This window comes from Streptomyces sp. RKAG290, from assembly GCF_023701695.1.
In the GTDB taxonomy this organism is placed as follows: Bacteria; Actinomycetota; Actinomycetes; order Streptomycetales; family Streptomycetaceae; genus Streptomyces.
Genome location: NZ_JAJOZC010000001.1, coordinates 1032384 through 1493756 on the forward strand (window position 1 = coordinate 1032384; position 461373 = coordinate 1493756).

A 461373-nucleotide genomic window follows, 5' to 3' on the forward strand; every position below is an offset into this window, starting at 1 on the left:
GGCTGTGTCACCGTGCCTCCTTGCGATTGTGCTGGTCGAGCATGCCGATCCGCCGAGTCTAATGTTCCGCCAGGCGCCGCGGGCATCGGGCGGGGGTGTGCTGCCCCACTGCGCCCCCTTCCGCGCCGGTACGCGACAGTGCCCGGCGCCCTGTGAGGGGGCGCCGGGCACTGTCCGGCGTGGCGGTGTCTGCGGGCGCGGCCGGTACTGCGGCCGGCCGGCGTGACTAGGCGTGGCCGGTACTACGGCCTACGGCCGGCCGTAGTGACTAGGCGCGGCCGGCGGACTTCTGGGTCTTGCGGGAGACCGAGTCGATGATCACAGCGATGAGGAGTACTCCACCGGTGATCATGTACTGGATCGCGTTCGACGACAGGTTCATCTGGTTGAGGCCCTGGACGATCGACTGGATGACCAGGATGCCCAGCAGCGCGGACCAGACCTTGCCGCGTCCGCCGAACAGGGACGTACCGCCGATGACGGCTGCGGCGATGCACATCATGAGCTGGTTGCCGCCACCGAGCGAACGGTCGGCGCCGCCGGTCGCGGAGGCCAGGAAGAGACCGCCGACCGCACCGAGCGTGCCGGAGATCATGAACACCGAGATGCGGATCCAGGACACGTTGATACCGGCACGACGCGCTGCCTCGATGCCACCGCCGACCGCGAAGATCTGACGGCCGTAGGTGGTGCGGCGCAGAACGAAGTCGGTGATGACCAGGATCGCGAGGAAGATCACCAGGGAGAGCGGGAGGCCCTGCTCCTGGTTGAACGCGTACGCGGCGAGGAGGCACAGGACGGCGAGCAGCCCGGTGCGCAGGATGACCTCGCTCTGCGGGCGGTGTGGCAGCTCTGCGGCCTTGCGGCGGCGCGAGTCGCGCAGTTGCGCGAGGTAGAAGGCGACGATCACGAACACGGCGAGACCGTAGGCGGCGGCGACGTCGGCGAAGTAGTAGCTGGTCAGGTCGCGGACGAAGCTGCCGAGCGGGGTGGTGATGGTGGACTTGTCGCCCATCACCCAGGTCTGCAGACCGGCCCAGCCCAGGAAGCCTGCCAGCGTCACGACGAACGCGGGCACGCCGATCTTGGCGAAGACGATGCCGTGGAAGGCGCCGATGACCGTGCCGGACAGGATGCCGACCACGATGGCGAGGGAGTCGGGTATGTCCGTGCCGACCACGGCCCAGACCGCACCCGCGAGACCCGCGACGGAACCGACCGCGAGGTCGATCTCGCCGAGCAGCAGGACGAAGACGATGCCCACGGCCATGATGCCGGGGCCCGCCGCGTACAGCGTGATCTGGTCGAGGTTGTACGAGGTGAGGAAGTTGCCGGTCTCGAGCTGGAAGACGATCCCGATGATGATCAGGCCCACCACGACAGGCAGCGAGCCGATCTCGCCCGAGCGGACCTTGCGCTTGAACTCGGTCCAGTAGCCCTTGAAGCCCTGCTCACGGACGAGCAGGCGGGGGTCGACGACCCTGACTGCGCCGGCCGCTGCTGCGGGAGCCTCCGTGGCCTCTGCCTGGGCCGGGATCTCGGCCGAAGTCTTGCTGATCTTGCTCACTTGGATGCCTCCGCGCTGCGGGACTTGCGACGGGTCACGGCGTTGTCCGTGGCGCCCGTGATAGCGGCGATGATTTCTTCGTGGCTGGTCGTCGCCACAGGGAAGATGCCGTTGTTGTGGCCGAGTCGCAGCACGGCGACCTTGTCGGCGACAGCCTTCACGTCGGCCATGTTGTGGCTGATGAGGATGACGCCGAGGTTCTGCTCGCGCAGCCGCTCCACCAGGTCGAGGACCTGCGCGGTCTGCTCGACGCCGAGGGCTGCGGTGGGCTCGTCCAGGATCACGATCTTGGGGTTGCCGACCAGGGCACGGGCGATGGCCACGACCTGACGCTGGCCACCGGAGAGCGCGGCGACCGGGATACGGACGCTGGGGATGCGGATGGAGAGCGTGGACAGGAGGTCCTGAGCCCGCTTCTCCATGGCGACCTCGTCGAGGACGCCGCCCTTCTTGATCTCGCGACCGAGGAAGAGGTTGGCGACGACATCCAGGTTGTCGCAGAGCGCGAGGTCCTGGTAGACGGTGGCGACGCCGAGGTTCTGGGCGTCGTGCGGACGGTTGATGTCCACCTTCTCGCCCTCCCACTCGATGACGCCCTCATCGATGGGGTGCACGCCGGCGATCGTCTTGACCAGCGTGGACTTTCCTGCACCGTTGTCGCCGACCAGGGCGACCACTTCTCCGGCGTGGACTTCGAGATCGACACCGGAGAGGACCTGGACCGCTCCGAATCGCTTGAAGACCCCACGCAACGCCAGCACGGGCGTCTGTGACACGTGAACCATCTCCTTCGCCGCCTGACCGGCGGGGATGTGCCGCCTGACCGGCGGAGACGCCGCGCCACGAGGGGCAGCGTCGACGTACTGGAAGTACTGGGGGAAGAATGTCCGGCACCCGGGCGGCAGCGGGGTGTGGGCCGACCGGGGCCGGACAGTCATGGGGCGGGCGGACTCGGCCGTGCGGCGCGTTCACACCCGCGCGCGCCAGGGCCTGTCGGCCCTGGCGCGAGGAGGGACTACTTGATGCCCAGTGCGGTGCACTTGGAGGCGATGTCCTTGACGCAGATCGCGGAGGCCTTGTAGATGCCGTCCTTGACCACGGTGGACTCGATGTTGTCCTTGTTCACGACGGTCGGCTCGAGCAGCGTGGACGGAACGCCGTCCGTCTTGCCCTGGGCGCCGATGTCCTTGCCCTGGAGCAGGTTGACGGCGAACTGGGCGGCCGCCGGGGCGAGCTGCTTCGGCGACTTGTAGATCGTGAAGGTCTGCGTACCGGCGATGATCCGCTGGATACCGGGGAGCTCGGCGTCCTGGCCACCCACCGGGATGTCCTTGATACCGGCGTTGTCCAGGGACGTGATGATGCCGCCCGCCATGCCGTCGTTGGCGGAGTAGACGGCGTCGATCTTGCCCTTGCCGACCGAGGAGATCGCGGCGGTCATCTTCTCGCCGGCGATCTTCGGGTCCCACTCGCCGGACGCCTCGTAGGCAATCTTGATCTTGCCGTCGAGGGACGCGTGAGCGCCCTTCTTGAACAGGCCGGCGTTCGGGTCCTTCTCGTCACCGTTGATCATGACGAGGTTGGCGCCTGCCGCCTTCGAGCCGAGCGCGTCGAGGACGGCCTGGCCCTGGAGCTTGCCGATCTTCTCGTTGTCGTGGCTGACGTAGGCGTCGGCACCGACGATGGCGCGGTCGTACGCGACGACCTTGACGCCCTTCTTGTGTGCGTCGGCAACCCACGCGGCGGACTTCTCGGCGTCGACCGAGGAGATGGCGATGACCTTGATGCCGTCGGCTATCTGCTGCTCGAACTGCTGCTTCTGCTGGCCGACGTCACCGGCCGCGTTGTTGTAGACAACCTCGCAGTCCGCGCAGTCCTTCTTGACCGCTTCGATGAACAGCGGCTTGTCCAGCGTCTCGTAGCGAGCGGTCTTGTTCTCCGGGAGCAGCAGACCGATCTTGGTCTTGCTGCCCGAGTCCGCCGAGTCCTTCTTGTCGTCGCCGGCCTTGCCACAGGCTGCGAGGGAGACGGCCATGGAAACTGCGGCCGTGCCTATGACGATGCGTCGCGTCATTGCGTTCATTGCGGGTGTGCCTCCCTGACGAGGCCGCAGCGTTGCGGCCGAGGTGGCTGGAAGTCAACTCGGCCTCGACAGCGACGTCAAGGAGTAAATCCTTAACGAGATGACAACGGTGCCATTCGTTATCTAAGTGAAGGCAGGTGTCGCAGTGGGAAGCGTGCTCTCCAAAAGGGTCGAATCGCCCATTTCGCTCAGGACGAGGGCGAGTGCGCCCAACACCTCGGCCCGTCCGCCGAGGGCTCCGGGGAGCACCGAGAGCTGCCGTGCGGCGCTGGGGATGGAGTAGCGCGCCACCGAGTCGCGGATGGGCCCGAGGACCAGCTCGCCCGCCTCCGCGAGCGAACCGCCGAGCACCACCCGGCTGGGGTTGAGCAGGTTGCAGAGGTTGGCCACCCCGCTGCCCACGTGCCGCCCGACGTCCCCGATCACCCGGCGGCAGCCCGGGTCGCCCTCGCGGGCCAGCTGGACCACCCGCTCCATGGTCAGATCGGGGCCGTGGCTGGGCTGGAGCAGGGGCAGCACGTACCGCGCGGCGGTGAACGTCTCCAGGCATCCCCGGTTGCCGCAGCGGCAGACAGGGCCCGACTCGTCGAGGGTGATGTGGCCGATCTCGCCGGCCGTGCCGCCGGGGCCCCGGTAGATGTGCCCGTCGATGACCAGACCGGCACCGACACCGCTCGCGACCTTGATGTACGCCAGGTCCCTGACCCCGCGGCCGCTCCCCCAGACCAGCTCGCCCAGCGCCCCGAGGTTGGCGTCGTTGTCGACGTACACCGGCACCCCGAGGCGTCCGGCCAGCTCTTCCCTGGGGTTGATGCCCGTCCAGCCCGGCAGGATCGACGTGGAGCCCAGCGTGCCGGACTCGACGTCGATCGGGCCGGGTACACCGAGGCCGACCCCGATCACCTTGCCGGGACTGATCCCGGTCGTCTCGATCAGCCGGTTGACCAGCTGTTCCGCCCGTCCGAAGCCGTCGGCCGACGAGGCGTCCACGTCCAGCGGCTCGGACTCCTCGGCGAGCACCTGGTGGGCCAGGTTGCCGACCGCCACCCGCAAGTGCGTATGTCCGAAATCGACACCGATGACGATGCCCGCGTCCCCGCTGAGCGAGACGCTGCGGGCCCGGCGGCCGCCCGCCGAGGTGGGCGTCACCTCGACGGTGCCGCCCTCTTTCAGTTCGCGAACGATATTGGAGACGGTGGCCGCGGAGAGGCCCGTGCTCCTGGCGATCTCCGCCTGGGTGAGCGAACCCGCCATACGTACGGCGCGCACTACCCGCTCAAGGTTGGCGCGATGCAGAGATGTCTGCGACCCCGGAGTCTCCATCGACTCACTCACTCCTGCCATATTCTCCAACATGTGAACCCTAAGCTGAGCGTTTTGGGGTACTCCCCGTCAAGACCTTGAGCAGTCGAAGCCTCGGATGAGCACCGGACCCTCGCACGACGGCGGCTGCGAACTCCCCCTTACACAGACGAACCGCCCGCCGGCATGAGGGCCGGCGGGCGGTTCGGTTGCGTCTGCGGAGCTCGGGAGGGTTACTTCACCGCACCCGCGGTCAGACCCGCGACGACCTGGCGCTGGAAGATGATGTAGGCCGCGAGGACCGGGAGCATCGCCATCACCAGACCGGCGAAGAGCCCGGACCAGTCGCCCTTGTAGCCCTGCCCGTTGGCCAGTTCGACCAGGCCCTGGGAGAGCACCCGGTACTTCGGATCGGTGTTCAGCACGGTCGGCAGCAGGTACTGGTTCCACTGTCCGAGGAAGTTGAAGATACCGACGCTGATCAGGCCGGGCTTCGCCATGGGCAGCATCACCTGGAAGAACGTCCGGGTGTGCGAGGCCCCGTCCAGCATCGCCGCCTCCGCCACGGAGCTGGGCAGCGTCCGGAAGAAGGAGGTGAGGAAGAAGACGGTGAACGGCAGCGAGTACGCGATGTAGACCAGGATCAGCCCGTGCCGCGTGTTCAGCATCCCCATGTTGTTCATCACGAAGAACAGCGGGACCAGCGCCAGGATGATCGGGAAGCTCATCCCGCCGATGAACAGGTAGTAGATGAAGCGGTTGCCCGGGAAGTCGAACCTCGCCAGTACGTACGCCGCCATCGAGCCGAGCAGCAGCGTACCGATGAGCGAACCGCCCACCACGACGATTGTGTTGAAGAAGTAATCGCTCATATGCGCCTGACTCCAGGCGCGCGACCAGTTCTCGAAGTGAAGCTTGTCCGGCAGCGCCCACGGCGTCGACAGGATCGAGTCGTCGGTCTTGAACGAGGCCATGATCGCCCAGAGGAGCGGCATGACCACCAGGAACGCCCAGATGATCAGCACGCCGTGGGAGAAGACGTTGAGGACCTTGCCCTCGCTGCTCTTCTCCTTGCCGCCGGCCGGGGCGGGCGTCTTGGACACGGGGGCCGGTTCCGTCACCGTGACCACGGGTGGGGTTTCAGTGGCCTTCACGTGTGCTCACCTCGTACTGTCGAGCCGGCCGCCGGGACCGGGCTTCCTTGCCTGCTGGGGATCCGGGCAACGCGTCCCGGGAGGCTCAGCATCAGAACTCCAGCCGCTCGCGCCGGCCCAGTCGCATCACGATGGCGGCGAACGCCAGGGTGATGATGAGCAGTCCGACACCGATGGTCGTCGCATATCCGGCCTGACCGTCACGGAACGCCGTCTGGTAGACGTACAGCGGCAGGACCGAGGTCGAGTAGTCGGGGCCGCCGGGGCCGACGGTCATGACCTGTACGGCCGTGAACGCCTCGACCCCGAGCGCCAGGATGCCCATGTAGACCCACCCGGACTGCACGGTGTCCCAGAGCAGCGGCAGGGTGATCTTGAAGAACGTCGTGACGCGGCTTGCCCCGTCCAGGAGCGCCGCCTCGTAGAAGTCCTTCGGAATGGACGCCATTCCGGCGGAGAAGAGGACGACGAAGAAACCTACCGTCGACCAGACCAGCACCATCATGACGCAGATGAGCGCCAGACTCGGATCACCCAGCCAGTCGGGCTGGATGGAGTCGAGTCCGATTCCCTTCAGGCCCGAATTCAGCATTCCGCTGCGCGGGTTGAATGCGAACTGGAAGAGAAGCGCGACGATGACGATCGAGAGCACCTGCGGGAAGAAGTAGGCGATCTTGTAGAACGCCGAACCCCGCACACCGGAGACCGCGGCGTTCTTCCGCCGCCGGCCCCCGACATTGAGCATGAAGGCGAAGAAGAGCGCCAGGCCCAACGTCACCAGCGGCAGCAGCAGCACGAGCAGCACGCTGTGCTGCAGCGACTTCCAGAAGATGTCGTCCTTCAGCATCCTGGTGTAGTTGTCGAAGCCGACCATCTTGAAGTCCGAGCTCAGACCGGTCCAGTCCGTGAACGAGTAGTAGATGGCCTGGATGAACGGCCACATGACGAAGACCGCGTACAACGCCAGTGGGACTACCAGGAATCCCACAATGAACCGGTACTTGCCGTGCTGCATCGTTTACCGACCCCGATCTTTCCGCGGGTGCTGCCGCTGGTGACGGTTGCTCACTGGTGCTTGTAGTGCTTGATGGACTGGTCCTTGGCCGCGGCGTCCGCGTAGGCCTGGATCTTCTTGATGGCCTCGGCCGGGGTCAGCCGCCCTGCCATCATCTCGCCGATGCCCGCCGTGCCGATCTGCTCCTTCTGGAGCTTGCCGTACCAGTCCTGCAGACGGGGGTTCACCACGTTGTCGCCGGCCTTGGTGAGGGCGTCGACACCGGCCTGCAGAGCGGTGGAGAGGGTCAGGCCGTCGGTGCCGCCGTTGAAGGCGCTCAGGGACTTGACCTGCTTGGTGAAGTTCTTCGAGGACGCCTCGGAGAGCATGATACGCAGCTGCTCCATTCCGCCCTCCTTGTTCTTCGCCTTCGCGGGCACGATGAAGGGCTCGCCGCCGGCGGCCCAGATGGTGCCGAACGGCAGCTTGTCGGACGAGTCCAGGCTGGACGGCGCCCCGACCATCATCTTGAAGTCCTTGGGCGTGGTCGGCGCCGCCTCGTTCTCCACCCACGAGCCGTTCGGGATGAAGAGGGCCTTGCCCTTGGTCCACTCGGTCTGCGACTGGATGTGGGTCAGGCCCGGGGTGCCCTTGAGGATGTACCCCTTCTTGTACAGCTCGTAGTACGCCTCGAACGCCGCCTTGACGGCGGGGTCCTTCCAGGCGTTCGGCTCAAGGTTGTCGATCTTGTCGAGGACCTCGCGGCCACCGATCTTGCCGATGAAGGGGTAGAGCGAGAACGGCAGGTAGTACGGGTACTTGCCCGCGTACGTCCAGCCGGCGATGCCCTTCTTCTTCGCCTTCGCGCAGAGCGCGAGCATGTCGTCCCAGTTCTCGGGGTACTCGGCGTCGAGTCCCTCGAGCGCGGTCTGCGAGTACCAGACCCCGTAGACGGTGTAGGCGTAGTTCATGATCCAGACCGGATCACCGTCGAACTGGCCCATCTCCAGCACACCCGGGCGCAGGGTGTCGCGGACCTTCTTGGACGGGTCGTCGAAGGACGGGGCGTCCATCAGCGGGGTCAGGTCGGCCAGCTGCTTCTTGCCGACGAGGACGCCCATGTCCATCTGCTCGGCGCCCGAGTTGTCGATCAGGTCCGGCGGGGTGCCGCCGTTGAAGCGGGGCTGGAGCTGCGACTGGATCTTCTGCGTCGCGGTGTGCTTGACCTTCACCTTCGGGAAGGACGCGTTGTACTGCTTCTCGGCGTCGATCGCGTACTGCTGGCCGAAGCCGCCGTCGAAGATGACCACGTCGAGCGCGGCCGTCTCGTTGACGCCCAGCGGGTTCTTCGCGCTGGTCTTGCCCTTCTTGACCGAGTCGTCCGTGCCGCTGTCGCTACTCGCACAGGCCGACAGGAAGCTCATTGTCGGAACGGTGATCAGACCGAGTGCGGCAGACCGCTTGATCACGTCGCGACGGCCAAGGCCCTCATTCTTGCGGGCGGAGGTGGATGCCATGCTCAAGTCCTCGCCTTCTCCAGGACTCAGGCGGTGTGTATCGGTCGCCCATCGGTATTCGCCTCAGGCGAAGGGCCCCGCCACCGCGGTCAGTTGCGCTTGGGTGGTGCAGATTTCAGGCTAGCCATTGCAGTGGGGGCGTCAGGGACCGGACAGCCGACGCCGTTGCGGCGTCCAGTTGCCCTCCCCGTGTCCCCCTGCCGCACAGTCGTAAAACTCCTGTGCAGATGCCGACAGGTATAGTCCACTTGCCGCCAACTGAGCAAGATCGAATGCAGGTTTGAACGGCAGTCTTTCCCGAGTTGAGACCTCGCGGATACCTCGGCACCGCACGCCCTCCTCCGGATGTAACGATTCCCGCATTACGGTCGATTCGACTGCGTGTCTCCATCCAACACCCTTGACACCACCAGGCACTTCGCTCCCTACTGGTTCCTGCGCACCCCGCTGACAACGTTGTCCAAGCGCGCTTCCTCGGGAGGAATGGCTCGGCATGCAGCCCCGACACGGTTCTCGCAAGAGACAAAACGGTATGGCCGCCCTGATCGCGGCTTCACTGGTTCTGGTCGTGACAGCCCCCACCGCGTCCGCCGCTCAGTCGGCCGGGTCAGGAGAAAAGGGGCATAAGCCTGCGGGCGACCGGATATTCAGTTCATCCTTCGAGGCTGACGAGAAGCAGCCGGACTGGCGCAATACAGTCGAAGAGGGCCCGGACGGAAAGAAGCGGACATCGGGCGTCGATGGCGGCTTCTCCGACGGAATCCCGGGCAATGTCACCGACAAGGTGACAGACGTCCGCGCCAGTGACGAGAACACCGGTGGCGGTGAGGTGAAGGAAAACCTCATCGACGGCGAATCCCATACGAAGTGGCTTTCCTTCAAGCCCGCCGCCTGGGCCGAGTTCGATCTTGTCGAGCCCGTCAAGGTCGTCACCTACGCGCTGACGTCCGCCGACGACCACGACGAGCGGGACCCCAAGGACTGGACCCTGCAGGGCTCCGAGGACGGCAAGACCTGGACTGACCTCGACTCGCAGACCGGCCAGAGCTTCGGCGAGCGCTTCCAGACCAAGTCGTACGACTTCACGTCGGACAAGGCCTACCAGCACTTCCGGCTGAACATCACGAAGAACAACGGCGCCGCCGACGCGACCCAGCTCGCGGACGTCCAGTTCTCCGACGGCGACACCTCCACGCCGGCCCCCGACGACATGCGCAGCCAGATCGACAACGGCCCGTCCGGCTCCCCGACCGCCAAGGCCGGCGCGGGATTCACCGGAAAGAAGGCACTGCGGTACGCGGGCACGCACAAGGCGGACGGCCGGGCCTACTCGTACAACAAGGTCTTCGACGTCAACACCGCCGTCACCCGGGACACCGCGCTCTCCTACCTGGTCTACCCCCAGATGGCCCAGACGGATCTGGCCTACCCGGCCACGCACGTCTCCGTGGACCTGGCGTTCACGGACGGCACGTACCTGAGCGACCTGCACGCCACCGACTCCAACGGCGGTCTGCTGACCCCGCAGGGCCAGGCCGACGGCAAGCGTCTCTACGTCAACCAGTGGAACAAGGTCGACTCGCAGATCGGCACCGTCGCGGCGGGCAAGACCGTCGACCGGGTCCTCGTCGCGTACGACTCCCCCAAGGGCCCGTCGAAGTTCCGTGGCTGGCTCGACGACATCAAGATCGCTCCCAAGGCGCCCGAGAAGCGCAAGGCGCACCTCTCGGACTACGCCTCGACCATCCGCGGCACGAACTCAAGCGGCGACTTCTCCCGCGGGAACAACTTCCCCGCCACCGCGGTCCCCAACGGCTTCAACTTCTGGACCCCGGTCACCAACGCCGGCTCGACCAGCTGGCTGTACGACTACGCGCGCGGCAACAACAAGGACAACCTGCCCACCCTGCAGGCCTTCAGCGCGAGCCATGAGCCGAGCCCTTGGATGGGCGACCGGCAGACCTTCCAGATGATGCCGTCGGCGGTCTCCGGCACCCCGGACGCCTCCCGCGAGGCACGCGCGCTGCCGTTCAAGCACGAGAACGAGACGGCGCGGCCCCACTACTACGGGGTGACGTTCGAGAACGGCCTCAAGGCCGAGATGACGCCGACCGACCACGCGGCGCGGATGCGGTTCACCTACCCCGGTGACGACGCCAGCATGGTCTTCGACAACGTCTCCAACGACGGCGGGCTCACCCTCGACGCGAAGACCAGCTCCTTCACCGGGTTCTCCGACGTGAAGAGCGGCGGGTCGACGGGAGCCACCCGGCTCTTCGTGTACGGCGTCTTCGACTCCCCCGTCAAGAGCAGCGGCAAGCTCTCCGGCGGCGGTGGCGACGACGTGACCGGCTACCTCCGCTTCGACGCGGGCAAGGACCGTACCGTCAACCTGCGGCTGGCCACCTCGCTGATCAGCCTCGACCAGGCGAAGCAGAACCTGGCCGCCGAGATCCCCGCCTCGCGCTCCTTCGACCGGGTCGAGGACAAGGCGCAGGACGCCTGGGACGACCTGCTGGGCAAGGTCGAGGTCGAGGGCGCGTCCGCCGACCAGCTGACCACGCTGTACTCCAGCATGTACCGGCTCTACCTCTACCCCAACTCGGGCTTCGAGAAGGTCGGCGGCAAGGACAAGTACGCCTCCCCGTTCTCCCCGCAGGTCGGCTCGGACACCCCGACCCACACCGGCGCGAAGATCGTCGACGGGAAGGTGTACGTCAACAACGGCTTCTGGGACACCTACCGGACGACGTGGCCCGCGTACTCCTTCCTCACGCCGAAGAAGGCCGGCGAGATGGTGGACGGGTTCGTCCAGCAGTACAAGGACGGTGGCTGGATCTCGCGCTGGTCCTCCCCCGGCTACTCGGACCTGATGACCGGCACCTCGTCGGACGTCGCGTTCGCGGACGCGTACATCAAGGGCGTGGACTTCGACGCGGAGGCGGCCTACGACGCGGCCCTGAAGAACGCCACGGTCGTCCCGCCGTCCTCGGGAGTCGGCCGCAAGGGCATGGAGACCTCGCCCTTCGTCGGTTACGCGGACACCTCGACCCACGAGGGCCTGTCCTGGTCGCTTGAGGGCTACCTCAACGACTACGGCATCGCGCAGATGGGCCAGGCGCTCTACAAGAAGACGAAGAAGCAGCACTACAAGGACGAGTCCGAGTACTTCATGAACCGGGCCCGTAACTACGTCGACCTGTTCGACAGCAAGGCCGGCTTCTTCCAGGGCAAGGACCCCAAGGGCGACTGGCGGCTCCCGTCCGACAAGTACGACCCGCGGGTCTGGGGCTACGACTACACGGAGACCGACGGCTGGGGCTACGCGTTCACCGCCCCCCAGGACAGCAAGGGCCTCGCCAACCTGTACGGCGGCCGGGACGGTCTGGCCAAGAAGCTGGACACGTACTTCTCCACCCCCGAGACGGCGGGCCCCGAGTTCGTGGGCTCGTACGGCGGCGTCATCCACGAGATGACGGAGGCCCGTGACGTACGGATGGGGCAGTACGGCCACAGCAACCAGGTCGCGCACCACGTCACGTACATGTACGACGCGGCGTCGCAGCCCTGGAAGACGCAGGAGAAGGTCCGCGAGGTCCTCGGCCGCCTGTACACGGGCAGCGAGATCGGCCAGGGCTACCACGGCGACGAGGACAACGGCGAGCAGTCGGCCTGGTTCCTCTTCTCCTCGCTCGGCTTCTACCCGCTGGTCATGGGCAGTGGCGAGTACGCGATCGGCTCCCCGCTGTTCACCAAGACCACCGTGCACCTGGAGAACGGCCACGACCTGGTCGTCAGGGCGCCGAAGAACAGCACGAAGAACATCTACGTCCAGGGCCTGAAGGTCAACGGCAAGAAGTGGACCTCCACCTCGCTGCCGCACGACGTGCTCGCCAAGGGCGGGGTGCTGGACTTCGACATGGGTCCCAAGCCGTCGGCCTGGGGCACCGGCAAGGACGCCGCCCCGGTCTCCATCACCAAGGACGACAAGGTGCCGTCGCCGAAGAAGGACGTGCTGAAGGGCGAGGGTCCGCTGTTCGACGACACCTCGGCCACCTCGGCCACGGCCTCCACGGTGGAGCTGCCGGTCCCCTCGGCGACGAACGCGGTCCAGTACACGCTGACGTCGGGCGCGGCCGCCAAGGCCCGAGCGGCTGGGTGGTGCAGGGCTCGTCGGACGGCAAGACCTGGAAGGACCTCGACAAGCGGTCCGGCCAGTCGTTCGCCTGGGACAAGCAGACGAGGGCCTTCACGGTGAAGACCCCCGGTTCGTACGCGCACTACCGGCTGGTGCTCGACGCTGAGGCGACGCTCGCGGAGGTGGAGCTCATCTCCTGACCTCGGTTGCTCCACGGACGGCCGGCATCTCCCCACGAGATGCCGGCCGTCCGCGTTCTCCCCTGGCCGTGTCACACGTGGGAGTGGGCCCCGGGCCGTTCGGCAGTGGGGCGGGGCGAGTTGCCGCTACGTTCCGCTCATGCCTCTGCCGAAGGATCTGGACCCGTACACCGACTCTCGCGCCTTCTACGGCGCGGAGTTGCGCCGGCTGCGCGAGGCGGCCGGGATGTCGCAGGGCGAGCTCGGCGAGCGGGTCTTCTGCTCCGGCTCGTACATCGGCCAGTTCGAGGCGGCGACGCGCCGGCCGCAGTTGGAGATGTCCCGCGCGTTCGACCAACTGCTAGGCAGCGGAGCACATCTTGAGCGGCTGTGCAGACTGGCCGGACAGTCGCGGGTGGCGGAGTACTTCGCCGACGCGGCCGAGCTGGAAAGGCAGGCCAGGAGCATCAGTGAGTACGCCCCCGTGTTGATTCCCGGCCTGCTCCAAACACGTGGTTACGCAGCAGCGTTGACCCGTGCTTCTCAGCGATTCATCTCCGCCGAAGCCGTGGAACAACAGGTCAGCACCCGCATGGAGCGCTCAGAACTTCTGCGGGGCGACACGCCGCCCGCGTTCTGGGCAATCCTGCACGAGTCCGCCCTGCGGGTGCCGGTCGGTGGCCCCGAGGTCATGCGCGAACAGCTCAACCACCTTGCGGAGACGGCGGTTACGCATCGGCACATCATTCTCCAGGTCTTGCCGTTCTCCGCCGGGGTGCACCCGTTCCTCAACACGATGGTCTCGTTGATGGACTTTGCGGACGGCCCTCCGGTGGCCTACAGCGAGGGCGCGTACACCGGGCAGCTCATCGACGAACCGCAGCTGGTGGGCACTTACCAATCGGCATACGATCTGGCCAGGGCCGTCGCTCTGTCGCCGGAGGCGTCCCTGGCCCTGATCGAATCGGCGGCGAAGGACTATCTCACCCCATGAGCACCGCACGTGACCTGAGAACGGCCGCCTGGCGCAAGTCGTCGTACAGCAACGGTGACGGTGGCAGCTGCGTCGAGATCGCCGACAACCTCCCCGGCCTCGTCCCCGTACGCGACAGCAAGGCCGCCCCCGAGGGGCCGGCGCTCACCTTCGCGGCCGCGCACTGGGCGCCCTTCGTCGCGGCCCTCAGGGACGGCCGGCTCTGACGGGCAACTCCGCGCGGTCTCAGGTCCGTTCCGGCGTCTCCGGGACCGTGGTGGGGAACAGGCTCTCCGGCAGCGTCACGTTCAATGCCGTGATGACCGGCTGGCCGTGCTCGGTGCCGAGCCGGGAGACCGCCCCCGTGGCGAGCTGGAAGAGAGTGCCCTCGGCGGGGCTCAGGCCCAGGTAGCGGGCGGTCAGGACGCGCAGGAAGTGGGAGTGGGCGACGAGCGCGATGTCGCCGTCGCCGGCCCGGTCGGCCGCTTCCCGGACCTCGGCCAGCACCCGGTCCGCCCGTGCGCCCACGTCCTCGGGCGTCTCGCCCGGGTGCGCCTGGGGCCCGGCGATGACGCCGTCGGTCCAGAGGTTCCAGTCGGGACGGGTCCGGTGGATCTCCTCGGTGGTGATCCCCTCGTAGCCGCCGTAGTCCCACTCGCGCAGCTCGGGGTTGATCCGGGGCGCGGCGAGCCCGCCGAGTTCGGCGGTGCGCCGGGCCCGTACCGAAGGACTGACCACGGTGAGCGCGATGTCGCGGTCGGCGAGCAGGGGCGCCAGCGCGCGGGCCTGGCGTTCGCCGAGCGGCGTCAGTGGCAGGTCGGTGTGGCTCGTGTGCTGTCCGTTGCGGGACCACTCCGTCTCGCCGTGCCGGATCAGGATCAACTCGCCCATGGAGGCCATCCGCTCTCAGTGCCGTTACCGCTCACCGAAGCCGCCCCGGCAGGACCGGGCGGCTTCACGTGCTGTCGATGGTGCAAACCTGCTGGTCCACGATCGCATTCCGGCCGCGGGGACGGGGGCGGCGCGCCCGGGGAGGACCGGATGCGGCAAGCGTCTCTCGTTCGGATCCGGCCTGATCCGGACGAGAGGCCCTACTCCCCCTGCCGCCGGTCCGCGAGGATCTCCGCGATGACGTGCCGTGCGGTGTCCGCCATGAAGGCGTTGGTCTCCCGGTAGTGCGCCAGCTCGATGAGCGCCACCGAGAGCGCCCAGCCCGTGCCCCGTGCCCAGGCCGCGTCGTCCGCCCCGGCCGCGGTGCGGAAGGTGCCGCGCGCCTCGGCGGGCAGGACGTACCAGGCCACGATGAGGTCGACGGCAGGGTCACCGAGCCCGAGGCACCCGAAGTCGATGACGGCGGTGAGCCGGCCGTCGGCCGTCAGCACGTTGCCCGGTTGCAGGTCCGCGTGGATCCAAACCGGCGGCCCGGTCGGCGCGGGGGCGCGAAGGGCCGCCGCCCAGACCTCGGCCGCCGCCTCCGTGTCGATGTCCGCGCGCAGGTCCGCCAGCGCGGCGCGCGTCTCGGAGTCCCGGTCGGCCAGGGATTCGCTGCGGTAGGACGCAGGGCCGTCGGCGGGGTCGATCCCGTGGAGGGCGGTGACGAAGGCGGCCAGGTCCCGGGCGAGCAGGGTGGAGTCGGCGGTGTCGCCGACCACGGGGCAGGTGCCGTCGAGCCATCGGTAGACGGACCAGGACCAGGGGTAGCCCTCGGCGGGCCGGCCCGCCGCCAGCGGTACGGGAACGGCGGCCGGCAGGAGCGGTGCGAGGCGCGGCAGCCAGCGGTGTTCCGTCGCCGTGTCGTCGGCCGAGCCCGCGAGGCGCGGGAGCCGGACGACCTTGTCCTTGCCGAGCCGGTACATCACGTTGGAGGTTCCGGCGACGCCGACGCGTTCGACGGGGAGGCCGGCCCAGTGCGGGAACTGCGCGGCGATCAGGCGCAGTACCAGGGCGTCGTCGATCTCGGGCTCGTCGGCATGCATCCTGCCTGCGCTCATGGGTTCCGTCCTGGAGCAGGTGATTCCCGGTCGCCCGACATACGACCCCGGCGGGGACGCACCCGTCAACCGCATTCGATCTTCGAATCGCTCCGTAAACACCGACAGGGGGCTGTCGCCGCGGGCGCCGAGAGTGGGCAGGGCCGGGGCGAGCCCGGTGGGAGACGTAAGGAATGAACGACATGGCTCAGTTCAACGCAGTCGCCTGGTTCGAGATCGGCACCGACAACCCGGTGGAGGCGGAGCGGTTCTACGGTGACGTGTTCGGCTGGACGGTCGCGCACGACGACACGAAGAGCACGGACCAGGCGTATCAGATCCTGACCACAGGGGCCGGGGAGGGCATGCGCGGCGGGCTGTTCGCGACCCGGGGCGAGTTGCCGAACTACGCGGTCTTCACCGTGCTCGTCGAGGACGTCGAGGCGACGTGCCGCCAGGTGGAGGAGGCCGGCGGCACGGTGCAGCGTGCGCCGCAGGTCAACCCGGTCGGGGTGACGTTCGCGCACCTGCTCGATCCGGCCGGCAACCACTTCGCCGTGTTCAGGCCGCCGTTCGTCCAGGCCTGATCCGCCCTGCCGGCCGGGGCGGCCGTCAGCTCAGCGTGAGCTGGTGCACGACGCCGTACGGGATGTCGAGGTCCTCGCGCCGCAGTTCCCTCGGCCCGGGCACCTCGGCGGTGACGTGGACGGAGATGATCCGGTCGGTACGGAAGGCGCGCAGGGCGTCGCGCAGCCGGCACCAGGCCAGCAGGTACCAGTGGCCCGCGTTGCCGACGTAGCCCATCGGCTCGATGTCGCGTGTCGTGGCGGTGCCCTCCCGGTCGCCGTAACCGATGCGCAGGACGCGGCCGGTGGACAGCGCGTCCGCGGCCTCGCGCGGCACCGGCAGGGGCGCGTCCACCGGGCCGAGCAGGTGGATGCGCCCGGCCATGTCCTGCGCGGCGGCGGCGTCGTCGTGCTGCATGGCCGCGACCAGCTTGCGCAGCGCCGCACCGGCGGTCGCGCGGAACGGCGTCCCCTCCATCCGGTGCAGCGCCACCGCCATCGCGACCGCCTCGCCGGGGGTGAGGTTCACCGGCGGCAGCGTGCGGGTCCGGTCCAGGCAGTAGCCGCCCGTGCGGCCGGGCTCGGCCCAGATCGGCACGCCGGTCTGCTGCAGGGCGCTGATGTCGCGCTCGATGGTGCGAGAGCTGACCTCGAAGCGATCGGCGAGCCAGCGCGCGCTGCGCGGGCGAGGTGACACGGCCCGCAGTTCTTCGACGAGGGCGTAGAGGCGGTCGGTCCGGTTCACGTCCCGAACACTAGTGGTCAGCGCGGTGTAGGCGGTCTGTCGGGGCCGTCGGTGGTCCGTAGGCGAGGTGTCGGCCGCAGCGGCGACCTTGGGTACCGAGGTGCCCGCGGAGCAGCCGCGGTCACCTTCAACAGTCGGGGAGCCCCATCGCCATGTCGTCGTCCACCTCCTCCACCCTGCCCTGGGATGTCCGACACCTGCCGCGCGCCGACGGCCGCGTCTTCCTGGTCACCGGCGGCAATGCCGGCATCGGGTACTTCGTCGCCGAGCAGTTGTCCGCAACCGGAGCCACTGTCGTACTGGCCGCCCGGAACCCGACGAGGGGCGAAGCCGCCAGGGCCTCGATCCACTCGCGGGTGCCCGGCGCGCGGGTACGGGTCGTACGGCTGGACCTCGCCGACCTCGCGTCGCTCGGAGCGGCGGTGGATTCACTGGATGTGGAACGCCTCGACGCCGTGGTCCACAACGCCGGTGTCGCGCTCGACGACCCGCCGCGCGAGGAGACCGGGGCCGGTCATGAGCTCATGTTCGGCACGAACCATCTGGGGCACTTCGCGCTGACCCAGCGGCTGATGCCGCTGCTGTCGGCCGCACCGGCGGCCCGCGTCGTGACCGTGGGAAGCTTCGCGGCGAAGTCCGAGCGGCTCGATCTGGACGACCTGCAGTCCTGGCAGGACTACCGGGCCAAGCGCACGTACGGTCGCTCCAAACTGGCCCAGATGCACTTCGGCCTCGAACTCGACCGCCGGCTGCGCGCCGCCCGCAGCACGGTGGCGAGTGTGGTGGTCCATCCCGGCGGCGCGCTCGACCCGCTCACCCCGTCGCGGCCGCCGGTCCATGTGCGGACAGCGGGCGCCCGGCTCCGCGGGGCGCCGGCCGCCCTCCTGGTGCAGGGCAAGCACGCCGGCGCGTGGCCCGCGGTCAGGGCGGTGCTCGACCCGGCCGTGCGCGGAGGGGAGCTTTGGGGGCCGCGCGTCTTCGGTCTGCGTGGCCGGCCCCGGTGCGAGCCGGTGTGGAACCACCTCGCCGACACCGCGGTCGCGGCCCGGTTGTGGCACGCGAGCTGCGACCTGACCGGCGTCGACTTCGGCACCGTCCACGGATAGCCCCGCATGCAGGCCGCGGGCGAGGCGGACGCGAAACCGCCCGGGACTGGGGACCGCGTATGCGACCCTTCGGCAGGGTCGGCGGCCTGCACGCCGGGCCGCCCGCCGGATGCCTCCCGGCCGGGATCGGGCCCGGCCGGCGTCTCCTGTCGCGCCCGCGCCATCCGGCCTTCGGCCCCTCGGTTGCGGCACACCTCGCGCCGGAACCGAGGCGCCCGCCGCACCCTCACCCCTTGACGACCTCCAGCGACGTGTCTCCGACGACCACGACCTCGTACGGCCGGTCCGTGTCCGCCGTGACGCGGAGTGCGCCGCCCTCGCGGACCAGTTCGTACGTGGCGGCCGGGGCGCCCGTGAGGTCGGGGACGGTCACCGTGCGGGTGAAGTCGCCCAGGCCCTCGGGGGCGTGGACGCGCAGCTCCAGGTTCCGCGTCCAGTCACCGTCGGGGCGGGAGGTGTCCGCGCCCAGTGGCAGGACCGCGCCGGGCCGGACCAGGAGCGGGAGGCTGTCGAAGCCGTGGGTGCCGTGGTGCCAGGCGGGTCCGGTGACGGTCTCGCCGGTCAGCAGGGACGTCCAGGTGCCCTCGGGGACGTAGTACTCGACCTGTCCGTCCTCGCTGAACACCGGCGCCACCAGGAGGTCGGGGCCCAGGAGGTACTGGCGGTCCACCGTGCGGGTGGCCGGGTCGCCGGGGAACTCCAGCAGCATCGGGCGCATCAGCGGGACGCCGGTGCGGTGCGCCTCGACGGCCGCCCCGTAGAGGTACGGCATCAGCCGGTGCTTGAGCTCGGTGAACTGCCTGGCGACCGCGACCGCCTCGTCGCCGAACTCCCACGGCACCCGGTAGGACGAGGAGCCGTGCAGGCGGCTGTGCGAGGAGAGCAGGCCGAAGGCGAGCCAGCGCTTGAAGACGGCGGGGTCGGGGGTGCCCTCGAAGCCGCCGATGTCGTGGCTCCAGAAGCCGAAGCCGGACAGTGAGAGGGAGAGCCCGCCGCGCAGGGACTCCGCCATCGCGCCGAAGGAGGACCAGCAGTCGCCGCCCCAGTGGACGGGGAACTGCTGGCCGCCCGCGGTGGCGGAGCGGGCGAAGAGGACCGCCTCGCCCTGGCCGCGCTCCTTCTCCAGCAGCTCGAAGACGGCCTTGTTGTACAGGTGCGTGTAGTAGTTGTGCATGCGCTCCGGGTCGGAGCCGTCGTGCCAGACGACGTCGGTGGGGATGCGCTCGCCGAAGTCCGTCTTGAAGCCGTCGACGCCCTGGTCGAGCAGGGTCTTCAGCTTGCCCTGGAACCAGGCGGTGGCCTCGGGGTTGGTGAAGTCGACCAGCGCCATGCCGGCCTGCCACTTGTCCCACTGCCAGATGTCGCCCTCGGGGGTGCGGACGAAGTAGCCCCGGTCCGCGCCCTCCGCGTACAGGGCGCTCTTCTGCGCGATGTACGGGTTGATCCAGACGCAGATCCGCAGGCCCTTCTCCTTGAGCCGGGCGAGCATGCCGACCGGGTCGGGGAAGGTCTGCGGGTCCCATTCGAAGTCGCACCACTGGTACTCGCGCATCCAGAAGCAGTCGAAGTGGAAGACGGAGAGCGGGATGCCGCGCTCGGCCATGCCGTCGACGAACGAGGTGACGGTCGCCTCGTCGTAGGAGGTGGTGAAGGAGGTGGTCAGCCAGAGGCCGAACGACCAGGCCGGCGGCAGGGCCGGGCGGCCGGTGAGGGCGGTGTACCGGGTGAGGACCTCCTTGGGTGTGGGGCCCGCGACGACGAAGTACTCCAGCGTCTGGTCCTCGACGCTGAACTGCACCTGGCCGACGGCCTCGGAGCCGACCTCGAAGGAGACCTTGCCGGGGTGGTTGACGAAGACGCCGTAGCCGCGCGAGGAGAGGTAGAACGGGATGTTCTTGTAGGCCTGTTCGCTGCTGGTGCCGCCGTCCGCCTGCCACATGTCGACGACCTGGCCGTTCTTGACGTACGGCGTGAACCGCTCGCCGAGGCCGTGGATCGTCTCGCCGACGCCGAGGGCGAGCTGGGCGGACATGTGGTGGCTGCCGTCCCGCACCGTGGCGAAGGCAGTTCCCTTGGGTCCCGCCGCCGTGAGGAGACGGCCGTCCGCGTCCAGGAACTCCAGGCCGAAGCCGCCCTCGGTGGGCAGCCGCAGGGTGAGCGGGCCGCTGGTGAGTTCGGCGGCCGGGCCGTCCTCGCGGGTAGTGGCGGTGGCGTCCCCGGTGGCGCCGGGCAGGGCGAATTCCGGGCCGGGGCGGCGCCTGCCGGAGAGGTGGGTGACGCGGACACCGATGATCCCCTCGGCGGGGGCGTACGCCTCGACCGTGATGAGCGGCGCGTTGAGCGTGTCACCGCGCCGCGTCACGCGCTTGACGGCGGCGTACGCGGTGAGGCGGTCGGCGTCGAGCCGCAGGTCGCGGAGTTCGGTGGCGTACGAGGCGTTCACACCGTCTCGCATCTGCCAGAAGCCGTCGGTGAACTTCATGGGGGTCTTCCTTAGCCGCTACGGGGGTGTGTTCGGGGTCGTCAGGAATGTGTCGTCAGGAGCGCCGGCGCCGCCCGGTCGAGGACCGAGGTCACCCGGTTCCAGGTGGCCGTGTCCCGTGGTACGGCGGGCAGTTCGCGGCCCCGGCCGGTGCCCCACCGGGTGGCCAGGGCCACCGGGTCGCGGCCGGTCGCGGCGCCCGCGGCGAGGGCCGCCGCGCCCAGCGCGACCAGTTCGGCCGCGTCCGGGAGGATCACCGGGCGGCCGGACAGCCGTCGCACGGTCTCCACCCACATCGTGCCGCGCGCGCCCCCGCCGATCAGCCGCAGCGGCGCGCCGGGCGCGTCGAGCGGCAGTGCGTCCAGGGCGCGCAGTACCGCGACGACCGCGCCCTCGTAGGCGGCGCCGAGGATCTGCTGCCGGGTCGTGTCGTGCCGCAGCCCGTGCAGGAGTCCGGACGCACCGGGGAGGTCCGGGGTGCGTTCGCCGTCCAGGAAGGGCAGCAGCACGCTCTCGCCGCCGGGTACGGCGTCCTCCCGGTCCAGGCCGAGCAGTTCGGCGACCTTGTCCACGGCGAGGGTGCAGTTCAGGGTGCAGCCCAGCGGGAGGCGGGTGCCGTCGGCCGCGGCGAATCCGGCCAGCAGTGCGGAGTGCGGGCGGTTGCGGGTGGCGGCGAAGACGGTGCCCGAGGTGCCGAGGCTGACCACGGGGTGGTCCAGGAGTCCTTCGGCGCCGAGTCCGAGGCCGACCGCGGCGGCCATGTTGTCGCCGGTGCCCGCGGCGACGGGGATGCCGGCGGGCAGGCCGAGGGCGCGGGCGGCCCGCTCGGTGAGGCCGCCGGCGCGGGCGGCTCCGGTGGCGGCGACGGTGGACAGCAGCTCCGCGCGCATGCCGGTGAGGGCGAGCAGCTCGGGGTCGTAGTCCCGGGTGACGGGGTCGTACCAGCAGGTGCCGGACGCGTCGCCGGGGTCGGTGACGGCGGCGCCGCTGAGCCGTTCGGTGAGGAAGTCGTGCGGGAGGCGGACCGCGGCGGTCGCGGCGGCGGTGTCCGGTTCGTTCTCGCGCAGCCACATCCACTTGGCGGCGGTCATCGAGGCGACCGGCACCGAACCCGTCCGGTCCAGCCAGGCCTCCCGGCCGAGTGCGGCGGTGAGGGCGGCGGCCTGCGGGGCGGAGCGGGTGTCGTTCCACAGGAGGGCCGGGCGCAGCGGACCGCCTTCCGCGTCCAGTGTGACCAGGCCGTGCTGCTGGCCCGCCACGGCGATGCCGGTGACGGCGGCCGGGTCCAGACCGCAATCGGCGAGGGCCGCCGCGACCGCGGCGCACAGGGCCCGCCACCACTCCTCCGGGTCGCTCTCGCGCGCGCCGCCCTGTCCGGTCACGGTGTGCGGAGCGCGGCCCACGGCGAGCAGCCGGCCGGTCGCGACATCGACGACGACGGCCTTGGCGGACTGGGTGGAGCTGTCCACGCCGATGACGGCCGATGCCGGTGCGGCGGCCGGATTCCTGGCTGGGCGCGACGGCATGTCGTACCTCGTTCCTGTGAGTCCCGATTTTGATCGTACACAAAACAAATAATTTTTCGAAGCGCTTCGACGACCTCCGGACAGGCCTGCCGACCAGCCCCCGGGCGCGGTCGCAGCACCCTCGGACACCCCACAGGTTGCCCCTATGTGACCGGTGCGTCACGGAGAAGGTATGGAAACGGGCGCCGGGATGCCGTATTAGTACTGCCAGCAAACAAATCGGTCGGACGGCAGCGCAGCCGACCGACCCATGTCGACAAGAGGCAGCAGAATGTCGAATCGCTTCACCCCCACCCCCGCCGACCGGTTCACCTTCGGACTCTGGACCGTCGGCTGGCGAGGCAACGACCCCTTCGGCGACGCCACCCGCCCCGCCCTGGACCCGGTCGAGTCCGTCGAGCGCCTCGCGGAACTCGGCGCGCACGGTGTGACGTTCCACGACGACGACCTGATTCCGTTCGGGTCATCGGACAGTGAGCGCGCCGCGATCGTCGCGCGCTTCAAGGACGCCCTGGACCGGACCGGTCTCAAGGTCCCCATGGCCACCACCAACCTCTTCACGCACCCCGTCTTCAAGGACGGCGGCTTCACCTCCAACGACCGCGACGTCCGCCGCTTCGCCCTGCGCAAGGTCATCCGCAACATCGACCTCGCCGTCGAGCTCGGCGCCGAGACCTATGTCGCCTGGGGCGGGCGCGAGGGTGCGGAGTCCGGTGGCGCCAAGGACGTGCGGGTCGCGCTCGACCGGATGAAGGAAGCGTTCGACCTGCTCGGCGAGTACGTCGTCGACCAGGGCTACGACCTCCGGTTCGCCATCGAGCCCAAGCCGAACGAGCCGCGCGGCGACATCCTGCTGCCGACCGTGGGCCACGCCCTCGCGTTCATCGAGCGCCTGGAGCGCCCGCAGATGTACGGCGTGAACCCCGAGGTCGGTCACGAGCAGATGGCCGGACTGAACTTCCCGCACGGCATCGCGCAGGCCCTGTGGTCGGGCAAGCTCTTCCACATCGACCTCAACGGCCAGTCCGGCATCAAGTACGACCAGGACCTCCGCTTCGGCGCCGGTGACCTGCGCCAGGCCTTCTGGCTGGTCGACCTGCTGGAGAGCTCGGACTACACGGGCCCGCTGCACTTCGACTTCAAGCCGGTGCGCACCGACGGCATCGACGGGGTCTGGGAGTCCGCGAAGAACTGCATGCGCAACTACCTGATCCTCAAGGAGCGCGCGCTGGCGTTCCGCGCCGACCCGGCCGTCAAGGAGGCGCTGGCCGCCTCCCGGCTGGACGAGCTGGCGCAGCCCACCGCCGCCGACGGCGTCAAGGCCCTGCTCGCGGACCGTTCCGCGTACGAGGACTTCGACGTGGACGGCGCCGCTCAGCGCTCGATGGCGTTCGAGGCACTCGACCAGCTCGCCATGGAGCACCTGCTCGGCGTCGGCTGACACCCCGGGCCGTCCGGCGGAGCGCCGCCGGACAGCCCGCCTCCCCGGGCGCGGACCTGCCGGACCCGTGCCCGGGCGGACGGACTCATCCTGCCGGGACACAGTGGTCCCCGCGGGCCGGCACCCCTCTCACGCAAGGGCTCCATCGTGACAGCACCTTCTCCGGACGGCCTGCGCCAGCGGCGCCGTCGTCACCACCGGCGGGTCATCGTCCCGCTCACCGTCGTCTCCGCGCTGGCCGGCGGCGCCGCCCTGTCCGGCTGCGGACAGCAGCGGGACCCGGATGTGTACACCGTCATGAACTCGTCGACCGACGAGTCCTACCACCGCTGGGACGCCCAGACGCTGGCCCGGTGCAGCAAGCTGCTCGGGGTGCGGATCGAGCAGCAGAGCGTCCCGGCCGCCCAGGTGATGACGAAGGCCCTGCGGATGGCGTCCTCGAAGTCGCTGCCCGACGTCCTGCAGCTGGACGCGTCGGAGATGCCGACGTTCGCCGAGGCCGGCGGGCTCATCCCGCTGAAGGACCTCGGTCTGACGACGAAGGACATACCCGAGGGGATCGTCAACTTCGGCTCGTACGAGGGGACGTACTACGGGGCGGCGCGCACGGTGAACACCCTGGCGCTGTTCTACAACAAGGACACCCTCGACAAGGCCGGCCTCAAGGTGCCCACCACCTGGGACGAGATGCAGTCGACGGCGAAGAAGCTCACCCAGGGCAAGCGGTACGGCCTGGCGCTCAGCGCGGGCGGCGCGGAGGACGGCGTCTTCCAGTTCACCCCGTTCATGTGGTCCAACGGCGGCGACGAGACGAAGCTCGACAGCCCGCAGGTGGCCGGGGCGCTGGACTACTGGAAGGGCCTCCTCAAGAACGGCTCGCTGTCCAAGTCGACGGTCAACTGGACCCAGGCCGACGTGAACGACCAGTTCATGGCCGGCAACGCCGCCATGATGATCAACGGCCCCTGGCAGGTCGAGACCCTCAACGCCAGGAAGGGACTGCACTGGGGCATCGCCCAGATCCCGGTCCCGAAGGCCGGGGACGACTCGGTGGGTCCGCTGGGCGGTGGGATTCTGACCGTGCCCAACACCGGTGACAGCGCCCGGGAGAAGATGTCGGCGAAGATCATCGGCTGTATGTCGAGCCGGCAGGAGCAGATCACCTACGCGCTCAACAGCTGGATGGTCCCGGCCAACGAGAAGGCCGCTGCCGTGTGGCGCAAGAAGGTCCCGGAGCTGGCCGCCCTCTCCGAGCAGGTCGCCACCGCCCGCTCCCGTACCGCGAAGCTCGGCGCGGGCTGGTCGTCCGTCTCCCTCGCGCTGCAGAGCGCCTTCCAGTCCGCCCTCACCGGCGAGTCGAGCGAGGCCGCCCTCAAGCGCGCCCAGCAGCGCGCCACGGCCGGGAACTGAGGTACCTGAACCATGTCGACCACCACCACCTCCGCAGCCGCCGTTCCGGCGCCCGTGGCCACGAAGGCCGGGAAGCCGCCGAACCCGGCGCGCACCCGGCGCCGCAGGCGGCTGGCCCAGTGGGGCTTCATCGCCCCCGCCGTGATCTTCATGGCGCTCTTCTTCGGCTACCCGCTCGTCCGCAACGTCGTGATGAGCTTCCAGGACTACTCGCCGTCCACGTTCTTCACGGGCAGGTCCCCGTTCAACGGAACGGACAACTGGAGCAACGTCTTCAACGACGAGCTCTTCGGCAAGGCCCTGTGGCACACCGTCCTGTTCACCATCGGCTCCCTCGTCGGGCAGTTCTGCATCGGTCTGGGCCTCGCGGTGTTCTTCACCCGCCGCTTCCCGCTCAACGGGATTTTGCGGTCGCTGATCCTGCTGCCGTGGCTGGTCCCGATGGTCGTCTCCGGTGTCGTCTGGCGGCGCATCCTCGACCAGGACACCGGCGTCCTCAACTCCTTCCTGGGCACGATCGGCTTCAGCGGCCACACCCCCTGGCTGACCAGCACGAGCATGGCGCTGATCTCGGTGATCCTGGTGAACATCTGGATCGGCATCCCGTTCAACATGGTGATCCTCTACGGCGGTCTCCAGGAGGTCCCGAAGGAGCTGTACGAGGCCGCCTCGCTCGACGGCGCCTCCGCCTGGCGGACCTTCCGCTCGATCACCCTGCCGATGCTGCGCCCCGTCATCACCGTGGTGCTGGTGCTCGGCTTCATGTCCACGGTGAAGATCCTCGACCTGATCCTCGCGCTCACCGACGGCGGGCCGGCCGACTCCACGCAGACGCTCGGCACCCTCACGTACCAGAACTCCTTCGTCCAGCTGGACTTCGGGGCCGGTGCCGTGGTCGGCAACATCCTGATCCTGATCTCCGCCGTCTTCGCGGTGTTCTACCTGCGGGCCAACCGCAACGAGGGGAAGTGACCGGCATGGCGAGCACTGTGCGTACCCCCGCCGCCCCCACGCATCTCACGGGCAGGCCGAAGCGGCGCTGGGGCGCCATGGCCTTCGGCATCGTGGTGCTGTGCGTGATGCTGTTCCCGCTGTACTGGATGGTGAACACCGCCCTGCAGCCGGCGTCCGGGCTGCTGGAGGTCAGCCCCTTCCCGCACAGCCTGGACCTGTCGGGCTTCCGCTCGGCCCTCACCGACCAGGGCGGCAACCTGCTGACGTCGCTGGCCGTAGCGCTCGGCGCGGTGGTCATCTGTCTGGCCGTCTCGGCACCCGCCGCCTACGGGCTCGCCCAGTTCAAGCTGCGCGGGACCAGGACGATCGTGTTCGGCACCCTGATCACCCAGATGGTGCCGGGCATCGTCATCGCCAACGCCCTGTACAGCGCGTACGTGGACCTCGGCCTGGTCAACTCCTACGCCGGCCTGATGCTGGCCGACGCCTCGCTGGGCATCCCGTTCGCGATCGTGCTGATGCGTTCGTTCATGGTCGCCATCCCCCGTGAGGTCATCGAGGCGGCCGAGGTCGACGGGGCGGGACGCCTGCGCACCTTCGTGCAGGTCGTGCTGCCGATGAGCCGCAACTCCCTGATCACCGCGGGGCTGTTCTCGTTCCTGTACGCGTGGAGCGACTTCATGTTCGCGCTGACGCTGAACACCACGGACGACGTCAAGCCGATCACACTCGGCATCTACCAGTACATCGGCGCCCACGTCGGCGACTGGGGCTCGGTCATGGCCGCGTCCGTGCTGTCCGCCGTCCCCGCGGCGGTCCTGCTCGTGCTGTCGCAGAAGTACATCGCCGCCGGGATCACCGGCGGCTCGGTCAAGTAAGGATTTCCATGCCTGAGTTCCCCGTGTTCCCGCCCGGCTTCGTCTTCGGCGCGGCCACGGCCTCGTACCAGATCGAGGGCGCCGCGCGAGAGGACGACCGCGGTCCGTCGATCTGGGACACCTACAGCCACACCCCCGGGAAGACGGACGGCGGTGACACCGGAGACGTCGCCTGCGACCACTACCACCGCTACCCCGAGGACGTGGCGCTGCTGCGCGAGCTGGGTGTGGACTCGTACCGCTTCTCCGTCGCCTGGTCACGGATCCAGCCGGACGGCAGCGGCGCGGTCAACCCCAAGGGGCTGGACTTCTACTCCCGGCTCGTCGACTCGCTCCTCGAAGCGGGCATCGAACCGGCCGCCACCCTCTACCACTGGGACCTGCCCCAGGCGCTGGAGGACCGCGGCGGCTGGCGGGTCCGCGAGACCGCGGAGCGGTTCGGGGAGTACGCGGCGATCATGGCGGAGCACCTGGGCGACCGGGTGCCGCGCTGGATCACCCTCAACGAACCGTGGTGCAGCGCGTTCCTCGGCTACTCGGTCGGCCGGCACGCGCCCGGCGCGAAGGAGGGGCGGGGGGCGCTGGCCGCCGCGCACCACCTGCTCGTCGGCCACGGGCTGGCGATGAAGGCGCTGCGGGCGGCGGGGGTCCGCGAGGCGGGCATCACGCTCAACCTGGACCGCAACGTCCCGGCCACCGAGTCGGACGCCGACCTGGCCGCTGTCGTCCGCGCGGACACCCAGCACAACCTGGTGTGGACCGAGCCGATCCTCGCGGGCCGCTACCCGGCCACCGAGGAGGAGACCTGGGGCGAGCTGATCACCGCGCAGGACTTCCGGCGCGCGGGCGACCTGGAGCTGATCTCCCAGCCGATGGACTTCCTGGGCATCAACTACTACCGCCCCATCGTGGTCGCCGCTGCCCCGCACCGCGAGCCCGACCCGGCACTGCGGGTCGCCACCGACAACCGGTACAGCGAGGGCCAGTACCGGGACGTCCGCAGGACGGCGATGGGCTGGCCGGTCGTGCCCGAGTCCTTCACCGACCTGCTGACCGTGCTGAAGCAGACGTACGGGGACGCGCTGCCGCCGGTGCACATCACGGAGAACGGCTCGGCCGAGTTCGACACCGTCGACGCGGACGGCTCGGTCCACGACGCGGACCGGGTCGCGTATCTGCAGACCCATCTGACGGCGCTGCGGGCGGCGATGGACGCGGGCGTGGACGTCCGCGGCTACTACGTCTGGTCGCTGCTGGACAACTTCGAGTGGGCGCTCGGCTACGCGAAGCGGTTCGGGATCATCCGGGTCGACTACGACACGCAGGAGCGCACCCCGAAGGACAGCTACCGCTGGTACCAGGGGCTGATCGCGGCCCATCGGAAGTAGGGCCGCCCGTTCGGACCAGGCCGCCGGGCTCGCGCGCCCGGGTGCCGCACCCTGATCCGGCCTGATCCGGACGAAAGACCCCGGTCCCCTACCGCCCCCGTCCGCCGGACCACGACGGGGGCGGTTCTCCGGGTGGCCGGCGCTCAGCGCGCCGCGTACGCCGCCGGGTCCGCCAGGACCTCCCGCACCACCCGGGCCGCCGCACCCCGCGCCGCGTCCCCGGAGAGCGAGGAGGCGCGCAGCCGGCTGCCGTTGCCGTGCCACCGTCCCGAAACCACCCGGTCGGCCAGCTGCGCCTCCGCCGCGTCGGCGAGCCACGGCATCAGGTCGCGGTAGATGCCGCCCAGCACGACGGTGTCCAGATCGAACAGGTTGACCGCACCGGACAGCACCACGCCCATCCGCTCGCCCGCCGCCCGCAGCGCCTCCAGTGCCCTCGCGTCGCCCGCCCCGGCGCGCTTCTCCAGCTCGCCGAGCCCGCGCACACCCGCCGCCGGATCGATCCCGGCGGCCCGCAGCAGCGCTGCCTGACCCGCGTACTGCTCAAGACAGCCGCGCGCCCCGCACCGGCACAGCGGCCCGTCCGGGTCGACGAGCACATGCCCGACCTCGCCCGCGAAACCGTGGGCGCCGCGCAGCAGTTCGCCATGGAGCACCAGCGCGCCGCCGACGCCGATCTCGCCGGTCAGATAGAGGAAGCAGCTGCCGTCCCCGAGACCGCCGAACCAGAGCTCGGCCAGCGCCGCCAGATTGGCCTCGTTGTCCGAGCTGACCGCGAGGGCGCGCCCGGCCGGCCGCAGCGTGCTGAGCGCCTGGCCGAAGATCCCTTCGGCCGCTACCCGGTTCCAGCCCAGGTTGGGCGCCTGGCGGACCATGCCGCCGGAGACCAGTCCGGGCAGCGCCAGCTCGACGCCGACGGCCCGCAGCCCCTGTTCGCCGGTCGAGGTGATGACCCGGTTGGTGAGGCGGGCCGCGTGGGCGAGCACCTCGGCCGGCGGGGTGTCGCGGTTGTCGATGTGCTCGGTGACGCGGACCCGGTCGGTGCCGTTGAGCCCGACCGCGCACACCGAGACGTAGTCGATGTTGATCTCGACGCCCAGCCCGGCCGGGCCGGTGTCCGACACCTTCAGCACGGTGCCGGGGCGCCCGGCGGAACCGCTGAAGGTCTTGCCGGACTCGGTCAGCAGGTCCAGGGCCAGCAGCTCCTCGACGAGCGAGGAGACGGCGGCCCGGGTCAGCCCCACCCGGCCCGCCACCCGGGCGCGGGTCACCTCCCCCTCCTCCAGTACGGCGCGCAGCACGAGGCCGAGGTTGTGGCGGCGCACGGACTCGGTACCGGCCTTGGCGCCGGCGGGGGTGGCATGGATCTTCATCAGGCCTTCGAGCGTAGGGCCTCGCCAGCGCTTGCCGCACACGCATCGGGCGACGACCTGCGGGTTCCCTGCCGCACGGACGGTGCGCCAGGCCCGTTCCCCCGGTGATCACACGTCTGAAACACCACCGCAGCCCGCCCGACAGATCACCTTGTTACGTTGGCTGTACGTACGCGGCCGCCGTTGCCCGCTCCAGCCACCCCGGACCCTGTGGTCCGGCCGGTGAACGAGGAGGCCCAGCGGTGCACATCCCGGTACGTCGAGCTGTCGGTACGGCGAGGGGACGGCATCCCGCGCCCGTCTGGCTCACCCATGTGCTGAGCCAGCGCCGGGCGCCCGTACCCAGGACCGCGATGGTGCGCGGCGCGCTGAGCGCGGGCCCGCTGCTCGGGGCCGGGATCGCCACGGGGCATCCGGGGCCCGGTGTTCTCGCCGCGCTCGGGGCGATGCTCGCAGGAGTCAACGACCGGCCCGGGACCCGCCGCAAGGGTCTCGTCCACATCGGGCTGCCGGCCGCGGCCGGAGCGCTCGGGCTGCTCGTCGGCGCCCTGGTCGCGGACGGGACGGGCCGCTGGGCGGCGGTCCCGGTGCTCTTCCTGGTGGGCTGGGTCTCCGGGGCGCTGAGCGCGAGGGGCGCCGTGTGGTCGACCGGTGCCCTGCAGATGCTGGTCGCCACGACCATCGGCATGGGGATGCCGCTGGCGGCACCGGCCTGGCTGAAGGCTCTCTGCTTCCTGTCCGGAGCCGGCTGGCTGGTCCTGCTGCGACTGCTGCTGCGCACACCGCGCTCCCGGGACGCGACCCGGTGGGGCGGTGAACGCGAAGCCGTCGCCGCGGTGTTCGACGCGCTCGCGGACGCGCTGGGTGCGCTCGGCGGGCCGCGGGCCCCCGCTGCCCGGCGCAGGCTGGTCGCCGCGCAGCAGCAGGCCGACGAGGCGCTGCGGCTGATGCGGCTGCTGCCCTGGCCCGGCCGCCGGGGCGACGGGCCCGACCACCGTCTCGCCGAACGCTTCGGCGCGGCGGTCGCGCTGTGCGAGGCGAGCATCGCGCTGCTGTGGGAGGGCCGGGCCGTCCCGGACGAGGTGGCCGAAGGCCCCCGCCGGCTGGCCGCGGCCGTCCGGACCGGCGGGCCGGCGGGGGCCCTGCCGAGCCCCCGGCCGGACACCGTGGAGCGCCTCGCCTTCGACCGGGCGGTGCTGGCGGCCGCGGTGACCTTCGACCGGACGACGAATCGGCCGGCGCAGCCTCCGCGCCGGTCCGGGCGCCACCCCGGCACGGTCGGCGCGCACTCCGGGCCCCGCCCCGGTCTGGTCACACCGGCCGGGCGGGAGTACGGGCTGCGCGTGGCGCTGTGCGTGTCGGTCACCGCGGCCGTCGCGCTGCTGCTGCACGAGGACCACTGGTACTGGCTCCCGGCCACTGCCGCGTTCCTGGTGAAGCCCGACATGGGCCCGCTCTTCTCGCGGGTGGTGAACCGGTTCGCCGGGACCGTGGCCGGGGCCCTCGTCTTCGTCGCGCTGATGGCGGTGCTCGGCGGCCTCGGCCGTCCGCTCGTGGTGGCGGTGGTGGTCGTGGCCGGGGCCCTGCTCCCCCTCTCCACCCGGCACTTCGCGTTCCAGACCGCGGTGATCACCGTGCTCGTGCTGTCGTTCGTGCACACCGCGGGTGATACCGAGGCGGCCGCGTCCCGGCTGCTGGAGACGTTCCTCGCCTGCGCCCTCGTGCTGCTGGTGGGCCACCTTCCGCTGCTGGCCGACCCCCGGGTGCGGGTCGGCCACCGGTTCGCCGTCACCCTGCGCTGCACGGAGCTCTATCTGCGCCATGTGCTGGACGCGCCGGACCGGGCGGGGGCCGCGCACCGGGCCGAGGCCCTGGCCCTGCGCAGTGCCGCGTACCGGGCGCTCGCCGAGGCGCGGGCGGCGGCGGAGACCGCGGCGGCCGAGCTGCCGGGGCCGCTCAGCGGGCGGCCCCAGGACTGGTCGGCGGTGACGGTGTCGGCCGAACTGGTCGTCGATGCGGCGACCGCGTGCGCGTTGCGGGTCGAACACGGGGTGCCGCGCCCCTCGTCCGCCGACGCGGAGCGCGTGACGACGGCGTTGTCGCTGCTGGCGGACGCCCTGGAGGACGGCCACCGCACCGCCCGGCCCGCGCCGGGCCCCGGTCCGCGCGACTGCCGTTCGCTGCGGGATGTGATGACCCAGTTGCACGGTATTCACCGGCTGACCACGGCCGGACTCCCCGGCCGCGCGACGGCCGGTTCGGCGCCCCTGTCCTGACCTTCCCGACCCCCGCAACACCCGCATAACCGGGCGAAGATGTCGCGGTGGCATCATTTCGCCAAACCCTTGGACACGTGAGGGACTCGTGAAAGGATCACCCCAATTCCGTGGCGTGTCCCCGTATCCCGCGGCGCGTCACGCCTCGTCCCACCACCCATGGAGAACACACGTGGCCAAGACTTCTGGCCGTCGGCCCGGACGGGCCGGCGCCCGCCTCGCCGCCGCCGCGATAACCGCGGCCCTCGTCGCCACCGGCAGCGCCGCCTTCGCGGCGGAGCCGGGCGATGCGCCCATGTTCGGCATCGCCGGTCTCGACAGCGCGGGCAACTCGTACTACTACACCCCGTCCGGCGACGGCGGCCTCGAGCAGCGTATCCAGCTCGACACCGGCTGGAAGGACGTCAAGTTCCTCGGCCGGGTGGACAACAACGCCGACAACGTCGCGGACGGCCGCTGGCAGCTCAACACCAAGGGCGACATCAACTACTACGCCAACGACAACTCCGCGGCGAAGAAGGTCGGCTACGGCTGGGGCTCCTACGACAAGCTGGTGTCCCCCGGCACCCTCGGCGGCGCCGAGGCCGGCGACCTGCTCGCCCGCGACACCAAGGGCGACCTGTACCTCTACCTGGGGTACGGCGACGGCACGCTCACCAAGCGCATCAAGGTCGGCTACGGCTGGGACACCTACTCCCAGATCGCCGGCAACGGCGACCTGAACGGCGACGGCAAGAACGACCTCGTCGCCCGCGACAAGTCCGGCGTCCTGTGGCTCTACAAGGGCACCGGCAACCAGAAGGCCCCGTACGCCGCGCGCACCAAGGTCGGCAGCGGCTGGAACACGTACAACACCGTGTTCGCCCCCGGTGACATCGACCTGGACGGCATCGCGGACCTGGTCGGCCGGAACGCCGCGGGCGAGCTCTACCTGTACCGGGGCACCGGCAACGCCGCCACCCCGTACAAGGTCAAGGCGCTCATCGGTACTTCGGGCTGGAACACCTACCGCCTGCTGTTCTGATCAAAAGTGAAGGTTTTGCGCCCGAAGTCGTGACACGATTCAGTTGAATCCGTGGCCCGCCGCCGTCAACTCGGCAGCGGGCCACGACCCATCACGATCCATGGAGCATTTCGTGGCCGAAACCTCTGGCCGTAAGCACAGACGCATAGCAGCACGTGCAGCAGCCGCGGCGCTCACCGCCGCCCTCGTCGCCACCGGCACCTCCGCCGTGGCCGCAGACGCCCCGCAGCCGTCGCTCGGCGCCGCAGCCGGGCAGCCGTCGGCAGCGGCCTCCGCCGCCGCCGCGGCCGTCACCCCGACGTTCGCCCTGTACGGCGTGAACTCCTCGGGTACCGCGTACTCCTACGCCCCGAACGGCGCGGGCGGTCTCAGCTCCCGCGACGTCTCCGGATCGGGCTGGGTCGGCGTCAGCGCCATGTCCCAGGTCGACAACCAGGGCGACGGCAAGAGCGACGGCCTCTGGTTCCGCGAGTCCAACGGGGACATGGGCTACCTGAAGTTCGATTCGTCGTCGGTCAAGATCGGCTACGGCTGGAACATCTACAACAAGATCGTCTCCACCGGCAACATCGGCGGCGCCGCCGCGGGCGATCTCCTCACCCGCACCACCAACGGCGACCTCTACGTCTACCTCGGCTACGGCACCGGCAAGCTGACGGGCCGTATCAAGGTCGGCTACGGCTGGGACATCTACAGCGAGATCGCCGGCAACGGCGACCTGAACGGCGACGGCAAGAACGACGTCGTCGCCCGCGACAAGTCCGGCGTCCTGTGGCTCTACAAGGGCACCGGCAACCAGAAGGCCCCGTTCTCCGCCCGCACCAAGGTCGGCAGCGGCTGGAACACGTACAACAAGCTGGTCTCCACCGGCGACCTCGACCTCGACGGCCGCACCGACCTGGTCGCCCGGAACTCCGCGGGCGAGCTCTACCTGTACAAGGGCACCGGCAACGCCGCCGCCCCGTACAAGGCCAAGGTGAGGATCGGCACGAGCGGATGGAACAGCTACAAGTTCCTCTTCTGAGGCACCTGGTAGTCCCGGCAGTTCCGTCCGGAGCATGAGAGAGGGCCGCACCCCCGTCGCCGGGGGTGCGGCCCTCTCGCCGTACTGCGGCTGATCCCTACTTGCGGATCAGGCTGCGGAGCACGTACTGCAGGATGCCGCCGTTGCGGTAGTAGTCCGCCTCACCGGGGGTGTCGATGCGGACGACGCCGTCGAACTCCACACCGGTGTCGGTGGTGACCTTGACGGTGCGCGGGGTGGTGCCGTTGTTCAGCTCGGTCACGCCGGTGAAGGAGAAGGTCTCCTCGCCGGTGAGGCCGAGGGACTCGGCGGTCGCGCCCTCCGGGAACTGGAGCGGGAGGACGCCCATGCCGATGAGGTTCGAGCGGTGGATGCGCTCGTAGGACTCGGCGATGACGGCCTTGACGCCCAGCAGCGCGGTGCCCTTGGCCGCCCAGTCACGGGACGAGCCGGAGCCGTACTCCTTGCCCGCCAGGATGACGAGCGGGGTGCCGGCGGCCTGGTAGTTCTGCGAGGCGTCGTAGATGAACGACACGGGAGCGTCGGCCTGCGTGAAGTCGCGGGTGTAGCCGCCCTCGGTGCCCGGCGCGATCTGGTTGCGCAGGCGGATGTTGGCGAACGTGCCGCGGATCATGACCTCGTGGTTGCCACGGCGCGAGCCGTAGGAGTTGAAGTCACGGCGCTCGATGCCGTGCTCCGTGAGGTACTTGCCGGCCGGGGTGTCGGCCTTGATCGCACCGGCCGGGGAGATGTGGTCGGTGGTGACCGAGTCGCCGAGCTTGGCCAGGACGCGGCCGCCGGTGATGTCCTCGACCGGGGTCGTCTCCATGGTCATGCCCTCGAAGTACGGGGGCTTGCGCACGTAGGTGGACTCGGAGTCCCACTCGAAGGTGTTGCCGGTGGGGATCGGCAGCGCCTGCCACTGGGCGTCGCCCGCGAAGACGTCCTGGTAGGACTTGTTGAACATGTCCTCGCCGATGGAGTTGGCGACGACGTCGTTGACCTCGGCCTCGGTCGGCCAGATGTCGGCGAGGAAGACCGGCTTGCCGTCCTGGTCGATGCCCAGGGCGTCCTTGGTGATGTCGACCTTCATCGAACCGGCGAGGGCGTACGCGACGACCAGCGGCGGGGACGCCAGGTAGTTCATCTTGACGTCGGGGTTGATCCGGCCCTCGAAGTTACGGTTGCCGGAGAGCACCGAGGTCACGGCCAGGTCGTGCTCGTTGACCGCCTTGGAGACCTCTTCCGGCAGCGGGCCGGAGTTGCCGATGCAGGTGGTGCAGCCGTAGCCGACGAGGTTGAAGCCGACCTTGTCGAGGTACGGGGTCAGGCCCGCCTTGTCGAAGTAGTCGGTGACGACCTTCGAGCCCGGGGCGAGGGTGGTCTTGACCCACGGCTTGCGGGTCAGGCCCTTCTCGACGGCCTTCTTCGCCACGAGCGCCGCGGCGACCATGACGTACGGGTTCGAGGTGTTGGTGCAGGAGGTGATCGCGGCGACGGTGACGGCGCCGTGGTCGATCTCGTACGTCGAGCCGTCGGGGGCCGTCACCGTGGTGGGGCGCGACGGAACGCCGTTGGCCGAGGCCGGGGCGTCGGAGGCCGGGAAGGACTCCTTGCCGGACTCCTCGTCCTCGGAGACGTAGTTGCGCACGTCCTGGGCGAACTGCGCCTTGGCGTTCGCGAGGATGATGCGGTCCTGCGGGCGCTTCGGGCCGGCGATGGAGGGGACGACCGTGGAGAGGTCGAGCTCCAGCTTCTCGGAGAAGTCCGGCTCGGCGGCCGGGTCGAGCCACAGGCCCTGCTCCTTGGCGTACGCCTCGACGAGCGCGACCTGCTGCTCGTCGCGGCCGGTCAGACGCAGGTACTTCAGCGTCTCGTCGTCGATCGGGAAGATCGCGGCGGTGGAGCCGAACTCCGGCGACATGTTGCCGATGGTGGCGCGGTTCGCGAGGGAGGTGGCGGCGACGCCCTCACCGTAGAACTCGACGAACTTGCCGACGACGCCGTGCTTGCGGAGCATCTCGGTGATGGTCAGCACGAGGTCGGTGGCGGTGGTGCCGGCCGGGAGCTCGCCGGTCAGCTTGAAGCCGACGACGCGCGGGATGAGCATGGAGACCGGCTGGCCGAGCATCGCGGCCTCGGCCTCGATGCCGCCGACGCCCCAGCCCAGCACGCCCAGGCCGTTGACCATGGTGGTGTGCGAGTCGGTGCCGACGAGGGTGTCGGGGTACGCCTGGCCGCCACGGACCATGACCGTACGGGCCAGGTGCTCGATGTTGACCTGGTGGACGATGCCGGTGCCCGGGGGGACGACCTTGAACTCGTCGAAGGCGGTCTGGCCCAGCGCAGGAACTGGTAGCGCTCCTTGTTGCGGCCGTACTCCAGCTCGACGTTCTGCGCGAACGCGTCGCTGGTGCCGAACTTGTCGGCGATGACGGAGTGGTCGATGACCAGCTCGGCCGGGGCGAGGGGGTTGATCTTCGCCGGGTCGCCGCCGAGCTCCTTGACGGCCTCACGCATGGTGGCGAGGTCCACGACACACGGCACACCGGTGAAGTCCTGCATGATCACGCGGGCCGGCGTGAACTGGATCTCCTGGCTGGGCTGGGCCTGGGAGTCCCAGCCGCCGAGCGCCCGGATGTGGTCGGCGGTGATGTTCGCGCCGTCCTCCGTGCGGAGCAGGTTCTCCAGCAGCACCTTCAGGCTGTAAGGGAGGCGCGCGGAGCCCTCGACCTTGTCCAGCTTGAAGATCTCGTACGACTCGTCGCCCACGCGCAGCGTGCTGCGGGCGTCGAAGCTGTTCGCCGACACGACAGTCTCCTTCATCAATGTGCGCGTAACTCCGCGCCGCGCTCACTTCGGCGGGCGCCGCGTGGTGCCGCCTTCGGCCACCCGACCATCCGCTAAGGTAAGGCTTAGTTAGGTAGCCCTTACCGCGCGGCGGCCCGCTGTGCGCCTTCGGCATATATCTCGATGTCGAGATAACTCTAGTACATCACCGGGGAAGGGTCATGTCAGGGCACGTCCTTGACCGCTGTCATCCAATCGAGGCGTGCGTGACGGCCCGGTTCGAGGACGTGGCTGCCGTACGGCCGATTCGCTGGTCGCGGGGTGAGCGTCACTTCTCCGGCTGATACTGGGCGGCAACGACCGGGCAGCACGTCGGTTTCGAATCATGGCTGGAGCGGGTCCGGCTTACACTGATCGGCGCGTTGTCCCACGCCATCCAAGGCGCCGCGATCGACGCGATCGCCCTGGACCACGCTGCGGAAACCATCGAAGGTCGTCGGGCAGCCTCCAGCCCAAGCTCGACCGGACGGCGTGACCGGAGACCACACGCCCATCCACTGCTCGGCGCCCCACTCCTCGAAACGTTGCACCTCGGTGAACCCCAGCTTCGCCGCGAGGCGCATCGAACGGTCGTTAACAGTCTGGGTGCAGAGCACCACCGGCTCGCCGGGAAGCGCGTCGGCGAACCAGCCGAGTGCCGCCGCGCACGCCTCGGCGGCATACCCGCATCCCCACGCCTGCGGCAGGAACATATAGCCGAGCTCAGCCTCCCCGGCGTCCGGACGGATGTGCCCCGGACGCTCCGCGTCGCGCCGATCGAGCGTGGTCGTGCCGATCATCGCTCCGTCGAGATCGACCACGAAAAGGCCAGGGCGCCGGCCGGGTATTTCAGGCACCGCGCGTTCGAGCTCGTCACGGGGTCGAGGGCCACCGAGGTAGGTGCGCACCTCTGGCGAGGCGAGCAATTCGATGAACGCCGCACGGTCCCGGGGATCCGACTCACGGAGCACGAGCCGTTCGGTCCTGATCGGGGCAGGTGGCCAGGCAACGGGTCCGAGCTCGGTCATGGCGGGCAACCTATCGCACGCCCGTGAGCGTGATCCTCAAGAGAAGGCACTGGCCGGAGATCTTGTCCGAGGCCCTGTCATCCAACATAGTCGCCGCAGGTCAGCGCCTATCTACGGACCAACTTCGCTGTCAAAGGACAGTCCTGAACCCTCGAAGCGCAGGTCGAGTGATTCTCAGTGAAGGCTGGTGACTGCCACATTCTCGGCGAAGGTCGAGTGATCAAGAGTTCTGCCTGCCGGGGGAGACGGTGGGAACCTGTCCTCGCGTACGACGATCCCGTGCCCAGCGCCTTCGACCTGGACTTCTTCGACTCAGGACAGGGTCGACGCATCGCGGTCGGCACCGGCGACGGGAAGACTCCCAGCCCCGCGATGCTCAACGCCCGGTCGGCCGGAACCAGAATGGCCGGGCTTCGTGGAAGCGGCCGACAGCCGCCGGGCGCTTCACCAGGGCACTACTCCGGCGTCCTCGAAGAACATGCCGGTCGGGCCGTCGTCGGGCAGGGTCGCGAGTCTGACGGCGATCGCCGCGCCCTGTTCGGGGGTACGCACGCCGTGGAAGCCGTTGAGGTCGGTCGCGACGTAGCCGGGGCAGCCGGCGTTGATCAAGATGTTCGTGCCGCTCAGCTCGCGGGCGTACTGGAGGGTGACGGCGTTCAGGAACGTCTTCGACGGCGCGTACGCCACGGACACCGGTCCGGTCGTCTGCTCAGCGGCGATTCCCGACTGCCGGGCGAGGGAGCCGACACTGCTGGACATGTTCACGATCCGAGGCGAGGCGGAGCGGCGCAGCAGAGGCATCAGCGCGTTGGTGACGCGGATGACGCCGATCACGTTGGTCTCCACGACTGTCCGGATGGTGGCGGGATCGATCCGGGTGGGCTCCTGCGGCATCTCGCCGGAGATGCCGGCGTTGTTGACGAGCACATCGAGGCGCCCCGCCCGTTCCTCGATCAGCCGCGCGGCGGCGGTCACGCTCGCGTCGTCGGTCACGTCGAGCGGTACGCCGAACGCGTCGACGCCGGCCGCGCGCAGTTGCTCCACCGCCGCCTCACGGCGCCGGTCGTCCCGGGCGCCGACGCCGACGCTCCAGCCGAGGGCGCCCAGGCCCACGGCGATCTCGTAGCCGATTCCCTTGTTCGCGCCGGTGACCAGCGCAATCGTTCGTTCGCTCATGGGGACCATGCTGCCCCCGGGCCCCGTCTGCGGTCCAAGACCGATCCGATGGTCAACGATACCGACAGGGTATTGATCCGGGGTAGCGTGGCTGCATGGAGACCCGGGAACTGCGCTACTTCGTCGCTGTCGCCGAAGAGCTGCACTTCGGGCGCGCCGCCCAGCGGCTCGGGATCGCGCAGCCGCCCCTGTCACGGGCGATACAGCAGCTCGAACGCCGGCTCGGGGCAGCGCTGCTGGACCGGACCAGCCGCACGGTCACGCTGACCGAGGCCGGCTCGGTGCTTTTGGCCGAGGGCCGGGCCGCCCTCGACGCGGTCGACGCCGCCGAGCGCCGGACCCGCCGCGCCGCCCGTTCCGTGACCGGCGGCCCCGGCCTGACCCTGGTCACGAAAGCCAGCGCGTCCCGCGAACTGCTGGCGAAACTGCTCGACGCGTATGCCGCCGAACCCGGCGCGGTCCCCGTCGACGTCATCCTGTGCGGCCCGGCCGAGCAGCAACGACTCCTGCGCGAGGGCCGGGCCGACGTGGCGCTGCTGCACCGGCCGTTCGACTCGACGGCCGGGTTCGACGCAGAAGAGCTCGGCACGGAGGGCCAGGTCGTGGTCCTGCCGGCCGGACATCCGCTCACCGCGCGGGCCCATGTGCGCATGGCCGACATCACCGGGCTGCCGGGCCTGCCCCTGCCACGCTGGCCCGACCCCGACGGCACCTACCCGCCCGGCCCCGGCCCGCAGGTCCGCGACCAGGCGCAGTTGCTGCAGCTCGTCGCACTCGGCCGTGCTTGCGCGGTCGCACCGGAGTCGTCCCGCGGCCAACTGCACAGTGACCTCGCGGCCGTGCCCGTACTGGACGCGCCGACAGTCACCACCGTGATCGCCTGGCCGCCGCACAGCCGGTCCAGAGCCGTCGCCGACCTCGTCCGAACTGCGACACGTCTGTAACCAGTGGTCCCCACCCGCCTGGCCAGGTTCCGCCTGTCGTGTCCCGGCTCATGAAAACCGACAGCGTCCCGGCTCATGAAAGCCGACCACTCACTCAGCCTTCGACGAGCAGGACCGCGTCAGCCTGCCAGTCGGGCGAGGGCCAGTGCGTGCGCCCGGTCGAGGGACTCGGCAGCCGCGCAGGGGACGTCCGGCTGCACACCGACGCCCTCCCAGTTCGCGCCGGAGACGGGGTTGACGGCTCGGCCGAACGGAACGGTGACCTCCAGGTGCGGGTGCACGGTCCAGCCCTTGCACGGGTGTGCGCCACCGCGAGTGCGCTCGCCGACGAGAACGGCCCGGCCGAGCTGCTGCAGGTCGTACGCCAGCTCCTCGGCGGCGGAGAAGCTGCTTTCGCTGGTCAACACGTACAACGGCTTGCTGCCACCGAAGCGCGCGCCGGGAACGTGCGGCAGGCTCCAGGACTGCTCGGTGCGCTCGCCGCCGCGCCAGTGCATGGTGTTGAGGTGCGTGCGCTCGTCCAACAGGTAACTGCAGACGAAGGCGACCGAGTCAGGGTCGCCGCCCCGGTTGGCGCGCAGGTCCACGATCAGCGCCTGGGCGCGGGAGGCCAGGGTGAGTGCGGCGCCCAGCGGTTCGGCGGCCCATTCCAGCGGAAACAGCATCGGCGCCAGCTCCAGCACGGCGATCCCTCCGTCGAGCAACTCCACCCGGGGCGCTCCGCCCAGCGAGGTGTCGAAGTCCCGGCGCATGGCGTCCAGGGTGGCCGCCCCTGCTCCGGGGACACCGGGTCGACGTGGTGCTTGAGTCTCAGGTGCCTGTCGTCGTTGACGGACTGCAGGTCCGCGGTGACCAGACGGGCGAGCTCCTCGGCGCCGTCGACGTCGTAGGCGCCCTCGGCGAGGCGGCGTCGTAGCAGGCCGGCGACCTGCTCGGCTATCTCGGGGAAAACGTAGTGCTCGGTCAGCAGCCGGACCGTCTCGTCGATGACCGGGGCGGGCTGAAGCTTCGGCGGAGTCGTCATGGCAGGGAGTAGAACACTGCCCTTGCGAAAGCGTCAATGAAATTAGACACTTTCGGTATGCATGATCAGCCTTCCCACTCGCCGCCCCCTGAGGACGTTCTGGAGATCGGCGCGCCTGAGCAATTCGCGGCGCTCGCCCACCCGTTGCGTCAGCGGCTGCTCTTCGCCCTGGGCCAACAGCCTGCCACCATCAGCCAACTCGCGGCGCGGCTCGACGCGAAGAAGGGCAACGTGGCCCACCACCTCAAAGTGCTCCGCGAAGCCGGGCTGGTCCACGTCGCCGAGACTCGCCAGGTCCGTGGCGGTACCGAGCAGTACTACCAGCGCACGGCCCGCCACATGGTCGTCGCCGAACCCCAAGCGGCGGGCACCGCCGCGATGTTCGCCGCTGTCGCCCAGGAGCTGGACCTCTCCCCCACCGAGACACACCTGACACTGCGCCACCTGCGTCTCAGCCCCGAGAAGGCGAAGGAACTCGGCGAGACCCTCGCCGGACTGGTCGACGACGCCGAGGAAGGCGCGGAGGACCAGCCCGTGCACGGCGTACTGGTGACGCTCTATCAGCAGAGCCGGCCGAATACCGGCACCACCGGTTCCGACTGACACGCGTGGAACTGCCACCGGTCGGCGAACACCGTCGCGGGCACGGCGGTCCCTACGGCGCCCCGCCCGCGGGACGCACCCGCAGGCTCTCACCTACGCCACCCCGCCCTCATGTCCTGAACAAAACACGGCAGTTCAGTGCAGTTCGGTACGGAGCGCCCCCGCTCCCCCGGCCGCCGAAGCACAGTGGGATCCAATCTTTTTCGCATCGACATTCGAGGGCCGGACGGGCAGTCAAGTCGGCGCGCGGGAATGCTTCGTGAGCCTTCGGCCGACCCCCCGAGCGGGCCCGAGGCGAGGCGTCGACCGCTGGTCAGGCCTGGTTTCACCGAGTCGCCCGAGGCAACTGCCCCCGGTCCGGGAGGGCTTGCCACTCGAGCCAGGGTGACCGAGTCTGATCACTTCTGCACTGTCGAGTGCGCACAACTTTCGGCAATGTACCCATCCGTAGCCACCTCCTACGGCATAGGATCATGCCGCGCCACAGGGGCCCCGGCCGCCCCATCTGCCCCATCCGCAACAGTGCGGATGATGTGCCGCCGTCCCCACAAACACCCCCCACACAAACCGTTAACAGGTATCTGCGTGCCACTGATACTCAGCAGCGGTTCCGGCGATGGAGCCGCGCCATGAAAATCAATCGTCGCCTCGTCCTGCTCGTCACCGCGCCGCTCACCGTGGCCGTCACCTTCTCGGTGCTGGCCCTCGCACCCGCAGCCAACCACGCGCTCCAGGCCAACCGGCTGGCCGCGATGGTCGACGCCGCCTCCAGCGCGGGTGAGTTGGCCCACCAGTTACAGCGTGAGCGTGCCGCAGCCACCGCGCTGGTCTCCGAACAGGGAGATGCGGACGCGTACCGCTCAAGTTCCGATTCGACCGATGAGAGCATCGCCGGATTCCAGGGCCGGACACGGCACCTGTCCGAGGTACCGGACAGCGCACAGGCCGCCTTGGACCGTATCACGCGCTTCATCGACGAGATGCCCGCCCTGCGCGCCCAGGTGCGGTCGGGCAGCAGCACCATCTCCGCGCTCGCCTTCGGCTACCGCATCGTGATCGCCGACCTCAACAGCTACCGCGACGGCATCGCGCAGGCGGACGGGGTCGACGCCGGCATCGCGGACCGGATCCGGGCCGCCGCCGCCCTGTCCGAGGCCGCGGAGCACACGGCCCAGCAGCAGGTCACCGTGATGAGGGCGCAGGCGGCGGGCGGCTTCACGACCGCTTCGCAGCGGACGTTCGACGCCGGCCGGCTGGGCTACACCGAGTCGATCGGTGTCCTGTTCGACCTCGGCCCCGGCCAGTGGCGGACCTGGCTGGAGCGCACTCTCTCCGGCACGAAGGCCCTGGAGGCCCGACGGCTCGAGGACGAGATCGGGCGTACGGGAACGGGCAGGGCCATCGACGTCGCCCCGAAGGAGTGGCAGAAGGCCTTCAACGACCGTCAGATGCTGCTGCGTTCGGTGGAGAAGCGGATCGACGAGTCCGTCTTCACCACGGTCTCCGACGCGCGCACCACGCTCATGTGGACGGCCGGGGCCGAGGTCGCCCTGGTGGTGCTGACCCTGGTCGGAGTCTTCTTCGTCGCCATCCGCCTGGGCCGCGTCATGATCCGGCGGCTGCGCGATCTGCGCAACGCCGCGCACGAGGTCGCACACACCGGGCTGCCCGCCGTGATGAGCGAGCTGTCCCAGCCCGGCGCGCTCAGTGGTGCGACGCCCGAAGAGGTGGCCCGGCGGACGGGCAACCCGGTCCGGACCACGGGCCAGGACGAGATCGGCGAGGTCGGTGAGGCATTCAACGCCGTCCACCACGAGGCCGTCCGCCTGGCGGCCCAACAGGCTTACATCCACGACCAGTTCGCCGAGACGCTGGTCGGCGTGGCGCGCAGGGGTGCGCAGTTGACGTCCGTCATGGTGTCCGAGCTGGACACCGTTCAGCGCGACGAGGCCGACCCGGTACGGATGAAGACCCTGTTCGCCCTCGACCACCTCGCCATCCGCATGGAGCGCAACACCAACAGCCTCCTCGTGCTGGGTGGTTACGGCCAGGCCCGGGTGCGCACGGCCGACGTCGGATGCTCCACCGTCATCGTTGCCGCCGCCCAGCAGATCGAGCGCTTCGACCGCGTGTCTCTCGGTGTCGTCGAATCGGGTATCGGCGTCGCCGCCCGTGCCGTGCACGACGTGGCACACATCCTGGCGGAACTCCTGGACAACGCGACCCGGTTCTCGCCTCCCGACAAACAGGTCGGCGTCGCCGTGTGGCGGCTGTGGGACCGGGCCGTCGTGCAGATCGTCGACGAGGGCGTGGGCATCACCGCGGAACGCCGCGCCGTCCACAACGCCGCGCTGCGTGAACCGCAGGCAGGCATCGGAGACGTACGGTCCATGGGTCTGCACGTGGTGGCACGGCTCGCCGCACGTCATGGCATCGTTGTCGAACTGCGCGACTCCTCCGGCCCCGGCACCATCGCCGAGGTCACCCTGCCCCCGAAGGTGCTGACCGCGGCCCCCGCCCAGGACATGCCACCCGCGCCGGACATGCGCGATCAGGCCCATGACTACGGCAGCCCTGGCGGCGGTGCGCACTACGAGGCTCCCCGTCCGGTCACACCGCCGGGACCGCCCGGCCGCGGGCGGCAGGACGGAGCGCGTTGGCGACCCGACCACACCGGCACCCCGATCGGTTCCGTGGCCGCCGCCCCGCGTGAACGGGAACACGGCACTCCGATCGGTTCCGTTGCCGCCGCCCCGCGCGAGTGGGAACAGGGGAGCTCACCCGCCCCGCGCGAGCGGGGACACGGCAGCTCGCCCGCCCCGCATCCCGTGCACGACGAGCCGGTTTCGCGCAGCGCCGCGGTCAGCTCCTCGGGACTGCCCCTGCGGCAGCGCGGCGCACCCCAGCAGTGGCCCACCCTGGGCAAGCGGGAGAGCACCGACCAGCGTGCCGGCACCGCCTCGCCGCGGCCGGCGCCCCGCCGCCGGGACTCCCGGCAGGTCTCCGACGTCCTGGCGGCCTACGCCCAGGGGATCAACAGGAGCACGAACCACCGGGGGCGCTCCGCCACCGACGACAACACCGAACGGACCAAGAAATGACCACTCCCACCGACCTGAGCTGGATCCTGAGCGGTTTCGCCGGGCGCATCCCGGAAGTCACCCAGGCGATAGCCGTGTCCGTGGACGGCCTCGCGCTGGCCTACACCGGCGTGGAGCGTGACGACGCCGAGCGGCTGGCCGCCATCGCCTCCGGCGTCGTCAACCTGCTCTCCGCGGCAGCCCAGTTGACCAACACCGATCCCGTCGAGCACAGCCTCACCGCGATGGAGGGCGGCTACATGTTCTCGATGGCGGTCTCCAGCGGTGCCTCCCTGCTGGTGACCACCACCAGGGACGCGGACATCGGCGAGGTCAGTTACATGATGTCGGAACTGATCAACCAGGTCGGCGACTCGCTGTCTCCCCAGGTCCGCGACGCGAGTATGCCGCCTTCCCGCTGATCGCCGCCGCACGGCACATCGATCCCGCTCCGAGCCCCCCACCCGCCACTCCCGATGAGAGTCCTCATGTTCTTCGACATATCCAGTCCGCGCCGCCGCAGATTCCGGCCGGCCGGCGCCGCCGCCCTCGCCCTCGGTCTCGCCGCGGTCACCGGATGCAGCAGCGACAGCGGTGCCGGCGACACGGTGAAGGTCGGCCTGGTGGCCTCCCTGTCCGGCACCTACGAGCCGGTCGGCACCGAGCTGCGCGCCGGCTTCGAGCTGTACCTGAGCACCCACGACAACAAGCTGGGCGGACGCAAGGTCGAGCTCGTCGTGGCGGACGAGGGCGACGGCCCGCCGACCGCCGTGCCCGCGGCGACCAAACTGGTCAAGAAGGACAAGGTCGACGTCCTGACCGGCCTCGTCAGCGGTGGCTCGGTCAACGCGGTGCTGCCCCTGGTCCAAAAGGCCAAGATCCCCTTCCTGGGGTCGAACGCCCGGCCGCCCGTCAAGGACCTCGAGTACGTGTGGACGACGAGCTTCCTGTCCGACGAGCCGGGCAAGGCCATCGCCCCCTACGTCAAGAAGCAGGTCGACGGACCGGTGTACGCGATCGGCCCGGACTACCAGGGCGGCTACGACGAACTGCGCGGCTTCACCGATGAGTTCAAGCGGGTCAAGGGGAAGCTCGCCAACCCCGGCGGCAAGACCACCTGGACGCCGTTCCCGAAGACCACCAACTTCATGCCGTACTTCGCCGAGATCGCGAAGACGGATGCCAAGGCGGTGTACTGCTTCTACGCCGGCAAGGCCGCGATCGACTTCGCCAAGCAGTACGCCCAGTCCGACATCGCTGATCTGCCGTTGTACACGGCCTTCGTGACCGAGGGCAGCGTGCTCCAGGCGCAGGGCGCCGCGGCGAAGAACATCTACTCGGTCCTGAACTACGCGGCCGACCTCGACAACGAGGCCAACCGCAAGTTCGCCGCCGACTGGACGGCCGAGCACGACACACAGCCCACCACGTACGCGATGGCGTCGTACGACGCCGCCGCCGTGCTGGACAAGGCGATCGCCACCGCCGTGAAGAACGGTGACGTGACGCCGAAGACCATCAACGAGGCCATCGCGGACCTGGGCCAGATCGACAGCCCGCGCGGCGCCTGGGAGTTCGGCGACAAGGCGCACTCGCCGGTGCAGACCTGGTACCTGCGACAGGTGCGCCCGGACGGCGCCCAGCTGGCCAACGTCATGGTCCAGGACCTGGCGACGCTCGGCAGCTGACATGGGACTCCTTGATGCCCACGTCGTCCCGGCGGTGGACGGCGTGGCCTACGGGCTGCTGCTGTTCGTGGTCGCCGCCGGTCTGAGCCTCGCCTTCGGCACCGCCGGCGTGCTGAACCTGTCGCACGGCACGCTGTACGCCATCGGCGCCTACACGGGGGCCGAACTGGGTGACGGCACCTGGGGCGGGTTCGCACTGGGGCTGGCCGCCGGAACCGCGGCCGCCTGTGCCGCCGGGGCGGGGCTGTCCGCCGCGACGGCACCCCTGGCCCGGCGTGGGCATCTCTCCCAGGCACTGCTGACGTTCGGGCTCGCCCTGGTCGGCGGTGACCTGCTCATCCAGCTCTTCGGGGCGGACGAGCTCCCGGTACGTGTCCCCGAGGCGCTCGACACCTCGGTGACACTGCTGGGCCACCGGTACCCCGCGTACCGGCTCGGCTTCATCGTGATGGCCGTGCTGCTCGCGGCATCGGGTACGTGGGTGCTGACCCGGACCCGCATGGGTACGGCGGTACGGGCCGCCGCCGACGATCCGGAGATGCTCGCGACCACCGGGTACAGCCCTCGTGCGGTACACACCGGCGTGCTCGCGGCAGCGGGGGCGCTGGCCGGTGCGGCGGGCGTACTCGGGGCACCGATCATCGGCCCCGGGCCCGGCACGTCCGAGAACGTCCTGATGCTGTCCCTCGTGGTGGTCGTGCTCGGCGGGCTGCGCTCGCTGTGGGCGACGCTCGCGGCGGCGGTCGCCGTGGGCGAGGTGCAGACGCTGGGCGTCTCGGCGGCGCCCGACCTGGCACCGTACCTCCTCTTCGCCGCGATGGCGGCGGTGTTGGCAGCCCGCTCCCGCTTCGCCGAGCCGGCAGGCGTGCAGGGTCAACAAGGGCCTTCACCGGACCCGGTCGCCCGGCTCCGCGGCCACCTCGTCGCGCGACTGCGGCTGCGGACCCGCGGGGCGACAGCAGCGGGGCGGCCCGCCACAGCACCGGGGCCGGGGCCGGACGCCGAGCCCGTGGGGGCTGTGGGCGCGGTCGGGGCATCGGGGGGACTCGACGATGCCAAGTCCGTTGCGGCGCAAAGTGGTTCGGCCGAAGCGGCGGTGCCGCCCGGCAAGGGCAGGAGCCCGCTCGCGGGGTTCGGGCGGCTTCCGCGCGGCAGCGCGTGGCGGCAGGCCTCCGGGCTGCTGGTGCTGCTCGCGGTGCTGGCCGCGCTGCCGGGGGTGCTCGACCCGTACAGCATCACGCTGGCCGGGTCCGCCCTGGCTCTGGGGCTGCTCGCGGTCAGTGTCACCGTCCTCACCGGCTACGCCGGACTGCCCACCCTCGGGCAGACCGCGCCGTTCGCCGTCGGCGCTTATGCCACCGCGAATCTCGCGGATGCCGGATGGACCATGGGTCCGGTCCAGCTCGTCCTCTCGGCGCTCGCGGCCGCGGCCTTCTCCGCGGTCACGGGTCCTGCCGTGATCCGGGCCCGGGGCACCACCGTGCTGATGATCACGCTCGCCGTCGGCGAGCTGACCGGCGCGGTCGTCAACCAGCTCAAGTCCGTCACCGGGGGCGCCGACGGTCTCGTCGGCTTCCCGGCCACGCAGGCGCTGTGGAGCGGGGAGGGGATGTCCGAGGAGAGCGAGCTCTACACCTACGCACTCGTCGTCACCGTCGTCGCCGTCGCCGTCACCCTGCTCGTGCTGCGCTCCCCGGCCGGGAAGCTGCTGACCGGCACCCGGGGCGCCGAGGCCCGGATGCGCGCCTCGGGGCACCCGGTGGGGCGGTACCTGCTGGTGGCGCACGTCTGCGCCGGTGCGCTGGCAGGCGTCGGCGGCTCGCTGATGGTCACCGTCCAGCAGTACCTCTCCCCGGCCGACGTCGGCTTCGAAATCGCCGCGTTCGCGCTGCTGGCCGTCGTCATCGGCGGCACGACGTCCGTGATCGGCGCGCTGCTGGGCGCCGGGCTCATCGTCATGACCCGGGACTGGGTGGCCGGTTCGTGGCCAGGTCACGGCCCGCTGCTGCTCGGCGCACTGTTCGTCGCCTCCGTCTACCTGCTGCCCCGCGGCCTGGCCGGCCTGCGCGGATCCGGTCGGACCGGGCCGCAGGCCGGCGGGCCGCCACCATCCGTATCCACTCCGACCCACGCCGGGAAGGTCTCCCCATGACGCCTGCCCCGACGGCCGCATCGGCGCCCCCGGTCCTCGACCTCAGCCGTCTCACCCGCAGGTACGGCAGCCTCACCGCCGTGGACGACGTCAGCCTGCGGCTGCCCCCGGGCGCCCGGCACGCCGTCATCGGCCCCAACGGCGCCGGCAAGACCACCCTGCTCAACCTCATCGCGGGCACCGACCGGCCCGACCACGGCACCATCGCCCTGGACGGCGGGGACATCACCCGTAAGGCCCCGGCCGGGCGGAGCCGCCTGGGCATCGCCCGCAGCTTCCAACAGCCTTCGGTCATCTCCGAGTTGACGGTGCTGGACAATGTCGTACTGGCCGGCTGGCCACACCACCCGAAGCGCCGCGGTGCCTGGCGCCGCCCCTCCCGCCACCGGCTGCACACCGAGTCCGCGGGCCGTCATCTGGAGACCGTCGGCCTCGCGGACCTCGCCCACCGGCCGGCCTCCGCGCTCTCCCACGGGCAGCGCCGCATGCTCGACCTCGCCGCCGCACTGGCCGGCAATCCGCGCCTGCTGCTTCTGGACGAGCCCGCGGCCGGGCTGACCGACGGTGACATCGGGCGGCTGCTCGGCATCCTCGGTGGTCTTCCGCAGAGCATGGCCGTCATCCTCGTCGAGCACCATGTCGAGGTCGTCGCGCAACTCGCGACGACGGTCACCGTGCTGGCCGCGGGACGGGTACTCCTCACCGGTCCGACCCAGGAGTGCTCACGCATCCGGAGGTCCGCGACGCCTACCACGGCGCCGCGGCGACGACGGACAGCACCGCGGCCGACGCCCCGGATGCCGGCATCACGAACGTCGCCGTGTCCGGTACCGGTTCTTCCGGGACCGGCCCGTCCGGCACCGAAGCGAGAGGATGACCGGACCCCGATGCTCGAACTGACCGGCCTGACCGCGGGCTACCACGGTGGCACCGTCCTGCACGGGCTCGACCTCTCGGTGCACGCCGGTACGGTCCACGCCGTCGTCGGCCACAACGGCGCCGGCAAGACCACTCTCGTGCACACCGTCGCCGGACTGATGCGTCCCGGCGCCGGCACCGTACGCCTCGACGGCCGCGACCTGACCGGGCAGCCGGCACACCGGATCGCCCGTGCCGGGATCGGCCTCGTGCCGCAGGGCCGCCGCGTGTTCGCCGGGCTGACCGTCGCCGAACACCTACGGCTGTCCTACCGTCCGCCGCGGCGCGGCGACACCACGCGCCCCAGCGTGTGGACCCCCGCGCGCGTCCTGGAGCTGCTGCCCCGGCTGGGCGAGCGCCGGAACAACCGGGGTTCGGCCCTGTCCGGCGGCGAACAGCAGATGCTGGCCCTGGCGCGGGCACTGCTCGGCTCGCCGAGCGTGCTGCTGCTCGACGAGCCGACCGAGGGCCTCGCCCCCGTACTGGTCCAGCAGGTCCACGAGCTGGTCAGCACGCTGGCGGGCGAGGGCATCGCCGTGCTGCTGGTGTCCCCCAGTGCGGTCCGGGCGGCCGAGTGCGCCCGTACGCTCACCGTCCTCACTTCGGGCCGGCTGACGCTGCGCCTGGACGGGGCGAGCGCGCGGGCCGATCCCACCGCGCTGAACGCCGCGCTCGAACTGTCACCGACGGCCGTGCGGGACGGGGGCGGGACGGACGCGAGGCGGTGACCGGAACAAGGTCACCGCCCTTGGCGCGTTCCGCGCTCAACCGGCCTTGATGCTGTGGCCCCCGAAGCCGCTCCGCCGGTCGGAGCCGCTGTTCTGGTCCTGCCACCACACGTCGAACTCCGGCTGGCCCATGGCGGACCAGTCAGGGGTGTTCTCGACCTGCGCGCTGCCCATCCTGCGGGCGAGCGCGACCATCGCCGCCCCGACCCCGCCGCGCCCGGCGTCGTAGGTCTCCAGGACCTCCTTCCAGCTGTCCCCCGCCACCCATGCGGCCTCCAGGGCGGTGGCGTCCTGGAGCGCCTTCACGCTCCCGCCGCCGATGTGCGGCCGGGCGACACTGGCGGCGTCACCGACGAGCAGCATCCGCCCCGAGGTGTAGCGCGGCACCTCCAGGTCGTAGATGGGCTGGATGAAGGTGGTCTCGGCGGGGGTGCGGAGCACTCTGGCCGCCCAGTACGGCGGGAAGTTGTCGGCGACCAGGGCGCGCAGGTGCGCGGTGAGCTCCGAGTTGAGCCGGCCGGGCGGCAGGGAGGTCGGGGTCCGCAGGTCGGGGTGGAGGCCGTCGGTCTGCGGAGGCGTGGTGTAGAGCACCCAGTTGAGCAGGTGCCCGCCGGCACCGTCCGGGATGCGGTAGATCATGCAGTGGCCGCCGGGGAAGACGATGTTGTGCGCGTCGTGTCCGTCCGAGGGGAGGTCCGCGACGTCCGACGACGTTCCGCGCCAGCCGATGTATCCGGCGTACGCCGCGTCCGCCCCGGGAAACATGGCTTCCCGGACGACGGAGCGGTATCCGTCCGCCCCGATCACGACGTCGAAGTGCTCCTGGTAACCGTCCGCGAGCCGGACCGTCGCACCGTCGGCGTCCGGCTCGACGCCGGTGACCACCGCACCGGACCGGTAGGAGACCCCCTCGGGCACCCGGCGGCGCAGCTCGCTCCACAAGGACCCCCAGCTGTAGGCACGGAAGGGGAACGGCTGCTCGCCGACGACCCGGCCGTGCTCCGCAGCGCCGTCCCGGGCACTCCACACCCGCCGGCTCAGCGGCGCCCAGGGCATCTCCGGGGCCACGTACCCGGCGTCCCTCAGCTCGTCGAACCGGTCGCTGTGCAGGGCGATTCCCACTCCCCTGTCACGGAGCCGGGCGTCGGCGCGTTCCAGGACGGTGATCTTCTCGGCTCCGCCGCGCGACGCGGCCAGGGCCGCGGCACACCCCGCTATGCTGCCGCCGACGACGGCGATGCTGCCTCCACGCATGACTGGCGCTCCTCTCACTCAGTTGTCCGGTCGCCGTTCCGGTTACCGCCGCGCCGGCATGACCGGTCACAACTCCGCGTGAATCGACGCTCGTTGTCCCGATCCGTGCGACCGGGACCCGGACGGCACCCTATCGAGGAGAAGGGTCCAGGCAGGCCGGCGCCGATGACGGTGGACTCGACTCCGCGGACGGGAAGAGACGGAGGAAGGCAGTGGGACAGGACATGGCCGAGCACGGTGCGGATCACGGGTATCTGCTCGACAACCAGCAGTCGGAGGCGGGCATCCGTTTCGGCGCGCTGGCCGAGCTGTTCGATCCGGTGACGTTCCGGCACATCGACCGGATCGGCATCACCGAGGGCATGCGGTGCTGGGAGGTCGGGGCCGGTGGCCCCTCCGTTCCTTCGGGTCTCGCCGAGCGCGTCGGAAGGGCGGGGCAGGTGGTGTGCACCGACATCGACGTGTCCTGGGCGAAGGACGCCGCCTCCGATGTCGTCGAGGTCCTGCGCCACGACGTCGCGGCCGATCCCCCGCCGCCGGGCGGGTTCGACCTGGTGCACGCCCGGCTGGTCCTGGTGCATGTCGTCGACCGCGCCGAGGCGCTGCGCCGCATGGTCCAGGCGCTGCGGCCCGGCGGTGTGCTGCTCCTGGAGGATGCGGATCCGGGGCTCCAGCCCCTGCTGTGTCCGGACGAGTCGGGCCCCGAGCAGCGGCTGGCCAACCGGCTGCGGTCCGGTTTCCGTGAGCTCATGGCGGCGCGCGGTGCCGATCTGTCGTACGGCCGGACGCTGCCCCGGCTGCTGCGCGGGGCCGGCCTGCGCGACGTCGGGGCGGACGCCTACTTCCCGATCACCTCACCGGCCTGCACGGTGCTCGAAGCGGCGACCGTCCGGCAGATCCGGGACCGGCTCGTGGCGGCGGGAATCGCGACCGACGAGGACATCGACCGCCACCTGTCGAACGTCGCCACCGGAGACCTCGATCTGGCGACGGCCCCGATGGTCTCCGCCTGGGGCCGCCGCCCGTAGCCGGGCCGGCGCGGCACCGGGGCGGCGGACCACGGGTGCGGCGAAAGAGGTGGCTCGACCGATCAGGATTCGAGAAGCGCTGACCACGCGGCCGCACCTAATCTGATCGCCATGGACATCACCATTCACACGAGCGTGCTCCCGCATGACGACCCGGACGCCTCCTTGGTCTTCTACCGCGACGCCCTCGGCTTCGAGGTCCGCAGCGACGTCGGTCAGGGCAGGATGCGCTGGATCACGGTCGGCCCCCCCGGCCAGCCCGGCACGTCCATCCTCCTGGCGCCGCCGGCCGCCGACCCCGGGGTCACCGAGGCGGAGCGCCGCACCATCGCCGAGATGATGGCCAAGGGCACCTACGGCTGGATCCTGCTGGCCACCCCGGACCTCGACGGCACCTTCGAGAAGGTGGAGGCCTCGGACGTCGAGGTCGTCCAGGAGCCGACAGAGCAGCCGTACGGCATCCGCGACTGCGCCTTCCGTGATCCTGCGGGCAACATGGTCCGCATCCAAGAGCTTCGCTGAGAAGGGGGTCGCTCATGTGCAAGCCCGCCTGGGGTCGCGCACGCGCCGCGGATCAGCGCCTGCGTGACCTGGCGCTGCTGCGCCGGGTCCGCGACCGGATGGACCGGGAGTACGCGCAGCCGCTGAACGTCGAAGCGCTCGCCCGCGGCGTGAACATGTCCGCCGGGCACCTCAGCCGCCAGTTCCGGCTGGCCTACGGCGAGTCGCCGTACACGTACCTGATGACGCGTCGCATCGAGCGCGCGAAGGCGCTGCTGCTCCGTGACGAGCTCAGTGTCACCGAGGTGTGCTTCACGGTCGGCTGCTCCTCGCTCGGTACCTTCAGCACCCGCTTCACCGAGCTGGTCGGCATGCCGCCCAGTGTCTACCGGAGCAATGCGAAGGGCGCCGCGGCGGGGATGCCGCCCTGCGTGGCGAAACAGGTGACGCGACCGATCAGGAGCCAGGGGGCGCCGGTCGCCGAGCCCCAGCCAGTCTGACGGCCGAGGGTGCCCGGGCGCCGCGCAGCACCGGCACCCGGGCCCGGGCCCGGACTCCCGGACTCCCGGACTCCCGGGCTCCTCAGGACGGTCAGGGCGGTCAGGGCTGTCAGCGATGGCCAGGTGGCCGGGCGTGCGGTCTGCCGAGCCGTGGCCCCGGCGTCACCACCCGGTCGAGCACCTACCCCGACGTCCGCCGGCGGACCAGCTCCTTGCTCTCCTCTGGCAGCGCGTCGGCGGCCAGCAGCCACGGCAGCAGTTCGGCGTCCAAGGTCATGGCCCGGAAGGCGAGCGCGACGGTCACGTCGTGATCGGGGCGGTACACGATCTCGACCGGGTCGTCGGTGCGGATGTCGCCGGGCTCGATCACGCGCAGATACGCACCGGGCAGTGCGGCCTGCGTGAACCGCTTGATCCAGCCGTCACGCCGCAGCCAGCCCTGGAACGTCGAGCACGGGACCCGCGGGCACGACACCTCCAGGACCACGTCCGGCCCGATCCGCCAACGCTCGCCGATCAGGGCGCCGTTGACGTCCGCTCCCAGCGTCGTGAGGTTCTCCCCGAACACCCCGTTCGCGAGCGGCCTGCCCAGCTCGGCCGCCCAGCCGTCGAGATCCTCGCGGGCATACGCGTAGACGGCCTGGTCGCCACCGCCGTGATGCTGCACGTCGTAGGCCCGGTCACCGGCCAGACCGACCGCGCCGGTGCCCTTGGGGCCGGGTGCGGCCACGGCGACCGGTCCATCGACGGGCTGCTTGTCGATGCCCGTCAGGCTCAGCCCCTTCCAGGGGTTGGGGCGAGGCCGGCCGATGTTGACGGAGAGCAGCTTCATGACGGGGACCCTACGATCCGCCGACCGCGCGGGCGACACGTTTTCCCGGGGCCTGACGGGGGTGACTGCCCGCAGCGCGCACCGGGCACCACGTGCCGATGGACGCGCTCCGCGTGCCGAACCGGTGCGGCGGACGGACCATGGAGTGGGCGACAGCGCCCGTGTTCGGCCGCGCCCCCGCGCTGCGGCTCTGCACCCAGCCGTCACCCGAACACCACACCCCCACACCAGCCTCATCTCATATCTGAGATAGCCTTTCGGCATGTCAGATGACTACCTCGTACGTATCGGCAAGCTCATCCGTGACGCCCGCCAGCACAGGGGCTGGACGCAGAGCCAGCTGGCCGAGGCGCTCGCCACCAGCCAGAGCGCCGTGAACCGCATCGAACGCGGCAACCAAAACATCAGCCTTGAGATGATCGCGCGTATCGGTGAAGCTCTCGACAGTGAGATCGTGTCGCTCGGATACGCCGGTCCCATGCACCTGCGGGTGGTCGGCGGACGGCGTCTCTCCGGAGCCATCGACGTCAAGACCAGCAAGAACGCGTGCGTGGCGCTGCTCTGCGCCTCGCTGCTCAACAAGGGCCGTACGGTGCTGCGCCGGGTGGCCCGTATCGAGGAGGTCTACCGCCTCCTGGAGGTGCTGAACTCCATCGGGGTGCGCGCCCGGTGGATCAACGACGGAACCGACCTGGAGATCGTGCCGCCCGCCCGGCTCGACATGGACGCCATCGACGCGGACGCCGCGCGCCGGACCCGTTCGATCATCATGTTCCTCGGGCCGCTGCTGCACCGGTTGGACCAGTTCAAGCTGCCGTACGCGGGCGGCTGCGACCTCGGCACCCGGACGATCGAGCCGCACATGATCGCGCTGCGCCGGTTCGGTCTGGAAATCGCCGCGACCGAGGGGATCTACCACGCCCGGGTCGACCACTCCGTCACGCCCGGCCGCCCCATCGTGCTGACCGAGCGCGGCGACACCGTGACCGAGAACGCCCTGCTGGCCGCGGCCCGGCACGACGGCACCACCGTCATCCGCAACGCCTCCTCCAACTACATGGTCCAGGACCTCTGCTTCTTCCTGGAAGCGCTGGGCGTACGGGTGGACGGCGTCGGCACCACCACGCTGACCGTGCACGGCGTGCCGAACATCGACGTGGATGTCGACTACTCCCCCTCCGAGGACCCGGTCGAGGCGATGAGCCTGCTCGCCGCCGCCGTCGTGACGGAGTCCGAGCTGACGATCCGCCGGGTGCCGATCGAGTTCCTGGAGATCGAGCTCGCGGTGCTGGAGGAGATGGGCGTCGACTGCGACCGCACGGCGGAGTACGCGGCGGACAACGGGCGCACCAGGCTGGTCGACCTGACGGTCCGGCCCTCCAAACTGGAGGCGCCGATCGACAAGATCCACCCGATGCCGTTCCCCGGCCTCAACATCGACAACGTGCCGTTCTTCGCGGCCATCGCCGCCTCGGCCCACGGCCAGACCCTCATCCACGACTGGGTCTACGACAACCGGGCCATCTACCTCACCGACCTCAACCGGCTCGGCGGCCGGCTCCAGCTCCTGGACCCGCACCGGGTGCTGGTCGAGGGCCCGACCCGGTGGCGCGCCGCCGAGATGATGTGCCCGCCGGCACTGCGGCCCGCCGTGGTGGTGCTGCTCGCGATGATGGCGGCCGAGGGCACCTCCGTACTGCGCAACGTGTATGTGATCAACCGCGGTTACGAGGAGCTGGCGGAGCGGCTGAACTCGGTGGGGGCGCAGATCGAGATCTTCCGGGACATTTGATACGAGGATGCCGCCACACCCGTCTGACCTGAGGCTTGGCGGGTCAGGGAGAGGTGCGGCGGCATCTCTGGAACCTCTCTGGGACTTTGGGCCCGCCGTGGCTGCGAGCCGCGCTCCACAGGTCCTGCCGACCGGCCACGGCTACGCGAAAATCGCGTCGATGGCCGCGCTGAGCAGTGGAACCCGGCGCCACCCCGAGACGACACTCGGGCCCTCCGCCTGCACAGCCCCAGCCCACGAAACGGAAACGGCCCACCGACTCCGTCGGCAGCCGGTCACGAAACTTCACTGAAAATGGCGGCACTCGGACCTGGCGGCCCCGCGCGGGCGAGAACAACCCATACAGCGTGGCAGCGGCGAACACCGACCGCGTCAAGTCCACGCCCATCAGACCTGGTTCCACCGAGCTGGCCCGAGCGACGCAGACAGCCCGCTATGCACGGAAGGACTGGACCGGAAACAACTACGCTGCCGGCAACTTCAACGACGGCAAAGGGCATGAGTTCCTGCTGGTCGGCTACAGCAAGAGCGTCCACTCCGAACGTTCCGTCGGCTACCCCCTGTTGAAGGCGAAACAGCAGGACGGACTCACGAGTCTGTATACCGAACGGGAGCCCTGCCAGAAGGCACCGTCGTACTGCGACCGCTGGACCGCCAAGTACTTCGGCAAGGACCTTCCCGTCAGCCACTCCCAGTCGTATGACCAATCGCTACCACGACAGCCCGGCGAGAACGACTACAAGTACGGCAGAAGAGTCGACGCTGAGCATCTCCAGTACCGTAAAGACCTTAAGAGTTGGTACAAGACTCACACCCCGCTCACGCCCTACCAGAGCTGAGCGAAACACGGCAGGATAAGATGATCTTCGAACTGTCTCGCGAGGAACTCATTCAGACCTTTGGTGAGGAGCGAGTACACCAAGCACCTTCAGAGACGGCACAGGCAGCCGGCTTCAGCGGCGAGACGCTCACTTTCCTCACCGACACAGGGCTGCCGGAAAACGAGTTCATCTCCTTTCCCGAACTTGACGGAGCTGACGGCGGGTTCCGCCCAGTCTCGGTCGAGGAACTCGGCAGCACCTGGAATCTTCCGGTCGCTGCTGCCCACTGGGTATTCCTCGGCAACTTTGAGATCAGCGCCATCGTGGCAGACACGCGAACTGGCGAGCTGTACCAGCTAGCCGAAGGCATCATGCGCCCCGTCCCGCTGCACCGCGACCTCTCCTCGCTGGTGCACACGATCAGGGAACTGTCGAAAATCGTCGGAAGCCTCCCGGAGGACTACGAGGACGACGAAGAGCTCATCGAGGCCCTGGGTGAGTCCCTGGACGCCCTCAAAAGCGAGATCGGTCGCAGAGATCCTCGCCCCTTCAGCAATGAGCACTGCGAGTGGGTCGAGATCGTCACTAACATCGGAGCCGGGATGTGGGGGCAGGGGCAGCAGGACTGACTCCGTCGCAGCGCCTATACGTGATGTCAGGAACGCCCGACGGACCTTGATCGAGCCGGAGATCATCACCCTGTGGTTCCGAGACCGGCTCGTCAGCAACCCGCTTCCGCCGCGCGGGAGGAAGCCGTCGGTACGCCCGCGTTTCCGCGACAGCTCGCTTTGACGGCGACCACCCGGTGTCAGCCCTTGTCTCGCCGGACCCCGTCCCCCTCCGCTCCGCCTTTCGCAGGCTCCCTCGACCGCACCCCGGGACGCACTGATCCGACTCCGGCGCGCAACGGCCTTCGAGCGGGCCGCCATCCGCACCGGGCGGGGGTCCCCGGGGTCCCGTGGCCGTCCGGTGCGTCCGGCTCGCCAGGGGCTGTCCCTCGATCCCTTAGGCCAATCAGGAGAAATCCCGTACCCGATCGGGTTGCGGCGTGAATTCCGATCACCATGCGTCGTCGGCGCCCCTGTTGACTGAGCGTCACCAAGCTACGGTGCCCGCTTCAAGGGCGCCTTGCGCGACCGTGCCGCCCCTGCGAGCCGTTTCCGTGGCCTGCACCGGGCAAGAGAGGGGAACACCGCATGCGGGTGCTTCGGAATTTCGTATCGAGTGCGATTGCCTCGCTACTCCTGGTCGGGTTGGCGCCGACAGCCGCCCATGCCGACAGCAGCACCGCCCGTCCTGGCATCCAGTGCCCCACTGACGAGCGAGGGCGCGGAACGAACAAGGCGCCCGAACAGGCGCTGGAACGCTACTACCACGACGACTGGCGGCTGGGCCCCCGGGATCTCCCGAAGACCGGCCCCATCGGCAAGATGCTGCGGGGCTACAACCGCACGGGCCGCGTCTCGCAGTACTGGTTCCTCGGGTGCTACTGGCAGACCAACCCGGTGACGAACACCTCCGGTTGGTGGTATCCGGACAACGACGGCTTCGTCCTCGACCGCCAGGGGAAGCCGGAGAAGAAGTCGCTGAAGCTCCGGGTGGGACAGCTGGTCGACCTCTTCGGCAGCGGGTTCGGCAACTTCCTCGCACCTGCCGGGACGCCGTACGCCAAGCGCGCCATCCCGCCGAGCAACCTCGTCAAATACACCACGGCCTACCCGTCCAGCTACCACCTGTACCGGGTCCTCAAGGCGTTCACCGTGGAAGCCGGGCCCATTCGACCCTGGTTCGGCCAGCCCGGGCTGGGAATCCAGTACCGGACGGCCAAGTCCATTCCGGACCTGGTCGCCGCGGAGGAACTGAAGGCGCTGAACTGAGCGTGACCTATCGTTCCTGGGCAGGTTCCGGCGGGTCCGGGGCCTGCCCAGGGGCGTCCCGACGGAGTGGAGTCGCGGAATGAACAGGGCAGAACTCGTCGATCGGCTCCACCGCGAAGGCACCCCGGATGCCCTGTACGAGATCCCGGGCGTCCACGGCGTCCCCATGCAACTGGACGCCTCCTACGTACTGCGTCCGGAGGCGGACGAGTGGCTGGTCGTTCTGCGTCAGCGGGGCCAGGACAGCGTCATGGCGAGCTTCGGGACCGAGGCGGAGGCGTGCCGCTACCTGTACGACACGATCACCCGGGTTCCACCCCCTGTGCCCGGCGGGGCGGAGCGGATCGCCCGGCTCCTGGCGGACAGCGACGAGATCCAGCGCCAGGCCCAGGAGGACTACGACCGGGCGCCGTCCGGCAGCGATGACGGCCCCGTGCCGCGGGACCACAACGGGCCGCCTGACGCATAGGGCCGCTCCGGGCGCCGTCCCTGCGGAGGCTGCGCACCGACGCGCGGATGTGCCGGTCCCCCGGAGCCGCGGGTTCCGTGCGGACTCCTACCGAATTCACACCTTGCGCGTACCGCGGTCCCACCCCCGGCGCGCACGGTGGGCCCATGGGACGGCCACTGGACACCCGAGCACATGTCATGCGCCTGCTGCAGCGCACCGGTTTCGACGCGGGGCCGGACGCCGTCGACGCGGCCGAGAAGGCCGGGTTCGACGCCACGCTGGACCGCGTCCTGGCGTCCGGCGAGGACGCCGGCGCCGCTGCCACGCCCCTCCCCCGGCTGGACCCCCTCCCGCGACGCGGCAAGGGCGGCAAGCGGGACGGGAAGAAGACGGGCGGGGAGGGCGGCGGGAGCGGGAAGAGCGCTGAGCCGCAGGAGCCGGGCGCCGGGCAGGGGAAGGACAAGGGGGACGCGGCCGCCAAGAAGGCGTTCCGGTCCGCGGTGCGGGAGCAGCGGGGCGACATCGCCCTGTGGTGGCTGGACCGGATGGTCGCCGCCGAGCGCCCCTGGGCCGAGAAGCGCACCCTGCTGTGGCACAACCACTGGGCGACGTCCGTCCAGAAGGTGAAGTCCGGCTCCGCCATGCTCGTCCAGAACGAGACGCTGAGGCGCCTGGGCGGCGGCGACTTCCGGGCGCTGGCCCGCGCCATGGTGTGCGATCCGGCGCTGATGGTCTGGCTGGACGCGCCGGGGAGCACGGCCGAGGAACCCAACGAGAACCTGGGGCGCGAGCTCATGGAACTCTTCGTGCTAGGTGTCGGCCACTACACCGAGCGGGACGTACGGCAGGCGGCGGCCGCGCTCACCGGGTGGACCGTCGACCGTAAGGACCCGGACGGCTGGCAGGCCCGCTTCCGTCCGGACCGGCACGCGGTCGGCCGGCACACCGTCGTCGGTGCGACGGAGGACTTCACCGCGGCCTCGCTCATCGACCACCTCGTCGACGTCCCCGCGTCCGCGGGTTACCTCGCCACCCGGTTCTGGGGGCGCGTCGTCGCCTCCTCCGCGCCGTCGAAGGGGAGCCTGGCCCGCGCAACCGCCGCCTACGGGACGGGGCGGGACACGACGGCGATGTTCCGGGCCCTGCTGACGGACCCGGTGTTCGCCGATCCCGGCAGCGTCCTGGTCAAGCAGCCGGTGGAGTACGTCGTCGGCGCGATGCGCGCGTTCGGCGTCCGCCCCTCGAAGCTGAAGGCGCCGGCCCGCGCCAAGCTGCTCCGCACGCTCGAAGGCCTCGGCCAGACACCGTTCGCGCCACCGAGCGTGGGCGGGTGGCCGGGTGGCGCGGCGTGGCTGACCGGAGCAGCGGCGCAGGTGCGGATCGGCTTCGCGCAGGGTCTGGTGCGCGAAGCCGACCTGACGGAGGTCGAGCGTGCGGCGGCGAAGGAGCGGCCCGCGCTGCTGGCCCGCAGCCTCGGCGTCCGGAGCTGGGGCGCCGCGACCTCCGGGGTACTGACCGCTGCGGCGCGCGATCCGCACCGGGTCACTGCGATCGCCCTCACCGCCCCCGAGTACCTCGTCCTGGCCTGAAGGAGACAACCGTGGACACCTTGACCCGACGCAGGTTCCTCCTCTCCAGCGGAGTGGCCGGCGCTGCCGCACTCGTCGCCGGAGGCACCGCCTACGGCGTGCACGAGCTGCTCGCCTCCGGCGGCGCAGCCGACGCCGCCACCAGCCCCGTACTCGTCCTGGTCACGCTCTACGGCGGCAACGACGGCCTCAACACGGTGGTGCCCGCCGCCGACCGCGCGTACCAGGACGCCCGCTCGGAGCTCGCGTACAGCGAGGACGAGGTGTTGCCCCTCGGGGACGGGCTGGGCCTCAACCCGGGCATGAAGGGCTTCAAGAAGCTCTGGGACGACAAGAAGCTGGCCGTGGTGCGCGGGGTGTCCTACCCGCGTCCGGACCACAGCCACTTCCGGTCGATGTCCATCTGGCAGACCGGTTCGCCGAGCAGCCCGGTGCCCTCGGGCTGGCTGGGCCGCTGGCTGGACACGTTCGACACGGCGGATCCGCTGCGCGCGGTCTCCGTCGGAGCCACCCTGCCGCCGCTGCTCGCCGGTGAGAGGACGGCGGGGGCCGCGGTGCGGCTGGGCGGCGGGGGTCTGCCCGACGCATGGCTGCGTACCTGCACGGAGTTGTCGCGTACCTCCGAGGACGCGCACCCGCTGCTGGCGCGTGCCGCTGCCTCCCTGGGCGATGTCACCCGCATCGACGCGGCGTTCGCCGACCGGGGCGCAGGGTCCGACCGTCCGGGGGGAAAGGGTGCCAAGGGCAAGAAGGGCGACGGCCCGCAGCCGTCCGGGAGCCCCGTGCCGCACTCGTCGAGCGTGGCGGCCGAGGATCCAGGCGCGCCGAGGGAGGGCGACGAGGACCAGGACATGGGCGCGTCCGCGGGCGGCCAGGGCGAACTGGCCGGCCAGCTCGACGTCGTGGCGCGCGCGATCACCGCGGGCGCCACGACCCGCGCGTACAGCGTCAGCCTGGGGGGTTTCGACACGCATGCCAACGAGAAGGGCACCCAGTCGCGACTGCTCGGGCAGCTGGATCACGACCTCACCGCCTTCCTGGACCGGGTCCGCTCCGCCGGGGCCGGCCGGCCCGTGGTCGTCGCGGTCTACTCCGAGTTCGGACGCAGGCCGCGGGCGAACGGCAACCAGGGCACCGATCACGGCACATCGGGACCGGTGTTCGTACTCGGCGATCCGGTGCACGGCGGGTTCTACGGCGACCAGCCGAGTCTGACCCGGCTCACCGACGGCGACCTGGCCACGACGACGGACTTCCGCGACGTCTACGCGACGCTCCTGCACCGGGTCCTGGACAGCGACCCGGGCCGGATCCTCGACGGGCACGACAGGACGCTGGGTTTCCTCTGAGCACGGGTCAGTCCGGCGGCCCGGCCGGCAGCACGACCTGCACCGTGGTCCCTCCGCTGCCGGGCGGGCTCGTCACCTCGACCGTGCCACCGTGGGAGGCGGTGACCGCCGCGACGATCGCCAGCCCCAGTCCGCTTCCGCCGCCGCTGTGGGTCCCGGCGGCCCGGTAGAACCGGTCGAGCACCCGCGGGAGCACGTCGGCCGGGATGCCCGGACCGTCGTCGGTGACCGTGACGAGCGCCGAGCTCCGGGCCGAGGTCACTTCGACCCGGGCCGTCGTGCCGGCCGGGGTGTGCGCCCGGACATTGGCCAGCAGATTGTCGACAAGCCGACGCAGTTGGTCCCCGTCGCCGCTGACGACCGGCCCGGTGGCCGGCACCGACAGTTCCAGCGGGTGATCCGGCGCGACCACCCGGGCCGCATCGGCCGCCGCCCGGACGATCTCGGCCAGGTCGACCGGCGCCCGCCGGGGCCCCGGCGCCGAGTCCAGCCGGGCCAGCGTCAGCAGGTCGTCGACGAGACGCCGCATGCGCAGGGCCTCGTGGGTGATGCCCGCCATCACGCGCTCGCGCCGGCCGGCGTCCCCGAGCACGCCCTGATGGTGCAGGTCCGCATAGCCCAGGACCGCGGTCACGGGGGTCCGCAGTTCGTGCGAGGCGTCCGCGACGAAACGTCTCAGCCGGGCATGGGCGTCCTCCTGCCCGTCGAGCATGGTGTTGAGCGCGAGCCCGAGCCGTCCGACCTCGCTGTCCTCGTCGGCCGGCCCGACCCGGTGGTCGTGGTGGCCCGCCGCGATGGCGTCGGCGTCGCGCGCCATCGACTCCAGCGGCCGCAGCCCGCGCCGCAGGATCCACAGGCCGGCCGCCGCGAGCAGCACCAGGCCGGCAGCCGTTCCCGCCGTCTCCGCGAGGAGGAGCCGGCCCAGCGTGCCCTGGACCTGCTTCATCGGCACCGCGACGACCAGCGTCCCGCGGTGGTCGGGCAGGGCGTGGGTCAGCAGCCGGTAGTCCGGACCGTCGGGCGTGACAGCGGGCACGGTGACCGGTCCGTCGCCGGCCCGCCCGGGCTTGTCCGGTACCCGCGGCGGCGGGTCCGCGGGGTCGCGCAGTCCCGGCACCAGGTCCCGGTGGACACCGTCCGGCTGGATGATCTCCAGGTAGTACTCGGACGTGCCCAGCATGCGCGCGCTCGCGGCCAGCCCCCGGGCGGGCGGCAGTTCCTTGCGCACCTGCGTCATGACGCGCCGGTGCACCGCCTGAAGGGACGTGTCGGTCCGGTCGGTGAGGTAGCCGCGCATCGCGCCGTACAGCGCGGCGTCCAGGGCGGCCAGGACGACGGCGGTGACGACGACCAGCGTGCACAGCAGCCGGGCGCGCAACGAATGCGGAAGGAGGCGAGGGGCCCTCACCGCGCTTCCCGCACGGCGCGCAGCATGTAGCCGACACCGCGCCGGGTCTCGATCAGCGGCGGCCCGAGGGCGTCGAGCTTGCGGCGGAGGTAGGAGATGTAGGTCTTCAGGACACCCGGGTCCCCCTCGCCGTACTCCCAGACGTGGTCGAGCAACTGCTCGCGGGTCAGCACGCGGCCCGTGTTGAGCAGCAGGTGGTGCAGGAGCCGGTACTCGGTGGGCGACAGGTCTACGGGCCGCCCTGCCCGCCGCACCTCGTACGTCACGGTGTCCATCTCCAGGTCGGCGCAGCGCAGCAGCCCGTCGCCGCCGGGTGCGGTGGCGCGTTCGGTGCTGCGCCGCAGCACGGCCCGCACCCGGGCGGTCACCTCCGCCAGCCGGAACGGTTTGGTGATGTAGTCGTCCGCGCCCAGGTCGAGCCCGCCGACGACGTCCTGTCCGCTCTCCCGGGCGGTGAGGAAGACGACGGGCACGCGGGACCCGGCGGAACGGAGTCTGCGTACCACTTCGAAGCCGTCGAAGTCGGGCAGCATCACGTCCAGCAGGACCAGATGCGGGGAGTGTGCCCTGACCTCGGTGAGGGCGTCGCGCCCGCACGACGCCTCCTGGACCTCGTAGTCCAGAAACCGCAGTGACGTCGCCAGCACGTCGAGGATGGCGGGCTCGTCGTCCACGACGAGCACACGTATCCCTGTTCCCTCAGCCATCCCGCCATGGTGCCAGCGCCGCGGCGCACGCGGGGCATCGGTGTCCGCGGAGCGGGGTGTACGGGCGGGTGACGGAGGTGCGCGTACGGCAGGAGCTCCCAGCGCTGCCGCGACGCGCCGGGCGGGGCGGGAGACCACCGGGCGCCATAGTGTGAGGAACCGTCACGAAGGGGGCATGGGTGTGACCACTAGGTCAGCGAGAGCGGCACTTCTGCGCAGGTCGGTCCGGGTCGCGGTCGCGGCGGGGGCCGGCTTCTACCCCCTGCTGTACGTCGCCGACCGGCCGGTCATGGCTCTGTACGCGCTCTTCGCGCCGATCGCCGTCGGGCTGCTCTCCAGCATTCCCGGGTCCGGCCGCGGGCGGGCCTCCGTCATGCTGCGCGCACTGCCCCCGGCGCTCCTGCTGGCCACCCTGGGGACGCTGCTCGCGGTGGAGACGTGGGCAGCGGTCTGCGGCATGCTCGCCGTCGGATTCCTGCTGGCCTTCGCCGCCGTGGCCGGTCCGCGCGCGGCGGGATCGGCGCCGGGCCTCCAGCTCTTCTACATCCTGGCCTGCTTCCCGCCCTACGCCCCGCAGACCCTCGGAGCCAGGCTGACGGGGCTGACCGTGGGAACGCTGCTGCTCGTGGCGTGCGAGCTGCTGCTGCCCGATCCAGCCGTCCCGTCCTACCGCGAACGGCTGGCGGGCGCGCTCGGGACGGCGGCTCGCGCGGCCGCCACGGGCGAGGTGGCGCCGCGGGTGCTGCGCGGGGCCGGAGCGGGGCTGCGCCTGTCACGCATCCCGCCGTCGGAACGGCCGGCCGGTGCCGGCCGGACGGACCGTGCCCTGGAACAGGCCGGCCGCTCGGTGCGCCGGCTGCTGGACCAGCTGGCGACACTGGCCGGGACACCACCGGCAGCCGCCGACCCAGCGTCGGTGGTCCTGCTCGGCAGGGTCGCTGAACTGTGCACGGCCTGCGCCGGGTTCCTGCGCACCGGAAGCCGGCCGCCGGTGGCGGGTGTGCTGGAGCGGGCGATGCGGGGATTCCAGTCGGAGCGCGTCCGGCTCGCCCTCGGACCGCCCGGCCGGACGCCCCCGACCGCTGTGCTGCGCCGGCAGTCACATGTCCTGGCGCTGGCCGAGTCGGCGCGGATCGTGGAGGTCACCACCGACATCGCCGCGCACGGCCTGCCCGTCGGGGCCGCCGCCCCGCACGACCAGTTCTGGTACGCGGAGCTGCCCACGTGGAGGCTGTGGGCGCGACGCGTCCTCGGGAACGTGACGTTCCGTTCGGTGCTCTTCCAGAACGCGGTGCGAACCGCGCTCGGCCTCGCCGCCGCCCGGCTGGTGGCCGGCTCCCTCGACCTGGCCCACGGGTTCTGGGTACTGCTGGCCGTACTGACCCTCGGCCGTACGACCGTGGCCGCGACCTGGCAGGCGGTCCGCCGGGCGGTGGCCGGCAACGCGGTCGGGGCGCTGGTGGCGGGGGCGCTCGTGATCGGGGTCGGCCCGCACGACGACGTGTACGCCGCGCTGCTCGCCCCCGCGATGCTGGTGGGGTTCTTCGTGGGGCCGCTGCTGGGGACCGCCGCCACGCAGGGGCTGTTCACCCTGGTCGTGGCCACGGCGTTCGCCCAGATCGCGCCGGTCACCTGGCGGCTCTCGGAAGCGCGGATGATCGACGTCGTCACGGGCAGCGTGATCGGTTTGCTGTGCGGACTGCTGGCCTGGCCGGCCGGGGCGCGGCGGGAGGTCCGGCACGCCATGGCGGAGCTGCTGCGCACCTGCGGCGGGCTGGTCCGGCCGACCACCGAGGCGCTGCTGACCCCGTCGCGCGGCGCGCAGAAGCTGCCGCAGACCCTGCCGAGCGTGCACCGGCTGCGGCTGGCCGAGGCGGCGTACGCGCAGTACCGCAGTGAGTCCTCGGCCGCATCGGACGAAGCCGGTTCCGACTGGCACGCGGTGCTGATCGTCGCGAACGACATGCTCATGGGCGCGCACCGGCTGCCCCGCTTCGGGCTGCGTCCGAGCTCCGCGCCGACGGGCAAGCCCGCGGTCTGGGCCCGCGGCGCGGCGGCGGATCTGGAGGTGACGGCCGGCCGCATCGCCTCGATGCTCACCGGCGGCCTGCCGGCGGCCGCGCCGGCGACGGATCCGGCACCGCTGCCGACGGCGCCGGACGGCTACGAGCCGGCGTCCCTGTCGGTCGATCTGGAGGTGTGGCTGACGAGCCTGGGCCGCCATCTCGCCCGGATCGAGGCCTCGTTGACGAAGCCCCCGCCCGCGGAGCCTCCCGGGGCGCCCGCGCGCGGCGACGGGGGCCGCTGAAGATGCGTCTCGATGCGCTGCGGGTCCGGCTCCCGCCCGCCGTCATCCCTCGATCGCGTGGAATTCGCGGCGCAGCGGCACGAACCCGCGCTCCTCGCGGCGCGGGTGGACGCGGTTCGTGAGCAGGATCGCGTAGCGGCCGGCCACCGGGTCGAGCCACAGGCTCGTGCCGGTGAAGCCCGTGTGGCCGTAGGAGGCGGGTCCGAAGGTGTCCCCCACCGGCGAGCCGGCCGGGTCCTGCCCCTGCCAGGCCAGGGCGCGGCGCAGGTTGAGGTGGTCCGTGCGGGGGGCGGTCATCAGCGCGAGGGTGTCGGGCTCCAGCAGCGGCGGGCCGCCGCCGAGCAGGGACCGGGCGAGGAGTTCCAGGTCCGCGAGGGTGGAGAAGAGGCCCGCGTGCCCGGCGACGCCGCCGAGCACCACGGCGTTCTCGTCGTGCACCTCTCCGACGACGGTGCGGCCGCGCCAGGGGCAGACTTCGGTGGCCACCGCGCGTGCCGCCTCGGCGGGCCCCGGCCGGAAGCCGGTACCGGTCAGACCGAGGGGGGCGCGGACGAGGTCGGTCATCAGCTGGTCCAGGCCCTGGCCCGTGGCCTGTTCGGCGATGAGGCCGAGCAGTATGAAGCCCTGGGAGGAGTACGTGACGTGGGTGCCGGGCTCCGAGGTGGGCGGCAGCGTGCCGAGCGCCGCGAGGAGGGACTCGCGGCCGGGGTGCTCGCGGTACAGCGGGACGCCGCCGGGCAGTCCCGATGTGTGGTCGAGGAGTTGGGCGAGGGTGCGAGGGGCGTACGGGCTGTTCCGGTAGCGGGCGAGGTGGTGTCCCACGGAGTCGTCGAGGCCGAGGACGCCCTTCTCCACGAGGGCCATGACGACCAGTCCGACGAGGGGCTTGGTCACTGACGCGAGGTCCCACACGTCATCGCCGTCCAGGTCCGGTCCGCCGAGCATGCGGGTGCCGGTCCAGCCCCGGTCGTACGGGCCCGCCGCATCGCCGAGCGACCAGGCGGCACCCGAGTAGAGGCCGCGTGTCCGGCCGTCCTCCAGCAACGCGCGGCGGGCGGCCGCCTGCCGCGCGGAGCCGGTCATGCCGTGCCCGGCGTCGCGGGGGCCGCGGAACGTCCGGCCGCCGCCGACGGCCGACGCCGTCCTCCTGTCCTCGGCGCTCACCGCGACTCCCCGCGGCTGCGTCCGTACTTCCCGTACCGCTCGGCAGGCGCTCCGGGTCCACGACCAGTCCGAGCCGTGCGCCGGGCTGTGCGGCCAGGCTCGCCGACACCGCGGCCGCGGCGGAGCGCACCATCGGCCCGTACAGCTGTGCGGCGGCGTCGTCGAGGGTGAAGGCGAGGCCGGTCAGCACGAGGGCTCCTACCGGGTGGCCCGCCGCGTCGCGCACCGGGGCGGCGAGCGCGCGCCGGTCGAGCCAGGCGTCGGAGCCGTCGAAGGCGTAGCCGTCACGGGCCGCGGCGGTCCGGGCCGCGCGGGCCGCGTCGTCGGCCGGTGCGCCGTCGGGGCCGGTCGACAGCGCCTCGCTCTCCTGCGCCGGGAGGGCGGCCAGCAGGGCGAGGCCTGCCGCGCCCGCGGTCAGCGGTTCACGGAATCCGGGGCCCAGGTCGAGCCCGAGCCCCTGGGCGGGCGCGCGGACGTCCAGGTGAATGATGCTGCGGCCGTCGCGCACCGCGTACGAGGCGAACAGCCCGGTACGCGTGCGGAGTTCGTCGAGAACCGGGCCGACCCGGCGCATCACGGCGTCATCCGCGAGGACACTCGCGGCAAGTCCGAGGAGCCGCGGTCCCGGCCGGTAGCTGCCGCCCGTGGCCGGTTCGGCGTAACCGCTCGCGGCGAGGGCGCGCAGCAGGCGGTGCACCGTGGGTTTGGCGAGTCCGGTGTCACGGGCGAGGTCCGCGAGGCGGTGCGGCGCCCCCGGACCGGCGAGGGCCGCCAGCACCTCCATGGCCTTGTCCACCGGACCGGGTGCGGGCGGCGCGGTGTCCGCTCCCGGTCCTGCGGAGGCGGCGACGGAGGCCTGCTGTTGCGAACGACTGTTGACCGGTTTCCCCATGTGGCCTACCTTACCCGAACTGCATTCCATTCACCGGAACGAGCGTGTTGTCCAATGGAACGAATATGTGAAGGGGGAAGCGGCCCGCGCGTCGGCTGCTCCCGCCGTTCGGCGCTGCGCCTGAGTGGTCTCGCGGTGTCCGCCCTTGCAGTCCCCGGCCTCCTCACCGGGTGCGGCGCACCCTCGGCGGGCTCCGCCGGCAACGTGCTGCGGGTCTCCCAGACCGGGGACCCCAAGACGATGGACCCGCACAAGCAGGGCGACATGACGTCGATGAACGCCCTGATCAACATGTTCGACACGCTCACCACGCGGGGCCGCGACAACACCCTCGAACCGCGGATCGCCCTGTCCTGGAAGGCCGTCGAGCCGAAGGTGTGGCGGTTCGTGCTGCGGCGCGGCGTGACCTTCCACAACGGTGAGCCGTGCGATGCCGAGGCCGTGCGGTTCAGCATCGAGCGGCTGCTGGATCCCGCCACCAAGTCGCCCATCGTGGAGCTGCGTTACGTCGACTCCGTGCATGTGGTCGACCGGTACACGGTGGACGTGCACACCTCGGTGCACGACCCGATCCTGCCCGCGAAGCTGTCCCTGTTCGGCGGCGTCGTGGTACCGCCGCGCTATCTGGCCGAGGTCGGCGACGGGGGGTTCGCCGCGCACCCGGTCGGCACCGGGCCGTTCACGTTCCGGCACTGGCAGCGCGACCACGAACTGCGCCTAGCCGCCTACGACCACCACTGGCAGGGCCGCCCGCACGTCGACGAGCTGGTCTTCGTACCCGCCCCCAACTCCTCGTCCGCGCTGGCCGCCCTGCAGAGCGGCGGCGTTGACATCGTGGCGGGCATGACCCCGGACGCGGCCGAGCAGCTGGCCGGCTACCCGGGCGTGCGGATCGACCACCACACCGGCATCCGCACCTCCTACCTGTCCCTCGACACCCTGAGCGAGGGGCCGTTGCGCGACCGGCGCGTACGGCAGGCACTCAACCACGCCATCGACGTGCCACTGCTCATCAAGGCGGTGCTCGGCGGCAACGCCACCGAGGTCCCGGCGATGATCCCGCGCGGCGCGTTCGGTTTCGACGAGTCCGTGAAGCCGTATCAGCGTTCCCTCACCAAGGCCCGCGCGCTGCTCGCCGAGGCCGGTCACCCCGACGGCATCAGCACCTCGATCACCGCCTCCAACCTGGACGCGAACGTCGCCGAGGCCCTCTCGGGTCTGCTGGCCCGCGCCGGCATCCGCGCAGAGGTGAACCTGCTCGACCCGGGCACGTACTCGCAGCGCCTGACCTCCACCAACCACGGCGCGCTCGGCCCGATGTACCTGGCCGCGTCCACCGTCTGGACCATGGACGGCGAGAGCATGCTCCAGTCGAACGTCCGCAGCGACCGGCGGCAGAGCCGCTGGCACCACAAGCGCGCCGACCGGCTCGTGGACCGCGAGGAGCTGTCCGTCGATCCGGCCGTGCGCCGCCGCGCCTTCTCCGATCTCCAGCACCTGATCAAGGACGAGGCGCCGTTCGTGCCGCTGTACCAGATCGACAACATCTACGTGCACAACACCCGGCCGAGCTGGACGCCCGGCGCCGCCGGCGTGCTGGACATGGCGAGCGCGAAGGTGGCCGTGTGATGAGCGGGACCCTGACCTCACCCACCTCGGCTGCCGCACCCGTCGCCGGACCCAGCCGCGCCTGGGCCGTGTTGCGGCCCGCCGCCACCCGGCTGGGCACAGCCCTGCTGGTCCTGCTGTGCACCGCGACGGTCGTGTTCTTCCTGGTCCGCCTGTCCGGCGACCCGGTGAAGGTGATGCTGCCGCCGGACGCCACCGCCCACCAGGAGGGCGTGCTGCGGCACAGCCTGGGCCTGGACCGGCCGCTGCTCACGCAGTACCTGGACTACCTGTGGGGCCTGCCGCGTTTCGACTTCGGCGACTCCCTCTTCTACAACCAGCCGGTCCGCGCGGTCCTGGCCGACCGCATCCCGGCCACGCTGCTGCTCGCGGCGGGCGCCCTCGTGGTGACACTGGTGATCGCGCTGCCCGCCGGCACGATCGCGGCGATGCACCGCGGCAAGGCCGCCGACCGCGGCGTCATCACGGTCGTCCTGATCGGCCAGTCGACGCCCGCCTTCTGGGTGGGCATCCTGCTCATCCTCGTGTTCGCCGTCGGCCTGCACGCACTGCCCGCATCCGGGTACGGCACGTTCGCCCATCTCGTCCTGCCGTCGATCACGCTGGCCGTCTACTCGGTCGCCGTCGTCGCACGGCTGCTGCGCTCCTCGCTGATCGACGTGCTCGGCTCCGACCACATCCGCACGGCCCGCGCCCGCGGCCTGGGTCCGGTGCGCACCGTGCTGCGGCACGGCATGCGCAACGCGTCGCTGCCCGTGGTGACGGTCGTCGGCCTGGAGGTCGGCAGCCTGCTCGGCGGCGCGATCCTCACCGAGCAGGTCTTCTCCTGGCCGGGTGTCGGTCAGCTGACCGTGCAGGCCATCGCCAACCGCGACTTCCCCCTGGTACAGGGCACCGTGCTGCTGTTCGCCGTCACGTTCGTCGTGGTGAACCTGCTCGTGGACCTGTCCTACGGCCTCCTCGACCCGAGGGTGAGGAACTCCCGATGACCACCACCGTCCCCGCGACCACCGCCGCCGCGCACGCCCCCGCCGCCCCGACCCAGCCGTCCGTGCTGCGCTCGCTGCTGCGCAACCGTTTCGCCGCGCTCGCGTTCGCCTTCCTCGTACTGATCATCGTGTGCGCCCTGTGCGCACCGCTGATCGCACCGGCCGACCCGGCCGCCCAGGACCTCCTCGCCCGCCTCCGGCCCCCGCCTGGCAGTCCGGCGGCAGCACGGCCCATCTCCTGGGCACCGACCAGCTCGGCCGCGACCTGCTCTCGCGGATCGTCTACGGCACCCGGGTCTCGCTGCTCGTCGGTGCCGGCGCCGCCCTGCTCGCCGGTGTCATCGGCACGGTCGCGGGCCTCGCCTCCGGATACCTCGGCGGCTGGACCGACCGCGTCGTGATGCGCGTCGCCGACGTCCAACTCGCCTTTCCCGCCATCCTGCTGGCGCTCGCCGTCGTCGGCTTCGTCGGCTCGGGACTCGGCTACGTGATCCTCGTGATCGGCATCACCGGGTGGGTGTCGTACGCCCGCGTGGTGCGCTCCGAGGTGCTGTCGCTGCGTACCCGCGACTTCGTCACCGAGGCACGGGCGATCGGCGTCGGGGACATGGCGATCATGCGCCGCCACCTGCTGCCCAACGTCATGGCCCCGCTGGCCACCATCGGCACCCTGCACATCGCATCCGCCGTCGTCGCCGAGGCCTCGCTCAGCTATCTCGGCCTCGGCGTGCCGAAGGAGACGGTGACCTGGGGCGGCATGCTCTCCGACGGACAGCTCTACCTCGGCACGTCCTGGTGGATCGCGGTCTTCCCCGGCATCGCGCTCATGCTCACCTCGCTCTCCATCAACATCCTGGGCGACGCCCTGCGCGACGTCGCGGACCCGAAGGCGTACCGCCGATGACCGACTCCGCACAGACCACACCGTCCGCGCCCGTCCTCGAATTCCGGGACCTGCGCGTCGACTTCGCCCTCGCCTCCTCGACCGTGCACGCGGTACGCGGGGTGAACCTCTCGGTCGGCTCCGGCGAGACGCTCGCCGTCGTCGGCGAGTCCGGCAGCGGCAAGTCGGCCACCGCCCTGTCCGCGCTGCGCCTCAACCCCGAGCCTCCGTGCGTGTACGCGGGCGGCCACGTGCTGCTCGACGGCAAGGACGTGCTCGCCCTGCGCGAGAAGGAGCTGCGCAAGGTGCGCGGCGCTCAGATCTCCATGGTCTTCCAGGACCCGATGACCAGCCTCGACCCGTTGCAGCGGGTGGGCGAGCAGGTCGCCGAGGTGCTGCGGCTGCACGGCGACCACACCCGCGCCGAGGCCCGCCGGGCGGCGCTGACCGCCCTGGACGAGGTCGGCATCCCGGACCCCGAACGGCGCTACCGCCAGTACCCGCACGAGCTCTCCGGCGGTCTGCGCCAGCGCGTCATGATCGCCTCCGCGCTCGTGGCCCGGCCCCGCGTCCTCATCGCCGACGAACCCACCACCGCGCTCGACGTCACGGTGCAGCGGCAGATCCTGGAGCTGCTCGTGCGGCTCCAGCGACGCCACGGCATGGCCGTCCTGCTGATCACCCACGACCTGGGCGTCGTCGCCGAGACCGCCGACCGGGTCGTCGTCATGCGGCACGGCGAGGTCGTCGAGACCGGCGACGTGCAGCAGGTCTTCGCGCGCCCCGCCGCCGCGTACACCCGCGATCTGCTGGCCGCCACTCCCCGTCTGGAGCCCGTCGCATGACCACCACCCCGCTGCTGGAGATCGACGCCCTGCGCAAGGAGTTCCCGGGCCGCCCGCCGAGCGTCGCCGTCGACGACGTGTCCCTCACCGTCCGCGAGGGCGAGACCTTCGCCCTGGTCGGCGAGTCCGGCTGCGGCAAGACGACGCTGACCCGGCTGCTGCTCCGGCTGCTCGAACCCACCTCGGGCGGCGTGCGGTTCGACGGCACGGACCTGCTGGCCCTGAACGGCGCCGCGCTGCGGCCGCTGCGCCGGCAGATGCAGGTCGTCCTGCAGGACCCGTACTCCAGCATGAATCCGCGGCTGCGGATCGCCGACATCGTCGGGGAGCCGCTCGTCACCCACGAGGAGTGGGCGCGCGGGCGGCGCGGCCGGACGAAGGTGCGCGACCGGGTCGGGGAGCTCCTGGACTCCGTCGGCCTGGACGCGAGCATCCTGGACCGGTACCCGCACGAGTTCTCCGGCGGTCAGCGTCAGCGCATCTCCATCGCGCGGGCACTGGCCCTGGAGCCGCGCCTGGTCGTGCTCGACGAGCCGACGAGCGCGCTCGACGTGTCCGTGCAGGCCCGCGTGCTCGACCTGCTCGCCGAGCTCCAGGGACGGCTCGGGCTGACGTACTTCTTCATCTCCCACAACCTGGCGGTCGTCCGCCAGATCGCCGACCGGGTCGCCGTGATGCGGCAGGGCCGCATCGTCGAGTCCGGCACCGCCGACCAGGTGTTCACCGCCCCCGAGGACGCCTACACCCGGCGGCTCCTGGACGCCGTGCCGGTGCCCGACCCGGGCCGCCGCATCCTGGGCGACGTCCCGGCATGAGTGCTGTCCTACCGCCCCGACAGGACCAGGCCGGCCGCGCCGAGCAGCGCGCCGGTGTCCGCGGCCTCGCCGAGCACCACGGTGGGGGCCTCGCCGCCGCCGAGCACATCGGCGCGCAGCCGGGCCTCGACCAGGGCCCGGAACGGTTCGCCGCCGTCGAGTGCCTCGCCGTGCAGCACGAACAGGCCGCACGCGAAGAGCTGCTGGACGGTGGCGAGGCCGAGCACCAGGTTCTCCGCGTACCGCGCCACGAGATCGGCGGCGGCCGGTTCGGCGGACGCCACCAGGGCCGCGAGCGTGGCCGCCCCGGGGGCCAGGCCCTGCTCGGCGGCGCGCTCGCGCAGCCAGCGGGTGCTCGCCACGGTCTTCCAGCAGCCGCGCCCTCCGCAGGTACAGGGCTCACCGCTCGCGGTGACCGTCATGTGGGCGCCGCTGCGTCCGCCGACCGGAGCGAGCACCTCCCCTCGTAGAGGATGCCGACGCCGAGTACCTCACCGGTCGCGACGGAGGCGAACGAGCGGCGGCCGCGCCCCGCGCCGAACCAGCGGTCGCCGAGCACCTGCACGCGCGCCCGGTGCTCGATCCGCACCGGGGCGCCGGCCAGCCCGGCGAGCCGGTCGGCCACCGGGTAGCCGCGCAGCGCGGGGGCGTCGTTGGCCTCGATGATCCGGCCCGCCGCCGGATCCACCACACCGGCCGCGGCCACACCGACGCCGAGCAGGGGCTGACCGGCGAACACCGCCGCCGCCTCCCGCAGCGCAGCGTCGACGACGGCCGGGTCGGCGCTGCGCGCGTCGAAGCGGGCCTGGGCCCGCTCGCGTACGGCGCCGGCGCGGGTGAGCAGCGCGGCCCGCACCAGTCCTGGCAGCACCTCGACGGCGCCCAGCACACCGACGTCCCGCCCGGCCGGCTCGTCCGGCCGCGGATCGGGCACCAACCGCAAAGGATTACGTTCATGCGCCATGCGCCGACTCTGTCATGCCCCCGATCCGGGGAGACAGCGGTATGACCCAGCGGAACCTGACCGAGACCACCTGGCGCGAGACGCGCGCGGCGGCGACCGACGCGATCGCCGTCCTGCCGATCGGTTCGCAGGAGCAGCACGCCGAGCACCTGCCGATGGGCACGGACACGATGCTCGCCGACGCCGTGGTCTCCCGCGCCCTGGCGCTGCTCGACGCGCGGGCCGCCGCCGGTGTGGAGGTGCCTGATCTCGTGCGGCTGCCGACGCTGCCGTACGGACACAGCCCGCACCATCTGTTCGCGGCGGCGCTGACGCTGTCCGCGCCGGTGCTCGGCATGGTCCTGGACGAGCTCCTCGACTCGCTGGCCGGCTGCGGCTACCGGCGGGTGCTCGTCGTCAACGGGCACGGCGGCAACGACGAGATCATGCGGCTCGCGGTGAAGCGGTTCGCGCTGCGCGCCGAGGTGACCGCCGCGGCCTGTTCGTACTGGACACTCACCGACACGGGTGAGCCGGAGACCGACTCGCCCGACGAGACGCACGCCGAGCTGGTGCCCGGGCACGCCGGCTGGTTCGAGACGTCGCTGATGCTGGCCGCACGCCCGGACCTGGTGCGCCTGGACCGCGCCCGGCACGAACCGGTCGACCCGCCCGCGCTGTTCGACAGGCCGCCCTACCCCGGTCTGACCGTGGAGCGGCACGGCGAGTGGGAGCGGGTGGGAGGCGCCACCGACGACGCGGCCGGAGCCGACGCCGAGCACGGTGAGCGCCTGCTCGACCGGCGCGCCCGGGGCCTGGCCCGCGCGGTGCTCGCCTTCGACGCCGCGTCGCGTCCCACCGCGTGACCCTCCACCACCTCACACGTAAGGACCCGTTCATGAAGATCACCGAGGTCGACGTCCACGTCGTCAACCTGCCGCTGGTCAACCCCTTCACCAGCTCGTTCGAGACGAAGACCGGGGAGACGCGCACCGTGGTGCGCATCAGGACCGACTCCGGCGTGGAGGGCTGGGGCGAGACGATGTGGGGCCGTCCGGTCGCCGCGATCGTCAGCGACCTCGCCGAGGACCTGATCGGCACGAGCCCGTTCGCCCTGGAGTCCTTCCACCGCCGCCACCACATGGTGCCGTTCTTCTACGGGTACCTGGGCTACGCGGCCCTGGCGGCGATCGACGTGGCCTGCTGGGACGCCATGGGCAAGGCCACCGGCCAGTCGGTGACCGACCTGCTGGGCGGCCCGGTCCGCGACGAGGTGCCGCTGACCGCGCTGATCACCCGCGCCGACGCGCCGGGCGCCGACGCGGCCGGCCTGCCCGGTGCGCTGGCCGAGCACACCGAGCGGGTGGTGGCCGAGGGCGGCTTCACGGCCGTGAAGCTGAAGGGCACCAAGGACGTGCAGGGCGACGTCGCGATCATGCGGGCGCTGCGCGGCGCGCTGCCCGAGGTGAGTCTGCGCGTGGACCCGAACGCCGCCTGGTCGGTGCCGGACTCGGTGCGGGCCGGTATCGCACTGGAGGAGCTGGACCTGGAGTACCTGGAGGACCCGTGTGTCGGGATCGAGGGCATGAGCCAGGTCCGCCAGAAGGTGCGCATCCCGCTGTGCACCAACATGTGCGTGGTCCGCTTCGAGGACTTCGCTCCCGCGATGCGTCTGAACGCGGTCGACGTGATCCACGGTGACGTCTACAAGTGGGGCGGCATCGCGGCGACGAAGGCGCTGGCCGCGCACTGCGAGACGTTCGGCCTCGGCATGAACCTGCACAGCGGCGGCGAACTGGGCATCGCCACGGCCGCCCACCTCGCGGTGGTCGCCAGCACCCCGGTGCTGTCCCGTGCCATCGACTCCATGTACTACCTGCACGCGGACGACATCATCGAGCCGCTCACGCTGGCGGGCGGCAGCCTGCGGGTGCCGGACGGTCCGGGTCTCGGCGTCACCGTCGACGAGGACAAGCTGCTCCACTACGCCGGGGTCAACGCACGCGAGGGGGACCTGACCAAGTGACGGAGGACAGCGTCCGGCCCGAGCGCCGTGCGGTCACCACCGCCGGTGCCCCGGCCCCGATCGGCGGCTACAGCCAGGGCATCGCGGCGGGCCCCTACCTGTTCACGTCCGGCTTCGGCCCGCAGGACCCGGTCACCGGCGAGCTGGGCGAGACCGTGCAGGAGCAGACCCGTCAGGTGCTCGCGAACCTGAGCGCCCTTCTCGCGACGGACGGGCTCACGCTCGACGACGTGGTGAAAGCGACGGTCCATCTTCAGGACGTGCACCGAGACTTCGCCGGTTTCGACCAGGTCTACCGGGAGCACTTCACCGACCCGCGGCCGGTGCGCACCACGGTCGGTTCCGAGCTGATGGGCATTCTCGTGGAGATCGACGTCGTGGCGCTGCGGCGGAACACCTGATCACCCTGATCGCGTGAAAGCGGAGCGGGCCGTCACGGCCCGCTCCGCTGCCACGATCCCGCCCGGCGAGGAACCACCGCCGGCCTTGTCCCGGGCAGGCGGCGGCCCCGCCTCGCCGGCGGGAGGCTTACTCAGTGCCGGCTTGCACGCGTGGTCTTGCGCCAGCCGAAGGGCCCGGCAGGTTCATGGACGTCGTACGTCGGCCGGTGCTGCTGCGGGTCCGGCGCGGACCGTTCTTGCCGCCCGTCGTGACGGACCACGACTTGCGGTTGATGTTCAGGGTCACGCCCGGGAGGATGCGGAAGCTCTTGCGGAACGTGAGCGGCATGGCGCCTCCTTGGTGCGAGTCGTCGACTGCCTTGTGACGTCGACCAGTTGGCTTTCGTATTGCCCGAGAACCGACTTGCATGCGTGGTGCCTGGCGTGAAATGCGAAAGCACTCCGCGCGCTCCCGCGTCTCACTCCCCCCAATATGTGAGATGCCCGCCGACGGCCGTGAGGCGGACCGGCGCCTCGGCGATCTCGTCCGCGGGCGCCAGCACCGGATCGAGGCCGAGAGCGGTGAGATCCGCGCGCAGGCCGGGTGCGATGCGTCCGGCGTCCTCCCCGGCGGCGCGCGCCGCGTGCGAGGTGCAGCCTTCCAGGGCCATCAGCCCGGTGAGGCCCCGCCTCGACCCCGCGGCGCCTTCCGGTGCCTGCGCCATGGACAGGACACGGCGTACGTCGTAGTGCGCGATCGGCCAGTCCGAACCGAGCGCGAGCACCGCTCCGGCGTCCCGCAGGTCACGGATGCGCCAGGCGCGCGCCGCGCGGTCGGCGCCCAGCCGCCTGGACCACTCGTCCGCGTGGTCACCCCGCGTGTAGGCGGTGTGCGGCGGCTGCATCGACGCGGCCACTCCGAGCGCGGCGAAGCGCGGGATCGTGTCGTCGGGCACCGTCTCGATGTGCTCGATCCGGTGCCGGCCCGCGCCGCCCGCACCCAGGGACTCGACCGTGTCCAGGACGTGCCGTACGGCGGCGTCGCCGATCGCGTGGGTGGCTGTGCCGACACCGGCCGCGTGCAGGTGCCGCACGGCGTCCGCGTACGCCTGGGGGTCGGGCCAGAACGCGTCCGTGCCCTGGCCGTGGCAGTCGGCGTGCTCCAGCCATGCGGTGCCGCCCTCGACGGTGCCGTCCATGAAGAACTTGACCCCGCCGACCCGCCAGTGCCGTCCGGCCTCGCGCTGGAGGTGGGTCAGTTCGTCCAGCCCGTCCTTGCCGATGCCCGGCATGCACCAGGGGGCGAGGCGCAACCGCAGCGGCAGCACCGCCTCGTCCTCGACCGAGGCCAGGAGCTGCGGTACGTCGCCGTGGCCCATGTCCATGACGTGCGCGCCGGTCAGCCCGGTGGCCGCCATCCGCGACAGCAGGTCGAGCAGTCCGGTACGGCGTTCGGCGAACGAGGGCCTGGGCACGACCGCGAGCATCAGGTCCATCGCCGCGTGCTCGATCAGGTGCCCGGTGGGCCGCCCCTCCGCGTCGCAGACGATCTCCGCGCGCTGGCCGAAGACGCGCGGGCCGGTGATGCCGGCGGCGTCCAGGGCCGCCGTGCTGGCCAGGGCGGAGTGCCCGTCGTAGAGCCGCACGAAGGCGGGCGACCCGTCGAGCACGTCCTCGACGAGGGCGCGGTCGACCGGGCGGCCGCCGAACGCGTTGTGGTCGAGGCCCCAGGCGACGACCCAGCCGTCGACCCGGGCGGCGCCGCGCAGGGCCGCCCGGAGTCCGTCGAGATCGCGCACGCCCGACAGGTCGGTGCCGGTCGCCATCTCCAGGCCCCACACCGGGTGGCTGTGTGCGTCGACGAGGCCGGGCACGAGCGTGGCTCCGGCGAGATCGACGCGTTCCGTACCCTGACCGCTCCACTCGCGGACGACGTCCTCGGTTTCGCCGACGGCCGCGATCAGCCCGCCCCGGACGGCGACGGCCGTCGCCTCGGGGAGCGCGGGGTCGAGGGTGCGGACGTGGGCGCCGGTGAGCAGCAGGTCGGCTACGGGCATGGGGGGTGAACTCCGTTCGGGTGGGGCTGTGTTCCGGGAAGGGGAGCGAGGTCTCAGGCCGGTACGGCGCCGGTGCCCGCGTCTGCGTCTGCGTCTGCGTCTGCGTCAGTGGATCCGGCGGGTCCGGCGGGTTCGGCCGCGAACCGCTCGAACACCGCGGGCCTGGTGCGTCGCAGTCGCCACGCGAGGGCGAGGCCGAGGACGAAGACGGCAGGGGCGACGGCCGCGAGAACCGTGTTGACCAGTGAGGACGCCCCGGTGAACAGGTCGAGGTGGGTGCAGACGAGCACGATCGCCACGCCGAGAAGGACGGTCGCCACGACCGGGGCGACCACCGTGCGCAGCACACCCTCCTGGTGGGTGATGCGGCGGAAGTAGAACGGCACGGCGACGGCCGCGAGGAGTTGGAGCGCCATCAGGCCGATCATGCCGGGGGTGTTCACCCAGAGCAGCAGCTGCCCGTACGGGTCGGCGCCGGCGGCCCGGAAGGCGAGGACGACGACCGCGCCGAGCACGGTCTGCGCGATGCCGGCGACGTACGGGGAGCGGTGCCGGGCATGGACGGTGCCGAAGACCTTCGGCAGGACGCCCTCCTCGGCGAGAGCGAGCCCGTAGCGGTTGATCGCGTTGTGGAAGGCGAGGAGCGAGGCGAGGACGCTGGTCACGATGAGGATGTGCATCAGATCGGCCGCCCAGCCACCGACGAAGGTGGTGATGGCCGAGAAGAACAGCCCGGCCGGATCGCTACCCGCCGCGGCGACCACCCCGGCGTCGCCGAACGCCTGAATCACGGTCCAGACTACGAACGCGTAGAACAGCCCGAGGAAGGCGACCGCGATGTACGTGGCACGGCGCACGGTGCGGCCGGGGTCGCGGGCCTCACGGCGGTAGATGACGGTCGACTCGAAGCCGGTGAAAGCGGCGAACGCGAAGGCGAGCACGGCGGCGGTGCCGGGGACGAACACGTTGCCCGGCGCGAAGGACGCGGCGGACAGCCCGTGCGCACCGCCCTTGAGCAGTACCCCGCCCGCGAGCAGGACGAGGATGCCGGTCTCGGCGCAGAGCAGGACGCCGAGGAGCTTGGCCCCGAAGTCGATGGACCGGAACCCGCCGTACCAGATGAGCACGAGTCCGGCGAGGGACACCGGCAGCCAGGGGATGTCGACACCGGACAGGGCGTGCACGGTGTCCTGGGTGGACGAGCCGAGGAGCCCGTACACGCCGATCTCCATGCCGTTGTAGCCGACCATGGCGAGCAGCGCGGCGCCGATGCCCACGGAGCGGCCGAGGCCGCGGGTGATGTAGGCGTAGAAGGCGCCGGCGCTGCGTATGTGGCGGCTCATCGTGGTGAAACCGACGGCGAAGACGGCGAGCGTCAGCCCTGCGAGGAGATAGCCGACGGGCGCGCCTATGCCGCCCAGGGCGATGGCGATCGGGGCGACGCCCGCCATGACGGTGAGCGGGGCGGCGGCGGAGACGACGAAGAAGGCGATGTCCGCGGTGCCGAGAGTGCCGGTGCGCAGGGTGGGTGCGGCAGTGGCCGCACCGTGGTCCGTGTCCGGCTGTGTCTGTGGCTGCGGTGTGATTGCGGGCATGCGGGGGAAGCCCTTCTGGCGGCGGGGGACGGGGGTCCCGGAGGCATCGGTCCGTAGGCCGGCACCCGAAACCTAAAGGCTTTCGGTTTTGGCAATGTAACCTCCGCTGTGGGCATTCGGGAAGACCTCAGATTCGGGAGCGCACGATGGGACGGCCGAGCAAGCCGCTGCTGGACCGGGAGCGGATCACCACGACCGCGCTCGAACTCGTGGACGCGGAGGGCGACTTCAGCATTCCCAAGATCGCCAAGAGGCTCGGCGTCCAGACGGGGTCCGTGTATCACCATGTGGAGGGCCGGGACGGCATCGTGGAGCTGCTGCGCGAGCGGGTGGCGGTCGCGATCGACCCGGCCCCCCTGACGGCCGCCGCGCTGACCTGGGACCGGGCGATGGCGGACTGGGCCCGTTCCTACCGGGCGGCCTTCGCCGCCCACCCGAGGACGATCCCCCTGCTCACCATGTCACCCGTGCGGGCGCCGCGAGTCCTCGAACAGTACGAGCTGGCGGCCGGCCTCCTCCTGGACGCCGGCTTCCCACTGCCGGACGTGATGCCCGTGATCATCGGGCTGGAGAACGTCGTGCTCGGATCGGCCCTGGACATGGCGGCACCCGAGACGATGTGGGAGCTGACCGACGAAACGGCGACGCCACGCCTGGCCGCGGCCCTGGCGGCGATGGGCAAGGGGCGGGCCGACGCGGCGTTCGAGCTGGCCCTGACCGGCTTCCTCACCCACGCCCGTTCCGCGCTCCTGCCGTAGGGGCGCCGTGGGGCCGGCTCACGCAGCCGCGCTCCTTTCCACCCTTTCCGCCCCAGAGACTGCGGGTCCCGGGTGTCAGCCCTTGACCCTGTTGCGGATCAGCAGCGCTCCGCACAGCCCGCCGATCACGAACATGCCCAGCAGGGCCAGGTAGAGAGGCATGGTGACGACGGGGATCAGCAGTCTGATCCTGACCTGCCGGGTGTTCTCGACGATCAGGACGATCGCCAGAGCCACCAGTACGAGGGCGGTGATCCGGGCCGGGGTCATCGCCGGGCGCCGGCCTGACCCCCGCTTCGGGGCAGCGGAGTCACCGGACGGATTCGAGGCGTTCTTCGGGCTCATGCGGTCATCCTTGACCGTTCTTCGCGATCCATTAGCAGCGCCCTGAGCCGAATGGGCCCGCCCGCGCACGCCCGACGAAGCGGTACGGCGGCGAAACCGGTCGCCCAGCCCGACACCCGACCCACCACCGGCCCACCACCCGAGGGGACCGGCATCATTTCCTTGCCGCTTGTCAGAGCATGATGAGCAGACGCGTATTCGGCTTGAGTTTCCGGTTCACCGAACGGCTCTGCACATATACCTCCAGCTTGGGATTGTTCCCCGCCTTCACGGAGACGGTTCCGTGAATTCCCGTACCGAACAGAAGACTGCGCGCGGCGTCGCCCGCATATGCGCGGTCGGTGTCCTTCTCGACGACTATGACTTCCTTGTCGGGCTGCACCTGAACCCGGGTGCCCAATTGGTAATAACAGGCGCCGCGTTCGTACGTCACGCCCGGATGCGAATCGACGAAGGGGCGGATCTCGACATCCTTGTCGACCTTCAGCAGCCGGTACCTGTCGGCCGGGACCGGTTCGAGGTTGGCCCGCACCTCGTCGACCGATATGTCCTGGCCGACGGCGAACAGGTTCTTCGTGCCGCGCACGCCCTGTTCGCGGCCCCGGAGGAAGCTCGTGGCCGCGGCGCGCACCGTGCCTATCGCGTCCTCGACGCCCTTCTGGGAGTCCGCGTCCCAGATCGCGATGTTCCCGGCCGGGAAGCCGTAGTTCTGGGCGGTGCGCTTGGCCAGGGAGTTCGGCACGAGAATCGCGGAGGTCCAGTGCCCGGGCAGGCCGCCCATCTTCGCCGCGATCCTGTCCAGCCAGGGGCCGAGGACGGTCATGTCGCCGTCGTGCCGCCTGTCGCCGCCGGAGGCGTTCTCCTCACCGTCCGTCACCACGATCTGGAGGAAGCTGTGCTCGCCGTACGCCTCCCAGATGTGCCCCAGGTCGTCCAGCGACTTCAGCGAGGCCTCGATGAGCGCAGTGGCCCCGTTCTTGACCTTGTACAGGCCGCGCATCGACGGCAGGTGTTTCACGTCCATGTCCCAGACCAGGTTCTCCACTTTGTGGTCGAAGGCGTAGAGGCTGATCCGGGTTTCATGACCGAGGCTGTCCGACTCGGCCTTCAGGCCCGCCACGAATTCGTCCACGACGCGGATGAGCTGGCTCTGGTGCTGATGCATGGAACCCGAACAGTCCACTACCAGCGCGACGTGATTTACCTTGTGATCAATCCTGTTGGCGGACATGCAAGTGCTCCGTTTCCGAGGCTCCCCGAGTGATGTTTCCACTCTATGGGGAGGCGCTGACAACGGATCTTGACGGACGATCACCCGCCTTCGGACAGTGCGGCGCCCGGCCCACCCGGCCCGCCCGCCGGGTCCGTTCCCCCCGGCGGCCCGTCCTCCTCAGCTCTCCTCCGTCAGCTGCTCGTCCAACTCGTCGAAGAGCAGCTCGCCGTGGTCGATCTGGCCGGTCCGGTACGCCGAGCGCGCGACCAGGTGAGCGGCGACCGGGCCGGTCATCAGCTGGAAGAAGCCGATCAGTGCGAGCGTGGCGAGGTCCATGCCGCTGCGCAGCCGCAGCGCGACCCCGGCCAGCACGAGCAGCAAGCCCAGGGACTGCGGCTTGGTGGCGGCATGACTGCGGGACAGGACGTCAGGCAGCTTCAGCATGCCGATCACGCCCAGCAGGCAGATGGCAGCGCCGAAAAGAATCAGAACCGCGCCTGCCGTGTCGACGATCTGCAGCCAGGCGCTCACGGTGTTTCCCTGCCGGTCCTCTTGGTGCCGTCGGCGCGCGGGCGGCCCGGCGGCCGGTCGCGTACGGCGATGAACCGCGCGATCCCGACCGAACCGGTGAACCCGAGAAAGGCCAGCACCAGCATGACCGGGAAGTAGAACGGGTCACGCGCGAAGGCCGACTTGGCGCCGAGGCCGGCGATGATCAGCGCCGCACAGACGTCGAGCGAGAGCGCCCGGTCCAGCATGGAAGGGCCGCGCCAGATGCGGGTCAACAGGCCCGCCCCGGCGACGATGATCACCACGACGGCCGCGGTGAGCAACACCTGGTCGACGGTCTCCGGCACGCTCATGCGTCCTCCCCCTGGTCTTTTGGCTGCTCGCCGGTGTCTGGCGGCGTCGGTGGCGGACCGGCGACGCGGGCGATCTCGTCGCGGGTGCCGAAGGCCCGGACCGTCAGCTCCTCAAGGCGCCATACGGAGCGCCGGGCCGCGTCCAGTTCGGCCGGCCGGTCCGCGTCCAGGACGTGCAGGAAGACGGTGGCCGTGGCCCGGCGCACCTCGACGATCGATCCGCCGGGCACGTTGGACACCGCGACGGCGGTCGCCGCGAGCATCAGGTCCGAGCGGCAGCGCAGCGGCACGGCGATGACGGCGGCCCGGTACGGGCGGTCACCGAAGATCTGCCGGGTCACCCGCACGCCGGAGGTGTACATGTCGTAGAGCAGGAAGCCGGCCAACCGCAGGATGCCCCAGGGGTGCAGCCGGAGCCCGAGGTCGACCTGCGGCAGCGGGAACGCCAGACAGACGGCCACCGCGACCACCGCACCGGTCAGCACGTTGGCCCAGTTCAGGCTGGACCAGAGCAGTACCCAGATGACGGTGAGCCAGGCGATCAACGGCAGGTCGAGCACACGGCGTCTGCGGCCGCGGAACTCGCAGCTGAAGGGCGGCAGGTCCTTGTTCCGGTAGGAGAACGTGATCAGGCGCTTCACCGTCCGAGCACCGCCTCGACATAGGGGGTTCGTGCGATGAGTTCGGCGGCCGCACGGTCGGTGTACGAGGTCAGCGGGCCGGCGAACACGGTGTAGGCGAGCCCGAGCGCGACCGTCGCTGCGGTGGCCCAGGTCATCAGCCGCGGCAGTCTCGTCGTGGTGGTGACGGCGTGGCCGTGCAGGGTGGCCGCGACCGCGCGCCCGGCCGGCTGGTGGCGGAGGCGGACACCCTCGTCGCCGGTGCCGGGCATCCGGTCCGGGCCCTCGTCGACATCAGCGTCGTCGTCCTCGTCGTCGGACTCCAGGACCGTGCCGTCCAGCGCCTGTCCGGGGGTGCGGCCCGCCAGAACGCCAGGTTCCACACCTTGGCCATCACGTACAGGGTGAGGAGGCTGGTCGCCGTCGATCCGATGACGAGGATCCAGGCCCAGACCCCGCCGTCGGCGACACCGGCGCGCATGAGTCCGAGCTTGCCGATGAAGCCGGACAGCGGCGGGATCCCGGCCAGGTTCATCGCGGGTACGAAGAAGAGGACGGCCAGCAGCGGGGCGGCCTTGGCGATTCCGCCGAGCCGGGTGAGTTCGGTGGTGCCGCCGCGCCGTTCGATCAGCCCGGCCACCAGGAAGAGCGTGGTCTGGACGGTGATGTGGTGGACGACGTAGACGATCGCGCCGCCGTACGCCTCCTGGGTGGCGAGTCCGATGCCGAAGACCATGTACCCGATGTGGCTGATCAGGGTGAAGGAGAGCAGCCGCTTCAGGTCGGTCTGCGCGACGGCTCCCAGGATGCCGACGATCATCGAGGCGAGGGCCGCCGCCATCAGCAGATCGCCGAGCCGGTTGCCGGGGAAGAGCAGGGTCTCGGTGCGCAGCATGCAGTAGACGCCGACCTTGGTGAGCAGTCCGGCGAAGACCGCGGTGACCGGGGCGGGCGCGGTCGGGTAGGAGTCGGGGAGCCATGCGGCGAGCGGGAAGACGGCCGCCTTGACGGCGAAGACGGTCAGCAGCATGGCCTGGATCAAGGTCTGTACGCCCAGCGGGAGTTCGGCGAGCCGCCCGGCCAGCTGGGCGAAGTTGGCGGTGCCGGTGGCCGCGTACGTCATGGCGATGGCCGTGAGGAAGAGCATCGAGGAGAAGAGGGAGATGATCACGTAGGTGGAGCCGGCGCGGACCCGTGGGCCGGTGCCGCCGAGCGTCAGCAGGACGAAGCTGGCGACCAGCATGATCTCGAAGCCGACGTAGAGGTTGACGAGGTCACCGGCGAGAAAGGTGCAGGAGACCCCCGCGACCAGGATCAGGTAGGCGGGGTGGAAGACCGCCACGGGTGTCTCCTCGTCCCGGTCGGCCATGCCCTGGCCGAGCGAGTAGACGAGGACGCAGAGGGTGACGGCCGAGGAGACCGTGAGCATCAGCCCGGAGAGCCGGTCGGCGACCAGGGTGATGCCGAGCGGCGGGGCGAAGTCGCCGAGGTGGACGGTGAGCGGGCCGTCCGCGTCGGCGGCGACCATCAGGGTGGCCGAGAGCCCCAATACGGCGGTGAGCACGGCGACGCTGATGAAGCGCTGGAACTGTTTGAGCCGGGTGCCGAAGGCGAGGCTCAGACCGGTGGCGCAGAGCGGCAGCAGCACCGGCAGCGGGACGAGTGCGTTCACCCGGTGTCTCCTCGGTTCGCGTCGTCGGGGCCGGGGCCGGTTTCCGGGCCGGCGGCAGGGTCGGAAGTGGGGTCAGGGGCGGGGCGGGGTCGGGGACGGGGTTGCCGTCGTCCTCCGTCGCCTCGTAGTGCTCCGGGTCCGCGCCCAGCACGTCGTGCCACAGGTCACCGGTCGCGTCCCGGCCGCGAGCCTGCAGGGCCCGGTCGGCGCGGAGCCTGGCTCTCAGACGCCGCCGCTCCTTGCGGTAGCGGCGGCGCTCCTCATCCGTACGGTCGGACTCGGCCCGGTACTGCTCGCGCAGTTCGTCGCGCTTCTCCAGCACCTCGGCGCGCAGCACGATGCGCCGGTCCTCCAGGTCGTCGTGGACCTCGTCCGTGCCGGTCAGCTGGTGGCTGCGGTAGGCCATGGCCAGGAGGAACGCGGTGGTGGCGAGGGTGATGACGATGGCGGTGAGCGCGATGGCCTGGGGCAGCGGATCGGTGACCCCGCTCAACGCGACGCCGTAGAGCAGGGGTGCACGGCCGGCCGATCCGGTTGCGGACAGGACGAGCAGGTTGATGCCGTTGCCCACGATCACGGCGCCCAGCAGGATCCGGCTGAGGGCCGGGTGAGCATGAGGATGCCGCCGACCGCGCACAGGACGGCGGCGGTGACGAGGAGCGAGGCGCTGACGGTCATCCGGGAGCGCCTCCCGCCTCGGGTGCGGCCGAGGGCCCCGGCCGCGTCCCGGCCGCCTGTTCGGCCGCGGCGGCCCGCTCGATCTGCCGGTCGACCTTGGCGCCGAGGGCCCGCACGATGTCCAGCACCACGCCCAGGACCAGCAGGTAGACGCCGAAGTCGAAGACCACCGGCGTACCGAAGTGGTAGTCGCCGATCAGCGGCAGGTGCCCGTTGTGGGTCCAGGCGTGCAGGACCGTGCCTTCGGTGAGGCCCAGCAGGGCGACGCCGGTGGAGAGGAAGAGGCCGAGACCGGTGAAGAGCCCGGGCTGCAGCGGGGCGGCCTCGGCGAGTTCGAAGCGGCCGCCCGCCAGGTAGCGGGTGATCAGGGCGACGCCGGCGACCAGCCCGGCGACGAAGCCGCCGCCCGGCATGTTCTCGGCGCAGAACAGCAGGTACACCGAGAGCACCAGGATCGGGTGGAACAGCAGCCGGGCTACCACCTCGAACACGACGGAACGGTGCTCGGGCGCGAGCGTGGCGCCGGCCGCGAGCCAGCTGCGCTCCGGCGCCCCTTCGTCGCCCTGCGGCAGCCCCGTCAGCCGGCCCGTGGTCACCGACCAGGCGGTGTGCCCCTGCCTCTCCGGGGGCGCCGCGGCTCCCTCGGCCCGGCGGTGCAGATAGATCAGGCTCGTCACACCGATCGCCGCTGCGGCCAGCACGGCGGACTCCCCCATCGTGTCCCAGGCCCGCAGGTCGACCAGGATGGTGGCGACCACGTCCTTGAGGCCGTGGTGAGCGGCCTCCTCGACCATGGCGGCGCCCGCCGGCTTCGCGGTGCGCGCGGCCGCCGAGACCCACACCACCACGCTGAGGGTGGCCGCCGCGAGGAGTGCCACCGGGATGCGCACGGCACGCCGCCAGCTGCTGACCGACTCCTGGAAGTGCACGGGCATCCGCCGCAGTACCAGCACGAACACGATCATCGACACGGTCTCCACGCAGAACTGCGTGAGTGCCAGGTCCGGGGCGCCCTGGACGACGAAGAGCAGGGCGGTCCCGTATCCGGTGAGTCCGGCCAGCACCACCGCTTTCATGCGCCGGCTGACGGTGAGGCAGAGCAGCGCCGCGGCGCAGGTCAGCGCGGCGACGGCGCCCTGCAGCGGTACGTCCCAGAGCCGGGGCGCGACGGCCCCGTTCCAGGGCCGGTCCACCCCGAGCACGGCCAGCTGGCCGGCCAGCATCACGAGCAGCGTGGTGGCGAGGTAGACGGAGAGCGAGCCGCGCTGGACGAAGCCGGTGATCTGGAGGGAGAGCCGTTCCAGGCCGAGCAGCAGATGGCCGAAGACGCTGTCGGCGGTCGGCCAGGCGATCCGCCGGGAGAGCCGGGAGACCGCGACGCGCCGGGCGAAGAGCACCGCGCCGCCCACCGTGGCGACGGCCGAGAGCAGCAGCGCGGTGCCGAATCCGTGCCAGAGCGCGAGATGGTACGGGTGCGCGGGGACCGGGAAGGTGTCGGCGTAGGCGCTCAGCAGCCCTTCGGTCCAGCCGACGCCCGGTCCGAGGACCAGCCCGCAGGCGGCGAGCAGCGCGGGCGGGGTGAGGAAGGCCCAGCCGACCCGGTGGACCGGGGTGTCGCTGATGCCGGGCTTGCGCAGGAAGGCGCCCCAGACGAACCGGACGGTGTACGCGAAGGTCAGCATCGACCCCGCCACCGTGATGCCCAGCGCCCAGCGGTCCGCGGTGTCGCCGTGCAGCAGGGCATCGAAGGCGGCCTCCTTCGCGGCGAAGCCGAGCAGCGGGGGCAGTGCGGCCATGGACGCGGCGGCGAGCACGGCGACGGCGCAGACGTGCGGCAGCGCCCGTCCGACGCCGGAGAGTCTGCGCAGGTCCCGGGTGCCTGCCGCGTGGTCGACGATGCCGGTGACCAGGAACAGCGGTGCCTTGAAGAGGGCGTGCGCGAGGATCATCGCGGCGGCCGCCAGCGCCGCGTCCCGGTTGCCGACGCCGGCGAGCAGGGTGAGGAAGCCGAGTTGGCTGACGGTGCCGTACGCGAGGACGAGTTTGAGGTCGTTGAGCCGCAGTGCCCGCCAGCCGCCGAGCAGCATCGTCGCGGTGCCGAGGACCATCACGACGGGGCGCCAGGCGGGCACGTCGGCGAAGCCGGGTGCGAGGCGGGCCACCAGGTAGACGCCGGCCTTGACCATGGCCGCGGCGTGCAGATAGGCGCTGACCGGGGTGGGTGCGGCCATCGCGTTCGGGAGCCAGAGGCTGAACGGCCAGATCGCCGACTTGGAGAGCGCCCCGCACAGGATCAGCACGACGGCCACCGATAGGGCGATGCCCGTACGGGGCGGGTCGGCGAGGATCGCGGAGATGCGGTAGGTACCCGCCGCCTGACCGATGATCAGGAAACCGACCAGCATGGCGAGACCGCCGAAGGTGGTGACGGTGAGCGCCTGGAGTGCGGAGCGGCGGCTGTGCCGGTGCTCGCTGTTGTGCCCGATCAGCAGGTAGGAGAAGACCGTGGTCAGCTCCCAGAACACGTAGAGCGAGATCAGGTCGTCGGCGAGCACGAGGGCGAGCATGGCCCCGGTGAAGGCGAGCAGGTTCCCGGCGAATCCGGCCAGTTGCGGGGTGTCGTCGGTGAAGTACGAGGCGCAGTAGAGCAGGACGAGCGTGCCGACACCGGCTGCGAGCAGCACCATGAGTTCGGCGAGCGCGTCGAGGCGCAGGCCGAGGGAGACGTCGTAGGCCGGGATCCAGTTCCACGACCAGGTGACCGAGGAGCCCGACGCCACGGTGTCCCACTGCGTGAGGGCCCAGCAGGTGGTGGCGGCCGGCGGCAGCGCGAGCACGAGGAAGGCGCGCGTGCCGAGCCGTTGCACCAGCGGCCGGGTGAACGCGGCCAGCAGGAAGTGGCAGACGATGAGCGCGGTCACAGGGCTCCGCGGGTCAGTCCGCGCCCGCCTCGGGAGGGCGCCCGGCGACTGGCCGAAACCGTATGCGGCGAAGCGGCGCGGGGTGATCCGGCACCGCCGCGCCGGGATGCGGCGCGGGACGGTGCGGCGCGGGGTCTTACTGCACGGACAGAAGGCACTAAATACAGATATATCCCCAGCCCGGCTTCACTCGTACGCCGCGCCGCACCCGCCTGGGCGCAGTCAGATCGGCCGCGGTGCCCTCACACGGAGGTGGCGAAGATGTGAGTGATCGGTGTTGCACATGTGAGCCCGCTTCCATTCAATTTTTGCAGTGTGACTAATATCTATGTGTCGAAGTTCTAAACGGATTTGACCAGTCGTGAGGCTGGCATCATCGTCAAGGAGCATGCCCTGCGCACGCGCGCGTCTCGGCGGAGCGACTCGACCACCATGTCGCTGCGGACGGCCCTGCTCGTACTGGCCATCGTCCCCGGTGTCGCACTGGCCGCCCTCTGGGCCGTCACCAGTGGTCAGACTCTGCTCGACTTCCAGACCCAGGCAGCCCAGGGCCAGTTGGCCCAGAAGGCCGGCCAGCCGTCCAACATCGTGTATTACAACCTGCAGGAGGAGCGTCGGCTGAGCGCCGAGGCGCTGGCCCGACACGGCGGTGCTACCGATGCGCTGCGCAAGCAGCGCAAGCTGACCGACGAAGCCATCACCAGCTTCCAGTCCCTGTCCGGCGACGCCTCCGACGACGCCCCCGGCGAGGTCCGGGACGCGGTCGGCCAGGCCCGTCAGGCGATCAGCCAACTGCCTGCCCAGCGCACCCTCGTGGACGAGGGCGACAACGACCAGCAGAAGACCGTGTACCGCTACTACACGGATCTCATCGCCGTCGACCTGCAGTTGTTCACCGCACTCAGCCATGTCGACAACGGCAGGATCACCACCCTCTCGCAGCCGCTGGTCGACCTGTTCTGGGGCAAGGAGATGATCTCGCGCTCGGACGCCCTGCTGGCCCGCGGCTGGGCCAAGGGGAAGCTGAGCACCGAGGACCTCCAGCAGCTCCGGCAGGCTGTTTCCGGCCAGTCGTTCCAGTACTCCAACAAGGTCGCCCCCTACCTGCCACCGGACGAGAAGGCCATGTGGGAGGAGATCGCCGGCAGTGCCGCCTGGAAAACCAAGACCCGGGTGGAGACGCAGGTGCTGCGGCCGGCCGACCCGGACAGCGCCGGATTCGTCACCCTCGGCGCCCAGGAGAAGACCTGGCGCGGTGCGATGGACCAGCTCACCCCCCAGCTGGTGAAGCTGATGGAGCACCGCACCGACCTGGTGGTCGAGGAGGGCAAGGGCAGCGTCGTCTCGCTGCTGATCAGGGTCGTTCTCACCACGGTGATCGGCCTGCTCGCGGTCGTCGCGGTCATCTGGATCACCTGGCGCCTGACCCGTGACCTGCGCCGCCGGATCGGCGGACTGCAGGAGCGGGCCGAGGAGCTGGAGAAGACACTGCCCGACGTGGTCGACCGGCTCGCCAAGGGCGAACGCATCGACGTCGAGGCGGAGGCCCGTGCCATCGCACCCGACAGCAAGGGCGGCAGGTCCGACGAGCTGAACCGGCTAGGCGACGCGCTCAACCTGGCCCGCACCAGCGCCCTGCAGGCGGCCGTCAGACAGGCCGACCAGCACCGGGGCTTCGAGCGGCTGCTGCAGCGCATCGCGCGCCGCACCCAGCAGCTGATCGGCCAGCAGCTGAAGAAGCTGGACGAGCTGGAGCGCAAGCACGAGGACCCCGAGGTGCTGGACGGCCTCTTCGACCTCGACCACCTCACCGCCCGGCTCCGGCGCTACGAGGAGAACCTGGTGATCCTCGCGGGCGGTTCGCCCCACCGGCGCTGGCGCAAGCCCGTTCCGCTGCTGGACGTGATGCGTTCCGCGCAGGGCGAGGTGCAGGACTACCGCCGGGTGGTGCTGGATCTCGACGGCGCGCCGTGGCTCACGGAGCGCGCCGTCGGACCGGTCTCCCACGTGCTGGCCGAGCTGATCGAGAACGCCCTCAGCTTCTCCAAGCCGCCCAGTCCGGTCGAGGTCAGGGCCGCCCGGGTGAGCCGGGGGCTGGCCATCGAGGTCGAGGACCGCGGGCTCGGCATGGACGAGCAGCAACTGGCCGATGCCAACGAGCTGATGAGCCGTCCGCCCCGGATGGACGTGCTGGCCCACGCCGACGACATCCGGCTCGGCCTGTACGTGATCGCCCGCCTGGCCGACCAGCACGGGCTGCGGGTGGAGTTCCGCCCCTCGGCCTTCGGCGGCACCCGGGTCGTCGTGCTCGTGCCCGACGCGCTCACGGTCTCCGGGCCGCACACCGGCCCGGTGGGCGTGCCCTCCCCCGCCGCCCTCGCGCCCCCGGTGCCCGCCGCGACCGGTGACGGCGGCGCGCTGCCCAGCCGCGGCCGCGGCCAGGCCCTCGCGGGGGTCACGGCACTGCACATGTCGGGCGCACCGTTCGAGGACGCAGGAGCCCCGTACACCGTGGCGGCCGAGCCCTTCCCCGACCGCGAGGGGCAGCCGCGACCCGGCCTCCCCCACCCGGAGGGACAGCCGCAGCCCGCGCCCGCCGACGACTCGTCCGGCGACCGCGAGCACCCGTACGCGGCGTACGTCGCCACCGCACCCGGTACGGCTCCGTACGGATCCGCCGGTCCGGTCTCCCCGTACGGCAGTGCCCACGAGGACCCGTACGCCGCGGCCGAACAGCCGTACATGAAGGCCGAGGGCCAGTACCCGGTGCCGCACCAGCCGTATCCGGCGCCCGAGGATCCGTACACGACTCCGCAACAGCCGTACGCGGCAACGTATCCGGCGGGCATCGACATGGACCCGGACGGTTTCCCGGTCCCGGGCCCCCGGCAGCCGGAACCGGTCGCCGGACCCCCCGCGCGGCTGCCGGTGGCCGAGCCCGATCATCCGGCTCCGCCGACGCGGGAGACCATCGCCGCGGGCGGCGGGCCCGGCCGGCGCGCGCTGCCCGCCTCCCCCGCCGCGGAGCCTCCGTTGCCGCGCCGGGTACGGCAGGCCAGCCTCGCGGACGAACTGCGGGTCGATCCGGCCGCCGCTCCTGCCGCACCGAAGCCACCGGGCTCGGACGAGAACCCGCTGCCCCGGCCGGCCCCCCGTCGGGCGGGAGCGGCGATCGGAGCCTTCCAGCGCCGGTCCCGCGCCGCCCGTGCGAGCGACGCGCCGCCGACGGAGACCGGCCCGCCCGCCACCCTTCCCACGAGAGAAGAACGGTCATGACACGCACAACCGCCACTCACCAGGATCTCGACTGGCTGCTCGACGGTCTGGTGGACTCGGTGGCCGAGACCCTGAATGCCGTGCTGCTCTCGGACGACGGCCTGGTGGTGAGCCATTCGCGCACCGTCGAGCGCTCCGACGCCGAGCGGCTGGCCGCCATCTGCACCGGCCAGCAGAGCCTGGCCCGCGGTGTCGGCCAGCTCTTCAACGGCGGCGGCGTGCACCAGGTGATCGTCGAGCTGTCGGACCTGTGGCTCTTCATCATCTCGGCCGCCCAGGGCACGCACCTGGCCGTCGTCGCCTCCCAGGAGGTGGATGCCGAGATCATGTCGCTGGCCATGCACAACCTCGTCCAGCAGGTCGGCCAGAAGCTCAGCACACCGGTGCGCAGCAGCTTCGACGCCTTCGGCGGCGGGGACGGGCCGCAGGCGTGACCCCGCACTGGGAGGACGAGGAGCCGGAGGAGGACGGAGCGGGCACCATGGTGCGCCCGTACACCATCACCCGTGGCCGGACCGCCCCCGAGCGGGACGACTTCACCCTCATCACCGTGCTGACCACCGCACACGATCCGCGGGACGAACACGGTGCGGCGGCCAGGCCAGGACGGCTCCAGCCGGAGCACCGGATGATCCTGGACCGCTGCCGCCGTCCCGCGGCGGTCGCCGAGGTCTCCGCGGACCTCAACCTCCCGGTCTCGGTGACCAAGATCCTGCTGGCGGACCTGGTCGCCCATGGCCTGCTGCTCGCCCGCGCGCCCCTCTCGGTGGCACGGGCGGCCGGTGGTGCGGACATGGGCACGCTGGCCGCTGTTCGCGACGGACTCCGGAGACTCTGAGCAAAAATGACAACCAGTCAGGCGGCCCCGGCCGCTGTCAAGATACTTATCGCCGGTGGCTTCGGTGTCGGCAAGACCACCCTGGTGGGCGCCGTCAGCGAGGTCGCGCCCCTGCGTACCGAGGAGTTCCTGACCAAGGCCAGCATCGGCGTCGACGACCTGGCCGGGGTCGGCCGGAAGGACACGACCACCGTGGCGCTGGACTTCGGCCGGATCACGGTCAGTCCCGAGCTGGTCGTCTACCTCTTCGGCACACCGGGCCAGGAGCGCTTCTGGTTCATGTGGAACGACCTGGTCAACGGCGCGCTCGGCGGTGTCGTGATCGCCGACACCCGTCGGCTGGAGACCAGTTTCGCCTCGATCGACTTCTTCGAGAGCCGGGACATCCCGTTCGTGGTGGCGATCAACTGTTTCCACGGCCACAACACCCGTACGACGGACGAGGTCAGGGCAGCTCTCGACCTCGATCCCCATGTCCCCCTGCTGGTCGGTGACGTGCGCGAGCGGCCGTTCGGCCGGGACGTGCTGCTGGCTCTGGTGGACCACCTGATGAGCCTGCCCGCAGTTGCCGGCTGACCCCTCCCCCTCCCGTCGTCTTCCCGCTGTTTCCCGCTCTGGAGAGATCCGATATGGCAACACCACTGCGCGTCCTGATTCACGGCGGCGGCATCGGCGGGCTGACGCTCGCCACCGCCCTGGCCCGGCGCGGTCACACCGTCGAGGTCGCCGAACTCCGCGACGAGCTCGACGCCCTGGGCGTCGGCATCATCCAGCCGTCCAACGCGCTGCACGTCATGCGGGAGATCGGGGTGCTCGACGACTGCCTCAAGGCGGGCTTCGAGTGGGAGATCCTGACCATCGCCGACCCGGCCGGCAACACCCTGGCGGAGATACCGCAGCCCCGGATGGGCGACGCGCCCTCCAACAACGGCATTCCCCGCCCGGCGCTGGCCCAGGTGCTCGGCGCCGCCGCCACGGCCGCCGGGGCCACCATCCGCTTCGGCGCCACCGTTGCCGGGCTCACGGACGACGGCGAGGGCGTGGACGTCACCCTGTCCGACGGCTCGTCCGGCCGCTGGGACCTGGTGGTCGGCTTCGACGGCATCGGCTCGCCCCTGCGCACCCGGCTCTACGGCGACCGCTACACCCCGCAGTACACCGGCTTCGCCAACTGGCGGGTCACCGTGCCCCGTCAGGCACAGGTCAAGGGCGTCGTCATGGGCACCGCGGGCCAGGCGGCCAAGGCACTGCTCACGCCGATCACGAACGAACTCATGTACCTGGGCGCGGTGTTCGCCGAGGAGGCGGACTTCCGTCCCGACCCGGAGAAGGCCCACGCGCAGCTGAAGGAGCGGCTGCCGATGTTCTCCGGCCCGGTCGCCGAGGCGCTCGCCGCGGTCACCGGACCGGAAGCGGTGGTGTACTCGCGGATCTCCCAGGTGACCGTCGAGGAGCCGTGGCACGTCGGCCGGGTGGTCCTGGCCGGTGACGCCGCGCACGCCAGCACCCCGCACATCGCGCAGGGTGCGGCGATGGCCGTGGAGGACGCGCTGGTGCTCGCCCAGTCGCTGGACGACGAGGCGGACGTCGCCGCCGCGCTCGACGCCTGGGAGGCGCGCCGCCGTCCCCGCGCCATGTGGGTGCAGGCGATGTCGCGTGCCGTGCTCAAGCAGGAGACGGGCGGGGAGACGACGCCCGAGGAGGACGAGCTGCTGAAGATCGGCATCCCGGGTGCGGCGCACTTCCTGGTGCGGCCCTACTGATCCGACGGCGGCCGGCGCCGCCCTGGACGCCTCGTACGGCCCCGGCTTCCGGGACCGTACGAGGCGTTGACCGTCTCCGCCCGGTCAGGGCAGGACCGCCACCCCGTCGATCTCGACGAGCGCCTGTTCGTCCCAGAGCCGCGCCGCTCCGATGACGGCCATGGCGGGGTAGTCGCGGCCCGCCAGTCGGCGCCAGATCCGTCCCAGTTCCGCGGCGTTGGCGCGGTAGTCGGCGACATCGGTGGCGTAGACCGTGACCCGGGCCAGGTCGGCCGGGGCGCCGCCGGCCGCACGCAGCGCGGTGAACAGGTTGGTCAGGGCGGTGGCGAACTGCTCGGGCAGGGTGGTTCCGATGATGTCGCCCTGCTGGTCGAGTGCGGTCTGCCCGGCCAGGAAGACCAGTTGGCTCCCGGTGGCCGTGACCGCGTGCGAGAAGCCGGCCGGCGGTGAGAGTTCGGCGGGGTTGATCCGGTGGATCGGGCTCATGCGGACGGCTCCCGGTTCGCGTACAGCTCCTTGGCGATGATGGTGCGCTGGACCTCGCTGGCGCCCTCGTAGATCCGCGGGGCCCGGACCTCACGGTAGAGGTGTTCGAGCAGATGGCCCCGGCGCAGGGCGCGGGCGCCGTGCAGTTGGACGGCCGTGTCCACGACGTACTGCGCGGTCTCCGTCGCGTACAGCTTCGCCATGGCGGCGCGCCGCGGTACGCCGGGCTCCCCCGCGTCGTACGCCGCGGCGGCCGCGTACACCAGCAGCCGGGCGGCCTCGGTGCGGGTGGCCATCTCGGCGACCTGGTGGGCGACGGCCTGGAGGTCTTTCAGCGCCCCGCCGAACGCGGTGCGCTCCGCGGTGTGGCCGACCGTGGCGTCGAGGGCGGCGCGGGCCATGCCGACCGCGAAGGCGCCGACGCTGGGCCGGAACAGGTTGAGGGTGTTCATGGCGACCCGGAAGCCCCGGTCCGGCTCGCCGAGCACGTCGTCGGGCGTGACCGGTACGCCGTCGAAGGCGAGGGTGCCGATGGGGTGCGGGGAGAGCATGTCGAGGGACGACCCGGTCAGCCCCGGCCGGTCGGCGGGGACCAGGAACGCGGTGACTCCGCGGGCTCCGGCGCCTTGCGTCGTGCGGGCGAAGACGGTGTAGAAGTCGGCCTCGGGGGCGTTGGAGATCCAGCACTTCTCGCCGGTCAGCCGCCAGCCGTCCGGCGCGTGGACGGCGTCGAGCGCGAGGGCCGCGGCATCCGACCCCGCCCCCGGCTCGCTGAGCGCGAAGGCGGCGACGGCACGGCCGGCCCGGACTTCGGGCAGCCAGCGCTCGCGGTGGGCCGGGGTGCCCGCCTGGACCACGGGGTACGTACCGAGCCCCTGGAGCGCCAGCGCGGTCTCGGCCTCCGTGCAGCCCCGGGCCAGGGATTCACGCAGCAGACAGAGGTCCAGGGCGCCGGAACCGAGCATCCGGTCCAGCAGGCCGAGCTCACCGAGTGCGGCGACCAGCGGGCGGTTGACGTGGCCCGGCTCGCCCTTCTCCGCGAGCGGGCGCAGCCGCTCCTCGGCAAGGGTGCGCAGTTCCTCGCACCAGGCGGTCTGTGCCGGATCGAGCGAGAATGCCGTCATACCGGCGCCTCTCTGGTCGGAGTCCCGTCGGTTGCCCTGCGTGTGCCGTGCCGTCGCGCCTTGCCTCATCGTCCCCGTTTTATCGCGGACCGTTGACTACCGTCACTCAAACGATACGCTCCAGAGGCGACAAGGGGGCGATCCTTCATGGACCCGAACACCTCAGCGCACATCGACAGCTTTGCCAGGGAACATCTGCCACCCGCGGACCAGTGGCCGGAACTGGTCTTCGACCTGCCCGAGCTGCACTACCCGGACCGGCTCAACTGCGCCGCCGAGCTGCTGGACCGTACGGCGGAGCGCTTCGGGCCCGACCGGCCCGCCTTCCGTACGCCCGACGGCACGGTGATCGGTTACGGGGAGCTGCGCGACCGGGTGGACCGGTTCGCCCATGTCCTCACCTCGGACCTGGGGGTCGTGCCCGGCAACCGCGTGCTGCTGCGCGGCCCCACCACGCCCGATCTCGCCGCCTGCTGGCTGGCGGTGCTGAAGGCCGGCGCGATCGCCGTCACCGTACTGGCCCAGCAGCGGGCCGCCGAACTCGCCACGATCTGCTCGATCGCCCGGATCAGCCACGCGCTGTGCGACGTCCGGTCGGTCGAGGACCTGGCGAAGGCGCAGGTACCGGGGCTGCGGATCACCGCGTACGGCGGCGACGCCCCGGACGACCTGCTGCGGCTGGCCGCTGCCAGACCGGGCCCGTACCGGGCCGTGGACACCGCCGCGGACGATGTCGCGCTGATCGCCTTCACCTCGGGCACCACCGGCCGCCCCAAGGGCTGCATGCACCTGCACCGCGATGTCCTGGCCATTGCCGACACCTTCTCGCGGCACATCCTGCGGCCGGAGCCCGACGACGTGTTCGCCGGCAGCCCGCCGCTCGGCTTCACCTTCGGACTCGGCGGGCTGGTGGTGTTCCCGCTGCGGGCCGGCGCCTCGGCGCTGCTGCTGGAACAGGCCGGTCCCAAGCAGCTGCTGCCGGCCCTCGCCGCGCACCGCGTCTCGGTGCTCTTCACCGCTCCCACCGCTTACCGCGTGATGCTCGACCGGCTCGACGAGTTCGACCTCTCCGCCCTGCGCCGCTGCGTGTCGGCGGGTGAGAACCTGCCGGTCGCGACCTGGCAGTCCTGGCACGAGCGGACCGGGCTTCGCATCATCAACGGCATCGGCGCCACCGAGCTGCTGCACATCTTCGTCTCCGCGGCCGACGGGGCGATCCGCCCCGGCACCACCGGCGTCCCGGTGCCCGGCTGGCAGGCGCGGGTGGTGGACCGGGACGGCGCACCCGTGCAGGACGGCGAGCCGGGTCTGCTCGCCGTCCGCGGCCCGGTCGGCTGCCGCTACCTCGCCGACGAACGACAGCGGGAGTACGTCCGGCACGGCTGGAACCTCACCGGCGACACGTACGTGCGCGACGCGGACGGCTACTTCCACTACGTGGCGCGCGCCGACGACATGATCATCTCCTCGGGCTACAACATCGCGGGCCCCGAGGTCGAGGACGCCCTGCTGCGCCACCCCGAGGTGGCGGAGGCCGCGGTGGTGGGCCGGGCGGACGAGCTGCGCGGCCGGATCGTGGCGGCCTACGTGGTGCTGCGGGAGGGCTCCACGCTCTCGGCCGACGCGCTGCGCACCTTCATGAGGACGGAGCTGGCCCCGCACAAGTGCCCCCGTCTCATCACGTTCCTGCCCGCACTCCCCCGGACGGCCACCGGCAAACTGCAGCGGTTCCGGCTCCGGGAGGACGAGGGCTGCGAAGACGGTGCCGCCGCCGTCCCGCCGGGCCGAGAATGATCACATGGCCGAACCGCACACACCCCGCTCGCTGATCGTCACCCTCTACGGTGCCTACGGCCGGACCCCCGGCGACGCCCCGCTCCCGGTGTCCGGGCTCATCCGGCTGCTGGGTGCCGTGGGCGTGGAGGCCCCTGCCGTCCGGTCCTCCGTCTCCCGGCTGAAGCGGCGCGGCCTGCTCGTAGCGGCCCGCACGGCGGACGGAGCGGCCGGGTACGCGCTCTCGGCCGACGCCCGCCAGCTGCTCGACGACGGTGACCGGCGGATCTACCGGCACCCGGCGCCCCGGCTCACCGACGGCTGGGTGCTCGCCGTGTTCTCCGTACCGGAGGCCGAACGCCACAAGCGGCACCTGCTGCGCTCGCGGCTGTCGCGGCTGGGCTTCGGCACGGCCGCGCCCGGTGTCTGGATCGCCCCGGCGGGGCTGTACGACGAGACCCGGCACACGCTGGAGCGGCTGGAGCTCGCCCCCTACGTCGACCTGTTCCGCGGCGACCACCTCGGCTTCGCCGCCACCGGGGAGTCGGTGGCGCGCTGGTGGGACCTCGCGGCCGTCGCCCGGCTGCACCACGACTTCCTGGAGCGCCACGAGCCGGTGCTGCGGGCCTGGGAGGCGCGGGGGGACGAGGCACCCGATCCGGAGCACGCCTACCGGGACTACCTGACCGCACTGGACTCCTGGCGCCAGGTGCCGTACGCGGACCCGGGACTGCCGCCGGAACTGCTGCCCGGGGGATGGCCCGGCGGCCGGTCGGCCGAGGTGTTCGGGCTGCTGCACGAGCGGCTGCGGGACGCGGGGGCGGAGTTCGCAGGCGGTTAATGCGCGTGCCCCGGAGGCGGTGCGCCCGGCAGAATGCGGGTGCATGACCTGGACCTTCACCGACGACGTCGACGCCTTCCTCGACGCGGCCGGCACCTCGCTCGCCGCCAGGCCGGCCGAGCACACCCTTGTGCTGACCGTCACCGCGACCCTGCGGCGGCACGGCCCGCACGCCTTCACCGAGCACGCCCCGGTACTGGGCTGGTGGCGCGGTGCCGACGGCAAGGTGGCGGGGACGCTCGTGCGGACACCGCCCCGGCCGGCGCTGCTCCACGGCATCGTGCCGGAAGCGGTCGCTCCGCTGATGGCCGCTCTCCCGCTCACCGGCATCAACGCGGACCGTCCCACGGCCGAGGCGGTGGCGGCCCACTGGCCGGGGTTCCGCGTCGACGAGGAGCAACGCCTCTACCGGCTGGGCGACTTGGTCCCGCCGTCGCCCGCCCCCGGCGGCCGGCCGCGGGCGGCGACGCCGGCGGACCGGGACCTGCTGCTGCGGTGGTATCCGCAGTTCACCGCCGACGTCGGCCTGCCCCCCGGCCACCCCGAGCGTGCGGTGGCCGAGCGCACCGCCGAGGGCCGGCTGACGCTCTGGGAGGACGGGGGCGTCCCCGTGTCGATGGCGGGCGTCTCGCCGCGGCTGGCCGGCGCGGTGCGGGTCGCTCCGGTCTACACCCCGCCGGAGCACCGCGGCCGGGGCTACGCGGCGGCGGTGACGGCGGCGGTGAGCCGCGCGGCCCGGGAGTCGGGCGCGGACGAGGTGCCGCTCTTCACCGACCTGGCGAACGCGACCAGCAACGGCGTCTACACCCGGATCGGCTACCGGGCGGTCACCGACCGGCTGCTGATCAGTGCGGCGGCCGCTGGTGGATGAGGCTCCCGGGCCGGTCTGGCTGGTCGCGGCGAACGTGGTGCGGTGGCGGCGGTACGGGGAACTCGGGCCGGAGCTGCGGCCCGGCACGAAGGCGTTCCGGGGCGGGGCGAAGGTCTACGTCGTCGGCACCTACCCCGGCATGGCGCACGAGCAGCTGACCGCGGTGGGCCACGGCCGGCACACCGGCCGTTGGATCACCATAGACACCGGGACCCGGCATCTGCACACCTTCCGGGCCCAGTTGGTGTACAGCCCGGCGGTGCTGAAGCGGTGCGGCGCCGAGCCGCGCACCCGTGGGGAGGCCGAGGAACTGGCCGCGCTGCTGGAGCGGCTCGCGCGCCACGGACGGCACCACCATCACGCCGCCCCGCACCCCGATCCCTGCCGCTGCCACGAGTGCCTGCCGCTCAGCCCAGGGTGAGCCGTGGTTTCGGCGCGTCCGTGCGGCCCGTCGGCGGGGTACGGCTGCCCGCGCGGTACGGCAGCGGCCAGGGTGCGCCAGGGCCGGCGTAGCCCTGTTCGGCTGCCGCGTGCAGGGTCCAGTGCGGGTCGTACAGATGCGGGCGGGCCAGGGCGCAGAGGTCGGAACGTCCGGCCAGCAGGAGGGAATTGACGTCATCCCAGGAGGAGATGGCACCGACCGCGATGACGGGCACGCACAGGGTGTTGCGGATCCGGTCGGCGTACGGGGTCTGGTAGGAGCGCCCGTACTCGGGCCGTTCCCCGGGGACGACCTGGCCGGTGGAGACGTCGATGGCGTCGGCGCCGTGCGCGACGAACGCGCGGGCGATCTCGATGGCGTCCTCGGCCGTCGTGCCGCCCTCGGCCCAGTCCGTGGCGGAGATCCGGACGGTCATCGGCCGGTCGTCCGGCCACCGGTCGCGGACCGCGTCGAAGACCTCCAGCGGGAAGCGGAGCCGGTTCGACAGCGATCCGCCGTACCCGTCGGTGCGCTGGTTGGTGAGCGGGGAGAGGAAGCCGGAGAGCAGATAGCCGTGGGCGCAGTGGAGTTCCAGGAGGTCGAACCCGCAGGCGTCGGCGCGCCCGGCGGCGTCCGCGAACTGCTCGCGCACGGCGTCGAGGCCGGCCCGGTCCAAGGCGTGCGGGACCTGGTTGACGCCTTGCTCGTACGGGATCGGGGAGGCTGCCACGAGTGGCCAGTTGCCCTCGTCGAGCGGCTGGTCGATGCCGTCCCACATCAGTCGGGTGGAGCCCTTGCGGCCGGAGTGGCCGAGCTGGATGCCGATGGCGGTGCCGGGCGATCCGGTGTGCACGAAGTCGGTGATCCGCCTCCAGGCCTCGGCCTGCGCCGAGGTGTAGAGACCGGTGCAGCCGGGGGTGATGCGGCCCTCGGGGCTCACGCAGACCATTTCCGTCATGACGAGCCCGGCGCCGCCGAGCGCCCTGGCCCCGAGGTGGACGAGGTGGAAGTCAGCGGGGACACCGTCGGTGGCCGAGTACATGTCCATCGGTGAGACGACGACGCGGTTGCGCAGCTCCAGTCCGCGCAGCCGCAGCGGGGTGAACATCGGCGGGGTGCCGGGCGGGCAGCCGAACTCCTCCTCCACGGCCGCGGCGAAAGCGGTGTCGCGCAGTCGCAGGTTGTCGTGGGTGACGCGGCGGCTGCGGGTGAGGAGGTTGAACGCGAACTGGCGGGGCGGCTGGTCGACGTACGTACCCAGCTCCTCGAACCAGCGCAGGCTGGCGGCGGCGGCCCGCTGGGTGGATTCGACGACGGGGCGGCGCTCGTGCTCGTACGCGGCGAGGGCGGCTGCCAGGTCCGGCTGCTCCTCGATGCAGGCGGCGAGCGCGAGGGCGTCCTCGACGGCGAGTTTGGTGCCGGAGCCGATGGAGAAGTGCGCGGTGTGGGCGGCGTCGCCGATGAGGACCGTGTTGCCGTGCGACCAGTGGGCGTTGACGACGGTACTGAAGGTGAGCCAGGAGGAGTTGTTGGAGCGCAGCGGCCGGTTGCCGAGCGCGCCGGCGAAGATCTTGGCGCAGTGCCGGGTCGACTCGTCCGCGTCGCAGGTGTCGAAGCCGGCCGCCCGCCAGACCTCTTCGCGCATCTCCACGATGACGGTCGAGGCGCCGGTCCCGTCCGGCGGCCCGAGTGGCCCCGCCGGGCGGGAGAACGGGTAGGCGTGCAGCTGCATCACGCCGTACGCGGTCTCGGCGGTCTCGAAGCGGAAGGCGTCCAGGGCGAAGTCGGCGGCGAGCCAGATGTAGCGGCAGCGGTGGGTGGTGAGGCGGGGTCCGAAGCTGTCCGCGTGGGCGGTGCGGGTGGGGCTGTGCACGCCGTCGGCGGCGATCACCAGGTCGTGGGAGGCGGCGAGTTCGGCGGCGGGCGGTGCCTCCTCACGGAAGCGGAGCCGTACCCCGAGCGAGGCGCAGCGCTCGTGCAGGATCTCCAGCAGCCGGCGGCGGCCGAGCGCCGCGAAGCCGTGGCCGCCGGAGGTCTGGGTGTGGCCGCGGTGGACGATGTCGATGTCGTCCCACCGGACGAACTCCTGCTGGAGTGCGCGGTGGACCGTGGGGTCGGCGTGCTCGATGCCGCCGAGGGTCTCGTCGGAGAGCACGACGCCGAAGCCGAAGGTGTCGTCGGGGGCGTTGCGCTCCCAGAGGGTGATCTCGCGCTCCGGCCCCAGCCGCTTGAGCAGCGCCGCGGCGTACAGCCCGCCGGGGCCGCCGCCGATGACCGCGATGCGGCGCAGGGCGGGCTTGGTGAGGCCGGGGTGCGGGTCCTCGGTGTGCGGGTTCCCGGGGGCCGTCATCGCGCTACCGGCCCTGCCACTTCGGCGGCCGCTTCTCGGTGAAGGCAGCGTGGAACTCGGCGTAGTCCTCGCCGTGCATCAGCAGGGCCTGCGTGGCGGCGTCGAGCTCCACGGCGGCGGCCAGCGGCATGTCGAGTTCGGCGGTGAGCAGCGCCTTGGTCTGGGCGAGGGCGAGCGCGGGGCCGTCGGCGAGGCGGCGGGCGAGCTCCGCGGCCCGCTCGTCGGCCCGGCCCTCGTCGGCCAGCTCGCTGATCAGCCCGATGCGCTCGGCCTCGGGCGCGCGGACGGGTTCGCCGAGCATCAGCAGCCGGGTGGCGTGCCCGAGACCCACCACCCGTGGCAGCAGGTAGGCGGCGCCCATGTCACCGCCGGAGAGTCCGACCCGGGTGAAGAGGAACGCGAACCGGGCCGACGGGTCGGCGACCCGGAAGTCCGCCGCCAGTGCGAGGACGGCGCCCGCTCCCGCGGCGACGCCGTGCACGGCGGCGACGACCGGGAAGGGGCATTCGCGCAGGGCCCGCACGACCTGGCCGGTCATCCGGTTGAAGTCCAGCAGCTGGGCGGTGTCCATCGCGAGGGTGGCGCCGATGATCTCGTCCACATCGCCGCCGGAGCAGAACCCGCGCCCCTCACCGGCCAGCACCAGGGCCCGCACGGAGCGCTCACGGGACAGCTCGGCCAGGAGGTCGCGCAGATCCGCGTAGGCGCCGAAGGTGAGCGCGTTGAGTTTCTCGGGGCGGGCGAGCGTGACGGTGGCGACACCGTCCTGCGTCGTGACCCGGAGGTGGCGCCAGTTCTCCGTACGTGGTGCGGAGCTGGGAAACGGACTCATGGAGGGTGATCCCCTTCAGCCGTCGGGCTGCTGCGTGCTCCGAATTTATCACTCGCGCGTGACTTCCGTCAGGAGAACGCGATAAGCGGAGCGTGAGGCCGTAGTGACGAACGTCCCCTTCGTGCCGGTCGACAGCCCCTTGCCCGTGTCGTGTGGCTTCGTATGGTTGAAGGCAAGAAGTAATGAACCCCGAACTTCTTGGCCTCTCGAACGGAAACCCACCGTGCCGCCCGATGTCCCCGCTCCCGCCTCCTGGCGAGTCGCACTGCCGCACTCGGCTGCGGCCGTGCCGATCGCCCGCGCCCTGATCCGTACGGCGCTGGCGGACATCGACGACGCCCCGGCCGACAGCGACACCGCCGAACTGCTCACCGCCGAGCTCGTGGCCAACGCGGTGGAGCACACTCCCGGTGACGAGCCCATCGAGCTGGTGGTGGAGCTGCTGCCGACCGGCTGCCAGGTCGAGGTGCACGACCGCGATCCCGCCCCGCCGGGCGATCTCTCCCGCCCCGGGCCGGGCAGCGAGCCGGACCCCTGGCAGGAGCACGGCCGCGGGCTGCTGCTGATCCGCACCCTCAGCTCGTCCTGCGGTCACCGCACGACGGAGCACGGCAAGGCGGTGTGGTTCACCCTGCCGTCGCCCGCGCCCCCGCGGACTGACCGGACGTCGGTCAGCCGGCGGTCGGGCCCGCCAGCCGCGACCGGCTGCGGCCGTAGCAGGCGTACACCACCGCGCCGACCGCCAGGAACACCGCGAACTGCACCCAGGTCGCCCAGCCGGTCCCGTACATGAGGTAGACGCAGAAGCCGACGCCGAGCAGCGGGCTGAACGGGTAGAGCGGAACCCGGAAGGAGCCCTTCACCTCGGGGTTGCGGCGGCGCAGCACGATCACGGCGATGTTGACCGCGACCATGGTGGCGAGTGTCCCGATGGTCGTCAGGTTGACCACCACGTCGAGCGACGAGAAGGCCGCGGGTACGGCGAAGACGGCGGCCACGATCCAGGTGTTGGCGACCGGCGTCGAGGTCCGCGGCGAGATCCGCTCGAAGACCCGCGGGATCAGGCCGTCGCGCGACATGGACATGAGAATGCGGGTCTGCCCGTACATCACCGCGAGGACGACCGAGGCGATGGCGACGACCGCCCCGAAGGCGATGATCCCGCCGCCGACCGTCGAGTCGGTGACCTGGTTGACGATCAGCGAGAGCGCGGCCGGCTTGTCGGAGACCGCGTCCGGGCCCAGGGCGCCGATGGCGGCGAGTGCCACCGCGCAGTAGAGCAGGGTGACCAGCCCGATGCAGATCATGATCGCCAGCGGGATGTTCCGCCGGGGGTTCTTGACCTCCTCGCCCGCGGTGGTGATGGCGTCGAACCCGATGTACGAGAAGAACGCCAGCGACGCCCCCGCGGTGACACCGCCCGCGCCGTGGGCCGCGAACGGGGTCAGGTTGCCGTGCTCGAAGGCGGTGAAGGCGATCACGCAGAACATGATCAGGATGGTGATCTTGAGGATGGCCATCGCGGCCGTGGCCCCCGCGCTCTCCCGGATGCCGCGCACCAGCAGGGTGGCGGCCATCATGACCACGATGACCGCGGGGAGGTTGATCACGCCGCCGTCACCGGGTCCCGAGGAGACCGCAGCGGGCAGCTGCCAGCCGAAGATGCTGTTGAGCAGCTCGTTGACGTACTGGCTCCAGCCCACCGCCACGGCGGACACCGACACGCCGTACTCCAGGAGCAGGCACCAGCCGACGAGGAAGGCGACGCGTTCGCCGAGAGTGGCGTAGGCGAAGGAGTACGAGCTGCCGGAGACCGGGACCGCGCTGCCCAGCTCGGCGAACGAGAAGGCGGTGAAGATGCAGGTGACCGCGGCCAGCACGAAGGAGAGCACGACAGCGGGTCCGGCCTCGGCGACGCTGTCCGAGAGGCCGACGAAGATGCCGGTGCCCACGACGGCGCCGACTCCGAAGCACACCAGCTGGAAGAGCCCCATGGTGCGCTTGAGGCCGTGCCCCTCCAGGTCGGCGCCCGACTCGGCGATCAGCTGGTGGGGGTCCTTGACGCGGTGCGGCGGGCCGGGCAGGCGCAGGGGGCTCACGGCGTTGATCTCATCTCTGGTGGCACGTGGGGGGACTGTGCACCCCGGAGGCGTGGGGGCCGGGGGCGCACACGAAAATGGGGTTCGAGCGTGCGAGCCCGAACCCCACCAACGAGGACCATAATAGGCACCCGTGCGCATGTTCACCCAATTGGGCGTATGAACATGTGGTACGACCGTGTCAGCGCCCGCCCAGCGTGGCCACCAGGACGGCCTTGATCGTGTGCATCCGGTTCTCCGCCTCGTCGAAGACGAGGGAGTGCTCGGACTCGAAGACCTCGTCGCTGACCTCCAGCTCGGTCAGACCGTGCCGGGCGTGGATCTCCCGCCCCACCTTGGTCCCGAGGTCGTGGTAGGCGGGCAGGCAGTGCAGGAACTTCACGTCGGCGTTCCCGCTGGCCCGCAGGACGTCCATGGTGACGGCGTACGGCGCGAGGAGGGGGATGCGCTCGTCCCAGACCTCCTTGGGCTCACCCATCGAGACCCAGACGTCGGTGGCGACGAAGTCGGCGCCGCGCACCCCCTCGGCGACGTCCTCGGTCAGCGTGACGGCCGCCCCGCTGACCTCGGCGAGCTTGTGGGCCTGCGCGACGACCTCGTCGGCGGGCCAGTAGACCTTCGGCGCGACGATCCGCACGTCCATGCCCAGCAGGGCTCCGGTGACCAGGTAGGAGTTGCCCATGTTGAACCGGGCGTCACCGAGGTAGGCGAAGGTGATCCGCTCCAGCGGCTTCTCGCTGTGCTCGGTCATCGTGAGGAAGTCGGCGAGCATCTGGGTGGGGTGCCAGTCGTCGGTGAGTCCGTTGAAGACCGGCACTCCGGCGTACGCCGCCAGCGCCTCGACGGACTCCTGACTGTCACCGCGGTACTCGATCCCGTCAAACATCCGGCCGAGGACCCGGGCGGTGTCCCGCACGGACTCCTTGTGCCCCATCTGGGACCCGGTGGGGTCGAGGTACGTCGTGGACGCACCCTGGTCGGCGGCGGCCACCTCGAAGGCGCACCGGGTCCGGGTCGAGGTCTTCTCGAAGATCAGTGCGATGTTCCGGCCACGCAGCCGCTGCACCTCGGCCCCCGCCTTCTTCGCCGCCTTGAGCTCGGCAGCCAGGTCGATCAGGCCGCGGAACTCCTCGGCCGTGAAGTCCAGCTCCTTGATGAAGTGGCGGCCTGCGAGGTCTATGGCCATGGTGACTGCTCCTGGGTCGGGCGGGGGGACGCATGCGGAAGTCCTGGAAGTCTATACGACGCTATGCATCGCTATACAGGGTGCTTCCCATAGTTCCGCCACTCCCCCGAGGGGGCGCGCCCCGTCCGGTCACACCGGGTCCCGGACCACCGGACAGCTCATGCAGCGGGGCCCGCCGCGCCCCCGGCCCAGTTCGCTGCCGCGGATCTCGATGACCTCGATGCCCTCTTTGCGCAGGTGGGTGTTGGTGGTGGCGTTGCGCTCGTAGGCCACCACGACTCCCGGTTCGACGGCCAGGACGTTGCAGCCGTCGTCCCACTGCTCGCGCTCGGCGGCGTGCACGTCCTGGGTGGCGGTGAGGACCCGGATCGAGTCCAGACCCAGCGCCTCCGCGATGGCCCGGTGCATGTGCTCCGGCGGATGGTCGGTGACCTTGAGGTCTCGCGGGCCGTCCCCGGGCTCGATGGTGTACGAGCGGAGCATGCCCAGGCCCGCGTACTTGGTGAAGGTGTCCCCGTCGACCATCGTCATCACCGTGTCTAGGTGCATGAACGCCCGGCTCTTGGGCATGTCGAGCGCCACGATCGTGTGCGCGGACCCGGCGTCGAAGAGTCCGCGGGCCAGCATCTCCACCGCCTGCGGGGTGGTGCGCTCGCTCATCCCGATGAGGACGGCGCCCCTGCCGATCACCAGGACGTCGCCGCCCTCGATGGTGGAGGGGTAGTCGTCCTGGCCCTCCGACCAGTGGTGGAAGACGCCCGCCTCGGGGCCGGTGAAGAGGGGGTGGTGCCGGTAGATCGCCTCGAAGTGAACGGTCTCGCGCTGCCGGGCCGGCCAGCGCATGGCGTTGATGGAGACCCCGTCGTAGATCCAGGCCGAGGTGTCGCGGGTGAAGAGGTGGTTGGGCAGCGGCCCGAGCAGGAAGTCGTCCAGGTCCATGACGTGGAAGCGGACCGAGGTCGGCTCGTTGTGCCGCTCCAGGAACTCCCGTTTGGTCATCCCGCCGACCAGCGCCTCGCAGAGTTCGGTGGTGGAGAGTTCCTCGAAGGCGGCCCGCAGATGCTCGGTGGCGAGCGGGCCGTACTCCTTCTCCTCGAAGACCCGGTCCAGCACGAGCCGCCGGGCCACCGGGATCTCCAGGGACTCGCGGAGCAGATCGCCGAAGAGGTGCACCTCCACACCGCGGTCGCGCAGCACGTCCGCGAAGCCGTCGTGCTCCTGGCGGGCCCGGCGCACCCAGAGCACGTCGTCGAAGAGCAACGCGTCCTTGTTGCTCGGGGTGAGGCGTTTCAGTTCCAGATCGGGGCGGTGCAGGATGACGCGGCGCAGCCGCCCGGCCTCGGAGTCGACATGGAATCCCATGCCCACATCCTCACCGCGTGGAGCACCGTTCACCCGGCGAATCGCCAGCCGGTTCTGCCGGCGGCCCGGGACCCGCCCCGGTCCCGGGCCGCCGAAGGCCCCTACAGCCGCGGGTCCACCGGCTCCGACTCCAGCGCCAGCACCGCGAACACCGCCTCGTGGACCCGCCACAGCGGCTCACCCTCGGCCAGCCGGTCCAGGGCTTCGAGGCCCAGCGCGTACTCGCGCAGGGCGAGCGAGCGCTTGTGGCCCAGGAACCGGCCGCGCAGCCTGTCCAGGTTCTCCGGACGGGTGTACTCGGGCCCGTAGATGATCCGCAGGTACTCCCGGCCGCGCACCTTGATGCCGGGCTGGACCAGCCTGCCCTTGCCGTCCCTGACCAGGGCGCCGAGCGGCTTGACGACCATGCCCTCGCCGCCGCGGCCGGTCATCTCCAGCCACCAGTCGACGCCGGAGCGGACCGAGGCCTCGTCGGCGGTGTCGACGACGAGCCGCCGGGTGACCTGGAGCAGCCCCGTGGGGTCGTGCTCCACCAGCCGGTCCAGCCAGGCCAGCTGCTCGTCATGGGGTACGGAGGCGAGCGAGCGGCCCTGCACGGCGAGGATCTGGAACGGTGCCAGGCGCACCCCGTCCAGCCCCTCGGTGCTCCAGCAGTAGCGGCGGTAGGCCTCGGTGAACGCCGCCGCGTCCTCGGCCCGGCCCTGCTGCCGGTCCGCGAGCGCGCCGACGTCGACGCCGCGCTCCGCTGCCGCCGCGAGAGCCTTGGTGGCCGCGGGCAGCACCGCGCCCGAGGCGGCGCCGACCGCCGCGTACTGCGAGCGGAGCAGTCCGGCCGCCTTGAGGGACCAGGGCATCAACTCGGCGTCGAGAAGCACCCAGTCGGTGTCCCATTCCTCCCACAGCCCGGCGGCGGTGACCGCCGCGCGCAGCCGGCCGAGGACGACCTCGGTGAGCGCGGCATCGTCCAGGAACGGGCGTCCCGTACGGGTGTGCAGGGCTCCCGTCGGGCCTCCGCCGCTCTCGGACGAGCCCCCCGTGCCGAAGCGTTCCCGTGCGGCTTCCGCGTCCCGGCAGACCAGGGCCACGGCCCGCGAGCCCATGTGCTTCTCCTCGCACACGACCTTGCCGACGCCGTCCGCCCGGTACTGCGCGAACGCCTCCGCCGGGTGCTCCAGGTACCCCTCCTCGTGCGAGGTGGCCGTCGGCGCCATGGTCGGCGGGAGGTAGGCGAGCAGCTGCGGGTCGATGGCGAACCGGCTCATGACCTCGAGCGCGGCCGCCGCGTTCTCCTCGCGCACTGCGACGCGGCCCATGTGCCGGGTCTCCACGATCCGGCGGCCCTGCACATCGGCGAGGTCCAGCGGACGGCCCTCACGGCCGCCCGGCGCCTCGGTGGTCAGCGGCTTCACCGGCTCGTACCAGACCTGCTCGGCCGGCACGTCGACGAGCTCGCGCTCCGGCCAGCGCAGCGCGGTCATCTTCCCGCCGAAGACCGCTCCGGTGTCCAGGCAGAGCGTGTTGTTGACCCAGGAGGTGGTGGGTACGGGGGTGTGGCCGTAGACGACGGCGGCACGGCCCCGGTAGTCCTCCGCCCACGGGTAGCGCACCGGAAGGCCGAACTCGTCGGTCTCCCCGGTGGTGTCGCCGTACAGCGCGTGCGAGCGGACCCGTCCGGAGGTGCGCCCGTGGTACTTCTCGGGCAGACCGGCGTGGCAGACGACCAGCCGGCCGCCGTCCAGCACGTAGTGGCTGACGAGCCCGTCGATGAACGCCTTGACCTGTTCCCGGAACTCCGGTCCCTCGGCGTCCTCGCGCTCCAGCTGCTCGATGGTCTCCGCGAGTCCGTGGGTCTGCTGGACCTTGCGGCCCTTGAGGTAGCGGCCGAGCTTGTTCTCGTGGTTGCCGGGAACACACAGTGCGTTGCCGTCCGACACCATGGACATGACGCGGCGCAGCACCCCGGGACTGTCCGGGCCGCGGTCGACGAGGTCGCCGACGAAGACCGCCGTGCGCCCTTCGGGGTGCGCCCCGTCCAGGTAGCCGAGCTTGCCGAGCAGGGTCTCCAGCTCGGAGCTGCAGCCGTGGATGTCGCCGATGATGTCGAAGGGACCGGTGAGGTGTCGGAGGTCGTTGTAGCGGCGCTCCCGCACCACTTCGGCGCGCTCGGCCTCCTCCTCGGTGCGCAGGATGTGGACCTTGCGGAAGCCCTCGCGCTCCAGGCCGCGCAGCGAACGGCGCAGCTCGCGGCGGTGGCGCTGGACGACGTGGCGGGGCATGTCGGCCCTGTCCGGGCGGGCCGCGTTGCGGGCGAGGCAGACCTCCTCGGGCAGGTCGAGGACGATGGCGATGGGCAGCACGTCGTGCTCACGTGCCAGCTGTACGAGCTGACGGCGGCTCTCGGGCTGGACGTTCGTCGCGTCGACGACGGTCAGCCGCCCGGCGGCCAGGCGCTTTCCCGCGATGTAGTGCAGGACGTCGAAGGCGTCCCGGCTGGCGCTCTGGTCGTTCTCGTCGTCGGCGACGAGGCCCCGGCAGAAGTCCGAGGAGACGATCTCGGTCGGCTTGAAGTGCCTGCGGGCGAAAGTGGACTTGCCCGATCCGCTCGCTCCGACGAGGACCACGAGGGAGAGGTCGGTCACCGGCAGGGTGCGCGTGGTGCTGTCACTGGTACTGCTCATGCGGCTTTCGCCTCCTTCTCGGTCTCGTCGGCTGCGGTCAGGGTGAACACGGCCAGCTGGGTGGGCGGCCCCACCTCCGGGTCGTCGGGGCCCACCGGCACGAACTCCACCCCGTACCCGTGCCGGCGGGCCACTTCGCCCGCCCAGTCCCGGAACTCGGCCCGGGTCCACTCGAAGCGGTGGTCGCCGTGCCGGGCGCGCCCTGCCGGGAGCGTCTCCCAGCGGACGTTGTACTCGACGTTCGGCGTGGTCACCAGCACCGTGCGGGGGCGGGCCGAACCGAACACCGCGTATTCGAGCGCGGGCAGCCGCGGCAGGTCGAGGTGCTCGATGACCTCGCTCAGCACTGCCGCGTCGTAGCCCTTGAGCCGTTTGTCGGTGTACGTGAGCGAGCCCTGCTGGAGCGTGACGCGGGCGGCCTGCCGCTCCCCCATCCGGTCCAGCTTCAGCCGGCGCGAGGCGATGGTGAGGGCACGCATCGAGACGTCGACTCCGACGATCTCGGTGAAGCGCACATCCTTCAGCAGCGCCTGCACCAACTGGCCCTGGCCGCAGCCGAGGTCGAGCACCCTGGCCGCCCCGGCACTGCCCAGCGCGGCCAGGATCGCGGTCCGCCGCTGTTCGGCGAGCGGCACCGGCCGTTCCTCGGTGTCGGTCGACTCGTCGACGGCGTTGTCGATGCTCTCGACGTCGAGGTCGTCGGACTCGGCGAGGCGCACCAGCTCCAGCCGCTCCATCGCCTGCCGGGTCAGGCTCCAGCGCCGGGACAGATAACGACTGGTGATCAGCTTCTGCTCGGGGTGTTCGGCCAGCCAGCCCTCGCCGGCCCGCAGCAGCTTGTCCACCTCGTCCGGCGCCACCCAGTAGTGCTTGGCGTCGTCGAGTACCGGCAGCAGGACGTACAGCTGGCGCAGCGCGTCCACCAGCCGCAACTCCCCTTCCAGCACGAGCGTCACGTACCGCGAGTCCCCCCACTCGGGGAACTGCTCGTCCAGGGGTACGGCCACCGCGTCCACCCGCGTCCAGCCGAGCGGCCCGAAGAGCTTGCGCACCAGCTCGGCACCACCCCGGGCCGGCAGCACGGGCACCTCGATCCGCAGCGGCAACGGAGCCTCGGCCCGCTCGGGCATCGCCTTGCAGGTGCCGCTCAGCGCGGACTTGAAGACGGTGCTCATCGCGACCGACAGCAGCGAGGAGGCGGCGTAGGGGCGGTCGTTGACGTATTGGGCCAGCGCCGCGTCCGGGGCGCCGCCCCGACCCTTGCCCTTGCCCCGCCGCACCAGGGCCACGGGATCGACCTCCAGCAGCAGCGCCGCCGTGCAACGCTCCGCGGACGCCTCTGGGTAGAAGACGTGGGCGGTGCCGTGGGAGGTGGAGAACGACTGCGCCTTCTCGGGATGCTTGTGCAGCAGGAAGCCGAGATCGGTGGCGGGTCGTTCCGGGGTGCCGGTTGTACTGATCGTCAGGAACACGCGTCCGAGTATGGCCCGGTTCACTCCCTCTCACCAGGCAATTTCACTCCGTCTCCGGCTCGCCCTCCCCTCCTTCCAGGCCGTGCGCCCCCGGCGGCCGGAGCAGTACGGCCAGTTCTGCGATGGTGGCCGGACCGACCCGGCAGCAGCCGCCGACCAGCCGCGCACCGTCGGCCTGCCAGCCCCGGACCCGGCCGGGCTCGAACGTGACGCCACCGGTCCAGCCCCGCCCTTCGGCATCCCAGCGTTCGCCGCTGTTCGGATAGACGACGACGGGCTTGCCGGTCACCTCCGCCGCCGTCCGGACCGCCCGGTCCGCGTCCGCCGGATCGCAGCAGTTCACCCCGACCGCCACCACGCCCTCGCGCCCCGCGGCAAGGCCGAACGCCTCCTCCAGCGGCTGTCCCGCCCGGGTCTGCGAGCCCGCCACGGTGTAGGAGAGCCAGACAGGCAGTCCGCATTCCTCCGCCACCCGCAGCAGCGCCTGCGCCTCATCGGTGTCCGGCACCGTCTCCAGCGCCAGCACATCGGGGCCGGCGGCGGCCAGCGCCTCGATCCTGGGGCGGTGGAAGCGCTCCAGCTCCCGGACCGAGAGCCCGTAGCGCCCCCGGTACTCGGCCCCGTCCGCGGTCACCGCCCCGTACGGGCCGACCGACGCCGCGACCCACACATCCCGCTGCACCGCACCGGCCGCCCGCCGGGCCAGCCCGACGCTGCGGGCGAACAGAGCGGCCGCCTCCGCCCGCCCGGTCCCGCGCCGCCCGAATCCCTCGAAGCTCGCCTGGTAGCTGGCGGTGATGAGCACCTGCGCACCCGCCCGCACATAGGCCGTGTGCGCCGCCTCGATCTGCCCGGGTCCGTCGGCGAGCAGCCGGGCGGACCACAGCGCGTCGGACAGATCGCAGCCCTGCGCCTCCAGTTGGTTGGAGAGGCCGCCGTCGAGCAGGACCGTACCGGCGGCGAGGGCTGCGGCGAGCGGGCGGGACGGCCTCCCGGCGGAGGACGGGACGGGCTCGTGGGCGGGTGGCACAGGCGCTCCTGATCTCAGGTGAGCTGGGACTGGACCTTCGACGAGATCAGTTCCAGGTGATCGAGGTCGTCGAGATCAAGCACCTGGAGGTAGATCCGCGATGCCCCGATGGCTTCGAACCGGCCGATCTTGTCGACCACTTCGGCGGGCGAGCCCGCCAGCCCGTTCGCCTTGAGCTCCGCGACGTCACGCCCGATGACGGCGGCACGGCGCGCCACCTCGGCGTCGTCCTTGCCGACGCAGACGATCAGGGCGTTGGAGTACACCAGGTCGTCCGGTGCCCGGCCCGCGGTCACGGCCGCTTCCCTGACCCGGCCGAACTGCTTCTCGCTGTCCTCCAGCGAGGCGAACGGGATGTTGAACTCGTCGGCGTACTGGGCGGCCAGTCGCGGCGTGCGCTTCGCGCCGTGCCCCCCGATCAGTACCGGCACCTTGGCCTGCGCCGGCTTGGGCAGCGCGGGCGAGTCGGTGAGCTGATAGTAGGTGCCGTCGTAACTGAACGTCTTGCCGACCTCGGTCGACCACAGCCCCGTGACGATCGCCAGCTGTTCCTCGAGCCGGGCGAGCCTGTCCTGGGGGAACGGGATGCCGTACGCCTTGTGCTCATCCTCGAACCAGCCTGCACCCAGGCCGAGTTCGACGCGGCCGCCGGACATCTGGTCGACCTGGGCCACCTGGATGGCCAGTACGCCGGGGAGCCGGAAGGTCCCCGCAGTCATCAGTGTGCCGAGGCGGATGCGCTTGGTCTCGCGCGCCAGCCCGGCCAGCGTGATCCATGCGTCCGTCGGGCCCGGGAGTCCGTCCCCCTGCCCCATCTGCAGATAGTGGTCGGAGCGGTAGAAGGCGTCAAAGCCCAGGTCCTCGGCCGCCTTGGCGACGCTGAGCAGCGTGTCGTAGCTCGCCCCTTGCTGGGGCTCGGTGAAGATTCGAAGATCCATGCATCCATCCTGCACCGTTCCCCGCCGGTGTGCATGGATGAGCCCGGACCCGCCGGCTCCTTCCTGCCATGTCCCCTGCCGGCAAGTCCCGAAGGGGGTTGGATGCGGCGCGTCGCCGTACTGCGGCGTGCCCCCGAGCTCTCGCCCCGCCGCCCGCCGCTGCGTCCGGGTCATCAGGGACGGCAGGTCATCCGGGTCGGTGGGTCATACGAGTTGGTGGGTCATCCTGGAGCGCGGTCATCCGGGATGGCGGGCTCTCACAGCCGGCCTGCGGCGGGACCCGGTCCATGGAGGACGCCGTGGGGGCCGTCCCGCTCCCTGCCGCGTTCCAGATCCTGCTGACGTTCGCGGTCCCGTTCGTCGAGCAGCCGGAGCATTCCGTGGACCCGGTCCGTCGACTCGTCGGCGGCGTCGATCGCCTCCATGCACTGCCAGTACAGGCTCTGCTCGTCGGTCTCGCACGCCACTCCGACCAGCGCTATCCCCACCTCCCCGAGGAGCGTGCCCAGACCGCTCAGTGCCGCGCGCGGATCGGCGACTTCGGAGAGCTGCGCCGCCCGGGCCACCCCGGCCCGCGCCGCCGGGTGGTCCAGCGCACCGTTACTTCTTCCGCCGATCTCGCTGAGCCCGCTCGCCTCGCCCCGTAACTCCTTGGGACCGCTCGCCGCCAGTCTGCTTCCGATCGCCTGCGCCAGCGCCTGAGCCTGCCAGGCCTCGGCGATGATGTCGGGCGTGCCCCTGCTCTGCGCCAGTGCCCGCCTGATGACTGCTACCAGCCGCTCCGCTTCCATGCGTTGCCCCCGTTCTGTACGAAAACCCGCTCACCTCTTTCATTACCCACAGTGAGGGTCGTGGTACCGAAACGCCAGAGGATTTCGGAAATCTGTGGACACCCCGTCGATTGTGCATAAGTTGATCACTCCGAAGAGTGACGATCAGGGGCATCGGTGCCCTTAGAAGCCGGGAAGCGCACCTCATTCCGCTCGATCTTGGCCGCCAGGGCAGTCAGCGGGTCGATGCCCAACACCTCGCAGAACTGCAGCAGATACGCGAGCACATCGGCGACCTCGTCCGACACCCGGTGCGCCGTACCGGGATCCTCCATCACCCGGGCCGACTGTTCGGGCGTCAGCCACTGGAAGATCTCCAGGAGTTCGGACGCCTCGACGCTCAGCGCCGCCGCCAGGTTCTTCGGGGTGTGGTACTGCTCCCAGTCGCGTGCGGCCGCGAAAGCCGCGAGCCGTCGCTGCAGTGTCTGTACGTCGAGTTCTGTCACGGCACAAGGTCTACCACCGCCGCTCCGGCCGTCCCGCGGGCCCGTGCGGCGCCTGCCTCCGTCACCGTGCCGAGCAGCCGGACATGACCTGCACCGGTCTCGGCGACCGCCGCGGCCAGCAGCTCGCGCGTCTGCCGGCAATCCAGGTCCCGGTCGAGTCCGTCGGCCAGCACCGTGCGGGTCCGCAGCGCCGAGGGCACCTCGGACGGGGCCTGTGACGGACCCACGCCGGGCCCTGCCAGAAGGGCCACGGCGAGTGCCAGGTAACGCAGTTCGCCGTCGCCGAGCCGTTCCAGCGCGGTGCCGCGTCCGTCGCCCCGGTCCACCACGGCACTGACGCGCCCGTCCGCGAGGCGCTCGACACCGATCCCGGTCACGGGCCGGGCGCAGCCCGCGTTCGCCAGCGCGACCAGCCGGGCGTGCCGTAGCCGGGACCGGGTCTGCGTACCGTGCAGCACCGACGCGAGGTTCCCGCAGTCGCGGCGCAGGAGGGAATCGCCCGGTGGCACGGGTGCCCGCATCCGATGAGACCGTGGTTCGCAGACGTGGACCGAACGCAGCGCGACCACCATCTGTTCGGCAGCGGCCAGCACCTGTAGCTGTCCGGCCCGCGACCCGCAGCGGCAGCAGCGCCGTACCCAGCCGGTCGTCCGGCAGCCGTTCGCGCGTCACCGGGACCTCGCCCGCGGTGTGCCAGGCCGCGTGGACCGCCGGGCGTCCCGGATCGCGCAGCGCGGTGCTGAGCAGGGTCTCCCCGGCCCTGGTCAGCCGCTCACCGACGATCCGGAGGGTGGGCTCGGCCTGGACGGCGAGGTCGAGTCGGACCGGTCCGGCCGGGCCGTCCGCCGTGCACCCGAGCCGGAATCCGCGCCGACCCTGCCGATCCGCCACGGCTCGTTCGGGCACGCACGCCGCCGGGTCCGGGAACACCTCGCCGAGCGTCGCGCCTGCCGCGAGTCCGGCCAGCGCCTCGTAGGCCCGCAGCACACTCGACCTGCCGCTGCCGGAGGGGCCGGCGAGAAGGGTGAGCGGGCCCACTGGCACGGCCGTGCCCCGGTGCCCCGCGAACGCGGAGAGCCGCAGCTCGGTCACGACGGGGCCGGCCGGCCGTCCCGCCCGCCGGGCGGTGCCGGTACGGTCCCGCAGCCCGGATCGACCGGAGGCGGACCCGGACCGGTCGGACCCGGACCGGTCGGACCCGGACACGCGGCCCGGCAGCCCCGCTCGTTCGGAGCCGGAGTCCGACACGCTGCCCGGCAGCGCATCTCGACGATCGTCTGACCCGGACACGCGACCCGGCAGCAGCCCGGCCCGAGCATCGCCGGGCTCGGACTCGGAATCGAAATCGGGCTCACGGGCCTCAGGGCAGGGTTCGGACATGCCCCGGACCGTACGCACGCGGCTCACTGGCGAACCGTTCCGCCGGATCGGCCGTCCTTCGATCGGGGTAAGCCGACGCCCGCCCGCATGGCGCACCCCCCACCGGGGTAGGCCGGGTGCGCGGACGTCGCGGGACCAGGCACGCAACCATCCGGACCGAATGCGGAACCGTCCCGGACCGAATGCGCAAACACCCTGGACCGAATGCGCAACCATCCGGACCAACTGCGCAAACACGCGGACCAAGTGCGCAAACACCCCGCACGGCGTGCCCAGACACCCCCGCACCGCGTGCGCCGGGACTCCCGCCGCACCCGTGCGATGCGGCTCGTGCGCCGCAACCCGTGCGCCGCAACCCGTGCGACGGGGCCCCTACGCCCCCGGCACGCCCGCCGCCGTCACGCCCTCGACCTCCATGCCGATGGGCGACAGCAGGAAGACGTTGCGGTCCACGCGGTGCATCCCGCTGCCCAGCCCGAAGACCACCCCGCTGGTGAAGTCCAGGATCCGCTTGGCCACATCGGGCTCGGCACTGGTCAGATCGAGCAGCACCGGAATCTGTCCGACCAGATACTCGGCGACCTCGCGCGCGTCCGCGAAGATCTGGACCCGCAGCACCACCATGCGCCGCTGTTCGGCGCTCTCCTGCTCCTCCGCGACCGTGCGGTGGTCCACCCGGGAGGGCCACTCGTTACGGCTGCGCAGCGGTACGACCTGGGCCAGTCCCTCCCACTGCTCGTCGGTGACGTCATACCTGTCGTACCTGCTCACCGGACCACCCCGTCTGTGCATCGGTTGGCGTTGCGCCGGCTGCGCTCTCTGTTCATCGGGCAATTCTCTCGCCCCTCACCCGTTCGGCCTACCAGCGACACGGCTCAGGAGCTGATCGACACCGTCGAAGTGCTGCCGGGCGCGGCCACGCGGGGCTCGTCCTGGTCCGCGGTCACTGTCGTGTCGAGCGGGGTGAAACGTACCGGGAGATGGGCCAGCGCGCGGTGGAACGGTCCGGGCCGCCACAGCAGCTCGCCCAGCGGAACAGCAAGTGCCGCGTCGCACAGCTGACTGGTGAGCTGCTCGATCGCGGTCATCGCGATGAGGAGCGCGGGCTGCTTCGCGGGACACCGGTGCGGACCCGCCGACCAGGCCAGGTGGGCGCTGGCTCCCGAGCGGACCCCGAGGTCCGAAGTGGCCGGTTCCGACTGGGTGTTGGCCGCTCCGTAGGAGACCAGGACCAGCTGTCCGGCGCGCAGCCGGACACCGTGGAACTCGGTGTCGTGGCGCGGGTAGTGGGCAGCCAGGTTGGCGATCGGGGGCTCCTGCCACAGGACCTCGTTGATCGCCTCGTGGGCGGTCATCGCCCCGCCGTGCAGCGAGCCCGCGTACCGCTCGTCGGTGAGCATGTGCAGGGTCGCGTTGCCGATCAGGTTGGTCGTGGGGTCGTGGCCCGCGCTCATCACCAGCGTGATCTGACGCACGGTCTCGTCGTTGTCGAGACCGGCCGGATGGGCGAGGAAGTACGAGGTGAGATCGCGTCGCGGCCGGGCGCGTCGGTCGGCGACGAGACGGGTGACGACGTCGACGAGGTCGGCGTACGCGGCGGCGGCGCCCTCCGCCGAGTTCATCATGCCGCCGATGCCGTCGACGATCCGTTCACCGTCCTCCGGGTCGACGCCGAACCAGGTGACGAAGACGTGCAGCGGCAGCCGCCGGGCGTACTGGGCGATGAGATCGGCGCTCCCCGTGGCGGCGAACTCGCCGATGAGCTGCTGCGCGACCCGGGCCACCTCCGAGCGCAGGATGTGCGGCTCGATCAGCGCCAGGCTGTCGTTGATGGCGTCGCGGTAGCGGGCGTGCTCGTCGCCGTCGCTGAACAGGGCGGTGGGGCGGTGGCCGAGCACCGGCAGCACCGGCGAGTCCGGCGCGATCGTCGCCTGCCAGGCGCGGGGGTCCTTGCTGAACGTGTGGGTGTCACGCAGCAGGTCGACGGCGGCCTGGTAGTCGGTGACGAGCATCGCCTCGACGTCGGGGGCGATCCGGACCGGCGCCAGGGGCCCGTGTTCACGCAGCCTGCGGTAGTGGCCGTGCGGATCGGCCGCGAAGTCCGGGCCGTACAGCGCAAGGGGCTGCGGCGGCTGTACGAACGGTGTCATGACGGTTCCTCGGGTTGCGGCAGTCGGGTCAGCACGTGTTCGGCCAGCGCGATCAGGGCGTCGATGCTGCCCCGTCGCTCCCTCGCGTCGCACTGGACCAGCGGGGTGCCGGGAGCGAGGTCGAGGTGTTTGCGCAGGACCTCGTCGCTGTGAGCGGGCGCGTCGGGGAAGCGGTTGACGGCGACGGCGTACGGGAGTCCCTGTTCCTCGACCATGTCCATGACCGCGAAGGAGTCGCCGAGCCGTCGGGTGTCCACCAGGATGAGCGCGCCCAGCGCGCCGCGCGCGATGTCCTCCCAGAGCGGCAGGAACCGCTCCTGGCCGGGCGTGCCGAACATGTAGAGCACCAGGTCGTCCGGGACGGTGAGACGTCCGAAGTCGACGGCGACCGTGGTCGTGGTCTTGTCGGGGAGCCCCGCGGTGTCGTCCAGCAGGGTGCTGGACTGGGTCATCGCCTCTTCGGTGTGCAGCGTGGCGATCTCGGAGAGCGTACGGATCAGGGTCGTCTTGCCCACGCCGAAGGGACCCGTGACGACGAGCTTCATCAGGGTCCGGGCGGCAGCCGGCAGATAGCCGACGCCGGTCCGGTCAGTGGAGGGAGCGGAGTCCAACGAGCAGCCTCTCGACGAGCGACCGGTCGATCTCCCCGGCACTGGGTATCGGCGGTCGGGTGAGCAGAAGACCGGCGGCCGCGAGATCCGTGGCCAGGAATACGGTGGCGCTGACCGGCAGGTCCAGGTGGGCCGCGCACTCGACGACGGTGAGCGCACCCGGGTCCAGCAACTCGCACAGTCTTCGCTGTTCCGAGCCGGTGTCCGGGGCAGGGCCGTATCGGTGCGCACGAGCACGGCGAGCCGGTCGAGCGCGGGGCCGGCGGGCCGGAGCCGGCCGCCGGTGACCAGGTAGGCGGGGATCAGACGGCGTCCCGGTCCGGAGGTCATGGCCGGACGGCGGAGTCCGGTTGGCGGGCGGGCGCGTGCATCGCCCTGGTCAGCGCGGTGACCTGCACCTGCATCTGGTAGGCGATGTCGCCGAGTTTGGCGCCGGGTTCGGCGAACAGGGCGAGCGTGGTGTTCTTCCCCGCCGGTACGACGATGGCGAAGCCGAGGTCCGACTCGACGACCGTCTGGGCCAGTTGCGGGGCCTCGACGTCGGTGAAGGCCGTGGTGAAGGCGCGGGCGGCGGCGTGCAGGGTGGCCGTCATCGCGGCGACCCGTTCGCCGGATGCCTGGTCCAGGCCGGGCGAGGCGCCCTCGACGAGGCCGTCACCGGTCGCGACCACGGCATGTTGGACACCGGGCAGTTCCAGCAGCGGGGTCAGCACCCATGCGAGGTCACCGGTGGTGGGGTGGGGGGCGCTCACTTCTCGTCGTCTCCTTGGTCGTCCTGGTCGCCCAGGTGGTCGTGGCTGTCCGAATCCGGTGCGGGAGCCCGCCCGGCGACACTCCTGCCGTTGAGGGTGCCCTGCTGGAGGGCCGCCCAGGAAGACTCGGCCTGCTCCGGTGTACGGGACATCCGTCCGGCGGCCGGTGCGGCGGGGGCCGTGGCGGCGACGGGGGACGGCCGGGGGGCGCGCCGGCGCCTGCTGGGCAGTCCCACCGGCGTCGCGGCGTCGCCACCCGATGAGCCGGTCTCCGGTACGTCGGTCTCCGGTCCGCCGGCCCCGGGTGGCTCGGCCGCCACGGGTGACTCGCTCTCCGATGCGTCCCGCGCGGGAGCAACAAGGCCGACGGAGGCAGCCGTTTCCGCGGAGGCAGCCGTTACTGCCGGGGCCGCCGTCTCCGCCTGGGCAGCCGTCTCCGCCGGGGCGGGCTGCGCCGAGACCGGGGTCGGTGCCAGGGCGGAGAGGCTCCGGTCGTCCTTGAGCACGGTCAGCAGGTGGGCGGGGACGCGCAGGATCGTCCGCATGCCGCCGAACGGCGAGGCCTCGATGTGGCAGTGGAAGCCGTACTGCACGACGAGCCGCCCGACGACCGCGAAGCCGGTCTGCGGCGGGTCACCCAGCTCGGTCAGGAGCACCTCGGAGGGGCCCGCCAGGAGCAGGCGGGCCCGGTCGAGCGTGTCCTCGTCCATGCCGATACCCGCGTCGTCGACCACCAGGAACGCGCCCCGGCCACCACTCTGCTGGAGCGTCACCGTCACCTCGGTGTCGGGGTGCGAGTACGCGGTGGCGTTGGCCAGCAGTTCGGCGAGTGCGATCGCGAGGGGTTCGGCGGCCCGGGCCGCGAGTGCGAGCCGCTCCTCGCGCAGGTGGTTGGCCACCTTGATCCGCTCGTAGCCGGCGACCCTGGACTGGGCGCCGAGCACGATCTCGACTAGCGGTGAGTTCTGCCGGGCCAGACCGGGCCAGGCGTCGCACAGCACGGCGGTGGACTGGGTGCGGCGCAGAGCCAGTTCGTTGCGGAAGTCCAGTTGCAGGATGCGCGGGTCGTCGTACTCGTGCTGGAGCTCGTGCAGCAGTTGCTAGGACTGGTTGAGCAGGGACTGGATCTTGGCCGACGTGCCGCGCATCGCGGCACGGGCCGCCGCGTCGACGCGCTGCCGTTCCTCCATGACAGCGGTCCGGGCGGCCTGCACGGCTTCGGTGAGCAGCCGGGCGGAGTCGCCGTCCACCTCGGCCGCCTCCCGCAGCCCGGGGACCTGTGCGCTGGGGTGCGAGAGGGCGAGCGCGGCGGCCGGGATCCGCTTGTGGGCCAGTTGCCGGATCTCGTCGACGAGGGCTGCGGTGCGCGCCTCGGCGGCCCTCGTCTGGTGTTCGGCCACCTCCGCGTGGGCCAGGGCCAGCTGTTCCGCGCGGGCGGCCGCGAACGAGCGCGTCGTCGCCACCACGGCGGCTATGACGGCGAGCAGCGTCACGATCCATGCCATGCCGTTACCGCGTTTCTGTCGTCGGGTCGGTCGTGCGGCCGGGGCGGCTGCGGAGGATCAGGCGGCTGCTCCGGCCGGTGCGGCCGCCCAGGAGCGGCCGGTCACTCCGTCCGGGCTGCCGTCTCACGGGCCTGCTCCACTTCTCGGGCCAGCACGGCCACGTCGGTCATCACCTGGAGCACCCCGGGGATTTCGGAGCCGTCGAGCTGCCGGTACTCGCTGCCGATGGTCACCAGCAGCCTCTCGGGGAGCCCGAGTTCGGGGTGGCGGCCCTCGCCGATCACCCGGCGGGCCGCCTCAGCGGCGGGCACTCCGGCGGTGTGGAAGGCGTGAGCGCGCTCCCGCACGTACTCGAGGTAGACGATGTGGTCGCGCACGCCCGCCCGGTCGAGGACCGGGCCGTGGCCCGGCACGACGGTCTCGGCGCCGGTGGCCAGCACCTGTTCACAGGCGGCGATCACATTGCTGAGGGGGCCGGCCCAGTGGATCGGGTGGTCGCCCGGCTGCTGCGGGGTCGAGGAGAAGATGATGTCGCCGCTGAACACGGCCTGCTGGGCGGGCAGGTGGACCATCAGGTCGCCCGTGGTGTGGGCGGAGGGCAGGGCCGTGATCTCGACGGGGTAATCGCCCAGGGTCAGTTCGAGCTCACCGGTGAAGTAGGTGGTCGGCCGGACCGGCTCGGTCTGCGACCAGTCGAACGGGCCGAAGTGGCGTCCGAGGTAGGCGCCGAGGGCGTCGGCCGGATCGCCGCCGTTGACCAGCGCGTGCTGCTGTTGGGGAGTGGGCTCGTAGTGGATGTGTTCCCGGGCCTCGCGGGTCACGATGATCTCCGCGTCCGGGAGCACACCCGCACCCCAGAAGTGGTCCCCGTTGGCATGCGTGACGATCACCCGGTCGATGGCGACGCCGTCGGGCAGCAGCTTCGTGCTCTCGGCCAGGAACTGTCCGGCCAGCACCGGGTCGTACGGGGTGTCGATCCAGAGCGCGCCACGGGGTGAGACGAGCAGGCCGCAGTTCGCCAGTCCCCAGCCCCGCTTCGGCGGGAGCCATGCGTAGAGCCCCCGGCCCAGGTCAACGACGTCTCCACCCGTGATCGGCATGGACGCGATTATGCCGACCGCATTCCGGTCGCGCGTTCGATGCCGGCCACAACCGGCTTCCGTTGGCGTGAAATCGACCCTCCCTCGTCACCGGGGCTTCCTGCCGGTGACGGTACGAGTACACCGGCCCCGCCCGCCTTACGGAATCATCCGGATAACCCGGTGAATACCGCCCGGACACTTCAAGACCCTTCGCCGTCGCCCAGCCGGCCGCCGTCAAACCGGAAGGGAGCGATTACCCACCGAGCATGGCTGAAAACCGACGCTACAAACCCCTCGGTGAAGCCGCTTGAGACGGCCGCCGAGGGGCTTGTGGCTCACGATGTCCCAGCTACTCCGTCCGGACCAGGCCGGATCAGCCCGGCTTCACCCAAACAAGAGGCCCTAGTAGGTCGCGGGCACGTTCCACTGCTGGTTGGCGCCGCCGTGGCAGTCCCACAGCTCCAGCGCGGTCCCGCTCGTGGTGTCGCTTCCCGGGACGTCGAGGCAGCGGCCGGACGCCTTATTGACGAGTGCGTGCGTGGCGCCGCTGTACGTCCACTGCCTGGCCGGGTCGGTGACCGCACCGCCCGCCCCCGTACCGGCACAGTCGCGGACCCGTACGGCGGCCCCGTTGCCGGTGCCGTCCGCGGTGAGGCAGTAGTCGGACGGCAGCCGCAGGGTGCCGTCGGCCGCGCGCACCCAGGCCTGGTTGTCACTGTCCGCGCAGGTGTAGAGGTCGGCCACGGCACCGTCCGAGACGCCTCCTGCGGCGTCCGCGCACTTTCCGCCCGGCCCGGTCACCGCGCCGCGCACGGAGTTGCCGATCGCGAGGTTCTGGACCGTGGAGCCGGCGGCGACGTCGGTCCGGGTCATGGGCGCGCAGGCGTTGCCGCTGTCGGACGTGGCCGAGACCGCGCCGGTGACCGTACCTCCGTTGCCGGTGGGTACCCCGAAGCGGGCATCGCTGAACGGCTGGTCGTAACAGGTGGCGCGGGGGTCGTTCCACTCGAAGTACTCGGTCCAGTCGACCATCCCGGACGGCGAGATGGCGGTGGCCGGGGTCTTGATGCTGCCGAGCTTGTACGAGGCGCCCGTGGCGGTGTCCGCGACGGTGGCGCCGAACCAGCCGTCGCCCTCGGCCGCGACCTGGAAGGTGTACCGGTGACCGGCGGTCCAGTCGAGGTTCATCCGGCAGCTCATGCCCTCACCCTCGCCGCCGAAGCCCTGGCACCAGCTGCCGGTGGAGCCGGCTCTGGCCTCGGAGACGTCCCAGACGGAGAAGAGGAGCACCCGGCTCGACCCTCCGTTGGACTGCATCCCGAGGTACGCGCCGTTGCCCTTGTCGAAGCCGAACTGATGGCTCCAGAAGGCGTTCGCACGGTACCCGGGGTCGTGCAGGACGGTGGTGGACCAGGTGACGTCGGTGAGCTTCGGCGCACCGGAGAAGGAGTAGTTGGTGTAGGTGCCGGGAGTCGTCCCGATGTCCGCGGCCTGGCTGGGGGCGGCTGTGCCGAGCAGGACCAGAGCGGCTGCTGCGGCGGTGGCGGTGACTGCGGCGAACAAGTGGCGCAGGGTCATGCGTTGCACCTGCTTCTGATGGGGGGATGGGGATCGTTGCCGTGCATGCACCGGCTCGGTGCATCTGTTGCGGTGAAACCCGCCGGACAGGGCCGAGGCCCTGTCCGGCCATTCCCGGTCAGATCCTCAGCTGCGAACCTGACCGCGTTCGAAGTACGCGACCAGCTCGGGGTCGAGAGCCGGCACGTCGTACGGTGCGCCGCCCTCGCGCAGGGAGCGGGTCGCCAGCACACCGGCGGCGACGCTCATCCGGGCGGCGACCGGCGAGGTGTCGGTGACACCCCCGTCGCGCACGAAGCGGCAGAACTCCGCCATGATCCGGGTGTCCCCGCCGCCGTGCGAGCCGCCGGCGTCCGGCACCCGGTAGGTGATGTCCGCGTCGGCGCGGTAGCCGCTGGGGCCGGTGTTCCAGACCTTGACCTCGTCACCGGGGCTGTCGCCGAAGTTCTCCAGCCGGCCCTCGGTGCCGATGACGGTGTAGTTGCGCCAGTAGTCCGGGGTGAAGTGGCACTGCTGGTAGGCGGCCACGACGCCGTTGTCGAGCTGCATGTTCATCACCGAGACGTCCTCGACGTCCACGATGTGGTGCAGGTCCTTGCGGGCCGTCGGCGGCCAGTCGAACTCGCGCAGCCAGTTGTCCGGACGCGGGGTGTCAGCCTCGCGCCGCGGCAGACCGCCGTAGACGAGCAGGTCGCCGAGCGCGTTGACGCGTCGGGTGTAGCCGCCGGCCAGCCAGTGCAGCACGTCGATGTCGTGCGCGGCCTTCTGGAGGAGCAGGCCGGTGGTGCGGGTCCGGTCGGCGTGCCAGTCCTTGAAGTAGTAGTCGCCGCCGTAGCCCACGAAGTGCCGTACCCAGACGGCCTTGGGCTCACCGATGTCGCCCCGGGCGATGATGTCGCGCATCAGCCGCACGACGCCCATGTGCCGCATGTTGTGGCCGACGTAGAGCCTGCTGCCGGTCTCGTACGCGGTGCGCAGAACGTTGTCGCAGCTCTCCACGGTGATACCGAGCGGCTTCTCGACGAAGACCGCCTTGCCGGCCCGCAGCGCATCGATGGCGATGGCCTCATGGGTGTCGTCCGGGGTGGCGACGATGATCGCGTCGAGGTCGTCCCGGTCGAGGAGCTGCTTGTAGTCCTCCACCGCGACGTCGGTGGCGAAGCGCTCGGCCTCGCGCCGGCGCACCTCGGGGTCGAGGTCGCACACGGCGGTGATCGCCGAACCCTGTCCGGGGTGGTGGGCGGACATCGCGATGGACCGGCGCAGGCCGAGTCCGATGACACCGAGTCGCAGGTCTGACACGGGAGTCCCTTCTCTGTCTGTCTGTACGGGTGGTGCGGGTGGTGCGGTCCGCCGTCCGGGCAGCCTGCCCGGACGGCGGACGCCGGGCTACTTGCCGGCGAGCGAGGCCTCGAATTCGGCACGCATCTTGTCGCCGCCGCCGGAGCGCCACTTCTGCAGCTGCTCCTTGTAGGCGGAGAGCGGCTTGCGGCCCGCGATGATGTCCAGCGTGCAGTCGCTCATCGCGGTGGTGAGGGAGGGGCTCTTGCTGGTGGACGTGTCGGAGAAGTGTCCGCTCGTCGGGTTCGTCTGGCTGATCTTGAGGAGCTCCTGCTGCCAGGCGTGGATGTTCCCGGCCAGCTCCGACTTGCCCGGCAGGTAGATGTACTCGGGACCCGCGGCGAGGAAGGCCAGCGGCAGGGCCGTGGTCACCGCCTCGGAGTTCCCCTTGGCCGTGAGCTTGACGTCACCCTTCGCTGTACGGGTGAAGTGCTTGCCCTCGATGCCGTTGTCGAGGAAGAGCCGCTCCTCGGTGCCGAAGGGCGCGGCCAGGTAGTCCATGACTCCCAGCAGCATCTTCACGCGCTTGGTGTCGGCCTTCTTGTTGATGGCGGTGTAGCCGACCGAGCCGTAGCCCATGCTGTACCTCGGACTGGCACCGGCCTTGGCGGCGAACGGCACGATGACGCCGAACGGGAAGTCGTACGTCTTCGCGTCCACCAGGAAGCCGGGGAAGGACTGCACATAGGCGCCGAGGGAACCCTGTGCCATCTTCTCCATGGTGGTGCTGAGGTTGGGGTCCGGCCAGAAGAGACCGGCCTTGGCCACCTTGACGCCGAAGGCCAGCGCCTCCTGGTACTCCTCCGTCTCGTACATGTGCGTCAGCTTGCCGTCCTCCAGCCGCCAGCCGCTGGGCGCGCCGAACCACTGGCCGAACATGCCGACGTGGTTCACGTACGCCGGCTCCAGGACGTACTTGTTGCGCTTGGGATCCGCGAGCTCCTTGCCCTTGGCGAGGAAGTCCTCGGCGCTGCTGAACTCGGCGCCGCCGACCGGCTTCCAGAAGTCCTCGTTGACGACGTAGACCTGCCCCATCGAGCCGTAGGCCACGGTGACGCCGCGGATCTTGCCGTTGACCACGGCGGTCTTCCAGGAGGTGGTCGGCAGGTTGGCGAGGTTCGGGTAGTCCTTGACCGCGTCGCCCGAGAGGTACGGGGTGAGGTCGTGGAACTTGGCGTCCAGCAGTTCGGGCACCCGCTGGATGCCCTGGTTCGGCGGGAACCAGACGAGGTCGGGTATGTCGCCGCCGGCCATCATGGCGTTGAACTTGGTGAGGTACGCGTCGACGCCCTGGTCCACGACGATCGTCATGTCGAACTTCGCCCCGAGGCGCCTGTTCAGCTCCTGCCAGTAGGCGTTCTTGGCCTGCGGCGGGGCGGGCGTGGTGAAGGTCTCGGTGAGGGCCGTGATGCGGCTGCCGTCACCGGGCACCTTGGCCACCGACTTGGTGAGGGCCTTGGGGTAGCGCAGATAGGTGGCGTCGAGGCCGGCGGCGTTGCCCGCCAGGTCCGCGGGTGCGGTCTGCGCGGCCACGTACGTCGGCAGCTTGAGCTTGGCCGACGCCTTGGCACCGCCCTTGCTGACCGAAGCGCCGCTGCCGCACGCGCTCAGGGTCGACAGACCGGCCACGGTCAGGCCGGCGATTCCCGCGGCGCCCATGAAACCGCGCCGGGACAAGTTGCTGGACATGGGGCTCCTTGAAGTGTGTGAGGTGCGTGGCAGCGATGGCGGGGCGGGCTGATCAGCCCTTGATCGCCCCGGTCAGGACGCCCTTGACGAAGAACCTCTGCAGGAAGGGGTAGACACAGAAGATGGGCACGATCGCGATGATCAGCACGGCCATCTGCAGGGAGGTGGCGGGCGGCACCGCGTGGACGCCCATGGCCGAGGCGTTGATGCTCTGCCCGTTGAGCACGTAGCTGCGCAGGATCACCTGGATGGGGAACTTGCTGGAGTCGTTGAGGTACAGCACCGCGTTGAAGAAGCTGTTCCAGTACCCGACCGCGTAGAACAGCCCGACCACCGCGAGGACCGCCTTGGACAGCGGGAGGACGATCCGGAAGAGGACCGTGATCTCACCGGCCCCGTCGATCCGCGCCGCGTCGTACAGCTCCTCGGGAATGCTCTGGAAGAAGGAGCGGACGACCACGATGTTGAACGCGTTGAGCAGCACCGGAAGGATCAGCGAGGCGTAGGTGTCCAGCATCTTGAACTGCTGGACCGCCAGGTACGTCGGGATGATGCCGGGGGCGAACAGGAAGGTGCCGAGCACCAGCAGCAGGATCGGCTTGCCGAGTACCGTGCCGGGACGCGAGGTGCCGTACGCGATCATCACCGTGCACGCCAGGCTGAGCGCGGTGCCGATCAGTGTGATGACGATGGACACCAGTGCGGCCCGGGTGACGATCCCGCCGGAGAGGATGACCCGGTACGCCTCCAGCGTCGGGTGGTGCGGCAGCAGTACGTAGCCGCCGTTGGCGTTCAGCTCCTCGCGGCCGGCCAGGCTGGTGCCGATGGCGAGGACGAACGGGTAGAGCACGATCACGGTGAGGACGACCAGCGCGGCTGCCTTGGCGCCCTGCCCGTACCAGTGCGGGCGTTCCATCCACGGCGGCCTGCCGTGGGAGACGCGGGGCCGTGTCCCGCCCGGGGGCCGAACCTGGCCGTGCGCAGCCGGGTCGCGACGGACTGCTGACTCATCGGTAGACTCCCTGCTCGCCGAAGCGGTGGGCCAGCTTGTTGGCGGCGAGGATGAGGGCGAATCCGATGACGCCCTTCATCAGACCGGCGGCGGTGCTCATGCCCCAGTCGCCGTCGACGACGCCGTGGAAGTAGACGTAGGTGTCCATGACTTCGGAGGCGTCCGGGCCGACGGCGTCCCGCTGCAGGATGATCTGCTCGAAGCCGACCGAGAGGATGTCGCCGAGCCGCAGGATCAGCAGCATCAGGATCACCGGCCGGATGCCCGGCAGGGTGATGTGCCAGATCCTGCGGAGCCAGCCGGCACCGTCCATCGCGGCGGACTCGTACAGGCCCATGTCGATCGAGGCGATCGACGCGAGGAAGATGATCGTGCCCCAGCCGCAGTCCTTCCAGATGGCCTGGGCGGTGATCAGCAGCTTGAAGGTCCCGGGGTCCGTCATCACGTTGCCGATGCTGACCCCGTGCTCCATCAGCAGCGTGGTGACCGAACCCGCCCCGCCGAGCACCTGCTTGAACATCGCGACGACGACGACCCAGGACAGGAAGTGCGGGAGGTAGACGACGGTCTGGATGAACCGCTTGATCTTCTCGCTGATGAGCGAGTTGAGGAGCAGGGCCAGGGCGATCGGTGCGGGGAAGTACAGCAGCAGCTGGATCGCGGTGATCTGGAGCGTGTTGGAGACGGCGCTCCAGAACTCCGGTTCGGCGAGCAGCGCGGTGAAGTTCGCGAGGCCGACGAACGGACTCTCCTTGAAGCCCAGGAACGGCTGGTAGTCCTGGAAGGCGATGACGTTGCCCGCGAGCGGCAAGTAGAAGAAGAGCGCGAAGTACAGCACACCCGGAAGACAGAGGAGCAGGAGCGCCTTGTCTCGTTTGAGACGGTATCGGAGCGGCTGCCGTATTCGGTTCTTCCTGCGCTTCTTCCCGGCGGGCCGGTCCGCGTCGTCCGGGTCGCGGGGCTGCGGCACGGACGGCCGCACTGCTGTGACCGGCGCATCTGCCATCGTCACAGGCACCTCCAGGGCTGATGGAGCGGGAGAGCGTCCCGCATACGTGGAGGTCGGCGCGCGCCCCGAGCGGAGCGCGGCCACTGCTCCTTCGCGGCGACAGGCACATAGTTCACGACGTGCACCGCGATGGCAAGAGTTGTTCATTTCACAGAGGTAACGAACATCTATTGGCAGTAGAAAGCCGCCGCGATCAGCATCGAGGAACGCCTCAAGGGTTTGAAAATATGCACAAAAGAGACACAACGTGACCGTGAAGGGACCACCGCAGCCACCGGCGCCCCGTCAGAACCGGCTCCTGACTGCCTGTTCGTGCTCGATCTTGCACGTAGCCGCACACATTCCGGCACGCCGGAACGACGGACGGCGCACGCACAACGGCGGGCCGTCACACCTGGGGTGTGACGACCCGCCGTTCGGACGGTGCGCCCGGGCGGACCGGGCGGCTCAGACGGCGATGACCGTGACGCCGGCCTCGGTGAAGCGGGCGGTCGCCTCGGACGTGATCCCCTTGTCGGTGACCAGGAAGTCGACCAGCCCGAGGTCGCAGACCCGGGCGAAGGCCCGCTTGCCGATCTTCGAGGAGTCGGCCGCCACCACCACCCGCTGGGCCTGCTGGGCGAGCAGCCGGTTGATGCTGGCTTCGCCCTCGTGGTGGACGTACGCGCCGCGTTCGGTGTCGATGGCGTTGACGCCCAGCACCGCGACGTCCAGCGTTATCTCCCCCAGCACGCCACTGGCCAGCGGGCCCGTCAGCTCGTACGACTGCGGCCTCGCGACGCCGCCGGTCACCACGATCTTGATCTGCGGCCGGATCACCAGCTCGTTGGCGATGTTGAGCGCGTTGGTGACCACGGTCAGGGTCGGCTGGCCGGCCGCCCCGGACGCGCCCTCGCCCACCAGGTCCGAGCGCACGGCGAGCGAGCGGGCGACCTCCGTGATGGTGGTACCGCCGGTCAGCCCCACCACTTCGCCGACCGCGACCAGTTCGGCGACCGCGCGGCCGATGGCCTGCTTCTCCGGAGCGTTGCGTCCCGTCTTGTAGCGCAGCGCCAGCTCGTAGCTGACACCGTGCGCGACCGCGCCGCCCCGCGTGCGGGTGAGCAGTTGCTGCTCGGCGAGCTGGTCCAGATCGCGACGGATGGTGGCGGCCGAGACGTCCAGTGTTTTGGCAGCGTCCTCGACGTCCACCCGGCCGTGCTTACCGACCAGCTCCAGCAGTGCGTTCCACCGGGCATCCCTGGACAAGTGAACTCTCCTTACAGGTCCGGGCTGCGGGCACCCATCCCCTTGGGCGCGGTCACCGGACTCGCGCAAGCGTCGCACAAGGCTCGGGCGAGTCAAGCCTCCTGCAAGGAGAATGCTTGATAATGCTCGTACATCCTGTATAGCGTGCGTTAACGAGCATCCCATCACCAGTACGGAGTGCAAAAGTGTCATTTGTCGAGATCGAGACCGCCAGTCAGCCGGACTGCTGGCGCCGTGCCGCTGATCTGGCACAGAGCCAGGCGGCCGCACTGCCCGCGACCGGCGAGCGGATCGCCGTGGTCGGCTGCGGCACCTCGTTCTACATGGCTCAGGCATACGCCGCGCTCCGTGAGGGGTCCGGGCAGGGCGAGTCCGACGCCTTCGCCGCCTCGGAGTTCCCCGTCACCCGCCGCTACGACCGGGTCGTCGCCCTCACCCGCTCCGGCACCACGACCGAGGTGCTCGAACTCCTGGAGCGCCTGCGCGGCGTCACCCCGACGGTGGCCATCACCGCCGACCCCCGGACACCGGTGATGACGTCCGCCGACGCGGTCGTGGTCCTCGACTTCGCCGACGAACAGTCCGTCGTGCAGACCCGGTTCGCCACCACCCTGCTGACGCTGCTCCGCGCCCACCTCGGCCTGCACACCGACGACGTAGTCCGGGACGCGGAGGCCGCGCTGGCCGAGCCGCTCCCCCAAGGGCTCCTGGACTGCACCCAGTTCACCTTCCTCGGCCGCGGCTGGACGGCCGGTCTCGCCAACGAGGCCGCGCTGAAGATGAAGGAGGCCTCGCTGTCCTGGACGGAGGCCTACGCGGCGATGGAGTACCGCCACGGCCCCATCAGCATCGCCACCGAAGGCACCGCGACCTGGATGTTCGGCGCAGCGCCCGAGGGGCTGCGGGAGCAGGTCCTGGCGACCGGCGCCCGCTGGGTGGAGAGCGCCCTGGACCCGCTGGCCGAGCTGGTCCGCGTGCAGCGCCTGGCCATCGCCCGCGCCGCTGCCCGCGGCCTGGACCCGGACAGCCCCCGCCACCTGACCCGCTCCGTGGTCCTGGCCGACGCCTGAGCCCGTGACGGACACCGTCGAGCGCCGGCTGCACGCCGGGCCGTGCGCCGGCGCGGACGCCTGGACGGGCTTCCTCGCCGCGCCGGCGCATGGCAGCCCGGTCGGCGTGCTCGTGCTCGCCGGGTCCAGCGGGCGGATCGAGGACGAGCGGTGCCGGCTGCTGGCCCGGGAGGGCATGAGCGCCCTGTCGATCCGCTGGTTCGGCGGGCCGGACCAGCCACCGGGCATCTGTGAAGTCCCGCTGGAGACCTTCGTGTCCGCGCTCGAACGGCTCCGCGGCGACGGGGCCCGGCGCCTCGGTGTCCTCGGCTCCTCCAAGGGCGCCGAGGCCGCGCTGCACCTGTCCGTCGTGCAGCCCGGCATCGACGCCGTGGTGGCGCTCTCCCCCACCTCCCTGACCTGGGCGAACGTCGGCCCCGGCCGGGACGGGCTGACGCTGCCTCACCGGTCCTCCTGGACCTGGGAGGGGCAGCCGCTGCCGTTCGTCCCCTACGACGGCTCCTGGACGCCGTCCGAGCCGGTGGGCGCCCCCGTCTCGGTCCTCGGCTGGTACGAACAGAGCCTGAGGACCTTCGCCGGCCTTGTCCCGGCCGCTGCCGTCCAGGTGGAGCGGTCCGCCGCCGAACTCGTACTGGTCGCAGGCGGCGACGACCGGATGTGGCCGTCCCTGCCGTACGCCGAGGAGCTGGCCGCCCGGCGCCGGGCGGCCGGTCTCCCGGTGCGGCTGGTCACCCGCGCGGACGCCGGGCACCGCCCGCGGCTGCCCGGCGAGAGCCCCGCGCCCGCGTCCGGCACCTTCCTGTACGGAGGTTCGCCCGCGGCCGACGCGGCGCTCGGAGCGGCCGCGTGGCCGCACGTCCTCAACGCACTGCTCGGCGCGGGGACCGCCGCGTCAGCCGGTCAGGACTCCTCGAAGTAGGCGTCCAGGACCGCGTCGAAGCCTTCCGTCCACTCCTTGAGGCTGCTCCTGGCCGCCGCCTCGACCTCGGCGTTGAACCAACGCCTGGTCGACATGTGGACGGTGATGGTGAACCGGCGGCCGAACCGGGCCGGCTTCAGTTCGACCGCGGCGATCTCGTCCCAGCGGAAGTCGGCCTCCTGGTCGTCCAGGGTGAACCGGATGCCCGCGCGGTCCGCGGTGATCGAACCGCGGCGGTCACTCACCGCGAACGCGGGACCTTCCTCGCTCTCGTCGTTCTCGTCCTCCTCGTCGTCCGTCGCCTCGGCGACGGCCTCGCCGTCGGGCTCGGCATCCTCGGACACGGCCTCCGTGGCGGCATCGTCGGGTGCGGCGTCCTCGGGTGCGGGCCCCTCGGTCCGCTCCGGCTCCTCGTCCGCCTTCGGGGCGGCCAGAGGGGCCGTGAGACCAGGGATGTACGCCGGGTCTGTCCCTGCGGCGTACTCGGGCTGAGTGTTCGGATCTATGCGCTGCTCCACGGCGGGCAGTATGGCCGACGAACCTGTACGGGGCCAGTGAGCCGCTGTTCACCCGCTCCTGACGACTGCTGCGCGACAACGCGGCACGGGGCGGGGCGGCCGCCGGTCCGGCCCGACCCGCCCCCGTGCGAGCCGGTCAGCCCACGGAGCAGGCCTCCTCACCCAGGGCGAACCCGGCCGGTCTGCCGTTGCCGCCCGACAGGCTTGCGGTGAAGCCGAAGCCCGCCGAGGCACCGGGCGCCACCCTGCCGTTCCAGGAGACGTTGGCGGCCGTCGCCTTCGCACCGTCCTGTCCGGAGGTCGCGTTCCACATCTGGGTGACCTTCTGGCCGTCCGGGAAGGTCCAGCCGAGCCGCCAGCCGTCCAGGGCCGTGCTCCCGGTGTTGGTGAGGGTCACATCGGCCTGGAAGCCGCCTGCCCACTGGTTGGTGACCTTGTACGTCACCGAACAGGCCGCACCCGCCGGCGGGTCCCCCGGATCGGTCCCGGGGTCGGTGCCCGGGTCCGTGCCGCCGCTGTCGCCGTCCGAGGAATCCCCGTACATGATTCCGCGCCCGTTCGTCGAGACGTACACCCGCCCGTAGACCCGCGGGTCGCCGGTGATGGAGGCGCCGATCCAACCCCACTGGTGCGCGTCGTCGTTGATCCGGGTCCAGCCGGCGCCCGCGTCCGTGGACCGGAAGATGCCGCGCACCCCGCCGATCTTCGCGGTGACGAAGAGCGTCCGGTACGAGGCACCGGCGGCCGCCTTGCCGAAGCCGACCGAGTCCGCCTGTTCCACCCCGGGCAGCTTGGTGAACGTGGCCCCCGAGTCGGTGGAGTGCCACAGGCCGTAGGCCCCGGTCGCGCTGCCTCCGGCGAGCCAGACGTCGCCCTCGGTGCCGGGCACCGCCTTGAAGCGGACGTTGCCCTCCGTGGGCAGACCGCTCGACGCCTTGGCGGTGAAGCTGGCGCCACCGTCCGTGGAGAGGTAGAAGGTGCCGGCGAGGTATCCGTAGAACTTCTTCGGGTTCTTCCGGTCGGACTCGACCGCCGCTCCGGCGGGTATCCCGGTGGCCGCCGACCACGAACTCCCGTACCCGGTGGTGTGCTGCACGCCCGCGCCCTCCGGGCTCCACACGAAGCCGCTGCCGTCGGCCGCCGCCGCGACCGTGCCGCCGCCGGTCACCCCGGAGGGCTCGGTGCCCTGGAACCAGTTGGCCCCGTTGTCCGTGGAGAAGCCGATGTGCGGGGCGGCGTCCGCGCTGCCGACCCGTACGACCGTGCCGGGGCTCGCCTCCGCGAAGTCCAGGCTCGTCGTCGAGGTGAGGTTCGGCGAGGTGAACATCATGTCCGGGACCGCGTCCAGATCGGTGTGCCGGAAGCCTCCGATGTCACCGAGCGCGCTGAGCAGCGGTGCACCGGACGGCGGGCTCGCCAGGTCGTTGACGGCCGTCTCCTCAAGGCCCTTCACCATCGGGGTGATCCTGAACTGGCTGCCGGAGTCCCAGTTCTTGAGGTTCTCGGTGCCGTAGATCGTCGCGCCGGTCCCATACATCATCCGGCCCGAGTCGAACGGATCGATCTCCAGCGCCTCCGTCATCCAGCCCAGCTTGGGCGTGGTCTCGGGCGGCGATGGACTGGCTCCCCAGGTCAGCCAGGGCACGGACGAGACGTCCTGGGTGAAGCGGTTGGTGCGGTTCGGGTAACTGCTGTAGTCCCAGGCCTGGGTCCAGGTCGCCCCGCTGTCCGTGGAGCGGAAGATCTGGGTGTCCGGCCACCAGGAGCTGTACGCGGTGGCCATCAGCGTGCCGGGCTGCTGCCGGTCCACGGACAGTCCGCTGAATCCGTAGTAGGTATCGGCCTCGGCGACCGGACTGACGTCCTTCCACGCACCGGTCGCGGTGGTGTAGCGCCAGATCCGGCCCTTGCCGCCGTCGTACGGACCGCCGGTGTCACTGAGCGTCAGATACAGATAGCCGCCCGACGCGTCGAGCACCCCCTTGTGGGCCAGGTATCCGGTCGGCTGACCGGCGATCCGCGACCAGGTGGCACCGCCGTCGGTGGAGCGGTAGACGGTGTTCTCCTTGTCGGCGACCCCGACGTAGATGTCCTGGGTGGCGCTGCCCGCACTGCCGGTGCGCTCGTCGAAGGTCACCCAGGTGATGCCCTGGTTGTCGTTGCCGTAGCCACTGGTGTCGGTCGGGTCCTGGGAGTAGTTCCCCGGGTTCGGGAAGGCCGTCACCTGCGACCAGGTCACCCCCGAGTCGGTGGACCGCCACAGGCCCTTGCCGCTGGGCGCGCCCAGGTACAGCACGGAGTTCTTGTTCGGGTCGACCGCGAGGCGCTCGCCCATGCCGCGCCCCGGCATGTTGCCGCCGAGCTTGAAGGGGAGCGTGCTCGCCCGCCAGCTGGCGCCGCGGTCCGAGGAGCGCAGCACCGCGCCGTTGGTCGGGTCCCAGCTGTTGGTGTACGTGCCCACGGCCGCGTAGACGTTGTCCGGCTCGGCCGTGTCGGAGGCCAGGCTCACCACCCCGGACCAGCCCCAGCGGTCCCAGTCCACCCAGTCGAGGAGCGGCTTCCACTGCTTGCCGGACTGGTCCCACCGGTAGGCGCCGCCGATGTCGGTGCGCGCGTAGGCCAGGTTCTTCTCCGACCGGTTGAAGACGATGCCGGGGACGAAGCCGCCGCCGTCGATGCGCACGTTCTTCCAGGCATAGGTGTCCGCGGCCAGGGACACATCGGAGGCCTTGCCGGCCGGGACGGCATCGTCGGAGTGCGCCGACGCCGGCGGGCCGACAGCGAACAGCCCGGCGGTGAGAGTGAGTGCCGCTAACAGGGCAGCAAGGGGTCTGGCGCTTGAGCGCACGGAAACGTCCTCTCCGAACGAGACCGCCGACAGTGGCGGTATGGGGCGGGCACGGATGTGGGAGCGCTCCCATTCGCGTCCTGATGGTAGCGGCGGGAACCCGCCGGGAGAAGGTGGTGAGCAAGGTTCATCGGATGACTCACCGGCACACGGGGTGGCCTTCGCGGCAGCGCCGGAGCAGGCGTGCATCCGAGGCGGCGAGGAAGCAGCAGGCACCCCGGGCCACACCCTGCGGAAAACCGCAGTACGGCCGTGCGGAATGCCCCATCGGGCACGGCGGCAATCCGCATACCGTCGCGGTGCTCAGTCTGCTCTGCTTCGCCGCGGCCGGGGCGCAGTTGGGGTGACGGGGCGGTCCGCTCAGCTCAACTGCCGGGAGGCAGCCGGTGGACGCGGTGCAGCTCCAGCGAGGCGGGCGGCGGCAGGGGTTCGGCGCGATCGGCCCGGAAGGACTGGAGCAGGTAGCCGACCAGCCGCAGGGACGCGGCGGCCGAGACCTCCGCGGAGCCGTCGGCGACGCCGCTGTTCGCCAGGAGGAGCAGGGTGATGTCGCTCGGGTCGAAGTCGGCACGGAGCTGTCCGGCGTCCTGCGCGCGCCGGACCAGCCGGGCGATGCCCTCCTCGGCGCGGGTGCGTTCACCGTCGAAGTCGACGGCGTCGGGGAACCGGGAGAGGAACGCGGCGGTGAAGCCCCGGTCGGTGGCCTGCATCGCGCACACCTTCTCGAGCAGGATGCGGAACCCGTGCCAGGGGTCGGGGTCCGCCAGCGCCTCGTCGAGGGCGGCGACGCACCGGGCGAGCTGTTCGGCGAACGCCTCCGTGACGAGCGCGGCGCGGGTGGGGAAGCGCCGGTAGAGGGTGGCGACCCCGACGCCCGCCCGGCGCGCGATCGTGGTGACGGGCACGTCGATGCCCTGGGCGGCGTAGGCCTCGCGGGCCGCTTCCAGGATGCGATCGCGGTTGTGCCGGGCGTCGGCGCGCAGCCCGGCCGTCGGCGTTTCACCGGTCGGAGCGGGGCGGTTCCGAGAGGGCTGAGCAGGCATGTCTCTCACTTTACGGTAAGTGGATGGTGTCATCCACTTAGCTTGTTAGCGTGCGAGTCAGGCGGAATTCTTGTTCCGCTCACGGTTCGCACGACGGAGCGGGACACGGAAATGAACGAGATGCGCGCGGCCCTCTACGACCGGTACGGCCCGCCGGAGGTCCTGTACGTGGGCAAGGTGCCCGTGCCGGACATCAAGCCCGACGAGGTGCTCGTCCGCGTCCGCGCGGTCGGGGTCAACGGCGGCGAGCTGTACGGCCGGGCCGGGAAGGTGCGACTGGTGACAGGGCGCCGCTTCCCCCAGCGCACCGGGATCGACTTCGCCGGCGAGATCGCGGAGGTGGGCCCGTCGGTGACCGGGGTGCGGGCGGGCGAGCAGGTCTGGGGTGTACTGCCGCGCCGGCTGGGGAGCGCGGCGGAGTACGTCGCGGTGGCGCCGCGGCAGATCTCGCCCGCTCCCCGGAATCTGACGCCGGCGCAGGCCGTCTCACTGCTGGCGGGCGGCACGACGAGCCTCACCGCCCTCACCGCCAAGTCCGGCCTCAGGCCCGGCGAACGGCTCCTGGTGCGCGGCGGCAGCGGCGGGGTCGGCAGCGTCGCGGTCCAGGTCGGCAAGGTCCTCGGCGCCCACGTCACCGCTCTGGCGGGCGCGAAGAACCTCGACTTCGTCCGCGGACTGGGGGCGGACGAGGTCTTCGACTACCGGACGACCGGCCCTGCCGAACTCGGCACCTTCGACGTCGCCCTGGACACCGTGGGCACCCAGCACCCGTCCTACCGGCGGCTGTTGGCCCCGAAGGGAAGGATGGTGGCCGTGGCCTTCGACGTGGAGAACGTCCTGCCTTCGCTTCTCCGTCTCCTGGTCTCGACCGTCCACGGCTCGCGGCGGGTGCGCTTCTTCAGCGGCAACCCGCACACGGAACTGCTTACGCGGCTGGCCCGGCACGCCGAGGAGGGCGAGATCCGCCACGTCGTGGACACCGTCCGCCCCCTGGCCGACATCGCGTCCGCCCACCGGGACCTGGAGGCGGGCGGCGTGCGCGGCAAGCACGTCATCGAGATCGGGTGACCCGCCGACGGCACGCCTCGCCGTGGGGGCGGGAACCCCGCCCGGCCGGCCGGCGCGGTCGTTTTCGGCGGGGCCCACGTGGGGCGACGCGACCGTCGGGCGACGTGGCCGTGGGGCAGCAGCGCCGGGCGGCAGGTGACGGTCGAACGGCGTCAGTACCAGCCGGCCGAGCGGGCGGGTCGCACAGTTCGAGAACCACTTCGCCCGCCTCGGACGTCGTGCCGTCCACGGGCCGGACCCGGTCGCCGACGTTCACGAGGTGCGGCGCCGCGCCGACGATCCGGCACCGGTACACGAAGCCTTCGGGGAAGCGGACCAGGGACTCGTTGCGCATCACGCGCGAATATCGGTTCACGACGTGGGACCGCACGACGACGCCGTGCCCGTCGCTGTGCTCCGACTCCAGGTCGCTCGACGCGCAGACCGGACACAGCAGCTTGCGGAAGGAACTGGTGCCGCACCAGCGGCACACCTGGTAGGTCAGACCGTCCGCAGGGTGCGGATCCGCCGCACCGCGGTCCGTCGGCCCCACGTCGATTCCGGTACTGAACACGTCTCGGCCTCCCGCGCTCGACTCGGCGCGCCGCACCTCCGGCGACGGCACACCGGCACCGTATGGCACTTAGTGCCAGTAAGTAAAGGTACTGAGTGCCGATAGCTGAGGAAGCGTCGTCGGCCGACGGCTCACTGCTCCCGCAGAGCCGATTCGATGCCCTGCACCACGCGCCACATGGGGGCACCCTTCGGCGCGACCATCACGATCACTTCGTCCTGCGCCGCGGGCACGGCGGCCCGCTCCGCCGCCCGGCCCCACACCGCGCGGACCAGTTCGAGCGCCCGGTCAACCTCGGCCGCCGCGTCCCCCTCACCGCCCGAACGCAGCCAGGACCGCAGGCCGTTGTTGTGCGCCGCGACCACCGAGGCGGCGATCACCTCGGCGCGCAGCGCGGCGTCCGGGGTTCCCGCGCAACGCCGCTCCAGATAGCCGGCAAGGGTGCGCTCGTAGCGCCGTACGACGGAGAGTTCATAGGTGCGCAGGCCGGGGACCTCACGGGTGAGCCGGTAGCGCTGCACGGAGAACTCCGGATTCTCGGCGTACATCCGCAGCACCAGCCGCGCCCCGTCGCAGACGGTGTCCACCGGATCGCCGTCCCGGGCGGCCTCCAGGAACGCGGTCATGTCAGCCAGACACCGCTCGTGGTCGGGGAAGACCGCGTCCTCCTTCGACGGGAAGTAGCGGAAGAACGAACGCCGTCCCACGCCTGCCCTGGCGACGATGTCGTCCACGGTGGTCTGCTCGAATCCGCGCTCCGTGAAGAGCCCGAAGGCGGCCTCGGCGATCACGTCACGCATGGGCGGCTTCTTGGCTGATCCCCGGTCCTCGGTCATGGCGAAAACGTAGCACCAGAAGCGCGATATCGGCACCGGGTACCTTTACTCAGGGTACTGAGTGCCATATGGTCGAATCCACGAACCGCATCAGTGAGGAGAGCCGGCGTGAGCTTGAGGATCGTTGTCTGTGTGAAGTACGTGCCCGACGCGACCGGTGACCGGCATTTCGCCGATGACCTGACGCTGGATCGTGAGGATGTCGACGGTCTGCTGTCGGAGCTGGATGAGTACGCGGTCGAGCAGGCGTTGCAGATCGCGGACGGGGCGGACGAGGCGGAGATCACCGTGTTGACGGTGGGTCCGGAGGATGCCAAGGACGCGTTGCGCAAGGCGTTGTCGATGGGTGCGGACAAGGCTGTTCACGTCGAGGACGACGACCTGCACGGCACTGACGTCATCGGTACGTCCCTGGTCCTGGCCAAGGCTGTGGAGAAGACCGGTTACGACCTGGTCATCTGCGGCATGGCGTCGACGGACGGCACCATGGGCGTGCTCCCGGCGCTGCTCGCGGAGCGCCTGGGCGTCCCGCAGGTCACGCTGCTCTCCGAGGTGTCGGTCGAGGGCGGCACGGTCAAGGGCCGTCGTGACGGCGACACCGCGAGCGAGCAGCTCGAGGCGTCCTTGCCGGCCGTGGTCTCGGTGACCGACCAGTCGGGCGAGGCCCGTTATCCGTCGTTCAAGGGCATCATGGCGGCGAAGAAGAAGCCGGTGGAGTCCTTGGACCTGGGGGACCTGGAGATCGAGGCGGACGAGGTCGGCCTGGGCGGCTCCTGGAGCGCGGTGGACTCCGCGGCCGAGCGTCCCGCCCGCACGGCGGGCACGATCGTCAAGGACGAGGGCGAGGGCGGCAAGCAGCTGGCCGAGTTCCTTGCGGGCCAGAAGTTCATCTAGATCCAGGCTCGCGGGCCGGAAGTTCATCTGAGCCCCGCCCGCCCCTACATCGCCGACCCGCCTCTTTCGCACGCAGGAGATTGAAGTCCCATGGCTGAAGTTCTCGTCTATGTCGACCACGTGGACGGAGCCGTCCGCAAGCCCACCCTGGAGCTGCTGACGCTCGCCCGCCGTATCGGCGAGCCGGTCGCGCTCGCGCTGGGCAACGGCGCCGCCGACACCGCCGCCGTGCTTGCCGAGCACGGTGCGGTCAAGGTCCTGACCGCCGACGCGCCGGAGTTCGCCGACTACCTCGTCGTACCGAAGGTGGACGCGCTGCAGGCCGCCTACGACGCGGTGTCCCCGGCCGCGGTGCTGCTGCCCTCCTCGGCCGAGGCCAAGGAGATCGCGGCCCGCCTCGCGCTCCGGATCGGTTCCGGCATCATCACCGACGCCGTCGACCTGGAGGCCGGTGACTCGGGCCCGGTCGCCACGCAGTCGGCGTTCGCCGCCTCGTACACCACCAAGTCCCGTGTATCCAAGGGAACTCCGGTCATCACGGTCAAGCCGAACTCGGCCGCCGTCGAGGCCGCCCCTGCCGCGGGTGCCGTCGAGGCCCTCACGGTCGCCTTCTCCGCGACGGCCACCGGCACCAAGGTCCTCTCCCGCACCCCGCGCGAGTCGACCGGCCGTCCGGACCTGACCGAGGCCGCGATCGTCGTCTCCGGCGGCCGTGGCGTCAACGGCGCGGACAACTTCGCCATCATCGAGGCGCTCGCCGACTCGCTGGGTGCTGCTGTCGGCGCCTCGCGCGCCGCTGTCGACGCCGGCTGGTACCCGCACACCAACCAGGTCGGCCAGACCGGTAAGTCCGTCTCCCCGCAGCTGTACATCGCCTCGGGTATCTCGGGTGCGATCCAGCACCGGGCGGGTATGCAGACGTCCAAGACGATCGTCGCGATCAACAAGGACGCCGAGGCCCCGATCTTCGACCTCGTCGACTACGGCGTCGTCGGTGACCTCTTCAACGTCGTGCCCCAGCTCACCGACGAGGTCACCACCCGCAAGGGCTGACCCCGCACCCAGCACGGCACGACCCGCAGACCCGGGGCCGCACGGTGGACACACCGCGCGGCCCCGCAGCGTCTCCCCGCCGCGCCTTCGCCCCGTCACCCGTTCGGCCCCGCTCACCTAGTCGGGTGACGGGCCTGAACAAGGCTGAGGCTCAATCGAGGATGTTCGCAGCCTCTTCGGCCGGGTGGCCGGCTGTCGGCCGCCACGTACGGGAGGCGGTCGACATGACGTACACACCCAAGGGCGCGTCGCCCGCCACCGCCGCGGCGAACCGGGATGCCGTGGGCAGGTACGACCTGGCCGTGCGCGGGACGGCCGGTGAAGGCGTCCATCTCGGTGGTGGAGGCGCCGCATTCGGCGAGCCACCGGGTGAACCACGACCGGTAGGCGTCGATGCCCGGCAGTGCCCACAGGTGGCGAAAGGGACACGGCATGCCCGCGCGGGCCCACGCCCCGGCCTCGGGGCCGGGGCGTGGGCCCGCGCGGGCATGCCGGACACGGTCGGGGCGTTGCCCCGGCCGCGTCAGCCGTAGATCTGGAGAAAGCGCATGCCGGGGACCCTAAGGACTGTCCCGCCCGCACGCATTGCGCTTTCGGAGTTCTTGCGTGTGGTGCGTACGGGGTCAGCCCTGCGGGGCCGCCGCTTCGAGCTCGTCGACGCTGCCCGACATGAGCGTCCGTACGTGCTCGGTGAGGTGCTCCGCGGGCCAGTCCCACCAGGCCAGCGCGAGCAATCGGGCGACGTCCCGGTCGCTGTAGCGGGTGCGCAGGAGACGGGCCGGATTGCCGCCGACGATGCCGTAGTCGGGCACGTCCTTGGTGACCACGGAACCGCTGCCGATGATCGCGCCGTGGCCGATCCGCACCCCGGGCAGCACCGTCGCGCTGTGACCGAACCAGACGTCGTTGCCGACGACGGTGTCCCCGCGGTTGGGCAGGCCGGTGAGCAGGTCGAAGTGGTCGGCCCACGATCCGCCCATGGTCGGGAAGGGAAAGGTCGAGGGGCCGTCCATACGGTGGTTGGCGCCGTTCATGAGGAACCGCACCCCGGTGCCCAGAGCGCAGAACCTGCCGATGACCAGCTTCTCCGGACCGTAGTGGTAGAGCACGTTGCGCGTCTCGAACGCGGTGGCGTCGTCCGGGTCGTCGTAGTAGGAGTACTCCCCCACCTCGATCAGGGGTGACTTCACCAACGGTCTGAGTTGCGCGACTCGCGGCTGGCCGGGCATCGGATGGACCACCGTCGGGTCGGCAGGCACATGCATGGGGCGCGGATCCTCACAGCTTGCGGGACAGGGACAGGGGGCAGGACCGGTCCGGTCCGGGTTCCGGTCCCATGATCGCGACAACCGGGCGCCCGGGGAAGTGATTTGCGTGCGCGGCGCCCGGTGTCGGGCGCCGGACGTGCCGGTCAGCTCTGCTGCCCGGCCCACCCTGTCGGCGGCCTTCCGGGCCTGCGCGCCGGTGGGCCACGGGTGTCCTCTGCGCCGCGGCGGCCCCCGGTGCGGTGCACCTCGCCGGTCACCCCCACCCTCGACGCGCAACCCTGAGGTTGCTCCCGAGCCACCGATGTGCAACCCTTGAGTTGCACACAACGAGACCACTCAAGGAGTCATCCCATGAGCGAGGACCGGATCGAACGCGACACCCTGATCGAGGCACCGCTGGACCGGGTCTGGTCGCTGGTGGCCCAGCCCGGATTCTGGGTGGCCGACAAGGCGAGCCTGCCCGGCACAGTGGCCAAGGAAGGCGAGACGCTGGTGGCGAAGAACACCGAGCACGGCGACTTCCCGGTACGCGTGGAGAAGGTTCAGCCGCCGACCTACCTGTCGTACCGCTGGACCAGCGCGTTTCCCGGGGAGGAGCTGCGCGAGGACAACAGCACCCTGGTGGAGTTCACGCTGACCCAGGAGGGAGACCGGACCCGACTGCGCGTCGTCGAGAGCGGATTCGCGGCGCTGGCAGGTTCCGGGGAGCTGCGCAGCCAGAACTTCAAGGACCACAGCGAAGGCTGGCCGCTGGAGCTCGACGCCCTCAAGAAGCGCGCCGAACAGCCCTCCGCATGACGGAGGGCCAATCCGATGCCGCCGAGGTCGTCGACAGCGTCCTCGGCGCGCTCGCCGACCCGACCCGTCGCCGGCTGCTCGACCTGCTCGCCGCCCACGGCGAGGCCACCGCGACGACGCTCGCGGGACGGCTGCCCGTCTCACGGCAGGCGGTGGTCAAACACCTCGCCGTACTGGATGCCGCCGGGCTGGTCTCCGGGGGCCGGGTCGGGCGCGAGGTCCGCTACTCGGTACGGCCGGCGGCACTGAACGCCACGGCGCAGTGGATGGCGGGGCTCGCCGCCGACTGGGACCGGCGGCTGGCGCACATCAAACGCGTCGCCGAGGCGGCGGAGCGGGACGCCCGGTGAGAGCGCATCGACGCCGGCGGCCCCGGTCCGCCACGCGGTGACCCGGCCGCGACAGGACCGGTTGACCGCGTGGCACTCGGGCACCGAACAGCACCGCTCCCACCTGGCGCGCAGCTCGGTGGGAGCGGAGGTTCGAGCCGGCCGGGGCCGGCCGGGCACCGAACAGCACCGCTCCCACCTGGCGGGCGCGGCCCGGTGGGAGCGGAGGTACCGGGCCGGTCAGGGCTGGACGGGCATGGTCCAGCAGTTGGAGGTGGCCGCCCGGCCCGAGAGCCGGTCGGTCAGCCACGAGATGGCATCGCCCTGGTCGGTGATGAGCGGCACCACATGGTTGGTGAGGAGCTTGTCGCCGAGGTTGGGCAGGACGATGGCGTCGTAGGTGATGTTGGCGCCCTTGCGGCACCAGTCCACGGCCAGTTGGCGGGCCTGTCCGTGGGGCACGATGTCGTCCTGGACGCCGGTCGCCAGACGCACCGGACCGGCGGGCTTGAGATTGCCGATGCGCTGCTTGTCGAGCGCGGCCTGCGCACGCGGCTCGGCCGCGATGATGTCGCCGATGGACTTGCCGTCGTTGGTCCACTTGGTGCTCTTGGCGAAGCCGTAGCCGAGGATCGCGTCGCCGACGCACATGGTCGACGCGTCCTTCAGCGCCGCCTTGCCGACTCCGTTGATGTTGGCCTCGACGACGTTCCTCAGGTCGGGGTCGGCCTGGGCGAATCCGTTGATCGACCAGGCCAGCGCACCGGCGAGGGCGCTGCCGTCGATGCCCTTCATGACCGCGGTCAGGTCGGCGGGCGGAGCGCCGGCGTAGGTCCCGGCCAGCTGGACGTCCGGGGCGTAGGAGGGCTGCAGTTCGGCGGCCGCGGCACTGGCCCCGCCGCCCTGGCTGTAGCCGTACAGGCCGGTGCGGGAGCCGGGGGTGATGGACGCGCCGGGCACGGCGTGCGCGGCGCGGGCCGCGTCCAGCAGGGCGTGCCCCTCGTCGACACGGTTGACGTAGGTGTGCAGCCGGTCGGTCGCGCCGAGTCCGACGTAGTCGGTGACGACGACCGCGGTGCCGGCGCTGAGCAGGCGGTAGATCGCCAGGGCCTCGTAACCGACCGAGACCGTCTCGCCGTTCAGGGTCAGCGGGTACTGAAGTGCCATCGAGGGCGCGCACTGGTCGCCCTGCCCCATCGTGCCCGCGGCCACCGCCACCAACGGTCGCGGACCACCGCCCTTCCAGGCGGCCGACGGTTCGATGTAGGCACCGGTCACCGCGACGGGCTGCCCGTTCGAGTCGGTGGACCTGTACATCAGCCGGGTGGCCGTGCCCGGCATGGCCCGGCCGTCAAGACCCGGGATGCTCAGCCCCAGGGGCAACGCCTCCTGGCGGATCAACGCACCGTTCGCGGCAGGTAGTTCGGCCGGCGGCGTGTAGAAGGCGGGGATGGTCACACCCCGGGAGACCACGGGCTCCGCCCCGTCGGCGGCGGTGGCGGGTACGGCGTACCCGCCGACACAGGCCGCCGCCGTCACGGCGACGGCGAGCACTCGGACAGCGCCGGGACGTTGCCGGCGGGTGGGGGAAGTCCCCGAGTGCGTCGTACTGAAGGTGGAACGCGAACGGGTGCTCTTGCGGCTCACAGCTCACTCCTCGCTCTGCTCCGAATGCAGGTGAGCGCAAGCTAGCAGCGGCACTTACCGGAGGTAACCCGTGAATAAGTTACGCTGTGGTAACTATCCGGTCGGCCCAGGCCCGGGCCGCAGGGCGGCTTCATCCGGCCCCTCCCGACGGCCTCCCCGACCCCTCCCCCACGGCCGAACGGCGCACCCCTCGGCGGCCGGAGCGGAGCCCTCGCACCGGCCCGCACGGAGCTCCCGCGGCCGGCCGCTTCACCCGAGGGCAGCGGAGAGTGCGCCCCGGACCCTTGCCCCTCACCCCGGCGCGGGGTAAAAAGTGCCACGGTCGATTGAAACGTTTTTATCGAGGCCGAGGGGACAGCCCTGTGACACCGTTCAGGCGCCGAAGAGGCCGCCGGAGGCCGTACACCGCCCTGCTCTGCGCGGTCGTCGCGAGCACGCTCGGCGCCCCCGCCGGCGCCGCCGCGGCGCCCGTTCCGCCGCCGGGCCGCGAGCACAGCGCACTCGCGCCCACACACCTGCGTGCCGACGGGATCGACGGCACCGACAGCCGGTCCACGGGCGTACTCGTCGGCGAGCCCAGGCCCACACTCTCCTGGACCGTGAACGACTCGGCGCGCGCCGAAGCGCAGACCGGCTACCAGATACGCGTCGAACCCGCGCGGACCGGACACGGCGGCGAGCGGACCCCCGGCTGGGACTCGGGCCGGGTGGCCTCGGACAACTCCACCGACGTCGCGTACGCGGGACCCCCGCTCGAAGCCGACCACACCTACACCTGGTCGGTCCGGACCTGGAACAGGCAGGGAGAGCCGTCCCGTTGGTCGGCATCCGCCTCGTTCGACGTCGGGCTGCTCACGCCCTCGGACTGGTCGGCGTGGTGGCTGCAGGTCGACGACGGCGCGCTCATCCGTGCTGACATCGATGTCAAGAAGCCTGTCGCCCGGGCTCGGCTGTACTTCGCCGCGCAGGGAATCGTCGAACCGCACCTGAACGGCGAGCGGGTCGAGCCCGCCGAGGTCCTGGACTCGTCCGTCACCGACTACGACACGCGCGTGCTCTACCGCTCGCTCGACGTCACCGGGCAACTGCACAAGGGACGCAACGCGCTCGCGTTCATGGCGGGCAAGGGGCCGTTCAGCGGCCGGCCCACCTTCGTCGCTCAGCTCGAAGTCACCTACACCGACGGCTCCGTGGCGAAGTTCGGCACCGACACGTCCTGGACGACGGCGGCGGGCCCGGTGACCGGGGACGACTTCTACTACGGCGAGACCTACGACGCGCGAAAGGCGGTGCCCGGCTGGGACACGGCCGGCTTCGACGAGGACTCGTGGGGCGCCGCGCACGCGGTGGCACCGGCCTCGCACCCGTCGAGCCTGGCTCAGGGCAGGCCGGTCACCGCGCTGGACTCGACGGACAGCTCCGGCTGGTCACGCGCCGCGCTCACCGACGGCACGGACGGCTCCACCGACTCCTCGCAGGGCTACCACTCGAAGGCCGCCGCCACCGCCGACACCATCAAGTGGGTGCAGACCGACCTCGGCTCGGACCGGCACATACGACAGATCAGGCTCTTCCCCGCCCGGCCGACGAACGACCCGGCGGGTGACCTGGTGGGCGCCGGATTCCCGGTGCGCTACCGGGTCCAGGTCAGCGACGACCCGGCCTTCCCGGACGCCGCGACCACCACCGTCGCCGACCGCACCGGCACAGATCAAGGCGGTCGCGGCACCGCACCGGTGGAGCTGACGGCCGACACCACCGGCAGATACGTCCGGGTCACCGCCACCAAGCTGGCCTGCGCCGGCGAGAACTGCACGTTCCGTCTCGCCGAACTCGGCGTCTACGGGGCAAAGCCCGCTCTCACGTACGACGCGATCTCCCGGTTGGAGGCGGACACCACACCGCCGACCCGTGTGGTCAGGACACTCACCCCCGTCAAGGAGACCCGTCCCGCGGCAGGACAGCGGGTCCTCGACTTCGGCCAGAACTACAGCGGCTGGGTGACGATCCGGGCCACCGCGCCGGCCGGCAAGACCGTACACATCAAGAAGGGCGAGATCCTCGACGCGAGCGGACACGTGACGACCTCCAACATCAGCTTCTCCGCCGCCGATCCGCCCCGGCAGACGGACCACTACACCTTCAGCGGGTCCGGGACCGAGACGTACGCGCCGCACTTCTCCTACGCCGGCTTCCGGTACGCCGAGCTGACCGGACTGCCGGACGATGCCCGGGTGACCGTCACCGCGCAGGTGGTCCACAGCGACGTCGCGACGACGGGACGGTTCAGCACATCCGACGCGACACTCAACAAGATCCAGGGCGCGCTCACCCGGACCCAGCTCAACAACCTCCAGACGATGCCGCTGGACTGCCCGACCCGGGAGAAGCACGGCTGGCTCGGTGACGCCGGTGACACCGATCAGGAGGCGATGAGCAACTTCGACCTGCAGTCGTTCTACGCGAAGTGGCTCGGCGACGTCGTGACCAGCCAGAACGCGGACGGCAGCGTCCCGTCCGTGGCCCCGGCCAACGGCGGTCAGAACGACTGGAAGACCGATCCCGCCTGGGGCTCGGCGTTTCCGCAGATCATCTGGGACACCTACACCCGGTACGGCAGCACCGCCCCCATCACCACCGACTACGCGCGGGTGAAGGCCTGGGTGGACTACCTCGGCACCATCAGCGACGCCGACCACGTCATCGTCGACTCCCCCATCTCATGGGGTGACGACTGGCAGGCCACGGTCAGCACGCCCCACGCGTACTTCCAGACCGGGTCCTATTTCCTCGACGCCGGGCTGCTCGCCAAGATGGCGGCGGTCATGGGCAACTCCGCCGACGAGCAGCGCTACGGCGCCCTGGCCGACCGGATCGCCGAGGGGTTCACCAAGCGCTACTACGACGCGGACACGGGTGTGTACGGCACCGGCACGCAGCTGTCGTACGCGATGCCCCTGGCGCTCGGCCTCGTGCCGGCGGCCCGCGAGCAGGCCACCCTCGCCAAGCTGGTCCAGGACATCCACGCGCACGACGACCACGTCACCACCGGGTTCGTCGGCACGCAGTACGTGTTCGAGGCGCTGGGGAAGTACCACCGCAACGACGTGGCGCTCGCCGTGGCGACGCGCACCGACTACCCGAGCTTCGGCTACATGGTGAACCAGGGACCGGGCACCATCTGGGAGAAGTGGAACAACTCCGCTCAGCCGGACGGGACTTCGTCGAAGGACCACATCGGGCTCGCCGGCTCGATCGGCCAGTGGTTCTACCAGGAGCTCGCCGGCATCCAGCCGGGCAGCACCGGCTCCGGCTACCGCACCCTCACCCTCGCGCCCGACGTGGTCGGCGATCTGACCTCGGCCTCGGGGCGGCAGCGGACCGTGCGCGGCACGGTGGAGAGCTCCTGGCGACGTGACGGCAATACCCTGACGTACCACGCCGTGGTGCCGGTCGGCTCGACCGCGACCATCGAGCTGCCACTGCTCGGGGGCAAGGGGTCGGTGGTGCGCGAGAGCGGGCGTACGGTCTACGACTCCGGCCGGCCCGCCCCGGCCGACGACGGGCTGATTGTCAAAAAGGCCACCGACGACGCGCTCACGCTGACGGCCGGTTCCGGTGACTACACGTTCACCGTGCTCCCGCCGCGCACCCCGTTCACCCGCCTCGCGCTGACCGCGCGCAGCGTGGAGCCCATCGCCCCGGGCAAGAGCGGGGACATCGGCGCCGTGCTCCGGGAACGTTCGACCGGCGGCGGCTCCGCGACGGTCGGTGCGACACTGCCCGCCGGCTGGACGGCAACCGCGGCACCGGCCCGGATCCCGCTCACCCCCGCCACCTCGGACGTCCGCACCACCCTGCGGATCACCGTTCCGGACGACGCGGCCAGTGGGACCTATCCCGTGACGGTGAACGTGCGCGCCCCGGACGGCACACGGGAAGAGACGACCGTGTCGGTTCCCGTGGCCGGCGCTCTCCCGGCCGGCACCACCGCGGCGGCGTCGAGCGAGCACGCGTCCAACGTCGTCGACGGCGCGACACGCACCTACGTGGCCGCCAACGCCGTCGACGGGAATCCGGCGACGTTCTGGAACGACGACACGCAGGGGCAGTACCCCGACACGCTCACCGTCACCACACCGTCCCCGGTCACCCTGCACGGCATCGGCCTCACCTCGGTCTCCGACGGCGTGCCGACCGACTTCACCGTGCAGGCCTGGGACGGTTCGCAGTGGGTGACGGCGGCTACCGTGGCGCACAACTCCGTTGCCGAGCGGTGGATCCCGTTCGACTCCGCCGTGACGACCGCAAAGGTGCGGGTGGTCGTCACCGGCACCCAGGACGGATTCACCAGGATCGCCGGGATCAGCGGCTGACAGCTCGGGTGAGTACGCGGCGAAAGGCCCGGGCGGCGGTGCGGGCCGGTCCAGGTGCTCCCGGTGCTTCCCGTGCTTCCGGTGCTTCCGGTGCTTCCGGTGCTTCCCGTGCTTGCGCGCCGATCGCACAACTTCCCTATCCTTGGGGCGAGCTGATCATCCACTGCCTCACGCACCCTGGAGTTCGCCATGTCCCGGCCGGAGAACGACGCCACCTCGCTGCACATCGACACCAGCAAGCCTCATCCCGCCCGGATGTACGACTGGTTCCTCGGCGGCAAGGACAACTACCCGGTGGACGAGGCGCTGGGCCGGCAGATGCTTGCCGTCGAACCCGGTGTACCGGTGATGGCGAAGGTGAACCGGGCCTTCATGCACCGCGCGACCCGCTGGCTGACAGGCCAGGGAGTGCGGCAGTTCCTCGACATCGGGACCGGCATACCCACGGAGCCCAACCTCCACCAGGTGGCCCAGCGGGCCGCACCCGCCACCCGGGTCGTCTACTGCGACAACGACCCGATCGTCCTGGCCCACGCCGAAGCGCTGCTGAAGGGCACCCCGGAGGGCGTCATCGACTACGTGCAGGCCGATGCGCGGGACGTCGAAGCCATCCTCGAACAGGCAGGCAAGACACTGGACTTCAGCCGGCCGGTCGCACTCTCGCTGATCTCCCTGCTGCATTTCGTGAGCGACGAGGACGGCGCCTACGCGCTGGTGAGCAAGCTGACCGACGTACTGGCGCCGGGCAGCCATCTGGTGATCTCGCACCTGACCGCCGACTTCCATCCGGAGGAGGCCCGCCAGGTGGACGAGATGTACAAGGCCAACACGCTCACGCTGGCGCCGCGCAACCGCGAACAGTTCTCCGCCTTCTTCGACGGACTCGCCATCGTCGAACCGGGCATCGTGGCCGCCGAGGCCTGGCACCCCGAGCTCGGCGAACCGGTTCCCGGCCAGGACGACATCATCAGCGCGGGATACGTGGCTGTGGGCCGCAAGCCGTAGCCGGCGCCTGCGCGTGTCCACCGTGCGGTGCGACCTGCCGGGGGCGCGGCAACGCCGTGCGGTCGGGTGGCGTCCGTACTCGGGCCGTGGGTGCGGGCAGGCCGGCCTGGGGTTATGCCGATCCGCTCTGAGCTCCTCGAAAACAGGTCTTTCCCTTGCGGGGCGTGCCGCTCCTACGGTTCAGGGGTCGGGAAGATCCGGCTTCACGAGAGGAACGATGCAGCGATGACCACCACCGACCCCCGCACCGTCGTACTGCGCTACTTCGACGCCCTGGCCGCCGGCGACCAGGAGACGATACGGGAGAGCTGGAGCGAGGACGGCACCTGCTGGTACGGCGGCGACCTTCCGATCTCCGGCACCTGGCGTGGCCGTGACCAGGTGATCGACGGCTTCCTGGCTACCGCCTTCGCCCATCTCGACCCGGACCAGGAGATCGGCATCAAGGTCACGAACGTCTTCGGCGAGGGCGAACAGGTGCTCGTGGAATGGGACTCGTGGGCCACCGGCCGGACGGGCAGGCCCTACCGGGAGAAGAACATCGGCGTCTTCGTCGTACGGGACGGAAGGATCGCCGCGATGCGCGAGTACGCCGATACGCAGCACTGGGAACGCGCACTCGTCACCCCCACCTGAGCGGCGGCCCGCCGGCGCGCCCGGGCCGGCGCACCGCACCCCAGGGGCCGGTGCACCCGCACGTCATCCCGGCGCCACCCGGGCCGGTTGCTCGCCCGGCACCTCGTTAGGGTTCGGCCGTATGACCGACCGCGTCCTGCGACTCCTGCGCACCCGCCCCGACCTGGCGGGACTGGCAGCCTTCCCGTTCAACTTCGATGTGGGACGGGCGTACCACGTCGAGGAGGTGCACCTGGCCTCCGGTGCCTCGCTGGAGCCGATCGCGGGCGACGACACCGGCGGCACGTACTTCCTCTGCGGGGGGACGGCCGTGCTCCACGCCTCCTCCGAGGGCGACGCCGTACTGCTCGCCGACAGTGTCGGGGAAGCGCTCGAGGTGCTCGTCCGGCTGCCCGAATGGTGCGAGGACCTCACCGCCGAGCTGGACGAGGAGGGTCTGCTCGCGCAAGTACGTGCCGCGGACGACGAGGCGCGGGAGGAGTTCGCCCCCGAACTGGACGCGCAGCGAGCGGCGTTGATCACCGGTCTTGGTCTGCCGGAGCGGCCGCTGACCGAGCTTCTCGCCCTGTCGCAGTCGGCTGCGGGCCGCACCGATCCGGACCACGTCCTGCTCAACTCCCACGAGCTCTGCGCCTACCGGCTCGACGAACCCTTCCGGCGGCCGCTGCGCGATGTCGTGCTCGGCCCGGGACGGGAGGCGCTGGATCGGTTGCGTTCCGGCGACCCCGCCGCGCGGGAGGCGGCGGCTGCGGATCCGGTGCTACGGGCGGGGGTGCTACGGGCGGCACAGTACGACCGCCGGGGTGACGACCTGCCGCTGCTGCGCTTCCTGCTGGAGCGGGAGGACGCGACGCGGACCGAGTGGTTCGAGGAGCGCCTGCTGGCCGCGGTGCTGGTGGCGTCGCACGGGCGGGACGCGGACGTGCCCCTGCTGCGGTCGGCCACGTCCGGCCAGGTCACCGACAGCGCAGGAGCCGTGAAGTGGGCCCGCGCCGAGGAGATGAAGCGGTACGGGCGCGAGGTGGCCGCCGCCGGCGAGTTCACCTGGATTGAGCTGGCACGCCGACAGGGCCGGATCGAGCACGCCCGGGTGGCCCTCATCCGCATGCTGGACGACACCGGCCCGGACGCCGACCGGCTCAGGGAACTGAGCCGCGCACTGGAGCGCATCGGCGACCACGCCCAGGCGGCCCGCGCCCAGTTCAACCTCCTCTCGCTTCAGGACACGGCATGGGACCGGGCCTCGGAGGCGTACGTCCTCGCCCGTCTGGAGCGCCGCAAGGGCGACCTCGCGGCAGCGGGGCGAGCGCTGGAGCGGGCCAGGGCCGCGGTCGGCGCCGGTGGCACCGCGGCGGAGGAAGCCGTGTCCCAGTGGCACCGCCGGGGACTCGGCCGGCTGATCACGGAGCAGCATCTGGAACTGACGCTCGCCGCGGCACAGACGGGTGACGCGGAACTCGCGCGGACGACGATGGCGCACTCCAGGCTCCTGCTGGGCGCGATCCGCAAGGAGTCGGCGAAGGCGCTCAGCGGGCTGTCCTCGCGGGCGAAGTGGGCGGTGTCCGGGCTCGCCCGCCGGGCGCCTGACACCCCCTGATTGCGCGGGTCGGGGGCGGCCGGCCCGGCCGGCGGAAGCCGCTGGTTGCCACGGGGTGATCGCATCGCCGCAGGAAGCCGGGCCCCTGCGCGGTGCGCGCGGGGCCCGGCTGTACCGGGCCGTTCCGTACGGAGCATCGGGCTCACCGGATGATCCGTACGGAGCACCATCAGCCGGCGTACGTCTCGTACTCCGCGATCCTCGGTGTACCGGTCGAGCCGGTGATCTCGAACGTGATCTTGCGCAGGGAGGTCCGGGGGAACGTGATGACTCCCGCCCCGCTGCCGGAGGTCAGGACGGCCCCGGTGTCGCCGTTGACGACCCGCCAGGATCCGATGCCGCCCGTGGCGCCGGCCGCTTCCCGGATGTTGATCCTGGACACCGCGGTGGCGGAGCCCCACTTGATCGAGAGGGACCCGGTCGCCCCGGCCGGTGACCAGTAGGTGCTCATGTCACCGTCCCGCACGTTGCCGAAGCTCGTCCCGGCGGCCTTGCCGGAGCCGTCGGAGCCGGCGCCGATGCTGAGGTTGGTCCCGCTGGGCTGCGTCGGGTCCGGTGTGGGATCGGTCGGGTCCGGCGTCGGGTCGGTCGGCGGGTCCGTCGGCGTCTGCGGCGTGCAGTTGCCGTCCGACACCTTCAGTCCCTTGCCGGCCCCTGCCGTCTGGGCCACGATGCCCGGTACGCAACTGGCGTCATCCAGGCTGTACGCGTAGGGAATGCTGACCGTGGTGTTCGACTGCGGGTTGGGACCCGCGGGGTTGTTCTCGCTGCCGGGGGCGGACCATGTCACGTTGTCGAACGTGTTGCCGCTGACCTGCCAGTAGCCTGCCGCATCGGTGTAGAAGGTGCCCAGGACGTCCTTGGAGTCCTTGAAGTAGTTGCTGTCCACCTTCGCGCGGGCCCCTGCCCGGGAGTTGATGCCGGACTCGTTGAGCTTCACGTAGTAGTTGTTGTAGATGTGGGCGATGCCGCCACGCAGCAGGGGGGTGCGGGAGTCGAGGTTCTCGTACAGGTTGTGGTGGAACGTGACGAAGCCGTTGGAGAGCTCGGTCTCACTGGAACCGATGAGCCCACCGCGTCCGGAGTTGCGCAGGGTGCTGTAGGACAGGGTGACGTACTGGGTGTTGTCCTTCATGTCGAAGAGGCCGTCGAACCCCTCCGACTCCCCTCCCGATGCCTCCAGGCTGGTGTGATCGACCCACACGTTGCGGACGTCGCTCTCCATGCCGATGGCGTCGCCGCCGTTGGACGTGGGCGAGCCGGACTTCTTGACGTTCCGGACGGTCACGTTCTGGATGATGATGTTGCTGGACTGACGTATGTGGATGCCCAGTTGGTCGAACACCGCTCCACTGCCGACGCCGACCAGCGTGACGTTGCTGATCTGCTTGAGCTCGATGACGCCGGCGGCTGTGTTGCAGCTGTCGCCCGACACCTTGGCGGTGTTGGCGTGGTTGATGGTCCCCTCGACCTCGATGACGATCGGGGTACTGCTGCTGGCCCGGCCGCAAAGGGCCGCATGGATCGCGGTCCCCGTGGTGGCCCGCACCGTCTGCCCGCCCGCACCACCGGTGGTCCCGCCGTTCTGGGTGGCGTACCCGGTGGCACCACCGGTCGCCGCCGATGCCTCGGGCATCGTCAGGACCGCGCCGGTCGCGGCCGCCAGGGCCATCGTGGCCAGTGCCGCACAGAGTCGCATCGCGACTGGTCGTCTCATCTGCCTTTGTCTCCCGATTCGTCTTGGAGCTCCGGGTGCTGCCGCTGCATAGTGCGGTGGTGCCAGTGGGCCGTCCGGGCTGCTGACCTGCCGCCAGCAAGCTCTTGTCGGCCCCGCCATGGACGTTCTGCTCGATGCGATCGGGCGTACGCCGTCCGCCCGATGCCGAGTCGACATGCTGGATGAAGCCCTGCGCCGAACCAATGGCGGCTCAGGCGCGAGGGCGCGCCGGGTGCCGCGACAGTCACTTCCGCCGGGGCGAGACCCCTCAATGGAGAAAGCGCTTTCTGGACGCAGACAATAGGGCGGCGGCGGCCGGGCTGACAAGGCTCGTGCAGCGTGCGAAATATGTCCGTCCGAGCGGCCTGCGACAGCGCCCCCGCGTTTTCGGAGCGTCGGTCCCGGCCAGCGCGCCGAGCCTGCCGGAGAAACCGACCCCCACCCATTAGGCACCCCGCTCCTGTTCGGGATCTTGGTCGGGGGCGCCACGCACGAGGGAAGCACCTCGCTGCCACGGCCGCCGGAGAGTGACCCCAACCCCGTTGCATTGCAACGGGGTTGGGTGTGCCGAGTGACCGTCGAGAAGTACCGGCGAACGCCGGAGGGGTGGGCCGGCGGCGCGACACCGGACGGAATTCGACAGCGATTCACGGCTGGACTCAATTCGAGCACCAGTGGAAACGCCCCTGCGGCAGCACTGTCACCAGGCTCCCGCCACAGCGACAAATATGCGCAGCTCAGGCCGCCTGGAACAGTGCCGATGACAGTTCACATACTTGGCGGCGGAAAGGAGTCAGGACCGACAGAGCCACCCCGTGTTGCGCGCATACACGGAAGGCCGTCGCCAGGGCCGATCGCGAATTCCCGGACCTTTGAGCTTCTGGGCTTCTGGACTTCTGGACTTCTGGACTGCATTCGAGCAAGTCCGAACCGGCTCGGTCGCAGAGTCTGCGGCATGGCGACGAAGTCCATCACACCGGCGTCGATCCCTACGAGCACAGGCGAAGTCCGCTCCCCCGCCCTCTACTTCGGCGTGAAGCCGCAGCCCGAGGTGGGGAGCAGGGCCGCCGACTTCCAGGCAGGAGTGCCCGCGATGTCACGCAGTCACACGGGCGGCTTCGGGTTCAGACCGACGAGGGCTCAGGCGAGCTTCTTCAGGAGTTCGACGGCGAGCAGGGCGGACGAGGCGGGGTTCTGGCCGGTGACGACATTGCGGTCGACCTGGACGTGCGGCGCCCACGGCTCGCCCACCTCGACCTTCAGACCGGCTTCGGTGAGCCGGTCCTGCAGCAGCCACCTCGCCGTCTCGACGTTGCCGGCCAACTGCTCCTCGGTGTTGCTGAATGCGGTGATCCGGTAGCCGGCGTAGGCGTTGGTGCCGTCCTCCTTGAGCGCGGCCAGCAGTGCGGCCGGGCCGTGGCACACCACGCCCACCGGCAGGCCGGACTCGACCGCCTGAGCGAGGATGCGACCGGAGTCGGCGTCGACCGCCAGGTCCTCCATCGGGCCCTGGCCGCCGGGAACGTACACCGCGTCGAAGTCCCCCGCCCGCACCTCGGAGAGAGCCAGCGGGTTGCGCAACTCCGCGGCACCTTCCACCACGGCCCGGACGGCGGCAGCGTTCTCCTCACCGCCGTTGGCCTGGGCACTGAGGCTGGCCCGGTCCGCCGGCGGCACCACGCCCCCCGGAGTGGCCACGGTGATCTCGTGGCCCGCGGCCTTGAACGCCCGGTAGGGGGTGACCGCCTCGTCGGCCCAGAAGCCGGTGCTCTTCTTGCTCCCGTCGGCCAGCGTCCGCTGGTCAGCGCCGGTCATCACAAAAAGGATCTTCGCCATGTGCTCTCCTGGAGGGGTTCCGGCCTGCACGGTCGCCTCCCGCGATGGGGGCCGTCGCCGGGCGGCGCCGCGGCGACAACCACGACGTTAGACCCGCATGCCATAGGAGACCCAATACGGCTGCCGATTCCCGCCATCGGAAAACCGATGTGCCCGGAGGCCATGTCGCCCGGCCTTGAAGAACGGTCGCCCGAGTCCTCGTACGACGTCGGCGGGCAGTTCCCGGCGCATGCCGGCCTGAACCCACTGCGCGGCAGCCTGCCCGTACGTACTGAGGCCCTGCGGGGGCACCGGCCGCCCGCAGGGTCTCAGTACGTACGGTCAGCCGGCCGACTCCGTACCGGCGGCCTTCTCGGGCGTGACGGGCTCGACACGTATGGAAGAGAAGGCGTCCCGGAAGAAGCGGTCGAGCTCGGCCGAGTCGCCGGGGCCGACGATGCCTGCCAGCGGGATGTCGGTGTCCGCGTAGCTGAGCACCGTCTTGATCGGCTCGTCCTCGGGACGCTGGCTCCACCGGTGGACGAGCGGGCTCTCGCGGAACGCCGCTTCGCCCTCGATCCGGCAGTACTCGGCGCCGAGCTTGTGGCTCGGCCAGACGAACCAGCCGTAGCGGGAGCCGTCGCCCTGGGGCCAGGACAGGTTCTCGGCGTCCGCACCACCGGTGACCAACTGCAGGTACCGGGAGGGCAGGTGCACTCCGGTGGCGAGCTCGAAGGTGTCCACCACGTCGGCGCCGCCGAAGCGGGCGCCGACCTCCAGGAACACCAGCCCGTCCGGGGTCTCGATGCCTTCGAGGTGGAAGAGGCTGGTGGTGATGGAGACGGCGGCAAGGCACTCCGCGGTCCAGCGGCTCAGCTCCGGGGTCAGCTCGATCTGCACCGAGCCGAGCGGCGATCCCTGCGCGTATCCCAGGCAGGTGCCGACGTAGCGGCTGGCCTGGATCGCCATGGGCTTGCCGTCGATCAGCATGCCGTCCACGTGGATGATGGGTCCGGTGACGAACTCCTCGACCTCGAAGCCCTCCTGCTCGGCGCCTTCGGGCACCCCGGCCTCGCGGACCGCCGCCAGGGCCGCGTCCGCCGTCGGGTAGGTGTGGACGTTCAGACTCGCCGCGCCGTCCAGCGGCTTGAGCACCGTCTCGCCCGACCAGGGCAGCCCGCCGGGTCCGGCTGCGAGCGCCTCGGTCAGGGACAGGAACCGGGGCACCCGCAGACCCGCCGCGGCGACCGCGGCCTTCATGACCACCTTGTCGCGCCAGGGCAGAATGTCCTCCTCCCGGTCGCCGGGCACGCCGAGGGCCGCCCGCACCCGGGCACCGGCGATCAGGTCGAACTCGGACAGCGCGAGCACCATGTCGAAGGCGGGGAGCCCAGTGACGGCGGCCAGCACCTCCTGGGTGAGGTCGCCGGTGTCGGGACGCTCGATGCGCGTGCAGCGAAGGTCGGACGGGAGGGTGGCCAGCCGGTCCGCAGGGCCGACGTAGGTGACGTCGTGTGCCGCGTGATCAATTCCGTTCGCGTGCCGGATCATTTTGTCCGTGACTCGGTGCAGGATCAGGATGCGCATGATAGTTCCTCAGACGGGCGAGAAGCGGTATGAGTAGGACGGCGACGCAGACGGAGCCGATGACGGAACCCAGAGCGATGCTCTGAGGGCTGAAGGACGTAGTGAAGAGGGTCACCAGGAGCCCGGCTATCGGCAGGGACAGCTGGTTCAGGAGAATGATGATGGCGATCGTTTTCGCGAAGTGCTCGCGCGGAATTCTCCTGACACGCTCCGTGCGGATCACGACATTGACGAATCCGACCATCCCGAGCAGGATCGCGTAGCTCACCGCGTACTGGGTGAAGGTGTTCGCCAGGCCGACTCCGATGCCGCCCAGGCAGATCAGGGAGTAGGACGTCATCAGGGCGGCGAACGGATTCAGCCGCTTCATCAGGCTCGGGACGGCGAAGAACGTCAGGATGCCGACGATGCCGGCTCCGGCACTCAACGCGGCGTAGTACTTGTCCGGTTGGTCGAAGACGCCCACGGTGGTGGCGGCGCTGGTGGCCATGCCGACACCGACCATGAGGTTGACCGTCATGGTCAGTCCGACCAGGCCCAGGATCGCGGGCAGCTTGAGCAGGGTCGTCACGCCCTCGCCTATGCCGGTGACCACCGAATGGACCGTGGTCCGTTCGGCCGTGTTCCCGGCGAGTGCCTCGGCCCGGAGCCAGCGGCGCAGGGACAGGGTGTTGAGCGTGGTCAGCCCGTACACCACACCGATCACCGCGAGCAGGCTGGTGGTCGGCATCGCGGCGGCGAGCAGCGCGGCGAGCACCGGGCCCACCACCTCGCTGGTCTGCTCCGTCCCCTGGATGATCGACTGCGCCCGGACCATCTGGTCCATGGGAACGAACCGCGGGAGCGTGGCCTCAAGGGCGACGTACGACTGCGCGCCGGCCACCGACATGCCGGCGGCCAGCACGCACAGGGTGAAGAACTTCCCTTCGGGCATCAGGAGCATCAGGGCGAACACGGTCAGCGCCAGCGCGGAGCGGAAGATGTCCGAGCCTGTGTACAGGATGTAGCTGCGTATTCGGTCCGCGAACACCCCGGCCACGGGCAGGAAGATCACGCGGGGAAGCCATTCGACAAGGAAGATCAGGCCGGTTTGCGACGCACTACCCGTCAATTTGAAGGCAAGCAGTGGAATGGCGAACAGGAGGAATTGGTCGCCGAGCGCGGCCAGTCCACGACCGGCCACGAAACGCGCCACCTGAGGGGCCGGCATATAGGAGTGTCCCGGCAGTCCCGCACCGACGCCGCCGAGTTCCCCGTCCCCGCCGGAGGTCTCGATCGCGCTCTCCCTCTCGTCGTGGCTCATGCTCCCCCATGCTTCATGTCACCAAGCTCGATGAACGGGCTATTGATTTTCATGATCGGCCGAAAAGACGAAGCCGTGACCATACCTGCGATACGGGACGGTGGCGACCGCGCCAAGGGTCAATTGCGGCTCGCTGTTCGGTGCGGGCCACGGCCGATGAGGGGCCGGCGGCGTGCCGGCGGGGGTTGCGGCTGAGCGGATCATGGCCGACCTCCCCGACCTGCTCATACGCGACCGGCCTCCACGCACCGCACCTCGCACCACCAAGTGCCCCCGCCCCAGCCAACGGAGTCGAAGGCCAACAGGCCCCGGCTGCCGCCTCGTTCACCCGTACCGTCGTGCTTCACAGACTCCCGCCCGAGGCCGTCCCACCCGCGCCCCTCGCTCGCAGGGTGGTGCCAGAATATACGGCCCGCCCCGATCCACCCCAGGCTTCCGCGCATCTGCACGCCTCGGGGCAAGCGTGGTCGCCAAGAGGAAGTTGCCAGGTGTCAACATCTGAACACCCCTTGCCTGGCGGGGAGTCGGGAGCTAACTTCCGAGATCGGATACTTCAGGTGCGGAGCCGGGGAGGCACGTTCCGCCGGGAAGTCTCATCTGGGCCACTTACATGGGGGTGTTGTGGGTCCGCGTACCGTTGCCAAACTTCTGGAGTTCGAGCAGAACGCCGTCCCTGCGGTGAACCGTCTCCGGCAGTTGCGGAGCGAGGCTCGCGGCGGCTCACCGGGCGGCTCCGACGAGGAGATACGTCTCGCTGTCGACGCCGTCTGCGCCGCCGTCGAGGGCCTGCAGGGCCTGATGACGGCACGTCAAATAGTCGCTACCTGCGCCGATCTGAGGACCTGGCAGGCAGCTGGCTGCGAGGGTGTGCCGCACTTCGACAGCACCCGGGACGCGGTGCCGGCACCCGAGGACGGCGAGGCCGCCGCCTTCGTGGGGCCAGTGACCCTTCCCAACAGCGACCGGCACGATGTCCACATCGAGGCGTTCTCGGTGATCCGCGAGGACCCGGACAGCACCCCGCTGCTCCAGGCCACCTACCCGCACCCCAAGGCCGTCTTCCAGTCGACCCGGCTGCTCTCCGCCTCCCGCGGTCTGCGGGAGGGCAACTGCGTGGTCTTCTTCCCCGAGAACATCCCGGCCGCCACGCGCTGCACGGACCAGAACTTCGCCTGGTTCTTCTTCAACCGGCACACCGAGATATACGCCCACACCCTGGCGATCACGGAGCGCCTGTGCGGGCCCGGTTCGCCCTTCGCGGGCGAGGACGAGCTCGTCTCCGCGGACGTCGGGGCGGAGGACACCTACCAGGCGCGCTGTGTCTGGGGTACATGCACGACTACTTCCACCACACCGGCCCGCGCCCCCTCGACCAGCACCTGGCGATCAAGACGACCTGGCGGCCGGGGCTCCTGGAGGAGCTCAAGGTCGACATGAAGTCGGCGATCGCCTGCTTCGAGGAGAAGGTGCCCTACGGCGAGATCGTGTTCGAGTACATCCTGCTGGAGCGGCTGTTGCGCTACCCGGCGCAGCCCGAGCCGCTGCGCAACTTCGACGCCGGCACCGGCTTCGCACTGGGCACCTGGCTCGCCTCGCAGGGGCTGTTCACCCGGGACGACCAGGGGCCCAGCGTCCTCGGAACGAAGGCCCGGATCGTCGAGTCGGTACGTGAACTCGTGCGTCTGATCGAGGAGATCGAGGCCACGGAGGACGACGCCGCCTACCGGTCCGGCGCCGTGGACTTCCTCTTCGGGACGCTGCTGCGCCGCCCGGAGGCCGAGCCCGACCGCTACGGCGGCCCCCTCGCGCCGCTCGACCTGTGGGGCTCCGAGGTCCATGTCTGAGCCGCGCAGCGCTGAGGAGATCGAAGCGATCCTCAAGGACCCGGGCTTCTGTCGCCACTCCACCGGGCGCACCGCCGTCGTCGACTGGGATGCCGAGGCAGGCTGGTCCGAGCCACGCGTCGAGCCCTGGTCCGATCTGGTGATGGACCCGGCCACGCTCGGACTCCATTACGGCCAGGCGGTGTTCGAGGGCCTGAAGGCATTCCGTTCCGCGGACGGATCGGTGCACCTGTTCCGGCCCGAGGACCATGGGCGGCGCCTGGCCAGGTCCGCCGCACGGCTCGCGATGGCCGAGATGCCCGCCCCGCTGTTCTCCCGGGCATGTGCCGCGCTGGTCGCGGCCGACGAGCGATGGGTGCCGGGCGGCTACGGGCAGAGCCTCTATCTGCGGCCGCTGCTCATCGCCACCGAGCCCGACCTGGGGCTCCGGCCGTCGAAGCGCTACCGGTGCGTGATCCTGGCCTACCCCGCGGACCCGTGTTTCGGGGCCGACTTCCGTCCGCTGTCGGTGACCACGTCGACCGAGACCGTGCGGGCGGTGCGCGGCGGCACCGGCGAGGCCAAGTGCGCCGGCAACTACGCCGCCGGCCTCCTCACCCGTACCGAGGCGCAGGCGGCCGGGTATGACGAGGTGCTGTGGCTCGACGGGCTGGAGCGGAGCCGGATCGAGGAGCTCAGCACCATGAACGTCTTCCTCGTCTGGCGTGACGGGGCGCAGACACGGGTGACGACCCCGCCCTGCGACGGAACCATCGTCCGTGGCCTGACCCGCGACTCGCTGCTGACCCTGGCCGTGGACCGGGGTATCGCGGTCGCGCAGGAGCACACCACGATCGACGCGGTGCGCTCCGGCCTCCGCTCCGGAGAGCTGGCAGAGGTGTTCGCCTGCGGCACGGCCGGTGTCGTGGTCCCGGTGGGCCGGCTCGGTATCGGCGGCGAGGACATGACCGTCGGCGACGGAGGGGAGGGCCCGATGACCGCGCTGCTGCGGAACAGCCTGCTCGACGTCCAGCACAGACGTACGCCCGACACGCATGGCTGGCTTCGGACCCTCACATGGGCCGATGAGAACGGGGGACGACGCATATGAACGACACCAGTACGGCCTTGAAGAGCGACCGGGAGCCCGCCCTGTCGAGGGTCACCGTGATCCACACCCTGGGCCCTTCGGGCACCAACCTGGAGAAGGCCGCCCACCATTGGCTCGCGGAGCGGGGCGTCGCCGGGAAGGTGGTGCTCCACACCGAGGTGGAGGACGGCCTCGACGCGATGGCCTTCGACGGCACCGAGGCCATCCTCGCCTGCGCCGTCTACCCCCGGCTGCACGACCTCGTCTTCAGGAACCTGCACCGCCTGGAGATGGCCGACAGCTTCATCATCGACACCCACGACATGGTCCTGGCCGGGCGTCAGGACCACGCCGCCATGGCCACGATCGTCAGCCACCCGGCCCCCAGCAGCCTGGTGGCCGAGCTCGGCGACGTCACGCTGACCAGCAGCAACTCGCGTGCCGCGGCACTGTGCGCCGCCGGGAAGTACGACGCCTGCGTGACGACCGGGCCCGCCGCCGCGACCGAGGGGCTGCGGCTGATCAAGAACTTCGGCCCGGTGCCGATGATCTTCACTCTGCACGTCGGCCGGACCCCCGGTGACGACACCCGCAGCGGCACAGGGATCGGAAGCGCATGTTGATCGTCGTCCAGCCCCTGTCCGCCGGCGTCCGGCTCACCGCCCGGATGGTGGCCGCCGGGGTCCCCTGCCTCGTACCGACCCAGTTCCCCGAGCTGCTGCCGCCCGAGGTGCACTCCGGCGCGACCGTCGTCGACTGGCACCCCGACGCGGGTGTGGCCGGGCTGCTCCGCCTGGTCGAGAAGGCCGTCGCGGAGACCGGGGCCGCGCCCACCGGCGTCGTCGCCGGCTTCGAGTACGCGGTGCCGGAGGCCGCCGAACTGGCCCGGAAGCTCGGGCTGCCCGCGCTCGGCGCGGGTGCGGCCGAGGCCGTGCGGCAGAAGGACGTCATGCGGCGGCGGTGCGAGGAGCGCGCGGTCGCCTTCCCACGCTCGGTCACGGTCGGCCCCGGCGACACGGGCCCCTGTCCGCTGCCGTTCCCGGTGGTGGTCAAGCCGGTCGACTGCGGCGGCAGCCTGCTGGTGAGCCTCTGCCACGACCAGGAGGAGTACGCGCGGGCCTGCGCGGCCGTGCACGACCCCGGCGAGGACGTGAAGTTCCACCCGAACCCGCGCCGGACCGCCCAGGTCGAGGAGTACGTGGAGGGCCCTGAGTTCTCCCTCGACGGCTGGGTCGACGCCGACGGCCCGCACCTCGCGAGCGTCACCACCAAGTTCCTCTCCGCCCCGCCGGACTTCTTCGAGATGGGCCACATCGCCACCGCGCCGGAGCGTTCGCCGCACGGCGAGGTCCTGGAGCGGTTCGCCCGCGAAGTCGTGGCCGCTTTCGACCTCACGGTGGGCCCGTTCCACATCGAGACCCGGATCGTCCGCGACCGCGGCCCCGTCCTGATCGAGGTGGGTGCCCGGCTCGCCGGCGACAACATCCCCGAACTGGTGCTCGCCGGGCCCGGCGTGGACCTGTGCGCCGCCACGGCCGACGCCGCGCGCGGGGTGCGGCACGACTCCGGCGCGCTGTCACCGGTGAGCGCGGGTCTCGCGTTCGTCACCACCGACCGGCCCGGCACCTTCGCCGGAACGCTCCCCGGTATCGACGCCTTCACGCAGGCGGCGGAGTTCCGCGGCCTCCTGCCGGAGGCGGAACCGGGGCGGAGCTCGACCCGGGCGACATTTTCAGCAACCGGGTCGCCCGTATCCACTTCGAGGGCGACCTTGACCGGGTCGAGGGCCTCGTCGCCTCGGTCCTCGCAGACGTGAGGGTCGACGTCGACGGCGTCGGCCACCAGGACAAGGAAGGTGCCCGCGCATGAGCAATGAACTGACCGTCACCCCCACGACCACCCCGCGCCCACGGCCCGAAGCGGACGGGGCGGCCGGGCCCGTGCTCACCGATCACGCGTTCTTCATGCGGACTGGCAAGCGGCGCGGCTGGCGGGGGCAGACTGTGGCGGACCGGGACAGCATCCCGGCGCTGCGGCCCACGGCCGCCGCCGTGCTCGCCGGCCAGACGGTCGTCGACGAGTTCGCCGCGTACCGGCTCGCGGACGGCACGGTCGCCGTGTTCCGCCCCGACAGCCACATCAAGCGGCTGAACAACGGTGCCCGCCGGCTCGCGATGCCGCAGGTCGACTTCGACCGGGTGTGGAGTTCGGTCCGGGCGCTGGTCGAGCTGGACGAGGGCTGGCTGCCGCAGGACGCGGGGGCTTCCATGCGGCTGCGGGCGGTGCTCGCAGCCGACGGCGCGGCGCTGGCCGCCGGGCCCGCGGACGACTGCCTCTTCTACGTGCTCGGGTCGGTGTCGGCCGTGACGGAGGCGAAGCCGCTGAAGGCCATGACCCTGGACGGGTACGTGCGGGCCTGGCCCGGCGGCACCGGTGACGTGAAAGCGGTGGGCGGAATCGCGGCGGGCGTGGTGCCCGGCGAGATCGCCGACAACTACGGCAACGACCACGTGCTGTGGCTCGACGGGCCACAGGGGCGCTTCGTGCAGCAGATCGGCGAGCTGAACGCGTTCTTCGTGATCGACGGCGTGCTGACCACACCCGCGCTCGACCGCACCGTGCTGCCCGGCATCACCCGCGACTCCGTCGTGAAGCTGGCCCGGGACGCGGGGACCCCCGTCGTCGAGCGGCCGGTGGAACTCGCCGAGGTCCTCAAGGGTGTTGCCGACGGCTCCGTCACCGAGGCCTTCGCCACCGGCACGGCCACCGGGGTGTCACCGGTGGTCTCCCTCGGCCACCAGGGCGAGGAGTACCGGCTCCGGTCGCAGGAGGCCGGACCGGTGACCGCCCGCTTCCGCGACCTGCTGGACGGCATCCACCGGGGCGAGTCCATCGACCGGTTCGGCTGGATGCGCCGGATCACCGAAGTGGCGCCCGTACACGCCTGAGGGAGGAGAGAACCATGGCGTATGTCGTCACCGACGAATGCGTAGGCTGCAAGTACACCGACTGTGTGGACGTCTGCCCCGTGAGCTGTTTCCACGAGGGTCCCGAGATGCTCTACATCGACCCCGAGGAATGCATCGACTGCAACGCGTGCGTTGCCGAGTGCCCGCCCGAGGCGATCTGGGCGGACATCGACCTGCCGGAGGACAAGCTCCAGTGGATCGAGATCAACGGCGAGATGAGCAACAAGTACCCGGTCATCTTCGAGAGCCGGGGCACCAAGGGCGAGCCCGTCGAGGCCCCCGCCGAGCCTTCCAGCCAGCCTTCCTGACCCAAAGAGCGGGAGCCTAGGTCATGACGACCCACGTCGAGAACCCCTTCATGCTGGGCCTCGACTCGAACTTCTATCTGAAGGACGAGTTCGAGAGCCCCGAGAAGCGCACCAACGTCACCTGGTTCTACCCGAAGATCTGCGCCTTCCAGGACGCCCTCGACTCCGAGGGCAAGAAGGCGGAGTACTTCTCGTTCCTGGACCGCCAGTCCCACCCGGAGCAGACCGACATCCTGCTCTACTTCCACATCCCGTTCTGCGAGGCCTTCTGCAATTTCTGCGCCTGCTTCAAGGAGTCGGCGGCGAAGTACCAGGGCGAGCGGCAGAAGCGGTTCGTCCAGGCGATGGTCAAGGAGATCCAGCGCAACGCCCGCTCGAAGTACTTCGAGGGGACGAAGGTCAAGTACGTCCAGTTCGGCGGCGGTACGCCGTCCGCCCTGGAGCAGGAGTCGATGGCCACCATCCTGGAGGCCGTCCACCGGGAGTTCGACCTGAGCGAGGTCGACGGCATATCCCTGGAGGGCAGCCCGCTGGGGCTCTCCAAGGACGGCTACATCGAGATGCTGAAGTCGCTCGGCATCACCCGCATCTCCTTCGGCGTACAGACCCTCGACGAGGACATCCGCCGCAAGCTCACCATCAAGGCCAGCGTCGAACAGGTCCACCAGACCGCCGAGAACATCCGCAAGGCCGGCATCCGCACCTTCGCCCTGGACCTCATGTACAACCTGCCGGGGCAGGACGACGAAGTCCTGGCCCGGGACCTGGAGGGCATCTGCGGCGAGCTGCGCCCCAGCTTCGTGCAGACGTACCGCTTCAACCAGTGGGAGGGCACCCGCCTCGACCAGCAGATCCGGGCCGGCAAGGTCGCCGAGGTGAAGCCGTCGGGCGCCATCGAGCGGGACCAGTACCGGCAGATCAAGGACGGTCTGGCCGCGTACGGCTACGACAAGCAGCTCCTGATCAACTTCTTCACCCACCTCGACGACGCGGGCGAGATCGGCCTCAACCACGCCTGCGGCGGCAACGGCTACCGCGCCAGCTACACCCTCGGCATCGGTCCGGCCGCCGAGAACTACATGGGCGAGCGCAGCTACCGCAACCACACCGACGTCGAGCGGTGGATGCGGGAGGTCGACGAAGGCATCATCCCGATCGAGCAGGGCCGCATCTGCTCCGAGGACGAGGTCGAGAACCGGGTCATGGTCTTCTTCCCGGTCTTCGGAAGTGTCCACAAGGCCGACGTCGCCAACTTTGAGAAGTACCGCCGCGAGGTGGACTGGCTGGTCGAAGGGGGCTACGCGATCGAGACCGACGAGGACCTGACCCTCACCGAGGTCGGCCGGGAGAACGCCGGCAACATCGCCTTCCTCTTCTACTCGGACGAGGAGAAGGCCCGCGCCCGGCGCACGATGTACCTGTCGCTGAAGAACAAGCGCAACCCCTTCCACCAGGACGCGCAGAACATCCCGCGCACCCCGCTCTTCCTCCAGACCCGCCCGAAGTCGGCGGAGGAGATCACCAAGGAGAGCACCTCCGCCAAGCCTGAGGGGAGCTGAACGGCCGGTGGATGCCCGTAAGACCCAGAAGGAGATCGAGGACGATCTCCGTGGGGTGATCGCCCATATCTTTCCGGGGCAGCTGGTCGAACTCGACTCCGACACACCGCTGTTCAACGGCGGCCTGTCGCTCAACTCGACCCAGATGATCGAACTGACCCTGGGTTTCGAGACGTTCTACGACATCGAGCTCGAACCCGAGCTGCTGACGACGGAGAACTTCGCGACCCTGGGTTCCCTCGCCGGTCTCCTGGAGGAACTCCTCGAAGATGAGGTGTCCCCTGTCTGAGATCCGTTCGGACGTGCGCGTGGTGCTGATCCACGGGAACGCCGGAGCGAGCGTCGAGGGCATCTGGTTCCCGTATCTCAAGCGGGAACTGGAGGCCCTCGGCGCCGAGGTGGTGGCCGAGACCTTCCCCGACCCCATCAAGGGCCGGATGCGGTACTGGCTGCCCTACCTCACCGACGTCATCCGCCCGGACGACAGGACAGTCATCGTCGGCCACTCGTCCGGCGCGCTGGCCGCCTTCCGGTACGCCGAGAAGGCGCCGCTCCTCGGCACCTTCGCCGTCGCCGGCCACCACCACGACTGCGGCTTCGAACTGGAGCGGCGCAGCGGCTTCTTCGACACCCCGTGGGACTGGGGCGCGATCCGCGCCAACCAGTCGTTCATCGAGCAGTTCCACTCGAAGGACGATCCCTGGGTGCCCTTCGATGTCGCCGAGGAACTGCACGAGCTGACCGGGAGCACCTTCAACGCCATGGACGGGATGGGCCACTTCGGCTCGTACGACCAGCAGATGGACACCTTCCCGGAGCTGCTGGAAACGATCCGCCGCCGCCTCGACGGGACCCGCCTGGAGGAACGATGAACGTCATGCTCGCCGACGAGCTGCTCGAGCGGCGGCGGGACAGCGCGGCCACGGCCGTCGTGGACCTGGAGAGCGGCGAGCAGGTCTCCTACCGGACCCTCGCCCGGCGCGTCCAGGCCCTGACCGACCTCCTCGCCGGGCTCGGCGTGGGCCGGGGCGGCACCGTCGCGATGGTGATGGACAAGTCCGCCGCCTCGGTGGCCGTCATGTGGGCCACGCTGCGGCTCGGCGCCCGCTACGTGCCGCTGGACGAGTCGCTGCCGGCGGCCCGGATCGCGCTGCTGCTCGGCACGTGCGCGCCCACGGCCACCCTGATCCAGCCCGCCTACCGGGAACTGCTCGACGGCGCGCCGGCCGGGACGGTGGTCACGGTGGGCGTGGACCCCGTCGCCGCCGGCACCGGCTGGGACCCCTCGGCCGAGGCCGAGCCGAGGCCGGCCGGTGTGGCGGGACGGAGCCCCGACGACCACGCGTACGTCGTCTTCACCTCCGGCTCGACCGGGTCGCCCAAGGGCGTCGTGATCAGCCACCGGTCGATGTGCGCCCTGCTGGCCGGGGTGCAGGAGACCGTCGGCTTCGAGGAAGGCATGCGCTTCCTCAATGTGGCGCCGCTCTTCTTCGACGCCTCCGTCGTGGATCTGTGGTCGACGTTCCTGGTCGGCGGCAGCGTCCATCTGCTGCCCAGGCTGCGCATGCCCACCCAGGTCACCCGGGCCGTCGAGGAGTGGCGGATCACCGACACGCTGCTCGTGCCGTCCGTGATCCGGATGCTGGTGAGCCGGTTCAGCGACGCCGGGCGGCGCGACCTCGGCTCGCTGCGGCGGCTGTGGTTCGGCGGCGAGTCGTGCCCGGTGTCGGTCCTGGAGGCGTTCTCCGCCCTCGTGCCGGGACTGCGGTACGTGCACGGGTACGGGCCCACCGAGACCACGCACAGCGCCACGCTCTTCCTCACCGACGCCCCGGGCAAGGACGGCGAGGAGTTCCTGCCCATCGGCCATCCACTGCCGGCCGTCGACGTGCTCGTCGTGGACGACGAGCTGCGGCCGGTGCGGGACGGCGAGACCGGCGAACTCCTCATCGGCGGACCGCAGGTGATGGTGGGCTACTGCGGCGAGCCGGAGCGCACCGCCCGGTCCGTCGTCGAGCTCCCGGCCGGCGCCGGGGGCCGGTACTACCGCTCCGGCGACTACGTGCGCCGGCGGCCCGAGGACGGCGCCCTGGTCTTCCTGGGGCGCCGCGACGACGCCCTGAAGATCAACGGCAACCTCGTCCACCTCTCCGAGGTGGAAGCGGCGACGCTGGCCGTGGGCGGGGGGACGGACTGCTGCGCGGTCCCGGTGGCCCACCCGCTGACCGGCCGCGCGATCATGCTCTTCGTCCTGGGCCGGCCGGACGGCGACACGGGCCTGCGCGAGGAGGAGCTGCGCCGCGAGCTCGCGCTGCGGCTGCCCGACTACATGCTGCCGGCCCGCATCGAGTTCCTGGCCGACGGGGACGTGAGCCTGACGCCGTCCGGCAAGCTCGACCGCGACCGGCTGCGCGCGAGGGCGGACGCGACCGGAAAGGGAGCGGAGTCCCGTTGACCGACGTGGAGTTGGCCCGCTTCGAGCGGTGCGGCGTGCTGACGGTCGTGCCCCGTTCGGCCACCGGTCTCGCGCTCGGCGACGACCCCGCGCTGCTCCTGCGCCACCGCGCTCAGGAGTTCCTTCCGGCGCCCGGCACCGTGGACCGGCTGGCGGACGCGTACGCCCGCGAGGGGCTCGACGTCGAGGCCCGGACGGAGGTGGGCATCACTGTCTCCGGCGCCCCCGCCCTGCTCGCGGAGGTCTTCGGCCACCCGGTGCGGCCGGTGCGGAACAAGTACATCCGGGAGACGGTCCGCCACGAGTTCGCCGCCGCCGGCCCGCTCCGCTCCCGGCTCCACACCGAGCTGGTCGCGGAGGTACGGGTCCCCCGGGCGGGCTTCGAGCTGGGCGTCGACGCCACCCCGCCTCTCCCCCGCGATGCCCGGTATCTGCGGCTGCCCGAGGACGCGGTGCGCCTCGCGGGCGCCGGCCGGTCGCACGCGGCCGGTGTCCGGGGCGACGGGGTCCGTGTCGTGATGGTGGACACCGGCCTGTACGACCATCCGCACCACCGCGCCCACGGCTACCGCACGACGGTCGTCCCCGCGCTGTCCGCCCTCGATCCCGCCGTGGACGAACGCGGCCACGGCACCGCCATGTCGGCGCTGCTGCTCGCGGTCGCACCGAGGGCCGACCTCACCATGGTCAAGATGGCCTGCGAAAGCTTCTCCTTCCCGGTGGCCGCCTTCCAGCGGGCGGTGGAGCTGGCCCCGGACGTCATCTCGTGCAGCTGGGGCACCTTGCGCGCGGAGCCGCACCTCCATCTGGAGGTCGCGAACGCGGTGCGGCGCGGGATCACGGTCCTGTTCGCCGCCGGCAACGGTTCCACGGACCGGCGTACCGCCATGTTCCAGTCGGTGGCGACCCCGGACGCGATCACGGTCGGCGGGGTCCACGTGGGGCCGGACGGGCACAGACAGGCCGCCGACCTGGCTTCCAGCTACCGCTCGGACGTCTTCCCCGGCCGCCGGGTCCCCGACCTGTCCGGGCCCTGCGGCACGCTGCCGCACGGCGACTACGTGGTGTTCCCCACCCAGCCCGGGTGCATGTTCGACCGCCGCAACAGCGCGTACGACGGCACCGCCCCGACGACGGGTGGCTGGTGTCCAGCGGAACATCGGGAGCGACGGCGTATGCGGCCGGAGTGGTGGCGCTCGCGGTGCAGCAGGGCATCGGCAAGGGCCGCGCGCTGACCGCCGCGGACCTGGCGGACGCCTGTCTGCCGGTGACGCAGGGGCGGACGCTGACCGGCGACGACTGCGGCGGGACCTGCCCGAACGAGGCGGTGGGCCACGGCCTGCTCACCGCCTCGCTGCGCGCGGCTCCCGCGCTCAGATGAGGCGTCGCATCCAGCCGAAGTGGTCCTCGACGCGCCCGAACTGAATGTCGACGAGGCTGCGGCGCAGCTTCATGGTGACCGAGTCCTCGGCGCCCGTGTCCGGTGCGGTCACCTCGCCGTCCTCCCAGACGAGCCGGCCGACGGGAGTGACGACGGCGCCGGTGCCGCAGGCGAACACCTCACGGATCTCGCCGGTGCGGGCGCCCTCCTGCCATTCGCGGATGTCAACGGGCCGCTCCTCGACGTCGAGGCCGAGATCCTTGGCGAGGGTGAGGACGGAGGCGCGGGTGACGCCCTCCAGGATGGTGCCGAGCTCCGGCGTGATGAGCCGGCCGTCGCGGGTGACGAAGTACAGGTTCATACCGCCGAGTTCCTCGACGTACCGCCCCTCGGTGGCGTCCAGGAAGCAGACCTGGTCGCAACCGTGCTCCTCGGCCTCCAGCATGGGCGCGAGGCTGGCGGCGTAGTTGCCGCCGCACTTCGCCGCACCGGTGCCGCCGCGCCCGGCCCGGGTGTACTGGCTGGAGAGCCAGATGGAGACGGGCTTCACGCCGCCGGAGAAGTACGGGCCGACCGGCGAGGCGATGACCATGTACGTGACCTCGGCCGCGGGCCGCACACCGAGGAACGACTCGGAGGCGAACATGAACGGCCGCAGGTAGAGGCTCTGTTCGCCCTGGTCGGGCACCCAGTCACGGTCGGCGCGCACCAGTTCGGTGACGGAGTCGAGGAAGACCTCGACGGGCAGCTCGGGCAGGGCCAGCCGGCGGGCCGAGCGGTTGAAGCGCTCGGCATTGGCCTCGGGCCGGAAGGTCCACACCGAGCCGTCCGCATGGCGGTAGGCCTTCATGCCCTCGAAGATCTCCTGCGCATAGTGCAGGACGGCGGCGGCCGGGTGCATCGGGATGGGGGCGAACGGCACGACGGCGGCGTCCCGCCAGCCGCCGTCCTTCGTCCACATGACACGGACCATGTGGTCGGTGAAGTACTGCCCGAACTTGGGGTCTTCCAGGATCTCGGCGCGACGGGCGCGACTCACCGGGCTGGGATTGGCCTCGACCGTGAACCGCACACTCATCGCAGGGACCCTCTCGGTTCCGTGGTGCATTGTTGGGTAGCGGCAGGCACCATATCCTGCGGCCGAGCGGGCAGCAAGGAGAAGGGATACCGGCGTGGCGCCTCACACGACATGGACAGAACGCCTGGTCGGCAGGCGGGTCCTGTGCATCGGAACGGACCTGGCGGACGTGGCGGAGATGCGGAATGTACTCGCCCGTCAGCCGTCCTTCAGGGCCAAGGTGTTCACCGAGGCGGAGTGCGCCTACTGCGACATCATGAAGGACCCGGCCGAGCGGTACGCGGTCCGGTTCGCCGCCAAGGAAGCGGTGTTGAAGGCACTGGGCACGGGCCTCGCCGGTGCACCGCTCACCGATATCGAGGTCCGGCGGGCCCCCGAGGGAAAGCCCTCCCTCCAACTCGCGGGCAAGGCGGCGGCATTGGCGGAAGCGGCGGGCGTCCGTACCTGGCTGGTCAGCCTCACGCATACGGCGACGCAGGCGCACGCGATGGTGGCGGGGGTGGGGGCGAGGGGTGAGGGGGTGAGCGCGGGGCCGGTAGCCCTGGGCGTAGTAGTGGTTGGCGGGCGCGAATTCGGTCAGGGCCAGGCACGCGGGGCGCGTGTGGCGCAGCGGCTTGCCTTGGTTCTTACGGGCGTTGGCGGGTTACTCGACTGGGTTCGCCCCCGGCCCGGCTCGCCGCTCACAGATGCGGGTCGATGCAGTCCAGCAGTTGGGGTGGGAGAAGGGGCCTTGACCCCTGATGTTGGACACACGAGGCACTGGATCCTGAGGATCTGGGGACGGACATCTCGTGGCCATGAAGAACTACCCGCCGGAGTTCAAGGCGGACGCGGTCGCGCTGTATGAGTCGCGTCCCGAAGCGACGATCAGGTCGGTCGCAGCCGATTCGGGGATACACAACACCGCTCGAATCCCGGCCGCCGAAACCCGACTCTCGAATCCCGCAGCTCAAGCGTCGGCCCGGGCCCCTCCGCGATCCCCCGAACGAATGACACGGGGGCTCCACGGCGCTCGGATTCCGGGACTCAAGACTCGAGCGCCGAAGCGACGACCGACAGACCCCGACGGGGCAGACCCAGCAGGCGACACCCTCTCGCACACACCTGCCGCCCGCCTCAGGACTGACGACGCCTCACGATGCGCCAGTCACGGCCCGGCCGGGGAATCTTCACCTGTTCCTCCGCCAGGAAGGCCTCGTCCTGTACGACCTCACCCGGGATGACCTGAGTGGCGGGCTGGGCGAGATCCAGACCGGAGAGGTGGGTCTTCAGCCGCCTCGCCATCGGGCGGAAGGTCGCGAAGGTGAGCGTGCCGGACACGGCGGCCCCGACGACGGGGATGGCCTTGGAGACGGATTTCGCGAAGGTCTGCTTCGTCATCTCGACGCCGAGGTATGCGGCGACCTTCTTCACGACCGGATAGACGACACCCTGGGTCAGTGCCCTCTGCGGCAGCTTCTTGATGACCTGCTCGGACATCGCCTTTGCCACCTTCCCCACGGCGGCGTTCGCGGAATGGGTCCCGAACATCACTCCGAAGAAGAGGGTGAGAACTCCCTTGGTGGCATCGTCGAGTTCGTCGCCGCCATCCTCGGAGAACAGATTGGGCCAGCTGTAGAGGTAGGCGAGCTTCTGCGAGATGCGCAGCATGTGGCCGATGTACTGGGCCAGATCGGCCGGCACGGTCGCGGGGAGTGCCAGGGCCCCAGGGAATCCGGCCGCTGCGGAGAGGGCGCTCACCTTGGCAGTCTCGTAGCGGATGGACTCGTTGGCCACTCTGTCCAGCACCTCAAGGGGGATTCCGGCCGCCGCGGGGCTCTCCGCTGTCGCCATGCGGACTTCGTACTCCGAGCAGTGGCGGGCCAGCGCCGTCCGGAGGTAGGCCTCCCTGTCGACGCGCACGCCCGGAAGCCTTGCTGCACCGAGCAGGAGAGCGGAGAAGCGCGACTCCGGGTTCTCCATCAATTTTCGTGTAGCCATGCCGAGAACGTACTCCAGACAGGTGGCACGTATCCCTCGAATCGGTCACTCAAAGGACGGTGTTGCGCCGCGGACCGGCCCGGGATCAGTCTATGCAAACCGTCGCCTTCCCCGAGGTCGTCCCGTCGGGCTTGTCCCGCTCCACCACGTCCACGTAGGGCGCGATGCGCACAGAAGTGCCTGCGAAGCGGGGGCAAGGCGCAGCGGGTCGTCCGTCACCGTCGCGTGCCAGCCGTCGTCAAAGGTCAGTCTCATGGTCAATGCCGCCCTATTTGATCTGCTTCGCCGGGGCCTTCCGCAACGGACCCCTCGGCCTGACCGCCCAGACCACCGCGGGCCAGGACACCGGTTTCATCGGCGACCCCAAGGGCACGCTGGACTCCATGACATCCGGGGGGAAGTCCTACTACTACCTCGCCGACGCCCACGGCTCGGTCATCGCCAGCGTGAACGAAGCGGGCACCAAAGCCAACACCTACGACTACAACCCCCGCGGCGAAACCCGCGCTACCACCAAGGAAACCGCCCCTCAGCCCTACCGCTACGCCGGCGCCTGCCAAGACCCCACCCAGCTCTACAAAATGGGCGCCCGCAACTACGACACCAACCTCGGCCGCTTCACCGCGACCGACCCTTCCGGCCAGGACACCAACCCCTACCTCTACGTCACAGGCGAACCCTTAAACCGGATCGATCCCGATGGGTTGTTCGGCTTCAATAGCTTCATCGAGGGAGTCGGACACGCCATGGCCGCTACAGCCGCGGCCTACGGTTTCGGTGCGGGCTTCGCGACCTGCGTCCCGTCCAGAGGGGTTGGGTGTGTTGCCGGCGTCGCCTCTGGCGGTGCGGCCCTCGTAGAGGAAACCAACGCGCACAAGAGTCTCACGACGGATTTCAACGAATGAGCCCGGCCTCCAGAACGCAAATCGCCATTTCCGGGGCTGCCCTTGCCCTGGTTGTCGCGGTGGTTGTCATCGCTCTAGTGATCGACGCCGATGTAGTTAACGCCGTGAGAGTAGCGGGATCCATTCTCATAGGCGTGGCAGCCCTGCTCGCCATCATCAAGTTGATGAGACGGATGAAACGCAGTCAGCAGTAAGACGACACCCTCTGTGGCCCCAACGCCCAGGCGTTGGGGCCACAGACGCTCCCGCTCTCACCACCGCAGCACCTGCGGCGTCAGTAGCCTCCCGAGATAGGTGACAGCCAACTCACAATGGAGCGCGAACATTATCCGAGCGGCGATGACACAGGATCCAGCGGGACCAGGTCGGCATCGGCTGCCTAACGCCACCCTCCGGACCGCGGCACTTCACCGCGACCTGGCCGCTCTTTCCGACAGGCCTCACCCGCCGCGCCGCCACCCGCGCGAACGACCGCTTGACGCTCCTTCAGAAGGTGCGTCAACCGTGCGCCAGCAGGGCCTCACTAGCGTCGAACATGCGTCAAGATACCGCCCGTAACGCCCACAGCGCCGATAATGCACACTCGGCGAAACCGCAGGTCAGGCACCCTTTACGGCAGGTTCAAGGATCGCCCAGCACTCGACATCCTTGGTCATCGCAAAAGATGTAAATCAAAGAACATATGAAAGGAAACCGCAGGTCAGCGGCACATCAGGAGCAGGTCGACCTCATGGTCAACGTGCGTTGCGGGCGCTGCATGCGATCTCTTGACGCACGTTCTCACCCAGGAGGTCGCCGTCTGGCATTAGAAATGCCATAATCCTGTCATGGCTGACGACGACAGCGAATTCTTCCCCGGCGATGGCCCCAGCAGCGGCATCTCCGTCTCCCTCACCGCGGGCACCTTGCAGGCCATTCGCGAGCGGGTAGGCAAGCGCGGCGTGTCCGCATATCTGGAAAAGGCCGCCCAACGCCAGATCGAGCGCGACAACCTGGACGAGCTGATCACCGACTTCGAGACTGTCAACGGCCCCGCCGACCCGGAGGCCGTGGCCGCCAAGCGGGCCCGGCTTACCGGTACCCCCTCCTCCGAGGCCGGTGCGGCCGCGTGAGCGGCGCTCTCCTCCTGGACAGCGAGGGCCTGGCCAAGGCCGTCCAGCGTGACCGCGAGGTCCAGGAGTGGCTCACCGCAGCCCGCGACGCCGACCTGCCCGTCCTCACCTCCGCCGCAGTGCTGGTCGAAGTGATCCACCCGAAGATCAACGACGCTGCGCTGAAATGGACGCTGTCCCGGCTCCGGGTCGAGCCCGTCACTCAGGCCATCGCCCAGTCGGCGGCGACGCTACTGCGCGCAGCCGGACTCCACGGCCACAAATACGCCGTCGACGCCATGCTCTGCGCCACCGCCCTGGCCCAGCCCGGGCACGTCACGATCCTGACCTCAGATGTCGAAGAAATCGTCATGCTCACCGCCGCTCACGCACGGATCACGACTGAGAAGGTCTGACGCAGCCCGAGCCCAAGCCAATCCCTACCCGCACCACAAGCCACTTGTAAGGGAAGGGTCTGCCGCACGATTGGGTGACACCTGAACTGGCTTGCCCTGTGGGGCGGGTGGGAAGGATGTCGCTGGGCCCCTCATCCGGAAGAGTTCCGCCAGGATGTTGTGCGGGTCGCGCGGAACCGCGGCCCGGGCGTGACGGTCGAGCAGGTGGCCGCCGACTTCACCGAGCTTGATCCGCTCGGACTGGTCCGTCGACCCGTACTGCCCCGCATACGTCGTGCCCGCCACGGTGACCGAGGTCATCCGGGCGTAGTCCGACCACTTCTCCCCCGTCCTGGTGCCCTCGGGGCTGGAAGCGCCGGCGGTCTCATTGCCGATCTTGTCGTAGGACCAGTTCGACGCCGAACCGTTCTTCGAGGTGGTCTGCTGCGCGTCATTGACCGAGTACGTGGTGCCGCCGGGGCAGCCAGAAGCAACGCCGGAGACGGCGTCCGTGCTGGTGCGGATCTTGCCGCCGTCTTTCTTGGCGTCATCCTTGCCTACGTAGGCGTAGTCGCAGGCGAGGTCGACCAGGGTGCCCTTGGGTGAAGTGGCCTTGATCTTCTCCGGGCGGCCCGACTTGTCCGGGGTGACCGCCTGGACGACGGGTCGACGGGCCAACGGCGTCGCTTTCAGCCGAGGCTGACGCTCCATACGTCTCCATGCCCCAGCGATTCGTCGCGCTCCTCATGGTCATTGCTGACCAGGACGGATACCTTCGTTGCAGATGCGCGGTACTCCAGAAAATCACCTTGATCGATAACTTGAAGGGCGGGAGGATTCGGCAGCCTGGAAAACTCGTCGCACAATTCACCCCATGTAAGGTATTGGGGAAACTCGTCGCGCATGGCAGCATGCCACCGATTGACCATATCGCTGCGGGCCGCCAGCCTGTGCAGCTCGATGGCACCCCCGGATACGCACCAGTCCTGACCGGAATTCAGATAAAATTCGATGAAACCATAGTCACGTCTCATTGAATCACCGTCCTCGTCGACAATATCCACGAAATCACAGTTAATTTTCTGCTGAAGATTCGTGAGTGTAGAGCCGATGCCAATCCCGTACAGTCGCCCAGATGCGATGAATGAGGCGATCAGTTTAACCGCGCTCACGGATATCCCTCCAATTTTTCGATGAGTGCTTTCATTTCATCCGCCCGGTTCTTTTTATTTCCCCAGTTGTGATCAAGCATATGCTCCCGGGCGGACCTGGCCTTGATGAGTAGATCGGTGCGAAGCTTGGGATCGGTGTTCACGGCGTCCACGGCTGCCTGGACGCTCTTGTCCGAGGCCCAGCCGTGTTCGAGCCTGATCGGTGCACCCGCAATGTTGCCGTTATCATCCACGAACACGTGCACTTCATCCTCAAGACCCGGCTTTTTCTTCAGTGGGATGTGAATGTGGGCGCCTTTGGTGGCCCAATCGGCTGCCACGGGAGATACGCGTATCCTGCAGGGCTTCAGCCCCAACGGGTCGGCCCATGTATGCGGGTTCTCCACATACGTCAGGCCTTGGGGGCAGGGGCGAGGCCCAGGGGATCAGCGGTCAAATAACGGGCCGTTTCGGGGTCCGGCATTTCTGGACCGTGTGCTACCGCGAGCCACGCAGCGTCGGAGGCCACCAACGCGAACGGAGCTTCGAGAAAGTGGCAGGCAGACGCAGTCTCACAACTGCAACGAGACAAGTACGAGGGTTTCCTCCTTGACCCCCGCCGCGGGCAGATCGCATTGAGCGATTACGCCGAGCAGTGGTTGGAGCGCCAGGCCTTCAGCGACTCCACCTACCGCAACTACGAGGGCTTTCTGCGCATCCATCTGCTCCCGCAGCTCGAAGACCGGCCTCTGGGCGGGATTGAGCCTCTTTCAAGGCGCCGCCAGAGCCGACGTGCGCGTCGGCCAAGACGTCGATGATGCCGTGGGTGCGGGCTGCCTTGATGTCGTGCACGGCGCCGGGCAGCGCGGCCGAGGCCCACAGCAGGCGGCCGAACGGGTCGGTGATGACCCGCACGTTCATGCCGTGCTTCTTCTGCTTCCCGGAGTAGTAGGGCCGGTCGGAAGCGATCCGATGGATCGGCAGCAGTGTTCCGTCCAGGATCACGAATGCCTTGCCTGAAGCGGCCTTCACTGCGGCGCGCAGGTTTGGCGCGAGCGCGGCCAGCAAGTCGACCGCCTCCGCCACGTACCGATATACGGTGGTGGTGCCGACGCCGAACCCGACGGCGAGCTGGGCGTAGGTGTGGCCACACCGCAGATGTGCCAAGGCCAGCAGGGCCTGACGACCCGCGCTCAGACGACGCCAGCGGGTACCGCTTTGGCGACGCTGGGCGCTCAGACGATTGGACAGGAAGCGCAAGGCGGAACTGGACACGTCGATCCCGGACGGGTAAACAAGCACGCGAAGCCTCTGGTGGAGACGGTTCTCTTGGTCGAGAACTCATCTACCAGGGGCTTCACCACGCTGTCAGCTCAACTGGGCATCTTGGCCGCCGGCTGGAAGACTTCGACGTACCGAGTCGCAAGTGCTGCGCCGAGTCAGGCGTCGTTCATCAGAGCACTCAGCTCGGCGTCAGTGGTCTCGGCCCTGAGCCGAACATCGAAGTTGTAGCCCTCGTCGCAGAAGATCAGATCGAGGTCCGCCGGAGCGAGCTTGCGGAAGGCGACTGCCAACCACGCAGCGTCCTCGTGCCAGACGTCCAGGTACAGGCAGGCCCCATCCTGATGCAGATATGCCTCGCCCGGACCGCTCTTCGTCTCGAAGTGCCAGCTGCTGCTTCGCACCTCACTTCGGTGCGTCGAGTCCACCTCAACATCTGGCCACCGAGCCCGGATCGCCGCAGTCAGCGCCTCGCGGTCGACCCGCCATCCGCCCGCCTCACCGTCAACCAGTACCAAGAACTGCGCCATCGCAGGTGTCTATCACCCGGCTCCGACACTCGGCCCGGCATCGTCAGACTGAGGTTGGAAAAGGCTCAAGGAGCCATCCTCGGCTGCAACCCCGATGATCACCCTGCGACCGCCTACCTGACGACCTGTCAATAATTGCGTCAAACGAGCGTCACCATTCGTGACAGAACATCATTTCAGCAAGGCGATATCGCATGTAACGACCACACCGCCAAAAGGAGCGTCTTTCGAACTAGCAGGTTAGGGCCCCTCTGCGGGCCGATCAAGGCCCGCAGACGGGCTCCACGTGGTGCGCACTTCGGAAAACAGGTCGGCATAGTCCAACAGGAAGGCACAAGAAAGGGTAAAGCCGCAGGTCAAAACACCTTTGTGCTCGGCTCCAGAATCGCCACGCATTCAACGTGCGAGGTCATCGAAAACACGTCATGGGAGGCGAGTGCCGACATACGCACAGGTCAGTGCCGGTTTCCGCCACCTTGATCAGCCTGGCGAACACCCAGAGCATCAAACGAGCGTCACGACCATACCCATCAGCGTTTCCTATCGGGCCAACAGGGCGGACAGCCTCCTCGTCGGCCTCCGCCGCGCCTGCCTGCAGACCCTCCTCCGGCACCGACTCGTACACGAAGCGTGCAACCGACGCTGGGCCCGAAACCGCGTCCCACGCATCGCCGTAAGCGTCACCCCTCGCGCACTCGCAGACGTGCAGGCCCGGCCTGCACGAGGAGCCAGACGTGGCGGGATCCGACCGCACAAGATCGGGAATCACTGTCCGGCTTCCTCATCGCGAAGTCCGGGTCCGTCATGCCGACTTCCTCCGGCTGGATTCGGTGATGCAGAGTGGAGCAGACGAATCGGGAGAGTGGGCACGATCAGCGGATTTCACGTGCGACTCACGAGAAGAGGGATGTTTCAGTGATGGACACTTCTGGAAATACTTGCACTCTGAGCTCTCCTGAGGTGTCTCCAGTTTCGAATTTTACGACAAGTCGTGTCTCACCGTCTCCCTCCTGGACGCGGAGTAGAATCGCCCCTTCTCTAAACATATTCAACAGGACCTTGCCGGATGGCGTGCACCAGCGCACAGTTACCGACTGCCCAACCGCGTCGTACGAAAATGTCAAATCTTCACCAGTGACATCGACGAGGTTGACGGTCCTCTGAGTCTCACCAGTGATGTCTGGTTCGACTCCCAGTGCGTTGACGATCTCCTGTGGATCAGGTGTGACGAATTCAGATGGCAAGGAATTTCCTCCTGGACGTCTCGTGCGATAACCCGCTCGAACTGTAAGCAGCCGGCAGATACCTCAACTGCGGAATATTACCGTCGATAGCCTGTATCCGCCGTCGGGCATGACCTGCCAGGTACTCTCCACGCCGAGCATTCCATGCGGGCCATATAGTACGGATTTCGTTTTCCCGAAATTACCCCATTCGTTGGTGAAATGTTCCGAGAATCCATTACCGGTTGCCTCCTTCAAGTGTTCGGTCAAGAATTGGCGAGAGGCCGGAGTATCATGAAATCCTATACTCTTGAGCTGGTTGGCATTTTGTATAGCCCTCGGCGTGTTGTGAGGATCTGGCTTCACGTCCTTATTGAACAGGTAATCCAACTTTCTCGGGTTGATTTCGGGACAGGGGGAAAGCCCAAAAGGATCTGCTCCCGTGTGAGGATTTGCGACGTAGGCATCCGAGTTGGGTGAAGGCGCGATACCCAGGGGGTCGACAGAGACGTATCGGGCGGTTTCCGGATCGTAGTGGCGATGAAAGTTGTAATGCAGGCCGGTTTCCGGATCGAAGTACTGGCCGGGGAAGCGAAGCGGTGTGTAGGCGATGCTGGTGGTGGACCAGGTGGTGGTGCCCCACAAGGTACTGCGGGTATACCAGGCCAGACTGCCCGATTCGTCGATGAGTTCGGTCGGTGTTCCGATGAGATCGGTGACTACGGCAAAGAATCGCTCGTCGACGGTGTCCTGCGGGGCACTGGCCGAGAGGATGCGCTCCATCTGGGTGACAGGGCGGAGCCCGTCGTGGTCCCAAGTGAGGGCAACCGGGTTGGCCAGACCTTCGGCGGTGGTTATCTGTTCGCACAGAGTGGTTCCGTCCCAGGTAAATGAGACTTCCTCACCCACTGCGTCGCTTTGGGCTTGCAAGCGTTGCTTGGCTATGCGGCGACCGAGAGGGTCGTAGAGATAGCGCCAGCGTGCCCCGTCGGGAGTGGTGACCGAGGTGAGCCGGTCCTCGGAGTCCCAGGTGTAGCGCCAGGTTTCCGGTGCGCGGGAGAGGCGGGTCTTCTGACGGAGGACGATGCGGCCCTGGGCGTCGTGCTCGTAGCGGACGCGGCCAGCGCGGGTGAGCCGTGTGCCTGTGTAGGTACGTTCGCCCGTGGCCTCGTGACCAGGGTGACCTGCAGGCCACGCTGCCTGTGTCTGGTTGCCCGCCTGGTCATAAGCGTAGATTTCGCTCCAGTGCGTGCCGTCGACCACCGTCACCCGGCCCACGGCGTCAAGCTCGAATTGGCGGGGTCCGGAAACGCTGTCCTGGATGCCGATGAGGTTTCCGTCTGCGCGGTAGGTGTAGGCGCGGTGCTTCAGGCTTCGTCTCCGGGCCCATACATGCTCGCTGATGAGGCGGCCCGCCGTGTCGAATTCACGGGTGAGGCTGATCGACTGCCCGATGTGCCGGGCGCTCTCCTGTCCGACGGCGTTCCGTGTGAACCCAACGGTTCGGCCGGAACTGCTGAGGCTGCTGCATCGCCCGGCGGCATCGTAATCCGAGGTGCTCGTCACGCCGGATGGGGTTGTTCGGGAGATCCGTCGCCCCAACGTGTCGTAGCCATAAGTCAGTGTGCGTCCGTTTACGGTCTCGCACCTGAGCCTCCCGTGCCGATCGTGCAAGCGGGTGAGAGTCGCTTCAGGGCTGACGGCACAGGCTAGTTGGTCGAAGATGTCGTATTCAAAGGTGGTGACCGCGCCGTCCGCATACTTGCGTAGCAGCTGCCCGATTTCGTTGCGCTCGTAACGGATGCTCTGGCCGAGCCCGTTGGTGCGAGTGGTCAGGCGTCCGGCCTCGTCGTGACCATATGCAAGTGTGCGACCGTCGAAGTCGGTCTCCGCTGCGAGACGACCGTTGGGATCGTAGGTGTAACTCCATTTCAAGCCGTGCGGGTTGCCTACCTCAGCCAGCCGAAGATTGGTGTCATAGGTGAACTCGTAGCGAGCCCCGTCCGGGCCCGTTCGGGCTGCAAGGAGGTCGAAGTCGGTGAACTCGAAACGGCTGACCGTGCCCATGGCATTGGTATGGGACAGGCAATTACCTTCGCCGTCATGCGTCCAAGATTCCTCGCTGCCGTCATGCTCGGTACGCCGAGCCAGCCGGCCTTCAACTGTCCATTGGTATCGGCTGGTTGCTCCGAGGGCGTCGGTGACAGCAACTGGTCGGCCGAAGGCGTCGTGTTCGTAGCGAGTCGTCGCGCCCAGCGGGTCGGTAATCTGGGTGGGCAGACCGGCACTGTCGTATCGTGCCTCGGAGCGATGCCCGAGGGCATCCGTCACAGTTATGACGTTCCCGGCCTCGTCGTGCGAATAGGTCGTTGTCGCGCCGGAGGCGTCAGTGACCAACGTTCGGTTGCCGCGCTCGTCGTAGCTCTGTCGGGTGACCGTTCCGTCTGTGCCCTTCACGCGCACCGGTAAGCCGAGGGTGTTGTAGTCGGCGGTCAGTTCCCGCCCGTCCGGTCGGACCACCGAGGTGAGGTGGCCGTGTTCGTCATAGGTGGAACGGCTGACGTAACCGAGTGGGTTCGTCACCGCGAGCAGCCGGTGGAATCGGTCGTACTCGAAGCGGGTGGCTGCTCCCAAGGCATCGATCTCAGCGGCGACCTGGGAGCGGCCGTTGATCACGTACCGCTTGGTGTGGCCGAGCCCGTCGGTCATGGACGTCATGCGCTGGCCGGTGATGGGGTCGGTGTCGTCCCAGGTGAAGTGGGCTTCGAGGTGTCCGTTGGTGCCGGCCTGGTACACGCAGCGGTCGTGTTCGTCGTAGACGTATTCGTATCGGCTGCCGTTGGTGTCGGTCCACGCGGTGATGCGGCCGTGTTCGTCGCAGTCGAAGCGCAGGGGCTTGCCTGAGGAGTTGGTGGTCTCGGTGAGGTGGCCGTCGGTGTAGCCGTAGCGGAGGATCTCCTGGTCGGTGCCGTCGGGGGCGGCGCCTGCCAGGTGCAGGGCGGTGACTCTGCCTTGGTGCGTGGTGAGCTTCAGGTGGTAGCCGCCGTGGTGCACGATCGATGTCGGAGCACCGTTTTCGTCGTACTCGAAGGCGATCCAGCGGCCGTTGCGGTCGTCGATCTGGGACAGGAGCGCCAGCTCCCCGGTGGAATAGTCGACGAAGTGCCGGACCTGGCCGGTTTCCGGGTCGGTGACGGTGTACCCGTCGCTCACCCGGTCCAGGGGCCAGCGCCGGCCGTGCGTCGGCATGACCGGGACGCCGGGCGCGGGATGGGGATAGGCCAGCAGGCTGCCCTCTGCGCAGCTGAACACCACGCCTTCCGCATCGATCTCCAGGCGCTGGTCGACGGTGCTCGACCAGCCGGACCCGAACCAGTTACCGGCCCGGTAGGAGGAGTCGAAGACCCGCTCGAAGGCAAGGGGCAGCGAACCGGGCAGCGCGATGTCCGTCTGCTGGAGCAGCATGCGGCCGGTCGCGACGTCGATGGGGTCGCCGGCGCATTTGACCTCGTTGCACTTCTTGGCGTTGGAGTCGGGGTTCTTCTCGTGGCCGTGCCTGCTTTTCCCTTTGGGGCGTTCGAGGAGGTCCTTCATGCCGGCCCGTAGGCCGCTCTTGAGGAAGCCGCCGCCCTTGGTGCCGAAGAGTTCGGGGACGAGTCGGCCGAGGAATTCGGAGGGGTCGCCCTTGGCCGCGGACCAGGCGTTCTGCAGTGCCCGGTCGGGGTTGGCGGCGGTGGATGCGAGGCCGGCGAGCGTCATGTTGACGCCCTTGTAGTACTCGGCCGGGTGGGTCAGGTTGTACGGGTCCTGCGGGTTGACCGACCGGACGAAGTTCACCAGTCCCGCGGTGCCCTTGATCACTCCGCCGCCGAAGTGGGCCAGCTCGATTCCCTGGCCGACCTCGTAGTCGATGAGCTCCTGCTTGGCACGGGCCAGACCGGTGGGCTCCTTGGGAGCGTGCGCCATCGCGGCGGTGATGGCCGTCTTGGCTACTTCGGCGGCCTCGTTCCGCGCCCGCCGCGCGTCTTGAAGGATCTCCTGGGCGCGCCGGCGTTTGGCTATGCCCGGATCGGTGAACTGTCCCGGATGCGGGAGGGGATGATCGGTGTTGCGGACCGCGTTGTACGCCTCCGCCTTCTCCTTGAACGCGGCAGCCGCGGTCTCGTAGTCCTGCTTGCTCTCCTTGTAGAGGGCTATCGCCTCAGCAGCCTTGGCCTGTGCGCTCGTGACCGTCCCGGCGTACGTCTCCAGTGCCGCGGCCGCGTCCTCGCACGCATCGGCTGCCCGCAGCCAGTCCGTGGGCAGCGTCTCGAACTTCGCCCGGAAGGCATCGGCGGCAGCCCCCTTCCAGTGACCGGAGTCGAGCCGCTTCATCCCGCCGCCGACGAGGTCGAACGCCCGGTAGAAGTCACGGAGGTTCGTCACCGCCGCACTGATCTTCTCCGGCCGTCCATGGATCAGCTCGTCCGCTTCCTCACTCTGACCGAGCTGCTGCTCCCCGATCTCCGCCCCGAGCGAGGAGGCGGTCTCATCACCCCAGTCCTCGACCGCGTCCGCCCACTGATCCGCGCCGACCTTCTCCAGGCCCGAGCCGACAATGTCGGTGCCCTCGTCGATGACCTCACCGGCGAACTCCTTGCCCTTGTCGACCAGCTTTCCCGCACCGTCGTACAGGTCTCCGCCGAGCTTCCCCCAGTCCATCAGCGGTTCTCTCCCCACCGCGGCTTCTCGGCCTGATCGATCGTCTCCTGCGACGGATCAAGCCGCTCCCTCAGCTTCCCGTCCGCCGCCTCCCGCACATCCGGGTCCACCATTCCGGAGCGTTCCATCGAGTCGAGCAGGGAATCCTGCACGTCGTAGGTCGTGTCCTTCCAGGTCTGCTTCACCTCTTCGTGCGCCTGTCGCATCGACTCCTCGCTCCAGTCCGGGTTGTCATACGAGGTCTGGGTGCTGACCGTGTCCCAGCTCATCTCCTTGACCTCGTCCTCGGACAGGTGCGGATTCCCGTTCAGGGAGTTCACGCCGATCTTGACCGAGTCCTTCACGTACTGCTCCTGCTCGGCGAAGCCCCCCGCCGACAACCCCACTCCCAGCGCAAAACCGTTGCCCCTCTGCGTGAGAGCCCGCACACCCCACTCCCACCGATCGCAGAATGTCCCGAACTCCGACGTCAGCCCGCCATGCCCCAACTCCAGCCCCGACAGAGCCAGATCCGAGAACCCCCGGCCCATCGACGCCTCCCCGGTCATCCCGAGATCCTTCAACTCCGCATGCGCCAGATCGATCCCCTTCGCGATCTCCGCCAACGCCTCCGGCGGCACCCGGAGCTCCGCCCCTCGCCACTCACCGCAGCCCCCCAAGATCCACAGCAACCGCATCCGGCACAATCCCCGCCACCGGCGGAAACAACATCCCGCCGTCCGCACTGCCCGCGTCCAACGCCACCCCCGCAGGCCCCGGCAACATCGGCACCATCACATCCAGCAACCGGGCACCCAAAACCGCCCGGAACACCCACTCACGCCCGGCTTCCCCACGGGCTTCCGCGAACCGGGCCAACGCAGCCTCGTCCGAGAACGCACAGATCCAACGGACCCCGTTCTGCTCCGCCGACCACAGATCCCCGGCCTCGTCCAGCGGCACCAGCACCGCCGTACGCCGAAACTCACCCAGCAACACAGCAAACTCATGCCGAGCCGCCGCTGTTTGATCTCCCTCCAGCGTCACGGCTGGGCCCAGTTCCAGGGCCACACGCGGTATTGGCCGCACCTCGGGAGCAGGCCAGTCAGCCAAGTCGGCAATCTTCGGACGCTGGACAGGCGGTTCTGCTACGTCATCCCCGTTATCGAACATCTACCGAATGCTGTCACGGCACGCTTCACCGGAGCAACGAGCAAAACTGGCCAGCCAGTCATGGCCCGCACCCGGCCCAGCTCCACGCTCGCCGGGATTAACCCATCCGACGCGAACGGCCACGAACCCGCGACGCCCACGCCCCGGCCGTCCGACTCGAAGCACATCAAGGGCACCGGGAACCGAGCTGCCCGTCATGGTCCGAGATTCCGAAATAGCCTCGCGATCGCCCCGGTGACCAGAGCCATGCAGCTGGGCCCGAGCCTCAGAGCAAGCGTCATCCGAGCGTCAAGAATTTTCGAACGAGGCCATGAAATCGCCGCAGCCGTGGTCGTTTCGCCATGAAATCTCAGGTCAAGCCCCCGCCGGGAGCCGATCTGTCCGCTCGACCCGCTGCACAGCCGGAAACAGGTCGAGCGACTCATCCACCCACAAAACCCCAGGTCAGTCGTCCTTCTTCACCGGCTCCAGAATCGCCACGCACTCCACGTGATGCGTCATCGGGAACAGGTCGAACGCCCGCAGCGTCCGGACCTTGTAGCCGCCCTCGGCGAAGTACGCCAGGTCCCGGGCCAGTGCCGCCGGGTCGCAGGCCACGTACGCGATGCGGCGGGCGCCGAGGGCGGCGAGGCGCTTTACCGTCTGCTTGCCGGCTCCCGCGCGGGGCGGGTCCAGGACGATCAGGTCGGCCTCGGTGATGCCGGTGCGGGGCAGGATCTGATCGACCTTGCCGTGCTCGATGCGGACCCGCTCCAGGTCCTTGAGGTTGTGGCGGGCGTCCTCGACCGCGCGCTTGCCGGACTCGATGCCGAGCACCGCGCCCTTGTCGCCGAGGCGCTCGGCCAGGGAGCCGGCGAAGAGGCCGACGCCGCAGTACAGGTCGAGGGCCATTTCGCCCTTGCGCGGCATCAGGCCCTGCATGACGGCCTTGACCAGGGTGTAGGCGGCCTGCGGGTGGACCTGCCAGAAGCCGCCGGAGCCGACGCGGTAGGTGCGCTCGTCGGCGCGCTCGCGGACGAAGCCGCGGCCGTGGACGCGGTGCACGCCGCCGTCGTGCTCGTCGACGCGCAGCACCGAGACGGGCTTGTCCAGCTCGACCAGCGGGAGGCGGCCGCCCGAGCGGGGGGTGAGGATGACCTGGCGGTCGCTGGAGCCGGTGGCGGCGATGGCCTCCACCGTGGCCATCTGGGGCCAGTCCTGCTTCTCGATGCCGAGCTCGGAGACGCCGGGGGCGGCGATCAGGCACTGGTCGATGATCTCGATGTCGTGCGAGCGGTGCTTGCGCAGGCCGACCCGGCCGTCCTCGTCGATGGCGTACTGGACGCGGGTGCGCCAGGCGGGGACCTCGCCCGGCGGCAGCTTGTCGCCCTCGGCCGGCATGACGGTGCCGTCCCAGCCCGCCTCCTCGGGGGTCAGGCCCGCGAGGTGCTGGAGCTGTTCGGTGATCACTTCGCCCTTGAGCCGTCGCTGGGCGCCGGGCTTGGCGTGCTGCCAGTCGCAGCCGCCGCACTTGCCGGGGCCCGCGAACGGGCACGGGGCCTTCACGCGGTCCTTGGACTCCTCGATGATCCGTACCGCGTCGGCGCGCAGGAAGCGGGAGTCGGCGGCGCCGTCGGTGACCCGGGCGACGACCTTCTCGCCGGGGAGCGTGTGGCGCACGAACAGGACCTGGCCCTCGGAGGTCCGGGCGATGCAGTGGCCGCCGTGCGCGACCGGGCCGACCTCGACCTCGTACTCCTGCCCCACGAGCGATTCCGCTGCCTGCGCCGCCTCGGGCCGCGCCTGAGCCACCTGCTCGTCCTCGGCCTGCGTCTCCCCGGTCTGCGGCGAAGTGGATTCGTTCTGCATGTGGGGGTGGCTCCAGAGATCAAGGGAAACGGGGGAACGAGCGCAAAGAGAAAGCGGCCGGACAACAACCTACGAGTCTACGTGGGTGTCGTCCGGCCGCTTACCACGCCGCCTGCCGCGAGTGGCGGCTGCCGCGCGTCAGCCCTTGTGCGTGGGCTCCTTGTGCTTGCGTTCCACCGGGCCTCGTCGCACCGAGCCGGGTGCGGTCCAGTTCGCGCGCCTCCTGGCGCGCTTCTTGGCCGCCTCGGAGGACTCCAGCTGGTAGGGGACGGAGGTGACCATCACGCCGGGCGTGAAGAGCAGCCGGCCCTTGAGGCGCAGGGCGCTCTGGTTGTGCAGCAGGTGCTCGTACCAGTGCCCGACGACGTACTCGGGGATGTAGACGCTCACGACGTCGCGCGGGCTCTCCCGGCGCAGGCCCTTGACGTACTCGATGACCGGGCGGGTCACTTCGCGGTAGGGCGAGTCGAGGATCTTCAGCGGTACGTTGATGCCGCGCCGCTCCCAGTCCTCCTTCAGCGCCTTCGTCTCGGCCGCGTCGACGCTGATGGTGAGCGCCTCCAGGTGGTCCGTGCGGATCAGCTTCGCGTAGGCGAGCGCCCGCAGGGTGGGGCGGTGGAGCTTGGAGACCAGGACGATCGAGTGGACCCGGGAGGGCCGGACGCTCTCGTCGGAGGGGGTCTCGTCCGCGGCGATCTCCTCGGCGACCCGGTCGTAGTGCTTACGGATCGCGGTCATCGTGCCGTAGAAGATCACCATGCCGAGCAGCGCGACCCAGGCGCCGTGGGTGAACTTGGTGGCGAGTACGACGACGAGCACCAGGCCGGTGAAGAAGGCGCCGAAGGTGTTGATCGCGCGGGAGCGGATCATGTGGCGGCGCTTGAGCGGGTCCTTCTCGGCCCGCAGGTGCCGGTTCCAGTGCCGGACCATGCCGGTCTGGCTGAGCGTGAAGGAGACGAACACGCCGACGATGTAGAGCTGGATCAGCCGGGTCGAGTCGGCCCCGTAGATGACGACCAGCAGGATCGCGGCGCCCGCCAGCAGCACGATGCCGTTGGAGAAGGCGAGCCGGTCGCCGCGGGTGTGCAGCTGACGGGGCAGGTAGCGGTCCTGGGCGAGGATCGAGCCGAGCAGCGGGAAGCCGTTGTAGGCGGTGTTCGCGGCCAGGAACAGGACGAGCGCGGTGGCCGCGGCGAGGACGACGAAGAAGAACGTGCCGTCGCCGAAGACGGCGGCTGCGACCTGGGAGATCACCGGGTCCTGCACGAAGCTCGATCCGACCGGGGAACCGTTGTTGATCAGGTCCTTCGCCGGGTTCTCGGCCATCTTCACGTCGGTGGCCATGGCCAGCCCGATGATGCCGCAGAACATGGTGACGGCCAGCAGGCCCATCGCCGCGAGGGTGGTGGCGGCGTTCTTGCTCTTGGGCTTGCGGAAGGCGGGGACGCCGTTGCTGATCGCCTCGACGCCGGTGAGGGCCGCACAGCCGGAGGAGAACGCCCGCAGCAGCAGGAAGACCAGGGCGAAGCCCGCCAGGCCCTGGTGCTCCGGCTTGATGGTGTAGTCCGCGGTCGGGGCGTGCATGGTGTCGCCGAGGACCAGTCCGCGGAAGGCACCCCAGATGATCATGATGAAGACGCCGGCCACGAAGAGGTAGGTGGGGATGGCGAAGAGCTTCCCCGACTCCTTCACGCCGCGCAGGTTCATCAGTGTCAGCAGCACGATGGCCGCGACGGCGCAGGCCGTCTTGTGCTCGACGACGAACGGGATCGCGGAGCCGAGGTTCTCCACACCGGAGGCGATCGACACGGCGACGGTCAGGACGTAGTCGACCAGCAGGGCGCTGGCCACCGTCAGTCCGGCCTTCGGGCCGAGGTTGGTGGTCGCGACCTCGTAGTCGCCGCCTCCGCTCGGGTACGCGTGCACGTTCTGCCGGTACGAGGCGACGACGGTGAACATCAGGACCACGACGGCGACCGCGATCCACGGGCTGAAGTGGTAGGCCGACACGCCCGCGATGGACAGCACCAGGAGGACTTCTCCGGGTGCGTACGCCACCGAGGACAGCGGGTCGGATGCGAAGACGGGCAGGGCGATCCGCTTGGGGAGGAGCGTCTCCCCCAGCTTGTCGCTGCGCAGGGCCCGTCCGATCAGGATCCGTTTGGGCACGTCGGTCAGTTTGGACACGCTGAGGATCGTAAGGGTTCCGTATGGGGCCCGCCCACGCACCACCCCCATGGCCCCGAATCTCCTGCACTCGGCCGGGAACGCCACGGAATCCTTAACGAAATCCTTGCACCCGGGCCCCCTGGATCGCCCCTGAACACCTCGGCGGGCCGCCCCTTTGCCTCGTCGGCCCCGGGTTGAGCACACTCGAATGAGGCAACGTACCCGGCGCCGCATAAGCTCATCCTGGGCAACGGGACGAACCGTTGCCCCATTGTTTGCCCGGCCAGCCGAGGAAAGAGTGTGAGCAGGGTGTTTTCGCAGGTCAGCCGGACGACCAGGACTGCGAGGTAGGCGCAAGGTGCACATCGTCATCATGGGCTGCGGGCGAGTAGGAGCCGCTCTCGCGCAGACCCTGGAGCAGCAGGGGCACACGGTCGCCGTCATCGACCAGGACCCCACGGCATTCCGGCGCCTCGGCTCCGGGTTCGGCGGCCGTCGCGTCACCGGCGTCGGTTTCGACCAGGACACCCTCCGTGAGGCGGGGATCGAGGAGGCCGGTGCGTTCGCCGCGGTGAGCAGCGGCGACAACTCGAACATCATCGCGGCCCGGGTGGCGCGCGAGATGTTCGGCATCGAGAACGTCGCGGCCAGGATCTACGACCCGCGGCGTGCCGAGGTCTACCAGCGCCTCGGCATCCCCACGGTCGCCACCGTGCGCTGGACCGCGGACCAGATGCTGCGCCGGCTGCTGCCCTCGGGCGCCGAGCCGCTGTGGCGGGATCCGAGCGGCGGTGTGCAGCTCGCCGAGGTGCACACCACGCCGTCCTGGATCGGCCACAAGATCAGCACGCTGCAGGAGGAGACGGGCGTCCGCGTGGCGTTCATCACCCGGCTGGGCGAAGCCGTACTGCCGTCGTCGCAGACGGTGCTCCAGGAGGGCGACCTGGTCCACGTGATGATGCGTACGGACGAGATCGCGAAGGTCGAGGCGGCCTTCGCCGAGGGCCCTGAGGAGGGCGGTCACTGATGCGTGTCGCGATTGCCGGGGCCGGTGCGGTGGGCCGTTCCATCGCGGGCGAGCTGCTGGAGAACGGGCACGAGGTGCTGCTCATCGACAAGGCGCCGACCGCGATCTCGGTGGAGCGGGTGCCGATGGCCGAGTGGCTGCTGGCGGACGCCTGTGAGATCACCTCGCTGGACGAGGCTGCGTTGCAGCGCTGCAACGTCGTGATCGCCGCGACCGGCGACGACAAGGTGAACCTGGTCGTCTCGCTGCTCGCCAAGACGGAGTACGGCGTGCCGCGGGTCGTCGCCCGGGTGAACAACCCGAAGAACGAGTGGCTGTTCAACGAGTCCTGGGGCGTGGACGTGGCGGTCTCCACGCCGCGTCTGATGTCGGCCCTGGTCGAGGAGGCGGTGAGCGTCGGTGATCTGGTCCGGCTGCTGCGCTTCAGCCACGGCGACGCGAACCTGGTCGAGCTGACGCTGCCCCCGGAGTCGGCGCTGGCCGGCACCCGGGTCGGCGAGGTGGCGTGGCCCGAGGACACCTCGCTGGTCACGATCATCCGCGGACAGCGGGTTCTGACGCCGAGCGCGGAGGAGAGCCTGGAGGCGGGTGACGAGTTGCTGTTCGTCGCTGCTCAGGCGCGCGAGGAGCAGTTGGAAGACCTGCTGTCGGTGCGCCGGGGCGACCCGGAGAGCTGAGCGAGGCGAAGGGGCCCGGTACCGCCGATGGCGGTACCGGGCCCCTTCGTGTGTCCGGCCGTGCTGCTCAGAACTCCTGGCTGCGGGCCGCTTCGGCGGCCGCAGCCTTCCGGTCCTTCTCGGCCTGCTCCTCGGCCTCCATCTCGGCGAAGACGTCGATGGGCGGCGGTGCCTTGGCGAGGAAGACCCAGGTGAGGTAGACCGCCAGCAGGAACGGCGGGATCTTCAGGGCGACCAGGACCCAGCCGAACTGGGTGGTGTCGCCCCACCAGTAGAGCGGGAAGAGGATCGCGCACTTGGCGAGCAGGATCAGGCCCCAGGCGTAGCTGGCCTTGGCGTAGGCCTTCTTGCGACCCGGGTTCCTGGTGCGCCAGGAGAGGTTCTCCTTGAACACCGGGCCCAGGATCAGGCCGATCAGCGGCAGCCCGGCGACGGTGGTGACCAGGTAGGCGAGGGCCAGGCCGAGCGTGTAGATCATGCCCGGCAGGTAGAAGTCCTTGGCGTTGCCGGTCATCTTCGCGAAGACGACGCCGAAGGCCACACCGAAGACACCGCTGAAGGCGTGCTTGACGGTGTCCCTGCGGATCAGCCGGACGGCCACGAGCACCAGCGACACCGCCACGGCCGCGATGGCCGAGTACGTCAGGTTCTTGTCGATGGTGAAGATCGTGACGAAGAGCAGTCCGGGCAGGACTGTCTCCACCATGCCCCGGATGCCGCCGAAGGCCTCGAAGAGCGCGGCCTCGGTGACCGCCTTCGCGTCGGCCTCCTGCTGGTCGGTGCGGGTGGTGGGGTCCGTGTCGGACGTCGGCTTGTCAAGAGACGTCACCGGCTACTCCTTGCCGAGCGGTCGGAGTTCGTATTTGGGGTTGAACAGCACCCGGCGCCCGTGACTCATGGCGATCCGGCCCGAGGCGATGAGCTTGCGGCCCGGTTCGATGCCCACGATGGAGCGGCGGCCGAGCCAGACCACGTCCAGCGGGGCGGTGCCGTCGAAGAGCTCCGCCTCCAGGGCGGGCACTCCGGCGCGCGGTCGCAGGGTGACCGTCCGCAAGGTACCAGTGACCTTCACGATCTGGCGGTCACTGCACTCGGAGATCCGGGTGCAGCCCGATGCCTGCGAGTCCTCCGCGAGCTCCTCGCACTCCAGGTCCTCCTGGGAAGTGGACAGCCGGTCGAGCATGCGCCGGAAGCGCCCGGACGGCCGCTCGGCCTTCCCGGCCTTCTCGAATCGAGGAACAGCACTCATACCCGAAGGGTACCGGTCGCCGGGACTGCCGACCGTGGCCGCCGTCTCACTCGAACGGGTTACGCGGGCGGCCGGGGCGCGGCCCGTCAGGACCGCTCGAAGCGGTACCCCATCCCCGGCTCGGTGACGAAGTGCCGGGGGTGCGAGGGGTCGGCCTCCAGCTTGCGCCTCAGCTGGGCCATGTAGACCCGCAGATAGTTCGTCTCGGTGCCGTAGGACGGCCCCCAGACCTCCTGGAGGAGCTGCTTCTGGCTGACCAGCCGGCCGCTGTTGCGGACCAGTACCTCCAGCAGATGCCACTCGGTGGGGGTGAGCCGTACGTCCCGTCCCTCGCGGTGGACCTTCTTGGCGGCCAGGTCGACGGTGAAGCCCTCGGTCTCCACGATGACGACCTCGTCGCCGCCGTCCTGGCCGACCGGCTCGGCGCGGCGCACTGAGGCGCGCAGCCGGGCCAGCAGCTCGTCCATGCCGAACGGCTTGGTGACGTAGTCGTCCGCCCCGGCGTCCAGCGCCTCGACCTTCTCGTCGGAGGTGTGGCGGGCGGAGAGCACCAGGATCGGCACCCGGGTCCAGCCGCGCAGCCCCCTGATCACCTCGACGCCGTCCATGTCGGGCAGTCCGAGGTCCAGGACGACGACGTCGGGGTGGCGCGCGGCGGCGAGCTGCAGGGCGGTCGCCCCGTCGGGCGCGGCGTCCACCTCGTACTTGCGCGCCTTCAGGTTGATCACGAGGGCGCGTACGATCTGCGGCTCGTCGTCGACCACAAGCACCCGGGTCATCGCGTTCCTGCCTTTCTGCTGTACGTCGGTCCGCGGAGCTCTCCGCGGATCATGAGGTGACCCGCGCGGGCAGGCCGGGGCTGACCGGGACGTGTCCCGAGGCCGCCTTGAGGGTCAGGACCATGGTGAGTCCGCCGCCGGGGGTGTCCTCGGCGTCCAGCGTGCCGCCCATGGACTCCACGAAGCCACGGGCCACGGCGAGGCCCAGGCCGACCCCGGCGCCGCGCGGGGCGTCACCGTAGCGCTGGAAGGGCTCGAAGATGCGTTCCTTGCCGTCGTCGGGGACGCCGCGGCCCCGGTCGGCCACCCGCAGCTCGACGCGGGCGCCGAGCGAGCTCGCGGCCACCGTGACGCGGTCGCCGTCGGGGCTGTACTTGACGGCGTTCTCGACGATGTTGGCGACCGCGCGCTCCAGCAGGCCGGGGTCGACGGCGACCATCGGCAGGGTCTCGGGGATGTCCAGGTCGACGCTGTCCTCCGGCACGCCGCCCAGAGCCATGGGCACGACCTCGTCGAGGTCGATCTCGCGGATCAGCGGGGTGACGGTGCCGGTCTGCAGCCGGGACATGTCGAGGAGGTTGCCCACCAGGTGGTCGAGGCGGTCGGCGCCGTTCTCGATGCCTTCCAGGAGTTCGGCCTCGTCGTCGTCGGACCAGGCGACGTCGTCGGAGCGCAGGGAGCTGACCGCGGCCTTGATGGCGGCCAGCGGGGTCCGCAGGTCGTGGCTGACGGCGGCCAGCAGCGCGGTCCTGATCCGGTTGCCCTCGGCGAGCCTGCGGGCCTCCTCGGCCTCGCCGACGAGGCGCTGGCGGTCCAGCACGACGGCGGCCTGGGCGGCGAAGGCGCCGAGGACCCGGCGGTCCTCGGCGGGCAGTACCCGGCCGGAGAGCGCGAGGGCCATGTGGTCGCCGACGGGCATGTCCACATCGGCGTCCTCGGGCCGGGTGACCGGCGCCGGCCCGACGCTCCCGGCGCAGGTCCACGGCTCGACGTCGCTCTGCCGCTCCAGCAGCGCGACGGATTCCATGCCGAAGGTCTCGCGGACCCGGTCCAGGAGTGCGGCCAGGGTGGTCTCGCCGCGCAGCACGCTGCCGGCCAGGAACGACAGGATCTCGGACTCGGCGCGCAGCCTGGCGGCCTGGTGGGTGCGTCGGGCCGCCAGGTCGACGACGGAGGCCACCGCGACCGCGACCGCGAAGAAGATCACGATGGCGACGAAGTTCTCCGGGTCCTGCACGGTCAGGGTGTGGGTGGGCGGGGTGAACCAGTAGTTCAGCAGCAGCGAGCCCGCGGCAGCCGAGGCGAGGGCGGGCAGCAGCCCGCCGAGCAGGGCCGCGGCGACGGTCATGAAGAGGAACAGCAGGACGTCGTTGGCGAGCCCCGGACCGTTCTCCAGGCTGGTGAGGAGCAGCGAGAGGAGGGCGGGTCCGCCCACGCCGACGAGCCAGCCCCAGATGATGCGGGCCCGGCCGAGGCGGGCGCCGCGTGCGATGGGCAGTCCGCGGCCCTTGGCGACCTCGTCGTGGGTGACGATGTGGACGTCGAGGTCGGTGCCGGACTCGCGGGCGACGGTGGCGCCGACGCCGGGTCCGTAGATGTACTGCCAGGCCTTGCGGCGGCTGGAGCCGAGGACGATCTGGGTGGCGTTGACGCCCCGGGCGAATTCGAGGAGTGCCGAGGGTATGTCGTCGCCGATGACGTGGTGGAAGGTGCCGCCGAGGTCCTCGACGAGGGTCCGCTGGACGGTCAGCTCCTTGGGCGAGGCCGAGGTGAGGCCGTCACTGCGGGCGATGTAGACGGCGAGGATCTCGCTGCCGGAGCCCTTGGCCGCCATCCGGGAGGCGCGGCGGATGAGGGTGCGCCCCTCGGGGCCGCCGGTGAGCCCGACGACGATGCGTTCGCGGGCCTGCCAGGTGGTGCGGATGTTGTGCTCGCCGCGGTACTGCTGGAGGTACTCGTCGACCCGGTCGGCGACCCAGAGCAGGGCCAGCTCGCGCAGGGCGGTGAGGTTGCCGGGGCGGAAGTAGTTGGACAGTGAGGCGTCGATCCGGTCGGGCTTGTAGATGTTGCCGTGCGCCATCCGGCGGCGCAGCGCCTGGGGCGACATGTCGACCAGTTCGAGCTGGTCGGCGCGGCGGACCACCTCGTCGGGCACGGTCTCGCGCTGGCGTACCCCGGTTATCGACTCGACGACGTCACCGAGCGACTCCAGGTGCTGGATGTTGACGGTGGACACCACGTCGATCCCGGCCTGGAGGAGCTCCTCGACGTCCTGCCAGCGCTTGGCGTTGCGGGAGCCCGGCACATTGGTGTGCGCCAGTTCGTCCACCAGGGCGACGGCCGGGGCGCGCTCCAGGACCGCGTCCACGTTCATCTCGGTGAAGACGGCGGAGCGGTACTCGATCTCGCGGCGCCGGATCTGTTCGAGGCCGTGCAGCATGACCTCGGTGCGCGGGCGGTCGTGGTGTTCGACGAAGCCGACGACGCAGTCGGTGCCCCGTTCCACCCGCCGGTGGGCCTCGGAGAGCATCGCGTACGTCTTGCCGACGCCGGGTGCCGCACCGAGGTAGATCCGAAGTTTGCCGCGCGCCATGGCCCCATTGTCTTCCAGGAATCCGGCTACGGCCGATGCGGCAGCCACTGTCGAAGCTACCTCGCGGATTTCCGGCATATCGGACGGGGGGTGCGGGAGCGGACCGTATTGACGTAATTCTGATGCCCCGGCCGGACCGGCCGGCCGGGGCCGCCACACCCCGTGTGCGCTGCGAGGACTCCGCCACGCCTGCGCGCGCTCGTCGCGCCGGTGCCTCGGTCATGCCGCTCCCCCGTACGTCCACGGCCCCGTCGGCCGCCCGTACGAGCGCCGGGTTCGGGGACGGGCGAAGCCCGGGGCCGGCCGTGGTGGCCGGTCCCGGGCGTGGCGTGCGGTCAGTGCGCCGCGGTGTCGCTCACCAGCTGGCGCAGCGCGATGTTGAGCTTCAGGACGTTGACCCGCGGCTCGCCGGCGAAGCCGAGGATCCGGCCGTCGGTGTGCTGCCCGACGAGCTTGTCGACCTGGGCGGCGTCGAGGTGGTTGCGTGCGGCGACGCGGTTCACCTGGAGTTGTGCGTAGGCCGGGGAGATGTCCGGGTCGAGTCCGGAGCCGGAGGAGGTGACGGCGTCGGCCGGCACCTGTGCGGGGCTGACGGGGTGGCCGGGGACGGAGTTGTCCTTGACCACGGCGGCCTTGGCGGCGGTGACCCAGTCGATGAGCTCCTTGTTGTCGCCGGAGCGGTTGGTGGCTCCGGAGAGGATCAGCTTGTACTCGGTGTTGACGCTGTTGGTGCCGAGGCCGTTGGAGGGGCGGGGCTGGAACCACTTGAGGTCCGGGTCCGGGGTCTCCTGGCCCTTCCTGAGGGGGAGGTCGTAGCGCTGGCCGATGAGTTCGGAGCCGACGACCTTGCCGTTCGCCGTGATCTCGGATCCGTTGGCGCGGCCGGGCATGAGCCCTTGGGCGACGCCGGTGACGGCGAGCGGGTAGATGACGCCGCAGACCAGGGTGAGGACGAGCAGGGCGCGCAGTCCGGCCCAGAGCAGCCGGGCGGAGTTTCCTACGGAGGTGTTCATGGCAGGTCAGCCGATTCCGGGGATGAGGGAGATGATCAGGTCGATGATCTTGATGCCGATGAACGGGGCGATCAGGCCGCCGAGTCCGTAGATCCCGAGGTTGCGCCGGAGCATCGAGTCGGCGCCGCTGGGCCGGTAGCGGACGCCCTTCAGGGCGAGCGGCACCAGCGCCACGATGATCAGCGCGTTGAAGACGACGGCGGACAGGATCGCGGACCGGGGCGAGGACAGGTCCATGATGTTGAGCTTGTCCAGGCCCGGGTAGACCACGGCGAACATCGCGGGGATGATCGCGAAGTACTTCGCGACGTCGTTGGCGATGGAGAACGTGGTGAGTGCGCCGCGGGTGATCAGGAGCTGTTTGCCGATCTCGACGATCTCGATCAGCTTGGTCGGGTTGGAGTCCAGGTCCACCATGTTCCCGGCCTCCTTGGCGGCCGAGGTTCCGGTGTTCATGGCCACGCCGACGTCCGCCTGGGCGAGTGCCGGGGCGTCGTTGGTGCCGTCGCCGGTCATCGCGACGAGCTTGCCGCCGGCCTGTTCCCGCTTGATGAGGGCCATCTTGTCCTCGGGGGTGGCCTCGGCGAGGAAGTCGTCGACGCCGGCCTCCTCGGCGATCGCCTTCGCGGTCAGCGGGTTGTCACCGGTGATCATGACCGTCCGGATGCCCATCCGGCGCAGTTCGTCGAACCGCTCGCGCATGCCCTCCTTGACGACGTCCTTGAGGTGGATGACGCCCAGCACCCGGGCGCCGTCCCCGTCCTCCAGAGCCACCAGCAGCGGCGTGCCGCCGGCCTGCGCGATGCGGTCGGTGAGGGCGCCCGCGTCACCCGGGACGGCGCCGCCGCGTTCCTTCACCCAGGCGATGACCGATCCGCTCGCGCCCTTGCGGACCTTGCGCATGCCGACGTCCACCCCGGACATCCGGGTCTGGGCGGTGAAGGCCACCCAGTCGGCGCCGGACAGCTCACCCTGGTGGCGCTCGCGCAGGCCGTACTTCTCCTTGGCCAGGACGACCACGGACCGGCCCTCGGGGGTCTCGTCGGCCAGCGAGGAGAGCTGGGCGGCGTCGGCGAGTTCGGCCTCGGTCGTGCCCGCGACCGGGAGGAACTCGGCCGCCTGGCGGTTGCCGAGGGTGATGGTGCCGGTCTTGTCGAGCAGCAGGGTCGACACGTCGCCCGCCGCCTCGACGGCCCGTCCGGACATGGCGAGCACGTTGCGCTGCACGAGCCGGTCCATGCCGGCGATGCCGATCGCGGAGAGCAGCGCGCCGATGGTGGTCGGGATCAGGCAGACCAGCAGCGCGGCCAGCACGATCATGGACTGCTCACTGCCCGCGTAGATCGCGAAGGGCTGCAGGGTGACCACGGCCAGCAGGAAGACGACGGTCAGCGAGGCGAGCAGGATGTTCAGCGCGATCTCGTTGGGAGTCTTCTGCCGGGACGCGCCCTCGACCAGGGCGATCATCCGGTCGATGAACGTCTCCCCCGGTTTGGTGGTGATCTTGACGACGATGCGGTCGGAGAGCACCTTCGTGCCGCCGGTGACCGCGCTGCGGTCGCCGCCGGACTCCCGGATGACCGGGGCCGATTCGCCGGTGATCGCGGACTCGTCGACGCTGGCCACCCCCTCGACGACGTCTCCGTCGCCCGGAATGATGTCGCCGGCCTCGCACACCACGAGGTCGCCGATGCGCAGCTCGGTGCCGGGCACCCGCTCCTCGGTCCGGCCGGTCAGCCGGCGGGCGACGGTGTCGGTCTTGGCCCGGCGCAGGGTGTCGGCCTGTGCCTTGCCCCGGCCCTCGGCGACCGCCTCCGCCAGGTTGGCGAAGACGGTCGTGAGCCACAGCCAGACCGTGATCGCCCAGCCGAACCAGTCGGTCGGGTCCAGGGCGGCCAGCACGGTGGTGAGCACCGAACCGACCAGCACCACGAACATCACCGGGGACTTGACCATCACCCGGGGATCCAGCTTGCGTATCGCGTCGGGGACCGCCGCGAGGAGCATCCCGGGGTCGAACAGTCCGGCGCCGACGCGCCCTTCGGGGACCGGCCCGGACGGTGCGTCCTGATGGGGCGCGCGGGCGGGTGTGACTGTGGACATCGCGTCCTCTTGCTTCGTACGGATGGTCATGACGCCAGCCCCTCGGCCAGCGGCCCCAGGGCGAGGGCCGGGAAGTAGGTCAGACCGGCGATGATCATGGTGGTGGCGACCAGCAGTCCGCTGAAGAGCGGCTTGTGGGTGCCGAGGGTGCCGACGGTCGTCGGTACGGCCCGCTGCTCGGCGAGCGAGCCCGCCAGGGCCAGCACGAAGACCATGGGAAGGAACCGGCCCAGCAGCATCGCGAGTCCGATGGTGGTGTTGAACCACTGGGTGTCCGCGTTGAGCCCGGCGAAGGCCGAACCGTTGTTGTTGGCGCCCGAGGTGTAGGCGTACAGGATCTCGGAGAAGCCGTGCGCCCCGGAGTTGGTCATCGAGTTGCCCGGGGTGGGCAGGGCCATCGCGACCGCGGTGAAGCAGAGCACCAGGGCCGGGGTGATCAGGATGTAGCAGGCGGCGAGCTTGATCTCCCGGGTGCCGATCTTCTTGCCGAGGTACTCCGGTGTGCGGCCGACCATGAGACCGGCGATGAACACCGCGATGACCGCCATGATCAGCATTCCGTAGAGCCCCGATCCCGTACCACCGGGAGCGATCTCGCCGAGCTGCATGCCGAGCATCGTGATGCCACCGCCGAGGCCGGTGAACGAGGAGTGGAAGGAGTTCACCGCTCCGGTCGAGGTGAGCGTGGTGGCCACCGCGAAGAGGGACGAGCCGCCGACCCCGAACCGCGTCTCCTTGCCCTCCGTCGCCCCGCCGGCGATGTCGAACGCGGGGCCGTGGTGGGCGAATTCGGTCCACATCATCAACGCGGTGAAACCGAGCCAGATCACGCCCATCGTCGCGAGGATCGCGTAGCCCTGCTTCAGGGAGCCGACCATGCGGCCGAAGGTGCGGGTCAGGGCGAACGGGATGACGAGGATCAGGAAGATCTCGAAGAGGTTGGAGAGCCCGTTGGGATTCTCGAAGGGGTGGGCGGAGTTGGCGTTGAAGTAGCCGCCGCCGTTGGTGCCCAGCTCCTTGATGACCTCCTGGGAGGCGACCGCACCGCCGTTCCACTGCTGCGAGCCGCCCATGAACTGGCCGACGGAGTGGATGCCGGCGAAGTTCTGGATCGCACCGGTCGCGACCAGTACGAGGGCCCCGATCACCGAGATCGGAATCAGGATCCGTACGGTGCCGCGCACCAGGTCGGACCAGAAGTTGCCCAGCTCACCGGTGCGGGACCTGGCGAAGCCGCGCACCAGGGCCACCGCGACGGCGATGCCGACGGCGGCCGAGACGAAGTTCTGGACCGCGAGGCCACCGGTCTGCACGACGTGGCCCATGGCCTGCTCGCCGTAGTACGACTGCCAGTTGGTGTTGGCGACGAACGACGCAGCCGTGTTGAACGCCTGGTCGGGGTCGATCGAGGAGAAGCCGAGCGAACCGGGCAGCGAACCCTGGAGCCGCTGCAGCAGGTACAGGAAGAGAACGCTCACGGCGGAGAAGGCCAGGACACCGCGCAGATAGGCGGGCCAGCGCATCTGTGTGTTCGGATCGGCGCCGATGGCCTTGTACATCCACTTCTCCACCCGCAGATGCTTCGGGGAGGAGTAGACGCCGGCCATGTAGTCACCGAGCGGGCGGTACGCCAGGCCCAGCGCCACGACGAGCGCGAGCACCTGGAGCACACCTGCGAGGACGGGGCTCATATCGGGCTCAGAACCTCTCCGGGTACAGAAGGGCGAGGACGAGATAGCCCAGCAGGGCGACGGCCACGACGAGGCCGACCACGTTTTCAGCGGTCACAGCTTCGCCACCCCCTTGGCGATGAGTGCCACCAGCGCGAAGACCGCGATCGTGATGACGACGAAGGCCATGTCGGCCATCGGGTGCTCCTGGATGAGGTGCGGATTACTCGGACCTCTTGAGCAAACCCCTCGCAGACGCCGCTGTGACCTGCGTTGATGGCTTCCTTACGGGGAGGGGCGCGGCCTTGACGGCGCCTGTACGTGCCCCATACGCGCCCCATACGGGCCGCCGCACTCCCCCCGGGCCGGAGCGGCAGCCCGCGGACATGCAGAAGCCGGTGGGCCGTACCCCCGCGAAGGGGTACGGCCCACCGGCCGGTGCGTGCGGGTGCGGGTCAGCGCACCTCGGTGATCTCGGGGCCGCGCTGGAGGCCGGCCATGCCACCGGAGAACTTCGAGCCCTCCTGCTCCTCCTGCTGAACACCCTCGGGGACCATCTGGGCGTCGTTGGGGAGCTTCAGGACGATCGGGTCGCGCGGGGCCATCGGGCCCTCGCCGCGGACCACCACGGTGTCCCGGAAGACCGTCTCCAGCAGCCCGGCGGCCTCCGGCTGCACGGCACCCTGGCCGGAGATCACGCCGCGAAGGAACCAGCGCGGGCCGTCGATGCCCACGAAGCGGACCATCTGCACGCCGTTCGCCCCGTCGGGAAGCTGTACGGGGACCTGCGCGCGCAGCTCCCAGCCCAGCGGGCCCTCGACCTCGTCGATGATGCCGCCCTGCTGGGTGATGCCGGAGGCGATCTCCTCGCGGACCTCGCCCCAGATGCCCTCTTTCTTGGGGGCGGCGAAGGCCTGCAGCTGGATCGCGCTGTCGCGCAGCACGACGGTCGCGGCGACGATCGCGTCACCGGCGACCTCGACGCGCAGCTCCATGCCCTCGACTCCGGGCACGAAGATGCCGCCCAGGTCCACCCGGCCCTCGTCGGGCCGGGAGACCTCGTCGATGTCCCACGGCCCGTCCGGCCGCGGTGCCGGCGGAAGGTTCATCCGACGCGATCCGCCCGCGGCGTCATCGAGCTCGTCGACGACCTGCTCGGCCTCGCGCGCTTCGTCCGCCGCGTCCTCGGCGGAACCACTGTTCTTGCGACGTCCGAACACGTCACTGTCCTTCCCGGTCGGATTCGACCGAAGCGTAGCTGTTCCCGTCCTGGGGAACCCCGCCCCGGACGCCATCAACATCAACGGCGGCATGACCGCCGGTGGACCCGAAGCCCCCTTCGGCCCGCGCCGAACCGGGAAGCTCCGACACTTCGTGGAAGCGCACCTTCTCGACCTGCTGCACGACCAGTTGGGCAATCCGGTCGAACCGCTCGAACCGCACGGACTCGCGCGGGTCGAGATTGATGACGATTACCTTGATCTCTCCACGGTACCCGGCATCAACCGTCCCCGGGGCATTCACGAGGGCGACTCCGCAGCGGGCGGCCAGGCCGGATCGCGGGTGCACGAACGCGGCGTACCCGTCGGGCAGGGCGATCGAAACCCCCGTGGGCAGCACGGCCCGTTCCCCCGGCGCCAGTTCGGCCGCCTCGGTGGTCACCAGATCGGCTCCGGCATCGCCCGGGTGCCCGTACGCCGGGATCGGCACGTCCGGGTCGGTCCTGCGGATGAGCACGTCCACGGGATGGCGCATCAGGGGTTCACCTCGAAGGCGCGGGCCCGCTTGACCTGGTCGGGATCGGCCATCGCCGCCTGGATCTCCTCGGGGCGGCCGTTGTCGATGAAGTGGTCGACCTTGACCTCGATGAACAGGGCCTCGGCCCGGACCGCCACGGGCCCGTCCGGGCCGCCGATCCGGCCGGTGGCCCTGGAGTAGATCTTCCGGCCGTGCACGGCGGTGATCTCGGCGTCGAGGAAGAGCACGGTGCCGACCGGGACGGGGCGGACGAAGTCGGTCTCCAGCCGTCCGGTCACCGCGATCACCCGCAGCAGCCAGTTCAGCGAGCCGAGCGTCTCGTCGAGCGCGGTGGCCAGCACCCCGCCGTGCGCCAGGCCCGGGGCGCCCTGGTGGGCGGCCTGCACGGTGAACTCGGCGGTCACCCCGACGCCCTCGCCGGCCCGCGCCTGGAGATGCAGCCCGTGCGGCTGTCCCCCGCCGCAGCCGAAGCAGTGTTCGTAGTGCGCGCCGAGGAGCTCACCGGGGGACGGCGCTTCGGGATGCCGGACCGGTTTCACCGCGTCGGCCGGGGGCTTCAGAGCCGCAGATGTTCCACTCACAGCCGCAGACCTTACCCGCGCGGGTACCCGCAGGTCGCGCCGTGCCAAGCTTGGGCGCATGCAGCCTTCCACCCCGCCATTCGACGAACGACTCACCGCACCCCGTTCGTGGTGGTTGATCGCCTTCCTGTTCGGCATCGCGTGCGCGCTGATGCTGCTGCCACTGGGCAGCCTGCCGCTGCTCGGCGGCCTGGTGGGCGGCACGGCCGCGGCCGCCGTGGTGGTGAGCTCGTACGGCTCCGTCCGGATCCGGGTGGTGGCCGGCGCTCTCGTGGCGGGCGACGCCCGGATCCCGGTCTCGGCACTCGGCGAGGCCGAGGTGCTGGACGCCGAGGAGGCGCGCGCGTGGCGTTCGTACAAGGCGGACACCCGGGCCTTCATGCTGCTGCGCAGCTACATCCCGACGGCGGTGCGGGTGAAGGTGACGGATCCGCAGGACCCGACTCCGTACGTCTATCTGTCGACGCGTGAGCCGCAGGCACTGGTGGCGGCGCTGAAGGCCGCAGTCCCGGCCTAAGGGCCTCTCACCGGCGCCGTCGGCCCCGGGGGAGCCCCTCGGGGCTCCGGGCCGGCCAGGAGGGCCTGAGGGCGCCCGGTGGGGCACCTGCGCGCCCGGCGTGACCCGGACGAGAGGTCCTGGGGTCTTCCGTTCGGATCAGGCCGGATCAGGCCCTCGGGTCGTGGGGAAAGGGCTCGTAAGGGAGCTCCGGCCGTTCCAGCGGAGGCAGCTCCGGCAGCCGGTCCCAGGGGATCTGGCGTTTCCGCAGGTCCTTCCTGATCCGTTCGGCCAGCCGTTTGGTGTCACGGCGGTTCATCATCGCGCCGACCGCGGCGCCGATCATGAACGGAATCAGATTCGGCAGGTCGCGCACCGTGCGCTTCATGATCTGCTGGCGCAGCTCGCGCTTCATCTGGCCGCCGAGCGCGGCGTTGACCGTCGTGGGGTGGGTGACGTCGATGCCGCGTTCCTCGGTCCAGGACGTGAGGTAGGCGGTGGAGCGCTGGCCGATGCCGCCCGGCGGGCGCAGTCCGTACACCTCGTGCAGCTCGGCGACGAGCTTCATCTCGATCGCGGCCACACCGGTGATCTCCGCGGCGATCTCGGCGAGCATGGCGGGTGGTACGGGCATCATGGCCGCCGCGCCGATTCCGGCGCCGACGGTGGCGGTGGCCCTGCTCGCACCGGCGATGAGCCGGTCGGCGATCTCTTCGGGCCCGAGGCCCGGAAAGTGCTTGCGCAGCGTGGCGAGGTCGCGCACAGGGACGCGGGGAGCGATATCGATGATCAGGTCGGCGATATGACCGATCGCGGCCTTGGCGCTCTCCCCGCCCTTGCGTACGCCCCGTTTCACTGATTTCAGACGGCCTGCCCCGGTCACGGGCTCCGTCCTGTCGACCTGTTCGACCCTGTCGGCCGTGTCGACTTCCGCAGCCGCTTCGGCTGCTTCGAGCGAGGCCGGCAGGCCCCGCCCGTCATCCTGTCCGTCCGGCGAAGGTGGCAGGGCGGACAGCTCGGCAGGCGCTGCTACGCCTTCTGCCGGGCCTGTACCGCCCTGATGCGCCTCCGGCGACTTCTTGCGCCGGGGGCGCCGCTTCCGGAACGGTGTGTCCCCTGCCACGGCCGACCGGACCTCAGTCGCAGTCGCGGCAGATCGGCTGGCCGTTCTTCTCGCGGGCCAGCTGACTGCGGTGGTGCACGAGGAAGCAGCTCATGCAGGTGAATTCGTCGGCCTGCTTGGGCAGGACCCTTACGGCCAGTTCTTCGTTGGACAGGTCTGCGCCGGGCAGCTCCAGTCCTTCGGCCGCGTCGAACTCGTCGACGTCGACGGCGGAAGCCGTCTTGTCGCTCCGACGAGCCTTGAGCTCTTCAAGGCTGTCCTGATCGACGTCGTCGTCGGTCTTGCGTGGGGTGTCGTAATCCGTTGCCATGTCGCTCTCCCCCTCTGGGTGTCTGCGGTGTCTCAGCGCACGTAACGCGTGAGAGGCCGGACTTGTGCCCGACCCGAGGCGGAGATTTTGCCTCACATCAAGGTCTGTTACTCAATCGACACCCAAAAGGACCGCTCGAGAGTGATCGGCTTGGGTGGCGATGGGGACCGTACACGGTCCCGATGGTGCCCTTCGCAGGCACCACCCCGTGTACTTCCCGTGATAATGGCCCCCGAAAACCCCGACTTTTGCCGGTTTTCCGGTGGGAGCCCTGATCACGGAGCGTGGACGGCCTTAAATTCGCTCCTGTGATCGATCACACACGGATCCGCCGGGACAGGGTCCCGAAAATTCCGCTAAAAGCGAACAAAATAATCCGCGTGCAAATCGCTTCGCCCGGCCTGTCAGACAGGCAGTGAGACGCGCATCACAAGACCACCGCCCTCGCGGGGCTCCGCGATGATACGGCCTCCGTGAGCGCGCGCGACGGACCGCGCGATCGACAGGCCGAGCCCCACCCCCTTGTCGCTGCCTGTCCGCTCCGTACGCAGCCGTCTGAAGGGCTCGAAGAGGTTGTCGATCTCGTAGGCAGGCACCACGGGACCTGTGTTCGAGACGACGAGCAGGGCCTGGCCGGGCAGCAGCTCGGTGCTGACCTCGACCCAGCCGCTGTCCGGGACGTTGTAGCGGACCGCGTTCTGTACGAGGTTCAGCGCGATGCGCTCCAGGAGCACGCCGTTGCCCTGGACCACTGCCGGGGCCAGCTCGCCGCGCATCTCCACGCCCTTGGTCTCGGCCTCGCCGCGCGCCTGGTCGAGGGCGCGCGAGGCCACCTCGGCCAGGTCCACGGGTTTGCGTTCGACGATCTGGTTGTCGCTGCGGGCGAGCAGCAGGAGTCCCTCGACCAGCTGCTCGCTGCGTTCGTTGGTGGCCAGCAGCGTCTTGCCGAGCTGCTGGAGCTCCGGCGGTGCCTGCGGATCGGAGAGGTGGACCTCCAGCAGCGTGCGGTTGATCGCGAGCGGGGTGCGCAGCTCGTGCGACGCGTTCCCCACGAACCGCTGCTGCGCGGTGAAGGCCCGCTCCAGCCGTTCGAGCATGTCGTCGAAGGTGTCGGCGAGCTCCTTGAGCTCGTCGTCCGGGCCGTCCAGCTCGATGCGCCGGGACAGGTCCGTGCCGGCCACCCGGCGGGCGATGCGGGTGATCCGGCCGAGCGGCGACAGCACCCGGCCCGCCATCGCGTAGCCGAAGGCGAAGGCGATGACGCTGAGGCCCACCAGGGCCAGCAACGACCGGTTGAGGAGCGTGTCGAGCGCCTGCTGCCGCTGGTGGTTGACGCAGGAGTTCATCGCGGCGTTGACGGCGCTCGGTGATCGCCCCTCCCCCAGCAGGTTGCACACGTCGCTGGACACATGGCCGTCGACGATCTTGAAAGGCAGCTCGCTGCCCACGTGCAGGGCCTGCGCGGCCAGCATGTAGATGATCGACAGCAGCAGGATGCCCGCGATCAGGAACATGCCGCCGTACAGCAGGGTGAGGCGTATCCGGATGGTCGGGCGCAGCCAGGGGTACGGGGGCTCCTGCTGTTTGGGCTCCCAGGTGGGTTTGGGGGGCGCCGTCGCGGGCGGCGGGACGGTGGGCACCGGCGTCAGATCCGGTAGCCGGAGCCGGGTACGGTGACGATCACCGGCGGCTCGCCGAGCTTGCGCCGCAGCGTCATGACGGTCACCCGGACGACGTTGGTGAACGGGTCCGTGTTCTCGTCCCAGGCCTTCTCCAGGAGCTGCTCGGCCGAGACCACGGCGCCCTCGCTCCGCATCAGGACCTCCAGCACCGCGAACTCCTTGGGTGCCAGCTGGACCTCCTGCTCGCCCCGGAAGACCTCGCGGCGGTTGGGGTCGAGCTTGATCCCCGCACGCTCCAGGACCGGCGGCAGAGCGACCGTCGTACGCCGCCCGAGGGCCCGCACCCGCGCGGTCAGCTCGCTGAAGGCGAAGGGCTTGGGCAGATAGTCGTCGGCGCCCAGCTCCAGGCCCTCCACGCGGTCGCTGACGTCCCCGGAGGCGGTGAGCATGAGCACCCGGGTCGGCATGCCCAGCTCGACGATCCGGCGGCAGACGTCGTCACCGTGCACCAGGGGGAGGTCCCGGTCCAGCACCACGACGTCGTAGTCGTTGACCTCGATGCGCTCCAGGGCCGCCGCACCGTCGTACACGACATCGACGGCCATGGCTTCCCGGCGCAATCCGGTGGCCACCGCATCGGCGAGCAGCTGCTCGTCCTCCACGACGAGTACGCGCACGGCGCTTCCTTCCCTAGACCTTCACAACAGGACTTCACCACGTTCGAAACAGACCGGTGGCCCTGGGGCCCGGCCGCACCTCGGCACGGTCTGTGCGGCACCATCCTGCCCGTAACGCGTATAAACCGGCGGTAAGACGGCGCGGCCCGACCTGCGGCTTCGCGGAATTCGGCGGTTCTCCGGGCCAGTTGAGGTTTCTCTGAGGGTCGGGCTGGGGAGGACGAATTCACACCCGCGATCACGGCTCGTACGTGGCATGCCACAGGCCCCTCCGTCCCCGGAGGCTGCGTGATCACCCGCCCTACCGCCTCGGCGGAGGGAAACCCGGGCACACCCCCGTGCCACCGACCCACGATGAGGGGGCGCCTCATGGACGCTTTCACCGCAGGTCTGCTGCAACGCATCAAGACCACCGAGTCCGACCTCACGAAGGCCCGCGAGACGGGCGACGACTTCCTCGCGGACGTCGAGCAGAGCGAGCTGGAGGATCTGCACCGCCTCGCTGCCGAGCACGGTGTCCGCATCGGCGCCACAAGCGTCTGAGCAGTCACCGGAAGGCCCCGCAGGTGCCGTCTCGGCACCTGCGGGGCCTTCCGCGTTGCGGGGGCGCTCACGGCCCGCACAGCGGCTCAGTCGTGCCAGGCGCCCAGTTCCTCCAGCACGGCCTGCAGCGGTTCGAACACGCCCGGTGCCGCGGCCACCGCCAGGCCGCCGTCGGCGGGCTGCCCGGGACGTCCGCCGGTGAGCGCGCCCGCCTCCCGGGCGATGAGGTCGCCGGCCGCCAGGTCCCACGGGTGGAGGCCGCGCTCGTAGTAGCCGTCGAGGCGGCCCGCGGCGACGTCGCAGAGGTCGATCGCGGCGGAGCCGCCGCGCCGGATGTCCCGCAGCCGCGGGATCAGCACCCGCGCCACGTCGGCCTGGTGCGCGCGGACGTCGGCGACGTAGTTGAAGCCGGTCGCCACGAGCGCCTGGTCGAGCGGCGGGGCGGGCCGGCAGCGCAGGGTGGCACCCTCCCCGTACACGCCGCCCTTTGCGTACGCACCGCCGCCGAGTACCGCGTGATACGTCTCCCGGCGCATCGGGACCTCGACCACGCCCACGACCCGCTCGCCGTCCCGTTCGGCGGCGACGGAGACGGCCCAGGTGGGCAGCCCGTACAGATAGTTCACGGTGCCGTCGAGCGGGTCGATCACCCAGCGGATGCCGCTGCTGCCCTCGGAGCTGGCGCCCTCCTCCCCCAGGAATCCGTCCTCGGGACGGCGTTCGGCCAGGAAGCCGGTGATCAGTTGCTCGGCGGCGATGTCCATCTCGGTGACGACGTCCACCGGGCTGGACTTGGTCGCGGCCACCTCCAGGTCGGCGGGGCGGCCGTCGCGCAGCAGCGCACCGGCGCGGTGGGCGACGTCCAGGGCGAGGTCGAGCAGTTCGGACAGCAGGGGGTCGGTCACAGCGCTCCCAAGGGGTGTGAGGGGGGGTACGGGCCGGGACTCGGGCCGGCCGGGTGAGGGCGCCCTACGCGTACGGGCTGTCGGCACCCGCGGCGGCAGGCTTGGGTGCCCGGGCCGGGCAGCAGCCCACCGGGCAGAGGTCGTGGCTCGCCCCGAGCGCCCCGAGCGCGCAGCGCTCCCGGGAGCGGCCCTGTTCGGCGGCGGCGCGCTCCAGCAGCAGGTCGCGCACGGCGGCGGCGAACCGCGGGTCGGCGCCGACGGTCGCGGACCGGCGTACCGGCAGGCCGAGCTCGGCGGCCTTCGCGGTGGCCTCGGTGTCGAGGTCGTAGAGGACCTCCATGTGGTCCGAGACGAAGCCGATGGGTGCCATCACCACGGCGGGGACGCCGTCGCCGTGGAGCGACTCCAGGTGCTCGCAGATGTCGGGTTCCAGCCAGGGAATGTGCGGGGCGCCGCTGCGCGACTGGTAGACGAGCCGCCAGGGGTACTCGACGCCGGTCCGCTCGCGGACGGCCTCGACGATCAGCCGGGCCACGTCGAGATGCTCGGCGACGTAGGCGCCGCCGTCGCCGTGTGCCTCCGCCGGGCCGGAGGCGTCGGCCGCCGAGGTGGGGATGGAGTGCGTGGTGAAGGCGAGGTGCGCCCCGGTCCGTACGTCCTCGGGGAGGTCTGCCAGGGAGGCGAGGACCCCGTCCACCATCGGCTCGACGAAGCCGGGGTGGTTGAAGTAGTGCCGCAGCTTGTCGACGCGCGGCACCGGAAGACCCTCGGTCTCCAGGACGGCCAGTGACTCGGCGAGGTTCTCGCGGTACTGCCTGCAGCCGGAGTACGAGGCGTAGGCGCTGGTCGCCAGGACGGCGATGCGGCGGTGACCGTCCGAGGCCATCTCGCGCAGGGTGTCGGTCAGGTAGGGCGCCCAGTTCCGGTTGCCCCAGTACACCGGCAGATCCAGTCCGTGATCCGCGAAGTCCTTGCGCAGTGCGTCGAGCAGGGCCCTGTTCTGGCCGTTGATCGGACTGACACCGCCGAACAGGAAGTAGTGCTTGCCGACCTCCTTGAGCCGCTCCTCCGGGATACCCCGGCCACGGGTCACGTTCACCAGGAACGGGACCACGTCGTCCGGGCCTTCGGGGCCTCCGAAGGAGAGCAGCAACAGGGCGTCGTAAGGAGCGGGATCGCGCAGATCGGACATGGCACCGATCCTGCCACCCGCCCCCCGCACCGCTCCCACCGACATCCGCCCCGTGCCCGCGCCGGTCTCCCGCTGCCGGGCACCCCGCTCCGCCCGTAAGCTGTATCGGCCGTGTTCACCCCTGACACCGCGTCTGACCACGCCGTACCGGAGTTCTCCTTGCCCAGTCCCTACCGCGCGATCTTCGCCGCCCCCGGCACCAAGGGGTTCTCCTCGGCCGGATTCCTCGGCCGGATGCCGCTGTCCATGATGGGCATCGGCGTGGTGACCATGGTTTCGCAGCTGACCGGCCGTTACGGGCTGGCGGGGGCGCTCTCCGCGACGCTGGCGATGTCGGCCGCCGTGGTGGGGCCGCAGGTGTCCAGGCTGGTCGACCGGCACGGACAGCGCCGGGTGCTGCGCCCGGTGACGCTCGTGGCCCTGGCGGCTGTGGCCGGACTGCTGGTCTGTGCGCAGCAGCGGCTGCCGGACTGGACCCTGTTCGTGTTCGCGGCGGGCGCCGGCTGCGTCCCCAGCGTCGGGTCGATGGTCCGGGCCCGCTGGGCGGAGATCTACCGGGGCTCGGCGCGGCAGCTGCACACCGCGTACTCGTGGGAGTCGATCGTCGACGAGGTGTGCTTCATCTTCGGCCCGATCATCTCGATCGGGCTCTCCACCGCCTGGTTCCCGGAGGCGGGCCCGCTGCTCGCCGCCGGCTTCCTGCTGGTCGGCGTCCTCTGGCTGACCGCGCAGCGGGCCACCGAACCGGTGCCGCATCCGCATGCCCGGCACACCAGGGGTTCGGCGCTGGCCTCACGCGGCCTCCAGGTGCTCGTGGTGACGTTCGTGGCCACCGGTGCGATCTTCGGGGCGGTCGACGTGGTGACGGTGGCCTTCGCCGAGGAGCAGGGCCACAAGGCCGCCGCGAGCCTCGTGCTCGCCGTGTACGCGCTCGGTTCCTGTCTCGCCGGGGCGGTATTCGGCCTGCTGCACCTGAAGGGCAGGCCGTCCACCCGGTGGCTGGTGGGAGTGTGTGCGATGGCCGTGAGTATGATCCCCCTCCAACTGGCCGGGAGCCTGCCGTTCCTGGCCGTGGCGCTCTTTGTCGCGGGCCTCGCCATCGCACCGACGATGGTCACCACCATGGCTCTCGTCGAACAGCACGTACCGCGCACCAGACTGACCGAGGGCATGACCTGGACCAGCACCGGGCTCGCCGTGGGTGTGGCGCTCGGCTCCTCGGCCGCCGGCTGGGTGGTCGACGCGTCCGGGGCGGAGGCGGGGTACGCGGTGCCCGCCGTGGCGGGAGCGCTCGCGGCCGTGGTGGCGTTCCTGGGGTACCGCCGGCTCAGTGGGCCGGTTCCTACGGAAGGGCGCGGGGAAGATGACCGACACCTACGCACGGACGACGACGAACGCGTGGCGTAACTGGGCGGGGAACGTCACCGCCCGACCGGTGCGGACCGTGTCCCCCGCCTCCGTGGACGAGCTGGCCGAGGCGCTGCGCAGGGCGTCCGAGGACGGCCTGAAGGTGAAGCCGGTGGGCACCGGCCACTCCTTCACCGCGACCGCGGCCACCGACGGGCTGCTGATCCGCCCCGACCTGCTCACCGGCATCCGGGACATCGACCGGGCCGCGATGACGGTGACCGTCGAGGCCGGCACCCCGCTGAAGCGGCTCAACACCGCGCTGGCCCGCGAGGGCCTCTCGCTCACCAACATGGGCGACATCATGGAGCAGACGGTCGCCGGGGCCACCTCCACCGGCACGCACGGCACCGGCCGCGACTCGGCCTCCATATCCGCCCAGATCCGCGCCCTGGAGCTGGTCACGGCGGACGGCACCGTGCTGACCTGTTCGGCGACCGAGAACCCCGAGGTCTTCGCCGTCGCCCGGATCGGGCTCGGCGCCCTGGGCGTCATCACCGCGATCACCTTCGCCGTGGAGCCGGTCTTCCTGCTGACCGCCCGTGAGGAGCCGATGACCTTCGACAAGGTCACGGCCGACTTCGATCAGCTGGTGACGGAGAACGAGCACTTCGAGTTCTACTGGTTCCCGCACACCGGCAACTGCAACACCAAGCGGAACAACCGCAGCGCGGGCCCCGCCGCTCCGCCCGGCAAGGTCAGCAGCTGGATCGAGGACGAGCTCCTCTCCAACGCCGTCTTCCAGGCGGCCTGCACGGTCGGCCGGGCGGTCCCCGCCACGATCCCCTCGATCGCCAAGCTCTCCAGCCGCGCGCTGTCGGCCCGTACGTACACCGACATCCCCTACAAGGTGTTCACCAGCCCGCGCCGGGTGCGGTTCGTGGAGATGGAGTACGCCCTGCCACGCGAGGCCGCCGTGGAGGCGCTGCGCGAGGTCAGGGCGATGGTCGAGCGCTCACCGCTGCGGATCAGCTTCCCGGTGGAGGTGCGCACCGCCCCCGCGGACGACATCGCGCTCTCCACGGCCTCGGGCCGGGAGAGCGCGTACATCGCCGTCCACCTGTACCGGGGCACGCCCTACCAGGCGTACTTCACGGCGGTGGAACGGATCATGACCGCCCACGGCGGGCGCCCGCACTGGGGCAAGGTCAACACCCGTGATGCCGCGTACCTGGCGGGGGTGTACCCGCGGTTCGGCGAGTTCACCGCGGTCCGGGACCGGCTGGACCCGGACCGCCTCTTCGCCAACGACTACCTGCGCCGGGTCCTGGGCGACTGACCACCGTGTCCGCTCACTCCCCGGCGTCCTGGCCGGCGGCGCCGTCCTGCTGCGCCGGGGCGCTGCCCGTCGGGTCGGGGGCGGTGCTGCTGCCGCCGTCGGTTGCCGACGGACTGGGCGCGGGAGCCGGAGCGGTCTCCTCGCCTGCCGAGTCCGACGGGGTGGGGGTGGGCGTCGGGTCCGCCGCGGGGTCGTCGCCCCCGTCCGGTTCCTGGCTGGGGCTCTGCCCGTCTTCCGGGTCGGTGCCGGGCGCCGTGCCGTTGTCCTGGCCCGGGCTCGGGTGGTCCCGTCCCGGGTCGGTGCTGACCGACGGCGCCGGGCCGGCCGGAGCCGAGCCGTGCTCGCCGCGCACGACGGAGCCCACGGTCGTGCCCTGACCGCCGCTCAGGTCGTTGCCCGAGACCAGTTCGAACGTGGTGATCCCCGCCATCGAGACGACGAACACCACGGCCGCCCCGATCGCCGAGCGCTTCCAGCCGCGGACCCGGGTGCCGTGCGTGCTCGCCTGCGAGAACTCCTCGTCCCCGGTCCGCGGGTCCGCCGTGAGCAGCCTGGTCCCGTCGAGCGCCTCGATCAGCTGAGTCCGGTCGGCGCCGGCGGCCGCCTTGCGCAGGACGGTGGTGGCGTCCGCGCCCCGGCGTCCGGCCGCGGGACCCACCTGGCGCAGGACGGTCGTGGCGTCCGCGTCCTTCCGTCCGGCCGCGGGGTCCACCTGCCGCAGGACGGTGGTGGCGTCCACCGCGCGCAGCATCGCCGTCGCGTCGGCGGCGCCTGCCGCCTCCCGCACGGCGACTTCGGTCTCGGGGGTCCCCCATGTCTCGTCCGCGTCCCCGGCGTCACGCGTCTGGCGCGTGTGCACGGTCACCTCGCGGTCCGGGTGCTTCACCAGGACCGTGACCTCGCGGATCTGTTCGCCCGTGCGCCGGAAGAAGTGCTGGAAGACCGAGCCACCACAGGTGGCCACGATGCTCATCACCCCGGCGCCGAGAATCGTTCCGTAGACGCCCAGTTGCGAGGCCGCCACCGCCGCCGCGACCGCTGCCACGGCACTGCCCGCCACCTGGGGCAGGCTCAGATCTATCCGCCTCTCTCTGGGTTCTATGTCACTTTCCGGCTTCTGCACCATTTCCAGCCCTTGATTGACATCTCTCCCACCATGCAACAAGAAGGGACCTTTGAGCGAAGCCGATAGTTCCGTTCACGGGGATTCTGTGAAGGAGGACACGCGCGGAGGGCGTTCCGCGTCCGGCGGGGCGGTTCAACTCCCGTGCCTCACGAGAACTTCGGCGGCGCGGCGGTCCACCCACATGGCCCGAATGGAGTACTGTGGCGAGCCCTGGGGCCGGACTCCGCATGGATGTCCGGAACCTTCGGGAGGGGGCCGAAGGAGGCACTCGATCCGGCGGCGCCACGGCATCGCACGGCGGCTGGCTACGCGGAGTGACCAACGGTCACTTTGCGTCGCGTAAGAGGTCACCGTGTCATACCGGCGATCAAGGGCTCACGCCCGACACGCCGGGCAACACGGCAATGTTGTGGCAGGCTGCAGCCGGGCAGGCCACACTCGACTAGCGGAAGCAGCGACGCACGTGACGTCGGCAGGCACCACCCGGGAGGTCCCCATGCCCGAACTGCGTGTCGTGGCCGTCTCCAACGACGGCACACGACTGGTGCTCAAGGCTGCGGACAGCACGGAGTACACGCTTCCGATCGACGAGCGGCTGCGAGCCGCCGTGCGCAACGACCGCGCGCGGCTCGGCCAGATCGAGATCGAGGTGGAGAGCCACCTCCGCCCCCGCGACATCCAGGCCCGGATACGAGCCGGCGCCTCGGCGGAGGAAGTCGCTCAGTTCGCCGGAATTCCGGTCGACCGTGTCCGCCGCTTCGAGGGCCCCGTGCTCGCGGAGCGCGCCTTCATGGCCGAGCGGGCCCGGAAGACTCCCGTGCGCCGTCCCGGTGAGAACACCGGCCCCCAGCTCGGCGAGGCCGTGCAGGAACGACTCCTGCTGCGCGGCGCCGACAAGGAAACCGTCCAGTGGGACTCCTGGCGCCGCGACGACGGCACCTGGGAAGTCCTCCTGGTGTACCGGGTCGCCGGTGAGCCGCACTCGGCGAGCTGGACCTACGACGCCCCTCGCCGGCTGGTCCAGGCCGTCGACGACGAGGCGCGCTCGCTGATCGGCGAGACCGACGACGTCGCCGCGCCCGAGCCCAGCTTCCCGTTCGTGCCGCGGATCGCCCGGCTGCCGCGCGACCGGCCGCTGGACCGCGCCCTCGACCGTCAGATGGAGCGCCCCGCACCGCCTCCGCCGCCGGAGCCGGAGGAGCGCATCGGCGGGGTCACCGCGAGCGAACGCGATTCGCTCACCAGCTTGCTGGAGGCCGTGCCCAGCTTCCGCGGCGACATGGTCGTACCGGAGCGGCCCGCACCGCCGGAGCCCCCGGCGCTCGAACCGGCCGTGCAGGAGCCGGAGGCCGAGGAGCCGCCCGCCCCGGCGGCCTCGGCGGGTGCCGGTGCCGCTTACGCGGATGTCCTGATGCCGCGCGCGGTCGCCGGTCACCGCGACCGGCTGACCGGGACGACGGACCGCCAGGCCGAGGCGGACGGCGTCCGGCCCGGCCGGCGGGCCGCGGTGCCGAGCTGGGACGAGATCGTCTTCGGCACGCGCCGCAAGAAGCAGGACTGAGCCGGGTGACCGCAGCGTGACGAGGGCCCGTACGCGGTTGCGTACGGGCCCTCGTTCGTGGTCGGGACGGAACGCGCCGCCCCGGTCACCGCTACTGGGGGTCCGGGCCCGTGGCGACCGGACGGGACTCGTCGCCCGACCACTGCGACCAGGACCCCGCGTAGAGAGCGGCCCGGTGGCCGGCGATCTCCAGCGCCAGCACCTGATGGGCGCCGGAGACGCCCGAGCCGCAGTAGACACCGACCTCCGCACTGTCCCCGGTGGCACCGAGGCCGGCGAAGCGGGACGCCAGCGCGTCGGCGGGCAGGAAGCGCCCGTCCGCGCCGACGTTCTCCCCGTGGGGGCCGAGACCGCGCCGGGAATGTGCCCGCCCACCCGGTCGATCGGCTCCACGTCGCCCCGGTAGCGCTCGGCGGCCCGCGCGTCGAGCAGCAGGCCCGAGCGGGCCAGGGCCGCCGCGCCGTCGGCGTCCAGCAGGGGCAGCGCACCCGGCGCCGGGGTGAAGTCGCCCTCGGCGGGGACCGGGGTCTCCTTCGACAGCTCGCCCGTCCAGGCCGCGAGACCGCCGTCCAGCACCCGGACGTCCTCATGCCCCGTCCAGCGCAGCAGCCACCAGGCGCGGGCGGCCGCCCAGCCCTGGCCGCCGTCGTACACGATGACCGAACTGTCCCGGCCGACCCCGGCCCGCCGCATCACCGCACCGAAGACCGCCGGGTCGGGCAGCGGATGCCGGCCGCCGTCGCCCGCCGGCCCGGCGAGCTCCGTGTCCAGATCGACGAACACCGCCCCGGGGATGTGCCCGGCCTCGTAGTCGGGCAGGCCGTGCGGGCCGCCCAGTTGCCAACGTACGTCCAGGAGGACAGGCGGGCGCGGCCCCGCCGACTCGCTCACATATTCGGATGCGGAGATGATGGGCTTCATGGGAGCCATACTCGCGCAGTCAGCTGCCCACCCGTAACGACGACGAAACGGTCGTACCGCAACAAAAGGGACCGGCTCTGTCGAGATCACGGAAAATGCGGCGCGGCCGGAGCGCATCATGCGCCGGGTGGTGCAAGCATCTGCACGGGGCGTACACATCCCGTACCGCACAACGGCGCGCCGGCCCCTTCCCCCCGTACGGCCACCACGATGGTCCGAGGAGAGAGTGACGATGACCGAGGCTGCCGCTCGGCGTACACCCGGAACACCTTGCTGGGTGAGCCTGATCGTGCACGGCCTGCACACGACCCAGAACTTCTACGCCGAGCTGTTCGGCTGGGAGTTCGCCCCGGGCCCGGAGCAGCTGGGCCCCTACGTCCGGGCCCTGCTCGACGGGAAGGAGGTCGCCGGCATCGGACAGCTGCCTCCCGACCGGCACCTCCCGATCGCCTGGACGACGTATCTGGCTACCGATGACGCCGATCTCACCGCGGAGACGATCCGTGCCTGCGGCGGAACCGTGGGCGTCGGACCGCTCGACGCGGGCGAGGCGGGGCGGCTGGCCATCGCCTCCGACCCCGGCGGGGCCGTCTTCGGTATCTGGCAGGCCGCCCGGCACGTCGGCACCACGCTGGCGGGAGCACCCGGCACTCCGGTCTGGAACGAACTGATGACCCGGGAGACGTCGACGGTCGCCAAGTTCTACCAGGCGGTCTTCGGCTACGAGACCGAGGCCGTCGTCTCGGCGGACTTCGACTACCAGACCCTGCACCTCGACGGCAGCCCGGTGGCCTCGCTGCACGGCGTCGGCCACGCCCTGCCAAGGGACCGCGGCCCGCACTGGATGACGTACTTCGCGGTCGACGACACGGACGAGGCGGCGCAGCACGTGGTGGAGCTCGGCGGACACATCCTGCAGCCCCCAGGGAGGGGTCCAGCGGCAGGGTGGCGACGGTCGCCGACCCCGAGGGCGCGGCGTTCACCATCGTGCGGTCGGCCAAGCGCTGACGCACACCTGGGGCGGCCGGGTTCACCGGCCGCCCCAGGTGTGCGCTTTCGAGTGAACTTCCGGCATCTTCCGGCCCGGCACGGCCCGGTGGGCAAGACTCCACGCTCACGCTCGATCGGGCCGACCGCAGCCACCGGGAGATCGCCGTGCACATCCTGCTCCTCACGAGCGCCTTCAACAGCCTCACCCAGCGCGTGCAGGCAGAGCTCAAGGACCACGGGCACACCGTGGCCGTGAAGCTGATGCACGAGGCCGGGCCGGCCAGGGAGGCCGTACGCCGGGAGAACCCGGACCTGGTTGTGGCGCCGTACCTCAGGACCGCGATTCCCCAGGACGTCTGGTCGGCGCACACCTGTCTCATCGTCCATCCCGGGCCGGTCGGCGACCGCGGGCCCTCCTCGCTCGACTGGGCCGTCCACGAGGGCGCGCAGGTCTGGGGTGTCACCGTCCTGCAGGCGAACGCGGAGATGGACGCGGGCGACGTGTGGGCGTCCGTGGCCTGTCCGCTGCCGCCGGTGGCGAAGAGCGATCTGTACCGCAACGAGATCGCGGACGCCGCCGTGGCGGCCGTGCTGCTGGCCGTCGGACGCTTCGCGTCGGGGACGTACACCCCGGTCCCGCAGGACTCCGGCCCCGGCGAGGGCTGCCGCCCCTACTTCGGCCAGTCGCTGCGACGGATCAACTGGCAGTCGGACTCCACCGCGACGGTGGTCCGCAAGCTCAGGGCGGCGGACTCCCAGCCCGGGGTGCTCGACGACCTGCTGGGCGGTGAGTGGTTCCTGCACGGCGGGCACCCCGAGTCCCGGCTGCGCGGACGGCCGGGGGACGTGGTGGCCACCCGCGACGGCGCGATCTGCCGGGCGACCACCGACGGCGCGGTGTGGATCCCCGAACTGCGGCCCAGGCGGAAGCCGGGCGGTCCGGCCACGTTCAAGCTTCCCGCCGCCTCGGCGCTCGCCGGGCGGCTGCCCGCCGTGCCCGCGCGGCCGGCCCCGCTGCACCTGACCGGACCGGCGGACACGTGGTCCGAGATCAGCTATCGCGAGGAGGCCGGGACCGGATTCCTGTCGTTCTCGTTCCGCGGCGGCGCGATGAGCACGCAGGGGTGCGAACGCCTGCTGAGCGCCTACCGGTTCGCCTGTTCCAGGCCCACCTCGGTGCTGGTCATCGGCGGCGGCCGGGACTTCTTCTCCAACGGCATCCACCTCAACGTGATCGAGGCGGCGGCCGATCCCGGCGCCGAGTCCTGGGCCAACATCAACGCCATGGACGACCTGGTGGAAGCGGTACTGACCACCACGGACCGGCTGGTCGTCTCCGCCCTGGCCGGCAATGCCGCGGCGGGCGGGGTGATGCTGGCGCTGGCCGCCGACGAGGTGTGGTGCAGGGCCGGGGCGGTACTCAACCCGCACTACCGCCTGATGGGGCTGTACGGCTCGGAGTACTGGACGTACACACTGCCGCGGCGGGTGGGCGCGGCAACGGCCGACCGGCTCATGCGGGAGGCCCTGCCGGTCAGTTCCGCGGCGGCTCTGCGCATCGGACTGATCGACCGGGTGATCGAGTGCGGCCCCCAGTCGTTCGCCTCCGAGGCCGGCGCGCTGGCCTCCCGCCTGGCCGCGCTGCCCGCGACGCAGTCCCGCATCCACGCCAAGAAGGCGGCGCTGGACCGGGTGGACCTGGCCGCCCACCGCGAGGCCGAACTCGTCCGCATGCAGCAAATCTTCGCGGATCCGCATCATCCGTACCACGGGATGCGCCGGGCGTTCGTACGCAAGGAGCGCCCCGCACCCGGCGCGGCCGCACGCGCCGAGGGGTGACCGCGAGCCCCCGGCGGCGAGGCCGCTACGGCTGCTGCGCGAGCCAGTCGTACCAGGGGGCCAGCCCTTCGCCGGTGGTGGCGGACAGCGTCAGCACACGCACTTCCGGATTCACCGAACGCGCGTACGCGGTGCACTGTTCGACGTCGAAGTCGACGTAGGGCAGCAGATCGACCTTGTTGATCAGGATCAGGTCGGCGGCGGCGAACATGTACGGGTACTTCAGCGGTTTGTCCGTGCCCTCGGTCACCGAGATGATCACGACCTTGCTGCGCTCCCCCAGGTCGAACAGGGCGGGGCACACCAGGTTGCCGACGTTCTCGACCATCAGCAGCGAGCCCTCGGCGGGCGACAGCGCCGTGAGGGCGTCCCGCATCATCTCCGCGTCCAGGTGACAGCCGGCGCCGGTGTTCACCTGCACCACGGCACAGCCCGTACGCCTGATCCGGTCGGCGTCGAGCCTGGTCTCCTGGTCGCCCTCGATGACGGCCACCGGGCGGCGGCCGGCGAGGTCGGTGATGGTGCGTTCGAGCAGGGTGGTCTTCCCCGCGCCGGGTGAGCTCATCACGTTCACGGCCACGACGCCCCGGCCGGTCATCCACTCCCTGTTGCGGTCCGCGAGGAGGTCGTTCTTCGCGAGTACCTTCTGCTCCAGGGTGACGGTCTCACCGCCCTCTTCCCGCTCGGGGTGGTCGTGCGGGTGCGGATGCGGATGTCCGTGCGGCGGGGCATCATCCTCCCGCAGCATCACGATTCTGGTGCCGCCGGACTCCTCGGCACAGCCGCAGGTACCACACATGGCTCAGCCCACTCTCATGGAGACGATCTGCAGTTCCTGTCCCGAGGTGATCTCCACATCCGCGCTGCCGCAGGGACACAGCAGGATCAGGTCGGTCAGGGTGAATTCGATGGCGCAGGTGCGGCAGCGGCCGGCACCCGGCGGCTGGTCGATCTCCAACTGCGCCCCCTCCGCGGCCGTCCCCTCCGTGACCAGCCCGAAGCAGAACCGCATCGAGTCGGGCACCACGGCGGTGAGCACGCCGACGCGGACGTGCACCGAACGGACCGGACGCCCCGCGGCGCGTTCGCAGACGGATTCGACGACGCTCTGTGTGATTGCCAGCTCGTGCACCGGTGCCTCGTTCTCCCGCGGGTGGCTCCGACCGTAGGGCGCCGACAGGTCCGTACCGTGTCGCGACCGGACCGGCATCCCGGTCGGATCACCCGACCGGTCCATTGTGTGCGGTCATCCGGATTCCGAATACCAGAGGCAGGGCGATGAATTCTCCGTGTTGCCGGTGCGCCCGATTCAGGGCCTGATGGTACCAATGTGCGCGAACCCATCCGTGGGGCCGACGGCCGGCAGGCCGTCATCCTGAAAGGCGGCACTGCCATGCCGACAGAGGAAGCGGTAAAGGCCGAGGACACACTGATCCATGTTCTGTGGATCAACGCGGGCCTCAGCTGTGACGGCGATTCCGTTTCGCTGACTGCTGCCACGCAGCCGAGCATCGAGGAGATCGCACTCGGCGCCCTGCCCGGCCTTCCCCGGGTGGCCGTCCACTGGCCGCTCATCGATTTCGAATGCGGCCCCAACGGGGGTGCCGACGACTTCCTCGAATGGTTCTTCAAGGCCGATCGCGGAGAGCTGGAGCCGTTCGTCCTGGTGGTCGAGGGATCCATTCCGAACGAGCAGTTGCACGACGAGGGCTACTGGTGCGGGTTCGGCAACGATCCCGCCACCGGACAGCCGATGACCACCAGCGAGTGGCTCGACCGGCTGGCTCCGAAGGCCACCGCGGTGGTCGCGGTGGGAACCTGCGCGACGTACGGCGGCATCCACGCCATGGCGGGCAACCCGACCGGCGCGATGGGGGTTCCCGACTACCTGGGCTGGGACTGGAAGTCCAAGGCCGGGATCCCGATCGTGTGCGTCCCCGGGTGCCCGATCCAGCCGGACAACCTGTCGGAGACGCTCACCTACCTGCTCTACATGGCCACCGACCAGGCGCCGATGATCCCGCTGGACGACGCGCTGCGGCCGACATGGCTGTTCGGGTCGACGGTCCACGAGGGCTGCGACCGGGCCGGCTACTACGAGCAGGCCGACTTCGCGACGGAGTACGGCTCCCCGAAGTGCATCGTCAAGCTGGGCTGCTGGGGCCCCACGGTCAAGTGCAACGTGCCCAAGCGCGGCTGGATGAACGGCATCGGCGGCTGCCCCAATGTCGGTGGGATCTGCATCGGCTGCACCATGCCGGGATTCCCGGACAAGTTCATGCCGTTCATGGACGAGCCCCCCGGCGGGAAGCTCTCGACGAACGCGGTCGGACCGTACGGGTCGACGATGCGGCGCCTGCGCCACCTCACCACTCACACGCTCGACCGCGAACCGAAATGGCGTAAGCCCGGCAAGGAACTCACGACCGGCGCCACACGCACCTGGTAGACGACCGCGTAGTCACCGCAACAAACAGAAAGATGAGGCGGCATAAATGACCGCGACGCAACACAAGGGTGCCGGAGGAGGCCGGGGCAAGGACGACCTGGTCGAAATGGCGTGGGACCCCATTACCCGGATCGTCGGCAGCCTCGGCATCTACACGAAGATCGACTTCAAGCAGAAGGTGGTGGCCGAGTGCCACAGCACCAGCTCCATCTTCCGCGGCTATTCGGTCTTCATGAAGGGCAAGGACCCGCGGGACGCGCATTTCATCACGAGTCGCATCTGCGGAATCTGTGGCGACAACCACGCCACGTGTTCCTGTTACGCGCAGAACATGGCGTACGGGGTGAAGCCGCCGCACCTCGGTGAATGGATCGTGAATCTCGGCGAGGCCGCGGAGTACATGTTCGACCACAACATCTTCCAGGAGAACCTGGTCGGGGTCGACTACTGCGAGAAGATGGTCGCGGAGACCAATCCCGGCGTCCTGGAGCAGGCCAACCGCACGCAGTCCCCGCACGCCGACGCCCACGGGTACAAGACCATCGGCGACATCATGCGGTCCCTGAACCCGTTCACCGGCGAGTTCTACCGCGAGGCGCTCCAGGTCAGCCGGATGACCCGGGAGATGTTCTGCCTGATGGAGGGGCGGCACGTCCACCCCTCCACGCTCTATCCGGGCGGCGTCGGAACCGTGGCGACCATCCAGCTGATGACGGACTACATCACCCGGCTGCAGCGCTACGTCGAGTTCATGAAGAAGGTCGTGCCGATGCACGACGACCTCTTCGACTTCTTCTACGAGGCCCTGCCGGGATACGAGCAGGTCGGCAACCGGCGCATCCTGCTGGGCTGCTGGGGCTCCTTCCAGGACCCGGAGCACTGCAACTTCGAGTACAAGGACATGACCGACTGGGGCCGGAAGATGTACGTCACCCCCGGCGTGGTCGTGGACGGGAAACTGGTCACCACCGACCTGGTGAAGATCAACCTCGGCATCCGGATCCTGCTCGGCTCGTCGTACTACAACGACTGGGACGAGCAGGAGACCTTCGTGACCCACGACCCGCTCGGCAACCCGGTCGACCGCCGGCACCCGTGGAACCAGCACACCAACCCGCAGCCGCAGAAGCGGGACCTGGGCGACAAGTACAGCTGGGTCATGTCGCCGCGCTGGTTCGACGGCAAGGACTACCTGGCCCTGGACACCGGCGGCGGGCCGCTCGCGCGGCTGTGGACCACCGCGCTGGCCGGCCTGGTAGACATCGGCTACATCCAGGCGACCGGCCACAGCGTCAAGATCAATCTCCCGAAGACCGCCCTCAAGGGCCCGGTGGAGCTGGAGTGGCACGTCCCGAAGTGGAGCAACACCATCGAGCGCAACCGGGCGCGCAGCTACTTCCAGGCCTACGCGGCCGCCTGCGCCCTTCACTTCGCGGAGAAGGCGCTCGTGGAGATCCGGTCCGGGAACACCAAGACCTGGGAGAAGTTCGAGGTGCCGGAGGAGGGTGTGGGCTGCGGGTTCACCGAGGCGGTGCGGGGTGTCCTGTCGCACCACATGGTGATCCGGGACGGCAAGATCGCCAACTACCACCCGTACCCGCCGACCCCGTGGAACGCCAGCCCCCGTGACACGTACGGCACGCCGGGCCCCTACGAGGACGCCGTGCAGGGCCAGCCGATCTTCGAGGAGAACGACCGGGAGAACTTCAAGGGCATCGACATCATGCGCACGGTGCGCAGCTTCGACCCCTGTCTGCCCTGCGGAGTGCACATGTATCTCGGCGAGGGCAAGAAGCTGGAGCTCCTGCACTCCCCCACCCAGTCCGCGGGCAGTCAGTGATGGCGCAGGAGGAACCACCGGCGGTGCCCGACTGGCGTACCACCGGTGAACGCATCGACACCCTGATCGCCGCCAGCGGCTCGGGCGGCGCGGTCGCGCGCGAGCGCAGCGAGGAACTGGTCCGGCTCGTCGTCGACTTCTACGGCGCCGGACTGGAACGGCTGCTCGGCCTCGTGCACGAGCAGGGACGGCTGGACGACGGCGTGCTGGCCGCGCTGGCCGCCGACGACCTGGTGGCCACCGTCCTGCTGGTGCACGGGCTGCACCCGTACGGCGTGGAGACCCGGGTCGAGCAGGCGCTGGAGAGCGTCCGGCCGTATCTGGGCTCGCACGGCGGTGATGTGGAGCTGCTCGCGGTCACCGACGACGGCACGGTGCGGCTGCGGCTGCTGGGCAGCTGCGACGGCTGCCCGTCCTCCTCGGTCACGCTCAAGCTCGCCGTGCAGGGTGCGGTGGAGGCGGCGGCTCCGGAGATCACCTCGATCGAGGTCGAGACGGCGGCCGACGAGGACGCCGGGGCGGCGGGACCGCTGGTGCCGGTGGACTCGCTGTTCGCCCGGCTGCACACGGATGCCGGAGCGGCCGAGGGCGACAGCGCGTCGTGGGAGGTCGTCCCGGAGCTGTCCGGGCTGGAGTCCGGTGCCGTCGCACGGGTCGATGTCGGCAGGATGCCGGTGGTGGCCTGCCGGGTCGGAGGGACCTCTTCGCCTTCGAGGACCGGTGCGCGCGCTGCGAGCGGCCGTTCGAGGGTGCCACGCTGGCGCGGCGACTGGGCGGCGGATCAGGTGACGCGATCCTGCGGTGCGCCGGCTGCCGTGCGCACTACGACGTGCGGCGGGCCGGCGTCTGCCTGGACGGGGACGGCCTGCACCTGGCGCCGCTTCCGCTGCTCTCGGACGGTGCGTCCGTCTCCGTGTCCGTCCCCGTGGCGGTGACGCCGTGATCGCGGCCGGCCGGACCGCCTCCCCGGCGGCCTCGCTGCTGCGCCTCACGCGCAACCGGCCGCAGCCGGCCGCCGGGGAGCGCTGCGAGATGTGCGCGGAGCCGATCGGCGAGAGCCATTCCCACGTGGTGAACCTCGACACCCGCGCCCTGATGTGCGGTTGCCGGGCCTGCTACCTGCTGTTCACCGACGAGCAGGCGCAGCTGCGCTACCGGGCGGTCCCCGAGCGGTATCTGCACTTCGCCGGGCTCACCGTGGACGGGCGCGCCTGGGACGAGCTGCAGATTCCCGTCGGGCTCGCCTTCCTGTTCCGCAACTCCGTCCAGGACCGCACGGTCGCCTTCTACCCGGGCCCCGCCGGAGCCACCGAGTCGGAGCTGCCGCTGGACGCCTGGGCGGCCGTCGTGGAGTCGAGCCCGGAGCTTGCGGTGCTGCGCCCGGACGTCGAGGCACTGCTGATCCGGCGCACCGCCGAGGGCGGTGGATCGTGCCACCTCGTTCCGATCGATGCCTGTTACGAGCTGGTGGGCAGGCTGCGGACGCTGTGGCGCGGCTTCGACGGCGGCACCGAGGCACATGCCGCGATGGACGCCTTCTTCGCGCAGGTGGCGGACCGCAGCAGGCCCGCTGCCGGGGCGGGGGCGTCGTGAACGACTTCGCCTTCTCCGTGCTCGACATCTTCGCCGAGCCGTACGCGGCGGTGCCGCAGCTGACGGCCCGGCTGCGGATCGAGGAGCTGACCGGCAGGCGCATCCACGCTGTCGCGCTGCACTGCCAGGTCCGCATCGAGCCGCAGCGACGGCATTACGACGACGCCGAACAGAGCGGTCTGCAGGCTCTGTTCGGGGGGCGGGACCGCTGGAACGACACCTTGAAGCCGTTCCAGTGGATGAGCTGCGACACGACGGTGCAGGGCTTCAGCGGCGCCACCGAGGTCGATCTCGCCCTGCCCTGCACCTACGACTTCGATGTGATCGGTTCGCGCTATCTGCACGCCCTGGGAGCGGGATCGGTGCCCCTCGCCCTGATGTTCTCCGGCACGGTCTTCACCCGCGGCAGCAAGGGCTTCGGGGTGGAGCAGGTGCCGTGGGACTGCGAGGCCCGGTACCCGATGCCGGTCGAGGTGTGGCGGAGCATGGTGGCGTCGCACTTCCCGAACACCGGCTGGATCAGGCTGGACCACGACGTGCTGGCGCGGTTCGCGGACTTCCGGGCCCGGCGCGGGCTGATCAGCTGGGACGAGACCGTGCAGGCCCTGCTGGCCGAGAACGACGAGGTGGTCCTGTGAGCCTTGACCAGGTGCGCGTCGTCGCGGACGCGGTGCTGTACGAGGGGTACCTCCTCTACCCGTACCGCGCGAGCTCGCACAAGAACCAGTCGCGTTGGCAGTTCGGGGTCCTCGGTCCGCCACGCGCGACGGCGGCGAGTTTCGGCGAGGAGCCGGAGATGGAGGCGCAGTGTCTGCTGGCTCCGGGCGAGGGCCCGGCGGCGGTCACCCTCCATCTGCGCTTCCTTCAGCTGCAGGTCCGTGAGGTGCAGCGCCGGGAGGCGGACGGCAGCCATGTGCCGGTCGAGAAGCTCACCGTCGACGGGGTCGCGGTGATGACCTGGGACGAGGCGGTCGAGCAGGAGATCGTCCTCGTGGCGGAGCCGTTGGCCGAGCCGGCGGACGGCGTCCATCAGGTCCCGGGCGGTGAGGAGTCGGAGCCGCTCAGCGATGCGAGCGGCACGGTCGTGGGGCGGATCGTACGGCGCCGGCTGCCGCTGGCGGTCCGGATCCGGACCGGGAGCACGGTCGACGACGGCTTCGTGCGCCTGACGGTTTCGGTGCGCAACGAGCATCCGGAACCGGTCGCCACCAAGGACGCCGCGATCCGCGCCTCGCTGATCGGCGCGCATCTGCTGCTCCGGGCGCACGACGCCGAGTTCGTCTCGCTGCTCGAACCGCCCGCCGGGGCCTCGGCCGCCGCCGGTCGCTGCCGGCAGCGCAGGTGCTGGCCCGTGCTGGCCGGCCCGAAGGGGTCGACGGACACGGTGCTCGGTGCGCCCATCATCCTGTACGACTACCCGGAGGTGGCCGAGCAGAGCGCCGGGCCCTGTTCGACTCGACCGAGATCGACGAGATCCTGACCCTCCGGGTGATGACCATGACCCAGGAGGAGAAGGCGGAGGCACGGGCCACCGATCCGCGGGCCCGGGAGATCATCGACCGGTGCGACGGCATGTCGCCGGCCGATCTGCAGCAGCTGCACGGCCTGCTGCGCGATCCGCACGCGCCGGCACCGGCCGCCCCGGCGGGTCCCGTCGCCCCGGCGCCCGATGTCCGGGACGCGGAGCCGGCCCCCTTCGACACCGGGGGCGTGCCCTGGTGGGACCCGGCGGCCGACGCGTCGGTACGGCCGGGGAGCGATGCGGTGACGATCGACGGGGTCCGGGTGGCCAAGGACAGCCTGGTCCGTGTCCATCCCTCGCGGCGTGCCGACGCGCAGGACCTGTTCTTCGCCGGCCAGGTGGCCAGGGTGACCGCGGTCCTGGCGGATGTGGACGGCGGTACGCACGTCGCCCTGGTCCTCGTCGACGACCCGGCTTCGGACCTGCACGACTGGTACGGCCGCTACTTCTACTTCGCGCCCGACGAGCTGACACCGCTGAGCGCCGAGGAGACGGCGCAGTACCGAGAGGAGAACCGATCGTGAAGAGCCTGGGCATGATCACCGCCGGTGTGGCGGCGGCTGTGGCGCTGGTCGCCGTGGGCGTGGGGATCAGGTCGATCCCCGACATCCGCCGCTACCTGAGAATCCGCTCGATGTGAGTTCCGATGTGTGAATCCCGATGTGAGTGAGGAAGTGCACCCATGGCGGACACGCCGAAGAAGGACAGCGCGGTCGAGGAAGAGCCGCAGGAGGTGCGGGGCCCCATGGGCTCGCGCGACACCGGCTCGGACAAGCCGGAGGGCGGCCCGGCCGACCGGCCGTCGGGCACCTCGGACGAACGCTCCGACACCTCCGTGCAGCCGAAGAAGGCCGAGGACCCCGACTCGCCCTACCTGCAGTCCGGCGGCGGCTGAGACGGCGGGGAGCGCCGTCGCGTCCGACCAATTCACCGAGCGGGAGCCGAGGATGACGAAGGAACCGGACACGCCCGGACGGGTGCTGGTGGCGGGCATCGGGAATCTGTTCCTCGGCGACGACGGCTTCGGCCCGGAGGTCGTCCGACGGCTGGCCGGTTCCGGCGGGATGCCCCCGCAGGTCCGGCTGGTCGACTACGGCATCCGCGGCATGCACCTCGCGTACGACCTGCTCGACGGGTACGACGCGCTGGTGCTGGTCGACGCGTACCCGGGCGGCGGCCCGCCCGGGGAGCTGACGGTGCTCCGTATCGGCGTGGCGGACCTCGGTACGGGTGAATTCGACGCCCATGGAATGAATCCGGTCGCTGTCCTTGCAAACCTGGACCAATTGGGCGGTACTCTTCCGCTCACCTACCTCGTGGGCTGCACCCCCGCCGGCGTCGAGGAGGGCATCGGGCTCAGTGAAGCCGTCGACAACGCGGTGCCCGAGGCGATCCGGACAGTGCACACCTTGGTCCGGCAGCTCGTGTCAGCCGTACCGACCGCGTCCGTGAAGAGCGCCGAACCCCGGAGATCCTGATCATGTGCCTTGGCATTCCTGGTCGCGTCGTGGAGATCGTGGACGGGTATGCGGGGCAGCTGGCACTCGTGGACGTGGAGGGCGCGCAGCGGCGCGTCAACATCGGCATGCTCGACGAGCCACCCCGTAGCGACGACTGGGTCCTTCTCCACATGGGCTTCGCCGTCGAGCTCATCGACCGGGCGAAGGCCCAGGAAGCCATGGCGGGCCTGGAGATGATGGGCCGCGGCCGGGAAGAGCGGATCCGGCGCAGGTTCGAGGTGCGCGGCGTCGTGCAGGGCGTGGGCTTCCGGCCGTTCGTCTACGTCACCGCCTCCGAGCTCATGCTCACCGGCACGGTGACGAACACCGGTGACGGTGTGCTCGCCGAGGTCGAGGGAGGCGCCGACGCCGTGGCGGAGTTCGGCCGCCGGCTGCGCGACGACGCACCGCCCCTCGCGGTCGTCGAGGACGTCCGTACGAGCGAGCTGGCGACCCGCGGCGGTACCGGCTTCACCATCGAGAAGTCCAGCGCGGGTGAGGGCGCCAGGACGCTCGTCTCGCCCGACATCGCCACCTGCCAGGACTGCCTGGACGAGATGGGCGACGCCTCGAACCGGCGCTACCGCCACCCCTTCATCACCTGTACGCACTGCGGCCCCCGGTTCACCATCGTCACCGCAGTGCCGTACGACCGGGCCGCCACCACGATGGCGGCCTTCGACATGTGCGCGAACTGCCGGGCGGAGTACGAGGATCCGCGCGACCGCCGCTTCCACGCCCAGCCGATCGCCTGCCGCGACTGCGGCCCCCGGCTCGAACTGGTCGGCAAGGAGGCCGCGGCCCGGGTCCACGACGAGGACGCGCTGCGGGCCGCACGGGAACTCGTCGCCGGTGGCGGGATCATCGCCGTGAAGGGGCTCGGCGGCTACCACCTGGTGTGCGACGCCCGCAACGACCGGGCCGTGGCCGAGCTGCGCCGGCGCAAGCAGCGTGGCGGCAAGCCCTTCGCGGTGATGGTCGCGGGGCTCGACGCCGCCCGGGAGCTGGTGACCATGACCGGTGACGAGGAGGAGCTCCTGACCGGCAGCCGCCGGCCGATCGTGCTCCTGCCCCGGCGCCGGGACGACCGGGCGCCGGCGGGCGTGTCCGACATGGTGGCGCCGGGCAGCGCCGACCTCGGCCTGCTGCTTCCGTACACCCCGTTGCACGTGCTGCTCCTGGGGACCGGGGACGACCGGCCGGGTCCGGACGCGCTGGTGATGACGTCCGCCAACCTGTCGGGCGAGCCGATCGTCACCGACGACGAGGCGGCGCTGACCGTACTGGCCCCGCTGGTCGACGCGTGGCTGCGGCACGACCGGCGCATCCATGTGCCGTGCGACGACTCCGTCAGCCGGTACGTGGCCGGTGCCGAACTTCCGCTCCGCAGGTCACGCGGGTACGCCCCACTGCCGCTCGCCCTGCCGTTCGACGTCCCCGCGACGCTCGCGGTGGGCGCCGACCTGAAGAACACCTTCGCGCTGGCCGAGGGCCGCTACGCCTGGCTCAGCCAGCACGTCGGCGACATGGACGACCTGGCCACGGTCGAGGCGCTGACCCGGACCGAGAAGCACCTGGAAGACCTCACCGGTGTGCGGCCCACCCGGCTGGTGGCCGACCGGCACCCCGGCTACCGCTCCGCCGAGTGGGCCCGCGCCCACGCGGCCGGGCGGCCGGTCCGTACCGTGCAGCACCACCACGCGCACATCGCCTCCGTGATGGCGGAGCACGGCCTGGGCGCCGACGAGAGCGTCATCGGCATCGCCTTCGACGGGACCGGTCACGGCGACGACGGGGCGGCCTGGGGCGGTGAGGTCCTGGTGGCGGGCTACAAGTCGTTCCGCAGGGCCGCCCACCTGGGCTACGTGCCACTGGCCGGGGGCGACGCGAGTGTGCTGCGGCCGTACCGGATGGCGCTCGCGCACCTGCACGCGGCGGGTATCGCCTGGGGTGAGGACTCACCGGCGGTCCGCGCGTGCCCGTCCGCGGAACGCGACGTGCTGGCGCATCAGTTCACCACCGGTTTCGGATGCGTGCCCACGTCGAGCATGGGCCGGCTCTTCGACGCGGTCGCCTCACTGGCCGGTGTCCGGCACGAGGTGGCGTACGAGGCGGAGGCGGCCGTGGAACTGGAGGGGCTGGCGCGGACGGCCCGAGCCGACAGCGACACCCCGCAGGTCAGCTACTGCTTCGCCGTCAGGCCGGCCACGGGAGAGGAACCCGCCGTCGCCGATCCGGGCCCGGTCGTGCGGGCCGTGGTGTCCGACGTACGGGCCGGTGTGCCCGCCGAGCTGATCGCCGCGCGCTTCCACGCGTCCGTAGCGGCGCTGATCGCCGACCTCGCGGAGAGCTGCCGCACCCGCACCGGGCTCGGCACCGTGGCCCTGGGCGGCGGCGTCTTCCAGAACGCCGTGCTGCTCGAAGCGGCCCAACGCGTCCTGACGGCTCGCGGCTTCACCGTCCTGCGGCCCCGGCTGCTGCCGCCGAACGACGGCGGGATCGCCCTCGGCCAGCTCCTGATCGCCGCATCGGGCTGAACCGGCCCCGCCTCCTGCGCACTCCAAGGGATCCACAGAGAAGAGGGACCATGTGTCTGGCTGTTCCGGGGCGTGTCCTCAGTACCGCCGAAGTCGACGGCACCGTGATGGCCGAGGTCGACTTCGGCGGGGTGCGCAAGGAGGTCTGCCTCCAGTACATCCCCGACGTGACGGTCGGTGAATACGTCATCGTGCACGTCGGTTTCGCCATCCAGCGCCTGGACGAACGGTCGGCCCAGGACACCCTTGCCAACTTCGAGCGGCTCGGCATCCTCGCCGAGGAGTTCGGCGACGGCCTCGAACTCGCGGCCCAGCAGGGCCAGTCCCCCGAAGGAGCCGGCCGGTGAAGTACCTCGACGAGTTCAGCGACCCCGATCTCGCGAAGAAGCTGCTCGACCAGATCCATGCGGCCACCACGCGGGAGTGGGCGATGATGGAGGTCTGCGGGGCCAGACCCATTCGATCATCCGGCACGGCATCGACCAACTGCTTCCGGACGGCGTGGAGATGATCCACGGCCCGGGATGCCCCGTCTGCGTCACCCCGCTGGAGATCATCGACCGGGCGCTGGCGATCGCCGCCCGCCCCGGCGTCATCTTCTGCTCGTTCGGCGACATGCTGCGGGTACCCGGAAGCAGCCAGGACCTGTTCTCGGTCAGGAGCGCGGGTGGTGACGTGCGCGTGGTGTACTCGCCCCTCGACGCGCTGAAGCTGGCACGCGAGAACCCGGACCGTGAGGTCGTCTTCTTCGGGATCGGGTTCGAGACCACCGCGCCCGCGAACGCGATGGCGGTGTACCAGGCAAAGCGGCTCGGGGTGCGCAACTTCAGCCTGCTGGTGTCGCACGTGCTGGTGCCGCCGGCCATGGCCGCGATCATGGAGTCCTCGACCTGCCGGGTGCAGGCGTTCCTCGCCGCGGGCCACGTGTGCAGTGTGATGGGGACGTCGGAGTACCCGCCACTGGCACAGAAGTACAAGGTGCCGATCGTGGTCACCGGCTTCGAGCCGCTGGACATCCTCGAAGGCATCCGCCGGACCGTCCTCCAACTGGAGTCGGGGCGGCACGAGGTGGAGAACGCCTACCCCCGCGCCGTTCGCGAGGAGGGCAACGCACCCGCCATGGAGATGCTCGGAGATGTCTTCGAGGTGACGGACCGGACCTGGCGCGGCATCGGGGCGATCCCCCGCAGCGGCTGGCGGCTCTCCGCGAGATACCGGGCGTTCGACGCGGAGGAGCGGTTCGACGTGACGGACATCCACACCGAGGAGTCCTCGCTCTGCCGGTCGGGCGAAGTCCTCCAGGGCCTGATCAAGCCGCACGCGTGCGAGGCGTTCGGCAAGGAATGCACGCCCAGGAACCCGCTGGGCGCGACCATGGTGTCGTCCGAGGGCGCCTGCGCCGCGTACTACACCCACCGCCGACTGGAACTGGTCGATGCGAAGTGACTGACGTGATGCAGGAAGTGCCCGACCTCGACTTCGAGGGGTGGGTCTGCCCCGTACCGCTGCGGGACATCCCGTGTGTCGTGATGGGCCACGGGGCGGCGGCGCGATGTCCGCCGAACTGATCGAGCATCTGTTCCTGCCGGCTTACGGTGCGGCGGCCGCCTCCGACCTCGGCGACTCGGCCGTCCTGACGGTCGGCTCCGGTACCCGCCTCGCCTTCTCCACGGACTCGTTCGTGGTGAAGCCGATGTTCTTCCCCGGCGGATCGATCGGTGAGCTGGCAGTGAACGGGACGGTCAACGACCTGGCGATGTCGGGTGCGACACCCCTGTTCCTGTCGACCGCCTTCATCCTCGCCGAGGGCACCGAGCTGAGCACCATCGGCCGGATCGCCCAGGCCATGGGCCGGGCCGCCGGAACCGCCGGCGTCCGGCTGGTCACCGGGGACACCAAGGTCGTGGAGCGCGCCAGTGGCGACGGCGTCTACATCAACACCTCCGGCATCGGGGTGATCCCTTCCGGTGTCGACATCCACGCACGCCGGGCGCGCCCCGGGGACGCCGTGATCGTCAGCGGTGACATCGGCGTGCACGGGGTGGCCGTTATGAGCTGCCGGGAGGGCCTGGAGTTCGGTACGACGGTCGAGAGCGACACCGCTCCGCTGCACGGCCTCGTCGCCGCGATGACCGCCACCGGCGCCGACCTCCATGTGCTCCGGGACCCCACCCGCGGCGGTGTCTCGGCGTCGCTGAACGAGATCGCCCGCGCCTCGGACGTGGGCATCGAACTGGTCGAGCGGCTGCTGCCGGTGCCCGCCACCGTGCGGGACGCGTGCAGTCTGCTCGGGCTCGACCCGCTCCAGGTGGCCAACGAGGGCAAGCTGATCGCGATCGTCCCGGAGGAGGAGGCGGACCAGGTACTGGCCGCGATGCACGCCCATCCGCTGGGCCGGTCCGCGTGCCGGATCGGCAGCTGCGTACCGGATCATGCCGGGATGGTGGTCGCACGCACGGGCCTGGGCGGGAGCCGCGTGATCGGGCTCCCGATCGGCGAACAGCTGCCGAGGATCTGCTGAGTGAGCGCCGAGGGCGCGCTGCTGTTCGCGCGATACGCCTACCCGCCCAACGAGCTCGGCTACTGCGGTCCCGCCGACGCGGCCGCTCTCCTGCGTCGTGACGCGACCGCCGACATCGAGCGGCGGGCCAGGCAGTTCGAGGGGGCCTGGTGCTATCTGGAGTACCTGGCGGAGACGGCCGGCATCCCGGACCCGCTCGACGCGCGGGTGGTGGAGGCCTACTGGATCGGCAACGAGCTGCTGGACCTGGTCGATCCCGGCGCCCTGCTGGAGCGCATGACGGACCGGTTCCGGGGCCAGCTGGGCGGCACCTGGCGCGAGGCCTCGCGGCGGGCACAGGCCCACCACAGCTTCCAGGTGTTCGAGGTGTACCCATGGGCGCCGATGCTGCGGACGGGCGGCAATCCGACCGCCCTGTCCGTGCTGGACCAGTGCCGCATCCGTACGGGGGTGGTCATCGCGGCCGACAGTGAGGTGGCGACCGTACGGTCGCGCCCGCTCGGCTGGGACGGGGCGGGGCTGGTCACCGGCGAGTGGCGGGAGGAGACCGTGCGCTGCTCGGCCGGCGGGAGGACGCTGATCGACGGCCTCACCCCCGGCGACCGGGTGGCGCTGCACTGGGACTGGGTGTGCGACGTGCTCACGGACGAGCAGGCCCGGCGCATCGAGTCCCTCGAGACTCTCCGGCACACCGAACTGGGCCTGCTCGCCCGGTGACTCACGGGGTGTCGGTGCCCTCCACGACCAGGACGATCTTGCCCGTGGTCCGGTCGGTCTCGCCGAGGGCGTGGGCCTTGGCAGCTTCGGCGAGCGGGAACGTGGCCTCGACGTGGGCCCGGAGCGAGCCCGCTTCCACGAGCTCGGCGACCGCACTCATGCCGGCGTGGTCGGCCTCCACCAGGAGGGTCTCGACGCGGACGCCCCGGGACGCCGCCTTCGCCGCTTCGCCCGGGTCGGTTCCCGGCAGGAGCGATACGAGGGTGCCGCCGGTGCGCAGCACGTCGAGGGAGCGGGTGCGGGTGTCGCCTGAGAGGGGTCCAGGACCATGTCGATGTCCTTGACGGCCTCGGCGAAGTCGGTGGTGCGGTAGTCGATGACCTCGTCGGCGCCGAGTGAGCGGACGAAGTCGTGCTTGGCCGCACTGGCGGTGCCGATGACGTACGCGCCGCGGGACTTGGCGATCTGGACGGCGAGGTGGCCGACTCCGCCGGCGGCGGCGTGGATGAGGACGCGCTGTCCGGCACGGACGTCGGCGGTGTCGACGATCGCCTGGTACGCGGTGAGGGCGGCCAGCGGCAGCGCCCCGGCCTGGATGTGGTCGATGCCGGCGGGCTTGTGGGCGAAGGCGCGGGCCGGGGCGGCCACGAACTCGGCGTGGGAGCCGACCCCGTACGGGTAGGGGAGCATCCCGAAGACCTCGTCGCCCGGCTTGAAGATCGTGACGCCGTATCCGACGGCCTCCACGACCCCGGAGACGTCCCAGCCCAGTACCAGCGGGAGGCGGTCCACGAAGAGCCCGTTGGCCCGGTGCTTCCAGTCGGTGGGGTTGACGCCGGCCGCGTGGACGCGGACCAGGATCTGGCTCAGGCCGGGTGCCGGCCTCGGCAGCCGGACCTCCTTGAGGACCTCGGGGCCTCCGTGTGTGTCCTGCCTGACGGCGCGCATGGTGTCAGGGGCTTCGGGGTCGGTGTTGTTCGCTGTGCTCTGGCTCATGCACCAAGCCTCGCCGAGCCGGCCGTCCCGTACCATGGCATGATTGCCATCTTTCGACAGGATTCTGCCATGGCTCGTGTTCACCGTGTCGTCGTGCTCGCCCTGGACGGCGTGTACCCCTTCGAGCTGGGCATCCCGAGCCGGGTCTTCGACGCGGCGGAGGGCCGGTACGAGGTCGTGACCTGCACCGTCGACGGGGCCCCGGTGCGTACCAACTCCGATTTCTCGGTCACCGTCGAGCGGGGGGCGGAGGCCCTGGCCACGGCCGACACCGTGGTGATCCCGCCCTTCGACACCTCGCTCGTCACCCAGGAGGTACCGGCCTCGGTCACGGCGGCCCTCAAGTCCGTGCCGACGGGCGCGCGCATCGTGTCGATCTGCACGGGCGCCTTCGTCCTCGCCGCCGCCGGACTGCTGGACGGCCGGCCGGCCACCACGCACTGGGCACTCGCCCGCGCCTTCCGGGAGCGGTTCCCGCACATCGCACTCGATCCGGACGTCCTCTTCGTCGACGACGGCGACGTGCTGACGTCGGCGGGCGCGGCCTCGGGCGTCGATGTCTGCCTGCACCTCGTGCGCAAGGACCACGGCAGCGACGTCGCCAACCGGGTCGCACGCGCCTGCGTCGTGCCGCCGTGGCGGGACGGCGGGCAGGCCCAGTACATCGACCATCCGGTCCCCGAGAACGCCTCGAACGGCACGGCCGGCACCCGCCAGTGGGCACTGGAGCACCTGCACGAGCCCCTGAGCCTGACCGAGCTCGCCGACCACGCGCGGATGAGCCTGCGGACCTTCGCCCGCCGCTTCGGCGAGGAGGTCGGCATGAGCCCCGGCCGGTGGCTGATCCACCAGCGGGTCACGCGCGCCCGCCAGCTGCTCGAATCCACCGATCTCCCGGTGGACGACATCGCCGCCCGGGTCGGCTTCGGCACGGGCACCTCGCTGCGCCAGCACCTGCACGCGGTCATAGGCGTCTCGCCGCTCGCCTACCGGCGCACCTTCCGCGGGGTACCGGCCCAGATCCACTGACACGTCGGCACCACGGCCCCACCTGGAGAGGCCGGCACCACGTCGCCCCCGTCTCTAGCTGGTCACACAGGGTGGGTCGTACGGCAGCTTGAAGAGGTACCGGCTCCATTGCTGCCTGCTCAGGGCGCCTGAGCTCGCGGCGCAGATACGGCTGATGGCGGACTCGACCCTCAGGTCCCAGAGCGTGGCCACGCCGTCGTCGGTGGTGGCGGCCAGGGTGCGACCGTCCGGGCTGAACGCCAGGACAGCGACGAATCCGGTCTCCACGGTCAACGGCCGGCCGATGGGGGTGGGACGGTCGGGATCGGTGACGTTCCACAGGTTGATGGTGCCGCTGTCGGTGTGGCCGGCCGCGGCGAGGGTGTGCCCGTCCGGGCTGAACGCCACCGACCACAGACTGCCGCCGGGCACGGTCAGGGGGCTGCCCCTGCGCGTGAGGTGGTGGGGATCGCCGGTATTCCACAGGGTGACGGTGCCGCGGCTGTTCCCGGTGGCGAGCGTGCGGCCGTCCGGGCTGAACGCCACCCAGGTGCGGGTGTCGGTCGGCTGGTCGATCGGCTCCCCGATACGGACCCCGGGGGCCGTCGTACTCCACAGTCCGACCTCGCCGTTGCTGCTGTCGCCGCCGGCCGCCAGCATCGTGCCGTCGGGGCTGAGCGCCAAGGATGCGACGGACTTCGTGTGTGAGTTGGAGACGCCGGGCTGGGTGACGGGGTGTGCGGGGTCGCTGATGTCCCAGACGACGATGCTGCCGACCGCGTTGTCACCGGCCGCGGCCAGGGTGTTGCCGTCGGGGCTGAACACCAGGGAGAAGATGAACCCGTTCGCCCCGGTGAGGGTCTCAGGGAGGGGAACAGGATGGCTGGGGTCGGCGGTGTTCCACAACGTGACGTTGCCATCACTGTCGCCGGCGGCAAGCGTGCGCCCGTCCGGGCTGAACGCCACGGCGTCGACCGCGTCCTTGGGGCCGGTGAGCGGATCACCGTGGGGAGCGGGGTTGTCGGGGTCGGCGGTGTTCCACAGTGAGACGGTCATGTTCTGGTTCCCTGCGGCCAGCGTGCGCCCGTCGGGGCTGAACGCCACGGATGCCACATTGCCGCCGGCGCCGATGATCCGGGTCGGCGGCAGATTCCACAGATCGACGTTGCCGTCACTGTTCCCGGCGGCGAGGGTGCGGCTGTCTGGGCTGAACACCACATCGGTGACCGTGTCGCCGGGACCGGTAAGCGGCCGGCCCAGAGGGCCGATGGCCCCGGGGTGCGTGACGTTCCACAAACGGATGGTGTGGTCGGCGCTGCCGGCCGCCAGGGTGTGACCGTCGGGGCTGAACGCCACCGACATGACGGGCTCGGCCGGACCCGTCAGCGGCTTGCCCAGGGGGGTGGGGTGGCCGGAGTCAGCGACCTTCCACAGGTGGACGTTGCCCTCTTTGGTTCCGGCGGCCAGGGTCCGGCCGTCCGGGCTGAACGCCAGGGAATGGACGGGGTGCCCGGCCTTCAGGGGACGGCCGCGGACGTGGTGGGCCGGGTCGGTGGTGTTCCACAGGGTGATGGTGCCGGCGCCGTCCTCGCATGCGGCGGCCAGGGTGTGCCCCCTGGGGCTGAACGCGATGCGGCGGGAGAAGACGTCGGGGCAGTCGAGGTTCAGGGGCGCTTTCGCGGGGCTGACGTCGTCGGGGTGGGTGACGTTCCACAGGCTGACGAGTCCGGCGTGCCATCCGGCGGCCAGGGTACGGCCGTCGGGACTGAACGCCAGCGATTCGATCGAGGTCATGGCGTCCATGCCCTGAATGGCGGGACTCTCCGGCCTGCCGAGCAGGACGGGGTGGCTGGGGCTGGTCAGACTCCACAGGTCGACGAATCCGCCGGAACCGGCGTCGCCGTTGTGGATGGTGTGGCCGCCGACGGCCAGGACCTGGCCGTCCGGGCTGAACGCGAGCGACAGGATCGAATTGACGGAACGGTCCACTGGCACGGGTCGGCCCAGTACCACCGGCCGGCCGGGATCGGAGACGTCCCACAGCCGGACGAGGTTCTGGTCGACGTTGCCGGCCGCCAGCATGTGCCCGTCGGGGCTGTAGGCCACGGTGTACACGGCGCCGCGCGGGCCTGGAAGCCGGGTGGCCAGCGGGGTGTTCTGGGTCGTGATGAGCCGGGACGCCGCGTCGGGGGTCGGGTCCATCCGGTAGGAGGTCAGCGCGAGTTGGGCGGACAGCGAGGGATCGGTCGGGCCCAGTTGCACGGATGCGGACGTGACGGCGGCGTTGATGGCCTGGTCGCGGGAGTGCAGGGCCTGGGTGGCGGCGTCCCGGGCGTTGGCCTCCTGCCGGAAGGCGAACACCGCGGCCAGCGAGGCGACCACGGCCAGGGCGGTGATGGTGGCGACCGCGGCGCGCCGGAGCCGTTGCCCGCGCCGCTGGTGGTGCCGGGAGGCTGCCAGAAACACCCGGGCGGCGCCGCTGACTTCCGGCCCGTGCGTCTCGGCCCAGGCGAGCGCGGCCTCCAGGCGGTTGCCGCGATACAGCGCGGCTGCCTCCCGGCCGGCCTGTTCCCAGAGCGTGGCCGCGTCTTCCAGATCCTGTCGTACGAGGTTCCCGCTGCGGTCGTGCTCGATCCAGTTCCGCAGCCGGGGCCAGGCGCGGATCAGTACCTCATGGGTCATCACCACCGTGTCCTGGTCCTGGGTCAGCAGCCGGCCACGGGTGAAGTCGTCCAGGACTCTGACGGCCGCATCCCGGTCCGGCGCGTGACGCAGCAACTCGTCGTACCGGACGCGCCGCCGGCTGTCGTCGGCGTCCCGTCCCACGATGACGAGCCGCAGGAACACCCACCGTGCGGCATCCTGGCAGGGCGGCGGCAGCGTGTCGTACAGCCTGTTCGCCGTGGTGGCGATGGCACCCTGGATGCCGCCGGTGACGCGGTACCCGTCCACGGTGAGCGTGTGGCCGTGGCGCTGCTGCCAGGTGGCCCGCAGCGCGTGTGCGAGCAGCGGCAGCCGGCCCGTGGTGCTCGTACCGACCGGCCCCCCGACCGTGCCCAGCTCCGTCAGCAGCACCTCGACCAGGCCGTCTTCCACGTCGAGGCCCACGCTGCCGGCCGGGCGGCGGATCGCGTCCTTGAGTTCGCCCTCCGTCATCGGCTCCAGCAGGACCGGCCCGGCTCGGAGCGCCGCCCGGAGCTGCGGATGGGCCGTGCACGAGGCATAGAAGTCCGCGCGCACGCCCAGCACCACGACCGCCCCGCCCGTGGGCCGGGCCAGCCGGTCGAGCACGTCGATGAACCACTGCCGTTCGGTCTCGTCGCCGCAGGCCGTGAAGACCTCCTCGAACTGGTCGACCACGACGACCAGGCCCGTGGAGCGGGTCTCCCCGGCGGGCGCCGGATCGCCGGCTCCGGTGATCTCGCGCAGCTCGGCAAGGCACCGTGCGGGATCGGCCCGCCACGCAGGCGCCGTGCGCCGGGCGGTCTCGGCGTCGAGCCCGGCTGCGGCCGCCAGTGCCAGGGCCGGGGATGCCGTCGGGGTCAGCAGCAGCCGCGGCCAGGTGCTCGAGCCCGCCACCGGAAGCCGGCCGTCGTCCAGGGCCGGCAGTACCCCGGCCGCGAGCAGGGACGACTTCCCGGCCCCCGAGGGGCCGATCAGCACGAGCGGGCCGCCCTCACGCTTCCGTGCGTCCATCCGCTCACACACGAGGTGAACCATGCGCTCACGGCCGTAGAACCACTGCTTGTACTCGTCGTCGAACGGGACCAAGCCCGGGTACGGGCACGGCACTTCGCCGGCGCCGGGGCCGGCCACGGTTCGGCGCCCCTCGTCACCGAGGCGAACGTGGAGGTCGCGGCCGGCCATGAAGGCGCTGCCGCCGCCGGTGACGCGGGCCTCCAGCCGTTTCGGCTGCCAGAGGGGCGGCTCCTCGGGGGGCGAGGTATCGGTGCTGCGCTCGGTCACGCCTGTCCGCCCCTGGTGACGGTCATGTCCCGGCCGGCCAGGAACGCGTCGCCGTCGGAAACATGCGCCTCCAGGGTCATCGAGCCCGTGATCTGCTGTTCCGGGGCTCCGGCAGTGCGCGGTTCGCCGCGGAGCAGCGCGCGCAGCTCGTCGACGGCGTCCGGCCGCGTGGCCATCAGCCGGATGATGCGGGCCTGCCACTCGGCGACCAGCAGTCGCTGGAGCTCCTCGCCGCCGCCCGTCTGCCGCGCCTGCAGCAACTCGCCGCGTGCATCGGTGAGTTCCTCCTCGACGCGCTCCGGGTGCGCGGACCGCCACAGCGCCAGGACCGAGGACTTGACCGCGCCCCAGCCGTCCGTCGCCAGCAGATCAATCAGGCGGGCCGCGGCCGCCGATGCCAGACCGGCGAGTTCCACACTCGTCTCCATGTCTTCTCCTTGTCTCCTACCGCCCGTGGGCCGCGATCGCGGTCATGGTCAGGTGGGAGGCGATGAACACGTGGTCGCCGCCCACCGTCCACATGAACCCCACGTCCGGCTGCCCGGGGTCCTTGTATCTCCACCGGGCCCTGCCGGTGGCCGCGTCGATGGCCCACAGCGTCTTGGCGCTGTCGGTGGCGAAGACGGTGTCGGCCGAGCACTGCGCGCTCCTGCCGGAAATCCTGGAGGCGGCGTTGAACAGGTTGGAAGTGCCCATATCGCTGGCCCCGTCGAGCGTCGCGACCCACTGGAGCGTGCCGTCGGCCGTGGCCAGGGCTGCAAGGTCGCTGCCGACCCCTACATAGACAGTCGCGCCGTCCGGGCTGGAGAACGGGGCGCCGATCTTGACCTGGTCCCCGTTCTTCGCGTCGAAGCGCTGATGCCACTTCTCGCTGCCGGTGGCCGCGTCGACGGCGAACAGCGTGTTGCCGCTGCCGCCGGCGAACAGGAACAGTCCGGCGGCGTAGCACGTCAGCGGCCAGCCGGTGGAGAAGTAGTACGAGCCGTGCGCGACGGATACCTTCCAGCCGCGGGCACCCTTCCTGCCGGCGTCGATCATCTGGACGCGGCCGGGTCTCTTACCCGGAACGGCCGAGGTGGCCAGCAGATGAGAACCGGAGGGCGGCACGAGCACGTTGTTGATGTCCGTGCCCTCGACCTGCCACAGTCTCTTGCCGGTCGAGGCGTTGAACGCACGGATGTAGCCGGTGGTCGGTGATTCGGCCGAGAACTTCCGGTCCAACTGAAGCACTTGCCCGCATACGTAGACGGTGTTCCCCGCGACTGCCACATAGTTGCTCGGGTACATCGCCACATGCTTGCCGCCGCCGGGATCGATGTCGGCAAGGTCGGTCGCCCACTTCGCCTTCCCGCCGGCTGCGTCGAACGCCGCCAGGACGCCTGACTGACTCGGTGTGTCGCAGAGCAGGTAGAACACTCCGTCCGCGTACGCCGTCGGGTGCGTGAGGCTGCTCGTGCCGAAGTCCCTGGTCGTGTTCAGCTGGGGGAACACGGGTTTTCCGGTCGCGGCGTCCAGGAAGGACGTGGCCGTGCCCGTGACCACCATGACCACCTTGTCGGACGCTTCCAGGCAGGTGGGGGCGTGCTTTCCGACGCCCGACCATGCCTTGACGGCGTCGGGCCCGGCCAGCACGGTCGGTTCCGGTTCGCCCGTCAAGGACGGCGACGCGGAGTGGGCGGACGAGGATCGCCCGCCTGACGGAGAGGCCGGCGGCGCGGCGGACCCGGGTCCGCCGGCCCGGCCGTCATGTGCCGGTGACGAGTCGCCGGAGACGGCGAGTGCCGCCGACAGTGACCGCCGACCACGGCCGCGCCCCCGGCCAGAGCGATGATCAGCTTCCGGCGGCTCACACCCGGGCCGGCAGCGATCTCCGGCGGCGGAGGAAGCGGGCCCCGGCCGCCACCCCCGGCGGATGCCGATCCCACGGCCGCGGTCGCGGCGGCCATGTCGGCGGTCACTGTCGGCGGCAGCCAACTGCCTTCCAGGGAAGGCATGTTCTGATGCTTCAGGTAGGCGACGAGTTGGTCCGCGGTGGGCCGGTCCGGCGGTTGCGGGTACAGGCAGCCGCCGATCACGTCGCGCAGCGACACGGGGAGGGCGCCCGTGTCCGGCTCGCCTCCGGAAGCCGCGAACAGCACGGTCGACCCGAGGTCGAACATGTCGTCCGTCGGTGAGGGTGCCGGACTCCCGGTGGCTGCCGCCATCGCCAGGACGGTGATGCGGGGGCCGTCCATGGTCAGCAGCACCGAGTCCGGGCTCACCTCGCCGTGGACGGTTCCGGCCGCGTGGAGTACGGCCAGCGCCCGGCCGAGGCCGTCGGCCAGCACTCGAAGAGCCGGTTCCGACAGCGGGCCGTGCCGGTCCACCACCTGCCGGAGCGGCAGTCCGGCGGTGAACCGGGTCGCCAGCCAGGGAACCGGCGCGTCGGCGTCGGCGTCCACCACCGGTGTGAGGAAGGCACCGGACAGTGTCCGTGCCGCTTCGACGGCAGCTCGGAACCTGTCCCGGAACCCCGGGTCCGCGGCGAGTACGGGCCCTGCGACCGTGACCGTGACGAGGAGCCCCTCGTCCGTGCGGGCCGCGAAGACCTCGCTCCCGCCGACCCTGCTCGGTCTTCCGAGCAGCGCGTACGGCCCGATCCGATGAGCGCCCTCTGCTCCGGGATGATCCATCGTCCGCCCCTCACGCCAGCCTGATCGTCTGATCACGGGCCGCCTGGTAGGCGCTGCCGCCGCCGGACACATGGGCCGTCATGGTCATGGACGGTTCCGGATCGCCGGCCGGCGCTGTGCCGTGCCCGGGTTCGGCGGCGGGGCCGGTACCGGTATCGGGCAGGAGAGCGGTCAGCGCGTCGCCCAAGTGCGCCAGCCCGTCCGACAGATGGGTCTCCGGAACGCGGAGAAACTGCAGTCCCGCCAGCTCCGCGATCTCGGCCGGCAGCGCCGAGGCTTCGGGCAGCGGCGTCGCGTCGCCCAGAAGGACCGGGACGACGCGGTTTCCCGCCCGCAGGGCTGTCGCGATCTCCAGGCGGACCCAGTCGTGATCCCGGTCCAGGAGCCGCACACCGTCCTCGCCCCGCGCGTCGAGCCACCCCGGCCCGATCAGTACGCACATGAGCTCGCACTCGGCGGCCTGCCGCCGCAGGATCTCGGCGAAATCGGCCCCCGGCGGTATCGACCGGCCCGACTTGAAGATCTCGTCGGCACCTAAGCGGTCGGACAGCGCGCGGTAGACGCGGTCTCGCATCCACCGGGAGTCCGGTTTGCGAAAGCTGAGGAAGATACGCGGCACAATTGCCCCCTCTCTGGCGAGCGTTGACGTCAGGGATCGTGCTCACCCTAGGGGCGGCTTACGCGCTCGGCGGCTATTCGCCGGGGATTGAATAGCGGCCGCAAGGCTCCGTACGCTGGCGGGTATGGATCCGGCGGACAGCGGGGCAGGAACGGTCTCGGCATCGGCCGGCACGCGTCTGCCGCCGGGCGATTTCGGCGTCGTCCTGGCCACACTCCGGGCGCGTCGGGGGTGGAGCGTGCGCGAGTTCGCCCGGCGTGCGAACGTGTCCGAAGGACAGGTCTGCAATCTGGAGAGCGGGTTGCGCAACCCGACGCCCGCTGTGGCGGCGGCTTGCGACGCGGCCTTCGGCGCCGGCGGGGAACTCGTCGAGCTGGCCGGGGCCGGCCGCCGCGGCGCCCGGTCCGAGGCTGTCGTCGAGGCCGGCCCCGTGGTCGCCGGATACGAGCGGGTCCTGTGGGAGCTGAAGAACATCGGCAGATCCACCGGACCGAGGTTCGTCACCGCTTCGATGAAGTCGATCACGCGGATCCTGACGGACGCCGGTCCGCACGCGGTCGGCGAGCAGCGGGCCGAGATCTGGCTGCTGGCCTCACGGTTCGCCGAATACACCGGGTGGATGGCACAAGAGGCGGCCGATCCCGCGGAGGCGTTGCGCTGGACGAATCTCGCCGTCCGCTGGGGCGCACTCGGCGGGGACGAAACGGTGGCCGCGTATGCCCTGGTCCGCAAGGCGTTCATCGCCCAGCACCGCGGTGACACCTGTGCGGCGATCGGACTGGCCGAGCAGGCGGCCGGGCACCCGGCGGCCAACCCGGTGATCCGCGCGCACGCCGCGCGACGCGCGGCCCAGGGGCATGCGCGCCGAGGTGATGCGGGGGCCTGCCGGGAGGCGCTGGAGCGGTTCGGGAGCCACGCCGCCGAGGTGGTCACCGACGACCGGACCCCTCACTGGGGCCCGCGCATCGAGAACGGCAACCCTCGGCTCATCGAGGCGTCCTGCATGCTCAGCCTCCGTCGCTTCGAGCCGGCCGCCGACCTGTTCGCCGCAGAGCACCGGCGCCGGTCGGCCGTCCCGGCGGACAGCAACTCCCAGACCCGCTTCGCGGTTAGGCAGGCGACGGCCCTGGCCGGTGTCGGCCGCCTCGACGACGCCTGTCAGATCGTCGAGGTCACGCTGCCCGTGATCCGGCGCATCGACTCGGCCACCGTCCGCGCGGAGCTGGGCCGTTTCGTGGAACAAGCCCGATGCCGGAGAGCAAGCCCGGGCCAGCTCGCCCTCATCGACGCATCGGCCGCCCTGGCGATCGGCTGACAGCCGCAAGGGAGCTGACAGCACGGACAGGTCCGGGCGCTGCGTCTCGGATCATGTGGCGCCGGACCGGCAGCTGTAAAGGGCCGCGTAGTCACCATGGCCGGCGTCGACGGCGCGGCACGCAGGTTCGTTCGGGGCTCAGGAGGAGGCGAACGGCAGGACGTCCGGCGAGAGCGCGCCGGCATGCGCGGCGGCGCTCGTCATGCGGCGGCGGTGATGACGTCGGCACAACACCTCGTAGCCGACTTGCGCGGTGGGCCGGCTCACGTCTCCGACGACCACCTGCTCACCCTCCATGACCATCTCGCCGCCCACCGTGCGGGCGTTGTGCGTGGCACGCGCCCCGCACCAGCACATCGCCTCGACCTGGAGGGTCTCGATCCGGTCCGCCAGCTCGATCAGCCGCTGCGAGCCCGGGAAGAGCCTGGTCCGGAAGTCGGTCGTGATACCGAAGGCGAAGACATCGAGGCCCAGGTCGTCCACGACCCGCGCCAACTGATCGATCTGCTCAGGCGCCAGGAACTGCGCCTCATCCACGATCAGGTAGTCGACCCTGTCACCCTGCGACATCCGGCCCACGACATAGGCGTACAGATCCATCCCCGGCGCCGCCTCGACAGCGTCCGTCACCAGACCGAGCCGGGACGACAGTTTCCCCTCCCCCGCCCGGTCATCGCGGGTGAAGACCACGCCCTGCAGACCCCTTGCCGACCGGTTGTAGATGCGCTGTAGGGCGAGTGTGCTCTTTCCGCAGTCCATCGTTCCGGAGAAGAACACAAGCTCGGGCATGAGGGGTCGAGCACCTTTCGGGACGGGCGGGGAGCGCGGTGCAGCAGAGGCTACGAGCGTACTTCGAGGAGGGGGACCAGCTGTTCGACGGGGGTCATCGAGCCGTGCATGCCGACCATCGCCGACTCGTTGGGCTCGTTGACGGAGGCGGTGATCACCACGTCGTCGTGGGCCGCCGCGACCACATCGCCGATCCTGCCGAGGACACGTTCGTCGATCCGGGGGCCGAACCAGCCCGCCTCGACGGCTTCCTCCCGGCTCGCCACCCAGAACTGCTCGCCGAGCACCTCGCGCCAGACGGTCAGCACATCGGCCTCGGCGCCCGGGACGGCGTACACGTGGCGGGCGCGGCCCTCGCCGCCGAGCAGCGCGACGCCCGCGCGCAGCTCCCAGTCCTCGTCGAAGTCGATCCTGGACTGTTCGTCGAACGGGATGTCGATCATGCCGTGGTCGGCGGTGATGTAGAGCGCCGAGCGCGGCGGGAGCTGCTCGGCCAGGCGCCTGGCCAGCCCGTCCACGTACATGAGCTGTCCGCGCCAGGCGTCGGAGTCGACGCCGAAGCGGTGCCCCTTGCCGTCGACCTCGCTGTAGTACGTGTAGACGAGTGAGCGGTCGCCCGCGGCCAGCCGCTCGGCCGCGACGTCCATCCGCTCCTCGCCGGTGAGCCGGCCGAGGAACGAACCGCCGCTGAGCGCGACCTTGGTGAGCGGGGTCTGCTCGAACGTGGGGGCGGAGACCTGGGCGGTACGCACTCCGGCCGCGTCGGCGAGCTTGAAGACGGTGGGGTACGGCTGCCAGACCTTGGGGGTGGTCCAGGGCTGCCAGCGGAGCTGGTTCATCAGCGCGCCGGTCTCCGGGTTGCGCACCGTGTATCCGGGCAGACCGTGCTCACCCGGGGGCCGCCCGGTGCCGACCGAGGCCAGCGAGGTGGCGGTGGTGGCCGGGAAGCCCGCCGTGATCGGGCGGCCCGTGCCGCCGCGCGAGGTGGGGAGCAGGGAGTGCAGGAAGGGGGCCTCGTCCGGATGGGCCCTGATCTGCTCCCAGCCGAGCCCGTCGATCAGGAAGACGCAGTTCCGGTCGGCGGGGGTGAGCTCGGGAATCGACGCCGTGAAGCCGGGGACTCCCTGCCCCGCGACGAGCGTGGGCAGCAGGTCGGCGAGCGAGCCGCTGCCGTACTCGGGCACCGGTGCGGTGTCGACGGGCAGCAGCACAGGGTCCTGCCAGGCCGGCTGGACCATCAGCGGCCGGCCGCCGGGGTCGCGGCCGTGGCCTCGGAGAGCGCCTGGGCGAAGGCGAGGGTCTGGCGCACGGTGTCGGGGCCGTCGCCTGCCTCGCTGACCCGCAGGCTCAGGTCGTCGGCGGTGGAACTGCCGGTGTAGCCGTGGTCGGCCTCGCAGTTGGCGTCGCCGCAGGCGGCGGGCTCCAGGTCGATCCGGGAGACCGCGCCCCAGCCGATGGTCAGGACGACCTCGCGGGGCAGCGTGCCCGGGACGTACTTCTCCGGGTTGGCCACGACCCGGCTGACCACGACCGAGGAGATCCGGTCGAGCTTGACCGACTCGGTGGAGGTGGTGGCGTACGGCGTCGGGGAGCTCGTGTCGGCGTTCTGCTCGTCGGTGTGGCTGACGATGAAACGGTTGTCCGTGAGCACCAGGACCGTGACGTGCCGGCGCACCTCGTTGGAGTCGAAGGTGGTCTCCTGGTGAACCAGGTACGAAGCGACCGGCTCACCGCCGACGGCGGCCTCCACCGCCTCGGCCACGAGGGCCGGGTAGTAGCCGCTGCGCTCGATCGCCGCGCGCAGCCCCTGGGTCGTCGTACCGGTCTTTGCCATACGGACCATCCTACGGGGGGCTGATGGCTGCCGGGGACGTCGTGCCCGCCCCGTGCCGGGCGGTGTCCGGGGGCGGCGCGGGCGCGGGCGGGTCAGTAGTTGGAGAGCCGGCGCGGGCCGATGTCGCTACGGGCCGGGGGCGGCGAGAGCCGGACGCTCGCCCCGAGCACGGTCAGACCCTGGGTCGCGACCACGACGGGCTCCAGGGCGATGGAGACCACCTCGGGGTGGTCGTCGACCAGCCGGGAGACCCGCAGCAGCAGTTCCTCCAGCGCCGCGGTGTCCACAGGCGCCGAGCCCCGCCAGCCGAAGAGGACCGGGGCGGCCCGGATGGAGCGGATCAGTTCGGCGGCGTCGCGGTCGGTGGCCGGCACCAGGCGGTGGGCGGTGTCGCCGAGCAGCTCCGAGGGCGCGCCCGCCAGGCCGAAGGAGAGGACGGCGCCCGCGGCCGGGTCGATGGTGGCCCGTACGACGGTGTCTACACCGCGCGGGGCCATGGACTGCACGACGGGCCGGAGCTCGGCGGGCTTGCCGAGGAGGCTGGTCAGTTCGCCGTACGCGTGGCGCAGTGCGGACTCGGTGGCGAGGTCCAGCCGGACACCGCCCAGGTCGGCACGGTGGCGCAGATGGGGTGCGGTGGTCTTCAGCGCCACCGGGTAGCCGAGCTGCGCCGCGGCCGCGGCGGCCGCCTCCGGGTCGGGGGCGGGCAGCGTCGGCCGGACGGTGATGCCGTAGCGGGCCAGCAGGGAGCGGGCCTCGTCGTGGTCCAGGGGCCGGCCGCGGGGGTCGGGGTCCTTGCCGAGCAGTTCCTCGATCAGGGCGGCCGCCCCCGGCTCGTCGATGGTGTCGTCGAGGAACTCGGGCACCTTGCCGGGCACCGCGGCCTGGCGTCGCCACTGGGCGTACTTCACGGCTTCGGCGAGCGCCCGGACCGCGCGTTCGGCGGCCGGGTAGGCGGGGATCCGGCCGATGACGCGCGTGCCCTCGGGGCCGGCCACCACTCCCCCTGGGGGCGTCGCCGGAGCCGGAGTCGCGGCGCCGGGCGCCGGGCCGGTGGCCGGCGGGGCGGCCGGCGCCGGGCCCGAGGGTGCTGGGGCGGTGGCGCCCGCGGGGCGCCCCCCTGCCGTGCCGTCGGATGCCGTGCCGCCGGGCGAGGCCGGGGCGGGGCGCTGCTGGGCCACCGTGCTGGTGGCGGCGGCCAGCGCCTCCGCCAGGCCGCCGATCTCCACATGGACCACGGCCACCGGCTTGGCCGGCCCCGCCGCGGCTGCCGCGTGCAGGGCGGTGGCCAGGACCTCGCCGTCGCCCGACTCCGCCTCGCCGTTCTCGCCCACCCACGGGATCGCCGTGACGACGACCGCGTCGCAGCCCTCGTCGGCCAGCGCCTCGGCCAGCGCGTCCCGGAAGTCCTGCGGGGTGGCGGCGGTGGTGAGGTCGCGGGGCGGGCGGGGCCGTAGTCCCTCGGCCAGGCAGGCGTCGTACGTGAGCAGGCCGAGGGACTCGGAGTTGCCGAGGATCGCGACGCGTCCGCCCGCCGGGAGCGGCTGGTCGGCGAGCAGCAGGCCCGCGTCGACCATCTCCGTCACCGTGTCGACGCGGATCACGCCGGCCTGGCGCATCAGGGCGGAGACGGTGGCGTCCGGGATGCGGCTGATGGGGACGGCGTGGCCGGGCGGGGTGGAGCCGCTGTGCCTGGCCCCCTTCACCACGACGACCGGTTTCACGGCCGCGGTACGGCGGGCGAGGCGGGTGAACTTGCGGGGGTTGCCGAGCGATTCGAGGTACAGCAGGGCGACGTCGGTGTCCGGATCCTCGTACCAGTACTGGAGGAAGTCGTTGCCGGAGATGTCGGCGCGGTTGCCGGCCGAGATGAAGGTGGAGAGGCCCGCGCCGCGCCGGTAGAGCCCGGAGAGCAGCGCGATGCCGATCGCGCCGGACTGGGTGAACAGGCCGATGCGCCCGGAGGCGGGCCGTTCCGGGGCGAGCGAGGCGTTCAGCCGGACCGCTTCGGAGTTGTTGATGATGCCGAAGGCGTTCGGGCCGATGATCCGCATGCCGTACGAGCGGGCCTGGCGCACCAGTTCGCGCTGCCGTTCGCGGCCCTCGGCGCCCCACTCGGCGTATCCCGCGGAGAGCACGACCAGTCCCTGGACGCCGTGTTCCCCGCAGTCGGCGACGGCCTCCGGCACCCGGTCGGCGGGTACGGCGACGACGGCGAGGTCGACGGGTTCGCCGATCTCGCCGAGGGAGCGGTGGGCGGGCACCCCGTCGATGGTGGCCTGTTCGGCCGCGAAGGCGCTGTTCACGGCGTAGGTCCGACCGGTGAAGCCCGCGCCCAGGAGGTTGCGCAGCACGGTGCGGCCGACCCCGCCGGGGTTACGGCCGGCGCCGATGACGGCGACGGAGCCCGGGGCGAGCAGCCGCTGCACGGACCGCGCCTCGGCGCGCTGCTCCCGGGCGCGCTGGACGGCCAGCGATTCGGCGGTCGGTTCGAGGTCCAGGGTGAGGTGGACGGAGCCGTCCTCGAAGCTGCGCTGCTGGGTGTAGCCGGCGTCCCGGAACACCTTGATCATCTTGTTGTTGGCGGGCAGCACCTCCGCGGCGAAGCGCCGGATGCCGCGCTCGCGGGCGACGGCGGCGATGTGTTCGAGCAGGGCCGAGGCCACCCCGCGGCCCTGGTGTGCGTCCTGGACGAGGAAGGCGACCTCGGCCTCGTCCGCCGGGGCCGAGGCGGGCCGCCCCTGGGCGTTGATCCGGTCGTAGCGGACGGTGGCGATGAACTCGCCGCCCACCGTGACGGCGAGTCCCACCCGGTCGACGTAGTCGTGATGGGTGAAGCGGTGGACGTCCTTGGCGGAGAGCCGCGGGTAGGGGGCGAAGAAGCGGTAGTACTTCGACTCGTCGGAGACCTGCTCGTAGAAGCTGACCAGCCGCTCGGCATCGTCCGTGGTGATCGGCCTGATCCGCGCGGTGCCGCCGTCGCGGAGCACCACGTCCGCCTCCCAGTGGTCGGGGTAGGCGTGATGCGGACTCTGCTCCGGAGAGGGCTGCATGGGCAAAGCCTACGGCTCGGTCAGCGGTCGCGTGGGTGCCGGGACCGGGGCAGTCTGGGGTTGCCGATCGACGGTACGGCGCGCCCTGCGGACGGGCCGCGGGTCGGCCGGAGCACCACGCACTGCATGAGAGACTGGTCTAGACAACCATTGATTCGTGAAGGGCAGAACCATGGCTGAGCGCCGCGTCAACGTCGGTTGGGCCGAGGGCCTGCACGCCCGCCCCGCATCCATCTTCGTCCGTGCCGCCACGGCCTCCGGTGTCCCCGTGACCATCGCCAAGGCCGACGGCAACCCGGTCAACGCCGCCTCCATGCTCGCCGTGCTCGGGCTCGGCGCGCAGGGCGGCGAGGAGATCGTCCTCGCATCCGAGGCCGAGAACGCCGACGCCGCCCTGGACCGCCTGTCCAAGCTGGTCGCCGAGGGGCTCGACGAGCTTCCGGAGACCGTCTGATCCCGGCCGGTCACGACCGCGGGAATTCCCGCACATGAGCCGCGGCACCCCTGACCCGGGAGCCGCGGCTTTTTCGTGCGCGCAAGAAGCCGGCCCGGCAGTGCATCCCGCCGGGTGGAATTCAGGGCAGCAGAAAGAAAGCCCCACCCAATAGCTGCTCTTTGTATACGGCGTAATTGTTAATGCCGGCCGCTCGGGGTGTTTACGGCATGTTGCGAAGTCCTCACCCGGCCGGCCCGGGGTGCGGCGACGGCACCCGGCCGGTCGGCGCGGCGCAGCCGGTGCACGGCCACGGCCCGCTCGGCGTGCTGGGCCGCCAGCGCCCTGGCCCGTTCCGCGTCACCGCGCGCCACGGCGTCCACGATGGCCCCGTGCTCGGCCAGGAGTCGGCCGGGCGGACCGGCTGGTCGACCGCGTACATCCAGGCGATCTTGTGCCGGAGCTGGGTGAGCAGAGCGATCAGGCCGGGACTGCCGGAGGCCTGGGCGAGCGTCTCGTGGAACCAGCCGCCCAAGGAGCGCAGATCCTCGCCCTCGCCCCGGCGGGCCCGCTCCTGACCCAGCCTGACCAGACCGCGCAACACCTTGAGGTGGGCGTCGGTGCGGCGCTGGGCGGCGCGGGCGGCGCCGAGCGGTTCCAGCAGCATCCGGACCTCCAGGAGGTCGGCGGCCTCCTGCTCGGTGGGCTCGGCGACACAGGCTCCGGCATGCCTGCGGGTGACCACGAAACCCTCGGACTCCAGAGTGCGCAGCGCCTCCCGCACCGGGACTCGGGAGACCCCGTAGCGGCGCGCGAGCACCTCCTCGGTGAGTCGGCTGCCGCGCTCGAAGACACCGGAGACGATGTCGTCACGGATTGCCGTGCATACCGAATGCGCCGGAATGCGCATGTCCGAACCTCCGCCTTAATCCCCGCGAAACGCGGCCGATCGACGCCTGTCCCGTGACTCTATTGCAATGCGGTCGCATTTCCGATGCCGGGTGTAAATTCATGAATATCTTTTGGTCACCGAGGCGTTCGGCAACGGGTGCCGCGCGGTTCTGCCGGGAGGACCCGGCGGCCGGGTACGACGAAGGCCCCGGCGGGTTGCCGGGGCCTTCGTCGAGGGTTCTTCGCGTGGGTCAGACGGTGACGCCGTGGGAGCGCAGGTAGGCGACCGGGTCCATGTCGGAGCCGTACGACGGCGTGGTCCGGGCCTCGAAGTGGAGGTGCGGCCCGGTGGAGTTGCCGGTGGAGCCGGAGAGGCCGATCTGCTGCCCCTGGCCGATGCTCTGGCCGACGGAGACCCCGATCGAGGAGAGGTGGCCGTACTGGGTGTACGTGCCGTCCGTCATCCGGAGCACGATGTTGTTGCCGTACGCACCGCCCCAGCCCGCCTCGACGACCGTACCGGCGCCGACGGCGACGACGGTGCTGCCGGAGGCTGCGTGGAAGTCGATGCCGGAGTGGCTGCCGGAGGACCAGAGCGAGCCGCTGGACTTGTAACCGGTGGTCACGTACGAGCCGGCGACGGGGAGCTGGAAGGAGCTCAGCCGGGTGCGCTCGGCGGACCGGGCGGCACGCGCCTTGGCCTCGCGGGCCGCCTTGGCCCGGGCAGCCGCCTTCGCCTCGGCCTTGGCCTTCTTGGCCGCGGCCTTCTTCTTGGCCTCGGCCTTCGCCTTCGCGGCGGCGTCGGCCTGGTGCTGCTGCGCGTCGGCCTGCGCGGCGATCCGGTCGGCGAGGGTGTCCTCGATGGTGATGACCTGGGAGAGGCCGGTCGCACCGGCGGAGGGGGTCTCGGTGTCCGCGGCGAGGGCCGGAGAGGCCAGGGAGCCGATGACGCCGGTGGTGGCCAGGGTCGCGATGCCGACGGCCTTCGCGCCGCAGCGCGTCAGACGGCTCGGGGCACGGTGCTTCCCGGTGGCACGGGTGAACGCCATGAAGTGGCTGGTCCTTTCCTTCCTTCTCGCCTACCGGGTTAGCTGACGGGTTCGGAGCAGGAAGGTCTCCTACGGATCCCCGGCCTCGCGGAGGCAGGCATCCGATTCACCCCAGGGACTGCGTGGGTCCCCGGCTCCCCGGGCTCGCGCCTGACGGGGACTCGGCGATGGCTGCCCGGTACGTCGCGGTTGCGGCATACGAGTGACGGACAGCGGAGCCGACCGTAAGCGGGTGCACTTCCCCGCACCAAACGGACAGCCGGTTTTGTAGCGCATCCCACAGGGCAGACAGGCAACCTCTCCCACAAATCAGACAAAAGGGAAGGCCCTGGCGGCAGATGGCCCGCCAGGGCCTTCCCTTTGCCCCGTTATCGGGGGAAGAGGCCGGTCAGCCGGTGACGACCGAGACCTCTCCGATGCCGAGCGCCCTGACGGGCACCTCGATCTGCGAGGCGTCCCCGACGAGGACCGTGACCAGCCGGTCCCCCGGGAAGGCGTTGACGACGGCCGCCGTCGCCTCGACGGTGCCGGTGTCCGCGAGGCGGGCGTACAGCTGCGCCTGGTAGTCGTCCGGGAGGTGCTGCTCGACCTGGTCGGCGAGGGTGCTCGCGACGGAGGCGGCGGTCTCGAACTTGAGCGGCGCGACGCCCACGAGGTTCTGCACGGCCGTCTCGCGCTCGGCGTCCGTCAGGCCGTCGGCGGCCAGCGTCCGCAGCACCGTCCACAGGTCCTGAAGCGCGGGGCCGGTGGACTCCGTGTCCACCGAGCCGCTGATGGCGAGCATCGCGGCGCCGGTGGCACCCGAGGCGGAGTCCCGGGCCGAGGAGCGCAGCACCTGGGCGAAGGCACGTACGCCGTAGGTGTAGCCCTTCTCCTCGCGCAGCACCCGGTCGAGCCGGGAGGTGAGCGTGCCGCCCAGGCAGTACGTGCCGAGCACCTGGGCCGGCCAGACACTGTCGTGCCGGTCGGCGCCGATCCGGCCGATCAGCAGCTGCGTCTGGACCGCGCCGGGGCGGTCCACGATCACCACGCGGCCGGTGTCGTCGGCGGTGATCGGCGGGACGGGACGGGGCTCGGCGGTGTTACCCGACCAGTCGCCGACGGTGTCGGCGAGCAGCGCGTCCAGGTCGATGCCGGTGAGGTCGCCGACGACCACGGCGGTCGCGGTGGCCGGCCGGACGTGGGCGTCGTAGAAGGCGCGCACGGCCGCGGAGTCGATCCGCTCCACGGTCTCCTCGGTGCCCAGGCGCGGGCGCGACATGCGGGCCGTGGCCGGGAAGAGCTCCTTCGAGAGCTGCTTGGCGGCGCGCCTGGCCGGGTTCGCCTGCTCGTGCGGGATCTCGTCCAGCCGGTTGCTCACCAGCCGCTCGATCTCGCTGTCGGCGAAGGCCGGTGCCCGCAGGGCCTCGGCGACCAGACCGAGCGCCTTGGCCAGCCGGGAGGCCGGAACCTCCAGGGAGACCCGGACGCCGGGGTGGTCGGCGTGGGCGTCCAGGGTGGCGCCGCACCGCTCGAGTTCGGCGGCGAACTCCTCGGCACTGTGCTTGTCGGTGCCCTCGGACAGGGCCCGCGACATGATCGTGGCCACGCCGTCCAGGCCCTCGGGCTCGGCGTCCAGCGGGGCTTCCAGGAAGATCTCGACCGCGACGACCTGCTGGCCGGGGCGGTGGCAGCGCAGCACCGTGAGGCCGTTGGGCAGCGAGCCGCGCTCGGGCGCGGGGAAGGCCCAGGGCCTGGCCGCGCCGGGGGTGGGCTGCGGGTGGTAGTCCATCGAAACTCCAGTCGCGGCAGCGTCGGTCACTTGTCCGCTCCTTCGTGCGCGTCGGTGTCGTCGGCAGCGCCGTCGTCCGCCCCTTCGGCGGGTTCCGCCGGTTCGACCGGCTCGTAGACCAGCACCGCCCGGTTGTCGGGCCGCAGCTGGGCCTTGGCGGCCGTCCGGACCTCAGCCGCGGTGACGTCGAGCACCCGGTGCACGGCGGTCAGGGCGAGCTGCGGGTCGCCGAACAGCACGGCGAACCGGCACAGTTCGTCGGCGCGGCCCGCGACCGTGCCGAGACGGTCCAGCCATTCGCGCTCCAACTGGGCCTGGGCGCGTTCCATTTCCTCGGGCGTGGGGCCCTCCTCGGCGAACCGGGCGAGCTCCTCGTCGACCGCGGCCTCGATCTGCGCCACCTCGACGCCGCCGGACGTCTTGACGTCCAGCCAGCCGAGCGAGGGCGCGCCGGCCAGCCGCAGCAGCCCGAATCCGGCCGCGACGGCCGTCCGGTCGCGGCGGACCAGGCGGTTGTGCAGCCGGGAGGACTCGCCGCCGCCCAGCACGGTCAGCGCGAGATCCGCGGCGTCGCACTCACGGGTGCCGTCGTGCGGCAGCCGGTAGGCGGCCATCAGCGCACGCGCCGGAACCTCCTCGCGGACCTCCTCGCGCAGCTGGCCGCCGATGACCTCGGGCAGCGCGCCGTCGCGCGGCGGCTGCTTGCCGTCGTGCGAGGGATGGTGCCGAAGTACTTCTCGATCCAGGCCAGCGTCTGCTCGGGGTCGATGTCGCCGACGACCGACAGCACCGCGTTGTTGGGCGCGTAGTACGTACGGAAGAAGGTCCGGGCGTCCTCGAGGGTCGCGGCGTCCAGGTCGGCCATCGAGCCGATCGGGGTGTGGTGGTAGGGGTGGCCCTCCGGGTAGGCGAGGGCGGTCAGCTTCTCGAACGCGGTGCCGTACGGGACGTTGTCGTAGCGCTGGCGGCGCTCGTTCTTGACGACGTCGCGCTGGTTGTCCATGGACTCCTCGTCGAGCGCGGCGAGCAGTGAGCCCATCCGGTCGGCTTCGAGCCACAGGGCCAGCTCCAGCTGGTGCGTGGGCATCGTCTCGAAGTAGTTGGTCCGCTCGAAGCTGGTCGTCCCGTTGAGCGAACCGCCTGCCCCCTGGACCAGCTCGAAGTGTCCGTTCCCCTTGACCTGGCCCGATCCCTGGAACATCAGGTGCTCGAAGAGGTGAGCCAGACCGGTGCGCCCCTTGACCTCGTGGCGCGAGCCGACGTCGTACCAGAGGCACACCGCGGCGACCGGGGTCAGATGGTCCTCGGAGAGCACCACGCGCAGGCCGTTGGCCAGACGGTGCTCGGTCGCTGTCAAGCCGCCGGAGCCGGCCTGGGCTGTGGCCGTGTGACCCATGGGCATGTACGTCCCTTCGATCGCGATACTGGATTTGCTGCGAGACCTGCCACTGTAAGCAAGCGCACCGACACCTGGCGAAGTTCCCGTGCCGCACAAGTCAGCGGAAATGACCGCTCCGACCCCCTCGGGACGGGTGGAGAACCCCGTTTGGGACGGGTCGAGGTCGGCGTTGTCAGTGCGGCGGTCCACAATGGTCCGCGTCAGAACCTGAGGTTGCCCGAACAGAATCCGTGAAGGAGTCGCAGCAGCGATGGCCCGCCGCAGCACGAAGACCCCGCCGCCGGACGACTTCGAGGAGAAGATCCTCGACATCGACGTCGTCGACGAAATGCAGGGCTCCTTCCTTGAGTACGCGTACTCGGTGATCTACTCACGGGCCCTGCCGGACGCCCGTGACGGCTTGAAGCCGGTGCACCGCCGCATCGTTTACCAGATGAACGAGATGGGCCTGCGCCCGGAGCGCGGCTATGTGAAGTGCGCCCGCGTGGTCGGCGAGGTCATGGGTAAGCTGCATCCGCACGGAGACGCGTCGATCTACGACGCGCTGGTGCGGATGGCACAGCCGTTCTCCATGCGGCTCCCCCTCGTCGACGGGCACGGAAACTTCGGCTCGCTCGGAAACGACGACCCGCCGGCCGCCATGCGGTACACCGAGTGCCGGATGGCCGACGCGACGTCGTTGATGACGGAGTCGATCGACGAGGACACCGTCGCCTTCCAGTCGAACTACGACGGCCAGGAGCAGGAGCCGGTCGTCCTACCGGCCGCCTATCCGAACCTCCTGGTCAACGGCACGACCGGGATCGCCGTCGGCATGGCGACCAACATGCCGCCGCACAACCTGGGCGAGGTCATCGCCGCCGCCCGTCACCTGATCAAGCATCCGGGCGCGGACCTGGAGACCCTGATGCGGTTCGTCCCCGGTCCCGACCTGCCGACCGGCGGCCGGATCGTGGGTCTCGCCGGCATCAAGGACGCCTATGCGGCCGGCCGCGGCTCGTTCAAGATCCGTGCCACCGTCGCCGTGGAGAACGTCACGGCGCGCCGCAAGGGCCTGGTCGTCACCGAACTGCCGTTCAGCGTCGGCCCGGAGAAGGTGATCGCCAAGATCAAGGACCTGGTCTCGGCGAAGAAGCTCCAGGGCATCGCGGACGTCAAGGACCTCACCGACCGCTCGCACGGGCTGCGCCTGGTCATCGAGATCAAGAACGGCTTCGTACCGGAGGCCGTGCTGGAGCAGCTCTACAAGCTGACGCCGATGGAGGAGTCCTTCGGCATCAACAACGTGGCACTGGTCGACGGACAGCCGCTCACGCTGGGCCTCAAGGAGCTCCTGGAGGTCTATCTCGACCACCGATTCGACGTGGTGCGCCGGCGCAGCGAGTTCCGCCGCACCAAGCGCCGCAACCGGCTGCACCTGGTCGAGGGGCTCCTCGTCGCGCTGATCGACATCGACGAGGTCATCCGCCTCATCCGGTCGAGCGACAACTCGGCGCAGGCGAAGGACCGGCTCATCGAGCACTTCTCGCTGAGCGAGACGCAGACGCAGTACATCCTCGACACCCCGCTGCGCCGGCTCACCCGGTTCGACCGGATCGAGCTGGAGAGCGAGCGGGACCGGCTCAACGCCGAGATCGACGAGCTGACCGCGATCCTGGAGTCGGACACGGAGCTGCGCAAGCTCGTCTCCACGGAACTGGCGGCGGTCGCCAAGAAGTTCGGCACCGACCGTCGTACGGTGCTGCTGGAGTCGGCCGGTTCTCAGGTCGCCGCGGTACCGCTGGAGGTCGCGGACGACCCGTGCCGGGTGCTGCTGTCCTCGACCGGTCTGCTGGCCCGCACGGCCAACGGCGATCCGCTCGTCTTCGCCCCGGACGCCAAGCGGGTCAAGCACGACGTGATCGTGTCGGCGGTGCCGGCCACGGCGCGTGGTGACATCGGCGTGGTGACTTCGACGGGCCGGCTGATGCGGCTCGCGGTCATCGATCTGCCACAGCTGCCGGACACCCACGCGGCGCCCAACCTCTCGGGCGGGGCGATGGTCGCCGAGTTCCTCACGCTGGAGGCGGACGAGGAGGTCATCTGCCTCACCACGCTCGACGAGGGCTCGCCGGGGCTGGCGATCGGCACCCTGCAGGGCGTGGTGAAGCGCGTGGTGCCCGACTACCCGGCCAACAAGGACGAGCTGGAGGTCATCACCCTCAGGGACGGTGACCGGATCGTCGGTGCGGCGGAACTGCGTACCGGCGAGGAGGACCTGGTCTTCATCACCTCGGACGCGCAGCTGCTGCGCTACCCGGCGGCGCAGGTGCGCCCGCAGGGCCGTCCGGCCGGTGGCATGGCGGGCGTCAAGCTCGCGGAGGGCGTGGAGGTGCTGTCGTTCGCCCCGGTGGATCCGGCGGTGGACGCCATGGTCTTCACGGTCGCCGGTTCGCACGGCACGCTGGACGACTCCGTGCTGACGTCCAAGTTCACCCCGTTCGACCAGTACCCGCGCAAGGGCCGGGCGACGGGCGGGGTGCGCTGCCAGCGGTTCCTGAAGGGTGAGGACGTCCTGGTGTTCGCCTGGGCGGGCCCGACACCCGCCCGCGCCGCACAGAAGAACGGCGCTCCGGCCACCCTGCCCGAGCCCGATCCGCGGCGCGACGGTTCGGGGACGCCGCTGGAGAGCCCGGTCGCGGTGATCGCCGGCCCCGTGTAGCGGCCGGCCCGGCTCGCGGCGGCTACGCGGCGTCGTCGCCGGGCTGCTGCACGTACCGCAGGACGCCCCACATGGATCGCTCGTGTGCGGCGTCCTGCGCTGTGTCGCCCGGCAGCGGCTCGCTGCAGCACTCCTCCAACCGCTTGTGCAGCGCGGTCGCGTCGATACCCGAGCCGATCAGCACGAGACGGGTCAGCCGTGGTTCGCCACGCGTCCAGGGCTGCGGGGCGAACCGCAGGAACCTGCCGACGGCGTGCACCGGATAGGTGTTGGCCGGGTCGGCCGCGCCGAAGTCGACATGGCCCTTGATCCGGTAGAGGCCCTCGGGGCGGGAGTCGAGGAACTCCATCAGCCTGCGGGGGTCCATGGGCACGTCGGAGGTGAAGTCGACGCTCTCGTACGCCGTGTGCAGATGGTCCCCGTGCCGCTCCCCGGAGGCCGCCGCCCGCTCCTCCAGATACAGGTCCTCGAAGGTGAGCTGGCGCGCCTTCTCCTCGCCGTCGGGCCGCAGGGCCGGATCGAAGAGCAGCTCGGGGTCGATGCGTCCGTACGTGGCGGGGACGACGGCCGCCCCGCTGCCGGTCGCCGCGACGGCTTCCCTGATGCGCAGCCGCTCCTGCTCACCGGCCCGGTCCGTCTTGTTCAGCACGACGAGGTCGGCGACGGCCAGATGACGGTCGATCTCCGGGTGGCGTGCGCGGGTGGCGGCGAACTCGGCGGCATCGACCACCTCGACCAGTCCGCCGTACACGATGTGCGGGTTGTCGCTGGCCAGCAGCATCCGCACGAGTTCCTGGGGCTCGGCGAGCCCGCTCGCCTCGATGACGATCACATCGAGGCGGGCGGCGGGCCTGGTCAGGGTCTCCAGGTAGGTGTCGAGCTCGCTCGCGTCGACCGCACAGCACAGACAGCCGCCGCCGAGCGAGACCGTCGAGCCGACCTGTCCCGCGACGGTCATCGCGTCGATCTCGATGGATCCGAAATCGTTGACGATCACGCCGATCCGGTTTCCCGCGCGATGCCGCAGCAGGTGGTTGAGCAGTGTCGTCTTGCCGGATCCCAGGAATCCTGCGAGGACGATGACCGGGATCTGCCGGCTGCGGGGCGGGGACGACGCGTTCAACGGGGGCCTTTCCGGGGGACCTCAGGCTGCCGGGACCGGCTGCGGGGGCGGCGGACCGATGTAGCGGGCCGCCGGGCGGATGATCTTGGAGTCCTCCGCCTGCTCCAGGATATTGGCGCTCCAGCCGACCACCCGCGCTGCGCAGAACGTCGGCGTGAACATCTCACGCGGCAGCCCGCACAGCTCCATGACCACTCCGGCGTAGAACTCCACGTTGGTGTGCAGTTCCCGCCCGGGCTTCAGCTCCGCGAGAATCGCCTCGACCTGCCGTTCCACCTCCACGGCGAAGTCGACGAGCGGGCCCCCGAAGCTCTGCGCGATGCCACGCAGCATCCGTGAGCGCGGGTCCTCGGTGCGGTAGACCGGGTGCCCGAAGCCCATGATCCGGTCGCCTGCGAGCACCCGCTCGCGGATCCAGCCGTCGATGCGGTCGGGGGTCCCGATGGCGTCCAGGGTGTCGAGGGCCCGGCTCGGCGCACCGCCGTGCAGGGGTCCGGAGAGCGCGCCGACAGCGGCCACCAGGCATGCGGCGATGTCCGCGCCGGTGGAGGCGACGACCCGGCCGGTGAAGGTGGAGGCGTTGAAGCCGTGGTCGACGGTGGAGATCAGGTACTGCTCGACGGCCCTGACCCGGGCTGCGTCCGGCACCGAACCGGTGAGCATGTACAGGTAGTTGGCCGCGTACGGCAGGTCGTCGCGGGGCTCCACCGGTTCGAGGCCCTGACCGAGCCGGTACAGGGCGGTGAGCACGGTGGGTACCGCGGCGCAGGCGGTCAGGGCGTCAGCGCGGCGCCGCTCCGCAGGGATGTCGTACACCGGCCGGAAGCCCGCCGACGCGCCGAGCAGGGAGAGCGCCGTGCGCAGCCCCGCGAGGGGACCGGAGACGGCGCCCGCGCGAGCTATGGCGGGCAGGGCGTCACGCACCTCGGCGGGCAGCCGGCGCAGTGCGGCGGTGCGGGCGGCGAAGTCGGCACGGGCGGCCGCGCCGGGCAGCTCGCCCTCGGTCATCAGGTACCAGACGTCCTCGAAGCTGCGGGTCCCGGCCAGTTCGATCGCCGAGTACTGGCGGTAGTGGTAGAAGCCTTCGCGGCCTCGGACATCGCCGAGGGCGGTGTCGGTGACGACGACGCCCGCGAGGCCTCGGGGGACGTCGAGCGGGGTTCCGCCGGTCATGGTCGTCATTGCTTCCTCCACGGACATTCCGGTGACCTCTGGGTTCCGGTGACTCTTGACATTGATTCGACTGTCCATGCTTGACTAGAGATCTGTCAATATTGATTGAATCAATATGGATACGGTGGGCAGCATGACGGATCAAGCAGGCGACGAGGGTGGCGGTTCGAAGTCCGCGCCGCAGCGGCTCACCACCCGGGAGACGGCCGAGCGCCTGGGAGTGAAACCCGAGACGGTGTATGCGTACGTGAGCCGTGGGCAGCTGAGCAGCAACCGCGCGCCCGGCGGACGCGGCAGCACGTTCGACGCGACGGAGGTCGATGCCCTGGCGCGGCGCACGGGACGCAGGGAGCCCTGCTCCCCCGCCGGTGAGCCGGCCGTCCGGACCGGCATCACCCTCATCGAGAGCGACCGCTACTACTTCCGGGGCGTGGATGCCGCGGAGCTGGCCCTGCGGTACGCGTACGAGGAGGTCGCCGAGTGGCTCTGGACGGGTGAGCTGCGGCCTGGCATGCGTTTCGCGGCGCCAGCCGAGGCGCTGGCCGCGGCCCGCCGGACGGTCGGCGCGCTGCCGGCGCACGCCGGTTCGACGGACCGGCTGCGGGTGGCTGTGGTCGCCGCGGCCGCGGCGGATCCGCTGCGTTTCGACCTGTCGCGCGAGGCGGTGCTGGGCGGCGCCCGGAGCCTGATCCCGACCCTGGTCGCGGCCCTGCCGACGGCGGGCGGGGACGGGGGTGCGGAGGCGTCCGCCGGGGCTCTCGCCCCGGATGCCGCGGACGGGGCGTCCGGCGTCGGGCTGGCACGTCAGCTGTGGCCGAAGCTCACCGCTCAGCCGGCCGACGAGGCGTCACTCGGCGTGCTGGACACCGCACTGGGGCTGCTGATCGACCATGACCTGGCCGCGTCCACCCTGGCGGCCCGGGTCGCGGCATCCGCCCGCGCCCATCCGTACGCGGTGGTCTCGGCGGGGCTCGGAGTCCTGGAGGGGCCACTGCACGGGGCGGCCAGCGGACTGGCGCACCGGATGCTGGCGGAGGTGCTGGAAAGGGGCGGAGCGGCCCCGGTGGTCGCGGACCACCTCCGCGCCGGGCGCCAGGTACCGGGGCTGGGCCATCGGCTGTACACCGGCGAGGACCCGCGGGCCGCAGGGCTGTTCGCCCTGCTCGCGGAGATCCCCGGGGCGGCGCCGGCGCTGGCCGCGGCCCGTGACGTGGTGAGCACGACCGCGCGGCACGCCCCGCTGCACGCCAACGTCGATCTGGCGCTCGCCGTGCTCTCGGTCTCCTCGGGCATGGATGCGGAGGCGGGCGAGACCGTGTTCGCGGTCTCACGCACCGCGGGCTGGATCGCGCATGCCCTGGAGGAGTACGGGGAACGCCCGCTGCGGATGCGTCCCCTCGGCCGGTACACCGGGCCGCGGCCGCCTCAGCCGCTGCCCGGCGCGACGGATTCACCGCCGCAATAGACGGTTCGTGAGGCGCAAATAACCGACCCTCAGCGGGAAGCGCTGCGCGGCGGCTGGGCCGTGGAGCCGCGCACCACGAGCTCGGGCTCGAAGAGCAGCTCGTCGGACGGCACGGTACGGCCTCCGATCTGCACGGAGAGCAGCTCGACCGCGGCGCGGCCCATGGCCTCGATCGGCTGGCGGACGGTGGTCAGCGGCGGCTCGGTGCAGTTCATGAACGCCGAGTCGTCGTACCCGACGACGGAGACGTCGGCAGGCACCGAGAGGCCGCGGCGGCGGGCCGCGCGGACCGCCCCGAGCGCGAGCGGGTCGCTGGCGCAGATGAAGCCGGTGACGCCCTGGTCCAGCAGCCGCATCGCGGCGGCCTGCCCGCCCTCGAGCGAGAACATCGCCCTGGCGACCCACTCGTCCGGGATGGTCGTACCCGACTCCTCGGCGAGCACCCTGGCCGCGGCCAGCTTGCGCTGCGAAGGCATGTGGTCCGAGGGGCCGAGCACCAGACCGATCCGCTCGTGGCCCAGCGAGACCAGGTGGCGCCACGCCTGCTCGACGGCCACGGAGTCGTCGCAGGAGACGCAGGGGAAGCCGAGATGGGCTATGGCGGCGTTGATCAGGACGACGGGGATCTTACGGTCGGCCAGCACCTTGTAGTGATCGTGCGGGGCGTCGGCCTGGGCGTAGAGGCCGCCGGCGAAGACCACGCCCGAGACCTGCTGCTGCAGGAGCAGCTCGACGTAGTCCGCCTCGGAGACGCCGCCCTTGGTCTGGGTGCACAGGACGGGCGTCAGGCCCTGCTGGGCGAGCGCACCGCCGACCACCTCGGCGAAGGCGGGGAAGATCGGGTTCTGCAGCTCGGGCAGGACCAGCCCGACCAGCCGGGCCCGCTCGCCGCGCAGCTGGGTCGGCCGTTCGTATCCGAGTACGTCCAGTGCGGACAGGACGGCCTGCCGCGTGGCGTCGGAGACTCCTGGCTTGCCGTTGAGCACCCGGCTGACCGTGGCCTCGCTGACTCCCACCTTCTGTGCCACCTGAGCAAGTCGTCGCGTCATGTGCGCAAGATTAGCGCAAGAAGCGCAAGCGGATTGCGTGGAGCTGGAAACGAGACGAATTTCGGAAAGCACCGGAATGCCCTCTACCGTCTCTACGATGAGCGCCCCACCGCCCACCGCCAGGAAGCCGCGTCGGCTCGGCTGGCCCCAGCGGGTCTTCTCGCAGGTACTGCTGATGCAGCTGGCCATCGCCACCGGCGTCACCGTACTAGCCACCGGCCTCTTTCTGGCACCCCTCAGCGCACAACTCGACGACCAGGCGATGCGCCGGGCGCTCGCGATCGCGCAGAGCACGGCCGCCCAGCCGCAGGTCGCCGAATCGCTCCTCAGCACCGACCCGGCCCCCCTCGGGCCGGTCCAGTCGGCTGCGGAGCGCATCAGGCGTGCCACGGGCGCCGAGTACGTCGTCGTGATGGACCGGCACGGGGTGCGGTGGTCGCACCCGGACCGCAGCCGGATCGGCAAGGTCGTCTCCACCGACCCCGGAGCGGCGCTGGCGGGCGGGAACGTCATGGAGATCGACAGCGGCACGCTCGGACGCTCGGCCCGGGGCAAGGTGCCGCTGCGCGACGCCTCGGGGCGGATCGCGGGCGCCGTCTCGGTCGGAATCGCGTACGACAGTGTCCGCGCCCGGCTCCTCGCGGCCGTTCCCGGGCTGTTCGCCTACGCGGGAGGAGCACTGGCCGTGGGGGCGCTGGCCGCGTATCTGATCTCCCGGCGCCTGCAGCGGCAGACCCATGACCTGGGATTCTCCGACATCACCGCACTGCTGACGGAGCGCGAGGCGATGTTGCACAGCATCCGGGAGGGCGTCGTCGCGCTCGACCGGACCGGCCGCATCCGCCTGCTGAACGACGAGGCGCAGCGGCTCCTCGGGCTCGGACCCGAGGTGTCGGGCAGAGAGCTGACCGATGTGCTCGGCGCGGGACGGACCGCCGATGTGCTGACCGGGGAGGTGGCGGGCGAGGACCTGCTGGCGGTGCGCGGCAACCGGGTGCTGCTGGCCAACCGGATGCCTACGGCCGACGGAGGCGCCGTCGTCACCCTCCGCGACCGCACGGAGCTCGAACATCTCGGCCGCGAGCTCGACTCCACCCGAGGACTGATCGACGCCCTGCGCGCCCAGGACCACGAGCACGCCAACCGGCTGCACACCCTCCTCGGCCTGCTGGAGCTGGAGCTGCACGAGGACGCGCGGGAGTTCGTCACCGAGGTCGTCGGCGTCCACCGCGCCACCGCCGAACAGGTCACCGAGAAGGTACGTGACCCGCTGCTGGCCGCATTGCTGGTCGGCAAGGCGACAGTGGCCGCGGAGCGCGGCGTCGCACTGCGCATGGCTCCCGGCACGCTGCTGCCCGACCGGCTGGTGGACCCGCGCGGACTCGTCACGATCGTGGGCAACCTGGTCGACAACGCGCTGGACGCGGCGGCCGGATCGGAGGACGCCCTGATCGAGGTGGAGCTGCTCGCGGAGGCCCGTACGGTGGTGCTGCGGGTCCGGGACAGCGGTCCCGGTGTCCCTCCCGGACAGCGTGAACCGATCTTCACCGAGGGCTGGTCGACCAAGGAACTGCCTGCGCACGGCAAGCGGGGCCTGGGGCTCGCGCTGGTGCGGCGGCTTGCCGAGCGGCAGGGCGGCAGCGCGGTGGTGGGCGCGGCGGACGAGGGCGGCGCCGAGTTCACCGTGGTACTGCCGGAGGCCATGACCGAAGCGGAATCCGACAAGGCGGGAGTGGCTCAGTGATCGAGGTACTGATCGTCGACGACGACGTCCGCGTGGCGCGGATCAACGCCGCCTACGTGTCGAAGGTGGCCGGATTCCGGGTGGCCGCCCAGGCACACAGCGCCGCCGACGCCCTGGCCGCGGTCGAGGAACGCCCCGTGGACCTGATCCTGCTGGACCACTACATGCCGGACCGCACCGGTCTGGCCGTGGTGCGCGAGCTGCGCGCGCTCGGCCACCGTACCGACGTGATCATGGTGACGGCCGCGCGTGACGTCGCCACGGTCCAGGAGGCCATGCGCCAGGGCGCCCTGCAGTACCTGGTGAAGCCGTTCACCTACGCGGGGCTGCGCACCAAGCTGGAGGCCTACGCCGCCTTGCGGCACACCCTGGAGAGCGGCGGCGAGGCCGAGCAGGGTGAGGTTGACCGGCTCTTCGGCGCCCTGTGGACAGCGGGCGAGCCCGACCTGCCCAAGGGCCATTCGACGACCACGGCGGAACTGGTCCGAAAGGCGCTGCGCAGCGCCGACGGCCCGCTCTCCGCGCAGGAGGTCGCGGAGAGCGCCGGAATGAGCCGGCAGACCGCCCAGCGCTACCTGAAGCTGCTGGAACGGTCCGGGCGGGTGCGTCTGACCTTGCGGTACGGCGAGACGGGACGCCCCGAACACCGCTACGCCTGGGGCGCCGCCGACGGCCCCCGCAGCTGAGCGACGGGCCTGACCAGCTCGCCACGGGCGGCGCCGGCCTGAACCTGGGCATGAGCTGTGTCCAGCGGTCGGTGGGACGGCCGGCACCGGTCGGTGGGCGGGAATCCCGCGCCACGCGCGAGCGGAGGCCAGGACCGGCCAGTGAGCGGGTGAGCCGGAACCCACCGGGGCGGCTCCGGCCAGCCCGCCCCAGGGCCCCTCACACGGCGCCGGCTCCGGTCAGCGCACGTACCTCGGTCTCCGCGTGCTTCGCGGCGTCCGGCGGTTCGGCCGAGGTGACCGTGCCGATCCAGCCGGCCAGGAATCCCAGCGGGATGGAGACCAGGCCGGGTTCTCCAGGGGGAAGAGCTGGAAGTCGACGCCGGGGAAGAGCGAGGTGGCGCTGCCGGAGACCACCGGCGAGAAGACGACGAGCAGCACGGCCGGGATCAGGCCTCCGTAGACGGACCAGACCGCCCCGCGCGTGGTGAAGTTCCGCCAGAACAGCGAGAAGAGCAGCACCGGCAGGTTCGCCGACGCGGCGACTGCGAAGGCCAGACCCACCAGGAACGCCACATTCAGATCCTGGGCGAGCAGACCCAGCCCGATGGCGGCCACCCCGATCCCCGCAGCGGCGACCCGGGCCACGGCGACCTCGCTGTGCTGCTTGGAACCCGGACGCCGGAGCGAGGCGTAGAGGTCGTGGGCCACGGACGCGGACGAAGCGAGGGTGATCCCGGCAACGACGGCGAGGATGGTCGCGAAGGCCACGGCGGCGACCACGGCGAACAGAATCGTTCCCCCGGTGGATCCCTCGCCGCCGCCCAGCTCCAGCGCCAGCAGCGGAACGGCGGTGTTCCCGGCGGGATTCGACTCCCGGACGTCCGCCGAGCCGACCAGTGCCGCGGCCCCGAATCCGAGCACGATCGTCATCAGGTAGAAGCTGCCGATCAGCCCGATGGACCAGACGACCGACCGGCGTGCCGCCCGGGCGGTCGGCACGGTGTAGAAGCGCGACAGGATGTGCGGCAGCCCGGCCGTGCCGAGCACCAGGGCCAGCCCCAGACTGATGAAGTCGACGCGAGCCGTCCAGCTCCCGCCGTAGCGGAGACCGGGCGAGAGGAACTTCTTGCCGTACCCGCTGCGGTCCGCGGCGGAGTTGAGCAGCTCGTTGACGTTGCCGTGGAAGTGGACGAGGACGAGCACGGTGAGGACGATCGTGCCCGCCATCAGCAGGACGGCCTTGACGATCTGGATCCAGGTCGTCGCGCGCATGCCACCGAGCGACACATAGATCACCATGAGCGCCCCGACGCCCACGACGGTCCAGGACCGGGCGGCGCCGCTCGTCCCGCCCAGGAGCAGGGCCACCAGGCTGCCCGCACCGACCATCTGCGCCACCAGGTAGAGCACGGACACGGTGACGGAGGACGTGCCCGCCGCGATCCGGACCGGACGCTCCGCCATGCGTGCCGCCACCACGTCGGCGAGGGTGAACCGGCCGCAGTTGCGGACGAGTTCGGCGACGAGCAGCAGAACGACCAGCCAGGCGACCAGGAAGCCGACCGAGTAGAGCATGCCGTCGTACCCGAAGAGCGCGATCAGGCCCGAGATGCCGAGGAAGGACGCGGCCGACATGTAGTCGCCCGCGATGGCGAAGCCGTTCTCCATGGGGGAGAACAGCCGGCCGCCGGCGTAGAACTCCTCTGCCGAACCGTGCCGGTTGCGGCTCACCCAGGTGGTGATGCCGAGTGTCACGGCGATGAAGGCGCTGAACAGCAGGAGCGCCAGGGTCTGGTGATTGCCGCTCAACGCCCGATCCCCCGCGTCATCTCCTGTGTCTCCCAGCGCAGGTCGAGAGCTGCCCGGTCTCTGCGCAGCCGTGCGTGGCGCGCGTACGCCCCGGTGAGCAGGAACGTCGTGAGGAACTGACCGAGTCCCGCGACCATCGCGACGTTGACCGCCCCGGCCACCGGCCTCGCCATCAGGCCGGGCGCGGTGACCGCCGTGACGACATAGGCGAGGTACCAGACGAAGAAGGCGAGGATGGCGGGGACGATGAAGCGCCGGTACCGGCGGCGCACTTCCTGGAAGGCCTCGCTGCGCTGCACCTCCAGATAGATGTCCGCCGCGCTGTGGCCGCGCTGTGGAGCGACGGAATCGGGAGTCACGGCAGGCGCAAAGCTTCCCGTGCCGTCCAGTTCCCCCCACCCGGAGGCCAGCGCGTCGTACCACGGGTCTTCGAGTCGCATCGCTGCGGCCTCGCGCCCTGCTTCCTTCTCCACCGAACAACTCCCCTTGTCCACGGACCGTTTCGGCCGCGTACCCAAGAATGGGCAGATCGGGAAGATCCCGGGCACTTCAATCAGGAGACTTCACCTCTTCAGGTGAAGGATGTTCGGGGTGGCTGTGCGAGCCCTCGAACGTACGCATAGCGGACCGCCTGGGCCCGGTCGCGGAGCCCAGCCTTGGCGAACAGGTTGTTGATGTGGCTCTTCACCGTGGCCTGCGAGATGTGCAGGCTGCGCGCGATCTCCGCGTTGGACATCCCCTCGGCGATCAGGACGAGCACCTCCACCTCGCGGGGAGTCATCCCGTCGGGCTGGTCCGGCTCACCGGTCCTGTCGGCCGGCAACGGGGCCGTGTTGACCTGTTCCAGCAGTCGGCGCTGCACGGTGGGCGAGAGCCCGGCCTCACCCGAGAGCACGGCCTCGATGGCCCGCACGATCTCCTCGCCCCCGGCGTCCTTGGTGAGATAGCCGCGAGCCCCCGCCCGGAGCGCGGGGAAGAGCGAATCGTCCTCCGCGAAGGTCGTCAGCACCACGACCTGGGTGCCTGGGAAATCCCTGCGGATACGGCGCGTTGCCTCCACACCGTCGCAGCGCGGCATCCGCAGATCCATCAGGACCACGTCCGGGGAGAGTTCGGCCACGAGAGCCACGGCCTCCTCGCCGTCCTTGGCCGATCCGATCACTTCGATGCCGGGCAACAGGCCCAGCAGCATGACGATTCCCTCACGCACCACCGACTGGTCGTCGGCCACCACCACCCGCGCGCTCACGCGGGCACCCGCAGACTCACCACGAACCCCTCCTCGCCAGGGCCGGCCTCCAGCGTGCCGCCCAGCAGTTCGGCGCGCTCCCTCATCCCCAGCAGACCGTATCCGGAGCCACTGACAGCGAGCTCGCCCTCAGGACTCCCCCCACCCGAATCGCTTACCTCCAGGGCGATCCCGTCCGGCAGGTACTCCAGCCGGATCAGGACCCGGGCCCCCGGCGCGTGCTTGCGCACATTGGTCAGCGCCTCCTGCGCGACCCGGCGGACGGTCTGCGACGCCTCCGCGGTCAGCGTCCGCTGTTCACCCTCCACCCGGACCTCGGCCGGCTCGGCCGCCACCAGCTGCCGCAGGAAGTCCTCCACCGGCGACACTTCGCCGCGCAGGGCGGAGAGCGCCTGGCGGGTCTCCGCAAGGCCCTCACGGGCCATGGAGCGGGCCGCCACCACCCGGTGCAGGACCTGGTCCCGGAACTCCCCCACAGGCTCTCTCTCGATCAGCAGCCTCGCCGCCTCCAGATGCACCAACTGCGCGGAAAGGCTGTGGGCGAGCACGTCGTGGATCTCGCGGGCGATCCTGGACCGCTCGTCCAGAGCAGCCGTTTCGGCCTCCGCCACCCGGGCCGCCCGCTCCTGCGTCAGCAGCCGCTGCGCACTGCCGCGGGCCTCCGCGTCCAGGCGGAGCACGTAACCCGCGAGACAGAGCCCCGCGGTGGTGACGGCCGTGGTCAGCCAGTCATCGGTGTTCACGACGGCGTAGGCGCTGAGTGCCACCGCCGTGGCCGGGACCCCCGCCGAGAGCGGCAGTCGCTCCAGCGCGGTGACTGCGCAGCCGCACCAGAGCACCGCCGCGGGCACGCCGGCCCCGGCCTGCTGCGCCGCGAAGGCAGCCAGCATCAGGACCGCGAGCAGCCCGAGGGACGGCCACAGACGGTTCTCCAGGCTGGCCCGGAAGAAGGCCACCGCGAGCACCGCACAGCCGAGTACCCCGATCAGGCCCGCCATGATCTCCCAGGGCCCGAACCGCCCGCCCGTGAAGGTCCCCCAGAGCATGAGGGTGAGCAGCCCGGCCCGTACGGACCATGCGATGAGGGTCCGCGAGCGGTTGCGGGTGTCCCGCGAGAGGGCCTCCCGCGAGGGCCAGCTCGTCCAGGAAGCGGGTGTCACACACGGTCCTTCCATGCCGGCGCCGACGGCGTGCGGTCAGCAGAGCCACCGTACGACGGCGGTATCTCCGCGGCACGACGGGCCAGCACCCCGCTGCGCACCAGGAGCGTCACGGCCAGAGCCATCATCAGGGCGGGGCTGCCCTGATGTACGCCCAGCGCCGCGGCCACCCCGTAGAGAGCCGCCCGCAGCGCCAGTCCCCCGGTCCAGACGTAGACGGTGGCCTTGGTCCCCTTGCTCCAGACGGAGCCGTCCTCCGCGCGCCAGAGCCGGGCCGTCCACCCCCAGGCGGCCCCCGTGACCAGCCCTACGACCAGTTCGGCGCCCAGGACGACGACGGAGAGTGTCTCGTGATGGTGGTCCACGAGTCCGGGCTCGCGCAGTGACATGACGAGCAGGACGCCCGGCAGCACCCACCAGCGCCGGTCGCCGGAGATCCGGCTCGCCGAGATCTGGCGGACCACCACAAGAGCGATGACCCCGAGGATCACCAGGACATTGACCGGCCCGGACATGGACGCCTCCGATTCGCGGGAAGTTCTACGACTCCGACGCTACGGAAAAGTCCAGGTCAGGGGATCGGCTCAGGGGTTGAACATGGGTGGAGCCGTCGTCTCCACCCAGGGGTGGAGACGACGGCTCCGGACGGGCCGCGGACTCAGACGTCGATGCGCGAGCGGTCCAGGGTGGCTGCCGAGCTGGTGATGAATTCCTTGCGGGGCGCCACCTCGTTGCCCATCAGCAGATCGAAGACCTGCTCGGACGACTCCAGATCGCCGATGTTGATCCGGCGCAGGGTGCGGAAGCGCGGGTCCATCGTCGTCTCCGCCAGCTGGTCGGCGTCCATCTCGCCGAGGCCCTTGTAGCGCTGGATCGAGTCCTTGTACCGGACGTTCTTGCGCTGGAGTTCCAGCAGCCGCTGGCGCAGCTCGTTGTCCGAGTACGTGTAGATGTACTTGTCCTGGCCCTTCTTCGGCTGGACGAGCTCGATCCGGTGCAGCGGGGGCACGGCCGCGAAGACCCGCCCCGCCTCGACCATGGGCCGCATGTACCGCTGGAAGAGCGTCAGCAGCAGGATGCGGATGTGCGCGCCGTCGACGTCGGCGTCCACCAGCAGAACGATCTTGCCGTAGCGGGCTGCGTCGATGTCGAAGGTCCGACCGGACCCCGCCCCTATGACCTGGATGATGGCGCCGCACTCGGCGTTCTTCAGCATGTCGGAGACAGAGGCCTTCTGAACGTTGAGGATCTTGCCGCGGATCGGCAGCAGCGCCTGGAACTCGCTGTTCCGGGCCAGCTTGGCGGTGCCGAGCGCGGAGTCGCCCTCCACGATGAACAGCTCGCTGCGCTCCACGTCGTCGCTGCGGCAGTCGGCGAGCTTCGCCGGCAGCGAGGAGGACTCCAGAGCCGTCTTGCGGCGCTGCGCGTCCTTGTGCTGGCGGGCCGCGATCCGGGTACGGGCGGCTGCCACCGCCTTCTCCAGGACCGCTCTGGCCTGGGCCTTCCCGTCCCGCTTCGTGGAGGTCAGGACCGCCTTGAGTTCCTTGGCCACGACGCCGGCGACGATCCGGTTGGCCGCCGAGGTGCCGAGCACCTCCTTGGTCTGTCCCTCGAACTGCGGCTCCGCCAGCCGTACGGTGACGACCGCGGTGAGGCCCTCCAGCGCATCGTCCTTGACGATGTCGTCCTCGGCCACGCGCAGCAGCTTCGCCGAGCGGAGCACCTCGTTGACCGTCTTGGTCACGGAGCGTTCGAAGCCGGACACATGCGTGCCGCCCTTGGGGGTGGCGATGATGTTGACGAACGACTTCAGGTTGGTGTCGTACCCGGTGCCCCAGCGCATGGCGATGTCGACGACCAGCTCGCGGGTGACCTCGGTCGCGGTCATGTGCCCGCGGTCGTCCAGGACGGGCACGGTCTCCTTGAAGGTGCCCTGCCCGGTCAGCCGCATGACGTCGCAGACAGCCTTGTCCTGGGCGAGGTACTCGCAGAACTCGCTGATCCCGCCGTCGAAGCGGAAGGTCTCCTCGGTCTTGCCCTCGCCGTCCAGGCCGCGCTCGTCGCGCACGACGATCGTGAGGCCGGGGACGAGGAAGGCCGTCTGGCGGGCCCGCTGGTGGAGCGTCTCCAGATTGAGCTTGGCGTCCTTGAGGAAGATCTGCCGGTCTGCCCAGTACCGCGTCCTCGTACCGGTACGCGCCTTCGGGACCCGTTTGCCCTTGAGCAGCCCGTTGGCCGGGTCGAAGGGGCTGTCCGGCCCCTGCTCGGTGAACATGCCCGGGACCCCGCGCCGGAAGCTGATCGAGTGGGTCGCGCTGTTGCGGTCGACCTCCACGTCGAGCCGGGCGGAGAGGGCGTTGACGACGGAGGCACCCACACCGTGCAGACCGCCGGAGGCGGAGTACGAGCCACCGCCGAACTTGCCGCCGGCGTGCAGCTTGGTCATCACGACCTCGATGCCGGACAGGCCGGTCTTGGGTTCCACGTCGACGGGGATGCCGCGGCCGTTGTCCCGGACCTCGACGGAGGCGTCGTCGTGGAGGATGACCTCGATGTGATCGCAGTAGCCGCCGAGAGCTTCATCGACGGAATTGTCGATGATCTCCCAGAGGCAGTGCATGAGGCCGCGGCTGTCGGTGGACCCGATGTACATCCCGGGGCGCTTGCGAACCGCTTCGAGCCCCTCGAGTACGAGCAGGTGCCGCGCGGTGTAGTTGGAACCGTCTCGGTCTGCTCCGGTCAGCAGCGCAGTGGACGGCACGGACGTATCGGCGGTCACGCGGTTCGCTCCTCGCTGAATTTCATTTGGGGCCCAGTGGGTAACGGGCTCGGCTTCGGTCGCCGCTGAGAGGGTACCGAGGCCTGGTAGAGCGGATGTAACGCCACCCTCGGAGAACCCTCACACTAGTCCAGCCTCGCATACACGTTCGATCCCTCGTTGGAGTGACGTGCACATCACGTTCCCTTCCAGGCATGAACCATTTAGGCTCCGGGCACGTCCTCATGAACAAGTCGGCAAGCCCGCCGACCGGACTGACCGAACAAGACAAGCAACGCGAAACCGTAGCGCCCCGCAATACGGCACATTCGCCGCGAACCGGCAACAGACAGCCATCTCGAGAAGAAGTTTCGAAGAAAAGCCACGAGCGGGAACGTTTTCGGCCTGGTTGGATGTTGACCCTGGTACGACAGCTCGTCGAGCTAGAGAAGAGGCGACGTGACTACTGTTCTGACCCCCGCGAGCCCGCTGACCGCAGCAGACCGCTGTGACCGTTGCGGCGCCCAGGCCTACCTGCGCGTCGTCCTGATCAGTGGCGGTGAACTGCTCTTCTGCGCCCACCACGGTCGCAAGTTCGAGCCGGAACTCAAGAAGATCGCCGCGGAAATACAGGATGAGACGGACCGACTGACGGCCGTGCAGGCCCAAGCCGCCGAAGAGGAACAACACTGACACCTCACATCCACGACGAGCCAGGGGCCGGTCCTGGACCGACCGACGGGCGGCTCCCTCCGTAAAGAGGGAGCCGCCCGTTCTCGTACCTGCGCCCGTCAGTGGTCAGGCGGCGTCCGCCATCCACCCGATGGCGGCTGAGATCCGCGTATAGACCCCGGGGCTCCCCGCGCGGCCGCAACCGCTGCCCCAGGACACCAGCCCGACAAGGCGCCCAGCGGCCACCAGCGGCCCTCCGCTGTCTCCCTGGCATGCGTCGTACCCGCCCTGCGGTTCGCCCGCGCAGAGCATCGCAGAGGCTTCGTACGTGCCGTTCCTGCCGCCCGGGTAGGCCTGCTCGCACGAGCTGTCCGACAGGACGGTCACGTTCGCGGACCGGAGTGACGTTGCGTAGTCGCCGTTGCCCGTCGTGTCCCCCCACCCGTAGACGACCGCGGCAGTGCCTGACCGGTACCCGGCGTCACCGGCCTCGGCCAGCGGAATCACGCTCTGCTCAGGCAGCGCTTCGGCCAGGGTGAGCACGGCGACATCGCCGCTGTTGGTGGTGGCGTCGAACCCGGGGTTGACCCACGTCGAGCTGACCGCGCTCTCCTTGCCGCCGGAACCGCTCAGCTCGTCCCGGCCGGAGATGACCTTCAGATCGCTCACCTGGTCGACATCGACACCGAGCGCCTCCTGGCTGAGGCAGTGCGCGGCCGTCAGCACCTTTTTCGGTCCCACCACCACCGCCCCGCAGAACTGACCGGCGCGGCTACCTCCGAAACGGTCACGGCTGGAGAGCGCCACCACCCACGGGCTGTCCTTGACGTGAGCGGGCTGACCGCCGATCACGATGCTGTCCGCGACTGCCGGAGCGGGGGATGCGAGCGGTATCACGGCCGCGGCGGCGGTGAGGGCGAGTGCCCCCGTCATGGCGCGGACGACGGTACGGGACATACGTACTCCTGACTCTGTGATGGGCTTTGCCTACCCAGAGTCATTCGGCCGACGCCGATCCGCACCCGCACATACGCCGAGGACCCGGCATCCCCCATGGGATCCGGGCCCTCGGTCCGTGCTGTCCTGTGATCTAGTCGAGGTAGTCGCGCAGCACCTGCGAACGCGACGGGTGACGCAGCTTCGACATGGTCTTGGACTCGATCTGACGGATGCGCTCACGCGTCACGCCGTAGACCTTGCCGATCTCGTCCAGCGTCTTCGGCTGTCCGTCGGTGAGGCCGAAGCGCATGGAGACCACACCGGCCTCACGCTCGGAGAGGGTGTCGAGCACCGAGTGCAGCTGCTCCTGGAGGAGCGTGAAGCTGACCGCGTCGGCCGGCACGACCGCCTCGGAGTCCTCGATCAGGTCACCGAACTCGCTGTCCCCGTCCTCACCCAGCGGGGTGTGGAGGGAAATCGGCTCGCGACCGTACTTCTGGACCTCGATGACCTTCTCGGGGGTCATGTCGAGTTCCTTGGCCAGCTCCTCCGGGGTGGGCTCGCGGCCCAGGTCCTGGAGCATCTGACGCTGCACTCGCGCGAGCTTGTTGATGACCTCGACCATGTGCACCGGGATACGGATGGTGCGGGCCTGGTCGGCCATGGCGCGGGTGATCGCCTGACGGATCCACCAGGTGGCGTACGTGGAGAACTTGTAGCCCTTGGTGTAGTCGAACTTCTCGACCGCGCGGATCAGACCGAGGTTGCCCTCCTGGATCAGGTCCAGGAAGAGCATGCCGCGGCCGGTGTACCGCTTGGCCAGCGAGACCACGAGACGGAGGTTGGCCTCCAGCAGGTGGTTCTTGGCGCGACGGCCGTCCTCGGCGATGATCTCCAGCTCGCGCTTGAGCTTCGGAGCGAGCTTGTCGGCGTTCGCCAGCTTGTCCTCGGCGAAGAGACCCGCCTCGATGCGCTTGGCGAGCTCGACCTCCTGCTCGGCGTTGAGGAGCGGGACCTTACCGATCTGCTTCAGGTAGTCCTTGACCGGGTCGGCCGTGGCGCCGGCGACGGCGACCTGCTGCGCAGGTGCGTCGTCCTCGTCGTCGTCGGAGAGGACGAAGCCCTTGTTCTCGCCCTCGCCCTCCTCTTCGTCACCCTTGCCGGCCTTGACTTCCTCGACTGCGTCGTCGCCGTCGAGGGCTTCGTCGTCCTGCTTGCCGGCCTTCTTCGCCGCAGTCTTCTTCGCCGCCGTCTTCTTCACGGCGGTCTTCTTGGCAGCCGTCTTCTTGGCTGCCGCCTTCTTCGCAGGGGCGGTCGCGGCGGCGTCATCGGCCACCCCGTCCGCGGTCTCGGCCGACGGGGCGGCGGTGGCCGCGACGGTCCGCGTCACGGTCGTCTTGGCCGCGACAGTCTTGGTGGCGGTGCGCTTGACCGGGCTCTTCGCTGCGACGCTCTTGCGGGCGCGCTTGGACGGCTCCGCGGCACTGACCATCAGCGTCACACCCTCTTCCTCGAGGATCTGGTTGAGGCTGCGCAGAACGTTCTTCCACTGGGTTGGCGGAATCTGGTCAGCCTCGAAGGCCCGACGCACGTCATCGCCGGCGATCTGCCCATCAGCCTTTCCCCGCTCGATGAGCGCCATCACAGATTCGGACTCGGCGATCTCCGGCGGGAGCGTACGGGATGTGCTGGCCGACACGAACAACCTCTCGGAACGATGGAAACGGCTTCCGGCCCGGCCCCGGAGAGGGCTGGACCGACGACCGTCGGGCTGGGAATGTACCGACGGCGCGGGCTACACCTCAGAACTCCACAGCGCACTGAATGGCTGCTGTATTCCTTCCGCGGCGGTCACCTCTTAAGTCATCGCGCTGTTTCGAGGAGTGTTACGCCCAATCCGCGTGGCCCGAGTCACACCTCATATGCGACGAACGCGACCAGGGGCAACATCCCCCCACAATTGTGCCGCCGGACCGTGGGGGTCCGGCGACACATGGCTCATACACCCTGACCGTGCTGCGCTCAGTGCTCGCGCGGCGCCGGCACCACTCGCTCCACCTCGGGGTGGACCACGAGCAGTTGACGCATGGCCGCTTCGGCACCCGCGGAGTCGCCGGACGCGAGGGCGTCGACGATGCGCGCGTGGTGGCCGAGCGATGCCTCATTGGGGCGGTCACAACCGGTAACCGGCCCGCCGGAGACCTGCAGGGCGGCGGAAACGATGCCGGAGAGGTGCTCCAGCATGCGGTTGCCGGCGGCCTGGATCAACAGGGCGTGGAACTCCACGTCGGCCCGGGCACACGTGATCACGTCACCCTGTCCGAGCGCGTGCCCCATGATCTCGACCATGTCGGTAAGGCGCTGCTGAAGATCCTCACGGCCATGGCCTGCGGCCAGCCGGGCGGCGAGCGGCTCGATCGTCCACCGGAGCTCACCCAGCTCGCGGCGCTGATCGTCACGCTGCGGACCGAAGGCACGCCATTCGATGATGTCGGGATCGAGCAGGTTCCAGTCGCTGACGGGCCGGACCCTGGTGCCCACATTGGGCCTGGCACTGACCAGCCCCTTCGCCTCCAGCACACGCAGCGACTCCCGCACAACCGTGCGGGAGACCTCGAATCGCTGGCCGATCTCCTCCGGCACCAGGGGCCGGTCCGCACCCAGGTCCCCGGAAACGATCATCTGTCCCAGCTGCTGAACAAGTTGGCCGTGCAGGCCGCGGCCACGGCTGGCCGATCCCCGCCGGCCCACCCGGCCGAGCTCGTTGTCGGGACCGCTCCAGGAACGACTGGCGGCACGCTCGCCGGCCGGCGCCTCCGCGTAGCTGTAGCGGTCGAGTTCGCCCGGGCCGGCGAGGCCGGAGTCGGCGGAGCGGGCGGCGGTCATCATGGTGTGCGCAAGGGTACTCACGCATCCTTTGTCGGCGCGGCTCAGCCGCCCCTTGAGGTCTTTGGTGAAAAGCACACGAAAGGGTGATCGGCACCCGCCTCTCAATTGACGCCTTATCGGTATAAATAGGGCATTTCCAACGGAGTTATGAGACTCAAGGGGGTCCGACACCCTTGAGCGATCACCAACGCACCCTGCCGCGAAGGCTGGTGAACAGATACGCACAGATGAGGACCGACAACGACAAGGTCAGTGCGGTCCCCACGGGATGCGCCACGACCCGCATCGCGGCCAGCACCCACCGGTCCGTCTCATGCGGCCACTGCAGCCACGCCAGATCCCGCAGCCGGCCCGGAAGACCGGTCATCGAACGGGCGGTCGGCGCCTTCGGCATCCTCTGGACGAGCGGAACCATCAGCACCGGCACGGCGAGTACCGCGGCGACACCCGCCGCGGTCACCCGGAAGACCCCGGCGGCCAGCAGCCCGGCCCAGGCACAGCCGACGGTCAGGCCCGACCAACTCACGGCCAGCGAAAACACGTTCGGCGGAATCCGGGTCAAGTCAGCGCCGTAGAAAAGGCGGAGTGACGCCGCGGAGGCCAGTACGACAAGCAGTGCGAGCAGCAGCGCCACGCCCGCGGACACGGCCAGTTTGGCCACCAGGAGACCGAGGCGGCGGGGGACGGTGCCGCGGCCCGCCGCGAGCGCCGGGTAGCGGAATTCGTCACCGAAGGAAAGCGCGCCGAGCAGCCCGGCGCCGAGTGCCGCGGGCGGCAGCGGGAGCAGGGAGGGCCAGGCGGCGAGCACGTTCGGCAGCGGCGTACGCCCGTTGCGGGCGAGCAGGACCGAGATCCCGGCCGAGGCGACCAGGGCGATGACCATGATCAAGGTCGTGGTCCTGGTCCCGAAGAGACGGCGCAGTTCGTAACGCACCGGCCGCAGCGGGCCGCGGGCCGGACGCCGCCTGATCGGCGGCGGAAGGTCCGGCCCGGTCGGACCGGTGGCCGGACGCCGTGCGGGCCCACTCCCGTCACCGGCGGCCTCGGACGTGACGCCTCCGGGAGTCTCGTCTCCGGGAACGCCGGGTTCAGAAATGCCGTGGCCGGGGACGCCATGGCCGGCGAACGGGCCTGCGTCGCCGATCTCGTCGGCGAGCTGATGGACGGGAAGTCCGTGACGGAACGCCGCGTCGCCGATCTCCGCACAACTGCTGCCGTACACGGAGAGACGGCTCCTGCTCGCCTCGGTGACGACCTCCACGGAGCGCCGGGCCGCTCGCGCCTCACGGCTGACGACAGCGGCGAGGCGGGCGGCGTGCGGGGAACGCACCGCGACACGGGGGCGCAGTCGGGTCCGGGAGAAGTCGGCGACGCCCTGGTCCGCGACCACTCGTCCCCTGTCGATGGTCACCACATGGCCCGCCGACCGTGCGGCCTCCTTGGGATCGCCGGTGGTGAACAGGACGGTGCCGCCCCGGGCGGCGTGCGACTCCAGCACCCCGTGCAGCCAGCCGGCCTCCCGGGTGGTGAGGCCTTCCGCGGGTTCGTCGAGGATGAGTGTGTGCGGATCACCGAGCATCGCGGACGCGAGGGCCAGCCTGCGGTCCATACCGAGGGAGAGCGTGCCGATGCGCTGGTCCCCGAGCCCGGCGAGGCCGACGGTTTCGAGCAGTTCGTCGGCCCGGGACGCCGGTACCCCTGCCGCGGCGCAGAGCATGCGCAGCTGCCCGCGGGCGGTACGGACCGGATGGCCCGGCACGTCACCGAGCAGGACCCCCACCTCGCGCGCGGGCTGCGCCACGCGGTGCAGCGGTCTGCCTCGGAAGTAGGTGATCCCCCGGCCCGGCTCGAGTTCGAGCATCAGCCGCAGGGCTTCGGTCTTGCCGGAGCCCGGTGCGCCCAGAAGAGCGGTGACGCAGCCGGAACCGGCTTCGAACGTGAGGTCGTCCACGGCGGGCGGAAGACCGCGGTGGCGGGCGCTGGTGAGTCCGATGGCCTGGAGCATCGCTTCTCTCGCAGGAGGTGAGACCGCTCGACAGCAGCGGGTACCGCAGCAAGATAACCCGACATATCCGACTTTTTGCGGAGCGTCGAATCTACGGCGCTCCGGCCGGCCCCGCACCTGGTCCCGCAATGGCCCCTGCAACCGGTATCGATGCCCGCCCGGGCATCGCGCTATCGCTGAAGCAGGATCAGACCTCGGGCCGCAGCATCGGCGGATTGAGCACGGTGGCCGAGCCCGACCGGAAGAGCTGCGCGGGACGGCCGCCCTGCCTGGTGGTCGTGCCGCCGGCGGGTACCAGGAAGCCGGGGGTGCCCGTCACCTTGCGGTGGAAGTTCCTCGGGTCGAGCACTACGCCCCAGACCGCCTCGTACACCCTGCGCAGCTCCCCGACCGTGAACGCGGGCGGGCAGAACGCGGTGGCCAGCGAGGAGTATTCGATCTTGGAGCGCGCCCGTTCCACTCCGTCGGCGAGGATCTGCGCGTGATCGAAGGCCAACGGCGCCCGGTGTTCACCGTCCCGGCCGTAGCCGCCCTCCGGACCGAGCAGGTCACCGACGGGCGCCCAGCGCGCGCTGTTCGCGTCCCCGCCCGCCCGAGGTGCAGGCAGGTCAGGAGCCAGCGCCAGGTGGGCGACGCTGACGACGCGCATCCGGGGATCACGCCCCGGGTCCCCGTAGGTGGCGAGCTGCTCCAGGTGGGCGCCGTTCCCGGCGGCCGGGGCCGAAGGGTCGTGCGCGGAGAGCCCCGTCTCCTCGACGAGCTCACGCGCCGCGGCGGCGCCGAGGTCCTCGTCGGCCTTGACGAAGCCGCCGGGCAGTGCCCACCTGCCCTGGAAGGGCGACTCGCCCCGGCGCACCACCAGGGCGCAGAGCGCGTGACGGCGCACCGTGAGCACGACCAGGTCGACGGTGACAGCGAAGGGCGGGAAGGTCGACGGGTCGTAGGGCGGCATGTCGTGATCATAGTCGTCTGCCTGACGATAAACACTCCCTTCGTCGCGCTCTTCGTCCGTCACCGCACCGGCCGGGACTCGCCTCCGCCGCGCCACGACCCGCCCTCGAGTGCGCGGTCACCGACACCCCTCCTGCACCGCCACCCCGCGTCCGCTGACCGCCGCCCCGTCCGGTCGCGTCCCCGCCCGCCCCGCACAACGGCCAGGCTGCCGGCGACCGCCCGAGGCGGCCCGGCCCCGGCCACCTGCCCGACCACCGCGGTTCGCAGCCGTGCGCCCGGCCTGTACGTACTGCCATCACGTGCCTGGAGGCCGTCGCGGTCGCAGTCGCAGTCGCGGTCGCAGTCGCAGTCGCAGTCGCAGTCGAGGACCCCGTACCGCACAGACCTCACCGACCGGTCCTGGACCCGCGGCGCCCCTGGGCCCGCGACTGTCCGGCCCTTCGTCGACCGGTTGCCGTTCCGGGCCTGACCGAGCCCTGCGGCGTCCTGCGCCGCCCGACTGCCTGCGCCCGTGCGGAACGGGCCCCCGCGACCCGTTCCGCACGGTGACCGCGCCGTACCGTCCGCGTGCCGCGCTCACCGCGCAGGCAGCGTCGCAGCGTCTCCGGATCGAGGCCCTGATTGCATGCCTCGTGCAGGAGCTGGGCGAAGGTGTACGCGGGGTCCAGTCGCAGGGCGAGGCCCAGCGCGACCCGCGCAGCCGGTTCGTCGCCGGTGGACCACGCGACCCAGCCGGCCAGCGTGAGCGGGGCCGCCGCGTGTTCCTCGTAGGGCGGGACACAGCGGCGGGCCAGCGCCCGCCACAGCCGCAGTGCGGACTGCGCCTCGGGTCCTTCCATCCATTCCGCGGCCCGGTCCCGGGTCTCCCGGTCCTGGAGACCGAGAATCACCGCGGCCGCCTCCTCGTCGCTGATCAGCCGGTCGTCGTTGAGGTCGGCCAGCGAGGGCACGGCCGCCGGCGCCTGCCCGAGGCGCTTCATGAGCCGCCGGGCGAGCTTCAGGGTCGAGCCGCCGACCTCCCTGCGGCTCTCCTCCTCCAGGAGCTTCGGCACCAGCGCGGCACCTGCCGAGTCGAGGGCCTGCTGCTGTTCCTTACCCGTCGTGGTCGTCAGGGGCGCCAGCCTCGCCTCCATCTCACGCAGCGATCCCCGTACCTGGATGCCGGCGTAGGTCGCTGCCGCCGCCATCACCGAGGTGCCGGGCATGGCCAGCGGATTACCTTCGGCCGGGCAGCAGCGGGCATCGGGGCAGCAGTAGGACCAGTAGCGGTTGTCGGAGATGCAGAGCGCTTCGAGCACCGGTACGTCCAGGTCACCGCAGGCGGTCCGCAGGCGCTGGGCGAAGGGCCGCAGGCGCTCCATGGTCCCGTTGCCGGTCTCGCCGTCGGCCGGGTCCTGGCAGAGGAAGATGACGATCGCGTCCGGCCGGCCGCCGCGCCGTTCGCTCCCCTTGATCAGGCACTCGGCGAGCTGCTCGGCGACCGACGGCCATTCCTGCGCGGACTGTGGAATGCCGAGCCTGAGCCGCCCGCCGAAGCGGCCACGGCCGCCGTGCAGGGCCACCATGACCACGCTGTCGTTCGGATGGAATCCCATGAGGTACGGGAGGGCGTCAGCCAGCTCGGCCGGGCCTCGCAGGGTGATCTGCTGCTCGTCGGACGGTCCGGTGGATTCGTGGTGCTTGTTCATGGCATGACCGTCTCGTGCCCGGCGAGAATCCGCGACCCCCTGTGGATAACTTATCCACAGGCGCCGCGCGGCCGTTCGTGGTTTGTCGTACCCATCGGGTTGCATGGGGTCATGACCAACGCAGACCGCGCAGAGCTCAGGGCTTCGGCCGATTCCGTACTGGCCCGACTCGTCGGGGACGCCTCCGGCACCGCCCGGCTGCGTGAGGACCAGTGGCGGGCCATCGAGGCGCTGGTCGCCGACAAGCGCAGGGCACTGGTCGTCCAGCGGACCGGCTGGGGCAAGTCCGCCGTGTATTTCGTCGCCACCTCGCTGCTGCGCGCGCAGGGCAGTGGGCCGACCGTGATCGTCTCGCCGCTGCTGGCACTGATGCGCAACCAGGTCGCGGCCGCGGCCCGGGCCGGGATCAGCGCCCGCACGATCAATTCGTCCAACACCGAGGAGTGGGACACCGTCCAGGCCGAGGTGGCCGCCGGAGAGGTGGATGTGCTGCTGGTCAGCCCCGAGCGCCTCAACAATCCCGACTTCCGGGACCAGGTCCTGCCCAGGCTCGCCGCCGCGACCGGGCTGCTCGTGGTCGACGAGGCGCACTGCATCTCCGACTGGGGCCATGACTTCCGGCCCGACTACCGGCGCCTTCGGACCATGCTTGCCGATCTGCCCTCAGGCGTGCCGGTGCTCGCGACCACCGCCACGGCGAACGCCCGCGTGACCGCGGACGTCGCGGAGCAACTGGGCACCGGCGCGGGTACGGACGCGCTGGTGCTGCGCGGCCCGCTGGACCGGGAGAGCCTGAGCCTCAGCGTGCTGCAACTGCCCAACGCCGCGCACCGGCTGGCATGGCTCGGTGATCACCTCAAGGATCTGCCCGGCTCGGGAATCATCTACACCCTGACGGTCGCGGCGGCCGAGGAAATCACCGCCTATCTCCGTCAGTGCGGACACACCGTCGCGTCGTACACCGGCCGCACCGAGAACGCCGACCGGCAACAGGCGGAGGACGATCTGCTGGCCAACCGGGTCAAGGCCCTGGTGGCGACCTCCGCGCTCGGCATGGGATTCGACAAACCCGACCTCGGCTTCGTCGTGCACCTGGGGTCGCCCTCCTCCCCCATCGCCTACTACCAGCAGGTGGGACGCGCGGGTCGCGGTGTCGAGCACGCGGAGGTGCTGCTGCTGCCGGGCAAGGAGGACGAGGCTATCTGGCAGTACTTCGCCTCGGTCGCCTTCCCCCCGGAGGAGCAGGTCCGCCGCACCATCGACGCGCTCGCACAGGCGGGGCGCCCGCTCTCGCTGCCTGCCCTGGAACCGCTGGTCGACCTGCGGCGCACTCGCCTGGAGACCATGCTCAAGGTCCTCGACGTCGACGGGGCGGTCCGGCGGGTGAAGGGCGGCTGGATCGCCACGGGAGAGCCGTGGGTCTACGATTCCGAGCGCTACGCCTGGGTCGCCCGCCAACGGGCCGCCGAGCAGCAGGCGATGCGCGACTACGCCACCACGAGCGGCTGCCGGATGGAGTTCCTGCGCCGCCAGCTGGACGACGAGGAAGCGACCCCTTGCGGGCGCTGCGACAACTGCGCCGGCGCCCGGTTCGACGAAGCGGTCTCCACGGCCGCGCTGGACACCGCTCGGGGCGAGCTCGGCAGGCCCGGCGTCGAGGTGGAACCCCGCAAGATGTGGCCGACCGGACTTGCCGCGGTGGGCGTCGACCTCAAGGGCCGTATCCCCGCGGGGGAACTGTCCGGCACCGGACGCGCGCTGGGAAGGCTGTCCGACATCGGCTGGGGCAACAGGCTGCGCCCCATGCTGGCCGCACAGGCCCCGGACGGACCGGTACCCGACGATGTGACCGACGCGGTGGTGACGGTCCTGGCCGACTGGGCCAAGGGGCCCGGCGGCTGGGCGCCGGGGGCCGTGGATGCCGTGCCCAGGCCGGTCGGTGTCGTCACCGTCGCCTCGCACAGCAGGCCCCAGCTCGTCCACTCCCTCGGCAGCCGTATCGCCGAGGTCGGGCGGATGCCCCTCCTGGGCAGCGTCGGGCATGCTCCGGGTGCCGACGGGGTCCGGATCTCGCAGACCAACAGCGCCCAGCGGGTCCGGGCGCTGCACGAGATGCTCGTCGTGGGGCCCGAGTTGACGGAGGCCCTGGCTCAGGCGCACGGCCCGGTACTGCTCGTGGATGATCTCTCGGACACCGGCTGGACCCTCGCCGTGGCGGCCAGGCTGCTGCGACGGGCCGGAGCGGAGGGAGTGTTTCCGCTGGTCCTCGCTGTTCAGGCGTGACGGATGGCGTCATCCGGGGTCCGACTGGGCAGGGATATCCGTGTCATTCCGGCTGATTACCGTCAGCTGCGCCAATTGCTCGTTGCCGCCCGCCGATACGCCAGGAAGAATTGAACTCGCTCCCCGCACGGTCCCTTTCGCGGCCCGGAAGGGCTGTGCCGCGGTGCGCCCTCACCCGACCCTGCCCGCATCGTGGGCGCGTATGCGAAGGGAGGACCGTGACCTTCGGATTCGCACCGTCCGCAGCCACATCGATGTCGCCAGCCACCGACTCCGCCAACCGCCTTGCCCGGATGCTCGAACCGGCCGAGTGGGCCGCGGCGGGCATACCGCTGCTGCGCAGTCCGCGCGAGGTCGTCAGCGGCCTGCACACCAGGCACCGGCCGACTCCGGCGACCGCCGTCGTCGCCGTGCTCGATCACGAGGAACGCCTGACGGCCAGCGCCTCCTTCGCCCGTCGCTCGGTGACGGCGGACGGCTGGGAATTCCGTAACTCACTGCTGGCGCACCTGCGCCGGGTCATCCCGCACGATCTCCGCCGCCGCACACCCGTCCGCACCGCGGTACTTCTCTACTGCCGTGAGGGCGACGAGCGCTGGACGGAGGAGGACGGGGCGTGGATGTGGGGGCTCCGGGACGCCTGCACCCTGCACGGCCTGCGGTGCGGCGCGTACATCACGCTGACCCGAGGCGGCTGGCAGGTGCTGGGTGAGGGCCGCGGCGGCCGCCGGCCCAACTCCACGTCGCAGCCGGCCGCCCTCGCCGACACCGCGCTCGACCATGATCCGGCCCCGCTGCGTTCCGGCGGCGGTGCGGCGCAGGCTCTGCACCGCAGCGCGGCGCGCTGAAACCGGACGGACACGGCCACCCTCGCGGGCAGGCCCGGCCGCCCTTGCGGGCAGGCCCGGTCGTGGGCCCGGCCGCCCTTGCGGGCAGCCGGGTCACCACAGGCCTGCGTGCGGTGCGGTCAGACTCCCGCGCCGAGAACCGCGTTGACGGGCTGCGGGTCACCGCAGACGATCAGCAGGGCTCCGGCGCGCTGCTGCGCGGCGGACAGGGCGCGCGTGGCGGCGCCGTCGACGACTCCGTTCACCGCGACGATCACCACCGGCCGGGGCTTCAGCCGGTCCGCGGCTGCGGCGCCGGCGAAGAACACGTCGTCGCCGGCCTCGTGTTGGGCCCAGTAGGCGGCCTCACCGAAGGACAGCTCGTGCGTCGCCCACGGATGCTGCTCGCCCGTGGTGAGCACCAGGATGTCGCCGGGTGCCCGGCCGGAATCGAGCAGCAGGTCGACCGCCTCGTCGGCGGCGGCGAGCGCGCCGTCGGGCGAGGCAGGGATCAGCTGGAGCTGCTGCGCGGAACGATTCTCCGGCGGTGCGGCCTGGGGCCGGCCGGAGGTGGGGTGCGGGCGCGGCGCCGGGGGCGCGGGCCTCGCCGGGCCGGGACCCGGGCGACCGGGGCGCGGCGTGGCCGCTGAACGCGGACCGGGTACAGGACGAGGGGTCGACGCGGTGCGGCCGGTGGCCGACGTGACGCGGGGACCCTGGGCGCTCTCGTGAATCTGAGGCTCCTCGGGGGACATGGGTGATTGTCTATCAAACGCCGATGCAGAAGGCATCAGCGGGTGGGTACATATGTGCGATCAAAAGTCGAAGCCGAGCTGGCCCCCGCTTTCCAGTGCGGCCGCCTCGGCGGAGAAGCGGACCTTCTTGAGGTGCTGCCACCTGGGCAGCCCGTCGAGGTAGGACCACGAGAGGCGGTGGTGGGCCGTGGGCCCCCGTTCCTCGAGCGCGGCCCTGTGCACGGGTGACGGATAACCGGCGTTGGCACCGAACGCGAAGTCCCCGTACTCGCCGGATTCCGCGCCGAGTTCGGCCATCATCGCGTCCCTGCGGACCTTGGCGATCACTGAGGCGGCCGCAACCGCGATGCAGGACTGGTCGCCCTTGATGACGGTACGTACCTGCCAGGGCCGGCCCAGGTAGTCGTGCTTGCCGTCCAGGATCACCACGTCGGGCCGCACCGGCAGCGCCTCCAGGGCACGAACGGCTGCGAGCCGGAGCGCGGCTGTCATCCCGAGCTCGTCGATCTCCTGCGGCGAGGCGTCGCCGAGACCGTAGGCGGTGACCCAGCGCTCCAGCAGCGGCGCCAGTTCCGCGCGGCGCTTGGGGCTGATCAGCTTGGAGTCGGTGAGTCCTGCGGGCGGGTTACGGAGACCGGTGACGGCGGCGCACACGGTGACCGGTCCCGCCCACGCTCCGCGTCCGACCTCGTCGACACCTGCGACGGTCTTGGCACCGGTGGTGGCGCGCAGTGAGCGCTCGACGGTGTGCGTGGGTGGTTCGTACGGCATGGCGCCAGCAAGCGTACGCCGATGAGGACGCCGGCAACACCCCGGGTCGGATGTCAGCCGGCGCCGCCTCAAACCGCGCCCCGGACGACTCACGACACCGCCGCCAGGAGAGGCCTGCAGGGGCGCCCTCCCGGGACTGGCCGACCGACCCCGGAGCGTTGCGAGCGCTGCCGGGGTCGCCAATGTGTGACGCCGAGCGTACGGGGAGTAGCTGCGCCTCACCTGCGGCTGTGGGGAGTTGGCGGTGGCAGGGCCTGAAGATGAGGCCCACGGCATGGAGCCTGTCCGACCCTGATCGCCCGCCACGGCGCCCGCCCCGCTGGGGCGCAACGGCCTGGGGCCCGTCCGGCCCTGATCCGGCGGACGGGCCCCAGGGACCGCCCCTGAAGGGACGGCGGCAGCCGCAGGCCGCCGGATCGGCCCACACGGCTCGGGACCGGTCCGGTACGGGCCGAACGGATCCTGTACGGGGCCTGCCGGATCAGTCCTGTAAGGGGCCTGCCGGATCAGTACGGATTCCGTACAGGCCGCACGGATCAGTACGGGTCGTACGGGTCGTACGTGTCGCCCCCGTCGCCGTCCCGTTCGCTCCCCCCGCCCTCGGATCCCAGCCCCTGGCAGTTCCGCACCCGAACACCGGGATCCCAGTCGCCGAGGATGTCCCTGGCCCGCGCCTCACCCCAACTCGTCGCGTACCAAGGGGTGTGCGAGCTTCGCAGCGTCCGCTGGATCTCATCGAGAGCACAGGAACGCAGCGGCTCCGGCAAGGTGTCCAGCGCCGGCACCGCATCGGCCGAGAGGCCACGGAGGTAGTCGATGTCGATCGAGTGATCACTGCGATAGCGCTGGACGTTCTGTTCCGCGATCAGACCGTCCGGCGAGATCAGCCCGAAGGCCAGCACACCGACGGCAGCACTCGCCGCAACGGCACGGGGAAGCATCCTGGCGCCGAGCACCCCGGCCGCCATGATCAACACCAGGACCACGCCCAGCCACAGCTCCATCGCCGCCACCGAGATCCGCAGCCGGGTCAGACCGTACGCATCGACGTACAGATCCATGCGCCGCAGCGCGGAGGCGACGACGACGAGAGTGAGCAGGCACAGCGTGCCGAGAACACCTCGCACGAGCGTGCGGTCACGCGCTCCGCCGCGAGGAGCCCAGCGCAGCGCGAGCGCGATGACCAGCAGCGTGAGCAGAGTGGCCCAGAGCAGCTGCCAGAAGCCCTCGCGGGCGTACTGGGCGTAGCTGAGATCGGTCTCGGCCATCACCCTGTCGTATCCACCGAGCAGCACGGTGAGCTGAATGGCGAGGAAGACGGCGAAGAGCAGGTTCAGGAAGATCAGCGGCAGCGCCCACTCCAGCCGCCCGCGGGGCCTGCCCGGACGTACGGTCACGTCGTCCCAGCGCACCGGCGCCGCGGCGGTGTACGCGGCCGCGAGCGCACCGACGAGGCCGATCGCGGCGAGGAACAGCCGCCATGGGCCCTCGCCCAGCGACACATCGGGGATCAGACTGCCGAGCACATCGGCAAAGGCGGCGTCGGCACTCGCGAAGAGTGCTCCGAACACGATGAGCAGCACGACCGCCACGGCGGTGGTCCGCAGCACGACGCCCCACCGGCCGCGGGAGCCCGCCATCCGGTCCCGGACACCGTGGGCGGCCCAGCCGAGCGAGCGGGCGACGGACGTGAACAGCCCTGCCGAGCCGAGGAACATCCCGAGCCAGTTCCGGCTGCCGTGCAGCGCGAGCGAGCCCAGCGCCACCGCGGACACGACGGCGAGGAAGGTCGGCCAGCCGGCGTCCCGGAGTGCCGGGATGCCGAGGAGGGCCAGACCACCGGCCGCCCAGACGGCTGTCCACGGGCGCAGTCGGCGACCGGCCGCCCGGGCGGCGAAGTACGCCGCGAGTGCCGCGGGAACCGCCACGACGAGCAGGTTCGGGCCGATCCCGTCACCGAGCAGGAGGGCGCTGAGCACCGCGGTCGCCAGCACGGACCAGAGAGTGGCACCGTCGATGGTCCCCGGTTCGGCAGGACGGAGCCGTGAGAGTACCGGCGGTGTCTGCTTGGTGTGGCCCCATGGGGCGGGTGGCTGCTGCGGCCGCACCTGCTGCGCGTAGAGCGGCATCTTCGGAGGCTCCGGCAGTGCGTCGCGCCTCCCCGGTGCCGTCTGCTCCGGCGGCGCGTCGCGCTTCGCCGGGTCCGTCTGCTCCGGCGGTGCGGCGCGCTTCCCCGGCTCGGGCCGTGCGTCACCCTCCCCCGCTTCCCCCGGCTCGGGCGATGCGTCGCGCTCTCCCGGTGCCGTCGGCTCCGGCGCGGTGGTCCGCGCGGGCACCTGCATCGGCTCGGGCGCCTTGCCCCGGTCGGGCATCTGCGCGGTTCCGGACGGCGCGGGCTGCGGTGACGTCGGGAGCGGCTCGGACGCCTGAGGCGCCCCGCCCGTCGACGGATCGGGTGTGCCCGGTTGCGGTGATGTTCCGGCCGGCCCGGTCGTCCCCGGCGGATCCGCCGCCCCGGACGGGCTCTCGGGCCGGGGTGCTTCTGAGCTGTGATCTGACATGGGACCCCTCCCCACCGAGGTCCGCTCACGCGAGCCCTGGGCAGCGCGCGGCCCCCCGGCGTCTCATTCGGTGCGCACCCGTCGTAATGATCACCGAGGGCGGCGTGGCCGAAAGAGTAACCCCGCGTTACGGCCGTCGGCCGAAGGGGGAAGCGCTGTGGCAGTACCGTGACAGTTCGGTGCCGCGCGCCGCTCCTACCGCGTCAGCCAGCCGGGCAGGGCCTCGGTCTGCGCCGTCCAGTCCGCCGGCGGCGCACCCGCCGCGCCTGCCGCGACCACCCCGCCGACGATCGCGCAGGTCGTGTCGACGTCTCCGCCCGCCTGTGCCGTGACCCAGAAGGCCTGCTCGAAATCGCCGAGGCTGCGCGCCGCGGACCACAGGGCGAACGGGACGGTGTCGTGCGCGCTGGTACGGCGGCCGTTGCCGAGGACCGCGGCGACCGTGCCGGCGTCCTGGTAGTCGAGCATGTCGCGGGCCCTGCGCAGCCCGGCGCCGACCGCGCTGCGCGGCACGAGCGCGATGACGCCGTCCAGGAGCTCCGTCGGCTTCGGGGGGCCGGAGGGCGAGGCCGCGAGCGAGGCCGCTGCCGCCACGGCCATCGCGCCCACGACGGCTTCCCGGTGCTGGTGGGTGGTGTACGAGGAGATCTCGGCCTGGTGCGTGGCCTGCTCGGGGTCGTCCGCGTACCAGGCACCGAGCGGTGCGATGCGCATCGACGAGCCGTTGCCCCACGAGCCCTGGCCCTTGAACAGTGCGGATGCCAGCTCCCGCCAGTCCCCGCCCTCCCGGACCAGCCTGAGCAGGCGGTTCACGGCCGGGCCGTATCCCCGGTCGAAGTCGTGGTGCACCGCGAAGGAGCCGGCGAGCGCGTCCTGGTCGATGCGGCCGTGCTCGCGGAGCACGGCCAGGACCGAACAGGCCATTTCGGTGTCGTCGGTCCACTGCCAGGGCCCTGGGGGCAGGCCCCGGTCCTTCAGGAGCGGATAGTTGGCGGGCACAAAGAACTGGGAACCCAGGGCGTCTCCCACGGAGAGGCCGCGCAGGCTGGCAAGGGCGCGTTCGAAGCGCTGGTCGGAAGCCGTTTCGGTCATCGCTTCCACTCTATCCGGTGATGCCGTACGGCTCAGGTGTGCGCCAGCGCTCGAAGGGCCGGTCAAGGGTGTAGCGCCCGTCCTTGCCGAGCACCAGCGTCCGGGACTCCCCGTTGCCGGGATTCGACAGCGATTCGAATTCCGCCACGGACCAGTGGAACCAGCGCATGCAGAACAGCCGCATGGTCAGTCCGTGGGTGACCAGCAGGACGTTCGGCGGGTGGTCCGGGGCCTCGAAGCTCCGGTACAGGCTTTCCAGGAACGATCCGACCCGGTCGTACACGTCCGCACCGGACTCGCCCTGCGCGAAGCGGTAGAAGAAGTGCCCGTAAGCGTCCCGGTACGCCTTCTGCAGCCTGACGTCGTCCCTTTCCTGCCAGTTCCCCCAGTCCTGCTCGCGCAGCCGCGGCTCCTCCCGCACCCGCACGCAGTCGAGGTCCAGACCGAAGGAGCTGAACGTCTCGTGCGTACGGCGATAGGGCGAGACGTACACGCTGACCTGCTCCCCGTCGAAGAGCTCACGCAGCCGCACCCCGGCCTCGCGGGCCTGCCGCAGGCCTGTGGGGGTGAGCCTCAGCGCGTGGTCGGGCTCGCGCTCGTACACCGTGTCATCGGCATTGCCCTCGGACTCGCCGTGCCGGACGAGGACAATGCGTTGCGGTCGTGCCATGTAACGACCCTAGATCGAGTCGCTCCGGTTCGAGCAATTGTCCGGAACCCGGGCAGGCGCATGTCGCGGGTGCAACGCGGCGCAGTCCCCGCTGCTCACACCGTCCACGACGGTTCGAGCTGCACGACGTCGCCGGTGAGCGCCGCCACGTCGTCCTCGGTCTGCGCCCGCTGCGAGAGCCGTTCGACGCTGCCCGCCCGGTACTTGCCGTGTTCGGCGCTCGACTGCCACATCGAGAAGACCAGGAACTCATGGCCCGGCGCCTCTGCGAACACCCCGCGCAGCATCCCGGGTGATCCGGCCATCGCCGGGTTCCACACCCTCTGCTGCATCAGCGCGAAGTGTTCGACCCGGTCCTCGTGCACCGTGCTGTGGGCCACCCTGAGCACGTCCGCGTCGGTGAACCGGGGCTCGAAGCCGGTCTTCACATCGAAGCGGTAGTCGAACAGCTTGACCTGGATGTCGTTGCACGTACCGGACTGCGCGGCGGCAAGCGCGTCGTGCCCGCGTGCCATGAACGAGTCGTAGAAGACCCGGTTCTCCCAGAACGCGAAGACATGGGCCACCTCAGGCCGGCCACGGCTCCAGCCACCGCCCTGCCCCCGGAAGCCCGGCTCACCCAGCAGCCCCGCCCACTTCCGCTGCCCATGCTCAAAACCTCGACGGTCCACCACATTGCAGCGAATCCACTTGACCAGCACCGCTCCATCGTACGGGTGCCGGACGTGGCGCGGGTCACGCTCCGGTGGAGTGGACCGAACCGGGGCCCCGCCCTGTCGCAGAATGATCAACATGACATCGCTGTACGCCAATCCGCTGTTCGACCGCCTCGAATCCGCGGAGCGGATCCTCATCTCCGGTGCGGGCGGCGGCTTCGACATCTACGCCGGTCTCCCCCTCGCGCTGGCCCTCCTGCACCGGAACAAGCAGGTGCAGCTCGCCAACCTGTCGTTCAGCGCCCTCGAGGGGCTCCCCCTCGATTCCTGGCTCGCGCCCGACCTCGCCGTCATCACGCCCGAAACGTCCCTCCACCAGTCGTACTTCCCGGAGCGGACCCTCGCCCAGTGGCTCGCCCTGCACGGCTACCCGAGCACCGTCCACGCCCTGGCCCGGACGGGCGTACAGCCCCTGCGGGCCGCCTACCGTGCGCTGATCGAGCGGTACGACATCGACGCGGTCGTTCTCGTCGACGGCGGCACCGACATCCTGATGCGCGGCGACGAGTCCGGCCTCGGCACTCCGGAGGAGGACCTGACCAGCGTCGCGGCGCTCGCCGCGCTCGACGTACCGGAGCGTCTGGTGGTCTCCATCGGCTTCGGCGTCGACGCGTACCACGGTGTCAGTCACGGACTCGTACTGGAGAACATCGCCGCGCTCGACCGCGACGGCGCCTACCTCGGGGCGTTCTCCGTGTCGCGCGAGGCGCGCGAGGGCGCGCTCTTCCTCGACGCCGTGGCGCACGCGCAGGAGAACACCCCCGACCATCCGAGCATCGTCAACGGGTCAATCGCCGCGGCGGTCCGGGGAGAGTTCGGGGATGTCCGGTTCACCTCGCGGACCCGCGACAGCGAACTCTTCATCAACCCCCTGATGTCGCTGTACTTCGCCTTCGAGCTGGAGGGGCTGGCCCGTAACTGCCTCTACCTCGACCGCATCGAGCACACCCACCTCATACGTCAGGTCAGCAGCGCGATCGAGGCCTTCCGGGACGAGATCCGGCAGCGCCCGCCGCGGCGGATACCGCATTGAGACACCTCCGGGCCCTATTGAGACACCCCCGGGCGCTCGCGTGGCCCGATTCCGCCACCCGCGGCCAAGCCGGTTGGTTCCACGGACAGTTACGGACATGATCGGGTGATAGAACCGGAGCGGCGGCTCCGCGCGAAGGAGGGAAGTCCGATGAGTACTCCCAACAAGGACATCGAGAAGGTCGAGGTCCGGCTCAAGTGGGACCCCAGTTCTCAGGGCGAGCCCCCCAACGACCTCGACATCATCGCGGCGACCTATCCGGCCGATGAGCCGTACGGCGACCCCGCGTATCTCGTGCACTTCGACAGCCGCGCTCCCGACGGCACGATCACCCTCAACCGCGACAGCCGGACCGGCCAGGGCCTGGGCTACGACGAGGTGATGACACTGGAGCTGGACCGGATCTCGGAGTCGTACAGCCGGGTCGTGGTCGGTGTGGCCATTCAGCAGCGCGACGGCCACAAGACCTTCGCCGCGATAGAGAACACCGGGGTGCAGGTCCGCGAGGGGTACCTCAACCTGGCCGAGAGCGACTTCTCGGCCGTCGGCGCCGCGACGGCTGCCGTCGTCGCCGAGTTCGTCCGGGACGCGTCGGGCGTCTGGCGCTTCCACGACGCGGTACGGGGCTTCGACGGCGACGCCGACTCGTTCGCCGCGACGATGGGGAGCCGCCCGTCCGGAAGGTGAGGCTCCGGACACGCGAGAGGGGCGTCAGCGCGAGGCTGACGCCCCTCTCAACAGGGACTACTTGCCGGATGAGCGTTCACCGGGTGTTGCGCCCGGATTCCGCCCGGTGTCAGCTGCAGCCGCTGGTCGAGCCGCAGCCCTCGCAGATGTAGCAGGATCCGGCGCGCTGCATCTTCGTACCGCAGGAGAAGCAGAGCGGGGCGTCCGCGCTGATGCCCAGCTGCATCTCGACGAGCTCCGCCGAGGTGTGCGCCGTCTTCGGGGCCGGGGTACCGGCCTCCTCCTGCACGGGGGCGACCGCCTTCAGCGGCTCCGGCCGCACGGGGGCGGACTGGGCCAGGCTGTCGATGTCCAGCTCGTCGTCCTCCAGCGAGGCCTCGTACGAACCGGTGTCGAGGTGGCGCTGACGCTCCTCGGCCGAGTGGATGCCGAGTGCCGAGCGGGTCTCGAACGGCAGGAAGTCGAGCGCCAGGCGACGGAAGATGTAGTCGACGATCGACTGCGCCATCCGCACGTCCGGGTCGTCCGTCATACCGGCCGGCTCGAAGCGCATGTTGGTGAACTTGGAGACGTACGTCTCCAGCGGCACGCCGTACTGCAGACCGACCGAGACGGCGATGGAGAAGGCGTCCATCATGCCCGCGAGGGTGGAACCCTGCTTGGACATCTTCAGGAAGACCTCGCCGAGACCGTCGTCCGGGTAGGAGTTGGCCGTCATGTAACCCTCGGCACCGCCCACCGTGAAGGAGGTCGTGATGCCGGGGCGGCCCTTGGGCAGACGCTTGCGGACCGGGCGGTACTCGATGACCTTCTCGACCGCGGTACGGATGGTGTCCTCGGCCTTGGCGGTGACCGCCGTCTTCTCCTTCTCCTTGGTCTTCGCGGAGAGGGGCTGGCCGACCTTGCAGTTGTCGCGGTAGATCGCGAGCGCCTTGACGCCCAGCTTCCATGCCTCGAAGTAGACCTCTTCGACGTCCTCGACGGTGGCCGTCTCCGGCAGGTTCACCGTCTTGGAGAGCGCGCCGGAGATCCACGGCTGGATGGCCGCCATCATGCGGACGTGGCCCATCGCGGAGATGGAACGCTCACCCATCGCGCAGTCGAAGACCTCGTAGTGCTCGGGCTTCAGACCGGGGGCGTCGATCACGTTGCCGTTCTCGGCGATGTGGGCGACGACCGCCTCGATCTGCTCCTCCTGGTAGCCCATGCGGCGCAGGGCCTGCGGAACGGTGCCGTTGACGATCTGCATCGAGCCGCCGCCGACCAGCTTCTTGAACTTGACCAGGGCGAGGTCGGGCTCCAGGCCGGTCGTGTCGCAGGACATCGCCAGACCGATGGTGCCGGTCGGTGCGATGACCGAGGCCTGCGCGTTACGGAAACCGTTCTTCGCGCCCAGGCGGATGACGTCCTGCCAGGCCTCCGTGGCGGCGGCCCAGATCTGGTTGTCGAGGTCGTCCCCGTGCACGGCCACCGCGTTGGCGTCGGAGTGCTGCTTCATGACGCGCTGGTGCGGCTCGGCGTTGCGGGCGTACCCGTCGTACGGACCGACGACCGCCGCGAGCTCCGCCGAGCGACGGTAGGAGGTGCCGGTCATCAGCGAGGTGATGGCGCCGGCGAGCGCGCGGCCGCCGTCGCTGTCGTACGCGTGACCGGTCGCCATCAGCAGGGCGCCGAGGTTGGCGTAGCCGATGCCCAGCTGGCGGAAGGCGCGGGTGTTCTCACCGATCTTCTCGGTGGGGAAGTCCGCGAAGCAGATGGAGATGTCCATCGCGGTGATGACCAGCTCGACGACCTTGGCGAAGCGCTCGGACTCGAAGGACTGGTTGCCCAGGCCGTCGTCCTTGAGGAACTTCATCAGGTTCAGCGAGGCGAGGTTGCACGAGGTGTTGTCCAGGTGCATGTACTCGCTGCACGGGTTCGAGCCGTTGATCCGGCCGGACTCCGGGCAGGTGTGCCAGGCGTTGATGGTGTCGTCGTACTGGATGCCCGGGTCGGCGCAGGCCCAGGCGGCCTCGGCCATCTTGCGGAAGAGGGACTTGGCCTCGACCTCTTCGATGACGTCGCCGGTCATCCGGGCGCGCAGCCCGAACTTCCCGCCGGACTCGACGGCCTTCATGAACTCGTCGTTCACGCGGACCGAGTTGTTGGCGTTCTGGTACTGGACGGACGTGATGTCGTCGCCGCCCAGGTCCATGTCGAAGCCCGCGTCCCGCAGGGCGCGGATCTTCTCCTCCTCCTTCACCTTGGTCTCGATGAAGTTCTCGATGTCGGGGTGGTCGACGTCGAGAATGACCATCTTGGCCGCACGGCGGGTGGCGCCACCGGACTTGATCGTTCCGGCGGACGCGTCGGCGCCACGCATGAAGGAGACCGGGCCGGAGGCGTTTCCACCGGAGGAGAGCAGCTCCTTGGAGGAGCGGATACGGGAGAGGTTCAGGCCGGCGCCCGAGCCGCCCTTGAAGATCATCCCCTCTTCCTTGTACCAGTCGAGGATCGACTCCATGGAGTCGTCGACGGCCAGGATGAAGCAGGCCGAGACCTGCTGCGGCTGGGGCGTGCCGACGTTGAACCAGACCGGCGAGTTGAAGCTGAAGATCTGGTGCAGGAGGGCGTACGCCAGCTCGTGCTCGAAGATCTCCGCATCCGCGGGGGACGTGAAGTAGTCGAAGTCCTCCCCGGCCTTCCGGTACGTCTTCACGATCCGGTCGATGAGCTGTCGCAGACCGGTCTCCCGCTGCGGGGTGCCTACGGCACCGCGGAAGTACTTGCTGGTGACGATGTTGACCGCGTTCACCGACCAGAAGTCGGGGAACTCGACGCCACGCTGCTCGAAGTTGATCGAGCCGTCGCGCCAGTTGGTCATGACGACGTCACGGCGCTCCCACGCCACCTCGTCGTACGGATGCACGCCTGGGGTGGTGTGGATGCGCTCGATACGCAGGCCCTGCTTGGTCGCAGTCGACTTGGTTCCCTTGCTGCGGGAACCTCGTGCCGGGCCGCTCGCCGTCTCTGTCATGCCGCCTCCCATATGTGGGCAAAAACGCCCTGAAGTGCCGAGAACTTCCCCGGCACAGTCTGTGTCTGGTACTTCGGACGCCGCGCAGGGCATCCGGAGCAGGTCTTTGTGCCGCCCGGTCGCCGGTCCACGGACCAGTGGCGAGCGGCCGGCGCCGCTCAGTCGGCGGCGACGGCGGGAACGGGGACCTCCAGGGTCTCGCCGGTCCCGCATTCCTGTACTGGAGGCTGCCGCTCGCGGAGTTCCACGATGGCGGCCTCGAAATCTTCGAGGCTGTTGAACGCCCGGTACACGGACGCGAACCGCAGGTAAGCGACCTGGTCGAGTTCCTGCAGGGGGCCGAGAATGGCCAGACCCACGTCGTGAGTGGTCAGCTCGGCGCTTCCGGTGGCACGCACCGCCTCCTCGACCCGCTGGCCGAGCTTGGCGAGGGCGTCCTCGGTGACCGGCCGTCCCTGGCACGCCTTGCGCACGCCGGAGATGACCTTGGTGCGGCTGAAGGGCTCGGTGACGCCGCTGCGCTTCACGACCATGAGCGAGCAGGTCTCCACCGTCGTGAAACGGCGGGAGCAGTCGGGGCACTGGCGACGCCGGCGGATCGACGTTCCGTCGTCGGTGGTGCGACTGTCGACGACCCTGCTGTCGGGGTGCCTGCAGAAGGGGCAGTGCATGGCTCCCAACCCTCCCTCACAGCGCGACTGAATGGCCTCATCAGGCCCGGTGAGGGGCCGTCGAAGCAGTCTCAAGCATAGGCGATGACCGCACCCCCGAAGGACGGGGACCACAACTTCTGGGCGGCTGGAACAATCCAACCACTAGATCTTGGGTTTGGTCGGGCATTTGGCCCTGGCGCGTGTCGCGCACCACGGGCGGCCGGAAGGCAGCGTACGACCGAGCAAGAGGGTACGGGAAGCGCGGGGCGCCACCGATTGCGGGTCGGCGGTCGCGGGAGTGTGGACGAGGCCGGTGCGACGACCCCGCGCGTCGGCCCCGCGGGCGCGAACGCTACCGTAATGGTCCGAATCGCCGTTCGCCCCAAGGGCGGGCGGCACGCCTCCCGGCTTCGCTCATACACCCAGTAGTGAACACTCAGCAGACTTTTATTCGTTTTTCACTCGAACGTGTGTTTGGCGCAACCTTTCGAAAGCTACTACCGTTGTGCAGCTAGGGAGACCATTCGAGAGGGGCCGACGTGACCACCACCGCAGACAGTGCCATCATCACTGCCCAGGACCGCTCCCAGAGCCGACTCGAGCCGGTGCATGCCATGAATGACTCAGTCACGAACACGGAGGGGCCGGAGCCCGCGCGCCCAGCGCGCTCGCTGCCCGGACGACCTCCTGGAATCCGGGCGGACAGCTCGGGGCTCACGGACCGGCAGCGGCGAGTGATCGAGGTCATCCGGGACTCCGTGCAACGGCGGGGATACCCCCCGTCGATGCGGGAGATCGGTCAGGCGGTGGGCCTTTCCAGTACGTCCTCCGTCGCACATCAGCTGATGGCCCTGGAGCGCAAGGGTTTCCTGCGCCGCGACCCCCACCGCCCCCGGGCGTACGAGGTGCGCGGTTCGGACCAGCCCAGCACGCAGCCCACGGACACCACGGGGAAGCCTGCGGCGTCGTATGTACCGCTGGTCGGCCGGATCGCGGCCGGTGGTCCGATCCTCGCCGAGGAATCGGTCGAGGACGTCTTTCCGCTGCCCCGCCAGTTGGTCGGTGACGGAGAGCTCTTCGTGCTGAAGGTCGTCGGTGACTCGATGATCGAGGCGGCCATCTGTGACGGCGACTGGGTCACCGTACGACGCCAGCCCGTGGCGGAGAACGGCGACATCGTGGCCGCGATGCTGGAGGGCGAGGCCACGGTCAAGCGCTTCAAGCGGGAGGACGGTCACGTGTGGCTGCTCCCCCACAACTCCGCGTACCAGCCGATCCCCGGCGACGAGGCGACGATCCTCGGCAAGGTCGTGGCGGTGCTGCGGCGGGTGTGAAATCCGCCTGCTTCGACGGGGCCCCGGGATCAGCTGTACCGATCCCGGGGCCCCGTCGTGTGGCCCTGCCCCGTACGGAACTACTTCTCCTCGGCCTTCGCGGCCGCATCGATCGCCGCGAGCGAGCGCCGGGCCTGACTGCCGTCGGTCGTGTACCAGAAGTCGGGGAGCGAGGCCCGCAGATAGCTGCCGTACCGGGCGTTCGCGAGGCGGGGGTCGAGCACCGCGACGACCCCCTTGTCCCCCGTGGCCCGGACGAGCCGGCCGGCACCCTGCGCCATCAGGAGCGCGGCGTGCGTGGCCGCGACTGCCATGAAGCCGTTGCCCCCCGCTTCTTCGACGGCCTTCTGGCGCGCGCTCATCAGCGGGTCGTCGGGCCTGGGGAACGGAATCCGGTCCATGACCACCAGCTGGCAGCTCGCCCCGGGGACGTCGACACCCTGCCAGAGCGAGAGCGTGCCGAAGAGACAGGTCTCCGGTGAGGCCGCGAAATTCTTGATCAGCTCCCCCAGGGTCTCCTCACCCTGGAGCAGGATCGGCCTGTCCAGCCGGCCCCGCAGCTCCTCGGCGGCAGCCTGTGCCGCCCGCATGGAGGAGAAGAGCCCGAGGGTACGCCCGCCGGCGGCCTCCACCAGCTCGGAGAGCTCGTCCATCATGTCCGTGCGCGAGCCCTCCCGGCCCGGTGTCGCCAGGTGCCGGGCGACGTACAGGATGCCCTGCTTCGGGTAGTCGAAGGGCGAGCCGACGTCGAGCCCCTTCCACTGCGGGACGTCGTCGCCGGCAGTGCCTTCGGGTGCGAGCCCGAGCGAAGCGCCGACTCCGTTGAAGTCTCCGCCGAGCTTCAGCGTGGCCGAGGTGAGGACGACGGAGCGGTCGGCGAAGAGCTTCTCCCGGAGCAGTCCAGACACGGAGAGCGGGGCGACCCGCACGGAGGCGCCGAAGCGGTCGTGGCGTTCGTACCAGACGACGTCGTACTCGGACCCCTGCGTGATGCGTTCGGCGACGCCATGGATCGACTCCACCGCGGCCAGTGCCTGCTTCCGGACGGCGTCCTCGTCCTGGACGGACTTGTCCCGGGTGGAACCGAGCGCGGAGATCACCGTACGCGCGGCATCCCGCAGCGCCATCAGCGCGTATCCCAGGTCCTCCGGCACCTCCTCCAGGCGGCCGGGCAGCGCAAGCTCCATGACCCGCTCGAAACCCTCCGACGCACTCTGCAAGGCGTCGGCGGCCTTCTCGTTGACCAGCTTCGCCGCACGCCGCACGGCCCGGTTGACCTGGCCGGGGGTGAGCTCGCCCGTGGCCACGCCGGTGACCCTGGAGACCAGCTCATGGGCCTCGTCGACGACCAGCACCTCGTGCTGCGGGAGCACGGGGGCTCCCTCGATGGCGTCGATCGCGAGAAGCGCGTGGTTGGTGACCACGACATCGGCGAGCTTCGCCCGCTCACGGGCCTGCTCGGCGAAGCACTCCGCCCCGTACGCGCACTTGCTGGCGCCCAGGCACTCGCGCGAGGACACGGAGATCTGGGCCCAGGCCCGGTCGGAGACGCCGGGAGTGAGGTCGTCCCGGTCGCCGGTCTCGGTCTCGTCCGACCAGTCCCGCATCCGCAGGAGGTCCTGGCCGAGCTTGCTCGACGGGGCCGCGGCCTCGAACTGGTCGAAGAGCCCGTCTTCCTCCTCCTGCGGCACCCCTTCATGGAGGCGGTGAAGGCAGAGGTAGTTCGACCGGCCCTTGAGCATCGCGAACTGGGGGCGGCGCCGCAGCAGCGGATGCAGGGCGTCGACCGTACGCGGAAGGTCCCGCTCCACCAGCTGGCGCTGCAGGGCCAGCGTGGCCGTGGCCACCACGACACGCTCGCCGTGTGCCAGGGCCGGCACCAGATAGCCGAGCGACTTGCCCGTTCCGGTGCCGGCCTGGACGAGCAGGTGGGAATGGTCGTCCACGGCCTCGGCGACCGCGTCGGCCATGGCGGCCTGGCCGGGCCGCTCCGTACCGCCGACGGCGGTCACGGCGGCGTGCAGGAGCTCGGGGAGGGATGGCTTCGTCATAGCGCGACCAGCCTAATGGGCGTCACTGACAACGGCGATCACTCCCGGCCTCACGCGGAGGGGTGGAGCGGGTTGGGCACCGTGCCGTGGACCGCCGCGTGCGGGCGCTCGGGTCGGTCACGGTAGCCGTCCAGGTGCAGGCGGTTGCGGTTGAGACAGAGGCGTTCGATGCGCGGCTTCAGCATGTCGAACATCTCGAACCTGTCCTTCAGCTCCGGGAAGCGGGCGTGGTGGCGCAGGATCTCCGCCCGGACGAGTGACCAGAATTCGGCCTCCGGGACACCCAGCTGCTCCTCGCAGAGCGGGGACAGAAAGCGGAAGACTCCGGTGAACAGTCCGGAGTGGATGAACTGGGTGAGGAAGGCGGGCTCCTCGGTGAGCAGGATGCGGCGTACGTCCTGCGGCATGGTGTCGTGCTCCGGCAGCGGCCGGGCGCTGATGTTCACGTCGTCCACGAAGTCCTTGATCGCCAGGCGGACGGGAACGTCCTGATCGTCGAAGACGACGATGGCGTTCTCGCCGTGCGGCGAGAACACGGTGCCGTAGCGGTAGAGGAAGTGCAGCAGCGGCGGGAGCAGTGCGGCGAAGAGACGGGTGAGCCACACGGCGGGGGGCAGCCCCGACCGGCTCACCAGCTCGGCGGTGAAGGCACGGCCCTGGGGATCGGTGAGCAGCAGTGAGGCGAGGGTCCGGGCACGCTCACCGGGTGCGAGCCGCGGCAGGAGCGGCTCGCGCCAGATCGCGCCGAGGATCTCCTTGAACTGGTACGGCGTCTCGGGGAGGTGGTCGTACAGCGGGTGCTCGACCGTGACCGAGGCCACCTCTCCGAGCAGGATGACGCCACAGGTGTCCCGCAGGAAGGGATCGCTGTCGCGCAGCCCCTGGACCCAGCCGGTGACGGCGGGCGCGGCGAGCGTGCGTTCCGTCGGGAGACCGCGCCAGACCAGTGTGTTGAGGATCGACAGGGGCAGTTTGACGGTGTGCCGGTCGGGCCGCTCAAGGTTGGCGAAGGTACGGATGGACTGCTGCGGCAGTCGCAGGTCCGGGTCGGCGTGCAGCGGAACGATCTCACCCGCGGCGATGGCCGGGGCGAACAGGGGAACGATCCATTCATCCCACTGCCAGGGGTGGACGGGCAGACAGAAGTAGCTGTCGGGGTCGAGACCGCGGGCGCGAAGGGCAGCGGCGAAGGACTCGCGGACGGCGGGGTCGAGCTCCTGGGCATAGAGCTGATCGGCCGTGGCGAGCGAGCTCACGCCCCGGTAGGCGGCGAGTTGGGAGGAGACCGCGATCCACGGCAGCCTGACCGGCCTGCGGGCTTCGGGGGTGAAGCGGGACGCGTCGGTGGCGGAGAAGCCGAGCCGCCCTTTGTTGGCGACGATCCAGGGGTGGCCGGTCTGGTGTCCTTCGAGTTCCGCGTAGCCGAGGTCGGCCAGCTCGGTGACGGTGAGCGCGCTGTGGTCGAGGCGGGCGTCGGCGGTGAGCGTGGTGGTGAGTTCGCGGACGAGGTGGCCGAGGGTGGCGCCGTCGATCCCGAGAAGGCGGCGGGCTCGGGCGAGGAACAGCAGCGGATCTCCGAAGGGGGTGCCTGCGGGGACCGGGTCCGGGGACGGCTCGGCGCGAACGGCGCGGTCGGCGAATGGTTCCGCTCCGGCGGTGGGTGCGGGTGCTTCGGCCTGGGACGCCGCGGGCGCTTCGGACTGGGTCGCCGGGGGTGCGTCCGCCTCGGTCTCCGCGGTGCTCGCCTCGCGGATCGAGTCGGGGGCGACGCGCCAACTGCCGTACACCCCGCGCCCTGCCCTGAAGATCAGGCTTCCGCCGTCGTCCAGTACGAGGGTGTACGTATCGGCCTCGGCAGCTCGCGGTACCGGCTGGATGACTTCCTCGTAGGCGAATTCGCCGAGCATCTTCGCAAGCATCCGAGCGGCGGCTCGGTCCCACACCGCCCGGTTCAGTTCTGGAGTGCTGAGCAGCTCGGGCGACTCCGCTGAATCATGGCTCACAGGATATTGGGGCACGGGGACTCCTCGGGATGGAACCGATGGGGTTCGAGCGGTGTAGGCAATGCAGCAGATCGTTCACAGCTGGGCACGGTGGGCTCGGTCGCGGATCATCAGCGCGGCCTGCTTGTCCGGGAGTTCGACCTCCGCGGACAAGCGGAATCCGGCGCTCAGGAAAGCGGAGACGGAGGGGGTGTTGCACAGGTGCGGTTCAGCGACGACGCGGGTGCAGAGGGGGCGGTTGTCGAGTACGAGGTCGGAGACGGCCCGGAGCAGACCGGTGCCGACTCCGTGGCCGCGGTTGTTCACCTCACCGATGAGGAGGTGGATTCCGGTGTCGTGCGGGCGGGAGGGATAGTGGCGGGCCAGCGGATCGAGGTCGGCGCGGTAGATCTCCCAGTAGCTCATGGGGACTCCTGACAGCACCCCCAGACAGGGGACGCTGCGTCCGTCGCCGTCGAGCTGAGGGATCAGATGCTCCGCTGTGACGGTGTCGTCCCCGGCGAGTTCCCAGAACGCGGCGACGGCAGGGTCGTTCATCCAGCGGCTGATCACCGCGAGATCGCGCTCCAGCCGCACGGGCACGAGCTGGAACACTCCGGCCGGTGTGGTGACAGGCTTCCATTCGGCCGGCCGGTCGAGCAGTTCGGAGGCTGCCGTGCCACCCCCGGCTTCGGGTGTGTCCTCCTCCAGAAGGGCGAGGAGTTCATCGGTGAGCCGAAGATCCAGTGTGTCCTCGGCGCCCGTACCGGCCTGGGGAGCAGGGCCGGTTGCGGGGTCGGTGTGTGCATCGGCGGGAGGCACGGTGACGCTCTCCTCTCTCAGCAATTCGGACGACGGGGTTTCTCCGGGCACACCACTTCAGGCACACCGCTTCAGGCACACGACGAGGGCTGCCTCACACGCACAGGGGGTTGGCGATGGAGACGTAGACGGACTGGGTGTCGACGGGGCCGACGAGTTCGTCGAGGCCGTGCAGCCGGGTCAGCATGTTGGCCTTGCAGCGCAGGTGCGGGGTCTCCAGCAGATGTGCGGGCAGCGGGGATCCCAGCCCGGTGACCGAGCCCAGGAAGCGGCGGAATGCGGCAAGGAGCACCTGTTCGTCGGCGAGCTGCTGGGCACCGAACGCTCCGATCAGTCCGAACACGTTGTTGATGCCGAGGTAGTACGCGAAGCGCTCGTCGGTGACGGCATCGGAGACGAAGGTGTCGCTGACCGATCCGATGCCGGGGAGCCTGCCCGCCAGTGCCTCGCGGTGGGACTCCCGGAAGTAGTAGCCCTGATTGTCGCGGTAGCGGCCGCCGACAGGCCATCCCTCCGCGTCGAGCATCACCAGCGTGTTCTGTTGATGTGCTTCGAGAGCGACCCCGGCGTGTGCGTCGAGCCAGAGCACCGGGTGGACGACGCGGTCGAGGTAGCGCAGGAACCACTCGGCGGCCACGGCGGTCGTGGTCCGGCCGGTGCGGGCGGCCAGGCGGCAGACGATGTCTGCCAGCCGCGAGTGCATGCCTGCCTGGTCCGGCCAGGGGCGCGGGGCGGTGAGCCCGGCGATGCAGACCGCGTCGTCGTGCCGGCCGAACGGGTTGTGGCGCAGCATGACGTCGAAGCCTGGGATGGGCTCGCCGTCCTGGGTGTCCACCGCGAGCCAGGCGGGGTCCCGGACGATGTCGAAACCGGGATGGGTCACGTGCAGGTGCGTGGCGAGTCCGCTGCGCAGCAGCCGGTGTACCTCCACCCCCCGGTGGAGTTCCTTACGGAGGTTCTCACGACGGGAGTTGGTGATGCGCAGGCCGAGGGAGAGCTTCAGCATGGTGTCGACGCCGGGCCGCTGCACGGTGCGCACCGACGAGGTGGGGTGCCAGCGGGCGCCGTAAGGTCCCAGGTCGTGCAGGAGTCCGGCATCGAGCAGCGCGGCCACTTCGGGCCGGTTGCGGAGCTCCCTGGCCTGCCAAGGGTGGAGTGGGATCGGCGCGGTGTGCTCGGGCAGACGCAGACCCTCGGCGTGGCGGGCGACGAGATCCGGCGCGGCCACCGGCCGGCCCTGATCCGTCCATGCGGAGTCGGCTGCCAGGACGGACCGGTCGACGGCCATCCAGTGGAGCGGGAAGGAGCCGTGCAACTCAGGTGAGTACAGCCGGGATTCGGAGTCGGAGAGGCCTTCGCGGCTCTTGGGAGAAGGGTGGAGCGGATGTCCGAGGAGAAGTGACTGTTCCGCGGTGAGGAAGAGATCCGCCTCGGCGTGCGGGGCGGGCCGGCGGCGTTGCCCGTCGATGAATCCGGCAGTTCGCCGTACCGAGTCGGCCACCCGGGCCACCATGTCCGCGCCCTCGTTGTGGTCGGCCTCGCGGCCCAGCAGGACGGCGACGGTGACGGCGTCGGCGGGGGCGCCTCGTCGGGTGCCTGTTCCAGGACGGGCGCTCCGAAGCGGTGCCAGCCCGTGGCGGACCAGTGGCGGACCGGGACGAGCAGAGCGGTGCCGCTCGCGGGGAGCGGGATGCGGAGGTTCTCCCCCTCCGGGCGGGGCAGGCCGCATTCGCGGACCCAGCAGCGCAGCAGGTTCTCGATGCCGGCGGCGTCCGCGGCACGGAGGGGGTCCGGGTGATCCAGGGGGTCGGCGGCCGGTGCCGGGCAGGCGGGCGTGGCGCTGGGCGCGTGCCAATGGCCGTGCGGCACCTCCTTCTGGCGCGGCACGGTCGTCGGCTCGACAGCGAGGTGGCCGGATGTCCCGGCCTCACCTCGGTGGTGGCCGGAGGGAGGGCCGTCGGCCTCGGGCGCGGGGTGGAGTTCACGGCGGTCTTTCCTGTGAGGGTGTCCGGGATCAGCGGATCGACCCGGTCGCGGTCCGTCGGTGCGGTGAGCGCTCCGCGGCTGCCATGGCATCGGCGAGGCGGTCGACGACCGCTGTTGCCTGTTCGTCGGTGAGCGTGAGGGGTGGTAGCAGGCGTACGACCGTGGAGTGGCGGCCGCCGAGTTCGACGATGAGGCCGCGGCGCAGGCACTCCTGCTGGACGGCAACGGCGAGAACCGGGTCCGGTGGTGCCTCGCGCCCCGCGCCCACCGGGGCGGCCTCGGGGTCGACGAGTTCCACGCCGATCATCAGGCCCCGGCCGCGGACGTCCCCGATGCATGGGTGGTCCCCCGCGAGCGCCCGCAGGCTGGCCAGCATCCGGGCGCCGAGGATCCCGGCCCGCTCGTCGAGCCGGTTCTCCCGGACGTGGGCGAGGGTGGCCGTGCCTGCCGCCATCGCGAGCTGGTTGCCGCGGAAGGTGCCGGCGTGGGCCCCGGGTTGCCAGGTGTCGAGTGCGGAGCGGTAGACGATCACGGCGAGCGGGAGGGAGCCGCCGATGGCCTTGGAGAGGACCATCACGTCGGGAACGATCCCGCTGTGCTCGACCGCCCAGAAGGCACCGGTCCGGCCGACGCCGGTCTGGACCTCGTCGGCGATCAGGGGGATGGACCGGGACGCGGTGATCTCCCGCATCCGGCGCATCCAGTCGTCGGGGGCCGGGTTGACCCCTCCCTCGCCCTGTACCGGTTCGAGGATCATTCCGGCCGGTGCGCGTGTCCCGCTCTTGGGATCGTCCAGGACGCTCTCGGTCCACCGTGCGGAGATCTCGGCACCGCGCTCGCCGCCGATCCCGAAGGGGCAGCGGTAGTCCTGCGGGAAGGGGAGTCGGGTCACCCTTACGTCCTCGGCGCCGCCCGATGCCGCGAGGGCGCCTTCCGTCATGCCGTGGTAGGCGCCGGTGAAGGCGAGCAGGCCGCTGCGTCCGGTGGCGGCCCGGACCAGTTTGAACGCCGCCTCGACCGCGTCCGTACCTGCCGGTCCGCAGAACTGGATCCGGGCGTCGTCGGCGAACTCCCGCGGCAGCGTGGCGAACAGCTCCGTGGTGAAGGCGTCCTTGACCGGCGTGGCCAGGTCGAGCACGTGCAGTGGGGCACCCGAGTCGAGGACCTTCTTGATCGCTTCGAGGACGACCGGGTGGTTGTGCCCGAGAGCCAGCGTTCCGGCTCCGGACAGGCAGTCGAGATAGCGCCGCCCGTCCGCGCCCTCGATGGTCAGCCCCCGGGCCCGTACCGGCACGATCGGCAGCGACCGGGCATAGGTGCGGGCGGCCGATTCGCGCATCGCCTGACGTCGCAGGATGCCTTCGTGCGCTTCGGGTGGTGCCGCCGGAGCTGGTTCGGTCACGGCCACGGCTTTTGATCCTCCTGCTGTAACGGTTGCGTTGCACGTCAGCACGATTCCGCAGGGACGCACTGCGGGGGTGAACGCTGTCTCTGTGTCCCCCGTACGTACCAACGACGCCGGACGCAGAGGATCACGGGTAAATCTGAAGATCCTTGCGGAGCGGAACCATGCCCCTGCCGCGCACCGTCCACACCGGCACCGGCATAGTGGGGGACCGCGCCGGGCCTCCGGGACAACTTCCCGGCGGTCGCGGCACCTCCGGAGCGGTCCCGGTACGCCCTCGGGAACACCGGCCGGTGCGCCGCGCAGAAGTGCAGATGTTCAGAAGTGCAGTACAGAGCAGTGCAGAAGTGCAGTACAGAAGCGTTGAGTTACGAAGTCCCAGGGGGATCACCACAGATGCGACTCATTCGACCAGCGTTCACCGCACGCCGCAGGGGGAGCGCTCGCCGCTCCCCTCCCCCGTGCTCGCCACCGCGGCGGTCGCCGCCGTTCTCGCGCTCGGCGCCACTGCCTGCGGGCCGAGCGACGACGGTGCGAGCGCCGAGCCGAGCAGCAGTTCCACGGGCCAGACGTCGGACAACAAGATCACCGTTCCGGATGACCTGAAGGACCGGCTCAAGGAACACGGGATCGACCTCGGCCAGTGGAAGAGCGGCGAGTGGAAGAACTGGGACAGGGACAAGTGGCTGCGTGAGGCAAAGGACTTCATCAACCCGGTCATCGCAGGCCTCTGGGACCCGGACCGGATGCGGGACGCGGACAAGCCGCCCGAGAAGCCCGTCGACAACGACATCTCGGGCGACGAGGGCGTGACCGACCCGACCCCGGCGCCGGTCCAGGCCGTCGGCGTGCGGACGCCGTTCCACGAAAACGCCGCGGAGTCCGGGAAGCTGTTCTTCGACGGCCCCGAGGGCTCCATGGTCTGTTCGGCGACCGTGGTGAAGGACCCGGCACACCCCGGCAAGTCCAACATGGTGTGGACCGCCGGTCACTGTGTCCACGCGGGCAAGAAGGGCGGCTGGTACCGCAACATCGCCTTCGTCCCGTCGTACAACGACAGCGGTCTGTCGACGGACGAGCTCCGCAACGACCCGCCCAAGGAGAAGGTCGCCCCCTACGGCGTGTGGTGGGGCGCATGGGCACAGACCTCCGAGCAGTGGATCGACCAGGGCGCCTCGGTCGGTGGCCTCGGCGCTCCGTACGACTTCGCGGTGCTGCACGTCACGCCGGAGAAGGGCTCGACCGGAAAGTCCCTTGAGGAGACGGTCGGTTCGGCGCTGCCGGTCGAGTTCAACGCCCCGGCCGTGCCCAAGATCGCCGACATGACGGCGACCGGCTTCCCGGCCGCACCGCCGTACGACGGCCAGAAGCTGTTCCAGTGCAAGGACAAGCCGGGCCGGCTCTCGCTCACCAAGGCAGACCCGACGATGTACCGCATCGGCTGCTCCATGACCGGCGGTTCCTCCGGTGGCGGCTGGGTCGCGGCGGGCCAGGACGGCAAGCCCGCGCTGGTCTCGAACACCTCCATCGGCCCGGTGACGGCCGGCTGGCTGGCCGGACCGCGCCTCGGCAAGGAAGCCAAGGGCGTGTACGACTCGGTCAGCAAGAAGTACGCAGGTCAGTAGGGGCGGATCGGCACCCGCCGACGCGCGGGTGCCGACGGGCCAGGGGCAGCTGTGCTGCCGACCGGTCAGGTACGGGGGCCGACCGGTCCGGGGGCTTCGGTGGGCTCAGCGTTCGCCGAAGCCCCCGGCCCGTCCGGACGTCACTCCTGGCCGCGCCATGACCCGCTCCTGGACCGCGGTCCGTAACCCACGGCCGTACGCCGCCCGTTGACAGGAACCCGGTTCCGGTCGTCATAGGGTGGTCCAGCATCATCACCGGCAGCCGTTCCGACCGGCATGCCACATGACACGCTCATGCCATATTTTTTTGAGATTTCAGGGGGAATCTTTTCCATGCGATCCATACGTCCGCTGATAGCCGCCACCGGCCTCGCCGCCGCGCTGGCGCTGACAGCCACGGCCTGCGGTCCGAGTGAGGACCAGGGGGCCGACAAGCCCGCCGCCACCGAAACCGCCAACGGCGGCGGCGCCAAGGGCGGCATGCCCGCCGACCTTGCCGACACGCTGAAGAAGCACGGCGTCGACCCGGACAAGTGGAAGGGGGGCGAGTGGAAGAACTGGGACAAGGACAAGTGGCTGCGTGAGGCCAAGGACTTCGTCAACCCGGTCATCGCCGGGCTGTGGAAGCCCGACCGGATGAAGTCCGCCAAGGACCCGGCCAAGACCATGTCCGCCGGAGACTTCTCCGGCGACCAGGGCGTCACCGACCCCGAGCCGAAGCCGGTCACGGCCGAGCGCGAGAAGACGCCGTACCACGACTACGCGGCCCCGGTCGGCAAGGTGTTCTTCGACTCCCCCGAGGGCCACATGGTCTGCTCGGGCACGGTCGTCAAGGACCCGAAGAACCCGGGCAAGTCCAACCTGGTGTGGACCGCCGGTCACTGTGTCCACGCCGGTTCCAAGGGCGGCTGGTACCGCAACATCGTCTTCGTGCCCGCGTACAACGACAAGGGCAAGGACGCCGCAGCCCTGGAGAACGCACAGGCCCAGGAGATCGCCCCGTACGGCGCCTACTGGGCCGACTGGGCCTCCACGTCCGGCGAGTGGCTGGCCAACGGCGGACCCACCGGCGGCGAAGGCGCCCCGTACGACTACGCGGTCCTGCACGTGAAGCCGGAGAACGGCACGAAGTCCCTCGAGGAGACCGTGGGCAACGCCCTGGCGGTCAACTTCGACGCCCCCGAGGCCAAGCAGATCAGCGCGATGGGCGCCTGGGGCTACCCGGCCGCACCGCCGTACGACGGCCTGATCATGCACAAGTGCGTCGACCGTCCCGGCCGGCTCTCCATCAGCCCCAGCACTCCCACCATGTACCGCATCGGCTGCACCATGACCGGCGGTTCGTCCGGCGGCGGCTGGTTCAGCGAGGGCGACGACGGCAAGCTGGCGCTGGTCTCCAACACCTCGATCGGCCCGGTGACCTCGGGCTGGCTGGCCGGACCCCACCTGGGTGAGGGCGCCGAGCAGATCTTCACGATGATGAGCGACAAGTACGGCAGTCAGTGACAGCCGCACACCACTGACGACCGACGGCCCGCCCCCTGAGGGGGGCGGGCCGTCGGTCCGTGTGGTGCTGGGCCGGGGTCAGTGCACCGCCGGGACGAACGGGGCGAGGTCCGAAGCGAGTTCCTCGTGCACCCGCGCCTTGAGCAGGGTGCCCTCCGACGTGTGCTCCTCGGAGATCACCTCACCCTCGGCGTGCACCCGGGAGACGAGTCCGCCCTGGGTGTAGGGCACGAGCGCCTCGATCTCGACCGACGGCCGCGGCAGCTCGCTGTCGATGAGTGCGAGCAGCTCATCGATACCGGCGCCGGTCCTGGCCGACACCGCGATCGCGTGCTTCTCGATGCGCAGCAGCCGCTGCAGCACCAGCGGATCCGCAGCGTCCGCCTTGTTGATCACCACGATTTCGGGCACGTCCAGCGCACCCACCTCACGGATCACCTCGCGTACGGCGGCGAGCTGCTCCTCCGGCACCGGGTGCGAGCCGTCCACCACATGCAGGATCAGGTCGGATTCCCCGACCTCCTCCATGGTGGAGCGGAACGCCTCGACGAGGTGGTGCGGCAGGTGCCGTACGAACCCGACGGTGTCGGCGAGCGTGTAGATCCGGCCGCTCGGCGTCTCAGCCCGGCGCACGGTCGGGTCCAGGGTGGCGAACAGCGAGTTCTCCACCAGCACACCCGCACCGGTCAGCCGGTTGAGCAGCGAGGACTTCCCGGCGTTGGTGTAGCCCGCGATGGCGACCGAGGGGACCTTGTTGCGCTTGCGCTCCTGGCGCTTGATCTCGCGGCCGGTCTTCATCTCCGCGATCTCCCGGCGCATCTTCGCCATCTTCTCGCGGATCCGGCGCCGGTCCGTCTCGATCTTGGTCTCACCGGGACCACGGGTTGCCATGCCGCCACCGCCGCTGGAACCGCCGCCGCCCATCTGACGGGACAGCGACTGACCCCAGCCGCGCAGGCGCGGCAGCATGTACTGCATCTGTGCCAGCGACACCTGCGCCTTGCCCTCGCGGGACTTGGCGTGCTGGGCGAAGATGTCGAGGATCAGGGCGGTCCTGTCGACCACCTTGACCTTGACGACGTCTTCCAGGTGGATCAGCTGGCCGGGGCTGAGCTCACCGTCGCAGACAACGGTGTCGGCCCCGGTTTCGAGAACGATGTCGCGCAGCTCCAGAGCCTTGCCGGAACCGATGTAGGTGGCCGGGTCGGGCTTGTCGCGGCGCTGGAAGACGGCGTCGAGCACCTGGGCTCCGGCCGTTTCCGCGAGCGCTGCCAGTTCGGCGAGGGAGATCTCCGCGTCATGCACGGTCCCCGAGGTCCAGACACCGACCAGCACCACGCGCTCCAGGCGCAGCTGTCGGTATTCGACCTCGGTGACGTCCTCGAGCTCGGTGGAGAGGCCCGCCACACGCCGCAGTGCGGCACGCTCGGAGCGGTCGAGCTGTTCGCCGTCCCGCTCTCCGTCGATCTCGTGGCTCCAGGCGACGTCCTCTTCCATCAGGGCGTCGGCCCGAAGGCTCTCGGTGAGGCTCTCGGTGACATTCTCCGTGGCGCTCTGCGCGTCCTGCGCGTCCTGGGGAAGGGAAGAAGAGGAGGTCATTGGATCCTTACGTCGATAGAAGTCGGTTACAACAGTCACAACGCGTGACCTCCCCGGATGATTCCCACAGGGCGAACAGTCCGGTCCGGCCGCCGCGGCGACCCGTCGATAGTGGCATGGCTCGCCCGGCCCGTCACGCGGGTTTCCCGCTGTCCGCAGGGGTCGCGCTGTCTGCCGGGGCCGCGCTGCGCCAGTCCGGGTGGCCCGGCATGGGCGGCGTGCTCGCCCCGTACAGCCAGCCGTCGAAGAACGTGGTCAGGTCGCGTCCCGCCGCCTGGGACGCCAGGCGGACGAAGTCCGACGTGGCCGCGACGGAGTCGCGGTGCTTCCTCACCCAGCGCCTCTCCAGCAGGTCGAACGCGTCGTGGCCGATCTCCTGGCGCAGGGCGTACAGGACCAGCGCGCTGCCGTCGTAGACCACCGGCCGGAACAGGCTGATCTTCTCGCCCGGGGCCGGCGGCGCCGGGCGCGCGGGCGGCCCGCCGTCGGCGCGCCAGCTGTCCGACCTGGTGTACGCGTCGCGCATCCGGCGCTCGAGCGGCCGGTCGCCGTGTTCCTCGGCGTAGCGCGCCTCGTACCAACTGGCGTGTCCCTCGTTGAGCCACACGTCCGACCAGGTCCGCGGGGAGACGCTGTCGCCGAACCACTGGTGCGCCAGCTCGTGGACCATCACCGAGTCGACGTACCACTCGGGGAAGCCGCCGTCGGTGAACAGGCGGCGCTCGAAGAGGGACAGTGTCTGGGTCTCCAGCTCGAAGCCGGTGTCGGTGTCGGCGACCAGCACGCCGTAGTTCTCGAAGGGGTAGCGGCCGACCTGCTTCTCCATCCATGCCAGCTGACCTGGCGTCTTCTTCAGCCAGCGCTCCAGCCGCTCCCGGTCCGCCGCCGGCACGACATCGCGGACGGGCAGTCCGTGCGGCCCGGTCCGCTGCACGACCGCGGACCTGCCGATGCTGACCTGGGCCAGTTCGGTGGCCATCGGGTGTTCGGTGCGGTAGGTCCAGGTGGTCCGGTCACCATGCCGGCTCCGCCCGGTGCGCACGCCGTTGGCCACCACCGTCAGCTCCTGGGGGGCGGTGACCCGGAAGGTGAAGTACGCCTTGTCGGCGGGGTGGTCGTTACCGGGGAAGACCCGGTGTCCGGCGTCGGCCTGGTTGGCCATGACGAGTCCGTCCGCGGTCTGCACCCAGCCGCCGCTGTTCCGCTCGCCCCGGGGATCGCTGGTGTGCCGGACGGTGATGCGCAGCGGCACCCCGGCCGGGAGCCGGCCCGGCGTCTCCACGATCAGGTCCTCGTCCTCGACGGCGAAGTCGGCGCGCAGGCCGTTGACTTGGACGGAGCGCACGGTGCCCCGGGTGAAGTCGAGGTTGATCCGGTCCAGCGGCTCGGTCGTCCGCGCTTCGATCGTGGTGACGGCCTCCAGCGGCTCGCTGTTGCGGCCCGGGTAGTCGAGGCCGATGTCGTACGCGAGTACGTCGTATCCGGGGTTGCCGAGATGCGGGAAGAGCGGGTCACCGATGCCGAGCGGCACCGGTGCGGGCAGGGTGGCGGCGACGAGGGAGGCCGATGCGGTGGCCAGCAGAGCGGCCCGCAGACGGCGGGAGAGGAACGGCATGGACTACGGCTACCAGCGCCGCCCCCGCCGTTCCGGGACGGCGCGCGCCGCGCCACTCGAACGAGATCCGTGGTGGCGGATTGCGCGGGCCGGGCCGCCGGGCCGGCCGGTTATCAGAGAGCGGCGGCCGGCTGCTGGGCGCGGCTCACGTCGTACACCCCTGGTACGTCACGCATCACGCGCATCAGCGAGGGCAGCCCGGCGGCGTCGGGGAGTTGCAGGGTGTACGTGTGCCGCACGCGCTGTTCGCTGGGGGTTCGACGGTGGCGGAGATGATCGCCGCGTCCGCCCCGGCGATGGCTTCGGTGAGGTCCGCGAGCAGCCTGGGCCGTCCGAAGGACTCCGCGACCAGCGTCACCCGGCATTCGGCCGCGTCACCCCAGCTCACCACGACCGGTTCGCGGCCGACGGCCTCCATGCGGGCTGCCGCGGGACACTCCAGCCGGTGCACGGTGACGGCGCCGCCGCGCACGGTGAATCCGGTGACGTCGTCGGGGGGCACGGGGGTGCAGCAGCCCGCGAGCCGCACGGTGGCGTCCGACCGTTCGACCACGGCGCTCGCGTTGCGGCCGCCGGGGCCCGCGGAGCCGGGCGGCGCGGGCTGGGCGGGCTGCGGTCCGGGCCTGCGGTCAGTGGGACCGCTGCCTGGGGCGGCTTCCGCGTCCTGCGGATGGGCGTCGAGCCAGCCGGTGATGGCGATGCGGGCGGTGGGCGTCCTGGCGTGGTCGAGCCAGTCGGGCGAGGGCCCGGACGCGGCGTCCTCGGCGAGGAGCAGCTGTACGGTGTCGCCGTCGCCGAGCACGGTGCTGAGCGTGGCGAGCCGGCCGTTCACCCGTGCCCCGATACAGCGGTGCGCCGCGTCCCCGTACTGCGCGTAGGCGGCGTCGACGCAGCTGGCGCCCACGGGCAGGCCGAGCGTGCCGCCGTCGGTACGGAAGACGGTGATCTCGCGGTCCTGGGCGAGGTCCGCGCGCAGTGTCGTCCAGAAGGTGTCGGGGTCGGGCGCGGACTGCTGCCACTGGAGGAGCCGGGACAGCCAGCCGGGCCGGGTGGGGTCGGCGCGTTCGCCGTCCGCGGGTTCGGCGGTCTGCGCACCGCTGTCGGCGGCGTACGGATTGCCGAGCGCGATGACGCCCGCCTCGGCGACCTTGTGCATCCGGTGGGTGCGGATGAGGACTTCGGCGACCTGGCCGTGCGGTCCCACCACCGCGGTGTGCAGCGACTGGTACAGGTTGAACTTGGGGGCCGCGATGAAGTCCTTGAACTCGGAGATCACCGGGGTGAAGCAGGTGTGGAGTTCACCGAGTACGGCGTAGCAGTCGGCATCCTCGCCCACGAGGACCAGCAGCCGTCCGAAGTCGGTGCCGCGGAGTTCGCCGCGTTTGATCCGGACCCGGTGCAGGGAGACGAAGTGGCGTGGTCTGACGAGGACTTCGGAGGGGATGCCGGCCTCACGCAGTACCGATGCGACGTTCTCGGCGATGACGGTGAGCGGGTCCGCCGTGGCGGTGACGGCGGGGATCACGGCGCGGGTGTCCGCGTACTCCTCGGGGTGGAGGATGGCGAAGACGAGATCCTCCAGCTCCGTCTTGAGCGCCTGCACGCCGAGCCGTTCCGCGAGCGGGATCAGCACGTCGCGGGTGACCTTGGCGATCCTGGCCTGCTTCTCGGGGCGCATCACACCGAGCGTGCGCATGTTGTGCAGCCGGTCGGCGAGCTTGATCGACATCACCCGGACGTCGTCCCCGGTGGCGACGAGCATCTTGCGGAAGGTCTCCGGCTCGGCCGCGGCGCCGTAGTCGACCTTCTCCAGTTTGGTGACGCCGTCGACCAGATAGCAGACCTCGTCGCCGAACTGCTCCCGCACCTGGTCGAGGGTCACCTCGGTGTCCTCGACCGTGTCATGGAGCAGGGACGCCGTCAGGGTGGTGGTCTCGGCGCCGAGCTCGGCGAGGATCAGGGTGACGGCGAGCGGGTGCGTGATGTACGGCTCGCCGCTCTTGCGCATCTGTCCGCGGTGCGAGGTCTCCGCGAGGACGTAGGCCCGGCGCAGGACGGACAGGTCGGCGTCGGGGTGGTGGGCCCGGTGTGCCTCGGCGACGTGGCCGATGGCGTCGGGCAGCCGGTCCCGGGAGACCGGGCCCAGCAGGGCGACCCGTCCCAGCCTGCGGAGGTCGATCCGGGGACGGCCCCGCCTGCGGATGGGAGCACCTGGGTTGGTGGCCTCTGCGCTCATGGGGCACCTCCGGCAACGTCGACCGGCGGTGGGGAGGTGCGGTCGCGCCTCCGGGCCGGTGCTTGATGCTACCGACCCCACCACGTGGCGGAGTCCGGCTCTCGCCCAGCGTGAAACGGATCACCCATTCGAGCGAAGCTCTATCCGTTCAGCGTTTCGAGCCAGGCCGGATCGATCTTGCCTTCGGCGACGATCACGGCCGCTCCGGTCATCTCGATCTCGCCGTCCGGGTGCTCGGTGATCACCAGGGTGCCGCCCGGAAGGTCGACGGTGTACGTGACCGGCGCACCGGTCTGCGCGGGGTCCGCCGCGTCCCGGCGGGCGGCCGCGACGGCCACGGCGCAGGCGCCGGTGCCGCAGGACCTGGTCTCGCCGGAGCCGCGTTCGTGGACCCGCATGGCAACGTGGCGGGGCCCGCGGTCCACGACGAACTCGATGTTGACCCCGTCGGGGTAGACCCCGGCCGGGCCGTAGGACGGCTCGGTGAAGAGGTCACCGGCGTGCGCCAGGTCGTCGACGAACGCGACCGCGTGCGGGTTGCCCATGCTGACGTTACGGGCGTCCCAGCTGCGGTCGCCGACGCTCACGGTGACGCCCGACCCGGACAGCAGCGCACGGCCCATGGAGACGGTGATATCGCCGTTCTTGGCGAGGTGCGCCTTCTTCACGCCGCCGCGGGTGGCGACCGCGAGGTCACCCTCCTCCACGGCGCCGGAGTGCTGCAGGTAGCGGGCGAAGACCCGCACGCCGTTGCCGCACATCTCGGCGATCGAGCCGTCGGCGTTGCGGTAGTCCATGAACCACTCGGCCTCCGCCGCCATGGCCTTCGCCTCGGGGTGCGCGGCGGACCGCACGACGTGCAGCAGGCCGTCGCCGCCGATACCGGCCCGGCGGTCGCACAGCTTGGCGACGACGGACGCGGGCAGGTCGACGGCGTTGTCCGGGTCGGGAACGATCACGAAGTCGTTCTCGGTGCCGTGGCCCTTGAGGAAGGCGATCTGCGAGGTGGTCACAGGACAACTGTACGAGGCCCCGCCGACAGCGCGGAAACCCGGCTCGCGACCGGACAGCGTGGACACGGCGGCCCGATCCCGGCTCCTCGGCCCCACCGCCCCACGGGGTGCGGAGGCGGCCGGGAGGGCCCGGCCGTAGCTCGCCGGTCCGTCAGCGCAGCCGCGCCACGCGCCAGACGGCCAGCGCGACGAGTGCCGCGCACACCGCGACGTACAGCACGATCACGCGCCAGTCGGGGCGCTCCCCGGAGCCACGGGACGGCAGCCCGGGCCAGGTGTGGCCGACACGGCGGGCGGCCATCATGGCCCAGCCGGCGGCGCAGCAACTGATCAGCAGGCCCAGCATGGCGACGACCGCGCCGCCGTCGCCGAACTCGAAGGCGAGCGGGAAGGCGAACATCAACGATCCCATCGCGGCGAGCGTGACGATCGGAGCGAGCTGCCAGATGCGCAGCCGCCGGACGGGACGCAGCTCGACCTCGACCTCAGGGGTCACGTCGAGCTCATCGGGCCCGTCGGGGCTCAAGCGTCCTGCCTCGTGCTGCGTGTCCGGTGCGTCTTGTTCTGTGTCGCGAGGGCCGGCCTCCATCGCCACGCGCCCTCCCAACTCGGACTTCACTGGTCGATCGATGCTCGATGATGGCACGCCCCAGGTCGCCGAATTGACGGGCGGAGCTTCCCGATGCCATCACGTGATCAGGCTGTTATCGCCCCGCTTCAGGGTTTATGCAGGTCAGACGCCTGCTGCTGGTCGGCGAGTCGGCAAGAGGTGAGCAATAGCCACAGGTCAGCGCCCGATTGACCGGCTGTGACCGGCCCGAAAAAGGAACCACCGCTCCTAGCCCAGGACGCCGCCCGTGCGGCCACTCCCAGGCGCATCGCCGAAGATCGCCGAACCGCAGGAAGCCTTCGGCGAGATGACCTTCGAGGGGTACCCGGAAGCTCGGTTCGCCCGCGAGCACGGTCCCACCGGCAGCACGAAAACGGCGACGGAGTCCCGAATGCGCGCCCCGCCCCCAGGTGATCGGTTTGCGGACGATGCACGCCTTCGCCGGCTCGTGGCACGTGACGGCGTTTCGCCGGTCCCTTACTCGACATCTCGACACCTGACGTACGGATGCCGCCGCACCCTTGTCGCCTCGTCAGATCGTCAACGCCCCGAACTCCTGAAGTGGGGTGCGGGCAAAAATCCTGTCACCTCACACGTGCCGCCCTCACACGCCGTCATCCGCCACGGTCTCCAACTGGTTCGAAGGATCGAGCGCACCTGCCACATGGCCTCCCGCAGACCCTCCATTACATTTCCACACCGCAGTCTCACGAAAATATTCCACGTGCAGACCGAGGGAGTGAAGGTCGCAGACGGGCCAGACCGTCATGTAGTAATCCATAACAAATTCCTGCACCCCTTCCGCCACGACACCAAGGACTTCCACCCAATCCGGTGTCGAGACCTCTGCGGACTTGAAGCGAACCACACCGACCGGCCCGAAATCCGGATCGCGAAAATAGTTGACGTAGTTGAACTCCTCCCGACAACCACTTTTCCTGCCTGGTCGAGTACGGACTTCTGGATCACCTCGAAGGCCGATCTCGCCATGGAGAAGGTTCGCGTGGTCCAGAGTTCACAGAATTCCTCTCCGGAAATTTCTCCGAATTCATCATGCACGTCCGACATCCACGCCAGCACCCCCTCCGGCACGGACTCCCCCTGCCACCAGACCGATTGCAGCATCCTGCCCCGCCAGTCCAAAAAATCCGACACCGTCGCCAGCCTTCCGATTGGATCGCCCTACTGAAAGTTCGCCCCACAAAATAGTATATCGCCGGAAGGATCCCTTCCGGCGATATACTATTTCACGCACTCACCTGCACGGACCCAGAGATCCTCAGGTAAACAAGGCCCAAACGCTCAGCCTAGGGTTTCGCACGCAAATATTCTGGACAGTGACGGTGCCAGACCATTCAACATTGTCCGTCCAGTCGAACCATCTCGTGAACCCGAGGACACTGTACTTTCCTCGCTCGGACTCCGATCTGCCTCTCCCGTTCGGAACTCCCCAGGAGCCGTGAAAGAAGTAATCCCCTGCCTCCGCGTGACCATAGTTCTGATTCGAGAAGAGCCGCCTCCCCGGAATGGTGATGCTGAACACAAGCTTCACGGAGCCGTACTTCTTCCATATGCTCTTCAGCTTCAGGCGCCAGGCGAGACTGCACTTGGAATGTCCGGTGCAGGAGCGCCTGAGATACAGCGTGTAGTTCTTTGTCGCCTTTTGCTGATCGCGGTAGTTCAGTCGGCTCCCGCTGGTGTCCAGCTGCGTGACCGGATCGGATGGGTAGACGTACGCGTTGGCGTTGCCGCCATAGACCGGGTCTGCCTGGAGGAAGCGGCCGGTGGACGGGTCGTAGACGCGGACACCCATCAGGGTGTATCCGGCCAGGCCGTCGGTGGCGCGTTGGTAGGAGCCCAGGGATCCGTACTCCGCCGAGGCAGCGGTGGCGTCCAGCGGGGCGCCGTACTCGTCGTAACGCTGGACTTCCGCGGTAGCGGTCTCCAGATCCAGCTGGACGGAGATGTCTCCGTGCAGGTTGGACAGTTGGAGAACTGCGTCGCCGGTGGCGCTGGTGGTGGCGGCCAGGCCTCCGAAGAGGTCGGAGACGTTGCGCTTGACCGTGGAAGCGGAGCCTGCGGCCTCGGTGGTCACCGCCCACGAAGTCGTGTCGCAGCCACAGCTGTAGTGGTTCACCGTGGTGCTCGTGGCCGACCAGGTGGCACCGCTGTCACTGGTGGTCTCGGTGGTAGAGGACGCCAGGCGCCCGACGGCGTCCAGGCCCAAGGTCTTACGGCTGGTGCCGAGGGTCTCCGAGGCGACCAGGTCGTTGGTGTAGTAGGTGAGGCTGGTGCCCGCGCTGGTGGTGGTGCGGCCGAAGGCATCGTAGGCGTAGCCAGAGTTCACCAGGCGGTCGACCGTGTCGTAGGTGTACGACGAGGTGGCCGTGGTGGTGTCGGCGGTGCTGCTGTCGCAGTCGTCCGAACTCGTGGTCAGAGCCTTTCGGTTGCTGTTCGCGTCGAAGGTGTAGGCGCGAGTGGTGCAGCCGTTGGCCGTGGTGTCTGCGGCCTGCGTGAGTCGGCCCCTGCCGTCGTAGGTGTAGTCGGCCTGGGTGGTGGACCCGTCGGTTTGGGTGTGGCTCACCTGCTTGTCGTGGATCGTGAAGGACGCGGCGTCGGACAGCACGACGACGCCCGCGGAGTTCCGGTACGTCACGGAGGTCTGGTTGCCCACCGTGTCGAAGGTTGTGGCCAGGGTGTAGCCGCCGGGCAGGGACTCGCCGGTGAGAGCGCCGTCGGCGTCGTAGGCGGTGGCGGTGGATGTCCCGGCGACGGAGTCGGTGACGGACAGGACCCGGCCGGTCGCGCCGTCGTAGGCGTAGGTGGAGGTGGAGGGCACCGAGTCGGACACCTTCACCACGCGGTCGAGGACGTCGTACGCCGAGGTGGTGGTGCTGCCCGTGCCGTCGTTGTACGACGTCTGACGGCCGAGGCCGTCATAGCCGAATGTGACGGTCTGGCCATTCGACGTCTGGGCAGCGAGCTGTCCGCTGGTCCCGTCGTAGGTGTACGTGATGGGCGGAGTGGCTTTGCCGGTGGTGCTGTTGACCGCCGTCTTCGTCGTGCGTCCGACGGTGTCGACCGTGTTGACGGCCGTGCGGGTCGCGCCGTTGGCGGTTTCCGTCTGGGTGGCTATCTGGCCCCAGCGATCGTAGGTGTACACCGTGGTGACGGACTCGGCGGGGTTGTTCCCGCCGCCGGTGACGGCGGCCGCGGGCGTGATCCTGCACAGCATCCCGTCCCACTCGACGGAGGCACAGGCGCCCGTGGCGGCCGCGTCGTAATACGTGTACCGCAGCGTGCCCGCGTCCGAGCCGGAGGAGCCGGCCGTCCGGGTACTGGCGACCTGGCCCGCGTTGTCGTAGACCGTCACCACGGAGCTGGACTCGGCGCCCCCGGTGGACAGTTCCTGTCCGGTGGACCAGTCGTAGGTCGTGGTGCTCGTGTCCGTGTCGGCGTCACTGGCGTAGCCCGCGATTGCGGCGCCGGAGGCCGTGGAGGTGACTAGGCCGGAGACCTCCGCATCGCTGGGCCGGTTCTCGTCGTAGGCGTACGAGGTGTGGGCGCGAGCGGGGATCACGGCGCCGGCGGCCAGGGTGGACTCGGCGGTGGCGCCCTTGAGTTCCTTCGTAAGGGTGATCTCGTGCAGTGGGCCGTACTCGTCGGTGAGGAACTCGCCGTCGGACGAGTACTCGGAGACCGTGCTGAGGAGCTGGGCGCGCTCGGCCGTCGACAGGTCGGTGAGTCCCAGCGTCGCCAGCTCGACGGAGCTGCTGCCGCTCAGTGCCAGCTCACGGTTGGCGGCGGTGAGTTCGGCGACGATGTTGCCGGTCTCGCCGTATTCCGTCGCGGTGATCGAGCCACCGGGGCTCGCGCTGTTGACCTCCTGGCCGTTGCCGTTGATGTAGGTGATGGCGGCCCGGCCGTACGCGGACGAGGTCAGATCTCCGCCCGTGTTCGAAGCGGGGACGGTCCCGGCCGGGAAGACGGACGTGGCGTCCGTCGGCGCCTCGTCCTGCGCCCAGGCAGCGACCGTGGCCGCGTCCATCTGGTGCGGGGCGGTCGGACCGGAGAGCGGGACGTCGTAGACGACGGTGGTGACCGCCGAGCCGGACGTGGTGCTGTCGGAGCCTTGTGCGAGGGCTGCCCGGGTGGCCTTCAGCAGCATGCCCGCGCCCGCGGTCAGTGCGGAGCCGGCCTTGCCATAGGTGAAGGTCCAGGGCAGCTGGCCCGGCTGGCCGAGGGTGGCCACGCGACCGTCGGTGTCGTAGGTGTACTCCGTCTTCAGCGCGGGGCTGACGCGCGGGTCCCACACCTGCCGCAGCTGGCCGGAGGCGTTGTAGGCGTACGAGGCGATCGTCTCGGCGGTCGAGGCGGAGGCGGCGGGCGTGGTGGCCCACAGCTTGACCGACGTGACCTGGCCCGCGTAGTTGCCGAGCGTGCTGGCAGTGGCGGTGGTGGCCGTGGCGTAGACGTACTCCAGGACGCGGCAGCCCTTGGTGGCCGGGGTGGCCTGGCAGGTGGCGGCCGGGACCGCGCCGGTCGGGGAGACCACGTACTTCGGGCGGCCCAGTGTCTTGCCGCCGACCGTGACGGTTTCCGAGGCGACGGTGACGTTGGTGTCATCGACCGCCGTCGCCGAGGAGGCGAGCGTCCAGGTGGCCGTGTTGGTGGCCGCCTTGGTGAACACGGTGACGTCAGCGGCGTCGCTCTTCAGTGTGAAGGTCGTGCCGGTGAGCGAGCCCGTCAGGGACAGGGACTTCGCACCGGTCTCCGGCTCCCAGCCGCCACCGGTGGTCGCGGTGAAGGCGACAGAGCTGCCGTCCGCGCTCAGCAGTTCCACCGATGCGTCGGAGGTCTTGCGCAGTTGCGTGTAGTCGCTGCCGGCCGCATCGACGGAGGAGGTCCACGCGGATCCGAAGATCTGTGCCTGGCCCTCGGTATTGGTGCTGTTGGCCCGCGAGGAGTACGTACGTCCCACGCCCGCTCCGAAGGCGGAGGCATCGGTGGCCGACAGCGTGTAGTCGCCGGTGAGCTGGTTGACCTGGCCCGGTCCCACCTGGGCGGAGGGCGCGATACCCGCGTCGCGGTCGAGAGTGACGCCGACAGTCTGCGAGTACCCGGTGGTGGCGCCGTTGGTGAAGGCGGCCCGCAGTTGGATGACGCCGTCCTCGGAGAGGCTGGAGATGGTGTTCCACACGACCTTGGTGGCGGCGCCGCTGTTGACGGCAACCGGCCAGGCGGAGACGGTGGTGCCGGCGGCGGTCACGTCGCCGACCGGCACGGTGTGCCAGGAATCGGTCTCACCACGCCGGTACTGCCAGGTCACACCCGTGTAGGAGGTGAGGCCCTTGGCGGACAGGTTCAGCCGGCGCGCCGTGGTGTCACCGTCGGCCGGGGAGAGGACCGCGGCCCCGTCGGCGCCGACACCGAAGCTGTAGGCGGTGGTCGCGGTGGAGAGGTTGCCGCCGGAGTCGATGGTGCGCGCGTACAGCGTGTGCCAGCCGTTGGCGGGGTTGATGCTGACGGTCTGCGCGTCGCCGCCGGAGCCGTCGCCGGTGTCCAGCTTTTTGGTGGGCATGGACGCGTCGTCCAGGCCCCACTGAAATCCGGCTCCGTCCGTGGAGGCGGTGTCGAGGGTGCAGTTCACGGCGGCGCTCGCCTTGGCGGTCCAGCCGTTCTGCGTGTACGTGTCGCAGGCGACGGTCGGCGCGGTCGGCTTGGCGGTGTTCAGCACGAACGTGGTGTAGCCCGACCACGCCCCGAAGTCCGTACCGTCGTAGGCCCGCACCCGGTACCGAAGATGACCTCCGGACGGAAACGCCGAGGCCGACGGAACAGCCAGCGTCGAGGTGCTGCCCGAGGCCACCGTCTTGCCGTACGCGGTGTACGCGTACGTCGTGTCCGCATAGGCCGGGTCAGCGGTGATCTCGTACTGTGCCTGGGCGTTGGCGCCGTCGGCGTCCGTCACCTTCGACGACAGAGTCGGCGTCAACGACGTCACATACCGCTTGTCGTTGTAGGAGTTGACTTGCGACGGGGCGATGGCCGTCGAACTGGGCACCGAAGGATACGAGTTGTATGTCACGGTCAGGTGGGGCTCGGTGGAGCCGTCGCCGGAGACGTAGTTGGCCGAGCGGTAGCGCCGCCAGGTCGTGGAGTCGGTCTCCGAGGCGCCCGCGATCCGCAGACCCTGGTTGGTGACGCCGTCCGCCCACGCCTGCACGATGGCGTCGATGTCGAAGTTGACCGTCCCGGCCGGGCAGGAGCTGCTGTAGCCAAGCGCGGCCTTGTTGATGACGGCGCCGGTGGTGGTAGTGGCGGGCTGGACGGCCCAGGTGATGTCGGCCGACGTCCAGGTCCCGGTGATCCGCCGCACTTCCGTGCCCGCACCGGTGGTGTCACAGGTCGAGGAGTAGTACGAGTACAGGGCGAGGTTCGTGTCGGTGATGTGCTTGCCCTTGAACGGGGCGACATCGAACTTGATGTAGGACCTGGCCTTCGTGGCCCCGCGTCGTACGAACCCGACTTCAGCTCCTCCGAGGAGACCTGCGAGTCGGTGTAGTTGGTGGCGACCCAGGTGTCCGTGGTCGCGGCGAGGGTGGTGGTCGGATCGACGGTGACGGGGTACGTCAGCTCGCTCTTCGTGAGGTAGTCGGCGCCCGGGGTGACGACGAGGGTCTGTGCCCGTCCCGGCCGTCTCGACCTCCGTACCGACCCTGGCCTGATGCTCCGGCTCTCCGGACATATGGTCCTTGGAGGAGTCCCACATCATCGGCGCGGGCGCCTCGGCGACCAGCTTCCCTGCCGTGTCCTTCAACAGCAGGTGACCGGATTCGGCCACCGACAGCACAAGTCCCTGAGCCGCATGGGGATCCGGTACTTCACCGGGCCGTCGGGCGCCTTGTCCAGGACCACCTTCTGGCTGAATCCTTGCGACAGCGCGGTGACTTTCAGGGTCTCGCCGTCACCGAGAGCGTAGGAGGCGGTGTCGTCCGTCACCGAGGGTGTCGGAAGGTTCGACTCCCAGCCCATCCCGAACGACCGCGCGCCCTTGGTCACCGACGCCAGCGCCGTGTCCCCGCCGTCGGAGACCGCGATGTCCGCCGCCGCCACCTCCGGCTTCAGAGCACTGCCGCCGTCGGACAACGACGTGTCGATGTTCCGCCAGACCCCATCCACCCGCTGCCGGACCGGCGCCACGTACGTCGACGTCTGCAACTGCCCGTTCGGCAGCGCATACGTCGTCGAGTCGGCCGAACGCTCCGACAACACCTCGATCTTCCGGCCCTACAACCGAGCCGTCAGCAATGCCGCGGCAGTCGAATCCGCCGACGACGCGGCTGGCTTGGCGGCCGACGACGTCACCTTGACGGTGGCGGAGTCCGTGGCCGCGAAGGTCTGCCCGGCCCCCAGCGACACCAATGCCGTCTCCGCCGCGAGAACAGCGGCAACCGCCAGCGCGGTTCGCCTCAGCGAACCATCAAGCGGCTGTCTCCCGCGTCCCCTCGAATGCGGGATCCCTCTCCCCAAAAGCCTCAAACCACACCCCTGCAATCAGACCGTCACGTCAAGTGACGTCACGGCTTCGAAATTACACAGGGGAAAATATATGAATCGTATTTGGCCAAATTTTGAGCGTTACCGCAAAGTGACCTGAACACGCGGCAGTCCGTCTTGACGTCCAATGTCCCACCTCCTCCTGCCGGGCGTCCGGACGACGGCCTGGCCGCTTCACCCGACGGCGTATGCGCTGAGATCGGACAGAACGGGTGCCGCGCAGACGCCCACACCCCGGCTTTGGCGCGAGAGGTTGTGATGAGGTTGTGATGAAGTGGTGCTGAGAAGTCGTGTCTAAATCGGCGTGAACGATTGATTCTTACTGGTCAGGCATTGTTTTGGGTGGGGTGAGCGAGGGGCGTGACGTTCCCGGACGCGTCATCCTCTCCTGTACCTGCTGGGCTGTGCCGACTCGACGGTTCTCCCCTGGTCCGTCGGGATGAATTGCCCAGCCTGCCAGGCCGGTTGTGCTGTCTGCCCGGCCGGTGCTGCGGCTAACATGAATGCCCTCTACAACACCGTCAAAACTGACCAGTTCGTCAAGGAGCGGGACCGCAGTGGTCGGCCGGTGCCCGGCGGGGCCGCCGCTGGGCTCAGCCCGTACGAGTACGCCCACTGCAACATGGAAGGGCGCTACGCCTTCGAGAAATCCGGGCCGCCCGCCGACTATCCCCGAGCTACTGACGCCCTGAAGGGTGCTCCGCCCCAGGACGACGGAGCCAGCCTCCTGTGGTGGTTGGCGCCACCAGCGAGAGACCACAGTCGTGAACCACAGTTCCAGACGGGCCGATACGTCAACTCTGTTTGACGTCGGCGTCAAATCCGCTGAGCACCGACGCAGGCCGCCGCCATGCACCCCTTCTGACCAGCGCAGGAACGCTCTATCACACGGTTCATGTCCTTTCGTTGAGCGAGCACACCCGAGCGGTGGCCTCGCGTTGACCGGTGTCCCAACTCCTAATCTCACGTTCGCCTCAGGGGCCGTCGTCCCTCGATGTTTCATCCGGTATTGCCTTTTCGTCCCGTGATGTCAGGTCGCGCGAGGAGACGGTCATCTCGTTGGTGCGGCTGCCGGCGAGGTGGACCACGGCGTCGGAGCGGGCCGACAGGGCTGGTAGTCGCCAGGCGCAGCGGATGGGATGAAAACGCAGCTCACGTGCGTCGGTCCTTCAAGACAGACAGACCAGGTCTGCAGACGGCGCGCAACATAGCGCGGGATCGCCGGTTAGCCAAACCGGCGATCCCGCGCATCATCAGTAGTCCACCACCACGCCTTGCCAAGAGCCGCTCGCCCGGATCAGATACAGCGTCCACACCTCATTGCTCGGCGTACAGAGCGCCAACTCCACTTACAACACACTCCGGCACCCCGCCACTGCCAACTGAGATTGATGACCACCCGTCAGCAAAGTCAGCAAGAGGTCAGCGCCGGACAGCGATGCGTCGTCCCTGATTGTCGGATTCTGGTGCGAACTCGCAACCCAACAACTCGCTCTGACCTGCCTCGATTTAGCCAGTAAAAGTCCCCGCTACGCCATCAATTCCTGTCATGCGATCAGGCTGTAACCGCTCGTTCGACCAACGCCAGCGCCTGGCCCGGGAGTTCTTCGCGGTGCTCCGCGGCGCCGTTCAGCCACTGGACGCGCGGGTCGCGGCGGAACCAGGAGTCCTGGCGGCGCGCGAACCGTTTGGTGGCGCGCACGGTCTCGGTGCGCGCCTCGTCCTCGGTGCACTCCCCGGCCAGTGCGGCGAGCACCTGCTGGTAGCCGAGCGCCCGGGAGGCCGTGCGGCCGTCCCGCAGCCCCTGTGCCTCCAGGGCGCGCACCTCGTCGACCAGTCCCGCGTCCCACATCCGGTCGACCCGCAGGGCGATGCGCTCGTCGAGTTCCGGCCGGGCCACGTCGACGCCGATCTGGACGGCGTCGTAGACCGCATCGTTACCGGGGAGGTTGGCGGTAAAGGGCTTGCCTGTGATCTCGATGACCTCCAGGGCGCGGACGATGCGCCGCCCGTTGCTGGACAGGATGGCGCGGCCCGCCTCCGGGTCGGCCGCGGCGAGCCGCTCGTGCAGCGCTCCGGAACCGCGCTCGGCCAGCTCCGCCTCCAGTGCGGCCCGGACGGCGGGGTCCGTACCGGGGAACTCCAGGGCGTCGATCGCGCCCTTCACGTAGAGGCCGGAGCCGCCCACCAGGACGGGGGTGCGGCCCTCGGCGAGCAGCCGGTCGATCTCGGCGCGGGCCAGCCGCTGGTACTCCGCGACGCTGGCGGTCTCGGTGACGTCCCAGATGTCCAGCAGACGGTGCGGGACGGATTCGCGCTCCGCGAGTGTCAGCTTCGCGGTACCGATATCCATCCCCCGGTAGAGCTGCATGGAGTCGGCGTTGACCACTTCGCCCCCGAGCTGCTGGGCGAGGAACACCCCCAGGTCGGACTTTCCGGCTGCGGTGGGACCGACGACGGCGATGACCCGCGGTGCGGGAGCTGGACTTCTCACTGCCACAGTCTCTCGCAATCCTGGGGGCCCGTTCCCGAATGGCGGACGTGGCGGCCCGAGGGGTGGCGTGTTCGGCTGCTCACTCAAGTAAACTTGCGAGTAAATATGGGTGTTTTCTCCTGGTTCTGCCGTTTGTCCTCCACGACCGCCGATGCCGCGGCCGGGAGAGTGCGCGACCGCGCGGCGGGTAACCGGGCCGGAGAGAGCACCCGCACGCAGTCCCCCAGCAGAGAAGGTGTCCGATGGGCTTCATGGACAATTTGAAGGCGAAGCTGAGCCCGGCCAAGGACAAGGTCAGTGACCTCGCGCAGCAGCACGGGGGAAGATCGACCAGGGGCTCGACAAGGCCGCGCGCACGGTGGACGAGAAGACCAAGGGCAAGTACAGCGACAAGATCGTGACCGGCACCCAGAAGGCCAAGGACGCGGTGGAGCGCCTGTCCCACAAGGACGGCGGCAGCACGCCGCCCGCTCCGGGCAGTACGCCTCCGGGTCCGGGCAGCACCCCGCCGCCGCCCGGTTTCTGACCCAGGTCCGACAGGACACCGTGACGGCCGTGGAGCGGCATCGCTCCACGGCCGTCGTGCGTCCTCATGGGGCCACCCGGTTCGGCGGACCGGCCGCGCCGGCGGTCACGGGGGCCACCCGGTTGAGCGACCGCGGTCACGGGCCCACCCGTGACCGGCTGCCCGGCCGCGCCGCAGTCGCTCAGGACCAGGCGGCGACCATGTAGCCCACGCCGTAGGGCGCGTCGTCGTACAGCAGCCGGCCGTCGAGGCCGGCGCCCTCCGCCGCCCCCGCGAGCACCTGCCAGGGCGCGCGGCCGGCGGCCTTGAGCTCGTACGCCAGTGCCTCGTCCAGCGCGATCAGCCCAGCGGTGTCGGCAGCACCCAGGGCCCGCGAGGCCGTCACGTCGAAATCGGCGGCGCGCTCGTCCAGGTAGCCCGGGGCCTTGAGGGTCCGGCAGGCGCTCCCGTCGCCCATCACCAGCAGCGCCACCCGGTCCGCCCTGGCGGCCAGTGCCCGTCCGGCGTCCGTGCAGCGGCCGGTCTCCAGCGGCTCCCCCACGCCCAGCGCCTCGACGGGGGCGGCAGCCCACCCGGTACGGGCCAGCAGCCAGGCGCCGACGGCGAGCGACGGGGGAAGGGGGCGGTCGGCCACCGCGCCGAGGTCACGGCCGAGCCGTACCTCCAGGCCGACGCCGAACTCCTCGAAGGTGCCGGTGGCGCCCTCGGGGTGCGGGCCGCGGCCGGCGAGGCCGGCCGGACCGATCACGATCAGCAGATCGGGCCGGGCAGCCGCCAGCACGCCCAGAGCATCGGTGCACGCGGTCCTCGCGGCGTCCAGCTCGGGCGCGGCACCGGCGGCGACGTCGGGGACCAGCAGGGGCGGGCAGGGGCATACGGCGGCGGCGACAAGCATGGAGGGCAGCGTACTGGCTGGGGGTGACACGTCCCTCGGCGCGGACGCGTCGGCACAGTCCCCTCTCGTGCCGCCCGACCGGGGACCGGAACGGCCGTCAGCCGCAGCCGGAACCCCGCACCGAGTCCCCCGGCAGCCGCAACCGCAACCCGGCACCCCGACGCACCCCGTCAGCCGCAGCCCAGTACCGAGGCAGCCGTCAGCCGCACCCGGGGCCCGGCTCCGAGGCAGCCGTCAGTCGCAGCCGCAGCCCGGGGCCGAGGTGGCCGGCAGCGGCGCCGGGGCGCCGATCCCGGGCAGGCCCAGCATGACGCCGGCGGGCTTGGCGGCCGCGGCGGCGGTGCGCTTCTCCCAGGCGTCCCCCGAGCGGGTCCGGCGTACCCCGAGGGGGCGCCTTCGGCGAGCAGGTGGTGCGGGGCGGCGTAGCTGATCTCGACGGTCACCACGTCGCCGGGGCGTACGTCCTGGTCCGGCTTGGTGAAGTGGACCAGGCGGTTGTCGGGGGCGCGGCCGGACAGCCGGTGGGTCGCGCCGTCCTTGCGGCCCTCACCCTCCGCGACCATGACGTCCAGCGTGCGGCCCACCTGCTTCTTGTTCTCCGACCAGGAGATCTCCTCCTGGAGGACGGACAGGCGCATGTACCGCTCCTGGACGACCTCCTTGGGGATCTGCCCGTCCATGTCGGCGGCCGGCGTTCCGGGGCGCTTGGAGTACTGGAAGGTGAAGGCGTTGGCGAAGCGTGCCTCACGGACCGCGTGCATGGTCTGCTCGAAGTCCTCCTCGGTCTCGCCGGGGAAGCCGACGATGATGTCGGTGGAGATCGCGGCGTCCGGCATGGCGGCCCGCACCTTCTCGATGATGCCGAGGAAGCGTTCCTGCCGGTACGAGCGCCGCATCGCCTTGAGGACGGTGTCCGAGCCGGACTGCATCGGCATGTGCAGCTGCGGCATCACGTTCGGCGTCTCGGCCATCGCGGCGATCACGTCGTCCGTGAAGTCACGCGGGTGCGGCGAGGTGAAGCGGACGCGCTCCAGGCCCTCGATCCGCCCGCAGGCGCGCAGCAGCTTGGAGAAGGCCTCGCGGTCGCCGATGTCGGAGCCGTACGCGTTCACGTTCTGGCCGAGCAGGGTGATCTCGGAGACCCCTTCGGCGACCAGGGCCTCGATCTCGGCCAGGATGTCGCCGGTCCGGCGGTCCTTCTCCTTGCCGCGCAGGGCCGGAACGATGCAGAAGGTGCAGGTGTTGTTGCAGCCGACCGAGATGGACACCCAGGCGGCGTACGCGGACTCGCGACGGGTGGGGAGCGTCGAGGGGAACGCCTCCAGGGATTCGGCGATCTCGATCTGCGCCTCCTCCTGGATGCGGGCGCGCTCCAGCAGCACGGGCAGCTTGCCGATGTTGTGCGTACCGAAGACCACGTCCACCCAGGGAGCCCGCTCGACGATCGTGTCGCGGTCCTTCTGTGCGAGACAGCCGCCGACCGCGATCTGCATGCCCGGGCGCTTCGTCTTCATGGGGGCGAGGCGGCCGAGGTTGCCGTAGAGCTTGTTGTCGGCGTTCTCACGTACGGCGCAGGTGTTGAAGACGACGACATCGGCGTCACCGTCGGAGCCCTCGGGCGCCCGTACGTAGCCGGCGCCCTCCAGCAGCCCCGACAGCCGCTCGGAGTCGTGGACGTTCATCTGGCACCCGTAGGTGCGCACCTCATAGCTTTTTCTGACGTCCACTGCTTCGCTCCGGTTGCCGCTGCTCATGCGACAAGGGTAGGCGCTGGCCGGGCGCCTCCCGCCGCGGGCGGCTTCCGGGCGGCTTCCCGGCCCCTGCGAAGGCAGGGGATCCGGCGGCGCCCCTGGCCATCGCCGGGAACGACCTGGCAGGATCGCCGCCATGCTCCCGGCAGCAATGTCCCGAATCGGCCGGCGTCGCTCCCTGCGGGTGGGCGCCGCCCTCGTCGTCGTGCTCGGGCTGCTGCTCTGGTGGCTGCTCCCGCTCGGGGACCCGGCGCCGAGCGGAACGCTGAGCTTCAGCACCGGTGTGCGCAGCGGGGTCTACCAGCGCTACGGCGAGCGGCTGAAGGGCGCACTCGCCAAGGACCTGCCCGATGTGTCGATACAGCTCCAGACCAGCGAGGGCTCGCAGCAGAACATCGCGCGGGTGGCGACGGGAAAGGCCGACTTCACCATCGCCACCACCGACGCCGTCGCCACCTACCTGCGGGACGACAAGCCGGGTGCCGAGCGGCTGCGGGGCTGCGTCCGGCTGTACGACGACTACGTGCAGCTGGTGGTCGACCGTGATTCGGACATCCGCAAGGTCGCGGATCTGCGGGGCAAGAAGGTCGCGGTCGGGCAGCCGGGGTCAGGGGTGCGGCTGGTCGCCGACCGGCTGATGAAGGCCGCCGGACTGGATCCCGTCGATGACGTGACGGCGATACCTGTCGGCATCGACACCATGCCGAAACTGCTGGAGAGCGGCCGGCTCGATGCGTTCTTCTGGTCCGGCGGGCTGCCGACCACCGCGGTGCAGGACCTCTCGGCCCGGTTCGCGATCCGGCTGGTCCCGCTGGAGGACCCGCTGATCAAGGAGCTCCAGGCGGCGGGCGGATCCACCCGCTACTACCGCTCGGCCGTGATGCCCGCCGACGCCTACGGAAGCGCCCAGCAGGGGCAGGCCGTGCCCACCGTGGCGGTCGCCAATGTGCTGGTGACCACGGACCGTACGGACGCGGCGATGACCGAGGCGTTCACCCGGACCGTGATCGACAGCCGGGACCGCATCGGGCGCGAGGTGCACGCCGCGCAGCTGGTCGACCTGCGGACCGCCATCTACACCGATCCGCTGCCGCTGCACGAAGGAGCCAAGCGCTACTACCGCTCGGTCAAGCCCTGAGGCTCGTAGCCGCAGGCACGGGACCCAGCGGGACCTTCGGCGCACGGCCTGCGCCCCGGCCGCCCTGCGTTTCCCGGCTCACACCGTGACCGCCAACCGGCTGCGGGGCTGTGCGCAGCCGCCCCACGGCGGCCACTGCCTGCAGCCGTCGCCCGGTCACGCGTGCGGTCCGTTGCGCGGCACCGACACCGTCACCCGCAGCCCGTGCGGCTCGTGACGCGCGCAGTCGAGGGAGCCGCCGCCGGCGGCCAGCAGCGCCTTGGAGATGGAGAGGCCGAGACCGGATCCCCGTACGTTCTGGTGCTGGGCGCTGCGCCAGAAGCGGTCACCGACGCGGTCCAGTTCCTGCTCGGTCAGGCCGGGCCCGCGGTCCGCGACGACGACCGTGACGTACTCGCTGCCGGAGGCGACCGTGACCCGGACCTCCTCGTCCTCGGGGGTGAACTTGAGGGCGTTGTCGATGATGGCGTCGAGCGCGCTGGACAGGGCGATGGGGTCCGCCCAGGCCGTGACGGCCGGGGCGCCGTCCGCCCGCAGCCGTACGCCCTTCTCCTCGGCCACCGGCCGCCAGGAGGCGACACGTTCGGCGGTGAGGGCGCCGATGTCGGTGAGCTGCAGATCGGCCCCGGCGTGCTCGGCCAGCGCCAGGTCGAGCAGGTCGTCAAGCACCTGGCCGAGGCGCTTGCCCTCCGTGCGCACGGAGGCGATCTCCTCGTTGCCCTCGGGGAGTTCGAGCGCGAGGAGCTCGATCCGCAGCAGAAGGGCGGCCAGAGGGTTGCGCAACTGGTGCGAGGCGTCCGCGACGAAGGCGCGCTGCTGCTCCAGCACGTCCTCGACGTTGTCGGCCATCTCGTTGAACGAACGGGCCAGCCGCCTGAGTTCCGGCGGTCCGCCGGACGCCGCCACCCGGGACCGCATCCGGCCGCTGGCGATGTCGTGCGCGGCCGCGTCGAGGGTCTCCACGGGCAGCAGGACCCACCCGGTGAGCCGGATCGCCGCGCCGACGGCCACCAGCATCGCGACCACCTCACCCGCAGCGATCACCAGCCAGCCGCGGAGCGTGTCGCCACGCATCTGCGCGGTGGGCGAGTCGAGGACGACGACGGCGATCACGTCGCCGTCCCGCACGACGGGTGAGGCGACGACCACCCGGCCGTCCTGCCAGGGCCAGACCTGCGGCGGGTCGTGGCTGCGGCGGCCGAGCAGGGCCTCCTTGAACGCCTCGCGGCCCTCGCCCTCGGCCGGCAGCCCCCAGTTCGCCGGGGCCTTCGCCATGGCCGAGTCGTCGCGGTAGAAGACGCCCGCCCGGATGCCGTACACGGAGTCGTACGTCTCCAGTTCGGTCCGCAGCGTGCGCAGCCGTTCGTCGTAGCCGCTGGAGCGCTCGGTGATGAACTGGGCGAGCGCGGCGAAGCGTGCCGTGTCGTCGATGCGGTCGATCACGACGCGCTGCTGCTGCGCCGCGGCCACACTGACGGCCAGTGGGAAGCCCAGGGCGAGCAGGACGCTCGCCATGAGAACGATGAGCAGCGGAAGCAGCCTGGTACGCACCTGGGACGCAGACCTCTACGCGGACGGGGCGACGAGGCGGTAGCCGACCCCGCGCACGGTCTCGATGAGCGCGGGCAGCCGGAGCTTGGAACGGAGCGAGGCGACGTGCACCTCCAGGGTGCGCCCCGTCCCCTCCCAGCTCGTGCGCCACACCTCGCTGATGATCTGCTCCCGGCGGAACACCACGCCGGGCCGCTGGGCGAGCAGCGCGAGCAGGTCGAACTCCTTGCGGGTGAGCTGGACTTCGCTCCCGTCGACACTGACGCGGCGGGTCGGCAGCTCGATGTTGACGTGCCCCAGGCGCAGTGCGGCGACGGGCGTGGGCCCGGTCTCCTCACCGGCCGACTTGCGCCGGCTGACCGCGTGGATACGGGCGAGGAGCTCGCCGGTGTCGTACGGCTTGGTCACGTAGTCGTCCGCACCGAGGTTCAGCCCGTGGATCCGCGAGCGGACATCGGCCCGCGCGGTCACCATGATCACCGGTACGGAGCTGCGCTTGCGGATCTTCCCGCACACCTCGTAGCCGTCCTGGTCGGGCAGCCCGAGGTCGAGCAGCACGACCCCGAAGGGCTCCGTCTCCGTGGGGAGGAGTGCCTGCAGGGCCTCCTCGCCGCTGCGGGCGTGCACCACCTGGAAGCCGTGCCGGGCGAGGATGGCGGACAGGGCGGCGGCGACGTGGTTGTCGTCCTCGACGAGCAGCAGTCTCATGGCCCCCCTCTCCTGAGGTGCGGTGTCGGTACGGTCGCGTACGCCCCTGGTCACTTCCCCGTACCGAGGCGTTTCACGTCAAGGTGTACCAAGGCATCCACTCCGATGACCGGTGGGCCAGTCAAGGCCCCTTCCGTTGCATCGAGGTTTCCGTTATGCACCCGGTACGCCCGGGCCACCTCACGGGACGTCCCGTTCACGCGGAGTGTCCGGTTGCAGCCGGATCGTTATGCTCAATTTCCGCTCAGATGTAATGACGCTGGTCGCACCGCGTCATTAAGGTCCTTCCAACCGAGGAGGACGGAGCAAAAAGCCGATGAGCGGAGTTTCAGTGACCAAGGGCGCCGAGGACGCTGCACCCGCGGCCGGCGACGACCTGGTCGTGCTGAGCAACGTCAACAAGCACTTCGGCGCGCTGCATGTGCTCCAGGACATCGACCTGACGATCGCCCGTGGCGAGGTCGTGGTCGTCATCGGGCCCTCCGGGTCCGGGAAGTCCACGCTGTGCCGCACGATCAACCGCTTGGAGACGATCGACTCTGGCGCGATCTCGATCGACGGGAAGCCCCTGCCCCAGGAGGGCAAGGAGCTGGCGCGGCTGCGTGCCGATGTCGGCATGGTCTTCCAGTCGTTCAATCTCTTCGCCCACAAGACGGTGCTCGAGAACGTGATGCTCGGCCAGCTCAAGGTCCGCAAGGCGGACAAGAAGGCTGCCGAGGACAAGGCGCGCGCGCTGCTCGACCGGGTGGGCGTGGCGACCCAGGCCGACAAGTACCCGTCCCAGCTCTCCGGTGGTCAGCAGCAGCGTGTGGCGATCGCACGGGCGTTGGCGATGGACCCGAAGGTCATGCTCTTCGACGAGCCGACCTCCGCGCTGGACCCGGAGATGATCAACGAGGTGCTGGAGGTCATGCAGCAGCTCGCCCGCGACGGCATGACCATGGTCGTCGTCACCCATGAGATGGGTTTCGCCCGTTCCGCGGCGAACCGGGTTGTCTTCATGGCGGACGGGAAGATCGTCGAAGAGGCCGTGCCCGACCAGTTCTTCAGCAACCCGCGCAGTGACCGGGCCAAGGACTTCCTGTCGAAGATCCTTCACCACTGATGGAGCCTTCAGCGCCGGTCCCCGGGCCGGCTGATCACTCACATCGCGTCAACTCTAGGGAATACCACCATGCAGCTTCGTAAGGTCACCGCCGCCTCGGCCGCCGTGCTCGCCCTCGCCCTGACCGCCACCGCCTGTGGTTCCGACGACAAGGACGACGCGTCCGGTTCGGGCGGCGGCAAGAAGATCTCGATCGGCATCAAGATCGACCAGCCCGGTATCGGGCTGAAGACGCCGGACGGCAAGTTCACCGGCTTCGACGTCGATGTCGCCACGTACGTCGCCAAGGAACTGGGCTACGACGCCAAGAACATCGAGTTCAAGGAGACCAAGAGCGCCGACCGCGAGACGGCTATCTCGCGCGGTGACGTGAAGTTCATCGCCGCCTCCTACTCGATCAACGACGAGCGGCTGGCGAAGGTCGACTTCGCGGGTCCGTACCTCCTCGCCCACCAGGACATCCTGGTCCGCGCGGATGACCCCTCGATCAAGTCGCCCAAGGACCTGAACAACAAGAAGCTCTGCTCGGTCACCGGCTCGACCTCGGCGAAGAACGTCAAGGACACGCTGGCCCCGAAGGCCCAGCTCCAGGAGTACGGCGGCTACTCGGAGTGCCTGACCGGCCTGGAGAACAAGGCCGTTGACGCGCTGACCACCGACGACAGCATCCTGGCCGGCTACGCCTCGCAGGACGTCAACAAGGGCAAGTTCAAGCTGGCCGGCTTCAAGATGACCAACGAGAACTACGGCATCGGCCTGAAGAAGGGCGACGCCGACCTCAAGAAGAAGATCAACGCCGCGCTCACCAAGATGGTCTCGGACGGTTCGTGGGACAAGGCCGTGAAGGCCAACTTCGGCCCGGCCGGCTACAAGAACGAGCCCGCCCCGAAGATCGGCAACGTCGTCAAGTGAAGCAGGGCTGACCGGGCGCGCCGCCACTGACGGCGGCGCGCCGTGCCCTCCTACACGCGGAAGCGCGGGAGATCGTGTTCGACTTTCTTGATGGTTACGACCTGCTTGGGGCGTTCTGGGTAACGGTGCAGCTCACCGTCTACTCCGCCCTCGGCTCCCTCATATGGGGAACGCTGCTGGCCGGCATGAAGGTCAGCCCGGTCCCCCTGATGCGCGGTTTCGCGACCGGCTACGTGAACGTGGTCAGGAACATCCCCCTGACCGTGATCATTGTGTTCTCCTCGCTGGGGCTGTCCTCGACGCTCAGCATCAACCTCGGCGCGACCGACGTCGCGGACATCAATTTCCGGCTCTCGGTGCTCTCGTTGATCGCCTACACCGCCGCCTTCGTGTGTGAGGCCCTGCGGTCCGGCATCAATACGGTGCCGGTCGGCCAGGCCGAGGCGGCACGAGCCCTCGGCCTGAGCTTCACCCAGGTGCTGCGGCTGATAGTTCTCCCGCAGGCCTTCCGCTCGGTCGTCAATCCGCTCTCCAACGTGCTGATCGCGCTGACCAAGAACACCACGGTCGCCTCGGCGATCGGGGTTGCGGAAGCCGCGGCTCTGATGAAGACCATGACCGAGGCCGAGGCTCAACTGATCCCGATCGTGGCGGTGTTCGCGTTCGGCTTCATCGTCCTGACCCTCCCGACCGGCCTCATTCTCGGCTGGGTGAGCAAGAAGGTGGCGGTGAAGCGATGACCTCCGTCCTCTACGACGCCCAGGGGCCGAACGCCAAGCGGCGCAACATTCTGTACACCGCCCTGTTCGTGATCGTCGCCGCGGCCGTGGTGTGGTGGGTCTACGACGGCCTCGCCTCCAAGAACCAGCTCGACTGGATCAAGTGGAAGCCCTTCTTCACCAGCTCCCAGCCGTGGGCGACGTTCATCTGGCCGGGGCTCCAGAACACGCTCAAGGCGGCGTTCTTCGCCCTGATCATCGCGCTGCCGCTGGGCGCGCTGTTCGGGATCGGCCGACTCTCGGACCACCGGTGGACGCGGATGCCGGCCGGCGTGGTCGTCGAGTTCTTCCGCGCCATCCCGGTGCTGATCCTGATGATCGCCGCGAACGCGGTGTACTCCGAGTACACGAACATCAGCTCCGACACCCGGCCGCTGTACGCCGTGGTCACCGGGCTGGTGCTGTACAACGCCTCGGTGCTCGCCGAGATCGTGCGCGCCGGCATCCTGTCGCTCCCGCAGGGGCAGACCGACGCGGCCAAGGCGATCGGCATGCGCAAGGGTCAGACCATGTTGTTCGTGCTGCTGCCGCAGGCGGTGACCGCCATGCTGCCCGCGATCGTCAGCCAGATCGTGGTGATCGTGAAGGACACCGCACTCGGCGGCTGGGTGCTCACCTTCCCCGAACTGCTGGCATCGGTCCGGCCGATGAGTGCGAACTACGGTGCGAACACCATCGCGTGCTTCACCATCGTCGCCGTGATCTACCTCGCGGTGAACTTCTCCCTCACCTCGTTCGCGAGCTGGCTGGAGCAGCGGCTCCGGCGCGCGAAGAAGAGCACCGGCGCGGTGGTCGGCACGGGACCCGGCGGCGAGCTGGAGACGATCGGTGCACCGTCGCTCCACACCGATGACGGACGCGCCGTCTGACGGCTCGTCGACAGACACCCGCGAGGGGCGGTGGCGCACTTGCCACCGCCCCTCGCCGCGTTCCGGTGTCACTTGACGCAAGCACCGGCAGTAGGTTGCATACGTTCTGTGATCGCGCACCGAGCCTCCGCCGCCGCATCCCCCTCGCCGCCGTCCTCGACCTGCCCGGCCCTCCCGGCCGCAGGGCTCCCCTCGCGCGCCTTCTCGCGTTCGACCGCACGCGATCTGGGGGCCACGCCGTGGACCCGGTGATCATCGTCGGTGCCGGGCCCGTCGGCCTGGTGCTGTCGCTCGCCCTCGCGGCACAGGGGGTGCCCTCGGTGCTGCTCGACGAGGACCCGGGCAAGGACGAGACCCGACCTGCCCGCACGGTCGTGCTGCGCGAGGACACCGCCGCCCTGGTGGAGCGGCTCGGCTGCAAGACGCTCGCGGACGAGGGCCTTCGCTGGGCCGGCTGGCGGTCCATGCGGCGCAGGCAGCTGGTACGTCGTCTGCCGCTCGGCGAAGGTGCGCCAGGGGATGATCCGCAGGCCGCCGCCCCCGTTCATGTGCCGCAGCACGCACTGGTGCGTGGCCTGCGGGACGCGGTGGCCGCGCAGGAGCTGGTCCGGACGGCGCGGCTCAGCCGGATCGACACGCTGGAGCAGGATCCGGCCGGGGTCACCGTGCACACCAGGGAGCCCGGTTCGACGTGGTGGCGCGGGAGTTATCTGGTCGGCTGCGACGGGGCCCGGTCCACCGTGCGCAAGCTCCTCGACATCCGCTTCCCCGGCCGCACGGCGGTGGAGCGGCATGCCGTCGCCGCGCTGCGCACCGAGCTGCCCTGGCCCGACGAGGCGGTCCTGCACCGGCTGCCGCCGTGGCGCACCGGCGGCGCCGAGGTGACGGCACGGCCACTGCCGGACGGTGTCTGGCGGCTGGACTGGCTGCTGCCGCCGCGCGGCGAGCTCGTCACCCCCGACGTGCTGGTCGCCAGGGTCCGGGACACCCTGGCGGGCTGGTGCGGTGAGACCCCGCCGTACGAGCTGCTGGACACGGGCGTCTACACGCTGCATCACCGGCTTGCCAGGCGGTGGCGGGTGAAGCGGGCGTTCCTGGCCGGGGACGCCGCCCATCTGCTGGGGGCGCTCGGCACCCAGGGGCTGGACGAGGGGCTCCGGGACGCCGAGAACCTGGCCTGGAAGCTGGCGCTGGCCTGGCATCACGGCGCCAGTGACCTGCTGCTGGACAGCTACCAGGCCGAGCGTCGGGCCGCGGTCGCCTCGCGGCTGCGCGCCGCCGACCAGTCGCTGCCGATACTGCGGGGCGGCGGCGGGCTGCGGACCCTGGTGCCGGGGAGCGCACGCGGGCACGATTCGCTGCTCTCCGACGCACATCTGGGATGCGGACCGCTCGGTGCGCCCCCTTCGTACTCCCACTCCCCCCTCGCACCACCACGCGCCGAGGCGCACACGACGGTGGGTACGGCCCCCGGTGCGCCGGTGGCCGATGTGCGGGTGACGGCGCCGGACGGCACGCCTGTGCGGCTGCGGGAGCGGCTGGGGCAGGGGCAGCTGCTGGTGGTCCTGGTGGCACCGGGTACCGGCGTGTGGGACCGGCGCCACTGGATGCGCGCTGGAGTCATGCCGCGGCTCGTGGAGGCGGTGGACGCCATGCCGGTGAAGGGCGAGCTGCTGGTGGCCGAGAGCTATCCGGGGGCGTCCGCGCACACCGTTCTGCTGGTCAGGCCGGACGGTCACCTCGTGGAGTCGTTCGGCGGGGTACGGCCCGCGGAGCTCCTCGCGGCGGCGGAAGCGGCGCGCGGAGGTGCGGCCCGTACTTCCGAACGCTCCGATCACACCGCAGACATCAATTGACCCGCGCAGGCGCGCATGGTCTACTCCCGAATGTGACTGACACCGATGTGCGCCTGTGGCGGAGGGTCCATATGGACCTGCTCCGCTATGCGGGCTGCGTGTGTCGTCCGTCCTGCTGAATCGCCTCTCCAGCTCCGCCGTGCGCCATGACGTACGGCAGGGCATCCACGCGAACTCTCAGGACGGTCACCGTGTCTGCCTCTTCTTCCCCCCTTTCCGTACGCACCTCCACCTCCTCCGGTCCGAGCGCTGCGGAACTGCTCGACTACGTCCGTGGCATCGCCACTGACAGCGACCTCATCGCCTCGCTCCCCCTCGATCCCGAGGGCCGCACCTGGATCCGCCTCGACGGGCCCGGCGGCAGTGAGGCCTGGCTGATCGGCTGGCCGCCCGGCACCGGCACCGGCTGGCACGACCACGCCGACTCCATCGGCGCCTTCCTGACCGCGAGCGGCACGCTGAAGGAACACTCACTCGCGGCACGGCTGCCCACCGACGGCTGGAAGACCCTGGAACTGGCCGAGGACATCGACCGGTCAAGGGAGTTGACGGCCGGTCAGGGGCGAGCGTTCAGCCGGCACCACGTGCACGAGGTGCTGAACGAGTCCACCTCGGAACACGCCGTCTCCGTCCACGCGTACTACCCGCCGCTGCCGAAGATCCGGCGCTACAGCCGCACGGGCGCGGTGCTGCGCCTGGAGCAGACCGAGAGCCCGGAGGACTGGCAGTGAGCGACGGACAGCACGACGGTACGGGGCAGGTCGGGATCGACGAGCTGCTGGAGCGGGTCCGGTCCGGATACGAACGGCTCGGCCCCGACGAGGCGAAGGCGGCTGCCGCCGAGGGGGCGCTGCTCGTGGACATCCGCTACGCGGAACTGCGCGCACGGGACGGGCTGATCCCGGGGGCGCTGGTGGTCGAGCGCAATGAGCTGGAGTGGCGGCTGGACCCGCAGGGAAGCCATCGGGCGGCGGAGGCGGTGAGCCACGCTCTTCAGGTGGTGGTCATCTGCAACGAGGGCTACGCGTCGAGCCTCGCCGTCGAGTCCCTGCACCGCCTCGGTCTGCACCGGGCAACCGACCTCGTCGGCGGCTTCCAGGCCTGGCGCGCGGCGGGGCTCCCCGTTGACGTGTGACCGGGAGACCTGGCCTGCAGTACGTCTCCCCATCGAGGGGTGACGGGGAGACCTGGCGCGCGACTGGACTCCGCACCACACGTCGACCCGGATCCCCGGCGGGGCCCCTGTCGTCGCGTGACCGGGAGCCCCGCCGGGGAGCCGGCCCCGGTCACTGAGTCGATGTGGCCGCTTCCACCGGGCGGATCTTCAGCGCCAGTCTGCCCGGCAGCGCCGTGGCGGTCAGGGCGAGCAGGGCGGCGGCGCCCACCACGCTCGCGTACACCAGCGGCAGGACGGCGGGCGCCGCGCCGCCCGTCAGGCCGATGCTGAAGGCGGTCAGTACGGCGAGTGCGACGCCGGTGCCGAGTACGGCGGCGATGAGCAGGACCGACAGGGTCTCGATACGGAGCATCCGCAGCACCTGGCGGCGCGTTGCTCCGGCCAGCCGGAGCAACGCGAACTCCTTGAACCGCTCGGACACCGACATCGCGAGCGTGTTGACGACCGCGATGGCGGTGAAGGCCAGCACGAGGCCCATGGCGAGGTAGTTGATTTCGGCGTTCTCCTGCTGCCGGTCCGCCTGGAGCCGGTCGGCAGCCGACGGGGCCATGACCGCGATACCGGGAAACTCCTGCACCGCGGCGGTCAGTTCACGGCGGGTGGCGTCTCCGGCGACCAGGACCGTGGAGGCCAGCGGGTTGTCCATGTGGCGGGCGACCAGGTCGTGCGGCAGCGTCAGGTCGCCGAAGCCCAGGCCCCGGTGGTAGACGGCGGCGACCGTGAGGGTGGCCGGGGTTCCGTCGCCGAGGTGCAGCTTCAGCTCGCTTCCCGGGCGGAGGCCGAGCCGGTCGGCGGCGAGTTCACTGACCGCGGCGGTGTGCGGGTCCGCGGTGAACGCGGCGATCGAGCCGCTCGTCACCTCCGGGTCCCAGGTGCGGGCGAGGCCGGCCCCGGTGACCCCCTGGGCCGGGTACTTGTCGAGCCCGACCCGGACCGTGGTCCGGACGACCTCCGTGGCAGCGGTGACACCGGGCGTGGCGCGGACCGCGTCGGCGGCGTCGGACGGCACGCCGGGCCCCTGGGCTCCCAGCACCCAGGTGGCTCTGGTGCCCTCCCGGGCCTGGGCCAGGGCGGCGTTCCCGAGAGTCGGCTGGATGAAGAGCACCGTGCAGGTCATGCCGATGAGCAGGGTGAGCGGGGTGACGACGGAGGCCATCCGGGTGGAGTTCCCGCGAATGTTCGCGGTGGCCAGCTTCCCGACGGGCCCGGCCGCCCGGAACACCCCGGAGAGCAGGGCGGCGGCCGCCCTGACGAGGAACGGGCCCAGCAGCGACACCGCCGTGGCCAGCACCACTACGGCGAGGAAGGTGACGGGCGTCGAGGCGGCCTCGGTGTGCAGGACACCCAGCACCGCGACCAGCACGCCGCCGCCGACGAGCAGGACCAGGCCGGCGAAGGTCCGGCCGCGGGCGGGGCGGGCGCGCTCGACCGCGGCTTCGGCCATGGCCTCGGCCGGGCGGAGCCGGGCGATGCGGCGGCCCGAGATCCGGGCGGCGGCCCAGGCACCGATGAGGGTGACGGCCAGGGCGACACCGGCCGGGAGAATGCCTGCCGTCCGCTCCAGAGTTGCCGGGACCGCTCCGGAATCGATGAACCGCCCGTGCAGCCAGCCGGCCAGCGGCAATCCGGCCAGGGCACCCAGCACCCCGGCAACGGCACCGATCACCAGGGCCTCGCGGCCGAGCAGTTGGCGGATCTGCCGTGAGGTGGCGGCGATGGTGCGGAGCAGGGCCAGCTCACGATGGCGTTGCTGGACGGAGAGCGCGAAGGTGCCGACGACAACGAGGACCGCGACCAGGAGAGAGGTGCCGCCCATGGCCCCGCCCATGGAGATGAGCTTGACCCGGGCGCCTGCGGCGTCCAGGAACTCGACCGGTCCGCGGTCGTCACCCGTGGCGACCTGCGCGGTCGTCCCCTTGAGTGCGTGTGCGACCTGCTGCTTCAGCCGCCCGGTGTCCGTGCCGGATGCGGGAAGCACGCCGAACGCGGCGACCTGGCCGGGTCGGGCGGCGAGCCGTCCGGCCTCGGCGCGTGAGAAGAACAGCGTGGTCTGCTGCCGGAGTTCACCGCTTCCTTCCGGGGCGGCGATGCCGCTGACGCGGTACGTGCGCGGAGCCCGGGTGGACTGCACGGTGAGCCGGTCACCTGTCGCGAGGCCTGCCCGCTCGGCGAGGCCCCGGTCGATCACCACGTCGTCGGCGGCGGCCGGGGCGCGGCCCGCGGTGAGGGCGAAGGGGGTGAGCGGGGCGGAGTCCCAGGAGTGGCCGTAGGACGGCAGCCCCGCCGTTGCGTCGGCGGGTGCGAGACCCAACGGCTGCGCGAGGAAGGTCAGTTCGGGGACCACCGCACGAACGCCCGCCACGCGTCGGAGCCGGTCGGCGGTCGTGGCGGGGAGCCAGGCCCGTTCGGCGACGGGCTTCGCCTTGTGCTTGACCTTGGTCTTTCCGTTGCCCTTGTGCTTGATGGTGGTCCGGTGGACGTTCTGGTCGGCGGACACGACGAGCGGGGTCGCGGCGTAGCGCTCGGTGGCGATGCGGCCGCGCAGCCCGGTCTCCAGCAGGGTGCCGCAGGCGGTGACGAGGGCGGCGGCACACATGAGGGCCAGCAGTGCTCCGAGAAATCCGCCTTTGCGGTGCCTGAGGGTCCGCAGCGCGTAGCGCAGCATCATGACGCGTCCGTCTCTGTTGTGTCGTGGTCCGCGGGGCCGTTGCCTGAGCTGCTGCCGCCATGGTGCGTGGCGGCCTCGTGCGGGACAGGGAAGGCCAGCAGGCGGGTGTGGACCGTGCGGCGCCGGCAGGGGTCTCGGCGTCGGGGCGCTTGTAGCGGTTCACGAGGGCGATGTACTCCTCGAAGAACAACCGGAGTTCGGGGAGGGTGAGCCGGAGGGAGCCGCGTGAGTACGCGTACGCGTCGGCCCACTCGTCCACGCCCCGGCCGTCCGCCGCCGCACCGCTCCGGCGCTGGAGCTCCTCGACGAGGGCTAGGGCCTCTCGTTTGGATCAGGCCGGATCAGGGAGCGGGGTCCGGTGCCGTGCCTCGCAAGGCGGAGGAAGGAGCCCACGGCGAGCGTCGGCGACCGACGACAACGCCGCGAGGTGCGGCGCCGGGGCACGCGAGCCCGGCATGAACTAAACGAGAGGCCCTAGGTCGGCGGCGTACGCGTGGCGGTTCAGCTCATCCATGACGAGCCGCATCTCGGGAGTCCGGTGGGACGGCGGTGGGAATCGGGGGTCGCCGGGAACCGCCCGCCACCACCGTGCCCTGCGGGCACCGGGTTCCTGCGGCGCGGTGTCGGCCACGAAGCCGTACCGGGCAAGCTCGCGCAGGTGGTAGCTGGTGGCCCCGGTGTTCAGGCCCAGCGCGCGGGCAAGGATCGCGGGCGTCGCGGGGCCGTGCAGGGTGAGGTGCTGAAGGATCTGCTGGCGCCGCGGCTGGGCAAGTGCCTTGAGGGCGGCCAGCTCCGTGATCTCGGTACCACCGGGCTTCTCTGGCATGCGTCACACACTGCTCTGTGCACAGGTGTCTGTGCACTGGAGCATTCCGGCGTCTTCGTACGGGGGCTGTCCCCCGTTACGCGCGCGCTCCCGGCCCGGGATCCCCCCTACGCCGCGCACTCCCCGGCTCCGAGTCCCCGTCCGCCGCGCGCTCGCCGGCCCGGAATCCGCTCCCAGGCCCGGAATCCGTCGTGACACACCCGTATGGCCTCGCTCCGGTGGAGCGAACCCCGGGCGGGACGGACATTCGGCTCAACGACAAGGACCGCTATGCCGGGAGCCCGCACCGATGCCGACCACCGCACTCACCCCTGACGAGCTCGACGTCCAGGCCGCCCGTCTGCATGACACGGATGCGTGGCGGCAGATCGTCACGGGCTGGGACCTGACGACGCCGGAACCCGTACGTCCCGTGCCCCCGGACCGCACATCACAGGCGGCGCAGGGGGACCCGGCCGACTGGCGCGGGCTGCTGTCCGTCCCGGTCGGCCAGCTGATCGCCGACACCGTCCGCGCCCTGCCCGCCGCACCCCGCGCGAGCGCCCGCTCCCCGGGCGCCTCGGTGCGCTGCTGCCCGACCGGCTCCACTCCTGGCGGCGCATCGGACAGCCCGAGGTGCGGCCCTCCACGCATCTCGCCCATGCCCGGCAGATCCTGACCGAGTGGGGCTGGCAGAACACCCCGTACCGGCTCCGCAACGCGAGGGGCGCCCGTTGCGTCTGCGGCGCACTCCTCACGGCGCACCGCCTGGGCTACGGCTCGCTGGACACCGTCGACCGGGCGGGCGCCTGGCTGATCGCCGAACTCCGGTCCCAGGGCTGGACCGGGCTGATCGGGCCGTGGAACAGGTATCCGGGGCGCACCGCCGCGGATGCTGTGGCTCTGATCGACGCCACCATCACCCGCGCCGCCCGCGCCGGGCAGTGAGCCCGGAAAGCTCCTGACAACGCCGCGGCCCGGGTACGTCATGCCCTGTGCCTCCCCCGAGGGACACAGGTGGTCGGATCCGCAGCGCGGGTCCGCATGCCGGCCCGGTCGGAAAAGCCTGGTCAGAAGGGATCGTCCAGCCCTTCCGTGTCCTCGCCCTCTTCCTCCAGCGCCCGGCGCACCACACGCAGGGCCATTCCTTCGCCGTATCCCTTGCGGGCGAGCATCCCGGCAAGCCTGCGCAGGCGTTTGTCGCGCTCCAGCCCCGGGTGGAGCGGAGTTTGCGTGCGACGAGCTCGCGCGCCGTCTCCTCCTCCTGATCCGGGTCGAGCTGGCCGACGGCTTCGTCGATCACCGCCGCGTCCACCCCCTTGGTCCGCAGCTCACGGACGAGCGCCCGGCGGGCGAGCCCGCGGCCGTGGTGCCGGGATTCCACCCAGGCATCGGCGAACGCGGCATCGTCGATCAGTCCGACGTCCTCGAAGCGCGACAGCACTTGTTCGGCAACCTCGTCGGGGATCTCCCGTTTCCGCAGGGCGTCCGCAAGTTGTTTGCGGGTGCGTGCGGTCCCGGTGAGCAGTCGCAGGCAGATGTTGCGCGCCTGCTCGACCGGGTCTCGCGGCTCCCCCTTCTCGGCCCTCGACGAGGCAGGGGAGCCGCTGCTCCTGGAACGGGAGCGGGAACGGCGCCCGCTCCCCTCTCCGAACCCGGCGCCCGAACCCGCACCTCTGCCGAAGCCGGACCCGGTCGCCGGCTCGTGGGAGAGGTCGGATTCGGTATCGGATCCGGTGGTGTGTCCGGCGGCGGATTCGGGGCCGGGACCCGCGCCGGATTCGGCGGCGCTGCCCGGCCACTCCGTACGACGCGTCACGGTCTAGCTCTTGGCCGCCGCCGTCTTGGCCGGCTTGGCCTTGCCGGCCGCAGCGGGCACCGCCTTCGCCGCACCGTCGGCCGGAGCCGCGGCGGCTCCCGCCGCGTCCGCTCCGGGCTCTGCGGGCAGCGCCTCGGGGCGCACACCGACACCCAGCTTCTCCAGGATCTTCTTCTCGATCTCATTGGCGAGATCGGGGTTGTCCTTGAGGAAGTTGCGGGCGTTCTCCTTGCCCTGGCCGAGCTGGTCGCCCTCGTACGTGTACCAGGCGCCGGCCTTGCGCACGAAGCCGTTGTCCACGCCCATGTCGATCAGGCCACCCTCGCGGCTGATCCCGTGGCCGTAGAGGATGTCGAACTCGGCCTGCTTGAAGGGCGGCGCGACCTTGTTCTTGACGACCTTGACGCGGGTGCGGTTACCGACGGCGTCGGTGCCGTCCTTGAGCGTCTCGATCCGCCGGATGTCGAGGCGCACGGAGGCATAGAACTTGAGCGCACGGCCACCGGTGGTGGTCTCCGGCGAGCCGAACATCACGCCGATCTTCTCGCGGAGCTGGTTGATGAAGATCGCGGTGGTCTTGGACTGGTTGAGCGCGCTGGTGATCTTCCGGAGCGCCTGGCTCATCAGGCGGGCCTGCAGACCCACGTGCGAGTCACCCATCTCGCCCTCGATCTCCGCACGGGGCACCAGGGCCGCGACGGAGTCGATGACGATCAGGTCGAGGGCGCCCGAGCGGATCAGCATGTCCACGATCTCGAGGGCCTGCTCACCGTTGTCCGGCTGGGACAGGATGAGGTTGTCGATGTCGACACCGAGCTTTTTCGCGTACTCGGGGTCGAGGGCGTGCTCGGCGTCGATGAACGCCACCGTGCCGCCGAGCTTCTGCGCGTTCGCCACGGCGTGCAGCGTCAGCGTCGTCTTGCCGGAGGACTCCGGTCCGTACACCTCCACCACTCGGCCGCGCGGCAGACCGCCGACGCCGAGCGCGACGTCGAGCGCCGTCGATCCGGTGGGGATCACTTCGATGGGCTCGTTCGGCCGCTCGCCGAGGCGCATCACCGCGCCCTTGCCGAATTGCCGTTCAATCTGTGCGAGTGCGGCGTCCAACGCCTTCTCGCGGTCGTTACCTGCCATGGGTTCCACCCGATTTGCTTGAGTCGATCGCTTCACGTCAAAGACGCTAACCCCTGCCACTGACAATGGGCCTCGACGTCCTCCCGGCCTGTGGACAACTCCACGGTCGAGCCCGGCAAAACCCGGCCGGAATCCCATGAGAACGGATGTTCGATTTTGGTGTCAAGCGCACCACGCCACACCGACTCGCCCCAGGATAGCGCTTAACATCGGCTCTTAAGTGAGTCAAGGGCGCATGTGCGGCATCATGCTAGATTCCGGCTGCATGGGGACAAAAACGGCCGGAAGAGTCGCCCTGGTCGCCGGGGGCACCCGCGGCGCCGGCCGCGGCATCGCCGTTCAACTGGGTGCCGTCGGCGCGACCGTCTACGTCACCGGGCGGACCAGCGGATCCGTGCGCTCGGAAATGGACCGCCCCGAGACCATCGAGGAGACCGCGGCCCTCGTGGACGAGGCCGGCGGTCACGGCATCCCGGTCCGGGTGGACCACCTCGTGCCGGCGGAGGTCGAGGCGCTCGTGGCCCGTATCCGCAGGGAGCAGGGCCGGCTGCACCTGCTCGTCAACGACATCTGGGGAGCCCGCATCGAGTGGGACAGGCCGGTCTGGGAGTCCTCGCTGGACACGGGCCTGCACACGCTGCGGCTGGCGGTGGACACGCACGCCATCACCAGCCATTACGCGCTGCCGCTCCTCATCGAGGAACCCGGGGGCCTGGTGGTCGAGGTGACCGACGGGACGGATGAGTACAACGCCGCCCACTACCGGGTCTCCTTCTTCTACGACCTGGCCAAGGCGGCGGTGAACCGGATGGCGTTCGCGCTGGCGCACGAGCTGGAGCCGCACGGGGCGACCGCGGTCTCGCTCACGCCCGGCTGGCTGCGCTCCGAAGCGATGCTGGAGGCCCATGGCGTCACCGAGGCGAACTGGCGCGAGGCGATCGCGCACGCCCCGCACTTCGCCATCTCCGAGAGCCCGGCCTTCGTCGGCCGTGCGGTGGCCGCGCTGGCGCAGGACCCCCGGGTGTCGCGCTGGAACGGGCGTTCGCTGTCCAGCGGTCAGCTGGCGAAGGTGTACGGCTTCACCGATCTCGACGGCAGCAGCCCCGATGCCTGGAGGTATGTCACCGAGGTCCAGGACCCGGGCCTGCCGGCCGACGTGACGGGCTACCGCTGACGCCGGCGCCCCGGCCGTGGCTCCGCACCCTCAGGAGCGCGGCTGTGGGTCCTGCGGCTCCTCGTCCGTCCCCTGACCCTCGTCGTCACCCTCCGGGGTGTGCCAGAGCCGGCGCAGCCGCACCGACAGCGGCTCGCCGCGCCGCTGGTGGTGGTGCCCGTGCACCCGCGGGTCGTCCGTGACGGCGTATCGCTTCACATAGGCGAGGAGGAAGGCCTGCAGCGTGGCCACGGCCGGGATGGCGATCAGTGCGCCGACGGCGCCCATCAGCGCCGTACCCGCGATCACCGAGCCGAAGGCGACCGCCGGGTGGATGTCCACGGTCTTGGAGGTGAGCTTGGGCTGCAGCACGTAGTTCTCGAACTGCTGGTACACCACGACGAATCCGAGGACCCACAGGGCGTACCAGGGGTTGACGGTGAAGGCGATCAGCATCGGCAGCGCGCCCGCCAGGTACGTGCCGATGGTCGGGATGAACTGCGAGACGAGACCGACCCAGACAGCGAGCGCCGGCGCGTACGGCACCCCGAGGGCTGCCAGCAGGATGTAGTGCGCCACTCCGGAGATGAGCGCCATCAGTCCGCGCGAGTACAGATATCCGCCGGTCTTGGCGACCGCGATCTCCCAGGCCCGCAGCACCTCGGCCTGGCGGGCGGGCGGGAGGACGGAGCACAGTCCGCGGCGCAGCCGGGGCCCGTCGGCCGCGAAGTAGAACGAGAACAGGAAGATCGTCAGCAGCCGGAACAGGCCGCCGAGAACCGTGGTCGACACGTCGAGCACACCGGTCGCGCTGTTCTGGACGTACTTCTGCAACCAGTCGGAGTGCAGCAGGCTGTCCTGCACCTCGACCCGGGAGAGTTCCGTGTGGAAGGTCTGGTTGACCCACTTGATCACCGAGTCGAGGTACTGCGGGAAGTCCTCGACCATGTCGACGATCTGCCCCGCGAGCATCGAGCCGAGCAGCACGACGAAGCCCGCGCCGGCGACCAGTACGCCGAGGAAGACCAGGAACGTCGCGAGGCCCCGGCGCATGCCGGCAGCCGACATACGGCTCACCGCGGGCTCTATGGCGAGCGCCAGGAAGAAGGCGATCAGCACGTTGATCAGCAGCCCGATGAGCTGGTCGAACGCCCAGCTGCCGAGCCGGAAGCAGGCGTAGAGCGCCAGGGCGAGCACCATGGCGCGCGGCAGCCAGCCGGGCATGCGGACCGGGCCGGTGCCGGACGGCGGGGCGGGTGGCACGGCCGGCGGGACGGGCGGGGTGCGGGGCGGCTGGGTCTGAGCGGACTCGTCTGTCGGTGCCACGGGGCCAGTCTCGCCTACGCCTGTGACAACCCGGCGCGCGCCCCGGGTAAGGGACCGCCGAATCAGCGCGTCGAGCCGGGCCTCAGCGCTTGTCCGCGGGGATGCCCACCGCCGTGCAGACTCCGCGCCAGACGTCCTTGGTCTCCCAGCCTGCGGCCAGCGCCTCGTGCACCGTGCGCCCGCCGAGCTCGGCCATCACGTGGTCGCGCGCGAAGGAGTCGGCGTAGCCGGCGCCGAAATGGTCCGCCATCCGTTCCCAGAAAATCGTCAACCGCATGCCTTCAGTATCCCGCTCCTGAGAGTGCAGCCGGGCCGCCTGCCCTTCCCCGGAGCGCTCACCGGCCTACGGTCGGTCCATGGCTGGAACCGGAGAAAACACCCTCAATCGTGCCGAGCAGTTCATCTGGCTCACCGCCCGCGTCTTAGAACAGCGGCGGTTCGCACATCACTTTATGAAAGGAAGTGCGGACGCCGTGGAAACGGCACTCGCCGCGTATCTCAATGAGGACGGCGGGTACGGGCACGCGCTCGAACCCGATCTGCGCGGCCCCGTCAGCCAGCCGCTGCACACGGCCCACGCCCTGAGCGTCCTCGACTCCATCGGCCGGTGCAGCGGTCTCCGGGTGGAGCGGATCTGCCGGTTCCTCACCGATGTGTCCACCAAAGAGGGCGCGCTGCCCGCCCTCCTTCCGACGCAACGCGGCTACCCGGCCGCGCCGTTCATCCCGATCGTCGACGATCCGCCGGCCGAGCTGCTGGCGACCGGACCCGTCGTCGGGCTGCTGCACCGCAACGCCGTGTGGCACGCCTGGCTGTTCCGGGCCACCGACTTCTGCTGGGCGGCCGTCGACGGACTGCGGACCTCGCACCCGTACGAGATCGAGGCCGCCGTCGCCTTTCTCGACGGTGCGCCGGACCGGCCGCGGGCCGAGGCCGCCGCCGACCGGCTGGGGCGCCTGATGCGCGATCAGCGGCTCGCCGTACTGGATCCGGAGCAGCGTGCGCAGTACCCGGTGGCGGCCGGTTACGCGCCGGGTGAGCAGCACTTCCCGTACGACTACGCCCGTGGTCCCGAGTCGCTGGCGCGCCGGTGGTTCACCGACGCCGAGATGGATCTCGCGCTGGACCACCTGGCTGCCGGGCAGGAGACGGACGGCGGCTGGCCGGTGACCTGGCGGCAGTGGGCTCCGGGGACGGCGCTGGAGGGGCGTCCCCTGGTCACGCTCAGGGCGCTGCAGACGCTGCGGGCACACGGGCGCCTCGACTGATTGGCACCCTCAGCCGCTGCCGTGGGCCCCGTGCTCGTGGCCGGTGTCGTGCAGCAGCAGGGCCGCGATGGCGAGCGCGGTGCCGCGCGGCGATGCCAGATCGAGCCCGGTCAGCTCGGCGAGCCGGGCGAGCCGGTTGTCGACGGTGTTGGGATGGAGCCCCAGCAGCGCCGCGGTGAGGCGCCGGTCCTGCTGCTGCGCCAGGTGGGTCCGCAGGGTCCGCAGGAGCTCGGGCCGGGCGGCGACCGGGTCGAGCAGCGCCGCGATCCGCCGGCTGCTGGGGCCGGGGCGCGACAGATGGAATTCCAGGAGTACGTCGTCGAGGCCGTGCACGGCGGGCGGCAGCCCGCAGACGCGTGCGATCCGCAGGATTTCCGTGGCGGTGCGGGAGGCCTCGGGCACCGCCTCGGGCGTCGCGGCCGCGACCGCGGCGATCCGCACCTCGGCCCGCAGGCGCGGGACAGACGCGGGGCGAGGTCGTCCGGTGGTTCGCAGTCCCCCGGTACGACGGCCCGTCCGGCGTCCGCGTCGAACAGGAAGAGCAGTTCCGTACCGAAGGTGTGATCCAGCACCGTCTGGATCCGCCGCATCCGGCGCCGCACGGTCACCGGACTGCCGCCGTCGGGCCCGCCGGGTCCGGCATCCGGCCCGTCGGCCGGCTCCAGGACGACGGCGAGCACCAGCGCGGGCCCGTCCAGGCCGAGTTCCTCCAGCAGGGCGTTCCCGGGCTCCAACGCCCCGTCGAGGAAGCCGCGCACCAGGGAGCGGCGGCGCTCGCGCTGTTCCGCCTCCAGCGCGGAACGCTCGTCCATGTAGGTCTCGGCCACGGTGCCGAGGAGGGAATGGTGAGACTGGAGCAGCAGGTCGACGAGCTCGATCAGCGCGCCCTCCTCGCCGGGTTCCGAGGCCTCACGGAGTGCCTGCCACAGGACGTACACGCCGAGTGCGTGGGTGCGCAGCAGCAGATGCAGCGGCATCCCCTCCTCGGCGCGCTGGGCGGCCCGCTCGCGGAACAGCCGCAGCCCGCCCGGGCCGGGGTGCGGTTCGCTGGCCCGGCGCAGGAAGAGGCGCACCCCGTGCCGGGCGGTGGCGGCGATCTCCAGGTCCTTCACGTCGTCGGGGAGCTCCGCGTACCCCGGTAGCTGCTCGAAGGAGTCACGGGCCATGTGCCGGGCCAGCTCGTTGACCCTGGGCTCGCATCGCAGGGCGAGTGCCCTGGCCGCGTCGGACAGTGGCATGGCTGTTCTCCCGCGTTCCGAAGGTCCTTGTGACACGTCACAGTAAGCAACTTCCGACGGTGTGACGAGGACGGGTGTCGGAGGTCACCGCAGGGGCCGAGACTCGGGTTTCCGGCGATCCGCCGCACAGCACCGAAGGAGCCGCAGGTATGACCGAGCACAAGCCGACGGACTATCTCAGCTATATCGACCGGGTGTGGCAGGGCGAGGACACACTGCTGGCGCATCTGTCCGGGGCGTACTCGGGCGCCGAGCTGGTGCCGGTACGCGACCGGGTCGGCTTCCTGCCCGCCTTCGCCAACGTGGCGGTCTTCGACACGGGGGACGGGCTGGTCCTGGTGGACTCCGGTGACATCCGCACCGCCCGCCCGCTGCACGAGGCGGTCCGGGCCTTCAGCGGGCAGCCGGTCAGCACGGTCGTCTACACCCACGGCCATGTCGACCATGTCTTCGGTGTCGCGCCGTTCGACGCGCAGGCGGACAGCGAGGGCAGGGAGCGGCCCGAGGTCATCGCGCACGAGGCCGTCACCGCCCGGTTCGACCGCTACGTCAGCACGGCCGGCTACAACTCCTGGATCAACCGGAAGCAGTTCGGCGTACCGTCGCTCAACTGGCCGTCCACCTACCGCTACCCCGACACCACCTACCGGGAGCGGATGACCGTCCGGCGCGGAGACCTGACCTTCGAGCTGGTGCACGCCAAGGGGGAGACGGACGACAGCACCTATGTGTGGATCCCCGAGCTCAAGACCCTGTGCACGGGTGACCTGTTCATCTGGAACACGCCGAACGCGGGCAACCCCCAGAAGGTGCAGCGGTATCCGGAGGAATGGGCGCGCGCGCTGCGCGCCATGCAGGAGCTGGGCGCCGAACTGCTCCTTCCCGGACACGGGGTGCCGATCGTCGGCAGGGACCGCGTCCACCGGGCTCTCGACGACACCGCGCGTCTCCTGGAGTCGCTCTGTGAGCAGACCAGGGCCCTGATGAACGCCGGCCACCGGCTCGACGCCGTGCTGCACGGTGTGCGGGTGCCGCAGGAACTGCTGGAGAAGCCCTACCTGCATCCCGCCTACGACGAGCCGGAGTTCGTCGTGCGGAACCTGTGGCGGCTGTGGGGCGGCTGGTACGACCAGAACCCGGCCCACCTCAAGCCGGCCCCGGACGCGGCGGTCGCCGCCGAGTACGCCGCCGCGGCGGGCGGTGCGTCCGTGCTGGCGCTGCGGGCGGTGGAGCTGCTGGCCGACGGTGAGCTGCGGCTCGCCTCACATCTGGCGGAGACCGCCGCGCTGGCGGCTCCGGCCGACGTGGAGGTGGCCCGGATCCGGGCCCGGGTGTACGCCAGGCGGGCGACGGCCGAGACCTCGACCATGGCCCGCGGGGTGTTCAACTGGGCGGCTGCCGAATCGGCTGCGGTGGCCGAGGGCACCGACGTGGAGACGGAGCTGACGCGCTCCCCGGAGGGCCGCAGGCGCGCGGCCGGAATGATCAGCGTCGGTGTCGCGGACGACGACGCGTGCGGTTGCGGCGGGGAGGACGGGTGAGCGCCACCGCCGGAGCGGCGGCGCTGCCCGCCGAGGCAGCGGGGGCAGAGCTGCGGCGGGGTGCCTGGGGCACCACCTGGCTGCTGCTCACCTTCATGCTGGTGAACTTCGCGGACAAGACCGTCATGGGACTGGCCGCCGACCCGATCCGCGACGAACTGGGACTGACCCGGGGTGAATTCGGCACGGCGCAGTCCGCGTTCTTCGCCCTGTTCAGCCTGGCCGCCCTCGGGGTGTCGTTCCTGACCCGCCGGGTCCGTACGACGGTGCTGCTGCTCGGGATGGCCCTGCTGTGGTCGGTGGCGCAGCTGCCGATGCTGCTCGGGGCCGCCGGCTTCGGCACGCTCGTGGTGACGCGGGTGCTGCTGGGCGCCGCGGAGGGGCCGTCCGCACCCGTGGCGGTGCACCATCTGCACGGCTGGTTCGGGCAGCGGGAGCGGACCCTGCCGACCGCTGTGCTGATGGTCGGCGCGGCGGGCGGGGTGGCGGTGTCCGCTCCGCTGCTCACCGTGGTGATCGGCGCGTGGGGATGGCGGTGGGCCTTCGGCATCGTCGGGCTCGTCGGCCTCGTCTGGGCGGTGTGCTGGTACGTGCGGGGCGAGGAGGGACCGCTCGCGCCGCCGCTCGGCAGGCGGTCCCCGTCATCCGCGGCCGGCGACGGGGGCGGCGCGTCCGTGCCCTACCGTCGGCTGCTGCTCTCCGGCACCTGGCTGACGGCCGCCTTCGGCGCTTTCGCCGCCTACTGGCTGCTCTCCGCCGGGCTGACCTGGGCACCGGACTATCTTCACGAGGTCTCGGGGCTGAGCCTGCAGCAGTCGGGTGCGGTGGTGACGGCGACCGCCGTGGGCAACGCGGTGGTACTGCTGAGCCATGGGCTGCTCGCCAGGCGCGCCTCCAGGAAGGGCAGGGCGCCCAGGCTGCCGGTGGGGCTCGGCGGCGGTCTTGTGATGTGCCTGGCCGCCGTCTCGATCGCCGCGTTCGCCGAAGTGGACGCGGTGGGCGTGAAGATCGCGCTGATGGTCGGACCGATGGCGCTGACGAATGTGATCCTTACGGTGTCGCAGACGGCCGTCGCACGAATCACCCCCGCCGGCCAGCGCGGGGTGGCGCTGGGCGCCCTGGCGTTCGTCTACGCCCTGGCCGGCGTCCTCTCGCCGCTGGTCACCGGCCGGATGGTGGACGGGGCCTCCTCGGTCCCCGCCGGTTACCGCAGCGCGTATCTGCTGATGGCCGCGCTGGTCGCGGTCGCCGGGGTGCTCGCCGTCTGTTTCCTGCGGCCGGAGAGCGACGCGGCGCGGCTGGACGTGCCGGAGACGCCGGGCGCCGGGCCGCCGGTGCACTGACCGGTATCCGCCGCGGTGCCCTCGGTAAGGGGCTCGGTCCACTGGACCGAGCCCCTTACCCACGTGTTCCGATCAGCCGTGATGTCTCTCGTCCGGATCCGGCCTGATCCAAGCGAGAGGCACTAGCCGAGGGCGCGCACTCCGGCGGTGACTGCCACGGCCACGCCCACCACCACGAGGAAGGGCGCGCGCAGGACGAGGGCGAGGGCCGCGGCGGCGAGGCCGGCGCCCCTGGCGTCCAGGACCAGTTGCTGCCCGTCGCCGAAGGTCTGCTGCGCGGTCAGGGCGGCCAGAAGGGCCACTGGCAGGAGCGCGGCCAGGCGCTGCACGACGGGGCGCTCCAGGGCGCCGGCGGGCACCAGGAGACCGAGGAGCTTGGCGAGGTAGCAGCCCGCGGTGGTCAGTGCGATGGCGATCCAGACGTTCATCGGCCGTCCTTCGACGTGGTCGTGCTCGAGTTCTTCGCTTCCGGTGCGCCCGGCCCCTTGCCACGTCCCCTCATGAAGAGGACGACGGGCGCCGCGAGGGCGGCCACCAGGACGGGAACCCCCGCCGGCAGTACCGGCAGCAGGCCGAGGACGAGCAGCACCGCGAGCGCGCCGGTGACGCGCTCCGTCGTGGTCTTGAGCATCGGCGCGAGCAGGGCGAGGAAGACGGCGGGACTGGCCGCGTCCAGCCCCCAGGCGTCGGTGTCGCCGAGCGCCTCGGCGCCCAGGGCTCCGACCAGGGTGGTGAGGTTCCACAGCACGTAGAGCGTGAGCCCGGTGACGGTGAAGCCGATCCGGGCGGCCCGCCGGGTGGGCTGGGGCAGCGTCACGGCCGTCGTCTCGTCGATGACCCATTGCGCGGCGAAGGGGCGCACCGCGCGCGGGAGGGCGAGCAGCTGGGACAGCCGCAGGCCGTAGAACGAGTTGCGTACGCCGAGGAAGAAGGCGCCGGCGGCCGCGGTGTACGGATTGCCGCCTGCGGCGAGGGCGCCGACGAGGGCGAACTGGGAGGCGCCGGTGAAGACGAGAAGGCTGAGCGCGCAGGTCTGCAGCAGGCTCAGCCCGGAGCCGGCCGAGGTGACGCCGAAGGCGAAGCCGGAGAGTCCGACGGCTATGCCGACACCGAGCGCGTCACGCACGACGGCCGCGTCCGGCTTGGCCTCGGCGGTGATCATGCTGCCGTCGGCCTGACCGGCCGGTTCGCCGGCTCTCTGAAGGGGTGCTGTCTGTTCTGCCACGCCCGGAACGCTACCCGGGCGGTTCGGGGCCGGTCTTGTACGTTCTTGCACGTTCGCGCTGGTAGGCGCCCGGGGGCACACCGACGATCCGGGTGAAGTGACGGTTGAGATGGGGCTGGTCGGTGAAGCCGACCTCGGCCGCGGCCACCGCGGGGGCCGTGCCCGCGTCGAGCATCCGGCGCGCACGCCGGACCCGGGCGTCGGTCAGCCAGGTGTGCGGGGGCATTCCGTACTGCTTCTTGAAGGCCCTCAGCAGGGCGAACGGGCTCGTGCCGAGCTCGGTGGCCAGCGCCTCCAGCGTGGGCGGCCCGGCCATCCTGCTCTCCAGCACGGCACGGGCCCGCACGGCGCCCCGCGCGCCCGCCGCCCGGGGTCCGGGCGTGGGAAGTATGCTGCCGTGCCGGGTGAGCAGGCGCGTGACCATGACGCGCAGCACAGTGTCCGCGGCGAGCGCGTTGCCCTCCTCGGCCGCGCGGTGGACCTCCCTGATCAGCCCGGCCGCGTACGGATCGACCACGCTGGTCTCCGTGAAGCCGACCGTGCCGCGCAGGCCGGTCGTATCGGCCGCGATGGCGTTGATCACCTGTGCGGACGGGTAGAGCGTGGCGTACACCCACCCTCGGGGGCGCCGGCGCGAGCGGTGTGCGGGACCTCCGGGTTGATCATGACGACGGTGCCGGGACCTGCGTGGACGGTTCCGCCGGGCAGCCCCACGTCCTCGATGCCGTGGCTGATGGTGCCGAACACATAGCCCTCGTGGCTGTGGCGCGGGAAGGTGTGGCGGACGTAGCGGGCCCGCAGCAGATCGAGGTCGGGCAGTTCCGCGTACTGCCAGTACCTCGCCCACTCCGCCGGTCCCGCCATATCCGAATTCTCGCAGCTTCCGGCGGAGATCACCGATCGTGGTCGCGCCGCCGGCTCGCGGGGTTCGAGCAAGGGGATCGGCGTCGGGGCGACGTCGTCCGCCGGAGGCAGCGGCCGGAGCGTGATCGCCGGCGCCGCTCGTCGGGCGGCGTCACGACAGCTCTCGCTGCGCCGCCCCTGCTCCCACCGTCCTCACGGCCGTTGTCAGTGGCGGGGTGCACGATGGGGACATGACCGGCTCCGCACTCGATTCCTTCTCCCCCGCGACCCGCAGTTGGTTCACGGGGGCCTTCAGCGCGCCGACGGCCGCGCAGGAGGGCGCCTGGCGGGCGATCGGGGCCGGGTCGGACGTCCTGGTCGTCGCACCGACCGGATCGGGCAAGACCCTGGCCGCCTTCCTCGCCGCCCTGGACCAGCTGACCGCGGTCCCGCCGCCCGCCGAGCCGAAGAAGCGCTGCCGGGTGCTCTACGTGTCACCGCTCAAGGCCCTCGCGGTCGACGTCGAACGCAATCTCCGCTCCCCGCTGACCGGCATCCGCCAGGAGTCGGTGCGCCTCGGGCTGCCCGAACCCGAGGTACGGGTGGGAATCCGCTCGGGCGACACGCCGCCAGCCGAGCGCCGCTCCATGGCGACCCGGCCCCCGGACATCCTGATCACCACCCCCGAGTCCCTGTTCCTGATGCTGACCTCCTCGGCCCGGGAGGCACTGGCGGGAATCGAGACGGTGATCCTGGACGAGGTGCACGCCGTCGCGGGCACCAAGCGGGGCGCCCACCTCGCTCTCTCCCTGGAGCGTCTCGACGAGCTGCTGGCGCGCCCGGCCCGCCGCATCGGCCTGTCCGCCACGGTCCGCCCGGTCGACGAAGTGGCACGGTTCCTCTCCCCGCAGCGCAGGGTGGAGATCGTCCAGCCGACGTCCACCAAGCAGTTCGATCTGTCGGTGGTCGTGCCGGTCGAGGACCTCGGTGAGCTCGGCGGCTCCCCCGCCGCCGACACGGACTCCGCGGGCCAGGCCGACAAGCCGTCGATCTGGCCGCACGTGGAGGAGCGGATCGCCGATCTCGTCCAGGCGCACCGCTCCACCATCGTCTTCGCCAACTCCCGCCGCCTCGCGGAGCGGCTCTGCAACCGCCTCAACGAGATCGCGTACGAGCGGGCCACCGGCGAGACCATGCCGGAGGCCCACTCACCGGCCGAGATCATGGCCGAGTCGGGCGCCGCGAAGGGTGCGCCCGCCCTGCTCGCGCGGGCGCACCACGGATCGGTCTCCAAGGAGCAGCGCGCCCAGGTCGAGGAGGACCTCAAGGCGGGCCGGCTGCCCGCGGTGGTCGCCACCTCCAGCCTGGAGCTGGGCATCGACATGGGCGCCGTCGACCTGGTGATCCAGGTCGAGTCACCGCCGTCGGTCGCCTCCGGGCTGCAGCGGGTCGGCCGGGCCGGACACCAGGTGGGCGCGGTGTCCACCGGCGTCGTCTTCCCGAAGTACCGCGGCGACCTGGTGCAGGCCGCGGTGGTCACCGAGCGGATGCGCGAGGGCTCCATCGAGGCGCTCCGCATCCCGTCCAATCCACTGGACGTGCTGGCCCAGCAGTTGGTCGCGATGGTCGCGCTGGACAGCTGGCAGGTGGACGACCTGCTGGCCGTGACCCGCCGGGCAGCCCCTTTCGCCTCGCTGCCGGAGTCGGCGTTCACCGCCGTGCTCGACATGCTGGCCGGCCGCTATCCGTCCGACGCCTTCGCCGAGCTGCGCCCCCGCGTGGTCTGGGACCGCGTCGCCGGCACGGTCACGGGACGACCCGGCGCCCAGCGGCTCGCCGTCACGTCCGGCGGCACCATCCCCGACCGCGGACTCTTCGGGGTCTTCCTCGCGGGCGCCGACCCCAAGAAGGGCGGCGGCCGGGTCGGTGAGCTGGACGAGGAGATGGTGTACGAGTCCAGGGTGGGCGATGTCTTCACGCTGGGCACCACGTCCTGGCGGATCGAGGACATCACCCGCGACCGGGTCCTGGTGTCACCGGCGCCCGGCGTTCCGGGCCGGCTGCCGTTCTGGAAGGGCGACCAGCTCGGACGTCCGCTGGAGCTGGGCCGTGCGCTGGGCGCGTTCCTCCGCGAGCTCGGCGGGCTGTCCCCGCAGGACGCGCGGCAACGCCTGCTGGCCGCGGGCCTCGACACGTGGGCCGTGGACAACGTGCTGTCCTACATCGACGAACAGCGCCGGGCCTGTGGCCATGTACCGGACGACCGGACCATCCTCGTCGAGCGGTTCCGTGACGAGCTGGGCGACTGGCGCGTCGTCGTGCATTCCCCGTTCGGCGCCCAGGTGCACGCTCCGTGGGCGCTCGCCCTCAGCGCCCGTCTCGCGGAGCGGTACGGCATGGACGCCCAGGTCATGCATGCCGACGACGGCATCGTGCTCAGGCTGCCGGACGCCGACATGATGGGCCTGGACCTCCTCGACTTCGACCCGGTGGACCCGGCTCGGGGCGCCGACCCGGACGGCGGGACACCGGCCCCGCTGTCGAACGCCGCGCACGACAGCGATCAGCCTCCGGTCGGTGCCGCCGACGTGGCCTTCGACCAGGGCGAGATCGCTCAGATCGTCACCGACCAGGTCGGTGGTTCCGCCCTGTTCGCCTCCCGGTTCCGCGAGTGCGCGGCCCGGGCGCTGCTGCTGCCCCGGCGCAGTCCCGGCAAGCGCACACCACTCTGGCAGCAGCGGCAGCGGGCCGCCCAGCTCCTCCAGGTCGCCTCCGAGTTCGGCTCCTTCCCCATCGTTCTCGAGGCGGTCCGTGAATGCCTCCAGGACGTCTTCGACGTCCCCGGGCTCACGGAGGTGATGGGCGACCTGGAAGCACGCCGGATCCGCCTGGTCGAGGTGACGACCCAGGAACCCTCGCCGTTCGCACGCTCGCTCCTGTTCGGCTACGTCGCACAGTTCCTGTACGAGGGCGACTCGCCCCTCGCCGAGCGGCGGGCCGCCGCACTGTCCCTGGACTCCCATCTCCTGGCCGAGCTGCTGGGCCAGGCGGAGCTGCGCGAACTGCTCGACGCCGATGTCCTGACCGAGCTGGAGCAGGAGCTCCAGTGGCTGGCCGAGGACCGCCGCATCAAGGACGTCGAAGGCGTCGCCGATCTGCTGCGGGTCCTCGGCCCGCTCACCGACACCGAGCTGGCCGAACGCGGGGCCGAACCGCCGTGGGCGCAGGAGCTGGCGTCGGCCCGCCGGGCCATCCGGGTCCGGATCGGCGGCGACGAGCACTGGGCGGCGATCGAGGACGCGGGCCGGCTGCGCGACGCCCTCGGCACAGCGCTCCCGGTCGGCGTCCCGGAGGCGTTCACTGAACCGGTCAAGGACCCGCTCGGCGACCTCCTGGCCCGCTACGCCCGTACGCACGGACCGTTCACCTCCACCGGGGCGGCAGCCCGCTTCGGTCTCGGCACCGCCGTCACCGACGGTGCGCTGCAACGGCTGGCCGCCTCCGGCCGGATCGTCCAGGGAGAGTTCCATCCGGCCGGCATCGGCCAGGAGTGGTGCGACGCCACCGTCCTGCGGCGGCTGCGACGCCGCTCGCTCGCCGCGCTCCGTCATGAGCTGGAGCCGGTGCCGCCTGCCGCTCTGGCAGGTTTCCTCCCCCAGTGGCAGCATCTCGGCAACAACAGCCTGCGCGGAATCGACGGACTGGCCCGCGCCATCGAGCAGTTGCAGGGCGCCCCGGTCCCCGCGTCCGCTCTGGAGAAGCTGGTCCTGCCCAGCCGGGTCACCGGCTACTCCCCCGCGCTCCTCGACGAACTGACCACTACCGGCGAGGTCGTCTGGGCCGGTGCGGGCGCCCTCCCCGGCAAGGACGGCTGGCTCTCCCTCTACCTGGCCGACAGCGCGCCCCTGCTCCTGGCACCCCCACGCCCGCTCGAACTCAGTGCGCTGCACGAATCCGTACTCACCGCCCTGACCGGCGGATACGGGCTCTTCTTCCGCCAGATCGCCGATCAGGTCCGGGCCACCACCCACCCGGACTGCACCGATCCCCAGCTGGCGGACGCCGTCTGGGACCTGACCTGGTCGGGCCGGCTCACCAACGACACGCTCGCCCCGCTGCGTTCGCTCCTCGGCTCCGGACGCACGGCCGGAGCAACGGCGCACCGCGCCAAGCGGAATGTCCCGCGTGGCCGTTACGGCTCGCTGACAGCCGCGGCCCGTCCCGCCTCGCGCACCGGCCCGCCCACGGTGTCGGGCCGCTGGTCCCTGCTGCCTGCCATCGAACCGGACCCCACGCACCGGGCCCACGCCCTGGCCCGCACCCTGCTGGACCGGCACGGCGTGGTGACCCGCGGCGCGGTCCAGGCCGAGGGCGTGGAAGGCGGCTTCTCCGCCGCGTACCGCGTGCTGTCCGTCTTCGAGGACAACGGGCAGGCGCGCCGCGGCTATGTCGTCGAGGGGCTGGGGGCCGCGCAGTTCGCCATGGACGGCGCCGTGGACCGGCTGCGTGCCGCCTCCACCGCCCGCGACCGTACGGAACCGGGCGCGACTCCTCGCGTCCTGGTGCTCGCCGCGGCCGACCCGGCCAATGCCTATGGCGCGGCCCTGCCCTGGCCCGAGCCGCCGGACGGGGCCGGGCACAAGCCGGGCCGCAAGGCGGGCTCCCTCGTGGTCCTGGTCGACGGCGAACTGACGCTGTACATGGAACGCGGCGGCAAGACACTGCTGGCGTGGACGACCGATCCGGACGACCCCGCACTCCGGGCGGCGGCAGGAGCCCTGGCCGCCGCGGCCCGCGCCGGAGCCCTCGGCACGGTCACCGTGGAGCGCACCAACGGCGCCTCGGCCCTGACCTCGCCGCTGGGCCGCACCCTGGAATCTGCCGGATTCCTCGCCACCCCGAGAGGCCTCCGCCTCCGCGCCTGACCCCCACACACCCCCGCTGGAATCGGGTCGGGTTCCTCGCCACCCCAAGAGCACTCCGCCTCCCGCCCCAGCCCCGCACACCCGCGCCGGAAGCGACCGGCTTCCTCGCCACCTCAAGAGCGCGCCGCCTCCGCAGAGCCCTCCGCCTCCGCGCCTGCCCCGCGCACCCGGGCGGCCACAATCCCCCACCGGCAGCCCGCAGCCCGCAGGCATCTGCCCCAGATCCTCCCGCCTGCCCGCGCCGCACGATGCGAGCGCCCCACCGGCACCGCACGCTCCCCGCCCGGCCACCCGGACCACGCATCATGGAGGTATGCCCGAAGGAGACACCGTCCTGCAGACCGCCAGGCGTCTGCACCGCGCGCTCGCCGGCCAGGTCCTCACCAGGTCCGACCTGCGCGTCCCCCGCTTCGCCACCGCCGACCTGACCGGCCGGGCCGTCCTCGACGTCGTCTCACGCGGCAAACACCTGCTGACCCGGTTCGAGGGCGGTCTCACCCTCCACAGCCATCTGCGGATGGACGGTGCCTGGCGGATCTACGCCCAGGGCGAGCGCTGGCGCGGCGGCCCCACGCACCAGATCCGCGCCATCCTGGCCAACACCGCGCACACCGCCGTCGGCTACCGCCTCCCCGTCCTCGAACTCCTGCGCACCGAGGACGAGGAGAAGGCCGTGGGCCACCTCGGCCCCGACCTCCTGGGGCCGGACTGGGACGCCTCCACGGCGCTGCGCAATCTCCTCACCGACCCCGCCCGGCCCCTCGGTGAGGCCCTCCTGGACCAGCGCAACCTGGCCGGCATCGGCAACATCTACAAGACCGAGCTCTGTTTCCTGGCCCGCGCCACCCCCTGGCTCCCCATCGGCGAACTCCCCACGGCCACGGCTGCCCTACTGGTAACCACGGCCAAACAACTCCTCGAAGCCAACCGCGACCGCCCGGAGCGCATCACCACCACCGGCGCCCGCCCGCGCACCGCCACCGGCCGGCCGTACCGCCCCGCCCGCCCGAGCGAGAATCTCTGGGTCTACGGCAGAAACCGCCGTCCCTGCCTTCGCTGCGGAACGCCGATCCGGGCGGGCGAGCAGGACGCCCGCCCCGCCTACTGGTGTCCGCGCTGCCAATCGGGCCCCACACCCTAGTTGACGCACCGTCAGATCCAGTCGTACGGTCCGGTCATGTCCCTCGCCGCGTACGACCTCACCGGCCGCTCCGCCTTCGTCACCGGCGCAGCCGGCGGCATCGGCCGCGCGGGCGCCGTTCTCCTCGCGGAGGCCGGCGCCACCGTCCACTGCGCGGATCTCGACGAGAAGGGCCTCCTGGAGACCCGGGAGCTGATCACCGCGGCGGGTGGCGAAGCCCACACGCTTCCGCTGGATGTCACCGACCGCAACCAGGTCCGGGCCGCCGTCGCGGCCGCCGGAGAACTGGACGTACTGGCCGCCGTCGCCGGGATCATGCATACGAGCAGCGTCATGGAGACCGCGGACGAGGATCTCGACCGGGTGCTCTCGGTCAATTTCAAGGGCGTGCTGTACGCCTGCCAGGAAGTGGCCCGCTCCATGGTCGCCCGCGGGGCCCCTGGGTCGCTGATCACCATGGCCTCGGGCGCTGTCGACGCCGCGAGCCCGGGCCTGCTCTGCTACAGCGCGGCCAAGGCGGCGGTGGTCCAGCTGACCAGGACGATGGCGGCCGAGCTCGGGCCGCAGGCCATTCGGGTCAACGCCGTCGCCCCCGGCTGGATCCGCACTCCCATGACCGCCCGCCACGACGCGGAGCAGCAGCACCGGACGGAGGCCACGATGGCGCGGATATCGCCGCTCGGCAGGGTCGGCGAGCCCGATGACGTGGCCCACACGCTGCTCTTTCTGGCCTCCGACGCCTCGGCCTTCATGACGGGTCAGATCCTCCGCCCGAACGGCGGCGTCGCCATGCCCTGGTAGCACGCCAGGTCCGGCCCGCTTCGCGTATCGCCTCGGCGCACCGCCGCAGCAGACCCGTGCCCGCGTCGAATATCCCGATCGGCCGGGCGGTCGCGGCCACATGCACAGGCAGGAGGCTCAGCCCCCAGCCACCCGCCGCCACCGCTCCCTCGACAAGTCCCGCGTGCGCCGGCTCCAGCACCAGCCGGAGCACGGCCCACCACCACACACCGCCGAGAACGAGCGCCGGCACCCATCGTCGTACCATGGCTGCCTCCTCCGGCCGAACCTAGCCCGGCCAGATCACCCGGCGGGAGAGCGCACCGGTGCAGAACCGGCGCGCACGGCGCAGTCGCACACCCTGGCAGTCTCACCCGCTGCCATCGCGGCCGCATCCAGAGCGGAGCCCCCACCGCTTCCGGTGGGGGCTCACAGTCCGACGTCAGTCCTTGTCGTCGGGGGTCAGGGAGTCCTTGACGCCCTCGGCGCGGTCCTTGGCCCCGCCCATGGCTCCCTTGGTCTTGCCCTTCGCCTGGTCGGCCTTGCCCTCGGCCTCCATGCGTCGGTTGCCGGTCATCTTGCCCATGGCTTCCTTGGCCTTGCCGGCCATCTTGTCCTTCGCGCTCTCGTCAGTCATTGCGACTCCTCGAATGGAGCGAACCGACATCTGCCCGAACCTGAGCAGGTCGGATGGTACGGAGCCCGGTCCGGCGGTCCGGAGCCAGGCCGGGCGAGCGGGGGTGCCGCTCAGGCGCTCTCGGCCTGGAACATCCACGCGTGCTTCTCGAGATCAGCGGTCAGCGTGATCAGGATGTCCTGGCTGACCGGATCAGGATCACCGGTCACCTCGATCCGCTCACGCATCCGGCCGATCACCACACCCAGGGCGTCGACCAGGGTGCGTACCGCGTCCACGTCCTTGATCCAGCCTTCGGGCACGGCGTCGATGGCCGTGGTCCTGGCGATCGTTCCCGACCGTCCGTCCGGGTTGACTCCCAGGGCGGAGGCGCGTTCGGCGACCGTGTCGGAGTGCAGCCGGGCGGTGTCGACGACCTCGTCGAGCTGGAGGTGCACGGACCTGAAGCGCGGCCCCACCACATTCCAGTGGACCTGCTTCGCCACCAGAGAGAGATCGACGAGGTCCACCAGTGCGCCCTGGAGCGCACCACCGACGGACTTGAGGTCGGCCTCGGTCAGCGGGCTCTTCACCACAGACATGCACGTCTCCGATCTGTATCCGTTCCGTTCAGCACCACCACGATGGCACAAACGAAGCAAAAGGGTCATCCGGGGAAGATTCTGGCGAGATCGTTCCCTGGCCTCACATACAGCGCCTGCCCGCCAGGGCTCACCTGACACATGCAGAAGCCCCGGCCGCCCCCTGAGGGGAGGACCGGGGCTCCGGCTTCAGACCGAACCGAGCGGGTCAGGCGGCGACGACATCCACCGCTTCCGCAGGCGCCTTGATGGTCACCCGTCCCGTCGGCACACCCGCCACCGAAGAAACAGAGACGGAATTGAGCCTTGGGCGCACCGGTACAGGGACCGGATCGGTGGCTGCTGCCGACTCGGCCAGTTCGGCCAGCGACAGATCATCGCTCACTTCACGCATGAGCTCGGACATCCGTACGTCAAGCGCGTCGCAAATGGCGGAGAGCAGTTCGGAGGATGCCTCCTTCTGCCCCCGCTCCACCTCGGAGAGATAGCCGAGCGAAACTCGGGCGGACGAGGAGACTTCGCGCAGAGTACGGCCTTGGCGCTGGCGCTGCCGACGCAGCACGTCACCAAGCAGGCGACGGAGCAGAATCATCGGTGGCTCCCTCCTCGGACCGCGTAGCCGCATCCTTCACGCCCCACCGTACCGCCTAGCGCTGCGGCCGTGCGGGGAGCGATGTCGTGTTCACTCAGGGCTGCAAACATCAATTCCCCCCGTTCTGTTCCGTATCCTGTGCGCTCGCGTTCCCGCCGAGTTCGCCGGAGAGCAGATCGAGCACGCTGCGTACGCTCTCTTTACGGATGTCCGCCCGGCAACCGTTCAACCGCAGCGCGGCCACTTTCCCCGCACCCCGCGGCCCTCGGACCGCGACGAACACCGTTCCGACGGGCTGTCCGTCCTGCGGCTCGGGTCCCGCGACGCCGGTCGTCGCCAGTCCCCAGTCGGCTCCCAGGACTTTGCGCACGCCTTCCGCCATCTGGGACGCGACCTCGGGATCCACGGCGCCGCGCTCCGCCAGGAGGGCCGCGTCCACGCCCAGGACTTCACTCTTGAGGGGGGTCGCGTAGGCGGTCACGGACCCGCGGAACGAGTGCGAGGCACCGGGTACGGACGTCAACTCCGCCGCGACCAGGCCGCCGGTCAGCGACTCGGCGACGGCGAGGGTCTCACCCCGCCCGACGAGCAGCCGCAGCACCTCGGCCGCGGCTGTCACCTCTCGGCCTCCGCCGCACCGCGGGCCCCTGAGGCCCCGGAGACCCGTGAGGCGCCCCCGGCGACCCCGGGAGCCTCCGCGGCCGCCGGGGCGGCCTCCTGGGCCGCTGCCGCCCGCTCCGCGGCGAGCCCCTGGCGTCGCAGCACGACGGCCTGACGCACGTAGTCCAGACCGGTGACGACCGTCAGTACGACGGCCACCGCCATCACCCAGAAGCGCAGCGTGGCCAGCGGACCGGTCAGCGCCAGGACGTACATCCCGACCGCGGTCCCCTGCGCCAGCGTCTTCATCTTCCCGCCGCGGCTGGCCGGAATGACCCCGTGCCGGATTACCCAGAACCGCAGCAGGGTGATGCCGAGCTCACGGAAGAGGATCACGCCCGTGACCCACCAGGGCAGATCACCGAGGTACGACAGGCAGATCAGCGCCGCACCCATGATCGCCTTGTCGGCGATCGGGTCGGCGATCTTCCCGAAGTCGGTGACCAGGTTGTACGTGCGCGCCAGATGCCCGTCGAACAGGTCGGTGATCATCGCGACGGCGAAGGCCGCCCAGGCGACCGAACGCCACGCGGGGTCGTATCCGCCGTTGTGCAGCAGCAGCACGACGAAGCCGGGGACCAGCACCAGCCGCGCCATGGTGAGGAGGTTGGCGATGTTCCACAGACTGGCCTGATTGACGGCCGCAGTGCCCAGCTTCCCGCCGCGGACCGGCGTCGCGCCGGAACCACCTGTCGCGGATGCGGGCGCTCCGGTCATCTGGCTACCTCCGCGAACTCACGGCATTCGGCCACCAGGTCCACGCCCTCGGTGCCGACAACCTCTGCCTCGACCATACGGCCCAGGACGAGTCCCTCGCGTGCGGTGAAGAGCACCTGGCCGTCCGTTTCGGGAGCCTGGTGCGCGGCGCGGCCCACGGCGCGCGACTCGTCCTCGGTCGCCTCCACCGACTCGACCAGCACCTGGAGCTTCTCCCCGACGCGCTCCTCGGCCCGCTGGGAGGTCAGCTCCTCGGCCAGCTGGGAGATGTGCGCGAGGCGCTCCGCGATGACGTCGGCGTCCAGCTTGTTCTCGTAGCCGACCGCCTCGGTGCCGTCCTCGTCGGAGTAGCCGAAGACGCCGATGGCGTCGAGGCGTGCACCCGTGAGGAACCGTTCCAGCTCCGCCAGGTCTGCCTCGGTCTCACCGGGGAAGCCCACGATGAAGTTGGACCGGGCACCGGCCTGCGGTGCCTTGCTCCGGATGGTGTTCAGGAGCTCCAGGAAGCTGTCCGTGTCGCCGAACCGGCGCATCGCCCGCAGCACGCCGGGGGCCGAGTGCTGGAAGGACAGGTCGAAGTAGGGCGCGACCTTCGGCGTCGAGGTCAGCACGTCGATCAGACCGGGCCGCATCTCGGCGGGCTGCAGATAGCTGACCCGGATGCGCTCGATCCCCTCGACGTCCGCGAGCTCCGGCAGGAGCGTCTCGAGCAGACGGATGTCACCGAGGTCCTTGCCGTACGAGGTGTTGTTCTCGGAGACCAGCATGACCTCCTTCACCCCCTGCTCGGCCAGCCACCTGGTCTCTCCCAGGACGTCCGAGGGCCGCCGCGAGATGAACGAGCCGCGGAAGGACGGGATGGCGCAGAAGGAGCAGCGGCGGTCGCAGCCGGAGGCCAGCTTCACCGAGGCGACGGGGCTGGTGCCGAGCCGGCGGCGCAGCGGCGCCCGCGGGCCGGAGACCGGCGCGACGCCCTCGGGGAGGTCCGCCGGGGCCGGCGTGGCCTCCTGGGCGTGTCCGGGCAAGGCCACGGCGGCGTCCTGCCGATCGGCCGGGCTGATCGGCAGCAGCTTGCGGCGGTCGCGCGGGGTGTGGGAGGCGTGGATGCCGCCGTTGAGGATGGTCTGGAGGCGGTCCGAGATGTCTGCGTAGTCGTCGAATCCGAGGACTCCGTCCGCCTCCGGCAGGGCCTCGGCGAGGTCCTTGCCGTAGCGCTCGGCCATGCAGCCGACGGCGACCACGGCCTGGGTCCGGCCGTGGTCCTTCAGATCATTGGCTTCGAGCAGGGCATCGACGGAGTCCTTCTTGGCGGCCTCGACGAATCCACAGGTGTTGACCACGGCGACATCGGCATCGGAGGCATCCTCGACGAGCTCCCAGCCGTCCGCTGCCAAGCGGCCTGCGAGCTCCTCCGAGTCCACCTCGTTACGGGCGCAGCCAAGAGTGACAAGGGCGACGGTACGGCGTTCGGGCATGGGCTCAAGACTACTTTGTCCCGGCGCTGGCCCCGCCGTGCAGGTTCGACAGTCACAGGGAGTGACAAAACGGCGAGCGCCCGGCGCGATGGCCGGGCGCTCGCCGCAGTGTGCGAACCGCTGGAACTCTGGTCAGCCGACCTCGGGGTCACCCTTGGTGTACGAGAGCCGCTCGACCTGACCGGGCTGGAACTTGTCCTCGACCTTCTTGCCGTTGACGAAGAGCTCGATCGATCCGGCGTCACCGAGGACGAGATCGACCCGCTCCTTGTCCTGGAAGGTCTTCGACTGGCCCTGCTGGAGCAGCCCGTCGAAGAGCAGCCGGCCGTTGTGGTCCTTGGCGGAGATCCAGCTCTTGCCCTGACTCGCGCTGAGCTTGACCGTCACCTTGTCCTGCGGCGCCGCGGCAATGGCGCTGTCGGAGGGGGCCGGCTTGGGATCGGCGGGCTTGCTGGTCGCCGGCTTGGGGCTGGTCTTGTCGGACGTCGGGCCTTCGGCGACCTGACCGGCCGTCGGGGAGTCGTCGCCGCCCTTGAAGAACGTGAAGCCGACGAACCCGACCACGGCGACGATGGCCGCGACCATGGCCGCGGTCCAGTTGGGCCGCCGGGGTTCGGAACGGATCCGCTCGGCTTCGAACAGCGGCGCCGCCGGTGTGGGCGCGGGACGGCCGCCGTGCTCGGCGTCGTACTGCGAAACCAGCGGTTCCGGATCGGTGGCGACGGCACGTGCGAGCGTGCGGATATGACCGCGCGCATACACGTCGCCGCCGCAGCGGGAGAAGTCGTCCTCCTCGATCGCGTGCACGATGGGGATGCGCACCCGGGTGGACGTGCTGATCTCTTCGACCGTGAGACCTGCGGCGATGCGAGCCTGCTGGAGCACTCGACCGATCGAAGGGCGGTCGTCTTCGGGGGAGTTGCCGATGGACACGGGGGCGCCTTTCGAGCGTGAGCCACCTGCTGGATGTTCAGTCTAGGGGGGTACGAAAGGGAGGGGCAACCGGGAGGGAGGACTTTGTACGCCATCAGATTCGAACAGAGTCTTATTCGCCGGACCGCTCCAGGGAAGGACATCCAGCTTTCCCTCCCTTCAACTTGACGTACGGCCCGGCGAAACGGTTGCCCGCAAAACCCTTACGAACCGGTTTCCCCACGAATCAGCGCCAACACCCCGTCGAGTTCGTCCGGCTTCACCATGACGTCGCGCGCCTTGGACCCCTCGCTGGGTCCGACGATGTTCCGGGACTCCATGAGGTCCATCAGCCGGCCGGCCTTGGCGAAGCCCACCCGCAGCTTGCGCTGGAGCATCGAGGTGGAGCCGAACTGGGTGGAGACGACCAGCTCGGCGGCCTGGCAGAGCAGGTCCAGGTCGTCGCCGATGTCCTCGTCGATCTCCTTCTTCTGCTTCGTACCGACCACCACGTCCTCGCGGAACACGGGTGCCATCTGGTCCTTGCAGTGCTGGACCACGGCCGCGACCTCGGCCTCGGTGACGAAGGCGCCCTGCATACGGGTCGGCTTGTTCGCCCCCATCGGCAGGAACAGCCCGTCACCCTTTCCGATGAGCTTCTCGGCTCCGGGCTGGTCGAGGATGACCCGGCTGTCGGCGAGCGACGAGGTCGCGAACGCGAGCCGCGAGGGCACGTTCGCCTTGATCAGACCGGTGACGACGTCGACCGAGGGGCGCTGGGTGGCGAGAACCAGATGGATTCCGGCGGCGCGGGCCAGTTGGGTGATGCGGACGATCGAGTCCTCGACATCGCGCGGAGCGACCATCATGAGGTCGGCCAGCTCGTCGACGATCACCAGCAGGTACGGGTACGGCGAGAGCTCGCGCTCGCTCCCCTCGGGCGTCTTGAGCTTGCCCGTGCGCACGGCGTGGTTGAAGTCGTCGATGTGCCGGTAGCCGAACGCGGCGAGGTCGTCGTAGCGAAGATCCATCTCGCGCACGACCCACTGAAGGGCTTCGGCGGCCTTCTTGGGGTTGGTGATGATCGGCGTGATCAGGTGCGGAATGCCCTCGTACGCGGTCAGCTCGACGCGCTTGGGGTCGACCAGCACCATCCGCACGTCCTCCGGCGTCGCCCGCACCATCACCGAGGTGATCAGGCAGTTGATGCAGGAGGACTTTCCGGAGCCGGTCGCACCGGCGACCAGGACGTGCGGCATCTTCGCGAGGTTGGCCATCTCGTAGCCGCCCTCGACGTTCTTGCCGAGTGCGACCAGCATGGGGTGGTCGTCCTCCGCCGCGTCCGCGAGCCGCAGGACGTCTCCGAGGTTGACCATCTCCCGGTCGGTGTTGGGGATCTCGATGCCGACCGCGGACTTCCCCGGGATCGGGGAGATGATCCGGACGTCGGGGCTGGCGACGGCGTAGGCGATGTTCTTGGCGAGCGCCGTGATCCGCTCGACCTTCACGGCCGGGCCGAGCTCGACCTCGTACCTCGTCACCGTGGGGCCCCGGGTGAAGCCGGTGACCGCGGCGTCGACCTTGAACTCGGTGAAGACGTTGGTCAGCGACGCGACGATGGCGTCATTGGCCGCGCTGCGGGTCTTGCCCGGGCCGCCGCGCTCCAGCAGGTCGAGCGAGGGCAGCGAGTAGGTGATGTCGCCGGACAGCTGGAGCTGCTCGGCGCGGGCCGGCAGCGGCTGCGACTGCGACCGCTCGGGCACCGGCTTGGTCAGATCGGGTACGCCTCCGGAGCCCGACGTGCTCTTCTCGGGCTTACCGGCCGGCTGCGCCTCCCTGGCACCCGGCACCGGGGTGCCGGTCCGCTCGCGCTCCACCGAGACGCCCTGGGTCAGGTCGGCGACGACCGGCGAGGGCGGCATCCCGTTGAGTACGGCCCCGTCGAGGGCGGCGGCCGCGGCGGCCGCGACGTCCACCGCGTCCATGGTGCGGTTCATCGCCGGCTGCGCGGAGGACCGGCGCGGCCTGCGGCGCTTGGCCAGGGCCTCGGCCTCCACGCGATCCGCGTCGTACACCTCGTCCGTCTCGGAGCCGCGGGCCGCGGAGCGCCGCGAGCGGGCGGGCAGCGACTCGCGCCACTGCTCGTCGTACCGCTCGTCATCGCGCTCGGCCTCCGCCTCGGGGTCGTAGACCGGCTCGAGGACGCCCAGCTTCACGCCGAGCAGCCGCAGCCGCTGCGGGATGGCGTTCACCGGGGTCGCCGTGACGACCAGCAGCCCGAACACCGTGAGCAGCAGGAGCAGCGGTACGGCGAGCACCTCGCCCATGGTGAAGATCAGTGGCTTGGAGGCGGCCCAGCCGATGAGCCCGCCCGCGTCCTGCATGGCCTCGGTGCCGTCCTCGCGCCCCGGCGACCCGCACGCGATGTGCACCTGGCCGAGCACCCCGATGACCAGGGCGGAAAGCCCGATGACGATCCGGCCGTTGGCCTCGGGCTTCTCGGGATAGAGGATCAGGCGCACGGCGATCGCGCCCAGCAGTATCGGCACCAGGAGGTCGAGCCGGCCGAAGGCACCGGTGACGAGCATCTCCACGAGATCGCCGACGGGACCGCGCAGATTCGACCAGGTTCCCGCCGCGACGATCAGCGCGAGGCCGAGCAGGAGCAGCGCGACACCGTCCTTGCGGTGCGCCGGGTCGAGGCCCTTGGCACCACGCCCTATGCCGCGGAACATCGCGCCGACCGCGTGCGCGGCACCCAGCCAGACGGCCCGCACCAGGCGGTACACACCGCCGGTGGGCGACGGCGCCGGTCGGGGCGCGGCCGTCTTCCTGGCCATCGCCTTCTTGGCGGGGCCCTCTTCGGGGGCGCGGTCTTCTTCGCAGCGGACTGCTTCGCGGGCGCGGCTTTCTTCGCCGGACCCGGGCCACGGCCGACGCGCTTCGCGGTGCCCGCCGTGCCCTGGGAACCCTTGCCGGACGTACGTGAGGCCATGGGCCGAGGTTACCGGTGTCTGCGGCGGTGAACACGTGCGCGGGCCCGTTCACCCGACCGTGTCGCCCTGCCGTAGCCGCAAACTGACGCGCCCTCACCCGCCGCCCACCGCGGCGGAACCGCCGAACAGCCGAAGCCGCCGACCAGTTGCCGCCGCGCGGACGTGAAGACGCCTGACGGGAAAGGGCGGTACGGACCTGCGCCCAGGTCGCTACGAGGGAAGCGCGGCCGGTCCGCTGCCGGTGCCGGGCTCAAGAGCGTCCAGCGCCCTGCGCAACCCGGTCAGCTTCCGCTCCAGATGGGCTGCGGTGGCCACCGCGGCGGCGTCCGCCGACTCGTCGTCGAGCTGCTTGGACAGCGCCTCGGCCTGCTCCTCGACGGCTGCGAGCCGCGCGGAGAGTTCGGCCAGCAGACCGGCGGGCTCCTTCTCGTGGTTCACGCCGGCGGGCACGCCGCCCTCGAGCTGGAGCCGCAGCAGTGCAGCCTGCTCCCGCAGCTGGCAGTTCTTCATGTACAGCTCGACGAAGACCGAGACCTTCGCCCGCAGGACCCACGGGTCGAACGGCTTCGAGATGTAGTCCACCGCGCCTGCCGCATAACCCCGGAAGGTGTGATGCGGACCGTGATTGATCGCGGTGAGGAAGATGATCGGGATGTCCCGGGTCCTCTCCCGTCGCTTGATGTGCGCGGCGGTTTCGAAACCGTCCATGCCCGGCATCTGAACGTCCAGCAGAATGACCGCAAAGTCGTCCGTGAGCAGCGCTTTGAGCGCTTCCTCCCCTGACGATGCCCGTACCAGTGTCTGATCGAGCGCAGAGAGGATGGCCTCCAGCGCCAGCAGATTCTCCGGCCGGTCATCGACCAGGAGGATCTTGGCCTTCGGCACCATGGCCCGTCCTCCTCGCCCCGGAATTGCACCGGGCGCCGCCCCAGGGGACGACTCCCTTACGCCGTCCGTCCTTGTGCCGGTCATGGTAACCGCACCCCGCCCGTCACCACACCCTGTCACTGCGATGTCACTGTGCACATAGCAGAAACGCGGTGGGAGACCAGAAGGTTCCCCGGAAACCGCGTCCCCACACCACATCGGACAGAGTCGGTCAACAAATCATCGCTGATTCGCTCAACCAACATCACTCTCCGCGCATCCATCCCTCCATAACGGAAAGCAGATGATCAGGGTCGACCGGCTTGGTGACATAGTCGGAGGCGCCGGACTCGATCGCCTTCTCCCGGTCGCCCTTCATCGCCTTGGCCGTCAGCGCGACGATCGGCAACCCGGCGAACTGCGGCATCCTGCGGATCGCCGAGGTCGTCGCATAGCCGTCCATCTCCGGCATCATGATGTCCATCAGTACGACCGTCACATCGTCGTGCTGCTCCAGGACTTCGATCCCCTCGCGCCCGTTCTCCGCGTACAGGACCGACAGCCCGTGCTGCTCCAGCACACTGGTGAGCGCGAAGACGTTGCGGATGTCGTCGTCGACGATCAGCACCTTCTCGCCGCTGAACCGGTACGTCCTGCGGGCCTCGGGCTCCTCCTGGACGCTTGGCGTCCACTGCTCCTGCGGAGCGGCCTGGGGTGCCGGAGCGGCCGGGCGGGCCGGCAGCGCGGGCTGCTGGCCCGAATTGCCCAGCGCCTTGCGCCTGCGCCGGAACAGCCCTGCGGTGCCGCCCTGGTCGCTCCCGCCGCCCGTCTGGCCCCCGGGCCGTCCGAAGTCCTGGAAGCCCTGCCCACCGCCCTGTCCGGCCTCGTGAAGGCGGCCGCTCTCGATGGCCGCACCGTGCGCCTCGATGGGTCCGGGGCCGAGCTGCGGGTAACCCTGCGGCGGCAGTTCACTCGGGTGCAGCGGCAGGTACAGCGTGAACGTCGAACCACGGCCGGGCTCGCTCGCCGCGTGGATCTCGCCGCCCAGCAGCCGGGCGATCTCCCGGCTGATGGAGAGCCCCAGGCCCGTACCGCCGTACTTGCGGCTGGTCGTGCCGTCCGCCTGCTTGAAGGCCTCGAAGATCACCAGCATCTTGCTGGACGCGATCCCGATGCCGGTGTCCGTCACCGAGAACGCGATCAGATCGGCGTCGGCGTCACGCAGCGAACCGGCCTCGAGCAACTGCTCGCGGATGGCGTTCGGCACCTCGGAACCCGCGTGCCGGATCACCAGCTCGACAGCGCCGCCGTCGGTGAACTTCACCGCGTTGGACAGCAGATTGCGCAGCACCTGGAGCAGCCGCTGTTCGTCGGTGTGCAGCGTGGCCGGCAGTTCCGGCGACACCCGTACGGAGAAGTCCAGTCCCTTTTCCGCGGTGAGCGGGCGGAACGTCGCCTCCACGTAGTCGACCAGCTGGACCAGCGCGATCCTGGTCGGGCTGACGTCCATCTTGCCCGCCTCGACCTTGGACAGGTCCAGGATGTCGTTGATCAGCTGCAGCAGGTCCGAACCCGCACCGTGGATCGTCTCGGCGAATTCGACCTGCTTCGGCGACAGATTGCCCTCGGCGTTGTCCGCCAGCAATTTGGCCAGAATCAGCAGTGAGTTGAGCGGCGTACGCAGCTCGTGCGACATGTTGGCCAGGAACTCCGACTTGTAGCGCATCGAGACCGCAAGCTGTTCGGCGCGCTCCTCCAGGACCTGCCGCGCCTCTTCGATCTCGGTGTTCTTGACCTCGATGTCGCGGTTCTGCTGGGCCAGCAGTTCGGCCTTCTCCTCCAGTTCCGCGTTGGACGCCTGGAGGGCCTTCTGCCGGTTCTCCAACTCCTGCGACCGGTCACGCAATTGCTCCGTCAGCTCCTGCGACTGCTCCAGCAGCTTCTCGGTCGTCGTGTTGACGCTGATGGTGTTGACGCTCGTGGCGATCATCTCGGCGAGCTGGTTGAGGAAGTCCCGCTGGATATGGGTGAACGGCTGGAACGAGGCGAGTTCGATCACTCCGAGCACCTTGCCCTCGAAGAGCACCGGCAGCACGATCACGTGCGCCGGAGGCGCCTCGCCGAGGCCGGAGGAGATCTTCAGATAACCCGGCGGGACGTTGTCCACCTGGATCGTCCGCTTCTCCTCCGCCGCTGTGCCGATGAGCGTCTCACCGGGCCGGAAGGACGTCGGCATCGAGCCCGCGGAGTAGCCGTAGCTGCCCCGCATCCGAAGCTCGTACGCGCCCTCCCTGTCGCCTTCCGCGCCCAGCGCGTCGATGTCGCCGGTCGCCATGGCCAGGAAGAACGCGCCGTGCTGCGCGGAGACGACCGGGGTCAGCTCACTCATGATCAGCGAGGCGACATCGTCCAGATCGCGCCGCCCCTGCATCAGGCCGGAGATCCGGGCGAGGTTGCCCTTGAGCCAGTCCTGCTCCTTGTTGGTCGCCGTCGTGTCACGCAGGTTGGCGATCATCGTGTTGATGTTGTCCTGCAGCGCCTGGATCTCGCCGGCGGCGTCCACATCGATCTTGAGGTTGAGGTCGCCGCGGGTCACCGCGGTGGCGACGGCCGCGATGGCGCGCACCTGGCGGGTGAGGTTTCCGGCCATCTCGTTCACCGACTCGGTGAGGTCGCGCCAGGTGCCGTCGACGTCCCGGACCCGTGCCTGGCCGCCCAGCTGCCCCTCGGTACCCACCTCGCGGGCCACCCGGGTCACCTGCTCCGCGAACGAGGACAGCTGGTCGACCATCGTGTTGATGGTGTTCTTCAGCTCCTGGATCTCCCCGCGGGCGTCGATGTCGATCTTCTTGGTGAGATCGCCCTTGGCGATGGCCGTGGTGACCGTCGCGATCTGGCGCACCTGGCCCGTCAGGTTGGACGCCATCGAGTTCACCGACTCGGTGAGGTCCTTCCACGTGCCGGCGACGCCGGGGACCCGCGCCTGGCCGCCCAGCTCGCCCTCGGTACCCACCTCGCGGGCGACCCGCGTCACCTCGTCGGCGAACGAGGACAGCGTCGTCACCATCGTGTTGACGGTGTCGGCGAGCTCGGCGACCTCGCCGCGTGCCTCGACGGTCACCTTCTTCGTCAGGTCACCGTTGGCGACCGCGGACGAGACCCGCGAGATGTTCCGCACCTGGCTGGTCAGGTTGTTGGCCATCAGGTTGACGTTGTCGCTGAGGTCCTTCCAGATGCCCGTGGCGCCGCGCACCCGCGCCTGACCGCCCAGGATGCCCTCGGTACCCACCTCGCGGGCGACTCGCGTCACCTCGTCGGCGAAGTTGAGCAGCTGGTCGACCATCGTGTTGACCGTCGTCACCAGTTCGAGGATCTCGCCCTTGGCGTCGACGGTGATCTTCTTGGAGAGGTCGCCCTTGGCGACCGCGGTGGTGACCTCGGCGATGTTGCGGACCTGAAGGGTCAGGTTGTTCGCCATGCCGTTGACGGACTGGGTGAGGTCCTTCCATGTACCGGACACTCCCTGCACCTCGGCCTGACCGCCGAGGATGCCCTCCGTACCCACCTCGCGGGCGACCCTGGTCACCTGCTCCGCGAAGTTCGAGAGCTGGTCGACCATCGTGTTGAGGGTGTTCTTGAGCTCCAGGATCTCGCCGCGCGCGTCCACGTCGATCTTCTGCGACAGGTCACCCCGTGCCACCGCGGTGGCGACCTGCGCGATGTTACGGACCTGGGCGGTGAGGTTCCCCGCCATGCCGTTCACCGAGTCGGTCAGATCGCGCCACACACCGGCCACACCGGGCACCTGCGCCTGACCGCCCAGGCGGCCGTCCGTGCCCACCTCGCGGGCGACCCTGGTCACCTGCTCCGCGAAGGCGGAGAGCTGGTCGACCATCGTGTTGATGGTGTTCTTCAGCTCCAGGATCTCGCCGCGCGCGTCCACGTCGATCTTCTGCGACAGGTCACCCCGTGCCACCGCCGTGGTCACCTGCGCGATCTGGCGCACCTGGGAGGTCAGGTTCCCCGCCATGAAGTTGACGGAGTCGGTGAGCTCCTTCCACGTACCGGAGACACCGTCGACCCGCGCCTGACCGCCGAGGCGGCCCTCCGTGCCCACGTCCCGCGCCATCCGGGTCACCTGGTCGGCGAAGGACGACAGCTGCGCCACCATCGTGTTGACGGTGTTCTTCAGCTCCAGCATCTCGCCCGCGACATCGACGGTGACCTTCTGCGACAGGTCGCCGTTGGCGACCGCCGTCGTCACCTGCGCGATGTCCCGCACCTGACCCGTCAGGTTCCGGAACGCCGTGTTCACGGAGTCCGTGAGGTCCTTCCAGGTACCGGCCGCTCCGGGCACCTCGGCCTGGCCGCCCAGCCGGCCCTCGACGCCGACCTCCCGGGCCACCCGGGTCACTTCCGAACCGAAGGACTGCAGCTGGTCCACCATCGTGTTGACGGTGTTCTTCAGCTCCAGCATCTCGCCGGCCACGTCGACGGTGACCTTCTGCGTCATGTCACCGCTGGCGACCGCCGTCGTCACCTGCGCGATGTCCCGCACCTGGGTGGTCAGGTTGCGGAAGACGGTGTTCACCGAGTCGGTGAGGTCCTTCCAGGTGCCCGCGGCGCCGGGCACCTGTGCCTGGCCGCCGAGCAGGCCCTCGCCACCGACCTCGCTGGCCACCCGCGTCACCTCGTCGGCGAAGGTGCGCAGCGTCTCGGTCATCTGGTTGATGGTCTCGGCCAGCTGCGCGACCTCGCCGCGCGCGCTCACCCGGACCTTCTGCGACAGGTCACCGTTGGCGACCGCCGTCGTCACCTCCGCGATGCCCCGCACCTGGGAGGTGAGGTTCCCGGCCATCGTGTTGACGGAGTCGGTGAGGTCCTTCCACACCCCGGCCACACCCGGCACCGTGGCCTGCCCGCCCAGCTCGCCCTCCGTGCCCACCTCACGGGCGACCCGGGTCACCTCGGAGGAGAACGACGACAGCTGGTCGACCATCGTGTTGACGGTGTTCTTCAGCTGAAGCATCTCGCCGGCCACATGGACGGTGACCTTCCGCGACAGGTCGCCCTTGGCCACCGCGGTCGTCACCAGGGCGATGTCGCGCACCTGCGCAGTCAGCCGGTACGCCATGGTGTTGACGGAGTCCGTGAGGTCCTTCCACGACCCGGACATGCCGCGCACCTGGGCCTGGCCGCCCAGCTTGCCCTCGGTGCCGACCTCGACGGCGACCCGCGTCACCTGCTCGGTGAACGCCGACAGCTGGTCGACGAGGTTGTTGACCGTACGCGCGACCTTCAGGAACTCACCGCGCAGCGGGCGTACCGTCTCGTCCGTGGTGTGCGACCGGAGCTCCATGCGCTGCTCGAGATCACCCTCGGCCACCGCCGACAGCACCCGGCCGACCTCGGAGACCGGTCGCGCGAGGTCGTCGACCAGCTCGTTGGAGGCGTCGATGGCGGCGGCCCAGGAGCCTTCACAGGCCCCCGTCTCCAGCCGCTCGGTGAGCTTGCCCTCGCGTCCGACGACGCGCCGCACACGCGCGAGCTCTCCCGTGAGGTGCACGTTGCGGTCGGCGACCTCGTTGAAGACGGCTGCGATCTCCGCCATCTGACCGTCGCCGGAGACGGTCAGGCGCCTGCGGAAATTACCGTCACGCATGGCCACCAGACCGGCCAGCAGTCTGTTGAGCGCTGCGGCGTCGACTTCGATGGTTCCGTTGCGCTGCTTCTTCACGGACTGTCCGCCTTTAGTGCGCGTTCCTGTTCCCCGCGCCGCCACGCCAGACTCCACCGTGTCCCCTCCCGCAGGGTTGACCGTATCGCTCGGGTCGTCACTGGGAGCTTGCCCAGATCCTCATTGGCTGACCGCCACAGACCACCGTTGACGGGTGACCATGCGGACGTCAAATCGTTGAAACGTACCAGGCCGGAACCGGTCGGGGTAGAACGATCAATGGTTGTTCCACATCACTTCGTTGGGAAGCCCGAACTTGTCCGGCCACGAGTCCGTTCCTGTCCGCCCCTGCCCGAAGTCGGCCCTCCGGTACCCGGTAGGGGGACAGAGCGTCTAGCCTGGCAAGCAAAATCGAAGCAGGCGAGAACGGGCACAGGACTCGGGGAAGCGACGAAACACCATATGGGGAGTGCTGTGATCACGGCGCGCGCGGCTGCCACCTTCGACCCGGTCGGGCGCTCCGTCGCGACCGCCCGCGCTTTTGTCCGCGACACCCTCCAGGGGTGGGGATACACCGACGTCGTGGACGATGCGGTCGTCCTCACCAGCGAGCTCGTCACCAATGCGGTGGTCCACGCGGGCACCGCCGCGGACGTGCTGTGCCTCCGTACGGAGGAGGGCGTCCGGGTAGAGGTATCCGACCACTATCCGGAACGGGAGATCCCGCTCCAGACCACCGGTCTGGACTTCGGCAGCCCGGACCGGGAGGGCGGCCGCGGCCTGCTGCTCTGCGCCGCGCTGGCCTCACGCTGGGGCGTCGAATACTCCCCCACGCACAAGCACGTCTGGTTCCAGCTCGATCTCCCCGACCGCCCGGTGGGCATCCGTTCCGCGGGCCCTCTCCTCCCCGTCGACCTGCTCCCGGTCACCGACGAGCGGGTCAGGGTCGCCGTCGTCCAGATCGACAGCCTGGGCGCCATCGCCGCTTGGAACGACGACGCCACGTACCTGTTCGGGCACACGGCGGAGCAGGTCACCGGCAAACAGCTCACCGACTTCACCGCCTGGCCGCAGACTCCCGGCACCAACACCGGCATCGCCGACGCGCTCCGTCTCTCCCGCTGGGAGGGCAGCTACGGCATCCGGGGGGCAGATGGCCGCACCCTCGCGGTCTACGGCTCCCACCTGCGCGTACGGGACACCCACGGCGAACCCTCGACGGTCTGTCTGCTGGTCCGCGACTACGAACGGGCCGTACTCCAGTCACCGGCCCGCACTCCGGTCTCCGACACGAACAACGAGAGCCGCAAGACGGACCCCTTCGAGGTCTTCATCGGCTCCCCCGCCCCCGACGACCTCGACGGCCTGCTCCAGCGGACCGTCGAGCGGGCACGCGACATGCTCGACGCGGACGCGGCGTTCCTGCTGCTGGCCACGGACGACGAGACCGAGCTGGAGGTACGGGCCACGACCGGCCTGCCCTCCGCGCGCCAGCGCTTCGCCCGTGTCCCCGTCGAGGCCGGCACCGGACGGTACGGCTCCGCCCGCATGCCCGCCGTCCACGAGGACCTCGACGCCGTCCCGGGTGCGGTGCCCCTGCTGGGCAACACCGGCATGCGGTCGGTGGTCACGGTCCCGCTCAAGGTCGAGGGCCGCCTCACCGGCTCCCTGGGTGTCGCGGCCGAGGCCGCCGGGCGGTACTCCAACGAGGAGGCCCTGCGCCTCCAGTTCGCCGCCGACCGCATCGCCCTGGCCGTGGAGTCCGCCCGCCTGGGCGAACTGGAACGGCTGCGCCGCGGCTCCCTCTCCTTCCTCGTCGAAGCCTCCGACCTCCTCGCCGGGACGCTCGACCGGGACCAGACCCTGGCCCTGATGGCTCAGATGACGGTCCCCACCCTGGCCACCTGGTGCGCCGTCTACACGATCGCCGACCAGTCCTCGGACCCGTACCTCTCCTACGTGCTGCACGAGGACGAGGAACGCATCGACGGCCTCAAGGCCCTTCTCTCCAAGATCTCCCCGCCCGACCCGGTGCCGGCTCCCGGTGCCCGTATCTGGGCGGCCCCGTCCGAGGCCGCGCACGAGGCGGCCCTGCGCACCTCGATGCGCAGCATCGGCCTCAGTGACCCCGGAGGGCTCGGCCCGGGTATCCGCACGACCCTCGCCACCGCGGCCGCGGTCGGCGGGGAGACGGTGGTCCTCCCGCTCGTCGCCCGTAACCGTGTCATCGGCATGCTCACGCTCGGCAAACCGTCCGACGACCATTTCCGCCAGGAGATCCTGGAACTGGCCGAGGACCTCTCCCGCCGGGCCGCGCTGGCCCTCGACAACGCCCGCCTCTACTCGGAACGCATGGCGATCAGCCAGTCCCTGCAGCGCAGCCTGCTGCCGCCGGGGCTGCCGGACGTGCCCAATGTCGAGATCGAGGTCATCTACCGGGCAGCCGGTGAGGGCAACGAGGTGGGCGGCGACTTCTACGACGTCTTCCCGATCCGCGACGGTGCCTACGGCTTCGCCATCGGCGACGTCTGCGGTACGGGCCCGGAGGCCGCAGCCGTGACGGGCCTTGCCCGTCACGCCCTGCGCCTGCTCGCCCGCGAGGGCTTCGGCGGCCCCGCGGTCCTGGAGCGGCTGAACGCCGCCATCCTCGACGAGGGCGCCCGCAGCCGCTTCCTGACGCTGCTGTACGGGGAGCTGTGGCCCCAGGAGGACGGCAGCGCGCTGCTGAAGGTGGTCTGCGCGGGCCACCCGCTCCCGCTCCGGCTGCGCCAGGACGGCTCGGTCGAGGCCGCTGCCGAACCGCAGCCGCTGCTGGGTGTCATCGAGGACCTGGAACTGTACGAGCAGACGGTGACGCTCGATCCCGGCGACGTGCTGCTATGCGTGACCGACGGAGTCACCGAACGCCGCGAGGGCACCCGCATGCTCGGCGACGACGGCCTGGCGGACGTGCTGGCCACCTGCACGGGCCTTACGGCGGGCGCGGTGGCGGCACGCATCCTGCGGGCGGTCGAGCGGTTCGCCGCCGAACCGGCCTCGGACGACATGGCCATTCTCGCGATGCGCGTCCCCGAGCCGCCCGCTTAGCCGGCAAAGGTCCGGATACGCGAAAGGCCCCCGCCGAGTGGCGGGGGCCTTTCTTTCTGTCCGAGCCCCAATGCGGAATCGAACCGCAGACCTTCTCCTTACCATGGAGACGCTCTACCGACTGAGCTATTGGGGCCTTGCTGCCCTGCGGCAACGAGCTAAAGCATACCCTGATCGAGGGGGTGCGCAAAACCGTCTGTCGCACCGTCACCGCCCCACAGCCGTAGGGCGTTCCGACCGGACTCGGCCCCACCGGGGTGCGCCTTCTTCCCGGCACTTCCCGACAGCGAGTGGCCGGCGCGTTCTGGTCCGGAACGCAGAAAAGCCCCGTGCCACAAGGGCACGGGGCTTAACTATTTTAAAAGGAGTTCGGCGGCGTCCTACTCTCCCACAGGGTCCCCCTGCAGTACCATCGGCGCTGAAAGGCTTAGCTTCCGGGTTCGGAATGTAACCGGGCGTTTCCCTAACGCAATGACCACCGAAACACTATGAAATTAACCAACACCGGAACAAAACACGGCCGTTCGTTATTTCAGAACTAACACAGTGGACGCGAGCAACTGAGGACAAGCCCTCGGCCTATTAGTACCAGTCAGCTCCACCCGTTACCGGGCTTCCACATCTGGCCTATCAACCCAGTCGTCTACTGGGAGCCTTAACCCCTCAAGAGGGTGGGAATACTCATCTCGAAGCAGGCTTCCCGCTTAGATGCTTTCAGCGGTTATCCTTTCCGAACGTAGCCAACCAGCCATGCCCTTGGCAGGACAACTGGCACACCAGAGGTTCGTCCGTCCCGGTCCTCTCGTACTAGGGACAGCCCTTCTCAATATTCCTACGCGCACAGCGGATAGGGACCGAACTGTCTCACGACGTTCTAAACCCAGCTCGCGTACCGCTTTAATGGGCGAACAGCCCAACCCTTGGGACCGACTCCAGCCCCAGGATGCGACGAGCCGACATCGAGGTGCCAAACCATCCCGTCGATATGGACTCTTGGGGAAGATCAGCCTGTTATCCCCGGGGTACCTTTTATCCGTTGAGCGACAGCGCTTCCACAAGCCACTGCCGGATCACTAGTCCCGACTTTCGTCCCTGCTCGACCCGTCGGTCTCACAGTCAAGCTCCCTTGTGCACTTACACTCAACACCTGATTGCCAACCAGGCTGAGGGAACCTTTGGGCGCCTCCGTTACTCTTTAGGAGGCAACCGCCCCAGTTAAACTACCCATCAGACACTGTCCCTGATCCGGATCACGGACCCAGGTTAGACATCCAGCACGACCAGAGTGGTATTTCAACGACGACTCCACAACCACTGGCGTGGCCGCTTCAAAGTCTCCCACCTATCCTACACAAGCCGAACCGAACACCAATATCAAACTATAGTAAAGGTCCCGGGGTCTTTCCGTCCTGCTGCGCGAAACGAGCATCTTTACTCGTAGTGCAATTTCACCGGGCCTATGGTTGAGACAGTCGAGAAGTCGTTACGCCATTCGTGCAGGTCGGAACTTACCCGACAAGGAATTTCGCTACCTTAGGATGGTTATAGTTACCACCGCCGTTTACTGGCGCTTAAGTTCTCAGCTTCGCCGACCCGAAAGTCAGCTAACCGGTCCCCTTAACGTTCCAGCACCGGGCAGGCGTCAGTCCGTATACATCGCCTTACGGCTTCGCACGGACCTGTGTTTTTAGTAAACAGTCGCTTCTCGCTGGTCTCTGCGGCCACCCCCAGCTCATGGAGTAAATCCAATCACCAGTGATGGCCCCCCTTCTCCCGAAGTTACGGGGGCATTTTGCCGAGTTCCTTAACCATAGTTCACCCGAACGCCTCGGTATTCTCTACCTGACCACCTGAGTCGGTTTAGGGTACGGGCCGCCATGAAACTCGCTAGAGGCTTTTCTCGACAGCATAGGATCATCCACTTCACCACAATCGGCTCGGCATCAGGTCTCAGCCTTAATGTGTGACGGATTTACCTACCACACGGCCTACACCCTTACCCCGGGACTACCACCGCCCGGGCTGGACTACCTTCCTGCGTCACCCCATCGCTTACCTAGTACAAGTCTGGTTCGTCGGCTCCACCACTACCCTCAACTCCGAAGAGATCGGGCCGGCTTCACGGACTTAGCATCGCCTGATTCAGTATTGGGCGTTTCAAAGCGGGTACCGGAATATCAACCGGTTGTCCATCGACTACGCCTGTCGGCCTCGCCTTAGGTCCCGACTTACCCTGGGCAGATCAGCTTGACCCAGGAACCCTTAGTCAATCGGCGCACACGTTTCTCACGTGTGTATCGCTACTCATGCCTGCATTCTCACTCGTGAACCGTCCACAACTCGCTTCCGCGGCTGCTTCACTCGGCACACGACGCTCCCCTACCCATCCATACTCCCGTTGGGGATATGTGTATGAATGACACGACTTCGGCGGTACGCTTGAGCCCCGCTACATTGTCGGCGCGGAATCACTTGACCAGTGAGCTATTACGCACTCTTTCAAGGGTGGCTGCTTCTAAGCCAACCTCCTGGTTGTCTCTGCGACTCCACATCCTTTCCCACTTAGCGTACGCTTAGGGGCCTTAGTCGATGCTCTGGGCTGTTTCCCTCTCGACCATGGAGCTTATCCCCCACAGTCTCACTGCCGTGCTCTCACTTACCGGCATTCGGAGTTTGGCTAAGGTCAGTAACCCGGTAGGGCCCATCGCCTATCCAGTGCTCTACCTCCGGCAAGAAACACACGACGCTGCACCTAAATGCATTTCGGGGAGAACCAGCTATCACGGAGTTTGATTGGCCTTTCACCCCTAACCACAGGTCATCCCCCAGGTTTTCAACCCTGGTGGGTTCGGTCCTCCACGAAGTCTTACCTCCGCTTCAACCTGCCCATGGCTAGATCACTCCGCTTCGGGTCTTGAGCGCGCTACTAAATCGCCCTATTCGGACTCGCTTTCGCTACGGCTTCCCCACACGGGTTAACCTCGCAACACACCGCAAACTCGCAGGCTCATTCTTCAAAAGGCACGCAGTCACGACTGCATGTGCAAGCACATACAGCGACGCTCCCACGGCTTGTAGGCACACGGTTTCAGGTACTATTTCACTCCGCTCCCGCGGTACTTTTCACCATTCCCTCACGGTACTATCCGCTATCGGTCACCAGGGAATATTTAGGCTTAACGGGTGGTCCCGCCAGATTCACACGGGATTTCTCGGGCCCCGTGCTACTTGGGTGTCTCTTAAACGAGCCGTTAATGTTTCAGCTACGGGGGTCTTACCCTCTACGCCGGACCTTTCGCATGTCCTTCGCCTACATCAACGGTTTCTGACTCGTCTCACAGCCGGCAGACCGTGAAAAAGAGATCCCACAACCCCGCATGCGCAACCCCTGCCGGGTATCACACGCATACGGTTTGGCCTGATCCAGTTTCGCTCGCCACTACTCCCGGAATCACGGTTGTTTTCTCTTCCTGAGGGTACTGAGATGTTTCACTTCCCCTCGTTCCCTCCACACTGCCTATGTGTTCAGCAGCGGGTGACAGCCCATGACGACTGCCGGGTTTCCCCATTCGGACACCCCCGGATCAAAGCTTGGTTGACAGCTCCCCGGGGCCTATCGTGGCCTCCCACGTCCTTCATCGGTTCCTGGTGCCAAGGCATCCACCGTGCGCCCTTAAAAACTTGGCCACAGATGCTCGCGTCCACTGTGCAGTTCTCAAACAACGACCAGCCACCCATCACCCCACCCTTACCGGGCGAGTTCACTGGGGCCGGCAACCGAAGGACGACCATGACGGCCGTACCTTCAGATACCCAACAGCGTGCCCAGCACCTCGAATCCACTCGGTTCGTTTTCCACGCTCCGAAGAGCAGTACTTACGACCCGGTTGAACCCCAGGTACTGAATAGTCAACGTTCCACCCATGAGCAACCAGCACCGAACATTCGCCGGTGTACTGGCCTCTGACCCGGCGAACCGAGTAAGAAGTGCTCCTTAGAAAGGAGGTGATCCAGCCGCACCTTCCGGTACGGCTACCTTGTTACGACTTCGTCCCAATCGCCAGTCCCACCTTCGACAGCTCCCTCCCACAAGGGGTTGGGCCACCGGCTTCGGGTGTTACCGACTTTCGTGACGTGACGGGCGGTGTGTACAAGGCCCGGGAACGTATTCACCGCAGCAATGCTGATCTGCGATTACTAGCAACTCCGACTTCATGGGGTCGAGTTGCAGACCCCAATCCGAACTGAGACCGGCTTTTTGAGATTCGCTCCGCCTCGCGGCATCGCAGCTCATTGTACCGGCCATTGTAGCACGTGTGCAGCCCAAGACATAAGGGGCATGATGACTTGACGTCGTCCCCACCTTCCTCCGAGTTGACCCCGGCAGTCTCCTGTGAGTCCCCATCACCCCGAAGGGCATGCTGGCAACACAGAACAAGGGTTGCGCTCGTTGCGGGACTTAACCCAACATCTCACGACACGAGCTGACGACAGCCATGCACCACCTGTACACCGACCACAAGGGGGCACCATCTCTGATGCTTTCCGGTGTATGTCAAGCCTTGGTAAGGTTCTTCGCGTTGCGTCGAATTAAGCCACATGCTCCGCTGCTTGTGCGGGCCCCCGTCAATTCCTTTGAGTTTTAGCCTTGCGGCCGTACTCCCCAGGCGGGGAACTTAATGCGTTAGCTGCGGCACCGACGACGTGGAATGTCGCCAACACCTAGTTCCCAACGTTTACGGCGTGGACTACCAGGGTATCTAATCCTGTTCGCTCCCCACGCTTTCGCTCCTCAGCGTCAGTAATGGCCCAGAGATCCGCCTTCGCCACCGGTGTTCCTCCTGATATCTGCGCATTTCACCGCTACACCAGGAATTCCGATCTCCCCTACCACACTCTAGCCTGCCCGTATCGACTGCAGACCCGGGGTTAAGCCCCGGGCTTTCACAACCGACGCAACAAGCCGCCTACGAGCTCTTTACGCCCAATAATTCCGGACAACGCTTGCGCCCTACGTATTACCGCGGCTGCTGGCACGTAGTTAGCCGGCGCTTCTTCTGCAGGTACCGTCACTTTCGCTTCTTCCCTGCTGAAAGAGGTTTACAACCCGAAGGCCGTCATCCCTCACGCGGCGTCGCTGCATCAGGCTTTCGCCCATTGTGCAATATTCCCCACTGCTGCCTCCCGTAGGAGTCTGGGCCGTGTCTCAGTCCCAGTGTGGCCGGTCGCCCTCTCAGGCCGGCTACCCGTCGTCGCCTTGGTAGGCCATTACCCCACCAACTAGCTGATAGGCCGCGGGCTCATCCTTCACCGCCGGAGCTTTTAACCTTCCCCCATGAGAGGGAAAGTATTATCCGGTATTAGACCCCGTTTCCAGGGCTTGTCCCAGAGTGAAGGGCAGATTGCCCACGTGTTACTCACCCGTTCGCCACTAATCCACCCCGAAGGGCTTCATCGTTCGACTTGCATGTGTTAAGCACGCCGCCAGCGTTCGTCCTGAGCCAGGATCAAACTCTCCGTGAATGTTTTCCCGTAATCGGGATCACACACACGAGAGCGGAACGATCAAGTCGGAATAAGACCGACCGTCCACTGTGTCCTCGCTATGTGCATTGCCTGCCAGGTCAGTGACCTCACAGGACTTTCAAAGGAACCTCGAACCTGCCGAAGCAGGTCGGGGTATCAACATATCTGGCGTTGACTTTTGGCACGCTGTTGAGTTCTCAAGGAACGGACGCTTCCTTTGTACTCACCGCAGAACATTTTCTGCGACTTTCCTCCGGGCGCTTCCCTTCGGTCTTGCGTTTCCGACTCTATCAGACTCTTTCGTGTCCGATTCCCGGTCGAAACGGGCCTCGCATTTTCGCTTTCCAGTTCTTCGCTTTCGCGTTTCCCTTTCCGGCGGTTCCAACCTTACCAGACTCAATTTCGTTCCGTTTCCGGTTCGAATTTGATTTCCGGTGGCCGTTGAAGTGGCCTTGCCTTTCGGCGGATCCGACTTTATCAGAAGATCTGAGTCGGAATTTCCCTCCTCTGCAAGAGGCTCGCGGCGCACGAGTGCGCGCGGTGCTTCCCGGTGAGGTGGAGACGTAAACGTACTGGAGCGGAGCTCCCCGATGCAAATCGGGGGCCCCGCTCCGGAGTTCGCGCCTGTCGGGGTCAGACCTCGACGACGACGGGAAGGATCATCGGACGCCGGCGGTAGGTGTCGGAGACCCACTTGCCCACCGTGCGGCGGACCAGCTGCTGGAGCTGGTGCGGCTCCATCACGCCGTCCTGAGCGGACTTGTTGAGTGCCTCTTCGACCTTCGGAACGACCGCGCTGAATGCCGAGTCGTCGATGCCGGAGCCCCGGGCCTGGATGTGGGGGCCGCCCACGATCTTGCCGGAGGAGCTGTCGACCACGATGAAGACGGAGATGATGCCCTCGTCGCCCAGGATGCGGCGGTCCTTGAGGGAGGTCTCGGTGACGTCGCCGACCGAGAGGCCGTCCACGTACACATAGCCCGCCTGGACCTTGCCGACGATCTTGGCCTTGCCGTCGATCAGGTCGACGACCACGCCGTCCTCGGCGATGACGATGTGGTCCTTCGGTACGCCGGTGAGGGCGCCCAGTTCGGCATTGGCCCGGAGGTGGCGCCATTCGCCGTGGACCGGCATCAGGTTCTTCGGCTTGCAGATGTTGTAGAAGTACAGCAGCTCGCCGGCCGAGGCGTGGCCCGAGACGTGGACCTTGGCGTTGCCCTTGTGGATGACGTTGGCACCCCAGCGGGTCAGGCCGTTGATCACGCGGTAGACCGCGTTCTCGTTGCCGGGGATCAGCGACGACGCCAGGATGACCGTGTCACCCTGGACGATGCGGATCTGGTGGTCGCGGTTGGCCATCCGGGACAGGGCCGCCATCGGCTCGCCCTGGGAGCCCGTGCAGACCAGCACGACCTCGTCGTCCGGCAGGTCGTCGAGCGTCTTGACGTCGACGACCAGGCCCGCGGGACCTTCAGGTAACCCAGGTCACGGGCGATGCCCATGTTCCGGACCATCGACCGCCCGACGAAGGCGACCCTGCGGCCGTACTCGTGAGCGGCGTCGAGGATCTGCTGGATGCGGTGCACGTGGCTGGCGAAGCTCGCCACGATGATCCGCTTCTGGGCATTCGCGAAGACCGTGCGCAGGACGTTCGAGATGTCCCGCTCGGGCGGCACGAAGCCGGGGACCTCGGCGTTCGTCGAGTCCGAGAGAAGAAGGTCGATGCCCTCTTCGCTCAGCCGCGCGAAGGCGTGCAGGTCGGTGAGGCGGCCGTCCAGCGGGAGCTGGTCCATCTTGAAGTCGCCGGTGGCGACGGCCATGCCCGCAGGCGTGCGGATGGCGACCGCGAGAGCGTCCGGGATCGAGTGGTTGACCGCGATGAACTCGCAGTCGAAGAGACCGATGCGCTCGCGCTGGCCCTCCGTGACCTCAAGGGTGTACGGACGGATGCGGTGCTCCTGCAGCTTCGCCTCGATGAGCGCGAGGGTCAGCTTGGAGCCGATCAGCGGGATGTCCGGCTTCAGGCGCAGCAGATACGGGACACCACCGATGTGGTCCTCGTGTCCGTGCGTGAGGACGATGCCCTCGACGTCGTCGAGACGGTCCCGGATGGTCGTGAAGTCCGGAAGGATCAGATCGATCCCGGGCTGCTCCTCCTCGGGGAAGAGGACGCCGCAGTCGACGATGAGCAGGCGGCCGCCGTACTCGAATACCGTCATGTTGCGGCCGATTTCGCCGAGGCCGCCGAGCGGGGTGACCCGCAGGCCGCCCTTCGGGAGCTTCGGCGGGGTGCCGAGTTCAGGATGCGGATGACTCAAAAGACTCTCCTTACCACACGCGCCACGTACCGCTTGGGCACGTGGCGCGCATGTCATTCGTGCACTTGCTGTTGTCTTGGGTGTTGCTCTGTTGCGAGTGTTCTCTCGCGTATTCAGTTGTGAAGTCTGTGGTTAAAGCTGTACCCCACCGGCAGCGAGATCGATCTTGAGCTGCGCCGTTTCGTGGGCGGAGAGTTCCACCAGAGGAAGGCGCAGCGGGCCGGCGGGCAGGCCCTGGAGCGTCAGTGCGGCCTTGGTCGTGATCACGCCCTGGGTGCGGAACATGCCGGTGAAGACGGGCAGCAGCTTCTGGTGGATCTCGGTGGCCTTCTGGACGTCGCCGCCGAGGAAGGCCTCGACGAGAGCCCGCAGGTCGGGGGTGACGACGTGGCCGACGACGGAGACGAGACCCACCGCACCGACCGAGAGGAGCGGGAGGTTGAGCATGTCGTCGCCGGAGTACCAGGCGAGTCCGGACTGGGCGATGGCCCAGCTGGCTCGGCCGAGGTCGCCCTTGGCGTCCTTGTTGGCCACGATGCGCGGGTGCTCGGCGAGCCTTACCAGTGTCTCTGTGTCGATCGGCACACCGCTGCGGCCGGGAATGTCGTAAAGCATGACCGGCAGGCCGGTGGTGTCCGCGATCGCCGTGAAGTGCCGCAGGAGGCCTTCCTGCGGCGGCTTGTTGTAGTACGGCGTCACAGCGAGGAGGCCATGGGCCCGGTGCGCTCGGCCGTCCGGGCGAGTTCGACGCTGTGGCGGGTGTCGTTGGTCCCGATGCCGGCGACGACGTGCGCCCGGTCTCCCACTGCTTCCAGCACAGCCCTTACGAGCTGGTCTTTCTCCGCGTCGCTGGTGGTCGGGGACTCGCCGGTGGTGCCGTTGATGATCAGGCCGTCGTTGCCTGCATCCACGAGATGGTTGGCGAGCCGCTGGGCGCCATCGAGGTCGAGTGCACCGTCCGCCGTGAAGGGCGTGACCATAGCGGTGAGGACCCGCCCGAAGGGGGTCTGCGGAGTGGAGATCGGAGCCATGGGTAACACGCTACTCGTTGCTCGGCGCCCGGTGTCCCCTCGGGGGACAGACGATAGGAGCCCGGCACTGCCTGCTCGGGGGTTCAAGCAGTGCCGGGTCCGTTTGATCAGCCTAGATGAACTTCACGAAACGCCGCAATACGGACACCGCCTACGGGGCGACGCGTCCGTTTTTGTTGAAGGCTGCATGGGTGAGCGGCATGAGCCCCGCCCAGTGCGCCTCCATCTGCTCACCGACCATTTCGATCTCCCGCTGCGGGAAGGACGGAACCTTCGCCAGCTCGTGCTGGGTGCGCAGGCCGAGGAAGTGCATCAGCGAGCGGGCGTTGCACGTGGCGTACATCGAGGAGAACAGGCCGACCGGGAGGACCGCACGGGCCACCTCGCGGGCCACACCGGCGGCCAGCATCTCCTGGTAGGCGTCGTACGCCTGGCGGTACGAGTCCTCCATGACGCGGCCGGTGAGCTCCTGCTGGGCCTCGGTGCCCTCGACGAACTCGTACTTGCCGGGACGGCCCTGCTGGACGAGCTTGCGGGACTCCCCCGGGACGTAGAAGACCGGTTCCAGCTCCCTGTAGCGGCCCGATTCCTCGTTGTAGGACCAGCCGACGCGGTGCCGCATGAACTCGCGGAACACGAAGATCGGGGCGCTGATGAAGAAGGTCATCGAGTTGTGCTCGAACGGGCTTCCGTGCCGGTCCCGCATCAGGTAGTTGATGAGCCCCTTGGAGCGCTCAGGATCCTTGGTGACTTCCTCAAGAGACTGTTCACCGGCCGTGGACACGCGGGCGGCGAACAGCACGTCGGAGTCGCCTGCGGCATGTTTCACCAGGTCAACGGTGACGTCGCTGCGGAAACTGGGCTTTGCGGGCGCGGGGGTCTCGGTCACCGGCGGGGGTCCTTCCAATGGCGTCGCTCGGGCGGCGCCCACTCTACGGGCCGCGACTGACAACGCGGTCCGCACCGCCCGTTCGAGGATTTCTTCGACCAATTCGGCGATTCGGGGCACCGATCGGGCTTCCCGTGCGTCTGACTCATTAGCACCACCCGAAACAGAGTTCAAGGAGAGTTTCCTCATGTTCCGCCGGCGTGAATCCGTCCCGTTCTCGTTCGTCGCCGAGGCCGACCGATTCCGCAGTAACGTCACACCGCCACCCCGCGAGCGCAGGACCGTCTCCGAGCTGGCGGGCCGCTCCCTGGTCGGGCTGGCCGTGGTCGCCGGTCTCGTCGGATCGCTGTTGCTCGGCCTTCCCGCACTGGGACCCGCGCACGCGCCGTCCCACAGCCAGCAGACCGAGGCCGCACCGGGCCACTGACTCGTACGGGCCCCCTGGGGTGGTCCGGCCGGTCATCTCCTCGGTAGCCTCACCGGGCACAGCAATCGAGCGTGCTTGTGAGTGAGGATCAGTCGTGCCCCTGCCCTTCCTGACGGCCGACCGCGCATTTGACGCGAGCGCTGAGGATGTCGCGCTGCCGTTCGACGACCACGACAGCTGGCGGCGTCCCTACCGTCCCGGCCCGTGGCGGGTCGCGGCCGCGGCCACCCTGCTGCTGCTTGCCTCGTTCATCCTGTTCGCCGGGATGATCACCGCGTTCGCCGGGGCACTGCCCGGGGCGGGCGCATGTCTCGCGCTCGCCCTCGCGGTGATCCTCTGCGCCCTGCGGATGCTGCGGATCGGCGCCTGGGTGAGCCGGCACGGCGTACGCCGCGTCGGGTTCTTCCGGACGACGACCGTGCCGTGGAACCGCGCCACCGCGGTCCGTACGGTGCAGCAGCCGGTGAAGTGGCTCGGGTTCCCGCGGACGGTGCAGGGGCAGGCCCTGATCGTCGTACGCAAGGGTGGCCACGCGGTGCCGCCGCTGCTCACGGACTCCAACGCGGATTTTCTTACGCGGGGGGAGGCGTTCGATCGGGCCGCCGACACGATCGAGGCGTGGGGGGATGAGTACAGGCGCCCCTAGCCTGTGCCGGAGCCGCGTCCGGCGGCCGGGTGTCCTCGAACGCCGGACGGGCTCGAAAGACTGTCCTCAAGCGCCGGACTGGCTTGAGGTGCCGGGTGCGCTTGATGTGTCCGGCAGGTCCGGGGCGGGAGCCGGGCGGTTGTGGAGTGCGATGGCTCGTTGCATGGCCTTGCGGGCCCTGGGGGTGTCGCGGGCGTCCTGGTAGGCGACGGCCAGCCGGAACCAGCAGCGCCAGTCGTCCGGCGCGTCCTCCGTCTCCTCCTGCCGGCGTGCGAACACCGCGTCGGCGGAGTCCCGGTCGATCCGGCCGCTCGGGGTGCGGACCAGCTCGTCGACCGGCAGCCCGCCCTCGGCGTCGAGTTCCGCGGCCAGGGCGTTGGCCCGCCGCACGAACTGGGTGTTCTTCCAGAGGAACCAGATGCCGATCAACGGCAGGATGAGCACGGCGACCCCGAAGGTCACCGTGAGCAGCGTGCCGTGCCGGATGAGCAGGAAGCCACGGCTGCCGACCAGGCCGAAGTAGAAGACCAGGACGGCGGCCGTGACAACGTAAGTGATCTTTGCGCGCATGACGGTGGGCTCAGTCAGTTCAGGTCGAGGAAGTTTTCCAGGCCGAACGTGAGGCCCGGAGTGGTCACCACGCGGCGTGCACCGAGCAGGATGCCCGGCATGAAGCTGCTGTGGTGCAGGGAGTCGTGCCGGATGGTGAGGGTCTCGCCCTCTCCCCCGAGCAGCACCTCCTGGTGGGCCAGGAGGCCGCGGAGCCGGACCGAATGGACCGGGATCCCGTCGACGTCCGCGCCGCGCGCCCCGTCCAGCCCGGTCGTGGTGGCGTCCGGCTGCGGTGCGCTGCCGGCCTCGCGGCGGGCCTCGGCGATGAGCTGGGCGGTGCGTGAGGCGGTGCCGGAGGGGGCGTCGGCCTTGTTGGGGTGGTGCAGCTCGATGACCTCGACCGACTCGAAGTAGCGGGCGGCCTGCTGGGCGAACCTCATCGTGAGGACTGCGCCGATGGAGAAGTTCGGTGCGATGAGCACACCGGTCTCCGGTGAGCCGGAGAGCCAGGTGTTCAGCTGCGCGAGCCGTTCGTCGTTCCAGCCGGTGGTGCCGACCACGGCGTGGATGCCGTGCCGGATGCAGAAGTCGAGGTTCTCCATCACCGACGCGGGGGTGGTGAGCTCGACGACGACCTGGGCGCCGGTCTCCGCGAGGGTCTCCAGCTTGTCGCCGCGGCCCAGTGCGGCCACCAGCTCCATGTCGTCGGCGGCCTCGACGGCTCGTACGGCTTCGGAGCCGATACGGCCCCTGGCGCCGAGAACGGCCACGCGCAGCTTGCTCATGCTTGCTTCTTTCGGGTGACGTGGTGACTGAGTGGCTAGGCGACCGATTCGTGGAGGCGGTCGGCCTGCTTGTCCTTGAGCGGCCCGATGACCGAGAGCGAGGGACGGTGTCCGAGGACCTCGCCCGCCACCGCCCGGACGTCGTCCGGGGTGACCTGCGCGATGCGGGCCAGCATGTCGTCGACCGACATCTGCTCGCCCCAGCACAGTTCGCTCTTGCCGATGCGGTTCATCAGGGCACCGGTGTCCTCCAGGCCGAGGACCGTGGACCCGGAGAGCTGCCCGATGGCGCGGCCGATCTCCTCGTCGTCCAGCCCGTCCGACGCGACGCGGTCGAGCTCGTCGCGGCAGATCTTGAGGACGTCGTGGACCTGACTGGGCCGGCAGCCCGCGTACACCCCGAAGAGCCCGCAGTCCGCGAAGCCTGAGGTGTACGAGTACACGCTGTAGGCGAGGCCGCGCTTCTCCCGTACCTCCTGGAAGAGGCGGGAGCTCATACCGCCGCCGAGGGCGGTGTTGAGTACGCCCAGTGCCCAGCGGCGCTCGTCGGTGCGGGCCAGTCCCGGCATGCCGAGGACGACGTGTGCCTGCTCCGTCTTGCGGTTCTGCAGCTCGACCCGGCCCGCGGTGCGCAGCGTGCGGGAGCCCTCGCGCGGCGCCGTGGGAACGGCGTCGGTGCGGGACAGGGCGCCGGCCCGCTCGAACGCCCGGCGGACCTGGCGGACGACCGTGGCGTGGTCGACGTTGCCGGCCGCCGCGACGACGAGGTGCGTGGGGTCGTAGTGCTTCTTGTAGAAGCGGGCGATCTGGCCGCGGTTCAGGGCGTTGATCGTGTCGACCGTGCCGAGGACCGGGCGGCCCAGGGGGGTGTCGCCGAGCATGGTGTGCGCGAACAGGTCGTGCACGCAGTCGCCCGGGTCGTCCTCCGTCATCGCGATCTCTTCGAGGATCACGCCGCGTTCGGCGTCGACGTCCTCGGGGGCGATCAGCGAGCCGGTCAGCATGTCGCAGACGACGTCGATGGCCAGCGGCAGGTCCGTGTCGAGGACCCGCGCGTAGTAGCAGGTGTACTCCTTCGCCGTGAAGGCGTTCATCTCGCCGCCGACCGCGTCGATCGCGGAGGAGATGTCGAGGGCACTGCGCTTGGCCGTGCCCTTGAAGAGGAGGTGTTCGAGGTAGTGCGTCGCGCCGTTCAGGGCGGGTGTCTCGTCGCGTGATCCGACGTTGGCCCAGATCCCGAAGGTGGCGGAGCGGACGGAGGGCAGGGTCTCGGTGACGATCCGCAGGCCGCCGGGAAGTACCGTGCGGCGGACGGTGCCGATGCCGTTGCTGCCCTTGAGAAGCGTTTGGGTACGGGCGACGGCCCGCGCCTCCGAGGAGGTGCGGGCCGTCGTCACGGAACTACGGGACGTCACTTGGCGGCGTCGTCCTTCTTCTCGTCCTCTTCACCCTCGACGACCGGGATCAGCGAGAGCTTGCCGCGGGAGTCGATCTCGGCGATCTCGACCTGGACCTTGGAACCGACCGCGAGCACGTCCTCGACGTTCTCCACGCGCTTGCCACCGGCGAGCTTGCGGATCTGCGAGATGTGCAGCAGGCCGTCCTTGCCCGGCATGAGCGACACGAACGCACCGAAGGTGGTGGTCTTGACGACCGTACCCAGGTAGCGCTCGCCGACCTCCGGCATGGTCGGGTTGGCGATCGCGTTGATCGTGGCGCGCGCGGCCTCGGCCTGCGAGCCCTGCTGGGCACCGATGTAGATGGTGCCGTCGTCCTCGATCGTGATGTCGGCGCCGGTGTCCTCCTGGATCTGGTTGATCATCTTGCCCTTGGGGCCGATGACCTCACCGATCTTGTCCACCGGGATCTTGACGGTGATGATCCGCGGGGCGTTCGGGGACATCTCGTCCGGGACGTCGATGGCCTCGTTCATCACGTCGAGGATGTGGAGGCGGGCGTCACGGGCCTGCTTCAGCGCGGCGGCCAGGACCGAGGCGGGGATGCCGTCGAGCTTGGTGTCGAGCTGGAGCGCGGTCACGAACTGCTTCGTACCGGCGACCTTGAAGTCCATGTCACCGAACGCGTCCTCGGCACCGAGGATGTCGGTGAGGGCGACGTAGTGGGTCTTGCCGTCGATCTCCTCGGAGATCAGACCCATGGCGATACCGGCGACGGCGGCCTTGAGGGGCACACCGGCGTTCAGCAGCGACATGGTGGAGGCGCAGACCGAGCCCATGGACGTCGAGCCGTTGGAGCCCAGCGCCTCGGAGACCTGGCGGATCGCGTAGGGGAAGTCCTCGCGCGACGGCAGCACCGGCACGATGGCGCGCTCGGCGAGCGCACCGTGGCCGATCTCGCGGCGCTTGGGCGAGCCCACGCGGCCGGTCTCGCCGACGGAGTACGGCGGGAAGTTGTAGTTGTGCATGTAGCGCTTGCGGGTCACCGGGGAGAGGGTGTCCAGCTGCTGCTCCATACGGAGCATGTTGAGGGTGGTGACGCCCAGGATCTGGGTCTCGCCACGCTCGAAGAGCGCCGAGCCGTGCACGCGCGGGATGGCCTCGACCTCGGCGGCGAGCGTACGGATGTCCGTGACGCCGCGGCCGTCGATGCGGACCTTGTCCTTGATGACGCGCTCGCGGACCAGCTTCTTGGTCAGCGCGCGGTAGGCACCGGAGATCTCCTTCTCGCGGCCCTCGAAGGCCGGGAGCAGCTTCTCGCCGGCGATCTCCTTGATGCGGTCCAGCTCCGCCTCGCGCTCCTGCTTGCCGGCGATGGTGAGCGCCTTGGCGAGCTCGGTGCTGACGGCGCCGGTGAGCGCCTTCAGGACGTCGTCCTGGTAGTCGAGGAAGACCGGGAATTCGCCAGTGGGCTTGGCAGCCTTGGCGGCGAGGTCCGACTGGGCCTTGCAGAGCGACTTGATGAAGGGCTTCGCCGCTTCGAGACCGGCGGCGACGACCTCTTCGGTCGGGGCCTCGGCGCCGTCCTGGACGAGCTGGATGGTCTTCTCGGTGGCCTCGGCCTCGACCATCATGATCGCGACGTCGCCGTCCTCGAGGACGCGACCGGCGACGACCATGTCGAAGACGGCGTCCTCGAGCTCGGTGTGCGTCGGGAAGGCGACCCACTGGCCCTTGATCAGGGCGACGCGGGTGGCGCCGATCGGGCCGGAGAAGGGCAGGCCCGCCAGGATCGTGGAAGCGGAGGCGGCGTTGATCGCGACCACGTCGTACAGGTGGTCGGGGTTGAGCGCCATGATCGTCTCGACGATCTGGATCTCGTTGCGCAGGCCCTTCTTGAAGGAGGGGCGCAGCGGCCGGTCGATCAGGCGGCAGGTGAGGATCGCGTCCTCGGAGGGGCGGCCCTCCCGGCGGAAGAACGAGCCGGGGATCTTGCCGGCGGCGTACTGCCGCTCCTCGACGTCCACCGTGAGGGGGAAGAAGTCGAGCTGGTCCTTGGGCCGCTTGGAAGCGGTGGTGGCCGACAGCACCATGGTGTCGTCGTCCAGGTACGCGACGGCGGAGCCGGCGGCCTGCTTGGCCAGGCGGCCCGTCTCGAAGCGGATGGTGCGGGTGCCGAAGGTTCCGTTGTCGATAACGGCCTCGGCGTAGTGGGTCTCGTTCTCCACTAGTGATTTCTCCATACTCGTCGTCTTTCGTCCTGTCGCCCGTGTGGCGCAGGACGGTGCGGAGAGGCGCACCTTGTGTGCGGGGCCGGTCTTCGATCGAAGCTCCCGGGCGTTGTCCCGGGGGCCACTACCGAGGACCGGCGGCGGCCGTCGGGCGCCTCTCCTCGTCTGGTGTTGTACGTCCAGGTTACTGAGGTTGACCCCGGTACCGCACGTACGGCAAAGGGAGCGGCCCCCTGGAAGTGGGCACCGCTCCCTTTCGCAACGTCTTTACTTGGCGCCGCCGGCCGCGCCACGGCGGATGCCGAGGCGGTCGACGAGCGCACGGAAGCGCTGGATGTCCTTCTTGGCCAGGTACTGCAGGAGGCGGCGACGCTGGCCGACCAGGATCAGCAGACCACGACGGGAGTGGTGGTCGTGCTTGTGCGTCTTGAGGTGCTCCGTCAGGTCCGAGATCCGGCGGGAGAGCATGGCAACCTGAACCTCGGGGGAACCGGTGTCGCCCTCCTTCTGCGCGAACTCGGTCATGATCTGCTTCTTCGTAGCGGCGTCGAGCGGCACGCGGTACTCCTCTAGGTGTTCGATGCGCCCACGAGTGCCCCTGGTCTTGATCTCAGGGGAGCTTGAGTGACTCGGGAGCGAAGGTCCGATGAGCGCAGCTCCCAGGATGAACCGGGAACGCGTACACAAACGGCCACAGCCAGACTACCAGCCGTTCGGAGCGCCCCTGACGGGCCTCAGCCCGTGAGGGCCCTGGCCCTGGCGAAGACGTCGAGGGCGGCCATGCAGAGCGGCACCAGGGAGAGCAGGATGGCGCTCTCCGTCAGGTCCAGGAGCCGGCCCCAGAACGGGGACAGGCCCTTGCGCGGTACGACCAGGGCGACCGCGGTGAGCAGGGCGGCGCCGGCGGCGACGGCGACGCAGAGCCAGGTCGTCCGGAGGTCGAGGGAGCCGTGGTCGCCGTACCGGGCCAGGTCGTCCAGGAGGCCGGCGGGCGGGTTCAGCGCGAGGCCGGTGATCAGCAGGCCGAGGGCGCCGATGCCCGCCGACAGCACGCAGGCGACCTGCGCGGTGTAGCGGAAGAGCCGGGCGCGCAGCAGCATCGCGAGTCCGGTGGCCAGTGCGAGCAGCTGGCCCCAGAGGCTGTCGGAGAAGCCGAGTACGGCGGCGGCCGCGACGACGAGGGCCGCGCACCCGCCGACCAGGCCCAGCAGCATCTCGTGACCGCGGCGGGCCACGTCCGCGATGTGTGCGGCGTCGACGGGCAGGCCCGGGACGGCCGGGTGGGCGTCCGGCTCCGCGGCGTGGTCGTCGTAGCCGTCCGGGGCGGTGCGCGGCGCGGCGTATCCGATGGGCAGCCGGGCGAAGCGGGCCGAGAGGCCGGGCAGGAAGGCGACGAGTCCGATGCCGGCCGGGGCGCAGATGGCGGCGGCCCCGGTGGCGGAGGCTTCGGTGAGGATCGCCGCGAAGGCGGCCAGGGTGCCGGCGGTGGCGAGGAGGGCCGCCGCGACGAAGGGGGCGTCGCCGCTCGGGGTGAGTGCGGCCAGGACGACGGAGGCGGTCAGCACGGCGGCGCAGCCGAGCAGGAACTGCAGCCTGCCGGGACCCTGGCCGGCGTCCGGTCCGACGATGCCGGACCCGGCGAGGAGCATGAGCGGAAGTGCGCCGAGGCCCAGTGCGACGGCGCAGGCGCCGTCCGCGTAGATGCGGGCGCGCACCCCGGCGAAGGCGGTGAGCAGCAGTCCCGCCGAGCCCGCGGCGATGCCGGGCAGGCCGTGCATGTCGTGCCGGACCGGATCGGCGGACCACAGCACGAGGCCCATCAGGAGGAGCAGGGTGACAGCCGCTGCCAGACCGGCGCCGCGCAGCAGGTCCTCGCTCCAGAGGTGGCGGTCGCGTCCGACGGCCGAGGCGATGGCGTCGGAGACGTCGTCGAAGACGGCGGGCGGCAGGGACTGGGCGAAGGGGCGCAGGAGGAGTATCTCGCCTTCGTGGACCTGCTGGGCGGCGAGGGTCCGGGCGCCGTCGAGGACGGTGCCGTCGCGGCGTACGAGGTGGTGGCCGGTGGGAGTGGCGACGGCCTGGGTCCGGCCGGAGAGGCGCAGGACCTCCGGGTAGATGTCGGCGACCGCGATGTCCTGGGGCAGTGCGACGTCGATCCGGCTGTCGGGCGCCACGACGGTGACACGGCAGAAGCCGGTCGCAGCGGTCGTACTCACGTGTCGGTCCCCCTGATTCGCGGTTGCGCACCCTGCGCAACCGCGAACCTACCGGGAGTGAGGAACAGCCCTCTCGGCACGTAGGATCGCCGTCGCGCGGAGGCCAGTCCGCGAGCAGAGGCAGCCACGGGGGCGCCGGTGCGGATCCACCCGGCCCTTCGCCCGTCCGCACCGAGGGATTGATGTTCCGGTGAGCCAGATCGTCGTGAAGCGACCACCGCGGTCCCTGCCGCCGGAAGTTCCCTCGGACGGGTTGACTTTGGCGCCCCCTCCCGAGCTGCCGCGCGGGCAGCAGGAGGGTGTGCTGATGCAGATCCTGCCGGTGCTCGGCATGGGCTCGTCGGTGGTCTTCTTCTTCGCTCCGCAGGCCCCCGCGTTCATGCGGGTCATGGGTGTGCTGATGCTGGTGTCGACCGCCGCCATGACATTTGCGCAGCTGGTGCGTCACCGTCGGGGCACGCAGGGGCAGTTGGCGGATGTGCGGCGTGACTACCTCAAGTACCTGGCGCGGACGCGGCGTACGGTGCGCCGGACCGCGCGCGCCCAGCGCGATACGCAGTTGTATCTGCAGCCCGCCCCGGACCAGCTGTGGTCGATGGCCGCCGAGAGCGGCCGGGTGTGGCAACGGCGGTTGGGTGACGAGGACTTCGGCCAGGTGCGGCTCGGTCTCGGTGTGCAGCTGCTGTCGACTCCGCTGTCGGCGCCCGAGACGGCTCCGGTGGAGGAGCTGGAGCCGATGTGCGCGGGTGCGATGCAGCGGTTCCTGGCGGTGCACGGCTCGTTGGACGGACTGCCGATGGCCGTCTCGATGCGGGCCTTCTACCACGTGACGGTGGCCGGCCCGCCGGAGTCGGCGCAGTCCACGGCGCGCGCGATGGTGGCCCAGCTGGTGACGATGCACTCGCCCGAGGATCTGGTGGTCGCGGTCGCGGCGGGGCCCGGTGCGGTGGCGCGCTGGGAGTGGACGAAGTGGCTGCCGCACGTCCAGGTGCCCGGTCAGTTCGACGGGGCCGGCGCGAAGCGGCTGTTCGGTGGCGGTCTGGATGAGCTGGAGCCGTTGCTGGCGCACCGGCTGGCGGGGCGGCCCCGGTTCGGCCGGGAGAACCGCCCGCTGCTGGACCAGCCGCACGTCGTGGTGATCCTGGACGGCGCGCGGGTGCCGCCGGACTCGCTGTTCGCGGCGGCCGAGGGGCTGCAGGGCGTGACGGTCGTGGAGGTGGTGCAGGGCGAGCCCGGCGAGCCGCGCGGCGGTCTGTCGGTGCTGGCGCGGCCGGGGCTGCTGCGTCTGGAGTCCGGGGCGGGTCTCGCGTACGAGGGGGTGCCGGACGGCATCTCGCTGCCCGCGGCCGAGGCGCTGGCCCGGCAGCTGGCGCCGCTCAGGCTGGGCGGGGGCGCGGACGACGAACCGCTGCTGGCCGAACTGGACTTCACCGATCTGCTGGGTCTGGGCGATGCGGAGGGCGTCGATGTGGCGCGCACCTGGCGGCCGCGGTCGGCCGCCGAGCGGCTGCGGGTGCCGATCGGGGTCGGTGAGGACGGTCTGCCGGTGATGCTGGACCTGAAGGAGGCGGCGCAGGAGGGCATGGGGCCGCACGGCCTGTGTGTCGGTGCGACCGGTTCGGGCAAGTCGGAGCTGCTGCGGACGCTGGTGCTGGGGCTGGCGGTCACGCACCCCTCCGAGACGCTGAACTTCGTGCTCGCGGACTTCAAGGGCGGTGCGACGTTCGCGGGCATGGCTCAGCTGCCGCACGTGGCGGCGGTGATCACCAACCTGGCCGACGACCTGACCCTGGTCGACCGGATGGGTGACGCGATCCGCGGTGAGCTGCAGCGCCGCCAGGAGCTGCTGCGGGCGGCGGGCAACTACGCCGGCATCCACGAGTACGAGAAGGCGCGGGCGGCCGGTGCGGCGCTGGAGCCGCTGGCCTCGCTGGTCCTGGTCATCGACGAGTTCTCCGAACTGCTCACCGCCAAGCCCGACTTCATCGACATGTTCATCCAGATCGGCCGGATCGGCCGTTCGCTCGGCGTGCATCTGCTGCTGGCCTCGCAGCGGCTGGAGGAGGGGAAGCTGCGCGGGCTGGAGACGTACCTCTCGTACCGGATCGGGCTGCGGACCTTCTCGGCCGCCGAGTCGCGTACGGCGCTGGGTGTGCCGGACGCCTACCACCTGCCGTCCGTGCCCGGTTCCGGCTACCTCAAGTCCGGCACGGACGAGATGACCCGGTTCAAGGCGGCGTACGTGTCGGGGGCGTACCGCACCGGCGGTCCCGCGCTGCCGGTGGGGCAGCTGCCGGCCGAGCGGCGGGCGGCGTTGTTCAGTGCGCTGCCGGTGCCGGTCGAGTACCCGGCGCCGGACCCGGCCGAGCCGGTTGCCGTGCCGCCGGGCGCCCGGGACGACGCGCTCGCGGACACCGTCCTGGATGTGATCGTGCGCCGGCTGGAGGGGCAGGGGGTGCCGGCTCATCAGGTGTGGCTGCCGCCGCTGGACCGGGCGCCGACGCTGGATCAGCTGCTGCCGGGTCTCGCGGTGAGCGCGGATCGCGGTTTCACCGCTACGGAGTACAGCCGGCCCGGTGGGCTGACCGTCCCGGTCGGTCTGGTCGACAAGCCGTTCGAGCAGCGGCGCGAGGTGCTGTACCGGGACTTCTCCGGCGCGGCGGGGCACATGATGGTGGTCGGCGGTCCGCAGTCCGGCAAGTCGACGGTGCTGCGGACGCTGATCTCGTCGTTCGCGCTCACCCACACCCCGCGGGAGGTGCAGTTCTACGGGCTCGACTTCGGCGGTGGCTCACTCGCCTCGCTGGCGGATCTGCCGCATGTGGGGGCATCGCCGCCCGGCTGGACCCGGAGCGGGTGCGGCGTACGGTCGCCGAGGTGGCGGGGGTGCTGGGCCGGCGGGAGGAGTTCTTCCGCTCCCACTCGATCGACTCCGTCGCCACCTACCGGCGCAGGCGCGCCCTCGGTGAACTGCCCGGCGAGCCGTGGGGTGATGTGTTCCTGGTCATCGACGGCTGGGGCGGGTTCCGGGCCGAGTACGAGATGCTGGAGCAGGTCGTCACCGACATCGCCGCGCGCGGACTCGGCTACGGCGTGCATGTCGTCGTCTCGGCCGCCCGCTACATGGAGGTGCGTGCGGCGCTGAAGGACCAGATCCTCGGGCGGCTCGAACTGCGGCTCGGCGACGCGATGGATTCCGAGTTCGACCGCAAGGTCGCCGCCAACGTGCCGGCCGGGGTGCCGGGCCGTGGTCAGGTGGCGGAGAAACTGCACTTCATGGGCGCGCTGCCGCGCATCGACTCCGTCGCCGACGTGGCGGACCTCTCCGACGGAACGGCCGCGTTCGTCGCGGCGGTGCGGGCGGCCTGGACGGGTGCACCGGCACCGGCCGTACGGCTGCTGCCGCGCAGGCTGCCCGCGGAACAGCTGCCGAAGGGGTTCGAGTTCCCGCACCGGGGCGTCGCGATCGGCATCGACGAGACGGATCTGGAGCCGGTGTTCGTCGACTTCGACACCGATCCCTTCTTCCTGGTGTTCGGTGAGAGCGAGTCGGGGAAGAGCAATCTGCTGCGGCTGATCGCGAAGCAGATCGCGGAGCGCTACTCCCCCGACGAGGCGAAGTTCGTCGTCGGCGACTACCGGCGGTCGCTGCTGGGCGCGCTGCCGGAGAGCCATCTGCTGGAGTACGCGCCGATGGCGAGCTCGATGCGGATGCACATGGAGGCGCTGGCCGGTGTGTTCGCGCGCCGGCAGCCGCCGGCCGACGTCACCCCGCAGCAGCTGCACGACCGCAGCTGGTGGACGGGGCCGCAGATCTTCGTGGTCGTGGACGACTACGACCTGGTGGCGACGGGCGCGGGCAATCCGCTGGCCCCGCTGGCGGAGTACCTGCCGTTCGCCAGGGACACCGGGGTGCGGTTCGTCATCGCGCGCGGTTCGGCGGGGGCGTCGCGCGCGATGTACGAGACGTTCATGCAGCGGATCAAGGAGCTGGGGGCGCAGGGTGTGGTGCTGTCCGGCGATCCGGCCGAGGGCGATCTGATCGGGCCGGTGCGCGGGCATCCGATGCCGCCGGGCGGGGGTACTTCGCGAGCCGCCGACGGGGGAATCCCCTCGTGCAGACCGGCCGGCTGCCGCAGCGGCGCTGACGCGGCTCGCCACTCCCGCAGCCGGGGCGGCGGGTGTGGCGAGCACAGATTCGTGCCGTCCGCTGGCGAATGGCTGACCAGGTCCCTCGCCGGCGCGGTGCCTGTACGGTGCCGTGCAGAGCCACGTACGGAGAGGAACCTTTGACGATGGGCACGCAGGCGGAGAAGGACGAGCTGTACGCACTCGACATCTCGGGGGTGGAATGGCTGAGTGCGCCCGGGACCGAGGAGGCCGAGGAGCGCGTCGAGATCGCGCATCTGCCGGACGGGGCCGTGGCGATGAGGTCGTCGCTGGATCCGGGGACGGTGCTGCGGTACACCGAGGCCGAGTGGCGTGCGTTCGTACTCGGCGCCCGGGACGGCGAGTTCGACCTGACGTAACGGGTGACGGGGCGGTACGCGCGGAGGGCACGTTCGGGTGAACGTGCCCTCTGTCGTGTCCGGCTGTCAGTACGCCTCGGTGAACAGGCGCGAGGACTTGATGTCCGTGGAACGGTAGTGGTCCTTGCCGGACTCGACGATCTTCGCGACCTGCTCCAGGCGGCTCTTCATGTCCTCGGCCCGGCCCCGGTACTTGTGCTGGAGCGTGACGTACTCCCGGTGGGCCTCGCCGTCCCAGGTGTCGGTGACGACCTTGAGTGCGGTGTCCATCTCCTCGAGGTCGCGGCAGATGTTCTGCGACACCACGCGGATGCGGTTCGCCATCTCCTGGACGCTCTCGTACCTGACCTTGGTGTGCGGGTCGTGACCCATCCGGCTTCTCCTCTTGCTCGCTGTGGCGGAAAGTGTGCGGCGGCGCGGCTCAGACGCCGTTCAGCCCGGAGGTGTTGCCGGCCGTGGCCGGCTCCTTCACGGCGTTGAAGGCCGCGCGGACCTCCTCGTCGTTGGCGTTGCTGAGGTTCCTGGTGCTGCCCACGGCGTGGTGCAGCACGTTCAGGAGGCGGCGGATCCCGTCGTGGTCCTCGTTGATCACGAGCTGTGCGGAGGTGAACCCCGAGGCGCCGACACCGGTCCACCCCGCTCCGGCCGTCGCGAGGATGTCCGCCAGTTCCCTGGACTGCCTGGACACTGCCTCGGCAGTGTTGATGATCTTGTTCTTCGCCTGGACGATCGGTTCGTCGGCAAGTGCGAAACCGCCTGCGGGGTTGGTCATCCGGAGGTCCTGTCTCTCGGTTCACGGACCTGCCCGCCGAACGCGGCCAGGTATCCGGTACGTGAAGTCCCTTATTACCCTAGCCATTTCACCATCTCTCCCCAACTGCGGCTTTTGCACGAAAAGCTGCGCTCAGCGCCTCACCGCGTGCGCGGAGCGCGCCGCCGGCGGACGTCGCGCAGGACGGTCGCGGTGCCGGCGACCACGCCGACGAGCACGGCGGCCGCGGCAAGCGCGTAGGTCGCGTACCGCTTGTCGCGTTCCTGCGGGGACCCCGGCATCTCCAGCTTCGCCGGCCGGGGTGCCTGGGCCCCGGCGGGCGGCGGGTCCGGGTGGGGCGCGTCCTGCGGTTCGTCGTCGCCGGACAGCGCACGCACCGGGTCGACCACGCCCCAGCCGACGAAGTCGTCGTGGCCGTTGACCGAGCGTTCGGCGGTCTGCTCGATCCGGGCGACGATCTGCGCCGCCGTCCAGTGCGGGTACTTGGCGCGCAGCAGCGCGGCGACCCCCGTCACGTAGGGCGCGGAGAAGCTGGTGCCGTTGTCGGTGCACTGGCCGTTGCCGGGGACGGTGGAGACGATGTCGACGCCCGGTGCGGCCACCCCGACGAACTCCCCGGCCTGCGAGAAGGGGGCGCGTTCGTTGTTGCGGTCGGACGCGGCGACGGCGAGGACACCGTCGAACGCGGCGGGGTAGGTGCGCCTGCGCCGGCCGTCCAGGCCGTCGTTGCCCGCGGAGGCCACCACCACGATGTCCCTGGCGACGGCCCTGGCCACCGCCCGGCCCAGCACGGAGTCGTCCGCCAGCGGCCTGGTGGTGTCCTGGGAGATGTTGATGACGTCGGCGCCCTTGGCGATCGCGTGGCCGATCGCGGCGGCCATCGTGGTGTCCTTGCCGCTGTTCCGCTCGTCGTTCTGGCGGATCGGGATGACGGTGGCCGCGGGGGCCAGGCCGACGAATCCGGTGCCCCTGCGCGGGCGGGCGGCGATGATGCCCGCCACCTTGGTGCCGTGGCCGACCTCGTCGACGGTGCCGTCACTCCCCCCGCCCGGCAGGTAGTCGGCGCCCGCGGAGGCGTCGACGGCCGAGGTGAGCTGCGGGTTGGTGTCGTCCACCCCGGTGTCGATGACGGCGACGCGGACGCCCTTGCCCCTGGTGTCCTGCCACAGCTCGTCCAGCAGCACGCGCTGCAGCGACCAGGGACGGCCCTCGAACTGCTTCTTCATCGGGAAGGTGCATACGCCGCCGCCGTCTATGCCGAGGTCGCCCCGGCCCGGCACGGCGTACGCGGCCTGTGGCCCCGCGAGCGCGGCCAGAGCGGCCGCGGCGGCCACCGCCGGCAGGACCGTCCTGCGGTACGGCATCGTCCTGATCCCCCGTGCTCCTGTGTCGCTGATCCGTTGCCGCACGCCCGGGCCCCTTCAGGAACCCTGGGGCCGGCGGGCGCTGTTGGTGTCGAGCCGGGGGCCCTTGGACAGGAAGTCCGACCACTCGATCGGCACGAGGGCGGGCGTCACCTTCCCGTATCCGAGCCGGATCTGCGCCTGGCTCGGTTCGGGGCGCCCGTCCGGCCCGTCCGCCGTGGAGCCCGCGCCGATGCCGGAGCGGTCCGCGTCACTGTCGCCGTTCGCCTGAACCGCGTACCGCAGTCCGGTGTCCGTCACCAGGAAGAGTGATCCGTCCGGGCTGGTCTGCCGGCCCCGGACCTGGGTGTAGAGCAGCCCGCTGCCCGGGGTGACGTACGTGCTCGTGCCGCCGGCTCCGACGGGGGCGGGGTACGCGGGGCCCGCCCAGGTGCTCAGTGTCGTACGGCCCCTGCCGTCCGCGCCGCGCAGCACGTTGCAAACGGTGTCCCGGCCGGAGCCGCCGGCCTCGGTGGCGTTGACCCGGTCGGCCCGGTGCGCGGGCCAGTGCGCGGCCTGGCCGGTGAAGGGCGCGGGGTCGGGCACGAAGTCCTGGAGGCCCACGGCGCGCGCTTGGCCTTTCAGGTCGAGGCCGGCCGTCTGCGGGGAGTTGATCAGCAGCCAGGCGGTGAACTCGGAGACCGGCCGGACCGTGCCGTCGAGGACGACGAAGTACGCGGTGCCCTCGCCGTTGCGGGTCCGCAGCACCATGCCGATCCGGTTCTCCTGCGCGGAGAGCCGCCCTTCGGCGTGCGCCGGCGCGCCGGGTTCGCCGGGGATCCAGGGGAAGGCGATCGGGCTGCCGTCGTGCAGGGTGGCCAGCCAGTCGCCGGTGACGGGCTGCGGCTGTGCGCTGCCGACGAGGGCGCTGGTCAGGTGGCCCAGATCGGCAGCGGTCTCGTCGATGCGGTACTTGGTGCCGCGGGCGTCGACGAGGTAGCGGGTGCGGTCCTGACCACGCACGTAGAGCATCTGACCGCCGGTGAGCCTGTTCGGGCCCTCCGTCAGCGCGTTGTCCCGTGCGGCGAGCACGAAGGCGGCCTTCTGCACGGTGTTGCCCTTGCCGCCCGGCTGCACGCACACGGCCCACCGCTTGGCGGTGCCCGCGTCCTCGGCCTCGGGCAGCCGGTCGGGGGCGTACGGAATGCCGAGGACCGGGCCGCGCGGCGGCTTCCCCGCGTCCAGGATGTCGTCCGCGACCTGCACGACGTCGTCGTTCTGCGGCGTGAGCAGCAGCCTGGCCGACGCGAGGTTGAGCACGGGGTGCAACAGGTTCCTGCCGTCCCGGCCGCTGCCGGTGGTGAGCACCACGTAGCGGGTGGTCGACTTCTTGCCGACGATCACGTGGGCGGCGGGGCGGTCCCAGTCCTTGGGGGCGGTCGGCCTGAACATGCCGACGGCGCCGAACCCCGCGAGGATCAGTGCGCCGGCGACGATGCTCGGCAGGACGGCGCGCAGCGGGCGGGGGGCGCCCTCGTCGGAACCGTGGGGCGAGGACCGGAGAAATGCCGCCACCGTGCACCTCTTCGCAAATGTGTACGCGTTGAGCTCGTCCCGCCGCGATGTCATGAGTCCGTCCGTCTCCCGTGCTCTCCCCGCGCGGCACCACGAGTGACCGCATCCGACGCCCCGCACCGGGTCCTTGCCGCCGGACCCGGGGTGCCGGACCGGCCCCTAACTATGCCTGCCGGCCGTGGGGGCCGCGGGCCGGGTAGGGTGATCCAGCCGCCGCAGCCCTCGGCGGAAGAGGCGTGGCACGGGCCGAGTTGGGCCCGGATGAACGGGGAGAATGCCGCGATGATGGCTTCCGTGACGCGGACACCTCCGGCCGGAAACGTACCGCCCCCGGGATCCCCCCGGGCCGGTGCAGCCGTCGCCGGGCACGGCGGTCCGCCCCGTGCCGCCGGCCCGCGCAGGCCGGGTGGCGCGCGAGTGGCACGGTTCGGACCGTTTCGATTGCAACAACTCGTGCTGTTCGAGATCGCCGCCGCCCTGCTGCTCAGCGCCTGGGTCGTCGATCCCCTGCTGCTGGCCCCCGCCGGTGCGGTGGCCGCGGCGCTGGTGCTGCTCGCCGTGGTGCGCCGGCAGCGCCGTTCGCTTCCCGAGTGGCTGGGTACCGCCTTCGCGCTGCGGGCCCGTAACCGCGGCGCCGCGTCGACGGTGCCGCCCGCGGGCACCGAGCCGGGCCTCGCACCCGCGGTCGAGTGCGAACCGGCCCTGCGCACGCACTCGTTCAGCGACCGCGACCGGCGGCCGGTCGGCATGATCGGCGACGGTACGTATCTGACGGCCGTCCTGCGCATCGAGTCGGACGCCTCGGCGCTGCGGCCCGACCGCTCCGCGCGGCCGCTGCCGCTGATGCTGGTCAAGGACGCCCTCGACGTCGACGGCATCCGGCTCGAATCGGCGCAGATCGTGCAGCACACCCAGCCAGCCCCCGCCCCGCATCTGCCGGAGCAGTCCCTCGCGGCACGCAACTACGCGCCCCTGCAGGCGCGGACGGGCTCCCCGGCGGTCCGCATCACGTGGATCGCACTGAAGCTGGACCCCGAGCTCTGCCCGGAGGCCGTACGCGCGCGCGGCGGCGGGCTCATCGGTACGCAGAAGTGTCTGGTGCGCACGGCCGACCAGCTGGCCGGGAGACTGACCGGGGCGGGGTTTCGCGCGACGGTGCTGACGGAGCCGGAGATCCACTCGGCGATCGCCACGTCGGCCTGTGCCGCCCCGTCGGCCATGGCGAGGGCAGGCCGGTCCGTTACGCCCGTCCGCCGCACCCGCGAGACGTCGCGCACCTGGTGGTGCGACGACCGGCGGCACACCACCTACTGGGTGCGCCGCTGGCCGCAGTTCGGCGGTGGCGGTGCGCCGATGCCGCAGCTCGTCGCGCTGCTCACCTCGGTCCCGGCGCTGGCCACGACGTTCAGCCTCACGCTGGGCCACGGCGCCCGGCAGGAGGTCTCGGTCGCCGGACACATCCGGATCACCGGCCGCAGCGACGAGGAACTACTGTCCGCCAGACACGAGTTGGAGCGGACGGCCCGCGGGGTGAAGACCTCGTTGGTGCGGCTGGACCGCGAGCAGCTGCCCGGGGTGCTCGCCACGCTGCCACTCGGGGGTACCCGCTGATGTCCGTACGCGCGCGTGGCCGAGGGCGGCTGGGATTCGGGCTGCTCGGCCCGCGCCGGACCTGGCACTCCGTCCGGCCCGAGCAGCTGGCGTCACTTGCCGTGCCGGTCGGCGACGACGGCGTGGTGATCGGCGTGGACGGTGACGGCCGCCCTGCCGTGATCGGCATCAACCGGCCCACGCCGTACGACGTCACCCTGATCGGCGGGCTGTGGACGGCTCAGGTGCTCGCGCTGCGGGCGGCGGCGACCGGCGCCCGGATCGTGGTCGAGACCGGGCGGGCGCACGCCTGGACGAAGCTGGCGCAGGCCGCGGGCGCCGGGCAGCCGTGCGTCTCGCTGCACGACGTGGGGCGGGTGCCGGCGCAGGGCCCTTCGGCCGGCTCGCCGGTGGTCGTGGTGCGGGACTGCGGCATGAGGCCACCGCGCGGGCGGGTGGCGTCCGGGCCGTGGCAGTCGGTGGTGACGCTGCTGCCGTATCTGAGCCCGGTGGCACCCGGGTTGCTGGAGAAATCATCACTGGTCGGCATCCAACGGGTATCTCCCGACGAAGCGGCACAGATCGGGCAGCTCATGCACCTGCCGGCCGATGCGGCGCGGACGCTGTCCACCCTCACGGACGGTGTCACCCTCTGGTGCACGCGGCGGGACCGGCGGTTCGTGATGACCAGCGCGACCGACGCGGAATCGGGACTGCTGGGGAGCGCACGGCGGATGGACTGACGGCGCGGGGGACGTGTGCGAAATGTTCAGGTTTCCCTGCGTAGATGTACGCGTTTGACCGCTTTACCCTTCACTCCCTGCCGTACTCAGTCCACTTGGGGGCAGTACGTGACGTACGGGACAGTGCCCGCGGTGCCGTACGGCCTGCCGTACCGAGCCCGATGGCGATTAGGGTGGGTCCGGGCGCGGCAGAAGACCTGCGGGCAGGCAACGCGCGTCCCAGGGGGAGAGCCGGGCGGTTCGCACTACGGGAACGGTCGCCCCCACCCACCACGGCACAAGGGTGCTCGACCACACCAGGAGGCAAAGTGAACGGCGATCGGGACGAGATGCGCGGTGGCTGGAACGAGCCCGTCGACGAGTCGTCCGACGCGGAGCCCGCCGAGATGACGGGTGAGTTCACCATCGACTACACCCCGCCCGCCTGGTACACGCAGAATGCGCCGGGCGACTCCTCGGGCGGCGCCGGAACGCACCTGGCCCCGCCCCCACCGCCCAGCGGCGCACCGGTGTCCGTACCCGGGCTGCCGGCCGGTGGCGGTTTCGAACCCAGCTGGGCACCGGAGCCGCCCGCCCCGGCTCCGAATCCCCCGGTGCCGCCCGTTCACACCGCTTCGGGCAGCTCCTCCTCCCCGGCAGCCGACGCGTCGGACCCGTCGGGTGCGCCGGATCCGTTCGGCAGCGGCGACGTGGAGAGCGGCGCGACGATGCGGTTCTCGTCCGCCGCGCTGAAGCGGGAGATCGCCGAGCGGGAGGCCGCCGCCAGGGCCGCGAGCGCTCCGGACCCGGCATCGGGCGCCGGTTCCGCCGGAGGTGCCGCCGCAGACTCGGTCGCGGAGGCGGCTGACGCCGGCGCGGGAGCGAAGACGGACAGGGACGCGGCCACGGACCCGGCGCAGGACGGCCCCGGGGATTCCCCAGTGGCCCATGGGCCCGGCTCGGTCCCGGCTCCGTCCGACGCTGTGTCGGCAGACGCGGTCCCCGCCGACCCGGTTTCCGCGGATGCGGCGCCGTCCGATGCCGCATCCGCGGAATCGGGCGAGGCCGACGGCGCTGCCGCCGCCGACGGCTCCCCGGTCGACAAGGCGGTGTCCGACGCGCCGACCGGTGCCGGCTCCGGCAGCACCCCGCAGGCCGACGAGCCAGCCGACTCCGTGCCCTCGGACGCCGTCGCGGACGGGGCTCCCCTCGACGCACCGTCCGGCAACGCACCGCGCGACGCGGCGCCGGCGCCCTGGACGCCCGCGCCGCCGCAGGGCGGACTGCCGCCGCTGCCGCCCGCCTTCCAGCCCGCGGCGCCGCAGCCCGCCGCGCCGCAGCCGGCATCGCAGTGGGCCGGGCGGCCCCCGGCGAACGAGACGCCGGGCGGCTACGGCTTCCCGCAGACCCCGCCGGCCCCGACGCCGCAGAGCCCGCAGCCCCCCGCGTTCCCGCAGCCTCCGGCGGCGCAGCAGCCCCAGCCGGGAGCCCCCGCGCCGCAGGCCGGTTACGGCTTCCCGCAGCCTCCCGCGCTCCCGCAGCAGGCCCAGCCGGTGGCCCCCGCGCCCCAGGCGGGCTACGGCTTCCCGCAGCCCCCGGCACCGCACCAGCCCCAGCCCGGAGCCCCCGCGCCGCAGGCCGGTTACGGCTTCCCGCAGCCCCCGGCACCGCAGCAGGCCCTGCCGGGAGCCCCGGTGCCGCACCAGCCCCAGCCCGGAGCCCCGCTGCCGCAGCCCGCGCCGCAGGCACCCCAGCCGCAGCAGGCATCGCCGGCGCCGCAGTGGCCCGGGCAGCAGCAGAGCGCCGCGCTGCCGCCGGCCGCGCCGCAGCCCCCGCAGGGCGGTTACGGGTTCCCGCAGGGCGCCCAGCCGCCGGCCCAGGGCACGCCCAACCTGCCCGCGCAGGTCTCCCCGCAGCAGCAGCCGCAGCAGCAACTGCCGCCGCAGGCACCGCCCGTCGACCCGCGTGCCGGCGCCGCCTGGCCCACGCCGGTCACCCACGACCAGCGCGAGCGTTCGGTGCCGGGTGCCCCGCTCGGTTACACGGCCGCCGTGGAGCTCTCCTCCGACCGGCTGGTCCGGGGCAAGCAGAAGGCGAAGAGCAGCCGCACCCCGTCCGCCGCCTCCCGCTTCAAGCTGGGCGGCAAGAAGGACGAGATCGAGCGGCAGCGCAAGCTCGAACTGATCCGCACCCCGGTGCTCTCCTGCTACCGGATCGCGGTGATCAGCCTCAAGGGCGGCGTGGGCAAGACCACGACGACCACCGCGCTCGGCTCCACCCTGGCCACCGAACGGCAGGACAAGATCCTCGCCATCGACGCCAACCCGGACGCCGGCACACTCGGCCGCCGGGTCCGGCGGGAGACCGGGGCGACCATCCGCGACCTGGTCCACGCGATCCCGCACCTCAACTCGTACATGGACATCCGGCGGTTCACCTCGCAGGCGCCCTCCGGTCTGGAGATCATCGCCAACGACGTGGACCCGGCCGTCTCGACCACGTTCAACGACGAGGACTACCGGCGCGCGATCGAGGTGCTGGGCAAGCAGTACCCGATCATCCTCACCGACTCCGGCACCGGTCTCCTCTACAGCGCGATGCGCGGCGTGCTGGACCTCGCCGACCAGCTGATCATCATCTCGACGCCTTCGGTCGACGGCGCGTCAAGTGCCTCCACCACGCTGGACTGGCTGTCCGCGCACGGATACGCGGACCTGGTGCAGCGGTCCCTCACGGTCATCTCCGGAGTCCGCGAGACCGGAAAGATGATCAAGGTCGACGACATCGTGCAGCACTTCGAGACGCGCTGCCGCGGCGTGGTCGTCGTGCCGTTCGACGAGCACCTGTCGGCGGGCGCCGAGGTCGACCTCGACATGATGCGTCCGAAGACCCGGGAGGCGTACTTCCACCTCTCCGCCCTCGTCGCCGAGGACTTCGCGCGCGCCCAGCAGCAGCAGGGGCTGTGGACGTCGGACGGCAGCAACCAGCCGCCGCAGTACGCCCCGCCGATGCCCGGGCAGCAGCAGGCACCCGGCCACCACATGCCCGGACAGCAGCCCTACGCACCCCAGCAGCCCCACCAGCCGGGTCAGCCGTATCCGCCCCAGCAGCCCCAGCACCCGGGGCAGCCGTACCCGCCCCAGCAGCCCCAACAGCCCTACGGGGGCCAGCAGCAGCCCTACCCCCCGCAGCCGGGCCCCGGTGCCGGGCAGAGCTGGCAGCAGTCGCCGCCCTCGCAGGCCCGGTCGGCCGGTCCGCAGCCGCCGCAGCAGCAGGGCGGACAGCCTGGTCAGCCGGTTCCGCCGCACCAGTCCACCCCTCCCGAACTGCAGGGTCCCGTCCCGCCTGCCGGGTGGCAGCAGCAGCCTCCGCAGCCGCCGCCAGCGCCTCAGCAGTAAGGCGTCAGAGGTCTGAACCAATGAGGGTCCGCATCGCTCCCGCGATGCGGACCCTCTGCGCATTCCCGCAGACCACACGCGGTTTCGGTGACCGTTGACGTGGCTCGACCACCGCTGATAAACCTTCGCTTCACCAGCTGGCGAACCACAGATCAACCCGCCTTCTCCGTGCGAGTCATGACGCGAGGTCCCTGACCATGGTCGAAAGAGTTCCACCGCCCTCTGCCCAGCCACGCTCACGTATGCGAATCCTCCTGGCCTCCGGTGCCGCTGCCCTTGCACTCGCAGCCGCGTCGGTCGTGCCGGGCGTACCCTTCGGGGCGGCCGCGCCCCAGCAGGCGCAGGCGGCCGACAGCGGCAAGTCGACACTGACCGTCGCGGTCGCGCAGAGCGTCGACTCACTGAGCCCGTTCCTCGCCCAGAAGCTGCTGAGCACCAGCGTCTCCCGGCTCATGTACGACTTCCTGACGAACTACGACCCCAAGGACAACCACGCCGTCCCGGGCCTGGCCACCAAGTGGGAGCCGTCGGCGGACAAGCTGACGTGGACGTACACCATTCGGTCCAACTCCAAGTGGTCGGACGGGCAGCAGGCCACCGCCGAGGACGCGGCCTGGACGTTCAACAAGATCATGACGGACGAGGGCGCCGCCCAGTCCAACGGCAGCTTCGTCACCAACTTCAAGAAGGTGACGGCTCCCAGCCCCACGAAGCTGGTGATCGAGCTCAAGGAGCCGCAGGCCACCATGGCCGCGCTCGACGTCCCGATCGTGCCCAAGCACGTCTGGGAGAAGGTCGGGGACTTCTCGAAGTTCAACAACGACACGAAGTTCCCGATCGTGGGCAACGGGCCCTTCATCCTGACCGACTACAAGGTCGACCAGTATGTGAAGCTCAAGGCCAACAAGGACTTCTGGCGCGGTTCGCCCAAGTTCGACGAGGTGGTCTTCAAGACCTACAAGGACCAGGACGCCGCGGTCGCCGCGCTCCGCAAGGGTGAGGTCTCCTTCGTCGCCGGCTCGCCCGCACTGACCCCCGCCCAGGCCGCGTCGCTCAAGGGCGACGAGAACATCAAGGTCAACGAGGGCCCGGGCCGCCGCTTCTTCGCGCTGGCCACCAACCCCGGTGCGCAGACCAAGGACGGCAAGAAGTTCGGCAACGGCAACAAGGCCCTGCTCGACCAGAAGGTCCGTCAGGCGCTGTTCCTGTCCATCGACCGCAAGACGATCATCGACAAGGTCTTCCAGGGCCACGCCGTCGAGGGCAAGGGCTACATCCCGCCGCGCTTCTCGGCGTACTACTGGCAGCCGTCCGCGAGCCAGACCCTGGGCTACGACCCGGCCAAGGCGGCCCAGCTGCTGGACCAGGCGGGCTACAAGCTCAAGGGCGACCAGCGCGTAGGCAAGGACGGCAAGCCGCTCGACCTGCGCATCCTGTGCCACGCCACGGACCCGAACGACAAGGCGATCGGCAAGTACCTCAAGGAGTGGTGGGGCAAGCTCGGCATCGGCCTCAAGGTCGACTGCCTCGACGACGTCTCCGTCCCCTGGTACGCCGGTGAGTACGACCTCGCCTTCGACGGCTGGTCGGTCAACCCGGACCCGGACTTCGTCCTCGGCATCCACACCTGCGCGGCCCTGCCGACCAAGGCCAAGGCGAGCGCGGCCACGGACAACTTCATCTGCGACAAGAAGTACGACGGCCTCTACAAGAAGCAGCTCGCCGAGTACGACACGGCCAAGCGCGCGGACATCGTCAAGCAGATGCAGTCCTGGATGTATGACTCCGGGTACATGAACATCATCGCGTACCCGAACGCGGTCGAGGCCTACCGCACCGACCAGATCAAGTCGATCACGACCATGCCCGAGGCGGCCGGCAACATCTACGGCCAGGACGGGTACTGGAGCTGGTGGTCCGCCGTACCGGCGGGCAGCGGCAGCGACGCGGACAGCGACAGTGGTTCCAGCTCCACCGGGATCATCATCGGCATCGTGGCCGTCGTCGTGGTGCTGGCAGTCGGCGGGTTCCTCATCACGAGGCGCCGCCGCACCACCGCGGACGACCGCGAGTAGTTCCGCGGACCGCGGGTAATTTCCGCGGACGGGATGAGAGAGAGCGGCGGCGGGGCCCCGAGCAGTCGGGCCCCGCCGGCCGGTCCCTCTAAGTGCAGCACGAGTAACGAGAGTTCCCCATGACAGCTGACAGCACTCCGGCGCTCGTGAAACAGGCGGATGCGGCCACGGACGGTCCGGCTCCCGCCGGCCCTTCGGCCGCCCGCGGCCCACGGGCGCGCAACACCAAGGCCTATCTCACGTACGTGGCCGCCAAGATCGCCGGCGCGGCCATCTCGCTGTTCGCCGTTCTGGTCACCAGCTTCTTCCTCTTCCGGCTCATTCCCAGCGACCCGGTGAAGCAGATGACGGGCGGCCGCCGCGTCTCCGCCGAGCAGCTCGAATCGCTGCGACACCAGTTCGGCCTCGACCAGCCGATGTGGCAGCAGTTCACCACGTACGTGGGGGACGCGCTCACCGGCGACTTCGGCATCTCGTACCAGTTCCACGCCCCGGTGATGGACAAGATCACCGAGGCGCTCCCGGCGACGCTGCTGCTCACCGGCACGGCGTACGTCCTCTACAGCGCGCTCGGCATCTGGCTGGGCACCCGCACCGCCTGGCGCAACGGATCCACGAGCGACCGGTTCAACACCGCGCTCGCGCTCACGCTGTACTCGGTGCCGTCGTTCTGGCTCGGTCTGCTCCTGATCATCGTCTTCTCGGTCGGCATCGGCCCGATCCCGGGCATGTTCCCGACGGGCGGCCTGGAGTCGGGCAACGAGACCGGCTTCGCGTACGTCCTCGACGTCGCGCACCACATGGTGCTTCCGGTGATCACGCTGGTCGCGGTCGGCTACGCGCAGACCCTCCTGGTCATGCGCTCCTCGCTCCTCGACGAGATGGGCAGCGACTATCTGACGACGGCCCGCGCGAAGGGGCTGCGCGACGACGCGGTACGCCGCAAGCACGCCGTCCCGAACGCGATGCTGCCGACCTTCACGCTGATGTTCGTCAACCTGGGACACGTGGTCGCGGGACAGATCCTGGTCGAGACCGTGTTCTCCTGGCCGGGTCTGGGCGGCCTCTTCTACCAGGGACTCAGCGTCCCCGACCTGCCGCTCGTCCAAGGGCTGTTCTTCGTCTTCGCCACCGCGGTGATCCTGGCGAACACCCTGGCCGACGTGCTGTATCCGCTGCTCGATCCCCGGGTGGGCCGATGACGACCGAATCCATGCCCGCCTCCACTCCCGAGGCCGAAGCACCCGCGCCCGAAGGGCCCAAAACCGCAGCGGGCAAGAGCCCGCGCGCGCTGGCACGGGCCCGCAAGCGCCGCTCCCTGGCCCGCTTCTGGCGCGAGTACCGCCGCCACCGGGGCGGCCTGTGGGGCCTTGCGGGGCTCATCCTGATCGGACTGATCGCACTGTTCGCGCCCGCGCTCGTCGGCGCCGACTCGCAGAGCGTCACCGCCGCGCCGGGTGGCGCGCTGGAGGCACCGAGCGGTGAGTTCCCGCTCGGCACCGACCAGTTCGGCCGGAGCGTGCTGGCCCTGCTGGTGTGGGGGGCACGCGTGTCGCTGACGGTGGGACTGCTCGCGGCGTTCCTGTGCGTGGCCATCGGCACCGTCGTCGGCATCCTCGCGGGGCACTTCCGCGGCTGGTACTCCACGGTCCTGATGCGGGTCACCGACTGGTTCCTGGTGATGCCGACCCTGGTCCTGGCGATCGCGCTGGCCACCGTGATGGACCGCTCCCTGTGGACGGTCATCATCGCGATCGGCGTCACCACCTGGCCGACCACGGCCCGCCTGGTGCGGGCGCAGACGCTCGCGGTGGAGTCGCGCCCCTACATCGAGCGCGCCCGGGCACTGGGCGGCGGACACGGGCACATCATGACCCGGCACGTCCTGCCGAACGTGATGCCGCTGGTGCTCGCCCAGACCACGCTGGTGATCTCCGGCGCGATCCTGACCGAGGCCACCCTGGCCTTCCTCGGCCTCGGCGACCCGACCATCACCTCCTGGGGGGGCATGCTCCAGGACGCGCGCGAGGCCGGTGCGGTCAGCGCGGGTGACTGGTGGTACCTGGCACCGCCCGGTATCGCCATCGCACTGGTGGCCCTGGCGTTCACGCTGTGCGGCCGCGCCATCGAGTCCGTCCTCAATCCCAAGCTGGGGGTGGCCCGTTGAGCACGACGAGCATCCGAAAGACGCCTCTTCTCCAGGTGCGCGACCTGACGGTCACGTACGCCGGCGGGGCCCAGGCGGTCCGTGGGGTGGATCTGGAGGTCGACGCGGGCCAGAAGCTCGGCATCGCCGGGGAGTCGGGCTGCGGGAAGTCGACGCTGGCGCTCGCGCTGTTGCGTCTGCTGCCCGCGGGCACCAAGGTCTCCGGGGAGATCCTGCTGAACGGCGAGGACGTCCTCGCCATGAAGTGGGGCCAGGTCAGGGCCGTGCGCTGGGCCGGCGCCTCGATCGTCTTCCAGGGCGCGATGCACTCGCTCAACGCCGTGCACCGCATCGGGGACCAGATCGCCGAGCCCATCGTGCTGCACCGCAGGACGACCCAGGCCGCCGCGCGCAAGCGCGCCGGTGAGCTGCTGGAGCAGGTGGGACTGCCCGCCGCCCGGGCGGACGCCTATCCGCACGAGCTCTCCGGCGGGCAGCGCCAGCGCGTGATGATCGCGATGGCGCTGGCCTGCGATCCGGGGCTGATCATCGCCGACGAGCCGACCACGGCCCTCGACGTGATGATCCAGGCCCAGATCCTGCGCCTGATCGAGCAGCTGGTCTCCGAGCAGGACCTCGGACTGATCATGATCAGCCATGACCTCGCGGTGCTGTCGGACACCTGCGACCGGCTCGCGGTGATGTACGCGGGACGGGTCGTGGAGCAGGGTCCCGCGTCCGAGGTCTACGAGAGTGCACGTCACCCGTACAGCAAGGCCCTGTCCGGCGCCTTCCCGCGCATCGGGGACCCGGCCTCCCGGTTCGCTCCCCGGGGGCTGCCGGGCGATCCGCCCGACCCGTCGGCGTTGCCGGCCGGCTGCACCTTCCACCCGCGCTGCGCGGTGGCTCTGGACTCCTGCACCACGCAGGACCAGGCGCTGCGCGACGCGGGTCCCGGGCGGCAGGCCGCCTGTGTGCTGGTGGGTCCGGAGGGGACCGCGGTCCCGGTCCTGCCGGGTGCCGAGGAAGCAAGGAGCACATCATGACCACCACCACGGACCTGCTCAGCGCGCAGGGACTGCAGGTCACGTTCCCCGGCAGGCACGGGGCCGAGCCGGCGCGTGCCGTCGACGGCGTCGACCTGGACATCAGGCCGGGCGAGATCGTCGCCCTGGTCGGCGAGTCCGGCTGCGGCAAGACGACGCTGGCCCGTTCGCTGCTCGGCCTGGTCCCGCCGACCTCCGGGCAGGTCACCTTCGGCGGCAAGCCGCTCGACTACGGGAGCCGTGCGCTGAAGGCGTACCGCAAGCGGGTCCAGCTGGTGCTCCAGGACCCCAGCGGCTCGCTGAACCCGCGGCACACGGTGTACGACGCGGTGGCCGAGGGCCTGCGGATCCACCGGTACGGCGGCGACGAGCGGGAGGCGGTCACCAACGCCCTGTCCCGGGCGGGGCTGCGGCCCCCGGAGCGGTTCTTCCTGCGCTACCCGCACGAGCTGTCGGGCGGCCAGCGTCAGCGGGTCGTGATCGCGGGCGCCCTGGTCCTGGAACCGGAACTCATCGTGGCCGACGAGCCGGTGGCCTCACTGGACGCGTCGGTGCGCGGCGAGATCCTGGCGCTGCTGCTGCGGCTGCGGGACGAGTTGGGCCTGTCCGCGCTGGTGGTGACGCACGACCTCGGTCTGGCGTGGAACATCGCGGACCGGGTGGCGGTGATGTATCTCGGCCGGATCGTGGAGACCGGCGACGTGGAGCAGATCCTCACGGCTCCGCAGCACCCCTACACGCAGGCGCTGTTGTCGGTTCTGCCGGAGGCGGAGGGCGATCCGGTGGTGCTGACCGGTGAGCCGCCGGACCCGTCCAAGGTGCCGTCCGGCTGCCGCTTCCACGTCCGCTGCCAGGTCCTGGCCTCGGGCGAGGCGGAGCGTGCGGGGGTGGCGGACGCCTGCCGTACGAAGGATCTGCCGGTGCTGGCGGGCGGCGGCGAGACCCAGGTGGCGTGCCACTGGGCCGCTGCCGCGGTGACCGCGCGTTCCTAGCGCGGTGACGTAGTGGCTGGGGTGCTGGGCAGGTCCGGGGTTCCGGGCCTGCCCAGCACCGTGCTGGGGCGCGCGCTACTGCTGGTGGTGGTGGATCGTCCCCGACAGCTCGCCGAGCGGCCGCCCCGTGCCGCCCCACCGGTGCTGGATGATCTCCGCGGCGATCGAGACGGCCGTCTCCTCCGGGGTCCGGGCGCCGAGGTCGAGCCCGACGGGTGAGGCGAGCCGCGCCAGGTCGGAGTCGTCCACCCCTTCCTCCCGCAGCCGTGCGATCCGGTCGAGATGGGTGCGTCTGCTCCCCATCACGCCGATGTACGCGGCCGGGGTCGCCAACGCGGCGACCAGCAGCGGGACATCGAACTTCGGGTCGTGCGTCAGGACGCAGAGCACCGTGCGCCCGTCGATCTCCGTGTCCGACAGATAGGTGTGCGGCCAGGCGCAGACGACCTCGTCGGCGGTGGGGAACCGTTCGCGGGTCGCGAAGGCCGGACGGGCGTCGCACACGGTGACCCGGTAGCCGAGGAAGGACCCGATGCGCGCGGTCGCGGCCGCGTGGTCGATGGCGCCGAAGACGAGCATGCGGGGCGGCGGGGCGTACGTCTGGATGAAGACGGACACGTCCTGCATCCGGCGCTCCCCGCGCACCCCGTACCACTGCCGGCCGGTCGCGCCCTGGGCGAGCAGGCCGCGGGCGTCGTCGGTGACGGCGGCGTCGAGTCCCTCGTTGCCGAGCGAGCCCTGTGCGCCGTCGGCCCGGACCACCAGCCGGGCACCGGCCGCCGCGGCGTCCGGAAGTACGGTGGCCACGGCGACGGGCTCGCCGCGCGTGATCGAGTCGGTGACCGGGCCGAGCCATGCGCGGTCGGCCGCGGCGGCGAACGGCACGACGAGCACATCGATCGTGCCGCCGCAGGTCAGCCCGACGCCGAACGCCTCGTCGTCGCTGATCCCGTACGACTGCAGCTGCGGGCTCCCGGACGCGAGCACCTCGCCCGCCACCTCGTAGACCGCACCTTCGACGCAGCCCCCGGACACGCTTCCCGCGACCGCCCCGTCGGCGGTCACGGCCATCGCGGCGCCGGGTGCCCGCGGAGCGCTGCCCCGGACGGAGACCACGGTAGCCAGGGCGAACGGCGTACCGGCCTCACGCCAGGCCCGCAGCTCGGAGAGCAGTTCACGCACGGTACGGGCCTCCTCCGGCCCGGCTCACCCGGCCAGGCAGGCCCCACCATAAGTGAGCCCAGGGGCCGAAACGCTGAGCGCTGCGGCCTGTGCGCGAGGTCCCGCCGCATGGACGCACGGCGCCACGGCCCGGCGGCTCAGCCCCGGTCGTACGCCGAGATCAGCTCGCTGCACCGCTTCACATCGGCGGCCATCGCCACCAGCAGGTCGTCGATCGAGTCGAACTTCAGCATCCCGCGTACGTAGGCGAGGAAGTCCACCGCGACGTGCAGGCCGTACAGATCGAGGCCGACCCGGTCGATGGCGTACGCCTCCACCGTCCGCTCGGTGCCGTCGAACTGCGGGTTCGTGCCGACCGAGATCGCGGCGGGCATCGCCTCGCCGTCGACGTGCAGCCAGCCCGCGTAGACGCCGTCGGCCGGAATCGCGGTGTGCGGCAGCGTCTCGACGTTGGCGGTGGGGAAGCCGAGCTCGCGGCCGCGCTGCGCACCGCGGACGACGATGCCCTCGACACGGTGCGGGCGGCCCAGGATCTCGGCGGCGCCGGCCATGTCACCCTCGGCGACGAGGCGCCGGGTGAGGGTGGAGGAGAACGGCTCGCCGCCGCCCGCCTCACCACGCACCCGCAGGTCGATGACCTCGACGCGGTAGTCGTAGGTGGCGCCGCACTCGGTGAGCAGCTGCACGTTCCCCGCGGCCTTGTGGCCGAAGCGGAAGTTGGGGCCCTCGATGACCAGCTGCGCGTGCAGCTTGTCCACGAGCACCTTCACGATGAAGTCGGCCGGGGCGAGCTTCGAGAACTCGGTGGTGAACGGCAGGATCAGCACCGCGTCCACGCCGAGTTCCGCCATCAGCTCGGCACGGCGGTGGTGCGGGGCGAGCAGCGGCGGGTGGCTGCCGGGCCGGACGACCTCGCTGGGGTGCGGGTCGAAGGTGACCACGACCGACGGCACCCCCAGCTCGCGGGCCCGCTCGACGGCCCGGCCGATGATCAGCTGGTGTCCGCGGTGCACCCCGTCGTAGGAGCCGATGGTGACGACGCTGCGTCCCCAGTCCTGGGGGATGTCCTCCAAGCCACGCCAGCGCTGCACTCTGACCGCTCCTCGCCCGAACCTGTGTACGTGGGTTTGTCTCTTACGCAGGTCTAAGACTGCCATGCTCACGCCCTGCGGCCTGCATCGGCATGGGCATCGGGGTCCCGAGGGCCCCCACCGTCCGCCGTGCGCTCGGGCCGACGACCGCCGCCCACTCCTGCGGGGCGTCCGCCAGCCACCCGGTGACCAGGTCGGCGAATCCGGGCACGTCACGGGCGAGTTCGACCAGCCGGCGGTCGAACCGGCCGGCTCCTTCGGGGGTGCGGACGAGCAGCATCCCGGTGCGGTGGACCAGGGCCCGGGTGCGGGCCCCGGAGCGCCCCGCACAGCCGGTGGCGGCTGCCCGCAGCAGCGCGTCCAGCACGAGGGGGTCCCGGTGCGCGCCACCCTGCTCGAACTCCAGCAGCACCTCCAGCAGTTCGTCCCGCAGCGGCTGTGAGGCCGGGCTGCCGGGCGAGGCCAGCACCCCGGCGAGCGCACCCCGGACCGGAGCGGCCACGGGACGGTCCCGGAGCAGCCCGGTCAGCAGGGGGAGCAGCAGCGCACGGGCGGCGGGCCCGTGCTCCAGCCTGCGGTCGAGGTACGCGGCGGTGTGCACCGTGTCCTCGGGGTGGCTGTCGGTGTACGCCCGTACGAGACCGGCGGCGTGCAGGGCCAGCGCGGGGGCGTCGATCCCGGCGAGGGCGCGCAGCACCTCGCCCGCCCCGTCGCCGGGCCGCGCGAGGCGGTCGCGGTATGCGGCCAGTACCGGCCCCGGATGGGTGGGCAGGGCTACGGCGAGGGCGGCCGGGGACAACCGTGGCCCGTCGGCGGCGAAGGCTTTCAGCGCCAGGGGCAGACAGCGCTCGCGGGACCGTGGATCGGCCACCAGGCGGGCGAGTGCCGCGCCGTGCAGGTCGGTGTCCTCGGGGCGGGCCAGCAGGGCGAGGGCGGCGCGGCGCAGCAGGGCACGGTCGGCGTCGCGAGTGAGGTGCGGTGCGACGGCCGCGCCGTACGCGGCGGCCGCGATCCGCCGGGGGCGGCGGTCCTCGCGCGCCCACCGTTCGACGGCCCGGCACAGCGCGGAGGGTTCGTCCTCGGCCAGCGCGGCGAGCAGTTCCTCGGCGCGGGGGTGGTCGGTCGAGACGAGCGCGTCGGTCAGGTCGTCCACGGCGAGGTCGCGGCGGGCGTACAGGAGGGCCTGCGCGGCCGCCGCCACGGTCGGCCGGATTCCCGCTCCCTCCTCGGCGGCGAGCGGGCGCTCGTCGGTGAACCAGGCGCACAGGAGCGGCTGGAGGATGCGCGGCCGGTCGGCGAGCCGCTGGGCCACGGCGTCCAGGAAGCGTCCGTCATCGGCGTCGTCCTCGCCGCGCGGTGGTCCGTCGGCGGGGACGAGCCGCCGCAGCAGATCCATCCGGTCCGCCTCGGGCAGGCTCAGCCGCCGCCAGAACCACGGCCCGAACTCGGCGTACGCCCCCCGCGGGCCGGAGCCGCCGGCCTCGGCGGAACTGCGGACGATGCGCCCGGCGAGCAGCCGGAGCACGCCGAGGTGCGGGCGGGCGTCGGGCACCCGCAGCAGCGTCTCGGAGAGCAGATGGACAGCCCACCAGCGGGCATCCAGCGGCGGGCAGCCGTCGCCGGCGGGCGGCGGTGCGGCGGGGGCGCCGCCGGAGCCGGGGCCGGTCGCGGCCTCCGGCCCTGCCGTGGCCGCAGGGCCGGCTTGGGGCGCGGTCCGTCCTGGGCTGCGCACCGCCGCGTCGTCCCGTCCCGCCGTCAGCCGGTCCAGCGCCTCGATCAGGTCGGCCAGCCGGTGGGCCAGCGCGGCGGGGCCCTGCCGGCGGCCCAGGACCAGGAGCGCCTGGATCACCGGGCCGATCCGGTGGCGGGGCACGGGCAGGGCGCGCGGCTCCGCGTCCTCGGCTCCCGGGGCGGAAGGGGACGCGGTCTCGTGCCCGGCGGCCGCATCCGGCCGGCGGGGGTGCGGCACCCGCCCGTCGCCCTCCGCCACGGCGGCCGGGGCGTGCCAACGGTGCACCAGTGCCCGCAGCGCCGCGTCCAGGTCCAGATGCGCGCCCTGGACCCAGTCCCCCAGCTCCTCGTGCGCGAAGCGGTAGCCCGCTCCCGCCGGGACCAGCAGCCCCTCGGTGAGCACCGCCGACGCCCAGCCCGTGCGCCAGGGGAAGATCTCCTCGAACGCGGCCCGGTCCAGCTCGCCCTGTCCCGGTCCCAGACAGCGCCGGGCCGCCTCATGGACCTGGCCCGCCACCTGTGCCGCCAGCCGCCGCACCGCCGTGCCCCGGGGCGCCGGACGGTACTGGGCGGCGATCCGGACCGCGATGCGCAGGCACATCAGGTCCAGGTGCGCGCCGAAGACCTCCTCCGTGCCGGGGCGCCCGTATGTGTCCGGTGGCAGCGCCTGGCGTACCTCCGCGAGCAGCCGCAGGGTGAGCGGGTGCCGGTCGTGGCCGGGGGCGAGCGCGTCGGGCGGGAGGGCGTAGCCCTCCCGGGCCCGGTCGGCCTGCCCCGCGGTGAGGTCGTCGATGCGCAGGGCGGACGGCAGCCGCCGGGCGGGCCTGGCCGGGCGGTGCAGCGCTCCCGGCGGGCAGAGCGCACCGGCGGTCTCCCAGTGTTCGGGGCGGCAGGCGACGACGAGCCGTGCCCCGTTCTCCCGCAGCCAGCCGACCGTGCCGGCGCTCCACCGGGCCAGCCGGTGGGCCAGGACGGGCGGCATCTCCTCCGGCCCGTCCAGCAGGACGAGCAGCGGGCTGCCGGCGTCCGCGGCCAGCCGCGCCACCCGCTCGGCGGTGACGGCCGTCATGTCGCCGCACGCCCCCGCGGCGGTGACGATGCGCCCGGCCTGCCGGAGCGTGCGGGCCATCGCGTCGGCGAGGGAGGTGTCGTCGGCCAGCAGGTCGGCGCCGCGCACCCACAGGGTGAGCGCGGGCACCGGGCCGCGGGCCCGGCGCGCGGCGAGCGCGGCGAGTTCGGTGGTGCGGCCGGTGCCCGGCTCGCCGACGAGGCCGAGCACCACCGCGGGCTCCCCGGTGGCCGCGGCCGTCCGGCCGGCCGCGGCGAAGGCGCTGAACTCCGCGGTGGCCTCCGGCCGCTCCACCGGGTCGGGCCACGCGCTCGGGCCGGCCGCCGAGCCGACGGACATGGCGGTGAGCTGGAGCGCGCCGGCCGGGTTCAGATCGCGGCCGTAGCCGGGGACGCTCATCGCGTTGCGCCGCAGCAGGGCGCCCAGCGGTCCTTGGTCCCCCGTCCCGGCCAGCGGCACCGCGCACGCGGCAGCGGCATGTCCGGCCCGCAGGGAGGGGCCCAGCACCGCGATGACCGCGCCGCTGTCCGGGTCGAGGACCGGCCCGCCCACGGCCGCGCCGCCGAGCCTGAGCGCATCGCTGCCGTCCGTGCCGAGTGCCAGTTCCAGCGCCCGGCCGATCGTGTGGGTGCGGCCGCGGGAGGTGTACGTCACCGGGACAGGACCCAGCACCCGCGCCTCGCGCCAGCCGTGCGCCGCGATCGTCACGTACGTACCGGGGTCGAGCCGCTCCCGCCGGACGATCGGCAGCGGCTGCACGCCCAGCGCGTCCGGCCCGTTGGTGGGGACGAGCGCGAGGTCGAGCTCGGGCAGGGCGGTGATGTCATCGGCCTCGACGCGGCAGCTGCGGCCGTCCGTGCCGTGCAGGACGAGGTGGGCGACACCGTCGACCGCCTCATGACTGGTCACCACAGTGCCCCGGTCGTCCGCGACGAACCCGGTCCCCCGCGGCCGGCCGGCCGGATCGCACAGTCGTACCAGCGTCGCCCGGTCCCCGCATCCCATGATCCGACGTTAGGTCGGCGGTGATCGGCGAAGTGCTCTCAGAGCGAAAGCGCCCCCGTATGCACCCCTGATTCACTCCGAGCGCCTGCCCATTGGGGTGAATCAGAGGCGTTCGGTGGACAGGAAAGGGTGGGGGGTCGTGGAGCGGGCGCAGGGGGGCCTGCCCGCTCCACGACGCAGGTCCGTGGGGCGTTGCTCAGCCGAAGACGGCGAGGCTCTTGGCCTTGCCCTTCTGCTCCTCGACGAGGACCAGGAACCGGCCGTCGGGGTCGAAGACCGCGACCGGCCCGGGCGGGTAGGCGGGCATGTCCAGCCGCACCCCGTTCAGCAGCAGCTTGGCCCGCCGCTCGTCGACGTCCCAGCGCGGGAACGCCGAAGCGGCGGCGTCGGCCATCGGCATCACGGCCAGCTCTTCCTGATGCTGGTCCAGCGTCCTCGCCCCGTCGATGCCGTACGGACCGACGCGGGTGCGCCGCAGGGCGGTCAGGTGACCGCCCACACCGAGCCCGGCGCCGAGGTCACGGGCGATGGCCCGGATGTACGTACCGGAGGAGCAGACCACCGAGACGACCAGGTCGACCACCGGGGTGCCGTCCTCGGCGACTGCCTCGCGGACGTCGTAGACGCGGAAGGACGAGATGGTCACCGGACGGGCCGGGATCTCGAACTCCTCGCCCCCGCGCACCCGCGCGTAGGACCGCTTGCCGTCGATCTTGATGGCGCTGACCTTGGACGGCACCTGCATGATGGCGCCGGTCAGTGCGGCGACACCGGCGTCGATGCCCTCGCGGGTCACACCGGAGGCGTCGGTGGACGAGGTGATCTCGCCCTCCGCGTCGTCCGTGACGGTGTCCTGGCCGAGCCGGATGGTACCGAGGTACTCCTTCTCGGTCAGCGCGAGATGGCCGAGGAGCTTGGTGGCCTTCTCGACGCCGAGCACGAGCACGCCCGTCGCCATCGGGTCCAGCGTGCCGGCATGGCCGACGCGGCGGGTCCGGGCGATGCCGCGCATCTTGGCGACGACGTCGTGCGAGGTGAAGCCGGACGGCTTGTCGACGATGACCAGGCCGCTCTCCCGTGGCCCGGCGCCACCCCTGCCCGGGGTCGCTGCGCTCCCGCGCCCTTCCCCGGGCGTCCTGTTCTGCGATGTCATTCGGAGGCGGTGTCCTCGTCGTTCTCGTCCTCCGGCTTGCGGTACGGGTCCGCGTCGCCCGCGTACGTGGCGCCCGATGACGCCTCGCGCACCTTGGCGTCGGAGGCACGTGCCCGGTCGAGCAGCTCCTCGATCGCCTTGGCGTTCTCGGGCAGCGCGTCCGCGATGAAGGCGAGCGTGGGGGTGAACTTCGTCCCCGCCGCCGCGCCGACCGCCGAGCGCAGGATGCCCTTGGCGCTCTCCAGGCCGGCTGCCGCGCTCGCCCGCTCCTCGTCGTCCCCGTAGACCGTGTAGAAGACCGTGGCCTCCCGCAGGTCGCCGGTGACCCTGGTGTCCGTGATGGTCACGTGCGTACCCAGGCGCGGGTCCTTGATTCCACGCTGCAGTTTCTCGGCGACCACCTCCTGGATGAGGTCCGCCAGCTTCTTAGCCCGCGCGTTGTCGGCCACTGGTCCGTCTCCTTCTCGCCTTGCTCAATCGTCTTCGTCGCTGTGCAGCCGCCGCCGTACGGACAGCAGCTCCACTTCCGGCCGGCCGGCGATCAACCGCTCGCACCGGTCCAGCACGTCCGTGAGATGCCCGGTGTCCCCGGAGACCACGGCGAGGCCGATCTCGGCCCTGCGATGGAGGTCCTGGTCGCCCGTCTCCGCCACGCTCACCGCGTACTTGCGCTGGAGCTCGGCAACGATCGGACGGACCACGGAGCGCTTCTCCTTCAGCGACCGTACGTCGCCGAGAAGCAGATCGAAGGACAGTGTCCCCACATACATGTATGTCCGGATGTCCCGCCGGTTCGGGTTCGTGCCCTGCCGGTGATTGGCAGGGACACAAGAACCGTACACGGAACGGCCGGGGCCGATCGACGGAAATACCACCCGTCGACCGGCCCCGACTGTTGAGGTACGGGTCAGCCTCGCGGCTTCTCGCGCATCTCGTACGTCGCGATGACGTCGTCGATCTTGATGTCGTTGAAGTTTCCGAGGTTGATACCGCCCTCGTAGCCTTCGCGGATCTCGGTGACGTCGTCCTTGAAGCGGCGCAGACCGGAGATGTTGAGGCTCTCCGCGATGACCTTGCCATCACGCAGCAGGCGCGCCTTGGTGTTGCGCTTGACCTCGCCGGACCTGACCAGCACACCGGCGATGTTGCCCAGCTTGGACGAGCGGAAGATCTCGCGGATCTCCGCCGTACCGAGCTCGACCTCTTCGTACTCCGGCTTGAGCATGCCCTTGAGAGCCGCTTCGATCTCTTCGATCGCCTGGTAGATGACCGAGTAGTACCGGACGTCCACACCTTCGCGGTCGGCCATCTGCGCGGCACGCCCTGCGGCGCGCACGTTGAAGCCGATCACGATGGCGTCGGAGCCGGTCGCCAGGTTGATGTCCGACTCGGTGACCGCACCCACACCGCGGTGCAGGACCCGGATGTCGACCTCTTCACCGACGTCGAGCTGGAGCAGCGAGGCCTCGAGAGCCTCCACCGAACCGGACGCGTCGCCCTTGATGATGAGGTTGAGCTCCTGGACCAGACCGGCCTTGAGCGCCTCGTCCAGGTTCTCCAGGGAGAACCGGACACCCTTGCGGGCGAAGTTGGCGTTGCGCTCACGAGCGGCACGCTTCTCGGCGATCTGACGGGCCGTACGGTCCTCGTCGACGACCAGGAAGTTGTCGCCGGCACCCGGGACGTTGGTGAGACCCAGCACGAGGACGGGGGTCGAGGGACCCGCTTCCTCGACGTTCTCGCCCTTGTCGTCGAGCATCGCGCGGACTCGGCCGTACGCGTCGCCGACAACCACCGTGTCGCCGATGCGCAGCGTGCCGCGCTGGACCAGGACGGTCGAGACGGCACCGCGGCCACGGTCGAGGTGGGACTCGATCGCAATACCCTGAGCGTCCTGCTCCGGGTTGGCCCGCAGGTCCAGCGAGGCGTCGGCGGTGAGGACGACGGCCTCCAGAAGAGCCTCGATGTTGAGGCCCTGCTTGGCGGAGATGTCGACGAACATCGTGTCGCCGCCGTACTCCTCGGCCACCAGACCGAACTCGGTGAGCTGACCGCGCACCTTGACCGGGTCGGCACCCTCGACGTCGATCTTGTTGACCGCGACCACGATCGGCACGTCAGCCGCCTTGGCGTGGTTCAGCGCCTCGATCGTCTGCGGCATCACACCGTCGTTCGCCGCGACCACGAGGATCGCGATGTCGGTCGACTTCGCACCACGTGCACGCATGGCGGTGAACGCCTCGTGACCCGGGGTGTCGATGAAGGTGATCCTGCGGTCCTCGCCGTTGACCTCGGCGCCGACCTGGTACGCACCGATGTGCTGCGTGATACCGCCGGCCTCGCCCGCAACGACGTTCGTCTTGCGGATCGCGTCCAGCAGCCGGGTCTTACCGTGGTCGACGTGACCCATGACGGTCACGACCGGCGGACGGGAGACCAGGGCCTCTTCGCCGCCCTCGTCCTCGCCGAACTCGATGTCGAAGGACTCGAGCAGCTCGCGGTCCTCCTCCTCGGGGCTGACGATCTCCAGGACGAAGTTCATCTCGTCCGCGAGCATCTTCAGCGTCTCGTCGGGGACGGACTGCGTGGCAGTGACCATCTCGCCGAGGTTCATCATCACGCCGACGAGCGACGCCGGGTTGGCGTTGATCTTCTCGGCGAAGTCGGTGAGCGAAGCACCGCGCGACAGCCGGACAGCCTGTCCGTTGCCACGGGGCAGCATGACGCCGCCCACCGACGGGGCCTGCATCGACTCGTATTCCTGGCGCCTCTGCCGCTTCGACTTGCGGCCACGACGCGCGGGACCGCCGGGACGGCCGAAGGCGCCCTGCGTGCCACCACGGGCACCGGGGCCACCGGGACGTCCACCGAAGCCGGGACGACCGCCGAAGCCGCCGCCACCACCCGGACGACCGGGAGCGCCACCGCCGCCACCGGGACGACCGGCGAAACCGCCGCCACCGCCACCGGGACCGGCCGGACGGCCTGCGAAACCGCCGCCACCGGGACGGCCTGCGCCGCCACCGCCGCCGCCGGGACGACCGCCGCCGCCACCGGGACCACGGCCACCGCCGGGGCCACCACCGGGACGCGGGCCGGCAGCGGGACGCTGCGGCATCATGCCCGGGTTCGGACGGTTACCACCGCCGGCGCCGGGGGCGCCGCCGGGACGAGGAGCCTGCGGGCGCGGCATGCCGCCCGGAGACGGACGTGCGCCGCCCTGGCCCTGCGGGCGCGGGGCGCCGCCGGGGCCGCCCTGCGGACGCGGGGCGCCGGGGCGCTCCGAGCCGCCACCGGGGCGCGGGGCGCCGCCGGGACGGGGCGACTGCGGACGGGCCATGCCCGTCGAGCCACCGGAGGTGAACGGGTTGTTGCCCGGACGGGGACCCGCCGGACGTGCGCCGGGGCGCGGGGCGCCCTGGCCTGCGGGACGCGCCGGACGGTCGCCGCCACGGGCACCGTCGCGCTCGCCACCGCGGCCGCCGTCACGCTGGGCGCCTTCGCGGCCGCCGTCACGCTGGCCGCCGGCCGGAGCCGGACGGGCCGGGCTGCTGGCGGGACGCGGTCCCGGGGTGGCACCCGCGGGACGCGGGGCCTGCTGCTGCTGCGGCGCGGCCGGCTGTGCCGGGGCCGGAGCCGAGAACTCGGCTGCGGGCACCGGGGTCACCGGGGCGGGCTTCGCGGGGGCCGGCTTGGGGCCCGGACGCGGGCCCGCGGACGGCGCGGAAGCCGCAGCGGGGGTGCTGGTCTCCGGGGCCTCGGCAGCGGCCGGCTTGGCAGCCGGTACGCCGGGCTTCGGGGCAGCGGGACGTGCCGCAGCCGCCGGGGAGGGCGCTGCGGGCTTCACGGGGGCGGCCTTGCGGGGCGCGCCAGGCTTTGCAGCGGACTTGCCGGCGTTGCCACCGGGACCCTGCAGTGCGTCAGTCAACTTGCGTACAACCGGCGCCTCGATCGTCGAGGACGCCGAACGTACGAATTCACCAAGTTCTTGGAGCTTGGCCATGACGACCTTGCTCTCAACACCGAACTCCTTGGCGAGTTCGTATACCCGGACCTTAGCCACTTCGCTCCTTTTAGGTCCGGGTTACCGCCGGACCGTCGCTACTTCATGGGCGTACTCATCGCGTACTCATCGAGTGCTCATCGCAATCTCGACCTACTTCCAACTCGCGAGGTACCTGACCGCACGGGGACCCGTGCCGTTCGTTTTCCTACGGTGTCACCCGCTCGACGAACCGCTGCACCGCAGCGGGGTCGAACGGCCCCTTGGCCTTGAAGGCCCGGGGGAATGCCCGGCGGCGAACCGCCAGGTCGAGACAGACAGATGCGGGGTGTACATATGCACCCCGGCCGGGCAGCGTACCGCGAGGATCAGGGACGCATGCGTCCCCTTCCGCCACGATGCGCAGCAGCTCGCTCTTGGCCGCTCGCTCCCGGCATCCCACACAGGTTCGTTCAGGGCAAGCGCGGGCGTGCGTCCGGCCAGACACGTTTAAGTCTACCTCCCCGTATCGACCTCACCCGTTTGGGGTAACAATCGAACGGATGTTGTCGTGATCTCAGCGGCATGCCGACGAGATCTCTGCCATTCCAGCCTGCCGGACCGGGCCGCCACGCGCTCGGATCTGCGCCGCGGCCCGTCGCGGATTCAGCCCCGCTCGGAACGCTCCCGGGCCCGCTCGGCCCGCTCGCGGTCGGCGACGTCGCGCTCGGCGTCGGTCTCGGTGTCGGGCCGGATGTCGATGCGCCAGCCGGTGAGACGGGCGGCGAGACGGGCGTTCTGCCCCTCCTTGCCGATCGCCAGCGACAGCTGGTAGTCGGGCACGGTGACCCGCGCGGAGCGCGCCCCGAGGTCCACGACCTCGACCTCGCTCACCCGCGCCGGCGACAGCGCGTTGGCGACCATCTCGGCCGGGTCGTCCGACCAGTCGACGATGTCGATCTTCTCGCCGAGCAGCTCCGCCATGACATTGCGCACACGGCCGCCCATCGGGCCGATGCAGGCGCCCTTGGCGTTGAGGCCGGAACGGGTGGAGCGGACCGCGATCTTGGTGCGGTGGCCGGCCTCACGGGCGATCGCGCAGATCTCGACGGAACCGTCGGCGATCTCCGGGACCTCCAGCGCGAAGAGCTTCTTCACCAGGTTGGGGTGGGTCCGCGACAGCGTCACCGACGGACCGCGCACACCCTTGGCCACCCGTACGACGTACGTACGCAGCCGCAGGCCGTGGGTGTAGTCCTCGCCGGGCACCTGCTCCTGCACCGGCAGGATGGCCTCCAGCTTGCCGATGTCGACCAGGACGTTCTTCGGGTCCTTGCCCTGCTGGACGACGCCGGTGACGACATCGCCCTCGTGGCCCGCGTACTCGCCGAACGTCCGGTCGTCCTCGGCGTCGCGCAGCCGCTGCAGGATGACCTGCTTGGCGGTGGTCGCGGCGATCCGGCCGAAGCCTGACGGGGTGTCGTCGAACTCCTTGGGCTCCTGGCCCTCCTCGAGGTCGGCCGGGTCCTCCTTCGCCCACACCGTCACGTGGCCACGCTCGTCCAGCTCCACGCGCGCCCGGCGGTGGCTGCCGTCGGTGCGGTGGTACGCGATGAGGAGGGCCGACTCGATCGCCTCGACGAGCACGTCGAACGGGATCTCCTTGTCCTGCGCCAAGCCCTTCAGAAGCTTCACATCGATGTCCACGGCTACGCCTCCTCTTCCTTCTTGTCCTTGCGGTTGAATTCCAGCTCGACGCGCGCCTTGGTGATCTCGTCGAAGGCGATCCGGCGGGACGTGGGCTTGCGGCCCTTGACGCCCGGCACCTCGAGATCGAGGCCCTCGTCGTCGACCGCGAGGATGCGGGCCACCAGCTCGCCGCCCTCGCGCAGCTGGAGTCTGGCCAGACGGCCGGTGGCGCGTACGTAGTGGCGGTGTTCCGTCAGCGGGCGGTCGGCACCGGGCGAGCTGACCTCCAGGACGTACTCGTCCTCGCCCATCACGTCGCTCTCGTCGAGCTTCGCGGAGATCGCCCGGCTCAGTTCCGCACAGGTGTCGAGCTCCACGCCCTCTTCGGAGTCCACGATGATCCGCAGCACCCGGCGACGGCCGGCCCGGGACACTTCGATCTCTTCCAGATCCAGCTGCTCGGCGCTGACGAGCGGTTCGACCAGCCCGCGCAGCCTGTCGCTCTGGGTGGTGCTCATCCGGGTGACTCCTCGGCCGCGTGTGCTGTTGTGGGGATCGTCGCGTGTCAGGTCAAAGGGTATCCGGTCCCAAGGGGTGTTGCCGTCCGCCGGCCCCGTGGGCACGGGGGTACGCTCGCCATCGGTGATCACTTCCGGACACATCCGGTCAAGACAGGTCCAGGCCCGAAGGAGAACAAGTGCGGCGCACGGGGACGACGCGCAGGGGTGCGCTCACCGCTACCGGAGCGATCGCCCTGGGGGCGGCAGTGGCCGGCTGCACCAGCGGCGCCGACGACCAGGCCGGAAGCCGGAAGGGTTCCCCGCGGACCGCGGCAGACCGGGCGTCGGCGGACCTGACGGACAAGTCACTCCGGACGAGTGCCCTGCACACGAGCGGAGCGCTGCTCGCGCAGTACGAACACGTGCTCCGGGCCTACCCGTCGACCGCGGCCGGCCTCAGCCCGCTGCGCGACGCGGTCCGCGCCCGCACGAAGGCCCTCTCGCCGGGAACGGGCGAGCACCTCGGCCTCGTCCGGTCGAGGGCCGACGGCCCCGCAGCAGCCGTCAGGGAACTGGCCGCCTCGGAGCGCAGCGCCGCGGACGCCCACACCGCGGCACTGCTCAAGGCGCCCCCGGAGCTCGCCCGGCTGCTCGCCTCGCTCGCCGCGGCCGCTTCGGCCCACGCCTATCTGCTGACCGAACTGGCCAAGGAGACAACGGCATGAGCGACGGGACACTCGACGCGGCGCAGGCGGCGCTGGCCGCGGAACACGCGGCGGTGTACGGGTACGGGGTGGCGGGCGGCCGGGTGGCCGCGGGCCGCCGGGCCGAGGCCACCGCCGCCCACCACGCCCACCGGGCCCGCCGCGACACGCTGGTGCGGACGGTGCGCGACCTGGGCGGTGAGCCGGTGGCGGCGGAGCCCGCGTACGCTCTGCCGTTCGCGGTGCCGGGCCCGGCCGCTGCGGTGCGGCTCGCCGCCGTGCTGGAGGACCGGGTCGCGGATGTCTACTCCGACCTCGTACGGGCCGCCGAAGGGCCGTTGCGGCGAGCGGCCGCGGACGCCCTGCGGGAGGCCGCGGTGCGTGCGGTCCGCTGGCGTGGCAGCGGCGTACCCTTTCCCGGGCTCGCCGAGCGGGCCGCCGACGGATCGCTCAAGGACGGTGCCGGTGAGGCGGACGGGACGACGGGGGCCGACGCGAAGGTCGGGTCCGATGCGAAGGCCGGGACCGGCGCGACGCACTGAAGAAGGCTCTGAAAGGGAACACGGCACGTATGGGTTTTGAACCGCCGCAGCGTCTGGTGCGAGCGCTCGGCGAGTCGTACGGGGATACGGCCGCCGGTGACTGGCTCGCACGGCTTCCCGCACTGGCCGGGGAAGCGCTGGCCCGGACCGGGCAGGACATGTCCGTGGAACGGGTCGCCGCCCCGGGCGGGCGCAGCAGCCTGGTCCTCCTGGTACGGGGCGGTGACGGCACCCCGGCGGCACTGAAGATCGCGCCGTCCGGAGCGGCGCCCGAGCTCGAAAGGGCGGCGCTGGCGCACTGGAACGGCTGGGGCGCGGTGCAGCTGACCGCTCCCGGCGCCGATGCGCCCCCCGTCCCGGACGCCGGTGGGGCGCTGCTGCTGGAGCGGCTGCATCCCGAGGTGTCGCTGCGTTCGCTGCCCGAGGCGAAGGCGCTGCTGGAGGCGGCGGGCACGGTGCGGCGGCTGTGGGTCGATCCGCCCGCCGGGCACGCCTTCGAGACGGTCGCCGAGCGGACCGCGCTCCGGCTCGGACCCATGCGGGCTGCCGCCGAGGCGGATCCGGCCCTGGAACCCCTGGTCTCGGCGGCGCTGGCCGCTCGCGCGGAGCTGGTCGGCGGCCCCTCCCCCGAAGTCCTGCTGCTGCACGGCAACTTCCGGCAGAGCAAGGTGCTCGCGGGCGAGCGCGCGCCCTGGCTGACGGTCGGGCCCGAGCCGCTGGTCGGCGAGCGGGCCTACGACCTGGCGCGGCTGGTGCGGGACCGGGTGGAGGATCTGATCGCCTCGCCCGGTGGTGCGATGACGGCCAGGCGCAGGGTCAAGAAGCTCGCGGACGCACTGGATGTGGACCGTGAGCGGCTGCACGGCTGGACACTGTTCCGTGCGGTGGAGTCGGGCACCCGGGCGGTGGCGGCCGGCCGCGGCCAGGAGGGCGAAGTGACGCTGGAGTTCGCGAGCTGGCTGTAGGACCCCCGGATATGGCGAAGGGCCCCGCACGGTCGCGTGCGGGGCCCTTCGCCGTACTCCCGGGAGGTCAGCCGCGGTCGGCGAGGCGGGCGATCGCCTCGTCGACGGTGAGCTCCTCGCGCTCGCCCGTGCGGCGGTCCTTGAGCTCCAGGACGCCCTCGGCCGAGCGGCGGCCGGCGACCAGGATCTTCGGCACGCCGATGAGCTCGGAGTCGGTGAACTTGACGCCGGGCGAGACGCCCGGGCGGTCGTCGACCAGGACCCGCAGGCCCGCGGCGCTCAGCTTCTCGGAGACGTCGAGGGCCAGCTCGGTCTGGAGCGCCTTGCCCGCGGCGACGACGTGCACGTCGGCCGGGGCGATCTCGCGGGGCCAGCACAGGCCCTTGTCGTCGGCGGTCTGCTCGGCGAGGGCGGCCACCGCGCGGGAGACGCCGATGCCGTAGGAGCCCATCGTGACGCGGACGGGCTTGCCCTGCTGGCCGAGGACGTCGAGCGAGAAGATGTCGGCGTACTTGCGGCCGAGCTGGAAGATGTGACCGATCTCGATGGCGCGGTCCACCTGGAGGCCGGTGCCGCAGTTGGGGCACGGGTCGCCGGCCTCGACCACGACGACGTCGAGGTAGTCGTCGACCTCGAAGTCGCGGCCCGCGACGACGTTCCTCGCGTGCTTGCCCTCCTTGTTGGCACCCGTGATCCAGGAGGTTCCGGGGGCCACGCGCGGGTCGGCGATGTAGCGGACCTTCTCCAGCCCCTGCGGGCCGACGTAGCCGCGCACCAGGTCGGGGCGGCCCACGAAGTCCTCGGCGGTGACGAGCTCGACGACGGCGGGGGTGAGGTGCTCCCCGAGCTTGCCGAGGTCGACCTCGCGGTCGCCGGGCACGCCCACGGCCACGATCTCGCCGTCGACCTTGACCAGGAGGTTCTTCAGGGTGGCGGAGGCCTGGACGCCGAGGTGGGCGGCCAGGGTCTCGATGGTCGGGGTGTCGGGGTGTCCAGCTCCTCGGCCGGGCCCACCGCGGAACCGTCGGCGGGCGAAGCCTTGTACGTCACGGCCTCGGTGTTGGCGGCGTAGTCGCAGCCGGGGCAGTCGACGAAGGTGTCCTCGCCGGCCGGGGCGGGGGCGAGGAACTCCTCGGACGCCGAGCCGCCCATGGCGCCGGAGACTGCGGAGACGATGCGGTGGTCGAGGCCGAGCCGCTCGAAGATCCGGATGTAGGCGGCGCGGTGCAGCTGGTACGCCTCGGCGAGACCCTCGTCGGTGGTGTCGAAGGAGTACGAGTCCTTCATCTGGAACTCGCGGCCGCGCAGCACACCGGCGCGGGGCCTGGCCTCGTCGCGGTACTTGGTCTGGATCTGGTACAGGATCACGGGCAGGTCCTTGTAGGACGAGCACATGTCCTTGACGACCTGGGTGAAGATCTCCTCGTGGGTGGGGCCCAGGAGGTAGTCGGCGCCCTTGCGGTCCTGGAGCCGGAACAGCAGGTCGCCGTACTCGTCGTACCGGCCGCTCGCCTCGTAGGCCTCCTTGGGCAGCAGCGCGGGGAGCAGGACCTCCTGGCCGCCGATGGCGTCCATCTCCTCGCGGACGACGCGGGTGATGTTCTCCAGGACCTTCTTGCCGAGGGGCAGCCAGGACCAGATGCCGGCGGCCGTGCGACGTACGTAACCGGCCCGGACGAGGAGCTTGTGGTTGAGCGTCTCGGCGTCCGCCGGGTCGTCGCGCAGTGTCTTGATCATCAATCGGGACATGCGCTGGACCTGGGCCATGATGAACTCCTGCTCGGAAGGGTGATGTGCAGGAGGTTAGCCGGGCGGCGGGGGCGGGCGGAAATCGATTGGGCCTCAGGGGCGCGCGCGGCGGCGCAGCGGAAGCGGTGCTCCCATGACCGCGTACGGCTTGGGAGCGCTGGGGAAGAGCACCTGCCGGGCCAGGTCCTGGTAGCCGAGCGAGCGGTACAGGCCGCGTGCCGGGCTCTCCGTGTCGATCGCGGACAGGATGGACCGGGGCTGGTCTACGGCGTCGGTGATGGTGGTGATCAGGGTGCGTCCGAGGCCGCGGTTCTGGAACTCCGGGTGGACGTGCAGTTCGGTGATCACGAAGGAGTCGTCGAGCCAGTGTGCGGAGCCGGTGGCGCGCAGGTAGGGCTCGACGACGGTGGACCACCAGTGGCCGCGTTCGTTCGGCATGCCGTAGACGAAGCCGACGAGCGTGCCCGCCTGCGTCGTGGCGCCGAGCGCGCGGGCGTGGGGGTGGTCGAGGTGTCTGAGGACGATGTGGCGGCGTACTTCGATCTCGTCGGGCCCGAGTCCGAAGGCGACGGCCTGTACGGCGAGCGCCTCGTCCACGCGTGCGGCGAGATCGATCGGCCCGATCTGGACGCGGGGAGTGTGGGGGCCGCCCCCGGAAACTGCTGCCATGGACAGACCCTACTGTCCATGGCGGGGTGCGGGGTACGGGTCGTGGCGGTCCGCCCGGGGCGGGGGCTGCCGGGTCAGAACAGCACGCTCATGAACGTGCCGACCTCGCGGAAGCCGATCCGGCTGTACGACTTGCGCGCGGGGGTGTTGTAGTCGTTGACGTACAGGCTGACGATGGGCGCGACATCGGCCAGTGCCAGGCGCACGACGGCCGCCATCCCGGTCTCGGAGTATCCGCGGCCGCGGAATTCCGGGGCGACCCAGACTCCCTGGATCTGGCAGGCCTGCGAGGTGGTGGCGCCGATCTCGGCCTTGAAGACGACCTTGCCGTCCTCGATCCGGGCGAAGGAGCGGCCGGCGCCGATGAGCTCGGCGACGCGGGCCTGGTAGAGGAGCCCGCCGTCGCCCGCGAGCGGGGAGACGCCGACCTCCTCGGTGAACATGGCCACGCAGGCCGGCATGAGGACGTCCATCTCCTCCTTGCGGACGCGGCGCACCAGCGGGTCGGGCGGGACGTCGGCGGACGGGCTCTCGGTGACCATCAGCGGCTGGTTGGCCCGGACTTCGCGGGCGGGGCCCCAGCCCGGTTCGAGCAGCCGCCACAGCTGTGTGGTCGGCTCGGCGGGGCCGACGATCGAGGAGCAGCGGCGGCCGGCCCTGCGGGCCCGGTCGGCGAAGGCCCTGACGGCCTCGGGGGTGGCGCAGATGGGCACGAGGTTGGCCCCGGAGTAGCAGAGGGAGCGCAGGCGGCCGTCGGCGTACCAGCCCCACATCTCGCCGCCGAGGCGCCAGGGGTCGAGGCCTGCGATCTGGACCCGGGAGGTCACGAAGGCGTTCGCTACGGGTTCGCTCTCCAGCACCGCCAGCGCGGCGCCGAGGTCGCTGGGTTCGAGGACCCGGGTGGTGGTCTGCGTCAACACGAGGGGGCCTCACCATGCGGTCTGCTGATTTCCGCACTGTACCCAAAGAGGCCCGTAGGCGCCGCTCGTGGCCGTGAACAGCTGCCGCGGGACAGCGTGACCTCGCTCACGAGCGGCGCCCCGCGGAGCTAGGGGCTTTCGTTTGGATCAGGCCGGACCCCGCGAGCCCGGCATGATCCAAACGAAAGGCCCTAGGTGCTCCGTCGGGGCGCGGTCGTGGATGTCATGGGTTCAGCTGATGGAGACCTCGGGCTCGCCGGAGGCGATGCCGTCCTTCTCCATCTGTTCGGCGATCTTGAGGGCTTCCTCGATGAGGGTCTCGACGATCTTCGACTCGGGCACGGTCTTGATGATCTCGCCCTTGACGAAGATCTGGCCCTTGCCGTTACCGGAGGCCACACCCAGATCGGCTTCGCGTGCCTCGCCGGGGCCGTTGACGACACAGCCCATCACTGCGACCCGCAGCGGGACCTCCATGCCCTCAAGACCGGCACTGACCTGGTCCGCGAGCTTGTAGACGTCCACCTGCGCGCGACCGCACGACGGGCAGGAGACGATCTCCAGCCGACGCTGCTTCAGGTTCAGCGACTCCAGGATCTGCAGCCCGACCTTGACCTCCTCGACCGGCGGCGCCGACAGCGAGACCCGGATCGTGTCACCGATGCCCTCGCTGAGCAGGGCGCCGAAGGCGACGGCGGACTTGATCGTGCCCTGGAACGCCGGACCGGCCTCCGTCACACCCAGGTGCAGGGGGTAGTCGGACTGTGCGGCGAGCTGCCGGTAGGCGTTCACCATCACGACCGGGTCGTTGTGCTTCACCGAGATCTTGATGTCCCGGAACCCGTGCTCCTCGAAGAGCGAGGCCTCCCACAGCGCCGACTCCACCAGCGCCTCGGGAGTCGCCTTGCCGTACTTCTTCAGCAGCCGCGCGTCCAGCGAACCGGCGTTGACGCCGATCCGGATCGGCGTACCGGCGGCGTTGGCCGCCCGCGCGATCTCCTTGACCTTGTCGTCGAACTGCTTGATGTTGCCCGGGTTCACCCGCACCGCGGCGCAGCCCGCGTCGATCGCCGCGAACACGTACTTCGGCTGGAAGTGGATGTCCGCGATCACCGGGATCTGCGACTTCGAGGCGATGGTCGCCAGCGCGTCGGCGTCGTCCTGCGTCGGACACGCCACCCGGACGATCTGGCAGCCCGACGCCGTCAGCTCCGCGATCTGCTGGAGCGTCGCACCGATGTCCGACGTACGTGTCGTCGTCATCGACTGCACCGAAACCGGCGCGTCCCCGCCGACCGCCACCGACCCGACCTGGATCTTGCGGCTGACCCGCCGTACGGCGAGCTGGGTCGGAACGGTAGGCATTCCGAGAGAAATCGCAGTCATGCGCTGAGCATCCCCAAGGTGTGGATCAAGGTCCCGAGATCGGCGGGCTCCGACCTTCGAGGTTACGGCACCGAGGACAACCTGAGGCACACCCCGTCCGGCGTCCACTCGAATTGTGGACGACCGGACGCACCGTGCGCATCCGCAGTCACTCGGGGTACATCCGGTACCCGGCGGCCACCGGTCAGGAGATCTTGACCGGGTTCACGACGTCGGCCACCAGGACGAGCAGGGTGAAGCAGATGAACACCCCGGCGACCACATAGGCGACGGGCATCAGCTTGGCGACGTCGAAGGGGCCGGGGTCGGGGCGCTTGAAGAGGCGCGCCGCGTTCCGTCGGATCGCCTCCCACAGCGCTCCCGCGATGTGGCCGCCGTCCAGCGGCAGCAGCGGGAGCATGTTGAAGAGGAACAGCGAGAGGTTGAAGCCGGCCAGCAGGAACAGCATCATCGCGATCTGGTTCTGCGCCGGAACGTCCAGCGTCATCACCTCACCGCCGATCCTGGCCGCACCCACCACGCCCACCGGGGAGTCGGCTGCGCGCTCGCCGTCCCCGAAGGCCGCGTCCCAGAGCGCCGGGATCTTGGACGGCAGGTCGATGATCGAGTCGACGCCGTTCTCGATCATGTCGCCCATGCGGACGACCGAGTCGCCGAAGGAGAGCGGGACGATCTTCGTCTGCGCCGCGAAACCGAGGTAGCCGGCGGAGACGAACTGTCCGGGGACCACCTCGCCGTCGGAGTCCTTCTTCGCCACCGCGTTCTTCTTGAGCACGGCGTGCAGGGTCTTCTCCTGGCCGTCGCGCTGGACCGTGATGGTGGCGGGGCCGATCGTGTCGCGGATGCGCTCGGAGAGCGTGGACCACTCGTCGATCTTCTGGCCGTTGAAGGCGACGATCTTGTCGCCCTCCCGGAGTCCGGCCGCCTGCGCGGGCGAGACCGCGTCGGACTTCTTGCAGGTCTCACGCTTCTCGCTCTGCGCGATCACGCACTTCTGGACGCCGGCGACCTCGGTCGTCTGGGTCTGGAACCCGAAGGTCATGGCCACGCCGAGGAAGATGGCGACGGCCAGGACCAGGTTCATGAACGGTCCGGCGAACATGACGATCATGCGCTTCCACGGCTTGCGCGTGTAGAAGAGACGCTTCTCGTCGCCCGGTTCCAGTTCCTCGAACGCGGCCGACCTGGCGTCCTCGATCATGCCGCGCCACGGCGATGTGGACCGGGCCTCCAGCCGCCCGTCGGGGCCGGGCGGGAACATCCCGATCATGCGGATGTAGCCGCCGGCCGGGATCGCCTTGATCCCGTACTCCGTGTCGCCCTTCTTCCGCGACCAGACCGTCGGCCCGAAGCCGACCATGTACTGGGGGACGCGGATTCCGAAGAGCTTCGCGGTCGACAGATGTCCCAGCTCGTGCCAGGCGATGGAGAACAGCAGGCCGATGGCGAAGACGGCGATGCCCAGAATGGTCAACAGGACCGTCGTCATACTCATGCGCGTGCCTCCGCTGTGGCCTTGGCCGAGAGTTCCTGAGCCCGGGTCCGTGCCCAGGCCTCCGCTTCAAGGACGTCCGTGACCGTGAGCGAAGTTCCCGTCGGAGGCGTTCCGTGTTCGGCCACCACCGCCGTGACGGTGTCCATGATGCCGTTGAAAGCCAGCCGGCCGGCAAGGAACGCGTCCACGCACTCCTCGTTCGCGGCGTTGAACACCGCCGGTGCGGTGCCGCCCAGGGTGCCCACGTGCCGGGCGAGCCCGACGGACGGGAAGGCCTCGGTGTCGAGCGGGAAGAACTCCCAGGACGAGGCCTTCGACCAGTCGAAGGCGGGTGCCGCGTCAGGGACGCGCTGCGGCCAGCCGAGGCCGATGGCGATGGGTCCGCCCATGTCGGGCGGGGTGGCCTGGGCGAGGGTCGACCCGTCGGTGAACTCCACCATGGAGTGGACGTAGGACTGGGGGTGGACCACGACCTCGATCCGGTCGAAGGGGATGTCGTAGAGGAGATGCGCCTCGATGACCTCAAGGCCCTTGTTGACCAGGGTCGCCGAGTTGACCGTGATGACCGGGCCCATGGCCCAGGTCGGGTGCGCGAGCGCCTGTTCCCTGGTGACGTCCGCGAGCTCGCTCCTGGTGCGTCCCCGGAACGGGCCGCCGGACGCGGTGACGACGAGCTTGCGCACATCGGCGCGCTTGCCGGCCGCCAGCGCCTGGAAGAGAGCGGCGTGCTCGGAGTCGACCGGGATGATCTGGCCGGGCGCGGCCAGCGCCTTGACCAGCGGACCGCCGACGATCAGCGACTCCTTGTTGGCGAGCGCCAGCGTGCGGCCCGCCCGGAGCGCGGCGAGGGTGGGGGCGAGCCCGATCGAGCCGGTGATCCCGTTCAGCACGGTGTGGCAGTCGCTGCCGGCCAGCTGTGTGGCGGCGTCGGGCCCGGCCAGGATCTCGGGGAGGCGCTCCCCCGCTCCGTACTCCTGCCGCAGCGCCTCGCGCAGGGCGGGCACCGCCTCGGGAGCGGCGACCGCGACGGTGTGCACCCGCAGTTGGCGGGCCTGCTCGGCGAGGAGGGCGGTCCGGCTGCCCGCCGCGGAGAGCGCGGTGACGCGGAAGCGGTCGGGGTTGCGCAGCACCAGGTCGATGGCCTGGGTGCCGATGGACCCGGTGGAGCCGAGGATGACGAGATCCCGGCGGCCTTCCACGGCGTCGAAGACGAGGTGCGGGTCGGCGAGGGGGGCAGGGCTGTCGCTCATGCCCCCCATTGTTGCCGCATCCGCCGTGTCCGTGGACAGTGCGCCCCTCGCGCCGGGTCGTGACCGCTCGCGCGCCGCGCCCTCGGCGTGCACCCGAGAGCCTCTCAGCCCTTGGCCGCGCGGAACTTCGCCCACTGGGCGGCCATGACCTCCGGCGGCACCTGGCCGATGTCCTTGGCGGAGCTGATCTCCGCGCGGAAGGCGAGTGTGGTGGAGCCGGAGCGGACGACGGTGAGGTACTCGTACAGCTTCTCCTTCCCCTTCACGTCGAGGATGGTGAAGCGGTACGCCTTCGACTCGTCGGCCTGGGCCGCGAAGGCGGGCGCCTTGGCGGGCTCGACCTTCAGGTACTTCGCACGTGCGACGGCCCGCTGCTCGGTGAAGCCTCCGGCGCAGTCCTTGCCGGCCTTGGCGAGTGCCTTCATGACGGTGACCGCTCCGCCGTTCCCGTAACTGCGCAGTGTGACGTCCACGCCGACCCCGAGCATCTCGGCCGGGATGTCCACCTTGCGCTGCACCTGGGCGGTGGGGTCGGGGTCGCTGACCTCGGCGGCGAGGCTGACGAGCGGCTGGCAAGCGGCCGGGTCCGCGGAGTAGGCGTCGCCGAGGGGGGCGCCCAGCGCGTACTCGGACGCCGTGTACGTGCCGACGGACTCGCCGTCGGTGAAGGAGGCGGCCTTCAGCTTCGCCTCGTCGAGCGAGCGGGGACCGGAGGGCTCGGCCGAGGCCTTGCCGTCCTTGTCCGCACCGGCCGAGCCGCCGGAGCCGTCCTCGTCACCGCCACAGGCCGATACGCCCAGAGCCATCGCGGCCGCGATCCCGACGACCGTCATCCGGCGCCACCGGCTCCGCAGGTTCCTCGCCCCGTACATGCCTGTCCCCATTCCCGATTCCCTGCTTTTGGTGTTGCCGCGTCGCGCTTTCGGCCGACGCTCGATTGTGCTGCATGCCCTCGGTATGGGACACCGGCGGGCCGGTCGGTTCAGAAATGCGTGACCACGCCGAACTCCCTGCGCAGCTGGGCCATGTCGTGCAGGTCGGCCGGGCCGGGGTCGTACCCCTGGTGGAACTCGACCTGCCGGCGCGCCGAGATGCAGCGCACCGGCGTTCCGCCGACGGTGCCGGTGACGAAGCACTCCGCCGGGTACCGGAACGGCTTCCCGGGGTCGGGTGACGCCTGGGCCGCCGATCCGTCGGCGGCGAACCGCAAGGGGTGCAGGTCGATTTCGAGCCCGGACGGGTGGCTGAGGACGAACCGTACGGGGCGCCGGTCGAGCGTCTGCGCGTAGCCGGCCGCCGTCAGCGCCGCGACGAGGGCGGCTTCCTGTTCGCAGCGGTGCAGCAGGTCGAGGTCCTGGTGGCTGCGGGTCTCCCGGCCGAGCAGGGCGTCGATGCCCCAGCCACCGGCGATCACCACCTCCGCACCGGCCTCGTGCGCCACTGAGAGAACGGCCAGCACGTCGGAGGCGGACATCATGCCGCGGAGCCTAAGGGCTGCCGTCGTGCGCCCGCCACGGATTACAGGACAGCCCTCAGCCTTTCCGCGCCCACGGAACCCCTATCCGTTCATGAGCGCGGCGAACCCGGCGAAGGCCTCGTGGAACGCGGGGAACGTCTTGCGTACGCAGCCGGGGTCGTCGTACGTGATGCCGGGCGTGCGCAGAGCGGTGACGGCGAACGACATGACGATGCGGTGGTCGCCGTGGGTGGCGATCTCCGCGGGCCGCGGGGCGCCCGGCCGGATCTCGATCCAGTCCGGACCGGTATCGACCGTGATGCCCATCCGCCGCAGGTTCTGGGCGCACGCCTCCAGCCGGTCGCACTCCTTCACGCGGGTGTTGCCGACGTCCTCGATGCGGACCGGCCCCGAGGCGAACGGGGCCAGTGCCGCCAGGGTCGGCATGGTGTCGGAGATGTCGCGCATGTTGACGGTGAGGCCGTGGAGCTCGCCGGTGGAGCGGACGGTGGTGGCCCCGTCCGTCGCATGGACCTCGGCGCCCATGCGGCGCAGTACGTCGACGAACCCGAGGTCGCCCTGGAGGGCGCCCTTGCCGAGTCCGGGGACGGTGACTTCCCGGCCGGTGAGCGCCGCGGCGGCGAAGAAGTAGCTGGCGGTGGAGGCGTCCGGCTCGATGGCGTACGTGGTGGCCAGGTAGCCGCCGGGCGGCACCGTGAAGACGTTGTCGCCGGGCCCGCCGCGGGTGACCTCCACGCCGAAGCTGCGCATCATCGCGAGGGTGATCTCGATGTAGGGCGCCGACACCAGATCGGTGACGGTGATCCGGAGTCCCTGCGCCGTCAGCGGTCCGAGCATCAGCAGCGCGGTGAGGTACTGGCTGGACTCCCCCGCGTCCAGCGTCAGTTCGCCGCCCTCGATGCCCGCCGCGCTGATCCGCAGCGGGTGGTGGCCCTCGGCCTCCTCGTGGCGGAGGTCGACTCCGAGCGTGCGCAGGGCCTCGGTGAGCGGGGCGAGGGGGCGCCGGCGCATCTGCGCGGAGGCGTCGAAGCGGTAGGTGCCCCGGGCGCCGGCCGCGGCGAGCGTCGGCAGGAAACGGGCGGTGGTCGCTCCGTCGCGGCAGTAGATGTCGGCGTCGGTGGCGGCGGGCCCGGCGGGGCGCCCGGTGATGTGCCAGCGGTCCGCCTCCCGCAGCACCTCGTAGCCGAGTCCGGTGAGTCCTGCGGCGAAGCCTTCGGTGTCGTCCGAGCTCAGGGGACGGACGAGTGTGCTGCTGCCGTTCGCGGCGGCGGCCAGGAAGAGGGCGCGCGCGGTGACGGACTTGGAACCGGGGACATGGATGACGGTCACGGGCCCCCATCCTGCCGCGCCGCCCATGCGTGCGCGGGGCACGTCCAGCGAGTGGACGTGCCCCGCGGGGTGCGGTGTCAGGCGCTCAGCGGATCGGCCGGTGGACGTTCTCCCGGGTGGAGGGGCCGGGGGTGGCGTCGGCGATCCACGGGCCCTCGCCGCTCGGGTCGACGATGCCCTCCTCCAGCCAGGTGTACGTACCCGCCAGGACACCGTCGACGACGCGCCGGTCGAGGTCGTCGGTGTTGGACCACAGCCGGGTGAAGAGCTCCTCGACCCGGACGCGGGACTGGTGGCAGAAGGCGTCGGCGAGCTGATAGGCCTCGCGGCCGTGCTCGCCGCCGCCGCGCAGGAGTTCGGCCCGGACGCAGGCGGCGCTCATGGCGAACAGTTCCGCGCCGATGTCGACGATCCGGCCGAGGAAGCCCTGCTTGGTCTCCATCCGGCCCTGCCAGCGCGACATGGCGTAGAAGGTGGAGCGCGCCAGCTTGCGGGAGGAGCGCTCGACGTAGCGCAGGTGGGCGGACAGGTCGGGATGGCCCGCGGGGTGGAACTCCCCGTAGGTACGCGGGAGCTGTCCGGGTCCGGCGACGAGCTTGGGCAGCCAGCGGGCGTAGAAGCCGGCCGCGTTCGCGCCCGCCTTCGCCTTGGCGGAGAGCGGCTTGTCGGGGTCGATGATGTCCCCGGCGACCTTCAGGTGGGCGTCCACCGCCTCGCGGGCGATCAGCAGATGCATGATCTCCGTCGAGCCCTCGAAGATCCGGTTGATGCGCATGTCCCGGAGCATCTGCTCGGCGGGGACGGCCCGTTCGCCGCGGGCGGCGAGGGAGTCCGCGGTCTCGAAGCCGCGGCCGCCACGGATCTGGACGAGCTCGTCGGCCATCAGGCAGCCCATCTCGGAGCCGTACAGCTTGGCGAGCGCGGCTTCGATCCGGATGTCGTTGCGGTCCTCGTCTGCCATCTGCGAGGAGAGGTCGACGACCGCTTCGAGGGCGAAGGTGGTCGCGGCGATGAAGGAGATCTTCGCGCCGACGGCCTCGTGCCGGGCGACCGGCCTGCCCCACTGCTCGCGGACCGCCGACCATTCGCGGGCGATCTTCAGACACCATTTCCCGGAGCCGACGCACATGGCGGGCAGCGAGAGCCGGCCGGTGTTCAGGGTGGTGAGCGCGATCTTGAGCCCTGCGCCCTCCGGCCCGATGCGGTTCGCCGCGGGGACCCGCACCTGGTGGAAGCGGGTGACGCCGTTCTCCAGGCCGCGCAGGCCCATGAAGGCGTTCCGGTTCTCCACCGTGATGCCCGGGGCGTCGGCCTCGACCACGAAGGCCGTGATGCCGCCCTTGTGCCCCTCCGACTCCGGGACGCGCGCCATGACGACGAGCAGGTCGGCGACCACTCCGTTGGTCGTCCACAGCTTCACCCCGTCGAGGACGTACTCGTCGCCGTCCGGGACGGCCGAGGTGGCGAGCCGGGCCGGGTCGGACCCGACGTCCGGTTCGGTGAGGAGGAACGCCGAGATGTCGGTACGGGCCAGCCGGGGCAGGAAGGCGTCCTTCTGCTCCTGGCTGCCGAAGATCTTCAGCGGCTGGGGCACACCGATGGACTGGTGGCGGAGAGGAGGGCGCCGATCGCCGGGCTGGCCGAGCCGACCAGGGCCAGCGCCCTGTTGTAGTACACCTGGGTCAGGCCGAGGCCGCCGTACTTCACGTCGATCTTCATGCCCAGCGCGCCGAGCTCCTTGAGACCGTTGACCACCTCGTCGGGGATCCTGGCCTCCCGCTCGATCTGGGCGCCGTCGATCCGGGTCTGGCAGAACTCGCGCAGCCGGGAGAGGAACTCCTCGCCGCGCCGGACGTCCTCGCCGGCGGGCAGCGGATGCGGGTGGATCAGGTCCAGGCGGAAGCGGCCGAGGAAGAGTTCCTTGGCGAAACTGGGCTTGCGCCAGTCCCGCTCCCGCGCGTCCTCGGCCACTTGGCGCGCTTCGCGCTCGGAGACCTTGGGCGTGTGCTGTGGTGCGGACGGTCGTTGTGCGGATGGTGCGGACATGAGGAGCTCACCTCGCCGCGGCGTCGGGTGGTGGGTGGATGGGCCGGCAGGTCCGCAGGCGGTCCGGGGGCGGTCCGCCGTTACGTACCTATCGGTTCTACTCGTCCGTATGTACCCGATTCCTGCCGCCCCCACCAGCCTTCGGGCGCCGATCGGGTCGGCCACCACTCCAGTGCCCGCCCCCGCGTGCGGCATGCGGAAACGGCCGGAGCCCCCGCACGTCGGGTCCCTGTCCGAGCCCCTGAGCTGCGGCATTCACCCGGCCCGTGGATACCCGGGCCCCAGCGGCCGCCCCTCGTCGTCACCCGAAGGCCGGCCAACACGCCCTAGGTGTATTGACCCGGAGCGTTGTTCACTCGGCTGATCGGGGGCTGGCCTCCGAGTGCGGTGTGGCAGCGGTGGTGGTTGTAGGTGTGGAGGAAGTCTGCCAGGGCTTGGGTTCGTTCGGTGTTGGTGGTGTACGGCCGTAGGTAGGCCCACTCGTCCAGCAGGGTGCGGTTGAAGCGCTCGACTTTGCCGTTGGTCTGCGGTCGGTAGGGCCTGATCTTCTTGTGGGTGATGCCAGCCGCGGCCAGGGTCTGGGTGAAGAGCCTGGATTTGTAGCAGGAGCCGTTGTCGGTCAGGACGCGTTCGACGGTGATGCCGTGGGCGGTGAAGAACGCTTGGGCCCGTTGCCAGAATCCGGCTGCGGTTTCCTGCCTTTCGTTGGTGAGGACTTCGCTGTAGGCGAGGCGGGAGTGGTCGTCGACGGCGGAGTGGATGTAGCTGTAGCCGATCACTGGTTTGCAGCTCTTGCGCTGGTCGGTGGTGGCCTGGCGGTTGTGGTCGCCGGCTGTGCGGCCGACGGTGCGCCAGCCGCCGCCGTCGGGAATGTTGCCGAGTTTCTTGATGTCGACGTGGACCAGCTCGCCGGGGCGGTCGCGCTCGTAGCGGCGGATCGGCTCTCCGGTCGGCCGGTCCAGCCAGGCCAGCCGGTTCAGGCCGTGGCGAGTAAGGATCCGGTGGACTGTGGAGGCGGGCAGCCCCAGAATCGGGCCGATGCGGGCCGGGCCGAGTTTGCGGGCCTGCCGCAGATCACAGACGGCGGCTTCCGTGTCGGAGGCCGTGCGGTGCGGCGTCGAGTGCGGACGGCTGGAGCGGTCGTGCAGGCCGGCCTCGCCCTCGACCCGCCACCTGCGGACCCATTTATGGGCGGTGGGCCGCGATATGCCCATCTCCGCGGCGATGTGGGCGACCGGACGGCCCGCAAGGACTCGTTCGACCAGGATCCGCCTGCCGTGAACGGTCAGCCGGGCATTACGGTGGGACACGAAGACCTCCGTGTGGTGCAGTCCTAGACAGCTCCACCACATCGGAGGTCTTCGTCATGTTCAAGACCTGCCGAGTGTCAACAACGCTCGTGATCAATACACCTAGGCGGGGCGGGTGTGTACGCCGAGGCCGCCGGAGACGAGCAGGTTGTCGCCCGTGATGTAGCCGGCGCCGTCGGACGCGAGGAAGGCGACCGCCTCTGCGACGTCGAGGGCGGCTCCGGCTCGGCCCAGGGGACGTCCGCGCCCCAGGCGGCGATCGTGTCCGGGGAGATACCCAACTTGGCGTAGGCGGGGGTGTCGATCAGGCCGGGGCTCACCGCGTTGACACGGATGCGGCGTGGAGCGAGTTCGATCGCCAGCGCACGCACGAGGGGCAGCAGAGCGCCCTTGGCGGCAGTCATGGCGGCTCCCAGCCCCTCGGCGGCGCCGACCGTGAACACCACGGACGCGCCCTCGTTCAGCAGGGGGAGCGATTTTTGCAGGGTGAAGAAACTGCCCTTGACGTTGATGTCGAAGAGGGCGTCGAAAACGCTCTCGTCGGTGGACTCGATCGGGCCGGGACGAGAGATGCCCGCGTTCAGGTGGAGCAGATCGAGCGACCCCAGGTGCTCGCGGGCCTGCTCCACGGCCCGTTCGATGTCGGGGAGTGAGGCGGCGTCGGCGCGGATGGCGATGACGTCCGGATGAAGGCCGGTGTCACCGACACCGTCGAGTCCGGTGACCATGACGCGGTAGCCGCGCGAGTGGAGCAGTTCCGCAGTGGCCTTGCCGATGCCGCTGGTTCCGCCGGTGATGAGTGCTGTTTTCGCTGTCACGGCCGCTCTCCTCGCTGATGACCCCGTCTCATGGCAGCGTACGCCTGACTGGCAGTGACTGCCAAGCGTTCAGCAAATGCCAGGTTGGCAGGCCGCGCTAAGCTGGTGGTATGACGCAGGGAACAAAAGGCAAGGGGGCGGCCGCGCCCACGCTGTGGGACCGGACGCGGCAGTTGGCCGCCCAGGAGATCCTGCGAACGGCGTTGCGCCTGTTCAGCCAGCAGGGGTATGAGGCCACGACCATCGCGCAGATCGCCCGCGAGGCGGGCGTCTCCCAGCGCACCCTCTTCCGCTACTTCGGCACCAAGGAAGACCTCGTCGGCGGTAGCCAGGACGAGTTCGTGGCACTCATGACGGAGACCGTCCGCGAACAGCCCGAGGAGGCCGACGTCTGGGAGGCGTTGCGCACCGCCTTCAAGGCCGCGCTCTCCGTTCACACAAGTCCCGAGGACGCGTGGGAGCGCTTTCGCCTGGTGCACCACACCGATTCGCTGCGCGCGGCCCACCTGGGCAAGCGCGTGCGCTGCCAGGAGGAACTACTGCCGCTGCTTGAAGCCAGGCCGGGCCCTTCGGGGGCGGGCAGGGCGCAGGTTCGCGCCATCATCGCGACCTCGTTCGCGTGCTTCGACGCCGCCGCTGCCACCTGGGTCGAGAGCAACGGGCAGGGCGACATCCTGGACCTGTACGACCAGGGCCTGGCGGCGGTGCGCGGCTAGAACTCTCTCGGATCGTCCGGCTGAAACAGACGATCCGAACGAAACGGCCGGAGCCCCCGCACAGTGGGCTCCGGCCGTTCGTCTGTCACCTGTCTCCTGCCCGCCCGTCGCCGTGCTGTCCGGGCGGCGGGCAGGGGCCAGGGGCTACAGGGCGAGGCCGGTGAGAACCAGGACGCGCTCGTAGGTGTAGTCGTCCATCGCGTACCGGACACCTTCCCGGCCGACGCCGGACTCCTTGGTGCCGCCGTACGGCATCTGGTCCGCGCGATACGACGGGACGTCGCCGATGATCACGCCGCCGACCTCGAGCGCGCGGTGGGCGCGGAACGCGGTCTGCAGGTCGTGGGTGAACACACCCGCCTGGAGGCCGTACTTGGAGGAGTTGACGGAGGCGAACGCCGCCGTCTCGCCGTCCACCTTCTCCACCGAGAGCACCGGTCCGAAGACCTCCTCGCAGGAGAGGCTGACGCCGTCGGGGAGCTCGGCGAGCACGGTCGGCGCGTACGTCGCCCCGTCGCGCTTGCCACCGGTGAGCAGCTGGGCGCCGGCCTGCACGGCCTCGTCGACCCAGGACTCGACGCGCACGGCCGCGTCCTCGTTGACCAGCGGGCCGACGTCGGTGGCGGCGTCGGACGGGTCGCCGGTGACCTGGGCCTCGACGGCCGCGACGATCTTCGGCAGGAGCCGGTCGTAGACCGCGGTGTCCGCGATGACGCGCTGCACCGAGATGCAGGACTGGCCGCCCTGGTAGTTGGAGAAGGTCGCGATGCGGGTCGCGGCCCAGTCCAGGTCCGCCTCGGAGGCGTAGTCGCCGAGGACGACCGCGGCGCCGTTGCCGCCGAGCTCCAGGGTGCAGTGCTTGCGCGGCACCGAGTCCATGATCGCGTAGCCGACCGGGGCGGACCCGGTGAAGGAGATCACGGGCAGGCGCTCGTCCTGGACCAGGGCGGGCATCCGGTCGTTGGGGACCGTCAGCACGGACCAGGAGCCGGCCGGCAGGTCGGTCTCGGCCAGCAGCTCGCCCAGGATCAGCGAGGAGATCGGGGTGGCCGGGGCGGGCTTCAGGATGATCGGGGCGCCGACGGCGATGGCCGGGGCGACCTTGTGGGCGCTCAGGTTCAGCGGGAAGTTGAACGGTGCGATGCCGAGGACCGTGCCGCGCGGGAAGCGCCGGGTGAGGCCGAGGCGGCCGGTGCCGCCGGCGTCGGTGTCCAGGCGCTGGGCGTCGCCGCCGTTGAAGCGGCGGGCCTCCTCGGAGGCGAACCGGAACACGGAGACGGCGCGGCCGACCTCGCCGCGCGCCCACTTGATGGGCTTGCCGTTCTCGGCGGAGATCAGCTGGGCGATCTCCTCGGTGCGCTCCACCAGGCGCCGGGCGACGTGGTCGAGCGCGGCGGCGCGGACGTGGGCCGGGGTCGCGGCGAACTCGTCACGCACGGCGTGTGCGGCGGCGACCGCCTCCTCGACCTGGGCCTCGGTCGGCACGCTGACGGTGCCGACGAGCCGGCCGTCCCAGGAGTTGGTGACGTCGAAGCTTTCCTCGCCGGTGGCCTCGCGGCCGGCCAGCCAGAAGGCGTGGGTGGAGGTCATGGAGGTTCCGGCCCTTCGATGTCGTGGGGTGTTCCGTCCCCACCGTAGGGCCGCGGCTCGCGCCTGGCGTTTGTCCGGCGTGGAGCAGAGGCGCCCCGGGGTGCGCCGGTTTGTCGGATGAATCGGGCGGCGGGGCGGACCGCCGGGTCTCCGCGCTACGGGGCGGTCGGGGGGCTCGTGACCTTGAGGGCCAGCCAGAGTTCCATCCGGGTGTCCGGGTCGTCGAGCGAGCGGCCGAGGATCTCCTCCACCCGTCGCATCCGGTAGCGCAGGGTGTGCCGGTGCACTCCCAGGTCCGCGGCGGCCGCGTCCCACTGGCCGTGGTGCGAGAGCCAGGCCCGCAGGGAGGCCACCAGGTCGCCGCGTCCCTTGGCATCGTGCTCGTACAGGGCGCGGAGGATGGCGTCCGCGAAGGCCCGTACCGCGTCGTCCGCGAGCAGGGGCAGCACCGAGCCGGACGCCAGTTCCTCGTGCTCGACCAGGGCCCTGCCCCGTCGGCGGGCCACCGACAGGGCCTGCTCGGCCTGCTTGTACGCGCCCGCGACGGCGATCGGTCCCGCGGGGGCGGAGAGGCCCACCACCACGCCGGTGTCCTCCACCGGCGGCTCGTGCGCGGGCCGCTCCTCCTGGGCCTCCGCGTAGACCGTGCAGGCGGCGACCGAAGCTCCGCCGTCGGCGGCCAGCACGACGAGGCGTTCACCCTCGGGCACCATCAGTACGGTCTCGCCGGAGCGGGAGGCCGCCGTCTCCATCGCCTCGGCCAGCTGCGCCGTGCCGGCCGGTTCGGAGGCTTCGGCGATGAGCAGCCGGAAGGGCGCGTCGAGCAGCCCGCCGTAGAGGTCTCCGGCCACGGCACGTGCGTGGTCGGGCTGGCCGGCGAGCAGCATGCGCAGCACTGCCGCGCCGAGCCGCTGCTCGGCGCCCTGGAGCGAGCGGGAGCGGGCCGTGGTGAGGGTGAGCAGGGCGACCGCCGAGTGCACCGCGTAGCGCTCCGCCGTGCCGAGTGCCGCACCGGTGCCGACGGCGAGTGCGCCGCGGGCCCGGCGGCCGGTGCCCAGGGACTGGAGCTCAACCCGGTCGTCGGTGTCGCCGACGACCACACTGGCGGGGGCCGGCCGGTCCCGCAGGCGTTCCACGTCGGGGGTGAGCCGGGCCGCGCGGCGGGCCGCCCAGTCGGGGGCGGCGGCCACGACGGCCCCGGAGGTGTCGTACAGCGCGGCCCAGCCGTCGACGTGCGCGGCGAGCCGGACGAGGAGTTCGCCGGGTCCGTCGCCGGAGAGCGCGGCCTTGGTGAGTTCGCGCTGCGCCTCGAAACCGGCGGTGACTGCCCGGTACTGGTCGGCCGCGATCTCGGACGAGACCGCCTTGGCGATGGCGAGGAACGGGGTGCGGCGGGGCACTTCGAGGAGCGGCAGCCCCGCTTCCTCGGCGGCCTCGACCAGCGCCTGCGGTACGTCGTCGTAGTTGACGCCGATGGCGAAGCCCACCCCGACGACCCCGGAGCCCGCCAGCCGTCGTACGTACCGCTGCATGGCCTGCGGGTCCGCGGCGTCGAGGTTGGTCGCGGTGACCAGCAGCAGTTCACCGCCCTCCATGTACGGGACGGGGTCGGCGAGCTCGCTGGCGTGCGCCCAGCGCACGGGTGTATCGAGCCGGTCCGCCCCCGCACGGACCGTGAGTTTGAGCGCCGAGTGCTGGACGAGCGAGGCGAGGGTGGGGGGCATGGGACGGGAGACCTTTGGGAGAGGGCATCGATTTTGCCGTCCCGTATGAACGGCTGTCTTCGATTCTGCCAGGGCGGCAGGGTTCCCGTAACCGCTCTCACCCCTGCCGCACCATTACTCCCACGTAACCCGTCAGCCTCCCAGGTTCACCAGGAGCGGGGGCGCGTGTTCGCCGTCGACCGTGGTCAGGGAGAGGACCGCGTGCCCTGCCGGCAGCTCGTAGGCCAGTCCGGAGGCGGACCAGCGTTCCCGCTCGACCTGCCGCACGGTCACCGCGTCCGTGGTCACGGCCTTGCCGGTGGCGAGCTTGCGCAGGGCGTGCAGGGCACGGGTGAGCGGCTGATCGGCGAAGACGCCGTGCTGGGCGACCTCCCGGACCTCCACCCATTCCTTGCCCCACGCCTCGGCGAAGCGCTTGCCGTCCCAGGTGGTGAGGCCGGGGAAGGCCATGGTGCAGCCGGCGGCGCCGAGCAGAGCGGTGTGCAGCCCCTCGGGCACGTCGTCCAGGGTGCGCAGGGCGAGGACCGCCCCCGCGTTGACGGAGCGCAGCCGCCGGATGCCCCGCACGGTTTCGGCAGTGACGGTGTGGGTCGCGTCGTCCAGGACCAGGCAGACGAAGAGCGAGTGGTCGGAGCGGGCAGCGGCGATCGCGTTGAACTGGGCGAGGACCAGGCGTGCCAGCACGTGGGACGCCTCGGCGTGCGCCCGCTCCGGCAGATCGATGCGCACGCGCAGCGGGTGCTGCTCCAGGGAGCGCAGCGAGAACGGCCGCGCCCCGTCACCGGTGGCGAAGAACCCGGCGAAGGCGGGCCGGTCGAGCACCGCGATCCGGTCGGCGAGCACGGCCGCCGGATCGCCCGCGCCGCCGGCCTGCCGGGCTCGGGCGTCCAGCTCGCGCAGCATCGTGCGGTCGCCGGCCGCCTCCAGTGCCTGGCGCAGACCGCTCAGCGCCGCGACGGAGCCTTCGAGGAGTTCACGGAGTTCGGGTACGCCGGGGAACCTGCCGTGGGCGGTGCGGTAGGGGCCGAGCAGCTGGCCGAGGACGGTCCCCGCCCGCCTGCTGTCCACGCCCGGGATGTCGCCGACCAGTCCCTCCGCGAGGGTGGCCGCGGCCTCGTCGGGGTCGGTCGTGCCGCCGTACAGGTCGAAGTCGTGCACGGATGCGGGGTCACCGATCCTGACGACGACGTCGTAGGCGTCGTCCGGTCCCAGCTGCGCACCGGCCCCGCCGACGGCGAGCACCGCTGCCTGGCCGGTGAGCGCCCTGATGGCGAGGGCTTCGACGACCGGCAGGACCACCGCGGCGGTCTTCCCGCAGCCGGGCGGCCCCACCGCCAGGAGCGAGGTCCCCAGGGACGCGGGCTCCAGCGCCATGCCCGAACCGCGGCGCGGATAGGGGTTGCGCGGGTCGTCCGCGCAGCCGCCGATCCGGACCTGGCCGACGAGCGGGTCGTGCGGGGCGGTGCGAAGCGGCAGGTCCCGGTGGCCCGAGGGGTGCAGGAAGGCTCCCGCACCCTTGCGCAGCACGGTCTCGGTGAAGGATTCGAGGCGGTCGGGGCGGGTCCGGGCGACCGCCCAGGCGTGGCGCAGCCGTACACAGTCAACGTCGTTCATCCGGCCGGCGCGCACGGCCGCCGTCAACGCTTCGGCGGCGTCCACGCGGCCGGCGGCCCGCAGCTCGGGCCAGTCCGCCGGAGCCGGTACGGGGGCGGTCCCGGGCGGTGCCGGGGCGGCCCGGGGCCGCGGCGGGGCCTGACTGCCGCGCCGCAGGAGGGGACGCAGCTCCTTCGACCACGCGCCGGCCCGGGCGAAGGGCCACATGATCGCCGCGGCGGCCAGGGCGTAGAGGAGCCAGGAGATCAGCACGGCCGCGTACCTGTTGCCGCCGCCCTGCATCACGCCCTGGGGGATGAGGGGGTACAGCAGGCCGACCAGCGGTACGCGTTCGGTGAAGTAGAGCCACAGGCCGAGCACGGCCGCCGCCACCGTGGCCACCGCTCTGGCCCGGTCCAGCCGCTCACCCGCGTAGTAACGGAAGAGCCCCGCCCAGTTGCCGACCCGGGCGGCCCAGAAGCCGAGGAGGAGCACCAGCGCCTGGAAGTAGAGCGTGGTGGAGGTCCTGACGAGTTCGGGCGCGTCCTCCCGGAGGCCGCCGAACACCCACCACTCGGGCCCGGTGATGATCTCGATCGGTTTGTACACGTAGGGGACGCTTCGCTGGGCGAGCAGCAGCCACAGCAGCAGCCACAGCAGCAGGGTGGCCGCCGGGCCGACCAGGGAGGGCCGGGACAGCCGCTCGGCGGGCCGCGGCACATAGGCGTAGCGCCATACGCCCGGATCGCTCTCGGGGCGCGGCGCGTTCAGCCAGTCGGCCGTCGGGGGCCGCGTAGGGGTGTTCCGGTACCGGCCGGGCGGGGGCGGGGCCGCGGGCGGCGTCATGGAGGACGGCTCCGCCGCGGGCGACGGGACGGCCGGCGGGAACGCGGGCGGGGCGAATGGCGGCGGGCCGGGCGGGGCCGTCGGCGGTGGCCCGGCCGGGCGCGGCACGGAGCTCCCGTGGCGGCCGGGCCGCCCGTCGGGCGGCTGCGCACCCCGTGTGCCCCGGGCGCCGTGCGTGCCTTCGTTGTCCATGAACCGTTGCCCCCTGACCAGCCAGTGCGACCGCTGCACGGCCAATCTAGTGCGCGGACACGGTGAGTTCAGCAAGGCGCCCGGATAGTGACGGGCCGGGGGCCGCGGCGGCCCCCGCGGGGTCCCGCGCGCGTCTTCTGTCCGTCACGGACAAGGACACGCCCCGCACCACTCCCGATCGGAGCATGCCCGCACCCGGTCCCCGCCCCTAGCCTGCAGAAAGAGAAGCGTCCGAAACACCCCCAGGAGCCCCGCATGACCGCAATTCCGCAGGAGCGCCGCGTCGTCACTGCCATTCCCGGCCCGAAGTCGGTGGAGCTGCAGGCCCGCCGCCTCGCGACGGTCGCCGCAGGTGTGGGCTCCACCCTGCCGGTGTTCACCGCCCGCGCCGGCGGCGGGATCATCGAGGACGTGGACGGCAACCGTCTGATCGACTTCGGTTCCGGCATCGCCGTGACCTCGGTCGGCGCCTCCGCCGAGGCCGTCGTGCGCCGCGCGTCCGCGCAGCTCGCCGACTTCACCCACACCTGTTTCATGGTCACTCCGTACGAGGGGTACGTCGAGGTCTGTGAGCAGCTGGCCGAGCTCACGCCGGGCGACCACGCCAAGAAGTCCGCGCTGTTCAACTCGGGCGCCGAGGCCGTCGAGAACGCGGTGAAGATCGCCCGTGCGTACACCAAGCGCACCGCCGTCGTCGTCTTCGACCACGGCTACCACGGCCGGACCAACCTCACGATGGCGCTGACGGCGAAGAACATGCCGTACAAGCAGGGCTTCGGCCCGTTCGCCCCCGAGGTCTACCGGGTGCCGGTGGCGTACGGCTACCGCTGGCCGACGGGTGCCGAGAACGCCGGTGCGGAGGCGTCCGCCCAGGCCATCGACGAGATCACCAAGCAGATCGGCGCCGACAACGTCGCCGCGATCATCATCGAGCCGGTCCTCGGCGAGGGTGGGTTCATCGAGCCGGCCAAGGGCTTCCTCCCGGCGATCGCGCAGTTCGCCAAGGACAACGGCATCGTCTTCGTCGCCGACGAGATCCAGTCCGGCTTCTGCCGTACCGGCCAGTGGTTCGCCTGCGAGGACGAGGGCATCGTCCCGGACCTGATCACCACCGCCAAGGGCATCGCGGGCGGCCTCCCGCTCTCCGCGGTGACCGGCCGCGCCGAGATCATGGACGCCGCGCACGCGGGCGGCCTCGGCGGCACCTACGGCGGCAACCCGGTCGCCTGCGCCGGCGCCCTCGGCTCCATCGAGACGATGCGCGAGCTGGACCTGAACGGGAAGGCGAAGCGCATCGAGGAGGTCATGAAGGGCCGGCTCGCCGAGATGCAGGCGAAGCTGCCCAATGGCGACCTGATCGGTGACATCCGCGGCCGCGGCGCGATGATCGCGATCGAGCTGGTGAAGTCCGGCACGAAGGACCCGAACCCGGAGGCGGCGGCGCAGCTCGCGAAGGCCTGCCACGCCGAGGGTGTCCTCGTCCTCACCTGTGGCACGTACGGCAACGTCCTGCGCTTCCTGCCGCCGCTGGTGATCGGCGAGGACCTGCTGGGCGAGGGCCTCGATGTCCTCGAGCAGGCTTTCGGCCGGATCTGATTCCTGTGCGATCCCCGGAGCCGGCGCTCGGCGTTTTCTCCGGGGATGCCCGGGGCCCGGGTGAGGGCCTGTGAAGAACGTGTGCGGGGGCGATGGCGGCTTACGGTTGTGCCTGTCGGTTCCCCCACTGCCTGACGTACGGTTTCCGCAGATGAGAGAAACACCCCGCCCGCAGGAAACTGCGGGCGATACCGGGTCGGAGCTTCCCCAGCGCCGTCCTGGTTGTGCCTTCGCGCACACCACTGGGGCCTCCGGCTCCGGAACTCCTCACCGATCGGATGGCCGTCCGTCCCACACCCCCCGGGACGTGCGGCAAACCGGTCCGACCGTCCGCCCCGGAACAACCCCCCCTGTTCCGGGGCGGACGGCTCTTCTCGTTTCCGTGGTGCCGGGCCTGCTGGCCCTCTTCGCGCTCACCACCTGGCAGATCGCGGCCGACGGCCCGCTGCGCGCTCTCGACGAACGCATCGGCCGGGCCGTCGTCGGCCACGGCCCCGCCCGGCTCACCGAGTTCCTCGCCGACCTCGGCAACATGCAGGTCGCGCTGCCGGTGCTGGGCTGCGCGGTCCTCTGGTCGCTGGTGCGCGGTGCGCGCCGCGCACCGCTCGGCGCGGTCCTGACGATGGCCGCCGTGCCCCTGCTCGTCGTCCCGCTGAAGGACTGGATCAGCCGGCCGGGACCGCTCACCGACGCCACCGGCTACTACCCGTCGGGCCATGCGGCGACCGCCGCCGTGGCGTACGGAGCGGCGGCGCTGCTCCTCGCGCCGCACATGAGGCGCGGATGGCCGATGCCCGTCGCCGCCGTCCTGCTGACGGTGGCGACGGGCATCGGCCTGGTGCTGCGCGGCTATCACTGGCCGCTGGACGTGCTGGGCAGCTGGCTCCTGTGCGGGCTGCTGCTCCTCGTGCAGGGTGTCAGCTGCCGAAGTAGGCGTCGAAGTTCTTCGAAAACTCCCAGTTGTTGAAGCGGTCCCAGTTGATGGACCACGTCATCAGTCCGCGCAGTCCGGACCAGGTGCCGTGCGTGGCGTAGGAGCCGCAGTCGGTCTTCTTGGTCAGGCAGTTCAGCGCCTTGGTGACCTCGGCGGGCGAGGTGTGGCCGTTGCCCGCCTGGGTGGAGGCCGGCAGGCCGATGGAGACCTGGTCGGGACGGAGACCGGGGAAGGTCCTGGTCTGGTCGCCCGCCACCGGGAAGCCGGTCAGCAGCATGTCGGTCATCGCGATGTGGAAGTCGGCGCCGCCCATCGAGTGGTACTGGTTGTCCAGACCCATGATGGAGCCCGAGTTGTAGTCCTGGACGTGCAGCAGGGTGAGGTCGTCGCGCAGGGCGTGGATCACCGGGAGGTAGGCGCCGGCGCGCGGGTCCTGGCCGCCCCACGGGCCCGAGCCGTAGTACTGGTAGCCGAGCTGCACGAAGAAG

At 70.5% G+C, this 461373-nt stretch carries 345 protein-coding genes, 1 tRNA gene, 3 rRNA genes, 37 pseudogenes and 1 riboswitch (2 of these 387 running past the window's edge); of the genes and pseudogenes, 158 read left to right on the forward strand and 228 right to left on the reverse strand.

The features are described from left to right. The 8 genes from dxs to ngcE all read right to left on the reverse strand — a co-directional run. A protein-coding gene (gene dxs, locus LNW71_RS04410; RefSeq protein WP_374119339.1) for a 1-deoxy-D-xylulose-5-phosphate synthase crosses the window boundary here: on the reverse strand, positions 1-11 show its 5' end (the start). It extends 1969 nt beyond the left edge of the window; 11 of the gene's 1980 nt are visible here — the first part of the coding sequence; it begins with the start codon at positions 9-11; its stop codon lies off the left edge, out of view. 257 nt (positions 12-268) lie between these two features. After that, positions 269-1567, reverse strand: coding sequence for a sugar ABC transporter permease (locus LNW71_RS04415; RefSeq protein WP_250967023.1), 1299 nt, complete (start codon positions 1565-1567; stop codon positions 269-271). After that, positions 1564-2352 carry an ATP-binding cassette domain-containing protein gene (locus LNW71_RS04420; RefSeq protein WP_250967024.1) on the reverse strand — a complete coding sequence of 263 codons (789 nt, stop codon included), beginning with the start codon at positions 2350-2352 and terminating at the stop codon, positions 1564-1566. The genes LNW71_RS04415 and LNW71_RS04420 overlap by 4 nt, the downstream gene beginning before the upstream one ends. Before the next feature lie 230 nt (positions 2353-2582). Beyond that, positions 2583-3650 (reverse strand): sugar ABC transporter substrate-binding protein, encoded by a 1068-nt coding sequence (locus tag LNW71_RS04425; RefSeq protein ID WP_374119340.1) that lies wholly within the window; start codon positions 3648-3650, stop codon positions 2583-2585. A 123-nt stretch (positions 3651-3773) separates the two neighbouring features. Then, positions 3774-4973: an ROK family transcriptional regulator gene (locus tag LNW71_RS04430; protein ID WP_250967026.1), complete on the reverse strand. Its 1200-nt coding sequence runs from the start codon at positions 4971-4973 to the stop codon at positions 3774-3776. Between the two features lie 212 nt (positions 4974-5185). Beyond that, on the reverse strand, positions 5186-6106 hold the full coding sequence (locus tag LNW71_RS04435) for a carbohydrate ABC transporter permease (protein WP_374119341.1): 921 nt from the start codon (positions 6104-6106) through the stop codon (positions 5186-5188). A 91-nt stretch (positions 6107-6197) separates the two neighbouring features. Next, positions 6198-7121 (reverse strand): carbohydrate ABC transporter permease, encoded by a 924-nt coding sequence (locus LNW71_RS04440; RefSeq protein ID WP_250967027.1) that lies wholly within the window; start codon positions 7119-7121, stop codon positions 6198-6200. A 50-nt stretch (positions 7122-7171) separates the two neighbouring features. Next, positions 7172-8617: an N-acetylglucosamine/diacetylchitobiose ABC transporter substrate-binding protein gene (gene ngcE / locus LNW71_RS04445; protein ID WP_250967028.1), complete on the reverse strand. Its 1446-nt coding sequence runs from the start codon at positions 8615-8617 to the stop codon at positions 7172-7174. Between the two features lie 493 nt (positions 8618-9110). On the opposite strand from ngcE, the pseudogene LNW71_RS04450 reads away from it, so the two are divergent. The 3 genes and pseudogenes from LNW71_RS04450 (at position 9111) to LNW71_RS04460 (ending at position 14134) form a co-directional block, all read left to right on the forward strand. Continuing rightward, positions 9111-12955 (forward strand): annotated as a pseudogene (locus LNW71_RS04450) (GH92 family glycosyl hydrolase). Between the two features lie 139 nt (positions 12956-13094). Then, positions 13095-13928, forward strand: a complete 834-nt coding sequence (locus tag LNW71_RS04455) for a helix-turn-helix transcriptional regulator (protein WP_250967029.1) — start codon at positions 13095-13097, stop codon at positions 13926-13928. After that, positions 13925-14134, forward strand: a complete 210-nt coding sequence (locus tag LNW71_RS04460; RefSeq protein ID WP_250967030.1) for a DUF397 domain-containing protein — start codon at positions 13925-13927, stop codon at positions 14132-14134. The genes LNW71_RS04455 and LNW71_RS04460 overlap by 4 nt, the downstream gene beginning before the upstream one ends. Before the next feature lie 19 nt (positions 14135-14153). On the opposite strand, the gene LNW71_RS04465 is transcribed toward LNW71_RS04460, so the two are convergent. Next, positions 14154-14798: a histidine phosphatase family protein gene (locus LNW71_RS04465; protein ID WP_250967031.1), complete on the reverse strand. Its 645-nt coding sequence runs from the start codon at positions 14796-14798 to the stop codon at positions 14154-14156. A 200-nt stretch (positions 14799-14998) separates the two neighbouring features. Further along, complete coding sequence (locus tag LNW71_RS04470; protein WP_250967032.1) at positions 14999-15898, reverse strand: aminoglycoside phosphotransferase family protein; 900 nt, start codon at positions 15896-15898, stop codon at positions 14999-15001. A gap of 182 nt (positions 15899-16080) precedes the next feature. Here LNW71_RS04470 and LNW71_RS04475 point away from each other — a divergent pair, with 182 nt between their 5' ends. Next, complete coding sequence (locus LNW71_RS04475) at positions 16081-16464, forward strand: VOC family protein (protein ID WP_250967033.1); 384 nt, start codon at positions 16081-16083, stop codon at positions 16462-16464. 25 nt (positions 16465-16489) lie between these two features. Here the strand turns inward: LNW71_RS04475 and LNW71_RS04480 are convergent, their stop codons facing one another. Continuing rightward, positions 16490-17188: a YafY family protein gene (locus LNW71_RS04480; RefSeq protein WP_250967034.1), complete on the reverse strand. Its 699-nt coding sequence runs from the start codon at positions 17186-17188 to the stop codon at positions 16490-16492. 152 nt (positions 17189-17340) lie between these two features. Between LNW71_RS04480 and LNW71_RS04485 the strand changes: the two genes are divergently transcribed. Continuing rightward, complete coding sequence (locus LNW71_RS04485; protein WP_250967035.1) at positions 17341-18294, forward strand: SDR family NAD(P)-dependent oxidoreductase; 954 nt, start codon at positions 17341-17343, stop codon at positions 18292-18294. Between the two features lie 226 nt (positions 18295-18520). On the opposite strand, the gene yicI is transcribed toward LNW71_RS04485, so the two are convergent. Then, positions 18521-20776: an alpha-xylosidase gene (yicI, locus tag LNW71_RS04490; protein ID WP_250967036.1), complete on the reverse strand. Its 2256-nt coding sequence runs from the start codon at positions 20774-20776 to the stop codon at positions 18521-18523. Between the two features lie 41 nt (positions 20777-20817). Further along, entirely contained in the window at positions 20818-22302 is a 1485-nt protein-coding gene (gene xylB / locus LNW71_RS04495; protein WP_250967037.1) for a xylulokinase, read from the reverse strand. Between the two features lie 271 nt (positions 22303-22573). On the opposite strand from xylB, the gene xylA reads away from it, so the two are divergent. The 5 genes from xylA to LNW71_RS04520 all read left to right on the forward strand — a co-directional run bounded on the left by xylA (position 22574) and on the right by LNW71_RS04520 (position 28373). Then, positions 22574-23743: a xylose isomerase gene (gene xylA / locus LNW71_RS04500; protein WP_250967038.1), complete on the forward strand. Its 1170-nt coding sequence runs from the start codon at positions 22574-22576 to the stop codon at positions 23741-23743. Between the two features lie 147 nt (positions 23744-23890). Continuing rightward, complete coding sequence (locus LNW71_RS04505; RefSeq protein ID WP_250967039.1) at positions 23891-25153, forward strand: sugar ABC transporter substrate-binding protein; 1263 nt, start codon at positions 23891-23893, stop codon at positions 25151-25153. Between the two features lie 12 nt (positions 25154-25165). Next, on the forward strand, positions 25166-26125 hold the full coding sequence (locus tag LNW71_RS04510; protein WP_250967040.1) for a carbohydrate ABC transporter permease: 960 nt from the start codon (positions 25166-25168) through the stop codon (positions 26123-26125). Between the two features lie 5 nt (positions 26126-26130). Next, positions 26131-26985, forward strand: coding sequence for a carbohydrate ABC transporter permease (locus LNW71_RS04515; RefSeq protein ID WP_250967041.1), 855 nt, complete (start codon positions 26131-26133; stop codon positions 26983-26985). 8 nt (positions 26986-26993) lie between these two features. Beyond that, entirely contained in the window at positions 26994-28373 is a 1380-nt protein-coding gene (locus LNW71_RS04520) for a GH1 family beta-glucosidase (RefSeq protein ID WP_250967042.1), read from the forward strand. A gap of 143 nt (positions 28374-28516) precedes the next feature. On the opposite strand, the gene LNW71_RS04525 is transcribed toward LNW71_RS04520, so the two are convergent. Continuing rightward, positions 28517-29746, reverse strand: a complete 1230-nt coding sequence (locus LNW71_RS04525) for an ROK family protein (RefSeq protein WP_250967043.1) — start codon at positions 29744-29746, stop codon at positions 28517-28519. Between the two features lie 242 nt (positions 29747-29988). Between LNW71_RS04525 and LNW71_RS04530 the strand changes: the two genes are divergently transcribed. From LNW71_RS04530 to LNW71_RS04540, 3 genes are all read left to right on the forward strand, one after another. Further along, positions 29989-32022 carry an FUSC family protein gene (locus LNW71_RS04530; RefSeq protein WP_250967044.1) on the forward strand — a complete coding sequence of 678 codons (2034 nt, stop codon included), beginning with the start codon at positions 29989-29991 and terminating at the stop codon, positions 32020-32022. 172 nt (positions 32023-32194) lie between these two features. Beyond that, complete coding sequence (locus LNW71_RS04535) at positions 32195-33046, forward strand: VCBS repeat-containing protein (RefSeq protein ID WP_250967045.1); 852 nt, start codon at positions 32195-32197, stop codon at positions 33044-33046. Positions 33047-33158: 112 nt separating this feature from the next. Then, positions 33159-34070 (forward strand): VCBS repeat-containing protein, encoded by a 912-nt coding sequence (locus LNW71_RS04540; RefSeq protein ID WP_250967046.1) that lies wholly within the window; start codon positions 33159-33161, stop codon positions 34068-34070. 97 nt (positions 34071-34167) lie between these two features. Here LNW71_RS04540 and acnA read toward each other — a convergent pair. From acnA to LNW71_RS04555, 3 genes and pseudogenes are all read right to left on the reverse strand, one after another. Further along, positions 34168-36896 (reverse strand): annotated as a pseudogene (gene acnA / locus LNW71_RS04545) (aconitate hydratase AcnA). Between the two features lie 485 nt (positions 36897-37381). Further along, positions 37382-37927, reverse strand: a pseudogene (locus LNW71_RS04550) (GNAT family N-acetyltransferase); the annotation flags it as partial. Between the two features lie 444 nt (positions 37928-38371). Then, a complete protein-coding gene (locus LNW71_RS04555; protein ID WP_250967047.1) occupies positions 38372-39103 on the reverse strand; it encodes an SDR family oxidoreductase in 732 nt (243 codons plus the stop codon). A gap of 95 nt (positions 39104-39198) precedes the next feature. On the opposite strand from LNW71_RS04555, the gene LNW71_RS04560 reads away from it, so the two are divergent. Beyond that, entirely contained in the window at positions 39199-40047 is an 849-nt protein-coding gene (locus LNW71_RS04560; protein WP_250967048.1) for a LysR family transcriptional regulator, read from the forward strand. A gap of 119 nt (positions 40048-40166) precedes the next feature. On the opposite strand, the gene LNW71_RS04565 is transcribed toward LNW71_RS04560, so the two are convergent. Together LNW71_RS04565 and LNW71_RS04570 are read right to left on the reverse strand one after the other, a co-directional pair. Continuing rightward, the gene (locus LNW71_RS04565) at positions 40167-40799 is read right to left on the reverse strand and encodes a S41 family peptidase (RefSeq protein ID WP_250967049.1); all 633 of its coding nucleotides are present in this window, start codon (positions 40797-40799) and stop codon (positions 40167-40169) included. Positions 40800-40879: 80 nt separating this feature from the next. Continuing rightward, positions 40880-41071: pseudogene (locus LNW71_RS04570) on the reverse strand (peptidase S41); the annotation flags it as partial. 57 nt (positions 41072-41128) lie between these two features. On the opposite strand from LNW71_RS04570, the gene LNW71_RS04575 reads away from it, so the two are divergent. The 7 genes and pseudogenes from LNW71_RS04575 (at position 41129) to LNW71_RS04605 (ending at position 50240) form a co-directional block, all read left to right on the forward strand. Further along, positions 41129-41674: a winged helix-turn-helix domain-containing protein gene (locus LNW71_RS04575; RefSeq protein WP_250967050.1), complete on the forward strand. Its 546-nt coding sequence runs from the start codon at positions 41129-41131 to the stop codon at positions 41672-41674. 629 nt (positions 41675-42303) lie between these two features. Then, complete coding sequence (locus LNW71_RS04580; RefSeq protein ID WP_250967051.1) at positions 42304-44775, forward strand: sensor histidine kinase; 2472 nt, start codon at positions 42304-42306, stop codon at positions 44773-44775. Then, entirely contained in the window at positions 44772-45176 is a 405-nt protein-coding gene (locus tag LNW71_RS04585; protein WP_250967052.1) for a roadblock/LC7 domain-containing protein, read from the forward strand. Before LNW71_RS04580 ends, LNW71_RS04585 begins: the two co-directional genes overlap by 4 nt. 66 nt (positions 45177-45242) lie before the next feature. Beyond that, positions 45243-46442, forward strand: a complete 1200-nt coding sequence (locus LNW71_RS04590; RefSeq protein WP_250967053.1) for an ABC transporter substrate-binding protein — start codon at positions 45243-45245, stop codon at positions 46440-46442. 1 nt (position 46443) lies between these two features. After that, positions 46444-48594, forward strand: coding sequence for an ABC transporter permease (locus LNW71_RS04595; protein WP_250967054.1), 2151 nt, complete (start codon positions 46444-46446; stop codon positions 48592-48594). After that, positions 48591-49471, forward strand: a pseudogene (locus LNW71_RS04600) (ABC transporter ATP-binding protein). The gene LNW71_RS04595 and the pseudogene LNW71_RS04600 overlap by 4 nt, the downstream one beginning before the upstream one ends. A gap of 10 nt (positions 49472-49481) precedes the next feature. Then, positions 49482-50240, forward strand: coding sequence for an ABC transporter ATP-binding protein (locus LNW71_RS04605; protein ID WP_250967055.1), 759 nt, complete (start codon positions 49482-49484; stop codon positions 50238-50240). A gap of 36 nt (positions 50241-50276) precedes the next feature. On the opposite strand, the gene LNW71_RS04610 is transcribed toward LNW71_RS04605, so the two are convergent. Further along, on the reverse strand, positions 50277-51494 hold the full coding sequence (locus LNW71_RS04610; RefSeq protein ID WP_250967056.1) for an FAD-dependent monooxygenase: 1218 nt from the start codon (positions 51492-51494) through the stop codon (positions 50277-50279). A 224-nt stretch (positions 51495-51718) separates the two neighbouring features. On the opposite strand from LNW71_RS04610, the gene LNW71_RS04615 reads away from it, so the two are divergent. From LNW71_RS04615 to LNW71_RS04625, 3 genes are all read left to right on the forward strand, one after another. Further along, positions 51719-52522 (forward strand): methyltransferase domain-containing protein, encoded by an 804-nt coding sequence (locus tag LNW71_RS04615; protein ID WP_250971899.1) that lies wholly within the window; start codon positions 51719-51721, stop codon positions 52520-52522. Positions 52523-52633: 111 nt separating this feature from the next. Beyond that, positions 52634-53044, forward strand: coding sequence for a VOC family protein (locus tag LNW71_RS04620; RefSeq protein ID WP_250967057.1), 411 nt, complete (start codon positions 52634-52636; stop codon positions 53042-53044). Positions 53045-53058: 14 nt separating this feature from the next. Continuing rightward, the gene (locus LNW71_RS04625; protein ID WP_250967058.1) at positions 53059-53523 is read left to right on the forward strand and encodes a helix-turn-helix transcriptional regulator; all 465 of its coding nucleotides are present in this window, start codon (positions 53059-53061) and stop codon (positions 53521-53523) included. 181 nt (positions 53524-53704) lie between these two features. Here LNW71_RS04625 and LNW71_RS04630 read toward each other — a convergent pair whose 3' ends face one another. Next, positions 53705-54355: an MOSC domain-containing protein gene (locus LNW71_RS04630; protein ID WP_250967059.1), complete on the reverse strand. Its 651-nt coding sequence runs from the start codon at positions 54353-54355 to the stop codon at positions 53705-53707. Positions 54356-54617: 262 nt separating this feature from the next. On the opposite strand from LNW71_RS04630, the gene LNW71_RS04635 reads away from it, so the two are divergent. The 7 genes from LNW71_RS04635 (at position 54618) to LNW71_RS04665 (ending at position 62234) form a co-directional block, all read left to right on the forward strand. Then, the gene (locus LNW71_RS04635; protein WP_250967060.1) at positions 54618-56147 is read left to right on the forward strand and encodes a UDP-N-acetylglucosamine 1-carboxyvinyltransferase; all 1530 of its coding nucleotides are present in this window, start codon (positions 54618-54620) and stop codon (positions 56145-56147) included. 347 nt (positions 56148-56494) lie between these two features. Then, positions 56495-56986, forward strand: coding sequence for a nucleic acid/nucleotide deaminase domain-containing protein (locus tag LNW71_RS04640; protein WP_250967061.1), 492 nt, complete (start codon positions 56495-56497; stop codon positions 56984-56986). A 20-nt stretch (positions 56987-57006) separates the two neighbouring features. Then, entirely contained in the window at positions 57007-57597 is a 591-nt protein-coding gene (locus LNW71_RS04645) for an SUKH-4 family immunity protein (RefSeq protein ID WP_250967062.1), read from the forward strand. Between the two features lie 624 nt (positions 57598-58221). After that, positions 58222-58845, forward strand: a complete 624-nt coding sequence (locus LNW71_RS04650) for a TNT domain-containing protein (RefSeq protein ID WP_250967063.1) — start codon at positions 58222-58224, stop codon at positions 58843-58845. A gap of 79 nt (positions 58846-58924) precedes the next feature. After that, entirely contained in the window at positions 58925-59314 is a 390-nt protein-coding gene (locus tag LNW71_RS04655) for a hypothetical protein (RefSeq protein WP_250967064.1), read from the forward strand. A gap of 146 nt (positions 59315-59460) precedes the next feature. Continuing rightward, positions 59461-60885 (forward strand): DUF1800 family protein, encoded by a 1425-nt coding sequence (locus tag LNW71_RS04660; RefSeq protein WP_250967065.1) that lies wholly within the window; start codon positions 59461-59463, stop codon positions 60883-60885. 11 nt (positions 60886-60896) lie between these two features. Beyond that, complete coding sequence (locus LNW71_RS04665; protein ID WP_250967066.1) at positions 60897-62234, forward strand: DUF1501 domain-containing protein; 1338 nt, start codon at positions 60897-60899, stop codon at positions 62232-62234. A 7-nt stretch (positions 62235-62241) separates the two neighbouring features. Here the strand turns inward: LNW71_RS04665 and LNW71_RS04670 are convergent, their stop codons facing one another. Then, entirely contained in the window at positions 62242-63642 is a 1401-nt protein-coding gene (locus LNW71_RS04670) for a HAMP domain-containing sensor histidine kinase (protein WP_250967067.1), read from the reverse strand. Then, on the reverse strand, positions 63639-64349 hold the full coding sequence (locus LNW71_RS04675) for a response regulator transcription factor (RefSeq protein WP_250967068.1): 711 nt from the start codon (positions 64347-64349) through the stop codon (positions 63639-63641). Before LNW71_RS04675 ends, LNW71_RS04670 begins: the two co-directional genes overlap by 4 nt. Positions 64350-64524: 175 nt before the next feature. On the opposite strand from LNW71_RS04675, the gene LNW71_RS04680 reads away from it, so the two are divergent. Next, complete coding sequence (locus LNW71_RS04680; protein WP_250967069.1) at positions 64525-66657, forward strand: FUSC family protein; 2133 nt, start codon at positions 64525-64527, stop codon at positions 66655-66657. Between the two features lie 42 nt (positions 66658-66699). Here LNW71_RS04680 and LNW71_RS04685 read toward each other — a convergent pair whose 3' ends face one another. After that, the gene (locus LNW71_RS04685) at positions 66700-67740 is read right to left on the reverse strand and encodes a serine hydrolase domain-containing protein (RefSeq protein WP_250967070.1); all 1041 of its coding nucleotides are present in this window, start codon (positions 67738-67740) and stop codon (positions 66700-66702) included. 142 nt (positions 67741-67882) lie between these two features. Further along, positions 67883-68713, reverse strand: a pseudogene (locus LNW71_RS04690) (IclR family transcriptional regulator); the annotation flags it as partial. Between the two features lie 54 nt (positions 68714-68767). Here LNW71_RS04690 and LNW71_RS04695 point away from each other — a divergent pair. From LNW71_RS04695 to LNW71_RS04720, 5 genes and pseudogenes are all read left to right on the forward strand, one after another. Continuing rightward, entirely contained in the window at positions 68768-70342 is a 1575-nt protein-coding gene (locus tag LNW71_RS04695) for an ABC transporter substrate-binding protein (RefSeq protein ID WP_250967071.1), read from the forward strand. Then, entirely contained in the window at positions 70342-71331 is a 990-nt protein-coding gene (locus LNW71_RS04700; protein WP_250967072.1) for an ABC transporter permease, read from the forward strand. Before LNW71_RS04695 ends, LNW71_RS04700 begins: the two co-directional genes overlap by 1 nt. Continuing rightward, positions 71328-72235, forward strand: a pseudogene (locus tag LNW71_RS36395) (ABC transporter permease). The gene LNW71_RS04700 and the pseudogene LNW71_RS36395 overlap by 4 nt, the downstream one beginning before the upstream one ends. After that, on the forward strand, positions 72232-73059 hold the full coding sequence (locus LNW71_RS04715) for an ABC transporter ATP-binding protein (protein ID WP_250967075.1): 828 nt from the start codon (positions 72232-72234) through the stop codon (positions 73057-73059). Before LNW71_RS36395 ends, LNW71_RS04715 begins: the two are co-directional and overlap by 4 nt. Continuing rightward, a complete protein-coding gene (locus tag LNW71_RS04720) occupies positions 73056-73874 on the forward strand; it encodes an ATP-binding cassette domain-containing protein (protein ID WP_250967076.1) in 819 nt (272 codons plus the stop codon). The genes LNW71_RS04715 and LNW71_RS04720 overlap by 4 nt, the downstream gene beginning before the upstream one ends. An 8-nt stretch (positions 73875-73882) precedes the next feature. Here LNW71_RS04720 and LNW71_RS04725 read toward each other — a convergent pair. Further along, positions 73883-74838, reverse strand: a pseudogene (locus LNW71_RS04725) (ROK family protein). 41 nt (positions 74839-74879) lie between these two features. Between LNW71_RS04725 and LNW71_RS04730 the strand changes: the two are divergent. From LNW71_RS04730 to LNW71_RS04740, 3 genes are read left to right on the forward strand one after another with little or no spacing between them, the layout of a single operon-like run. Beyond that, complete coding sequence (locus LNW71_RS04730; RefSeq protein ID WP_250967077.1) at positions 74880-75683, forward strand: creatininase family protein; 804 nt, start codon at positions 74880-74882, stop codon at positions 75681-75683. Between the two features lie 32 nt (positions 75684-75715). Continuing rightward, positions 75716-76843 carry an enolase C-terminal domain-like protein gene (locus LNW71_RS04735; protein ID WP_250967078.1) on the forward strand — a complete coding sequence of 376 codons (1128 nt, stop codon included), beginning with the start codon at positions 75716-75718 and terminating at the stop codon, positions 76841-76843. Next, entirely contained in the window at positions 76840-77244 is a 405-nt protein-coding gene (locus LNW71_RS04740; RefSeq protein WP_250967079.1) for a RidA family protein, read from the forward strand. Before LNW71_RS04735 ends, LNW71_RS04740 begins: the two co-directional genes overlap by 4 nt. Positions 77245-77375: 131 nt before the next feature. Here LNW71_RS04740 and LNW71_RS04745 read toward each other — a convergent pair. From LNW71_RS04745 to LNW71_RS04755, 3 genes and pseudogenes are all read right to left on the reverse strand, one after another. Further along, positions 77376-77572, reverse strand: a pseudogene (locus tag LNW71_RS04745) (DUF4236 domain-containing protein). Between the two features lie 130 nt (positions 77573-77702). Continuing rightward, on the reverse strand, positions 77703-79280 hold the full coding sequence (locus LNW71_RS04750; RefSeq protein WP_250967080.1) for an amidohydrolase: 1578 nt from the start codon (positions 79278-79280) through the stop codon (positions 77703-77705). 53 nt (positions 79281-79333) lie between these two features. Then, entirely contained in the window at positions 79334-80875 is a 1542-nt protein-coding gene (locus LNW71_RS04755) for an APC family permease (protein ID WP_250967081.1), read from the reverse strand. 146 nt (positions 80876-81021) lie between these two features. On the opposite strand from LNW71_RS04755, the gene LNW71_RS04760 reads away from it, so the two are divergent. Further along, the gene (locus LNW71_RS04760; RefSeq protein WP_250967082.1) at positions 81022-81633 is read left to right on the forward strand and encodes a TetR/AcrR family transcriptional regulator C-terminal domain-containing protein; all 612 of its coding nucleotides are present in this window, start codon (positions 81022-81024) and stop codon (positions 81631-81633) included. 75 nt (positions 81634-81708) lie between these two features. Here LNW71_RS04760 and LNW71_RS04765 read toward each other — a convergent pair whose 3' ends face one another. From LNW71_RS04765 to LNW71_RS04800, 8 genes and pseudogenes are all read right to left on the reverse strand, one after another. Next, on the reverse strand, positions 81709-81978 hold the full coding sequence (locus LNW71_RS04765; protein ID WP_250967083.1) for a LapA family protein: 270 nt from the start codon (positions 81976-81978) through the stop codon (positions 81709-81711). Between the two features lie 172 nt (positions 81979-82150). Continuing rightward, positions 82151-83209 carry a vWA domain-containing protein gene (locus tag LNW71_RS04770; protein ID WP_250967084.1) on the reverse strand — a complete coding sequence of 353 codons (1059 nt, stop codon included), beginning with the start codon at positions 83207-83209 and terminating at the stop codon, positions 82151-82153. Positions 83210-83368: 159 nt separating this feature from the next. Further along, entirely contained in the window at positions 83369-83722 is a 354-nt protein-coding gene (gene mnhG, locus LNW71_RS04775; protein ID WP_250967085.1) for a monovalent cation/H(+) antiporter subunit G, read from the reverse strand. Continuing rightward, positions 83719-84054 (reverse strand): monovalent cation/H+ antiporter complex subunit F, encoded by a 336-nt coding sequence (locus LNW71_RS04780; RefSeq protein ID WP_250967086.1) that lies wholly within the window; start codon positions 84052-84054, stop codon positions 83719-83721. Before LNW71_RS04780 ends, mnhG begins: the two co-directional genes overlap by 4 nt. Continuing rightward, positions 84051-84695: a Na+/H+ antiporter subunit E gene (locus tag LNW71_RS04785; protein ID WP_250967087.1), complete on the reverse strand. Its 645-nt coding sequence runs from the start codon at positions 84693-84695 to the stop codon at positions 84051-84053. Before LNW71_RS04785 ends, LNW71_RS04780 begins: the two co-directional genes overlap by 4 nt. After that, a pseudogene (locus LNW71_RS04790) lies at positions 84692-86346 on the reverse strand (Na+/H+ antiporter subunit D). The gene LNW71_RS04785 and the pseudogene LNW71_RS04790 overlap by 4 nt, the downstream one beginning before the upstream one ends. 97 nt (positions 86347-86443) lie before the next feature. Then, positions 86444-87024 (reverse strand): annotated as a pseudogene (locus LNW71_RS04795) (Na(+)/H(+) antiporter subunit C); the annotation flags it as partial. After that, positions 87021-89945 carry a Na+/H+ antiporter subunit A gene (locus LNW71_RS04800; RefSeq protein ID WP_250967088.1) on the reverse strand — a complete coding sequence of 975 codons (2925 nt, stop codon included), beginning with the start codon at positions 89943-89945 and terminating at the stop codon, positions 87021-87023. The pseudogene LNW71_RS04795 and the gene LNW71_RS04800, both read right to left, overlap by 4 nt. A 432-nt stretch (positions 89946-90377) precedes the next feature. Between LNW71_RS04800 and LNW71_RS04805 the strand changes: the two genes are divergently transcribed. The 5 genes from LNW71_RS04805 to LNW71_RS04825 are packed head-to-tail and all read left to right on the forward strand — an operon-like array spanning position 90378 to position 95822. Continuing rightward, positions 90378-93221, forward strand: coding sequence for a sensor histidine kinase (locus LNW71_RS04805; RefSeq protein WP_250967089.1), 2844 nt, complete (start codon positions 90378-90380; stop codon positions 93219-93221). Beyond that, complete coding sequence (locus LNW71_RS04810) at positions 93218-93655, forward strand: roadblock/LC7 domain-containing protein (RefSeq protein ID WP_250967090.1); 438 nt, start codon at positions 93218-93220, stop codon at positions 93653-93655. The genes LNW71_RS04805 and LNW71_RS04810 overlap by 4 nt, the downstream gene beginning before the upstream one ends. Next, positions 93652-94059, forward strand: a complete 408-nt coding sequence (locus LNW71_RS04815) for a DUF742 domain-containing protein (RefSeq protein WP_250967091.1) — start codon at positions 93652-93654, stop codon at positions 94057-94059. Before LNW71_RS04810 ends, LNW71_RS04815 begins: the two co-directional genes overlap by 4 nt. A gap of 6 nt (positions 94060-94065) precedes the next feature. Continuing rightward, positions 94066-94635 carry an ATP/GTP-binding protein gene (locus LNW71_RS04820; RefSeq protein ID WP_250967092.1) on the forward strand — a complete coding sequence of 190 codons (570 nt, stop codon included), beginning with the start codon at positions 94066-94068 and terminating at the stop codon, positions 94633-94635. Positions 94636-94688: 53 nt separating this feature from the next. Next, positions 94689-95822 (forward strand): FAD-dependent monooxygenase, encoded by a 1134-nt coding sequence (locus LNW71_RS04825; protein WP_250967093.1) that lies wholly within the window; start codon positions 94689-94691, stop codon positions 95820-95822. An 84-nt stretch (positions 95823-95906) separates the two neighbouring features. Here the strand turns inward: LNW71_RS04825 and LNW71_RS04830 are convergent, their stop codons facing one another. Both LNW71_RS04830 and LNW71_RS04835 read right to left on the reverse strand, forming a co-directional pair. Continuing rightward, complete coding sequence (locus tag LNW71_RS04830) at positions 95907-96308, reverse strand: RidA family protein (protein ID WP_250967094.1); 402 nt, start codon at positions 96306-96308, stop codon at positions 95907-95909. Beyond that, positions 96305-97432, reverse strand: coding sequence for an acyl-CoA dehydrogenase family protein (locus LNW71_RS04835; RefSeq protein WP_250967095.1), 1128 nt, complete (start codon positions 97430-97432; stop codon positions 96305-96307). Before LNW71_RS04835 ends, LNW71_RS04830 begins: the two co-directional genes overlap by 4 nt. A gap of 147 nt (positions 97433-97579) precedes the next feature. On the opposite strand from LNW71_RS04835, the gene LNW71_RS04840 reads away from it, so the two are divergent. Genes LNW71_RS04840 through LNW71_RS04855 form a run of 4 tightly spaced genes read left to right on the forward strand, consistent with a single transcriptional unit; the run spans position 97580 to position 101338 of the window. Next, positions 97580-99226 (forward strand): AMP-binding protein, encoded by a 1647-nt coding sequence (locus LNW71_RS04840; protein ID WP_250967096.1) that lies wholly within the window; start codon positions 97580-97582, stop codon positions 99224-99226. Between the two features lie 4 nt (positions 99227-99230). Beyond that, positions 99231-100046, forward strand: coding sequence for a PaaX family transcriptional regulator C-terminal domain-containing protein (locus LNW71_RS04845; RefSeq protein ID WP_250967097.1), 816 nt, complete (start codon positions 99231-99233; stop codon positions 100044-100046). A 43-nt stretch (positions 100047-100089) separates the two neighbouring features. After that, positions 100090-100917: a GNAT family N-acetyltransferase gene (locus tag LNW71_RS04850; RefSeq protein ID WP_250967098.1), complete on the forward strand. Its 828-nt coding sequence runs from the start codon at positions 100090-100092 to the stop codon at positions 100915-100917. Then, complete coding sequence (locus tag LNW71_RS04855; protein ID WP_250967099.1) at positions 100910-101338, forward strand: hypothetical protein; 429 nt, start codon at positions 100910-100912, stop codon at positions 101336-101338. The genes LNW71_RS04850 and LNW71_RS04855 overlap by 8 nt, the downstream gene beginning before the upstream one ends. Here LNW71_RS04855 and LNW71_RS04860 read toward each other — a convergent pair. Together LNW71_RS04860 and LNW71_RS04865 are read right to left on the reverse strand one after the other, a co-directional pair. Further along, on the reverse strand, positions 101325-103688 hold the full coding sequence (locus LNW71_RS04860; protein WP_250967100.1) for a bifunctional salicylyl-CoA 5-hydroxylase/oxidoreductase: 2364 nt from the start codon (positions 103686-103688) through the stop codon (positions 101325-101327). The two genes, LNW71_RS04855 and LNW71_RS04860, sit on opposite strands and share 14 nt — an antisense overlap. Positions 103689-103692: 4 nt before the next feature. Next, positions 103693-104520, reverse strand: coding sequence for an enoyl-CoA hydratase family protein (locus LNW71_RS04865; protein WP_250967101.1), 828 nt, complete (start codon positions 104518-104520; stop codon positions 103693-103695). A 223-nt stretch (positions 104521-104743) separates the two neighbouring features. On the opposite strand from LNW71_RS04865, the pseudogene LNW71_RS04870 reads away from it, so the two are divergent. Further along, positions 104744-105160, forward strand: a pseudogene (locus LNW71_RS04870) (ATP-binding protein); the annotation flags it as partial. A 31-nt stretch (positions 105161-105191) separates the two neighbouring features. Here the strand turns inward: LNW71_RS04870 and LNW71_RS04875 are convergent. From LNW71_RS04875 to LNW71_RS04990, 24 genes and pseudogenes are all read right to left on the reverse strand, one after another. After that, on the reverse strand, positions 105192-106619 hold the full coding sequence (locus LNW71_RS04875; protein ID WP_250967102.1) for an amino acid permease: 1428 nt from the start codon (positions 106617-106619) through the stop codon (positions 105192-105194). Positions 106620-106800: 181 nt separating this feature from the next. Continuing rightward, on the reverse strand, positions 106801-107805 hold the full coding sequence (argF, locus tag LNW71_RS04880; RefSeq protein WP_250967103.1) for an ornithine carbamoyltransferase: 1005 nt from the start codon (positions 107803-107805) through the stop codon (positions 106801-106803). A gap of 129 nt (positions 107806-107934) precedes the next feature. Continuing rightward, a complete protein-coding gene (locus LNW71_RS04885) occupies positions 107935-109167 on the reverse strand; it encodes an arginine deiminase (RefSeq protein ID WP_250967104.1) in 1233 nt (410 codons plus the stop codon). A gap of 101 nt (positions 109168-109268) precedes the next feature. Beyond that, complete coding sequence (locus LNW71_RS04890) at positions 109269-111845, reverse strand: polynucleotide kinase-phosphatase (protein WP_250967105.1); 2577 nt, start codon at positions 111843-111845, stop codon at positions 109269-109271. After that, positions 111842-113317, reverse strand: a complete 1476-nt coding sequence (locus tag LNW71_RS04895) for a 3' terminal RNA ribose 2'-O-methyltransferase Hen1 (protein WP_250967106.1) — start codon at positions 113315-113317, stop codon at positions 111842-111844. The genes LNW71_RS04890 and LNW71_RS04895 overlap by 4 nt, the downstream gene beginning before the upstream one ends. Positions 113318-113360: 43 nt before the next feature. Then, positions 113361-114347 carry a homocysteine S-methyltransferase gene (gene mmuM / locus LNW71_RS04900; protein WP_250967107.1) on the reverse strand — a complete coding sequence of 329 codons (987 nt, stop codon included), beginning with the start codon at positions 114345-114347 and terminating at the stop codon, positions 113361-113363. A gap of 14 nt (positions 114348-114361) precedes the next feature. Then, positions 114362-115285, reverse strand: coding sequence for an LLM class F420-dependent oxidoreductase (locus LNW71_RS04905; protein ID WP_250967108.1), 924 nt, complete (start codon positions 115283-115285; stop codon positions 114362-114364). Between the two features lie 257 nt (positions 115286-115542). Continuing rightward, positions 115543-116076 carry a DUF6099 family protein gene (locus LNW71_RS04910; RefSeq protein WP_250967109.1) on the reverse strand — a complete coding sequence of 178 codons (534 nt, stop codon included), beginning with the start codon at positions 116074-116076 and terminating at the stop codon, positions 115543-115545. Positions 116077-116201: 125 nt separating this feature from the next. Next, positions 116202-116561 carry a nucleotide pyrophosphohydrolase gene (locus LNW71_RS04915; RefSeq protein ID WP_250967110.1) on the reverse strand — a complete coding sequence of 120 codons (360 nt, stop codon included), beginning with the start codon at positions 116559-116561 and terminating at the stop codon, positions 116202-116204. Next, positions 116558-117880, reverse strand: a pseudogene (locus LNW71_RS04920) (ATP-binding protein). Before LNW71_RS04920 ends, LNW71_RS04915 begins: the two are co-directional and overlap by 4 nt. Before the next feature lie 433 nt (positions 117881-118313). Continuing rightward, positions 118314-118712, reverse strand: a complete 399-nt coding sequence (locus tag LNW71_RS04925) for a cell division protein SepF (RefSeq protein WP_250967111.1) — start codon at positions 118710-118712, stop codon at positions 118314-118316. A gap of 104 nt (positions 118713-118816) precedes the next feature. Then, positions 118817-120091 (reverse strand): cytochrome P450, encoded by a 1275-nt coding sequence (locus tag LNW71_RS04930; protein ID WP_250967112.1) that lies wholly within the window; start codon positions 120089-120091, stop codon positions 118817-118819. Further along, positions 120088-120702, reverse strand: a complete 615-nt coding sequence (locus tag LNW71_RS04935) for an ATP/GTP-binding protein (protein ID WP_250967113.1) — start codon at positions 120700-120702, stop codon at positions 120088-120090. Before LNW71_RS04935 ends, LNW71_RS04930 begins: the two co-directional genes overlap by 4 nt. Further along, positions 120680-120874: a DUF742 domain-containing protein gene (locus tag LNW71_RS36825; protein ID WP_285802044.1), complete on the reverse strand. Its 195-nt coding sequence runs from the start codon at positions 120872-120874 to the stop codon at positions 120680-120682. The genes LNW71_RS04935 and LNW71_RS36825 overlap by 23 nt, the downstream gene beginning before the upstream one ends. A gap of 154 nt (positions 120875-121028) precedes the next feature. Further along, positions 121029-121454: a roadblock/LC7 domain-containing protein gene (locus tag LNW71_RS04945; RefSeq protein WP_250967114.1), complete on the reverse strand. Its 426-nt coding sequence runs from the start codon at positions 121452-121454 to the stop codon at positions 121029-121031. Next, a complete protein-coding gene (locus tag LNW71_RS04950) occupies positions 121451-122455 on the reverse strand; it encodes an ATP-binding protein (RefSeq protein ID WP_250967115.1) in 1005 nt (334 codons plus the stop codon). Before LNW71_RS04950 ends, LNW71_RS04945 begins: the two co-directional genes overlap by 4 nt. A gap of 99 nt (positions 122456-122554) precedes the next feature. Further along, positions 122555-122959 carry a hypothetical protein gene (locus tag LNW71_RS04955; protein WP_250967116.1) on the reverse strand — a complete coding sequence of 135 codons (405 nt, stop codon included), beginning with the start codon at positions 122957-122959 and terminating at the stop codon, positions 122555-122557. Positions 122960-123060: 101 nt separating this feature from the next. Next, complete coding sequence (locus tag LNW71_RS04960) at positions 123061-124059, reverse strand: MBL fold metallo-hydrolase (RefSeq protein ID WP_250967117.1); 999 nt, start codon at positions 124057-124059, stop codon at positions 123061-123063. A gap of 384 nt (positions 124060-124443) precedes the next feature. Further along, complete coding sequence (locus LNW71_RS04965) at positions 124444-125619, reverse strand: ricin-type beta-trefoil lectin domain protein (protein WP_250967118.1); 1176 nt, start codon at positions 125617-125619, stop codon at positions 124444-124446. A gap of 126 nt (positions 125620-125745) precedes the next feature. Then, positions 125746-126921, reverse strand: a complete 1176-nt coding sequence (locus tag LNW71_RS04970) for a Gfo/Idh/MocA family protein (RefSeq protein ID WP_250967119.1) — start codon at positions 126919-126921, stop codon at positions 125746-125748. Between the two features lie 87 nt (positions 126922-127008). Beyond that, a complete protein-coding gene (locus tag LNW71_RS04975) occupies positions 127009-128649 on the reverse strand; it encodes a hypothetical protein (RefSeq protein WP_250967120.1) in 1641 nt (546 codons plus the stop codon). Between the two features lie 52 nt (positions 128650-128701). Then, entirely contained in the window at positions 128702-129565 is an 864-nt protein-coding gene (locus LNW71_RS04980; protein WP_250967121.1) for a carbohydrate ABC transporter permease, read from the reverse strand. A gap of 91 nt (positions 129566-129656) precedes the next feature. Further along, the gene (locus LNW71_RS04985; RefSeq protein WP_285802045.1) at positions 129657-130667 is read right to left on the reverse strand and encodes an ABC transporter permease subunit; all 1011 of its coding nucleotides are present in this window, start codon (positions 130665-130667) and stop codon (positions 129657-129659) included. Between the two features lie 450 nt (positions 130668-131117). Continuing rightward, the gene (locus tag LNW71_RS04990; protein ID WP_250967122.1) at positions 131118-131918 is read right to left on the reverse strand and encodes a DeoR/GlpR family DNA-binding transcription regulator; all 801 of its coding nucleotides are present in this window, start codon (positions 131916-131918) and stop codon (positions 131118-131120) included. 185 nt (positions 131919-132103) lie between these two features. Here LNW71_RS04990 and LNW71_RS04995 point away from each other — a divergent pair, with 185 nt between their 5' ends. Next, positions 132104-132988: an SIS domain-containing protein gene (locus tag LNW71_RS04995; protein WP_250967123.1), complete on the forward strand. Its 885-nt coding sequence runs from the start codon at positions 132104-132106 to the stop codon at positions 132986-132988. A gap of 4 nt (positions 132989-132992) precedes the next feature. After that, on the forward strand, positions 132993-133907 hold the full coding sequence (locus tag LNW71_RS05000; RefSeq protein WP_250967124.1) for an acyl-CoA thioester hydrolase/BAAT C-terminal domain-containing protein: 915 nt from the start codon (positions 132993-132995) through the stop codon (positions 133905-133907). Here LNW71_RS05000 and LNW71_RS05005 read toward each other — a convergent pair. The 3 genes from LNW71_RS05005 to LNW71_RS05015 all read right to left on the reverse strand — a co-directional run bounded on the left by LNW71_RS05005 (position 133889) and on the right by LNW71_RS05015 (position 138316). After that, on the reverse strand, positions 133889-134425 hold the full coding sequence (locus tag LNW71_RS05005; protein ID WP_250967125.1) for a hypothetical protein: 537 nt from the start codon (positions 134423-134425) through the stop codon (positions 133889-133891). The two genes, LNW71_RS05000 and LNW71_RS05005, sit on opposite strands and share 19 nt — an antisense overlap. Before the next feature lie 136 nt (positions 134426-134561). Next, positions 134562-137273: a cellulose binding domain-containing protein gene (locus tag LNW71_RS05010; protein ID WP_308294456.1), complete on the reverse strand. Its 2712-nt coding sequence runs from the start codon at positions 137271-137273 to the stop codon at positions 134562-134564. A gap of 365 nt (positions 137274-137638) precedes the next feature. Next, entirely contained in the window at positions 137639-138316 is a 678-nt protein-coding gene (locus tag LNW71_RS05015; protein WP_250967126.1) for a TetR/AcrR family transcriptional regulator, read from the reverse strand. A gap of 111 nt (positions 138317-138427) precedes the next feature. Here LNW71_RS05015 and LNW71_RS05020 point away from each other — a divergent pair, with 111 nt between their 5' ends. Next, complete coding sequence (locus LNW71_RS05020; RefSeq protein WP_250967127.1) at positions 138428-139384, forward strand: NAD(P)-dependent alcohol dehydrogenase; 957 nt, start codon at positions 138428-138430, stop codon at positions 139382-139384. Here LNW71_RS05020 and LNW71_RS36830 read toward each other — a convergent pair. Both LNW71_RS36830 and LNW71_RS05030 read right to left on the reverse strand, forming a co-directional pair. After that, entirely contained in the window at positions 139368-140006 is a 639-nt protein-coding gene (locus LNW71_RS36830; protein ID WP_374119346.1) for a Zn-ribbon domain-containing OB-fold protein, read from the reverse strand. The genes LNW71_RS05020 and LNW71_RS36830 overlap by 17 nt on opposite strands. 62 nt (positions 140007-140068) lie before the next feature. After that, positions 140069-140773: a TetR family transcriptional regulator gene (locus LNW71_RS05030; protein WP_250967128.1), complete on the reverse strand. Its 705-nt coding sequence runs from the start codon at positions 140771-140773 to the stop codon at positions 140069-140071. A gap of 108 nt (positions 140774-140881) precedes the next feature. Here LNW71_RS05030 and LNW71_RS05035 point away from each other — a divergent pair, with 108 nt between their 5' ends. Continuing rightward, positions 140882-141667 (forward strand): electron transfer flavoprotein subunit beta/FixA family protein, encoded by a 786-nt coding sequence (locus tag LNW71_RS05035; RefSeq protein ID WP_250967129.1) that lies wholly within the window; start codon positions 140882-140884, stop codon positions 141665-141667. Positions 141668-141757: 90 nt separating this feature from the next. Next, on the forward strand, positions 141758-142720 hold the full coding sequence (locus tag LNW71_RS05040) for an electron transfer flavoprotein subunit alpha/FixB family protein (RefSeq protein WP_250967130.1): 963 nt from the start codon (positions 141758-141760) through the stop codon (positions 142718-142720). A gap of 623 nt (positions 142721-143343) precedes the next feature. Here LNW71_RS05040 and LNW71_RS05045 read toward each other — a convergent pair. Then, positions 143344-143985, reverse strand: a complete 642-nt coding sequence (locus LNW71_RS05045; protein ID WP_250967131.1) for a CatB-related O-acetyltransferase — start codon at positions 143983-143985, stop codon at positions 143344-143346. A gap of 354 nt (positions 143986-144339) precedes the next feature. Here LNW71_RS05045 and LNW71_RS05050 point away from each other — a divergent pair, with 354 nt between their 5' ends. Further along, complete coding sequence (locus LNW71_RS05050) at positions 144340-144786, forward strand: SRPBCC domain-containing protein (RefSeq protein ID WP_250967132.1); 447 nt, start codon at positions 144340-144342, stop codon at positions 144784-144786. Further along, complete coding sequence (locus tag LNW71_RS05055; RefSeq protein WP_250967133.1) at positions 144783-145136, forward strand: metalloregulator ArsR/SmtB family transcription factor; 354 nt, start codon at positions 144783-144785, stop codon at positions 145134-145136. The genes LNW71_RS05050 and LNW71_RS05055 overlap by 4 nt, the downstream gene beginning before the upstream one ends. Before the next feature lie 219 nt (positions 145137-145355). Here LNW71_RS05055 and LNW71_RS05060 read toward each other — a convergent pair whose 3' ends face one another. Further along, complete coding sequence (locus tag LNW71_RS05060; protein ID WP_250967134.1) at positions 145356-146762, reverse strand: lipase family protein; 1407 nt, start codon at positions 146760-146762, stop codon at positions 145356-145358. 362 nt (positions 146763-147124) lie between these two features. On the opposite strand from LNW71_RS05060, the gene LNW71_RS05065 reads away from it, so the two are divergent. The 4 genes from LNW71_RS05065 to LNW71_RS05080 all read left to right on the forward strand — a co-directional run bounded on the left by LNW71_RS05065 (position 147125) and on the right by LNW71_RS05080 (position 154376). Then, on the forward strand, positions 147125-151138 hold the full coding sequence (locus LNW71_RS05065) for a family 78 glycoside hydrolase catalytic domain (protein ID WP_250967135.1): 4014 nt from the start codon (positions 147125-147127) through the stop codon (positions 151136-151138). A 189-nt stretch (positions 151139-151327) separates the two neighbouring features. Then, positions 151328-152143: an SAM-dependent methyltransferase gene (locus LNW71_RS05070; RefSeq protein WP_250967136.1), complete on the forward strand. Its 816-nt coding sequence runs from the start codon at positions 151328-151330 to the stop codon at positions 152141-152143. A 225-nt stretch (positions 152144-152368) separates the two neighbouring features. Beyond that, positions 152369-152779 (forward strand): nuclear transport factor 2 family protein, encoded by a 411-nt coding sequence (locus LNW71_RS05075; RefSeq protein WP_250967137.1) that lies wholly within the window; start codon positions 152369-152371, stop codon positions 152777-152779. A 121-nt stretch (positions 152780-152900) separates the two neighbouring features. Then, complete coding sequence (locus LNW71_RS05080; protein ID WP_250967138.1) at positions 152901-154376, forward strand: hypothetical protein; 1476 nt, start codon at positions 152901-152903, stop codon at positions 154374-154376. A 169-nt stretch (positions 154377-154545) separates the two neighbouring features. On the opposite strand, the gene LNW71_RS05085 is transcribed toward LNW71_RS05080, so the two are convergent. From LNW71_RS05085 to LNW71_RS05100, 4 genes are all read right to left on the reverse strand, one after another. Further along, positions 154546-156093 carry a pectate lyase gene (locus LNW71_RS05085; RefSeq protein WP_250967139.1) on the reverse strand — a complete coding sequence of 516 codons (1548 nt, stop codon included), beginning with the start codon at positions 156091-156093 and terminating at the stop codon, positions 154546-154548. 1140 nt (positions 156094-157233) lie between these two features. After that, entirely contained in the window at positions 157234-157929 is a 696-nt protein-coding gene (locus tag LNW71_RS05090; RefSeq protein WP_250967140.1) for a type 1 glutamine amidotransferase domain-containing protein, read from the reverse strand. A gap of 321 nt (positions 157930-158250) precedes the next feature. Continuing rightward, on the reverse strand, positions 158251-159495 hold the full coding sequence (locus tag LNW71_RS05095) for an ATP-grasp domain-containing protein (RefSeq protein ID WP_250967141.1): 1245 nt from the start codon (positions 159493-159495) through the stop codon (positions 158251-158253). Next, positions 159434-160690: an MFS transporter gene (locus LNW71_RS05100; RefSeq protein ID WP_250967142.1), complete on the reverse strand. Its 1257-nt coding sequence runs from the start codon at positions 160688-160690 to the stop codon at positions 159434-159436. The genes LNW71_RS05095 and LNW71_RS05100 overlap by 62 nt, the downstream gene beginning before the upstream one ends. Before the next feature lie 786 nt (positions 160691-161476). On the opposite strand from LNW71_RS05100, the gene LNW71_RS05105 reads away from it, so the two are divergent. Genes LNW71_RS05105 through LNW71_RS05165 form a run of 13 tightly spaced genes read left to right on the forward strand, consistent with a single transcriptional unit; the run spans position 161477 to position 172383 of the window. Further along, complete coding sequence (locus LNW71_RS05105) at positions 161477-162235, forward strand: hypothetical protein (protein ID WP_250967143.1); 759 nt, start codon at positions 161477-161479, stop codon at positions 162233-162235. Then, positions 162232-162642 carry a hypothetical protein gene (locus LNW71_RS05110; protein ID WP_250967144.1) on the forward strand — a complete coding sequence of 137 codons (411 nt, stop codon included), beginning with the start codon at positions 162232-162234 and terminating at the stop codon, positions 162640-162642. Before LNW71_RS05105 ends, LNW71_RS05110 begins: the two co-directional genes overlap by 4 nt. Further along, entirely contained in the window at positions 162635-163732 is a 1098-nt protein-coding gene (locus LNW71_RS05115; RefSeq protein WP_250967145.1) for a branched-chain amino acid aminotransferase, read from the forward strand. Before LNW71_RS05110 ends, LNW71_RS05115 begins: the two co-directional genes overlap by 8 nt. After that, on the forward strand, positions 163729-164334 hold the full coding sequence (locus LNW71_RS05120) for a bacilysin biosynthesis protein BacA (RefSeq protein WP_250967146.1): 606 nt from the start codon (positions 163729-163731) through the stop codon (positions 164332-164334). The genes LNW71_RS05115 and LNW71_RS05120 overlap by 4 nt, the downstream gene beginning before the upstream one ends. Further along, a complete protein-coding gene (locus LNW71_RS05125) occupies positions 164328-165527 on the forward strand; it encodes an ATP-grasp domain-containing protein (protein ID WP_250967147.1) in 1200 nt (399 codons plus the stop codon). The genes LNW71_RS05120 and LNW71_RS05125 overlap by 7 nt, the downstream gene beginning before the upstream one ends. Before the next feature lie 49 nt (positions 165528-165576). Continuing rightward, positions 165577-166659, forward strand: a complete 1083-nt coding sequence (locus tag LNW71_RS05130) for an aminotransferase class IV (protein ID WP_250967148.1) — start codon at positions 165577-165579, stop codon at positions 166657-166659. A 14-nt stretch (positions 166660-166673) separates the two neighbouring features. Continuing rightward, on the forward strand, positions 166674-166988 hold the full coding sequence (locus LNW71_RS05135) for a ferredoxin family protein (protein ID WP_250967149.1): 315 nt from the start codon (positions 166674-166676) through the stop codon (positions 166986-166988). Between the two features lie 23 nt (positions 166989-167011). Continuing rightward, positions 167012-168547 carry a coproporphyrinogen-III oxidase family protein gene (locus tag LNW71_RS05140; protein ID WP_250967150.1) on the forward strand — a complete coding sequence of 512 codons (1536 nt, stop codon included), beginning with the start codon at positions 167012-167014 and terminating at the stop codon, positions 168545-168547. 7 nt (positions 168548-168554) lie between these two features. Continuing rightward, positions 168555-168836 carry a phosphopantetheine-binding protein gene (locus tag LNW71_RS05145; RefSeq protein WP_250967151.1) on the forward strand — a complete coding sequence of 94 codons (282 nt, stop codon included), beginning with the start codon at positions 168555-168557 and terminating at the stop codon, positions 168834-168836. Between the two features lie 19 nt (positions 168837-168855). Then, positions 168856-169419 carry an alpha/beta hydrolase gene (locus LNW71_RS05150; protein ID WP_250967152.1) on the forward strand — a complete coding sequence of 188 codons (564 nt, stop codon included), beginning with the start codon at positions 168856-168858 and terminating at the stop codon, positions 169417-169419. Then, a complete protein-coding gene (locus LNW71_RS05155; protein WP_250967153.1) occupies positions 169416-171002 on the forward strand; it encodes an amino acid adenylation domain-containing protein in 1587 nt (528 codons plus the stop codon). The genes LNW71_RS05150 and LNW71_RS05155 overlap by 4 nt, the downstream gene beginning before the upstream one ends. A gap of 5 nt (positions 171003-171007) precedes the next feature. Beyond that, complete coding sequence (locus tag LNW71_RS05160) at positions 171008-172237, forward strand: S8 family serine peptidase (RefSeq protein WP_250971902.1); 1230 nt, start codon at positions 171008-171010, stop codon at positions 172235-172237. Further along, a complete protein-coding gene (locus tag LNW71_RS05165) occupies positions 172204-172383 on the forward strand; it encodes a hypothetical protein (protein WP_250967154.1) in 180 nt (59 codons plus the stop codon). Before LNW71_RS05160 ends, LNW71_RS05165 begins: the two co-directional genes overlap by 34 nt. Here LNW71_RS05165 and LNW71_RS05170 read toward each other — a convergent pair. Then, positions 172376-173461 carry a branched-chain amino acid aminotransferase gene (locus LNW71_RS05170; RefSeq protein WP_250967155.1) on the reverse strand — a complete coding sequence of 362 codons (1086 nt, stop codon included), beginning with the start codon at positions 173459-173461 and terminating at the stop codon, positions 172376-172378. The two genes, LNW71_RS05165 and LNW71_RS05170, sit on opposite strands and share 8 nt — an antisense overlap. A gap of 94 nt (positions 173462-173555) precedes the next feature. On the opposite strand from LNW71_RS05170, the gene acpS reads away from it, so the two are divergent. Next, positions 173556-174308, forward strand: coding sequence for a holo-ACP synthase (gene acpS, locus LNW71_RS05175; RefSeq protein ID WP_308294457.1), 753 nt, complete (start codon positions 173556-173558; stop codon positions 174306-174308). A 269-nt stretch (positions 174309-174577) separates the two neighbouring features. Here acpS and LNW71_RS05180 read toward each other — a convergent pair whose 3' ends face one another. After that, positions 174578-175441, reverse strand: a complete 864-nt coding sequence (locus tag LNW71_RS05180; protein WP_250967156.1) for an EcsC family protein — start codon at positions 175439-175441, stop codon at positions 174578-174580. Positions 175442-175701: 260 nt separating this feature from the next. On the opposite strand from LNW71_RS05180, the gene LNW71_RS05185 reads away from it, so the two are divergent. The 3 genes from LNW71_RS05185 to LNW71_RS05195 all read left to right on the forward strand — a co-directional run bounded on the left by LNW71_RS05185 (position 175702) and on the right by LNW71_RS05195 (position 177853). Beyond that, positions 175702-176346 carry an RHS repeat-associated core domain-containing protein gene (locus LNW71_RS05185; RefSeq protein WP_308294458.1) on the forward strand — a complete coding sequence of 215 codons (645 nt, stop codon included), beginning with the start codon at positions 175702-175704 and terminating at the stop codon, positions 176344-176346. Between the two features lie 827 nt (positions 176347-177173). After that, the gene (locus LNW71_RS05190) at positions 177174-177458 is read left to right on the forward strand and encodes a hypothetical protein (RefSeq protein ID WP_250967157.1); all 285 of its coding nucleotides are present in this window, start codon (positions 177174-177176) and stop codon (positions 177456-177458) included. Further along, on the forward strand, positions 177455-177853 hold the full coding sequence (locus tag LNW71_RS05195) for a PIN domain-containing protein (RefSeq protein ID WP_250967158.1): 399 nt from the start codon (positions 177455-177457) through the stop codon (positions 177851-177853). Before LNW71_RS05190 ends, LNW71_RS05195 begins: the two co-directional genes overlap by 4 nt. 24 nt (positions 177854-177877) lie before the next feature. Here the strand turns inward: LNW71_RS05195 and LNW71_RS36405 are convergent, their stop codons facing one another. From LNW71_RS36405 to LNW71_RS05210, 3 genes are read right to left on the reverse strand one after another with little or no spacing between them, the layout of a single operon-like run. Further along, the gene (locus LNW71_RS36405) at positions 177878-178543 is read right to left on the reverse strand and encodes a hypothetical protein (protein ID WP_308294459.1); all 666 of its coding nucleotides are present in this window, start codon (positions 178541-178543) and stop codon (positions 177878-177880) included. Then, on the reverse strand, positions 178522-179004 hold the full coding sequence (locus tag LNW71_RS05205) for a hypothetical protein (RefSeq protein ID WP_250967159.1): 483 nt from the start codon (positions 179002-179004) through the stop codon (positions 178522-178524). Before LNW71_RS05205 ends, LNW71_RS36405 begins: the two co-directional genes overlap by 22 nt. Beyond that, positions 179001-179324, reverse strand: a complete 324-nt coding sequence (locus tag LNW71_RS05210; RefSeq protein ID WP_250967160.1) for a hypothetical protein — start codon at positions 179322-179324, stop codon at positions 179001-179003. The genes LNW71_RS05205 and LNW71_RS05210 overlap by 4 nt, the downstream gene beginning before the upstream one ends. A gap of 318 nt (positions 179325-179642) precedes the next feature. Between LNW71_RS05210 and LNW71_RS36835 the strand changes: the two genes are divergently transcribed. Further along, positions 179643-179801, forward strand: coding sequence for a hypothetical protein (locus LNW71_RS36835; protein WP_374119507.1), 159 nt, complete (start codon positions 179643-179645; stop codon positions 179799-179801). On the opposite strand, the pseudogene LNW71_RS05215 reads toward LNW71_RS36835, so the two are convergent. The 8 genes and pseudogenes from LNW71_RS05215 to LNW71_RS05250 form a co-directional block, all read right to left on the reverse strand. Further along, positions 179752-180285, reverse strand: a pseudogene (locus tag LNW71_RS05215) (transposase family protein); the annotation flags it as partial. The gene LNW71_RS36835 and the pseudogene LNW71_RS05215 sit on opposite strands and share 50 nt — an antisense overlap. A gap of 137 nt (positions 180286-180422) precedes the next feature. Next, positions 180423-180668 (reverse strand): hypothetical protein, encoded by a 246-nt coding sequence (locus LNW71_RS05220; protein WP_250967161.1) that lies wholly within the window; start codon positions 180666-180668, stop codon positions 180423-180425. A 1019-nt stretch (positions 180669-181687) separates the two neighbouring features. Beyond that, the gene (locus tag LNW71_RS05225; protein WP_250967162.1) at positions 181688-182038 is read right to left on the reverse strand and encodes a hypothetical protein; all 351 of its coding nucleotides are present in this window, start codon (positions 182036-182038) and stop codon (positions 181688-181690) included. Between the two features lie 63 nt (positions 182039-182101). Continuing rightward, positions 182102-186721 carry a putative T7SS-secreted protein gene (locus LNW71_RS05230; protein WP_374119508.1) on the reverse strand — a complete coding sequence of 1540 codons (4620 nt, stop codon included), beginning with the start codon at positions 186719-186721 and terminating at the stop codon, positions 182102-182104. After that, positions 186718-187395: a hypothetical protein gene (locus LNW71_RS05235; RefSeq protein ID WP_250967164.1), complete on the reverse strand. Its 678-nt coding sequence runs from the start codon at positions 187393-187395 to the stop codon at positions 186718-186720. The genes LNW71_RS05230 and LNW71_RS05235 overlap by 4 nt, the downstream gene beginning before the upstream one ends. Beyond that, positions 187361-187870 carry an SseB family protein gene (locus LNW71_RS05240; RefSeq protein WP_250967165.1) on the reverse strand — a complete coding sequence of 170 codons (510 nt, stop codon included), beginning with the start codon at positions 187868-187870 and terminating at the stop codon, positions 187361-187363. The genes LNW71_RS05235 and LNW71_RS05240 overlap by 35 nt, the downstream gene beginning before the upstream one ends. 444 nt (positions 187871-188314) lie before the next feature. After that, positions 188315-189718, reverse strand: a complete 1404-nt coding sequence (locus LNW71_RS05245) for a TRAM domain-containing protein (RefSeq protein WP_250967166.1) — start codon at positions 189716-189718, stop codon at positions 188315-188317. Positions 189719-189856: 138 nt separating this feature from the next. Continuing rightward, positions 189857-191905 carry an APC family permease gene (locus LNW71_RS05250; protein WP_250967167.1) on the reverse strand — a complete coding sequence of 683 codons (2049 nt, stop codon included), beginning with the start codon at positions 191903-191905 and terminating at the stop codon, positions 189857-189859. Between the two features lie 340 nt (positions 191906-192245). Between LNW71_RS05250 and LNW71_RS05255 the strand changes: the two genes are divergently transcribed. Further along, on the forward strand, positions 192246-192914 hold the full coding sequence (locus tag LNW71_RS05255; protein WP_250967168.1) for a TrkA family potassium uptake protein: 669 nt from the start codon (positions 192246-192248) through the stop codon (positions 192912-192914). Next, positions 192914-193591 carry a TrkA family potassium uptake protein gene (locus LNW71_RS05260; protein WP_250967169.1) on the forward strand — a complete coding sequence of 226 codons (678 nt, stop codon included), beginning with the start codon at positions 192914-192916 and terminating at the stop codon, positions 193589-193591. Before LNW71_RS05255 ends, LNW71_RS05260 begins: the two co-directional genes overlap by 1 nt. 67 nt (positions 193592-193658) lie before the next feature. Here LNW71_RS05260 and LNW71_RS05265 read toward each other — a convergent pair whose 3' ends face one another. The 11 genes from LNW71_RS05265 to LNW71_RS05315 form a co-directional block, all read right to left on the reverse strand. Next, positions 193659-194420 (reverse strand): DUF3159 domain-containing protein, encoded by a 762-nt coding sequence (locus LNW71_RS05265; RefSeq protein ID WP_250967170.1) that lies wholly within the window; start codon positions 194418-194420, stop codon positions 193659-193661. A 3-nt stretch (positions 194421-194423) separates the two neighbouring features. Further along, a complete protein-coding gene (locus LNW71_RS05270; RefSeq protein WP_250967171.1) occupies positions 194424-194840 on the reverse strand; it encodes an OB-fold nucleic acid binding domain-containing protein in 417 nt (138 codons plus the stop codon). Positions 194841-194926: 86 nt separating this feature from the next. After that, entirely contained in the window at positions 194927-195619 is a 693-nt protein-coding gene (locus LNW71_RS05275; protein WP_250967172.1) for a response regulator, read from the reverse strand. Between the two features lie 49 nt (positions 195620-195668). Next, the gene (locus LNW71_RS05280) at positions 195669-198212 is read right to left on the reverse strand and encodes an ATP-binding protein (protein ID WP_250967173.1); all 2544 of its coding nucleotides are present in this window, start codon (positions 198210-198212) and stop codon (positions 195669-195671) included. A 335-nt stretch (positions 198213-198547) separates the two neighbouring features. After that, on the reverse strand, positions 198548-199225 hold the full coding sequence (locus LNW71_RS05285; RefSeq protein ID WP_250967174.1) for a potassium-transporting ATPase subunit C: 678 nt from the start codon (positions 199223-199225) through the stop codon (positions 198548-198550). 6 nt (positions 199226-199231) lie between these two features. Then, positions 199232-201358: a potassium-transporting ATPase subunit KdpB gene (kdpB, locus tag LNW71_RS05290; RefSeq protein ID WP_250967175.1), complete on the reverse strand. Its 2127-nt coding sequence runs from the start codon at positions 201356-201358 to the stop codon at positions 199232-199234. Beyond that, positions 201355-203019, reverse strand: a complete 1665-nt coding sequence (kdpA, locus tag LNW71_RS05295; RefSeq protein WP_250967176.1) for a potassium-transporting ATPase subunit KdpA — start codon at positions 203017-203019, stop codon at positions 201355-201357. The genes kdpB and kdpA overlap by 4 nt, the downstream gene beginning before the upstream one ends. A 7-nt stretch (positions 203020-203026) precedes the next feature. Next, entirely contained in the window at positions 203027-203116 is a 90-nt protein-coding gene (gene kdpF, locus LNW71_RS05300; protein ID WP_037777601.1) for a K(+)-transporting ATPase subunit F, read from the reverse strand. 337 nt (positions 203117-203453) lie between these two features. Further along, the gene (locus LNW71_RS05305; protein WP_250967177.1) at positions 203454-204218 is read right to left on the reverse strand and encodes a DUF3710 domain-containing protein; all 765 of its coding nucleotides are present in this window, start codon (positions 204216-204218) and stop codon (positions 203454-203456) included. A 1-nt stretch (position 204219) separates the two neighbouring features. Further along, entirely contained in the window at positions 204220-204753 is a 534-nt protein-coding gene (dut, locus tag LNW71_RS05310) for a dUTP diphosphatase (RefSeq protein ID WP_250967178.1), read from the reverse strand. Beyond that, complete coding sequence (locus tag LNW71_RS05315; RefSeq protein ID WP_250967179.1) at positions 204753-205337, reverse strand: PaaI family thioesterase; 585 nt, start codon at positions 205335-205337, stop codon at positions 204753-204755. Before LNW71_RS05315 ends, dut begins: the two co-directional genes overlap by 1 nt. Before the next feature lie 58 nt (positions 205338-205395). Here LNW71_RS05315 and LNW71_RS05320 point away from each other — a divergent pair, with 58 nt between their 5' ends. Further along, on the forward strand, positions 205396-205854 hold the full coding sequence (locus tag LNW71_RS05320; protein ID WP_250967180.1) for a DUF3093 domain-containing protein: 459 nt from the start codon (positions 205396-205398) through the stop codon (positions 205852-205854). Positions 205855-206002: 148 nt separating this feature from the next. On the opposite strand, the gene LNW71_RS05325 is transcribed toward LNW71_RS05320, so the two are convergent. The 4 genes from LNW71_RS05325 to LNW71_RS05340 all read right to left on the reverse strand — a co-directional run bounded on the left by LNW71_RS05325 (position 206003) and on the right by LNW71_RS05340 (position 209565). After that, a complete protein-coding gene (locus LNW71_RS05325; protein ID WP_250967181.1) occupies positions 206003-206956 on the reverse strand; it encodes a hypothetical protein in 954 nt (317 codons plus the stop codon). A 13-nt stretch (positions 206957-206969) separates the two neighbouring features. Continuing rightward, on the reverse strand, positions 206970-207266 hold the full coding sequence (locus LNW71_RS05330) for a DUF4193 domain-containing protein (protein WP_003965732.1): 297 nt from the start codon (positions 207264-207266) through the stop codon (positions 206970-206972). 404 nt (positions 207267-207670) lie between these two features. Continuing rightward, complete coding sequence (locus tag LNW71_RS05335) at positions 207671-208906, reverse strand: ATP-binding protein (RefSeq protein WP_250967182.1); 1236 nt, start codon at positions 208904-208906, stop codon at positions 207671-207673. A gap of 5 nt (positions 208907-208911) precedes the next feature. Continuing rightward, on the reverse strand, positions 208912-209565 hold the full coding sequence (locus LNW71_RS05340) for a response regulator transcription factor (RefSeq protein WP_024490544.1): 654 nt from the start codon (positions 209563-209565) through the stop codon (positions 208912-208914). A 369-nt stretch (positions 209566-209934) separates the two neighbouring features. Between LNW71_RS05340 and LNW71_RS05345 the strand changes: the two genes are divergently transcribed. Beyond that, entirely contained in the window at positions 209935-210108 is a 174-nt protein-coding gene (locus tag LNW71_RS05345) for a hypothetical protein (RefSeq protein WP_250967183.1), read from the forward strand. 86 nt (positions 210109-210194) lie between these two features. Here LNW71_RS05345 and LNW71_RS05350 read toward each other — a convergent pair whose 3' ends face one another. Beyond that, positions 210195-211013 carry an inositol monophosphatase family protein gene (locus LNW71_RS05350; protein ID WP_250967184.1) on the reverse strand — a complete coding sequence of 273 codons (819 nt, stop codon included), beginning with the start codon at positions 211011-211013 and terminating at the stop codon, positions 210195-210197. Between the two features lie 64 nt (positions 211014-211077). After that, positions 211078-212205 carry a ferrochelatase gene (locus tag LNW71_RS05355; RefSeq protein WP_250967185.1) on the reverse strand — a complete coding sequence of 376 codons (1128 nt, stop codon included), beginning with the start codon at positions 212203-212205 and terminating at the stop codon, positions 211078-211080. A 159-nt stretch (positions 212206-212364) separates the two neighbouring features. On the opposite strand from LNW71_RS05355, the gene LNW71_RS05360 reads away from it, so the two are divergent. Together LNW71_RS05360 and LNW71_RS05365 are read left to right on the forward strand one after the other, a co-directional pair. Continuing rightward, entirely contained in the window at positions 212365-213612 is a 1248-nt protein-coding gene (locus LNW71_RS05360) for an MFS transporter (protein ID WP_250967186.1), read from the forward strand. Further along, entirely contained in the window at positions 213569-214891 is a 1323-nt protein-coding gene (locus tag LNW71_RS05365) for a D-arabinono-1,4-lactone oxidase (protein ID WP_250967187.1), read from the forward strand. The genes LNW71_RS05360 and LNW71_RS05365 overlap by 44 nt, the downstream gene beginning before the upstream one ends. A 13-nt stretch (positions 214892-214904) precedes the next feature. On the opposite strand, the gene LNW71_RS05370 is transcribed toward LNW71_RS05365, so the two are convergent. Further along, positions 214905-216017 (reverse strand): hypothetical protein, encoded by a 1113-nt coding sequence (locus LNW71_RS05370; RefSeq protein ID WP_250967188.1) that lies wholly within the window; start codon positions 216015-216017, stop codon positions 214905-214907. 496 nt (positions 216018-216513) lie between these two features. Between LNW71_RS05370 and sepH the strand changes: the two genes are divergently transcribed. After that, positions 216514-217578 (forward strand): septation protein SepH, encoded by a 1065-nt coding sequence (gene sepH / locus LNW71_RS05375; RefSeq protein WP_250967189.1) that lies wholly within the window; start codon positions 216514-216516, stop codon positions 217576-217578. Positions 217579-217669: 91 nt separating this feature from the next. Here sepH and LNW71_RS05380 read toward each other — a convergent pair. Further along, a pseudogene (locus tag LNW71_RS05380) lies at positions 217670-218499 on the reverse strand (sulfurtransferase). Positions 218500-218731: 232 nt separating this feature from the next. Here LNW71_RS05380 and LNW71_RS05385 point away from each other — a divergent pair. Continuing rightward, a pseudogene (locus LNW71_RS05385) lies at positions 218732-219507 on the forward strand (VOC family protein). 147 nt (positions 219508-219654) lie between these two features. Continuing rightward, positions 219655-221328 (forward strand): hydrogenase maturation protein, encoded by a 1674-nt coding sequence (locus tag LNW71_RS05390; RefSeq protein WP_250967190.1) that lies wholly within the window; start codon positions 219655-219657, stop codon positions 221326-221328. Positions 221329-221353: 25 nt separating this feature from the next. On the opposite strand, the gene hypB is transcribed toward LNW71_RS05390, so the two are convergent. Together hypB and LNW71_RS05400 are read right to left on the reverse strand one after the other, a co-directional pair. After that, positions 221354-222076 carry a hydrogenase nickel incorporation protein HypB gene (hypB, locus tag LNW71_RS05395; protein ID WP_250967191.1) on the reverse strand — a complete coding sequence of 241 codons (723 nt, stop codon included), beginning with the start codon at positions 222074-222076 and terminating at the stop codon, positions 221354-221356. Between the two features lie 54 nt (positions 222077-222130). Then, on the reverse strand, positions 222131-222460 hold the full coding sequence (locus LNW71_RS05400) for a hydrogenase maturation nickel metallochaperone HypA (protein ID WP_250967192.1): 330 nt from the start codon (positions 222458-222460) through the stop codon (positions 222131-222133). 261 nt (positions 222461-222721) lie between these two features. Between LNW71_RS05400 and LNW71_RS05405 the strand changes: the two genes are divergently transcribed. From LNW71_RS05405 to LNW71_RS05470, 15 genes and pseudogenes are all read left to right on the forward strand, one after another. Continuing rightward, on the forward strand, positions 222722-223777 hold the full coding sequence (locus tag LNW71_RS05405; RefSeq protein ID WP_250967193.1) for a hydrogenase expression protein HypE: 1056 nt from the start codon (positions 222722-222724) through the stop codon (positions 223775-223777). Between the two features lie 46 nt (positions 223778-223823). Next, positions 223824-225617 carry a nickel-dependent hydrogenase large subunit gene (locus LNW71_RS05410; protein ID WP_250967194.1) on the forward strand — a complete coding sequence of 598 codons (1794 nt, stop codon included), beginning with the start codon at positions 223824-223826 and terminating at the stop codon, positions 225615-225617. 23 nt (positions 225618-225640) lie between these two features. Next, on the forward strand, positions 225641-226552 hold the full coding sequence (locus LNW71_RS05415) for a NifU family protein (protein WP_250967195.1): 912 nt from the start codon (positions 225641-225643) through the stop codon (positions 226550-226552). 4 nt (positions 226553-226556) lie between these two features. Next, complete coding sequence (locus LNW71_RS05420) at positions 226557-227210, forward strand: DUF5947 family protein (RefSeq protein WP_250967196.1); 654 nt, start codon at positions 226557-226559, stop codon at positions 227208-227210. Further along, positions 227207-227848 carry a DUF6084 family protein gene (locus LNW71_RS05425; protein WP_250967197.1) on the forward strand — a complete coding sequence of 214 codons (642 nt, stop codon included), beginning with the start codon at positions 227207-227209 and terminating at the stop codon, positions 227846-227848. Before LNW71_RS05420 ends, LNW71_RS05425 begins: the two co-directional genes overlap by 4 nt. After that, a complete protein-coding gene (locus LNW71_RS05430) occupies positions 227845-228690 on the forward strand; it encodes a hypothetical protein (RefSeq protein WP_250967198.1) in 846 nt (281 codons plus the stop codon). The genes LNW71_RS05425 and LNW71_RS05430 overlap by 4 nt, the downstream gene beginning before the upstream one ends. A gap of 11 nt (positions 228691-228701) precedes the next feature. After that, entirely contained in the window at positions 228702-229256 is a 555-nt protein-coding gene (locus tag LNW71_RS05435; RefSeq protein ID WP_250967199.1) for a hypothetical protein, read from the forward strand. After that, complete coding sequence (locus LNW71_RS36840; RefSeq protein ID WP_374119350.1) at positions 229253-229372, forward strand: hypothetical protein; 120 nt, start codon at positions 229253-229255, stop codon at positions 229370-229372. The genes LNW71_RS05435 and LNW71_RS36840 overlap by 4 nt, the downstream gene beginning before the upstream one ends. A gap of 42 nt (positions 229373-229414) precedes the next feature. After that, positions 229415-229627, forward strand: coding sequence for a hypothetical protein (locus tag LNW71_RS05440; protein WP_250967200.1), 213 nt, complete (start codon positions 229415-229417; stop codon positions 229625-229627). A gap of 52 nt (positions 229628-229679) precedes the next feature. Continuing rightward, entirely contained in the window at positions 229680-230210 is a 531-nt protein-coding gene (locus LNW71_RS05445; RefSeq protein ID WP_250967201.1) for a hydrogenase maturation protease, read from the forward strand. Positions 230211-230212: 2 nt separating this feature from the next. Further along, on the forward strand, positions 230213-232768 hold the full coding sequence (hypF, locus tag LNW71_RS05450; RefSeq protein ID WP_250967202.1) for a carbamoyltransferase HypF: 2556 nt from the start codon (positions 230213-230215) through the stop codon (positions 232766-232768). Positions 232769-232818: 50 nt separating this feature from the next. Next, on the forward strand, positions 232819-233115 hold the full coding sequence (locus tag LNW71_RS05455) for a HypC/HybG/HupF family hydrogenase formation chaperone (protein WP_250967203.1): 297 nt from the start codon (positions 232819-232821) through the stop codon (positions 233113-233115). After that, positions 233112-234214, forward strand: a pseudogene (gene hypD / locus LNW71_RS05460) (hydrogenase formation protein HypD). The gene LNW71_RS05455 and the pseudogene hypD overlap by 4 nt, the downstream one beginning before the upstream one ends. Before the next feature lie 8 nt (positions 234215-234222). Next, positions 234223-235289: pseudogene (gene hypE / locus LNW71_RS05465) on the forward strand (hydrogenase expression/formation protein HypE). Beyond that, entirely contained in the window at positions 235290-236006 is a 717-nt protein-coding gene (locus LNW71_RS05470) for a DUF6390 family protein (RefSeq protein ID WP_250967204.1), read from the forward strand. A 1-nt stretch (position 236007) separates the two neighbouring features. Here LNW71_RS05470 and LNW71_RS05475 read toward each other — a convergent pair. Then, positions 236008-236954: pseudogene (locus LNW71_RS05475) on the reverse strand (NADP-dependent oxidoreductase). A gap of 117 nt (positions 236955-237071) precedes the next feature. On the opposite strand from LNW71_RS05475, the gene LNW71_RS05480 reads away from it, so the two are divergent. Further along, the gene (locus LNW71_RS05480; protein WP_250967205.1) at positions 237072-238031 is read left to right on the forward strand and encodes a GlxA family transcriptional regulator; all 960 of its coding nucleotides are present in this window, start codon (positions 237072-237074) and stop codon (positions 238029-238031) included. A gap of 54 nt (positions 238032-238085) precedes the next feature. Here the strand turns inward: LNW71_RS05480 and LNW71_RS36410 are convergent, their stop codons facing one another. Genes LNW71_RS36410 through LNW71_RS05505 form a run of 5 tightly spaced genes read right to left on the reverse strand, consistent with a single transcriptional unit; the run spans position 238086 to position 245267 of the window. Next, a complete protein-coding gene (locus tag LNW71_RS36410) occupies positions 238086-241976 on the reverse strand; it encodes a hypothetical protein (RefSeq protein ID WP_250967206.1) in 3891 nt (1296 codons plus the stop codon). Next, on the reverse strand, positions 241973-242404 hold the full coding sequence (locus tag LNW71_RS05490) for a hypothetical protein (RefSeq protein WP_250967207.1): 432 nt from the start codon (positions 242402-242404) through the stop codon (positions 241973-241975). Before LNW71_RS05490 ends, LNW71_RS36410 begins: the two co-directional genes overlap by 4 nt. Before the next feature lie 16 nt (positions 242405-242420). Continuing rightward, entirely contained in the window at positions 242421-243632 is a 1212-nt protein-coding gene (locus LNW71_RS05495; RefSeq protein WP_250967208.1) for a PQQ-binding-like beta-propeller repeat protein, read from the reverse strand. Next, positions 243629-244648, reverse strand: coding sequence for a hypothetical protein (locus LNW71_RS05500; RefSeq protein ID WP_250967209.1), 1020 nt, complete (start codon positions 244646-244648; stop codon positions 243629-243631). Before LNW71_RS05500 ends, LNW71_RS05495 begins: the two co-directional genes overlap by 4 nt. A 10-nt stretch (positions 244649-244658) precedes the next feature. After that, a complete protein-coding gene (locus LNW71_RS05505) occupies positions 244659-245267 on the reverse strand; it encodes a toll/interleukin-1 receptor domain-containing protein (protein WP_308294460.1) in 609 nt (202 codons plus the stop codon). 124 nt (positions 245268-245391) lie between these two features. On the opposite strand from LNW71_RS05505, the gene LNW71_RS05510 reads away from it, so the two are divergent. Then, entirely contained in the window at positions 245392-246582 is a 1191-nt protein-coding gene (locus LNW71_RS05510) for a helix-turn-helix transcriptional regulator (RefSeq protein ID WP_250967211.1), read from the forward strand. 138 nt (positions 246583-246720) lie between these two features. Here LNW71_RS05510 and LNW71_RS05515 read toward each other — a convergent pair whose 3' ends face one another. From LNW71_RS05515 to LNW71_RS05530, 4 genes are all read right to left on the reverse strand, one after another. Further along, the gene (locus tag LNW71_RS05515) at positions 246721-247371 is read right to left on the reverse strand and encodes a thymidine kinase (RefSeq protein WP_250967212.1); all 651 of its coding nucleotides are present in this window, start codon (positions 247369-247371) and stop codon (positions 246721-246723) included. Positions 247372-247421: 50 nt separating this feature from the next. Further along, a complete protein-coding gene (locus tag LNW71_RS05520) occupies positions 247422-248609 on the reverse strand; it encodes an alkaline phosphatase family protein (RefSeq protein ID WP_250967213.1) in 1188 nt (395 codons plus the stop codon). Further along, positions 248609-249205 carry a DUF5998 family protein gene (locus tag LNW71_RS05525; protein ID WP_250967214.1) on the reverse strand — a complete coding sequence of 199 codons (597 nt, stop codon included), beginning with the start codon at positions 249203-249205 and terminating at the stop codon, positions 248609-248611. Before LNW71_RS05525 ends, LNW71_RS05520 begins: the two co-directional genes overlap by 1 nt. A gap of 92 nt (positions 249206-249297) precedes the next feature. Then, positions 249298-252258 carry a bifunctional GNAT family N-acetyltransferase/acetate--CoA ligase family protein gene (locus LNW71_RS05530; protein WP_250967215.1) on the reverse strand — a complete coding sequence of 987 codons (2961 nt, stop codon included), beginning with the start codon at positions 252256-252258 and terminating at the stop codon, positions 249298-249300. Between the two features lie 172 nt (positions 252259-252430). Between LNW71_RS05530 and LNW71_RS05535 the strand changes: the two genes are divergently transcribed. Then, positions 252431-252712, forward strand: coding sequence for an HPr family phosphocarrier protein (locus LNW71_RS05535; RefSeq protein ID WP_250967216.1), 282 nt, complete (start codon positions 252431-252433; stop codon positions 252710-252712). Between the two features lie 179 nt (positions 252713-252891). On the opposite strand, the pseudogene LNW71_RS05540 reads toward LNW71_RS05535, so the two are convergent. The 4 genes and pseudogenes from LNW71_RS05540 to LNW71_RS05555 form a co-directional block, all read right to left on the reverse strand. Further along, positions 252892-253601, reverse strand: a pseudogene (locus tag LNW71_RS05540) (GntR family transcriptional regulator). A 232-nt stretch (positions 253602-253833) separates the two neighbouring features. Beyond that, on the reverse strand, positions 253834-254631 hold the full coding sequence (locus LNW71_RS05545) for a M23 family metallopeptidase (RefSeq protein ID WP_250967217.1): 798 nt from the start codon (positions 254629-254631) through the stop codon (positions 253834-253836). Between the two features lie 13 nt (positions 254632-254644). Continuing rightward, positions 254645-254808, reverse strand: a riboswitch (cyclic di-AMP (ydaO/yuaA leader). 211 nt (positions 254809-255019) lie between these two features. Next, positions 255020-256402, reverse strand: a complete 1383-nt coding sequence (locus LNW71_RS05550; protein ID WP_250971904.1) for a pitrilysin family protein — start codon at positions 256400-256402, stop codon at positions 255020-255022. Positions 256403-256428: 26 nt separating this feature from the next. Further along, positions 256429-257798, reverse strand: a pseudogene (locus tag LNW71_RS05555) (M16 family metallopeptidase). A 253-nt stretch (positions 257799-258051) separates the two neighbouring features. Here LNW71_RS05555 and LNW71_RS05560 point away from each other — a divergent pair. Next, positions 258052-260502: a DNA topoisomerase IV subunit A gene (locus LNW71_RS05560; RefSeq protein ID WP_250967218.1), complete on the forward strand. Its 2451-nt coding sequence runs from the start codon at positions 258052-258054 to the stop codon at positions 260500-260502. A gap of 22 nt (positions 260503-260524) precedes the next feature. On the opposite strand, the gene LNW71_RS05565 is transcribed toward LNW71_RS05560, so the two are convergent. Next, complete coding sequence (locus LNW71_RS05565) at positions 260525-261625, reverse strand: GTP-binding protein (RefSeq protein WP_250967219.1); 1101 nt, start codon at positions 261623-261625, stop codon at positions 260525-260527. A gap of 21 nt (positions 261626-261646) precedes the next feature. Further along, a complete protein-coding gene (locus LNW71_RS05570; RefSeq protein ID WP_250967220.1) occupies positions 261647-262807 on the reverse strand; it encodes a citrate synthase/methylcitrate synthase in 1161 nt (386 codons plus the stop codon). Positions 262808-262931: 124 nt separating this feature from the next. Here LNW71_RS05570 and LNW71_RS05575 point away from each other — a divergent pair, with 124 nt between their 5' ends. Continuing rightward, a complete protein-coding gene (locus tag LNW71_RS05575; protein ID WP_250967221.1) occupies positions 262932-264263 on the forward strand; it encodes a citrate synthase in 1332 nt (443 codons plus the stop codon). Between the two features lie 29 nt (positions 264264-264292). Here the strand turns inward: LNW71_RS05575 and LNW71_RS05580 are convergent, their stop codons facing one another. Continuing rightward, the gene (locus LNW71_RS05580; protein ID WP_250967222.1) at positions 264293-265312 is read right to left on the reverse strand and encodes a LacI family DNA-binding transcriptional regulator; all 1020 of its coding nucleotides are present in this window, start codon (positions 265310-265312) and stop codon (positions 264293-264295) included. Between the two features lie 97 nt (positions 265313-265409). Between LNW71_RS05580 and LNW71_RS05585 the strand changes: the two genes are divergently transcribed. Continuing rightward, positions 265410-267056, forward strand: a complete 1647-nt coding sequence (locus tag LNW71_RS05585) for a sensor histidine kinase (protein ID WP_250967223.1) — start codon at positions 265410-265412, stop codon at positions 267054-267056. Then, positions 267053-267742, forward strand: coding sequence for a response regulator (locus tag LNW71_RS05590; RefSeq protein ID WP_250967224.1), 690 nt, complete (start codon positions 267053-267055; stop codon positions 267740-267742). Before LNW71_RS05585 ends, LNW71_RS05590 begins: the two co-directional genes overlap by 4 nt. Positions 267743-267941: 199 nt before the next feature. Here LNW71_RS05590 and LNW71_RS05595 read toward each other — a convergent pair. From LNW71_RS05595 to LNW71_RS05620, 6 genes and pseudogenes are all read right to left on the reverse strand, one after another. Beyond that, positions 267942-269533, reverse strand: a pseudogene (locus LNW71_RS05595) (cation acetate symporter). After that, on the reverse strand, positions 269530-269973 hold the full coding sequence (locus LNW71_RS05600) for a DUF485 domain-containing protein (protein WP_250971905.1): 444 nt from the start codon (positions 269971-269973) through the stop codon (positions 269530-269532). The pseudogene LNW71_RS05595 and the gene LNW71_RS05600 overlap by 4 nt, the downstream one beginning before the upstream one ends. A 131-nt stretch (positions 269974-270104) precedes the next feature. Continuing rightward, positions 270105-270782, reverse strand: coding sequence for a response regulator transcription factor (locus LNW71_RS05605; protein ID WP_250967225.1), 678 nt, complete (start codon positions 270780-270782; stop codon positions 270105-270107). Further along, positions 270779-271942, reverse strand: a complete 1164-nt coding sequence (locus tag LNW71_RS05610; RefSeq protein WP_250967226.1) for a histidine kinase — start codon at positions 271940-271942, stop codon at positions 270779-270781. Before LNW71_RS05610 ends, LNW71_RS05605 begins: the two co-directional genes overlap by 4 nt. Next, on the reverse strand, positions 271939-272457 hold the full coding sequence (locus LNW71_RS05615; protein ID WP_250967227.1) for a DUF1453 domain-containing protein: 519 nt from the start codon (positions 272455-272457) through the stop codon (positions 271939-271941). Before LNW71_RS05615 ends, LNW71_RS05610 begins: the two co-directional genes overlap by 4 nt. A gap of 143 nt (positions 272458-272600) precedes the next feature. Next, on the reverse strand, positions 272601-274721 hold the full coding sequence (locus tag LNW71_RS05620; RefSeq protein ID WP_250967228.1) for a DNA topoisomerase IV subunit B: 2121 nt from the start codon (positions 274719-274721) through the stop codon (positions 272601-272603). Positions 274722-275159: 438 nt separating this feature from the next. Here LNW71_RS05620 and LNW71_RS05625 point away from each other — a divergent pair, with 438 nt between their 5' ends. Then, entirely contained in the window at positions 275160-275393 is a 234-nt protein-coding gene (locus LNW71_RS05625) for a hypothetical protein (protein WP_024489001.1), read from the forward strand. Positions 275394-275498: 105 nt separating this feature from the next. Here LNW71_RS05625 and LNW71_RS05630 read toward each other — a convergent pair whose 3' ends face one another. From LNW71_RS05630 to LNW71_RS05655, 6 genes are all read right to left on the reverse strand, one after another. Further along, positions 275499-276329 (reverse strand): serine protease, encoded by an 831-nt coding sequence (locus LNW71_RS05630; RefSeq protein ID WP_250967229.1) that lies wholly within the window; start codon positions 276327-276329, stop codon positions 275499-275501. 133 nt (positions 276330-276462) lie between these two features. Beyond that, the gene (locus tag LNW71_RS05635; protein ID WP_250967230.1) at positions 276463-278010 is read right to left on the reverse strand and encodes an RNA polymerase sigma factor; all 1548 of its coding nucleotides are present in this window, start codon (positions 278008-278010) and stop codon (positions 276463-276465) included. A 323-nt stretch (positions 278011-278333) separates the two neighbouring features. Beyond that, a complete protein-coding gene (locus LNW71_RS05640; RefSeq protein ID WP_250971906.1) occupies positions 278334-279221 on the reverse strand; it encodes a FadR/GntR family transcriptional regulator in 888 nt (295 codons plus the stop codon). Between the two features lie 160 nt (positions 279222-279381). After that, a complete protein-coding gene (locus LNW71_RS05645; protein ID WP_250967231.1) occupies positions 279382-281205 on the reverse strand; it encodes an ATP-binding cassette domain-containing protein in 1824 nt (607 codons plus the stop codon). 187 nt (positions 281206-281392) lie between these two features. Beyond that, complete coding sequence (locus tag LNW71_RS05650) at positions 281393-282157, reverse strand: NUDIX domain-containing protein (protein ID WP_250967232.1); 765 nt, start codon at positions 282155-282157, stop codon at positions 281393-281395. A gap of 388 nt (positions 282158-282545) precedes the next feature. Continuing rightward, entirely contained in the window at positions 282546-283847 is a 1302-nt protein-coding gene (locus LNW71_RS05655) for a DUF4192 domain-containing protein (protein WP_250967233.1), read from the reverse strand. A 111-nt stretch (positions 283848-283958) separates the two neighbouring features. Between LNW71_RS05655 and LNW71_RS05660 the strand changes: the two genes are divergently transcribed. Continuing rightward, positions 283959-286130 (forward strand): RecQ family ATP-dependent DNA helicase, encoded by a 2172-nt coding sequence (locus LNW71_RS05660; RefSeq protein ID WP_250967234.1) that lies wholly within the window; start codon positions 283959-283961, stop codon positions 286128-286130. Between the two features lie 218 nt (positions 286131-286348). After that, positions 286349-286978 carry a hypothetical protein gene (locus LNW71_RS05665; RefSeq protein ID WP_250967235.1) on the forward strand — a complete coding sequence of 210 codons (630 nt, stop codon included), beginning with the start codon at positions 286349-286351 and terminating at the stop codon, positions 286976-286978. A 119-nt stretch (positions 286979-287097) separates the two neighbouring features. Here LNW71_RS05665 and LNW71_RS05670 read toward each other — a convergent pair whose 3' ends face one another. The 6 genes from LNW71_RS05670 to LNW71_RS05695 all read right to left on the reverse strand — a co-directional run bounded on the left by LNW71_RS05670 (position 287098) and on the right by LNW71_RS05695 (position 293507). Further along, positions 287098-287712 (reverse strand): hypothetical protein, encoded by a 615-nt coding sequence (locus LNW71_RS05670; RefSeq protein WP_250967236.1) that lies wholly within the window; start codon positions 287710-287712, stop codon positions 287098-287100. Between the two features lie 60 nt (positions 287713-287772). After that, the gene (locus LNW71_RS05675) at positions 287773-288483 is read right to left on the reverse strand and encodes a ribonuclease HII (RefSeq protein ID WP_250967237.1); all 711 of its coding nucleotides are present in this window, start codon (positions 288481-288483) and stop codon (positions 287773-287775) included. Between the two features lie 536 nt (positions 288484-289019). Then, on the reverse strand, positions 289020-290855 hold the full coding sequence (locus LNW71_RS05680) for a DUF4153 domain-containing protein (protein ID WP_250967238.1): 1836 nt from the start codon (positions 290853-290855) through the stop codon (positions 289020-289022). A 384-nt stretch (positions 290856-291239) separates the two neighbouring features. Continuing rightward, positions 291240-292136, reverse strand: a complete 897-nt coding sequence (locus LNW71_RS05685) for an ADP-ribosylglycohydrolase family protein (protein ID WP_250967239.1) — start codon at positions 292134-292136, stop codon at positions 291240-291242. A 10-nt stretch (positions 292137-292146) separates the two neighbouring features. Then, complete coding sequence (locus LNW71_RS05690; RefSeq protein WP_250967240.1) at positions 292147-292806, reverse strand: histidine phosphatase family protein; 660 nt, start codon at positions 292804-292806, stop codon at positions 292147-292149. A gap of 95 nt (positions 292807-292901) precedes the next feature. Beyond that, the gene (locus LNW71_RS05695) at positions 292902-293507 is read right to left on the reverse strand and encodes a YdbC family protein (protein WP_250967241.1); all 606 of its coding nucleotides are present in this window, start codon (positions 293505-293507) and stop codon (positions 292902-292904) included. Positions 293508-293598: 91 nt separating this feature from the next. Between LNW71_RS05695 and LNW71_RS05700 the strand changes: the two genes are divergently transcribed. After that, a complete protein-coding gene (locus tag LNW71_RS05700) occupies positions 293599-294555 on the forward strand; it encodes a DUF1152 domain-containing protein (RefSeq protein ID WP_250967242.1) in 957 nt (318 codons plus the stop codon). 150 nt (positions 294556-294705) lie between these two features. Beyond that, positions 294706-295242: a TerD family protein gene (locus LNW71_RS05705; protein ID WP_250967243.1), complete on the forward strand. Its 537-nt coding sequence runs from the start codon at positions 294706-294708 to the stop codon at positions 295240-295242. Positions 295243-295351: 109 nt separating this feature from the next. Here the strand turns inward: LNW71_RS05705 and LNW71_RS05710 are convergent, their stop codons facing one another. Both LNW71_RS05710 and nrdR read right to left on the reverse strand, forming a co-directional pair. Next, entirely contained in the window at positions 295352-298258 is a 2907-nt protein-coding gene (locus tag LNW71_RS05710; protein WP_250967244.1) for a vitamin B12-dependent ribonucleotide reductase, read from the reverse strand. Between the two features lie 158 nt (positions 298259-298416). Beyond that, a complete protein-coding gene (nrdR, locus tag LNW71_RS05715; protein ID WP_250967245.1) occupies positions 298417-298929 on the reverse strand; it encodes a transcriptional regulator NrdR in 513 nt (170 codons plus the stop codon). 521 nt (positions 298930-299450) lie between these two features. On the opposite strand from nrdR, the gene lexA reads away from it, so the two are divergent. Next, positions 299451-300245, forward strand: coding sequence for a transcriptional repressor LexA (lexA, locus tag LNW71_RS05720; RefSeq protein ID WP_123462787.1), 795 nt, complete (start codon positions 299451-299453; stop codon positions 300243-300245). Between the two features lie 80 nt (positions 300246-300325). Here the strand turns inward: lexA and LNW71_RS05725 are convergent, their stop codons facing one another. The 5 genes and pseudogenes from LNW71_RS05725 to LNW71_RS05745 form a co-directional block, all read right to left on the reverse strand. Further along, positions 300326-302296: an ATP-dependent DNA helicase gene (locus tag LNW71_RS05725; RefSeq protein WP_250967246.1), complete on the reverse strand. Its 1971-nt coding sequence runs from the start codon at positions 302294-302296 to the stop codon at positions 300326-300328. A 50-nt stretch (positions 302297-302346) separates the two neighbouring features. After that, entirely contained in the window at positions 302347-304314 is a 1968-nt protein-coding gene (locus tag LNW71_RS05730) for an IucA/IucC family siderophore biosynthesis protein (protein ID WP_250967247.1), read from the reverse strand. Between the two features lie 60 nt (positions 304315-304374). Next, positions 304375-305100: a GNAT family N-acetyltransferase gene (locus LNW71_RS05735; RefSeq protein ID WP_250967248.1), complete on the reverse strand. Its 726-nt coding sequence runs from the start codon at positions 305098-305100 to the stop codon at positions 304375-304377. A gap of 94 nt (positions 305101-305194) precedes the next feature. Further along, positions 305195-307176 (reverse strand): annotated as a pseudogene (locus tag LNW71_RS05740) (IucA/IucC family siderophore biosynthesis protein). Then, on the reverse strand, positions 307115-308494 hold the full coding sequence (locus tag LNW71_RS05745; protein ID WP_250967249.1) for a diaminobutyrate--2-oxoglutarate transaminase family protein: 1380 nt from the start codon (positions 308492-308494) through the stop codon (positions 307115-307117). The pseudogene LNW71_RS05740 and the gene LNW71_RS05745 overlap by 62 nt, the downstream one beginning before the upstream one ends. Before the next feature lie 458 nt (positions 308495-308952). On the opposite strand from LNW71_RS05745, the gene LNW71_RS05750 reads away from it, so the two are divergent. Both LNW71_RS05750 and LNW71_RS05755 read left to right on the forward strand, forming a co-directional pair. Beyond that, positions 308953-310116 (forward strand): hypothetical protein, encoded by a 1164-nt coding sequence (locus LNW71_RS05750; RefSeq protein ID WP_250967250.1) that lies wholly within the window; start codon positions 308953-308955, stop codon positions 310114-310116. A gap of 333 nt (positions 310117-310449) precedes the next feature. Beyond that, on the forward strand, positions 310450-311622 hold the full coding sequence (locus tag LNW71_RS05755) for a hypothetical protein (protein ID WP_250967251.1): 1173 nt from the start codon (positions 310450-310452) through the stop codon (positions 311620-311622). A 78-nt stretch (positions 311623-311700) separates the two neighbouring features. On the opposite strand, the gene hflX is transcribed toward LNW71_RS05755, so the two are convergent. The 5 genes and pseudogenes from hflX to LNW71_RS05780 all read right to left on the reverse strand — a co-directional run bounded on the left by hflX (position 311701) and on the right by LNW71_RS05780 (position 318674). After that, positions 311701-313221 carry a GTPase HflX gene (hflX, locus tag LNW71_RS05760; protein ID WP_250967252.1) on the reverse strand — a complete coding sequence of 507 codons (1521 nt, stop codon included), beginning with the start codon at positions 313219-313221 and terminating at the stop codon, positions 311701-311703. Between the two features lie 133 nt (positions 313222-313354). Continuing rightward, the gene (locus tag LNW71_RS05765) at positions 313355-314836 is read right to left on the reverse strand and encodes a M1 family metallopeptidase (RefSeq protein ID WP_250967253.1); all 1482 of its coding nucleotides are present in this window, start codon (positions 314834-314836) and stop codon (positions 313355-313357) included. Positions 314837-314949: 113 nt separating this feature from the next. Beyond that, positions 314950-317072, reverse strand: a pseudogene (locus tag LNW71_RS05770) (bifunctional (p)ppGpp synthetase/guanosine-3',5'-bis(diphosphate) 3'-pyrophosphohydrolase). 140 nt (positions 317073-317212) lie between these two features. Continuing rightward, positions 317213-318085 carry a diaminopimelate epimerase gene (gene dapF / locus LNW71_RS05775; protein WP_250967254.1) on the reverse strand — a complete coding sequence of 291 codons (873 nt, stop codon included), beginning with the start codon at positions 318083-318085 and terminating at the stop codon, positions 317213-317215. Positions 318086-318236: 151 nt separating this feature from the next. Next, positions 318237-318674, reverse strand: coding sequence for a hypothetical protein (locus tag LNW71_RS05780; protein WP_250971907.1), 438 nt, complete (start codon positions 318672-318674; stop codon positions 318237-318239). 745 nt (positions 318675-319419) lie between these two features. On the opposite strand from LNW71_RS05780, the gene LNW71_RS05785 reads away from it, so the two are divergent. After that, entirely contained in the window at positions 319420-319884 is a 465-nt protein-coding gene (locus tag LNW71_RS05785) for a hypothetical protein (protein ID WP_250967255.1), read from the forward strand. A 90-nt stretch (positions 319885-319974) separates the two neighbouring features. Here LNW71_RS05785 and LNW71_RS05790 read toward each other — a convergent pair whose 3' ends face one another. The 3 genes from LNW71_RS05790 to miaA all read right to left on the reverse strand — a co-directional run bounded on the left by LNW71_RS05790 (position 319975) and on the right by miaA (position 328749). Further along, on the reverse strand, positions 319975-325539 hold the full coding sequence (locus LNW71_RS05790; protein WP_250967256.1) for a DNRLRE domain-containing protein: 5565 nt from the start codon (positions 325537-325539) through the stop codon (positions 319975-319977). Beyond that, the gene (locus LNW71_RS05795) at positions 325512-325967 is read right to left on the reverse strand and encodes a hypothetical protein (protein WP_250967257.1); all 456 of its coding nucleotides are present in this window, start codon (positions 325965-325967) and stop codon (positions 325512-325514) included. The genes LNW71_RS05790 and LNW71_RS05795 overlap by 28 nt, the downstream gene beginning before the upstream one ends. A 1843-nt stretch (positions 325968-327810) precedes the next feature. After that, positions 327811-328749 (reverse strand): tRNA (adenosine(37)-N6)-dimethylallyltransferase MiaA, encoded by a 939-nt coding sequence (gene miaA / locus LNW71_RS05800; protein ID WP_250967258.1) that lies wholly within the window; start codon positions 328747-328749, stop codon positions 327811-327813. A 242-nt stretch (positions 328750-328991) separates the two neighbouring features. Between miaA and LNW71_RS05805 the strand changes: the two are divergent. Beyond that, a pseudogene (locus tag LNW71_RS05805) lies at positions 328992-329275 on the forward strand (antitoxin). A gap of 181 nt (positions 329276-329456) precedes the next feature. Here LNW71_RS05805 and LNW71_RS05810 read toward each other — a convergent pair. Further along, positions 329457-330170 carry a class III extradiol dioxygenase subunit B-like domain-containing protein gene (locus LNW71_RS05810; RefSeq protein WP_250967259.1) on the reverse strand — a complete coding sequence of 238 codons (714 nt, stop codon included), beginning with the start codon at positions 330168-330170 and terminating at the stop codon, positions 329457-329459. A gap of 234 nt (positions 330171-330404) precedes the next feature. Continuing rightward, positions 330405-331924: pseudogene (gene miaB / locus LNW71_RS05815) on the reverse strand (tRNA (N6-isopentenyl adenosine(37)-C2)-methylthiotransferase MiaB). A 133-nt stretch (positions 331925-332057) separates the two neighbouring features. On the opposite strand from miaB, the gene LNW71_RS05820 reads away from it, so the two are divergent. Further along, entirely contained in the window at positions 332058-333059 is a 1002-nt protein-coding gene (locus LNW71_RS05820; protein ID WP_250967260.1) for a TAXI family TRAP transporter solute-binding subunit, read from the forward strand. Positions 333060-333215: 156 nt separating this feature from the next. Here the strand turns inward: LNW71_RS05820 and LNW71_RS05825 are convergent, their stop codons facing one another. Further along, entirely contained in the window at positions 333216-334610 is a 1395-nt protein-coding gene (locus LNW71_RS05825; protein ID WP_250967261.1) for a HAMP domain-containing sensor histidine kinase, read from the reverse strand. Positions 334611-334625: 15 nt separating this feature from the next. Continuing rightward, positions 334626-335318, reverse strand: coding sequence for a response regulator transcription factor (locus tag LNW71_RS05830; RefSeq protein WP_250967262.1), 693 nt, complete (start codon positions 335316-335318; stop codon positions 334626-334628). A 316-nt stretch (positions 335319-335634) separates the two neighbouring features. On the opposite strand from LNW71_RS05830, the gene LNW71_RS05835 reads away from it, so the two are divergent. The 8 genes from LNW71_RS05835 to LNW71_RS05865 all read left to right on the forward strand — a co-directional run bounded on the left by LNW71_RS05835 (position 335635) and on the right by LNW71_RS05865 (position 341974). Beyond that, on the forward strand, positions 335635-336423 hold the full coding sequence (locus tag LNW71_RS05835; protein ID WP_250967263.1) for an amino acid ABC transporter ATP-binding protein: 789 nt from the start codon (positions 335635-335637) through the stop codon (positions 336421-336423). Between the two features lie 69 nt (positions 336424-336492). Further along, a complete protein-coding gene (locus LNW71_RS05840; RefSeq protein ID WP_250967264.1) occupies positions 336493-337335 on the forward strand; it encodes a glutamate ABC transporter substrate-binding protein in 843 nt (280 codons plus the stop codon). Positions 337336-337409: 74 nt separating this feature from the next. Then, positions 337410-338075: an amino acid ABC transporter permease gene (locus LNW71_RS05845; protein WP_250967265.1), complete on the forward strand. Its 666-nt coding sequence runs from the start codon at positions 337410-337412 to the stop codon at positions 338073-338075. Beyond that, the gene (locus tag LNW71_RS05850) at positions 338072-338983 is read left to right on the forward strand and encodes an amino acid ABC transporter permease (RefSeq protein WP_250967266.1); all 912 of its coding nucleotides are present in this window, start codon (positions 338072-338074) and stop codon (positions 338981-338983) included. The genes LNW71_RS05845 and LNW71_RS05850 overlap by 4 nt, the downstream gene beginning before the upstream one ends. A 239-nt stretch (positions 338984-339222) precedes the next feature. Further along, positions 339223-340839 carry an FAD-dependent monooxygenase gene (locus LNW71_RS05855; protein WP_250967267.1) on the forward strand — a complete coding sequence of 539 codons (1617 nt, stop codon included), beginning with the start codon at positions 339223-339225 and terminating at the stop codon, positions 340837-340839. A gap of 47 nt (positions 340840-340886) precedes the next feature. Further along, the gene (locus LNW71_RS36845; protein ID WP_310851512.1) at positions 340887-340958 is read left to right on the forward strand and encodes a putative leader peptide; all 72 of its coding nucleotides are present in this window, start codon (positions 340887-340889) and stop codon (positions 340956-340958) included. A gap of 27 nt (positions 340959-340985) precedes the next feature. Then, positions 340986-341570, forward strand: a complete 585-nt coding sequence (locus LNW71_RS05860) for a cysteine dioxygenase (RefSeq protein WP_250967268.1) — start codon at positions 340986-340988, stop codon at positions 341568-341570. Further along, positions 341567-341974 (forward strand): rhodanese-like domain-containing protein, encoded by a 408-nt coding sequence (locus LNW71_RS05865; protein WP_250967269.1) that lies wholly within the window; start codon positions 341567-341569, stop codon positions 341972-341974. The genes LNW71_RS05860 and LNW71_RS05865 overlap by 4 nt, the downstream gene beginning before the upstream one ends. Positions 341975-342125: 151 nt before the next feature. Here LNW71_RS05865 and LNW71_RS05870 read toward each other — a convergent pair whose 3' ends face one another. After that, complete coding sequence (locus LNW71_RS05870) at positions 342126-344684, reverse strand: FtsX-like permease family protein (protein ID WP_250967270.1); 2559 nt, start codon at positions 344682-344684, stop codon at positions 342126-342128. A gap of 460 nt (positions 344685-345144) precedes the next feature. After that, complete coding sequence (locus LNW71_RS05875) at positions 345145-345510, reverse strand: helix-turn-helix domain-containing protein (RefSeq protein WP_250967271.1); 366 nt, start codon at positions 345508-345510, stop codon at positions 345145-345147. A gap of 289 nt (positions 345511-345799) precedes the next feature. Between LNW71_RS05875 and LNW71_RS05880 the strand changes: the two are divergent. Further along, positions 345800-346437: pseudogene (locus tag LNW71_RS05880) on the forward strand (hypothetical protein). Between the two features lie 122 nt (positions 346438-346559). Here LNW71_RS05880 and recX read toward each other — a convergent pair. Both recX and recA read right to left on the reverse strand, forming a co-directional pair. Further along, positions 346560-347308, reverse strand: a pseudogene (recX, locus tag LNW71_RS05885) (recombination regulator RecX). Between the two features lie 3 nt (positions 347309-347311). Continuing rightward, on the reverse strand, positions 347312-348442 hold the full coding sequence (recA, locus tag LNW71_RS05890) for a recombinase RecA (protein WP_250967272.1): 1131 nt from the start codon (positions 348440-348442) through the stop codon (positions 347312-347314). A gap of 265 nt (positions 348443-348707) precedes the next feature. Here recA and LNW71_RS05895 point away from each other — a divergent pair, with 265 nt between their 5' ends. Next, the gene (locus tag LNW71_RS05895) at positions 348708-349616 is read left to right on the forward strand and encodes an SDR family oxidoreductase (protein ID WP_250967273.1); all 909 of its coding nucleotides are present in this window, start codon (positions 348708-348710) and stop codon (positions 349614-349616) included. 30 nt (positions 349617-349646) lie between these two features. On the opposite strand, the gene LNW71_RS05900 is transcribed toward LNW71_RS05895, so the two are convergent. Together LNW71_RS05900 and LNW71_RS05905 are read right to left on the reverse strand one after the other, a co-directional pair. Then, positions 349647-350819, reverse strand: coding sequence for an AI-2E family transporter (locus tag LNW71_RS05900; RefSeq protein WP_250971908.1), 1173 nt, complete (start codon positions 350817-350819; stop codon positions 349647-349649). A 184-nt stretch (positions 350820-351003) separates the two neighbouring features. After that, positions 351004-351198 carry a DUF3046 domain-containing protein gene (locus tag LNW71_RS05905; RefSeq protein WP_250967274.1) on the reverse strand — a complete coding sequence of 65 codons (195 nt, stop codon included), beginning with the start codon at positions 351196-351198 and terminating at the stop codon, positions 351004-351006. A 79-nt stretch (positions 351199-351277) separates the two neighbouring features. Between LNW71_RS05905 and LNW71_RS05910 the strand changes: the two genes are divergently transcribed. Further along, a complete protein-coding gene (locus LNW71_RS05910) occupies positions 351278-352189 on the forward strand; it encodes a hypothetical protein (protein ID WP_250967275.1) in 912 nt (303 codons plus the stop codon). Between the two features lie 9 nt (positions 352190-352198). On the opposite strand, the gene LNW71_RS36415 is transcribed toward LNW71_RS05910, so the two are convergent. Continuing rightward, positions 352199-352630: a helix-turn-helix domain-containing protein gene (locus tag LNW71_RS36415; RefSeq protein WP_250967276.1), complete on the reverse strand. Its 432-nt coding sequence runs from the start codon at positions 352628-352630 to the stop codon at positions 352199-352201. Positions 352631-352749: 119 nt separating this feature from the next. Here LNW71_RS36415 and LNW71_RS05920 point away from each other — a divergent pair, with 119 nt between their 5' ends. From LNW71_RS05920 to LNW71_RS05930, 3 genes are all read left to right on the forward strand, one after another. Beyond that, entirely contained in the window at positions 352750-353331 is a 582-nt protein-coding gene (locus LNW71_RS05920) for a hypothetical protein (protein WP_250967277.1), read from the forward strand. Positions 353332-353576: 245 nt separating this feature from the next. Then, positions 353577-354968 carry an alkyl sulfatase dimerization domain-containing protein gene (locus LNW71_RS05925; RefSeq protein ID WP_250967278.1) on the forward strand — a complete coding sequence of 464 codons (1392 nt, stop codon included), beginning with the start codon at positions 353577-353579 and terminating at the stop codon, positions 354966-354968. Next, entirely contained in the window at positions 354965-356311 is a 1347-nt protein-coding gene (locus tag LNW71_RS05930) for an MFS transporter (RefSeq protein ID WP_250967279.1), read from the forward strand. Before LNW71_RS05925 ends, LNW71_RS05930 begins: the two co-directional genes overlap by 4 nt. A gap of 122 nt (positions 356312-356433) precedes the next feature. On the opposite strand, the gene LNW71_RS05935 is transcribed toward LNW71_RS05930, so the two are convergent. The 3 genes and pseudogenes from LNW71_RS05935 to LNW71_RS05945 form a co-directional block, all read right to left on the reverse strand. Beyond that, positions 356434-356739 carry an AzlD domain-containing protein gene (locus LNW71_RS05935; RefSeq protein ID WP_250967280.1) on the reverse strand — a complete coding sequence of 102 codons (306 nt, stop codon included), beginning with the start codon at positions 356737-356739 and terminating at the stop codon, positions 356434-356436. Beyond that, positions 356736-357536 (reverse strand): AzlC family ABC transporter permease, encoded by an 801-nt coding sequence (locus LNW71_RS05940; protein WP_374119353.1) that lies wholly within the window; start codon positions 357534-357536, stop codon positions 356736-356738. Before LNW71_RS05940 ends, LNW71_RS05935 begins: the two co-directional genes overlap by 4 nt. 10 nt (positions 357537-357546) lie before the next feature. Further along, positions 357547-358400 (reverse strand): annotated as a pseudogene (locus tag LNW71_RS05945) (AraC family transcriptional regulator). A gap of 230 nt (positions 358401-358630) precedes the next feature. Between LNW71_RS05945 and LNW71_RS05950 the strand changes: the two are divergent. The 3 genes from LNW71_RS05950 (at position 358631) to LNW71_RS05960 (ending at position 365246) form a co-directional block, all read left to right on the forward strand. Next, positions 358631-363304 (forward strand): DEAD/DEAH box helicase, encoded by a 4674-nt coding sequence (locus LNW71_RS05950; protein ID WP_250967281.1) that lies wholly within the window; start codon positions 358631-358633, stop codon positions 363302-363304. A gap of 313 nt (positions 363305-363617) precedes the next feature. Further along, entirely contained in the window at positions 363618-364445 is an 828-nt protein-coding gene (locus LNW71_RS05955; protein ID WP_250967282.1) for a DNA-formamidopyrimidine glycosylase family protein, read from the forward strand. Positions 364446-364481: 36 nt separating this feature from the next. Continuing rightward, complete coding sequence (locus tag LNW71_RS05960; RefSeq protein WP_250967283.1) at positions 364482-365246, forward strand: SDR family NAD(P)-dependent oxidoreductase; 765 nt, start codon at positions 364482-364484, stop codon at positions 365244-365246. Here the strand turns inward: LNW71_RS05960 and LNW71_RS05965 are convergent. From LNW71_RS05965 to LNW71_RS06015, 11 genes and pseudogenes are all read right to left on the reverse strand, one after another. Next, positions 365194-365493, reverse strand: a complete 300-nt coding sequence (locus LNW71_RS05965; RefSeq protein ID WP_250967284.1) for a hypothetical protein — start codon at positions 365491-365493, stop codon at positions 365194-365196. The genes LNW71_RS05960 and LNW71_RS05965 overlap by 53 nt on opposite strands. A 174-nt stretch (positions 365494-365667) precedes the next feature. Next, the gene (locus LNW71_RS05970) at positions 365668-365862 is read right to left on the reverse strand and encodes a CsbD family protein (protein ID WP_250967285.1); all 195 of its coding nucleotides are present in this window, start codon (positions 365860-365862) and stop codon (positions 365668-365670) included. A 110-nt stretch (positions 365863-365972) separates the two neighbouring features. After that, positions 365973-366443 (reverse strand): DNA starvation/stationary phase protection protein, encoded by a 471-nt coding sequence (locus LNW71_RS05975; protein WP_250967286.1) that lies wholly within the window; start codon positions 366441-366443, stop codon positions 365973-365975. A 208-nt stretch (positions 366444-366651) separates the two neighbouring features. Continuing rightward, a complete protein-coding gene (locus LNW71_RS05980; RefSeq protein ID WP_250967287.1) occupies positions 366652-367035 on the reverse strand; it encodes a helix-turn-helix transcriptional regulator in 384 nt (127 codons plus the stop codon). Between the two features lie 109 nt (positions 367036-367144). Beyond that, a complete protein-coding gene (locus LNW71_RS05985) occupies positions 367145-367654 on the reverse strand; it encodes a nicotinamide-nucleotide amidohydrolase family protein (protein ID WP_250967288.1) in 510 nt (169 codons plus the stop codon). After that, entirely contained in the window at positions 367651-368412 is a 762-nt protein-coding gene (pgsA, locus tag LNW71_RS05990; protein WP_250967289.1) for a CDP-diacylglycerol--glycerol-3-phosphate 3-phosphatidyltransferase, read from the reverse strand. Before pgsA ends, LNW71_RS05985 begins: the two co-directional genes overlap by 4 nt. Then, positions 368409-369887 carry a 30S ribosomal protein S12 methylthiotransferase RimO gene (rimO, locus tag LNW71_RS05995; protein ID WP_250967290.1) on the reverse strand — a complete coding sequence of 493 codons (1479 nt, stop codon included), beginning with the start codon at positions 369885-369887 and terminating at the stop codon, positions 368409-368411. Before rimO ends, pgsA begins: the two co-directional genes overlap by 4 nt. 132 nt (positions 369888-370019) lie before the next feature. Beyond that, on the reverse strand, positions 370020-370820 hold the full coding sequence (locus LNW71_RS06000) for a helix-turn-helix domain-containing protein (protein ID WP_250967291.1): 801 nt from the start codon (positions 370818-370820) through the stop codon (positions 370020-370022). Positions 370821-371023: 203 nt separating this feature from the next. After that, a pseudogene (locus LNW71_RS06005) lies at positions 371024-373829 on the reverse strand (DNA translocase FtsK). Positions 373830-374005: 176 nt separating this feature from the next. Beyond that, positions 374006-374683: a two-component system response regulator gene (locus LNW71_RS06010; RefSeq protein WP_250967292.1), complete on the reverse strand. Its 678-nt coding sequence runs from the start codon at positions 374681-374683 to the stop codon at positions 374006-374008. Between the two features lie 244 nt (positions 374684-374927). After that, positions 374928-380399: a HAMP domain-containing protein gene (locus LNW71_RS06015; protein WP_250967293.1), complete on the reverse strand. Its 5472-nt coding sequence runs from the start codon at positions 380397-380399 to the stop codon at positions 374928-374930. 402 nt (positions 380400-380801) lie between these two features. Here LNW71_RS06015 and LNW71_RS06020 point away from each other — a divergent pair, with 402 nt between their 5' ends. Continuing rightward, a complete protein-coding gene (locus LNW71_RS06020) occupies positions 380802-383426 on the forward strand; it encodes a SpoIIE family protein phosphatase (RefSeq protein WP_285802051.1) in 2625 nt (874 codons plus the stop codon). Between the two features lie 63 nt (positions 383427-383489). On the opposite strand, the gene LNW71_RS06025 is transcribed toward LNW71_RS06020, so the two are convergent. The 7 genes and pseudogenes from LNW71_RS06025 to thyX form a co-directional block, all read right to left on the reverse strand. Continuing rightward, positions 383490-383562: transfer RNA gene (locus LNW71_RS06025), tRNA-Thr, on the reverse strand. 231 nt (positions 383563-383793) lie between these two features. Further along, positions 383794-383909, reverse strand: a 5S ribosomal RNA gene (gene rrf / locus LNW71_RS06030). A 79-nt stretch (positions 383910-383988) separates the two neighbouring features. After that, positions 383989-387113 (reverse strand): 23S ribosomal RNA (locus tag LNW71_RS06035). A 311-nt stretch (positions 387114-387424) separates the two neighbouring features. Next, a 16S ribosomal RNA gene (locus LNW71_RS06040) occupies positions 387425-388949 on the reverse strand. Together the 16S, 23S and 5S rRNA genes with 1 tRNA gene alongside form the textbook arrangement of a ribosomal RNA operon. 636 nt (positions 388950-389585) lie before the next feature. Further along, a pseudogene (locus LNW71_RS06045) lies at positions 389586-391270 on the reverse strand (ribonuclease J). Positions 391271-391402: 132 nt separating this feature from the next. After that, positions 391403-392301 (reverse strand): annotated as a pseudogene (gene dapA, locus LNW71_RS06050) (4-hydroxy-tetrahydrodipicolinate synthase). Between the two features lie 151 nt (positions 392302-392452). Next, positions 392453-393190, reverse strand: coding sequence for an FAD-dependent thymidylate synthase (gene thyX, locus LNW71_RS06055; protein WP_250967295.1), 738 nt, complete (start codon positions 393188-393190; stop codon positions 392453-392455). Positions 393191-393377: 187 nt separating this feature from the next. On the opposite strand from thyX, the gene LNW71_RS06060 reads away from it, so the two are divergent. Both LNW71_RS06060 and LNW71_RS06065 read left to right on the forward strand, forming a co-directional pair. Beyond that, positions 393378-393617, forward strand: coding sequence for a hypothetical protein (locus tag LNW71_RS06060; protein ID WP_250967296.1), 240 nt, complete (start codon positions 393378-393380; stop codon positions 393615-393617). Positions 393618-393711: 94 nt separating this feature from the next. Continuing rightward, the gene (locus tag LNW71_RS06065) at positions 393712-394263 is read left to right on the forward strand and encodes a hypothetical protein (protein WP_250967297.1); all 552 of its coding nucleotides are present in this window, start codon (positions 393712-393714) and stop codon (positions 394261-394263) included. Between the two features lie 66 nt (positions 394264-394329). Here LNW71_RS06065 and LNW71_RS06070 read toward each other — a convergent pair whose 3' ends face one another. The 6 genes from LNW71_RS06070 to eccD form a co-directional block, all read right to left on the reverse strand. Then, the gene (locus tag LNW71_RS06070; protein WP_250967298.1) at positions 394330-394833 is read right to left on the reverse strand and encodes a tetratricopeptide repeat protein; all 504 of its coding nucleotides are present in this window, start codon (positions 394831-394833) and stop codon (positions 394330-394332) included. 14 nt (positions 394834-394847) lie between these two features. After that, the gene (gene dapB / locus LNW71_RS06075) at positions 394848-395600 is read right to left on the reverse strand and encodes a 4-hydroxy-tetrahydrodipicolinate reductase (protein WP_250967299.1); all 753 of its coding nucleotides are present in this window, start codon (positions 395598-395600) and stop codon (positions 394848-394850) included. 35 nt (positions 395601-395635) lie between these two features. Then, positions 395636-397015 carry a pitrilysin family protein gene (locus LNW71_RS06080; RefSeq protein ID WP_250967300.1) on the reverse strand — a complete coding sequence of 460 codons (1380 nt, stop codon included), beginning with the start codon at positions 397013-397015 and terminating at the stop codon, positions 395636-395638. After that, entirely contained in the window at positions 397012-399225 is a 2214-nt protein-coding gene (locus LNW71_RS06085) for a polyribonucleotide nucleotidyltransferase (protein WP_250971910.1), read from the reverse strand. The genes LNW71_RS06080 and LNW71_RS06085 overlap by 4 nt, the downstream gene beginning before the upstream one ends. A gap of 270 nt (positions 399226-399495) precedes the next feature. Then, complete coding sequence (rpsO, locus tag LNW71_RS06090; protein WP_018551846.1) at positions 399496-399786, reverse strand: 30S ribosomal protein S15; 291 nt, start codon at positions 399784-399786, stop codon at positions 399496-399498. 176 nt (positions 399787-399962) lie between these two features. After that, positions 399963-401444 carry a type VII secretion integral membrane protein EccD gene (eccD, locus tag LNW71_RS06095; protein ID WP_250967301.1) on the reverse strand — a complete coding sequence of 494 codons (1482 nt, stop codon included), beginning with the start codon at positions 401442-401444 and terminating at the stop codon, positions 399963-399965. A gap of 190 nt (positions 401445-401634) precedes the next feature. On the opposite strand from eccD, the pseudogene eccCa reads away from it, so the two are divergent. Both eccCa and LNW71_RS06105 read left to right on the forward strand, forming a co-directional pair. After that, positions 401635-405592, forward strand: a pseudogene (eccCa, locus tag LNW71_RS06100) (type VII secretion protein EccCa). A 147-nt stretch (positions 405593-405739) separates the two neighbouring features. After that, complete coding sequence (locus tag LNW71_RS06105) at positions 405740-405973, forward strand: DUF397 domain-containing protein (protein ID WP_250967302.1); 234 nt, start codon at positions 405740-405742, stop codon at positions 405971-405973. 66 nt (positions 405974-406039) lie between these two features. On the opposite strand, the gene LNW71_RS06110 is transcribed toward LNW71_RS06105, so the two are convergent. From LNW71_RS06110 to eccB, 4 genes are all read right to left on the reverse strand, one after another. Further along, on the reverse strand, positions 406040-406345 hold the full coding sequence (locus LNW71_RS06110; protein WP_250967303.1) for a WXG100 family type VII secretion target: 306 nt from the start codon (positions 406343-406345) through the stop codon (positions 406040-406042). 49 nt (positions 406346-406394) lie between these two features. Next, entirely contained in the window at positions 406395-406745 is a 351-nt protein-coding gene (locus tag LNW71_RS06115) for a hypothetical protein (RefSeq protein WP_250967304.1), read from the reverse strand. A gap of 140 nt (positions 406746-406885) precedes the next feature. Continuing rightward, positions 406886-408109, reverse strand: a complete 1224-nt coding sequence (gene mycP / locus LNW71_RS06120) for a type VII secretion-associated serine protease mycosin (protein WP_250967305.1) — start codon at positions 408107-408109, stop codon at positions 406886-406888. 57 nt (positions 408110-408166) lie between these two features. Then, complete coding sequence (eccB, locus tag LNW71_RS06125) at positions 408167-409717, reverse strand: type VII secretion protein EccB (protein ID WP_250967306.1); 1551 nt, start codon at positions 409715-409717, stop codon at positions 408167-408169. A gap of 231 nt (positions 409718-409948) precedes the next feature. On the opposite strand from eccB, the gene eccE reads away from it, so the two are divergent. The 8 genes from eccE (at position 409949) to LNW71_RS06165 (ending at position 421632) form a co-directional block, all read left to right on the forward strand. Next, positions 409949-411274 (forward strand): type VII secretion protein EccE, encoded by a 1326-nt coding sequence (eccE, locus tag LNW71_RS06130; RefSeq protein ID WP_374119509.1) that lies wholly within the window; start codon positions 409949-409951, stop codon positions 411272-411274. Continuing rightward, positions 411274-411996: a hypothetical protein gene (locus LNW71_RS06135; RefSeq protein ID WP_250967308.1), complete on the forward strand. Its 723-nt coding sequence runs from the start codon at positions 411274-411276 to the stop codon at positions 411994-411996. The genes eccE and LNW71_RS06135 overlap by 1 nt, the downstream gene beginning before the upstream one ends. Positions 411997-412304: 308 nt before the next feature. After that, entirely contained in the window at positions 412305-415373 is a 3069-nt protein-coding gene (locus tag LNW71_RS06140; protein WP_250967309.1) for an SCO5717 family growth-regulating ATPase, read from the forward strand. Between the two features lie 242 nt (positions 415374-415615). Continuing rightward, the gene (locus tag LNW71_RS06145) at positions 415616-417448 is read left to right on the forward strand and encodes an ABC transporter substrate-binding protein (protein WP_250967310.1); all 1833 of its coding nucleotides are present in this window, start codon (positions 415616-415618) and stop codon (positions 417446-417448) included. Between the two features lie 119 nt (positions 417449-417567). Beyond that, positions 417568-418650 carry an ABC transporter permease gene (locus LNW71_RS06150; protein ID WP_250967311.1) on the forward strand — a complete coding sequence of 361 codons (1083 nt, stop codon included), beginning with the start codon at positions 417568-417570 and terminating at the stop codon, positions 418648-418650. Beyond that, positions 418647-419615, forward strand: coding sequence for an ABC transporter permease (locus LNW71_RS06155; protein ID WP_250967312.1), 969 nt, complete (start codon positions 418647-418649; stop codon positions 419613-419615). Before LNW71_RS06150 ends, LNW71_RS06155 begins: the two co-directional genes overlap by 4 nt. Further along, positions 419612-420640: an ABC transporter ATP-binding protein gene (locus LNW71_RS06160; RefSeq protein WP_250967313.1), complete on the forward strand. Its 1029-nt coding sequence runs from the start codon at positions 419612-419614 to the stop codon at positions 420638-420640. The genes LNW71_RS06155 and LNW71_RS06160 overlap by 4 nt, the downstream gene beginning before the upstream one ends. Beyond that, entirely contained in the window at positions 420637-421632 is a 996-nt protein-coding gene (locus LNW71_RS06165; protein ID WP_250967314.1) for an ABC transporter ATP-binding protein, read from the forward strand. Before LNW71_RS06160 ends, LNW71_RS06165 begins: the two co-directional genes overlap by 4 nt. A gap of 75 nt (positions 421633-421707) precedes the next feature. Here LNW71_RS06165 and LNW71_RS06170 read toward each other — a convergent pair whose 3' ends face one another. The 10 genes from LNW71_RS06170 to rimP all read right to left on the reverse strand — a co-directional run bounded on the left by LNW71_RS06170 (position 421708) and on the right by rimP (position 435052). Beyond that, positions 421708-422814, reverse strand: a complete 1107-nt coding sequence (locus LNW71_RS06170; RefSeq protein WP_250967315.1) for an XdhC family protein — start codon at positions 422812-422814, stop codon at positions 421708-421710. Positions 422815-422951: 137 nt separating this feature from the next. Further along, positions 422952-423905, reverse strand: coding sequence for a bifunctional riboflavin kinase/FAD synthetase (locus LNW71_RS06175; protein WP_250967316.1), 954 nt, complete (start codon positions 423903-423905; stop codon positions 422952-422954). Between the two features lie 43 nt (positions 423906-423948). Further along, entirely contained in the window at positions 423949-427710 is a 3762-nt protein-coding gene (locus tag LNW71_RS06180) for a serine protease (RefSeq protein ID WP_250967317.1), read from the reverse strand. Between the two features lie 196 nt (positions 427711-427906). Continuing rightward, positions 427907-428863, reverse strand: coding sequence for a tRNA pseudouridine(55) synthase TruB (gene truB, locus LNW71_RS06185; RefSeq protein WP_250967318.1), 957 nt, complete (start codon positions 428861-428863; stop codon positions 427907-427909). Beyond that, positions 428860-429312 (reverse strand): 30S ribosome-binding factor RbfA, encoded by a 453-nt coding sequence (gene rbfA, locus LNW71_RS06190; RefSeq protein ID WP_250967319.1) that lies wholly within the window; start codon positions 429310-429312, stop codon positions 428860-428862. Before rbfA ends, truB begins: the two co-directional genes overlap by 4 nt. Before the next feature lie 24 nt (positions 429313-429336). Next, positions 429337-429633, reverse strand: a complete 297-nt coding sequence (locus LNW71_RS06195; RefSeq protein ID WP_024494414.1) for a DUF503 domain-containing protein — start codon at positions 429631-429633, stop codon at positions 429337-429339. A gap of 137 nt (positions 429634-429770) precedes the next feature. Beyond that, complete coding sequence (gene infB, locus LNW71_RS06200) at positions 429771-432926, reverse strand: translation initiation factor IF-2 (RefSeq protein ID WP_250967320.1); 3156 nt, start codon at positions 432924-432926, stop codon at positions 429771-429773. A gap of 148 nt (positions 432927-433074) precedes the next feature. Next, positions 433075-433353, reverse strand: a complete 279-nt coding sequence (locus tag LNW71_RS06205; protein WP_250967321.1) for a YlxR family protein — start codon at positions 433351-433353, stop codon at positions 433075-433077. Positions 433354-433511: 158 nt separating this feature from the next. Beyond that, the gene (gene nusA, locus LNW71_RS06210; protein ID WP_250967322.1) at positions 433512-434552 is read right to left on the reverse strand and encodes a transcription termination factor NusA; all 1041 of its coding nucleotides are present in this window, start codon (positions 434550-434552) and stop codon (positions 433512-433514) included. Positions 434553-434554: 2 nt separating this feature from the next. After that, positions 434555-435052, reverse strand: a complete 498-nt coding sequence (rimP, locus tag LNW71_RS06215) for a ribosome maturation factor RimP (RefSeq protein ID WP_250967323.1) — start codon at positions 435050-435052, stop codon at positions 434555-434557. Positions 435053-435231: 179 nt separating this feature from the next. On the opposite strand from rimP, the gene LNW71_RS06220 reads away from it, so the two are divergent. Genes LNW71_RS06220 through LNW71_RS06230 form a run of 3 tightly spaced genes read left to right on the forward strand, consistent with a single transcriptional unit; the run spans position 435232 to position 437245 of the window. Continuing rightward, a complete protein-coding gene (locus LNW71_RS06220) occupies positions 435232-435759 on the forward strand; it encodes a hypothetical protein (RefSeq protein WP_250967324.1) in 528 nt (175 codons plus the stop codon). Further along, positions 435756-436280: a DUF4439 domain-containing protein gene (locus tag LNW71_RS06225; RefSeq protein WP_250967325.1), complete on the forward strand. Its 525-nt coding sequence runs from the start codon at positions 435756-435758 to the stop codon at positions 436278-436280. The genes LNW71_RS06220 and LNW71_RS06225 overlap by 4 nt, the downstream gene beginning before the upstream one ends. A gap of 29 nt (positions 436281-436309) precedes the next feature. Next, a complete protein-coding gene (locus tag LNW71_RS06230) occupies positions 436310-437245 on the forward strand; it encodes an aminoglycoside phosphotransferase family protein (RefSeq protein WP_250967326.1) in 936 nt (311 codons plus the stop codon). Between the two features lie 67 nt (positions 437246-437312). Here the strand turns inward: LNW71_RS06230 and LNW71_RS06235 are convergent. The 12 genes and pseudogenes from LNW71_RS06235 to LNW71_RS06295 all read right to left on the reverse strand — a co-directional run bounded on the left by LNW71_RS06235 (position 437313) and on the right by LNW71_RS06295 (position 451694). Further along, positions 437313-439012: pseudogene (locus tag LNW71_RS06235) on the reverse strand (proline--tRNA ligase). Positions 439013-439087: 75 nt separating this feature from the next. Beyond that, the gene (locus LNW71_RS06240) at positions 439088-439663 is read right to left on the reverse strand and encodes a GNAT family N-acetyltransferase (protein ID WP_250967327.1); all 576 of its coding nucleotides are present in this window, start codon (positions 439661-439663) and stop codon (positions 439088-439090) included. 74 nt (positions 439664-439737) lie between these two features. Further along, positions 439738-440580: a GNAT family N-acetyltransferase gene (locus LNW71_RS06245; protein WP_250971911.1), complete on the reverse strand. Its 843-nt coding sequence runs from the start codon at positions 440578-440580 to the stop codon at positions 439738-439740. A 234-nt stretch (positions 440581-440814) separates the two neighbouring features. Next, positions 440815-441969: a flavodoxin-dependent (E)-4-hydroxy-3-methylbut-2-enyl-diphosphate synthase gene (gene ispG, locus LNW71_RS06250; RefSeq protein ID WP_250967328.1), complete on the reverse strand. Its 1155-nt coding sequence runs from the start codon at positions 441967-441969 to the stop codon at positions 440815-440817. A 184-nt stretch (positions 441970-442153) separates the two neighbouring features. Then, positions 442154-443464 (reverse strand): site-2 protease family protein, encoded by a 1311-nt coding sequence (locus LNW71_RS06255; RefSeq protein ID WP_250967329.1) that lies wholly within the window; start codon positions 443462-443464, stop codon positions 442154-442156. After that, entirely contained in the window at positions 443461-444714 is a 1254-nt protein-coding gene (gene dxr / locus LNW71_RS06260) for a 1-deoxy-D-xylulose-5-phosphate reductoisomerase (RefSeq protein ID WP_250967330.1), read from the reverse strand. Before dxr ends, LNW71_RS06255 begins: the two co-directional genes overlap by 4 nt. 104 nt (positions 444715-444818) lie before the next feature. Beyond that, positions 444819-445598, reverse strand: coding sequence for a hypothetical protein (locus LNW71_RS06265; protein ID WP_250967331.1), 780 nt, complete (start codon positions 445596-445598; stop codon positions 444819-444821). A 98-nt stretch (positions 445599-445696) separates the two neighbouring features. Beyond that, positions 445697-446191 carry a nucleotidyltransferase domain-containing protein gene (locus LNW71_RS06270; protein ID WP_250967332.1) on the reverse strand — a complete coding sequence of 165 codons (495 nt, stop codon included), beginning with the start codon at positions 446189-446191 and terminating at the stop codon, positions 445697-445699. An 81-nt stretch (positions 446192-446272) separates the two neighbouring features. After that, complete coding sequence (aroA, locus tag LNW71_RS06275) at positions 446273-447520, reverse strand: 3-phosphoshikimate 1-carboxyvinyltransferase (RefSeq protein ID WP_250967333.1); 1248 nt, start codon at positions 447518-447520, stop codon at positions 446273-446275. 85 nt (positions 447521-447605) lie between these two features. Next, positions 447606-449566 (reverse strand): annotated as a pseudogene (locus LNW71_RS06280) (acyl-CoA dehydrogenase family protein). 326 nt (positions 449567-449892) lie between these two features. Further along, positions 449893-450876, reverse strand: coding sequence for an IS481 family transposase (locus LNW71_RS06285; RefSeq protein WP_250967334.1), 984 nt, complete (start codon positions 450874-450876; stop codon positions 449893-449895). A 102-nt stretch (positions 450877-450978) separates the two neighbouring features. Continuing rightward, positions 450979-451694, reverse strand: a pseudogene (locus tag LNW71_RS06295) (SDR family NAD(P)-dependent oxidoreductase). A gap of 110 nt (positions 451695-451804) precedes the next feature. On the opposite strand from LNW71_RS06295, the gene LNW71_RS06300 reads away from it, so the two are divergent. Next, positions 451805-452410 (forward strand): TetR/AcrR family transcriptional regulator, encoded by a 606-nt coding sequence (locus tag LNW71_RS06300; RefSeq protein WP_250967335.1) that lies wholly within the window; start codon positions 451805-451807, stop codon positions 452408-452410. A gap of 144 nt (positions 452411-452554) precedes the next feature. Here LNW71_RS06300 and LNW71_RS06305 read toward each other — a convergent pair whose 3' ends face one another. The 3 genes from LNW71_RS06305 to LNW71_RS06315 form a co-directional block, all read right to left on the reverse strand. Further along, positions 452555-454000 (reverse strand): aldehyde dehydrogenase family protein, encoded by a 1446-nt coding sequence (locus LNW71_RS06305; RefSeq protein ID WP_250967336.1) that lies wholly within the window; start codon positions 453998-454000, stop codon positions 452555-452557. Positions 454001-454155: 155 nt separating this feature from the next. Then, on the reverse strand, positions 454156-455724 hold the full coding sequence (locus LNW71_RS06310; protein WP_250967337.1) for a PucR family transcriptional regulator: 1569 nt from the start codon (positions 455722-455724) through the stop codon (positions 454156-454158). A gap of 132 nt (positions 455725-455856) precedes the next feature. Next, entirely contained in the window at positions 455857-458355 is a 2499-nt protein-coding gene (locus LNW71_RS06315) for an ATP/GTP-binding protein (RefSeq protein ID WP_250967338.1), read from the reverse strand. 255 nt (positions 458356-458610) lie between these two features. Here LNW71_RS06315 and gabT point away from each other — a divergent pair, with 255 nt between their 5' ends. Together gabT and LNW71_RS06325 are read left to right on the forward strand one after the other, a co-directional pair. Continuing rightward, complete coding sequence (gabT, locus tag LNW71_RS06320; protein WP_250967339.1) at positions 458611-459951, forward strand: 4-aminobutyrate--2-oxoglutarate transaminase; 1341 nt, start codon at positions 458611-458613, stop codon at positions 459949-459951. Positions 459952-460102: 151 nt separating this feature from the next. Beyond that, a complete protein-coding gene (locus LNW71_RS06325; RefSeq protein WP_250967340.1) occupies positions 460103-460918 on the forward strand; it encodes a phosphatase PAP2 family protein in 816 nt (271 codons plus the stop codon). On the opposite strand, the pseudogene LNW71_RS06330 reads toward LNW71_RS06325, so the two are convergent. Continuing rightward, positions 460869-461373: pseudogene (locus LNW71_RS06330) on the reverse strand (chitinase) (it continues 1318 nt past the right edge of the window). The gene LNW71_RS06325 and the pseudogene LNW71_RS06330 overlap by 50 nt on opposite strands.

Coding starts and splice junctions, on each gene's coding strand:
- LNW71_RS04420 (WP_250967024.1), bottom strand. CDS start 2,352: ATGGTTCACGTGTCACAGACGCCCGTGCTGGCGTTGCGTGGGGTCTTC.
- LNW71_RS04425 (WP_374119340.1), bottom strand. CDS start 3,650: ATGAACGCAATGACGCGACGCATCGTCATAGGCACGGCCGCAGTTTCC.
- LNW71_RS04430 (WP_250967026.1), bottom strand. CDS start 4,973: ATGGAGACTCCGGGGTCGCAGACATCTCTGCATCGCGCCAACCTTGAG.
- LNW71_RS04440 (WP_250967027.1), bottom strand. CDS start 7,121: ATGCAGCACGGCAAGTACCGGTTCATTGTGGGATTCCTGGTAGTCCCA.
- ngcE (WP_250967028.1), bottom strand. CDS start 8,617: ATGGCATCCACCTCCGCCCGCAAGAATGAGGGCCTTGGCCGTCGCGAC.
- LNW71_RS04455 (WP_250967029.1), top strand. CDS start 13,095: ATGCCTCTGCCGAAGGATCTGGACCCGTACACCGACTCTCGCGCCTTC.
- LNW71_RS04460 (WP_250967030.1), top strand. CDS start 13,925: ATGAGCACCGCACGTGACCTGAGAACGGCCGCCTGGCGCAAGTCGTCG.
- LNW71_RS04465 (WP_250967031.1), bottom strand. CDS start 14,798: ATGGGCGAGTTGATCCTGATCCGGCACGGCGAGACGGAGTGGTCCCGC.
- LNW71_RS04470 (WP_250967032.1), bottom strand. CDS start 15,898: ATGAGCGCAGGCAGGATGCATGCCGACGAGCCCGAGATCGACGACGCC.
- LNW71_RS04475 (WP_250967033.1), top strand. CDS start 16,081: ATGGCTCAGTTCAACGCAGTCGCCTGGTTCGAGATCGGCACCGACAAC.
- LNW71_RS04485 (WP_250967035.1), top strand. CDS start 17,341: ATGTCGTCGTCCACCTCCTCCACCCTGCCCTGGGATGTCCGACACCTG.
- yicI (WP_250967036.1), bottom strand. CDS start 20,776: ATGAAGTTCACCGACGGCTTCTGGCAGATGCGAGACGGTGTGAACGCC.
- xylB (WP_250967037.1), bottom strand. CDS start 22,302: ATGCCGTCGCGCCCAGCCAGGAATCCGGCCGCCGCACCGGCATCGGCC.
- xylA (WP_250967038.1), top strand. CDS start 22,574: ATGTCGAATCGCTTCACCCCCACCCCCGCCGACCGGTTCACCTTCGGA.
- LNW71_RS04510 (WP_250967040.1), top strand. CDS start 25,166: ATGTCGACCACCACCACCTCCGCAGCCGCCGTTCCGGCGCCCGTGGCC.
- LNW71_RS04515 (WP_250967041.1), top strand. CDS start 26,131: ATGGCGAGCACTGTGCGTACCCCCGCCGCCCCCACGCATCTCACGGGC.
- LNW71_RS04520 (WP_250967042.1), top strand. CDS start 26,994: ATGCCTGAGTTCCCCGTGTTCCCGCCCGGCTTCGTCTTCGGCGCGGCC.
- LNW71_RS04525 (WP_250967043.1), bottom strand. CDS start 29,746: ATGAAGATCCATGCCACCCCCGCCGGCGCCAAGGCCGGTACCGAGTCC.
- LNW71_RS04555 (WP_250967047.1), bottom strand. CDS start 39,103: ATGAGCGAACGAACGATTGCGCTGGTCACCGGCGCGAACAAGGGAATC.
- LNW71_RS04560 (WP_250967048.1), top strand. CDS start 39,199: ATGGAGACCCGGGAACTGCGCTACTTCGTCGCTGTCGCCGAAGAGCTG.
- LNW71_RS04565 (WP_250967049.1), bottom strand. CDS start 40,799: ATGCGCCGGGACTTCGACACCTCGCTGGGCGGAGCGCCCCGGGTGGAG.
- LNW71_RS04575 (WP_250967050.1), top strand. CDS start 41,129: ATGCATGATCAGCCTTCCCACTCGCCGCCCCCTGAGGACGTTCTGGAG.
- LNW71_RS04580 (WP_250967051.1), top strand. CDS start 42,304: ATGAAAATCAATCGTCGCCTCGTCCTGCTCGTCACCGCGCCGCTCACC.
- LNW71_RS04585 (WP_250967052.1), top strand. CDS start 44,772: ATGACCACTCCCACCGACCTGAGCTGGATCCTGAGCGGTTTCGCCGGG.
- LNW71_RS04590 (WP_250967053.1), top strand. CDS start 45,243: ATGTTCTTCGACATATCCAGTCCGCGCCGCCGCAGATTCCGGCCGGCC.
- LNW71_RS04595 (WP_250967054.1), top strand. CDS start 46,444: ATGGGACTCCTTGATGCCCACGTCGTCCCGGCGGTGGACGGCGTGGCC.
- LNW71_RS04605 (WP_250967055.1), top strand. CDS start 49,482: ATGCTCGAACTGACCGGCCTGACCGCGGGCTACCACGGTGGCACCGTC.
- LNW71_RS04610 (WP_250967056.1), bottom strand. CDS start 51,494: ATGCGTGGAGGCAGCATCGCCGTCGTCGGCGGCAGCATAGCGGGGTGT.
- LNW71_RS04615 (WP_250971899.1), top strand. CDS start 51,719: ATGGCCGAGCACGGTGCGGATCACGGGTATCTGCTCGACAACCAGCAG.
- LNW71_RS04620 (WP_250967057.1), top strand. CDS start 52,634: ATGGACATCACCATTCACACGAGCGTGCTCCCGCATGACGACCCGGAC.
- LNW71_RS04625 (WP_250967058.1), top strand. CDS start 53,059: ATGTGCAAGCCCGCCTGGGGTCGCGCACGCGCCGCGGATCAGCGCCTG.
- LNW71_RS04630 (WP_250967059.1), bottom strand. CDS start 54,355: ATGAAGCTGCTCTCCGTCAACATCGGCCGGCCTCGCCCCAACCCCTGG.
- LNW71_RS04635 (WP_250967060.1), top strand. CDS start 54,618: ATGTCAGATGACTACCTCGTACGTATCGGCAAGCTCATCCGTGACGCC.
- LNW71_RS04645 (WP_250967062.1), top strand. CDS start 57,007: ATGATCTTCGAACTGTCTCGCGAGGAACTCATTCAGACCTTTGGTGAG.
- LNW71_RS04655 (WP_250967064.1), top strand. CDS start 58,925: ATGAACAGGGCAGAACTCGTCGATCGGCTCCACCGCGAAGGCACCCCG.
- LNW71_RS04660 (WP_250967065.1), top strand. CDS start 59,461: ATGGGACGGCCACTGGACACCCGAGCACATGTCATGCGCCTGCTGCAG.
- LNW71_RS04675 (WP_250967068.1), bottom strand. CDS start 64,349: ATGGCTGAGGGAACAGGGATACGTGTGCTCGTCGTGGACGACGAGCCC.
- LNW71_RS04680 (WP_250967069.1), top strand. CDS start 64,525: ATGGGTGTGACCACTAGGTCAGCGAGAGCGGCACTTCTGCGCAGGTCG.
- LNW71_RS04685 (WP_250967070.1), bottom strand. CDS start 67,740: ATGACCGGCTCCGCGCGGCAGGCGGCCGCCCGCCGCGCGTTGCTGGAG.
- LNW71_RS04695 (WP_250967071.1), top strand. CDS start 68,768: ATGGAACGAATATGTGAAGGGGGAAGCGGCCCGCGCGTCGGCTGCTCC.
- LNW71_RS04700 (WP_250967072.1), top strand. CDS start 70,342: ATGAGCGGGACCCTGACCTCACCCACCTCGGCTGCCGCACCCGTCGCC.
- LNW71_RS04715 (WP_250967075.1), top strand. CDS start 72,232: ATGACCGACTCCGCACAGACCACACCGTCCGCGCCCGTCCTCGAATTC.
- LNW71_RS04720 (WP_250967076.1), top strand. CDS start 73,056: ATGACCACCACCCCGCTGCTGGAGATCGACGCCCTGCGCAAGGAGTTC.
- LNW71_RS04730 (WP_250967077.1), top strand. CDS start 74,880: ATGACCCAGCGGAACCTGACCGAGACCACCTGGCGCGAGACGCGCGCG.
- LNW71_RS04735 (WP_250967078.1), top strand. CDS start 75,716: ATGAAGATCACCGAGGTCGACGTCCACGTCGTCAACCTGCCGCTGGTC.
- LNW71_RS04750 (WP_250967080.1), bottom strand. CDS start 79,280: ATGCCCGTAGCCGACCTGCTGCTCACCGGCGCCCACGTCCGCACCCTC.
- LNW71_RS04755 (WP_250967081.1), bottom strand. CDS start 80,875: ATGCCCGCAATCACACCGCAGCCACAGACACAGCCGGACACGGACCAC.
- LNW71_RS04760 (WP_250967082.1), top strand. CDS start 81,022: ATGGGACGGCCGAGCAAGCCGCTGCTGGACCGGGAGCGGATCACCACG.
- LNW71_RS04765 (WP_250967083.1), bottom strand. CDS start 81,978: ATGAGCCCGAAGAACGCCTCGAATCCGTCCGGTGACTCCGCTGCCCCG.
- LNW71_RS04770 (WP_250967084.1), bottom strand. CDS start 83,209: ATGTCCGCCAACAGGATTGATCACAAGGTAAATCACGTCGCGCTGGTA.
- LNW71_RS04780 (WP_250967086.1), bottom strand. CDS start 84,054: ATGAGCGTGCCGGAGACCGTCGACCAGGTGTTGCTCACCGCGGCCGTC.
- LNW71_RS04805 (WP_250967089.1), top strand. CDS start 90,378: ATGTCGCTGCGGACGGCCCTGCTCGTACTGGCCATCGTCCCCGGTGTC.
- LNW71_RS04810 (WP_250967090.1), top strand. CDS start 93,218: ATGACACGCACAACCGCCACTCACCAGGATCTCGACTGGCTGCTCGAC.
- LNW71_RS04820 (WP_250967092.1), top strand. CDS start 94,066: ATGACAACCAGTCAGGCGGCCCCGGCCGCTGTCAAGATACTTATCGCC.
- LNW71_RS04825 (WP_250967093.1), top strand. CDS start 94,689: ATGGCAACACCACTGCGCGTCCTGATTCACGGCGGCGGCATCGGCGGG.
- LNW71_RS04830 (WP_250967094.1), bottom strand. CDS start 96,308: ATGAGCCCGATCCACCGGATCAACCCCGCCGAACTCTCACCGCCGGCC.
- LNW71_RS04835 (WP_250967095.1), bottom strand. CDS start 97,432: ATGACGGCATTCTCGCTCGATCCGGCACAGACCGCCTGGTGCGAGGAA.
- LNW71_RS04840 (WP_250967096.1), top strand. CDS start 97,580: ATGGACCCGAACACCTCAGCGCACATCGACAGCTTTGCCAGGGAACAT.
- LNW71_RS04845 (WP_250967097.1), top strand. CDS start 99,231: ATGGCCGAACCGCACACACCCCGCTCGCTGATCGTCACCCTCTACGGT.
- LNW71_RS04850 (WP_250967098.1), top strand. CDS start 100,090: ATGACCTGGACCTTCACCGACGACGTCGACGCCTTCCTCGACGCGGCC.
- LNW71_RS04860 (WP_250967100.1), bottom strand. CDS start 103,688: ATGACGGCCCCCGGGAACCCGCACACCGAGGACCCGCACCCCGGCCTC.
- LNW71_RS04865 (WP_250967101.1), bottom strand. CDS start 104,520: ATGAGTCCGTTTCCCAGCTCCGCACCACGTACGGAGAACTGGCGCCAC.
- argF (WP_250967103.1), bottom strand. CDS start 107,805: ATGGCCATAGACCTCGCAGGCCGCCACTTCATCAAGGAGCTGGACTTC.
- LNW71_RS04885 (WP_250967104.1), bottom strand. CDS start 109,167: ATGGGATTCCATGTCGACTCCGAGGCCGGGCGGCTGCGCCGCGTCATC.
- LNW71_RS04890 (WP_250967105.1), bottom strand. CDS start 111,845: ATGAGCAGTACCAGTGACAGCACCACGCGCACCCTGCCGGTGACCGAC.
- LNW71_RS04905 (WP_250967108.1), bottom strand. CDS start 115,285: ATGGATCTTCGAATCTTCACCGAGCCCCAGCAAGGGGCGAGCTACGAC.
- LNW71_RS04910 (WP_250967109.1), bottom strand. CDS start 116,076: ATGGAAGCGGAGCGGCTGGTAGCAGTCATCAGGCGGGCACTGGCGCAG.
- LNW71_RS04930 (WP_250967112.1), bottom strand. CDS start 120,091: ATGACACCGTTCGTACAGCCGCCGCAGCCCCTTGCGCTGTACGGCCCG.
- LNW71_RS04955 (WP_250967116.1), bottom strand. CDS start 122,959: ATGGCATGGATCGTGACGCTGCTCGCCGTCATAGCCGCCGTGGTGGCG.
- LNW71_RS04960 (WP_250967117.1), bottom strand. CDS start 124,059: ATGCCGATCACGGGTGGAGACGTCGTTGACCTGGGCCGGGGGCTCTAC.
- LNW71_RS04965 (WP_250967118.1), bottom strand. CDS start 125,619: ATGACCCTGCGCCACTTGTTCGCCGCAGTCACCGCCACCGCCGCAGCA.
- LNW71_RS04975 (WP_250967120.1), bottom strand. CDS start 128,649: ATGTCCAGCAACTTGTCCCGGCGCGGTTTCATGGGCGCCGCGGGAATC.
- LNW71_RS04980 (WP_250967121.1), bottom strand. CDS start 129,565: ATGGAACGCCCGCACTGGTACGGGCAGGGCGCCAAGGCAGCCGCGCTG.
- LNW71_RS04985 (WP_285802045.1), bottom strand. CDS start 130,667: ATGGCAGATGCGCCGGTCACAGCAGTGCGGCCGTCCGTGCCGCAGCCC.
- LNW71_RS05015 (WP_250967126.1), bottom strand. CDS start 138,316: ATGCCTGCTCAGCCCTCTCGGAACCGCCCCGCTCCGACCGGTGAAACG.
- LNW71_RS05020 (WP_250967127.1), top strand. CDS start 138,428: ATGAACGAGATGCGCGCGGCCCTCTACGACCGGTACGGCCCGCCGGAG.
- LNW71_RS05030 (WP_250967128.1), bottom strand. CDS start 140,773: ATGACCGAGGACCGGGGATCAGCCAAGAAGCCGCCCATGCGTGACGTG.
- LNW71_RS05040 (WP_250967130.1), top strand. CDS start 141,758: ATGGCTGAAGTTCTCGTCTATGTCGACCACGTGGACGGAGCCGTCCGC.
- LNW71_RS05045 (WP_250967131.1), bottom strand. CDS start 143,985: ATGCATGTGCCTGCCGACCCGACGGTGGTCCATCCGATGCCCGGCCAG.
- LNW71_RS05050 (WP_250967132.1), top strand. CDS start 144,340: ATGAGCGAGGACCGGATCGAACGCGACACCCTGATCGAGGCACCGCTG.
- LNW71_RS05055 (WP_250967133.1), top strand. CDS start 144,783: ATGACGGAGGGCCAATCCGATGCCGCCGAGGTCGTCGACAGCGTCCTC.
- LNW71_RS05070 (WP_250967136.1), top strand. CDS start 151,328: ATGTCCCGGCCGGAGAACGACGCCACCTCGCTGCACATCGACACCAGC.
- LNW71_RS05075 (WP_250967137.1), top strand. CDS start 152,369: ATGACCACCACCGACCCCCGCACCGTCGTACTGCGCTACTTCGACGCC.
- LNW71_RS05080 (WP_250967138.1), top strand. CDS start 152,901: ATGACCGACCGCGTCCTGCGACTCCTGCGCACCCGCCCCGACCTGGCG.
- LNW71_RS05085 (WP_250967139.1), bottom strand. CDS start 156,093: ATGAGACGACCAGTCGCGATGCGACTCTGTGCGGCACTGGCCACGATG.
- LNW71_RS05090 (WP_250967140.1), bottom strand. CDS start 157,929: ATGGCGAAGATCCTTTTTGTGATGACCGGCGCTGACCAGCGGACGCTG.
- LNW71_RS05095 (WP_250967141.1), bottom strand. CDS start 159,495: ATGCGCATCCTGATCCTGCACCGAGTCACGGACAAAATGATCCGGCAC.
- LNW71_RS05110 (WP_250967144.1), top strand. CDS start 162,232: ATGAAGTCGGCGATCGCCTGCTTCGAGGAGAAGGTGCCCTACGGCGAG.
- LNW71_RS05115 (WP_250967145.1), top strand. CDS start 162,635: ATGTCTGAGCCGCGCAGCGCTGAGGAGATCGAAGCGATCCTCAAGGAC.
- LNW71_RS05120 (WP_250967146.1), top strand. CDS start 163,729: ATGAACGACACCAGTACGGCCTTGAAGAGCGACCGGGAGCCCGCCCTG.
- LNW71_RS05125 (WP_250967147.1), top strand. CDS start 164,328: ATGTTGATCGTCGTCCAGCCCCTGTCCGCCGGCGTCCGGCTCACCGCC.
- LNW71_RS05130 (WP_250967148.1), top strand. CDS start 165,577: ATGAGCAATGAACTGACCGTCACCCCCACGACCACCCCGCGCCCACGG.
- LNW71_RS05135 (WP_250967149.1), top strand. CDS start 166,674: ATGGCGTATGTCGTCACCGACGAATGCGTAGGCTGCAAGTACACCGAC.
- LNW71_RS05140 (WP_250967150.1), top strand. CDS start 167,012: ATGACGACCCACGTCGAGAACCCCTTCATGCTGGGCCTCGACTCGAAC.
- LNW71_RS05155 (WP_250967153.1), top strand. CDS start 169,416: ATGAACGTCATGCTCGCCGACGAGCTGCTCGAGCGGCGGCGGGACAGC.
- LNW71_RS05170 (WP_250967155.1), bottom strand. CDS start 173,461: ATGAGTGTGCGGTTCACGGTCGAGGCCAATCCCAGCCCGGTGAGTCGC.
- LNW71_RS05180 (WP_250967156.1), bottom strand. CDS start 175,441: ATGGCTACACGAAAATTGATGGAGAACCCGGAGTCGCGCTTCTCCGCT.
- LNW71_RS05185 (WP_308294458.1), top strand. CDS start 175,702: ATGCCGCCCTATTTGATCTGCTTCGCCGGGGCCTTCCGCAACGGACCC.
- LNW71_RS05190 (WP_250967157.1), top strand. CDS start 177,174: ATGGCTGACGACGACAGCGAATTCTTCCCCGGCGATGGCCCCAGCAGC.
- LNW71_RS36405 (WP_308294459.1), bottom strand. CDS start 178,543: ATGGAGCGTCAGCCTCGGCTGAAAGCGACGCCGTTGGCCCGTCGACCC.
- LNW71_RS05235 (WP_250967164.1), bottom strand. CDS start 187,395: ATGCGGTTGCTGTGGATCTTGGGGGGCTGCGGTGAGTGGCGAGGGGCG.
- LNW71_RS05240 (WP_250967165.1), bottom strand. CDS start 187,870: ATGTTCGATAACGGGGATGACGTAGCAGAACCGCCTGTCCAGCGTCCG.
- LNW71_RS05245 (WP_250967166.1), bottom strand. CDS start 189,718: ATGCAGAACGAATCCACTTCGCCGCAGACCGGGGAGACGCAGGCCGAG.
- LNW71_RS05260 (WP_250967169.1), top strand. CDS start 192,914: ATGCGTGTCGCGATTGCCGGGGCCGGTGCGGTGGGCCGTTCCATCGCG.
- LNW71_RS05270 (WP_250967171.1), bottom strand. CDS start 194,840: ATGAGTGCTGTTCCTCGATTCGAGAAGGCCGGGAAGGCCGAGCGGCCG.
- LNW71_RS05275 (WP_250967172.1), bottom strand. CDS start 195,619: ATGACCCGGGTGCTTGTGGTCGACGACGAGCCGCAGATCGTACGCGCC.
- LNW71_RS05280 (WP_250967173.1), bottom strand. CDS start 198,212: ATGGCGCGCGGCAAACTTCGGATCTACCTCGGTGCGGCACCCGGCGTC.
- LNW71_RS05285 (WP_250967174.1), bottom strand. CDS start 199,225: ATGAACACCTCCGTAGGAAACTCCGCCCGGCTGCTCTGGGCCGGACTG.
- kdpB (WP_250967175.1), bottom strand. CDS start 201,358: ATGACCATCCGTACGAAGCAAGAGGACGCGATGTCCACAGTCACACCC.
- kdpA (WP_250967176.1), bottom strand. CDS start 203,019: ATGAGCCCCGTCCTCGCAGGTGTGCTCCAGGTGCTCGCGCTCGTCGTG.
- dut (WP_250967178.1), bottom strand. CDS start 204,753: ATGCGCCATCCCGTGGACGTGCTCATCCGCAGGACCGACCCGGACGTG.
- LNW71_RS05320 (WP_250967180.1), top strand. CDS start 205,396: ATGCAGCCTTCCACCCCGCCATTCGACGAACGACTCACCGCACCCCGT.
- LNW71_RS05330 (WP_003965732.1), bottom strand. CDS start 207,266: ATGGCAACGGATTACGACACCCCACGCAAGACCGACGACGACGTCGAT.
- LNW71_RS05345 (WP_250967183.1), top strand. CDS start 209,935: ATGGACGCTTTCACCGCAGGTCTGCTGCAACGCATCAAGACCACCGAG.
- LNW71_RS05355 (WP_250967185.1), bottom strand. CDS start 212,205: ATGTCCGATCTGCGCGATCCCGCTCCTTACGACGCCCTGTTGCTGCTC.
- LNW71_RS05365 (WP_250967187.1), top strand. CDS start 213,569: ATGACCGACACCTACGCACGGACGACGACGAACGCGTGGCGTAACTGG.
- LNW71_RS05370 (WP_250967188.1), bottom strand. CDS start 216,017: ATGGTGCAGAAGCCGGAAAGTGACATAGAACCCAGAGAGAGGCGGATA.
- sepH (WP_250967189.1), top strand. CDS start 216,514: ATGCCCGAACTGCGTGTCGTGGCCGTCTCCAACGACGGCACACGACTG.
- hypB (WP_250967191.1), bottom strand. CDS start 222,076: ATGCTGCGGGAGGATGATGCCCCGCCGCACGGACATCCGCATCCGCAC.
- LNW71_RS05405 (WP_250967193.1), top strand. CDS start 222,722: ATGCCGACAGAGGAAGCGGTAAAGGCCGAGGACACACTGATCCATGTT.
- LNW71_RS05410 (WP_250967194.1), top strand. CDS start 223,824: ATGACCGCGACGCAACACAAGGGTGCCGGAGGAGGCCGGGGCAAGGAC.
- LNW71_RS05435 (WP_250967199.1), top strand. CDS start 228,702: ATGACCATGACCCAGGAGGAGAAGGCGGAGGCACGGGCCACCGATCCG.
- LNW71_RS05440 (WP_250967200.1), top strand. CDS start 229,415: ATGGCGGACACGCCGAAGAAGGACAGCGCGGTCGAGGAAGAGCCGCAG.
- LNW71_RS05445 (WP_250967201.1), top strand. CDS start 229,680: ATGACGAAGGAACCGGACACGCCCGGACGGGTGCTGGTGGCGGGCATC.
- hypF (WP_250967202.1), top strand. CDS start 230,213: ATGTGCCTTGGCATTCCTGGTCGCGTCGTGGAGATCGTGGACGGGTAT.
- LNW71_RS05455 (WP_250967203.1), top strand. CDS start 232,819: ATGTGTCTGGCTGTTCCGGGGCGTGTCCTCAGTACCGCCGAAGTCGAC.
- LNW71_RS05480 (WP_250967205.1), top strand. CDS start 237,072: ATGGCTCGTGTTCACCGTGTCGTCGTGCTCGCCCTGGACGGCGTGTAC.
- LNW71_RS05490 (WP_250967207.1), bottom strand. CDS start 242,404: ATGGAGACGAGTGTGGAACTCGCCGGTCTGGCATCGGCGGCCGCGGCC.
- LNW71_RS05500 (WP_250967209.1), bottom strand. CDS start 244,648: ATGGATCATCCCGGAGCAGAGGGCGCTCATCGGATCGGGCCGTACGCG.
- LNW71_RS05510 (WP_250967211.1), top strand. CDS start 245,392: ATGGATCCGGCGGACAGCGGGGCAGGAACGGTCTCGGCATCGGCCGGC.
- LNW71_RS05515 (WP_250967212.1), bottom strand. CDS start 247,371: ATGCCCGAGCTTGTGTTCTTCTCCGGAACGATGGACTGCGGAAAGAGC.
- LNW71_RS05520 (WP_250967213.1), bottom strand. CDS start 248,609: ATGGTCCAGCCGGCCTGGCAGGACCCTGTGCTGCTGCCCGTCGACACC.
- LNW71_RS05525 (WP_250967214.1), bottom strand. CDS start 249,205: ATGGCAAAGACCGGTACGACGACCCAGGGGCTGCGCGCGGCGATCGAG.
- LNW71_RS05530 (WP_250967215.1), bottom strand. CDS start 252,258: ATGCAGCCCTCTCCGGAGCAGAGTCCGCATCACGCCTACCCCGACCAC.
- LNW71_RS05535 (WP_250967216.1), top strand. CDS start 252,431: ATGGCTGAGCGCCGCGTCAACGTCGGTTGGGCCGAGGGCCTGCACGCC.
- LNW71_RS05545 (WP_250967217.1), bottom strand. CDS start 254,631: ATGGCGTTCACCCGTGCCACCGGGAAGCACCGTGCCCCGAGCCGTCTG.
- LNW71_RS05550 (WP_250971904.1), bottom strand. CDS start 256,402: ATGGACTACCACCCGCAGCCCACCCCCGGCGCGGCCAGGCCCTGGGCC.
- LNW71_RS05560 (WP_250967218.1), top strand. CDS start 258,052: ATGGCCCGCCGCAGCACGAAGACCCCGCCGCCGGACGACTTCGAGGAG.
- LNW71_RS05570 (WP_250967220.1), bottom strand. CDS start 262,807: ATGACGACCATGACCGGCGGAACCCCGCTCGACGTCCCCCGAGGCCTC.
- LNW71_RS05575 (WP_250967221.1), top strand. CDS start 262,932: ATGACGGATCAAGCAGGCGACGAGGGTGGCGGTTCGAAGTCCGCGCCG.
- LNW71_RS05580 (WP_250967222.1), bottom strand. CDS start 265,312: ATGACGCGACGACTTGCTCAGGTGGCACAGAAGGTGGGAGTCAGCGAG.
- LNW71_RS05585 (WP_250967223.1), top strand. CDS start 265,410: ATGAGCGCCCCACCGCCCACCGCCAGGAAGCCGCGTCGGCTCGGCTGG.
- LNW71_RS05600 (WP_250971905.1), bottom strand. CDS start 269,973: ATGCGACTCGAAGACCCGTGGTACGACGCGCTGGCCTCCGGGTGGGGG.
- LNW71_RS05615 (WP_250967227.1), bottom strand. CDS start 272,457: ATGTCCGGGCCGGTCAATGTCCTGGTGATCCTCGGGGTCATCGCTCTT.
- LNW71_RS05630 (WP_250967229.1), bottom strand. CDS start 276,329: ATGTCCCGTACCGTCGTCCGCGCCATGACGGGGGCACTCGCCCTCACC.
- LNW71_RS05645 (WP_250967231.1), bottom strand. CDS start 281,205: ATGCTCCAGGCCATCGGACTCACCAGCGCCCGCCACCGCGGTCTTCCG.
- LNW71_RS05650 (WP_250967232.1), bottom strand. CDS start 282,157: ATGCCGCCCTACGACCCGTCGACCTTCCCGCCCTTCGCTGTCACCGTC.
- LNW71_RS05655 (WP_250967233.1), bottom strand. CDS start 283,847: ATGAACAAGCACCACGAATCCACCGGACCGTCCGACGAGCAGCAGATC.
- LNW71_RS05660 (WP_250967234.1), top strand. CDS start 283,959: ATGACCAACGCAGACCGCGCAGAGCTCAGGGCTTCGGCCGATTCCGTA.
- LNW71_RS05670 (WP_250967236.1), bottom strand. CDS start 287,712: ATGTCCCCCGAGGAGCCTCAGATTCACGAGAGCGCCCAGGGTCCCCGC.
- LNW71_RS05675 (WP_250967237.1), bottom strand. CDS start 288,483: ATGCCGTACGAACCACCCACGCACACCGTCGAGCGCTCACTGCGCGCC.
- LNW71_RS05680 (WP_250967238.1), bottom strand. CDS start 290,855: ATGCCCGACCGGGGCAAGGCGCCCGAGCCGATGCAGGTGCCCGCGCGG.
- LNW71_RS05685 (WP_250967239.1), bottom strand. CDS start 292,136: ATGACCGAAACGGCTTCCGACCAGCGCTTCGAACGCGCCCTTGCCAGC.
- LNW71_RS05690 (WP_250967240.1), bottom strand. CDS start 292,806: ATGGCACGACCGCAACGCATTGTCCTCGTCCGGCACGGCGAGTCCGAG.
- LNW71_RS05700 (WP_250967242.1), top strand. CDS start 293,599: ATGACATCGCTGTACGCCAATCCGCTGTTCGACCGCCTCGAATCCGCG.
- LNW71_RS05705 (WP_250967243.1), top strand. CDS start 294,706: ATGAGTACTCCCAACAAGGACATCGAGAAGGTCGAGGTCCGGCTCAAG.
- LNW71_RS05710 (WP_250967244.1), bottom strand. CDS start 298,258: ATGACAGAGACGGCGAGCGGCCCGGCACGAGGTTCCCGCAGCAAGGGA.
- nrdR (WP_250967245.1), bottom strand. CDS start 298,929: ATGCACTGCCCCTTCTGCAGGCACCCCGACAGCAGGGTCGTCGACAGT.
- LNW71_RS05725 (WP_250967246.1), bottom strand. CDS start 302,296: ATGACGAAGCCATCCCTCCCCGAGCTCCTGCACGCCGCCGTGACCGCC.
- LNW71_RS05755 (WP_250967251.1), top strand. CDS start 310,450: ATGCGATCCATACGTCCGCTGATAGCCGCCACCGGCCTCGCCGCCGCG.
- hflX (WP_250967252.1), bottom strand. CDS start 313,221: ATGACCTCCTCTTCTTCCCTTCCCCAGGACGCGCAGGACGCGCAGAGC.
- LNW71_RS05765 (WP_250967253.1), bottom strand. CDS start 314,836: ATGCCGTTCCTCTCCCGCCGTCTGCGGGCCGCTCTGCTGGCCACCGCA.
- LNW71_RS05780 (WP_250971907.1), bottom strand. CDS start 318,674: ATGGAGGCCGGCCCTCGCGACACAGAACAAGACGCACCGGACACGCAG.
- LNW71_RS05810 (WP_250967259.1), bottom strand. CDS start 330,170: ATGCTTGTCGCCGCCGCCGTATGCCCCTGCCCGCCCCTGCTGGTCCCC.
- LNW71_RS05820 (WP_250967260.1), top strand. CDS start 332,058: ATGCTCCCGGCAGCAATGTCCCGAATCGGCCGGCGTCGCTCCCTGCGG.
- LNW71_RS05830 (WP_250967262.1), bottom strand. CDS start 335,318: ATGAGACTGCTGCTCGTCGAGGACGACAACCACGTCGCCGCCGCCCTG.
- LNW71_RS05835 (WP_250967263.1), top strand. CDS start 335,635: ATGAGCGGAGTTTCAGTGACCAAGGGCGCCGAGGACGCTGCACCCGCG.
- LNW71_RS05840 (WP_250967264.1), top strand. CDS start 336,493: ATGCAGCTTCGTAAGGTCACCGCCGCCTCGGCCGCCGTGCTCGCCCTC.
- LNW71_RS05850 (WP_250967266.1), top strand. CDS start 338,072: ATGACCTCCGTCCTCTACGACGCCCAGGGGCCGAACGCCAAGCGGCGC.
- LNW71_RS05860 (WP_250967268.1), top strand. CDS start 340,986: ATGACGTACGGCAGGGCATCCACGCGAACTCTCAGGACGGTCACCGTG.
- LNW71_RS05870 (WP_250967270.1), bottom strand. CDS start 344,684: ATGATGCTGCGCTACGCGCTGCGGACCCTCAGGCACCGCAAAGGCGGA.
- LNW71_RS05875 (WP_250967271.1), bottom strand. CDS start 345,510: ATGCCAGAGAAGCCCGGTGGTACCGAGATCACGGAGCTGGCCGCCCTC.
- recA (WP_250967272.1), bottom strand. CDS start 348,442: ATGGCAGGTAACGACCGCGAGAAGGCGTTGGACGCCGCACTCGCACAG.
- LNW71_RS05895 (WP_250967273.1), top strand. CDS start 348,708: ATGGGGACAAAAACGGCCGGAAGAGTCGCCCTGGTCGCCGGGGGCACC.
- LNW71_RS05900 (WP_250971908.1), bottom strand. CDS start 350,819: ATGCCCGGCTGGCTGCCGCGCGCCATGGTGCTCGCCCTGGCGCTCTAC.
- LNW71_RS05905 (WP_250967274.1), bottom strand. CDS start 351,198: ATGCGGTTGACGATTTTCTGGGAACGGATGGCGGACCATTTCGGCGCC.
- LNW71_RS05910 (WP_250967275.1), top strand. CDS start 351,278: ATGGCTGGAACCGGAGAAAACACCCTCAATCGTGCCGAGCAGTTCATC.
- LNW71_RS05925 (WP_250967278.1), top strand. CDS start 353,577: ATGACCGAGCACAAGCCGACGGACTATCTCAGCTATATCGACCGGGTG.
- LNW71_RS05935 (WP_250967280.1), bottom strand. CDS start 356,739: ATGAACGTCTGGATCGCCATCGCACTGACCACCGCGGGCTGCTACCTC.
- LNW71_RS05950 (WP_250967281.1), top strand. CDS start 358,631: ATGACCGGCTCCGCACTCGATTCCTTCTCCCCCGCGACCCGCAGTTGG.
- LNW71_RS05955 (WP_250967282.1), top strand. CDS start 363,618: ATGCCCGAAGGAGACACCGTCCTGCAGACCGCCAGGCGTCTGCACCGC.
- LNW71_RS05960 (WP_250967283.1), top strand. CDS start 364,482: ATGTCCCTCGCCGCGTACGACCTCACCGGCCGCTCCGCCTTCGTCACC.
- LNW71_RS05965 (WP_250967284.1), bottom strand. CDS start 365,493: ATGGTACGACGATGGGTGCCGGCGCTCGTTCTCGGCGGTGTGTGGTGG.
- LNW71_RS05970 (WP_250967285.1), bottom strand. CDS start 365,862: ATGACTGACGAGAGCGCGAAGGACAAGATGGCCGGCAAGGCCAAGGAA.
- LNW71_RS05975 (WP_250967286.1), bottom strand. CDS start 366,443: ATGTCTGTGGTGAAGAGCCCGCTGACCGAGGCCGACCTCAAGTCCGTC.
- LNW71_RS05980 (WP_250967287.1), bottom strand. CDS start 367,035: ATGATTCTGCTCCGTCGCCTGCTTGGTGACGTGCTGCGTCGGCAGCGC.
- pgsA (WP_250967289.1), bottom strand. CDS start 368,412: ATGACCGGAGCGCCCGCATCCGCGACAGGTGGTTCCGGCGCGACGCCG.
- rimO (WP_250967290.1), bottom strand. CDS start 369,887: ATGCCCGAACGCCGTACCGTCGCCCTTGTCACTCTTGGCTGCGCCCGT.
- LNW71_RS06010 (WP_250967292.1), bottom strand. CDS start 374,683: ATGGTGCCGAAGGCCAAGATCCTCCTGGTCGATGACCGGCCGGAGAAT.
- LNW71_RS06020 (WP_285802051.1), top strand. CDS start 380,802: ATGGGGAGTGCTGTGATCACGGCGCGCGCGGCTGCCACCTTCGACCCG.
- LNW71_RS06060 (WP_250967296.1), top strand. CDS start 393,378: ATGTTCCGCCGGCGTGAATCCGTCCCGTTCTCGTTCGTCGCCGAGGCC.
- LNW71_RS06070 (WP_250967298.1), bottom strand. CDS start 394,833: ATGCGCGCAAAGATCACTTACGTTGTCACGGCCGCCGTCCTGGTCTTC.
- dapB (WP_250967299.1), bottom strand. CDS start 395,600: ATGAGCAAGCTGCGCGTGGCCGTTCTCGGCGCCAGGGGCCGTATCGGC.
- LNW71_RS06105 (WP_250967302.1), top strand. CDS start 405,740: ATGGGCACGCAGGCGGAGAAGGACGAGCTGTACGCACTCGACATCTCG.
- LNW71_RS06110 (WP_250967303.1), bottom strand. CDS start 406,345: ATGGGTCACGACCCGCACACCAAGGTCAGGTACGAGAGCGTCCAGGAG.
- LNW71_RS06115 (WP_250967304.1), bottom strand. CDS start 406,745: ATGACCAACCCCGCAGGCGGTTTCGCACTTGCCGACGAACCGATCGTC.
- mycP (WP_250967305.1), bottom strand. CDS start 408,109: ATGCCGTACCGCAGGACGGTCCTGCCGGCGGTGGCCGCCGCGGCCGCT.
- eccB (WP_250967306.1), bottom strand. CDS start 409,717: ATGACATCGCGGCGGGACGAGCTCAACGCGTACACATTTGCGAAGAGG.
- eccE (WP_374119509.1), top strand. CDS start 409,949: ATGGCTTCCGTGACGCGGACACCTCCGGCCGGAAACGTACCGCCCCCG.
- LNW71_RS06135 (WP_250967308.1), top strand. CDS start 411,274: ATGTCCGTACGCGCGCGTGGCCGAGGGCGGCTGGGATTCGGGCTGCTC.
- LNW71_RS06145 (WP_250967310.1), top strand. CDS start 415,616: ATGCGAATCCTCCTGGCCTCCGGTGCCGCTGCCCTTGCACTCGCAGCC.
- LNW71_RS06150 (WP_250967311.1), top strand. CDS start 417,568: ATGACAGCTGACAGCACTCCGGCGCTCGTGAAACAGGCGGATGCGGCC.
- LNW71_RS06155 (WP_250967312.1), top strand. CDS start 418,647: ATGACGACCGAATCCATGCCCGCCTCCACTCCCGAGGCCGAAGCACCC.
- LNW71_RS06165 (WP_250967314.1), top strand. CDS start 420,637: ATGACCACCACCACGGACCTGCTCAGCGCGCAGGGACTGCAGGTCACG.
- LNW71_RS06180 (WP_250967317.1), bottom strand. CDS start 427,710: ATGGGATGCGGGGACCGGGCGACGCTGGTACGACTGTGCGATCCGGCC.
- truB (WP_250967318.1), bottom strand. CDS start 428,863: ATGACATCGCAGAACAGGACGCCCGGGGAAGGGCGCGGGAGCGCAGCG.
- LNW71_RS06195 (WP_024494414.1), bottom strand. CDS start 429,633: ATGTATGTGGGGACACTGTCCTTCGATCTGCTTCTCGGCGACGTACGG.
- rimP (WP_250967323.1), bottom strand. CDS start 435,052: ATGAGCACCACCCAGAGCGACAGGCTGCGCGGGCTGGTCGAACCGCTC.
- LNW71_RS06225 (WP_250967325.1), top strand. CDS start 435,756: ATGAGCGACGGGACACTCGACGCGGCGCAGGCGGCGCTGGCCGCGGAA.
- LNW71_RS06230 (WP_250967326.1), top strand. CDS start 436,310: ATGGGTTTTGAACCGCCGCAGCGTCTGGTGCGAGCGCTCGGCGAGTCG.
- LNW71_RS06240 (WP_250967327.1), bottom strand. CDS start 439,663: ATGGCAGCAGTTTCCGGGGGCGGCCCCCACACTCCCCGCGTCCAGATC.
- ispG (WP_250967328.1), bottom strand. CDS start 441,969: ATGACTGCGATTTCTCTCGGAATGCCTACCGTTCCGACCCAGCTCGCC.
- LNW71_RS06255 (WP_250967329.1), bottom strand. CDS start 443,464: ATGAGTATGACGACGGTCCTGTTGACCATTCTGGGCATCGCCGTCTTC.
- dxr (WP_250967330.1), bottom strand. CDS start 444,714: ATGAGCGACAGCCCTGCCCCCCTCGCCGACCCGCACCTCGTCTTCGAC.
- LNW71_RS06265 (WP_250967331.1), bottom strand. CDS start 445,598: ATGGGGACAGGCATGTACGGGGCGAGGAACCTGCGGAGCCGGTGGCGC.
- LNW71_RS06270 (WP_250967332.1), bottom strand. CDS start 446,191: ATGATGTCCGCCTCCGACGTGCTGGCCGTTCTCTCAGTGGCGCACGAG.
- LNW71_RS06300 (WP_250967335.1), top strand. CDS start 451,805: ATGACGCAGGGAACAAAAGGCAAGGGGGCGGCCGCGCCCACGCTGTGG.
- LNW71_RS06305 (WP_250967336.1), bottom strand. CDS start 454,000: ATGACCTCCACCCACGCCTTCTGGCTGGCCGGCCGCGAGGCCACCGGC.
- LNW71_RS06310 (WP_250967337.1), bottom strand. CDS start 455,724: ATGCCCCCCACCCTCGCCTCGCTCGTCCAGCACTCGGCGCTCAAACTC.
- LNW71_RS06315 (WP_250967338.1), bottom strand. CDS start 458,355: ATGGACAACGAAGGCACGCACGGCGCCCGGGGCACACGGGGTGCGCAG.
- gabT (WP_250967339.1), top strand. CDS start 458,611: ATGACCGCAATTCCGCAGGAGCGCCGCGTCGTCACTGCCATTCCCGGC.
- LNW71_RS06325 (WP_250967340.1), top strand. CDS start 460,103: ATGAGAGAAACACCCCGCCCGCAGGAAACTGCGGGCGATACCGGGTCG.